We start from the raw sequence: 457,743 nt of genomic DNA, 5'->3' as shown, positions 1-457,743 counted from the left end.
GTTCAACGAGGCCGCATCACGCGGGTGCGACAGGTACATCCAATACGCTACCCGCTTGCCGCCGGGCGTGAACTCGATGCCGGCGCGGATGACGTTGCCGTTCTTGGTGCTCTCGAATTTGTCGTGCGGCACGAACTCCGGCGCCAGAATCTGCAACTGCAGCGGAACCGCCAAGCCTTCGTCCCGACTGCGAGGACGCAAGCGAACAAAGCATTCACCCGATGTTTCCACCGTGCGCGCAACTAGCGCCTGCTGGCCGTAAAAGTCGGTGCGGTCATCCGCATCAGATTCATCAACCCAATCGCTCCACAGTTCCTGAAGCAGCTTGCGCAGGGCATCATCATCGGTCGCTGGCCGAGGGGTGATGCCGGTGCCGATCAGGTTGCTGACGCGCTTGTCGATGACGTTGAAGGCATACGGGTCATTGCGAACCGCTGCCCGGGAGCGCGACCGCAAATTGCGCAGTGCCGGGGTGTTGATGCTGTTGATCCCGTTGTCGGGAGCGTCCCAGTTAGCGGATCGGCGGCCTTCACCAGCGCCTTCGTAACTGGCCTTGATGTTTGACGGCAGCACAAAGCCGTTACGGGTCAACGTCGGAAAATGTCGGGCCATTAAAGTCCCTTGCCCCCGTGATAAAGGCGGACCACGCGCGAACGTGGCCCGGCGGCGCTGGCCAGCGACGAGCGTATTTCTTCGCGCGCCTTGAGCAGCTCATCGACCGTGCGGTATTCCACGGTACGGTCGGTGTAGCGCACAGTTTTTTCACCGCGAGCAATGGCCGCCTCAACCGCGTCGAGGTGCTTTTTCGTAAATGACATATCAGCGTCTCTTCAGGTAGCCACTGGTGGAGCTGCGGCGTTGTGGGGGAGCCGTTGTCGGACGTGGTTTCACGGCTGGTTGCGGCGCCTGTGGTGCTGCCGGTGTTTCGACTGGCCGGCTGAGCCGCTCGCTCTGAACGGGTTGGCCACTATCGCCCGAAGCGGACTGGATGACCGCCTGGCGAATCCGCGCCCAATCGTGATCTTGGTAGCGATTGATGCCGAGGTAATGCGCCATGGCCAGGTTGTAAACCAACAGGTCGAGCGCTTCGTTGCGCTCGGACTTGCCCTTGGTCCATTCAATGCGTTTATGCCCCCTGACGTAACGGGTAACTTTGCGCTCAGCCACACACTGGGCGAAAAAGTCATCCGGCAGGTCGTTGGCAAAGTGCAGCGCTCCCGGGCCGGTGTCGAATGCATAGCGGTTGTAGATCCAGTCCTTCGCCGTGTCGGTACCGACAATCCATAGCTCGGCGCCATGCCGTTCAGTCAGTCCCTTCCATGTCACGTCGACCATCGAAGGTCGCTGCGCGATCACCGGCCGGCCCCGCTTGCTCGCCCCTTTGATGGCGAACACGCTGCGCCAGCGGCGCATACGACAGAACTGATAGACCTCATCCGTATGGTTACCACCGGAGTCGACCGCAGTAGCCATGATCATCAGCTCAGCACCACAAGGGTGTCGGTAACGGGCCTTGAGTAACTCATCCAGCGCCACCCAGGTGCGCTCATCGGCAGGGTCGCCGGAGATCACTTGAAAGTCGACCACCCAGCGCTCCATACCAGCGCCCCAACCCATCACCATCAGTTCCAGGCGGTTGGCTTGGGTGTCAACGGAAGCGGTCAGCATCAATACGCCGTCGGGCATTGAGCCAAGCCCGTAGCTTTCCAGTCGCGCCCGTTCCATCAGCACACCGGCTGAGGTTTGCTCCTGAGCGCTATCCCAGACCTTGGCCAGACGGGTGTTGTAAAACACCTGCATCGGCTCCAGATCGCCTTTGGCCTGAGCCTTTTTAGCCTTCTCGAATTGCTTGGCCAACGAGGCCCAACCGGTCCAGCCGGGCGGCGAGTACAACGCATTCAAGTTAAAACCAATGGTTTCGCCATCGCCTTGGGTGTGTGCTCGCCACTCCCCTTTCGCCAGCATCTCGCCCTTATAGCGTTCCTCGATCAGTACGTCGCAGTCGGGGCCGGCACACTGGTAATGCACAACCTGAAAATCCGCCGAGTAATGCAAACGCTCCCACTCCAGAACCTGCATGTGTTCACAGGTTGGGCACGGCACGTAGTAGTAACGCTGATCGCTGACCTCAAACAGATCAGCGATCCGGGACGCCCCCCTGACCGTCGGCGAACTGGAAAAGTAAAACTTTGCGTTACGGCCGAAAGTACTGCCGCGAGTCTCGGCCAGTTCGACCGGGTCGCCCTCTTCGCCCACGTCCACGCCCCAGCGATCAACCTCGTCGCCGTAGATGTAGCGTGCGGAAAGCTCCGCCAGGTTAGCCGCAGAACCGGCCGTGGTGATGTACAGCGAACCACCCTCGAACTCCTTGGTGTCCATGGTGTTGCGCGCATCTCGCGAGCGGTTGGACGCCACGCGCTCACGCAGAACCGGCGTGGCCTTGATGGTTTTACCAATTCGCGACGATACCCGCTTAGCCAACCCCAGGCTGGGCAACAACGTCAGGATATTGGACGGGGCCATATGGATCAGCCCGCCGATCCAGTTCAAGGCGATCTGCGTTTTCATCAACTGCGAGGCCACCATGGTCACCACGCGCTTGCACGGGTGGGCAGGTGATAGACAGCGCATCGGCTCACGCGCATAAGGGGTGCGCGAAGTGTGGTATTGACCAGGTTCGGCTGCACCCGTATCGCGCGGGATGCGCATGTACTCGTCAGCCCACTGATCAATCCAGACATCTGGCTCTGGACGCTGCCCACGGAAATACGCTTCGCGGTACACCGTCGCACCGTTCGGAATTTCTAAGGACATAGGTTTAGCTCGGGGTAATGGCTTGTTCTAGATCTGCTGCAGACAGCCGCTCAGCATCTTCCAATGTTTGTCGCAAAGCCGACGCCAGACGCTTTTCGATTTGCCATGGATCAGACAGCGAGGCCAGTTCAGGCGCGAGCTGTGGAGCCATTCCAAGCAAAAGATCACGCAGTAAGCGACCGGCGTTATAGGCGGCATCTTCGACCGCTTTGCGCTCTACCAAAGTGCCCTGGGCTTTAAGGAAGTTGTTTTTTTCCTGAAGCGACAGGTAGTGCTCACGAAGCGCGCGTGACTTTTGAAAGTCGGGCACCTCACCAGAGGGGTCATCTACAAAGTCTGCAATGACTATTTCCAGCGGTGGCTGATCATCCCGTTTCGGACGATTGCGCTCATGTCGAGCGGCGACGCCGGCCTTACTCGGGTCGCTCGTCATGGTCAGAAGCCGCTCGCTGGCCTCCACATCAATCTGCCCGGCAGCATTCAGAACCAGTCGCTGACTCTTGACCAGCTTGCCAACGTACTGCCGAGACCACCCCTTAAGCTCGCAGTACTCCTTGCGAGTTACAAAAGCCATGCGGCCTCCATCGTCGTGGCTTGTTAAGCCTGTCAACTAACCCGGCTTAGTTGACAAGCGTTCTGACCATTGCGCCGGGGCTGCTGTTTAAGAAAATGAACAGGCATGAAAAGGCCTACAGCCCAATGGAACCGGGGGGACTTCAATAAAAAACGCTATTTGGATCATGCGAACTCTGTCGCTGGAAACACAGAATTTCTTGTCAACCTGTCAACCGCTGTCAACTAACTTTCCAGCCCTGTGGCTAACGCTTTCCCGCGGGTTTCCGACCCCGTACCCTTCGGATAACCCTAGGGTCCCCGGCGATGTCAGCTCCGGGTCGGGTCGGATCTCACCTTTGGCCGAAAACTCCTTCCCGTCATCCCCTATCACGCGGACCTGCATTGGCCGATCTCCTTGGAGTATTCGATTCTCAGCGACCTACTCGTCGACTTGAATACCTGCTTTCTTTGCCAAAAACCGAGTGTACAAACCACCGGCTACATCAGCACCAATCACCGCAATGACGATGCCCAATCCAGCAGCCAGGTAGAGGTTGTTCCAGAGCGCCATCGCTAACAGCAACGTCGCCATACCCAGCAGACCAGATGCGAGAAATCGCAAAGCCACTCGTTGCAGGATTTGCCGAAGACCGAGGTCGCTTCCTGACGCCCTCAGCATTTCCCCCGACAGGCCCGCCATGCTCAGCAAGATCAAAAGCCAAAGGGGCACATCCGCGAGAGCTTGTTGCTCCGTGCTCATCTGTAGTCCTCAAATAGGTTCGGCCTCCATGTCACTGTCATCCGCGCAGAGCAAAGAGGCAGGCATGGGGCCGAAAACGAAAAAGCCCCGCTCAATGGCGGGGCTTGTAAGTAGGTACAAAAAACCCGACTCATTGGCCGGGTTTCGAAAGCGTCTCGCTGCGTTCACAGCAGTTCACGCTCCCATGAAAACACATGTATTCCGCGCGGAAAAGTGTTTATTCCTCAGCACACAAATGCGAACATCTTAAGAATGGCCTATTGCCATGAATCCTCATCCACAGTACGAAACTCGATACCAAGGGCCATAAAATGAGCAAGCTTAATGAAAGGGACTTCCATGATTTTATATTTAAGAAAAAGAACATGGAGCTGCTCGTTGCTGATGCCCCTCAATTAGAATCTGAAATAGCGAGTACCCATTATCATTTTGATTCTATCTCCGAGGAGGTGTACAGCGCCGACGAGCTAGAGTTTGATCTATGGAAGATAATCAAAAGACGTAGCCTTGATAAAATCAGCTCAATCCACCAGAAAATCAGATACGGACAGCTTATAGCCAGTGACATAAAGTTGCCCACGGACTCAAGTAGACCTATGGAAATGGATCTACTCGGATTACATGAAGACGGGGTATTCATTATCGAACTGAAAACCAATAGCTCCGCAGAGCGCAATTCCTTTACTGAACTTCTGGCCTATAGCAACTATATTTCTGAAACTTTTCCTGCTTCTGGGAAGAAGGACACAATAAACGTTCTGATAGCCAACCTGAAGCCTAAAATCACTCGAAACGCCTACCTCTATGACTTAATCATTGCAGATCGAGAAACAATTGTTTATAGCCCGACCTTAATCGATGATCGTTTGGACAGCTTACAATTACACCTCCACATCCCTTCAGATGATGACTTTAAACACTTTACAAATAAGCTGATTTCACATGACGCTTTTTCTGCGGTAGTGCTTTCATTCAACGACATGCCTGGCTGGTTTGATAGTATAGAAACTGAAAACAGGCTAAGCACCACCACCGAGAAAAACTTATCAATTATCAGCTCGCACGCAGCTCAACTAATGGAAGCAGAACAACTACACGGATTCTGCTTTATAAGAAAGCGCTGGGAAGAACTTAACAAGAACTACCAATTTGAAAACAGTATAATTATTTGCGCAATCAATCCTTTTAAGAATCCAGAAGAAGAACAACTTTGCCATCTACTTGAGCAAGTTCCAGAAGAAAGCATTGCTGACTTCTTGGAATTCCCAGAAAAAGGTTTCAACTCTCGACTAATAAAGCTTGCAATGAGAACACAAGAGGAATGCTTGGGCACACCAGCCTGCACCGAAATAAACAATCGAGACTGGAATACTTTAGTTCATGAATTTGAGGAGGTAGTCCAAACCCACAATATCGCATTTCACGCTACAGGAATATTGCGTGAAGCCTATACTGGATACCTTGAGCAAATTTATAGATTTGATAAAGAAAGCGAATACAAGGAGGACATTAGTAAATTCAAGGCAGTCGAAATCTCAAATTGGCTTCGCGCTTGGCTATTCATGGAAAACGTGTCAATCATTGAAGAAACATCAACGAGAGATGACTCGCATGATGATCCCGACGACCATCCTGAATTCGTTCAATACTGTGTCAAATGCGAAAGATTTGCTACTGACACAAGTATGGCAGGACTCCCCAGCTGTGGGCTCCACATAGATCCATGGCAAGAAGTAGAACCGCCACCATTTAAGGGGACTATTCCTGACTGGGCCACATGTTTTGATCGTAGCTGCTCAGAGCCTCCAGTCGGAATTACTGGTGGGCAGTGCTTCTGCGAAGAACACTTTCGAGAAGCTAAAAGCGGAAGGCGGACAAATAGACTAATGTTTGGGGATTGAATTTAGATGAAGGCTGGCAAGCTAACTGCCAGCCTTCACTCATAATCAAGCCGCCGCTCTCATGTCACTAATTGCACAGTCTACCCACGCCGCTGCTGCCCTGACTAATTCCCTTGCCTTACCCTCACTGATCCCAAAATATTTTCCCACTCTCACCATGGCCCACTTTTCACCAAAGTACAGCCAGAGGACATCGCCCATTTGCTGATCGCGATGTGTGAGCCGGGCCACAGCGTTGTCGATAGCAATAGCCCAGTCGTCCGTAATGCAATAATTTTTGCTTGCAGACGGATTCGCTACGGCTTTCTGCATCAGCGCGAAAGTTGGGGACGTGTAACCCGGAATCCCCACCCCATCCATTCGCCACCACCCCCACTGTTCAAGTAGGTATTCGGTGTCCCCTAGTGGACGCCCTGCCGGCTTACGAATCATCATATTTTCAATCCCCTGTGTAGTTAGTGCCGCCCGCCCCCAGGCGGTTCACTCGTTCATACTGGCTCTGTGGCTCGCTCGTCAGCGGCAAGCCTTTCAGTTCAGAAATTTCACGCTGTGCCCGTTGCAATCTGAAGCTCAATTGAGTGACCAACTCGTCGGAAGAAAGCACCAACCTGCTGCCACTAACAACCCAACCTGAACCGTTGCAATCGGTGCAAACCAGCTCATAAAACAGACCTTTTACTACCGCTTTTCCCACGCAGATCGAGCAAGGCTGCAGCTCAATCCGTTCGCGCTTAAAGCCAGGCGCTCGCCTCTTCTGCATGATTTAAAACCTCGCCTATGGTTGTTTCTTCAATGGCCTTGCGGGCCTTATGTTCTGTGGCTTGCAGCGAATTACCAGAATCTTCAAATCTAAAGCCGGTCAATCCATGAATCGCTGCGAAGCCTTTCTGATCTAGATGTGCATGCCACTGTTCAAGGGCATCCCGCTTGCGGCTCATCACGTCCGACTGGATGTACACCTTCACGTTGTGCCCCATCGCGTGGTTGATTAGTAGCTCGCCAATCAGGTGGTCGATGCCGAGATCTGCCCAGCCAGTGCGCGCCACCTTGCGCAGGTCGTGACTGGTCCACTCGCCCTTTCCCAACCGACGGAACACGGCGCAGCCTTGCGCCTCGCCCAGCGCCTTGCCATTACGTGCCGGGAACAGGCACTGGCCCTCATAGCCTCGAGCGTATTGGCCTTCTCGATACCGGGTCAGCAGCGTGCATACTTGCTCGGTCAGAGGCAGGTGATGCTCGACACCGGTTTTCGTGTTCTCCGCCGGGATGAACCATTCGCGTTCGGCCAGGCTGATGTGCGACCAGCGCGCCATCCGGGTTTCACCGATCCGCGTGCCATGGCAGAGCATCATCAGTGCGAGCATCGAATCCAGCGGCGCGGTGCTCATGACTTCGGCCAGTTGCCCGAGCAGGCCTTCCAACTGAACGCCGCGCAGACGGGACGGCTTGATGCCGACCTTTGCCTTAGAGAAGTCGTTGAACCGGATCGCTGCCATCGGGTTGGGCGTGATCAACCCCAGCTTGGCCGCCTGCCGGAATGACAAGGCCAACAGCTGGAACGCGGAACGCACGTAGTCGATAGAAACCGTCTCCTGCAGCGGCCACATCAGCAGTGTGTCGAGAGCAGCCTTGTCGATACCGATCAGGGGCAGCTCGCCGAGGCGCGGTTTCAGGTGGCACTTGATGATCGAGGCGCCGGTGTTCTTGCGTTTGGTCGACAGATTACGATCGCGCGACATGCGATCAGCGAACCAGTCCAGCAGTTCGCCAACAGCGTTCCACTTCGACAGGCTCGCGCCCTCCCCGGCGGCCAGACGCAGCCGAAGCGACGGCAGCGCCGCTACGACCTGTTTGTGAGTCAGCTCGGGGAACGTGCCGATGGGATTCCACTTGCCCTTCAACACCAGGTACCACGAGCCACCGGTTCGAGCCTTGTTGAAGCGCAGGTACAGGCCCTTATTCTCAATGTCGCGTACGTCCTGTACGGTGCCGGCCACTTGGCGCTTGATTTCAGCTTCGGTGATCTTCACCGCGGCGGTACTCATGCGGCCCCCTTCACGGTGAGAATTCCAGCCCTGATCAGCGCTTCGTGGGTTTCGGCGATGGCGCGCGGCACGTCCTGCCAGTCGATCTCGCCGGCGGCGCGGCCGTCGATCACGTCGTGGCAAGCGCTGCACGCGTACACCGCCACGGTGTCAAAGCCTTTCATGCCCATGCCCTTCTGCCCGCAAGGCAGATGCGCGAGGACGGTGGTTTCTGGATTGTGGTTGCAGATCTTCGGAATCCGGACGGTGCATTCTTGGCCGTTGGCGGAGGCGCGAAGCTTCTTCGAGGTCACGCGCATGGCGGTCCCACCGTCGTGACGTCCACGACTTCGTAGGTGCCCGGCCACATCCATGCGCCGTAACGCTTGGCCATGGCCTCATCCGCGAACAATGCCAGCGCGTGATCCGGCGGAGAGCTCAGATCAACCTTGAACGAGCAGCAGAACACCGCGAAACGGTAGGTGGACGGGTCGGGAACAGCGAGTCGCCTTGTATTCATCAAAACGAATCCTTTTTGCGGTAACGGCTGGCTAGGCTGGTGACTTTTTCCGGCTGCTCGACAGGCTCTGGCTTCCAACCGGCAGCAAGGTTTTCGAAGCGGTTGAATTGACCAAGAAACGCCGTCCGGACAGTGCCCATCTCGATGTCGCGCCCCTTGCCGATGATTATTTCGGCAATGCCTTTGGCTTCGGTGTTTTCGTGATAGACCTCATCGCGATACACGAACAGGATCACATCAGCGTCCTGCTCAATGGCTCCGGACTCCCTCAAATCAGAAGGAATTGGGCGCTTGTTCGGACGCTCCTCGCATTTACGGGACAGCTGGCTGAGCAACACAACGGGGATGCCCAGTTCCTTGGCGAGCAACTTGCAGCCGCGGCTTATGCTGCTGACCTCTTCGGTTCGGTTGCCGCCCTCGCCTTCCACCAATTGCAGGTAATCGATCATCAGCAGGTCTAAGCCGTAACGCATTTTGTGGCGGCGAGCGAGCGAACGGATGCGTCCAATTGACGAGCCAGCGCGGTCAGCGATGTACAGCGAAGCGCGGCGAAGTAACCCGGCAGCGGCCTGTAGTTCAGTGCCGTGTGTCTCGCAGGCGGTTCCGTTTTTCACCAGCGTTAGTGGGATGCGCCCCTCGGAAGCCGTAGCCCTGTCCACCAGCTGACCTTTATTCATCTCAAGGCTGATGACGAGCGCTGATTTGTTTTGGCGGACCGCCGCATCGATTGAGAACCCCATGGCGAGCGTGGTCTTCCCCATGGCAGGACGGCCGGCAACGATGTACAGGTGATCTGGTTGTAAGCCACCCAGTTTTTCATCCAGATCTTTCAGGCCGGTCGATAAACCGATCAGCGTTTCACCGCGAGAATGGCGATCATGGCGTTCCTGCCAGACCTCGATCTGGTCGACCAACACGTCACCCACCTTAACGATGTCGTCATCACCCGAACCGCAATCAATCGCCATGGCCGCAGCCTGAACAGCGGCAATCTTCGCCTGCGTATCCTCGGTGCCCTGCGATATTTCCATCGCTTGGCTGCCAAGGTCGTAGAGCGCCCGGTCAATAGCCCGCTCACGAACTATCTGGGCGTATGTTCTGGCGTTAGCAATGCTAGGAGTGTTTTTGACGATTTCGGCGCAATAGGCGAATGCCGGGCTGCCGTCGTCCATCGAACCGACGTGATTACCCACAGTCAGGAAGTCGATCGCCTGACCAGCCGAACGGAGAGCCATGATGCTGCGGTACACGTCGGCGTTTGCCGGGAAGTAAAACGCCTCTGCCGACAAGTCTTCGGAAAGCGTATCGATCAGGTCTGGGCGCTGCATCATGGCGCCCAGCAGGCCGTGTTCAGCCTCGACGCTGTGAGGGTCACGCATGATAGTTACCCTCAACGACCTTGACGAAGTTGCTCGGTGCAATCAGCCAGTCGAAGTTGCAGCGGAAAGGAGTGCCCCCGGAAGCGGATACCTCCCCATCAGGAACTTGCTCGAACGCACCAAAGCGAAGTACTCAGCCCAGAACTGGAGATCCTGATGGACTTCGCTTTCGCTCCAGCGAGCACCGATCTTGGCGATCCGGTCCTTAGTCAACATCACGACTCGAGGAAACTCTGGAATCGTCTTGTTGAACAAATCGACGATTGCCTGAGTTGGGCATTTCGCCTTCGAAATTTTCGGGGTTGCTCACCACCACCAAGAGGTGATGGTTGACTTGATGGTTCTATTACGGTTCTGGGTGCGGCTGCTGCGGGGGTTTCTGTCGTGAGCTGCGGGGGTGATGGTGCAGCTGCTGCGGGGTGCGACTCTTGCGGGGGTGCATATGCCGCAGGGGTCAGGGTGTACATTGTCGAACGCCCCATTCGCTCACGAACTGACAGCAACCCAACCTGCCCCAGCCACTTGATCGCAGTTTGAACTGTCCGTTCAGCAAGGCAGGTTCGCTCCGAAATACGGGCAACCGAAGGCCAGCAGACGCCCTCGTCGTTAGCATTATCTGCCAGCGATATGAGCACAGCCTTTTGCGGGCCGCTCATGCCCTGCAACGGCCAGCACAAACTCATAATGATGGTGCTCATGCAGAAACATCCTGGACAGTTGCCAGTGATGCCTTGAGGTGATTCAGGCATTGCCGGCGGAAGTGAGATTTGGATTCGTGCGAGTACTGCAAACCAACCATGAGGGCGGCATCAATCGCTGCAGACTGATTTACATCATGGTGTCGAGACACTTTTGCAGACTGGTCATAATGTGTCGCAACATCGCTAGTACTGTTGACTCTGGTGGTCTTATTGGTCACTATTCACCTCTAAATGAAGTTGTACTAAGCCGCCCTGCCAGGCGGTTTTTTTATGCCTGCGATTCAAGCGACCTTTACCGACTCTTCCATCACGCATAGTTCGTGACGCACGTGATCGATTTCCTTCCGGATGGCCTGCTTCTCGATCTGAGTGACGCGCCCATCAGCAAGCGCGCTGTGCACTGCCAAGGTCAGGTCTGCGATTTCTTTTCCGACATTCATCATCGAAGCCGTGAGTGCCTTCGGCGTTGGGGCTTCCTTATTCACCAGATCGAAACCGAACTGATCAGCCAAAGCGGCGAGCGGGCGCATGTCTCGGGTATGCAGCAATATCCCGAACAGATGTTCGATAGTCAGATGATGGGCATCGTTGTCAGGGTTGGCACGCTGCAGCAGGCTCACGTGAGGAACGCCCATCTGACCGGCCAGTACCTTCGCTTCGTTGTCGAGGACCGCGCTCTGGCAAGCCCGCAGAAATTCATCCATTCGTAAAACCTCTTCTTTGTTTCCGTGGATGCCAATCGGGGCCTAGGCGATCATTGCCCTACAGATCGACAACCAGGGATGACCTATGCAGCTGATTTTTTTTTGTCGGCCTTCAACTGACCGTTTGTTACCAGCTCAAGCTGGTATTGACGGAGTTCAGGAATTTCATCGCCCCATTGCCGCACCGCCTCGTAAGTAATTCCGAGCGCTTTGGCCAAGGGGGCAATCCCTTTGAAATGATTGATAGCGTCGGCACGGTTCATGGCTGACTCCTTGTGGTGTCCGGCAATTCAAGCATGCTTGTGTTTACTAAGCAAGCATGCTTGGCAAGCTAACTTGTAGATTGCTCGCATGAAAATTACTGATCGGATTACGAAGCTTGTACTTTCGCGAAAACCGGAGGTTGGAGCTCGCGGCTTCAAAAGGGATATAGCTAGCACCTGCGGTGTGAGCTATGAGGCTGTTCGTCAGTGGTTTGCAGGCGACACAGGCAACATCAAGAACGAAAATCTGATCGCTATTGCTGAGGGTTATGACACAACGGTGGACTGGCTTCTGTCCGGCAAGGGAGAGCCACCAAGACGGAAAGATTTGGCGCCACCCAAAGTCGGTAGCAAATCATCTGCCGACCTGGTCAAGCAGATGCTTGTAAAGCATGGCAAGGGCTTATCTGAAGACGCCCGTCAGCGCATAGCTGATGCCGTGGAAGAGACTGCGCTCGAGGCGAAGTCAACTAATGTGATCACTGGAGACTTTTCCCGTCCGGGTCTAGTCGGTGACGAAGTGTGGATCGCGCACTACGACATCCGCGCGGCAATGGGTGGCGGACAGATCGCGCACGATTTCCCGGAAACGTTCCAAGACATCCGCGTCAGCCCCAAGCACCTTCGCGAGTTGGGCGTCGAATTCGCAGAGCATTTTCACCTAAAAATGGTTACCGGCTGGGGCCAGTCGATGGAGCCGACGATCAAGCATCGCGACCCTCTGATAGTCGACGTGAGCATCCGCAATTTTGTAGGCGATGGGATCTATCTGTTTTCGTGGGACGACCACATCTACATCAAGCGGCTGCAGGTTGCCGATGAGGATCACTTCGAGATGATCTCCGACAACACCAAGCACAAAGACCGGATGATCAGGCGAGACATGACGTTTATCCAAGCTCGGGTTTTGCTCGTTTGGAATGCTCATCTCGTTTGACCCATACTTGAATGCCAAATCAATGAGGAAGTCATGTCAATCGAAGATGTGAAGCGCCACAAGTTTTCTGTCACTGTGGAAGACTTTATTCGTTTTTTGGAAACAAAGACCTTTGAGTCTGAATGTCCCGCGTGCCACACGGCGAATTGGACAGTGATTGGATCCAGCGAAAACGAAATGACGTACCGGTTGGTTACTCCAATGCGCGACGGCCCACATCCGACTTTCGTGAATTTTCTGGGTATTCACTGCAATGAGTGTGGATTTGTTCGTCAACATCTTGCAAGAGTGGTCAGGCGATGGGTCGACGACAACCCTGAGCCAGAACAGCTTGAGCTGGACGAGATGACCAACGATGACAATGAGTAAGTATGAAACTCCACATGACGTGAGGGACTCCTTTGAAAAGGTCACGCCTATGTTTCGGCCGCCGTCACACCGCGACACGAACTCTACGGGTGACATCCCCCGACTGCGGGAGATACTCAACTCATGAATGACATTACGCGCGAAGAATTAAGCCAAACACTATCCGCTATTGAAGGCAGGATGGACAAGCGCATCGACAGGATGGAGTCGACCGAGGAAAAAAGATCGGAATCGTACCGCCGGGAGCAAGAAGCAAGGGATAAGCTGTATACCGAACGATTTGAGGCTATGCACAAACGGCTTGAAGACCGTGATGCGATCATTGATTCCAAGCTCGATGCGATGAGCTCATCTGTCAAATTGATGACCCAAACCGTCGACGGGTTTGAGGTGCGGCTCGATAAAAAACTGGATGAGGTGAAAAGTTCGAATAGAAGTGCCCGCTGGGCGACGCTCGCTATCGCAGCGGCTACAGTTGTTGGGATTTGGGGGTAAACTCCACAATTGTGGGCTCTGTCACTGGTTTTTTTGATGCTGGTCAATCCACCCTACAGCGGCAGCAAGCAACAGAAAAACTGATCCTCGAGACACAAAAGCAGAGTGATGCGACATATAAATTGTTGCTTGAAATGCAAAGTCGTGATCAGGCAAAGAACTCACAGTCTAAGAACCAGCATTAATCGAAAACCCGGCAACTGCCGGGTTTTTTGTGTCCATCAGAAAGGCGCAGGCTCGCCTTCTGGCTCCATTGTCTCCACCGGCCCATCCTCATCGGCACTCGCCTCCCACCTCAGCGTCACGGAATCATCGTCATTAAATGTCATGTCGATGCCGTCGGTTTCAGAGATTAGCCCCATCACCTCCTCCCATTCCTGGTCACCATCCGTGTCAAGGCGGTGGATAGTCACCCAGCGCTTAAGCTGAGCTATGGGGTGGTTAATCATTTCTGAAACCCGGATCCCGAGTTTCTCTAAACCTGTCGCCTCATGGCGAACTGCCTGGTCCGAACGTCCTTTCCCTTTCTCCATATCCACCTTCACACCAACACTGTATGGACATACAGTACAAAAAATAAACACAAGCGTGCTTGCATTCAAATAGCAAGCATGCTTTTATTAATGCAAGCCGACTTGCACTTTGAACTGCACGCAGCCGGCGGGGCTTCCAAGCCCTCCGCTCTTTAACAGTCAGCGCGACAAACAACAGACCGCATTGCCTCTACCGGCGACCGGCGAGCAGACAGGCCCGAAAGCCTGCCAACGACAGGGAAAACCTTGTACGGCTGCCCGATGGTGAAACGCCAGAACCGAGTGAATGACCCGGCAAGCAATGCGCCCCGCCCCTTCCGGCGGCAATTGGACGGAACGCATCACTGAGCAGCCTTCTCGCGAGGGCTGCTTGGGATGACAACCGATAGGTAATCAACCATGAAGCACGCAACAGAAATTGCTCAGGTCGAAATGCACCCACTGATGCAACAGCGCGTCGATGTTCTGCGCGTCCTGATGATTCGTACCCAGGCAGCACGCGAGACGTTTGCGCGACTCGCAGGCCTAGTGATGCCGGAGAAGCAGCTGCGCTTCCAGGTGAGGACGGTCGGCAAGGCCTTCCATGTCGTCAATCTGTCCACCGGCAAGACCGCGGCGTTTCGCTGGACCTACAAGGCGGCGCTCGACATGGCGATTCAGTTCGAAACAAAAGCCAACCGGCCAGCAGGAGATCAGCAGTGATCGGCGTACCGCAACCTAACCCCCGAGACTGCATCGTCGCGAGCCTGAACGAGCAGCTGGATCAGTTCTTTGGCGCCGGCGGCAAGGCCCAGCAAATCCCCAGTGGCGTAACTGGCGATCCAAAGCTGGCATCCACACCGCATCACGACCGTCTGCGAGTCGAGCGCAACAAGATCGCCCCGAAGGTTCGCGAACTGGCCGAAGCCGGCAAGACCATCAGCGAGACGGCCAAGACACTGCACATGCACGTCAAGCGGGTTGCGCTGATCGCCAGCGAGAACAAGTTCAAGTTTGTCGATTCATGAGGCGTATCACCCGGCAGGTGCAACATCGCAAACGACAGACCTGGCTGGACTTGCCGGCCAGCGGAATTGAAGAGGTAGGCCATGGCGAAGACTGTTCAGGAACGATCGGCCAAGGCTGCGCAGAAGCGGCTGGCGGTCGCCGAGAAGGAATTGCGGCACAAGGTCAGGCCAGGCATCGAGCAGGCCATGGAGCGTATTCGGCTGCGCGGCCAGGTGCCGATCATCAGCGAAGTCTTGCAGATCGCCATCATGAAGATGGACTTGATGGGCGACGACGAGCTGATCGAGTTCTTGCGTTATCCGCGCCACGAAATCGTCATTGACGAAAACGTGGCGCATCAACTCTACAGCCATGGCCAGCGCCAAGCATTACGGCTCGACGCCGAAGAGAGTTAGTCAGTTCGAATGTCTCTCTATTCGGAAAAAGAAGTTAACAATTCTTGATCGCCCCTCCTCTTTTGCGAACTATATAGTCAATTGTCATCTGCGCTTCGTTTGCAACACTTTCGACGAATTGCGTTTTGCTCGCCCTCCATCCAGGCAGAGAACGCTCAAGTATCCTGAGTGTCACGGAGTGATATTTCTTCATGAATCTGAGCTCAAAAATCACCGCAATTTGAGCGTCGATATATGGTTTTCGATCCTCGTCGGGACCTCTAACTAGGCTCTGAACCATGCGGTGGTAATTTTCGAACTCCCGGGCTTCAAATTCATCCTTCTTTATAGAGAAATATCTGTAAACACTAAACCCCGCAAGGCTGGCAGCCAAAACAATACTAGTCCAATCCGCGTTCGCAAAAAACGCTGTGATAAATTCATCAAGCTTCACTTCCATGCCCATTCCGCTCCCAAAGAAATCATAGATACCCTATTCAATTTCATATTGCCACCACCGGTAACCGGAGGGCGGCGCCTGACTGGAGATAATCCATGAGCCACAACTGCGCATACGTCCGGCAGCACTATCAGGTGCCCGCCGAAATCGGCCGCCGCGTCATCGCCTACGGCAAGCCCGGCGTCATCCTGGCAGATCGCGGTCATTACATCGGCGTGGTGCTGGACGAAGATCCGAAGAAGCGGATCAGAAACCACCATCCCACCCACGAAATGCAGTACGGCGAAATGGCCGAGACGCTGCCGCTGAAAGAATGGCTGGTCCTGCCTTTCAAGCATGACTGGGACGATCTCGACTGGAACCGAGAAGCCCGCGAAGATCTGGTCAAGGTGTGGGCAGCAACTCGAAGTCAGGCCAAATATAAGGCCTACGAGCGGCTTCAGGATTACTGCCACAGCATCAAGGCGATGTTGCACTTCAAGGTTCGGCGCGCCTGATCGACTGCATGCCCACTCGCCTCAGACGAAGCTAGGCGGCTCAACGATTCGATGCGCCGAATCCATGTAGCTGGCCAGGTCGATCACCTCGCGAAGGAACACGACCACCTCCAGCTTCACAGCGTCATCCGGCAGCCCTATCCGTTTAAGCATCGCTTTAGCGTCCTCTTCGATAGCCGCTAGCGCATCTACATCGCTCTGCAACCTCATCTCGGCCTCCTGCCAGTGTGAGTTTAGGTATAGATACACCACTTGGTGACGAGCCGGCCAACGGAATTGAAGAGGTAGGCCATAGCCACGAGCAATGCAGGTCGCTAAACGAAAGCCGCGGCGAAGAGGAAATCAGGCTGCACTGCCTGCCCGGCACACGCCAAGCGCTTGCTGATCTGATGGTCTGAAGCGGCGTCGAGGAACAGGGCCAGACGATCACGCTGATGATTCACCATCTTCACGGCTTTGGCCCGGGCGGCGCCCTTCCCCTTCTGACGCCACCGCGACACGAATACGTGATACCCGAAAGCGTGTCGCGTTTGCTTGAGCGCTGCAAAAGGCGTCAGGCCTCAATGCTCTGCAATGATCAGTAAAGGCCTTTAATTTTGGCGTAAGCCAGACTCAGCTCCAGTTCGACATGCTCTACGTCCCGCTCAGGAATAAACCGTGTGCTGCCGTTTGCGTCGTTCAAAAGCTCGCTTGCACGATCGACAATTTTCGCTGGGTCCAGTCCCTGTTCTTTTGCAGCCGCCAACACGGCCACTAACGCTTGTTGATGAACTTCCGGGTTTACATCAGACATTTAAAACTCCTTGGCCCGGCCCCATGCCGGTCACCCGTAATACCCCAACCCAAACCAAATTGCCAACCACCAGTACGAAGGGTAGATAGTCGCGGCAGCTTGAAAAGCTCGCTAAACCGGTCGTTGGGCATTAAGGCATTCTTTTAGAAGATCTTCAGCCCCACAATCAAATGCCTTACTCAGGTCGCCCGAAAAATTCCATACTTTGCTTTTGTTTTACCTGAGAAAGCAAACCAAAGTAAAAGGGCTCAGACTCCTTCCCCAAGACCGCGTGACACGCTGTATACGCAACAAAATCTGCTAGTTCCAAAAGTTCTGGGTAACCACCGTCGCCTATTTCTGGCTTCACTCTAACGACCAATCCCGAAGAAGCACCGACATCTATCATTCCATGCGCCCAATGGTGAGCCTGCCGCTTAGCATGACCGAGAAATTTAACCTTGGTTTGATCTGATGCAAGATAAATTTCGATGTCATCTACACCAACACCTAACACGGCCTTGGCATCGACGAAACATATTTGGGCTAACAACCCAAGCATCCCCTTCGGATCATACTGAACAGGGAACGGGGCCCCATTTTGCGAAAAATTTTCGAAAGGGCCATCGAAGTTTTGCTTCACGTCATTTTCAACGCCGTGCGCATATTTGACCCGGACAGAATTGTAATTGAGTATGTATACCAAGCTTGAGTATATAGATTGAATATCGCTTTCAGTTAAATGACCCAAGCCCGACTTCAAGCGTTGCTGCCCACTATTTAGAACTCGACAATGTAGCGCAGTAGACAGCGGAATTTTAAATCTTACTTTAAGTTCCCTTATCTGTCGTTGGATTCTCTTCAACTTAGTCCGCACGAATATTATATATGCAAAACACAGAACACCTTTGTAGGCACTATCGTCGCCAAACGCCATCAAGTACGACCCTTTCTCGCCACCGACGTACTTCACCTGTTCCTTCATGAAATCGAATCCCCTAAATTTTCCGAGAGGATGCCTCATGACAATCAGTTACGGAAGCGTTTGCTCCGGAATCGAGGCGGCAACCCTTGCATGGAAGCCGCTCGGAATGCACGCGACTTGGTTCGCCGAGATCGAAGCCTTCCCCAGCGCGGTGCTGGCCCACCACTACCCGAACACGCCGAACCTCGGCGACATGACCAAAGTCGGCGCTCAGGTGCTAGCCGGCAAGATCGCCGCCCCGGACGTCCTCGTCGGCGGAACACCGTGCCAGGCCTTCAGCGTGGCCGGCATGCGCGAAGGCCTCACCGACCCGCGTGGCGCCCTCACCATCAAATACGTGGAGCTTGCAGATGCAGTTGACTATGTTCGCGCCCGCCAGCGAAAGCCCGCCTGCGTTGTCGTCTGGGAAAACGTCCCCGGTGTCCTCAGCGACAGAGGCAACGCCTTCGGATGCTTTCTTGGCGCGCTTGCTGGGGAAGACTGCGAACTGCAGCCTTCAGGGAAGAAATGGCCGGACGCTGGTTGTGTGTATGGACCCAAAAGAACAATCGCGTGGCGGGTCCTGGACGCCCAATATTTCGGCTTGGCCCAACGACGCCGTCGCGTGTTCGTTGTCGCAAGTGCTCGAGACAGATTCGATCCCACCGAGGTACTTTTTGAGCGCGAAGGCCCTCGCAGGGATCGGCCGCCGGGATGGCCGGAGAAGCTCGCAGTTCATCCTACTCTCACGGCACAAGGGGGTGGCTCTCTCGATGACAGAGAGGCATATGTATTGGAGTCCGAAGGTATTCGAAGAACCAGTGTGATTGAGTGGGAGCGGTGCCAAGGGTTTTTCGATAATTACACGCAAATTCCATGGCAGGGAAAACCATCCGAGGAATGTCCGGACGGCCCGCGCTACAAGGCAATCGGGAACAGTAAAGCTGTTGCCATAGTGCACTGGGTTGGACGCAGGATACTCTGTTACTTATGAGCCAGCCGCTTAACAATAACCTCTTTGATGTCCATATACACTTCCAAACCCGCACGCATATGGGCATGCACTGCAGAGTGACAATTAGAACAAAGTAATGCGAAATCTTCTAACACCACTGCCCTTTTCGCTGGGACTGCAGAAACTGGAATTTTATGATGCGCCTCGATATATTCAACCCCGTATCGAATACTAAAATCTTCTTTGCAGATTTCACAGATGTAAGACTTTGTCGATTTCAGCAGCGTAACTATTTGAGTGTTACGCTCCGATAACAAATGGGTAACATATCTTTTACCACCTTCCATAAAGCCTTGGCCGACCTTTTTAAAAGTGCAGAGGCTGCGGCACGGCGACCTAGAACGACATATTCGTCGGCGCACTCGACCAAGCTGAATACACCTTCCAAAACCCAATTGCTTTTTCGCTCGCTGTAAAGAACCACTGGATAACCAAACTCGGGCTGATTCAGCAAAGCAAGATTTGCCTTTTCTTTTAGCGACACTACACCTTTTCGAGCCTTAAACGAATAGCGATAAAGATCTTTTTCAGTGTCCTGCCAACCATCATGGCTATAACTACCGGACCGAACCTTAACCAAAACTCCCGCAAGGAAAGGAAGCGTTCCAACCCAATTTATACCTTGCTGAGGAGTATTATTAATAACCAGGTCTTCACCACTCCAATACTCAGAACCCGGCACCTTCGAATATTGAATGAGATCATATAACTCCCTCTTCGAAACAATTGAACCAATTTGAGCATTAAGCAGATCGTGAAAACTCATCTTCGCCATAGTCATCCTTTGCATGTATCACCGCTTTCCAATCCTTGAGTATGGCACTGACAGTCCACAGCGCAAGGCCAAGGTCAAACCCTCATCTCAGCAAAACCCACCCTCCAACGCCCGGGTGTGCCCCGGCACAAGCTACAGTCAACAACGAGACCGTACCATCCTCGCGCTGCACAGGCACACTTACAAAAATCGCCCCCACGTATAGCTTGACTTAACCTCGCTCGTAAACCATAAAGCCATAGATAAGCCATCAGAGTTACAGCAAATGGATCTAAAACAAGTAAATCATGCAAATAGAAACATTGAAGACAGCATTGTCTCGGCTAGTATATTTTGCGCCAATACATGGATGACATTAATTGCGCCACTGGTAATCGGTTTATTTGCCAGCAAGCTATTTGCTAGTCAGAACTTCACCTCAACAGAAATAACTCTTTACTCCATCTCCATCACAGTTCACATTATTTTTGCGATCATAATTTTTTATGCTGGAAACAGAAGATCGACAACTCTTGCCGTTGAAGAAGCAATAGCGGAGACTGAAAAGTACAAATCAGAGATAATACCCAAAGCCAAAACGGTTTATGAAATATCTAAAACGCAGCAGGGCGTCACATACTTAATGACACTGGAACTAGAGTCTTTAATAGATGAGGTTCGATCACGTCCAGCCGATTATCCCTTTGCACAAGGCCTTAAAGACTGGGAAACAGGGCTCAATCGAATCTTATGGCACTTGGTTGATCACCGCACACAATTATTTGGATATAAAGGCGACTCCCTATACAACTTCGCACTATATATGTATGACGATAAAAGCGAAGAACTTTTTATAAAATGGCGCAGCCACGACAATCGACTTCCTACATCCAATAGACGCTGGAAGCCTGGGTTCGGACACGTAGGGCTTGCGTACATTCAAGGCGAAGCGAAAATTTGTCAGGATATAGCGATAAGTTCAGAGCTTTCTGATAGCGCCACCATTGAATCTGATAAAAAGAACTACAGATCATTCATTTCCGTACCAATAAAGGATTCTTACAATGTATTGGGTGGAAACAAACCATTAGGTGTGCTAGTATTCACAAGCAATCATGTTTCCCAATTTTCGTGGGAGCGTGATAAAGTATTTACCCTGACAGTTGCAAAGATATTGTCTATGTATATCGAGCGTCACATGATTTCACTAATGGAGGGTACAAAGTGAAAAAGAAGGAAGATAGGTTTTCCGGATTGGCCGGCCTAGTGGTGCAGCCCCCTCCATTAATATGGGCATAATTTCCGAAAGCTTGAGCTTTGAAGACTGCATTATTCAGAGCTCAAAGCAGAGCGGATCTTTTCCCCGCGAGTGGGTTGAATCTGAAGTTGAAAAAAGCTCTGATTATTTCACTAAAGAAATTTACAGTAACGCTTAGTTTTTAACTCCAGCCCACTAAATCAAATAAGCTCGCTCTGGCGGGCTTATTTTTTGCCCACGATTTAATAGCATCCTTCCCCTACTCGATGTAACTCCCTCCCCTTCAAAGTCAGCCGCTTTAGCGGCAAGGACGAAGTCATGCCTGAAGAAAAATTGATTGGCCCCGTCGATGTCGTGCGCGATGAAGACGGGTACTGGTATCACCCAAACATTCCGGACTTCGACGAAGACGCCGAAGCGTGGCGATCATGGCTCGAAGCCCAAGGGCTGAAGGTAACTGGCTCGCACATGGACTCCGCCTTGGAATCCCATCCCTACTGGGAAGACGATGCGGCTCATTGCTTAGGGTGGGAGCCAAAGACGCCGTCAGCCGATGACTGGTTCCTGCTTGGCATCTTCGACACGGACGATGGCCCCTACGTGCAGTGGGCGCGCCGCGAGGTGACGCCATGATCTTCGCCCCGCTCTACATGGCCTCCCTGATCTGCAGGGGGCCGTGGCGATGAAGGTTGTCCCACACACCGGCTGGCTTCGGCGTCGGCTCGAATCCGCAATCATCCTCTTAGCAGCCTGGATCATCGACGGTCGCAACGTTGGGCGATCGGGCGTCGTCTCCCGCCGCGATAACAACGACATGCGGTACATGGCGGAAAAGCTTGAAGGCATCGCCGATCGCATTAAACGCCAGTACCTGTAATACATCACCCAACTCAACAACCTGCCCGTGTGCGGCCGTACTGCGGGGAATCACTCTCTCATAACCAGTTCAGCACTCGCAGCATTCTCTCGAATCCTCGCTCACTCGCCACCCACGCCAGCATGACAAGGCAGCCTCCCGCGACTACGAAAATAAACCCACCAACCGCATCGATGACGACCAGAAATAATCCCAGCGTCAGGAGTGCGGCACCGAGCGCCCCCAGTACCGTCCGGCTTTGCTTTTGCTCGGGATACTTGTTGAACATCCGAATGCTCCGCATCAGTTGCGCATCGATCAACTGTAGCCCAAGCGCAACCACCCAATATCAACCATCTTCTGCCGCCTCGCGCCGCAATGGAGCATCACAATGGAAACAGAAATCCTCTCCGACGAGGAGCTGGCCGAACTCACCGGCTACAAGGCCAGGGCCTACCAGCGCCGCTGGCTGATTAATCGCCAGTGGGTGTTCGTCGAAAGCCGCGGCAAGCGCCCGCTGGTGGGCCGCATGTATGCCCGCATGAAGCTGGGCATGATCAGCACTACGATCGCCGATACGAACCCACCGCCGGCTACACCGGTATGGACACCAGACTACTCGCGAGTGAACTGATATGCGCCCCCGCAAGGCCGACACACGCTGCTTGCCGCCTCGAATGTACAAGTGGACACGAACACGAAAAAGCGGAAAGGTTTGGATCGCCTATTACTATCTGGATATGGCAGGTAAGGCGATCCCGCTGGGCAAGGATCTGGACTTGGCCAGGGTCAAATGGGCGGAGCTGGAGGCGAAGGAAAAGCCGCTTGATCTGCGCACTATGAAAGGCATCTTCGACCGCTATATCCGCGACATCGTATCGAAGAAAGCGGCACGGACGCAGAAGGACAATCTGGCGGAGATCAAGCAACTTCGGCCGATGTTCGACAGCGCTCCTATCGACTCAATCACTCCTGCAACTATCGCCGGGTACCGCGACGCGCGGACCGCCAAGGTTCGCGCGAATCGCGAGATTGCCACCCTCTCCCACGTGTTCAATATTGCTCGGGAATGGGGACTGACGACCAAAGAAAATCCCTGCCAGGGCGTACGCAAAAACAAGGAAACGCCGAGGGACTATTACGCAAATGATGTGGTTTGGGATGCTGTTTACATGAAGGCAGCTCAAGAACTGAAGGACGCGATGGACTTGGCTTATCTGACCGGGCAAAGACCGGCAGATGTCCTGGTCATGAGGAAGGACGATGTCGAGGGAAATTACTTGGGTGTGCAGCAGAACAAGACACACAAAAAGCTGCGTATTCAGATAACTGACGGTGATGAGCCAAACAGTCTGGGCCTGTTGATCGGGAAAATGGCCGAGCGCAATGCTCAGCACATTTGCAGCTATTTGATCGTGAGCGCACGCGGCAAGCGGATGACAGCGAAGATGCTTCGCGATCGATGGGACGACGCCAGAGAAAGGGCCAAGAAAGAAGCTGAAGAAAAAGGCGATGTTCAGCTGGCTGAGAAAATCGGAGGCTTCCAGTTCAGAGACATCAGGCCGAAAGCGGCGTCGGAGATCCTCGACGTCGGCGATGCGAGCCTACTCTTGGGGCACACCAAAGGAGACATTACCGAGCGCGTCTATCGACGAATTGGCGCCATTGCCAAGCCATCGAAATAGCCTCAAAAACCGTTACAAAACTCAAAATCCGGCCCTTGGAGAATGCGGGCTGTAGAGATGTCAAAAAATAAACGTATCGTAACGAAAAGCGGCTACAGGCCCCGGTTTCACTGGCTTTGCATATCGGTCTTGAAAACCGTCGACTGTAACAGGTCCATGAGTTCGAATCCCATCGCCTCCGCCATATTTGGTACCGACAAAGCCCTGATTATTCAGGGCTTTGTCGTTTCTGGCAGGCTCAAAGATTTTCTCCTTGAAAGAAGCGTTCCATAACTTTTAGGGACGCGCTCCACAATCATAATGATTGGCGCCCTTCTCCGGCGTCCTGCCCAACGAAATTCGCGTCCACCTCAAAACCTACTACCGTTACCCGGCAACCCTCCCTCGCGTAACCAAGGAGATGGCGATGTCGAAATCAGGCGGCGGTAAAAGTGGTTCAGTACCAGCAAGTAAATCGGGTGGCTCGAAAGCGCCATTGGTAGCTAATCTGCCAAGCAAAACAGGGAAGCCCTCGGGAGACGGCCGCGGTAACGCACCACCTAAAGGCAAGTAAATTCTTACGATGGGGTTGGCTGCTCTCCTAATTCCTTGCTTCAGTGCTATCTAAAAAAGCTAAGGTTTTTTGAATATCTGCTCTCGCAGTTTCGTGGTAGGAATGATCAATGACTTCGTGTAATAGGTTTTATAGCCATACGCGGTAATGCGTACCTTGCAGGGTATGAGAGCTTTATTGACTAGAAGCGGCCGGACGGCTTCGTAATCATTCAGATCGAGTTGCGTCCCATCGGGTCTTGTATTGTAAAAAACAAGTTCTGACGTGAAAGTGTAATTTGGTCTGGTTTGGCTGATCGCATTCACCAGACCTTCAGCCTTTATATTGATTGAATGCTCGGACGAAAAATCCATATCGCCGTCTAACGAGCAGATCAGCGTTGGTGTGAGCTGATTAGAGTTTTCGAAATCATTGAATGCGTTAACCAAATCTATTGTTGAAGTGAATTTCACAGTAAAAAGATTATTCGGCCCTAATTCAAAAGACGACAAAGTGAGGTCTGCGGGAGGGATGTTGGCTGTTTTCACACAGCCAGCGCAGAGAAGTAATGTCAGGCAAACAAAGCCGCGATATTTATTCATTGGCCGAAAATACCATTGATGGAATCAAAAACCAGATCGAGTGCTGACTTTGTTTCCTGAACAGGTTGAATGAACATCCAGTCTGCAGAGGCGTGGTGGATGTCGATGGTCTTGTTCATGGTCGGACCGGACTTTATATTCCAGCGCTCGCCGAAATCGGCGACGCTGTCAGAAGAGTCGGGTTTGCTTGAGTTGGCTCGAATGTTAATCCAGGACTCTGCGACAGGTTGCGGCTCTGACATGTAAATATCCGAGCCCAGCCATACCCAAAAGCCTTCGCCGACAGGGTCGAGTGTCACCAGAAATTTAATGGTGTAACCCGCTTCAGATAAAATTTTTGAAAGATGTGCTCCGTTCCATCCCCCCAAACTGTGACCCACGATATATACCGGGCTTGATTTGCTGGGTATTTTATCGATGAAATTGGTCTTGATGTCGCCGGAGCCTTTGGCGTCGTTGTAGCCTCTGGCCCAGCTTGTGTATTTGGGCTTCAGTTTTGCGTGCGGGCTTATTCTGTTGTCGAGCAGATTTTTTGCGGCATCGATGTTGTGATAGGCACCTTGAAAGTAATACTTTTCCTGGTCTGCGGCGCCACCGATAAAGAAAACGATGGCTTTCTTTTCCGGAACTGGTACTGCTTTTACGGTTGAATCATTTGCAGCGGTCAATGTTTTCGTTGCTGCCAGGCTTGCGGTGTTGCCGTTTGGAAGAACAATCTGCTCTGCGGCCATTACTTAGTCTTCCAGAAAGATTTTGATGGTTTCTGCCAAGTGCGAACTCACCATATGGGTGAAGCCCATTAAGTCGCTAACGCCATGTTCCAGGCTTCCATCCTCACGTTGGATGGCATAACCGTGATTAGGCATTGGCTCGCCAGTCGTGCCGTCGACCAGTTTGATCTTGTCGCTGAAGTGCACCGGCATTGGCAGTAAACCGCTGAAGGGCGCTGATACAACGGTGTCGCCGATGATGACGGTGCCGGAACCGCCAATGACAATGTTGCCATGGCCCCCGGTGCTGTCTATTGTCGCGGCGTTCAGGCCGTTGATGAATACAGTCGAACTGACGCCCCCGGTAATCGGGCTACCACATGCGGATTTGTCGGTCATGCGAGCAGCTGCGAGGCCGTCGAAGAATACGTTCGGCGAGCCGCTGGCAATAGGATTGGTACCGTGTCCTGGAAGTGGGCAACTGGTGGGATCTGAGACGCGAGCAGCTGGTTTTCCACTCATGGAAGGTTCCGTTTCGAAATGTCAGTGGCGGGCTCGTGATTGTCACGCGAGCATGGGGACGCAATTTGCGTTAGACGATAGGTGTTTTTACGAGCAGCACCTCGACGTAGCCGTCGCCCAAGCAGGGATGGCTTACAGTTCTGAAATGCGGGGGCGTATATGAGAAGTGCCGGCGCGGAAGCGCTTCCGTACGTGGGGCAGGCATAGAAGTGAATCGTCCTTGAAAAATCGCGGTGAAGGATGCCCGAGGTGAGGATTTCGTTCAACGAGATTTTTCGAGTGCTCTTGTACTTTTGGTCTCATTTCCGAAACTTTTTTGCAGCGCGTATAGGCCGCTGTAGTCATTACTGAATCCAAGCCGAGAGAAACTCCAGGCTGACGAGGTTGATTTCGGCTTTTTTTAGATGGTGCTTTTCGGACAAAAGCGCCTTTAATTGACAGGCCACACCTGGCCGTTTTCTGCCCTCCACGAATGGCACAGACCGGCCAGAGCCAGACGTCCGTCAATAAGCGCTTGCGCCCCATTGCGGTCTATTCTGTACCGACAAAGCCCCGATTATTCAGGGCTTTGTCGTTTCTGGCATACGAAGCTCCCCAGAAGTGTGTATGGATCGTTTTCTCCTCTGTTCGGGCATTTCCGCCCCTCCTCCTCACTTCAAATCCAAACTCCGCACCACCAATCCGCCAACTCGCATTCAACAGGCGGCCGCACCCGATCGTGCTCAAACAAGAAACCGCCCCACCCCTAAAAAACTGGACGGCCATCAGCGTTTGACGGCGTAATACGCGCGCTGTAAATCCGCGACCTCCCTTGTTGCCGTTGGCGCCTCGCCGGACTGTTGCCGTCCGCGTACGGGCCTCTTCAAACGGGCAATCGGACATCGCCAGGCCGCGCAACAGTTGCGCTCATGTTGGAGAGCAGGGAATGGAACATGTCGATCATGTATTGATCGTGGATGATGATCGCGAGATCAGGGAACTGGTTGGCAATTACCTCAACAAGAACGGCCTGCGCACCACCGTGGTTGCGGATGGCCGTCAGATGCGGGCGTTTCTGGAAACCAACAAGGTGGATCTGATCGTACTCGACATCATGATGCCGGGCGATGACGGGCTGCTGCTGTGCCGTGAACTTCGCGTCGGCAAGCACAAGGCAACGCCGGTGCTGATGTTGACCGCGCGCAGCGACGAGACCGATCGCATCATTGGTCTGGAAATGGGCGCCGACGATTACCTGGCCAAACCTTTCGCTGCGCGCGAACTGCTCGCACGGATCAATGCCGTTCTGCGCCGTACGCGCATGCTGCCGCCTAACTTTGTGGTCAGTGAAAGCGGCCGGAAGCTCAAGTTCGGGCGCTGGCGCCTCGACACCACCGCTCGCCATCTGCTCGATGAAGACGACACGCTGGTCTCGTTGAGCGGCGCCGAGTACAGGCTGCTGCGGGTGTTTCTTGATCATCCGCAGCGGGTACTGAGTCGTGACCAATTGCTCAATCTGACCCAGGGCCGTGACGCGGACATCTTCGACCGGTCGATCGATTTGCTGGTCAGCCGCGTGCGTCAGCGTTTGCTCGATGACGCGCGCGAACCGCTGTACTTGAAGACCGTGCGCAATGAAGGCTACGTCTTTACGTATGCGGTCGAAGTGCTCGAGGAGCAAGCATGAAACTCGCCTTGCAGTGGCCTCAAACGCTGGCATCGCGGCTGTGGCTGGTGTTTCTTGTCGGCCTGATACTCGCCCAGTCGCTGATGTTCGCAGCCCAGTATTACGAACGCTACGAAAGCACCAAGACGGCCATGCTGGGCAATTTCGAACACGACACCGCGACCTCCATCGCCATCCTCGACCGCTTGCCTGCGGCTGAGCGTCCGGCCTGGACCCAGCGCCTGCAGCGGCGCAACTACGACTATTTGCTGCGCGAGCATGATGCCGGAAGTCCGCTGACCTCGAATGATCTGGCCGGGACTGCAGCGCAATCACTGCAAGTCGCCCTGGGCCGCGACTATGCGCTGAGCTTTGTCGAAATCCCCGGCCCACGTCCGCACTTTCAGGCGCAGCTGCGACTGTCCGACGGTAGCCCGGTCACCATCGACGTGCGCCCTTCTGTCAGGCCTTTGTCGCCCTGGTTGCCGTTCGCCCTGTTGGCTCAATTGGTGTTGATGATCGGCTGCACCTGGCTTGCCGTGCGCATCGCGATACGCCCGCTCAGCCGTCTGGCCGAGGCGGTGGAGAATCTTGATCCGAACGCGCATCCGATGCATCTGGATGAAAGCGGCCCGCGCGAAGTGGCCTACGCTGCCCGCGCCTTCAACAGCATGCAGGCGCGGATCGCCGCTTACCTCAAAGAGCGCATGCAATTGCTGGCGGCCATTTCCCATGACCTGCAGACGCCCATCACCCGCATGAAACTGCGCGCTGAGTTCATGGAGGATTCGGCAGAGAAAGACAAACTGGGCAATGACCTCAACGAAATCGAGCATCTGGTGCGCGAGGGTGTCGCCTATGCTCGCAGCGTTCATGGCGCGACCGAGGCCAGTTGCCGCATCAGTCTGGACGCCTTTCTCGACAGTCTGGTCTGCGACTACCAGGACACCGGTCGAGAGGTCAGCCTGAGCGGCAAGAACGGCGCGGTCATCGAAACCAGACCGCATGCCCTGCGCCGTATTCTGGTGAATCTGGTGGACAACGCGCTGAAGTACGCTGGCACCGCCGAAGTGCAAGTCAGTACAAACGCAGGCAGCGGCGTTTCGATCAGTGTGCTGGATCGGGGACAAGGCATTCCCGAAGAGGTTCTGGCAGACGTGGTCAAGCCGTTCTATCGAGTGGAAAACTCCCGCAGCCGCAGCACAGGCGGTACCGGTTTAGGCCTGGCCATCGCTCAGCAACTGGCCATCGCAATTGGTGGTTCACTGACGTTGCGCAACCGCGACGGTGGCGGTCTCTGCGTCACCCTCGACATCGGCGTCCATCCCTAGCCCGCGCGGGCTACACGTCGACGGCGGCCACTATCGGCCGGATACAGTGGCTCGCGTTTGTAAGCCACTGTATCCAGCGCCTTTACAGACTCAAAACAACGCATAACTGCCGGTTATCGAACATAGCCGGTATACATGCCCCTGCAAGAATTCTCCCCATCGACTCGCCACCGGATCCCCGAACAGCGAGCCCTGACAATGCATTTTTCAGCGGCAGTCATTCCGATTGCCAGAAAAACCATGTGTTTTCCAGCTGTCTCCAACCAATGAAAAAAGGAATGATCATGCGCAATATCAAATCGCTTTTGGCTGTCACCATCACCGCGGCATTGGCACTGACCTCTTTGCACAGCACTGCGGCCATCGAACCCGGCGCCGCCAAGCCGACAGTCGTGCTGGTTCATGGTGCATTCGCCGAATCGTCCAGCTGGAATGGGGTTGCCGCGCAGTTGCTGAAACAGGGATATCCCGTCGTTGCCGCGGCCAACCCGTTGCGTGGCGTCAAGCAGGACTCGGATTATGTCGCCGATATTGTCGAGCACACCGCCGGTCCGGTAGTCCTCGTTGGCCATTCGTACGGCGGCTCGGTGATCACCAACGCAGTCCACGACAACCCTAAAGTCAAAGCGCTTGTGTATGTCGCAGCCTTTGCGCCGGACAAGGGCGAAACCGCCATCGAGCTGTCCGGTCGCTATCCGGGAGGCACCCTTGGCCCGACCCTCGCCGCCCCGGTGCTGTTGAAGGACGGCAATAAGGATCTCTACATTCAGCAGGACAAATTCGGTCAGCAATTTGCCGCCGATGTACCCGCCGCCGAGTCGGCATTGATGGCCGCTACACAACGGCCGATCAGCGAGGCTGCGTTGAAGGAAGGGTCTGGCGAACCGGCGTGGAAAAAACTGCCGTCGTGGTTCATCTACGGTTCGGCGGATAAAAACATTCCTGAGGCGGCGCTGAAGTTCATGGCCGATCGCGCGGGTTCGAAAAAGACCGTTACCGTCCAGGGTGCGTCCCATGTGGTGATGACGTCCAACCCGCAGAAAGTCACCGCGCTGATCATTGAAGCGGCCCAGGCCAGCGCCACCGGTTCATCGCACTAAACGATACGGTCGCCCGAAAGCAGGGCTTGCTCAAAAGGTTGTTGCTTCGACAAATAACAGATCCGGCGCCGCGCGTCGGGTCTGTTTCTGCTTGATCGCGCAGCGGAACTTCCAGCGCTACTTTTCCCTCAACCGCAATGGTCTCCGGATGGAAATGACGTTAGCATTTCATCCATCCGGCTTAAGAAGCCTGTTTTTTCAGATCAGGGTCGCATTGTGGAAAAGCTAAAACGCCTTCAGAGCGGAATCGAAGGGCTCGACGCGCTGCTTCAGGGAGGCCTGGTCGCGGGTGCTTCATACATCATTCAAGGGCGTCCGGGCTCGGGCAAAACCATCCTCGCCAATCAGCTGGGGTTCCATCATGCCCGCAACGGCGGTCGCGTTCTGGTCGCCACGTTGCTGGCCGAGTCGCACGACCGGCTGTTCCAGTTTCTGTCGACGATGAGTTTTTTCGACGCTTCTCGAGTGGGTGCAGAAATACAATTCGTCAGCGCATTCGATACGCTGGAGAACGAAGGCCTCGACGAGGTGGTGAAACTGCTCAGGCGCGAAATCAGCCGGCAGAAAGCCACGGTCATGGTCGTCGACGGTTTGCTCAATGCGCGCTCCAAAGCCGACTCGCCTATCGACACGAAAAAATTCATTTCCGAGCTGCAAGGCCACGCGGCGTTCGCCGGTTGCACCGTGCTGTTTCTCACCAGCTCGCGCCTTGACGACGGCAGCCCCGAACACACGATGGTCGACGGCGTCATCGAAATGGGCGAAGAACTGTTCGGCACGCGCTCGGTGCGCCGCATTCACTTGCGCAAGACCCGCGGCAGCGGCGCGTTGACCGGTTTGCACGAGTGTGAAATCACCGACGACGGCCTCGTCGTCTATCCACGCCTTGAAAGTCTGTACAAACGCCCTTCCGCCCCGGACAGCGCCGACATGACGCGCATTCCCAGCGGCATTGCGTCACTGGATGAGATCCTCGGCGGCGGACTATATAGCTCCAGCGTGTCGCTGGTCATGGGGCCTTCAGGGATCGGAAAAACCACCCTGGGGCTGAAATTTCTGGCGCAGTCGACGCCCGAAGCGCCGGGCCTGCATTTCGGCTTCTATGAAAGCCCGCAGCGCCTGCGCCTGAAAGGCCAATCGCTCGGCATCAACATTGAAGACATGGAACACAGCGGTGCGCTGAGCATTGCCTGGCAACCGACCACCGAGGGTTTGCTGGATGGCCTCGGCGCGCGACTGCTGAGCATCGTCGATGAAAAAGGCATCAAGCGCTTGTTCATCGATAGCCTGAGCGGCATGACCAGGGTTTCCACCACCCCGGAACGCATCACCGACTTCTACAGTGCGCTGATGAACGAGCTGCGATCCAGAGGCGTTACGGTGTTCGCCTCGTGGGAAATGCGCGATTTGTTCGGTTCCGAGGTGAGCTCACCGAACTCTGACCTGTCCAGTATTGTCGACAACCTGATCCTCATGCGTTTCTTTGAGCATCACGCTGAACTTCGCAGGACGCTTTCCATTCTTAAGGTACGCGATAGCGCCTATAACCCATCGCGGTTCGAGGTGGTTATCCGTGATCAAGATGTGTTCCTGGAAAAGGCTTTGAGAAATGAACCTTCAGCCTCAGCTGAGTCATTGCCTGGTTCAATATCGTAAGTCTTCGAGCGGGTTGAAATAACATGACCACCATCCTGGTAGTCGACGACGAGTATCTGATTGCTGACATCCTTGGCTTTGCGCTTGAGGATGAAGGCTTCATGACGGTGACCGCCAGCAATGGCAAGAAAGCACTCGACGTGCTGGAGCGAGAACGGCCAGCGCTGGTCATCACTGATTTCATGATGCCGGTCATGGACGGCCTCGAGTTCGCCGAAGCCGTGCGCGCTCAGCCCTCCGTCAAACATTTGCCGATCATTCTGATGAGTGGCGCGCAGGCGCATATCGGCATGGAGCGCTCGGATCTGTTTGATGTGGTAGTTGCCAAGCCTTTTGACATTGCCGAGATTGTGGCGCAGGTAAAGAAGCTGTTGGCGACGGACTAGCCGAGCGCGGATGGCGAGCGGCTGATCATCCCGCCGCAAGCACCACATCAAAAAACGACGTGATCAGTCGACTTGAGCGACGGTCGGCCAGGCAATAAAGGTAGGTTTCGGTAAAGAGTTGTTCCCCTTCGATGCGGATCGTGCGGATTCGCGGATCAGCGATGAACTCCGCCTCAGAGACAACCCCAAGCCCGATTCCGCGTACGACGGCTTCACGCAACGCCTCGCGACTGCCGATTTCCATGGCGATGCGAGGCGTAACGTGCGCCGCCTTCAAGGCCTGCTCCAGCACCAGACGCGTCGTGGAGCCAGGCTCCCGCTGCAACAGCCGCTGCCCCTCCAATTCCTCCAGACGCACTGAATCGCGGTTGGCGAAAGGATGCTCGTGGTGGGCAAACAGGATGATTGCGTGGCGCGCGTAATGCACAGCGCAGAGTGCCGGGTCATCATGCCGGCCGGCGAGTACCGCGATATCCGTCACATAATTCTCCAGGTCGGCCAGCACCTGCGCCGAATTACCCACCCGTATCGAAACATCAATGCGCGGGTGTACCTGAAGGTAATTGTCGACCATCTCGATCACGTGAAAAGGCCCCACCGCGCCGAGCTTGAGCTGCCCACTGTCGAGCCGGCCAGAGTCGCGCAACAGGTTGTGCGCGTCCAGATCCAGTGCCGCCATCGCCTGCGCAATGGGCAATAGCTGGCGACCTACATCGGACAACTCGATACGCCGCCCGCGGCGGTGAAACAGCTCGAGATCATATTCGCGCTCCATCCCCTGCACTTGCGTTGTGAGCGTGGGTTGGCTGAGCCCGAGCGCCCGCGCCCCAGCACTGAAACTTCCGTGACGCGCCACGGCTAGGAAGGCACGCATTCTGGCGGTCGACATCCATAGACTCCATCAATACTTGGCTGTGAAAACTCATATTGAATTGATCCTATGACTGTCACGTGACATTTCTAGCCTGTGGCGACTCCAAACAACTTCTGGAATGCCATGAATAACTTCAGCAGATTTTTGCGTCTGGCCGCGGTTGCCTGCCTTTCTATCAGCGCTGCCTGCCAAGCGGTGGCGGGCGAAAAATTGAGAATTGGCCTGATCCCGTCGGAAGACTCTCAAGCCATGATCGAATCGAGCAAACAAGTGCTCAGCAGTCTTGAAGACAAACTGGGCATGCCTGTCGAACCCTTCGTCGCCACGGATTACAACGGCATTATCGAAGCACTGCGCGCGGGCAAACTGGACGTAGCTTATCTCGGCCCTTTCTCGTACGTGCTGGCGGCGTCGGTCGCAGATGTCGATGCGTTCGCGGTCGCCGTCACCAAAAAAACCGGTCAAAGCGCCTACAAGAGTTTGATCCTCGCTCGCAAGGGCAGCGGCATCACTCAACTGTCGGACCTGCAGAATCACACCTTCGCGTTTGTTGACCCCAGCTCTGCCTCGGGCCATCTGTTTCCGAAAGCCGGACTGGAGCAGGCAGGTTTTGATCCCGCAACCCTGTTTTCTCGTGTGATTTTCTCCGGCTCCCACGACGCAAGCATCCTCGCTGTGGCCAACGGCAAGGTGGATGCCGCCGCTGTCGCCGACCGCATTCTGGCCAATGCCATTGCCCGAGGACTGGTGAAGCAGGACGACTTCCAGGTGGTGTGGAGTTCTCGTCCGATCCCGGAATCGCCGATGGTCTGGCGCAGGAGCCTCGACCCGGCACTCAAGCAGAAAGTCGCTGCGGCACTGGCATCGATCAAGAACGTGCCTTGGGGTGATCAGGGCGAGCTGGACGGCTTTCAGCCCACCACCGACGCGGCTTATGACGTTGTGCGCGAAACCGCCAAAGTGCTCGATCTCGATCTGCGGAGACTTAAATGATCAGTATCCGCCAACTGACCAAGCACTACGGAACGAACCCGGTTCTGCGTGGGATTGACCTTGATGTCGCGGCAGGAGAATTCGTCGTGGTGCTGGGTCAGTCCGGTGCGGGCAAATCCACGTTGCTGCGTTGTATCAACCGCCTGGTCCAGGCCGACACCGGAACGCTCTGCGTAGCGGGTATTGACGCACTGGCCTGCCGCGACACCATCGGACTGCGACGTCATGTGGCGATGATTTTTCAACACCACAACGTAGTGCCGCGTCTCAGCGTGCTGAAGAACGTGCTCACCGGATGCCTGGGCGCGGCATCGACGTTGACCTCGATCCTGCAACTGTTTCGGCGTGAGGACGTGGCGCTCGCGATGCAGTGTCTTGAGCGTGTAGAGCTTGCGCACAAAGCCCATCAACGGACCGATGCGCTGTCCGGCGGGCAGATGCAACGCGTAGGAATCGCACGTGCCTTGGCGCAACGGCCAAAAGTGATTCTGGCGGATGAACCGGTGGCCAGTCTCGACCCAAAGACTGCGCGTCTGGTGCTGCAGTATTTGCGCGATGCTACTCGGGAACTGGGAATCACGGTGTTGTGCAACCTGCATCAGATTGAGTACGCCCGAGAGTTTGGTGACCGGATCGTCGGCCTGGCCCACGGCAAACTGGTGTTTGACGGTAGCGCTTGCAGCATGAACGAAGACGACATTCAGCGCATTTATCCCGGCCAGACAACCCAATCGCCGGACCTCGGCGCAAAAGCGCAGGCGCTGACAGTCCCTCGCGCTCAGGTGAGGGTTTGAACATGAAACAGCAACGTTATCTGTGGACCGTGGACCTGCCTCACGGACCGCGTGGGTGGCTATCCACCGCATTGATCGTACTGGCGGTGATTCTCACGCTGCACTGGAGCGCAACCGGCGCGCAATTAAGCGTGGGCGAACTCGCCGCAGGGTTGCCGCAAATCGGTGATTTCCTTGCCCGCACGGTCCCACCCGACCTGAGCATTCTCCCTCGACTGCTGGCGCCCGCCGTGGAGACATTGCAAATCGCTATTTGGGGCACGTTGCTCGGCGTGTTGATGGCCATGCCGCTGTCGATTCTCGCGGCGCGCAACCTGAGCCGCAACCGCCTGGTCTTTCACGCAACCCGGCAATTTCTGAACATCACTCGCAGCATCAATGAGCTGATTCTGGCTCTGGCATTTGTCTCGGCGGTAGGTCTTGGGCCCTTCCCTGGCGTGCTCGCGCTGGCTTTGCACGGCATGGGCATGCTTGGAAAATTCTTCGCCGAGAGCATAGAAGAAATCGACCAAGGCCCGATCGAAGCGCTTCAGGCCACCGGTGCGCGCCCCCTACAAGTCATCGTGTTCGGCGTGTTGCCGCAGGTCATCACTGCATGGATCGCAGTGGTGCTGTACCGCTTCGAAGTCAATTTACGCTCGGCGACCGTCCTCGGCATGGTCGGTGCAGGCGGGCTTGGGTTCGAGCTGGTAAGCAGTCTGAAGCTTTTCAAATATCAGGAAACGGCCACCTGCATCATCGTTATCACGCTCATGGTAATCATCGCTGACGCACTGTCGGGTCGATTGCGCAACGCGATCCAACGTGGCGCTCACACCTGAACAATCGCAGGCAAGCCGTCCAGGTCATTATCGGTTCAACCAATTGATGCCTGCGAATTATCGATTTGAGCTGTTGTTGAAGCCGCCCGAGTATGGAGGCACTTCCAACAACAAAAACAAGGGACACACCATGATTGCCCGATTTCACAATCCCGTTGATACACGATTCGGTTGGGGCAGCCTGCATCAACTGGCCGACATCACTGAACACCAGACAGTCGCCCTGGTGACCTTTCCCGAGGCGCGAGGGCTGGGACTGGTCGATCGCATCCAGGACCTGCTGGGCGACCGCCTGGTGTACGTGATCGAGGATGTTCAGCCTAATCCTGACGTGGCCCAGCTGCGTGATACCTATGAACGTTTCTGGCAGGAAGCCGGCGAATGTCACGCGGTCATCGCCGTCGGTGGTGGCAGTGCAATCGATACCGCCAAAGCGTTGATCGTCGGTACTGAGTCGGGCCGCTTTGATGAGTTGCTCGCGTTACTGGCCACCGGCAAGCCCTTCGTCCCTGCGCGCAGCAAGGCATTGATCGCGGCGCCCACCACCGCGGGCACCGGCAGCGAGGTGACGCCTTGGGCAACCATCTGGGATTCGGCCAGCCACAAAAAGTACTCGCTGCACCTTGAGTGCACCTGGCCCAAGGTCGCGATCATCGACCCGCAACTGATGCTGACCGTGCCTGGTGGCGTCACCGTCTCTACCGGCCTGGATGCCTTGTCTCATGCGCTGGAATCGGTCTGGAACGTCAATGCCAATCCGGTCTCGGACACGTTCGCCATCTCCGCCATCGCGGACATTCTGGAATGCCTGCCGCTGCTGCGTCGCGATCTTGCCAACAGCGAACTGCGTTCGCGCATGGCGCTGGCGGCACTAAAGGCCGGATTGGCGTTTTCCAACACCAAAACCGCCCTCGCCCACTCCATCTCCTACGAAATGACGCTGCGTTACGGTTTGCCGCACGGGATTGCCTGCTCCTTTACGTTGCCGCTGGTGCTGGGCATGGCCTGGGGGCACGACGCCGCGCGTGACCGTACCCTGCAACGAATTTTCGGCAACGATCTGCACAAGGCCCAGAATCAGTTGCGTGAATTCCTGCACAGCCTCGGCGTGAAAACCGAATTTGCCGACTATGGCGTCACGGCGGAGCAAGCCGAGCAAATGATTGATTTCGCCATGCAGGGCGCCAGGGGCAAGAACTTTATCGGCGCTAAAGCTGCGTAGCGCCAACCCGGCATCCAACAACCGACAAGCACTGTCAGCGGCGTGACCCGTCGCGACGATTTCCTGCACCGCTCAGAAAAGAGTGCACCCGCCGACACCCTCCGGTGAGAGCGAACAATAATAAGGAAAAGATCATGAATCGTGCTCAAACCATGCCTGCTCTCGCTGGACACGCCGCATCATTTCGAGTCGCTCAATGGCGCATGTTGCTGGCAGCGATGTTCTGCTATCTGTTTTTCTACACCGGCAGGCAAACCTTCGGTTTCGCCATACCCGGAATCCAGGCCGAATTCGGTTTTACCAAGGAACACCTGGGATGGGCATCGGCCGTCATGCTGTGGGCGTATGCCATCGGTCAGGCCATCAACGGCAACCTGGCCGATAAATACGGCGGGCGCCGCATCATGACCGCCGGGGCCGTGCTGTCCTGCATGGCTAACTGGGTGACCAGTTTCGCAAGCAATTTTGCCGCGCTGATCCTGCCCTGGGGCATCAATGGTTATTTCCAGGCATTGGGATGGGCGCCGGGCAGTCGGCTTATCTCCAACTGGTGGAGTGCCGGCGAGCGCGGCAAGGTGTATGGCTTGTATGTGTTCGCCGCCGGGTGCGCCTCGGTACTGTCCTACGTCACCTCGATCGTGGTGCTTGAGGTGATGCATCTGGAGTGGCGCTGGATCTTTCGCTTACCGGTGCTGTTGATGCTGGCGGGCGGGATCATTTTCTATCTGGTTGCGCGCGAGCGTCCGCAGGATCTGGGCTTCGAACCGCCTGTGGACACCGGGGTCGCCAATGCCGATGACAAGGGTCACGAAGTGGCACAGGGCGAAATCGAAACCTCTGCACAACGCTACAAGGCTGTGCTGAAAAACGTTCGTCTGATCATTGCTGCAGTCTCCCTGGGTTTTCAGAACGCCGCACGCTATGGCCTGATCGTCTGGGTACCGGTGCACTTTCTGGGCGCGAACTGGAAGACCGGCGACAGCCTGGTCGATCCGAAGTGGATCACCGTCGCCCTACCGGTCGGGATGGCCGTCGGCGCGCTGAGCAATGGCTGGATCTCGGACAAACTGTTCGGCTCAAAGCGCTACCTGGCGATCATGCTCTACATGGTGCTCGGCGCCGCCACCAGTCTGTGGATGTGGACGTTGGCACCGCACAGCGCCACCGGCCTTGTCGCTCTGTTCCTCTGCGGGTTCTTTGTGTACGGCCCTGCGTCGAGTTTCTGGGCGCTCTGTCCCGATCTGGTCGGAGCTAAGCGTGCAGGCACGGCAACCGGTGTGATGAATTTTTCGTCCTATCTGTTCGCTGGCCTGGCGGAACCGCTGATCGGCAGTATGCTCGACAGTACCGGTAACACGTCGTTGATCTTCATCGTGGTCACAACCGCCTGCCTGTGCAGCGCAGTGGTCGCGCTGTTCATTCGGCGATAAGCATCGATTCGCGGTTCGGCAACGGGAACTCTTATGTACCAGTACCACAAGTGGCTACGTTCTTTTCACGCGGTAGCGAAGACCGGCAGCTTCACGCTCGCCGCCGAATACCTGAGCGTCGGCCAGCCGACAGTCAGTGAGCAGGTCAACGCACTGGAAAAGAAGTTTTCCGTGGAACTGTTTCATCGTCGCGGCCGCTTTATCGAAATGAGTTCGGCGGGACACAAGCTTTATGCAATCACCCAGGGCCTGTTCGGCCAAGAGGATGAAGCCGTGCAACTCTTACAGAGCTTCAAGCAACGCAAGACAGGCATGCTGCGTTTGGGTGCGGTGTCCCCGCCCATCGCGATGAACCTGACGTACGAATTGATGCAGCGTCACCCTGACATTGAAATCGAGACCTCGTTTTCGCCGGAAAAGGAGACGCTGAACCGGCTGTTCAACTTCGACATCGATGTAGCGATTCTGGCGCTGTCCGAATTCGATGAGCGTTTTGATACGCAACTGTACCGGCGCTATCCGATCATTGCCGTCGTGCGCGAAGACCACCCCTGGGCAAGCCAGAAAGAGGTCCATGTCGAGCAGATCAGCAGTGAGAAATGGGTGCTCCGGGAAAAGAACTCACGCACGCGTCAGCTGGTGGAAGAAAGCTGCAAGCGCCTCGGCGTCTCGCTGAACTGCGTGATGCAGTTGAACAGCCGTGAAGCGATCGTGCATGCCATCGCCAAGGGCATCGGCATCGGGTTTGTCTCTGCCGTCGAATACGCCGAAACCCCCAATACCAAACCCATCACATTTGTGAATCACCCGTTTTCCATCGACTACCACTTGTGCTGCCTGGGTATTCGTAGAAACCGGCCAATGATTGCGGAGTTGTTCGACGCCCGTTCAACGCCGGTTATCTGATTCTGTAACGCACTTCAACAAACGATAAGCCTACTTCTCATGAATGAGAGGGACGGCCTTCCCTTACCTGAAAGTGGAGATTGACCATGCATTACCAACAACCTGCTCAACTGCAAGCCGTGGTTCTGGACTGGGCCGGCACCGTCGTGGATTTCGGCTCGTTCGCCCCTACGCAGATTTTCGTCGAAGCCTTCGCTGAGTTTGGCGTAGCGGTTTCGCTGGAGGAAGCACGCGGTCCCATGGGCATGGGAAAGTGGGACCACATCCGGACTTTATGCAACCAGCCACAGATTGCCGAACGTTACCGCGCGGTGTTCGATCGCTTTCCGACTGACGAGGACGTCACCGCGCTTTATGAGCGTTTCATGCCGCTGCAAATCGAGAAGATCGCATTGCACTCGGCGCTGATTTCCGGCGCCCTGGATACCATCGATGCGCTGCGCGAGCAGGGTTTGAAAATCGGCTCCTGTTCGGGTTATCCGGCCGTGGTCATGGCCAAAGTAGTGGAGCTGGCGCGCCACAATGGCTACGTTGCTGACCATGTGGTAGCGACCGACGAAGTGCCCAATGGCCGCCCACATCCCGCTCAGGCGCTGGCTAACGTGATTGCCCTGGGGGTCAGCGACGTCGCCGCTTGCGTCAAGGTCGACGACACCTGGCCCGGCATCCTTGAGGGCCGCAGTGCCGGCATGTGGACGGTCGCGCTGACCTGTTCCGGCAATGCCCTGGGTTTGACTTACGAGCAGTACAAGGCGTTGCGCCCCGAAAAGCTGGCAGAAGAACGCGCCCGTATCACAAAAATGTTCGAAGGCTCTCGTCCGCATTACCTGATCGACACGATCGTCGAGTTACCGGCAGTCATCGAAGACATCAACGCTCGTCTGGCGCGCGGTGAAACCCCGCAAGGTTGCTGACCCGAACGGAAAAATGAGATGACCGTGGCCGCCTCCGGGCGGCTACGTTTGAGCAACATCTCGGCCATTAGCCAGATGAATCATGCTGCAGATCCGGCGAGACCCGATGAGAGGGCTGATGACCCTCTATACCGGGTGCTGCTGTGCCGGGCCGACTCTCCAGGTAATGCTTTTTGAACGCTGCGCAATCCATGGCTTTTGCAAACAGCCATCCTTGCGCATACCGCACCTGATTTGCGCGCAAATAGCCCAGTTGCGCCGGTGCCTCGACGCCTTCAGCGACAAGGGTCAGCGCCAACGCGTGGCCCAGCTGAATGACGTGCGTGATCAACAGGCTGCTCTGCTCGGCCTCGCCAATCTGCTCGACAAAGGAGCGGTCGATCTTGAGGACGTCCAGCGGTAGTTGCTGCAGGTACTGCAAACTCGAATAGCCAGTGCCGAAGTCATCCAGCGCGACAACAAACCCGGCGCTTCGCGCGCGCTCAAGGGTCATCTTCGCTGGCGCCAGATCGATAAGGCTGCGCTCTGTCACTTCGAGCCATATCTGGGAAGGCAGCACGTCGACGCGAGCGGCCTGGTTCAACAATGCCGGTATCAACCTTCCAGAGCACACGTCGGCGGCAGCAAGGTTCAACGCCACATGCAGCGAACGGTCACGCGCCAGCATCTCGCCAAGATCCTCGAATACGCTGTTGACCACTTGGTCGGTGATCGCTTCAATCAAACCGCTGGACTCTGCCAGAGGAATGAACACGTCCGGATAGATCAGCGTGCCGTTGGGTTTTCGCCAGCGGACCAAAGCTTCAGCGCCGATGCAGTGCTGAGTTTCGATCTCAATGATCGGCTGATAGTGAACGATGAATTCGTGCCGCTGCACGGCACGCTCCAGTGCGGCCAGAGGAGACAGCTTGCGACGCCACCAACGCAGGGTCATGAACACCAGGCCCACAGCAATTGCCAGACCGATCGGCAGCAGATACAAGACCTGCTGCACCAGGCTGCGCAACAGCTCCTCTCGCGGGATCGCCGCGATGACGGTGAAGTTGCCCTGAGCTACAAGCGTGTAGAGAAAGCCGTCCTTGAGGCCATGTGTCGGACCTTGATGCACCAAGGCGAGGAAGCTTGCCATATTCGAATCTGCCGGCCCCAGCAAGCGACCCTGCCGCGTACCGACAGCCAGCCTGACGCCTTCATCCAGCACGACCTCGCGAAACTGTTCAGGGTCCACCAGCACATTGAACGCGGCGAATTGCAGTGCCAGCATCGGCTTGATCAGCGCGTTGTCGTCGTGCGCATCAAGGGAGACCTTGACCCCATCGTCGGTAACGAAGTCTTCTGCCCATGCCTTTGACCGAGGCGGCGCAGCGCCCCACGACGTGCAGGCGAATACATCTTCTTCGTAGCCCACTGACTCGACCGAAAAAGTGTTCATGGCGATCATGCGCATCTGCTCAACGCCCTGTGGCGAGCAGGGCTCCAGATCGGTGATGGCGATGCTTTTGAGGGCCTGGGTGGCCTGCGCAAACGTCTGGCTGGCGCGATCGTTTGCGATCGCAGCCAGCGTTTGCAGCCGTTCCTGTGCGGCATGGATCGACAGCATCCACCCAGCCGCGAACGTCATGCCTAACGGAATGACCACCGCGAGGATGGTCAGCAGTACTCCCCGCCGCATGATTTTTGAACGCTTCATTTCACCGTCCGAATGATGGGGCCGTGACACGTCTTGCTGTTTGCCGGCCCGGACGTTTGCTCGGCACCTGATGCTGCTTTTAGCGTGGAATCGACAGAGAATCAACAAACCAGTCGATAAGTGCAGGGATTGCTGATTTGCATCAGTGGTCGAGGCTCATGTGGGCGTGCTTGACGGCATGGGTGAGCAGAATTCCACCCGGTTGCGTCCGCCCTGTTTGGCCCGGTACAGGCATTCGTCAGCTTTCTTGAGGACGACCTCTGCCGTGGTTGGCAGATGTTCACAGGTTGCCACACCGATCGAAGCGGTAATGCGCCCCACGGTCGGAATATCGCAGGTAGCAATGGCCTGACGAATTCGCTCAGCGATGATGCTTGCCGATTCAACGTCGGTTTCCGGCAGGATCAGCAAGAACTCCTCTCCCCCTGCCCGGCATGCAAGATCGCCGGCACGGGAATGGGTTTGCAAGGTTTGTGCGACCTGTTTTATCGCCAGGTCGCCCTTGTCGTGACCAAAGGTGTCGTTGACCCGCTTGAAATGGTCGATGTCCAGCGACAGCACCGAATACGTCCGACCGGCGCGCTCCAGGGCGCGCAGTTCCTCATCCATGGCCCTGCGATTGGCCAGACCGGTCATGGGATCGGCAAATGCTTGCTGGCTCAGGCGGCCCAGCTTCGCTTGCAACAACTGCACGCCGGCAAGCATCGCCTGGCGAATGGAAAACGCCTCGCGGTACCAGGCTTTTACGTGGTGAAGCTGTTCTGTCGCCTGCGGCGCCGACAACTGTCGGGCGATAAGCGAGAGCTGGTTCAACGGGCGACAGATCAGCAAGGTGCCAAGCCAGATCAGCACAAAGCCGATCACTGCGGCAGGCACCATTCCCCGCAGAACATCGCGCATCAATGTCTCCAGCGGCGCCAGACTGATCTCCCGTGGCTGCTGCGCGACCACAGCCCAGCCGGCGCCCGGTACCTGCGCGTATCCGGCCAGCATGGGCACGCCTTTGTAATTACGTACGGTCATTGAGCCGCTTTCGCCCCGTAACGCTGCATCCACGGTTTTGCTCCATCCCAGTGTGTCGCCAATGCGCGACGCGTCAGGGTGAAAGAGCAACTGGCGATCCTGATCGGCGACAAAGGCAAACGTACCTTCGTGATGAAAGTGACGACTGATCAAGGTGTGCAGTGCGTTGTCCTCGCGCAGATAAACCGAGCCGCCGATGATGCCCACGTAACGCTGGGCAGCGTCATAAACGGGTTCGGAAATGAACACGACGAGATTGCCCGCCGACGACGTGTAAGCCGAGCTTATAAAGGAGCGCTTCGCCTCGATGGCGTTGCGAATGGCATCCGAGTGCAAGGTAGAGCCATTGATTTGCAGGGCGTCCGGGTACGCCTCCAGCACCTTGGCATTGCTATCGACAATGGCGATCGAGTTGAAATCGGCGTCCTGTTTTTGCAGACGAAGCGCTTCGCCGCGCATGACGCTGGGATCACCCCAGGCTTTGCCCAATTCATCGGCGCCAAACCGCAGATGGTTCTGCGCCGAATGAATAAATTCGGACAGGCTCGAAGCGACCTTCGCGGCATAGGCGCTGTTCGATTGCAGCGCGTGGTCCAGCAAAGCATCACGCTGCACGCGGTAGGCGGTGATCAGACTGTTGGCCAACGTCGCCAGAACAGACAGCAACACGAGGGCGAGTATCAGCCAGCGCAAGTTCAGCACGGCCACGGGTTGCCGGGCGCCCAGCGTCTCGTCGCTGACTGGCTGATTCGGAGTGTCCGTTCTGTCGCTCATGGTCTGCCCTGACACGTCTGTTTTTCGAATTGGTTTTGCAAGCGGCCCAGCGAGTATAAGCGCTCGGGCAGCGGACATGATTTTTTCATGGGTTCAACCGAACGCTCAAGGGCGCCCCCACAAAACTGAACAACCAACGTGCATTTCTGGCAGTCCCGCCCGCCCCTGACTCCTCTCACAATGGCCGCCACTGTGGTTACACGCATCCACACCCAGGACCGAGGAGTCAGCTATGTCAGGTAAATTCGCCAATCAGGTTGCAGTCGTTACCGGCGCTTCCACCGGGATCGGCTTTGCGATTGCGCAGGGGTTGATTGCAGAGGGTGCGAAACGGGTTTACATCACTGGCCGTTCTGCAGCCACGCTGGAGGCGGCGGTCGTCAGGCTCGGCGATAAGGCCGTTGCGGTCATTTCCGATGTCGCGCGGCAGACGGATCTGGACACGCTGAAAGCGACGATTGAAGCCCACGATGATCAGTTGGACGCGGTGTTTGCCAACGCGGGTATTTGTGAAAAGAACCCGCTGGGCGAAACCACCGAAGCGGCTTACTTCAAGCTGTTCGACATTAATGTGAAGGGTGTCTTCTTTACGGTTCAGACGTTACTGCCATTGATGAAAAATGGCGCGTCGATCGTATTGACGGCTTCTATCTGTTCCAGCAACGGCATGGAAGGGCTGAGCCTCTATAACGCTTCCAAGGCAGCCGTGCGCTCCTTCGCCCGGACCTGGGCCAACGAACTCAAAGGTCGCAAGATCCGCGCAAATGTCCTGAGCCCTGGGTTCACCCGCACGCCACTGATGAATAACGGTTTGAACATGAGCGAGAGCGACATTGCCGCACTGCGCCAGCATGTCGAGCAGATCACGCCGCTGGGGTATATGGCCCAGCCGGAAGAAATCGCCTCGTCGGCGCTGTTCCTGGCCTCGGCCGATGCGAAATATGTCAACGGCGTGGAACTGATGGTCGACGGCGGCCTGTCGCAGATCTGAACACGCCTTTCCATAAATCCGAGCGGTTTCACACAGGAGATTCCTATGCCTGCGAAAAAGGTATCGTCGCCGGAGCCGCGGCGCTGGTTGATGTTCGCCATCCTGTTGGTCGGTGCGTTTTTGCCGCCTCTGGATTTTTTTATCGTCAATGTGGCGCTGCCCTCGATTCAGCAATCGCTGGGCACCGCCTCCTCCGCCGAACAGTTGATCATCTCCTCGTACGCGGCGTTGTATGCGGTGACGCTGATTACCGGCGGACGCCTGGGTGACCTCTACGGCCGCATGAGGATGTTCTTCGTCGGCCTGGTGGGATTTGCAGTCGCCTCTCTGATCTGCGGCTTCGCCGAGTCGCCGTGGATGCTGATCGCCGGGCGTTCGCTGCAAGGCGTGACGGCAGCGATCATGGCGCCCCAGGCGCTCGCTTCGGTGCAGGCCATATTCCCCGAGTCGGAGAAGCCGTTGGCGCTGAGCCTGTATGGCGCGGTCTTTGGCCTGGCGTCGGTCATCGGCCAGGCCTTGGGCGGGATCTTGATATCGCTCAACCTGATGGGCCTGGGCTGGCGGGCGATATTTCTGGTCAATTTGCCGATTGCGTTGCTGGTGATCCTGATCGCTATTCCAGTGGTCAGGGAAACCCGTGCACGACAGACCACCCGGCTGGATCTGGGCGGAACGGCACTTTCTGTTCTGACCCTTGGGGCGCTGATCGTGCCGCTGATCGAAGGACGTGAGGCGGGCTGGCCGTTGTGGGCCTGGCTGTCGCTTGCAGCGGTGCCACTGCTGGCCTGGTGGTTCTGGCGCTACGAAGCCCGGCTACGCCAGTCAGGCGGCGCACCGTTGCTTGATCCTGCGGCATTACGTGCGCCTGGCCTTGGGCGGGCGTTGCTCGTCGCGCTGAGCTTCTACTCGATCGGCGTGTTTTTCCTGCTGTTTTCCATTTACCTACAGGGCGCCCTGCGCACGAGCCCACTCGATGCGGGTCTGGTGTTCCTGCCTTTCGGCGCCGGATTTTTGCTGGGGCCGCTCTCGACAAGGCAGTTCGGGCGTGTTCTGGGCGCCTATGTGAATCCCGTCGGCATGGCACTGGAAGTGCTGGGGCTTGTGCTGCTGGCCGCGCTGGTGACACAGACGCCAATGACCGCCAGCCCCGCTGCGCTGCCACTTGCCGTGAGTCTCTTCTTGATCGGTTTCGGCCAAGGGCTGGCACTGCCAACCTTGATGCGCATGATCACCGGGCGTGTGGCGCCCGCGTACTCGGGCATGATTGCGGGCATTACCAGTTCCACCCTGCAAATCAGCACATCCCTGAGCGTGGCGATCATCGGCGGGATTTTTTACACCCTGCTGGGAACGAATACGGCCGCAGCTGCCATCACTCACGCCTTCACCGTCTCGCTAATGTGCATGGCGGCCTGCCTGACAGTCGGTACGGGACTGAGCATTACCCTGGCGCGCCAGCCGGCTGGCGGATTGCAGACCGCTGCGATGCAGCCGACCGAATGAGTCAACGGCCTGCTTATGAGCCGATCATGCTGGCAGCAAGGTCGGCAAGGGCGCGCAAGCTGTCCATCTGGCGCATGTCCTGGTGATAACCCATCCATATATCGCGACCCGGTGGCGGCGCATGCGGATCAATCAGGCGCAGCGCTGTCAGCCGATCGCCCAACGCGCGCGGGAGTACCGCAACGCCCTGCCCTTGCGCGCACATTTGCGCCTGGACGGTGCGGCTGCTGCTGGTAAACACGGTACGAGCCAGCGGGTAACGCTGCTGCAGCCACTGCACATCCGGGTAATGAGACTGAGCGACGCTCATGGTGATCAAGCCAAGCCCCTCGCCCTCGGGTTTTGGCTCAGGAGCATCGACGGCCGCGTATAAGCCGTAGCTCAGGGTCGTCAGTTTGCGGTGAACGATATCCGGTTCGGTGAACGGCACGATTCGAAACGCGATGTCGGCGTCGCGACGCGCCAGGTCGAACAGTCGATGCCCGGCGATGACCTCGGGCACGATCAATGGATAACGTTGACCCAGCTCACGCAGGACCGGGGCCAACACATAGCAGGCGAACCAGTCAGCGCAAGAGATGCGCAACACACCTTCAGGCTGGGCGCTTTCCCCGGCGAGGCGCCTTTCGATGGCCAAGGCACTTTGCTCCATGTCCTGCGCCAGGCTGAGGACCTTCTCGCCGCTGTCGGTCAGCACCAGTCCTTGGGCGGTGCGAAGGAAAATCGGCTGGCCGCTGGACTGCTCAAGCACCTGCAAGCGCCGCCCCACCGTCGGGTGGCTGACCCCGAGCAGCTTGGCGGCAGCACCCAGTGACCCGGTGCGGGCAACCGCGAGAAACACTCGCATATCACTCCAGTCCATGCTTTACCCCGTACAAAGTTGAACAGTGAGAGTGCTGCAATGGCAGTGCCGTAGCAATCCCGCGCGCTCCCTACTTGTTCGCATGAATGTTTGTCGACGCATCATGAGGAAGGTGGAGATGAAGACAGGTTTTATTTACAACATCATGGAGCCGATGACTCGAATGGACGCCGCTCTGGCATCTGGGTTAATTTTTTTTCCGTTTATTCATAAGGCGCCACGACCATGACTGATCGTCAGATCATTATTCCAGACAGCATGACATTGCTCTGTGAGCAGGCCGGTTATGCACCCGCAGTAAAGGTTGGAAAAACCCTTTACTGCGCGGGTCAGGTGGGCCGCACGCCGGAACTAGCCGTGATCGAAGACCCTGAGCAGCAGTTTCTGGCAGCCTGGGAAAATCTCCGGCTCGTCTTGCAAGCCGGTGGCTGCGCATTTGCAGACGTTGTGGAAATGACCACTTATCATGTCGATATTCACCGGCACATGCCGACATTCAGACGCGTGAAGGATGCAGTCTTTCCCAGAGGCACTTGTGCATGGACCTGCATAGGCGTCGCGGAGCTGGCTCGACCGGGTCTTCTTGTGGAGATCAAGTGCGTGGCCGTAGCACGATGAAGTTCTTACAGGCACTGAATATGGAAGTTCAATGATCCCTTACAGCTGGACTTGATTCGTCAGCTCGAAGTCGCCTGATCCGGCTAATACGCCGCCAGCCAAGACTGAGTGCTGTGCCGGAGCGCTGACAATTTCGGCACCACCTGCAACTCGACGGGCGTACTGAGGCAGGCCTGACAACGCGAACGCAACCAGCGCTGGCCGACATCGTTGTGCGCCGCGCCGCGCCAGGCCATGGAGAGGTTTCGCGTCGGCAGCGACAATGGGACCGCCTCGGCCCGGATACCTTGGGCCAACGCCATCGCGCGGGCGACATAGTCGGGAACAATGGCGAGCATTTCGCTCTGCGCCAGCAACCTCGGCAATGCGCTGAATTGCGGCACCGTCAACACCACCTTGCGCTGGCGCCCAGACAGGCTCAACGCCTGATCGGTATCGTCAGCCGCGTTGCCCACCGATGACACGACGATGTGCGGGCGTTGGCAGAACTCCTGCAGCGTCACTGCCTCGGCGCGGTTGTCGGCACGCAATAGCATCGGCCGGACGGTACGCAGGCTTTTGCGCCGCGCACTCGCCGGCAGATCGAGCGTATGGCTGATACCCAGGGAAATTTCACCATTGAACAGCCGTTGCGACATTTGCTGCTGGTCAACGCGCAGCACGATCAAAGTGATGTTCGGTGCCTCCATGCGCAGTTGCCGAAGCAAACGCGGCAACAGCGCGTACTCGACATCATCGGATAGCCCCACATGAAACGTCGCCTCACTGGTGCCCGGCTCAAATGACTGGCAACGGCTCACCGCCGCAGCAATGCCATCCAGCGCCGGTGTCAGGTTGGCGAATATTTCCTCCGCTCGCGCCGTCGGCTCCATCACCCTGCCCACGCGAATGAACAACGGATCATCGAACAACTGACGCAAACGCCCAAGGGCGGCGCTGATCGTCGGTTGGCCGAGGAACAGCTTCTCGCCAACGCGGGTAACACTGCGCTCATGCATCATCGTTTCAAACACCACCAACAGATTCATGTCGACGCGACGCAGATCATTTCTGTTCATGGACTTCACCACCCGGCACGCAGCCATTGAGTATTACCGACAGCGATCAGGTTACGACCCGGGTTGCCAGGCGTCTGTGCTACATCAGGTCAGGATGTTCATGCGTTGGGTGCGCTCTCTGATACTTGAGTATGAAACTGCAGAGAGGGCTGAGGTGAACGGTTGTGTGCGCAGCTGATCCCTGTCTCGCATCACCTGCGACTGGCAGTTTTTCCGGGTTTTTTGTCCTAGCCGGTCACGCCGTCGGGCATCTAGCATGCTGAACCGATTTATTCGCTCCTGAAACGAACGACTATCGACGCGTGCGCATGTCTGCGTCTGGAGCATCGACAGCCATCCCGCGCCCGTTACGCTGGCGACCAAAGGGAGAAAAGCGCATTGAATGCCTTTTGTCAGGCATCGATTCGCTTTGCAGGATCAGCGCTAAAATCGAGCTGGCGATTTTAGCTCTCGAGTCGGTGTCGCGCAGGCCCGGTCAGTCAAAACCCTGGGAACACAAGCAATGAACAATCATCCCGCCCACAACAGTAATCCTGGCGAGCCGGTGGTCTACATCGTCGACGACGATGCCGGGTTGCGCGAATCGCTCGGGAGCCTGTTGCGCTCGATCGGCCTGCAGGTCGAGCTGTTTGCCTCGGTCGCTGAATTCATGAATCACCCGCGTCCGGACACCGTCAGTTGCCTGGTGCTCGATGTCCGACTGCAGGGCAGCAGCGGCCTGGATTTCCAGAACGAGCTGGCGGCTGCCGGCATCAGCGTACCGATTGTGTTCATCACCGGGCATGGCGATATCGCCATGACCGTGCGCGCGATGAAGGCCGGTGCCGTGGACTTTCTGACCAAACCCTTTCGCGAGCAGGACCTGATCGATGCTGTCTGCGCCGCGCATGCCCGCGACAAGCAGCGTCGCGAGTCCGGACGGCACGCGCAGGAGCTACGTACGCGCCACGCCACGTTGACGCCCCGGGAGCAGACGGTCATGGCGCTGGCGGCTTCCGGTCTGATGAACAAGCAGATCGCGGGAGAGATCGGGCTAAGTGAAATCACCGTGAAGATCCATCGTGGTCAGGCCATGCGCAAGATGGGCGCGCGCTCGTTTGCCGATCTGGTGCGCATGGCCGAGGCCATCGCCGCGCAGTCGGCCAATCGCTGACAGCGCCTGCCCGCGCGGTGCGGCCATGCAACTCAGCGCGGCTAATACCTCGGTATAGCCGCGCCATACCTGGACATGCCTGCATTGACCCAATGTAGCGGTGCCCGACTCCATACCCTTGCCCTACCATCATTTCCCATAACAAGAACGGCCCGGGTGCGGCTCACGCTCGATTCTTGAATGCGTGATACAGCCGCCGCGCAAGAGCAACTCGACACGTTTATTTCTGCGTCATTCTGCCCGTCACTCAGTTTGTCCGGCATCAGCCCCAGGTTGCGTTGCCGTCCGACCGCAAAAACCGGAATAACAAATGTCTATCTACAAACGTCGCGCACAGCTTTTTTGTTCAGACGGCGTTGCCTGGCTGGCAGCCGTTGCCGTGGGCAGCACGATTTTCATTACCCATTCATACCTGGACTTTGATGTAGCACCCACGCTGTTCTATTTCACCCTGCTCTTCATGTCTGCCAACATCTTCCCCGTACCGCTGTTCATCGCTGTGGCCGCAGGATGCATCATCCATCTGACCGTCAGTTTCATCCTCGACGCAGGCTATCGCGACCACGGTTTGATCGGCGCTTTTGTTCGCTGCCTGATCGCTTTGATCACCACCAGCCTGCTTGCGCTGCACAGCAAGCGGGCGAACGAGACGCTGCGACGCAACGCAGCGTTTTTTATCGGTGCGCAGAAACTCAGTCACACCGGCAGCGTTGGTTTCACCCTCGGCGCAGAAAACAACGTCAGCGTGTCGTGGTCAGAGGAATCGTCGCGCATTTTCGAATACCCACCCCTCGTTACGCCCACACTGAAGATGGTCAAGGCCCGGACTCATCCCGATGACCTGCCGCTCATTGACGGTGTTCTGGAACAGGCAGCACGCCATCAGGATCTGATTGAAGTGGAGCATCGGCTGGTCATGCCCGACGGCCGGGTCAAGTTCGTGCAAATGATCGCCAGCCCATTGTTCAAGCACGGTAGCCGTTGCGAATACGTCGGCGCATTGATGGATGTCACGGCCGCCAGGCAAGCGGAAGAGGCGCTGTTTCACTCCCAGGCCACTCTTGCCCATGTGACGCGGTTGAGTTCCATGGGCGAGTTGGCCGCCTCGATCGCTCACGAGATCAATCAACCGCTCGCCGCCGTGATCACCAGCGGCGAATCCTGCAAACGCTGGATCAACCGGCCCGAGCCGAACCTTGAAGAAGCCCGGCGTTCGCTGGATCGGGTCATACAGAACTCTGCACGAGTGTCCGACGTGATCACTTGCATCCGGGCGCTCTCACGGCAGAGCGAAGTACAGCGCAACACCGAGCGCTTCGACGATATCGTCAAGGACTCGCTGACGCTGATGCAGCATGACATCGCTCTGCACGAGGTCCGACCGCATGCACAGCTTGGCGCCCCCGAAGCGTTGATCAAGGGCGACCGGGTGCAACTGCAGCAAGTGATCATCAACCTGATCATCAATGCATGCCAGGCCATGGCCAATGTCCACGACCGGCCCCGCACGCTGCGCATCAGCACCTCGCTGCAGCAAAACGAAGCGGTGCTGCAAATCACCGATTCCGGCGCCGGCATCGCCGAGGACATTCTTCCTTCGTTGTTTGACCCCTTCTTCACCACCAAGCCGACAGGCCTGGGCATGGGCTTGTCGATCTGCCGTTCAATCATCGAATTCCACGGTGGGCACATCTGCGTGGACAGCACCGAAGGGGTCGGCACGCAGTTCCGCTTCACCCTGCCGCTGCATGACGTCAGACACGAACCCTGCGCGTTTCCAACCCCGTCAACCGTATACAAAGGCCTGGAACAGTGACTACTTCGCACGACACACCACAGGCAACACCGGGTAAACCGCGCAGCGTCATTTTCGTCGCGTATCCGCAAATGGGTCTGCTTGACATGAGCGGCGCCCAGACGGTGTTCTGGGTCGCGACCCGACGTCTGGCTGACCTCGGCCTGCCCGGCTACACGCTGCATACCGCGAGCCTGCGAGGGGGGCCGATACGCACCGCCGAAGGCCTTACGGTGCAAACGATTCGTCTGGGAGACCTGACACTGGAGCCGATGCACACGTTGATCGTCCCAGGCTCGCCGTATATTCGCCAGGCCTTGGTTGACAGTTCGCCGCTGGTGGAATGGTTGCACAAGGCGTATTCCAGAGTCGAACGGAGCACCTCCGTATGCAGCGGTGCGTTTTTTCTCGCACGGGCCGGGTTGCTCGACGGCCTGCGGGTGGCGACTCACTGGGCCATGGCGGATCAGTTCGAGCGCCTGTTCCCACAGGTCGAACTGGATCGTGAAGCGATCTTTGTCGAGCAGGGCCCGGTATGGACCTCGGCGGGCGTCAGCGCGGGGATAGACCTGTCTCTGGCACTGGTCGAGGCGGACCACGGCCGCGAAGTAGCCATGCAGGTGGCCAGGCGCCTGGTGGTGTACTACCGGCGCCCGGACAATCAGGCGCAATGGAACCCGTTACTGCAGTCGCAATATTCAACGCAGTAACCGCATGCCCATACTCGGGTATGACGGTCATGCCCCCAGGTACTAGCACACCGTCTCCACGTAGGAGTGTTATCGAGCGTGGCGGGACTTAAGCTGGCCTTCCCTTACCGCGCCGCAGCGCCAGCCTGAGACGGTTGTCATGAATGCACCTCAAACGCTTTACCAGCTCCGCCACTCGTTTCGCATCAGTCGATACGGTGCTCACACATCCTTATCCACTGCCGAGCGCATCGACGTCCTCGAAGTACTGGCGCAAATGTCTGGCACGACGCAGAGCCTTCAGGCGCAGTTCGATTACCTCAAGCAGATGCTGCGCAATGTCAGTTTTCTGCCTGTGCGGCAGCTGTTTCAACAACTGGCCGGCACCACCTCTGACCATGCCCGGTTCCTCGCCATCAGTATCGTTGACTTGGGTGGCTACGTAGAACCTGCAGGGCTGTACCGCTTCAACGAAATTGCACACAGCCATTTTGCCGATTACCTGACGGAGATAAAGCGGAGTACGAGCCGGCTGCAGGCTGAAGTTAACGGTTTACGTGCCCATCAACAAAGTGCCGCAGCCAACAACGATCTGGCGAGCAAGAGACTTTTTCAAGAGTGCGTGCGCCGTCATGCGCGACTTCTGCATTTGATCAGCAGTCGCTTGCTCCATGAATAATCGGGACAACGACATCAGGTTCGCCATGCTTGACTCCGCTGTTATTGCCGTCGTTGATGACGATGAACTTATTCTCGTATCACTGGGAAGTCTGTTGCGATCTTGCGGTTATACCGTGAACACGTATAACAGCGGGCTTGCGTTTCTGCAGTCCGGCGGCGCGGCGCATACCGACTGCCTGATATCGGATATTCAAATGCCTGGCATGTGCGGAGTGGAGTTGTACGAGGCGCTGGCAGCAAAGAGCGTGCATATCCCTACCCTGTTCATCACAGGAAGGCCGGGGCCGCCGCCGCAGTTCAGTGCCCGGGTCAGAAGGCCGGAAGGCTATTTTTCCAAGCCGTTCGATACCCAGGCGCTGTTAGCCTGTATCGATCGAGCATTGCAGCGCCGGCGCTGAACGCGCCAATCCGTTTCCGTACGACAATTGCGCACGCAGCGTGCGTTTGATCCACCTTCAGGCAGGGTCAAACGCACGCCGCGTATCGGCGTCGCTACAGGTTGCGTATGGGCGACTCAGTAATCCCAGAACGCGGCGATCCAGCGAAACGCATCCCCATCAACGGCCACGCGTCCCACCGATGGGAACGGCAAATGAGTCGCAACAAACCATTCGCCGCTGGCTGCGGCTTCACGCATCAGGCGCACCCGCACACGCACCGATTCCTCGGGGTCGTGCTCGAAGCCGTTGTGCCAATCGGGGTGTTCAAAGGCTACGGGAAACAGCGCATCGCCAGCGAAGGTCAGACGTTCGCCGCCGGAGTTCACGTAGACCACGCTATGCCCGGGCGTGTGGCCACCGGTGAGTTTCACCACTACACCCGGTGCCACCTGGTATTCATCATCAAAGGTTCGCACTTTGCTGCGATAGGTATCGATGAATTGTCTGGCGGTTGCGCGCAACACGTCAGGCACTGGCGACGGCATGACGGTCTGGGTGAAATCCGGCGTTTCCCAGAACGCCACTTCAGTGGCCGAAACATGGATGCGCACGTCTGGACGCAAGCGGTTTTTCACCTCATCGACGAGCAAGCCGCCGACGTGATCCATGTGCATGTGAGTGACCACCACGTCCGTCACCGAGCCAAGATCGATGCCGGCCGCCTCCAGTCGCTTGGGCAGTTGACCGGCACGGGGAAAGCCCGGGAACTGCCCGCCCAGCCCGGCATCGACCAGGATGATCTGCTCGCCGCTGCGCACCACCAGAACATTCAGCGCCCAGTCGAATGCGTGCGGGCCCAGGTACATCTCTTTGAACCAGGCCGCGCGAGCAGCCGGATCGGCATTGGTCGACATGGTTGACGTGGGTAGCGGCAGCACACCGTCGCTGATCACCACCACATCAATATCGCCGACCCGCAATGCATAGCGTGAAGGCACCAGTTCCTGCACGCCGCCGAAGGTCGACCCTACCGGCTGACGAGAAGCCGCCTGTTGGTCGCTGCCGGGTTGATGGGCAAGGGAATGGTTCAGATACGTTGACATGATCGCGCTCCTGTTTGAGTGATACGGCAAAACACCGGGCCAATGCCCATGTTTGAAGAGAGCGCCTGCAAGCGCTCCTTGCCCAGGAGTGTGCACCGCGACCACACCCGCAAGAACCATACGCGGGTATAGGAGAAACGCCTGTTCAGTTCATTCAACCAGTATCGAGGCGGTGGCGAGCCATACCAATGTATAAGCGCCAGCCCTGCGCCAACCCCAACAGTTGCGCTCTACCCGTCCGGCTCGCTGCACCGGGAACTTCAGTTGCGAGTGACAGCGTTCCTGCGAATCCATACCTGAGCATAAGTGCCTCATACCCATAGACGTACCGCAGCAACCCATTGCATGAGTGTGGATTTTTCCTGTCGCCTTAAAATCCATGGTGCCGTTGAACTTCCACATTCGATAAATGGGTGAACTCAATGAAACTTGCAAATCTGCTGTTCAGCTTTACCTTGATGACCGCCATCGGCTCTCAGTCATCGACCATCTACGCCGCCGAAGTGCGCAATGGCGGTCGCACCGAGGGCGATCGAAATGCACCGGCGCCGCTGCTCCAGTACACGCTCCAAAAGGCTCCAGAACAGAGCATCGCCGAGGGCGGTGCCGATCGTTTGCATGAACGAGGACTGGCCGCCGATGGTTCCGATCATCTCAAGCAAAACCGCATGGCTGAAGGAGGGTCGGATCGCTTGCTGGAAAACCGCGTAGCGGACAATGGCAACGTCAATACCTATCGGGCCGTGCCTGGTTTCTGCATGGCCTGTCGCTGAGTGCTCGCCCTCTTCCTCACGCTTGCAGATTGTTCGCGTCGTCAGGAGGAGGTTTTACCCAAGCTGCGGCGGCTGGCGCGCTCGGAATTTATGCCTTATAACCTTCAAGCCGCGCCCTTGCCTGCCTTGGCCACACCAGAACTTCAACGACTCATGAACTCGATTCTTGCCGACACACACTCACTTGACCCTCTAAATGCGCATCCGCGCGCTGTGGTGTTCGTGGCGTATCCGCAAATGGGTCTGCTGGATCTGACCGGCGCACAGACCGTGTTCTGGTCCGCCTCGAAAATCATGACGCTACGCGGTCTGTCGGGCTACAGCCTGCACACGGCGAGCCTGGCGGGCGGGTTGATCGCCACCGCCGAAGGCCTTCCGGTTCAGACCAGCACATTGAGTCAGTTCGACGACGCCTGCATCGATTCGCTGATCGTGCCCGGCGCGCCGAATATTCGTCAGGCACTGTCCGATAACGCCGCGTTGATCGACTGGGTGCGCCTGACATCGGTCAAGGCCAGGCGTGTCGCCTCGGTGTGCAGCGGCACGTTTATGCTGGCTGCCGCCGGCTTGCTTGACGGTCTGCGAGCGACCACGCACTGGGCGATGTGCGACATGCTGAAAAACGGCTTCCCGACCATCAATGTCGACCTTGATGCCATCTTTATCCAGCAAGGCACGCTGTGGACCTCGGCGGGCGTGACTACCGGCATCGACATGGCACTGGCGCTGGTCGAAGCCGATTGCGGGCGCGACGTAGCCCTGGAGGTCGCGCGGGAACTGGTGGTGTTTCTCAAGCGGCCCGGCGGTCAGGCGCAATTGAGCCAGGTGCTGCAATCGCAGACCAACGATCGCGGCGACTTCGATGGCCTGCACGCGTGGCTGAGCGAGCACCTCGGCGACCCCCGCCTGACGGTCGAAGCCATGGCCCGCCAGGCGCAAATGAGCCCGCGCAACTTCGCCCGCGTCTACAAGCACAAGGTCGGCCGGACCCCTGCAAAGGCTTTGGAACTGCTGCGCCTTGAAGCGGCGCGACGCTTGCTCGAGGACTCTGAGCGCAACATTGATCAAATCGCCGGATTGTGCGGCTTCGGTGATGAAGAGCGCATGCGCGCGGCCTTTCTCCGTCACCTGACGATCACGCCGCGTAACTATCGCAGTCGATTCTCGCGCTGACGACTCGCTGGCGGCCACCGCCAGCGAATGAAAGTTCACGCGGATTTCTATACACACGTATAAGTACACGGCCCTTGAGAGCGGCGTATCTTGCCGACATGGCGGGCGTCCTTGCTGGGCTACCCGAGAGAGCCCAGGGAAAGAAATGGCCCACACTGCTGTTGTTTCGGTTGTCGATGATGACGAGTCCGTGCGCATGGCGCTGGACAGTATGCTGCGGTCCAACGGCTACACCGTGCAACTGTTCGCCACGGCTGAGGCATTTCTGGCGTCTGCGGCCGCGCCAGACACCCGCTGCCTGATCTCGGATATCCAGATGCCCGGCCTGTCCGGGATTCAAATGTATGACCAGCTCTGCGCCCGAGGGCTGCATATTCCGGTCATTTTCATTACTGGCTTTCAAGGATCGCCGCCCCAGGTCAGTGCGCAATCGGCGCCACCGGTGGCCTGGTTTCCCAAGCCGTTTCCCTGTGGCGAACTCCTCAGCTGCATCGACGCCATCGTCAATCGCCCCGACTGACCGCCGCAACGGCCTCCTATACCCCGGTATACCCGGCTCACACTCAGGCATAGCGCCGCTGACCCTAGGTAGAAGTGTCACGCGCCTCCTGCGCCGATAGCATCATCGTCAGCGAATCGAACCGCCACGCGTACCGCGATGATTGATCGCAGCCAGGGCATTCCCAGGGCCAGACGATGGTCCGACTCGAAGCGACAGCCCCATGAACGATTCATTCTTTCTTCAGGAGTCATCCGATGAAACAGCACATTCTGGTTATTGGCGCAGGATTTGGTGGAGTCTGGAGCGCCTTGAGCGCCGCCCGCCTGTTGGACCAGCATGATCGTAACGACGTGCTGATCAGCGTGCTCGCTCCTCAGGCGGAACTGCGCATCCGTCCGCGTTTCTACGAACCGGACGTGCACACCATGGCGGCGCCGCTGGGCGAGTTGTTCGACGCCGTCGGGGTGAAATTCGTCAAAGGCGTCGCGGACACAATCGACACCGAAAACAAGCAAGTCACCTACAGCGATGCCAGCGGTACGCAGGGGACCTTGAGCTATGACCGTCTGGTGCTGGCGGCTGGCAGTCGGGTCATCCGTCCGGCACTGGAGGGCATGATCGAGCACGCTTTCGATGTCGATCAGATTGAAGAAGCCACGCGTCTGGAAGCCCACATCAAGTCATTGAGCAACCTGCCGCCGAGTGCGGCGCGCAACACCGTAGTGGTAGCTGGCGGTGGCTTTACGGGGATCGAAACAGCCACCGAGATGCCGGCTCGCTTGCGCGCCGCATTGGGTGACGACGCGAAAATCCGCGTGGTCGTGGTAGACCGCGCGCCGCAGATCGCTGCGTCACTGGGCGACGGCATTCGCCCTGCGATTGTCGAAGCTTCGAAAGAACTGGGCGTGGAATGGATCGTCAACGCCTCGGTCGTGTCGGTCGACGCAGGCGGCGTGACCCTCGCCGATGGTCAGCGCATTGAAGCCAGCACGGTGGTCTGGACCGTCGGTTTCCGAGCCAGCCCGCTCACCGAACAGGTTGCCGGCACACGTGACCTGCAAGGCCGGTTGCATGTTGACGGCCACCTGAAAGTGTTGGGCCACAAGGATGTCTTCGCCGCCGGTGACACCGCGTACGCCGCCACCGACACGGTTGGCAATTTTGCCGCGATGTCCTGCCAGCACGCGATCAGCCTGGGCCGTTATGCCGGCAACAACGTCGCAGCAGACTTGCTGGGCGTCGAACCGATGACCTACAGCCAGCCCAAGTATGTCACCTGTCTGGACCTGGGGGCCTGGGGCGCTGTGTACACCGAGGGTTGGGATCGTCAGCTGAAACTGGTGGGGCAAGAAGCGAAGGAGCTCAAGACCCAGATCAACACAGTGTGGATCTACCCGCCGGCCGCTGATCGTGCGGCTGCGCTGGCCGCCGCCGACCCATCGATTCCTGTGGCGTGAGTGGTTGGCATGATCAGCCTGTATGGCTTTTTCGACAGTGCGCAGCGTGTGTTGAAGTTGTCGCATGTATTGCTGTTCGGCGGCTTGATCATGCTTGTCGTCGGGATTGTCCTCGCCTATTGGCTCGATGCGTATCTACGCCTCGGGCAACTGGTGGCCGCGCATGCTCTGACGATCCTTGGACCGACCGCGATCAAACTCGGCTACGTCATGCGCTTGTTGAGTTGCAATCGTCTGCGCCTGGCATCGAGCTCCGTTGCCAGCGCCTGACTTGAGGTTTCGTCCCTGACCGGCACGGCGCTCTCCTTGTTGTGCCGGCACTTCCCGAACGCCCGCCATTGATGTTTTGGCCGGGCGTTTTTTTCGTCAAAGCGATCTTTCAGCAGGCAGCACGAACTGGACTACAGCGCCACACGGCTGGTTGGCGCAAGCCCAGAGCTGCCCCCCATGCACCTCGATGGTCGAACGACAAATCGCCAGGCCCATGCCCAAACCACTGGGTTTGGTGGTGTAGAACGGCGTGAACAAGCGCTCGTTCGACTGTGAACCGAACCCCGGTCCAGAGTCGCTGACACTCACCCTGACCTGCCCCGCTTCGTCGTACTGAGTGCAAATGCGCAACTCGCGACGGCCCGCGCCCATGCCGCTCATGGCTTCCAGTGCGTTCATCATGAGGTTGAGTACGACTTGCTGCAGCTCGACCCGATCACCATTGACGGCGGGCAAATCGTCACGCATGTCGACATGGATCGCAACGGCACTTTTGTCGGCCTGACCGCGAGTAATTTCAATGACTTCGCCGATCACGTCATTGAGATTCACCGGTTCCCTGGGCTGCGGCGCTTTGCGTATGAGACCACGGATGCGCGCCAGCACTTCACTGCCGCGATTGGCATCCTTGACGATACGCTCCAGACACAGGCGCACTTCCTCGACATTCGCCGGCTGCGCCGCCAGCCAGCGCACCGCCGCTTGTGCACTGGCCAGTGTCGAGGCCAGTGGCTGGCTGACTTCATGCGCAATCGATGCGGCGAGCTGGCCCATCGTGGCCACACGACAGGCGTGCGCCAGTTCCGTTTGAATCTCGCGATAGCGCTGTTCGCCTTCACGGTGTTGTGCTTCGGCCTGCTTGCGTTCGGTCAGGTCCAGAACGAACGCCACACCATTGGCTGGTGTGCTTTCGAGCAGAGCCAGACCGACAAGCACTGGCAGGCGGCTGCCATCTTTGCGCAAGTACTGCTTCTCGAAGGGGGCTGCGCGTCCCGTTGCGAGTGCTTGCGCAAGCGCGTTTTCACTCATGTGCAAAAATTCCGGCGGGGTCATATCCCGCCAGCGTACCCGGCCGCATAACAAATCTTCACGCTCGTAGCCAACCATGCGCAGAAACGCGTCGTTGGCCTCCATCACCTTCCCTTGGGCCGTCCAGAACAGAATGCCGATAATATCGGCATCGACCAATCTACGGATTTTCGCTTCGCGCATTTCGATATCGCGGTACAGACGCGCATTGACCAGCGAAATCGCGGCCTGCGAGGCCACAAGTTTCAGCGCGGCGATCCGTGTGGGGCTGAATACCCGTGGTGCCAGATTGTTTTCCAGGTACAGGGCGCCTATCAGTTGCGCCTGATGCAACAGCGGCAGGCACAGCACCGACCGGGCGTGATGCTCACGAACGTACGGGTCGGCGGCAAACGGCGGTTCGTGCAAGGCGTCATCAAGGAACAGGTTCTCCTCGGTTCGCAGGACATGTAACAGGATCGACTGAGGAATCAGCGTGGCACTGACCGGCTCATCGCGCAGGGACAACTGCGTCACGTCATCACGGGTCGTTGCCTGGGCCGCGATGCGTTGCTCGCCGGCCTCAAGCAGAATCAACACACCGCGCTCGGCGCCCGCCTGTTCGATCGCCGTGCGCATGACCATTTCGATCAGCTTCTCCAGAACGATTTCACTGGAGGCCGCTTGAGACACCTTCAGCACCGTGGCCATATCGAGCTGTTCCACGGGGGTAGCGATCGTACTGGTCGGGCCGGGCAACGGCGTTTCCGCCTGCAAAAATACATGGCTGGCTTCCAGTTGCCGGACCTTGCCGTCGGCGCCCCAGCGCTGATAGGCATAACGCGCGTCCTGAAGGTACATCCTCGCAATCTTCATCAGGCAACGTTCGGCATAAAAGTGCGCCGCCAGTTCGTTGGCCAGCGCCTCGATGTGCACAAACCCGCTGTCCTGGGCCAAATGAATCGCCGTTTCGTAGTATTGCTCGGCTTGCAGCGCTCGCCCTTCGATGCGGGCTATTTCGGCCCCCAAAAGCATCGCGTGGCTGGCGTAATTCTGCTTACACAGGTCGGCCCACGCTTGCAGTTGCTGATGGTGAGCCGCGATCAGCTCCAGTTCAGCTTGCCGATGGGCCGTTGGCGCGGTGCTGCACCGGGCAGCCGTGGTCAAAGCGCTGTAGAACACGTACTCGGCTTCTTCAATAAACCCGTGTGAGGCGCGCAACAGCTGCCGCGCGGCGTTCCCGGCCCGAGTCGCCGCTGCGTAGTCGCCGGCAAAGTAACGCGCTTGCAACGTGCGAATCGAGCGCCAGCAGGCCGAGACCAACGATGTTCCGTTGCGCAGATTGTGCACATCGCCAGGGGCTGATCGCTCGGATTCGAGACTTCCGAAGAGTTGCGTCTGGCCTCGGAGCATCTGGATGAACGCCAACTGCGTTTCGATAAAGTCGATGCCAACGGCGAAGCCGATTTTGCGGGCATAGGCCAAACCGCTTTCAGCTTCTGCCTGCACCTCGGCCAAGGGCTCGCCAGCGGCCAGCATGTTCGACACCAGACTGTTACCGGCAAAAGCGCCTACCGGCAGATCACCGGTCCGGTTGGCAACTTCGAATACCTGACGCAACGGCCCGTGACAACTGCGCACCGGCTGCACCCAGCGTTGGGCAAACAGCAAAAAAGCCAGTTGCGTACGCGCCTGATAACGCTCCAGGCCGCGCAGCTCCACCAATCGACAACCCAACTCAGCAAACGCCAGGCCGGCCGGGTAATCGGCAAAACGCCGACCGGCAATCCGCGACACGTTGGCATAGGCCACACATGACGCATCGCTGTTGCCGAACTCGATGCTCAGGTTGATGGCCCTGCCTATCGCCAGCCCCGGCAGGTTTCCATCCATGTGCAACGCTGCGACTATCAGCTTGGTCAGCGCTTCGAGCGCCGCCAGGGCAGTGGCGTCCTGCATGGGTGCCAGATCGATCAACGATCCGATACCGCGACTGCCGAGCTGCCGGCCGATACGCAGGTATTCGTCACGCACCTCATCGTCCGAAGGATGAGGCGTCCACTCGATGCCCAGATGGCGCAGAAATCCCAGACACACCGCCACCGCGTTCTCGCTTTGGTCCAGAATCAGGTAAAGATCGACTTGTAGACATGCCACCTGCGTACGCTCCTCTACGGTGACGGCGCACTCGGACAACCGCTGCAGACGTGCTTCGGCGGCGCGCAGTTGCCGGGTGAGGAATTCACACAAGGCCTTGCCGTACTCAAGGGCGAAGATCAACTTTGCATGCGGGTCCCGACAGCCCGGAGCGAGCAGCTCCGCGCCAAGGGAGTAATACTTCAGCGCCGAGGCATACGCGGTAGATGCCCTGGCGCGCTCGCCGGCCAGCCAATTGAGCTGCGCCAGTTGTACGCGCTCCGACTGCTGATCCATTAACGGCGCACCGCGATTGAGCTGACCAACGATTTCGAAAATCGCCTCGGCGCGTTTGTGCTCCGGTGTCTGTTCCAGCAGCAAACGGCCAATCCGTAAATGCTTTTGCGCCCGCACGTTCGGTGCAATCAATCTATAAGCCGCTTCCTGGATCCGGTCATGAGCAAATCCGTAGGCGTCGTCTCGATGAATGATCAATTCACCCTGGATAGCGGCCCACAGCGCCGAATGGACCTGCGGCACAGGCATGGCAAGCAGAGAAGACAGGCTGTCAACGCCTGCGGTATCCCCAAGACATGCCAATGCCTGCAGCGCCTGCTGTGTGGCCGGCGGCAACTGCACGAGTTTACCGACCATCAGGTCAACAACATTGTCGGTATAGCCTTGAGCATGAATGAGCTGGGCGTCCCAGTGCCAGCGTCTGTCCTCATGGCGGAAAACAAGCAGGCCTTTCTCGACGAGGGTTTGCAAGAACCGAATGACGAAGAACGGATTACCCAGGGTTCGCTCAAGCACCAGCCGCGCGAGTGTCGCAATGGACGTTTGTTCTGTGTGCATCGCGTCGACCAGCAACGCTTCGACATGTGCAGTGGCGAGCGGCGCGAGGACTATCTCCTGCACTTTGCCGCCTGCCGCTCTGATTGATTGCAGCCTGGCGGTCAACGGGTGCGCGGCGTCGACTTCATTGCTGCGATAGGCCCCGACCAATAACAAATGAGCCATCCGCGAGCGCGTCAACAGTTCCTCGAGCAAATTCAGCGTCGCGCCATCCAGCCATTGCAGATCATCCAGAAAGAGCACGAGCGGATGTTCGCGTTGCGCAAACACACCGATAAATCTGCGCATAACCTTCAAAAACCGTCGTTGCGCCAGAACAGGCTCCAGGTCAGCCAGCGTCGGGGGCTCACCCATGATCAACTTCAGTTCAGGGATCAGGTCCGTCATCAATCGCGCATCGGCACCGAGCGCGGCCTGCAAAGCGTCGCGCCAGGTGCCGACCTGCGCATCGCTCTCGCTCAATAATGTGCGCACCAGCCCTTGAAAGGCTTGCACCAATGTTGCGTAGGGCACTTCGCGTTTGTATTGATCGAACTTACCGCCGGCAAACAGCCCGTTTGCCGGGACCAGGGCGCGATGCAATTCGTTGACGACAGAGGATTTACCGATTCCCGAATACCCACAGACCAATACCAGCTCAGGCTGCCCGTTGTCGGCGATGCGCGTGAACGCATTGACCAGCGTCTTGACTTCGGCGTCGCGCCCATAGAGCTTCTCGGGTATCGACAAGCGGCCGAATGTACCTCGTTCGTCCAGGGTAAACGGGTTGATGTGCCGTTGCCGTTGCCACTGCGTCATGCAACGTCGAAGGTCCTCTTCGAGACCTGTGGCGGACTGGTAACGCTCCTCGGCAGTTTTCGCCAGCAACTTCATGACGATGCACGAAAGCACTGGCGGCACGGTGGCGACCCGCGCGCTCGGCGCCATGGGCGTACGCGCGATATGGCAGTGCAGCCACTCCATTGGCTCGGTAGCGTTGAACGGCAGCGATCCGGTGAGCATCTGGTAGAGCGTGACGCCGAAGGCATAAAGGTCGCTGCGTGAATCGACCGACCGGTTCATTCGCCCGGTCTGCTCGGGCGCCATATAGGCCAGGGTCCCGGCAAGGACTTGCGGCGATTGCACGCTCTGCCGTTCACGTGGCAGACGCGAAGCCAGGCCGAAGCCAGTAAGCCGCGCCCGCCCATCATGGCAGTCGACGAGAATATGCGCAGGTTTGATGTCTTTGTGAATCAGGCCGCAGCCGTGCATTTCGCCCAGCGCTTGCGCAATGCTGATCGATATCTGCAGGAACGTTTCGATAGCCATCGGCGCACTGAGCAACTCAGCCAGTACCACACCGCCGGGATCCTCATAGATCAGGTGCGCTCGACCATTGTCGTGCAGCAGCTCTGTCGGTCGTATCGCCCACCGTTTGTCGAGTTGATCTTTCAGTGAGTACTCGTGAGCCAACCGATCCAGACTGGAGCGACCCGGCTGCTCAGCCGAGGTTGACGCTACGAGAACTGCAACAGCGCCAGCATCCGACGCTCGTCTACCGCGACAGAACACGCGTTCCGCGTCACTCCAGAGAACCTGCATGCCTTGATTCATAGCGTTCGCAGCCGTTGGTAAACGTTTGATCATCGAGCCCCCTGCCACTTCCGCCACAGCGCAACGTAGCCAGCAGCGGCCGGGAGAAGAAAAACGACTGAAAATCTTCGCAGTAAAACCGAAACCCGACAATCAACCATAGGTGTTAATGCAGGCACTTACCGGGATGGGCGGGATAGGATTTCCTCCTTGAACCGTCTTCTTTCAGCGACGCCGGGCAGCACTCGATCACTTCGACGTTCGATAGCAAGCGCACGAAATTGCATGCAATCAAAAAACCGCACTTTGACGCGTCATACGCGGCTGACCAGGTTTTCCTGTACAGCTTCTGACTCGACGCTTGATCCAAGGCATTAATTCTTTCGAATAGAGTCAGGCGTCGCACTGATCGATGATGGGCGAAAGTTAATGTCGCGTAGCCATCACTTACTTCCCCATGCCGGTTTCGGGTCACCGCCAGTCTTTTGTGATTCGACACATTTTGTTTCAACGGAAAATCACTTGGATCCAACGTTCCGACCAACGGCATTATCTTTTAAAACCATGTTTTTCAATGCCTTAACTTGTGCATTTGTAATTATCTGAATCCCTTGTCAGATAACAGGCGACCTATACTTACACTCCCAATCTATGGTTCTCCCTATAGCCGTGGCCATACGCCGATGCACTAACAGGGAGTAGTAATGGACAACATCGTTATTGCCGACAAAGCCAGTTCGCAACTCACCGCGCAGAACTGGGGTAACGTTCAGCTCAATCAGCCTTCAGTTGTACAAATTCCGGCCCGGCCCGAACAACTGGCTTCAACCAGTCGCAGCGGTCAGGATTTGATCCTGAATCTGAAGTCTGGCGAGCAGATCAAAATCACCAATTTCTTTGTCACCAGCCCTGACGGTGTGGCCAACGACATCGTGTTCCAGGGTGATGACGCCACCCTGTGGCAGGCGCGCTACAACGCAGAACCCTTCAATGGCTTTACCTTCGACGAAATAGGCTCGCTCGACGAGTTGATCGCCGGTGTCGGCGTGGTTGACGGCGCCACCCCCGCATGGGCGATTGCCGGGCTCGGCCTGTTGGGCGCGGGCGGCGCGGCGGCGGCTGCGGGCGGTGGCGGAGGTGGCGGAGGCGGTGGTGGCGGCAACGGCGATGCGACGCCACCCGCCCCGGCCACCGGTCTGAGCTTGTCGGCTGGTGGCCGCTCATTGACTGGATTCGGCGAGCCCGGCAGCGTCGTGCAGGTGCGCGATGCGGCCGGCAATCTGCTGGGCTCCGGTACCGTCGGTGCCGACGGGCAATTCCAGATCGATCTGAACACTCCGCAAAACAACGGCCAACCCCTCGACGTGACGCTGACCGACGGTGCAGGCAATGTGTCCACACCGGGCACGGTGACCGCGCCGGACACCACTGCGCCTGCCGCTCCGGCCAATCTCAGCGTGAGCGCCGATGGCACGCGACTCGGTGGCAGCGGTGAAGCCGGCGCGACCATTCAAGTGCGCGCAGCCGATGGCAGCCTCTTGGCCAGCGCCGTGGTAGGGGCGGATGGCACCTTCAGCGTGACACTCAGCCCTGCACAAACCGGCGGTCAATCGCTGACCGTCAATGCCGTCGATGCGGCCGGAAATATCTCCACGGGCGCGACAATCAGCGCACCGGAGATCGTCGAACCGCAAACACCCGCCAATCTCGGTCTGAGCAGTGACGGAAGCCAGCTCAGCGGTACCGCCAGGGCCGGCACCACGGTCGAAGTACGGGCCGCCAATGGCGACGTGCTCGGGCGTGCCACGGTCGGCGCTGACGGTACCTTTACGGTGACGCTCAGCCCGGCGCAAGCCAACGGTGAAGTGATCAGCGTCGTCGCGCTCAATAGCGTCGGCGCGCAATCGCCTGCGGTGACATTCAACGCAGCGGACATCACCGGCCCCGCTGCCGCCACGGATGTATCCGTCAGCAGCGACGGCCTGTCTGTCAGCGGCCGTGGTGAACCCGGCAGCACGGTCAGTGTGACCAATGCCCAAGGCACTGTGCTCGGTACGGCACTGGTCGCGGCGGACGGTTCATTCACGGTGCCCCTCAACGCCGCGCAAATCGACGGTGAAGCACTCAGAGTGCAGCTCACTGACGCCGCGGCCAATCCTTCGCCGGCGGTGACCGTCACTGCGGGCGACCTCGACGGCCTGACGCAGCCCAGCAACATCAATTTGAGCGTGAATGGCGCGCAAATGAGAGGTCGCGGTCAGGTCGGTTCCACCGTGACTGTGCGCGATGCCAACGGTAATGTGCTCGGCTCAGCGGTGGTCGACGCCGACGGTACCTTCACCGTGCAATTGAGCCCGCCACAGAACAATGGCGAAACCCTGCAGATCAGCGCCAGCGACAGCGCGGGCAACACCTCCGCGCCGCTGACCTATGTAACCCCTGACACTCAAGGCCCGGCGCCACTGACGGGCGTCACCCTCGATGGCCAGGGACAGACGCTGACCGGTCAGGGTGAGGCCGGCGCGGCCATCACCGTGCGCGATCCGGCGGGCAATATCATCGGCACCGGCACGGTCGGCAGCGACGGCAATTTCACCGTCAACCTCTCGACGCCGCAGACCGATGCGCAACAACTGCAAGTGATTCAGACTGACGCGGACGGCAACCCGTCGGCACCGGTCAACGTCACGGCACCCGACCTGAGCACACCGGTGGCGGTCTCCGATGTCGACATTTCGGCGAACGGTGCCGTGGTCACCGGCGCGGGCCAGCCAGGCGCCACCGTGACTGTCACTGACGCAGGCGGCGTGGTCCTCGGATCCGCTGTCGTCGGCAACGACGGTCGTTTTGAAATCAATCTTTCCTCGCCCCAGACCAACGGCCAGAATTTGAACGTCGTGCAGACCGACGCCTCGGCGTCGGCATCGCCGGGGGTGCCGGTTCAGGCTCCCGATATCCAAGCCCCCAGCGCACCGGCGAATCTGGCGCTGGATCCGACGGGCAGCACACTCACCGGTACCGGCGAGCCCGGCGCTACGGTGTCGGTCAAGGACCTGGCCGGCAACACTCTGGGCACCGCAATTGTCGACGGCGACGGTGGATTTTCGGTCTCGCTGAACAGCCCGCAAACCAACGGTCAGCCGCTGCAAGTCAGCCAATCGGATGGTGTCAACGTTTCTCCCAGCACTCCGCTAACGGCGGCAGACACTACCGCTCCGCTGGCACCCGCTAATCTGCTCTTGAACAGCAACGGCGTGACACTGACCGGTACGGGCCAGGCTGGGAGCACCGTTACGGTGACCGCGCCGGATGGTTCGGTGCTCGGCACAGCGCTGGTGGCCAGCGACGGCAGCTTCACCCTCAACCTCAGCCCGGCGCAACTTGATGGCCAGGTGTTGAGCGTGATTCAGACCGATGCGAGCACCCTGCCCTCGCCGGCCACCCCGGTCAGCGCGCCGGACATCACCGCACCGCCAGTGCCCAGCGGGTTGATCATCGACCCGGCGGGTGCCACGGTCACCGGCACCACGCAGCCGAACAATACCGTCGAAGTGCTGGACGCCAACGGCAACGTCATCGGCACCGCAACCGCTGACGGCACGGGCGCTTTCACGGTCAACCTCGATACCGCGCAGACCAACGGCGAAGCCCTGCAAGTGGTGGTGTCGGACGGCACCCATGCTTCACTGCCGGGGACAGTCACCGCGCCGGACGACACCCCGCCAGCCGCCGTCAGCGATCTGGCGCTCAACCCGGCAGGCAATCAGGTTTCCGGCCTCGCCGAACCCGGCACGCTGGTCACCGTCAGCATTGCCGGCGGTGGCACGGTGTTGGGCACCGCGACGGCGGGTGCGGATGGCCGCTTCGTGGTGACCCTGAATCCACCGGCCGAGCCTGGCGGTAATCTGGAAGTGATCAGCACTGACGGCGGCGGCAACGATTCGCCGGCCGTACCACTGACCGGTCTTGACGGTAGCCAGGTCGCGACCCCGGACAATCTGGTCCTGAGCGCCGACGGATTCACCCTGACCGGCACGGGAACGCCCGGTTGCACGGTGACCGTGACCAACAGCAACGGCGATGTACTCGGGTCAGGCCTGATCAATGAATTCGGTAGCTTCACCTTGGTGCTCAATGCCAAGCAGATCAACGCGCAAGTGCTGCAAGTCACCGCGACCAGCCCCGACGGTGACGTGTCGGTGCCGGGCACGGTAACGGCGGCCGATGGCACGCCACCCGAGGCGGTGAGCAATCTGGTATTGAACGCCACCGGCAGTGCGCTGACCGGCCGTGGCGAAGCCGGCGCGACCGTCACCGTCACCGACAGCAACGGCACGGTGTTGGGCACCGCACTGGTTGCCAGCAATGGCAGCTTCAGCCTGACGCTGACGCCGGCGCAACTCAATGGCCAGTTGCTCACCGTGATCCAGAGCGACGCCGCTGGCAATCCGTCGCAGCCTGCGAGCCTCATCGCCACCGATCTGCAGCCGCCCGCCGCCGCAACCGGCGTCACCATCAACGATGTCGGCACCGTGGTCAAAGGCCAGGGCGAAGCCGGTAGCACCGTGACCGTGCGCGATGCCGCCGGCAATGTATTGGCCACCGGCGTGGTCGATCAGAGCGGCAACTTTCAGGTCACCCTGCCCAACGCACAGACCACCGGCGAGACCCTGCAAGTCACCCTGACCGATGCCAACGGCAACACTTCCACCGCTGCCGGCGTGCTCACCATTGACGGCACCCCGCCCTCCGCCGTGCAGAATCCGCTGATCAGCGCCGACGGCACTACGCTCAGCGGCACTGGCGAAGTCGGTGCGACGGTCAACGTCAGCAACGCCAGCGGCACGGTGTTGGGCAGCGCTGTGGTCGGCGCTGACGGTTCGTTCAGCGTGACGCTGGCGCCTGCGCCCACCAACGGTGAAGCGTTGGCGGTCAGCCAGACCGATGCTGCTGGCAATGTCTCGCCATCAACCAGCCTCAACGCGCCCGACATCAGCCCTCCGGCTGCACTGACACAGGTCGTGGTGAATGCCGACGGCGTGACCGTGACCGGTCATGGCGAGCCTGGCGCCACCGTCTCTGTACGCAGCGCCGACGGCACTGTGCTGGGTACCGCGCAGGTCGGCAGCGGCGGCGCATTCAGCGTCACGCTGAGCACGCCACAGCTGAATGCCGAGGTGTTGACGGTGACTCAGGAAGACCCGCCGGGCAACGTCTCCACGGCGGTCGACGTGATCGCGGTCGATCTGACCCCGCCAGCCATTCCGAGCGGCCTGACCTTGAACGCCGCCGGCGTGCAACTGGCCGGTAACGCCGAAGCTGGCAGCACGGTGACCGTGCGCGACAGTCAAGGCAACGTGCTCGGCACCACCACCGCCGCCGCCAATGGCACGTTCCAGGTGACACTCAATTCCGCGCAGGCCAACGGCCAGTCGCTGAACGTGACGGCGACGGACGCGGCAGGCAACCCGTCCGCCCCGGCCATTCTCAATGCCGCTGACACCACTGCGCCGGTGGTGGCGAACGATCTGGCGGTCAGCGCCAACGGTGCGACGTTGACCGGTATCGGAGAAGTCGGTGCCAGCGTCGAAGTGCGTGACGCAGGCGGCGCTCTGTTGGGTACCGCCACTGTCGGCAACAACGGCAATTTCAGCATCACTTTGTCGCCGGCGGCAGTCGCCGGTTCGACGCTTTCGGTGGTGCAGATTGATGCCGCCGGCAATTCCGGCCCGGCGACTCCAGTGACGGCGCCGGGCAATCTGGCGGAAAGCGCGCCAACCAATCTGGCCCTCAGCGCCGACGGCCTGACCCTGACCGGCTCCGCCACCGCTGGCAGCACCGTGAGCATTCGCAATGCCTCGGGCGTGTTGCTCGGCACTGCACTGGTCGCAGCGAATGGCACCTTCAGCGTGACTCTTAATGCGGCGCAACTCAACGGCGAGCAATTGTCTGCGGTGGCAACGTCGACTACGGGGATCAACTCGTCGCCTACCGACTACACCGCTGCCGACATCGCCGCCCCAACGCCACTCAGTGAACTCAGCCTCGCGCCGAACGGCATCGCCCTCACCGGACGCGGTGAAGCCGGCGCTACGGTGACCGTGCTTGGCACCGGCGGAGCGATCCTCGGCAGCGCAGTGGTGGCGGCCAACGGCACCTTCAGCGTGACCCTCAACCCGGCGCAAACCTCGGGCCAGACCCTGAGCCTGAGTCAGGCCGATGCCGCTGGCAACGAATCCAACAGCGTTAACCTGACCGCCCCGGATCTGCTCGCCCCCACCCCACCCACCGCCCTGGCGGTCAGCAATGACGGCAGTGTATTGACCGGCACTGGCGAGGCCGGGACCACAGTCAATGTGTTCAACGCCGCAGGAGCGCTGATCGGCACCGGCACCGTGAGCATCGACGGCAGCTTTGCGATCACCCTGACCACGCCGCAAGCCAACGGCCAGGCGCTGACCGTGTCGCTGACCGACGCAGCCGGCAATACCTCGGCGGCCACACCGTTCACTTCGGTCGACAGCACACCACCAGCGGCGGTGTCGCAACTGGGCATCAGCGGCGACGGCGCGACTTTGACCGGGCGCGGCGAACCGGGCGCGCAAGTGCGGGTCATCGACAGTGACGGCAACGTCCTCGGCACCGCACTGGTCAGCCCGACCGGTACCTTCACCCTGACGCTGGCCCCGGCGCTGAGCAATGCCGAAGTGATCAGCGTGGTGCAAGCCGACGCCACAGGCAACGACTCCCCTGCGGTGAGCCTGACCACCCCCGACTTCACGCCGCCCGACCCGCTGGCCAATGTCGACATCAACAGCTCGGGCGCGCTGGTCACCGGCACCGGCGAACCCGGCGCGACCGTGACTGTGCGTGATGCCAACGGCACCCTGCTCGGCACCAGCGTGGTGCTGGCTGACGGCTCGTTCAGCGTGACGTTGAACCCGCCGCAGATCAACGAACAGATCCTCAACGTGCAGCAGGCCGATCCCCCGGCAATGTCAGCGCCCCGGTGCCGGTCACCGCACCGGACCTGACCCCGCCCGCCACGCCTGTGAATTTGCAGATCAATGTGGCCGGCGACGTGCTCACCGGCCGTGGCGAAGTCGGCACCGAGGTCAGCGTAACGTTGACCGACGGCACAGTGCTGGGCACCGGCACGGTCGGCAGTGACGGGCTGTTCCAGATCACACTGCAACCCGCGCAAACCAACGGCGAAGCGATCTTCGTCGAGCTCGCGGATGCCGCCGGCAACACCTCGCCTGCCGGCACGCTGGTGGCTGCCGACAGCACGCCGCCAGCGGCGCTGACCGATGTGGCGATCGATGCCAGTGGCAGCCTGATCACCGGCTCCGGCGCGCCGGGCTCGCAAGTGGTGATTACCAACGTGGTCGGCACCATCGTCGGCACTGGCACCGTCGCAACTGATGGCAGTTTCAGCGTGACCCTGAATCAGCCGCTGCTCAACGGCGAAACCCTGTCGGTGATCCAGCGCGATGCCGCGGGCAACCCTTCGCCCGCAGCGCCGGTTACTGCGCCGGACGTGACAGCGCCGGCGGCGCCTACCGGGCTGCAACTCACGGCTGATGGATTGACGCTGACCGGCAACGGTGAAGCCGGCGCCACCGTGCGCGTGCTCAGCGCGACCGGCACGGTGCTGGGCTCCGCAACCGTCGCCGCCAATGGCTCGTTCAGCGTGACCCTCAACCCCGCGCAGGTGGACGGTGAGCAGCTGAGCGTCAATCAGACGGATCTGGCCTCCAACACCTCACCAACTGCGCCGGTGCAAGCAGGCGATACCACCGCTCCACTGGAAGTCGCCGACCTCAATGTCAGTCAGGACGGCCTGACCGTGACCGGCACCGGCGAGCCCGGAGCGCTCGTCACCGTGCGCGACGGTGCGGTGGTACTGGGCACCGCGACGGTAGCGGCAGACGGCAATTTCAGCGTCACGTTGTCCGCGGCGCAGCTCGATGGCCGCACGCTGTCGGTGGTTCAGGCCGACGCGAAAAACAACCTGTCCGAACCCGCTCTGATCGATGCGCCGGACAGCACCGCGCCGCTGGCGCCGACCGTCACGTCGTTGACTGCGGACGGCATTTTGCTCACGGGGACTGCCGAAGCAGGCAGCACCGTGACGGTGTTGTCGGCCAGCGGCACTGTGCTCGGCACTGCTGTGGCGTTGGTCAACGGCACCTACACCATCGAGCTTGATCCGCCGCAGACCAACGGCCAGGTGTTGTCGGTGATCGCCACGGATGAGGCGCTGAACACATCGCCAGCGCTGCCCTTCCCGGTACCCGACATCAGCGCTCCGGATGCCGTCACCGCTCTGACCATCAGCGGCGATCTGACCCAGCTCGCCGGGCGTGGTGAAGCCGGGGCCAGCGTCGAGGTGACCGACGCGCTCGGCACTGTCGTCGGCACTGCCACGGTCGCGGCCAACGGTACGTTCCTGGTCGACCTGGCGCCGGGCATCGCGGCCGGCCAGGTGTTGACCATCATTCAGACGGACGCGGCCAATAACGTTTCCGCTGATGCCATCCTGAACGTACCGGCTGTCCCGGCGCCGGACGCACCGGCCAATCTGCTCCTGTCGGACGATGGCGTGACGCTGACCGGCACCGCAGCAATAGGCACCACCATCAACGTTTTCGGCGCTGACAACAGCCTGATCGGCACCGGCATCACCGGTCCGGACGGCACGTTCAGTGTCATGCTGACGCCGGCGCAAACCAATGGCCAGAGCCTTGAGGTCACCGCCAACACGCCGCTGGGCGGCGCCTCGCTGCCCACCGAGATCACCGCCGACGACACCTCAGCACCTGCGCCACTCAGTGATCTGGCAGTGAATGCCAGCGGCACGCTGGTCAGCGGTCGCGGCGAAGTCGGCGCAACGGTGCGGATCACTGGCGCGGGCGGGGTGTTGCTGGGTGAAACGGTGGTGGCGGCGAATGGTACGTTCAGCGCGCAACTGAATGCGCCGCAGGTCAACGGCCAGCTACTCAATGCCACGCAGACCGATGTGGCCAATAACACCTCGCCGACGCTTCCGGTCACGGCGCCCGACTCTACCGCCCCGGCGGCACCGACCGCGCTGCTGCTCAGCGGCGCCGGGCTGGTGCTGGGCGGGCTCGGTGAAGCCGGCGCCCTCGTCACTGTGCGTGGCGCGGGAGGCACGGTGCTGGGCACGGCAACCGTGGCGGGCAACGGCACGTTCTCGGTGACTTTGTCCTCGGCGCAACTCAACGGTCAGCCATTGAGCGTCAGTCAGAGCGATGCGGCGGGCAATGTGTCGCCGTCGACCAACCTCAACGTCGCCGACACAACGCCACCGGCAGGATTGAGCAATGTGACCCTGAACGGCACCGGGCTGGCGGTCAGCGGTACGGGTGAAGCCGGCGCCACGGTCAGCGTGACCAACGCCGCCGGCACCGTGCTGGGCACTGCGGTGGTCAACGCCGGCGGTACCTTCACCGTGCAACTGTCCAGCGCCCAGCTCAACGGTCAACAGCTCAACGTCCAGCAGGCAGACCCGGCGGGCAATCTGTCGCCAGTGTTCAACCTGACCGCCAATGACACCCAGGCACCGGTCGCGGCGACCGGTCTGGCGCTGGCCGCCAATGGCCTGACCGTGAGCGGCACTGGCGAAGCGGGCGCGACGGTCAATGTCTATGGGCCGGGCGGCGCGCTGCTCGGCACCAGCACAGTGGGCAGCGGCGGCACCTTCAGTTTTAATTTGAACACCGCGCAACTGGATGGCCAGCTGTTGACCGTGCGCCTGGTCGATCCGGCCGGCAACCTGTCGCCGAACGCCAGCCTGACGGCGCCGGACGTTACCGCTCCGGGCGCTCCCACCGGAGTCAGCGTCAATGGCAGCGGTACCTTGCTCACCGGCATCGGTGTGCCCGGCTCGACCATCAGTGTGCGTGGCGTCGGCGGTGTGGTGCTCGGCACCGCGACCGTCGCGGCCAATGGCAGCTTCTCGGTGGTGCTGGCCTCGGCGCAGATCAACAGCCAGGTGCTCAGCGTCACTCAGGCCGACCCGAGCGGCAACGTCTCGGCAGCGGCGAGCACCACCGCGCCCGACCTGACGCCACCCGCTGCGGCGACGGCGCTGCTGGTCGGCGCCGACGGTCTGAGCGTCACCGGCACCGGTGAGGCCGGCGCGACCGTCACCATCAAATCGGCCAGCGGCACCGTGCTCGGCACCGGCACGGTCAACAACCTCGGGGTGTTCAGCATTGCCCTGAACAGCGCGCAGATCAACGGCGAAAAACTCACCGTCAACCTCAGCGATGCGCGCGGCAACGTCTCGGTTGCCGCGAATGTCACGGCGCCGGATATCGACGTCAACGCACCGGTGGTGGCCAGCGACAACCTTGCCGTCGGCACCGTTACCCTCGCCCCGGTCACCGCGTCGCAGACCTTCAACGACTCGTTCACTACACTGCTGGCCGGCTTCTCGAAAACCTTCACCTTCACCGTGGCCGGCGGCACGCAGCTTGATCCAACCCTGACGCTGACCACCAACAGCCTGATTTCGCTGCTCGACGGCGTGGTCTACACCTTGCAGGTGAAGAACGCCAGCGGCACCTGGGTCACCCTCGATGTCAACGGCAGCGGCGGTCTGCTCGACCTGATTGCCCTGACCGGGCAAGGCGTGCGGGTCGATATCGGTAATCTGCTCTCTGGGGACTACCGGTTGACTGTGTCGAGCACCGGCATCGGCGTGCTGACCACGGTCAACACCCAGCTGCAACTGGACGTCAACAGCCTGACCCAGTTCAACGGTATCGCCGGGCCGGCGGTGACCGGCAACGTCATCACCAACGTCGGCGTCGATGGCACCGCCGACCAGACGGGCCCGGACAACGGCGCGCAATTGCAGATCTTCAAGAACGGCGCCTGGGTCAGCGCCGGGGCCGGCACTACCGTGCAAGGGCTGTACGGCACGCTGACCATCGACGCCAACGGCAACTACAGTTACAAGCCCAACGGCAGCGTCAGCAGCGTCGGCAAGGTCGACGTGTTCAATTATCAACTGGTGCACCCGAACGGCTTGAGCGACACCGCCAATCTGTACGTGCGCATCGACAGCCCGCAAGCCACCGAAGTGTGGAACGACGCCAACCTTGGCAGCCCCGCGCTGGTGGTCGATGCCACGGCGGACATCGCGTCGACCGATGTCACACTGGTCAACCGCGAAGTCACCAGCAACTCCGCTCTCGGCACGTTCAACGTGTTGCTGGGCGGTGGCAGCGGCAACTACAACACCGTGGTCGCGGCAGACACCGTCAGCGACCTGACCGTGGTGGTCAATTCGAGCAACCTGCTGGCGCTGCTCGGTTCGATGACGGTGGGCCTGTACAAACTCAACACCGCGACCAACCAGTACGTGCTGGTCAAGAGCTACGGCGGCAACGCGCTGCTCAATCTCGGCGGTGGCAACTACGGGATCAAGTTCGACGACCAGACCGCCGGCACTTATCAGGTGCGGGTGGCGGTCGGCGGCCTCGGCCTGCTCACCAGCGTCAACACCAGCCTGATCAACGTCGCGACCTACACCAACCAGTTCGTGGTCGGCAGCTACACGCCGGTGTCGGGCAACCTGCTGACCGACACCGCAGGCGGCGGCGCCGATGTGCTGGGCTCGGTCTACACCCTGCTCAGTGTGCTGGTCGCCGGCAGTTACGTGGCGCCGGGTTACAACGGCGTCTCGCTGGTCGGCAACTACGGCACGCTGCTGGTGCAGGCCAACGGCAATTACACCTACACGCTCAAGGCCGGGCTGACCGATGCAGTGATCGGTCAGGAAGACACCTTCACCTATCAGCTCACTCACCCCAACGGCACGGTCGATACCGCCACATTGACCATCGACCTGAACAAGGCCGGCGCCTTCGCCAGCACCGCGTTCTCGGCGCTGGCCAGCGATGACCTCGGTCTGGCTCACGCTGCCGCCAGCGAGTTGATCCAGGGCACCGACGGCAACGACACCCTCGACGGCTCGCACGGCGGCGCCATTACCCTGCAAGGCGGGGCCGGCAACGACACGCTGATCATCGCCGACCAGCAGTTCACCTCGGTCGATGGTGGCAGCGGCACCGACACCCTGCTCTGGGCCGGTGGCGACGTGGCGATCAACCTCGGCGATCTGCAGAGCAAGATCCACAATGTGGAAATCCTCGACCTCAATCACTCCAGTGCGGTGTCACTGACGTTGAACCTCAGCGACCTGCTGGCGATCACTTCCTCTGACAACAACACCCTGTTGATCAAGGGTGATGACAAGGACAGCGTGCACATGACCGATGGCTGGGTCGCCGATGGCGCGCAGCAGGCCGACGGCATCGACTATGTTCAATACACGGCACAGGAGGATCCGAGCCACCACTTGTGGGTGCAAAACGGCATTCAAGTGGTTTGAAAAAAGGCATCGGCAACGTCCGTCTCTCAACAGTAAGGGAAGTCTGTGGAGTCAGTTTTTCGCCAGAAATGGCCGGTGGTCTTGCTGACCATCGGCCTCTACCCCGCGTTCACCGTCGACGTTCGCGCCGACGACAATCTCGACAGCCGCTTGCGCAGCATCAGCCCGGCGCAACTGCAACAACCGGCAGGCAATGACCGCCGTCAGCGCCCTGCCCCCGCTTCGAAGGCGTCCGCCGCTACGGACGCTTTGGGCCTGGAACAAGCCGTGCGCCTGGCCGTGGACTGGCATCCACGCATCGGCGAGGCCATCGGCACGCTGTTCCAGCAAGGCGAAGGCGTCAATGTCGCTGAATCCGGTTATTACCCGCAGGTCACCGGCGGCATCAAGGGCGGTTACACCAGCGGTTACGGTAGCGATGCCGGCAGCCAGTCGGTGAACATTTCCCTCAAGCAGATGCTCTACGATTTCGGCAAAGTGTCCAGCTCGGTCGACGCGGCCCGCGCTCGCGTGGCGCGTAGTCAGGCCGGAATTTTGTTGGCGATCGACGACGTGGCCCGCGACACCGCCAAGGCCTACATCGAAGTGCAGCGTTATCAGCGTCTGCTTGAGGTTGCCCGCGAACAGATTCAAGGCATCGGCGGCATCGTTGATCTGGCCAAACAGCGCAGCGACATGGGCGCCAGCACCCGTTCCGATAGGGTCCAGGCGCAATCTCGCGCCGAGGGCGCGACCGCGACGTTGCAGGAATTCAAGGCGCAGTACGCGCGTTGGCAAGCCACTTTGACCAGCCTGCTCGGACGGCGTACGCCGCCAGCGGTCAGCGAAGCAGCCGCGCCGACGCTGAGCCAGGCCTGTGATGCCTCGCAGATCTCCGACACTCTGCCCGCCGTTCTGCAAGCCGCCGCGCAACGCACCCAGGCCCAGGCCGAACTGGCACAGGCCAAAGCCGAAGCCTACCCGACCCTGTCGCTGCAACCGTCGGTCAATCAATACCTCGACGACCACTACGACGATCAGAACTCGCGCGCCGATCGCACCCAGGTCGGGATCTTCCTCAACCTCGAAGTGCCGATCTATCAGGGCGGCGCCATCAGCGCCCGCAGCCGCGCCGCCGGACATGCCTTGACCGCCGCGGACTCAGCCGAAGACTTCGCCCGCCTGCAAGCCCGCCAGGGTCTGGCGGAAGCCCAGGCGCAAACATCAGGCCTGAACCGGCGGCTGCGCTCGCTGGAATTCCGCCAGACCAGCATCACCGAGGCGCGCATGTTGTATGGCCGCCAGTACCTGGAACTGGGCACGCGGCCGCTGCTGGACTTGCTCAACGCCGAGCAGGAAATCCACCAGTCGCGCTTCGATCTGGTCAACACCCAGGCCGATCTGCAACGCCTGCAGATCGATTGTTTCTACAACAGCGGGGCGATTCGCCGGGTCTTCGGCATCGACCACAGCGCCATCCAGAATGTCGAGATCCTGCCATGACCGACGCCAGCATCACTATTCCCGAACCCGTGGCTGCCGAGGCGCGGGAAGATTATTCGCCGTGGCTGGAAGCGGTGCTCAAGGTCGCCCGCCACTATCGCCTCGATGTTTCCCCGGAAAGCGTGCGCCTGGCTTCGGTACACAGCGAAGGCCGTGTCGAAGAAGTCGTCCGGCACATGGCACGGCAGGCTGGACTCAGCGTCAAGTTCGCGGTGTTCGACAACAAGAGTCTGAGCCGTTGGCGCACGCCGCTGGTGGTGCAACTGCGCGACGGCCAAATCGGCGTATTGGAAAGCATCGGCGAGACCGGCGAACTGGGCATCGGCTTCAGTGGCGATCAAGGCCTGCAAAGCCGGATGGACACGGCGGTGCTCGCCGAACAGGCATTGCGCACGGTGATTCTGCGCCCGACCCAACCCGTCTCCGACGTGCGCACCAACGATTACATCAAGCCCTACGACGAACACTGGTTCCGCCGCATTGTCCTCACCGACTTGCGGCCGTACAGCCAGGTGATGATCGCCTCGCTGGTAGCCAATTTGCTGGGCATGGCCGGGGTGCTGTTTTCCATGCAGGTGTACGACCGGGTGATTCCGGCCGAGTCCCTGCCAACCCTGTACGTGTTGTTCGGCGGGGTGATGCTGGCGCTGCTGTTCGATTTCATCATGCGCATTCTGCGGCTGCGCATCACCGATGTGCTCGGCAAGCGCGCTGACTTGCGGGTGTCCGATCTGGTCTTCGGTCATGCGCTGCGCCTGCGTAATTCCGCCCGGCCAAAGTCCACCGGCTCGTTCATTTCGCAACTGCGCGAGCTGGAGCAGATTCGCGACCTGATCACCTCCAGCACCGCCACGGCGCTGGCCGACATGCCGTTTTTCCTGCTGTTCCTGCTGGTGTTCTATTTGATCGGCGGGCCGCTGGTGCTGATTCCGCTGGTAGCGCTGGTGTTCATGCTGCTGCCGGGGATCGTCGCGCAACCGCGTCTGGCCAAACTGGCCAATGCCTCGATGCGCGAAGCCGCGCTGCGCAACGCCATGTTGGTGGAAAGCATTCAAGGCCTCGACGACATCAAGGCGCTGCAGGCCGAGCAGCGCTTCCAGCAACAATGGAATCAGTACAACGCCGCCTCAGCGGACAGCAATCTGCGTTTGCGCACGCTGACCAACAGCCTGGTGGCCTGGACGCAGAATGTGCAGGGTGGCGTGTTTGCGCTGGTGATCGTGTTCGGCGCGCCGATGGTGATTGCCGGCGACCTGACCACCGGCAGCCTCGTTGCGGCGTCGATTCTGTCGTCACGGATGATGGGGCCGATGGCGCAACTGACCCACGTGCTCACCCGTTGGCAGCAAGCCAAGGTCGCCCTCGAAGGCTTGAACCGGATCATGCAGATGCCGGTCGATCATCCCGAAGGCAGTCAGCGCGTGCACCTGCCGGCGATTCGCGGCGACTACCGGATGCGCCAGGCGAGTTTCCGCTACAGCGAAGAATCGGCCCAAGCGCTCAACGCCATCGACCTGACCATCCGCCCCGGCGAGCGCATCGCCCTGCTCGGCCGCAACGGCGCCGGCAAGTCGACGTTGCTCCAGGCGCTGGGCGGTGCGATGGACCTGAGCAGCGGCGAAACCACGCTGGACGGCATCGCCATGGCGCATCTCGATCCGGCCGACCTGCGCCGTGACGTCGGCTTGCTGTCGCAACAGGCGCGGCTGTTTCACGGCACCCTGCGCGACAACATCACCCTTGGTGCCGGTCAGGCCAGCGATCAGGAAATCATCGCGGCGTTGAACGTTACCGGCGCGCTTGAGTTCGTCCGTCAGTTGCCCAAAGGCATGGACCACCTGGTGCTTGAGGGCGGCCTCGGTCTGTCCGGCGGTCAGCGTCAGAGCCTGCTGCTGTCGCGCTTGTTGCTGCGTCAGCCGCAAGTGCTGTTGCTGGACGAACCGACGGCGGCGCTGGATGACGTCACCGAGCGCCTGCTGCTGGAAAAACTCGCGACCTGGACCCAGGGCCGCACGCTGGTGGTCGCCACGCACCGGGTCAGCGTTTTGCAACTGGTCGAGCGGATCATCGTCCTCGACAACGGGCGCATCGTCATCGATGACCATCGCGATGCAGCGCTGGCGCGGTTGCGCGCCCCCGGCAAAGGAGTGGCGGTATGAAAACCATGATGACTGACGTGCCGGGCCCGATGTCCTACCTCGACGGTCGCGACGAGCGCGCCATTGCCGGAGGGGCCAAAGTGATTTGGGGCTGCGCATTGATGCTCGCCTGCTTCATCGGCTGGGCGGCGTGGTTTGAAGTGGTCGAAGTCTCGACCGGCACCGGCAAGGTCGTGCCGAGTTCTCGCGAACAGGTGATTCAGTCGATGGAGGGCGGCATTCTCGAGCAACTGCATGTCAGCGAAGGCGCCTTGGTCGAGCGCGGGCAGATTCTCGCCCAACTGGACCCGGTGAAGAACCAGTCCAACGTCGGCGAAAGTGCGGCCAAGTACCGCGCGGCGCTGGCCAGCGTCAATCGCTTGCAGGCCGAAGTCAGCGAAAAACCGCTGACCTTCGATCCCTCGCTGCAGGACTTTCACGAGCTGATCCGCGCCGAAACCGAGCTCTATCAGACCCGCCGCAAAGGCCTGGCAGAAACCCTCGACGGCATTCAGAGCTCGTTGAAACTGGTGCGCAGCGAACTGGCAATCACCGAAAACCTGGCGAAGATCGGCGCCTCGAGCCGGGTCGAAGTCTTGCGTCTGACCCGCCAGCGCTCCGAGCTGGAACTGAAGGCCACCGAAGCGCGCTCCGACTACATGGTGCGCGCCCGCGAAGATCTGGCCAAAGCCAACGCCGAGGCGCAGATGCTCGAAGCAGTAATCCGTGGACGCACCGACTCGCTGTCACGCCTGACCCTGCGTTCGCCGGTGCGAGGGATCGTCAAGGACATCGAAGTCAGCACCATCGGCGGCGTGATCGCGCCCAACGGCCAAGTCATGCAGATCGTGCCGCTCGATGAACAACTGCTGATCGAAACGCGCATCTCGCCGCGCGACATTGCCTTCATTCATCCGGGCCAGGCGGCCAAGGTCAAGATCACCGCTTACGACTATTCAATCTACGGCAGCCTCGACGGCGAAGTGGTGACGATCTCCCCGGACACGATTCAGGACGAAGCCAAACCGGAGATTTTTTATTACCGCGTGTTCATCCGTACTGCCTCGGATGAACTGCGCAACAAGGCCGGCAAACGCTTCGCCATCGTCCCCGGGATGATCGCCACGGTGGACATTCGCACCGGCGAAAAAACCGTGCTCGACTACCTGATCAAACCGCTCAACCGCGCCCGCGAAGCGTTGCGCGAACGCTGATCAGCGGCTGGCCAGCTTGGTCGCCGGCGGCACGCTCGGCGCGAGGCTGGCCTGATAGCGCGTCCACTCGCGATTGATTTCCGCGTAGGGCAGGAAAATGCTCACGCGCGGTTGATCCAGCAAGTCTTTGCGCTTGAGGCGGCTGACGTCATCACGGGTGAGAAACGCCACGTTGATGCCGACCACCTTGCCATCGGCAGAAAACACCGGCCCGCCGGACATGCCCTTGGCCAGCGCGCCATTGTGGGTACCGTAAAGCACGTTGCCCTCTTTGACATCGAGGCGAACCATCGCCGGCAACGCCTGGCCGGTGCCCTTGACCGACATGTACAACGAGTTGAAGCCCACCGACGTCAGCTCCTCACCCGGCTTGTAGCCGCGCCACGTCGGCACGCTGCCAGCCTTGTGCCGGAAGAACTGCACATCGGCCTGGCCCTTGAACACCGCACCCGGCAGATACGGAATGTGCTTCACCGTCACGGCGTAATCTTCATTCCATTGCACAGCCGAACCCATCAGCACGTAAGGCAAAGGCGCGCCGGAGTGAACGACAAAGGCTTGGTCTAAAACAGGATCCTGAACAAAAGCGACTGGCATTCCATTGCACCCGCTGAGCAGCATCGACGCTGCAACAAGTGACTTGAGGGGGCGCATTTTCGGCACATCATGAAGTGAGGGAAGGTGCTGCAATATGTCATTGCGCCATTACTTCTAGCAATAGCCTGAGACTACCGCTTGTCTACTAGCGATATAGTGAGTAAATGATTGGATCCAAGGATTAACAGCGAAACGGCTAACTGCGTCGAACTTCTTCGAAAATCGCAAATACGGGTGCGCCACAGATGGGCACGCCCGCATTCTCGAATTCCCTACGCCGTATTCGACCTCTTCGCTTGGCCCTCCTTCTCCGCCCGAATCCTGAACCAGATCGCATACATCGCCGGCAAGAACACCAACGTAATAATCGTCCCGACAAACGTGCCGCCAATCAGCGTATACGCCAGCGTGCCCCAGAACACCGAGTGCGTCAGCGGGATGAACGCCAGAATGGCCGCCAGTGCGGTCAACAGCACTGGCCTGGCCCGTTGCACGGTGGCTTCGACCACGGCGTCGAAAGGCGCGAGGCCTTCTTGCTCGTTGTGATGAATCTGCCCGATCAGGATCAGCGTGTTGCGCATCAGAATCCCCGACAGCGCAATCAACCCGACCAGTGCGTTGATGCCGAATGGCTGGTTGAAGATCAGCAGCGTCGGCACCACGCCGATCAAGCCTAATGGCGAGGTGAGGAAGACCATGATCATCGCCGAGATCGAGCGCACCTGGACGATGATGATCAGCAGCGTCACGGCGATCATGATCGGCAGCAGCGGCAAGATCGCTTTGCCGGCCTTGCCGGATTCCTCGATGGCGCCGGCCTGTTCGATCCGGTAACCGGAAGGCAGTTGTGCAATGATCGGCTGCAACTGCTGAATGATCACCCCGGAGACATCCGGTGGCTGCAAGCCTTCGGCGATGTCGCCGCGCACGGTGATGGTCGGGGTGCGATCGCGGCGCCGCAGGATCGGATCTTCCATGCGCACTTCGACCTTGCCGATCTGCGACAGCGGAATGCGTTGCCCCGCTGCGCCGACCAGGGTGAAGCCTTCGATCTGCGCCGGGTCCAGGCGGATGTTGCCCGCCGCACGGCCAACCACCTGCACCGAACGGATATCCTCACGAACGGCGGTAATCGGCACGCCGCTGAGCAAGAATTGCAACTGCTGGGCCACGGCGCTGGAGGTCAGCCCGACCGCCTGCAAGCGATCCTGATTGAGGTGGAAATGCAGGGTCGGCGTCAGCGGCCCCCAGTCGGTGTTGACGGTGCGCATCATCGGGCTGTCCTGCATCACGCTGCGGACCTGCTCAGCGATGTCGCGCAACTTTACCGGATCGGGACCCATCACCCGGTAGGCTACCGGGAACGGCGAATACGGGCCGAAGACGATTTGCGTGGCACGCACGCGCGCTTCCGGGGCGAGGCCTTGAGCAACGGCTTCGCGCAAACGCAACTTGAGGGTTTCGCGGGCGTCCTGGTTGTCCGTCAGCACGACGATTTTGGCGAATGACGGGTCCGGCAACTCGGGCGCCATGGCGAGGAAAAACCGTGGCGCACCCTGGCCGATATAGGCCGTGACGATTTTCGCCTCTGGCTGTTTTTGCAGCCACGCCTCGACTTTGGCCGTGACGGCGCTGGTCTGCTCGATCGCGGTGCCGTAGGGCATTTGCACTTCGATCATCACCTCAGGACGGTCAGAGGTCGGAAAGAACTGTTTTTTCACCAGCCCCATGCCCGGGATCGCGACGACAAACAACGCGACAACCGTACCCGCCACCAGCCATTTACGGGTGATCACCCACGCCAGAATTTTGCGGAAGCGGTTATAGCGCGGCGTGTCGTAAATCGCCGCGTGTCCGCCTTCGACTTGCTTGATCTCCGGCAACAGCTTCACCCCCAGATACGGCGTGAAAGCCACCGCAACGACCCACGAAGCGATCAACGCGATGCCGACAATCCAGAACATGTTGCTGGTGTATTCGCCCGCCGTGGACTGGGCGAAACCGTTCGGCAAAAAGCCTATCGCCGTCACCAGCGTACCGGCCAGCATCGGCGCCGCCGTATGGCTCCAGGCATAGGCCGAGGCCTTGATGCGGTCGTAGCCCTCCTCCATTTTCACCACCATCATTTCAATGGCGATGATCGCGTCGTCGACCAGCAAGCCCAGCGCGAGAATCAACGAGCCGAGGGTAATCCGGTCAAAGTTTTTGCCAGTGGCGGCCATCACCACAAAGACGATCGCCAGGGTCAACGGCACCGCCGCGGCGACCACCACGCCGACGCGCCAGCCCATGCTGAGAAAGCACACGAGCATCACCACCAGCAGCGCGACGAAGAACTTGACCATGAACTCGCCGACCGCCGAGTCGATATTCACCGCCTGATCGGTGACTTTCGACAGGGTCATGCCCAGCGGCATTTCTGCGTTGATGTTGAGCGTTTCGGCATCCAGCGCCTTGCCCAGATCCAGACCGTTCCAGCCCTCGCGCATGATCACGCCGAGCAGTAGCGCTTCTTCGCCGTTGTTGCGCACCAGAAAGGTCGCCGGGTCTTCGTAGCCGCGCTCGACCGTGGCCACATCGGAGAGCATCAAGGTTCGCCCCTGCGCGACAACCGGCGTATCACGGATTTTCTGCAAGGTGTCGAACGCGCCATCGACCCGGACAAAGATTTCCGGCCCCTTGGTTTCGACCGATCCGGCGGGGGTCAGCACGTTCTGATTGTTCAGTGCAGCGAAGATGTCCTGCGGCGACAGGCCTAGCGTCGCCAGGCGATCATGGGAAAACGAGACGAAGATGCGTTCGGCCTGCTCGCCGATGATGTTGACCTTTTTCACCCCCGGCACATGCAACAGGCGCTGGCGCAAAGACTCCGCATCGCGCACCAGCAAGCGCTGCGGCTCGCCCTTGGCCTTCAGGGCGAACAGCGCGAACGTCACGTCGGAAAACTCGTCGTTGACCATCGGCCCGATGACACCGGCCGGCAGTTTGATCGCTTCGTCGTCGAGTTTCTTGCGTGCCTGATAAAACTCTTCCTGCACCTGCGACGGTGGCGTGCTGTCGAGCAGCGACACCATGGTGAACGCCAGCCCTGGTCGGGTGTAGGTTTCCGTGCGGTCGTACCACTTCAGTTCCTGCAAACGCTTTTCCAGCGGTTCGGCGACCTGGTCTTGCATCTCCCGCGCGGTCGCGCCCGGCCATGCGGTGATGACGGTCAGTTGCTTGACCGTGAACGGTGGATCTTCGGCCCGGCCCAATTTGAAGAACGCCAGGGTGCCGGCGACGGCGATCAGAAAAATCAGGAACACCGTGATAGCGCGTTGGTGCACGGCAATGGCGGAAAGGTTGAATCGACCCTCGCTCATGGACGACTCCCGGCAACCTGGGCGTCATCGCCGGCCAATAATCGAACGTCCTCGCCTTCGTGCAGCAGATGCGCGCCGAGCGCAACGATCGGCTCACCGACACTGAGTTCGCCAGCGATGCGTGCCGAATCGTCACTCAACCCCAACACCTCGACAGCGCGCCAGGTCACTTTCGCTGGTGTACCGGCAATAGCCCACACGCCGGGGCCTTTGCCTGGGTTGTACAGCGCCGCGATCGGAACCTTCAGCGCCTGTTTTTGTGCGGAACCTTGGGCGATATCAACGGTGACGGTCGAACCGATCGGCGCATTGGCGAGTTTGCCTTCGAGCACATAGCGCGCCTCGAACGTGCGCGTGGCGGGGTCGGCGGAATCGGACAGCAGTCGGAGTCTGGCGCCGACGGCCGTCGCCGAATCACCATACAGTTTTGCCTGGGCGGCGGAGCCTGCTGCGGGGCGCAAGGTCTCCGGCAGATGAACAATGGCTTCACGCTGACCCGCGCGCGCCAGTCGCACCACTGGTTGTCCAGGGCTGACAACTTGCCCTGGCTCGACGAGAGTCTCCACCACCACACCGTCGGCGTCCGCTACCAGCACCGCATAACCCGAGGCGTTGCGCGCGACGTCCGCTTGGGCGACGGCGGCGCTGAGTTGCGCCTTGGCGCTGTCGGCAGCGGCTTTGATCTGGTCGTAGGCCGAGGCCGAGATCGCCCCGGCGGCGACGAGTTCGCGGTTGCGCATTTCGTCATCGGCGGTCTGTTTGGCCCGGGCGCGGGCGGCGGTGACCGCTTCTTGCTGCGCTCGCGCCTGCAGGCCGAGGTCGATCGGGTCGAGGCGCATCAGCGGCTGCCCACGCTTGACCGTCTGACCGGTGTCGACCAGTCGCTCAAGCACCTTGCCCGAAACGCGAAAGCCCAGGTCGCCCTGCACCCGCGCCGCCACGACACCGGTGAATGACCGCGAACCATCCTCGGCAAGTTGCACGACCGCCGACCTTACCAGTGGCGCAAGGGTGCGCGGGTCTTTTGTCGTGGCAGCATCACCGCACGCCGTCAGGACGAGGGGCAGCACACAGGCTGCGAAGGGAAAGGGTCTGAGCCGGCGCATGGAATTCCTTTACTAAAATAGGATGACCATCATATTCTCAGTCTTGTGACCAATATCGTCAACAGTCACTAACCGCTAGATTTTGCTTCGCTCGGTTGAGCGTTGCCAAGCCCACACAGGAATTCCCATGCACCTCCTCCGCCCCCTCACTCTTTTGCTCAGCGTCGGTTTGGTCGCGGGTTGCGCGGTCGGCCCTGACTACCAGCGCCCCGCCGCCCCACTGCCGGAGCATTACCAGCGCCAGCCTGCCATGGCCGGGTCTGCAGCCAGCCTTGTCACTTGGTGGGAAAGCTTCAATGACCCGCTGCTGAACGGCTTGATCAATCAGGCACGGGCGCAGAACCTCGACCTGGCGCAGGCCACCGCGCGAGTCACACAGGCACGCGCCGGGCTGGGCGCCGCGAACGCCGCGCTGCTGCCCTCGGCAAGTGTCAACGGCCAGGCCGCACGCGCTTACCAATCGGTGGAGACGCCACTCGGCCAGGTGCTGAATTCATCGCCCGGCTATGACCGCTACGGCAGCTCCTATGAGGTCAATCTCGAGGCTGGCTGGGAGCTGGATGTGTTTGGCGGACTGCGCCGAGACCGCGAGGCTGCGCTCGCCGAGTACCAGGCGTCCGCCGCAGGACTCAGCGCGACACGCCTGGCGATCGCGGCGCAAACGGCGGACACCTACGTCACCCTGCGCGGCTTGCAGACGCGCCTGGACATTGCCCATCAACAGGCCAAAACCCAGCGCGAGATGTTGGAAAAAGTCCGTTTGCTCTACAGCAAGGGCCTGGCGGCGAGCTATCAGGTGCGGCAGATCGAAGGCGAGCTGGCGCAAGTCGAAGCAAGCGTGCCGGTACTGCAAACCGGCGTGGACGCGGCAATCAATGCCATGGACGTGCTGCTTGGCACACCTGTCGGCACCCATCGAAGCCAATTGGCGCGCGCCGCAAGCATCCCTGCCGCGCCGCCGCTGACAGCATTGGGCACGCCTGCCGACTTGTTGCAGCGCCGGCCGGACCTGATCGTCGCCGAGCGGCGACTGGCGGCTGCCAACGCGCGCATCGGCGCCGCCATGGCCGAGTACTACCCGAAATTTTCCCTCGGTGCCTTGCTCGGCAGCGCAACGGCGGTGTCCGGCGGCAACCTGTTTTCCAGCGGCGCGAGCCAGTCCGCCGCCCTGCTCGGCCTGCGCTGGCGGCTCTTTGACTTTGCGCGCATCGACGCGCAGATCGATCAGGCCAAAGGCCAGGAAGCCGAAGCGTTGGCCGCGTACCGCCAATCGATACTGCGCGCCACGGAAGATGTGGAGAACGCGCTGTCGGCACAGGTCAATCGGCAGGCCCAGGCCAGCACCCTTGGCGCCGGCGAAGCGGCGTTGACCGAGGCTCGGCAATCGTCGTTCAGTGCTTATGAGAAAGGCGCCGCCAGCCTGATCGATGTGCTGCGCGCGGACCAGACCTTGCTGCAAACCGCCGATGCCCGAGCGCAAGCGCAAACCGAATCAACCCGTGCGGCGGTGGCGTTGTTCAAATCGTTGGGCGGTGGCTGGCAACCCGCCGAGCCCTCGCCCGTCGCGGCGCGCTGAGTCGCTGCGACAGGCGAAATCGAGCGGGCCGTAAATCAGGCCCGCCCTGCACCGCACTGCTGGATCAGAAGCGGTAGCCGACAGACGTGCCGAGTCCGCTGGCGCTGTTGCGGTATCGGGCGCTGTATGCACCTTTGCCGGCTGCGGTGCGGTTGATATCGACGCTCTCCTCCTGCAGGTAGGAATAGGCCACATCGATGGTGACATTCTCCGCTGGCGTCCAACCGGCACCGAGGCTGAACACCTTGCGATCACCGGTGGGAATGCGCGGCCCACGGTCGGTGTTGTTGGCCGGCGACTGATCCACCGAGAACCCGGCACGCAGCACCCATTGGTTGTTCAGTTGATACGCGGCGCCGATCGCATGCGCCCAGGTGTCGTGCCAGTTCTGTTCTTCGCTGATGGTGCCCAACTGGCCGCTGAGCAACGGCGGCAAGCCGCTGTTTTCGATGGTCAGTTCCTTGAAGCGGCTCCAGCGCGTCCAGGTGCTGCCGGCATACAGCGTCCAGTCGTGATTGAGCTGATGGGTCACCGAAAAGTCCACCGACTCGGGGGTGTCGACGTCCAGCGAGGCGTCGTAGCTGCGGCCACTGACGCCAAGCAGATTGAAGATGCCATCGCTGACTTTGGTTTTTGCATCGAGGTGATAACTGACCTTGGAATGATAGGTCAGGCCCAGACGTGTTTGCTCGGTCGCCTGGACCATCACGCCTGCGTTAAAGCCAAGCGCGGTGTCGTCGCCAGTGCTTTTGACTTTGCCGTCATTGCGCCCGGGGCTCAGCGGGTTGGCGACCATCCCCGACAACTCGCCACTGATGCGGTTGATGGTCGGGCCGAAGCCGATCGACACCTTGTCGTTGAACGCATAGCTGATGGTGGGCTGAAACGTCAGCGTGGTGACTTCGCTTTTATTGGCGTAATAGCGCCCGGCAAAACCGCTGTCGTAGTCGGTGATCAAGCCAAACGGCACATAAAACCCGACACCGAAGGCCCAGTGCTCGTCGATCGGTTTGACGTAATAGCCCATCGGCACCGTGGTGGTCGGCACCATATCGCCGTCTTCCTTGCCGCCGAAGGTACTGCGGGTGTGGCTGATATCGGATTTGGCGAACAGCGTCGCCTGCCCCACGCTCACCTGCTCTCTTTTCAGCCGCGCCATGCCCGCCGGATTGCCGAACACCGTGCTGGCGTCTTCGGCGGACGACGAGCGACCGGCAAACCCCGAGCCCATGCCGCTGACGCTTTGCTCGTTGAGTGCGAACCCCCCGCCAGCCCATTGGAAGACGCGAGCACGACCGCCAGCCCGAGGGGATGCTTGAGTATTGTTTTTTTCATTATCAGGACTCTATGGGTGTTTCTGAATGGAACATGAAGAACTGCAGCGGCCCATATTATCCATGTGACCATATCCGTCAAAAGTCACTTTTTGAATGTGCTGGATATGTTCTCGATGCGAGTTCGCGTCGAGAACATGAATTGCGTTGGAAGAGGATCAGCGCAGCATCAAGGCATCAGGCTGCGCAGAATCAGGTTCGAGGTCAGCGTCGGCGCCACCTCAATGAAATCCAGGTTGTGTTGCAGCATCAGCGGATTGACGAAGGGCCGCAGCGCCAAGTGGATCGATTCGACGGTTTCGTCCAGCGGTGTCTTGCGTTCGAACTCACCGGCCGTGCGCCCGTCACGCACTATATCAGTGATAAAGCCTTTGATCCGGGCGTCGTAACGCTGGGCGCTGGGCCAGTTTTCGCCGGCGGCGAAGGCCGCGATGTCGTAGAGCTTGCGGTCGGTGAAGAACAGCTCGACACCCGTGGCAATCACGGTTTTGACCAACTGGCGGAAACGCTCGGTCGATGACAGCCCGTCTGCGTTGATTGCCAGTTCCACCGCCGCCACGATCTGCCCCAGGCAGTTGCCGCAGATGGCCTCGCCGATCGCCTGCTTGGAATCGAAGAACTTGTAGATGTACGCCTTGGAAAAACCGATGGCCTTGGCCAAGTCCGATACGGTGGTTTTGCCGTAGCCATACTGGCTGAAATGCTCGTTGGCCGCCGCGACGATCTGGTCACGAATGTCGTGATCGACCGGGCCACGCGGGCCGGGGAAGGATGAGGAAGCTGAGGTCTGGTTCATCCCGGCAGCTTACTCACCTGCTAGTGGGCTGACAACTGAGCCTCCACGATCACCTCACCCGTCACCACGCCGCCTGATAAATCGCCAGCGCGTCGGCTTCGCTGACTGCTCGCGGGTTATTCACCAGCAAGCGTTGCTGCTGCATCGCGTCACGCGCCAGTTGCCCGAGGCAATCTTCCGGCACGTCGACATCGCGCAGACGATGGGGCAAGCCGCAGCGCGGCGCCAACTCGGCTAGCTCCACAATCAACTGTTGCGCCTGGCGGTGACGATCGCCGATACGCAGTCGCTCGCCGAGCAACGGCACGGCCAGCTCGGCGTAATCCGCCTCGGCCACTGGCAGGTTGAAGCGCAGCACATGCGGCAGCACCAGCGAGTTGGATAAGCCGTGAGGAATGTGAAAATGCCCGCCCAATGGATAAGCCAAAGCATGCACCGCCGCCACCGGTGCATTGGCAAACGCCTGCCCGGCAAGACACGCACCCAGCAGCATGGCCTGCCGTGCGTCGAGGTTGCCACCGTTGTGCACCGCTTGGTCCAGATGGGTCGCCAGCAGGCGCAACGCCTCGCGGGCGAGCAGACTGGACAGCGGGTTGCGCTTGAGCTTGCTGGTGTAGGCCTCGATTGCGTGAACCATCGCGTCGATCCCGGTGGCTGCCGTGACCTGCGGCGGCAGGCCGAGGGTGCACACCGCGTCGAGCACGGCGAGATCCGGCAGCAACAATGGCGAGACGATGCCCATTTTGCTGGTTTCGCCGGTGGTGACGATGGCGATTGGCGTGACCTCCGAACCGGTGCCCGCAGTGGTCGGCACCTGAATCAGCGCCAGCCGTGGGCCCTTGGCCTGATCGACACCGTACAACTGATTGAGCGTTTGGCTGTTGCCGGGATGGGCGAGTAATGCGACCAGTTTGGCCACGTCCATCGAACTGCCACCGCCAAACCCGACGATCAGGTCAGCGCCGATATGCCGGGCGCGATCGACTGCCGCGAGTACGCAGTGTTCATGAGGGTCGGCACTCACGTCACTGAAAATCGCCACCGCCACTTTTGCTGCGCTGAACCCCGGCAGCACGTCATCGAGCAAGCCGAGCCGGGCGATCCCCGGATCGGTGACAATCAACACCCGACGGGCACCACGCTCACGGCACAGACTGGCGAGTCGCTGGGCGGCGCCGGCTTCGCAGAGAATTTGCGCGGTGGTGGCAAAGCTGAAGGATTGCATCGGCACGACTCCTTAGGGTTATCCGGTCTGGGGTTCAGAAACTGAAGTCACTGGCCGCCATTGCCATCAGGCAGTTCGCCCCGCCGAGCAACGCGTCGCGATGGGCGCCGGCGCGCGGCAACAGGCGCCGCCAGTAGAAGTCGGCGGTGTGCAGCTTGGCCTGGTAAAAGTCACTGTCAGCGCTGCCTTGCGCCAATGCCTGTTGCGCACGCGTCGCCGCTTGCAGCCAGAAACCGGCGAGCAGGACGTAGGCTGAATAGGCGAGGAAATCCACCGACACCGCACCGATTTCCTGCGGATCGCGCTGACACGCTGCGATGACCGAACGGCCAAGCTCGCGCCATTCGCTCAAGCGCTGGCTGACCGCGTGGGCCATTTCCCGCAGCGGTTCATGCGCCTGGGCGGCTTCGGCCAGTTGCGCGAATTCGTCGATCAGCGCATTGAGTTCAGTGCCGCCGTCACCGAGCAGCTTGCGCCGGATCAAGTCCAGCGCCTGAATGCCGTTGGTGCCCTCGTAGAGCTGAGTGATGCGGCTGTCGCGCATCAACTGTTCCATGCCCCACTCGCGGATATAGCCGTGGCCGCCGTACAGCGCCACGCCGAGGCTGGCGACCTCCTGGCCGACATCGGTGAAGAACGCCTTGACGATTGGAATCAGCAGCGCCGCCCGACGCTTCGCCGCTTGATGTTCCTCGCCCATGGCTTGTTCAAGATCGAGTTGCTGCGCGGTGTACGTGGCGAGCATCCGGCAACCTTCGGTCAGTGCTTTCTGAGTCAGCAGCATGCGCCGCACATCGGGATGGACGATGATCGGGTCCGCGGCCTGCTCCGGCGCAACAGCACCGGCCAGCGAACGCGACTGCAAGCGTTCCCGCGCATAGCGCAGGCCACCCTGGAACGCGGCTTCGGCAATGCCCAGGCCCTGCAGACCAACCTGAAAACGGGCGTCGTTCATCATGGTGAACATGCACGCCAAACCCTGATTCGCTTCGCCTATCAGCCAGCCTTGCGCGCCGTCGAAATTCATCACGCAGGTCGAGGTGCCCTTGATGCCCATCTTGTGTTCCAGCGCGCCGCAGCTCAGCGTGTTGCGCCGGCCATCGGGCAGGACTTTCGGCACCAGAAACAGGCTGATGCCCTTCACCCCCGGCGGTGCGTCCGGCAGGCGCGCGAGCACCAGATGAATGATGTTATCGGTGAGATCCTGCTCGCCGCCGCTGATGAAAATCTTGTTGCCGGTCACGCGGTAACTGCCGTCGGCCTCAGGCTGGGCGCGGGTGCGCAGCAGGGCCAGATCGGTGCCCGCCTGCGGCTCGGTGAGGCACATGGTGCCGGTCCATTCGCCGCTGATCAGGTTCGCCAGATACGCTTGCTTCAGTTCAGCGCTGCCGTGGCGGTACAGCGCCAGCACAGCGCTTTCGGTGAGCCCGGAATAAACCCGAAAGGCCAGCGACGCCGACATCAGCATTTCGTGAAAGCACGCGGAGACCATCTGTGGCACGCCCTGACCGCCGAACGCCTGTGGCCCGGTCATGCTTGCCCAGCCGTTGTCGACGTATTGTCGATAGGCCTGGCGAAAACCGTCCGGTGTGGTCACCTCGCTGCCGTGCAACTGACAGCCCTGCTCGTCACTGTTGCGATTGAGCGGTGCGATGACTTCGCCGGTGAACCGCGCGCCTTCCTCGAGAATGCCGTCGAGGACGTCGCGGTCGAGTTCGACCTGCAATTGTCGGCAATGTGCGCCGACGTCGAACAACTCGTGCAAGACGAAACGCATGTCGCGCAGAGGCGCCTGGTAATTCGAAGACGTAGTCACGCGCAGCGCTCCAATCAATAAAGGACAAGCGCCACCCTAAGCAGCGTTCAGATATTTTTGAAATTTAGAATTCCCATGGCATATATTCCGCCCATGAATATTTCCAACTTCGATCTGAATCTGCTGCGCGTGCTCGATATGCTTCTGCGTGAGCAGAACGTTTCGCGCGCGGCCGAACGGCTGGCATTGACGCAACCGACGGTGAGCAACGCCCTGGCGCGGTTGCGCGACCTGCTCGACGATCCACTGCTGGTGCGGGTCGGCCGGCGCATGTGCCCGACCCCGCGCGCCCTGGCGCTGGAAGGGCCGATTCGCGCGGCGCTGCGGCAGATCGAGCAAACCCTGGGCAGTGGCGAGGCTTTCGAGCCGCAACACAGCCACCGGCAACTGCGCATCGCACTGACCGACTTCGTAGAACAACTGTGCATGCCGGCCTTGCTCGCGCGGCTGCAAAACGTGGCGCCGCAGCTGCGCATCGACGTCGCCCACCTGACGCCGAACCTGCCGGTCGAGGCGCTGGACCGCGGCGATCTCGACATGGTGCTCGGCCGTTTTAACGAGGTACCGGCCCGTTTCACCCGGCAACTGTGGCGCCGGGAAACCTTGCGCATCGCGGTGCGCCGCGATCACCCGCAGATCAACGGCACGCTCGACCTGCAAACCTTCCTGCAACTGCGCCACCTCTGGGTCCACGGTGGGCAGACACGCGGCATGGTCGATCAATGGCTGGCCGAACAGAACCTCGAACGACAAATCGTCTACACCACACCCAACTACCTGCAAGCCGCGCACCTGGTTGCCGCCACCGACCTGTGCGTGGTGCTGCCGACGCAACTGGCGCAGCAGTTCGCCGAATTGCTGCCACTGGAGCTGTATGACTTACCGTTCGCGCTGGAACCGTTCGAGCTCGATCTGGTGTATCTGAGCCATCGCCAGCACGACCCGGCGCTGGCGTGGCTTGCGGAGCAGATTCTGGCGATTGCGGCGCCCTGACCGCTCAAGTCATACGATGTCCAAGGCGTGACCCAACCATCCTGAAATCGCCAGAACGGCCAAACAACAAGCTTCTTTGGTCTAAGGCACCCTTGCCCGCCCCTTCCCGATACGGTACAAACAGCGCAGTTGTACGACAACATAATAAAAAACCCACGCCATCCTGAATGGCCATTTTTCGAGAACTGCCATGTCCCGCTCTACCATCGCACCCACCGTACCGCCGCCCTTCCCTCGCCACCTCGCCGTACTCATTCTGCTGTGCATGGGCTGTGCCTTCGCCGGCAACCACGTCGCCGCGCGGGTCGCGTTTGACGATGGTGCCGGAGTGTTGCTGGCGATTCTGATGCGTTCCGGCGGGACGTTGCTGGTGCTGGCGATGCTGGTGCTGTGGCAAAAACAGAGCCTGCGTCTGCCGCCCGGTGCCTGGCGTTGGCAATTGCTGTTGGGGCTGCTGATTACCGCGCAGAGTTTGTGTCTGTATTCCGCCGTGGCGCGGGTGCCGGTGGCGCTGGCGCTGCTGGTGGCCAACGTGTTTCCGATTCTGCTGGCACTGCTCACCTGGGCGATGGGCGGGCCGAGACCGAGCGCACGCACCGCGATGTTGATGGGTTTGATTCTGGTGGGGCTGGTGTTTGTGCTGGACGTGCCCGGGCGCCTGGCGAACGCCGGCAGCGTCGGCCCGGATTGGTGGCTGGGCGTGACGCTCGCCTTTTGCGCGGCCAGCGTGTTCGCCTGTGCGCTGTGGATCACCGACCACAAACTGTCTCAGGTGCGCGGTTCGGCGCGCAGTCTGTTGACCATTTTCATTGTGTTCAGCAGCGTCAATCTGGCGGGCCTCACCGGCGCCCTGCCCGGCGGTCTGAACCTGCCGGCGACCTCGACCGGCTGGCTGGCTCTGGCCACGCTGGTGGTGTTGTATGGTACCGGCTTCATTGTGCTGTTCATTTCCGTGCCACGGCTGGACATGCCGCGCAACGCCCCAGTCATGAACATCGAGCCACTGGCGACGTTGCTGATGGGCTGGATCGTGCTCGACCAGATGCTCAGCAAGGGCCAGGTGCTCGGCGGAGTGATTGTGGTCACCGGCATCGTGTTGCTGACCTATCGCAAAACCGCGATCAAGGCAGAGGCGAAAGCGTCGGCCTAGTCGCTAACGCGCGCCCTGCTGATACTCACGCGGCGTACAACCCAGCTCACGGCGAAACACCGTGTGCAGGTATTGCGCCGATTTGAAGCCACAGGCCCGTGCCACGTCGACGATGGCGGCATCACTGTTTTCCAGGCCACTGGTGGCCGCCGCCAGTTTGAAACGCAGGATTTCGTCGTGGACGCTGCAGCCGCGTTCATGACGGAAATGCGCCTCCAGCGAGGAGCGCGAGATGCCGACGTAAGCCGCGACTTGCGCGGTCTTGATGCCCTGGCAGGCATATTGGCGGATGAACAGCAGCGCTTGCATCACGTAGGGATTGCCCAACGGCTGGTGCAGGCTCGACACCTGCACATTGACCGCGTCCGGCGGCACCAGAATCTGCGTGCCGCTGGCGGGCATGCCGTGAAGCATCTGGTGCAGCAGTTGCGCGGCGGTGCGGCCCATGGTCTCGGTGCCCTGGATCACCGAGCTCAACGGCACGCGCGTCAGGCTGCGCGTGAGCGGGTCATTGTCGATGCCGATCAACGCCACTTGCTCGGGCACGGCGATGCCGGCGGTCAGGCAGGCTTGCAGCAACTGGCGGGCACGGGCATCGCTGACGGCGATGATGCCAATCGGTTTGGGCAAGGCTTGCAGCCAGGCAATCAGTTGTTCGACGGCGCTGTCCCACAGCGGTGCGCTGGTGCCCATGCCGCGATAGATCTCGGCGCGCAGGCCGTCACGCTGCATCAGCCGGCGAAAGGCTTTTTCCCGCTCCTGCGCCCAGCGATTGGCCTGCGCCTCGGGCAGGCTGAAACAGGCAAAGCGTTGCAGCCCCGCTTCGATCAGGTGGTGGTAAGCCAGAGTGATCAGCGCGTTGTTGTCGGTGGCGACATAGGGAATCGCTTTCGGATAGGCACGCGCATCTTCATAGGAGCCGCCCACCGCCACCACCGGCAACTGGATGTCGGCCAGAGCCTCGCCGATCAGCGGGTCGTCGAAGTCGGCAATGATCCCGTCGCCCTGCCAGCGTTCGATGCCTTTCAAGCGGCAGAGAAAGTCCTCTTCCAGGAACAGGTCCCACGAGGCGCGGGTGCTGCTCAGGTAGTTGCCGATGCCGCTGATGATGCCGCGGTCGTAGATCTTGCTGCCGTTGAACAACAGGGCGATGCGGTGAACAGGCGGTAATGTTTTCATTGTTGTCGGCGCGTTCAGGGCCTCGTTTCAAAGAGGCGGTCGGCACAGACTAGGCGCGCACGCGGCGAATCTCAATACGCAAAATCGCACTGTGTGTTGGTGATTTTCATAATCTTCGTAGCCGGGGCCGTTGCTAGTATCGAGACACCGCCAAGAACAACAAGGACACCGTCCATGCCGTACTTCCCCGATGTCGCCCCGATTCGCTACGAAGGTCCAGACAGCGATTCGCCCCTCGCCTTCCGCCACTACGACGCCGACAAACTGATCCTCGGCAAACCCATGCGCGAGCACCTGCGCATGGCCGCCTGTTACTGGCACACCTTTGTCTGGCCGGGCTCCGACGTGTTCGGCGCGGGGACGTTCAAACGCCCCTGGCACCACGCCGGTGACCCGATGGAAGTGGCCATCGGCAAAGCCTCGGCGGCCTTCGAGTTTTTCAGCAAACTGGGTATCGATTACTACTGCTTTCATGACACGGATGTCGCCCCCGAAGGCCAGTCGCTGAAGGAATACCGCAACCACTTCGCGCAAATGGTCGATCACCTTGAGCAACACCAGGAACAAAGCGGCATCAAGCTGCTGTGGGGCACCGCCAACTGCTTCAGCAATCCGCGTTTTGCCGCCGGTGCCGCGAGCAATCCGGACCCGGAAATCTTCGCCTGCGCAGCGGCTCAGGTGTTCAGCGCGATGAACGCGACCCAGCGCCTGAAAGGCGCCAACTATGTGTTGTGGGGCGGTCGTGAAGGCTACGAAACCCTGCTCAACACCGACCTCAAGCGTGAGCGCGAACAACTCGGGCGCTTCATGCGCATGGTGGTCGAGCACAAGCACAAGATCGGTTTTACGGGCGATCTGCTGATCGAACCCAAACCGCAGGAGCCGACCAAGCACCAATACGATTACGACAGTGCCACGGTGTTTGGCTTCCTGCAGCAGTTCGGTCTGGAAAAGGAAATCAAGGTCAACATCGAGGCCAACCACGCAACCCTCGCCGGGCACAGTTTCCACCACGAAATCGCCACCGCCGCCTCGCTGGGGATTTTCGGCAGCATCGACGCCAACCGCGGAGATCCGCAAAACGGCTGGGACACCGATCAGTTCCCCAACAGCGTCGAGGAAATGACCCTCGCCACCTATGAAATCCTCAAGGCCGGCGGCTTCAAGAACGGCGGTTTCAACTTCGATTCCAAGGTGCGTCGCCAGAGCCTCGACGAGGTTGATCTGTTTCATGGCCACGTTGGCGCCATGGACGTGCTCGCCCAGTCGCTGGAGCGCGCCGCAGCGATGATCGAGAACGATCAGCTGCAAGCGTTCAAGGACCAGCGCTACGCCGGCTGGCAGCAGCCATTCGGCCGCGCAGTGATGGCGGGCGACTTCAATCTCGAGTCACTGGCCGAGCACGCTTTCACCAACGAACTCAACCCGCAGGCCGTCAGCGGCCGTCAGGAAATGCTCGAAAACATCGTCAACCGCTTTATCTATCGCTGATCCCGAGGGGGTCTGCCGGCGCCACCGCGCTGTGACAATTGCACGACAATTCTGTGCGTGCGGCGCCGGCAAATTCTCTACAGTTCTACCAGCCCGATATTCATCGTCAGGCCGTGTCTTTCAAACAAAAATAAAAGGACGCACCACCATGAAGAACCTCAAACGTACGCTGTTGGCCAGTGCTTTGGCACTGCTGTCTCTGCCGGTGCTGGCTGATTCTGCTCACCCGAAAATCGGTTTCTCCATTGATGACCTGCGGCTGGAACGCTGGTCCCGCGATCGCGATTACTTCGTTGCGGCGGCGGAAAAAATGGACGCCAAGGTGTTCGTGCAATCGGCTGATGCCAACGAGCAGAAGCAGATTTCGCAGATCGAAAACCTGATTTCCCGTGGCGTCGATGTGATTGTCATCGTGCCGTTCAACGCCACCGTGCTGACCAATGCCGTGGCCGAAGCGAAGAAGGCCGGGATCAAGGTCGTGTCCTATGACCGGTTGATTCTCAACGCCGATGTCGATGCCTACATTTCCTTCGATAACGAAAAGGTCGGCGAGATGCAGGCCGGTGGCGTGCTCAAAGCCGCGCCGAAGGGCAACTACTTCCTGCTCGGCGGCGCGCCCACCGACAACAACGCCAAGATCCTCCGTGAAGGCCAGATGAAAGTGCTGCAACCGGCCATCGACAAGGGTGATATCAAGATCGTTGGCCAGCAGTGGGTCAAGGAGTGGAACCCGACCGAAGCGCTGAGCATTGTGGAAAACGCCCTGACCCGCAACGACAACAAAATCGACGGCATCGTCGCCTCCAACGACGCCACCGCCGGCGGTGCGATCCAGGCGCTGGCCGCGCAACAACTGGCAGGCAAGGTGCCGATTTCCGGACAGGACGCCGACCTCGCCGCCGTCAAACGGGTGATCGCCGGCACGCAAACCATGACCGTGTACAAGCCGCTCAAACTGATCGCCTCGGAAGCGGCCAAGCTCTCGGTGCAACTGGCGCGCAACGAAAAACCCGCCTACACCTCGCAGTACGACAACGGCAGCAAAAAAGTCGACACCATCCTGCTCACGCCGACCCCGCTGACCAAGGACAACATCGACTTGCTCGAACAGGACGGGTTCTACACCAAGGCACAGATTGCCGGGCAGTGATCCTTTGGTTATGAGGAACCTTGTGGGAGACCCCTTGTGGGAGCGAGCCTGCTCGCGAAGGCGGACGTTCAGCTTGCATCGATATCGAATCGGCTGACGCCTTCGCGAGCAGGCTCGCTCCCACACCGGTTCAGTGGTGTTTGAGTCCTTGGTATACGAGCCTTTTCCATGTCCGACTACCTGCTGCAAATGAACGGCATCGTCAAATCCTTCAACGGTGTCAAAGCGCTCAACGGCATCGACATCAAGGTCCGCCCCGGTGAATGCGTCGGCCTGTGCGGTGAAAACGGTGCCGGCAAATCGACGCTGATGAAAATCCTCTCAGCGGTCTATCCGCATGGCACCTGGGACGGTGAAATCCTCTGGGACGGGCAACCGCTTCGGGCGCAATCGATCAGCGAAACCGAAGCCGCGGGTATCGTCATCATTCATCAGGAATTGACCCTGGTGCCGGACCTCTCGGTCGCCGAAAACATCTTCATGGGCCACGAACTGACGCTACCCGGCGGGCGGATGAATTACCCGGCGATGATCCACCGCGCCGAAGCGCTGATGCGCGAACTGAAAGTGCCGGACATGAACGTCTCGCTGCCGGTTTCCCAGTACGGCGGCGGTTATCAGCAACTGGTGGAAATCGCCAAGGCGCTGAACAAACAGGCGCGCCTGCTGATCCTCGACGAGCCCTCGTCGGCCCTCAGCCGTTCGGAAATCGAGGTGTTGCTGGACATCATCCGCGACCTCAAGGCCAAGGGCGTCGCTTGCGTGTACATCTCGCACAAGCTCGATGAAGTGGCCGCCGTGTGCGACACCATTGCGGTGATCCGCGACGGCAAACACATCGCCACCACCGCCATGGCCGACATGGACATTGCGCAGATCATCACGCAAATGGTCGGCCGCGAAATGAGCAACCTCTACCCGTCCGAACCGCACGAGATTGGCGAAGTGATTTTCGAAGCGCGGCATATCACCTGCTATGACGTCGACAACCCCAAGCGCAAACGGGTTGACGATGTGTCGTTCGTGCTCAAGCGCGGCGAGATCCTCGGTATCGCCGGGCTGGTCGGTGCCGGCCGCACCGAACTGGTCACGGCACTCTACGGCGCTTACCCCGGCCGCCATGAAGGCGAAGTCTGGCTCGACGGCCAGCCGATCGACACCGCGACACCGTTGAAATCGATCCGTGCCGGCCTGTGCCTGGTGCCCGAGGACCGCAAGCGCCAGGGCATCATTCCTGACCTCGGCGTCGGCCAGAACATCACCCTCGCCGTGCTCGACAGTTATTCGAAACTCAGCCGCATCGATGCCGAGGCCGAGCTGGGCAGCATCGACCGGGAAATCTCGCGCCTGCACCTGAAGACCGCTAGCCCGTTTCTGCCGATTACCAGCCTGTCCGGCGGCAACCAGCAAAAAGCCGTGCTGGCGAAAATGCTCCTGGCCAAGCCGCGGGTGCTGATTCTCGATGAGCCGACCCGCGGCGTTGACGTCGGCGCCAAGTACGAGATCTACAAATTGATGGGCGCGCTGGCGGCCGCCGGCGTGTCGATCATCATGGTTTCGTCGGAACTGGCCGAAGTGCTCGGCGTGTCCGACCGCGTACTGGTGATCGGCGAAGGCCAGCTGCGCGGCGACTTCGTCAATCGGGATCTGACCCAGGAACAGCTGCTCGCCGCCGCGCTCAGCCAGCCCGGCAGCCATAACAATAACGATCGGAAATCCGCGTAAATGAATCAGGTCAAACAGCTGTTCACCCGCTACAAAATGCTCGCGCTGGTGTTCGCCGTGGTGCTGATCTGGCTGTTCTTCAGCTGGCAGACCGAGGGCGGTTTTCTCACCCCGCGCAACCTCTCCAACCTGCTGCGGCAAATGTCGATCACCGGGATTCTCGCCTGCGGCATGGTGCTGGTGATCATCAGTGGCGAAATCGATCTGTCGGTCGGCTCATTGCTCGGCCTGCTCGGCGGCCTCGCGGCGATTCTCGACGTGGTCTATCACATCCCGCTGCTGGCCAACCTGAGTCTGGTCGCGCTGTGCGGGCTGATGATCGGCCTCGGCAACGGCTACATGACTGCGTATTTGCGCATTCCGTCATTCATCGTCGGGCTGGGCGGCATGCTGGCGTTTCGCGGGATCTTGCTGGGGATTACCGGCGGCACCACCATCGCGCCGGTGTCGCCGGAACTGGTCTACATCGGTCAGGGTTATCTGCCCCACGCCATGGGCACCGGGCTGGGTATTGTGCTGTTCGCGCTGACCGTATTCCTCACCTGGAGACAACGGCGCAATCGCGCCCTGCACGGCCTCGCTGCGCACTCGCTGGTGCGCGACGTGATCCGCGTGCTGGTGATCGGCGCGGTGCTCGCTGGCTTCGTGCAGACGCTCAACAGCTACGATGGCATTCCTGTGCCAGTCCTGCTCCTGCTGACCCTGCTCGGTGTGTTCAGCTACGTCACCAGCCAGACCGTGTTCGGCCGCCGCGTGTATGCGGTCGGCAGCAACATGGAAGCGACGCGCCTGTCGGGTATCAACGTGCAAGCGGTCAAGCTGTGGATTTTCGGGATCATGGGCGTGATGTGCGCCCTCGCCGGCCTGGTCAACACCGCGCGCCTCGCTGCCGGTTCACCCTCGGCCGGCAGCATGGGCGAACTCGACGCCATCGCCGCCTGCTTTATCGGTGGCACCTCCATGCGCGGCGGCTCCGGCACGGTGTACGGCGCCCTGCTCGGCGCGCTGGTGATCACCAGCCTCGACAATGGCATGTCGATGCTCGACGTCGACAGTTACTGGCAGATGATCGTCAAGGGCAGCATTCTGGTGCTGGCGGTGTGGGTGGATGTGAGTACGCGCACGGGGCGGCGGTGAGGTTCGGATCTCGTTGAGATTGGCAGGGAAGCCCCTCACCCTGGCCCTCTTCCGAGGGACAGGGAACTGATTCGGCGCACACGACGCTCACAAATGCCGCAACCGATCCCCCTGCCCCGGCAATCTCGCCGCCGCGTCAGCCCCGGCGTGCATCGCCTGTTCCAACTCACGCGCATCATGGCTGCAATAAATCTTCACCGCCGCCCGCGCATCGGCGGCCAGTTCGCGCAGGCGTTGCTGGTTGTGCAAACGTGCGTGGCGGTCGCTGTCCATCATGCATTGATACAGGCGCATGCCCGGTGGGCAGCGGCGTTTCGGCTGGTGGATTTCATCGTGGTGGAAATACGCATCGCCGGCGTGCAGCTGCCAACCGTCGGCGGTGCGCAGGGCAATACCGGCGTGGCCAAGGGTGTGGCCGCTGAGCGGCACCAGCAGGATGTCTTCTTCCTCGGCGCCGAGCACGGCGCGCACCGAGTCGAATCCGAACCAGGTGTCGCCCTGCGGCGCGTACAGCTCCCAGCCGTCGACGTCGCGCCATTGTGCCGGGACAAAGCGCCGCCGTTCGATCCAGTCACTGGCCGAACGGGCATGTTGCAGTTCCTGCTGCATGACGTGCACCCGTGCCCGCGGGAAATCCTGCTAGGCGCCGGCGTGATCGAAATCCAGGTGGGTCAGGAGGATATGGCGTACGTCATTGGCGTCGAAGCCCAGCCGGCGGATCTGCTCAAGCGCGGTGAAGCGGTGCTCGAGACGGATGTTGTTCAGCGTGCGAAAAAAGCGGCTCAGGCGTTGCGGATGCTGGACGTCCTGCTGGCCGAAACCGGTGTCGACCAGAATCAGGCCATTAGTCGCGGTTTCGATCAGCAGGCAGTGGCACACCACCGACGCCGTCAGGCCGCGACTGTAGCCGTCGAACAACGCGCCGCCCAACGGGCACATACAGCCGCAATTCAAATGATGCACACGCATGTTTTACCTCCCTCGCGCCGGGCGCGCTGCCAAACCGTTATGCGAGGTTGACCCGGCGTGAGCGGCCGCTGCTCGCATGAAGCGACGTATGGCACGGCGAGCGCTGCGCTTGGGCAGTTGGAGGGAACAACCGCCCGTCTTCAGCGTCATCACTGAAAGCACCGGGCGTTTATCCGCCGCGTCAGCAAAACTCAAACAGTCACCCAGCCCCGCATCAAAAGGACGGCCACCATGTTCGATAAGCCCCGCTACATCGTCAGCTTCATCCTCGACAACCAGCCGCAGAGCCGCACCCTGGAAAAGGACCTGGACGGCCTCGATCCGCAGCAGGCGGAAGCCGTGCTCAGGCAGACATTCCCCGAACTCAAGGACGCACGTCTGAGTGATGTGCAGGTGCAGAAAAGGACCAAGCCTGATGAAGGTGACAATGTCCCGGGGCACTACCAGCAGCCGTGAACCAACGCGTGTCAAAGCAAATTCAAGGAGAGGACCATGTCCGCTACGCAGAATTTGACATGGTGGAAAAACGTCGCGATTTATCAGGTCTACCCGCGCTCGTTTGCCGACGGCAACGGTGACGGCATCGGCGATCTGCCGGGGCTGATCGCGCGGCTCGATTACCTCAAGGCGCTGGGGGTTGGCGCGTTGTGGTTGTCGCCGGTGTACCCGTCGCCGATGTGCGACGCCGGTTACGACATTTGCGACTACACCGACATCGACCCGCTGTTCGGGCGCCTGGCCGATCTCGATCAGCTGATTGCCGAGGCGCACAAGCGTGGCCTCAAACTGCTGATGGATTTTGTGCCCAACCACACCTCGGACCAGCATCCATGGTTCATCGAATCGCGCGCCAGCCGCGACAACCCCAAGCGCGACTGGTACCTCTGGCGCGACCAGCCGAACAACTGGCGCGCATCGATCGATGGCGGCAGCGCCTGGACCTGGGATGAAGGCAGTCAGCAATACTATCTGCACTTCTTCCTGCCGCAGCAGCCCGACCTCAACTGGCACAACCCGCAAGTCGTCGAGGCCATGCACAACGTACTGAAGTTCTGGCTGGACCGTGGCGTCGATGGCTTTCGCATCGATGTGGTGCATTGTGTCGGCAAGGACCCGACCTTCGCCGATGACCCGCGCTGCATGGCTGGCGAGACCATGGTGCAGATCAACGATCAGCCCTACAGCCATGAAGTCCTGCGTGGCTTGCGTCGGTTGGTGGACCATTACCCCGGCGACCGCGTGTTGATCGGTGAAGTGAATATCCGCTCGACCGCACGGGTGGCGGCGTATTACGGCGCCAGTGATGAATTGCACATGTCGTTCAACTTCCCGCCACTGGATGCGCCGTGGGACCCGGTGGTGTTTCGGATGTGCATCCGTGAAGTCGAACGTTGCCTGGGCGAGCAGTCGGCGTGGCCGACCTGGGCCTTGTCCAACCACGACAACAGCCGCATTCGCAGCCGTTACGGCGGCTCGCTGGCACGCACAAACGCAGCGGCGGTAATGCTGCTGAGTCTGCGCGGCACGCCGTTCATTTTTCAGGGCGACGAACTGGCGTTGGAGGACACCCAGGTCAACGCACAAACCCGCGTCGACCCCGGCGGACGCGACGGCAGCCGGGCGCCGCTACCGTGGCTGGCGCAGGCGCCGCACGGCTGGTCGGGTAAAGCGCCATGGCTGCCCTTCCCGCCAGAAGCCGAAGCGCTGGCGGTGGAGACTCAGGAGGCGGCCAGCGACTCCACGCTCAATCTGTACCGGCGTCTGCTGCATTGCCGCCGCGAGAGCGCAGCCTTGCGCCTCGGCGACTGGCAAGAGTTGCCCTCGCACCCACAACTATTGGCTTATCGGCGCCATTGCGAGGATGACGAGCGGATTGTCTGCGTCAACTTCGACGAGGCCGAGCATGCCTTTGTGTTGACCGGCGAGTGGGTCGTCGAAGTGGCCAGTGATCGCCACGGCGAGGACCAGCCGTTCGCCGGCCTCGTCGCCGCGCAGCAAGCGCTGATTCTGCGTCGAAAAGGAACTGCCCATGAGCGCTGAATGGCCGCATACCACGGTGATTTATCAAGTTGACCCGTCGCAGTTTTTCGACCGCAACGACGATGGCTGTGGTGATCTTGCCGGCATTGTTGAACGTCTCGATCACCTGTGCTCGTTAGGCGTCGGCGCGCTGTGGTTGCTGCCGATTTTCGGCTCGCCGTTTCGCGATTGCGGCTATGACGTCAGCGATCATCAGGCCGTAGAACCGCGCTTCGGCAGCGAAGCGGATTTTCGCCGGCTGATCGACGCGGCCAACCAGCGCGGCATACGGGTGATCATGGAACTGGTGCTGCAACACACCAGCGACCAACACCCGTGGTTTCAGCAGGCGCGGCGGGATCGCCACAGCCGCTATCGCGACTATTACATCTGGTCGGACCAACCGGTGGACGATGGCAACCAGCCGATCTTTCCCGGCGTGGAGGACAGCATCTGGCACTGGGACGAACAGGCCGGGCAGTTCTACCGGCATCTGTTTTACCGGCACGAGCCGGACCTGAATTTGCAGAACCCGGCAGTGATTGCCGAAATCGAACAGATCATCAGCCACTGGCTGCGCCTGGGCGTTGCCGGGTTTCGTCTGGACGCCGCGTCCCACGCGGTGGAACAGGCCGGTGGCGGCGAGGAAGAACGCGGTGTGTGGCTGCTCGAACAGTTGGCGGCGCATGCACGGTCGATCAACCCGGAATGCCTGCTGATGGGTGAAGTCGATGTCGAGCCGCAGCGCTTTCAGCACTATTTCGGCAGTGGCAATCGCCTGCAACTGGCGCTGGATTTCTGGATGAACAATCACTTGTTTTTAGCCTTGGCCCGCGAGCGCGCCGAACCGCTGCTGCGCGCGCTGCGTCAGCGCCCGCAAGCCCCGGACGGCGCCGGTTATGCGGTGTGGCTGCGCAACCATGACGAGCTGGATCTGGAACGCCTGAGCCCGGCCGAGCGCGAGGAAGTCATGCAGGTGTTTGCCCCGCAAGAGGACATGCGTGTCTATGGCCGTGGCATCCGTCGACGCTTGGCACCTATGCTCAATGGCGACGTGCGACATCAGGCTTTGGCGCAGGCGCTGCTGGCGTCATTGCCGGGCACGCCAATCATTCGTTTTGGCGAGGAAATCGGCATGGGCGATGACCTGCGCCGGCGCGAACGCCTTGCCGTACGCACGCCGATGCAATGGAGCGCTGAGATCAACGGTGGCTTTTCCCGGGCGGATCAAGCGAAGCTGCCGGCGCCGCTGATCAACGACGGACCGTTCAGCTATCAGCGGGTGAACGTTGCGGCGCAGCAAGACGATCCCGAGTCTTTGCTCGCGCGCTGTCAGGCGATCTTTCAGCTGCGGGCGCAGCTCGGCGAAATCGGCTGGGGCGCCTCTGAGCCCCTTGCGCAGGCGCACCCGGCGGTGTTTGCCATGCGCCATGTCGGCGCAGCGACCACCGTTGTGCTGGCTAACCTCAGTCGGCAAGCGGTCACGCTCGATCGCGCGTTGAACAAAGAATTGAAAGGTTTCGAGCAGGTCCTCGCGGACGGCATCTATCCCTCGCCCGTCAGCGCAACCGAGGCGCTGACACTGAACGGCTTCGGCTACCGCTGGTTTCGCCGCAGCGTTTCAAAACCATAACAACACCAGCGCGCCGACCACTGCCAGCGCCGCTGCCAATGCCGACACCTGGGTCGAGGTCAGCGCCAGCGCGCTGTCGCGAGATCGCCCGACAAAGCGTCCGCGCGCGCGGTGCAGGTCGCCACTCAGCGGTTGATGGAGGTTGTCGCCGTGCTCGCCGCTATCCTCCTCCTGGCTCATCTGCCCCGAATAGCATTGGCGCGCGAGCAGGCGGTCGAGCAGCCCCGGAATCAGGCAACTGCCGACAATTGCCTTGATGCTCGCCATGCCCAGCCACAACTCGCGCGGCGGGCGCTGGATGACGCTGAAGATCGCCCGCGCGGCGACGTCCGGGTCGTGAATCGGCGGCACCGGTTGCGGGCGTTTTTCCAGTTTGTTGCGCGCCCAATCAAACTGCGGCGTGTTGATCGCTGGCAACTGCACCATGCACACGCGAATGCGGCTGCGCTCGTGCAGCAGTTCGCAACGCAACGCATCGGTGAAACCGCGCACGGCGAACTTGGCCGCGCAATAGGCCGACTGCAGCGGAATTGCCCGATAGGCCAGCGCCGAGCCGACCTGAATGATCAAGCCTTTGTCGCGCGGCCGCATCAAGCGCAACGCCGCCAACGTGCCGTGGACAGTGCCGAGATAAGTCACTTCGGTGACACGACGGATTTCCTCTGCAGTAAGCTTCTCGATCGGTGAAAACACCGTGACCATGGCTGAATTGACCCAGATCTGCAGCGGCCCCAGTTCCGCTTCCAGCGCAATGGCCGCCGCTTCCAGCGCTTGCGCATCAGCGACATCGACGCTGATCGCCTTCACTGCCTGACCGTATTGCGCCAGCTCTTCACGCGTCGACTCCAGCCCGGCCTCATCGCGTGCGAGCAAGCCGATGCGGTAACCGGCGGCGGCGAAACGATGGGCCGTCGCGCGCCCCACGCCAGCGCTGGCGCCGCAGATCACCACCAGCCCCTTGCTTTGCTGATCCATGCTTGCTCCTCCCGGCAGACTAGAACTTCGGCACATCGCCGGTGGCTTCGGCCAGCGTTGCCAGGGCCTCTTCCATACTGGCGATGTTGTCTTGCAGTTTTTCGAACACCAGATCGAACGCGCCGTCGACGTCCATCGTCTGCTGCCCACGCAGCGTGGCGCTGCCCTCCTCGATTTCGCGCAACGTATTTACGCTCTCGCGCAGGCTGAGTAATTGCTCGAAGATGCTTGCGACCTGGGCCTTGCTGTCAGCGCTCATGATTGCCATCCGGACCTCGTTATCATTCAACCGAACGCAAGTTCGTCAGTAGGCTGCGCAACGTGTCCTTGTGGCTTTCCAGACCTTCGCTGGTCATTTCGTATTCCTTCAATGCGCTGGTACGGCCGTGGTCCTTGCTGCTCTGAATCAGCCGCCCCAACAGCAACTGCTTCTCGTGCAAGGCGCGAATCGCCACCCACAGTGCTTCTTCGACGGTTTCATTCTGCGCCTCGAACAAGGCGCGACTGGTGTAGGCGTGGCCGGTGTGGCAGCGATAACGCGGCGGCGTCTCGCCGACTTGCCACAGCGCGCCGCCACATTCCGGGCAGGACATTCCGGCGACCTTGCCGACCGCATCCAGCGCATAGGCGCCGCCGCGACTGAGGTTTTCGGTGAGGTCGTTCTCCGTTGCGAAAGGCTCGATGCGTGGCGGCAGCTCAGACGAATGAGCGCCGTCAGCCCGTTGCCGGACCGCCTGGACCAACGCCGTGCCCAGCGTGTTCAGCGGCAGGCACACATCCACTTGCACATGCCGCAGCGCATTACGCGGCATCGACGGCGCTTCGGCGGTGTCCGGGTCCTGCACGAATACCTGACCACCATAAGCTTTGATCGCTTGCAGCCCGACCACGCCGTCATCCAGCTCGCCGGTCAGCAGCACGCCAATGGCTCTGTCACCGTAACTGGTCGCCGCCGAGCGAAACATCGGGTCGATGGCCGGGCGCGCATGGTTTTCCTTGGCGCTGCGCACCAGTTGCAGCGTGTCGCGCTTGATCAGCAAGTGCTTGTCCGGCGGTGCGATGTACACGCAGCCATTGGCTGGCCTGGCGCCGCTTGCGGCGAAACCAATATCGAGCGACAAGGTGTGCGTCAGCAGGCTCGGCAGCAGGCTCGGCTGATCGCCGATGTGCATGGTGATGAACACCGCCGCTGGCAAATCCCGTGGAAACTGCTCCAGCAGCACGCGCAATGCGGCCAGTCCACCGCTGGAAACGCCAATGACGATGATCTGTTCGACCGGCTTGTGTTGATTCATGGTTTACGTCCTTACTGCCGGATCGAAAGCGCCGATTTGCCCTCTGACCGCGCTGGCAGGCTGTTGCGGCGCACTGCGCGCCTGATAAAAAATGATCGTTGTGTCTGTTGTGATCGGTCGAAACGAACGAAGGTTCGAAGAAATCTTCAAGCGCCGGCCGAGGCGCTTGCGATTGAATTTTTAACGCCCATGCCTTCCTAAACGTTGAGTGGCCCGCAACGGGGCGCACGTCAAAGAGGACTGAAAGCGATGCCAAAAACCCGCGAACAGGCCGCCGATGGCGAGACCACGGCCAACACCGAAGCACTGCTCAAGCGCCTGCTGATGGCGCGCGGTCCCGGTGGTCAGGAAGACGAGGTGCGGAGCATTTGTCAGGAGCATTTGCAGCGCCATTGCGATGAGACCTGGACCGACCCGGCGGGCAATGTCATCGGCTTGATCAAGGGCCGGGATACCGCTGCCGGTGCTGTACGCGTCATGGGCCACATGGATGAAATCGCCATGGTGGTCAAACGCGTCGAACCGGACGGCACCCTGCGCGTGGTGGCGCTGGGCGGTGCCAACCCGGTGAACTTCGGCGTCTGCCCGGTGGATATTCTCGGCGACGAGCAGGTGCTGCCCGGCGTGCTGTCGTTCGGCTCGATGCACGCGACCACCGGCTCGCCGCAAGGCCAGGACGTACTCAGCGGCGCCGTGCAATGGAAAGACGTGCACGTCATCACCCGCCAGGATCCGCAGGCCTTGCAACGCCTGGGCGTGCGTCCCGGCACGCGGGTGGTGCTCAGTCAGCACTGGCGCACGCCGTTTAGCGTCAACGATGCGATTGCCGCGCACTTTCTCGATGACCGCGCGCCAGTCGTGGCCATGTTGCAAGCCGTCGAGCAATTGAGCCAGTGGCGCGGCGAGTTGCCCTGTGACACTTACTTCGTCTTCACCACCCTCGAAGAAGAAAGCAACGCCGGCGCGATGTACGCCGCCGCGCATTTGCCAGGGGAGACGACCATTGCCGTCGAGGTCGGTCCGGTGATGAGCGAATACGCGACCCAGTTGAAGGTCGATCCGATCGTCAATACCGGCGACCAGAAGGGTTATTACTCAAGACATGTGGTGACCGCGCTGGCCACTGCCGCCAAGGATTGCGGCTTTGATCCGCAGTTTGCCTTGCTAGTGGATTTCGCTTCCGATGCCAGTGCGGTGATGAGTTCAGGCATCAGCGCCCACGCGGGATGCCTGGCGATACCGACCGAAAACACGCATGGCTACGAGCTGGTGGTGGATGGCGCAATCGAAGCGTGCGCCGCCACGCTGGTGCAATACCTGAAAAACCTGGCGAGCGACGACGTGGGGTGAACCGGCGCATCTGTGAGTCGCCGGTTCGGCGATTCACCTGAACCGCAGGGTGCGCTGAGACGTGAGCACGTGCTCCAACTGCGGCTCGACAATCGCGCGGTGCACGGCCAGCACCCGCGCCTGCTCCCATTCAAGGTCGGGACTTAACCATGCCAGCGCATCCTGCGCGGCGAACGCCAGCAACCGCTGGCGTTTCATCTCGACATCTTCATGAGTCACCAATGCCAGCCCTTCACACCCGTTGGAGGCGCCGCCCTGTGCAAGCGCCGCAAGGAACATGGGGGCCGGCTGGCGCGACGTGGTGTAGGCCAGATTGCGTGAATGCACGGTCATGCCCGTATCCAGAGGCTCGTACCAGCCCTCTACGGCGACGAGCATGCGCCCGTCCCGCTTGACCCGGTTGAAGACTTTCGAACGCATCACCAGGTGCAGCGGCAAATGCGTCAGCGGCGCCAACGTGCCGCTCGACCAGAACGGTGACCAGCCCCAGCGCACCGGCAGACATTCCAGCGTGGTGCCGCGATGACGAATGCCGGTGAGTTGCATGCCGGGTTTGATCAGTTCGCCTTTCGCGCTCGTCCCGTTGTCGCTCGCGTCGGTGCTTTTTACCGAAACGCCCAACACTTCAATTCGTGAAATCTCCCCTTCGAGAAAGCACGACGCCAGTTTCTGCGGGGCGGCGTGCTGAACAATGTACTCACACATGCTGAAACTCCTGACAATCGCTCCGATTGCGCAAGCAGGGCCACGCGGTCATATCGCCATGTCCTCATCCCAGGTCACGGGTTTCGAGGCCCGCCATTGCACGTCGGTTACGCCGAACCGCTCCGCCATCGGTTTGGAAAAACGCTTCAAGGGAGGCCTTCCGGGCTTGGGGATCGGGGTCAACCCCGCGTCACAACTGGCCCACTGCCAGGCTTCCGCGTTGTTCATCAGTTTCGTCCTGATAATGAACGACTTGGGCTTGCCGTGGAGTCGGTAGTTGATCACATACAATTCTGCTTGGCTCATGAGGCTCTCCTGTTGTTACTAAACAGGGATGTTTCACGCGCCGAGAAATTCATAGAATTTTTGCGGATTGCGATATACGTTTCGCGGCCTTAAAAAATACCTATACAAGAAGCAAGCTGTACAAGACAACCGTATTATTTTTTTAACAGCATGCGTACGACAACTAACTCTGAAGATTAGCTGGAACTTCCCGAGATAACGTGCGTACACAAACGCGACACCACGCACGCGCCGTCGAATTAACTTGCCCATTTCAATTTGAGCCCCGCCTGAAGCGGATAACACTGGATTAATGGTACGTCAGTGCAATAACAACTTCGACAAACGAAGCGTTTTTCAGCCGTTTTGCTGTACAAAAATAACCACGCCTGTGCCAAGGTTGAATGGACCTATCGGGTCGGAACAGGAGTGACGGTGATGGATAACGACGACCAGCAGCAGACTTGTACAAGATGCAACAGGCCGTACAAAGCCGCATCACAAACGGAACGCTACAAGGCAAGCGTCGGCCATGCCGGGCTTTGCAAGCGCTGCATCAAGGATCAGCAAGAACAAGCCATCGATGAAGGCCTGGCGCTTTGCGCGGCGAAAATGATGTTGATTGACCAGCAGTTCAAGCATCCGCCGAAGCGGTGATTCATTCCTGGCCACAGCCTCTGTCTGTTAAGCGCATTTAACTTGCGTCGACTTTTAGCGAAACGCTATACAGCTCAGAAAAGTGGCGAATTGATATTAATTTTCCGGCCAGACGAATACCGATTTGAAAGTGATGACCGTTAATCGGAAGTCCCTGAAGAAAAACCGAAACATCTTCAGCCCTGGAAATCTCAATAGCAGACCTGCCAAAGCGGGTCGCTCACGAGTACCCTCCTGATTGCCCGTACGATGTACGGGCTTTTTTCTCTTTAAACGTTACGTTTTTTATCTGAAGTTTGAGCTCGTCCTATTCCGACGATTATTAACATTCGCTCCGTGATAACGCCGTGGCTCGTTGTTCGGCATATAAACGGCAGGCATCGCCAAACGCCCGGAAGATCTTCAGATAATCCGGATGCGACAGCACCTGCCACTCAGGATGCCACTGCACGCCCAAAGCAAATCCCCTGCTGCCCTCAACCGACAGCGCCTCGATCAAACCGTCCTCCGCCACCGCCTCAATGCGCAACCCCTCAGCCACCCGCGCAATGCCCTGAGCGTGCACCGAATTGACCTTGATCACCCCCTCAAGCCCAAGCCCCGCCAGAACCCCGCCGGGTTGCACGGTCACGTCATGGGTCTTGGCGTACTGCTCTTCGATAGATTCATCACTGGGCGGTTCATGCTCCGGGCCAGGCTCATTAAGCTGCTGATGCAACGTTCCCCGAAAGCCACATTGAGCTCCTGCACCCCACGACACAAACCGAGCACCGGCAACCCGGCAGCGATCGCCGCCCGCAACAACGGCAGCGTCAGGTGATCACGCGCCGGATCATGCTCAGTCCCCGGCGGACTCGGCGGCCCACCGTAATGAAACGGCTCGATATTCGACGGCGCACCGGTGAACAGCAAACCATCGACACTGGCGACAATCTGCTCAGGATCAAGCAGATCAGGAAACATCGGCAAAATCAGCGGCAGCCCGCCCGCCGCGCTGGCCACCGCACGCGAATTCTTATCGTCATTCATCTGCACCGCATGCGGACCGATCTTCCAGCAACTGGCCGTGACCGCAATGACAGGTAATCGAGACATACACTCCCCCGGAATTGGTTGTTGGCGTTTCGCCTGGAATTTTGAGTTCGGGGTTGGTGAGGGCGTTCAGTTGGTTTTATGGGCGCGGTCAATCTGGGTTGCCTGCCTGAACATCAAAAAATCAAGATCAAAAGCCCCTCACCCTAGCCCTCTCCCGGAGGGAGAGGGAACTGACGGGGGTGGATGCGAGAGCAACACCGACCCGAAATACCGAGTCGAACACAAACTCTGAAAAGCCCAAAGATCGGCTCCCTCTCCCTCGGGAGAGGGCTGGGGTGAGGGGAAAATCCACCACGAACCCCAAGCCAACCACCCGCTTCTAACCACTCAACAATGAGCGTTAGCTCGCGTGCCCTTGATCTTGATCTTGCCTAACCAGCGACATCAGAAGGCTGAGCGCAGGGATTGATCGGGGCGTCGGAGCGCAGCGACCGTACGACGAAGTCGTACACAGCGGAAGGAGGTGCAGCGAAGCAAACCGTAGCCGCTGCGCCCGGATTGATCCCGGAGCGAAGGGACCCGAGCCTGCGAGGGCCGTACGTAGGAGCAAGCCTTTTTGGGTACTTTTTCGGCGTCTGGAAAAAGTGCCTCGCCGTAAGGGCGAAACCGCCAGCCGCAGCCCCCGAAGCAACGGATATGCACTCAAAAATACCTTTCATCCCACCCGCGACAAACCCAGTGGAACCGCAAACGTCAGCATTTCTTCTATCGCAAACACACCGATGGAGAACCACAACATGACCGACCATCCACTAATAGCCACCCACACACGAAACGACACCGGCCAGAGCGGCACAATGAGCAGCGCCGAGCGCGCCCTGTCCCTCACCGCCGGCGGCGCCCTGCTCTTGCACGGCTGGCGCACCGGAGGCCTCGCGGGCGCACTGGAAATCGTCGCCGGCGCCTACGGCGTGTGGCGCGGCGCCGCCGGCCACTGCCGCTTGAAACAGGCCCTCACCCCTACCCCGTTCGAACAACAATTCAGCCGCGAACACCACTGGCCGATCAGCGAAGCGATCACCCGCAGCGTGACGATCAACCGCCCGCTTGAAGAAGTCCGCGACTTCATCACCCGCGTCGAAAACATCGGGCCGCTGCTGCGCTGGGTCGACAGCGTCGAACAACTCAGCCCCGACACCACCTGCTGGACCCTCCGCGCCCCAGCCGGGCGCAAGCTGCAAACCACGCTGATTCGCCAGCCCGCCGAAGACCCGAACACCCTGCACTGGCAGACCCCGGATCAATCCAGTTGGCAACACGATATTTCCCTGTCCTTGACCTCCGCCCCCGCCAACCGCGGCACCCAGGTCAAAGCGGTAGTTGTGTGCAAACCGGCGATGGGCAAACTCGGTTACGCCTTCGCCCGCGCAATCAGCCTGTTCAGCGACAAGGCTTTGCTCAACGGCCTGCAAGCCGTGAAGCAGCAGATGGAAACCGGCGAAGTCAGCAACAACCGCATGCGCCCTGAAGGCGACGATGATTTCTTTTATGTCCACGGCGACAGCGGCCATGCCGCGGCCAGCCAGCCACCGGTGAAAACCGGTGTGGCGATTGAAGGGGGGATTCACTGATGCGCGCACTCACCTGGCAAGCACCCAACCATCTGCAAGTCGACAACGTCCCCGATCCGTCGATCCTCAACCCGCGCGATGCAATCATCCGCGTCACGATGTCGTCGGTCTGCGGCTCCGATCTGCACCTGCTCGGCGGTTATGTCCCGGCGATGAAACCGGGCGATATCATCGGCCACGAGTTCATGGGCGAGATCGTTGAGGTCGGCCCCGGCGTCAATGGCCTGCGCAAGGGCGACAAGGTCATCACCATTTCGATCATCGGCTGCGGCAATTGCGAGCCGTGCCAGCGCAGCGATTTTTCCTGCTGCGACAACTCCAACCCCAATCCGTCGGTGACCGACCTCGCCTACGGTCAACCGTGCTGCGGGATCATCGGCTACAGCCACGCGTTCGGCGGCTACCCCGGCAGCCACGCCACCTACGTGCGCGTGCCCTACGCCGACGTCAACCTGTTCAAGGTGCCCGAAGGCGTGCGCGACGAGCAGGCGTTGTTCGTCTCCGATGCCGCGCCCACCGGTTACTTCGCCGCAGACAACGCCGACATACAGCCGGGCGAAACCGTGGCGGTCTGGGGCTGTGGCGGCGTCGGGCTCATGGCGATCTGCAGTGCTTATCTGCTCGGCGCCGAACGGGTCATTGCGATCGATCGTTACCCCGAGCGACTGCGCCTGGCCGAAGAACGCTGCAACGCCATTCCGATCAATTACGAGCAGACCAACGTTCACGAAGCGCTGCTGGAACTGACCGGCGGACGCGGGCCGGACCGCTGCATCGACTGCGTCGGCATGGAAGCCCACGGCACGGAAATCGACTACGCCTACGACAAGACCAAACAGATGCTGCGCCTGCACACCGAACGCGGCACCGTGCTGCGTCAGGCCATTCGCGCCTGTCGCAAGGGCGGCACGGTGTCGGTGGTCGGGGTGTATGGCGGCTTGCTGGACAAATTCCCGATGGGCGCGATCGTCAACAAGGCACTGACGGTGCGCTCCGGGCAACAACCGGGGCAACGCTACGCACCGACGTTATTCGAGCACATCCAGAAAGGCGAACTCGACCCGTCATGGCTGCTGACGCATCCGATGAGCCTGGAGGACGGCGCCGAAGGTTATCGAATGTTCAAGGAGAAAACCGATCAGTGCATCCGCGCCGTGTTCAAGCCGTGAAGCTTGCAACGCCGCTGACGCCGGTTGCCGGCGTCAGCGGCGCTGTCATTCATTCTCATGGCCGTGCGCGTCGGCACAGGACAATCGCCCCGACTCGCCGCCGGCGATGCGTTCTGCCTGATCGATACCGCGCTTGAGCGCGTCCTCGACTTCCCATTCGATACCGGGCAGTTTTCTGATTCGCTCGTAGGCGCATTCGCCGGTCGCCGTGTAGACGCTGATGAACATTTCCACGTCGCCGTCATCCGCCTCGCGTGCCCGTACCTCGATGTGACAGCCGTTTTCAACTTCTTCCGTATGGCACTTTTCCGCCCTCTGCGTGGCCTTCCATTTGTTGTAGGTTTCGCCGCGTTTGAACATGTCGTACTCCTGATCTGAATCCGCTCATTCAAAGACCCAAGCTGTCGCTGGACGATTCCCGAATTTGCCAAAGGTCATTTCCAGCATAGTCCGCCAGTTCCTCTCCGCCGTTTCGCTAGTTCAACCGTTCGTCAGGTTCAGTAACATTTTGTCAAACCAATGCCCAAGGGCTTATTCAAAAAATCGTGGCTCACATGAACCACCGCAAACAACCGCCTGCACATTTAACCAGGCAACTTCGCTGCGCGTTTAAACAAGCACAGCGGTATTACCTCAACCGATTGTTTACATCAGGTGCGTCGCAGTTCCGCCACAGGACGAGGGTCGGCGTTTATACAGGAGCATGTATGAAGCGAATCATTGGGTATGGCCTGACCTATCTCGCTACCAGCGTTGTTCTCGCCGGTTGCAACTTGATCGTGTTCAACCCCAAGGGCCAGGTGGCCAAGGATGAACGCGACCTGATCATTCTCGCGACCGGCCTGATGCTGTTGGTGGTCATTCCGGTCATCGTCATGATGTTTCTGTTTGCTTGGCGCTATCGGGCCACCAATAAAAAGCCCGGTACTCGCCGCGCTGGGCCAGCTCGCACAAGATCGAAGCCGTGGTCTGGGGCGTGCCGTTCCTGATCATCTGCGTGCTCGGCTGGGTCACCTGGAAAACCACGCACGCGCTGGACCCTTATCGACCACTCGACTCCGATGTCCCGCCGGTGAACGTGCAGGTCGTCGCGACGGACTGGAAATGGCTGTTCATCTATCCCGATCTGGGGATCGCCTCGGTGAACGAACTTGCCGTTCCAGTGAATACGCCGGTCAACTTCACCATCACTTCCGACGCCGCGATGACTTCCTTCTTTATTCCCGCCCTCGGCGGGCAGATATATGCCATGGCGGGCATGCAAACCAAGTTGCATTTGATCGCCAATGAAGCCGGCCAATATCGCGGCATTGCCGCCAACTATAACGGCCGCGGCTTCTCCGACATGCACTTCAGCACCCTTGCGTTGAATGGCGCTGACTATGACGCGTGGTTGAACAAGGTCAGGAACACCCCTCAGCAACTTGATCAGAACAGTTATGCCGAACTGGCGAAGCCTACGGTTGCGCACCCGATTACTTATTACTCGAAAGTTCAGGAGCGACTGTTCCTGGATATCGTCGACAAGTACGAAGGCATGAACAAGGCACCACGCCCAAAGGGTAGCCAGGTGCAACGCAACAGCGACGACAAGCGCGTCGATCAACAACCGAGTCTGCTGTCCGAGGAGCGTTAACAATGTTCGGGAAACTTTCATGGGACGCGGTTCCATTGCACGAGCCGATCGTCATGTACACCCTGGCCATCGTTGGCCTGATGGGCTTTGCCCTGGTCGGCACCGTCACCTGGAAGCGCAAGTGGGGTTACCTCTGGCGCGAGTGGTTCACCTCGGTCGATCACAAGAAAATCGGCTGCATGTACATCATCGTTGCCCTGGTCATGCTGCTGCGCGGCTTTTCCGACGCGATCATGATGCGCACCCAGCAGGCCATGGCCTCGAGTGGCGGACCGGGTTATCTACCGCCCGAACATTACGACCAGATCTTCACCGCCCACGGCGTGATCATGATTTTCTTCATGGCCATGCCGTTCGTGGTCGGCCTGATGAACATCGTCGTGCCGTTGCAGATCGGCGCGCGCGATGTGGCGTATCCGTTTCTCAATGCGCTGAGTTTCTGGCTGTTCGTGGTCGGTGCGGCGCTGGTCAATATCTCGCTGGGGGTCGGTGAATTCGCCCGCACCGGCTGGGTCGCCTACCCGCCCCTGTCCGAACTCGGCTACAGCCCCGGGGTGGGGGTCGATTACTACATCTGGTCATTACAGATATCCGGGATAGGCACGTTACTCACCGGGGTCAATTTCTTCGTGACCATTCTGAAGATGCGCACCGAAGGCATGACCCTGTTCAAGATGCCGGTGTTCACCTGGAACGCCCTGTGCACCTCGGTGCTGATCCTTGCCGCGTTCCCGATCCTCACCGCGACCCTGTTGATGCTCACCCTCGACCGCTATCTGGGCATGCACTTCTTCACCAACGAGGCCGGCGGCAACCCGATGATGTACGTCAACCTGATCTGGGCGTGGGGTCACCCGGAGGTGTACATCCTGATTCTGCCAGCCTTCGGGATCTTTTCCGAAATTGCCGCGACCTTCAGCAGCAAGCGCCTGTTCGGTTACGTGTCGCTGGTGTGGGCGACGATCTCGATCACCATCCTCTCGTTCATCGTCTGGCTGCACCACTTCTTCACCATGGGCGCCGGGGCCAACGTCAATGCATTCTTCGGCATCATGACGATGATTATTGCGGTGCCGACCGGGGTGAAAATCTTCACCTGGCTGTTCACCATGTATCGCGGGCGGGTGCGCTTCGAAACACCGATGCTGTGGACGCTGGGTTTTATCGTCACGTTCAGCATCGGCGGGATGACCGGTGTGTTGCTGGCGGTGCCCGGCGCGGACTTCCTGTTGCACAACAGCCTGTTCCTGATTGCGCATTTCCATAACGTGATCATCGGCGGCGCGGTGTTCGGCTACATGGCCGGGCTGACCTACTGGTTCCCGAAAGCCTTTGGCTTCCGCCTCAACGACCGGCTCGGACGCATCGCCTTCTGGTGCTGGCTGATCGGCTTCTACTTCGCCTTCATGCCGTCCTACGTGCTCGGTTTCATGGGCATGACCCGGCGCCTCAACCACTTCGACAACCCGGCCTGGCAACCGTGGCTGCTGCTGGAACTGGTCGGCGTCGGCATCATTCTTTGCGGCGTGTCCGCGCAGGCGCTGCAACTGTATGTGAGCATCCGCCACCGCGCCAAATACCGCGACCTGACCGGTGACCCGTGGGATGGCCGCACGCTGGAATGGGCCACGGCTTCACCGCCGCCGTTCTACAACTTTGCCGAGCAGCCGAAAGTCAACGATCTGGACGCTTACTGGGGCATGAAAGAGCGCGGCGTCAGCACCCTGAGCCACACCGATTACCGCGCCATCCACATGCCACGCAACACCTCGGCCGGTCTGGTGATCAGCATTTTCGCGCTGATCTGCAGCTTCGCCCTGGTCTGGCATATCTGGTGGCTGGCGATCTTCGGCCTGGTGGCTTCGGTGGTTGCCATGGTGGTGCGCAGTTATGACGAAGACATCGACTATTTCGTCCCCGCGCAGGAAGTCGCGCGGATCGAAAAAGCGCGGCTCAAAGACCTGGCGGAGGCTTGATCATGTCCAACATCGTTCTGGAAAAAGACATTGCTCACAGCCACGAGCAGGGCCACGAAGACGCCGGGTCCATGCGGGTGTTCGGTTTCTGGATCTACCTGATGACCGACTGCATCCTCTTCGCGACGCTGTTCGCCGGCTACGCCGTGTTGCGAGACAGCGTCGCCGGAGGGCCGTCGACTGTCGACATTTTCGAGCTGCCCTACGTCCTCGCCGAAACCGCGCTGCTGCTGCTCAGCAGCATCACCTACGGCTACGCGATGCTGGCGATGAACCACAACGACAAGGCCCATGTGCTGCGCTGGCTGGCGGTGACGTTCGTGCTGGGCTGCGGCTTCATCGCGATGGAAATCAATGAATTCCATCATCTCATCGCAGAAGGCTACGGCCCGGATCGCAGCGGTTTCCTCACCGCGTTTTTTACCCTGGTCGGCACCCACGGCGCGCACGTGCTCAGCGGCCTGGTGTGGATGGCGATTCTGATGGCGCAGGTCAGCAGCCGCGGCCTGACCAACACCAACACCACGCGCCTGAGTTGCCTGAGCCTGTTCTGGCACTTCCTCGATGTCGTGTGGATTTGCGTGTTTACCGTGGTTTATCTGTTGGGGGTGGTGTGACATGTATAACCAAAGTCAGGTTCACAGCAGTGCCGGGACCAGCCACGGCAGCAGCCGTTCGTACATGGTCGGCTTCATCATATCGGTGGTCCTCACCGTGATTCCGTTCGGTCTGGTGATGTTTCCAACCTTGCCGCGCAACATCACCGCGTGGGTGGTGGTGGCGCTCGGCGTGGTGCAGGTTTTCGCTCACCTCAAATACTTCCTCCATCTGGACACCGCCTCGGAACAGCGCTGGAACCTGATTGCGCTGATCTTTTCGGTAGTCATCATTCTCCTGCTGGTTGGGCTTTCGCTATGGATCATGGACAGCATTCACCACAACATGCTGGCGCACTGAGGCAATGGAGGGTACCGCTCAACGTCGGCATTGAACTGACCAAACCGGGGATCATCTTCGGCAATCTGGCGTCGGTGCTCGGTGGTTACCTGCTCGCGGTGGCCGGCCGGCCTTTGTCGCTCGCGCATCTGGCGGCCACCGTGTTCGGTACCGCGTTGATCATTGCTTGCGGTTGCGTGATCAATAACTGCGTCGATCGCGATATCGACCGGCGCATGGTCCGCACCTGTCATCGGGCGCTGGCGATCCGGGCGGTGTCAGTGCCGGCAGCCCTGACTTACGCGGGTGTACTGGGATTGCTCGGTTTTGCTTTGCTCTGGCGCGGCACCACGCCGCTGGCCTGCGCACTGGCGGCGATCGGCTTGATCATTTATGCAGGCGTTTATACCTGTCTGATGAAGCGCAGCTCGCATTGGGGCACGCTGGTCGGCAGCCTGTCCGGCGCCATGCCACCGGTGATCGGCTATGGCGCGGTGACCGGCAATTTCGACGCCACTGCGCTGCTGCTGGTCATCGTATTTTGCTGCTGGCAAATGCCGCATTCCCATGCGATTACCGTCATGCGCCACGAAGATTTCCGCGCTGCCGGCCTGCCAACCCTGACGCTGAGTCAGGCGCGGCGCGAGATCGTTTTGTACATGCTGGCGTTCCTCATCAGCGCGGCTGTGCTGGGCTGGGTGGCGAATCTCAACGTGTCGTATCCGCTGGTCATTATCGGTCTGGGTGGCTACTGGTTTTATGTCGCTCTGCGACGAATCAGCCGGCGCACATCGAAAGCCTGGGCACGACGGCTTTTTGTGGTGTCGATCCTGCTGATTCTGGCGCTGAATCTGTCGTTGGCGCTGAACGCGGTGCTGCCATCGTTCAACGTTTAGCCAGATTTTCTCGACCGCTCATCGGCCCTGAGGAAATCCGTTCAAACCCTGCCGCGCTGCCGGTTATCAGATTTTATGCACGCAACAACCATCAGCAACCGGGAGGACACCATGGCTAACGACACCTCAACATCGCAGTGTGCCTGCTCTGGATGCACCTGCAGCTGCAGTGCTGACAACGCCGTTGAACGCGACGGCAAACGCTATTGCAGCCAGGCTTGCGCCGATCTTCACCCCAATGGCCAGCCCTGCCCGTCGAGCAGTTGCCACTGCGAGCAGAATCAGGGGCACAGTGAGCGCAACGTCAGTGATTCAAAACTGGACGAAGCGGTGGAAGAAACCTTCCCCGCCAGCGATCCGATTTCACCGTAACGTGCAGGCCCCGATTTTTACCCCGCTGGAGAGATTGATATGGACGAGGACACCATCCGCAAAACCGCCTATCGCCTTTGGGAAGAGCAAGGCCGGCCGCACGGGCAGGATTTCGATCACTGGTTCCAGGCCCGCGCCGAACTCGATGCGTTCGACTCCGACGGCTTGCCCGGCTCGGTCGCCAGCAGCGTAGCGCCGCCGGCACCTCGAAAAAAAAGCAAAGACGCGCCCGCCACCACGGCGAGCAAAACCCGCAAGAAAACCTCAACCGCAGCGAAATGACCCTCACGATGCCGTCGCCAATCATGCTCGGGCGCTGAAACAATGCAGCGCAGCGCTAACCTGGTGGCGGCAGCTTTCGCCCTCACCGCGTTGTCCTATGGCCTGGCACGGTTTGCCTACGGCCTGCTGCTGCCGCAGATCCGTCAGGAGCTGGCGCTCAGCGTCTCGGCGGCCGGATGGATCGGCGGCAGCGCCTTCGCGGCCTATTGCGTGGGCATCGTGGCGACATTCATCAGTAACGGCAAACTCAGCCCAAGGGCGCTCACGGTGCTTGCCGGTGCGGCCGCTGCGCTCGGCATGGGCTTGATCGTCTTCGCCCAATCGGGCCTGGCGCTGGGCTGTGGCGTGGCCCTCGCTGGGTTGAGCACCGGCCTGACTTCACCACCGCTGGCCAGCGCGGTGGCGGCACGCATTGCCGAGGCGCAGCGCGCGCGGGCCAACGGCTTCATCAACGCCGGTACCGCCGCCGGCATCGTTTTTTCCGGGCTGGCCGTGGTTGTCGCCGCAGGGCAGTGGCGGCAGTTGTATGCACTGTTCGCGATGATGGGGGTCGGCATTACTGCGTGGCTCTGGTTCGCCGTACCGCGCCAAGTCGAGGACACCAGCGCCGGGGACTTCTCATTGACCCTGCTGCGCCGCCCCGGTGTGTTGCCGCTGTGTTGCAGCGCCTTTCTGATGGGACTGGCGAGCACCGCCATCTGGACGTTCGGCGCCGACATTCTGCGCGCTGAAGCCGGTTTCTCCGATCGGTCGATTGCCTGGGCGTGGATATTGCTCGGCGCGGCGGGCATCAGTGGCTGCACCACCGGCGTGCTGACCGATCGTTTTGGTGTTGCGCGCATGCACCGATTGGCCCTTGCAGGGATCGCGGCCGGCACGCTGGGCTTGGCAGCGGCGTCGGTTTCAGCGGTTTATGGACTCGCGACGATGTGCCTGTTTGGCGCCGCTTATATCGTCTCGTCCGGCGTGTATCTGATTCAGGGCATCAACCTGTTTCCGGATCGTCCCGATCTGGGTTTGGGCATTCCGTTTCTGGTCCTGGCGCTGGGACAAACCGCCGGCACGCCGCTGTTTGGCGCGGTGCTGGAAGATGCCGGGGTGATCGTCGCCCTGTGCACGTTTGCCCTGGCTGCCGGCGTGGCGATGCTGCCGAAAGCAAGCGCCGCCGAGCAGTCGATCAAGCCGCCGGTTGGAGAATCTCCAGCAGAAAATCAATAAACACGTTGATCCGGCTTGATCCTCGATGATTCGGCAGGTACAGCGCGTTGATGCAGCTGCTGGCAGTGCCGGGATTGACCTGATACTGCTCGAGCACGCGCACCAGGCGCCCGGCGGCAACATCGTCGCGCACCAGCCAGTCAGCCAGCAGCGTCACCCCGCCTCCATCGATCGCGGCTTCGCGAAGGATGTCGGCATTGTTGCTTTGCAGGCGCCCGTGCACGTTGAGCTGGATGGTTTCGTCGTCGCCTTGAAAGGTCCAGTGCTGGTGCGTGCCGGCGTAATCGAAGCGCAGGCATTGATGGTCGAGCAGGTCGCGCGGATGGCACAGCTCGGCACTGCGCGCCAGATACTCCGGGCTGGCGACGACCCAACGCTGGAACTGCCCGACGCGTTTACTGACGATGTCCTCGCTGACCACTGACGAGCCGAGGCGCACCGAAACGTCGATCTGTTCGCTGAGCAGGTCGCTGACCTGATCACTCAGCGACAGGCTGATTTCCAGGCCCGGATGGCGCGCCAGCAAGCGGCTCAGGTGCGGCGCGATGAGGCGCCGGCCGAACTCCACCGGCACGCTGATGCGCAGCCGCCCTTGCGCCTCGCTGCCACGGTCGGCAACCACCGCGTCGGCTTCGTCGATCGCGTCGAGAATCGCCACGGCCTTGTCGAAGTAAGTCTGCCCGGCCACCGTCACGCTGGTGTTGCGCGTGGTGCGATTGAGCAGGCTCGCGCCCAGTTCGTGTTCCAGCCCCGCCACCTGCCGGGTCACCGAAGACGTCGAGATCCCGAGTTTGCGCGCCGCCGAAGAATAGCCCCCGCAGCGCACGGTTTCGACAAACATCTTCAAGGCCAGCAACTTGTCCATCAGCGGAGTCCGGTCGGAAAGCAACGGCGCTGATTGTGCATCACCGTGCGCTCGCCGTCTTGTATCGCCGTGCTTGCGTGCAGCGGCCAAGTGCTCAGTCATCGGCGTTGTGGCTCAGGAACAGCCCCAGCGCCAGGGCCGGCAACAGCGCTACCGCGACCGCCGAAAGGTTCCAGCCGAAGTGCTCATAGAGCGGGCTGGCGACCAGCGAACCGAGGGCGCCGCCAACGAAAATGCTGGTCATGTACACCGCATTCAGGCGCGCGCGGCTGTGCGGGTCGATGGCGTAAACCTCACGCTGGCCGAGGACCAGGTTCAACTGCACGGCGAAATCCAGCAGCACCGCACACACCACCAGCCACAAGTAACTGCTGCTCGGCAGCGCAGCGATCAGCAGCGAAACCGGGGCCAACAGCAACGCCACCAGCGTACCGCGCCGCGCATGCCCGGCATCGGCCAGGCGCCCGGCAATCGGTGCAGCAATCGCCCCGACCGCGCCGACCAAGGCGAAAATCGCCACTTGCGCCTGACTGAAGCCGTGATGGCGCATCAGTTCAATCGGCGCCAGGGTCCAGAACAGGCTGAAGCTGGCAAACAGCAGCCCTTGATACAGCGACCGCTGACGCAACAGCGCATGCTTGCGCGCCAGGGCAAAGACCGAACCGATCAACGCCGTGTACGTCGCTTTATGGCTCGGCACACGGCGTGGCAGCGCAACGGCGGTGATCAGCGCAATGACCGCCATCAACCCGGCAGCGCTGAAAAACACCCCGCGCCAGCCGAACACTTCGACCAGCAGGCTCGACAGTGGCCGCGACAACAGAATCCCCAGCAGCAGGCCGCTCATGATGTTGCCCACCACTCGGCCGCGCGTGGCTTCAGGCGCCAGATGCGCGGCCAGCGGCACGAGGATCTGCACCGCCACCGAAGTCAGGCCGATCAGCAGGGAAAACACCAGGAACATCGACGGCGAATGGGTCAGGCCGGCGCACAACAGCGTGACACTCGCAGCGAGCGTGAAACCGACCACCAGACGGCGGTTTTCCATCAGGTCGGCCAGCGGCACCAGCAACAGCAAGCCCAGGGCATAACCGAACTGGGTCAGCGAGACGATCAGGCTGGCATTCGCGCTGGAAAGGCCGATCTGCGGCGCGATCAACTCGACAATGGGCTGCGCGTAATAAAGGTTGGCCACGACCGCGCCGCAGCAGAACGCCAGGAACGCGACCATCAGGCCGGAAAGTGAAGCGGGTTGCTCGGCCTTGGCCGTAGCGGCGGGATTGCCGGTGAGCATGGTGACACCTCATTGCGTCTGGAAAAGGTGAGCCAAGGCTACGGCCAGCACCGGGCCGCGAGAATCACTGCGCCGGGCAACGCAGTGATGCGTTTTGCGCAACGGCACACGGCGTTGCTTGTGACGCAACGCGCTGTTGCGCCAAGCGCGGATTCTCCACCGCGCGAGTGTTCTCTAGGCTTTGTCCGAGGCGCAAACGTCGGCGCCCTTCCCCGGTCGCCACAAGGAGCTTCGCATGACTCGCCACGCCCTCCCCCGCTGTTGTGCCCTTTGCCCGGGCCACGCAAATGAACCTGCCCTGGCTGAAATCCCGCACCTTCTGGATTGCCGTTGCGCTGCTGGCTGCGGTGGCTCTGATTGCGGCCGTGCTGTTGATGTGGCGCCCGGCGATTGCGCCGATCGAGCGCCCGACAACCTTCGATAGGGCGCAAATCCAACGCGGTGCGCGGGTCGTCGAAGCCGGTGATTGCGCGGTCTGCCATACCCGCCCCGGCGGTGAATATCTGGCCGGCGGGCTGCCGCTGGTAACGCCGTTCGGCACCCTGTACAGCACCAACATCACCCCGGACGCGCAGACCGGCATTGGCCAGTGGTCGCTGCCTGCCTTCGAACGGGCGATGCGCCAGGGCATCGCCCGTGACGGGCATTTTCTCTATCCGGCATTTCCCTACGTGCACTACCGGCGCATGAGCGCCGACGACATCGCCGATGCCTACGCCTACCTGATGAGCGGCCCTGCCGTGCAGGCACCGGCGCGGCAGAACCAGATGAATTTCCCGATGAACATTCGTCCGTTGGTGTCGTTCTGGAACCTGCTGTTTCTGCACGGCGAACCGCTGACGCCATTGGCCGAACAAAGCGCGGCGTGGAATCGCGGGCGCTATCTGGTCGACGGACCGGGACATTGCGCCGGCTGCCATTCGCCGCTGAACCTGATCGGCGCGGAAAAATCCTCCAAGTACCTGCACGGCGGCAGCGTCGACGGCTGGGACGCCCCGGCGCTGGTCGGTCTGGGGCAACGGGCGAATCCGTGGAACCGCGAGCAACTGGTCGATTATCTGCGTGCCGATGTAGTCGCCGGGCACGGTACTGCGGCTGGTCCGATGCGCCCGGTCAGCCTGAGTCTGGCGCGTCTGCCGGCCAGCGAAGCCGATGCGATTGCCGAGTATCTGCTGAGCCTGGAGCAGCCGCCGACGGTTACCGAAACCACGGCGCCAACGCCGGTCGACCCCGCCTCCACTGCCCAAGGCGCGCTGCTGTTTACCAGTGCCTGCGCCGGCTGCCATGGTCGCGCCGCGCCGATGCGCGAGATCGACGGGCGGCCGCCGCTGGACAGCACCTCGGCGCTGCACGCGGCCAGTTCGCGCAATTTCCTCAAGACCGTACTCGAAGGGCTGCCGGCAGCGCCCGGCGCTCCCGGACCGCAAATGCCGGGGTTCGCCGCCAGCCTCGACAACCGCCAACTCGCCGCGCTGGCTGCGTATCTGCGCCAGCAGGCGCGCCCCGACCAGCCCTGGGCAGACCTCTCTTCCACTATTGAAGCATTACGTCAGGAGACCAAATGAGCCAGATCACCCTCAACGTCAACGGCGCCGCCCAGGCATTGGAGCTGGAGCCGGACATGCCGCTGCTGTATGCGCTGCGCAATCATCTGAACCTCAATGGCGCCAAGTACGGCTGTGGTCTCGGTCAGTGCGGTGCCTGCACGGTGATCGTCGATGATCAACCAGTGTTTGCCTGCCTGACGCCCTGCGCGGGTCTGCAAGGCAAGCAGATCCGCACCGTGGAGAGCCTCGGCAGCGCAGAACAACCCGGCCCGTTGCAAGCGGCCTTCATCGAAAAACAAGCGGCGCAATGCGGCTACTGCATCGCCGGCATGCTGATGCGTGCGCAGGCGCTGCTCGAACAAAATCCTCACCCGGATGAGCAAACCATTCGCGAATACATGGCCGGCAATCTGTGCCGCTGTGGCACGCACCTGCGCATCATCGAAGCGATCAGTCTGGTCGCCGGTCAACACGGGAGCCGGCCATGAGCGAATCCACCGGTCTGAATCCCAGCCGCCGGGCATTCTTGCGCGGCGGCGCGTTGCTGATGGCTTTCACCCTGATGCCGATGGCGCGGCGGGCGCTGGCCGACACTGAAGTCGACACACTCGGCACCGTGGTGCTGGCGCCGGATCTGCCGGGCAGCCTGCGCACCAATCCGTACCTCGACGCGTGGATTCGCATCGGCGCCGACGGCATCACCGTGTACACCGGCAAGGTCGAGCTGGGCACCGGGGTGAAAACCGCGTTGCTGCAAATTGCCGCCGAGCGCCTGCAAGTGCCGGCCAGTGCGATCAACCTGCTGACCGCCGACACCGCGCTGACACCCAACGAAGGCTACACCGCCGGCAGTCACAGCATTTTCGACAGCGGCACCGCGCTGTTCCATGCCGCTGCGCAAGTGCGCGAGATGCTGGTGGACTCCGCCGCGCGCAACTGGAAGGTAGACCCGGCGCAGCTGACTACCGCTGATGCAATGATCGAAGGACCGACCGGGCGTCGCATGAGTTACGCCGAAGCGGTCAGCAACGTCGATGTGCACCAATACGCCAAGGCGCAATCGCCGAGCCTGCCAGCGGCGGATTTCAAGCTGATCGGGCATTCGCTGCCGCGTCTGGACATCCCGGCAAAAGTCAGCGGCGGCGCCGCGTTCGTCCAGGACATGCGCTTGCCCGGCATGCTCCACGCGCGGGTGATTCGCCCGCCGCGTCCGGGTTGCACGCTGGAGGCGTTCGATGCGCCGGCCATTGAGGCGTTGGCCGGGGTGGTCAAGGTAATCCGCGACGGCAATTATCTCGCCGTGCTTGCCCGTGATGAATGGCAAGCGATCAAGGCCATGCGCAGCGCCAGCGAGGTCGCGCGCTGGCGTGGTGGCGACGCAATTCCCGAGGCCGCCGATATCCATGCCTTGCTCAAGCGCCTGCCTTCGCGGCGCTATCCGATCAGCAACAATGGCGACGTGAATAACGCCGGTGAAACGCGTTTCAAGGCGCGGGTGACCAAGCAGTATCTGATGCACGGCTCGATCGGTCCGTCCTGCGCCGTGGCCTGGTTCAAGGACGGCGTGCTGACGGTGTGGACGCATACCCAAGGCGTCTATCCGCTGCGCGCCGGCATCGCCGAAATGCTGCGCCTGCCGCCGGAGCGGGTGCGCTGCATCCACACCGAGGGCTCGGGCTGTTACGGCCACAACGGTGCCGACGATGCCGCCGCCGACGCCGCGTTGATCGCCATGCGCGTACCCGGCACGCCGGTGCGTGTGCAGTGGATGCGTGAGCAGGAAAATCTCTGGGAACCCTACAGCTCGGCGATGGTGGCCGAGGTCGACGTCGGCCTGTCCAACAGTCGCCTGCAGGACTGGAACTACGAACTGTGGACCACGCCGCACAACGAGCGCATCGTCAATGCCGGGCGCTTGTTGCCGGCGCGCTTGCTCGCGCAGCCATTCGTGTCAGCGCCCTCGGTGCCGATCGCCCAGCCCGAAGGCGACGGCGACCGCAACGCCGTGCCGCTGTATGACCTCGGCGCGACGCGGATCAACATGAATTTCGTCACCACCATGCCGTTTCGTACTTCGGCGATGCGCTCGCTCGGCGCGCACATCAATATCTTCGCCATCGAAGCGAGCATTGATGAACTGGCAAACAAAGCCGGCCTCGATCCAGTGGCCCTGCGCCTGGCGCATCTGAGCGACCCGCGTGCGCGTGCGGTGATCGAGCGCGTCCGCGATGCCATCGACTGGCCGCGAAAAAGTCCCGAGCCCGGCGCCGGTATCGGTTTTGCCTTCGCCCGCTACAAGAACATCATGGGTTATTGCGCCCTCGCTGTGCGCCTGCGCGTGCATCCGCAAACCGGCGAGGTGCGCATCGAGCATGTGGTGACGGCGGTGGATGTCGGCCAGATCGTCAGCCCCGACGGCCTGCGCAATCAGGTCGAGGGCGGCATCGTGCAGTCGACGAGCTGGACGCTGTACGAAAAAGTCGCCTACGACGCGGGCGGCATTCGCAGTTACGACTGGAGCGGTTATCCGATCCTGCGCTTCACGCAACTGCCGAAAAAGGTCGACGTGCATTTGCTTGATCAGCCCGGCGAACCGTTTCTGGGCGCCGCCGAAATTGTCCAGGGGCCGATGGCCGCTGCCCTCGGCAATGCCATCGCCAATGCCACCGGCCGGCGCTGGCTGAACCTGCCGCTGAGTCGTTCCGCCCAACCTTCCTGAGCCCATCCCGCGTTCATCGCCAATGAACGCGGACGCCATTGCGCCAGGCGCAAAACAGCGTAGCGCCGCCCACCGATTATCACCCCCGCCCGGCGCGGTTAACGTAGCTCTACCGCGTGCGCAGCCCGGCTGTCGCGCTTCAAGTCATTCGTTAATTATCTGGAGTTGCCCATGACCCGCCGCCTGTTCCAACCCGTCACCCTCGGCCCTTACACCCTCGCCCATCGCGTCGCCATGGCGCCGCTGACCCGCTCACGCGCCGGCCAGCCGGGCGATGTGCCGAGCGCGATGAACGCCGAGTACTACCGCCAACGCGCCAGCGCTGCGCTGATCATCACCGAAGCCACGCAGATCTCCCGTCAGGGCCAGGGCTACGCATGGACACCGGGCATTTACAGCGATGAGCAGGTCGAGGCCTGGCGTGCAGTCAGCGGCGCGGTGCATGGCGCTGGCGGGCTGATCTTCATGCAGCTGTGGCATGTCGGCCGCGTCTCGCACCCGAGCTTTCAACCGGACGCCGGCCTGCCCGTCGCACCGAGCGCACTGCCGGTACCCGGCAAGACTTTCATCGTTGACGAAAACGGCCAAGGCGTCTGGGGCGATGTGCCGGTACCGCGCGCCCTCGAAACCGCCGAAATCGCCGCCATCGTCGAGGACTATCGCCTCGCGGCGCGCAATGCCATGCGTGCCGGGATGGACGGTGTCGAGATCCACGCGGGCAACGGCTACCTGCTCGATCAGTTCCTCAACAGCAACAGCAACCAGCGCGACGATGCCTACGGCGGCAGCGTCGAGAATCGCGCACGTCTGTTGCTCGAAGTGGTTGCGGCCGTGGCCGACGAAGTGGGGGCCGAACGCGTCGGCGTACGCCTGACGCCAATGGGGCGTTTCATGGGCATGGGCGATGACACCCCAGAAGACACGTTTGGCTATCTGGTCAATGCGCTCAATCGCTGGGATCTGGCGTATCTGCACCTGGTTGAGCCGGCGATGGTCGGCACGGTAAAGGACGAACATTTCGACCCGCGCTGGGACGCGATCATTGCCCAACTGCGCGCAACCTGGAAAGGCGTGCTGATCCTCGCGGGCGGCTATGACGCCGAGTCTGCCGAGCAGGCACTGCGCTCGGGACGCGCCGACATCATTGCGTTTGGCCGGCCGTTTCTGGCCAACCCGGACCTGCCGCGACGGATCCGCGAGCACCTGTCGCTGAACACGCCGGACCCGAGCAGTTTCTTTGGTGGCGATGAGCGCGGGTACGTCGATTATCCGTTTCATGCCTGAGCAGGAAATGCGGCGCGGCTTCAGAACTTTTCAGGTTTGCTTAAGGACTTTAAATGTCGGTGGCGCCCAGACTTTGCCTAACGATCAGGAGAGCCGCCATGACCCCGCAATCGCTGAATTCAGACTTCCCCTGCACTCAGGCGCGCCCATTGGGCGCGCTGTCCGGCTGGCAGGAACGCCGCGCCAAGGCGTTCATTCTCGGCGACTTGAGCCGCAGCTTGCGGGTCAGTGAGATTGCCGAGCATTGCAACCTGTCGCGCAGTCATTTTTCCCGTGCGTTCAAGCTGGTCACGGGCTGCTCGCCGCAGGAGTGGATGTTGCGGGTGAAGATCGACAAGGCGAAGGGGTTGTTGCTGACGTCAATGCCGATTACCGAGATCGTCTATGAGTGTGGGTTTTCGGATCATTCGCACTTTACCCGTACGTTCGGGCGCTTGGTGGGGATGCCGCCGAAGGCCTGGCGTCAGGCGATGAGGCTGGATGTTGCGCGTGTTGCGGTGGTGGGCGAGCGGGTGGCGGTTTGGGAAGGTGCGGCGGGTTTTGGGGTTGCGGTGCGGGGGTGGAATTGCGTACTTGATTCTGGTTTGTTTGCTCCCTCTTTGGGCCGCTTTGTTGCGGTCTTTTTTTTGGCCGTGGCGGCCTTTGGGCCGACCAGGCTTTGGGGGTTTTGGGTGAATATCCGTTGCCGCGGTAACGGCTTCTTATGGTTTCGCCCTTACGGCGAGGCACTTTTTCCAGACGCCGAAAAAGTACCCAAAAGGCTTGCTCCTACGTACGGCCCTCGCAGGCTCGGGTCCCTTCGCTGCGGGATCGATCCGGGCGCAGCGGCTACGGTTTGCTGCGCTGCACCTCCTTCCGCTGTGTACGACTTCGTCGTACGGTCGCTGCGCTCCCACGCCCGGATCAATCCCTCCACTCAGCCTTCCGATGTCGCTGGTTAGGCAAGATCAAGATCAAGGGCACTCGAGCTAACGCTCATTGTTGAGTGGTTAGAAGCGGGTGGTTGGTTTGGGATTTATGGTGTGGCTGCCCCTCACCCCAGCCCTCTCCCCCTGGAGAGGGAGCCGATCTGCGTTGGCTTTAAAAATTGAGTACGACTCGGTATTTCAGGTCGGCGTAACTTTCGCATCCACCACAGTCAGTCCCCTCTCCCTCCGGGAGAGGGCTAGGGTGAGGGGCTTTTGATCTTCAGCACCGATTCAAGCATCACCCGGCAATCCGATCGGCAACGTAAATCCAATCCGTGCCCCCTCTTCGCTGTCTTCCACTTGCAGTGTGCCGCCGTGAGCATTGATGACGGTTCGGCAGATGGCGAGGCCCATGCCCATGCCGCTGCCTTTGGTGGTGTAGAACGCGTCGAAGATGTGTTCGCGCTGGGCTTCGGCGATACCGGGGCCGTTGTCCTGGAGGGTGATGTGGATGTGCTGATCGCGGCGTATGGACTCGATGGTCAGTTGGCCGGGGCGGTCGTGGCTGGCGATGGCTTCGAGGGCGTTGGTGATCAGGTTGTAGATGACTTGCTGGATCTGTACCCGGTCGACGGCGACGTTGCAGCCGGCGTTGAGGCGGGTTTGCAGGGTGGCATTGCGGTTGTGCAAGTCGGTAGCGGTCAGGTGGATGACTTCGCTGATCAGGTCATCGATCGCGATGGGCAGACGTTTGAGTGGGGCCTGTTTGGCCAGCGCGCGCAGGGCCTGGACGATTTCGCTGGCGCGGGCGCTGTCGGCGCGGATGTCTTCCAGGCCTTGAATGGCTTCGTTCAGGTCTGGCGTGGCGCGTTTGAGCCAGCGCAGGCTGGCCGAGGCGTTGGAGGTGATGCCGAGCAGCGGCTGGCTGATTTCGTGGGCGATCGAGGCGGACAGTTCGCCCATCATTTTCAGGTGCGAGTTGCGCGCCAGTTCGGCGCGGGAGCTGCGCAGGTCGGCTTCCATTTGTGCGCGCAGGCGGTTGTCTTCGACCAGTTGCGCGTAGAGCCGGGCGGTCTGCAGCGACACCGCGGCTTGTGAGGCGAGGATTTCCAGCATGGTCAGGCGTTCGGCGTTGAACAGTTTCGGCACCAGGCTGTTTTCCAGATACACCAGCCCGATCAGCGCGCCCTGTTTGAGCAACGGCAGGCACATCATCGAGCGTGTCTGCCGTGGTTGCAGGTCGCTGCTGTAGGCCTCGGGGCATTGGAGGCTGGCGTCGTCGAGCACCAGTGGCGTGCGTGTGCGCATGGTTGCGTTGAGAACCGAGACCGGGGCCATGTGTTCGAGGGGCTGGTCGTTGGCCTGGGTCACACGCACGTTGCCAGACTCGATAAACGCCGCCGCGGCCGGTTGCAGTGCGCCGTCGGTCACCAGCATCAGCACACCCTGATCGGCACCGGCATGGATCATCAGGTGGTTCATCAGGGTTTCAACCAAGCGGTCGAGCAGCACTTCCTGCGACACCGCGCGGGCGGCCTCGATGCCCACTTGCAGATCGAGGCGTGCGCGGGTGACCGGGGTTACCGTTTCCAATGAATGTTCAGTGACCAGAAAAGGATGCAACGCCTGCAACTGCTGCGCCTTGGCTTGCGCGCCCCACAACGCATAACAATCGCGGGCCACGCGCAGGTGGTGATGGGCACCGGACACCAGACCGCTGTTCAGGCAGATCTGCGCCAGTTGCTCGTGGGCCAGCGCCTGTTCGTGAATGAATCCGGCAGCTGCGGCGGCGATCTGCGACTGGTCGAAGCAGCGGATGGCAACCAGGCCTTCGCCGCGCACGCGGGCAATCGCGCCTTCGATCAGCAGTAACTTGTTGGCGAAGGTCGACGGGTTGAGTTCGACCCAGCGCAGGAATCGCTGACGGTGCTGTTCCAGCGTGTGCAGTTTTTCGATGACCTCGCCCGGCGCCTCGTCACTGGCCAGCGCCAGACTGTAAAACAGGTAGTAATCGGCCAGGTTGATATGCGCCGGCAGCGACCAGGCCAAGGCGCCCGCCTCTTCGAAGCGCCGCAAGGCATACGCGATGTCGCCAAAATAAAACGCAGACATGCCCGAATACAGCCAGCGCCAGAACAGCGTCGGCTGCGACACGCGTTCGCGGTCCAACGGGCCGAAGCAATCATGTTCAAGCCGCGCAAGATCAGCAACGGCACGCGGCGCCGGGCCGTTGCGCAACTCCGTGGCGAATGTCTGCTGCGCCAGCAAAATACGTTCGATATCGATGTAATGAAACTGGCGGACCCAGGCCAGACCGTGCTCCAGTTCGCTCAGCACACTGGGCAGCGGCTCGCCCATGAACAGCAGATCAGAGGCGATGTGGTTGCAGGCGTAACACGACATGCCGAGGTCACCGCCCGCCTGCCCGCATTCGAACGCGGCGAAAGCTTTTTGCCGGGCGTACGCCAGTGGCCGCGTCCATGGACTGACCTGATCGAGCGCCACCAGCGTGCCCGTGCGCCCGGCTTCATAGCCATGCAGATCGGTGAGCTGCAGCGCCAGCTCGGCATAGGCCTGACCATCGACGTACTCGCCGTAGCGATCGGCGATCATCACCCCGAACCAGGCGAATCCGTAGCCACTGCTCGGCGTAGTGCCATGCAGCAGCGTGAGCTCGACCATTTTCGCCAAGTGCACAAAGGAGATGTCGTCCTTGACGAAGAACGAAGCAATCAGCGTGCTGAGCAGTTCCATGGCTGCTTCGATACGCGGATCATCCGTCGGCGGCAGTGCGGCCAGGTCGGCGATCCGACGCGTACCGCGCAACTCGCGAACGCGCTCGAAAGCCTCGGTCATCTGCGCCCGTGAAGGCTTGCGTTGCAACGAGATGTCCAGCAGTGCCAAGCCGCTCAGCGCTTCACTGATCGCGCCCTGATAATCGGAATGCAGCGTGCGCAAACTGGCGCGTAACCGATAGGTTTTCGCCTGGTCCAGCGGCGTGGCGGCGTGTTGCAGGCAATCGTCGAGACGTTGCTGGGCGCCAGGCAGGTCCGCCAACAGCATCACGCACTCGGCGGCCAGCCAACGGCTGGCGAAGGCCTGCGGGTACAGCTGCGTCCAGCCATTGGCACCGAGCAGGCGCTCGGCAATCAGCAGATAATCCAGGGCTTGATCGACAGCGGCAGTGTCGCGCGCGCGCTCGGCGGCCAGGACCAGCACTTTGATGAAATCGGCGCGGCGATGGCTTTCAGGTATGTCGGTGTCGATACGTTGAATCTGGCTGGCGATTTCGAAGACGTGTTGATCGACCTCCTCGCTCCACTCATCGAGCATCACCGCTGCGATGCGTGCGTGCTCGGCGGCACGACCGATCGACGCGGGCAGTTGCGCCGCGGCCTCGAACACGCGGTCGTGCGGGAACAGCAGTTGGTGGTTTTCGCCCAGCAGAAATCCGCCGTTGACCAGAAACTCGACGTCGCGGGCCAGTTGCGGCGGATCGTCCGGCAGCAAACGCTGCAACAGCGCTTCGTCACAGCGACCACCGACATAGCCGGCACAGCGCAACACCTCTCGCGCCGACGCGGGCAGGCGCTGCAAGCGCTGCACCATCAGATCGGCGACGTTATCGGCGTAGCGATAGCCGGCCAGCGCGCCGGGCGCCCACGTCCAGCGATGCTGCATGGCATCGAAATGCAGCAGCCGCTCATCCATCAACGCCCGCGACACCTGACTGACAAACAACGGATTGCCGGCAGTCTTGAAATGCACGACTTCGGCCAGCGCTTCAATGTTGTCGACCTCCGCGTCCAGCTCGGCCGCAATCAATTGCGCGACCGCCTGCACCGACATCGGCCCCACCTCGATACGCGACACCGGCAACGCCGACTCACGGCACAACTCGTCGAGCAATCCGCCCTCACCGCCCAGCACGGCAGTTTCATCGTCACGATAGGCCAGAATCAGCAGCAGATGCCGCGGCGGGCGCGCAATGAAGGCCTTCAGAAAGGCTTGGGTCGAGTCGTCGGCCCATTGCACATCGTCGATAAACAGCACCAGCGGCCGCCCCGGCTGGGCGAACACCTGCAGCACATCGAGCAGAGTGCGACTGGCGCGATCGAGTGCATGACGGGCTGGCATGTTGGGCAGCTCTGCGGTGACGCCGATGAGCAATTCGGCCTCGGGCACCAGCTCCACCAGCAGGCGGCCACGCCCTTTGAGCACTTCGGTCAACTGCGCGCTGAGCGCCTGCATTTCCAGCGCCGGTTTGCCCAGCAACTGCGTGACCAGCGAGCGGAACACCTGCACCAGCGGCGCAAAAGGAATGTCGTTGTGCAACAGGTTGAGCTTGCCGCTGGCCCAGTAACCCGGCGCCTGCCCACGGATACTCTGATGAATCAGCGTCGACTTGCCCGCCCCAGGCGCGCCAGCGACCAGCAAAACCCGGGCGATGCCGTCGCTGCGCACGCGCTGAATCTGTTCGAGCAATTGCGCACTCTCCGCCTCGCGACCGAACAGCAACTCGCCACGGGTGGTTTTCGTCAGCGCATCGAAGGCGCCCAGGCGAAACGCGTCGATCCGCCCGTGCTCACGCCACTGGCGCAGGCACCAGGCCAGATCTGCGGCCAGCGACTCAAGGCTCTGATAGCGTGCGTCCGGTTCTTTTGCCAAGCCTTTGAGCAAGACCTGGCAAAGCCCTTGCGGCAAATCGTTTACATACACGTCAGGCGATGGCGGCTGGACGGCGGCGTGCACATGCCGCCACTGCGCCGGGTCGCGGGCCATCAGCGGCGTGCGACCGGTGAGCACTTGATAGAGGATGGCCGACAAGGCGTACACGTCGCTGCGTTCATCGTTCGCCGCAACGTCGTGCTGCACCTGCTCCGGCGCCAGATAAGGCCAGTGTTCGATAACCGGCAGTTCGCTGTTCGACAGATCGGGCGCGGCGGTGTGCACGCCCATCAACCTGACCGAGTCGTCGGCACCGACCATCAGGTGCCATGGCAGCAGACCGACGCGGCGAACGCCAGCCTGGCCAGTCAGCGCCAGTGCGTTGGCCGCCGCCACGGCAATGTGCAGAAACCGATCCAGCGCCAGGCCGGCGTCGCTGATCAACTCCGCCAGCGACTCACCCCACGCGGGATACACCAACAGCGGGCCGGCGGCCGAGCGGATCTGTGCAACCGGGGCAACCACCCACTCGGCAGGCAGGTGCAGGTGGAAATCGCGCTCCAGGCGTTTGCACACAGTCGGGCGCTGAATCGGTGCGCGCACGGCAAACCAGCGCTTGAGCGTGCGGCCATCTTCGAGGCTGTACCAGGTCAGTTCGTTATCGCGGCGCCACAGGCTGAACCGGCAACTGTCCAGCCACGCTTCGTCATGCAGCAGGGCTGGGGACGGACAGGACATGGGGCTGGCAGAAGGCGTGCCGGGCATTGGAATCACCGCTGGAGACTGGTTTCAGGGCCGATCCGCGAGTATACGCAACGGTTCTGGTCAAGGGGCCAGGCGTCGCGCGGCTGTCCGCCTGCAGCCCCAGAATGGCCGTCCAGAGCCTGCCGTTGCGGATAAACAGGCTGGAAACCGCGGCTGTTATCCCTCGGGATAATTGCTTTATGCCGGGCGCTCACCTAGCGTACCGGTCTCATGAACCGGCGCCCCGCCATTCATTTTCACCGCAGCGCAGAGGCAAGCATGATCCGACTCGGCCAGGCCACGATCTCACTGGAGCGGCGCGAAGCCTTTCTCGATGGCCGGCCGTTGCGTGTCGGCGGCCGCGCGTTCGAAGTGCTCTCGATATTGATGCAGGCCGACGGCCGGATTGTCAGCAAGGACGAGCTGATCAATCAGGTCTGGCCCGATATCGTCGTCGAGGAAAACAACCTGCAGGTGCAGATTTCCGCGCTGCGCAAGCTGCTCGGGGCCAAAGAAATCATTCAGACGGTCGCCCGTCGAGGTTACCGATTATTGAAAGACCGCGAACCCAAACCGCCCGCCTTCACGGCCATGGCCGCGCCTGTGCCGAGGGCGCCACAACAGCCGCCGATCGAGGCGCAATCGGTGCCGGTGTTGATCGTCGATGACGAGGCGCGGGTACGCACGGCCCTGAGCCGATTGCTGCGGGCCGAAGGCATCGAACACCGCCTGTTCGCCAGCGCCGAAGAACTGCTCGACGCGCCTCTGGAAAACGGGCCGGCGTGCCTGCTGCTCGATGTCAGCCTGCCTGACGCAAGCGGATTACAACTGCAGGCGACGCTCACCGAGCGCGGCCACCCGTGGCCGGTGATCTTCATGACCGGCCATGGCACCATTCCGATGTCGGTGCAGGCGATGAAAGCCGGGGCGGTGGAGTTTCTGACCAAACCGTTCAATGACGATGAACTGCTCGATACTCTGCGCACCACCCGCGAACGTGCGGCGACTGCGTACGAGCAATGGCAGCGCGTGCAACAAGCCTTGCAACTGGCCGCGCTGCTGACCCCGCGCGAGCGTGAAGTATTGCCGCTGATTGTCGCCGGTCTTGCCAACAAGCAGATTGCCAACCAGCTGGGCACCAGCGAAGTCACGGCCAAGGTCCATCGCAAACACATCATGGCGAAAATGCAGACGCGCTCGCTGGTCAACCTCGTCGAACTCTACGGGCTGATCAGCAGCGCGCGGCCACCCGGCCCATCGAGCCTGTCGTGAACAGTGTGACTGACCGTCCCGCGACGGCCGATAACAGTCACGCGACCATTGTCTGCATCGTCGATGACGACGCCTCGGTGCGCAAAAGCCTGCGCAATCTGCTGCGTTCGGTGGGTTACCACGCGCAGGTCTATGACAGCGGCGAAGCCTTTCTCGCCGAACAGCCTTTCGACGAAATCGCCTGTCTTCTCCTGGATTTGCGCATGCCCGGCCTGTCCGGCATCGACGTCATGCGCGAACTGCAACGCCGCTCCCAGCGCTTCCCGGTGATCTGCATGTCGGCCCATTGGGATGAGGCGACTCTGGCCGAATCCGGCCGCTATCAGGCGGTACACTGCCTGAGCAAACCGTTCGAAGAAGACGCTTTGTTGCAGGCGATCGAGTCGGTGGTGCATCGCCAGCACTGAACATCAGGGTATTTTTTGCCTCCGGCGCCCCGCGCAGCAGCGTCGGCAGGAGCAATCAATTGGCACTGCGGCTGCGTTTCAAGGTCAGTTCAGGTGACCTGACATTGACCGGCAACCCCTCAAGGCTGCCGTTAAATGGCAGAATCCCCCGACCTTGATCCTTTTCGGAGAGCGTAATGCTTCGCGTGTTTGAACGAAGACTCGACCCCTTCCCGCCTGACGAACTGCCACCGCCGCCGGTGGGCCTGACGCGTTTTCTGTGGGCCTGCACCCGCGGCGCGCGCGGTTACATCCTCGCGCTGGCCCTGCTCAGTGCCGGCGTGTCGATCTACGAAGCGTGGCTGTTTTCCTTCCTCGGTCAGGTCGTTGACCTGCTCTCGACCTGGCAGACCGGTGGCGGCGTCAGTGCCGAGGAAAGCCGCGTGCTGTGGGGGATCGGCATCGTCCTGCTGGTGAGCATCGTGCTGGTCGCGTTGCGCACGATGGTTCAGCACCAGATCCTGGCGATCAACCTGCCGCTGCGCCTGCGCTGGGATTTTCACCGCTTGATGCTGCGGCAAAGCCTGTCGTTCTTCTCCGATGAATTCTCCGGACGGGTCACCACCAAGGTCATGCAAACGGCGCTGGCGGTGCGCGAAGTGCTGTTCACCCTGATCGAAATCGCCCCCGGCATCGGCGTGTATTTCATCGCCATCATCGCCCTCGCTGGCGGCTTCGCCCTGAAGCTGATGCTACCGTTCATTGCCTGGGTCGCGCTGTTCGCACTGGCGATGGTGTACTTCGTGCCACGCCTGGGCAAAGTCGGCCAGGAACAGGCCGATGCGCGCTCATCGATGACCGGGCGCATCGCCGACGCGTACACCAACATCACCACGGTGAAACTGTTTTCGCACTCCAAACGCGAAGCGCACTTCGCCCGCGCGGCAATGGAAGATTTCAAGCTCACCGGGTTTCGCCAGATGCGTCTGGTCAGCCAGTTTGAAATCGTTAATCAGGCACTGGTAGTCGCGCTGATCATCGGCGCCGGCGGCTACGCCCTGTGGCTCTGGCACCAGGGCCAGGTCGGCGCCGGCGCGGTCGCGGCGATCACCGCCATGGCCTTGCGCATCAATGGCATGTCGCACTGGATCATGTGGCAGATGACCTCGCTGTTCGAAAACATCGGCACCGTGCAGGACGGCATGGCCACCCTCACCCGTGGCCCGAAAGTCCAGGACGCGCCGAACGCCGGCGTGCTGGTACCCGCCGGCGGCGCGGTGACGTTCGATAACGTCAGCTTCAACTACAACGGCGAACGCCAGGTCCTCGACGGCTTGAGCCTGCACATCCGTGCCGGCGAAAAAATCGGCCTGGTCGGCCGCTCAGGCGCCGGCAAATCGACGCTGATCAACCTGCTGCTGCGCTTCTACGACGTCGACAGCGGGCAGATCCGCATCGACGGCCAGAACATCGCCGACGTGACCCAGGACAGCCTGCGCAGCGCCATCGGCATGGTCACTCAAGACACCTCGCTGCTGCACCGCTCGATCCGCGACAACATCGCCTACGGCCGCCCCGACGCCAGCGACGAAGACATCCACCGCGCCGCCGCCAACGCCCAGGCCGACGGCTTCATCAGCCAACTGAGCGACCGCCAGGGCCACAGCGGCTACGACACCCTGGTCGGCGAGCGCGGCATCAAACTCTCCGGCGGCCAGCGCCAACGCATCGCCATCGCCCGCGTCATGCTGAAAAACGCCCCGATCCTGCTGCTCGACGAAGCCACCAGCGCCCTCGACTCCGAAGTCGAAGTCGCCATCCAGGAAAGCCTCGACGAAATGATGCAAGGCAAAACCGTCATCGCCATCGCCCACCGCCTCTCCACCATTGCCGCCATGGACCGGCTTATCGTCATGGACGAAGGCCGGATCATCGAACAAGGCACCCATGCCGAATTGCTGGCCAGGAACGGGATTTATGCGCGGTTGTGGCAGCATCAGAGCGGCGGGTTTCTGGGCGAAGATCAGGGGTTTGCCGCGACGGTGGATCAGGCTTGATCCGGCGATTTTAAAAGCAAAGTCAAAAGCCCCTCACCCTAGCCCTCTCCCGGAGGGAGAGGGGACTGACCGAGTTGGATACAAGAGGTACGGCAACGTGAAATACCGAGTTGAATGCAAATTTCAACTCCAACCAAAATCGGCTCCCTCTCCCTCGGGAGAGGGCTGGGCGGGCGGCGTTCCGATGAGGGGCAAATCCACCACAAATCCCAAGCCAACCACCCGCTTTTAACCACTCAACAATGAGCGTTAGCTCGCGTGCCCTTGATCTTGATCTTGCCTAACCGGCCCCATCGGCAGGCTGAGCGCAGGGATCGATCCGGGCGTGGGAGCGCAGCGACCGTACGACGAAGTCGTACACAGCGGAAGGAGGTGCAGCGCAGCAAACCGTAGCCGCTGCGCCCGGATCGGTCCCGGAGCGAAGGGACCCGAGCTTGCGAGGGCCGAACGCAGGGGCCAAGCCTTTGGTTACTTTTTGGCGTTTGAAAAAGTGACCCGCTGTAAGAGCGGAACCGCCAGAAACACCACCCGCAGCAACGGATATTCACCCAAAACCCGACGTCACCGCCCCCAAAAAATCAGCAAAACCAACCGTACGTCGTCCCCACGGAACACCCCGCCAAGCCCCCTCCTCTACCCAACAAAGGGCCGAGGAAAACCACCATGTACAACGAAACCAAAATGCTCGCCTACACCCAATGGCACGACCTGCTGACCAACACCAGCACCTTCAGCGCACCCGAAGACCGCTACGACGAACTGCTCCGACTCGCCGACGACTATCGCAGCCGCGGCATCATCAACGCCCCGGAACGCAACACTCTGATCGAAATCGCCACCGCGGCCTACACCCGCTCAGTGACCGCCGTCACACCCGAATCAAACCATTCAGGAATCCACCCATGACCGATGAAAAACCCACCCAGGGCTCCAACACGCCAGGCACCGAAGCCGACGGCCTGACCGACGATCAACGCGTACGCCGCGAAAACACCGACCACCAACAAGGCTCACGCGTAACCCCCGGCCCTGCGGATAAAGAACGTGACCCGGAGGTGGGCCAGACATGAATAAGCTCGCGGTAAAAGCCCTCGCCACGCTGGTCCTGAGCCTGCAGACCATCGCCCTGTGTTACGCCGTCACACTCAATGCCTTCGTCGAAGAAGCGGCGCAACAGAGCCTGTTCCAGAACAACGCCTCTCGGATAGCCATGGAAAACAGCGCACTGCCTGAAGTCAGGGACTTCGCCAAAAGCATGATCGCTGACCACGACCGCTTCTATCCGAAACTGCAGCAGCTCGGGCAAACCTTGAAGATGGACGTGCCAGCCGAACCTTCGACAGCCGGAAAAGCCAGGCAACTGCGCCTCGAATCGCGCGATGAATCGTTCGACCGCACCTACATCGACAGCCAGGCCGAGACACTTGAGCAGAAGGTCATGCTGTTCAAGAAAGAGGCGATGTCTTCGGAAAACCCGCAGCTCAAAGCCTTCGCTCAATCGGCGCTGCCAGGCATCGAAAAGCAGGCGCAGACGGCGAAGGCTCTGCAGGAAAAGCTCAAGCCTTCAGCCGGGAAATTGACTGCGCCCGCCAAGCCTTGAGCGGCGGCGCTGTCAGTCGATGGGGCCAACGTTGATGGTCATGTCGTCGCCCAGCCCCTGGACTTTGGCGAGCACATCGACCGGGGTCTCATCGGAGAAGTGCACGACATAGCCCATGCCGCTGCCGTCTTCCTCGATAGCGCTGACCCAGAGCTCGACCTCGTCGGCGTCCAGCCCCAGCGCCTGGCCGAGCTGGCGGTTGCGGTGGTCTGAATCGGTTTCGTCCATTGGGTAACTGGTCATTGGGTTCTCCGGTTTTTTGGGGGCTTATGGCGATGGACGTTGTGGTTGGGTTAGCGTTCGATTTTTTTGGTCGGGTTGTTTGTTTATGGCGGCGGGTTTTGGCGTAAGGCCTCGGTTGGGTGGTGTGGCTTGCCCTCACCCCAGCCCTCTCCCCAGGAGAGGGGGCCGATTTGTGGGCAGTTTCGAACTGGAGTTCGACTCGATATCGCAACGTGGCAAACCTCGTCCATTCAACTCGGTCAGTCCCCTCTCCCTCCGGGAGAGGGCTAGGGTGAGGGGCTTCTGATTTTGGCGTTGGAGCATGCGCATCCCGCCACTGGTCACCGCATCGACAGCGGAACTCCCGAATGCAAGCGCCGGTCGATGACGACGACCCATGTCATTTGCGTTTCACCTGATGATTGCGAGAGAACACTATCGTGGACTTGTTGTTTCTGGGCACCTCTGCCGGCGTGCCGACCCGTGAGCGTAATGTCAGCGCCACGGCATTGATCGAGGCGTCGGGCCGAGGCTGGTATCTGATCGATTGTGGCGAGGGCACGCAGCATCAGGTGTTGCGCACGCCATTGTCGCTGAGCGAACTGCGGGGCATTTTCATCACCCACGTGCACGCTGACCATTGCCTTGGCTTGCCCGGGTTGCTGGCGAGCACCGGGATGTCCGGACGTACGCGGCCGCTGGATATCATCCTGCCCGCAGCCCTGCATCCGTGGCTGACCTTGAGTCTCGCGGTGACGCAATCGCACCTGCCGTTCGAAATCCATCTGCACGCCGTCGAGTCGCTGGATCACTGGTGCAACGGCAACGTTGAAGTCAGCACGGTCGAGCTGTCGCACCGCGTGCCGTGTCACGGTTATGTCTTCACCGAAGCCGATCCGGCGCCGCGTCTGGATGTGCAACGCCTCGACGCTGAAGGCATCGAACGCGGTCCGCTGTGGGGTGAACTTGCCCATGGCCAGGATGTGCTGCACGACGGGCGCTGGCTGCGCGCGCAGGACTATTTGCTCCGGGCGCGCCCGCCGCAGCGCATCATCGTCTGCGGCGACAACGACCGCCCGGAGCTGCTGGCGGAGGTTGCCGCTTCAGCCGATGTTCTGGTGCATGAGGCGACGTTCATCCAGGCGGCCATCGATAAAACCCGCGCCAGCTACGGCCATAGCAGCGCTGCAGCGGTTGCCGGTTTTGCCGAAGCGGTGGGCGTGCGCAATCTGGTACTGACGCACTTCAGCGCACGCTACCAGGCCAACCCGGCGCAACACCCGTCAATCGAAGACGTACGCAGTGAAGCGGCCGCGCTCTATGGCGGGCAATTGATTCTGGCGCGCGACCTGCAGCGCTATCACTTCGATCAACAGGGCCATTTGCAGCCAGTGATCCGAAATCCTGTGCCCCGATCGCGCAACAAATGAAAAACAAAAACGTCCGCTCGCCTGGCGAACGGACGTTGCAGTTCCACGGTCGGGTTACTTCTTGGCTTCCTTGTCTGGGTCAGCCGAGCGCGCAAGAAACGCTTCGGTCAGCTGCGGCAAGTGCTTGAGCAGCCAGTCGGCCATGGCCACCTCTTGCGGCAGAATCGACTCACAGGCCTTTTTCGTCTGCGTATCGCCAGCCGCTTCGGCGGCTGCAATCAGCACGGTGTAGCTGGCGATTTCCATGTTCTCGAACACGTAGCCGGCCATTGCGCCCTTGATCACCTCATCGCTCATCAACGAGCCACCCACGGCCTGACCGAAGGCCATCAACTTGCCGCCCAGATCCTTGATCGTTGACGAATCGCCCCCAACCGTTGCAGGCATTCATCAATGAGTTTCTGCTGACCGAGGGTTTCTTCAATGTGCTGGTCGATCCGCGCTTTCAGTTGCGGGTAGTGCTCCAGACGCTTGGATTGCGCCTTGAGCATTTGCTCGGCCTGTTGCTCCATGGCGTGGGCATCGCGCAGCCAGTCGAGCAGATTTTCCTGTGGAGTGGCCATGGTGGAATCCTCTTCAGATGGTTTCACAGTGGTCCCGCTCAAGCGCGCCACACTGTTGCGTGGCGCGCTTGAGCGGGGTTCGGCGGGCAGTGTTGCGCGGTCACAACGACGGCGGAACTTGCGTACCGGCGCCCAGATCCGCACCGGTCACCGGTTCGCTATTGGGATCGGACATGGTCCGGGTTTTCATGTTCTCCAGCAGCGCTTCGTCGGCACTGTCCAGCTGGACGGTCGCCAGACCATCGCCGCCATCCACCGCTGGCGTTGGGCTTTCGACAAACTCCCAATCGTCACCCTGATTCCATGGCCCGCGCATGCTCTCGGTGCCGTGGGACATGTTGAAGTAGACGTTGGTGAACTCCGGCATGCCGGGTTGCTTGCCTTGCGGGAAGTTTGGCTGAATCGCATGCAAGGCTTTCTCGAATGACAACTGGTGTGCGATTTCCCGAGTCATCAAGAAGCCCAGCGCTTCTTTCACGCCCGGATCGTCCGTCACGTTCATCAACCGCTCATAAACAATCTTCGCCCGCGCCTCAGCCGCGATGTTCGAACGCATATCGGCGGTCGGCTCACCAATGGTGTCGACATATGCTGCGGACCATGGGACACCCGCCGAATTGGTCAACGGCGAACCCCCGCCATACAACAGGCTGGTGATGTGCGAGTCGTTACCGGCACCGTTCAACGAACGATACAACTCACCCTCTTCCTCCACGCCCTCGGCCATCTTGCCCTTGGCGCCCTTGTTGAGCATGACGATGATCGAACCGATCACCTCCAGGTGGCTCAACTCCTCGGTAGCAATATCCAACAGCAAATCCTTGCGCCCCGGATCTTCCTCAGCCAACGCTTGAGTGAAATAGCGCGTAGCCGCCGCCAACTCCCCTGCGCCCCCCGAACTGCTCCAGCAGCAAATTCGCAAGCCCGGGATTGGGTTGCGCAACACGAACGGTGTATTGAAGTCGCTTGTTATGTAAAAACATGACAAATCTCCTCAGTCTGAATGAGTGTGGCGGTCTCGACGGTCAAGTCACTGCCCACTCCTTTGTGAAGCGTTGGCTGCGGAGAAAATTTCAAAAAATATTCGGGTTCAGGACAAATGGTTACGTGGCTGGAACAAGCGAAACGGGAAGCGCGGGCTCGCTTGTTTGCGCGATTTGCTTGATTGAAAGCATCGGTTTTACCAGTGCAAATCGGACAAAAGACACAGCAAAATCAAGAGCCCCTCACCTAGCCCTCTCCCGGAGGGAGAGGGAACAACCGTGGTGAATGCGCGAGCTGCGCCAACCTGAAATAACGCGTCGAACACAAACTTCAAAGCCAACCCAAATCGGCTCCCTCTCCCTCGGGAGAGGGCTGGGGTGAGGGGCAGCCACACCACAAATCCAAAGCCAAACGCCCCGCTTCTAACCACTCCTTACAATGAGCGAAGCTCGAGTGCCCTTGCTCTCGCCTAACCGGCCCCATCGGCAGGCTGAGTGCAGGGATCGATCCGGGCGTGGGAGCGTAGCGACCGTCTGGCGCAGCCAGACACAGCGGAAGGAGGTGCAGCGCAGCAAACCTTAGCCGCTGCGCCCGGATCGGTCCCGGAGCGAAGGAACCCGAGCCTGCGAGGGCCGAACGCAGGGGCCCAGCGTTTTGGTTACTTTTGGGCGTCTGCAAAAGTGACCCGCTGTAAGAGCGGAACCGCCAGCCGCCACACCCAAAAAAACGGATATACACCCAAAAACCCCAAAAGCCTGGTCGGCCCGGAGGCCGCCAAGGCACCAGCCCGTCACTTCCCTTGAACCACCACGAACCCCAAGCGCTCACAAAGAAAACCACCCGCGAGCCAGCCCCCCATGAACGCCTACAAAAACCTGCTGACAGCCGAACAACAAACCCGCCTGCAAGCCCTCGATACCTGGCATCGAACACTGCAAGACCGCACCCTGCGCATGGACTGCCCCGATCGCTACCACGAAGAACTCCTGCGCCAATGCGACGAAATGGACCGCCTCGGCATCATCACCTGGCAAGAATGGCAAGAACTGCGCCGCGAAGCCGACCAGGCCTACGTGCAGGCCATCGCCGGCCACGACTACCACTGACCCTGTAATGCCCAGCGAGCCCAGCCATGACCGAACCGCGCTTTGGAATCGAAGAAGAATATTTCGTCACCGACCTGCACACCCGCCGAATGGCCGGCGCCCCTTCGCCCGAAGCTCGCGAGGCCTGCAAGAAAGCCATCGGCGCCTCGTTCGCCACCGAGATGTTTCAGGGCCAGTTCGAAATCGCTTCACCGGTATTCACTGACTTCGTCGAAGCCAGCGATTATCTGACCGGCGCACGTCAGACCCTGAACAAAACCCTCGAACCTTTCGGCCTCGGCCTGCTCTGCGCCGGCAGCCATCCGCTGGCCGACTGGCGCGAACAGATCCCCACCAATGAACCGCATTTTCACGACCTGTTCGATACCTACGGCCACGTCGCCCGGCGCAGCGTGCTGTCGGGCCTGCATGTGCATGTAGAAGTGCCTGAGCATCTGGACCGCATCAGGGTGATGAACGAAGTGTTGCCGTGGACGCCGCTGTTACTGGCCCTGAGTTGCTCATCACCGCTGTGGGACGGGGCCGACAGCGGCTACAAAAGTTATCGCCAGGCCGCGTGCGACGAGTGGCCGCGCATGGGCGTGCCGCCGCTGTTTGCCGATCAACAGGCGTATGACGAGCACATCGGTTTTCTGACCCGCGCCGGCGTAATCAGCCAGCCCAGCCAATGCTGGTGGGGCATTCGCCCGGCCGTGCGCTACCCGACACTGGAACTGCGCATGACCGACGCCTGCCCTCGTGTGGAAGACGCGTTGACCCTCGCCGCGTTTTTTCGCGTACTGGTCACGCATGCGTGCCGGCAGCCGCAACCAGGCGCGACCTATGACGCGTCAGCACGCTGGATACTTGAGGAAAATCGCTGGCGCGCCAAGCGCTGGGGGCTCGACGGCAAGTTCATCGTCGCAGGCCAGGGCAGCCCTTGTTCGATCAGCCAATGGTTAGCGCTGGCAAAAGCGCGCTTCGCCGAAACCGCCGATGACTTGCGCATCCCGGCCTTGTTCGAACGCGCCAACAGGATCATCAATGGCGGCACCAGCGCCGACCGACAACTGGCGGTATTCAACCAGGCCCTGCAGCAACAGCCCGGTCCGCGTTCGGCGCTGTCGCAAGTGGTCGATCATCTGCTGGAGGAAACCTCGCGCAGCTGATCGACCTTCAACAGTTCGCCTCAGTCCCCCTTGCCGGTGCGCGTTCCACCATGGCTGTGTTGCCCGCCCGTGCGCGCCTTTTCCGCCCGGTCGAGTTTGACGTCGACCGCAGTGTCGCCCTTCTTGCCGGCCTCCTTGATTTTCTGTGGGTCGTCGGCGAATGAATGTCCGCTTTGATGTTTGCTGGTCATGACACTGTCCTCGCGATGAAATCTTGGTTGTCAGTTTCGTACTCCGCTCTCGCACCCTATCAACCGAACTTTGCGCTCGCCACCGGTGTATTCGTCATACTGACGAAAGGCATTTAAACGAAACGAAGCGAAGCATTAACCTGCTTGCAAACAGTCACTTTAATATCAGCAAACTTATACGAAGCGGCGCCTGAAACTCCACCCTGTATAAGTTTCATTTCAAGCACTACCGTTCATCGGGCACCGAAAAAAATCTTCAAACGATTTTCCCCAGCGCGTTATCCGAGTAAGTGTCCGTTGCAAAAATGGGCAACTTAAGAAATCCTTAATTGATATTGGAGAGCTATCATGACTACAGGTAATAAAAACCCGGGTAACTTCGCCAACGATCGTGAGAAGGCATCCGAGGCGGGTAAAAAAGGCGGCCAGGCTTCCGGCGGCAACTTCGCCAATGACCGCGAAAAAGCTTCCGAAGCAGGCCGTAAAGGCGGCCAGAACAGCCACGGTGGCGGCCGTAAGTCGTCTTGACCGGTGGCATAAGGGCAGCCTCGCTGCCCTTCGAAATCAAACAGCTGGAACGCTCATCAGCGTGAAAGTCAGTTATATACGGCTGACGAGCGTTCCAGTTGATTGACAGTCGAACCCAAGCCAACCGGCAAGTAACGAGCATTGCAACAACCAACATCAGGCAGTATCCACGGCATTTGTCCGAACAACTTCAGCGCGCAACTAAGCGCAGCCTGAATTCGAATCAATGCTTATATATGCAAGAGGTGTTTTGAAATGGCTCAAGATAAACAAGGCAGCATGTCCGTCAACGAAGCAGGTAAAAAAGGTGGGGAAGCAACATCGGCTTCGCATGATAAAGAGTTCTACCAGGAAATTGGCAGCAAAGGCGGCCAAAACAGTGGGGGCAACTTCAAGAATGATCCGGAGCGTGCAGCCGAGGCCGGTAGCAAAGGTGGCCAGAACAGCGGCGGCAACTTCAAGAACGACCCGCAGCGCGCGTCAGAGGCCGGCAGCAAAGGCGGTCAGAACAGCGGTGGCAACTTTGCCAACGACCGCGAAAAAGCCTCCGAAGCCGGGCGCAAAGGTGGCGAAAACAGTCATGGTGGTGGGCGCAACAGCTAATGCGCCATTTGCAGGGGAGCATCGCTCCCCTGCCGTTTATTCAACGCAAGACAACTTCCTCGCAATCTCCCGCCGCTTTCTTCATTGCCGCACCTTGGAATTGGCCAACTCGCCCTCATAACCATGGCAATCCCCAACGTTGTCAGAGGAACCCTTGCCATGACCAATCAAACCGAAACCGCGATTCTTGCCGGCGGCTGCTTCTGGGGCATGCAGGACCTGCTGCGCCGTTACCCGGGCGTACTGAACACCCGCGTCGGTTACACCGGCGGCGACGTGCCGAACGCGACCTATCGCAATCACGGCAACCACGCCGAAGCCATTGAAATCACCTTCGATCCCAAAGTGATCAGCTACCGCCAGATTCTCGAATTCTTCTTCCAGATCCACGACCCGAGCACGCCCAACCGCCAGGGCAACGACCTTGGCCCAAGCTATCGTTCGGCGATCTATTACCTCAACGACGAACAACGCGCCGTGGCTGAAGACACCGCCGCTGATGTCGACGCCTCGAAATTGTGGCCAGGCCGAGTGGTGACTGAAATCGAACCGGCGGGACCCTTCTGGGAAGCGGAACCTGAGCATCAGGATTATCTGGAGCGGATTCCGAATGGCTACACCTGCCACTTCATTCGGCCGAACTGGAAACTACCCAAGCGCGGCTGATCAGTTGGCGTCGCGTCAGTAGCGCGACGCGATTGAGCCATTTTTTTGCAGGATGTCATGAATGCCGAAAAATCCACCCCCCTGAAAAGCCGGCTAGCGCCGCCGACATCGAGCGCTCGATCCAGGCCCTCAACCGGCTGGCCGAGCGTCTCTGGGGCGAGGATCGTGTCGCCGAAGCCAAGGCCCTGCTTGATGCGCTTGATGCGCTTGATGCGTTGAACCGTGCGCTCGATCGCATCCGCATCGGCGAAAGTCGCCGGGCGGCGACTCTGCATTGAGGCAACGGCTTACGGCTTGAGAATCAGCACCGGCTCGCCCTTCTTCAGGATGTAGGTCGCCAGCTCCGAGGCCTTGTCGCTGCCGACGTTTTTCGCGACGTGCGCCACGCCTTCCGGAATGAACAGCGACTCCCCCGCCTTCAGCGTCACCGGCGCCCTGCCCTCCAGTTGATATTCGAACGTGCCGCTGATCACGTAAGCGACTTCAACGCCCGGATGTGCATGGCGCGGCGAGGTTACGCCCGGCTCGAAATCGACGCGTGCCTGAATCACTTCGCGGTCGGCGGCACCAAGATCCTGCTTGACCAGATCGGTGCGGCTCAAGCCTTGCTGCCAGCTCTTGGCCGGGGCGTCTGCCGCGTGGGCGATACCGATCATCGAAGCAAAAATGGCGCTGGCGAGTAACAGTGAACGTTTCATATGTAGCCCTCTCAATCAGTGATGTGGTGAGGGCTACTCTGCGGGTTGCATGTAGGGTGGATGTGTCGTGAACCCTGAGTTTGTTGTTCAGCTGTGTACCGCGAGTGATCTGATACACGCTCATACAAACTGCCTCGTCACTGTGTCGACCGAGCAGACGGGCCTTGTTGACGAGGAAGCTGTAAACTGCCGCGATCTTCACTCGCTCAGACAAGGGATTCCCATGGCCAACCAAGACATCACCTTCACCCCCGATCCGGACGCCGACTCGATTTCTTCCGACGTAGCGACGTTCGGCGGGATCATGGTTTCCACCCAGATCCCGACCCGCGCCGACGGCAGCCTGGAGCTGGGCGATATCACCACCCAGAGCGAATGCACCCTGCAAGCGCTGAAAGTTGCGCTGGAACGTGCCGGCAGTTCGATGGATCGGGTCATGCACCTGACCATCTACCTCACCGACATGGCTGATCGTGCGGCATTCAACGAGGTGTACCAGCGTTTCTTCGCCAAGCCGTGGCCGGTACGTGCGGCGGTGGGCGTGGCGGCGCTGGCGGTTGAAGGGATGCGCGTGGAAGTCACGGCGATGGCGGCCAAGGCCTGACCTGATTCCTGTAACACTCCACAACCCTGTGGGAGCCAGCAGGCTGCCTCTATATCTGATCGTTCTCACGCTCCGCGTGGGAATGATCGCAACGCCTGCGGCGCGTTCGCCGACTCCGAGCTGACCTCAGTCTGATCGTTCCCACGCTCTGCGTGGGAATGCAGCCCGGACGCTCCGCGTCCCTTTCAAAGCCGAACGCGGAGCGTCAGTTGAGGCATTCCTTGGCTGCGCGTGGGAACGAGCGCAATTCCTGCGTCGCGTTCGCCGATTCCGCGCTGACATCAGGCCCCTTGTGGGAGCCAGCCTGCTGGCGATAGCGGTCTTGCATTCAACATAGGTGGTGGCTGGACCGGCGCTTTCGCGAGCAGGCTCACTCCTACGGGGTTTGGGTGATCCTTAAGATCTGTGCCATCGGGCAGCACAGGCGTGCCGGCCGCGCGTTTCGCGGGTAGAATGCGCGCCTAACCGTGACAGCCTGACTAAAAAAACTATGTCCTTGCCCAAGCATCATCTGGAATTGCTCAGCCCTGCCCGCGACGTGGCTATCGCCCGAGAGGCGATCCTGCACGGCGCTGATGCCGTGTACATCGGCGGCCCGAGCTTCGGCGCGCGCCACAACGCCTGCAACGAAGTCAGCGAAATCGCCGAGCTGGTGGAATTCGCCCGCCGTTACCATGCACGCATTTTCACCACCATCAACACCATCCTGCATGACAACGAACTGGAGCCGGCGCGCAAGCTGATCCATCAGTTGTACGACGCCGGCGTCGACGCGCTGATCGTTCAGGACCTGGGCGTGATGGAGCTGGACATTCCACCGATCGAACTGCACGCCTCGACCCAGACCGACATCCGCACCCTGGAGCGGGCGAAGTTTCTCGATCAGGCCGGTTTCTCGCAGCTGGTACTGGCGCGCGAGCTGAACCTGCAGGAAATCCGCGCCATCGCCGATGAAACCGACGCTGCCATCGAGTTCTTCATCCACGGCGCGTTGTGCGTGGCCTTCTCCGGCCAGTGCAACATTTCCCACGCGCAGACCGGGCGCAGTGCCAACCGTGGCGACTGCTCGCAGGCCTGCCGTCTGCCGTACACCCTCAAAGATGAAAAGGGTGGCGTGATCGCCTACGAAAAACACCTGCTGTCGATGAAAGACAACAACCAGAGCGCCAACATCCGCGCGCTGGTCGAAGCCGGTGTGCGCTCGTTCAAGATCGAAGGCCGCTACAAGGACATGGGCTATGTGAAGAACATCACCGCCTATTACCGCCAGCGCCTCGACGACGTACTGGAAGACCGCCCGGACCTGGCCCGCGCGTCCAGCGGCCGCACCGCGCACTTCTTCCTGCCCGATCCGGAAAAAACCTTCCACCGTGGCAGCACCGACTATTTCGTCACCGATCGCAAGATCGACATCGGCGCCTTCGACTCGCCGACCTTCACCGGTCTGCCGGTCGGTACGGTCGAAAAAGTCGGCAAGCGTGACATGCAGGTGGTGACCCACGAGCCACTGTCCAACGGTGACGGCCTCAACGTACTGGTCAAACGCGAAGTGGTCGGTTTCCGCGCCAACATCGCCGAAGCCAAGGGCGAGTTCGAAGAAGACGGCGAAAAGCGCTACCGCTACCGCGTCGAGCCGAACGAAATGCCCGAAGGCCTGTTCAAGCTGCGCCCGAACCACCCGCTGAACCGCAACCTTGACCACAACTGGCAACAGGCGCTGCAAAAGACCTCTTCGGAACGTCGCGTGGCCCTGAGCTGGCTGGCGCGTCTGCGTGAAGAGCAGCTGGAAATCACCGCAACCAGCGAAGAAGGCATCAGCGCCAGCGTCACCCTGCCCGGTCCGTTCGGCGTGGCCAACAAGCCTGAGCAAGCCCTGGAACAGTTGCGCGATCTGCTCGGCCAGCTCGGTACCACCCAGTACCATGCCACCGACGTCAAGCTTGATGCGCCGCAGGCGTTCTTCATCCCCAACTCGCAGCTCAAAGCGCTGCGCCGGGAAGTGATCGAAGCCCTGACCGCCGCCCGCGTCGCTGCGCACCCGCGTGGCAGCCGCAAGGCCGAAACCAGCCCGCCGCCGGTGTACCCGGATTCGCACCTGACCTTCCTCGCCAACGTCTACAACCAGAAGGCGCGCGACTTCTACCACCGTCACGGCGTCAAGCTGATCGACGCGGCGTACGAAGCCCACGAAGAGCCGGGCGAAGTGCCGGTGATGATCACCAAACACTGCCTGCGCTTCTCCTTCAACCTGTGCCCGAAACAGGCCAAAGGCGTGACCGGCGTGCGCACCAAAGTCGCGCCGATGCAGTTGATCCACGGCGATGAAGTGCTGACGCTGAAGTTCGACTGCAAACCGTGCGAGATGCACATCATCGGCAAGATGAAGGGCCACATCCTCAACCTGCCGCAACCGGGCAGCGTGGTCGGCCACATCAGCCCTGAAGACCTGCTGAAAACCATCCCGCGCGCACCGCACTGAGTGCCTGGCCCGCGCGGTGCTTCGGCGCTGCGCAGGCCGGCCTTGCTGTGCCTTGCCAAATCGCAGGCATAAAAAAACGCCAACTTCTCGCGAAGTTGGCGTTTTTTCGAATATGGCAGGGGCGGCTGGATTCGAACCAACGCATGGCAGGATCAAAACCTGCTGCCTTACCGCTTGGCGACGCCCCTACTGCTCTTTCCAGCGGCCCGTTGGGTTCGCTGTGAGAACGGGGCGCAATTTACCAACATTGTTTGGCTTTGGGAAGCCCGGCGTGAAATATTTTTTGTTTTAAAACAGCGACTTAATTTTTTGATCGGTAAACAGCCCGGCGCCGGGCACGTTCAGCCTCTGTGTATCACACTGTATACGTGTCCAACGACGATACATCGCCTTGCAACAAGGCCCCGTTCCGACACAGCCCAGATACGTCCATCCGTTCAAATTCACTCACGGTTTCAAGGACTCACCCAGCGCCTTGACCCCACCCTGCACAGGAGACGTTCCCATGAAAAAGGCACTGCACCTCGGTAAAACCGCATTTGGCTTGTCGATCCTGGCGCTGTCGCTGCTCGGCACCGTTGCCAGCGTTCAGGCACAAACTGCCGAACCGGCTGCGGTCAGCTATTCCGCGCCCTCGCCCTTCGGCCCGCTGAAACATGTGAAGGCCGGCGTGCTCGACGTCGCCTATGCGGAAACCGGCCCGGCCAACGGCCCGGTGGTGATCCTGTTGCACGGCTGGCCTTACGACATTCACAGCTACGACGAAGTCGCGCCGCTGCTGGCCGCCAAGGGTTACCGGGTGCTGATGCCCTATGCACGCGGTTACGGCGACACCCGGTTCCTGTCCAAAGACACCCTGCGCAACGGCCAACCGGCGGCGCTGGCCAGTGACGTCATCGATTTCATGGACGCGCTGAAGATCAAGCAAGCCGTGCTCGGCGGTTACGACTGGGGCGCGCGTTCGGCAGACATTGTCGCTGCGCTCTGGCCGGAACGCGTCAAGGCGCTGGTGGCGGTCAGCGGTTACCTGATCGGCAATCAGGCCGCCGGGCAAAACCCTTTGCCGCCGAAAGCCGAACTGCAGTGGTGGTACCAGTTCTACTTTGCTACGGAGCGTGGTCGCGCCGGGTATGCGAAAAACACCCATGACTTCGCCAAGCTGATCTGGCAAACCGCCTCGCCACAATGGAAATTCGACGACGCGACCTTCGATCGGAGCGCCAAGGCCTTGCAGAACCCCGATCACGTCGAGATCACCGTATTCAATTACCGCTGGCGCCTGGGCCTGGTGCAGGGCGAAGCGCAATACGCGGCGCTGGAACAGAAGCTCGCCACCGCGCCGTCGATCAGCGTGCCGACCATCACCCTGGAAGGCGACGCCAACGGCGCACCGCACCCGGCACCGGAGGATTACGCCAAGCGCTTCACCGGCAAATATCAATTCCGCTTGATCAGCGGCGGCATCGGGCACAACTTGCCGCAGGAAGATCCGAAGGCGTTTGCGCAGGCTGTCATCGATGCCGATCATCTGTAGCAATAAAAAAGCAGTCAGCCGCAACGGCTGACTGCTTGATTGTTTAAATGGTGCGATCGAGGCTCGAGAGATTGCGGATTCTTCGCCTGAACTAACGTCATCGCGAGCAGGCTCACTCCTACATTTGAAATGCGTTCCCCTGTAGGAGTGAGCCTGCTCGCGATGACGCCTGCCCAGACACCCTCAAGCCCGACTAACGGGCGCGATCACTCGGTTGGCACCACAAGATCCAACGCCTTGTTCACCGCCAGCTCACCCAACATCACCACTTGCGCAATGCCCAGCAAGGTCTGACGGTGCGAGCCCTCCAATACCCCCGCAAAATTGCCCAGCATGACCGTGGCGGACGCCAGGGAACCGCTGGCATTGGTCAGCAACGTCTCGGCGTCCGATTGCGGGTTGACCATGAACAGCGGGCTGGGCGTATAAGGCGTGGCCATGATCGCGGCGGGCAACAGGTAATGGTCAAGCGCACGCTCCGCCGCTTCGTGGAGCTTCCGCGAGTTGGGGGATGCATACGGCGAGGCCGGGTCAGTGAGCGGTGCTTCGGGTGGCTTGGACATCAGCTGCGACTCCAGACAGGAACCCCTTGAGGCTCGTTGACAGATGATCGTCACTGCGACGAGTTCGGCAAGCGCTGATTATCCAGCACGCGGTTTACCGTCAGCTCACTGAGCATGATCACCTGTCGCAGGATGAGCATTTTTTTGCGCAGGGAACTGTCAATCGAATCGGCGAGTTCCCCGGCCATGTCACTGGCCGAAGACAAGGTTTCAGTCGCCTCGACGAGCAGCGTTTCGTTATCCACGGTGGGGTCAATGAGATAGATCTTGCCGGTATTGCGCGTGGGTATCGAAAGCTTGTGCGCCCCGGGACTGAGGTAGAAGTTGATGGCGCGATCGGCGGCGTCTTTGATGTTCTGAGGTTCGAGCGCGGCGTCGTAGGGGATTGGATCGGTGTCTGGTGGGTTGGGCGTAACTTTGAACATGGCTAATTCCTAAATCAGGGCTGCGACCGATCTCTACTAAAAGAAGGGTGGCAGCTGTGCGCAGGTTAGTAGACCGGTGGAATTAGCAAAACCGGCGCGCCCGAGAGCGCCCTGCGCACAACCGCCATCAAGTGCAGGTATGGACCTACCTGACTGATGGGCTTATGCGCCGCTAATACCAAACGGGCTACTAAACCCGACCACTGATGGGCAGTGGCAGGTAAACGATAGAGTCCGGGGCTAAAGCGCACAAGCCGGCGGATTCTGGCGTACGCGTAGGCAACGACGCAAGGAGTTGTAGCCGTAATGGCGTTACAACAGGTGTAACTTAAACGGGCGTACGCAGGGATGTTTAAGCACGGCAAAAGCCCTGAATTGCTCACGATTGGCTGGAGTGACGGTGCGTCTACCTTTACCGCCTCAACTTACCGTTCCGTCTGTCGCAGGTTTTGAACCAGATCGGGCCGATGGCGTCTGAGTACATGCGGTATTACCCGCCCCTTACGGACACTATCATGCTGTTAAAAAACAAGAGTCTCGTTGCTGTCATGTCCTGCGCCATGATGCTCGCAGCCGCCCCGCTCCTCCCTGCTGATCTGTCGATCATGAACGCTGCCTACGCGAAGGGTGGTGGTGGTGGCGGCGGCGGCGGCGGCGGAAATGGTGGTGGCAACGGCGGTGGCCACGGCGGCGGTATCGGCGGTGGTCGCAGTGGCTCGGACCATGGCGGCGCCAATAGCAATGGCCGCGGCAATGGACTCAGCAGCGATCATGCCGGCAAGGCTGTTCGCGATCGCGGCGAAAGCGGTAACCACTATGGCAGCGATCGCAATGGTGATAGCGGGCATGGCTCAACCACTTCAGGCATCGCCAGCTCCAGAGATACCCGCGGCGTGACCAAAGCCACTGCCATCTCGGCCTCGACGCCTGGGGATCACAATGCGAAGGGCTTGAGCAACGGTGCAACGCCGAATGCGAAGAAATCGCGCTGATCGGTTAGAAATCCAGCATGGATAAATAAGGGCGCCTGATGAGGCGCCCTTTTTGCGTTTGGTTTTCGCGTTGAAGGCGTTATTGGATGTCTTCGCTGGGGTAGCTGTTGCCAGGCGCTTTGCGGAGTATCAGTGAGAGCGCCCTCACCTAGCCCTCTCCCAGAGGGAGAGGAGACTGATCGAGGTGTTTGGGAGAGATACGCCGACTTGGAATACCAAGGTGAACTCAGGTTGGTGGAGGCTTGGGTTATTTGACCAAGCGCTTCTCTTTGGAAGGCCGATATCCGAAATAAGCGCTGTAGCACTTGCTGAAATGACTCGGTGAGACAAACCCGCAGGCCACCAGCACTTCCACTTGTGAAAGCTCGGTGTGTTGCAGCAGGCGGCGGGCTTCGGTGATGCGCAGTTCCAGGTAGTAGCGCTGCGGCGTGGTGCCCAGTTGTTCCTTGAACAGGCGCTCCAGCTGCCGGCGAGAACGTCCGGCGTACACCGCCAGTTGCTCCAGCTCCAGCGGCTCTTCCAGGTTGGCGTCCATCAGCTTGACCACTTCACGCAACGGCGCGCTGACGCAGAGGTTTTCGTCCGGTTTGATCCGCCGGTAGCGTGACTCTTCGAAAGCCAGGATGTCCTCGACACCTTCGACCAGTGCCTTGCCGTGCAGGCTCTTGATCCAGTCCAGCGCCATGTGGAAAGCCCCCGACGGGCTCGACGCGGTGAGGCGGTCGCGGTCGATCACATAAGGCTCGCTGCTGACGTGAGTAGCCTTGGCGATTTCGGTCAGCGCCGGGCGATGTTCCGGGTGGATAGCGCAGCGATAGCCGTCGAGCAGTCCGGCGCGACCGAGGAACCACGAACCGTTCCACAACCCGGCCAGACTGATGCCCCGCTCCGCTGCCAGTTTGAGTAAATGCACGAACCCATCGCTAGCCCGCAGCTCGGTGCGATAACCACCGCACACCACCAGCAGATCCAGCTCCTCGAGCGCGGCTGCGTCGAAGCGCGCATCAGGGCGAATGACCAGCCCCAGGTCGCTGATGACTTCGCCCTCGCCCAGCCCGAAGGTGCGCGAAGAAAACAGCCCCGGGCGCAACAGATTGGTGGTCACCACGGCGTCCAGCGTCTGCGTGAAGGCCGGCAGTGAGAAGTGTTCGAGCAGCAGAAAACCGGTGCGCGTCAGCGGCGCGCTATCGCTTTGCTCATTCAGGTAGCGGAGGTTTTTGCCCTTCATGCCTCCGCTGAATTGGCGTCGTTCGGTCAAGTTGCAATCCATCGGTCATGTTGTTGTGCGCCGATAGTTGGCCGGAACCAGTGAAGAGTCAATCGTGCGTGTGACCGGATGATCAGCCGCGCCTCAAACGAACGAGAACATCCCCGCACCTGCTCGCCCCTCGAGTCGGCCACACAGCACGTAATGTTGGTAACCGCTGCTGAAAGCCCCGTTGGAAACCGCAACCCGGACATCGTCGTTCAGGCGCAGGTATTGCGCCTCGTCGAAGTTTTCCGCACTGACTTCGCCGGCACGCCCCAGCCGTTCGCTGTCCACGGGAAACCCGAGGTTTTCGAGGCGTTCGAAATCAATGATTCGATTGACGGCGTGTTGTTCGAGTGCGCCCTGGTTGGGAAACGTCGAATAAATGTGCAAGCCTTTTTTCGCGCAGCGGTTGCACATGTCCACGCAATTTTGCTGGGTCGATTTACGCTGCGTCAGTTCGGCCAACGGCATGTCGAGATACTTGCCGACCTGATACTCGGACTGATTGAAGATCGTGCAGCACAGTACGGTATTGCCATTGCAGTCGATCACCAGCCAGTTATCCTTGAGCTGGCACGCCTGCTTGGGATATTGCTGCATAACGTTGACCAGGTCATCGTACGGCGGCAATGCAAGGCGTTTCAGGGTTTCGTAATCGGTAGCCGTAACAGAGGGGTCGCGCTCGACGATTGCCAGCGTCTTTTCCAAAGGCATCATCACCGAATAGCCAGTGGTAAACACAAAGCCGAGACGCTCACTGAACTCGCGCATCAAGGCTTCTTCGTCGATGTTGTCCAGGTAGCGGTGATAGTAGACATCGACACGGGTGCTCAAGCCCAGGCGTTGCTTGATCTCATGGAGGGCGATCATGTTCTGTTTGACCACTTCGATATCACCGCCCACATGGCCCTTTTTGTAGGTTTGCTGATAGAAACCCGACAGCGATATGCGGAAGTAGCTCGGCTCGGCCAGCAAGGCCTTTTCCATGTTCTTGGCCAGGTTGAGATTGGTGCTGATCCCGCTCGCCATGCCAGCGGCGTTGATGATCTCGATAAACTCGCCGATTTTCGGATGAACCAAAGGCTCGGTCCAGTTATAGAGAAAGATCGTCCGCACGCCCTCCGACCGGGCCTTCTCGACAATTTGCCTGAACATGTCCAGTTGCATGGCTTTTTTGAAATTCAGATTTTCGGAATTACCCATCGGGCATGACGGGCAGCTCAGATTGCAGGCGCCGACGATATCGATGTACATATTCATTATGTGTATTGCTCCTTGAGTCGAACGTGCGCATCTCATCATTGCTCGCGTTCGGGTCGCCGGGATCGTTGTTTTTTTGACAACATTGATTCGCCTAAAGCAATAAGCGCACCAGACCCGTCACGCCATTAACGCCACGATCCAGTCGATAAACACCCGTAACTTCAAACTGACATGCCGGTTCGGCGGATACGCCAGGTAAAGCGGCATGCGTTCCAGCTGCCAGCCTTCGAACAATGGCACCAGTTCCCCGCGCGCGACGTGCGCATCGGACATGTACGTCGGCAGCCAAAGCACCCCCATCCCGGCCAAGCCCGCGGCGAGATAGGCGTTGCCATCGTCGACCGCCAGAACATGGCGTCCTCTGATTTGCAGATGTTCCTGAGCGTTGTGCAAGGCATACGGCACCGGTTTACCGGTGCGTGCCCAGAGAAACCCGACCACGCGATGATGCGAATCTTCCAGTTCTCGAGGATGCACTGGCGTGCCTTCACGGGCCAGATAGGCCGGTGCGGCAAATACACCCAGCTGCAAGTCGGCCAACTTGCGTGCCATCAACGACAGGTCCAGCAGTTCGCCCCCGCGCACCACGCAATCGACGTTCTCATCGATGATGTCAACGATGCGGTCGCTGACCCCCATATCGATCTGAACGTCCGGATACCGCGCATGGAACTCGGGCAATGCCGGCACCAGAATATGCCGCGCGAACGGGCTCGGCACATCGATACGCAGTCGCCCTGACGGCACCGCCGCAACGCCTGGCAGGCTGGTTTCGGCATCATCGAGGTCGGCCAAGAGCTTGACCACTCGCTGGTAATAAGCCGCACCGTCAGCGGTGACGTTGACCTTGCGCGTGGTGCGGTTGAGCAGTTTGACCCGCAAACGTGCCTCCAGCTGTTGTACCAACTGGGTCACGGTGGTTTTGCTCATGTGCAGGGTTTCTGCCGCTTTGGTGAAGCTCCCCGCCTCGACCACCCGGGCGAAGGCCTGCATTGCGTCAAAACGGTCCAAGGTGCACGCCTCGATTGTTTGGGATTTGCAAACAGTGAACGCCAAGCTTGCGCGTTTATCGGCTCGCTGCAAATACCTAAAGTGGCGTCATCAACTCACTGATGGAGACACCCCCATGACTCAGCGCGACGTTGTTTTCCCACCGACCCGCCGCACGCTTTACGAGCGCCACCGCTATTCGCCGGCGATTCGCTCGAACGGTTTCCTGTTTGTGTCCGGGCAAGTCGGCAGCACCGAGGACGGCACGCCCGAGCCGGACCTGAAGAATCAGGTGCGTCAGGCGTTCCATAACCTCAACGCGATCCTGGATGAGGCCGGTGCCAGCTTCGAGAATGTCGTCGACGTGACGATTTTCATCGTTGATCCACAGTCGAAATTCGAAACGATCTGGAACGTCGTGCTGACCGAATTCTGGGGTGATGCACCGCACCCAACGGTGACTGCCGTGGGCGTGACCTGGCTGTACGGGTTCGATTTCGAGATCAAGGTGATCGCCCGGTTGCCGGAAACTGCCTGATCGTCAGGTCGATTTGCTGCAGGGGCCGCTAGTCTTCAGACTGTCGGCCCCTGCTCCTTTCTGACCATCGCCATGCCTGAAGTCTTGCTCAAACCTGCCCTGCCGGGCATCGCCCTGCGCCGCTGGCGCCGGCTGCATCGGATCAAGCAGGACCATGCTGCGCAACTGTTCAACGTCACGCAATCGACGATCTCGCGTTGGGAAAGCGGCGTTCTGGCGATCGATCCGGCGGCGCATCTGCAGCTGGAGCAACTGCTAGCCGCGCGCCTCGACACGGCTGCCGATCAAGCCCTTGCCCGGCTGGTCTGCGACAGCACGCGGCCAGTGCATCTGGTTTGCGACCTGACACACCGTTTGCTCGCCTGTTCCCCTGCGCGTGCCGCGCAATTCGCCCGTCCGCTCAGCGAATTGCTCGGCCAGTCGCTCTGGCGTTTTGTCACGCCTGAAATTGCCCGCCATGAACAAGCACTCGATGCCTTGGGCTGGCGGGAGGTCCAGGCCCCGCCGGCGCTGGAGTTCGCCACCGGCAGCAACGATTCCGAGCTGGTGCCGATTCGCCAGAGCCTGTGTCGCTGGACGCGCATCGCCTTGTCCGACGGCACTGCGGCACGGCTGGTGGAGACGCTCTGAACGCATATTTTATGCGTGGACGCACCCGCCTCGCGGCCCTAGGCTTGCCTTTCGGTCAGCAAAGGGCAGGTTTATGGATCTGGAAAAAATCAGCGGGCGTCTGGAATTTCTCCGCGAGGCTGAAAGGCTCAAGGACGTGCTCAGAAGCGCACACACCTCCAGCGGTCGCCCCGAAAGCACCGCCGAACACAGCTGGCGCCTGTGTCTGATGGCGATGGTCTTCGCTGACGAATTGCCCGGGCTTGATCTGCTGAAAATGCTGAAGATGTGCGTCATTCATGACTTGGGCGAAGCGCTTAATGGCGACATTCCGGCTGTCGATCAGGCGGCACTCCCGGACAAGGGCGCGCAGGAGCGAAACGATCTGCTCCTGCTGATGCACTCACTCGACGAGCCGCTGAGAAACGAGATCCTGGCGCTGTGGGATGACTACGAAAACGCTGCATCCGCCGAGGCAAAAGCGGTCAAGGCGCTGGATAAGCTGGAAACCTTGCTGCAACACACTCAGGGGCTCAATCCTGCGGATTTCGATTACCGCTTCAATCTCACCTACGGCCAGAAACACACCAGCACTGCACCGGTTTTCGCCGCGTTGCGCACGCTTATCGACCGCGACACCGAAGGCAGAATCAGCGAGCGCATGCCGCGCCGCGACGAAGACTAAATATCCGGACATAGCCGACCAGTTGCCAAGGCCAGCCGCGTCTGGTTGCATAGCCATCCTCAATCACAGGCTCACCTGAGGCATCCGATCGTTCCCACGCTCTGCGTGGGAATGCAGCCCGTGACGCTCCGCGTCACTGGACGCAGAGCGTCCCTTTAGGCATTCCCACGCGGAGCATGGGAACGATCACAAAAAAGGCCCCGGAGCTTTCACTCCGGGGCCGAGCGCCTGACCAAGGCGCTGGCCTTTGTGCGTGTGAATACGTATAACCTCGCCGACTCGTCTACCCTGAGTGTGCGCCACACGCCGCGACTTCAGCCTTTTGGACGCTTACGAAACGGAGAATTTCATGCTCAAACGAACCCTGGCACTGACCGCGGGCCTGGCCCTGTCTGTTTCTGCGCTGCTGGCGCAGGCCGCTGATGTATTGCGCGTCAGCGCCATTCCCGACGAAGCGCCGACCGAACTGCTGCGCAAGTTCGAACCGCTGGGCGCTTACCTGGAACAGCAACTGGGCATGAAAGTACAGTTCGTGCCGGTAGCCGACTATCCGGCCGTGGTTGAAGCCTTGGCTACCGATCGCCTCGACATGGCCTGGCTGGGCGGTTTCACCTTTGTTCAGGCACGTCTGAAGACCGACGCGACCACGCCGGTGATTCCGCTGGTACAGCGTGAGCAGGATGCGCAGTTCACCAGTAAATTCATCACCGCCGACCCGAACGTCAAAAGCCTCGCTGATCTCAAGGGCAAGACCTTTGCCTTCGGTTCGGTGTCGTCGACCTCCGGCAGCCTGATGCCGCGTTATTTCATGCTGAAAAACGACGGCATCAAGCCTGAAGCGTATTTCAGCCGTGTCGCCTATTCCGGCGCCCACGACGCCACCGTCGCCTGGGTGCAAGCCGGCAAGGTCGACGCCGGTGTGCTGAACGCCAGCGTCTGGCAGAAACTGGTGGATGCCGGCAAGGTCGACACCAACAAGGTCAAGGTCTTCGCCACCACGCCGACTTACTTCGATTACAACTGGACCGTGCGCGGCACCCTCGATCCGGCCCTCGCGGCGAAAATCAAGAAAGCCTTCCTTGATCTCGACCCGGCCAAGCCTGAGCAGAAGAAGATCCTCGATCTGCAGGCTGCCAGCCGCTTTATCGATACCAAGCCTGAAAACTACAAGGGCATCGAGGAAGCCGCCCGCGCCGCCGAATTGTTGAAATGACCCTACGCCTCAACCAGGGCAGCCTGCGCCATGCCAATGGCGTCGATGCCCTTCGTTCTATCGATGTACAGATTGCCGCCGGCGAGCAGGTCGCGATCATCGGCCCGTCCGGCGCCGGTAAATCGAGCCTGCTCAACCTGCTGGCCACCGCACTGCGGCCCAGCAGCGGCGACATCGAAGTGCTCGGCGAACGCGCCTGGCACTTGTCTGCGCGTCAGCGCCAACGCCTGCGTGCGCGGATCGGCCTGGTGCATCAGGCGCCGCCGCTGCCGCCGCGTCAGCGTGTGGTCACGGCGGTACTGGCCGGCAAGCTAGGCCAATGGAGTCTGGGCAAAAGCCTGTTGAACCTGTTGCATCCACTGGATGTGGCCGGTGCGCGCGCGGCATTGGCGCGGCTGGATCTGGGCGACAAGCTGTTCGCCCATTGCCAGCAATTGTCCGGCGGCCAATTGCAGCGCGTCGGCATCGCCCGCGTGCTGTATCAGGCGCCAGAAGTGCTACTGGCCGACGAACCGGTGTCGGCGATGGACCCAGTGATGGCCGGGCATACCTTGTCGGTGCTGTCACGGCATGCTCGCGAACATAACGTCACGCTGGTGGCGAGCCTGCACGCGGTGGACCTGGCGCTGTCGCACTTCCCGCGCATCATCGGTCTGCGTGACGGACAGATCCTGTTCGACAGCCCGTCCGGGCAAGTTAGCCACGACATGCTCGACGCGCTGTACGCCAACGAAAAGCTGCAATCGCCGACTGCGGCGGTGGCGCCGCTGACGGTGCAGATTCCGCGATGCTGAAGACCGATTCACGCGACCCGGCGGCGTGGCCGCGATTGCTGCTGACGCTGTTGGCGATTGCCGTGCTGTGGCCGGGCATTCATTTGAGCGAGCTGAATCTCGGCGTGTTGCTGCCCGACAGCCAGAACGAGATGGGCCGCTTCGTCGCGCAGTTCTGGCCGCCGGCGCATGACGCCGCGTTCGTGCAGATCCTCCTTACCGCAACCTTGCAAACCCTGGCAATCGCCACGGCCGGTATGGCCCTGGCGTTGCTGCTGGCGGTGCCGGCCAGCCTGATCGCCAGCCGCGCGTTGTCGCTGTCGGCGGCATCACGGGGCGGCGTGCCGAGCCGCTTTGGTCGATTACTGCGCTGGCCGGTGCGCGGCTTGCTGATTTTTCTGCGCAGCGTGCCGGAAATCGTCTGGGCGCTGCTGTTCGTGCGTGCGGTCGGCCTCGGCCCGGCGGCGGGTGTGTTGGCGATTGCCATCACTTACAGCGGCATGCTCGGCAAGGTCTACGCGGAGATTTTCGAGTCCACCGACCAGCGCCCGGCCCACGCTTTAATGCAAGCCGGCAGCGGTCGATTGGCAGCGTTCGCCTACGGCACATTGCCCAATGTCGCGGCGGAACTGCTGTCTTACAGCGTGTATCGCTGGGAATGCGCAATCCGCGCTTCCGTGGTGATGGGTTTTGTCGGTGCCGGGGGCCTGGGTCAGCAGATTGATCTGTCGATCCGCATGTTCGCCGGCGGCGAAGTGGCGAGCATGCTGCTGATGTTTCTGCTGCTGGTGCTACTGGCCGATCAGTTCAGCCGCCTGCTGCGCTGGAGGCTGACATGAATCGTCTGATCAACCTGCTGCTGATCACCGCGATCGGCATCGCGGTCATTGCTTCGTTCAGCTATCTGGGGCTCAACCTCGGCGAACTGGGCAGCGCTGCCAGTCTCAAGCAGATGGGCGCTTATGTGCAGCGCTTTCTCAGCCCGGACCTGAGCGCGGACTATCTCAAAGCGATCCTCCACGGCTCACTGGAAACCCTGGCCATGTCGGCGCTCGGCACGTTGCTCGCCGCGGTGTTCGGCATCGTCCTGGCACTGCCCGCCGCCGGGCGTTTCGGCTGGCCGCTGCAAAGCCTTTCGCGTCTGCTGCTCAATGGTTTGCGGGCGATTCCGGAACTGGTCTGGGCGGCGCTGATGGTGTTGGCGGCTGGCCTGGGGCCCAACGCCGGCACTCTCGCCCTCGCCTTGCACACCACCGGCGTGCTCGGTCGGCTGTTCGCCGAAGCGCTGGAAAACACCCCGCCGCAACCGGCCGAAGCCATCCGTTTACAGGGCGGCAATCCGCTGCTCGCGTTCTGCTATGGCACCCTGCCGAACCTTGCGCCGCAACTGCTCGCGTACATGCTGTATCGCTGGGAAAACAACATCCGCATGGCCAGCGTGCTGGGGTTTGTCGGCGCCGGCGGGCTGGGGCAGATGCTTTACGTCAGCCTCAGTCTGTTTCAGGAAGCCCAGGCCAGTACGGTGATTCTGGCGATGCTGGTGCTGGTGTTTCTGGTCGACTGGTTGAGTGCCTGGAGCCGCCAGCGTTGGGTCAAGGCCTAGGGTTTACAGGCAGCTCAGTGGATATCTGGCAAAAGCTGATTATGCTTGAGGAAACCTCGCCGCCCGGCGAGGCGGTCAGACTGTGCACGCGACACGCGACAGCAAGGGCGATATTTGCCAAAAGGCCAGAGTGAACAAGCAGTAACGGGGGACTCCGGCCTACAACAATAAGCACAACGGAGAACACCCATGGCCTCAATCGACACAGCATCCACCGGCAGTCCACCGCGCAGCGGCGGCATCACCAAGGAAGAGCGCAAGGTTATCTTCGCATCCTCGTTGGGCACGGTTTTCGAGTGGTACGACTTTTACCTCTACGGCTCACTGGCGGCGATCATCGCCAAGCACTTCTTTGCCGGCGTCAACGAAACCACCGCGTTCATCTTTGCCCTGCTCGCCTTTGCGGCGGGCTTTGCGGTGCGGCCGTTCGGCGCGATCGTATTCGGCCGGCTCGGCGACATGATCGGGCGCAAACACACCTTTCTGATCACCATCGTGATCATGGGCGTGTCCACCGCCATCGTCGGCTTGCTGCCCAGTTACGCGACCATCGGCGTCGCCGCACCGATCATCCTGATCATCCTGCGTTTGCTGCAGGGGCTGGCGCTGGGCGGCGAATATGGCGGCGCCGCGACTTATGTGGCCGAGCACGCGCCACGCAACCGGCGCGGCTTTTTCACCTCGTGGATTCAAACCACCGCCACGCTCGGGCTGTTTCTGTCGTTGCTGGTGATCCTGGCCTGTCGCACCGCGCTGGGCACGGAAGCGTTCGAAGCATGGGGCTGGCGGATTCCGTTTCTGCTGTCGATCCTGCTGCTGATCGTCTCGGTGTACATCCGCCTGCAACTGAGCGAGTCTCCGGTGTTCCAGAAAATGAAGGCTGAAGGCAAGGCGTCGAAAGCGCCACTGACCGAATCCTTCGCCCGCTGGGACAACCTCAAAGTGGTGATCATGTCGCTGCTCGGCGGCACGGCCGGACAAGCGGTGGTCTGGTACACCGGGCAGTTCTACGCGTTGTTCTTCCTGTTGCAGACGCTGAAGATCGACGCGCAGACCGCCAACCTGCTGATCGCCGGCTCACTGATCATCGGCACGCCGTTCTTCGTGATCTTCGGCAGCCTTTCCGACCGCATCGGGCGCAAGCCGATCATCATGGTCGGTTGCATTCTGGCGGCGCTGACTTACTTTCCGATCTTTAACGCGCTGACCCAGTACGGCAATCCCGATGTGTTCGTTGCGCAGGATAAAAACCCGGTCAAGGTAATCGCCAATCCCGACCAGTGCTCGTTCCAGTTCGACCCGGTGGGCAAGGCCCGCTTCACCAGTTCCTGCGACCTGGCGAAGACCTTGCTGGCGAAACGCGCGATCCCTTATGAAAACGTCGACGCCGAACCGGGCACCGTGGCGCAAGTGCGCATCGGCGACAAGGTCATCGAAAGCTTCGAAGGCAGCGCCCTGCCCGCCGCCGACTTCAAGGTGCGCAACGACGCCTTCACCGCCAACCTCGCCGCCGCCCTGAAGGAAGCCGGCTACCCGGAAAAAGCCGATCCGGCGAAGATCAACTATCCGATGGTGTTGCTGTTGCTGACCATCCTGGTGATCTACGTGACCATGGTTTACGGGCCGATTGCGGCGTGGCTGGTCGAACTGTTCCCGACGCGCATCCGCTACACCTCGATGTCGCTGCCCTATCACATCGGCAACGGTTGGTTCGGCGGCTTCCTGCCGACAGTGGCCTTCGCCATGGTCGCGGCCACCGGGGATATCTATTACGGCCTGTGGTACCCGATCGTCATCGCCGTGATGACCGCGGTGCTCGGCACGTTCTTCCTGCCGGAAACCAAGGACCGCGACATCCTCAAGGACTGACCGGCGACACGGCGCCCGCTTGCAACGAGCGGGCGCCCTTCGCGATCAACCGGCCAAAAAATATCGAACCCGCCGCTTTGTGATGCCTCCAATGGTTACACCAATGGAGGTCATCACCATGAACAGCAACCACAACGACAAAACCCCGAACGGCCCACCTACCGACACTTCCGGTAAACCGGTGAATGTGGTCGAGCGGGCGCTTGAGGATCGCGATGAACATACCGAGGGCGTGGACAAGGTCATCACCCCGTCGTCGACCCGGGTGAAGGAGCAGGATGCCGAGGAATTGCAGCGCAAGGTGGATGAGATCGAGCGCAAGGTGGCGGATGGCAACTGAGGGGGTTTGCTCAGTGTGAATTGGAATGTGTTCGGCGCTGGATGTTCTTCGTGTTCGAGACCGTCGGCCCTCACCTAGCCCTCTCCCGGAGGGAGAGGGAACTGATTGGGGAATATTGGAGAGCTGCGCCGATCTGAACGATTTGCTTTGAATCCATAATCGACTCGGTTTTTCAGGTCGACGTATTGCAAAAGACACTGCGGTCAGTCCCCTCTCCCCTTGGGAGAGGGCTAGGGTGAGGGCTGTTGCAGGCTCAACGCATTTCCCAGAGCAGCCCCACCCGCCGTGTTATCAAAAATGCACCAGGTCGCCACGCCTTGCGCCGCCTCGGCGAGCAACCTGCGCTGAATCATCTGAAGGAAATCCGCCGAATAATCGCTGAAATAAATCCGCGGCGATCCATGCAAGCGCCAATAGCGCACCCCCGCCCAGCCTCGCGGTTCGCTGTCCGTGCTGATGCGCGAAGGATCCACCGCAGCCTGAGCGATTCGATAGCTGACCAACATCGGCTCAGCCGAAACCCAGGTTTCATGACGCGGCTCCAGCACCACCGCACCGTCAAAGCGTTCACGTAACGCACGGAAAAATCCGTCTGCCACAACCGCATCGAACGTCAACGACGGCGGCAACTGCACCAGCAGACACCCCAAGCGATCGCCCAACCCACCGCACTGCGCAAGGAATTCATCAAGCAGCACCTCACAATCGATCAAGCGTCGCTCATGGGTAATCTGTTTGGGGATTTTCACCGAAAAGCGAAAACCGTCCGCCACCGAATCAGCCCAGCGCTCATAGGTCTGGCGTCGATGCGGACGGTAGAACGAGCTGTTGATCTCCACCGCATTGAGCCGCGCCGCGTAGCGCTGCAAATGCGTGCCGACCGAAGGAAACTGCGGCCAATACTCACGGCCCAGGCTCCAGCCGGCACAACCCATCAACAGCTTTGCTTCACGCTCTTCGCTGCTCATTTCTTGCCTGGCAACACCGCACCGAGGACTTGCTTGGCGGTTTGCACAATCACTCCGGCCTCGTCCGGGTCACCTTTGAGCAGCGTGGTGGCGAACTTTTTCGCTTGCTCCAGCTTGATGTGCGGCGGCAGCGGCGGCACGTTCGGGTCGGTCTTGAATTCAATCAGCACCGGCACATCCGAGGCCAGCGCCTGCTCCCAGGCGGCGGCAACATCCTCTTCACGCTCGACATAAATGCCCTTGAGACCAATTGAAATGGCGAACAGGTGATACGGCACGTCGGGAATGCTTTGCGAGGCTTCGAACTTCGGATCGCCCTCCATCACCCGCTGCTCCCAGGTCACCTGATTGAGGTCTTCGTTGTTGAACACCGCGCAGATCCATTTCGGGCTCGCCCACTGCCGCCAGTATTTAGCGACCGTGATCAGCTCGGCCATGTTGTTCATCTGCATCGCGCCATCGCCGACCAGCGCGATGACCGAACGCTCGGGGTAAGCGAACTTGGCGGCAATTGCGTAGGGCACAGCGGCGCCCATCGACGCGAGGCCACCGGACAGCGAGCATTTCATGCCGCGGCGGGTTTTCAGGTCGCGTGCGTACCAGTTGGCGCACGAACCGGAATCGCTGGTGATGATCGCCTGCTCGGGCAAGCGCGGTGATAGCTCATAGACCACGCGTTGCGGGTTGATCGGATTGGCTTTGGCCATGGCGCGTTTTTCCAGGGTTTTCTCCCAGGTGCCGCGCCAGCCTTCGATTTTTTTGCGCCATTTGCTCGCGTCTTTTTTCTCCAGCAGCGGCAACAGCGCGGCGAGGGTTTCCGCTGCGTCGCCGACCAGGTTGACCTCCATTGGGTAGCGCAGGCTGAGCATGTCGGGTTGCAGATCGATCTGCACGCCACGGGCCTGGCCTTCTTTGGGCAGGAATTCCGAATAGGGGAAACCCGAACCAATCATCAGCAACGTGTCGCATTCGCTCATCAGCTTGTAGCTCGGCTCGGTGCCGAGCAGGCCGATGCTGCCGGTGACCCACGGCAACTCGTCGGGCAACACGGCTTTGCCAAGCAACGCCTTGGCCACCCCGGCGCCGAGTTTTTCCGCCACGGCAATCACCTCATCGGTCGCCTGCAAAGCCCCGGCACCGACCAGAATGGCAACTTTCTCGCCTGCATTCAGCACGTCGGCAGCGCGCTGCAGATCCGCCTCGTAAGGCAGCACTTTCGGTTTGCTGTAGCCGACGCCTGAATGCGCCGTGCCGTGGGCTCTGGGCGGTGCTTCGTAAGGCAGATCCTGCAAATCATTGGGCAGGATGATCGCCGTCACCCGCCGCTCCCCGACAGCCGTACGCACCGCGCGATCAAGCAGATGGCGCACCTGCGCCGGTGCCGAGGCCTGTTGCACGAACGCGCCGGCGACGTCCTTGAACATCGACACCAGATCAAGCTCCTGCTGATAGTGACTGCCCAGCGCCGTGCGCGCCTGCTGGCCGACGATGGCCAGCACCGGCATGTGGTCCATGCGCGCATCGTACAGACCGGTGATCAGGTGCGAAGCGCCGGGGCCGGACGTGGCGATGCACACGCCCAGCTCACCGGTGAATTTGGCATGGGCCGAAGCCATGAACGCGGCCATTTCCTCATGCCGCGCCTGAACGAATTCGATCTTGCCCTGCGCCCGGCTCAGTGCGCCGAACACGCCGTTGATGCCGTCGCCCGGGTAGCCAAAAATGCGCGTCACGCCCCATTCACTGAGCCGCTCGACCAGAAAATCTCCCACTGTCATCGTCATCTTGATCCTCGCCTTTCACCGTTTACAGGGTGCATTTGCGACGCGGCACGCGCCGGCAGGTGTATGGGTCTGGACCATCGGCCGGACGGCGAAGTTTCGATGAATTTACGTTGGTGAGCGCTTTGCCAGCGACATGCCATGACGCGTCGAAAAGCCTTTGGTCAGCCACTCGACGAGTTTTTCTGAGGCGTTTGCCCTCGCCCGCGGTCGACTGCACAACGACCGCCGGAGGACGAATGATGACTGACGTAATGAGTTTTTTGCTGGAGCGTAACGACTGGGTACCGAACAATCCGCAATTGCCGGTGCTGGTGTATTCCAGCGCAATTGCCCTCGAAGGCGACGACCCGGCCGCGCTGTTCGAACAGACCTTTCGCGCCAATGGCTGGCCGCCGCAGTTTCGCTACCACGTTTACGATTTCCACCATTACCACACCCAGGGCCACGAAGTGCTGGGCGTCGCCCAGGGGCATGCGCGGTTGATGCTCGGCGGGCCCGGTGGGCGCGAGGTGCAAGTCAGTGCCGGTGATGTCTTGCTGCTGCCGGTCGGCACCGGCCATTGCAGCCTGGAATCCAGCCCTGACTTTCTCGTGGTCGGCGCGTATCCGCCAGGGCAGCAGGGCGATATCTGCACGGATGCGCCAAGTCCCGCGCAACTGCAAGCAATGGATGAACTTGACTATCCGCGCAGCGATCCGGTCTCGGGCGCGCATGGCCCGCTGTCGGCGCATTGGCGCACGTAGCGCAGCGATGCCGCTCGGTCGCTCGGTCGCTCCGTGTCGGGATCATCCACCAGCAACTAACGCTGGCATGCGCCGGAAATTTTCCTTACGGTGATGACCTACTTTCAGCCTGCCCACGATGAGGTCCGATTCATGAGCAATGCGCCTTACGTTCCGCCCAAAGTCTGGAAACACGAAGCCCCGTCCGGCGGCCACTTCGCCAGTATCAACCGCCCGATTGCCGGGCCGACTCACGACAAGACCCTGCCGGTCGGCAAGCACCCCTTGCAGCTGTATTCGCTGGCCACGCCCAACGGTGTGAAAGTGACCATCCTGCTTGAGGAACTGCTGGCGCTGGGGCACGCCGGCGCCGAGTACGACGCTTGGCTGATCCGCATCGGCGAGGGCGATCAGTTCTCCAGCGGATTTGTCGAGGTCAACCCGAATTCGAAGATTCCAGCGCTGCTGGACCGTAGCGTCGAACCGCCGATCCGCGTGTTCGAATCTGGCTCGATCCTGTTGTACCTGGCAGAAAAATTCGGCGCATTCCTGCCCAAAGACCCGGCCGGGCGCACCGAAACGCTCAACTGGCTGTTCTGGCAGATGGGCTCGGCGCCTTATCTGGGCGGTGGCTTCGGGCATTTCTACGCGTATGCACCGGAAAAGCTGGAATACCCGATCAACCGCTTCACCATGGAAGCCAAACGGCAACTGGACGTGCTCAACCAGCGTCTTGCCGAAAACGCCTACTTGGCCGGCGACGAGTACAGCATCGCCGACATCGCGGTGTGGCCGTGGTATGGGCAACTGGTGCGCAACAACGTCTACTCCGCCGCCGAATTCCTCGCCGCGCACGAATACACCCATGTGCAGCGCTGGGCCGAAGACATCGCCCAACGCCCGGCAGTCATGCGCGGCCAGCGGGTCAATCGCACCTGGGGCGATGAAGCCAGCCAAGTGCCGGAACGCCACAGTGCAGATGATTTGAACTGAAATCGCAACGGGTAGCTCCCACAGGTGGACCGAGTACATCAAAAGCCCCTCATCGGAACGCCGCCCGCCTACCCCTCTCCCAGAGGGAGAAGGAACTGACCGTGGTGGATGCGAAAGCTACGCCGACCTGAAATACCGAGTCGAATGCAAACTCCAAAACCAACCAGAATCGGCTCCCTCTCCCTCGGGAGAGGGCTGGGCGGGCGGCGTTCCGATGAGGGGCGAATCCACCGCAAACCCCAAGCCAACCACCTGCCTCTAACCACTCAACAATGAGCGTTAGCTCGCGTGCTTTTGATCTTGCTTTTGACTCACCGGCGACGTCGGAAGGCTGAGCGCAGGGATTGATCCGGGCGTGGGAGCACCCTGTTTTCGCTACCGGCTATTAGTCATCAACCGCAATCCACGATAGTCTCCCAGCAAATTCCTCAAGAAGCACCGCACCATGACCAACCCGGCATTTGCCCCCGACATCGAAGCCATCAACCGCATTGACGCGGTGCCGGTGATCCTGAGCATGGTCAAACACCTCACCGGCATGCGCTTTGCCGCAGTGGCCCGGGTGACCGAACGTAACTGGGTGGCCTGCGCTGTAGACGATTCAATCGACTTCGGCCTGCTGCCGGGCGGTGAACTGATACTCGAATCGACCATTTGCCATGAAATCCGCCAACACCAGCAACCGGTGATCTTCGGCCACGCCAGTGCGCACCCGATTTTCTCCGTGCACCACACGCCGAAGACCTACGGGCTGGAAAGCTATATTTCCATCCCGATCATCCAGGCCAACGGCGACTTTTTCGGCACCCTTTGCGCGATCGACTCGGTACCGGCGAACCTCGACGAACCGGCAATCGCCAAGACCCTCACCCTCTTCGCTCAATTGATCGCCATGAGCCTGGACACCCAAAGCCGTCTGGAAGCGACCACCGTCGAACTGAGCAACGCCAACGAACTCGGGCGCCTGCGCGAGCAATTCATCGCCGTGCTGGGCCACGACCTGCGCACCCCGCTGAGCGCCGTGCGCATGAGCGCCGACCTGCTGCACAGCAAAACCGAGGACAAGCGCTCGCTGAACCTGATCGCGGCGATTCGCAACAGCTCAGTGCGCATGGGTGTGCTGATCGAAAACATCCTCGACTTCGCCCGCGGTCGCCTCGGCAGCGGCATTCCCGTGCAGCGCAAGTTCGTGCACGACCTGGAGCAAGTCCTGCAACTGAGCATTGCCGAAGCGCAGGCGGCCTATCCGCAGGCAACCTTTGTTCACGATCTGAATGTACCAACGGGGGTCTACTGCGACGCGCTGCGCATCAGTCAATTGCTCTCCAACCTGCTGAGCAACGCCGCCACCCATGGCTCGAACAGCACACCGATCGTCCTCAAGGCCTGCGCCGAACACGACGAGATCGTCATCACCCTGACCAACCACGGCACCCCGATCCCGGCGCAACTGCTGCCGCGGCTGTTCGAACCGTTCACCCGCGCCGAAGCCGAGCAGAGCCGCGAAGGTCTGGGCCTGGGCCTGTACATCGCCGCACAGATAGCCAAAGCGCACAACGGCACATTGCACGTGACGTCAGACGCCCAGGCGGGAACCTGCTTCACCGCAAGATTCCCGGCCCAGCCCTCTCCCAAAGGAAGAGGGAACTGACTGCGGTGGCTGGACGAGGTACACCGACGTGAAATACCGGGTCGAATGCAGACTTGAAAGCAAAATCAAAAGCCCCTCACCTAACCCTCTCCCCGAGGGAGAGGGGACTGATCGAGGTGGATGCGAGAGCTAAACCGACCTGCGATACCGAGTCGAACGCAAGTCTCGAAATCAACCAAAATCGGCTCCCTCTCCAGGGGGAGAGGGCTGGGGTGAGGGGCAGCCACACCACAAATCCCAAGCCAACCACCCGCTTCTAACCACTCATTACAATGAGCGAAGCTCGAGTGCCCTTGATCTTGCCTAACCAGCGACATCGGAAGGCTGAGTGGAGGGATCGATCCGGGCGTGGGAGCGCAGCGACCGTCTGGCGCAGCCAGACACAGCGGACGTAGGTGCAGCGCAGCAAACCGTAGCCGCTGCGCCCGGATCGATCCCGGAGCGAAGGAACCCGAGCCTGCGAGGGCCGAACGCAGGAGCAAGCCTTTTGGGTACTTTTTCGGCGTCTGGAAAAAGTGCCTCGCCGTAAGGGCGAAACCGCCATCAGCATCACCCGAAGAAACGGATATACACCCAAAACAACCCGAGCATGGTCGGCCCGAAGGCCGCCAAGACACAAAAAAACCCCACAACCAAAAAGGCGTGGGGCAAAGGAATTGGTTGGTTGCGGCCAACCAAAGGAGCTCAGCCAAATCAAAAAATCAGATGCAATCCTGCGCCGCCCGCTCAAAACTCGACGGCAGCAAATTCGACGCCAGCAAATGCCGCTCATAAATGAACACCTTGCCGCCATTCCCCGCCTTGTAAGCCTCAAGCACGTTGTCCGCGGAAATCTTGCTCGGCACCACAATCCGATAACTGCGCTGGGTCTGCGAAACCATCGGGTTCAGCGCACTGCCCTGCAACTTCGGCACCACACACTCGGCGTACTGCGCCGGAGTCTTGCTGGTCTGTAAAGTCAGGCTCGGGTTATTCGGCGCCGAAGCACAGCCTGCAAGAAACAAGGAAGCGACAGCCATGGCGGGAACGAATAAAAGACGCATCGGGGTAATCCTGAAAATAAAAGTCCGGTTCAACCAGCAACGGTCCAGCCTCACGGAGCCGCCGTCGCCATTCATGTTTTGGGAGATCAGCTCGACGCCACCAGCGCCTTGAGCGATACATCGAATTGTCTCAAGGCGTCGAATTGCAGGTCGCGCTGTTTATCGATCTGCGCCGCAATTGCCTGGGCTGCCTGGTCATGCACCCAGACCGAAGGCAACTGTTTTTCCACCGCACCTTCAGCCTTGCCGATGTACTGCAGATCAGCGTCGTAGAAGCGTGCGGTAAACCGCGCTTCGACCAGGCTGTTACGCTGGGTCAACAAACGGTTGAAGGTGTCGAGCTTGACCACCACGTCCGGATGCGCCTGCACCAGCGCATCGAGATTGTCGTAGACCGTCACCGAGAGAAACTGCTGTTGCAGCGAACTCACCAGCCAGTCGATGGCCAGCTCCGGATCGGAACTGCCGACAAAGGCCTCGCGAATCCGCGAATCCAGCGCATCTTTCGCGCCGTTGGCCGCCATGTCGTGGTAACGCTCGAGGTATTGCAGGTTGTCCAGCGTGTTGGCGCTGAGCAACACACCGACCGTTTGCGAAGGCTGCAAGGTCGCGCTGCTGCCACCCAGGCTCTGGAAGTGGCACGCCCCGGCGTCGGCTGCGTAGGTCGGTGCGGTAAACATCGCGCCAGCGGTCAGCAGGGCGAGCAAAGCCAGTCGGGGCAGAATGTTCATCGCGCAATTTCCTTGAGCGGCGTGGTCGATGGAGGCGATTTTCCGCCGATTGCCGTCAAAGCAGAACTTGCGTTTCTTGATGGTCACTATTACTTCTAGCAATAGTTGCGTGCGCGCAGACTGCGAGACACTCCAATACAACGACAAAGACCCGTGAGGTTTGCCTTGAGAACGTTTGACCTGATCCGTGACGCCGTTTTGGCCGAATACCGCGACCGCGTGGCCGAGTATCTGGTGCAGTACGAGAGTGTGTTGCTGGACAAAAACCGTCGTGATCCAGAACTGATCAAAGACACCGCCAACCAATTGCGCGGTTACCTGCGCGGGCTCAACACCACGCGCGTGCTGGGTATGGCGTATTGGGAAGAGCTGGACCGCCGCGTGGTCGACACCTGGCTCGCGCCCGCGTCATGACCGTCTAGACTTGCCGGGCGTTGTCCCGTCAGTCGAACCGGAGGTGCGTCATGAGCAACAGTGAACCCACAACTTTCAATGGCTGGGCTGCGACCGCCGCCGGCGCCCCGCTCGAGCCTTACAGCTATGACCCCGGCCCCCTCGGCGAGGAAGACGTCGAAGTGGCGGTGGAATATTGCGGCGTCTGTCACTCCGACCAGTCGCTGATCGATAACGATTGGGGCATCAGCCGTTACCCGTTCGTGCCCGGCCATGAAGCCGTCGGCAAAATCGTGCGCATGGGAGCGCAAGTACGCGGCCTGCAGCTCGGTCAGCGTGTCGGTATCGGCTGGTACAAAGGCAGCTGCATGCATTGCTCATCGTGCATGTCCGGCTCGCAGCAACTGTGCGGCAGCGCGCAACCGACCATCATCGGCAGCAACGGCGGCTTCGCCGATCGCCTGCGTGCGCACTGGGCCTGGGCGGTTGCAGTCCCGGACAGCCTTGATCCGGCGTTGGTCGGGCCACTGTTCTGCGCCGGTTCCACGGTGTTCAACCCGTTGCTGCAGTTCGGCGTGAAACCGACCGACCGGGTTGGCGTGGTCGGCATTGGCGGGCTGGGGCATCTGGCGCTGCGCTTTCTCAACGCGTGGGGCTGCGAAGTCACCGCATTCACCTCGTCGTTGAACAAGCAGGACGAGGCCAAGCGGCTCGGCGCGCACAAGGTGGTTGCCTCGACCGACAGCAACGCGTTGAAGGCGATTGCCGGCAGCCTGGACTTTCTGCTGATCAGCGCCAACGCCGACCTCGACTGGCCGGCGATGCTGGCGACGCTACGCGCCAATGGCCGCCTGCACTTCGTCGGCATCGTACCCAGCGCGATTCCGGTGCATGTGTTCGATCTGATCCCGCAGCAGAAGTCCCTGTCCGCCTCCCCCGTCGGTTCGCCGGGCACCATGGCGACCATGCTTGAGTTTTGCGCGCGGCACCAGATTCTGCCGCAGGTCGAGATGTTCCCGATGAGCAAGGTCAACGAGGCTGTCGATCACCTGCGCAGTGGCAAGGCGCGGTACCGCGTGGTACTCGACGCCAGCCAATAAGCCAAGGCGCGGCGGTGCACGCCGACCGCGCCCTCTGCGAAAAATCCGTCCGAACGCTTACAATCGCCGGCCCAACCGCCCAACCAGACAGGCCCGCCCGGAAATGCTGCTCGACCCGCCAACGATGCTCACCATCACCATCGCGCTTGCAGCCGCTGCCGCGCTGTACCTGGCGATCGAATGGCGCAGCATTCGTGAATCCTCGCTACTGTTCTGGAGCGCCGGTTTCGCCACGATCAGCGTCGGCTCGACCCTCGCCCTGATGCGCAGCAGCGGCTTCCTGTGGCTAGGCATCTGGTTCGCCAACGGCTTGCTGGTGACCGCGCACTTCTTTTTCCTGCTGGGCGTTGCGCGTTTTACCCAGACACGGCTGTCGCCGGCCTGGTACCTGATTTTCCTGACCTGGCTGGTGATGCTGCTGTTGCCGGACGGGCCGTTGTGGTCGAAAGCCATGCTGGTCGCCAATTCGCTACTGGTGGCGATCCCGACGCTCAAGGCCAGTTCGCTGTTGCGCCCGCACGGCAAGTCGCTGAGTGTCGGCGCGGTGCAATTGCGGTTTGTGCTGCTCGGCCATGGCCTGTTCTACGTGGCCAAAGCGTTGACCGTGGTGATTCCTGGCACGTTGATCGACTTGGCAGCGTTTCGCGGCGAGATCATTCAGATTTCTCTGGTCGAAGGCGCAATGGCGATCATGTTGATTGCGCTGTCGATGACCGGTACTGAGCGTTACCGCCGCGAAAAGCAGATCGCCCGCCTCGCCGAGCGCGACCCGCTGACCGCCCTGTACAACCGCCGCGCCCTGGAAAAACGTGCGCCGCGCCTGCTGCAACAGGTTTCGCCGCAACAGCCCGGCGCCCTGCTGTTGATCGACATCGACAATTTCAAACTGGTCAACGACCAGTACGGCCACACCGCCGGCGACCGTTTGCTGATCGCCTTGAGCGAAATGATCCTCGCGGTCCTGCCGCGCAATGCATTAACGGCGCGACTCGGCGGTGACGAGTTCGTCATTCTGCTGAACAACGCCGCCAGTGAACGCATCGTCGAACTGGGCAACACCCTGCGCGATCAGTTTCAGACGATGGCGTCACAGGCCTTTGCCACGCCGGCCGCCGTCACCCTGAGCATCGGCGCTACCGCGTTCGACACGGCGCCGGCCAGCCTCGCCGCGCTGATCGAACAAGGCGACCTCGCCCTCTACGAATCCAAACGCGGCGGACGCAATCGCCTGCGTCTGACCGGGCTCACCACTCCAGGATAAAAAAACCATGTCCAGCCTCGACACGCCCCTGCAAGACCTCGCCGCGCCCGAAGGCGTCTGCTATGGCTGCGGCGGCCGCAACCCGCACGGCCTGCACGTGAAAAGCCGCTGGCACGACGACGGCATCCACGTCATCGCCGAGCATTTGCCGGACGGCCAATATTGCGGCTGGCCAGACCTGGTCTACGGCGGCCTGATCGCCATGCTGGTCGACTGCCACTCCAACTGGACGGCGATGGCCTACCACTACCGCGCAGAGAACCGCGAAGCCGGCAGCTTGCCACGCATCGACTGTGTCACCGGCAATCTGGGCATCAAATTCATCAAACCGACACCGATGGACGTGCCGCTGATCTTGCGGGCCAGGGTTGACGGTGATGTCGGGCGCAAGACGCGGGTGATTTGCGAGGTGTATGCAGGGCAAGTGCTGACTGCGGTGGGCGACTCGGTGTTTGTGCGGGTCGATACCGGGCAGTTGGCAGACGCGGCGCATGGGCGCTGAGCGCAGTCTATAGCCAAGCGTCACCCGTTGGCGGGCTGAGCTCCACAGCATGCTGCGTAAGTCGCCTCGCCAACGACACGCTCGTCAGTTGCTGGACCTGTCGAACTTGTCCGGATCTTCATCCTCGGGCAAGTCTTCCACAGGCTTTTGCGGATTCGCGGTGGTATGCGCCGGGCTGTTCGGTTCGGGGCGGGTGGGGATCGGATCGAATCCGCCCTGCTCTTCACTGGGGAATTTGGGGTCGTTCATAAGGCACCTCGCCAAGAGTCAGTTTTGGGGGACTCTGAATATTCGAGGTGCCATTGGCAATGGTCGTTCCGGTCAGTCAGTGACCGCCGGTCGGCCGCTTATTGGCCCGTCAGCGGTTGCCCGGCCAGTTGGGCGACGATCTGCTCCTTGACGATCACACGCTTCTCTTTGAGCTTTTTCAGCTCGTCGTCAGTGGGGGCGTCTGACTGGGCGTTCTCGGCCTCGACTACTGCCTTGTCGACGTCGAAGTATTTATTCACCAACGAATCCAGCTTTGGATCCTCGGAGCGTTTTTGCTCGATCTCTTCCTTCTTGCAACCCAGGTCCTGATACAGATCATGTGAAACCGGCATGAAACACCTCCATCAATTGATCGACAATCAACGCGACCGATGCGCTGACTCGTTATCAGCATGGCCTCACCCGCAGGCGTCTGTCGACACTCTGTCAGACCAGCGGTTGCCGTTCGTCGCCCTGTCGTAAATGCGATAAAACCTTTGCCGTCTGCGCTCGCTCCATTGGATAACGCTCACAAAAACCTGCGTGGAGATACCCAATGGACGGATTCAACCTGCGTCATCTCGCTCTGGCTGTTGCCCTGTCTACCGGCATGGGCAGCGCCTTTGCCGCGACCGACAATGACTTTGTCGATAACGCCGCCGCCGGTGGCATCGCTGAAATCGAAACCAGTCGCCTGGCTCTGGAAAAAAGCCAGTCCGCCGACATCAAAGCCTTCGCCAACCAGATGATCACTGATCACAGCAAGGCCAACGATGAGCTGGCGAAGATTGCCAAAGCCAACGACATCGAAGTTCCGGACACCACCACCCTGGTCAAACAGGCCAAGGAGAAGATTCTCGACATGCGCGATGAATCCTTCGATGCGGCCTACGCCAACAACCAGGTCAAGGCTCACGAAGAAACCATCGAACTGTTCAAGAAACAGGCGAACACCGTGACCGATGACAAGGCCAAGGGTGCGACTGAACTCAAAGCCTTTGCGCAGAAAATGCTCCCTGCGCTGGAAAAACACCTGGCCCACGCCAAAGAGCTGCAAGCCAAGCACCCGAGCAAATAAACGCCCGGGCAATAAAAAGCCGCATCCATGGATGCGGCTTTTTTGTGTTTGTGGAGCAATCAACCACCGTCGGTATCGATATCGGCATCGGTGCTCTCGCCTGGCGCAGGTCTGTCCGGATCGGGCTTGAAGCCGGGGCTGAAGTCGTTGCTGTTATCGTTGTGATGCTGCTTCTGATCGACGTCACCGCGAGCACTGTCCGCCTGCCCTTCCTCACTTGGCGCGGGCGTGGGTTGCCCCGGCGTCTGCGGGTCGATCGCAGGGTCGTTGCGGTTGATCGAATCAGGCGATTGATGTTGCTGTTGCGACGCTTGATCGTTCATGGGCACCTCATTCATAGTCCAGCATTGTTGTTCCAGCACGACTGGAAAAAACGTCGGCTTGTAACGTTCGAAGCCGCACGCTATGGATTCGTTCAATACATCGCAGCCTGATGCCAAGCGACTACAGTCAACTTGACGCAACAGGCAAAAAATCCCCGTTCAAAGCACAACTATTTTCAGCGGCGAATGTCAGTCAATTCGCGCCGGCCATTTCGCCAGCCCGGCCCCCTTACGTAACGGAGCGACACGCACATGGCAGCACTGCAGAACAGCACAGTCGAAGCAATCAAGAACAACCAGACTCAACTGTTGAACGAATGGACCAAACGCCTCGAAGCCAGCGGCGCGACGCGCAATCTCAAAGAGCATGACATCACTCAGCAAACCCGCGACTTGCTGAGCCTGCTGCTGGCCGGCCTGGAAAATGGCAACGGCAGTAAAGTCGCCGCCGCCGGCTGGGAAGACACCCGTCAGTTCCTTGAAAAGCTCTCGCAGAGCCGCGCCCTGCTCGGCCAGGATTCCCAGCAGACCGCCAACTTCATCTTTGCCCTGAAGGGTCCGTTGTTCGCTTTGCTGCAAAACCATTATCAGGATCAGCCGGCACTGCTGGCCGAGCAATTGCTGGAAATTTCCGAACTGATGGACACGGTCGGCATGCACACCATCGGCACCTTCCAGAAATCCCGTGAGGCGGTAATCAAGCGTCAGCAGGAAGAGCTGCTGGAACTGTCGACTCCGGTGGTGAAACTGTGGGACGGCGTGCTCGCCCTGCCAATGATCGGCACCCTCGACTCGCAGCGCACGCAAGTGGTGATGGAATCGCTGCTGCAACGCATCGTCGACACCGGTTCGGAAATCGCCATCATCGACATCACCGGCGTGCCGACTGTCGACACCCTGGTCGCCCAGCACTTGCTGAAAACCGTCACCGCGATTCGCCTGATGGGTGCCGATTGCATCATCAGTGGCGTGCGCCCACAGATCGCGCAAACCATCGTGCACCTGGGCCTGGACCTGCAAGGCGTGGTCACCAAAGCCAATCTGGCCGATGCGTTGAAGCTGGCCCTGACACGCCTGGGCATCACCCTCGGCAAAGCGGTCTGAGCGATGGAACGTATTCCGATTCTTCAAATGGGCGATCTGCTGCTGGTGACCATTCAGGTCGACATGCATGACCAGCTCGCCCTGACCCTGCAGGACGATCTGTCCGAACGCATCAGTCGCACCTCGGCGCGCGGCGTGTTGATCGACATTTCCGCGCTGGACATGGTCGACTCGTTCATCGGGCGCATGATCGGCACGATTTCCGGCCTGTCGAAAATCATGGACGCCGAAACCGTACTGGTCGGCATGCAGCCGGCGGTGGCGATCACCCTCGTTGAGCTGGGCATGACCTTGCCGGGCGTCAGCACCGCGCTGAACGTCGAGCGTGGAATGAAACTGCTGCAGGATCGAGTACGCCTGCAATGATCGTACGCAGCAGCGGTACTCAACCCATTCTCATCGAACAGGACGTGGTGCTGGCCCGCCAGACCACGCGCAAGCTCGCCACCGAATGCGGCATGCGCCTGATCGACCTGACCAAACTGGTGACCGCCGTCAGCGAGCTGGCGCGCAACACCATGGTCTACGGCGGTGGCGGCGACATGGACTGGCAGATCCTCGAGGAAAACGGCAGGGTCGGCTTGCGTCTGACGTTTCGCGACGAAGGCCCGGGCATCCCCGACATCAAGCTGGCGATGACCGACGGCTGGACCTCCGGCAGCGGCTTGGGCCTTGGGCTGACCGGTGCCAAGCGTCTGGTCAACGAATTTGAACTCGATACCGAGCCCGGCAAAGGCACACGCATAACGATCACCCGATGGACATGAATATCGCTGGGTCGATGACCCAGGTTTTGCTGATCGAGGACAGCAGCCAGATCGGTCACGCGCGGCGCACCGCGCAGAAACTCGCCGAGCAGCATGGTTTCGATGAAAACGATGCCGGCCGTGTCGCACTGGTAGCGACAGAACTGGCCAGCAATGTGCTCAAGCACGCGCAGCGCGGTGAGTTTCACCTGCGGGTACTGGTGCGGCCGGGCAACGGCTTCGGCATTGAAATGCAGACGATAGACCGGGCTCAGGGCTTTGATTTCGATGCGTGTCTGGCCGATGGTTTTTCCACCGGCGGCACGCAAGGCATTGGCCTGGGCGCGGTTTCACGGCAGACCGACGCGTTTGATGTCTATGCTGACCACCGTGGCGCCGTGCTGTTGGCGCGGATCTTTCCACGCAGCGATCGTCAGGCCGATATCCGTTATGGCGTCAGCCAGCATTCGCTGCATGCCGATCCTGCGTGCGGTGATGTCTGGCACCTGGCGTATCAAGGCTCGCGGATCAGCGCGCTGGTGATTGATGGCCTGGGTCACGGCGAAGATGCCGAACGTGCAGCCTTGGCCGGGGCCCGGGCGTTCGCCCGAGCGCCGTTTGCCGATCCGGTGAGGTTGATGGAAGATCTGCATCAGGACATGCTCGGCACCCGTGGCGGCGCCGTGGCATTCGCCCAGTTTGATAGCCAGCGCGATGGCCTGACGTTCGCCGGTGTCGGGAATATCGGCGCCAGTCTGCTTGACCCGGAAAAATCGCGCGGCCTGGCCTCGCACCCCGGCATCGTCGGTGCTCAATACCGAAAAGCCAAACCTTTTGACTATGCTCACGTGAACGGACATTTATTGATCATGTACAGCGACGGCCTACAGTCCCGTTGGAACCTCAAAGACTACCCCGGCCTGGTCCATCGCCATCCCGCGGTGATCGCCAGCGTCCTGCACCGCGACTTCTGCCGCGGCCGCGATGACGTCACGGTGCTGGTCGTTGCGCTGGAGGCCGGCCATGGTTGAATCGACTGACTTGAGCCCTGCCGAACAGCTAGCGCTGATCGAGCAGTTGCAGCGCGAAACCACCGCGCTGCGCGAAGAACTCGATGAAACCAATCAGGGTGTGCTGGCGCTGTACGCCGAACTCGACACCCAGGCCGAAGAGCTGCGTCAGGCCTCGGATCTGAAGAGCCGTTTCCTGTCGTACATGAGCCACGAGTTCCGCACGCCACTGGGTTCGATCCTGAGCATCAACAGCTTGCTGGCCGACGAACTCGACGGGCCGCTCAGCCCGGAACAGCACAAGCAGGTGGCCTTCGTCAGCACCGCCGCCCGCGAACTGAGCGACATGGTCGATGACCTGCTCGATCTGGCGAAGATCGAGGCCGGGCGCATCAGCATTTCTCCCGCCTGGTTCGACATGTTCGACCTGTTCTCGGCCCTGCGCGGGATGTTCCGGCCGATCGTCGATGCCTCGGCAGTCGATCTGATTTTCGAAGAACCGCGTGGTCTGCCGCGCCTGTACACCGATGACAAGAAGCTTGGGCAGATTCTGCGCAACTTCATCTCCAACTCGCTGAAGTTCACCACCCGAGGTGAAGTGCGGGTGTCGGCGCGCATGGAAGGCGAAGACCGGATTCGTTTTGCCGTCAGCGATACCGGCATTGGCATTGCGGCGGAGCTGCATGACACTCTGTTCGAAGATTTCTCTCAGGTTGATTCGCCGTTGCAGAAACGCCTGCGGGGCACCGGTCTGGGCCTGTCACTGTGCAAGCGTTTCGCCGCGTTGCTGGGCGGCGAAGTCGGGGTAGAAAGTACGCCCGGCGTCGGCTCGACGTTCTTTGTCATCATCCCGCTGGCGATCGCTCTGGAGAACGTCGATGAATCGTGACATCCGCCTGTTGATCGTCGATGACAACGCGGCCACTCGTTATGCCTTGCGCCGGCGCCTCGAGCGCCACGCTTATACCGTGCTGGAAGCCGGCACCGGCAGCGATGGGCTGGCCCTGATCGAGAGCGAAGCGCTCGATGCGTTGATCCTCGACGTCAACCTGCCGGACATGAGCGGTTTCGATATCGTCCGCCTGCTGCGTGCCGACCCGCGAACGGCGCTGCTGCCGGTGATCCATGTCTCGGCGGCATCGATCCAGACCGGCGATATCATCACCGGCCTCGACGCGGGCGCCGATGCCTATCTGATTCACCCGGTCGACCCCGATGTGCTGCTGGCCACGCTGCGCACTCTGCTACGGGTACGCGACACGGAAAACGCTTTGCGTGAGAGCGAGGCGCGTTTTCGCGAAATCTTCGCCAACGTCTCGGCACCGATCGCGGTGCTCGATGCCAGCCTTAAAGTGCATGAGTGCAACCAGGCGTTCGCCCAACTGATCGTCGACAACCGTAACCCGCTGGCCCTGCAGGAATGCTTCGCCGAGAATCAATCGACGATTCTCGACGAATTGCGTCTGCGTCTGGTGGACGGCGAGCGCTGGAAAGGCACGCTGAACATGAGCGTGCAGGGTGAGATCCGCGAAACGCAGTGGCAGATCTCGCCCTATCGCACGCCGGAACTGAGCCTGGTGTTCGTCGAGGACGTCACCGAACACCGCCACCGTGAGCGCTCGCATCTGGCGCAGCTGGACGACACCACTACGCAACTGGCCAAGGAAGTCGCCGAGCGCGTGCGTGCCGAAGCACAATTGCTGCAAGTGCAGAAAATGGATGCCCTGGGCAAGCTCACCGGCGGCATTGCCCACGACTTCAACAACCTGTTGACCGGGATCATCACCAGCCTGGAACTGATTCAGAAGCGCATCGCCGATGAGCGCCTGGACAAAGTGCAGTTCTATACCGAAGCGGCGCTGAATTCGGCGATGAGCGCGGCTTCGCTGACCCATCGCCTGCTCGCGTTTGCCCGTCAGCAACCGCTCGACACACGACCGGTGGACATCAACGAGCACGTTCGCTCGCTGGAAGAGCTGCTGGTGCGCACCATCGGCGAGCGCATCACGCTCAAGCTGGAACTGACCAATAAACCGGCGATTGCCCTGGTCGACCCGGTGCAGCTGGAAAGCGCGGTGCTGAATCTGGTGATCAACGCCCGCGATGCCCTCCCCTCGGGCGGCAACATCTGGGTCAACACGTACGCCGCCTATTCCCATGGCGATCCGAATCTGGCCGATGGCGCGTACGTGGCCCTGTCGGTGCGGGACGATGGCACCGGCATCGAACACAACGTGATCGACAAGGTGTTTGAGCCGTTCTTCACCACCAAACCGCTGGGCCAGGGCACCGGGCTGGGCCTGTCGACAATCTACGGTTTCGCCCGTCAGTCGGGCGGTGATGCGCACATCCGGAGCGTCGCCCGGCGTGGCACCGAAGTGACCATCATGCTCCCCGGCACCAACGACCCGACCGGTGCCGACGCCCCGGCGCCGTTGCCCGATGCCAAGGGCAGCGGCGAGCATGTGCTGATCGTCGAGGACATGGCCACGGTGCGCTTGTTCGTCACCGAAGTGCTCGAAGATGCCGGTTATCGTTGCACCCAGGCAGTCGATGTCGAATCGGCGCTGGAGCGTTTGCAGAATGATCCGTCGATCCAGTTGCTGTTGACCGACGTCGGCCTGCCGCGCATGAGCGGCCGCGAACTGGCTGATGTCGCCCGTGGCTGGCGCGAAGGCCTGCCGATCCTGTTCATGACCGGCTACGCCGAAACCGCGCTCAACCGCCAGGTGTTCCTTGGCACGGGTATGGACATGCTGGTCAAACCGTTCCAGATCAACGAGCTGCTCGACAAGGTTCGCCGCACGCTGGATGGCGCCTGATCTGCCGCTATCGCTGGCAAGCCAGCTCCCACACAGATACCGGACAGGCCGCGATCCTGTGTAGGAGTGAGCCTGCTCGCGATCGCGGCTGATCAGTCAGATCATTTTCACCTGGCACACCGCTATCGCGAGCAGGCTCACTCCTACAGGAGATGCGTCGTCTGCGCGGTAGCGCATGGAACCGCCAGCGATGGCGTCATCATCGGTTCAGGGCACGCGCGAGAAACGGCGCCGTCTTGCTTTTCTTGCTGGCGGCAACTTTTTGCGGTGTGCCGGCGGCGACGATTCTGCCGCCCTGATCCCCGCACCCGGGCCGATGTCGATCACCCAGTCACTCTGCGCGACCACGCGCATTTCATGCTCGACCACAATCACCGTGTGCCCCGCCGTCACCAGCGTATCCAGTTGCTCCAGCAGCCGATCGACATCGCGCGGGTGCAATCCGGTGGTCGGTTCGTCGAGTACATACAAGGTCGCGCCGCGCTGATTGCGCTGCAATTCTGTGGCGAGTTTGATGCGCTGCGCCTCACCGCCGGACAACTCGGTGGCCGGCTGCCCGAGGCGCAGGTAACCGAGGCCAATGTCGCGCAGCACTTCCAGGGAGCGGCGGATCGCCGGTTGCTCGGCAAACGCCGTCACCGCCTCATCGACGGTCAGTTGCAGCACCTGAGCGATGCTCAAGCCTTGCCAGAGGATCGCCAGCGTCTGCGGGTTGTAGCGCGCGCCATGACAGGTCGGGCACGGCGCATAAACGCTGGGCATGAACAGCAATTCGACACTGACAAACCCCTCGCCTTCGCAAGTGGCGCAGCGGCCCTTGGCGACGTTGAAAGAAAACTGCCCGGCGTCGTACCCCTCGGCGCGCGCCGCGTCGGTGGCGGCAAACAGTTTGCGCACGTTGTCGAACAGCCCGGTATACGTCGCCAGATTGGAGCGTGGCGTGCGGCCGATAGGCTTCTGATCGACTTGCACCAGACGCTTGATCGATTCCAGCCCCGCCGTGACCTGGCCGCCGCTGACCTGCGGCGCATCGTCTTCAAGGCTGAGTTCTTCCGGCTCGGCCTCCACCGTCGGCCGGCCCAGTTGCGCACCGACCAGTTCGAGCAAGGCCTGGCTGACCAGACTCGATTTGCCGGAGCCGGATACGCCGGTCACCGAGGTGAAGCAGCCCAAGGGAAATTCGGCACTGAGGTTGTTCAGGTTATTGCGGGTGATGCCCTCAAGCTTCAGCCACGCCGAGGGCTTACGTGCCGCCCGTGGCGGACGCTGCGCTTCGCCGAACAGATAAGGTCGGGTCTGCGACGACTCGACCTCGGCCAGACCGGCTGGCGGTCCGCTGTATAACACCTGACCACCCTTCTCGCCCGCCGCCGGCCCGACATCGATCAGCCAGTCGGCGCGGCGCATGGTCTCCACATCATGCTCGACCACGAACAGCGTGTTGCCGTCCGCCTTCAATCGTTGAAGCGCTTCGAACAACGCCTCGCCATCGGCTGGATGCAAACCGGCAGAGGGCTCGTCGAGTACGTAAATCACGCCGAACAACTGCGAGCCCAACTGCGTGGCCAGGCGCAAGCGCTGCAACTCGCCGGATGACAGCGTCGGCGTGCTGCGCTCGAGCGCCAGATAACCCAGGCCCAGATCGGTCAGGGTGCTGACTCGTTCGAGCAAATCCTCGGCGATGCGCTGCGCCGCAATCCGTTTTTCCAGCGACAGGTTCGGCGTGTGCCGCACATCCGGCGCGCTGGCGTGACCACTGCCGCCGTGGGCCACGCGCTGCTGGCGGGCCTCGCGGGTTTGCGCATGACTGAGGGTGGCGCTGCTTTCTTCAGCCTGTTCGAGATATTCCGCCGCCGCGACCGGGCGCAACACCTCTGCCAGTTGCAGCAACGGCATCTGCGACAGCGCACCGATGTCATGCCCGGCAAACGTCACCGACAACGCCTCGCGCTTCAGGCGTTTGCCTTCACACAACGGGCACGGGCTGCCGAGCATGAACTGCGAAACGCGCTTTTTCATCAGCGCACTTTGTGAGTGGGTGAAGGTGTGCAGGATGTAGCGACGGGCGCCGGTGAAGGTGCCTTGATAACTCGGTTCCATCTTGCGCTTGAGGGCGACGCGGGTTTCTTCCGGGGTCAGCCCGGCGTACACCGGAACCGTCGGGGTTTCTTCGGTGAAGAGAATCCAGTCACGCTGCTTTTTCGGCAGTTTCTTCCATGGAATGTCGACATCGATACCCATCGTTACGAGAATGTCGCGCAGGTTCTGCCCCTGCCACGCCAGCGGCCACGACGCCACCGCGCGCTGGCGGATGGTCAGGTTCGGGTCCGGCACCATCAGCGCCTCGGTGACTTCGTAGACGCGACCGAGTCCGTGACATTCCGGGCAGGCGCCCTGCGGGGTATTCGGCGAAAAGTCCTCGGCGTACAACATCGGTTGCCCCGGCGGATAACTGCCGGCGCGCGAATAAAGCATGCGGATCAGGCTGGACAACGTGGTCACGCTGCCCACCGAAGAACGTGTACTCGGCGTACCGCGCTGTTGTTGCAAAGCGACAGCGGGCGGCAGGCCTTCGATGGAATCGACATCCGGCACGCCGACCTGATCGATCAAACGCCGCGCATAAGGCGCCACAGACTCGAAATAGCGCCGCTGCGCCTCGGCGTACAGCGTCGAAAACGCCAGCGATGATTTGCCCGAACCGGACACCCCGGTGAACACCACCAAGGCGTCGCGCGGAATGTCGACATCGACGTTTTTCAGGTTGTGTTCGCGGGCGCCGCGAACCCGGACCATGCCGGCGGGCGCTTTCGAGCTGCGTTTGGAAATCATCGACCTGCCTTGCTGAAGGAGTGTGCAACGCTCAACTGCTGAGGACCGCGCGGATTGTCTGCAGCAGGGCCTGCGGACTGTACGGTTTGCCGAGCAAATGGGTGTCGGGGCTGAGCTGGTGATTGCGCGAAATGATGTCGCGGGTGTGCCCGGACGTGAACAGTACCGCCAGCGGCGGCGTCTGCACCTTGGCCCAGGCGAACAGATCGGAACTCTTGATCAGCCCGGGCATGACCACGTCGGTAAAAATCAGATCGACGTCGGTGCCTTCGAGCAATATCTGCATCGCCACATCGCCATTGCCGGCCGTGACCACGCGATAACCTTCCTCGCGCAACAACTCGACCACCGAGGTGCGCACGGCATCGTTGTCCTCGACCACCAGAATCGTCTCGTTGCCGCCGCTCTGCTGGCGTTGCAGATTGGGCGATTCGTCGAGGATCGGGCGCAGACTGCGCGGGAAATACAACTGCACCCGCGTACCCTCGCCGATCCGGCTGTCGATCTCGACGTGGCCGCCGCTCTGCTTGACGAAACCAAAGACCATGCTCAGCCCCAAACCAGTGCCCTGGCCATCGGCCTTGGTAGTGAAAAACGGCTCGAACACTTGCTCGAGAATATCCGGCGGGATACCGGCGCCGCTGTCGCTGACCGCGACTCGCACGAAGTCGCCGGGATTGATGCCTTTACCGGCACAAAACGCGCTGTCGAGCTGGACATTGGAGGCACTGAGGCCGATCACGCCCTCGCCTTTCATGGCATCGCGGGCATTGATCGCCAGGTTGAGAATGGCGTTTTCCAACTGATTGCGGTCGACGTAGACATGCCACGGTGCCGGCGGCAGCTGCACATCGATCTGGATGGTTTCGCCCAGCGCGCGCTGCAGCAATTCACCGACGCCTTCGAAGATCTGCTGCGGGTTGCATACTGCCGGTGACAGCGGCTGGCGCCGTGCAAACGCCAGCAGTTGCGAAGACAGCTTGGCGCCGCGCTCGACCGCTGCCAGCGAAGCACCGACCCGGCGCTGCACATTGGCGTTGTCCGGCTCATGCCGTGCGAGCAGATGCAGATTGCCGGCGATCACTTGCAGCAGATTATTGAAATCGTGTGCGACGCCGCCGGTCAATCCACCGATCGATTCAAGTTTCTGCGACTGGCGCAACTGCTCTTCAGCCGCGAGCCGCGCCTCAACCTCTTCGGCTACGCGTTGCTCGAGGTTGCGAGTGAATTTGAGCAAGGATTCTTCGGCGTTCTTGCGCTCATGAATATCGATCAACACGCCGGGGAAGCGCAGCGGCGCGCCGTCGTCGTCGAATTCACAAGCGCCGCTGGCCAACACCCAGAGGTAACTGCCATCGCTGCGCAACACCCGATATTCGGCGTTATACGGCTCACCGGTTTGCACCGAATGGGCGACGCGCTCCTGGACCCAGGCGAGGTCATCGGGATGAATGCGTGAGTCGGCAATGTCCTGGGCCAGGTTGCTCAGGTCCTGGTCGGGCGGATAGGAAAAGGTCCGGGCGAAGCGCTCATCAGCCGAGAGTCGGTTGTTTTTGATGTCCCAGACAAACGAGCCGAGCAACGCCCCGGCATTCAGTGCTAGCCGCACCCGCTCGTTATCGGCGCGGTAAGCGTTTTCCGCTTCCTGACGCAAGCGTTCGGAAATCACCAGCTCGGTGGTTTCCACCACCATCGCCATCACGCCGGCGGGCGCCCCTTCATCATTGGCCACTGGGCTGTAATAGAGATCGAGCCAGACGTCCTCCGGGACGCGATCACGCAACAGCACCAGAAGTTTATTGCGATAGGACAGCGTGCCGCCCGCCAGGCAGGTGTCGACCACATTGCGATTGAATTCGGCGACTTCCGGCCAGCCCAGCTCGACGGGCGCGCCGAGCAGATAAGGGTGACGACCGCCAGCGAACTGAGAATAGGCGTCGTTGTAGATCATGTAACCGGCACGGCCCCATAGCATCACCATTGGCAGTGGCGAGGCCAGCATCAGTTGTACCGCGCTGCACAGGCTGGCCGGCCAACTGTGCAACGGGCCCAGCTCGGTGTGGCTCCAGTCGAACGCGCGGATGCGCTCGGCCATTTCGCCTTTCCAGCCGTCACAACCGTAGCTATCGGATAAAAACTGCATCGATTGACTCGGTGTCCTGTGGTGAATGCCCGATCTGTCGCGACGCCGGAACGACGCGACGCTCGTGTGTTTCGAGCGTCTTCGGTCGTATTGGTTTCATCAGAGATTAGCCGATTTGTTCTCCGCAGCCGACTAGACGCCGATCAAGTGCTTGAGCGGGTGGTAGCCGGTTTTCATTTTCGCGGCGACGTCGAGAATGGCTTTCTCGATACCGTTCAGATGGGTACAGGTCAGTTCGATGGCTGCGTTCTGGTTGCCGGCCTCGATGTGCTCGATCAGACGCAAGTGCTCGTCGTCGCGGCAGACTTCGTGGCTGTCATCATCCAGTGCCGCGGCATACAGCGAGGCGCGAGAAATCAGCTTCTGGAACCAGTCGAGCAACACCGGGTTGTTCAGGCTGCGCGCCAGTTTGAGATGGAATTCACCCAGCAGGTAAATCAGCCGTTCGTGATCGCCCGCCGCGTGGGCTTCGTCTTCGAGCAGCAGGTGCGCGCGCAGGTCCTGCATCGCCGCCGGATCTTTGCGCCGGCACAGTTCGGTGACGATGCCGATCTCGATCAGACGGCGGGTTTCGAACAGCGAACGCAGCTCTTCGTTGCTCGGTAATGACACCGACGCGCCCTTGTTGGGCTCGGTGGTGACCAGCCCTTCGGCTTCCAGTTGCTTGAGCGCCGCGCGCACCGAGGTGCGGCTGACGTTGAACAGCTCGGCCAGCGAGGCCTCGCCCAGTTTCATCCCCGGACGCAGCGAACGCTTGCTGATCGCTTGGTAAACCCCTTGATAGACGCGGTCGACCGTGGTCTCCGGTTTCTTGTCGGTCATACGAACACTCCTTTGGCGTCGGTTGGCCCGAGGCGCAGAATATCGACTTTGGCGTCAGGATACAGGGGTTTCGGTGGGGAGATTGCGCAGGGACTGACCACTATGTTGATCGTTCCCACGCTCTGCGTGGGAATGCCGCCATGGACGCTCTGCGTCCACTGTGACGCGGAGCGTCACGGGATGCATTCCCACGCAGAGCGTAGGAACGATCACCGGTAGAGGGTCAGTCGGTGCCGTATTTCGGCGAACGCGGGCCGTACAGCAGGCCTGCCGGGTGGCCGGCGGAGAGCAGACGATTGCTCGCCACACCGGCAATCGGGTAGCCGGCGTCGGTGGAGCTGTTGATGATCTGCTTCACGGCGGCAGTGATCAGCATGCCGATCAGGCCGCCGCCACCGTTGTTGCCACCCTCTTCGCTCGATGCGCGCGCCGTACCGGTCCACAGCGTCGTGCCGCTTTTCAGGTCGACCAGTTTCGCCGTCGCGGTCACTGCGGTTTCGCTGCTGATCACCATGTAGCGAGTGCCGTATTCGGTCACAGTGATGTACAGCGCAGCGTCCGCACCGAAGATTTCCTTCAGTTTGTTCGGCGGTGCCTGATGAATGTCATCGGGTGTGGTCATGCCGTTCTGGCGGAAGGTTTCATCAACCAGGGTGATCGGCAGGACGTAGTAACCGGCCTCGGCCAGCGGGAACGTCACTTGCGACAACAAGCTGTAGGAAGCTTTCACGTCCGGCGAAGTATTGAGCGGCGGCAGGACCAGAATGGTCTTCGGGCGTGCCTGTTTATACGCCGAGTAATCCACGGTTTTCGGCGCGACGCAGCCACCCAGTACGGTCAGGGCCAGACCGGCGATCAGCCATTTGCAGCTACGCGAGATCATTGGCTGACTCCGGCCTTGGCGTTTTTAAGCAAAAAGTCCATGTACGTGCCGGACTCGGGAAACAGCGTTTTTTCGGTATTGAACTGCTGCACCATCTGATCGTCCTTGCCCATGCTCAGATAGAGCAAGCCCAGGTGCGCGTGGTAGCCCGGCGGTACGGCTTTGCCGGTCGAGCGGATTTTCTGCAGATCACGTTCCAGCGCTTCGGCCTGGGCTTCTTTCGGCTCTTCGCCTTTGAAGTACTCGTAGACCTGCGGCTCGTAGCCTTCCCACTGGTACAGGGTTTTCGGCCCGGCACAACCGGCGAGCAGCATAGTGGCGGCCAGGGTCAGCGCCAGCAGCGGGCGCGACAGATTCGGTTTCATGGGTGTTGCTCCTTGCAATGGGCGTCGATCAGTTGCCCGGTTTCCAGGCACCGGCGTTCATGCCATCGACCAGGCGATTGATCGCCTCGCGCATGGCCAGATCCAGGACTTTGCCGTTGAGGGTGGAGTCGTAGGCAGCGGTGCCACCGAAACCGATGATTTCGCGGTTGGACAAGGCGTACTCGCCGGCGCCCTGGGTCGAATAGACCACTTCAGAGGTGCTGATATTGACGATGTTCAGGTTGACCTTGGCGTAGGCGACCTGGGTCTTGCCGCGACCGAGAATGCCGAACAACTGGTGGTCGCCGGTTTCCTTGCGACCGAATTCGGTGACGTCACCGGTGACCACGTAATCAGCGCCTTTCAAGCGCTGAGCCTGGCCTTTGATGGCGGCTTCCTGCTGAATTTCGCCCATGTTGTCGCGGTCCAGCACGCTGAAGCGGTTGGTCTGCTGCAAGTGAGTGATGAGGATGGTCTTGGCCTGGCCGCCGAGACGGTCGACGCCGTCGGAGAAGATGCCGCGCATGTAGCTGGAGCGGTTGTCGAATTTGCCCACAGCCATTGGCACGCGAACACCGGTCCAGACCTGAGTGGCGCTTTCGACCTTGGCCACCGGCAGCGCGCGGGAGCTTTCCGTGGCGCAGCCGGACAGCGTGGTGGCCAGCGTGCCGAGCACGGCAATCGCCACGCCAGAGACCAACATCCGGGAGATCATTCTCACTGAGTATTTCCTTCTTGAAAAACGGGGTGTCCCGGCACGGCAAAGCGCTGGCCAGCAGAAAAGGGCCGGCATTATGACAAAGTGCCATCATTCATGACAGATTTTTTTGACGTCAATTAACAGGCTGGGAATTCAGGCTCGCTCTCACCGCTTTGTGGTGATCGTTCCCACGCTCTGCGTGGGAAATGCAGCCATGGACGCTCCGCGTCCACTGTGACGCAGAGCGTCACGGGAGGCGTTACCACGCGGAGCGTGGGAACGAGCGGCCTGGGGCCGGTTGATCAGTGAAAATCCCGGCTCTGCACGCGAATGCCGTTGAGCAGCGGGCTCAGGTCACTCAGGCGTCCAGCGATCAAATGCCGCACTTCGCCCTCGCGTTCCCAGCGGCCATCGACCCTGAGCAATTGCGAACCAACCAGAACTTGCCGTTGACGCTCGGCCAGATCGCGCCAGACCACCACATTGACGTTGCCGAATTCGTCTTCCAACGTGACGAACGTCACCCCGCTGGCAGTACCGGGACGCTGGCGCCCGGTCACCAGCCCGGCCATGCTCACTGGCCGGCCATGTTCGACATCGAGCAATTCCCGCGAGCTGCGACAGCGCAGCGAGCGCAATTCGCCGCGCAACAGTGCCAGCGGATGCGGGCCCAAGGTGGTGCCGACGGTGGCGTAGTCAGCGTGCAGATCCTCGCCGACGCTGGGTTTGGGCAGCAGCACTTCCGGCTCCTCCTGGCTGGGCAGGCCGGCAAATAGCCCCAACTGTTTCTGCACCCCGGCCACTTCCCAGCGCGCGCGATGCCGATGCCCGGCCAGGCCCCGCAAGGCCCCGGCATCGGCGAGCAAGGCTTGCGCGCGGCTGTCGAGCGCTGCACGTTCGCCCAGATCGGCAACATCGGCGAACGCTCCACGCGCCCGCGCCGCTTCGATGCGCCGGGCGTCGTCCTCGCGAAAGCCCTTGATCATGCGCAAGCCCATGCGAATCGCCGGTTGTGGCCCGGTGGTGGTTTCCAGGCTGCAATCCCAGTCGCTGGCACGTACGTCGACCGGGCGAATCTGCAATTGATGACGGCGCGCATCCTGCAGAATCTGGTCCGGGCTGTAAAAGCCCATCGGCCAGCTGTTGATCAGCGCGCAGGCAAACGCTGCTGGTTCGTGACACTTGAGCCAGCAACTGGCATAGGTCAGCAAAGCGAAACTGGCCGCGTGGGACTCGGGAAAACCGTAGCTGCCGAAACCTTTGATCTGTTCAAATATCTGCGCAGCGAATTCAGCTGTATAGCCGTTCTTCTTCATGCCGGCGGCCAGGCGTTCCTTGTGCGGTTCCAGGCCACCGTGACGTTTCCACGCGGCCATGGAGCGGCGCAACTGGTCGGCCTCGCCGGGGCTGTAGTCAGCGGCCACAATGGCGATCTGCATCACCTGTTCCTGAAACAGCGGCACGCCAAGGGTGCGTTCAAGCACCACTTTCAACTCCGGCGACGGATAACTTTCCGCTTCTTCTTTATTACGCCGGCGCAGGTACGGATGAACCATCCCGCCCTGAATCGGCCCCGGCCGGACAATCGCCACCTGGATCACCAGATCGTAGAATTTTTGCGGACGCAGGCGCGGCAGCATCGACATCTGCGCCCGCGATTCGATCTGGAATACGCCGATGGTGTCGGCGCGGCTGATCATCGCGTAGGTCGGTTTGTCTTCGGCTGGAATCGTCGCCAGACTCAAATCGCGCTGGCGATGACGGCGCAGCAGATCGAAACAGCGGCGGATCGCGCTGAGCATGCCGAGCGCCAGGATATCCACCTTGAGCAGGCCAACCGCGTCGAGGTCGTCCTTGTCCCACTGAATGATCGTGCGCTCGGCCATGGCCGCGTTTTCGACCGGTACCAGGGTGTCCAGCGGTTGCTCGGAAATCACGAAGCCGCCGGGGTGTTGCGACAGGTGCCGGGGGAAGCCGATCAATTGCCCGGTCAGGCTCAAGACCCGGCGCAGCAGCGGGCTCTCGGGGTCGAAACCGTTTTCGCGCAAACGCTCCAGCGGCGGGGTTTCGTCGCTCCAGTGGCCGCAGCAATCGGCCAGTGCATTGATCTGGTCCTGCGGCAATCCCAGGGCCTTGGCCACATCCCGCACGGCACCGGCAGCGTGGTAGCTGCTGACCACTGCGGTCAACGCTGCGCGACCGCGGCCATATCGACGGAAGACATATTGCAGGACTTCTTCGCGGCGTTCGTGCTCGAAATCGACGTCGATGTCCGGCGGCTCGTTGCGCTCTTTCGACATGAAGCGTTCGAACAGCAACGTGGTGCGTTCCGGGTCGATTTCGGTGATGCCCAAGGCAAAACATACCGCCGAGTTGGCTGCCGAACCACGGCCCTGACAGAGGATGTGCTGCTCGCGGGCGAACCGCACCACGTCGTGTACGGTGAGGAAATAGCTTTCGTAGCCGAGCTCGGCAATCAGTTGCAGCTCCTTGTTGATCTGCCGTAGCACCTTGAAGGGTGCGCCTTTCTTCCAGCGCCAGGCGATGCCCTCCTTGGTCAATTGGCGCAACCAGGAAGTGGCGCTGTGGCCCTGGGGCACCAGTTCTTTCGGATATTGATAACGCAATTCGCTCAGATCGAAGGTGCAACGCCGAGCGAGGGCGACCGTTTCGTCGAGCAAGGCCTGCGGATACAGCTCCCGCAGCACCTCGACACTGCGCAAATGCCGCTCGCCATTGGGGTGCAAGCGCAAGCCCGCTTCGGCCACCGGCAGGTGATGGCGGATCGCAGTCATGGTGTCCTGCAGGGCGCGGCGGCCACGGGCGTGCATGTGCACGTCGCCACTGGCCACGGCGCGAATCTGCAATTGGGCAGCCATACTCAGCAACGCCGCCAATCGCTGGTGATCATCCTGACCGCGGTGCAACTGCACGGACAGCCACAGCCTGTCGCCGAAGGTCTGTTTAAGCCAGTCGCCCTCCCGCTGTTCATCGATCGAGTCCGGCACCCACAACACCAGCAGCCCCGACAGCGGCTCGTCGAAGTCCTCGCGCAGGATTTGATACTGGCCTTTCTGCGTACGCCGCCGCGCCCGGGTGATCAAGCCGCACAGCGTCTGATAACCGGCCAGGTTCTCCACCAGCAGCACCAGCTTCGGGCCGTTTTCAATGCGTATTTCGCTGCCGATGATCAGTGGCAGCTCAACCGACTTTGCCGCTTGCCAGGCGCGCACAATCCCGGCGAGGGTGCATTCATCGGTGATCGCCAGGGCCTGATACCCGTGCTTTTTTGCCCGCTGAAACAACTCGAGCGCACTGGACGCACCACGCTGGAAACTGAAATTCGACAGGCAGTGCAGTTCGGCATAACCATGGCTCATGCAAACCAGCCCTGCAGCCACAACGGACCGCCCTCACCCACCGCACGATAGGCCCAGCCCTGTTGGCCGGCGCGGTTCTGGATCAGGTAATAATCGCGGCGCACGTCATCGCCGTCCCACCAGCCGGACTCGATGCGCTCCGGGCCCATGAGAATCCGCGCCGAACCTTCCGGCACGCTTTGCGGCTCAGTGAGTAGCCAGCCCGGCCGCTGCACGCTCGGCAGGCCTGCGCAAGGCTGCTTGTCGACGCCGAACTGCCAGGCGCACTCAGGGCGATGATCGGCTTGAAAACGCAACCCCTGCACCGCATCGTCGCCCAGCCGTGCGCGCAGACGTTCGCGCAACTGCTCCCACGGCAGGGTCTGCTGCGGGCGGTCGTCAAACAGCTCCTGAAACTGCGGCACGAAACTCGGCAGATCCTCGGCGCGCAGGCGAAAGCCGCGCACCGGCGCCGCGACTTGCACCTGTTCCAGCCGGCCACGCGCCAGTTCGAAGAGCATCGCCGGATCACGCTCGGCGCTGAGCAGGCCAACCTTGATCAGCGTGTCCGGCAAACCAGCGTGCTCCAGATGCAGATCGAATCGCTGCACGCCGCTGTCGCGCCCACAAAGAAATGCCGACAGATCGCCGGTCAGACGCCGCAACGGGAACAGCAGCGCCTGATGCGACTGCACATCGAAGTTGAGTTCGATACGCACATCGAAACGATCGGGGGCAAGTAGAATTGCAGTGCCAGTGGCCGCGCGCCGAACAGGGTGTCGAGGTGTTTGAGCATCGACGCTTCGAAGCGCCGCGCCAGGGTCTGACGCGGCAGGCTCTGCACTTGATTGAGGTGGCGCAGCCCCATCCGTGAAAGTGCCGTGGCCACGCTCGGTTCGAGGCCAACACGGTCGACAGGCAATTGCCCGAGATGATGTTGCAAGGCCTCGCCGTCCGGCACCACCAGCCCATCGTAGGCATTGGCCAGTATCCTGGCAGCCACCGGATTGGGTGCGGCAACGATGCGATGGCGAAAGCCCAGATCAGTCAGCTCCTGACGTAACCGCGCTTCCAATTGCGCCCAGGTGCCGAACAGCCCCAGGCTCGATTCGATTTCAAATACCACGGTACGCGGGTAATGCACGCTGACCTGCGCACTGAAACGATACGCCCACGCCGCGAGAAACTGCTGCCAGCGCTCGACTTCGGCAGCCTGGTAATCAACGGTGGCAAAACCTTTGCTCATGGCCTGCGCCGCGGTCATCGATTGCCCCGCACGCAAACCCAGTTTGCGCGCCGCCGGGTTGACCGCCTGCAATACCCGGCGCTGGGCCGGCCCGTTGAGCAGCACCAACGGCTCATCGGCATCGGGGCGCTGACGCAGCACAGCGTCCAAAGCCAATTGCGGGAACAGAATGCACACCCAACGCATGACGGTCTCAGTGCCCCACGGCAAAAGCAATCGGTGCCGTACGCGCCAAACCACCTCGGCATTTGAGGATGCGCAATTGCGCTGGTCTGGCGTCGATGGCAATCCGTAGCGCCGCCGGCGACGGGTTGACCGCTTCGCTCAACGATCGCCAGGCAAAGGCCAGGGTCTGGCCTGACTCGGCGGCCACCTGCAGACGTCGCAAGGCGCGATCATCCGCCTTGTGCGGCCAGCACAGCACCGCGCCACAACTGCCCGAACGCAGGCATTGTTCCGCCGCCCACAAGGCATCACGTTCGCTGGCCTGAATCACCGACAACTGGCGCAGGTCGACCCCGGCGCTGGCCCAAGCCTGCGGGTAAGGCACAAACGGTGGCGCGACCAGCACGATGCGCTCCCCCGCCGCCGCCAGACGCGCCAGCGTCGGCCAGACCAGTTGCAGCTCACCGACACCGGGGCCGGCCAGCAGAATTTCGCTCAACGCACCTTCCGGCCAGCCACCGCTGGGCAGTGCTGCGTCGAGTGCGGCATGCCCGGTCGGCTGTGGACTGGCCGCCGGCGGCGCAGGCCGGCCCTTCCAGACCTGGCCGCCATTGAACAGCGTATCCAGCGCAACGACGGCGCCCATCAGCCTTGCCTCACCAGACCGCAGAACACCCCTTCGATGGCCAGATCCTGATCGTCACGCACGACAATCGGCTGATACGCCGGATTGCGCGGCAACAGCCGCACCTCGGTGCCCAGCCGCTCGAAGCGTTTGATGGTCACTTCACCGTCGAGCCGCGCCACCACGATCTGCCCATTCAGCGCCTCGGGATTGCGCCGCACGCCGACCAGATCGCCGTCAAGAATGCCATCCTCGATCATCGAATCGCCCTGCACCCGCAGCAGGTAATCGGGGCTGCGCGAGAACAGCCCAGGGTCGAGCATCAAGCGCCCATGCACCTCGGCATCAGCGCCAATCGGCGCACCGGCGGCCACCCGGCCAAGCACAGGAACATCGAGCAGTTCCGGCCGCGGCGGCTGCCCGAGCAAACGGATACCCCGGGCCTGATGCGGGTTGACCTCGATAAACCCGGCGTCAGTGAGCGCCAGCACATGCTTGCGCGCCACGCTGCGGGAGGCAAAACCAAAAGCCTCGCTGATTTCAGCGAGGCTTGGAGATTGACCGTGCTCGGCGATACGCTCGCGGATGAAGGTCAGGATGGCGGTACGGCGGGGAGTCAGATTGGTCATGGAGTACATTTGTACTCTTGTGGGAATTTCCTGACAAGCACCGTCAGTCAGGTGGGAGTAATCCAACCTGTGCAGCAAAAATCGCAGCCGTGACGCGGAGCGTGGAAACGTTCAATAAAGCCAGATCAAGATCAAGACGAAGATCAAAAGCCCCTCACCCTAGCCCTCCCGAAACGTCGGACCGCCCGTAGGGAGAGGGGACTGACCGAGGTGAATGCGAGAGTTACGCCAACACGCGATACCGAGTCGAATGCATATATCAAAACCAACCAAAATCGGCTCCCTCTCCCTCGGGAGAGGGCTGGGGTGAGGGGCAGCCACACCACCAATCCCCAGCCAACCACCCGCTTCTAACCACTCAACAATGAGCGTTAGCTCGCGTGCTCTTGATCTTGCGCCACCGGCGACATCGGAGCGAAGGAACCCGAGCCTGCGAGGGCCGTACGTAGGAGCAAGCCTTTTTGGGTACTTTTTCGGCGTCTGGAAAAAGTGCCTCGCCGTAAGGGCGAAACCGCCAGCCGCATCCCCCACAGCAACGGATATGTACCCAATCACGCACCCTTCCACCACGAAATCAGCCGTTCCGATCACCCACCCGAATATCCGTCACCCCCACCCGCTCAGCCTGCTCCATCACCTCCTCCGGCGTCGAATCCGCCGAAGGCATGAGCAGACTGTTCTCCGCATCCCCAGATGTAACTGCAACAAATGCATGGCCGCCTCATGCTCAGCCAGCTGCGCCTGCTTCAGCTCAAGCTCATAACTGCGCGGCTCACCATTGAAGCGATAGTGCAAAACAAAAACAGCCATCGTCTGATCCTCGAAGAAAGTCAAAACAACTGCATACCCTGACCGACCGGTCAGCTTATTGGTTCAACCGCATCGCTGGCCGGGCAAACTTTTCGCGGCGCCGGGCGTCCCTTGCATACACTTCCCGAAAAGCTGATCACAGCTAAGGACTGGCAATGACCTTCTTCATCTTCCTTCTGGCCTGCGCAGCAGCCGCCACCACCGGTGTAATGTTCAAACCGGGCCCGTGGTACGAAGGCCTGAACAAACCCGGCTTCACGCCACCCAACTGGGCGTTTCCGGTAGCCTGGACGATCATTTATCTGTTGCTGGCCTGGGCCGGTTACCGCTTGAGCCTGATCCCCGGCAGCCAGACCGTGCTGGCCCTGTGGGCCGCGCAAATCGCCCTGAACACCCTGTGGACGCCAGTGTTCTTCGGCGCGCATCAGGTGTTGGCGGCGATGGTCATCCTCGCGCTGCTGTGGCTGGTCGTCGCGGCGATGGTAGTGCTGGCGTTGCAACTGGACCTGATCACCGGGCTGATCCTGTTCCCGTACCTGGCGTGGCTGTGTGTCGCGGCGGCATTGAACTTCTCCATTCTGCTGAAGAACCGCGTATGACGGCCCCTGCGCCTTGGCCGCAAGGTGAGCGCGAACTGGCGCAAGTGCGCGCGTTCAACCGCAAGCTCGCCTGGCTGCCGCGCTTCAAGATTCGCAACCGCCTGACGCCGCGCCTGATCCAGGCGCTGCTGCGCGTCAGTCAGGTGGTCGGGGCGAAAAAACTGCGCGAGCATGGCCTGACGGCCGAGCGAAAAATCTTCGATACAGTGCCCGTGCGGATCATTCGCCCCAAAGGCCGGCCGCGCGGCGTGGTCCTGGATTTCCATGGCGGCGGCTGGGTGATCGGCAACGCGCAGATGAACGACAACTTCAACATCGCCATCGTCAATCAGTGCGAGGTGGCGGTGGTCTCGGTCGATTACCGCTTGGCCGTTTCAACCCCGGTCGAAGATCTGCTGGACGATTGCCTTCGCGCCGCGCGCGGGGTACTGAATGACGCCGAGTTCGCCGGATTGCCCGTGGTGGTGGTCGGCGAATCGGCCGGCGCCCATCTGGCCGTTGCGACGTTATTGGCACTGAAAACCCGGTCCGAATTGCTGCAACGCATCCACGGTGCGCTGTTGTATTACGGCGTTTACGACCTGACCGGTACACCCAGCGTACGCAACGCGCCGGCCGATACACTGGTGCTGGACGGCCCCGGCATGGTCGACGCGTTGCGCCTGCTGACCCCTGATCTGAGCGACGCACAACGCCGAGAGCCACCGCTGTCGCCGCTGTATGGCGACTTCACCGGCCTGCCCCCGACGCTGCTGTTTGCCGGCGAACTCGACCCGCTGCTTGACGATACCCTGCTGATCGCCGAGCGCTGGCAACCCTCGGCGCCGGTTGAGCTGCATGTATTGCCGGCGTCGCCCCACGGGTTCATTCATTTTCCGACGGCCATCGCTCAGAGCGTGCTGGCTTACAGTCGGCAGTGGATTTCGACGCGTGTCGAGGGCGCTAAGGCGTGATGACGAGGTTTCAGTGAAGGATGGGTGCTCGGACATTACCTGTACCCTCTTGAAACAGCCTGCAATACCCGTTTTCCTCAATTTGCCGGTGTTCGCCCGCCAACCGCTGATTTTCTGCCTAGACTTGCTGTTGTTCCGGCACCCGATTGCGCTCAACGCATCGAGCCATCCGATAACAACAACAAGAGGAAGTCCGTAGATGCTCAGATCCCTGTATACCGCGCTGGCCTGCGCGTTGGCGTTAGGCACAATGAGCCCGGCCATGGCGGCCGACCCGGTCATCATCAAGTTCTCCCACGTCGTTGCCGACCAGACGCCCAAAGGCCAGGGTGCCTTGCTGTTCAAGAAACTGGTGGAGGAACGCCTGCCGGGCAAGGTCAAGGTCGAGGTCTATCCCAACTCCTCGCTGTTTGGCGATGGCAAGGAAATGGAAGCGCTGTTGCTGGGCGATGTGCAGATGATTGCGCCGTCGCTGGCCAAGTTCGAGCAATACACCAAAAGCCTGCAGCTGTTCGACCTGCCGTTTCTGTTCAACGACATCAACGCCGTCGACCGCTTCCAGTTGAGCCCGGAAGGTCAGGGGCTGCTCAAGTCGATGGAAAGCAAGAACATCACCGGCCTGGCCTATTGGCACAACGGGATGAAGCAACTGTCGGCCAACAAGCCGCTGCGGGTGCCGGCCGATGCCCGTGGCCTGAAGTTCCGCGTGCAGGCTTCTGCCGTACTTGAGGAACAGTTCAAGGCCGTGCGCGCCAACCCGCGCAAGATGAGTTTCGCCGAGGTGTACCAGGGCTTGCAGACCGGCGTGGTCAACGGTGCGGAAAACCCTTACTCGAACATCTACAGCCAGAAAATGCATGAGGTGCAGAAATTCATCACCGAATCCAACCACGGCGTGCTGGATTACATGTTGATCACCAACACCAAGTTCTGGAACGGCTTGCCACCTGACGTACGCAGCGAACTCGACAAGATCGTTGTCGAGGTCACCGCCCATGTGAACAAGGAAGCGCAGCAACTGAACGAGAGCGACAAACAGCGCATCCTCGCGGCCAAAACCACGGAAATCATTACCCTCACGCCTGAAGAACGCGAGCAGTGGCGCGAAGCGATGAAACCGGTGTGGAAGAAGTTCGAAGCCGATATCGGCCCTGAGCTGATCTCCGCCGCCGAAGCCGTCAACAAGGCCCAGTAATCGCATGGCAGGTGCTGCCGGGGCGGCGCCTGCCAGTCTTGACTCGACGTGAGATGCCCGCCATGAAAGCGCTTCGGCGAATCTGGGAACACTTCGAGGAAGGCTTTATCGTCTTCCTCCTGGCTGCGATGACACTGGTCACGTTCGTTTACGTGATCCTCAACAATTTCTACAGCCTGTTTTACTGGCTCGCCGATCACTGGCCGGCGGCAAGCTCGCCGCTGTTTGCTATCGGCGACGGCATCATGGGCATGGCCCAGGCGATGACCTGGAGCACTGCCCTGACCAAGGCCTTGTTTGGCTGGCTGATCTTTTTCGGCCTGGCCTATGGCGTCCGCACGGCCGGGCACATCGGCGTCGACGCACTGGTCAAACTGGCCCGCCGCTCGGTGCAGAAATACATCGGCATCCTCGCCTGCCTGTGCTGCCTGGCCTATGCCGGGGTGCTGTGCATTGCCAGCCTGGAATGGATCGCGACCCTGATGAACGCCGGCATCGGTGCCGAAGATCTCGGCCACTTCGGCATCATGCAATGGCATATCGGGTTGATCGTGCCCTTGGGGTTCGCGCTGATTTTCATCCGTTTTGCCGAAATCCTCGTGCGCATACTGCGCAACCGTCAGACCGGGCTCGGCCTGGCCGATGAAGCCGCCGACGCCCTGAAACTCGCCGAGCACGAGGATGACAAGCCATGACCATCGCCTTCCTGTTCGTCGCGCTTTTCGCTTTGATGTTCATTGGCGTGCCCATCGCCATTTCCCTCGGCCTGGCCGGGTCGCTGACGATTATTTTCTTCAGTCCCGATTCCGTGCGTTCGCTGGCGATCAAGCTGTTCGAGACCTCGGAGCATTACACGCTGCTGGCGATTCCGTTTTTCCTCCTCGCCGGGGCATTCATGACCACCGGCGGGGTTGCCCGTCGCCTGATCGACTTTGCCAACGCCTGCGTCGGGCATATTCGTGGCGGCCTGGCCATCGCGGCGGTGCTGGCGTGCATGCTGTTTGCCGCCCTCTCCGGCTCCAGCCCGGCGACCGTGGCAGCGGTGGGTTCGATCGCCATCGCCGGTATGGTCCGTTCCGGGTATCCGCAGGCCTTCGGCGCAGGGATCATCTGCAACGCCGGGACCCTGGGCATTCTGATTCCGCCGTCGATCGTGATGGTGGTGTATGCCGCCGCCACCGAGACCTCGGTCGGCAAGCTGTTCATGGCCGGGGTGATACCGGGCCTGCTGCTGGGCACGGCGTTGATGGTGGCGATCTACATTGTCGCGGTGAAAAAGAACCTGCCCGCCCTGCCCCGCGCCACCCTGCGTGAATTTCTCGCGACCGCACGCCAGGCCATCTGGGGCCTGTTGCTGATGGTGATCATCCTCGGCGGCATCTATTCGGGAATGTTCACCCCCACCGAAGCGGCGGCCGTGGCAGCGGTCTACTCGGCGTTCATCGCGCTGTTCGTCTACAAGGACCTGACGTTTCGCGAGACGCCGAAAGTCCTGCTCGAGTCGGCCAAGCTGAGCATCATGCTGATGTTCATCATCGCCAACGCCATGCTCTTCGCTCATGTGCTGACCACCGAACAACTGCCGCAGCAGATCACCGCCTGGGTGATCGACGCCGGCCTGACCCCGGTCACGTTCCTCCTGGTGGTCAACATCGTGCTGCTGATTGCCGGCGCGTTCATGGAGCCGTCAGCGATCATCCTGATTCTGGCGCCGATTCTGTTCCCCATCGCGATGAAGCTGGGCATCGACCCGATTCACCTGGGCATCATCATGGTGGTCAACCTGGAGATCGGCCTGATCACGCCACCGGTGGGCCTGAACCTGTTTGTCACTTCGGCGGTGACCGGCATGTCCCTGCCCGCGACCATCCGGGCGGCGATGCCCTGGCTGATGATTCTGCTGCTGTTCCTCGTGCTGATTACCTATGTGCCGTGGATTTCGCTGGTACTGCCGACCTGGCTGGGGATGAGCTGATGCCCGCACCCGTGCCGTGCAGCGCTAACACACTCTGCTGACAACCATAACAAGACGGAGAGATTGCCCATGCGAGTCAAAACACGCTTTGCCCTGTTGGCCGCCGCCACCCTGGCATTGAGCAGCGCGGCACAGGCCGCGCCGGTGTTCATCAATATCCTGACCGGAGGCACCAGCGGGGTGTATTACCCGATCGGTGTGGGCTTGTCGCAGATCTACAGCGACGGCATCCCCGGTTCGAAGACTTCGGTGCAGGCCACCAAAGCCTCGGTGGAAAATCTCAATCTGTTACAGGCCGGTCGTGGCGAGTTGGCGCTGGCCTTGGGCGATTCGGTGGCGGACGCGAAAAACGGCGTAGAAGACGCCGGTTTCAAAGCGCCCCTGACCAAACTGCGTGCCCTCGGCGGCGCCTACCCCAATTACATTCAGATCGTCGCCAGCCAGGAATCGGGGATCAAGTCCCTCGCCGACCTCAAAGGCAAGACCATCTCGGTCGGCGCACCCAAGTCCGGGACCGAACTCAACGCCCGGGCCATTTTCAAAGCCGCCGGCCTGACCTACGAGGACATGGGCAAGGTGCAATACCTGCCCTTCGCCGAATCGGTAGAGCTGATCAAGAACCGCCAACTGGACGCCACACTGCAATCCTCCGGACTGGGCATGGCGGCGATTCGCGACCTGTCTTCGGTGATGCCGCTGAACTACGTTGCCATCCCGCCTGATGTGGTGAGCAAAATCGGCAACCCGGCCTATCAGAGCGCGATGATTCCGGCCAACACCTATGACGGTCAGGCCGAAGCCGTGCCGACCGTGGCAATCACCAACATCCTGGTGACCCGCGCCGACCTGCCCGATGACGTCGTCTACCAGATGACCCGCCTGCTGTTCGAGAACCTGACGCGGCTGGGCAATTCGCATTCGGCCGCCAAGGACATCAAACTGGAAACGGCGGCGAAAAACCTGCCGATCGACCTGCATCCCGGCGCCGCACGCTACTACCAGGAAAAAGGCGCGTTGTAATCGCCCCACAGCGCAGTGGCGACCCGAGCGTCGCCACTGCGCCCGTGATTCCTTCCAGCGTAGTCATGAGGCAGGCCGCCAATGAGCGATGAGCATCACGGCATTTCCGCGAACCCGCGGGACTGGCCAAAAGCGCTGTTTTACGTAGCGCTGCTGTTTTCGGTATTCCAGATCATCACCGCAGCCTTTGCCCCGATCTCCAGTCAGGTGCTGCGCGCGGTGCACGTCGGTTTCCTGTTGTGGGTGGTCTTTCTCAGCTACCCCGCTTACGGCCAGAGCCGCCCCTGGCAACCACTGGCCTGGCTGCTCAGCCTGGCAGGCATCGGCGCCGCGCTGTATCAGTGGGTGTTCGAAGCGGATCTGATCCAGCGTTCCGGCGACCTGACGCCGACCGACATGCTCGTTGGCGTGGTGCTGATTGCACTGGTCTTCGAAGCCGCGCGGCGGGTAATGGGCATTGCGCTGCCGATCATCTGCGGCTTGTTCCTCGCCTACGGTCTGTTCGGTGAATACCTGCCCGGCGAACTGGCCCACCGTGGCTACGGCGTTGACCAGATCATCAATCAGTTGTCCTTTGGCACCGAAGGTCTGTACGGCACGCCGACCTACGTTTCAGCCACCTACATCTTCCTGTTCATCCTGTTTGGCGCGTTCCTCGAACAGGCCGGGATGATCAAGCTGTTCACCGATTTCGCCATGGGCCTGTTCGGTCACAAGCTCGGTGGGCCGGCCAAGGTCGCCGTGGCTTCGTCAGCGTTGATGGGGACCATCACCGGCTCGGGCATCGCCAACGTGGTGACCACCGGGCAATTCACCATTCCACTGATGAAACGCTTCGGCTACCGGGCGGCTTTTGCCGGCGGCGTCGAGGCCACTTCGAGCATGGGCAGCCAGATCATGCCGCCGGTGATGGGTGCAGTGGCGTTCATCATGGCGGAAACCATCAATGTGCCGTTCGTGGAAATCGCCAAGGCCGCGTTGATCCCGGCCATTCTGTATTTCGGTTCGGTGTTCTGGATGGTCCATCTGGAAGCCAAACGCTCCAACCTGCAGGGCTTGCCCAAAGACCAATGCCCCAGCGCATTCGGCGCGGTCAAGGAGCGCTGGTATCTGCTGATCCCGCTGCTGGTGCTGGTTTACCTGTTGTTTTCCGGGCGCACGCCGCTGTTTTCCGGGATGGTCGGCCTGGCCTTGACGGCGATTGTGATTCTCGGTTCGGCGATCATTTTCCGGGTGCACAGCTTCGGTCTGCGCTGTGCGTTCTGGATTGCCCTGGGTGTGCTGTGCACAGGCTTTTTCCAGCTGGGGATCGCGGTGATTTTCGCCGTCGTTGCGGTGCTGGTGCTGGTTTGCGCATTGATCAAGGGCGGTCGCGAGACCCTGCTGATCTGCCTGCACGCCTTGGTCGAAGGTGCACGCCATGCGGTGCCGGTGGGCATTGCCTGTGCGCTGGTGGGGGTGATCATCGGCATCGTTTCGCTCACTGGCGTGGCGTCGACGTTTGCTGGCTACATTCTGGCCATCGGCCGCGACAACCTGCTGCTGTCGCTGATCCTGACGATGATTACCTGCCTGGTCCTGGGCATGGGCATTCCGACCATTCCCAACTACATCATCACCAGTTCGATTGCCGCGCCGGCGCTGCTGGAGCTGGGCGTGCCGCTGATTGTGTCGCACATGTTCGTGTTCTATTTCGGCATCCTCGCCGACCTCACACCACCCGTCGCCCTCGCCTGCTTTGCCGCTGCGCCGATCGCCAAGGAAAGCGGCTTCAAGATCAGCCTGTGGGCGGTGCGCATTGCGCTGGCCGGTTTCATTATTCCGTTCATGGCGGTCTATAACCCGGCATTGATGCTGCAAGGCGACAATCTGTGGATGAGCGCTTACATGCTGCTGAAAACCGTTCTGGCGGTCGGCTTGTGGGGCGTCGCGTCCACCGGTTTTCTGCAACGCAAAATGGCGGTCTGGGAGCGCTTGCTCAGTCTCGTCGCGGGGGCACTGCTGATCGTCGCGCTGCCGCTGACCGACGAACTCGGCTTCGCCCTCGGTATTCTGGTTTTGTTCCAGCACGTCTGGCGCTCACGCCGCGCCGGGCTGGCACCGGCATGATTGGTTTGTGTCTGGGGCTGGCCGGCAGCCTCTGGGCACAACTACCGGTCAGCCATTTCACCCTGGCGTGGAATCACAGCATCGAGAAAATTCGCTGGGAAGAAGATTACCGCGTCAGCGCCGAAGGTCTGGTGCTGCACGAAGCACGAGTACGCGGCAATGGCGCCGGCATGGACATCCCCGATGACGCGCGACTGGACAACGGCAGCTGGCACTTCCAGCGCCGCTTGCCGCCCCAACAACCGCTGAAACTGGGGCGCACACCCGAGGCGGGCGATTATCAGTTGTGCATCGAGGGCGACTGTCAGTCGATGAGCCGCTGGGTCGGCGCCCCGACCAGCGCGCAACCGTTCATTGAGCTATGGAGCTGCGAGATCGCCGGATAGTCGTCGTTCAGCGCCCGCTCCTCTTTTGCATGGAACCCTGCGTTCACCGCCGTTCTCTATCGCAGAACCAACGGAGGAGGAATTCCCTATGATCGCCCCTGAAACCGGTATGAGGCCGGGTGAGCGCTACCGCATTGACAGTGTCGAGCGCGCGCCGCAGTTTCCTGGCTTTTTCCTTGACGGCAAGTATTACCTCGGCCCCGAACTGCAGACCGCGGTCGGTTGGCTCGAAGGCCTGACGTTTGTCTACGACATGCTCGATCCCAACGGCGAGCCGATCTACCCCGACCGGGTTGTCGGCCGGATCGAAGCGCTGACGCTGGTGATGGCCGACGGCTTGCGACTGGCCGTCGAGCTAGTGCCCTACGAAGCGGAAACCGTGCAGCCGGCCGCGGCGCCTGAAGCCCTCGCGCCGAAACGCGCAATGGCCAGCCCGCGCCTGGCGGGCAAACTGGTGGTCATCACCGGCGCCTCCAGCGGCATCGGCCGGGCGACCGCGCATGCGTTTGCCGACGAACATGCACGGCTGGTGCTGGCCGCGCGGGACGGCGAGGCGCTGGCCGAGGTGGTCGATGAGTGCGCGGCGCGGGGTGCACAAGCGTTGGCGGTGCGCACCGATGTCACTTCCAATGAGCAAATGCTGCAACTGGCCGAGCAGGCAGCGGAATTCGGCAATGGCCGCATCGACGTCTGGATCAACAATGCCGGTGTTGGCGCAGTGGGCGATTTCGAGCAGACGCCGCTGAAGGTGCATGAACAGGTTCTACAGACCGACCTGCTCGGTTATCTGCGCGGCGCGTATGTGGTGTGGCCATATTTCAAACAGCAACAACAGGGGATTCTGATCAACACGCTGTCGCTCGGCAGTTGGGTGGCGCAGCCTTATGCGGCGGCGTATTCGGCGAGCAAATATGGCTTGATCGGTCTCACCGAAGCCCTGCGCGGCGAACTGGTCGGCCAGCCGGATATTCACGTATGCAACATCTATCCGGCGGTCATCGATACACCGGGTTTTCGCGACGGTGCCAACTACACCGGCCATGCGCTGAAGCCGCCACCGCCGATTTACGATCCGCAGCGAGTGGCGAGCGCGATGGTCGATTGCGCGCTCAAACCAAAACCGCAGGTGACTGTCGGCAGTGCGGCAACCCTCGCTCGCGTGGCGCATTTTCTCCTGCCGGGTTTTTCGCAATTGTCGGGCTGGCTGACCCGCCGGGGCATCCAGCGCAGCCCCGCCATGGAAACCTCGTCGGGTAATCTGTTCTCGCCGCCCAGTGGCGAGCGGCGCGTGGATGGAGGCTGGCGCCAGCCGACAAAACCGTCACCGCTGCTTGTGGCTGGCGCGGCCATGCTGGTCGGTGGCTGCCTGCTGGCGATCAATCGATCACGCGGGCGCCGCCGCTAGCCAGCCTCCGGCGAGCGGCGGCGCGATAAAGCGTCACTGCTCGCGGGTCACCGTCAGCGCCACCACGGCGATGCGCTCGGCCAGAGCATATTCAGGCTTGACCAGTTCTTCGCCGAACACGTCCGGGTCCAGTTCTTCATAAGTCCACGCATACCTGCCGCCGGCCACCAGCGGTTTGATCGCTTCGAGGAACGGATCCTGCCCGGCCTGAATCGCCACCCCGGTGTAAACCAGCAACGTCCCGCCGAGCGCCAGACGCGGCAGCGCTTCACGCACGATACGCACCGACAGCCCCTCGCCCAACGCCCCGCCACCGTGGCGATAGGCGCGCTGATGCTGGTCGTTCATGTACGGCGGGTTGGCGATGATCAGGTCAAACTCGCCTTCGACGCTGGCCAGCAGATCGCTGTGGTAGGCCGATACGTTGTCAGCCCCGGCCAGCTCTGCGTTGACCGCGGTCATGCGCAACGCCTGCGGGTTGATGTCGACCGCCAGCACCTCGGCCTCTCGGCGTGCCCGGGCGATGATCACCGCCCCTGCCCCGCTACCGCAGCCAATGTCCACCGCACGTTTGATCGGGGCGAAGCGGTGCTGCAATTGCGCTTCGATGGCGCGGGCGAACCGATAGGTATCGGGGCCGAAAAACACCGCGTCGTTGGCGGTGGTGGGAAACGCTGAGTGCACGAACAAGCGGTCATTGAGCGTCGACCAGCGCACATGGCTGCGCCACAGCGAACCCTGCTGCTCGATGATCCCCGCCTGTTCCAGATGCCCCAACTCATCGGCGGAAAACAGCTCACCGGCAAACGGCATCGACCAGCCGAACACGTCACGAAAATCCTTGGCCAACGGGCTGGCAAAACGCTGATAAACCCGTTCGTGGGTCAGCGGCGTCGGGGTGATGAAACGATAACCGCTGTCCTGCAAGCGTTTACCCAATTCGAAAAGCGTTCGATCCGAAGTTTCCTGTAGCGACATGCAGCCTCCTGTGGTCAACGCAAACGGTCGCGCAATTGAATAAAGCGTCGGGTCGCAAACAGCCCGGCCGGACGCCAGTGCCGCTGCGGTTGCAGCCAGGGTTGCAGCTTGCGCATCTGTTCGACAGGCGGCAGGTTTTCCAGGCTCTTCTCCAGCGTGCGCTGCTCGGCATCAGCGATCTCTATTTGTTCATCCGCTGCCGCGCCTCGGCGCGCGACGTAAGGCCGGTGCGCGTTATCCGGGCAGTCACCGGTGATCCAGTCGCTGAGCAATTGTTTTTCGTAACCGTTGAACACCCCGAACATCACCGCTTCGCTGCCCTCGATCAGGCGCCAGAAACGGCTTTGCTCAACCGGCTGGCCACGTTTGATCCAGCTCTTGCGCTCCAGCGCCGCGAGGAAATCGGCCATCTGCCCCGGCGCCGCCAGCCACTGATTGATGGTGCGGTCTTCGATCCGGCAATAGTCGGAATGCATGTGCTGGCCGAAGATCGCTTTGCGTTCGAGCATCGTCACTACGGCACGCTGCAGATCGAACTCCTCAATGACGGCCGTCGAGCCTTTGCCCAGATCGTTGAGGCGATAGCCGACGGTCATGCGCCGGTAAAAATCCTCGCGCTCCGGGCCTGCCGGGATCAGCCGCAACAGCGCTTGCACAGCCTTGCGTGCATGGCCGGTGCTGGCGTTATCGATGGTCACGTGCAGACGGAAATATTGCGGGTCGATGCCCAGTTCGGCCAGTTCGTACGAGCTGATCAACAAGTGCAGTGGTGGCTGCTCGTAGCCCAGGTTGTAGCCGATGACTTCCGGCAGAAACTCATCGCCGAAACGTCCCAGCGCCAGTTGCAAGGCGCCTTGTAGGAAGCATTCATCGGCCAGCCCCTGCAGGTCGGCGCAATCGTGTTCGGCGAGCAACTTGCGATAGATCACCACATGGTTCTGCCGTGGGATGCCGTCGCCCAGCTCCTCGAGATAGGTATCGAGCAGGTAGTCGAAACGCTGGTCCTGCCAGTGCGTAGGAATGCCCGCTAGCCAGGCGCCGTCGACTTCCTTGGTCGGCGCCACATGCTGGAGAAAATACAGCGCGTGGGACTTGTTGCGGAAATAGCGCCGGTCCGCGCCTTGCTGGCGCGCCGACAGGTATTCGGCGTATTGCGCCGCGACATCGGCACAGTGCGCCTCCGACCATTGCGCCAAAGCCTCAGGCTGTGACGGCAGATCCAGCGGCAGCTCGGCGGCCAGTTTCAGTTGTTGGCGAAGCAGATCGTAGGCAGTCCGGTCAACCGCAGAATCTTCTGCCAACAGCCGATCATAAAGATCGTGATAAGAGACCGGATGCGACACGGCCCTGTGTGAAGACTTCTTGATCGGGATGTCGATCAGCGTCATGGCAGCTCCCTCATCAAATGCATGCTCATAAACGAGAGAGTCGCCGCCGGTTAAAATAATTCCTTTTTTCAGCGCAGCGACGGAGCCAACGGTGCATCCCCGATTGGCGATGTCATCACCCCAGGAAAAAACGCCCGGACAGCACTGGCCGCCCAGGCTAAATCCTGATCTGTTCGGCGAATCGCGTAAGCAAAAGCGCGATTACTTTTTCTCTTCGGCCGACTCGCCTTGCTGTATCTGCAACGAAGCCTTGCTCTTGTCGCCTTCCTTGTTGGGCGCATCGTTCGAGCCTTCGAAGCAGCCTTGCAGCAGCAACATCGAGCAGAAACCGAGGCATACGCAGAGGGTTTTCATGGGTGTCTCCTGACGGGGATTGGGGAACATTCGGTGTTGATTACGCCGTCGCTGGTTTAGCAGTGCTGGCGCCATCGGCACCGGGCTCCAGCTTGACCTTGATCCAGCCGTGCTGATGTTTGTCGAACGCTTTGAATGCCGATATCGCATCGGTCAGCGGTTCGTCCTGGGTGATGACTTTTGCCGGATCGACGCGGCCGGCCAAGGTCATTTCGATCAGCTTGGGGATGTACTTGCGGTGGTGGCAGTTGCCCATGTTCAGGCGCAGGTTCTTGTTCATCGCCGCGCCGATCGGGAAGCTGTCGAACCCGGCCGGGTACACGCCGATGATCGACACGGTGCCGGCCTTGGCCACCGCCTGCACCGCCCATTGCAGGGCTTGCGAGGGCTCATCGCCCGGCTGCCATTGCGCCGGTTCGTGGGCGCCGTGGTGGGCGTGATTGGCGTCAATGCCGACCGCATCGATGGCGCGATCGACGCCGATGTCGCCGGTCAGGCGGGCGATGGTTTCGAGCGGGTCTTCCTGTTCGAAATTGATGCACTCGGCACCCAACGCCTGCGCGCGTGCCAGCCGATCTTCGAGGCCATCGATGGCGAACACACGGCCTGCGCCCATCAGTTTGGCACTGACGATCGCAAACAACCCGACCGGGCCGCACCTGAACACGGCGACGGTATCGCCGTCCTTGATCTCAGCCATTTCCGCGCCAAACCACGCAGTGGGCCAGATGTCCGACATGGCGATGGCCTGGTCGTCGCTGATCTCATCGGGGAGTTTGATCAGGCCGATGTTGGCGAACGGAATGCGGGCTTTTTCGGCTTGCAGGCCGTGGAACGGGCCGGTGGTTTTCGGCCCGCCAAAGAACGATGTGCCGGCAGTTTTGCCGTTGGGGTTGGCGACGTCGCACTGGGCGAAATAACCGGCGCGGCAGTAGGCGCAATTGCCGCAGGCAATGGTCGACGGGATCAGTACGCGATCGCCGACCTTGAGGTTGCGCACGTCACTGCCCAGCGCTTCGACGATGCCCACGCCTTCGTGGCCGAGGATGGTCCCGGGTTGCATGTCCGGGGCGCTGCCGCGGATGAAATGCAGGTCGGTGCCGCAGATGGCTGAGGCGGTCAGTTTGACGATGGCGTCGGTCGGGGCCTGGATTGTCGGGTCCGGGACGTCGTCCAGGCGTATATCACCGATGCCGTGAAAGACGATGGCTTTCATTGTCTTCTCCCGTTGGGTGGTGGGTTTATGGGTTGAGGTGCGGTTGGGCGGCAAGGTTTCATCGGGGTTTTGGGTGGGCTGATTAGTGGTCGGATTTTCCATGTGGGATTTGTGTTGGAGCCGCCCCTCACCCCAGCCCTCTCCCCCGGAGGAGGGAGCCGATTTTGGTTGGTTTCAAAATTTGCATTCGACTCGATAATGCACGTTGCCGTAGCCCTCGCATTCCCCGCGATCAGTCCCCTCTCCCTCCGGGAGAGGGCTAGGGTGAGGGGCTTTTGATCTTTGGGCACCGACCATCGGTAAACTCATTGGAATTTTTTCCGTACCCCCTGACTCCTTTGGCTATGAGCCTAAGGAGGAACTCATGAGTCGTACGGATATTTTCACCATTGAATACTTGCTTCACGGTCAGCCCCGGTCATTTGTCATCCGCGCTAAACACATGAGCAACGCGGATGCGTGGCATTGGGCGAGTTGTGATGCGGGTATTGCGCCGATCCCGAAACCGGGAAAACCGCCGCTGAAGGCTATTTCGAAACCGCAGGCAGAACGGTTTGGCATCACCGAGGTGAAATGGCGCGAGACCACCGCTTTGGTGTGGACGGAGGCTTCATCATGACTTCAACGACGTCATCGGCTGGCTTTTCGAGTGAGAATGAGGACGACGAACCGGCGCGGATAAACGCTTTGTTTTATGAAGCGGACCGCCTTGAGGAAATCGCCTACCGACTGTTCGACGAGAGCAGTCGCAACGCGGCGATGTGGGAGCATTTCAATCAGGCCAAGGCTGTAGCGGACGCCAAGCGCACCGAGGCGTATCAGGCCTTCATGCAGCTGCGCAGACGCTCGCGAAGCTGACAATTTCGAGTGCTGAAACAACAACACCCGCCATTCGACGGGTGTTGCACAGGCGCCGATCAGCCCTTGCTGTGTTCCGGCGACGAAGGCCCTTCCTTGACGCCGCGCGGGCCGGCGATGCCCCAGACGATCAGGCCCAACACCGGGAACACGATCAGGCCAATGGCCCATGCGGCTTTGGTGCCGACGCTTTTCTCGCTGCGAAATACACTGACAATCGCCCACAGGTCGACCAGCAGAATGATCACCGCGACCGCTATCGAAAAGTAACTCGTTGCCTCGTTCATGGCGCACTCCTCCAATGACTGGTATGCATTGGGTTGTGCGATCAGATCAGCGTTCAAAAAATCCGCCGCCGGCCTGATCGCCGTGCACCGTTACTGGCAAATCGCGTTCATGACCCGGTAACCGTCAACCAGCGGCGCCTTGCTGACGTCCAGTTCGATACGGCAACCCTGCCCCGCTTTCTCGCCCCATTTCATGCTGTAGACCTTGCCCTCACCCACCGACAACAGCACCTGACCGGCCTGGCCGACCACGCCGGCGCTGGCGCCTTTGTCGTCGGTGACGGTGGTGCCGAACGGCGGCAGCTTGCCGTTTTGCAGGCGCACGTTGAGCAAGACTTTTTCCGAGCGGCTGGCGGCGAAGCTGGCCTTGACCACGGCACCGCGGCGCGGCACGACATTGGTCACGCCTTCGGCGATGTCGACGTCGTTGTCCAGTTCACTGGTGTCCAGCGAAACGCGGTTTTTGCGGTACGGCGTGACGTACGGCACCAGCGCGTAACCCTTGGCGTTGGTCTTGGTCCCCGGGGCGTTGAGGATGCCGACGTCCTTGGTGTCCTTGACCTCGACCAGCGCCACGGTTTCGCCCAGGGTCTGACCGAATTCCACGCCGTCGCTGTGGCCGAGCACCGAGCCAGCGGCGCTGACCGAGGTCTGGCGGTAACCGCTGCCGACGCTGACCCCGGCGCCAAGCTGGGCGAACGGTGCGCGGTAGCCGACCAGGGCCGAGCCGTTGTTGCCGGCATTGTCGGAGCGGTTGGCGTTGACGTTGTAGTTGAGGTTGCCGTCGCGACCGCTCAGCCCGGCGCGCTGATCGAGGCTGCCGTCGTTGTTGCGGGTCACGGTGTAGGTGCCGGTGCTGCGGGTCTGGCCGATCGGCATCGACACGGTGAACACCACCTGATTGTTCTGGCCGAAATTGTCGGTCAGGGTCTTGCTGGCGTAGACGCCGTAGGTCACGCCCCTGTGCTGGGTGTTGAAGCCCAGCTGCATCTGTTTGTCTTCACGCGACGTGCCCCAGTAGTTCTGCTTGCTCACGTTCAGATAGAACGAGCCGTAGCTGTCGAGCGCCTGATTGACGCTGGCCTCGACCTTGCTGCGCTTGGAGAAATTGTTGAAGTCATTCGGCTCTTGCAGGGCCACGGCTTCATCGAAGTCGCGATAGCCTTCGGTGGAATAGCGATAGCCAGCGAAGCGCACCGAGGTGCCGGTTTCGAACGCCTTGCCGTACTGCACGCCAAAACTCTGGCCTTTTTCCTTGCCGGCCTTGCTTGCGACGGTTGTCGTGCCTTGCGGTACGTCGGTCTGCGCCTGGGTGACGTCAAACGACACTGCGCCGAGGCTGCCCAGGCTTTTGCCGACACCGATCACGCCAGCACGATAGAAATCGGCACCGAGCAAACCGCCGTACAGCGTCAGGTCGAACGGCAAACCGTAGGCCAGCGATGCCTGGGCAAACGCCGGGCGCTGGCCGCCATCGACGGCGTTGTACTCACCGGCAGTGACGCTGTAGCGCCAGGTCTTCTCGCGCAGCATGTTCGCCAGCGTGGCGTACGGCTGGGTGAAGCGACGCTCGCGGCCGTCGGCTTCGGTGATGATCACTTCCAGGTCGCCACTGCCCGACGCGGCGTTGAGGTCGTCGATTTCAAAGGCGCCCGGTGCCACGTAAGTGGTGTACAGCGAGTAGCCGTTCTGGCGCACTTCGACTTTCGCCTGGGTCTCGGCGATGCCGCGAATGATCGGCGCGTAACCCTGCATCGAGTCCGGCAGCATGCCCATGTCGGAGGCAATCTGCGCACCGCGAAACGGAATGCTGTCGAACACATCGCCCGGTGTGAAGCTTTCACCCAGGGTCAGGGTGCCCTTAATCGCGGTCAGGTCGCGCTGTGCATAGGTGTTGCTGCGCTGCCAGTCCTGCTGCCCGTCTTCGTCCTGACGAAACGAGGAGCTGGAGCGAAAGCGCCAGTCGCCGAGGTTGAAGCCACCGTTGGCGTAGAGGTTGTACTGCGTGCCGTTGCCACGCGCATCGCTCTGGGTGTTGGCGGCGGAAAACTGATAGTTGAGCATCGCCGCGTTGATGCCACGATCCCATTCCTGCGGTGCCACGTAACCGGCGGCATCACGACGCAAGGCGATCTGCGGCACGCTGATGTCCAGCGCTAGGCGGCCGGCATCAAAGCTCACCGAGGCGCCTTCGATCAGCTCGGCGAGGTTGATGCACGCCGGGAAGGTTTCGCCCGGCGTCAGAAACGCATCGACCTTGACCCCCATCTCCTTGAGAAACGCTTCGGACAGGCAGACGCGCACTTCGCCGTCCTTTTCGTCCTTGGCGAAGGTCATGTCGCGGCGATCGAAAAAGCTCTGGTTGAGGCGGATCACTACCGGGTAGGTGCCGGGGCCGATCGAGCCGCTGTTGGCGATCGCGTCCAGATCGAGATTGGGCCCGGCGCTGGCGCCGCCAAATGACTGCATGAAACTGGCGTCAAACTTCGCTGGTTCAGCAGCGCTTGCCACACTGCTCATCAGGGCTGCGATGATCGCAACGGACAAGCGCAATGGGGTGAAAGGCACGGTGACGCAGTGAAGGTTCGAGGCATCGGTTCGCATGACAAATACTCAATACGCTGCCGCCACGCTGCGCAGGCAGCGCGTGGACTCGTTCGCAAGGAAAGGAATGAAGACGTTAAGGCGCGCTGCTTGCGGCGACTTTTTTCGGCGTGGTGTAGCCGCCGTAATCGTTGATGGCGGAGAACTCCACCTCAGCGGAACTGGCTTTGAAGCCCGGCAGCGGATAACGCTGACTGCTCATCGGCGCGACCATTTTCGGCTCGTTGACTTCGAGGTTCTGGCCACCCGCGGCGACTTTCACGCCGATGAATGAAACGTGAAACACCGACGGGTTGTTGACCACCAGCACGGTCTTGCCCTGCTCTTGCGCCAGGCTCCAGCGCAGTTGATCCGGGGCTTCCATGGCACTGCCTTTGAGGCCGGCCGGGCGATAGAACAGCTTGATTCGCGTGCGCATGGCGATCTTCAGGGTGTTGGCGTCCGCCTTGCCGGCCAGGGGATTTCCTGGGCGTTGAAGTAGAAAACCGATTCGCGGTCCTGCGGCAGATCGCCGGGGACTTTCTGGATGCGCACCATCTGCTCTTTGCGCGGGTCCAGGCGGAACAGTGGCGGCGTCGCGACAAACGGCGTGGCGGTGTTGCTGTCGTCGGCCTCGGTGTTGACCCAGGCCTGCACAGCGTAGGCCTCGGGCGTGGTGTTGCTGACCGTGATCGAAGCATCACGCTTGCTGCCGTCGTACACGATTCGCGTGCCGCCGAGCATCACCCCGGCCTGGCTGAAGCTGCTGAGCAAGGTGCTGCCGAGCAACATCGCGGCGATCGCGGTGGTCTTGAAGGGGGTGGTAAACATCGTCATTGCATTTTCCTCAAGTCAGCACGGCATCAGCGCCGTGGCGAGGGGAAGGACAGCCGGGACCCTATGGTCCCGGCCGTTGACCGGACTTATTGGTAGTCGACGGTAAACGCAGCCTTGGCATTGGCCGGACCGGACGTCGCCGCACCGGTAGCGATGTAGTTGGCGGTAAAGCGCAGCGGCTGGGTCAGGTCCAGGTATGGCGAGGAATCGAGGCCGATCTGCACGTCTTTGCCGGTGGCGTCCTTGATCTGCACCGCGACGTTGGTAGCGACGCCAGCTTCCGGCAGCAGGCCGATCCACTGACCGCTCGAACCGGCGTTGCCGCTCAGCGAAAGGAACTTGACCACGGCTTTCTTGCCGGTGACGTTGCAGCCTGGTGCAGTGGTGTCGATGGTCAGGGTGAACGCACCGCCACCGGCGATCTGCCCGGCCGAGGCCAGGGAGGTAGCCGGCACGCTGCCGAGGGTGACATCACCGGCACCGGCCGAACCGTTCAGGTCGGAAACAACCACCGGGCAGGTGTTATCGGTCACGCTGCCGACGAAGTTGATTTCACCGTCAGCCGCCAGAGCAGCCTGCGAAGCAGCGGCCATGACCAGCGCCAGAGACAAACCTTTGAGAGCAAAATTTTTCATGATCACATCCAGAATGATGATGGTATGTCCTTCGCCTCAAGCAGGCTTCGGGACGGATAAACGACGCGCTCTCGACTGTTTAGGTGTAAGTCACAACGCGTTTCGTCTGGGTCCATTATCGAGATCGGACAGGGTTGGCTATGTAGGCAAATTCCGTGCGTTTGTAGGACTTTTCCTACTGAAGAGGTAATGACAGGCAGCCATTTCCGACCTTCGGCAAGTGGGCTGCTACAGGTGTTGTGAGGGTTTGGGAAAGTGTGGCGAGGGCAGACTGCTTTTGATCTTTATCACCGGAGAGATAGACGGCTGAGGCTTGGAATCAGCCTGAAAATCAAAAGCCCCTCACCTAGCCCTCTCCCGGAGGGAGAGGGAACTGACCGTGGTGGATGCGAGAGATACGCCAACCTGCGATACCGAGTCGAACGCAAGTTTTGAACGGCCCACAAATCGGCTCCCTCTCCAGGGGGAGAGGGCTGGGGTGAGGGGCGAATCCACCGCAAATCCCAAGCCATGCGAGGCTTCTAACCACTCAACAATGAGCGTTAGCTCGCGTGCCCTTGATCTTGATCTTGCCTAACCAGCGACATCGGAAGGCTGAGTGGAGGGATTGATCCGGGCGTGGGAGCGCAGCGACCGTCTGGCGCAGCCAGACACAGCGGAAGGAGGTGCAGCGAAGCAAACCGTAGCCGCTGCGCCCGGATCGGTCCCGGAGCGAAGGAACCCGAGCCTGCGAGGGCCGAACGCAGGAGCAAGCGTTTTGGGTTACCTTTTTGGCGTCTGAAAAGGTGACCCGCCGTAAGGGCGGAACCCTAAGCCGCCGTTACCGCAGCAACGGATATGTCCCCAGTCTGTTCAATACAGAATCAACGATAAGTCACAGTAAAACTGGCATAACCATTAGCCGTCCCCGGTTGCGGCGTCGGCCCCTCACCCGTCTGAATATAACGAGCCTTCAGCGGCACAGAGGTCACCCCATTGACGATCCGCGTCAGCCGCACCGGCTGCCCGAGATTCATCGGCGTACCGTTATCCTGCAGAACCTGAATCGCCACACCCTGCGCCGTCGAATCGCTCGACAGACTCAACACCCCGTTGGCCGCGTCGATGATGGTCGAAGTCTTGTTGCCATCGATCTGAATATTGGCGTAGTTACCGGAAAAATAACCGTTGGTGTTCCCTGGGTAGTTACTGCCAGCAATGCACGAGTTCAGCGTAATCGCGAACGACTGCGCCTGGGTCGTGGAATTCTTGCCGTTGAACACACGTTTCTCCCAGTTACCCATCGGCACGTTGATCTGGTTGCCCGGCGAGGCAGGCATGGAACAGCCGGCCAGGGTCACGGTGGCGGTAAACGTCAAATCGAACATCGGCCCCATGTTAGAGGTGCCGGTGGCGACGAGCTGATTGATGGTATGGGTGCCAGGGGCGATTTCGCCGGTCTTGATCAGCGCGTATCGCATCATCGCCTGGTTCATGGTTGCCGTGCTGGCAGCTGTGCGACTCATGTTGAATGGAATGAAACGACTCGGGTTCCCCGGCGGTGGATTCCAGGCTGCGGCGAAACCGGTCATGTAAATGGCCAGGCCAATGCCGGGAACGTTGGTCTGCAACAAGGCATTGGCCGGGACCCTAAAAACGTCTACCGGAATGTTGGTTGCCACCGGACCGATCAACGTGGTGTTGTAAATCGCCGAGCCGTAACACTCCAGCGTGTCACCGAAATTGAGCTGGCGCATGGTGCTGTTGGTGTTCAACGTCGTGCCGATCGGCACGTCACGCGGCGCAAACACCGTGCCGCCGGTCAGCGTCAACTGCTTCACGGAATTGTTACCCGAGGCCCACGTGCACTCCGCCATTGCGGGTGCCGCCACCAACATCAACGCCGCGGCGCCAACACCGCCCAGCATCTGTAAACCGATCTTCATTGGACTTGCCCTGCTGAGAAGAAAACGGCCGCTGAATGCAGGCTGACTGCACCCGGACGTTGTTGGCGTTTGCCAACGATGGGCGTGATTATGGGTAGCAGAAAGCGCTCATCGAAGAGTCGGCTTCCCGTTGAGTTGTAGGAATTTTCTCAGGGATCGCAGCGTATTCGCCTGCCCTTCCCTAGCGTCCAGTAGGCCCTCGGCCAAGTGTCAGCTCGCTTGCTGTTGATCTTGATCACCGGCGCGTTGGAGGATTGGAGGCTGAAAATCAAAAGCCCCTCACCTAGCCCTCTCCCAAAGGGAGAGGGGACTGACCGTGGTGAATTGGAGTGATACGCCGACATGAAATACCGAGTCGAATGCAGATTTTGAACGGCCCACAAATCGGCTCCCTCTCCAGGGGGAGAGGGCTGGGGTGAGGGGCGAATCCACCGAAAATCTCAAGCCATGCGACGCTTCTAACCACTCAACAATGAGCGTTAGCTCGCGTGCCCTTGATCTTGATCTTGCCTAACCAGCGACATCGGAAGGCTGAGCGCAGGGATCGATCCGGGCGTGGGAGCGCAGCGACCGTACGACGCAGTCGTACACAGCGGAAGGAGGTGCAGCGAAGCAAACCGTAGCCGTTGCGCCCGGATCGATCCCGGAGCGAAGGAACCCGAGCCTGCGAGGGCCGAACGCAGGAGCAAGCCTTTTGGGTACTTTTTCGGCGTCTGGAAAAAGTGCCTCGCCGTAAGGGCGAAACCCTAAGCCGCCGTTACCGCAGCAATGGATATGTACCCGGTCTGTTCAATACAGAATCAACGATAAGTCACCGTAAAACTGGCATAACCATTAGCCGTCCCCGGCTGCGGCGTCGGCCCCTCACCCGTCTGAATGTAGCGGGCCTTCAGCGGCACCGAAGTCACCCCATTGACGACACGAGTAAGGCGCACCGGCAGCCCCAGATTCATCGGCGTACCGTTATCGCGCAAAATCTGAATCGCCACACCCTGCGCCGTCGAATCGCTCGACAGACTCAACACCCCGTTGGCCGCGTCGATGATCGTCGAGGTCTTGTTGCCATCGATCTGGATGTTGGCATAGTTGCCGTTGAAATAACCGTTGGTGTTCGACGGGTAGTTGCTACCGGCAATGCACGAGTTGAGCGTGATCGCAAACGGCTGCGCCTGGGTGGTCGAGTTCTTGCCATTGAATACGCGCTTTTCCCAGGTCCCCATTGGTACGTCGATCTGATTGCCGGGGGCAGCCGGCATCGAACAGCCTGCCACGGTCACGGTGGCGGTAAAGTTCAGATCGAAAATATGCCCACGATCTGTGGTGCCGGTCGCGGCCAGTTGATTGATGGTGTGCGTGCCGGGCGGAATGTCACCGGTCTTGATCAACGCATAACGCACCAATACCGACGCCATGCCGCTGACCGCTGTGGGGATATTGAGCGTCAGTGTAAACGGCACGAACCGCGCCGGATTGCCCACCGGCATTTGCCATTGCGAGGCAAACCCGGTCATGTACATCGCCAGGCCCACCCCCGGCACGTTGGTCTGCAATATCGAGCCGGCCGGCACGTTGATGGTATCGACCGGAATGTTGGTGACGACCGGGCCGACCAGCGCGGTGCTGTACGTCGCTCGCAAGCCACAGACCAGCCGATCGCCAAACGGCAGATCGCGGATGCCTCCCGTCGTATTCAAAGTCGTGCCGACCGGGACGTCACGCGGGGCAAACACCGTTCCGGCATTGAGGGTCAGTTGCTTGGGCGTCCAGTCGCTGGAGTTCCAGGTACAGGCGGCCATCGCCGGTGCGGTCGCCGTTACCAGTAAAGATGCGCCGAGCCAGCCCAGCAGTCGTGATCCGATGTTCATGCGTGCATGCCCTCGTAGATGAAACGATGGGCGTTCGCTGCCCAGCGTTTCCGCACGTGGAGATTTGACTGGCAGCGTTGCCAGCAGAGGGCGGATTATCGGCAAACGGAGGGAATGAACCTGTAGCTTGCGTCCCACCGACATGTAGGAAAATTCCTAGTGACCAGCGTTCTGAATACCGGCCTTTCTCAGCTGAATGAAACTTCCCTCTTCGCAAGACGATCTCCTGAACATCACAAAACCGGGAGAACAACCATGAAATGCTACCTGTGCGGACTCGAAGCCCAGAAGACCGACGAGGCCCATGGCGGCCAACTCGTCGACTGTGCCGATTGCGGCGTTTACCGGGTTTCAGGCTTGGTACTAAAAGAGTTGGGCGCTAAAGGATTCAACTTCGCAAAGATGCGCGATGACTTGCATCGGCAGCGCCAGTTCAACGCCACGCTGGTCGCTGAGATCAATACCGAGACCGCGATCTGGGCGTAAAAAGCCCGGTTTCCCGGGCTTGCCGTCAGCCATGCTTGACCAGATTCAGCGCCGGTAGCGGGCCGCCGGGAAACTGTGCCAACAGGCCCTGTTGAACACCGCCCAGATCGATGCCGTAAAAGCCAAGGTCGGCGATCAGCGCCGCAACGCGCTCTTTGCTGGCAGCGTGTTCACCGGAGTAAAACAGCACCCGTTTGCCACCCTCGGCGGCGGGGTCGCTCAGTAAAGCCGCCAACAGATGATTGAAGGCCTTGACCACGTGCGCGCCGGGCAGCAGCTGCGCAATCACTTGCGAGGACGGTACGCCGTGCAGATCGACCGGCTGAAACAGCGGCGCTTCGATCGGGTTGTTGGTGTCGATCACGATGCGCCCGTCCCAAGGCCCCAGGTCGCGAACCGCGTCGGGGATTTTCGACCAGTTCACCGCGAGGAAAACCATATCCGCCCGGCTGGCTTCCTGCGCCGTCACCGGTCGCGCCAGCGGCCCCAACTCGTTGGCCAGGTCGGTAAGGCTCTGCGGGCCGCGGCTGTTGGCGATGCTGACCGGCAGACCGGCGTGGACGAGCAATCGTGCGATGGCCGAGCCGATGGCGCCGGTGCCAATAATGCTGATCGTGTTCATGTTCAGGCCTCGTATTTGTGTGTGAAGTTGATGAAGCTATGAGACGCTTTTTGATCTTCCACAAGTAGTAGGAGCTGACTAGAATCACTTTCAATCAATGCTTGAAGGTGTGGGTATGGAAACGCTGGGCAATCTGCTGTCGTTCGTTCGCAGCGCCGAGTCGGGCAGCTTTTCCGCCGCTGCCCGACGCCTGAGCCTAAGCCCTGCCGCAGTCAGCCGCAACGTCGCGCAGCTGGAAAGCAATCTGGGGGTGCGCCTGTTTCAGCGCAGCACCCGCAAACTCACCCTCACGGAAGCGGGCGAGCGTTTTCTGGCGAATGTCGGTTCAGGGCTGGACAGCGTGCAAGCCGCGATTGCCGATGTCGCCGGCAATGCCGGAGCGCCTTCCGGCATTTTGCGTCTGAGCGCGGCGCCGGGGTTCGCCAAAGATTTTCTGCTGCCGCTGATGCCCGATTTTCTCCAGCAATATCCCGCAGTGATCCCCGAATGGCAGGTCGACAACCGTCAGGTCGATCTCATCGCCGAAGGTTTCGATGCGGCCATCGGTGGTGGCATCGAGCTGGCCCAGGGTGTGGTCGCCAGAGCCATCGCTCCGGCCCATTTGATGCTCGTGGCGTCGCGCCAATATCTGGCCGATCACGGGCGTATCGAGCGTCTGGAGCAACTAGCGACGCTTGATCACCTGGCCATGCGCTCGGTGCAGACCGGCAAGGTTCGCAGCTGGATGCTGCAGAGTTCCGACGGGCAACGCGCGCCGCTGGAGATCACCCCACGCCTGCTGGTCAATGATCCGCAGGCGTTGTGTCAGTGCACGCGTCTGGGCCTGGGCGTCGCGCTGCTGGCGGTGCCGGATGTGTTGCCGTACCTGCAGGACGGCACGCTGGAACGGGTTTTGCCGGACTGGCATGTCGACGCCGGGCAGATCTACCTGTACTTCTCCAGTCAGAAATTACTGCCGGCCAAGACCCGGGCATTCGTCGATTTTCTGGTCAAACGCGCCCGCGCAGATCGCTGGCAAACCCGACTGGATGCCCGGTCATCGTCCGCACACGCCAGTGCTCACATCCGGTAATGCTCCAGCAGAAAGTCGACGAACAAACGCACCCGCGCCGGCATCGCCGGACCGCCGACGAACACCGCATGGATCGGCTCGTCATCGCCCGGATTCCAGCTTTCCAAGAGTGAAATCAACTCGCCACGCTGCAGATCCTCTTTCACGCTGAACTCGCCGATCCGCGCGATGCCGGCGCCGCCCCGCGCGAGTTGCGCCAGCGCTTCACCGCTGTTGCATTCGATGCTGCCGCTGACCTTCAAGGAGAACACCTGGCCGTCGCGGATGAACGGCCAGTTGGGTTCGGCGCGGCGAAAATTGAAACGCAGGCAGTTGTGTCGCAACAAGTCTTCCGGTTCCTGCGGGGTGCCGTGGCGCTCAAGATACTCGGGCGAAGCCACCACCACCTGACCAGTGAGGCCGAGTCTGCGCGCGGTCAACGGGCTGTCCGGCAAATGCCCGAAGCGCACGGCGACGTCGGCCTGGCCACCGAGAATGTCGACGACCTCATCGCCCAGGGTGAGGTCGACCACGATGTTCGGGTACCGCGCGCTGAAGGCGGCAACCAACGGCACGATCGCCAGCCGCCCATGAACGAGGGCGGCGCTGACCCGCAAGCGGCCTCGCGGCACGCCTTGATCGGCGATGGCCTCTTCGACCTCGGCCATGTCGGCCAGAATGCGCCGCGCGCCACGCAAAAACGCTTCGCCTTCGGCGGTAAACGTGAGCGCCCGAGTGGTGCGCAATAGCAGGCGCGTGCCCAGACGCTGCTCGGTGCGCGCGATGATCCGGCTCACCGCCGAAGGTGTCAGCCCCAAAGCGCGTGCGGCAGCCGACAAGCTGCCCTCGCGCGCCACTGTGACGAACACGTCCATTTCACCTGATCGACCACCGACGTCCATTTGTGATTCCTGCGCAAAGGTGATTGCCAAAAACGCGGTCTACCGCCGTAAACGCACGCATCGTAGCATTGGCGGCATAGATGAGGAGACTTTCCATGCGTATCAATCCACCCCTTGTTGCACTCGCCATTGGTGCCTTTGGCATCGGCGTTACCGAGTTCGCGCCCATGGGCATGTTGCCGGGTATTGCTGCCGATCTCGGCGTTTCCATTCCGGCCGCCGGGCTGCTGGTCAGTGCTTATGCGCTGGGCGTGCTACTAGGCGCACCGCTGATGACCCTGACCACTGGCAGAATCCCGCGACGCTATTTGCTGATCGGGCTTATGGCGATTTTCACCTTGGGTAATCTGATGTCGGCGCTGGCCACCGACTACTACAGCCTGATGGTCGCGCGGGTGGTGACCTCACTCAATCACGGCGCATTTTTTGGAGTCGGCTCGGTCGTCGCCGCCAGCGTGGTCGCTCCGCAGAAACGCGCGGGCGCCGTGGCGGCGATGTTCATGGGCCTGACCCTGGCGACCATCGGCGGCGTGCCGCTGGCCGCGTGGTTTGGCGAAATGTTCGGCTGGCGCACCGCGTTCTGGGGCATCACCGGCCTCGGCGTGATCACCATGGCCGCGCTGTGGTTCGCCCTGCCCAACCTGCCGGCCCCGAAAGGCGCCGGAGCACTGGCGGAAATTCGCGTGTTGGGCCGTGGCCCGGTCCTCGGCGCGCTGGCCCTGACCGTGGTCGGCTCGAGCGCCATGTTCACCGTGTTCACCTACATCGCGCCGATCCTCAGCAGCGAAACCCACGCCTCCACCGCTTACATCACCGCGATGCTGGTGCTGTTCGGTGTCGGGCTGACGCTGGGCAACATGTGGGGCGGCAAGGCTGCCGACCGCTCGATTGATCGCACCCTGATCGTTTCGCTGAGTGCGCTGATTGTGGTCCTGCTGGCGTTCACCATCCTGATGCGCTGGCCGCTGCCGGCCGCCGTCGCCATCCTGATCTGGGGCATCGCCAGCTTCGCTCTGGTGCCACCGCTGCAAATGCGCGTCATGGAAGCCGCCAAAGACGCACCCAACCTCGCCTCGGCGGTCAACATCGGCGCGTTCAACTTCGGCAACGCGATCGGCGCAGCGCTGGGCGGCGCGGTGATCAATGCCGGGCTGGGTTATCCGGCGATTTCCCTGGCCGGCGCGGCAATGGCGGGGCTGGGGTTGTTGATGGTGTTGGGGTTTGTCTGGCGCTCCAGAGCGGCTGTCGGCTTGATCACGGGACGCTGACAGAAAGGAGAGCGACCGATAATTGCGCTCCGCGCTAAGTCCGGCGCAATGCACAATCGCTGACCGCGGCTATTCTATCGGCTCGCTCCACCTCAAAATGGTCAGTCGACGTGATTGGCAATGCTGAAGCTGGTGTGACAGTTCTTTGTACTTCCAACCCAGCGGTTATTCATGCAACGGAGTGCAGGATGAAGATCATCGCCTTCTTGATCATTTATCTCGCGGGCGGCTTGGCCCTCTATCCATTTAGCGAATATGCGCGTCCCGTCGCTGTCTTTCTACAAGGCCTGTATTCATCATTTTCAATCACTTTCAGTGTTGACCTCGGACTACAGCTTAGTCTGAGCTATATCTATTCGAGCCTGTTCCATCTGGTCTGGTACGCATGCTTTTCCGAATCGTCAAAAAGCTGGATGTCCACGATAAGATTCAAGTCCGTCGTGCATCTTGCTCTGCGCTTGCTGAGCAATCTCTTGTTCAGCCTGCTGGGTCTCGGGCTGGTCGGAATGAGCGAGCAAGCGGTTCCCTCGTCGGACTTTCATCAGTACTTCAAGTTTTTGGTAATTTGCATGCTTTTGGGTACATGGACCCGGTCGTTTAAGGATTTCCTGATGGGTGTTGTGGGTTACAGCAGGCGGGAAGCCAAATGCCGGCTACCGGGCGAATGAAACCGTCATGTTCCTACTGCCCCCATTCAGGTACGCAAAGTTCAGCCATTCGCTCACCACTCTGGTTTATGCATGCAATGGGTAGTAGCCTAGTGCCACTTGTCAACCCTCTCCGGCATTTGGAATGCATCATGGCCCTGCACGACGCAATCGCTCTTGAAATTTACGCCGGCGCACTCCCGCTACGCTTTCGCGCTACTGATCTGAAAACCACCGCGCGCAGAATTTATTTAAGCCCCACAGACGCCAGCGAACGTTATCGCGTCGGTCTGGACTTCTTCGCTGCCAATACGATCAGCACGCAGTTGGCAAACCTTTGCGAGCTGACAGGTAATTCGACACGCAACGGACAAGTGGCTCGTTATCGGCGGGTAGCCGAGGGGTTATATGAGTTGCTTGGTATTGAGGAAACGCAAGAGATATCAGCAGAAATAGAACAGGATTGCGAAATCGCACCGCTTTCCAACTGCGACACACTGATGCCTTTTGAAGCACGCTTTGCCTGCTACCTTCAGAATGAGCCGTTCCAGATTTATGATCGCCGCCGGCGGAAGGTCTATCCAGCCGAAGCGGTGCGAGGGCTGGATGGACGTCTGAGCAGTTATTTCTGGCCTTCGCCGAAGGTGGATTTTTCAGCCACCGAAATGGTTCTGCAGGGTTTCATGGCGCGGGCGCAGGCGCTCAGCGTTAATCTCGCCGTGAATGCCGGCGCGGTGCTGGCGCTGTTCGAGACCATTTGCCAGTGGGGCGGAGTGCGCGTTCCCACGCAAGATGCGAAAGAAGTAATCAGTAACCTGCAGCTCGCGGCTAAGCGTAGCGCTCAGCATCCCGCGGCAATGAACAGTGCGTGGACGAAGCTGTACGCCATGTTTTACCCGGATGACTTTGTGATCTACGACTCGCGCGTAGCTACCGCGTTGGTGGCAATTGCCGAGGCAGTTTTCAACGACTCCGAGTTGGTCAGCTTCAAGGCGCAGTATCCAAACCTGGGCGTAATCAATGGTCGGGGTGGAAGCCGACCGCGAACGCCTCGTACCGTTTGGCGCAATGCCTACCTCTCCTGGCCAGCACAGCTGGATGCAAACCGCCTGTTGGCGGCCATCATCCTGACGCTGAATGCGCGTTCAGGCTTGACCTGGAACGTCCGCCAACTGGAAGCGATGTTGTTTATGGAAGGTTACTGAGTCCAGCGATACAAGCGGGACAGAACCATCTCGGTCTGTCCCGACAGTTTTGAAGCGACGTCGCAGTCGCTTCATCCAATAATTCAGTCATCCCAGCCTCAACGCGGAAACAACAACGTCACCGCAAACCTCACCCCCCACCCTTGCGGCCCGTCATCCGGGCTGTCGAGCCAGTAGCGCGGCCCCGCTTGCACCGTCAGCGGTTGCCCGCCGATCTTCAACAGTTGCGTCACAGTGAGGTTGACCGGTACCGACCACTCCCGCGATTGCCAGTTGTACGTCGATTCGGTGTTCACCCCCAAGTGGTCAAGGTGCTGGTGGTGTAGGAAAGGAACGGTTGCAGGAAGGTCTGGTTGACCTTGTCCTTGTCGTCCGGCGGGCTGCCCTCCAGTCCCCAGATGTGGTTGGCGAGGATGCCGTGGGTCCAGCCGTTTTCCTGTTTCAGGGCGACGGCGGTCGGGCCGACTCCCCATTGTTCGCTGCTCAGCAGCTCATCGCTGCCGGTGGGAATCAGAATTGCCGGGCCGGCGCCGAGTATCCAGCCACTTTCGGTGGGTTGTCTGGGCGAAAAGAAAAAGCTCTGGGTGATATCGCCAACGCCGGACTTGTCCGCCGCGCCGTTCGGTGCAAGGCCGTGCTGATCGATGACCGGCAGGATCGTGCGGGAGATCAGGTTCCAGTCATCGTTGAGGGTAAATGGCAGCACCGGCTGAATGTTGGTGGTGCTGCGCATGCCATCACCGGTCGGGCCCATCTTATGGTCCCAGTTGTACTGCACCGGCAGGCTGTACATGGCCGCGACCGGGTTGAGCGCCTTTTTGGCCAGCTCTGCCGAGTCTTCAGCCTGAACGCCCGGCACCATCCCTAGCGCAAACAAAGACGCAGCACCTATGGCTCTCTTCATGAGAACTCCCGTTACGCTTGATGGAATGAAAGTGTAGTCAGGAATCTCAAAAGGTCTGTTTGCGGTTTCGAACCGCTGCCAGGCTCGGAAAATCCGCCTTAGTTCTGACTCAGCTCAAGCAACTCACCGCCCTCTTCACCCAGACGCTGCAGATACCCAGCGGCATCCAGCAACTGATAAGGAAAGTACAGACCTGGCGCAGTGGGCGCTGAACCGTCGAGCCCGATCAGTCGCTCCAGCAGCATGGCGACGCTCAGTCCCGTCAGCGCTGCGGCGCCGGCCGGATGCACGAGGGCATGACGGGTATGCAGCGCTTGCCCGTTGCGACCTTCCCCGGCCATTTCGATGAGAATTTCCGTCGACATAGGCTTGCCCGCGCGCCGGGAGGAACTGACGCCGCTGGCGAGGTTGAACTGAACACTGGGTGCGTCAGTAGCAGCTGCCAGACCTGCGACGTCGATCGACGAAAAGCCGCTGGCCTGCATCGATGTTCCGTCCAGCGCGCGGAAGCTGACGTTCGCCTCCTCGCCCTCACGCCATACATACGCACCCTCGCGTCGGGTCAGTGCGGCGGGAAGCATTTTGTTCAGGTGTTCGAAGTCAGTTGCCACGGTCGGCCCGCCACCGTCCTGTTCGTCGACCAAGGCGTCGATGCGGATATCGCGCACCCGTGCAAAGGCTTTGGCAAGGTGCAGCGTCGCAACCGTTGTGGCACCGACCATCCATTCATAACCGAGCACGATCGGCGCCGCATCCGGGGCATGAATATAGCGGGCGATTTGCGGTGCCATTTCGAATACGCCAGAGGAAATGCTCAGGTGCGGCACTTTGCGCGTCTGCGCGAAACGCAGCCCGGCCAGCGAGTGATCCATATAGAAAACCGCCACGGCGCTGACCGGGCGATCGCCCAATCCGAGATCATCCGCGGCCGCGTCAATGACCACACCTTCAGCCCCGCCCATTTCTTCAGCAGCTTGCTGAACCTTGGCCAGATCACGACCGCCGATCAGCAACGGCACGTCGGGATGGGCCGCGCGCAAGGCTTTGGCGGAACGATGACCGATGGCGCCGGAACCGCCCATGAACAGAATTGGATGCGTTGACATCTGGAATCCCTCCTCGTTTTTGTCGGGTTGCAGCTTAGGGTTGGTGCGCCCCCAAAGGCGGCGGTTCCACCTCGTTGGGTTTGTCAGGGGCCGGACCGACGAAGTGTTGTTTGAGCAGACGTTGTTGGTCGATTGTTGCCAGTGGAATGATTGGCTATCGACCTTGCAGGCAATGATGGCAATATGCGCCTTCACGCAAAGGGAGTATTCGGCGCGGATGCCGAATGTCATGCACATAGGGATATGGAAGATGGCTTCGATTCACGTTAATGGTCAGGACAAGACCGCTTCGATCAGCGACTGGGCGATTCGCTGGAGCGACCAGTCTCAGGCGCTGGAACTGACTTGTCGTTCCCCCTCAAAGGAAAAATCCAGCCACCCGCTCAGCGATTGCCAGGTTTCTCCCACTCGGGAGTTGACCAATGTGATGCTGCACAAGGCCGGTAGCCGGATTCTCAAGCCCATCGCCAAAGCCACGATTTATGGCGAGCGATACGCCGTCGTGCACTACCAGGGCGGCAAAAAGCCTTATGTCTTCAAAATGGACGGCATCAGCTTTGCCGCCCCTGCATCAATGAAGGACTCGCTGGTATTTCGCTACTTCACCACCGTGGCGAATGCCCGACAGGATCAGGCGCAATCGAAGACCGATCGTGAGATTGCGGGCAATGTGCTGCGCCAGCTCGAATCACTGCCGTCCATCGCTGGCACTGCCTTGCAAGCCTATTGTTCGGGGCGCGTCGGCACGCTGGCACCGGGTCAGGGGCTCATCTATCCGTTCGGGCTTAACGAGAGCCAACTTCAGGCGGTCGAGCGCGCGTTCAGCGCGCAAATCAGCGTGATCGAGGGCCCGCCGGGGACCGGCAAGACCCAGACGATCCTCAATATTCTGGCCAATATCGTGTTACGTGGACAGACCGTAGCCGTGCTGTCCAACAACAATGCTGCCGTGGAAAACGTCTACGAAAAGCTGGAAAAACACGGCTTGGGCCACCTCGTCGCCAAGCTTGGCAACCAAGACAAACGCAAGGCTTTTTTCGCCGATCTGCCTGCGTGGCCATCAAGCGCGCCCGAACCGGCACCATCCCTGGATGAGATTCAGACGTTGCTGACTCGCTTGAAGCAGCATCTGCACGATCACAACAGGGCGGCACAACTGCAGATCGAGCTGGACGAACTGCTTATCGAGCGCCGTTACCTGCAGCAGTGGCAGGCAGAAAGCGATGTGAAGGTCACAGGCTCGCTCGACAAGTACGGCCTGACACCGCGCAAGACTGCCGACCTCATGGCCTACCTGGCTTACCTCGGCGAGCAGCGCATTCACTTCAAGGATCGCATCGAGCTGCTGTTCAAATTCAGAATCCTGCGCACCAGGCCATTCGCCGAGGGCGAGACGCGCATGGCCGTTTTCCACGCATTGCAGATGCACTATTACGACCAATCCTTGCGGGACAAGGAAGCGCAGTTGCGGGCGTGCCGTGAATCGTTGGCACGGGCGAATTTCACCACTCTGCTGAACGAATTGACTACAGCGTCCATGCATCATTTGAAGCAACATCTGCAACGTCAGGAACCGCCGTCTGACAGCTTCGATGTCAAAACCTACTGCAAGCATTTCGATGCCTTCGTGCAGCGCTTCCCTATCCTTGGCAGCGGGACGCACTCCATCGTCAACTCAATCGCGCCGGGAGCGGTGCTCGACTACGTGATCATCGACGAAGCCTCGTTGCAGGACATCGTCCCGGGCATCCTGCCACTGGGCTGCGCGAAGAACCTGATTGTCGTCGGAGACAACCGCCAGTTGCCGCATATTCCGGTGGTTTTGGGGCTTGAGGCGCCCGCTGCGGGCTACGATTGCGAGCGATACAGCCTGCTGGAATCGTGCATTGCGGTGTTCCAGGACGCGCTACCCCGAACGTTGCTGAAAGAACATTACCGCTGCCATCCGAGAATCATCCAGTTCTGCAACCAGCAGTTCTACGACAATGCGCTGGTGCCGATGACCGAGGACAAGGGCGAAGCGCCCCTGCGTCTGGTGGTGACAGCCAAGGGCAACCACGCCAGGCAGAACACCAACCTGCGCGAACTCGACTCGTTGCTGAAGGTGCTTGAGGACCAGGAGCACGCGGTGGGAATAGATGGCGAAGGTCGCGGTTACATCGCCCCGTTCCGCGCGCAAGTCAACCTGTCCGACACGCACTTGCCGACGGACTTCGTCAAGGACACCGTGCACAAGTTTCAGGGCCGCGAATGCGACGAGATCGTCTTCTCCACTGTGCTGGACAAAAAACGCTACAACCAGGCGCGAAGACGCCTGGATTTCGTCGACGACCCACGCATGATCAATGTGGCCGTTTCACGGGCTAAAAATCGCTTCACGCTGGTGACTGGCGATGAGGTATTCACTGACAACAATGGCCACATTGCCGCGCTGATCCGTTACATCAGTTACTACGCGCAGGACGAGCACATCGTCCGCGCCCCGGTGGTGTCGGCATTCGACTTGCTGTACCGCGAATATGACCAGTCGCTGGCACGCCTGAACGCCCGCTTGCGCCCGGAGGATTCACGCTATAAGTCCGAACAGATCGCCACACAGCTACTGCGCGAAGCGCTGTCAGCCCCGGCGTGTCGGGCATTGAAGTACCACACGCAAATCCGCCTGGAGAAACTTGCATCGCCGGTCGGCCTCTATTGGACGCAAGCCCAGCGCGCATTCATGAGGCGCGCCAGTTGCGATCTGGTGATTTATTTCAAAGTGGGCAAGCAACCGGTAGGCGTGATCGAGGTCGACGGTGGCTACCATGATCACCCCGTGCAGGCAGCTCGGGACGCCATGAAAAACGAGATCCTGGCCAAAAGTGGCATTCCTGTTCTGCGGCTGCGGACGGTTGAGAGTGACATTGCGCGCAAGGTTGCCGATTTTGTCGGGCAGTGGGCGAGTCCTGCGAATGGCGCGTGAGCACTTGAGCACATGCGCGTGTGTGCACTGCCACCTCGAAGTCTTGTCTTTTTGCGTCATAACCGCGTGGCAAAACGAGACTTCTGGAATGGAAATCAGATGATTCGAATTCAAAAACCCCCGCCGCTCGCGTAATGGGCAACTTGTACGATGTCCTACCAGAGGGTATTAATGCATCTCCCGAAAAACAATAAAACCACGGAGATCGCTACATGGACTCATCCCTGTCCGCCCTGCCTGACAGCCTTGATCAAGCGCAAGGCAACACCCGCCGCAGCTTCCTGAAACAGTCCCTGGCGGTTTCCGCCACGCTCGCCGCCGTCGGCAGCGGCGCCCTGAGCCGACTCGCCGATGCCGCCGAACCGTTGAGTCAACGCTACCCCGACCCGCTGATTCACATCCTCGACGACAGCTTCATGGAGCTGCGGATTTTCAACGCCAGCGTCGAAAAACTCGCCACCGGTATGCGCTGGGCCGAAGGGCCGGTGTGGGTCGGTGATGGCCGCTATTTGCTGGTCAGCGACATCCCCAACAACCGCATCATGCGCTGGGACGAAATCACCGACACCTTCAGCGTGTACCGCGACCACTCGAACTTCTCCAACGGCATGTGCCGTGATCGCCAGGGCCGGCTGATCGTCTGCGAAGGCTCGACCACCACCAGCGAAGGCCGGCGCATCACCCGCACCGAAGCCAATGGCACGATCACCGTGCTGGCCGACAGCTTCGACGGCAAGCCCTTCAACTCGCCCAACGACGTCGTCTGCAAACGTGACGGATCGATCTGGTTCACCGACCCGCCCTTCCAGACCGGCAACAACTACGAAGGCCACAAAATCACCCCGACCCAGCCGCACGCCGTGTACCGCATCGACGGCGAGAGCAAAAAGGTCACCCGCGTGATCGACGACCTCAGCGGCCCCAACGGCCTGTGCTTTTCCCCCGATGAAAAAAACCTCTACGTCGTCGAAGGCCGCGCCAAACCCAATCGCCTGATCTGGGCGATTGCCGTGAAAGACGACGGCACCTTGGGCGAACGCCGCAAACACATCGAAGGCCTGGACTACGCCGCCATCGACGGCATCAAGTGCGACGAAGCCGGCAACCTGTGGTGCGGCTGGGGCGGCAACGGCGACCCGAAAGCCGACCTGGAAAAACTCGACGGCGTGCGCGTGTTCAATCCGCAAGGCAAGGCCATCGGGCACATCTCGCTACCCGAACGCTGCCCGAACCTGTGCTTCGGCGGGCGCGAAGGCAATCGGTTGTTCATGGCCAGCAGTCACTCGATTTATTCGTTGTTTGTGAATACGCGGGGGGCTACGTTTGGGGCGTAAGAACGCGGTTCATCTCGCATTGCCTGGGTGAATGCCGAAACACTCCCGCCGCGCACCCGAAGAGGCGCGGCAGGAGGTTGCATATCCACCAGGCCAAGCACGATGCGTTGAAATCTTAGAACAACGACACCGGTATTTTCACGATGACTCGAAGCTCGTCGAAGTTGCCCTCGACCTGATGACTGCTTGCGCGATGCCAGGCGTAACCGGCAAGGACATTGGCCCCCTTCAGCTCTGTTCCCTGGAACGTATAACTGGCGAAAACCCCGGTTTCGTAATGGTGCTCGTTATCCTGCAGCGGTGAAGCCGTATAAACACCTTTGCGGCCTGCGTTGTAACCGGTGCCGTCAATCCCCCAGCCGCGTGTATGCCAAAGTATGCTTTTGAAGCCCGGCACGCCGTAAGCCGCCCAGTCATTGATATATTTCACCTGAAACGAGGTTTCGTTCGGCCCGTTGAAATAGGAAACCATGGTGTTGGGCAACGAAATGGCATTCGACTCTTTGACGTAATCGAAGAATTCATCACCGACAATTTTCTGCAGGCCGAACTCGACTGTATGGTTCTTGTAGCTGGGTGTAACCGCCAGGCCATAGGCCTGTTGATCGATATAACCAGCCTCTTGTTTTCCGCTGGATTGCGTGTTGTAAGCCGACAACTTCACGGACGTTTTCATATCCCCTGTTTTGAAGTCCCGGCTCAGGCCTAAATATTCTCGATCCCAGATATCCTTGATACGTGAAACGTAGATACTGCTCTGCAACCCGCCCGCACTGGTGTAATCACCCCCCACGTAGGCGGTCCAGTCACTGCTGACCGGGCGCATTGCATATTGAAGCCCGATAGGCTCTGTACCGGCCGCATACCGGGGCGCCATTTTCGAGAAATAACCCGACTTCAACACCAGCCCCTTGATGGATGAGTTTTCAAATGACCATCCATCAAAAGACGCCGGCACGGTACGTGTATCGGAAAAGTTCATCACGGGGTTGGCCACTTGATGACGGCCGATTTTCAGTTCCGACTCAGCCATTCGCAACTTCAGCGCGGCAACACCCAGGCGGCTCCAGCTCGGCTGAACATCACCGTCGCTGTTGACCAGCATGCGGTTGCTGCCACCCGCTGCATCAGCAAGGTTGCGCTCCAGTGCAACGACCGAATACCCAGCGAGTTCGAGCCCGACGCCCACTGTCCCGGGTGTGTACCCGGAGATAAAGCCCAGCTTGAAGCCCTGTTGCCAGGCGACTCGGTCATGCGAAACCCGAGGCCCGTCATCGGTACGATAACGGTAGACCGTGTCACGCCTGCCGATCTCTTTGGAATACCAGTGCCGGGTATCCAGTGTCAGAGAACTTCCCTTTAAAAAACCGCTGTCGGAACTGTCCGCCAGCGCTTCAACACTCAGTAGCATGCCTGGCAAGACACACGCCAGCACAGCTCCACTCTTTACAGGAAGCCACATAGGGATAACCCTCAACTTTTATTATTTTTATATGCCGACAGCGGATTGTTACGAAGCGACCGATAGTCAGTTAACCAAGACCTTACCGGGACAGTTCGGACACATACTTGACCAGCTTCTCCGCCATCTCCGCGTTGGCCGTGTTCACGGGCGCAAAGTGATTGGAATCACACAGCGCGTCATACCGCGATTGCACGCCGGCAGCCGTTGCGCGCTTCACGTAATCGCGAACGGAGGGAAAACGGTCACTCTGATTGGTGATGAATACTTGCGGGACTTTTACCAGCGGCATTTGCGCCGGGGAGACTTCCTGTAAACGCTTCTGTAGCGCCTCACCTTGAATATTGCCTAATACCTTGGCCTGAACATCGCCGCGTGGCAGGGTCGAATACCAGGCCAGATCGACCACACCATCAAGCACGACCACGCCGGAGACTTTCAACGGGTTTGCGGCATACAGTTCAGACTCCGGCTTCAACAGGCTTCTACCGGCCAGCCAAAGCGCGTAATGCCCCCCGATGAATGACCGATGGTGACCGTTTTCTTCAAATCCAACGGATAAGTCTTTGCCAGCTCCTGCAACTTGTCCGCCGCGCTAGCGACCGTTTTGAAAGAATTCGGCCATTCGCCATAACTGCCCACACGGCTGTATTCGATGTTCCACGTCGCGAAGCCAGCCTTGGTCAGCAGATCCGCGACCGGCGCCATGTAATCGAGACTGACATCAGCGCTCCAGCGCCCACCGTGAACGACCACTACAACCGGAAACGGCCCTTTGCCTTTGGGTAAACGCAGGTCGCCAAAGTTATCCAGGCCTTTGCCATAATATTCACGGTGCACATCGCTCATGACCGCGGGCGCGCGTTTTACCGTTTCCTGAAACAGTGACCATTCATCTTGAGGCGCCGACAGCGGCAGTGGTTTTTGGCAGACAACGTTGTTCTCTGCGGCCTGCAGACCGAAGGCCACAGAGGCCAGCAATACCGACACTGCAATTTTGTTTTTCATTGGGAACCTTACCTTGTGTTGAAAGTTGACAGCCAGGTTGTTCTGAGTCGGTTTCGCAGAGCATCGTTGGAACAGGCCAAAGCGCTCAGCGAGCAAAAAAGAACAGACACAACCAGACAAAAATCGCTCGCGGATTCAGTCTCGAGCGGCGTCCAGCCTCAGCCATCGCGTGATCCACTGCACCATGGGTCCGCTGCCTGCCGCCAGGTCGTCGAGGATGTTGAAATGGTCTGAGTCCAGCGCGAGCAGCTCGGCCGGTGCACCGTGCTCAATGCAAGCGCAGGCATAGTCAGTCGTCTGGCGGCGGAATTCGTCTGTCTCGCGCAGCCCGTAGGCCAGCATCAGGGGCGGCAGCCGCGCCGGAATGTGCAATATCGGGCTCAGCGACTCGACCGATTGCCAGGTGAAATCAATCGTCGAGGCCAGGAAGGTATGCGGCAGCGGACGCAAGTCAAACACCCCGCTGACAGCGATGGCGCTTCGGTAGGGTTGGGCCGGCAGGCCATAGTCACCCACCCAATCGGTCGCCAGCAGCTCCGCCACTCCGTGGGCACCTGCCGAATGCCCGACCACCACGATGCGCTCAAGATCAATCCCGAACCGTTCGGCGTTGCGCCACAGGAAGCTGAAGGCCGAGCGATGCTGGCGCACGATCTCGGCAATGGTGACTTTCGGCGCCAGGGTGTAGTTCTCGACCACCGTCACCACACCCAGTGCGGCCAAGCCCCTCGCCACGAAGCTCCACTCCTTGCTGGTGGTCGCCCGCCAGTAACCGCCATGGACGAAGAACACTGCCGGACGCAAGGTTTCGGGGGTTGCCTGTTGGGGAAAAAACACGTCGAAGGTTTCGTCCAGAGTCGGGCCATAAGGCACATCCAGCCTGTTGGGCAGTTGGGCGCGTGCGATCTGGCTTTGCTCGATAAACTGTTGAACATAACCATCGAAGTCTTTCACCGAGGCCTCGATGTCGTACTGCTCGTCAAGCTGCGCCGTCGTGGTAAAACGTTGATAGATCGGGGTTTTCATACAGGCATGCTCCGGGGATTCTTGGGGGACAGCGCCATGGGCAATCGTTCGGCAAGAGGTCAGAACGGAAAAACCAGCTTCAGCCAATAGGCGTCGCCTTCGGCACGATTGCGCACCGCGCGCTCCTGCTGCCACTTTGCGGTCACGAACCAACCCTGCTGACTGCTGTATTTGATCGATGGGCCGATTGCGAATGCGCGGCCTTTATTGTCTTCGACCCGCTCACCGCGGACATCGTCGTCGGTGGTCTGCCGGTACACGTAGCCGCCCACACCGAGCACCCAGCCATTGCGCAAGCCCCAGCCGATGGCATAGTCGGCATGCAACTCCTGGCCGGAGCGGTAATCCGTGTCGTGGTTGCGCAGGTTGAAGTCGTACATCGTCTTGATGTCGATGTTCAGCCCGTTCGGATCGACGTAGCTGAAGGCCGCCACCGGTTGCACGGTCCAGTAATTACGGCCGATATTAACCAGATCGTCGCGATCAAAACGTCCCGTGGGGGCGAAGAAATCGATGCCATAGGCGGCATGCATTTTTTCACTGTAGTGGTAGCCCAGGCCGGGACCGAATGTGATGTCGCCCAGCTCGCGCTTGCGCTGACTCGCGCCATCGAGCGAGACCTTCAGCTGGACCAGTGGCGCGATGGCATGGAACGCGAGACTGCCGCCCAACACCTTCTGCTCGGTGACCCACACGACGCGCGGTGCGATGACATCGGCCCGCAGGCGGAAGTCCACTGGCAGCTGCCGCCCGTCATTGCCGCGCAAACGATCGGCGCGGTAGTGCTGGGCATAGACGGTGCCATAAAGACCCGGTGGCGGCATGGCGCCGGACAAGTAGTTCTCGGCACCCATAGGGTACATGGAGCCGCCACCTTCGGTGGCGAGGGTCAGCGCGGCCGGCGCGGTCAGCGAGCAGCCCAACAACAGCCGCGCGGTGACGAGAGATGGGCTTACCGCACTCTTGTTATTGTTCATCGTGTCTACCCATTGATTGGCGGAAAGAACCAGGCAGGCGCTGACCTTTCACAAGCGCAGCCGCCCCCGGTCAGGCCCGAATCACCTGCGGGCCCTGGTCCAACAACTTGCTGATAAGCCCCTCAGGTCTTCTTGAGCATGTCGAGGGCGACGTCGACGATCATGTCTTCCTGGCCGCCGATCATCCGGCGTTTGCCCAGCTCGACGAGGATGTCGAAAGCCGACAAGCCGTATTTGCTGGCGGCCGCTTCGGCGTGGCGCAGGAAGCTTGAATAAACCCCGGCATAACCCAGCGCGAGCGTTTCGCGGTCGACCCGCACCACTCGCTCCTGCAACGGGCGGACGATGTCTTCGGCGGCATCGATCAGCTTTTTCACGTCACAGCCGTGGTTCAGGTCCATGCGCTCGGCCGCGGCGATGAATACTTCCAGCGGGGCGTTACCGGCCCCGGCGCCCATACCGGTGAGGCTGGCATCGATGCGATCACAGCCGTTTTCCAGGGCAATCAAGCTGTTGGCCACGCCGAGGCTGAGGTTGTGATGGGCATGCATGCCGGTCTCGGTAGCCGGGTCGAGCACGTCCTTGAGGGCTTTGAAGCGCTCGGCAATGTCCCACATGTTCATCGCCCCGCCCGAGTCCACCACGTAGATGCACTGCGCGCCGTAGCTTTCCATCAGCTTGCCTTGCGCGGCAAGCCCGGCGGGGGTTTGCATGTGGCTCATCATCAGGAAACCGACGGTGTCCATACCCAACGAACGGGCGTATTCGATGTGCTGGCGGGACACGTCGGCTTCGGTACAGTGGGTGGCCACGCGCACGATGCGCGCGCCAGCGTCGTAGGCAGCCTTGAGATCGTGCACGGTGCCGATCCCCGGCAGCAACAGGGTGGCAATGCGGGCACGCTTGACCACCGCCGCCGCCGACTCGATCCACTCAAGATCGGTGTGTGCGCCAAAGCCGTAGTTGAAGCTCGAACCCTGCAAGCCATCGCCGTGCGCAACTTCAATGCTGTCGACGCCGGCGTCGTCCAGCGCCTGGGCAATCGTTGCTACCTGTTCGAGGCTGTAGCGGTGACGCACGGCATGCATACCGTCGCGCAGGGTGACATCGGAAACGTGGACTCTTCGGTTCTTGTCGATCATTTTTCCACCCCTTCAGCGACGAGTTGCGCTTGGGCAATACGTTCGGCGACGGTCAACGCCGCGCTGGTCATGATGTCGAGGTTGCCAGCGAACGCCGGCAGGTAATGCCCCGCCCCTTCCACTTCGAGGAACACCGCGACCTTGATGCCGGTGCTCCAGCCCAGGCCGGGGATGTTTTGCCGGTTGTCATCGCCGAAGTGCTCGAACTGCACCTGTTGTTTGAGTCGATAACCCGGCACATAACGACGCACTTCAGCGACGCGCGCCTCGACGGCGGCGGCGATTGCCTGGGTGTCGGCATCCGGCGGCACGAAGCAGTAAATGGTGTCGCGCATGATCAGCGGCGGTTCGGCCGGGTTGAGGACGATGATCGCTTTGCCACGGGCGGCTCCGCCCACTTCGACGATGGCGCGAGAGGTGGTCTCGGTGAACTCGTCGATATTGGCGCGGGTGCCGGGGCCGGCGGATTTGCTGGAAATCGCCGCGACGATTTCGGCGTAATACACCGGGGCCACGCTCGCCACTGCATGCACGATCGGAATGGTCGCCTGACCGCCGCAGGTGACCATGTTCAGGTTCGGCGCCTCGGCATGCTCGGCGAAGTTCACCACCGGAATCACGAAAGGCCCAAGCGCGGCCGGGGTCAGGTCGATGACGCGCACACCATGGTCGCGCAGTCTGGCGTCATGCACCTTGTGCGCACCTGCCGAAGTGGCGTCAAAAGCGATACGGATTTTCTTGAAATCGGGCAGCGCGAGCAGTCCGTCGATACCCTCTGCGGTAGTGGGTACGCCAAGACGTTCGGCTCGCGCCAGACCGTCGGAGCTCGGGTCGATGCCGACCATCGCAGCCACTTCGAGCAAGTCGGAATTGCGCAGGATCTTGATCATCAGATCGGTGCCGATGTTGCCCGAGCCAATGATTGCCACGGGAATGCGAGCAGATGACATCTGTTCTTCTCCTGTCGAGTGAAGGCCACCGCCTCGGCTGCGGCCCGCATTCGATGAGTGGGTTTAGCGCAATGGCTTATAGGCCACGGCCTTGATTTCGATGACCAGATGCGGGTGGGGCAACTGGTGCACGGCTACGGTGGTGCGCGTCGGGCCGTCGGCGTCGAAGAACTGCGCGTAGACCTGGTTGTACTGAGCAAAATCGTTCATGTTGACCAGATAGCTGCAGACCTCGACCACGTCTTCGAGGTCGGCATCGACACTGCGCAGAATGTCGCGAATGTTGTTCAGCACCTCGCGGGTCTGCACCTCAATGCACGGACGCACGCGCCCAGTGGCATCCGGCTCGGCACCGGCGATGCTGTTATCGGGACGCCGCGAGCTGGTGCCGGAAACGAACAGAAAGTCACCGGCGCGTTTGACGTGCGGAAAGGCGCCCAACGGGGTGGCTTTGCCCTCGACCACGCGGGCACGGGTTTGCGCTTTGTCGCTCATGGCATTACTCCTCGCGCAGCGTCTGGAACGCCACGCTGCCCAGATGCTGGAATTCACAACGCACCGCGACGCCCGGACGCAACGCCACGGCGGCCGTCGCTGCCCCGGCCAGTACCAGACTGCCGGGCTCCAGCGCTTCGCCGTGCTGCGCAGCCAGGCGCGCCGCCGCCACCAACGCACGCACCGGAGCGCCGAGGATCGCCGCCGTGCTGCCCATCTCCACCTCGCGGCCGTCGAAGCTCATCACCAGCCCGAGGTTGTCGAGATCAATGTCGGGCCGCTGCCAGCCACCGACCACGAAGCCGGAAGAAGAAGCGTTGTCGGCGACCACGTCAGGCAGCGAAAACTTGAAATCGCGGTAGCGCGAGTCGATCACCTCCAGCGCCGGCGCGACGGCTTCGACTGCTGCCAATGCCTGCAACGGTGTCACCTGCCCTTGCAAGCGCTTGCCGAGCAGAAAGCACACCTCCGGCTCGACACGCGGGTGCACATACCGCGACAAATCGATGCTGCCGCCCTCCTCGATCCACATGTCCGAGGTCAAGCGCCCCCAGATCAGATCGGAAACACCCATCTGAGCCATTTTCGCGCGGCTGGTGAAGCCCATTTTCATGCCGACCTGACGCGCGCCACGGGCAAGGCGTTGTTCGATCAACTGGCGTTGCACCTGATAGGCCTCGTCCAGCGTGACGGTGTCTTCACCGCTGAGTTGCAGGGTCGCCTGAGCGAGCCGGGCCGCCTCATCGAGGCGCTGGGCAATACGTTGGATTTTCATGCGGATCACCTCAATTGGCGGGTTCGAAACAGGCCCGGACGCTGCCCAGACCCTGAATGCGTGCCTCGAAAACATCACCGGGCCCGACACTGACCATCGGTCCCAGGGCACCGCTGAGCACCACGTCGCCGGCACGCAGTGGCGTGCCCATGTCGACCAGCGTGCGCGCCAGCCACAACGCGGCATTCAAGGGGTGACCCAGGCATGCCGCACCGACGCCAAAAGATACGGGCTCACCCTGGCGCTCCATGACCATGCCGGCCAGACGCAAATCCAGATCGGCAAGTTTCACCGGCCGCTGGCCGAGCACGTACAGGCCGGCCGAGGCGTTGTCGGCGATGGTGTCGAGAATGCTGATGTTCCAGTTGGCGATGCGGCTACCGACCACTTCAATGGCTGGCAATGCATACGCGGTGGCCGCGAGCAAATCGCTCAGCACGATATTTTCGCGGTCCAGATCGCGCTCCAGCACCAGCGCCACTTCCGCCTCGCACTTGGCCTGCATCAGGCGCGGCCAGGCGATCGACTCGCCGTCGGTAACCTCCATGCTGTCGTACAAGGTGCCGAAGTCCGGTTGATCCACGCCCAACTGCTGCTGCACCGCATGCGAGGTGAGGCCGATCTTGCGCCCGGTGATACGCCGCCCGGCGTGCACCTGGCGCTGGGTGTTGAGTTGCTGCACCCGGTAAGCGTCGGCAATCGAGGCCAACTGGTCACGCACCGGCTGCACTGGTTCGCCGCTTGTGGCCGCTTGGTCGAGCAGATCGGCGACCCGTTGAAGTTGTTCGCTCATTGCTCACTCTCCTGGTCAATACGTACGCAGACGTTGGTCAGTTCCGAATAAAAGTTCAGCGAGTGCATGCCGCCCTCACGGCCAATGCCCGACAATCCAGCGCCACCGAACGGCGTACGCAGATCGCGCAAAAACCAGGTATTGACCCAACTGATGCCCACGCGCATGGCCTCGCTGACGCGGTGCGCGCGGCTCAGGTTGGTGGTCCAGATGGTGGCGGCGAGGCCGTAGCGGGTGTCGTTGGCGCGGGCGATGACTTCACGCTCGCTGTCGAACGGCGACACGTGGCAGATCGGCCCGAAGATTTCTTCGCGCACCGATCGCGCATCGTCGGACAGCCCGGCAATGACGGTCGGCTCGACCCAGGCGCCGTTATCGCGTGGGTCACCAAAGCGCGGCACGCCACCACCAGCGATGAAGGTCGCCCCCTCCTGACGCGCCAGTTCGAAATAACTCAGCACTTTGTCGCGATGCTTGGCCGAAATCAGTGGCCCCATCTGGGTGGCGGGATCGTGCGGCCAGTCGATTTTCATCGCCTTGATGCGCTCGGCAATCGCCGTGCAGAAACGCTCGAAAATCGGCCGTTCGACATAGACCCGCTCAGAGCACAGGCACACCTGACCGCTGTTGAGAAACAGCGCGCGCATCATGCCGTCGATCATTTTCTCGAACTCGCAGTCGGCGAAAATGATCGCCGCGTTCTTGCCGCCCAGCTCGAACGACACCGGCTTAACCCCTTCCGCGGCAGCACGCATGATGGTGGTGCCCGTGCGTGATTCGCCGGTGAAGGTGATGGCGCTGATATCCGGATGCCGGGAAATGAACTCGCCGGCCGAGTCCGGGCCGAAGCCGTGCACCAGGTTGAACACGCCATCCGGCACACCGGCGGCTTGCATCACTTCGGCGAGCAGTGTCGCGGTGCCGGGGGTGTCTTCGGAGGGTTTGACCACCACCGCGTTGCCGCATGCCAGGGCCGGCGCGACCTTCCAGGTCAGCAACAGCAACGGCAGGTTCCATGGGGAAATCACCCCGACCACGCCGAGTGGCTTACGGGCGGCATAGTTGAGCGCGTAGGCACCGTCTGGCAGGTCCAGGCGGTGGCTGTCCAGCGGCGCGGTGGCGAGGATATCAGCGAAGGTACGGAAATTGGCGATGCCGCGTGGTACGTCGATCACCGAGGCCATCGCCAGCGGCTTGCCGGTGTCGGCCATTTCAGCGGCGAGAAAATCGGCCTGGCGACGCTCCATTTCGTCGGCGATCCGGCGCAGGACGTCGACACGTTCAGCGGCGCTGGTGCGGCCCCAGGCGCCAGCAACGGCGCGATGACCAGCCTTGACCGCCTCGTCCACCAGCTCGCGGCCAGCCTCATGGACCACGGCGACGACGGAGCCGTCGACCGGACTGATGTCCTCGAAGGTGCGCGGGCTCTCTACCCAGCGACCATTGACAAAATTTCGATAGTTTTTCATGACTGACCTCAATGACACGGCTGACGGCGAGCCTGCAGCCGGCTCGCGAATTCGCAAAGGCCCGGCCCGACAAATCGCGGGCACAGGCATGCACGGCTTGCGCTGCACCGGCAACGCAAACGGTCTACGGAAAAAGATTGATGCGGCGCGCTTCAGCAGCGGTTTCGAGCGAGATCGCGCACCTGCTCGTTCAACCCCTCAGGGGATGAGCTCCACGACAGCGGCGCCGCTGCCATACAACGCGCCGTAGTGATGCACTGTGGCGCCCCGGAAACGCCCGCCGAGCGCGCCGAGCAACCAGTGGAAATGCTTGAAACCCATGTCCACCCGCGCCTCGGCGGCGTAGGCCGGCAGCACTTCGCGCAGCGCATCGACATCGCCCGCCTCGATCAGCGCCAGGACCTTGCGGTTCCAGGCATCTTCTTCGGCGTGGACGATGCGGTCGTCCTGCGTTTCGATGGGTTTGGTAAACAGGCTCCCGGACAAACCACCGATACCCACCACCGCCACGCGCTTGCCTTGTTCGGCAGCGCAGGCCACAGCAATTGCGGCCAGCTTCTCGGTCGCTTCGGCGTTGTCGTAGAGGTTGTTCGACGCCACCACCAGCGGCAGCTCTTGGCTGCCGACACCGAGCGCGGTGCTGGCGACGATGGTCCCGGTGTCGATCGGAAAGCCTTGATAATCGGCACCACGGGCATTCACGCCTTGGGCCCGGCAGGCCTCGATGCAGGCGTTGGCCAGGTTCACATCGCTATACAAGTCATAGGCCAGCTCACCGAATTCGTGCCAGTTTTCGTCGACATGAATGTCTTCGCTGCGCCGCCGCGTCAGCCAGATCTCATCGAGCACGGCAAACCATTGCGTGGAATAGACAAGCACCACGTCGGGCCGAGAGGCACGCAAGGCGGCGCCGGCCTGTCGCATGGCCTGCTGGAAGCGCTGCCAATTGGGCACATCGGGGCAAAGTTGCGGCAGCGGGCTACCGTGGACCAGAAAAGCCGATACAAGCGTCATGGTTGTTCACCTTGAAAAGAGGTCTGCGAGTCGCGAGGTTCAGGCGGCTTCCGCTACGGCACGGGCGAGGCCGGCCTTGAGCAGATTCCATTCCATCACCGCGTTGCCGGTGCCGATCACCGTGCCGTAGCCGTGCAGTTCCGCCGCCAGTTGCGGGTACTGCATGGCCGCGTGCATCCAGGTGAACGCACCGGACTTCACTTCGGCGAACGCCTCGTCGATGAACTGCGGCAGCAGACGAAAGACTTCATGCATTTCCCCGCGCCGCATCAGCTCGATCATGCGCATGTCCCACTGATAGCCCAGTTGGCTCTGCGGATGCTCCTGAGTCATGTCTTCAGGCGGCTCCGGTTCTTGATGAAAGTGCCAATGCGACAGGGTGTTGGAAGCCAGCAGCACCGCGCGCTTGCCCGATTTGGCGATCGCTTCGCGGGTGGCCTTGCCCAACAGATCCATCTCCACCTGGCCCTCTTCCATGCTCAGGTAATAAGGCGTGTTGTTGGCCGAGATCGACACCACCGGTATGTCCCACTGCGGACGGATCATATGCAGTGCGGTGATGGTGCCGTAGTCGACACGAAAACGCGGATTGCGCATCATCTTGGTCTGCAGCCCTGCCCTGCGGCCTTCTTCACAGCAGGCCTCGGCCAGTTCTACGTCGAATTTTATCGAGTAGTCGAAGCGAAACAGGTTGGGAAAGATCGGGTCGACCGAGCGCCCGGCCAGGTGCTCGACACCGATGAAGTGATGCCCCACGGAGGTGATCCAGTGCGGCGAGTGCACCAGCAATACATCCGGCTTCAACGCCTCGACACTGGCGCGCGCCCGCTCATAGGCCCAGCGCAATTGTTCCCAGCCGCCCTGGGAGCGCGGTTCGTTCTGGGGTGGGTTTTCCGCATACAAAATGTGAGGAGGATGAGGGGCCAGAAACCCGCTGATAATTTCACCGTTTGCCATGTCGCTTCTCCTGTTCTTTTTGTGTTGCATCAAGGCAGTGAAGAATCAATCGCGAACTGGAATTCCATTTCAACCAACGCCCCCAGCGGCAACGCCGCAACCCCTAGCGAAGTCCGCGCCGGTGGGGTGCGCCCTTCGAAGAAGGCTTGCCAATGCTGATTGAGCACGCCGAACTGGCTGAAGTCAGCGCAATAGATCCGCACCAACATCAATTGCTCCAGTCCGATCGTCAGCTCCTTGCACATTTCGCTGAGGTTGATCAGGATCTGCTGCACCTCTGCGGCCATACCGCCGTCTACCAGGCCGCCGTGCGCCGGGTCGAGACCGATTAGTCCCGAGACGTAAACGAAGCCGCCGGCCCGCACCACAGGGCTATAGGCAAAATGCGGCGCAGGCAAGGCGCGGCTGACCAGAGGAGTCCATGTAACAGCCGTTGTCGGGGTCGCTGACCAAGTCATTTTTTATTCTCATTAAGTACGTATACGTCCTTTACGAGACCGATGCTATGACTGGCCATCGGAGCTGTCAACGACTTTTTAAAACGGTTTTCATAAAAAATCAGCACGTGCACGGCTCTTATTTTCAGGCTTGTATCGTCATAACGGAACGCCAATACTTAACTGGCTGATTTGCCTGACAAATAGTACGTGCACGTACTTATTACCGATCCCCAAGGATCGCCACCGCAAGGAATGACCGGACGTCCAATGCCATCCACACGCACGCCAGAGCCCGCAAAGCTTTCTTCCCATAGCCAGACACTTGTCGACCAGTTTCACCTGGAAGACATCGTTTCCCACCTGCTGCGGCGGGCGCACTTCGTCGCGGAAGAACTGTTCAATGCGGAGTTTTCCGGCGAATCGATCACCCCGCGACAGAAAGCAGCGCTGATCGTGGTATCGCAACACCCCGGCCTGACCCAGAACGCACTCGCCGCTCACCTGTTCATGGATCGCAACACGGTCGCCGAAATGGTCAAACGCCTGTGTGCCACCGGCATGCTGATCCGCACCAGCGCCAAAACCGACCAACGCGCCTATCAGCTGTACCTCGGCACTGAAGGCGCAGAGCTACTGGATCGCGTGCTGCCGCGTGATGCAGATGTGGAAAGGAAACTGCTGGAACGCCTGCCGGAGGAGTACCGGCCGCTGTTTTTGAAGTGCCTGAAGATGATGGTTGCGCCGGTGGATGAGGGGTAGCCGGGACTGCGGTGGTCGCTTTCGGTGATCTACCGACTCGGAAAAACGAGCCATATGAAATGGAAGTCATCTGATGTTTGAACGTAACAAACTGGTCCCGGAACTGATGGTCACCCACTTGAATAGCAGCTTGGCGTTCTGGGTTGACTGCCTTGGTTTCAACATCGCCTATCAACGCCGCGAAGATGGGTTTGCCTACCTCGATTTAAACGGTGCCCAAGTCATGCTTGAGCAAGTCGACCCGGACGCCGGGCAGTGGCTGACTGCACCGCTGAGCAAGCCGTTCGGGAGAGGGATCAACCTGCAGATAGATGTCGACGCTGTCACGCTCGTCATGGAACGTCTTGCTCGGGCTGGATTTCCGCTCTTTCGAGAATGCCAAGACACTTGGTACAGGGCGGCAAATATGGAAGCCGGCCAGCGCGAATTTATCGTTCAGGATCCCGACGGTTATCTCGTCAGGCTGGTGGAACGGCTGGGTGAGCGGCCGGTTGGGGAATTTTGATTGGGCAAATTTTTGCGCTCTATTTACAATCCTGGAAGGCCAATATAGAGAGATGGATCTGTAGGGCCCAGTTTGGCCTCATCGTCCACACTCATCTCAATGTGAATGAAGGGTTGTCCCTGGATTCTTCTCTTCGCGAAACAGGATTGATCATGCAACAAAGCACAAAGGCGATTTGCTGACCCAGACGAAAAAGGCGCCAGATCGGCGCCTTAACACTATCAAGCGATTTTGATCACGACCTTTCCAAATGCTCCCCTCGCAAGATGCTCATAAGCCTTCCGTGCGTCCTCGAACGGATATACCTGATCAATAACGGGACGGATCTTGTGCTCGTTGAGAAACGCGTTCATCCGGTCAAAGGATGAACGCGGCGCCACGGCGATTCCGCGAATGGTCGTCTGGCGGAAAATCAGTGGCATCAGATTGAGTTCAACGGTTTGCCCTGTCAAAAAGCCGATCTGCGCAATACGCCCCGATGCCTTGGTTGCTGCGACCGATTGATTGATGCCGCTGCCACCGGCCACATCCAGTAGCAGATCCACGCCCTTGCCGTCGGTTAGCTTCAGCACCTCGTCCGCCCAATTCGGAGTCGTTCTGTAGTTGATTCCTGCCACAGCCCCGAGCGCCTTCACGGCTTGCAGGTTTTGGTCGCTACTAGACGTTGCGATTACCTTCGCGCCAAGCGCAGTAGCGATCTGCAAGGCAAATATTGATACACCCCCGGTGCCTTGAACCAATACGGTCTGGCCCGACTGGATTTGTCCGAAGTCGACCAGCGAATACCAGGCCGTGAGCGCAGCAATCGGAAGTGTTGCCGCCTCTATGTCACTCATGTTGCCCGGGGCACCGACGCCGCTATCCTCATGAATGATCATGTATTCGGCCATACCGCCAGGCAACGGCGAACCGAAGCAGTAATCGGGTTCGTTCGGCCCTGGCTCGCCATCCAGCCAACGCGAGTAAAGATGCGAGTTGACGCGATCACCGACCTTGAAGCGCGTGACGTTGTCGCCAATGGCTACCACCGTGCCGGCTGCATCGCTCACGGGAATCAGCGGTTTGGGCACCAAGTGCGGTTCATAAATGCCGTCGACGATAGCCTTGTCGCGAAAGTTGAGCGAAACAGCACCGACCTTCACCAATAATTCGCCAGCCTTGGGTTACGGGGTCGTCACCTCCTCCAACTGCAGATTGTCGAGTCCGAAATCTTTCAATAACCACGCTTTCATTGCGAATCTCCCAATACATATCAATGGTGATGAGCCAAGCCGGTTCAGCCTTGGGTGGATTCTTCGCCTTTGACGATCCGCAATAAATGCATGGATAAAGACATGATTGTTCCATTCTTGTGTGCAGCGCCTGAGTATCTGCACGAGCATGGCGAACCCAAGACGCTCGACGAACTGCCCTCCCATCGAGGCGTCAACTTCTTATCCGGTCAGAGCAACAGGACATTGCCCTGGCATTTCTCGATAAAGGGTCAGGATCGAACATTTGTCAGTAGCGCCGGTATCACCGTCACCGAATCGAATGCGTACGTTCAGTGCGGCGTTTCGGGCCTTGGAATCATTCAGGCGCCAAGCTTCGCCGTGGCCGAGCATCTGGACAGTGGCGCCCTGGTGGAAATCCTGAAGCCTTATCGACCAGCGCCTCGCTCTGTGTCGTTGCTGTATCCAAGCCGGACCCATCTGCCGCCCCAGGTTCAAGTCTTTATCGAGTGGCTGCAACAGCGTTTTCCGCATCTTTCTGGCTGGCTGGAATCCTAGGAATTTTTGAAACGGGTCCATCGTGCAAACTCACCGCGTCGTCGCCAGTGCTACCCGTGTGTCTCGTAGGCATGGCCTTTTGCGACTGTTTTGCACGGGATTGCCTCTGTCAGAAAAATTACCGCTCGTCGCCTCAATACAGCGAACAAGCGAAACGCTCGGGAATGCAGTTTTCGATTGGCCTGAATGTTTTACAAATTCACGAGCGCTGTACAGAAATGTTTCAACCTGTTGATCTTTCGAAGATTCACTCGGTCTTTTCGGCATCCGATCCGAAGCCTTGGCACCCGTTCAAAACCTGAGCTTGTCATTACTCACGATTAAATTTGTTTCATTTGATTTCTGAAAAAGGCCGAGTTTTTTACTGGCCAATTGCGAATTCCTACTACCTTCAAATGGGCTTGATCGTGCGCTTTAGGCTTAGCGCATTCCTACTATGAAGGAGCGTAGAAGATGGGCTTGGAAATTCAGTCGACAGTGAAACGTCAATCACGAGGGGAATGGCGGTCGTTGAAACTGGCTGGCGCCGCGTTTTCTCTGGTGGCGGCCATAGGATTGGCTTCGCAAACCTTCGCGGCTGACGGCGAAAAGCCCAAGCCGGCTGCGCAAGCCACCAAGGCGGCGAACAATGCGTTGCTCAATGAGCTGCCGTTCAATGACAAGACCTCGTTCGAACTGGCACACAAAGGCTTTATTGCTCCACTGCCGTCGACCGTCATAAAAGGCAGTTCGGGCAATGTCATTTGGGACCCGGCCAAGTATGCCTTTATCAAGGAAGATGAGGCGGCACCGGACACGACCAACCCCAGCCTGTGGCGTCAGTCGCAACTGATCAATATCTCAGGCTTGTTCGAAGTCACCGATGGCATCTATCAGGTGCGTAACTACGATCTTTCGAACATGACAATCGTTGAGGGAAAGGACGGTATCACCATCTTTGACCCGTTGATTTCCACCGAAACCGCGAAAGCCGCCCTCGATCTTTACTATCAGCACCGGCCGAAAAAACCCGTAGTAGCGGTGATCTACACCCACAGCCATGTCGATCACTACGGTGGCGTGCGTGGGGTGATCAACGAGGATGACGTCAAGGCTGGAAAGGTCAAGGTGTACGCCCCTCTGGGCTTTGTCGAACACGCCGTGGCCGAAAACGTCATGGCCGGCACCGCCATGAGTCGTCGGGCCAGCTACATGTACGGCAACCTTTTACCCCCTTCGGCGACCGGCCAGTTGGGCGCAGGTCTGGGCACCACCACCTCGGCCGGTACCGTGACGCTGATCCCGCCGACCGACATCATCAAGACTACCGGTGAAACCCACGTCATCGACGGGCTGACCTATCAGTTCCTGTATGCGCCCGGCAGTGAAGCACCGGCGGAAATGCTCTATTACATCAAGGAGAAAAAGGCGCTCAACACCGCCGAAGACTCCACCCATACCCTGCACAACACCTACTCGCTGCGCGGCGCGAAGATCCGCGAACCGCTGCCATGGTCCAAGTACCTCAACGAAGCACTGAAACTGTGGGGTGACGATGTTCAGGTTATGTACGCCATGCACCACTGGCCAGTCTGGGGCAACAAGGAAGTGCGTGAGCAATTGTCTTCCCAGCGCGACATGTACCGCTACATCAACGATGAAACCCTGCGCATGATCAACAAGGGTTACACGATGGTGGAGATTGCCGAGCAGTTCAAACTGCCCAAGGAGATTGCCAACAAGTTCTCCAACCGAGGGTATTACGGTTCGGTGAACCACAACGTCAAAGCCACCTATGTGCTGTACCTGGGCTGGTTTACCGGCAACCCGGCCACGTTGAATGAATTGCCGCCGGAGGAAGGCGCCAAACATTACGTGGAAATGATGGGCGGCGAAGATGAGGTACTCAAAAAGGCCAAGGCGTACATGGATAAAGGCGAATTCCGCTGGGTCGCCGAAGTGGTCAACCATGTGGTGTTTGCCAACCCGAGCAACCAGGCAGCGAAAAATCTGCAGGCCGATGCGCTTGAGCAACTGGGTTACCAGGCCGAAAGCGGCCCATGGCGCAATTTCTACCTCACCGGTGCACAGGAACTTCGCGATGGCGTGAGGAAACTGCCTACTCCGGACACGGCCAGTCCCGACACTGTTCGCGCGATGGATCTCGATCTGTTCTTCGATTTCCTGGCCATGCGCCTCAATGGTCCGAAAGCCGATGGCAAGCGTTTGTCGCTCAACTTCGATTTCACGGATCTGAAGCAAAAATACTCGGTGGAAATGGAGAACGGCGTGCTTAACCACACTGAAGGCGTTGAAGGCAAAGACGCTGACGCCAAAGTGACCCTGACCCGCGACACCCTGAACAAAATAGTGCTCAAAGAAACCACGTTGAAGGACGCTTTGGCCAAGGGTGATATCAAGGTCGACGGCACCCAAGGCAAGCTCGAGGAGTTGGTGTCGTACATGGATGACTTCGATTTCTGGTTCAACATCGTCACACCGTAACGACCGAGTCAGTTGATGTCGGTCTGCGGTAACGATTCAAAACGCTGCCGCAGACCCGCGTCACCCGTATTTCGACAATGGAGCGTTCTCATGCGATTCAAGGCACTCGCTTTACCGTTGTGTGCGCTGTCTCTGGCCCTTGCCGGCTGTGCCAGCAAGTACGTGGACCCCGAGCAGTACTCCGGATTTCTCGGCGACTACAGCATCCTGAAAGAGGAGAAATCTCCTTCGGGTGCAGCCGTCATGCGCTGGATTGATCCGAAAGTCGATGTCAGCCAATTCACCAGCGTTTACGTCGAACCCAGTCAGCTCTTTCCCAAGCCGCAGCCTACCGCGAAGATTCCGCAAAAGACCCTCAATGGCATCACCCAGTATTACGATCAAACGTTGAAAAATGCGTTTTCCAGTGCGCTTCCGCTCGCCAGCGGCCCAGGGCCGGGCGTGCTGGTGGTCCGTCCGGCGATCACCGCGGCCAGTGCCAAGACCAAGGGGCTGCGTGCGTATGAAGTGATTCCGATTGCCCTGGTGGCCGCGGGCGTCAGCGCCGCCACCGGCATTCGTGATCAGGACACCAGCCTGGCGACCGAAGCCGCGTTTCTCGATGGAAGTGACAACCGACTGGTCGCCGAAGTAGTGCGCAAGGGCGCCGGCGCTGACCTCGACAACTCCGCGCAGGTGCTGCAGGCCAATGACTTCAAAGCGGTGCTCGATGTCTGGGCGCGAGACATGGTCAAGTCTTATGAACAGTTGAAAAAATAGCGCTGATCACGGCCACCTGACCTTCGCTCGCCGAGACGGGTGGCCGTTCTAACGAAAGGCGTTTGGGTCAAGGTTTCGCAGAGGACGCGTCATGCACACAAGCCGCTACGCTCGCCGGTTTCATGGTTCTTGCCTGGCATTCAGCCTGGGCTTGTTCAGCGGCCATACCTGGGCCGGGGGCATTCTGATTTACGAGGCTGGCCAGGAAGGTAACGGTCTTGCCAATGCGGGGGCGGCGGCATTGGCCACCGATCCCAGCGTGCTCATGAGCAACCCCGCCGGCCTCACGGAGCTGAGTGGCACGCAGATCAGCGCCAATGGGCAGTTGATCCTCGGTGACATGCGGTTCTCCCGGGACAGCAACAACCAGTTCGATGGCAACGAAGGCGGCAACGCCTTGCAGTACTTGCCGGGCGCCAGTTTCTTCGTCAGCCACCAGATCGATGATCGCTCGGCCATCGGCTTTGGCATGTACGGCAACTTCGGCCTGGCGCTGGATTACGATGACGATTGGGCCGGCCGCTACTTCAACCAGGAAGCGGCGATCATTGGTGTGTCGTTCCAGCCGACATTGGCGCACAAGTTCACCGATGATCTGTCCGTTGGCATCGGTCCGCGCATCATGTACGCCTATTACCGCAACGAAACGGCGATCAACAATAACCTGCTCGGACTGCGCGACAGTCCAGATGGTCAGCTTGAATACAAGGACACCGACGTCGGTGCCGGCATCAATCTTGGCCTGCTCTATCGCTTGAGCGAACGCACGCAGATTGGCCTGGCCTACACCAGCAAGATCGATCTGGAATTCAAGGACAGCCCGAGCGTGCGCAAAGTCGATAATCCGATCATCAATGCCGCACTGCGACGTCTGGATGTCGACTCACTGGAACTTGACATGTCGGTGCCGCAAACCGTGCTGCTCAGTGTTGCCCACGACCTTGATCCACAATGGAAACTTCTCGCCAGCCTCGGCTGGCAGGACTGGAGTGAGTTCGGCGAAATCGGCGTGGAGGTCGACGCCAGTGCCACCGACGTCAGTCGAACCGCCAACCGCCAATACAAAGACACCTGGCACGCCTCGATCGGTAGTCAATATCAGGCCACGCCGCGCCTGCGCTGGAGCGTGGGTCTGGGCTATGACAGCTCCGCCGTGGATGACAAGGACCGGACCGTCGATAACCCGATGGGCGAAGCTTGGCGGGTGGCGACCGGGATCAATTACCAGGTCGACGAAGGGCTGGACTTACACGCGGCTTACACACTTGTGTGGCTAGGCGACATGGACGTGGATCAGACCAAGTCGCGTTCGGGCACAACCTTATCAGGCACTTACAAAAACGCCGCGTTGCACATCATCGGTGGGGGTGCGACGTGGCGGTTCTGAGCGCGATTGAAAAATTACGCCTTGAGTGCTTGAACACTGCTTGTCTTGGCAAACCGGATGTCTGATTTGTAAAGGAACGCCGTAATGAACGCGATGATGAGCAAGGTCAAACATGAATTCATGAAGGTGCTTCCGCCCACCGTTTTCTTCTTCGTTATCTTGCATATAGTCGCGTTGATCCGCTCACTCATGATCAAGGGCTCGGGGGTCGATCTTCCGGTTTCAGCCTCGGTGCTGATCGCATCCCTCATACTCGGAAAGTCGGTACTGGTCGCGGATATGCTGCCGTTCATCAACCGTTTCCCCAATAAACCGCTGATCTGGAACGTCATCTGGAAAACGCTCATGTATGCATTAGTGGCGTTGATCGTCCACTATCTGGAACGGCTTTACGACTTCTGGAAAGAAGCGCCAAACCTCATGGAAGCGAACTCGCTGCTCTGGGCCTCGATGAACTGGCCGCGTTTTTGGGCGGTGCAGATATTGCTCATCACGCTGATATTCATGTATTGCGTTATCGCCGAGTTGGCTCGCGTCATCGGAAAGGATCGGCTAAAGGTGATGTTCGTGGGGCCGCTTGCGCCTATACAGCGCTAAATCTCGAACGGCTTACGGCGCATCACTGCTCGACTCCCTCGGCGATGGGTGGACGATTGGGAAGTTACAAGTCGGGATCGAACGAAGAAATCAGGCAAGCTGTCAGGTGGCGAAAAGTTGTCAGCATTGCGAGCGCTTTATGGCATCGGCGAGCTGCGCAGCATCACTGCGTAATTTATCGAATCTTTGGTTCAACTCAACGTGGCCGGGCCTCCAGGAAAACACGCCACCGTCATAGCTCTGCCCGAGAACGAGATCATTGAATGAACCCATGCCTCCATAGGCTGACAACAAGTAGGTAATCCCGGAATAATCAGAGCCGAGCAGACGTGCCTGTGCCTTTCGCATCCACAGACTCCAATGAGTATCTCCATCGTTTTCAAGCAGAGTTGCGAGCTGCTCAAGAACGCTGATCAGTTCCTCGGTTTTCGGTCCCATTCTATTTATCAACCCCGTCCAATAACTTTATGAATTATCTACGAGCCCCGGATCCAGCCGCCGGAACGCTCTGACGCAAATAATAATTATCGAATTCACTGCTTTCGACGAACTGGAAGCCATGGCGGATATAAAAGCGATTCGAAGCGCTTTCTTTGAGAGCACCAACTTTGATGGGGAGCGCAGCCGCATCCGCCACTTTGAAAATCTGAGTGAGAACGACAGAGCCTATACCCGATCCTTGCGCCTACCCCCTCAAAACCAACGCCCCATCCACATACCGCCCACACAAAAAGTCCACAAACGCCCTCACCTTCGGCGCCGCCAATCGCCTCGACGTGTGCAGCACCCACAATTCAGGCTCTACCCCCGATACCACGCCCCACTGCACCAACTCCCCCGCGCCAGTTGCGCCCCGGCAATCGACTGCGGAATCAGCGCCACGCCCGCGCCGGCAATGGCTGCATCGCGAACCATCAATAACGAGGAAAAGCGCATCTTCGCGACCGGCTCCAACTCCAGCACGCCATCATCGAGGCGCCAGCGTGTCGGCTGGAAAGTCGTCGTGACAACGGCTGGCACGGGGCTGATGGTGCCCCGCAACGGTTTCGCCAGATCGGGCGCGGCGACTACCACCAGGCGGTCTTTGACGAAGCAGCGGCCGACCAGGCTGCTGTCGGGTTTGGGGTTGACGCGGATGGCGATGTCGAAGCGTTCTTCGATGAGATCGACCTGGCGATCGTCCGCGATCACTTCGATTTCCACTTCAGGATAGAGCGCGCAGAACTCGGCGCTGAGGCGGCCCATCGCCAGTTGCGAGAACAGCATGGGGGCGGCGATGCGCAGGCGGCCGCGCGGTGTCGCGACGCCTTCGCGGACTGCGGACAGGGCTTCGCTTAGCTCGCTCAGCGGGCCTTCGGCCCGGCCCATCAGCAGCGCGCCGGCCTCGGTGAGTTTGAGGCCGCGGGCGCTGCGTTCGATGAGCCTGACGCCGAGCTGTTCCTCTAGGTCGGCGATGCGTCGCGACAGGGTCGCCTTGGACGTGCCGCTCGCGCGGCTCGCCTTGCCGAGCCCTTCATTGGTGGCGATGAGCATGAAATCGATCAAAGCGTTGAGGTTCATGGTGTTCCACTTTTGAAACGAAGTGTCCGGATATTGGTATCTGCGCTTTATCAGCGCAACACCTTATCTTCTGGTCATCGACAGATTCTTAACGCAGGAGATTGAACATGAGCATTCTGATTATCGGTGCCACGGGCACCATTGGTTCATTGGTTACCGCTGGCCTTGTTGAGGCGGGCGCCGAGGTCCACGCCCTGGTGCGCCAGGCGGGCAAGCGCGAGTTCCCGGCGGGCGTGACGGAAGTGGTTGCCGACCTCACCGACGTGCCGTCGATGCGGGCTGCATTGGCACCGGTGCGTACCCTGTTCCTGCTGAATGCGGTGACGCCCGATGAGGTCACGCAAGCGCTGATCACGCTGAACCTCGCTCGGGAAGCGGGGATCGAGCGCATCGTTTATCTCTCGGTGATTCATGCCGACCGCTTCACCAATGTGCCGCACTTCACCGGCAAATGGGCCGTTGATCGGATGATCGAAAGCCTCGACCTGCCGGCGACCATTCTGCGCCCGGCCTACTTCATGCAGAACGATCTGATGGTGCAGCAAACCATCGAGAACTACGCCCTCTACCCGATGCCCATCGGTTCGGCTGGCGTCGCGATGATCGACGCCCGGGACATCGCCGACGTCGCTGTCGCCGAGTTGCTGCGCCGCGATCAGGCACCTGCGGCGCTGGAGCGTATTGCGCTGGAATTGGTCGGACCACGCCCGCTCACCGGCGAATCGGTAGCGCAGGTGTGGAGTTTGGCACTGGGTCGCCAAATCACTTATGGCGGCGACGATGTCGCCGCGTTCGAGGCGCAACTGGCTACCTACGGCCCCGCGTGGCTGGCGTATGACATGCGCTTGATGATGTCGGGGATTCAGGCATTCGGCATGCGGGCGAGCGAAGGCGCTGAACGCCGACTGGAGTCGATCATCGGCCGCCCGTTGCGCACGTATGAAGATTTCGTGCGGGAGACGGTTGCCGGGGCTTAACCATTAACGACGGGGCAGGTTTGGCACCAGCCTTGCCCCGACGTGAAGCGTCTGTTCACTCGGTGACAAGAGCGATCAACCCCGCCTCGACATAACTGCCGATCAACTCGTCAAACAACCCAATATCTCCCCGACTGCGTGCAATCAATTGCGCACCGGCCACCGCCGCGTAAATCGCCCGGGCACGCGCCTTACAGCGTTCTTCATCCGCCGAACCAGCGCTGACCAACACCTCGGTCAGCCACTCGATATTCGCCTCGGCAAATCGCTTGATCTGCGCTTTGACTTCGTCCGGCAGGTCCTGATATTCGGCGGCCATGAAGCTCGCCAGGCATAACCTGTTGCCGCTTTCCAGCGAGGTGCGAAAGATTGATGGATACAACGTAAGGCAGCGCTGCGCATCGGGATTGGCCTGGCGAATGCCTTCGAGCACTTGCGCCGCGTCCTGCCAATAGCGCTCGGCGACGGCTGCGCCCAGATCGGCCTTGCTCGGGAAGTGGTAGTAGATGCTGGCGTTCTTGATGCCCACCACTTCGCCGATGCTGCGGAAATTGATGCCGCTGTAGCCATGCAGCTGTGCGGCGGTTTTAGCCGCCTCAAGTATCGCTTCGCGCGCGTTCACACTCACTTTAATGTCCTCAATGCGTTCGATCATGGCGTGGAGTGTACGCTCAGAACGATTACCTGCCAATTGGAAGGTAGGGTTGACACCCAGCAAAACTGGCCGCAATCTAAAACCTACCAAATGACAGGCAGGTAACCCGAAATGACTTATTCCAGTGCTGTGATCGACCCTTCTTCGCTGCCGATGATGAAAATTCACGACTGGTACAACGGCCCCTACCCGGCCCGTGTGCGCATTGCGCTGGCAGAAAAATCGCTGCTGTCGCGCATCGAGTTCGTGTCGGTCAACCTGTGGACCGGCGAGCACAAGCAAGCTGAATTCCTGCACCTCAACTACTCCGGCACGCTGCCGTTGCTGGAGCTGCAGGACGGCACACTGATCGCCGAGTGCACGGCGATCACTCAGTACCTCGACAGCCTCGATGACAACCCGACGCTGACCGGTCGCACGCCGGTGGAAAAAGGCCTGATCCACATGATGACCAAACGCGCCGAGATCGAATTTCTCGATGCGGTCAGCGTGTACTTCCACCACGCCACACCAGGCCTTGGGCCTGAGGTCGAGCTGTATCAGAACGCCGAGTGGGGCCTGCGCATGCGCGACAAGGCCGTGCGCGGCATGCACTACTTCGATAACGTTCTGCGCGATCAGCCTTATGTCGCCGGCGAGGATTTTTCCATGGCCGACATTGCCGTGCTGGGCGGGATGATTTTCGCAGCGCTGGTTGAGCTGCCGGTGCCTGACGAATGTGTGGCGTTGAAGGCGTGGCATGCGCGGGTGCAGGAGCGGCCAAGCGTGCAGCAATGGCGGGCAATGGTTGCGCAGGGTGATACGCAACGCTGATAAACCGGGAGTTGCCGCCCCGGTATCGGGGCGGCATCGATCAATCCACGGCTTGCAAAGTGACGCTGAACTCCCCTTCCATTGCCGCAAGCTGCTCAAGCCCTGAGACAAAGCGGCCCAAGTGCACCAGCTCGCTGGAGCTCTCGAATTCGCGGTAGTACGCCACCAGATTGCCCCATGGCGCATACAGCGCGAAATCGCCGACGGCGGGTTTCAATCCGAACGGCGCGGCGGTCGTCTTGAGCTTGCGCGGGGGTAGGCGATCTTCTCGACCCGGTTGTGATCGCTGAACTGCAACGTCAGCGGCAACATCGACATGAGGTCGCGCGTAACCGTGTTGTCGTTCAATTCCACCACGGCCTCCCCCGGCAAATCCGAGCTTGAGTCTGGGCAATACATGAGCGTGACCGGGCATGGAAGACTCCTTTGTGCTTGCAACGGGTTGCACCGCAGGCGGGTCAAGCGCTGCGCCTTGCGCCATGAGCGAGAGAGTCAGCGCAGCACAGGCCAGCATGGCCGCAAGATTACGCCACCCGATGATCCGGGCCCTGCGTTCAATCATCTCGAAATTCCTCTCACTGATCGCTCTTCACTTTTGCCAGTTCCGCCGTAACAGTTCGACACATTCTCACGACCCATTGCCCTCCTCTCTAGCGCAATCCTCTTGAATGCTTGCCTGATCCTCTGGACTTGCTCCGCCATGGATACCCAATGCACGCGCGAGGCCATAGAGTCCGATCAACAAGCGCAACCGCGCCAGGACGCATGCGAGGCGGATTTCACAGCTCGCCAGCCTCAGCGAAAAACACGCTCACGCGGCGCGGCGCCCGATGCTTATAAAAACTGCACGTCAACCGATGATCAGGCGGGTGAACCCATGGAACTACGAATCAATCAGAAGACCGTTCAGGTCGATGCCGACGCCGATACGCCCTTGCTCTGGGTACTGCGCGATGACCTCGGCATGACCGGCACCAAATATGGCTGCGGCCTGGCCCAGTGCGGCGCCTGCTCGGTGCTGGTCGACGGTAATGTGGTGCGCTCGTGCGTCACGCCGGTGGCCGGTGTGGTTGGCCGCGACATCACCACCATTGAAGCCATCGAGTCTGATGAGGTGGGCAAGCGTGTGGTCGCGACCTGGGTCGAATTACAAGTGGCGCAGTGCGGTTATTGCCAGTCCGGCCAGGTCATGGCCGCGACCGCGCTGCTCAAGCACAACCCCGCGCCCAGCGATGCGCAGATCGAAGCGGCGATGGTCAATCTGTGTCGCTGCGGCACTTACAACGCCATTCATGCCGCGGTGCATGAGCTGGCTGGCAAGAGGGACGCCTGATGAAAGTTTCCAGCGAAACCACTGCACAATCCTCGTTGCCTGACCTGACGACGCCGATCAACCTTTCCCGCCGCCGCTTTCTCACCGGCACCGCCGTCGGTGCGCTGGTGCTGGGCTTCGGTCTGCCACTCGGCGCGCCCCGGGCGTTCGCTGCTGCAGCGGCTGCCACGACCAGCGAACGCGGTACGCAGGTGCCGGCGTTTCTGGAAATTCGCCCGGACAACCGCGTGCGCCTGATGTGCCCGTTCATGGAAGGTGGCCAAGGCACCTTCACGGCGATGGCGCAGATTGTCGGCGAAGAACTCGACGCCGATCCGGCGACGTTCCTGGTCGAAGCCGCGCCGCCCGGCGAAGCGTATGTGGTGATGGACAATGGCATGCGCATTACCGGTGGCAGCATGTCGGTGCGCATGAGCTATCCGGTGATGCGCCGGCTCGGCGCCCTCGCCCGCGCCATGCTCTTGCAAGCGGGCGCCGAACGGCTCGGCGTGTCGGTGAGCGAACTGAGCACCGAACCGGGCAAAGTGCTGCACGCCGCATCCGGCCGCTCGCTGACTTACGGTGAGTTGGCCGAACGCGCCATGGACCTGCCAGTGCCCGATCCGGTCAGCGTCAAGCTGCGCGATCCAAGCCAGTTCCGCTGGATCGGCAAGCCGGTCAAGCGCATCGACGCTTACGACAAGTCCACCGGCAAGGCGCTCTACTGCATCGATCTGAAGGTCGACGACATGCTCCACGCCGCCGTTCAGCACGCGCCGCGTCTGGGCATGACCGTGGGCAGTCTGCGCAACGAAGAGCAGGTCAAGGCGATGAAAGGGGTGCATTCGGTACACCGCCTGCCCGGCGCCGTGGCGGTGCTCGCCGAGCGTTGGTGGCACGCCAAACGCGCGGTCGAGGCGATCCAGGTCGACTGGCAGGAACCGGGTGCCGACAGCCCGGTCCGCGTCATGCCGGCGGACTTTTCCAGCGATGCGTATTTAAAGCGTCTGGCGGCGGAAAAAGGCCCGGCCCGTGACGATGAAAACGAGGGTGACGTGGCCGCGAGTCTGGCCAACGCGAAAACCCGCATCGATGCGACGTATCACAACCAGTACCTCAATCACGCGCAACTCGAACCGCCGTCGGCGCTGGCGCGTTTCAATGCCGATGGCTCGCTGGAAGTCTGGTTGCCGAATCAGGCACCTGACTTGTATCGCGCCGACATCGCCAAACGCACCGGTCTCGAACCTGGAAAAATCACCTTGCACTCGCCGCTGTTGGGTGGGTTCTTCGGTCGGCATTTTCTCTACGACTCGGCCAGTCCGTACCCGCAGGCCATCGCGCTGGCGAAGGCGGTCGGACGGCCGGTCAAACTGATCTGGAGCCGCGAAGAGGAATTCCTGCGTGACGTGCTGCGTCCGGTGGCGGCGGTCAATTTCCGTGGTGCGTTGGATAACGACGGCTGGCCGCTGGCAATCGAAGCCGTTAGCGCCACCGAAGGCCCCACCGAAGCGATCGCCGGCAAGCAAGGCGAAAAGCTTGACCCGACGGCGCTGGAAGGCTTGTCCGGGAAGTCCTATGCGATCGCCAACAAGCGCATCGCGCAGATCTACGTCAAAGGCCCGGCCATGCTCGGTTACTGGCGTTCGGTGGGCAATTCGCTCAACGACTTTTTCTATGAATCGTTCCTCGACGAACTGGCTGACAAGGGCGGCAAGGACCCGTTCGATTTGCGCCTGCATCTGCTGCGCGACAACGCTCGGCTGACCACTCTGTTGCAAGCGGTGGCCGAGTTGTCGGGCGGCTGGAAACGCGGACCGTTTACTGCCGAGGATGGCAGTCGGCGTGCGCGCGGTGTGGCGATGGCATCGCCGTTCGGCACCGAGACGGCGGTGATTGCCGAGGTGTCGATCGAAAATGGCCAGGTCAAGGTGCACGACATCTGGCAGGCGATCGACCCCGGCAGCATTGTCAATCCGGCGATTGTCGAGGCGCAGGTCAACGGCGCCGTGGCGTTGGGGCTGTCGCAGACGCTGGTCGAGGAAGCCGTGTGGCTCGATGGCAAACCGCGTGCGCGCAATTACGACCTGTATCCGATCCTGGCGCCTGCGCGCATGGCCAGGGTGCATGTGCGTGTCGTTGAAAGCGGGGAAAAAATGGGCGGCATCGGTGAACCGCCACTGCCGGCCGTCGCGCCCGCCGTGGCCAACGCGGTGGCCGCACTGACCGGGCAGCGAATTCGCAGCCTGCCCATGAGCCGCCACACTTTCGCCTGATCAGCGCCGGAGCGTTTATGAACAACAGCCGATTCGCAAGAACCGCTGGCTGGCTGGCCGTGCCGTGTCTGATCGCGGCAGGTCTGCTGGCCTGGTATGTCACCCGTGAGCCCGTCTCGCCCCTGGAAAAACCACCGTTCAGCGTCGCCGACATCGACCCGGCGCTGGTCACTCGCGGCGAATACGTCGCCCGCCTCAGCGACTGCGTGGCCTGTCACAGCGTGCCGGGCGGCGCGCCGTTCGCCGGTGGCCTGGAAATGGCCACACCGCTGGGCGTAATCCATGCGACCAACATCACCCCGGACGCAGACACCGGGATTGGCCGCTACAGCCTCGCCGATTTTGACCGCGCCGTACGCCATGGCGTAGCGCCGGGTGGTCGGCGTCTGTACCCGGCGATGCCGTATCCCTCGTATGCCAAGCTCAGTGATGACGACGTGCGCGCGCTGTATGGGTTTTTCATGAAAGGCGTACCGCCGGTCAAGCAGGCCAACCAGCCGAGTTCGATTCCCTGGCCGCTGAACCTGCGCTGGCCGATTGCAATGTGGAACGGCGTGTTTGTCGACGCCGAACCTTACGCCAGCAAACCCTCGCAGGATGCACAGTGGAACCGTGGCGCCTATCTGGTCCAGGGCGCCGGGCATTGCGGCAGCTGCCACACGCCACGCGGCTTGGCGTTCAACGAGAAAGCGCTCGATGAATCCGGTCAACCGTACCTCGCCGGCGCATTGCTCGATGGCTGGTACGCGCCAAGTTTGCGCGACGATCACAACACCGGGCTCGGGCGCTGGAACGAGGCGGAAATCGTCCAGTTCCTCAAGACCGGGCGCAACCGCCATGCGGTGGTCTACGGCTCGATGACCGAAGCGTTCAACAACTCCACGCAGTTCATGAGCGACGAAGATCTGAGCGCCATCGCCCATTACCTGAAATCGCTACCCGGCGATCCGCAACGTGACGGCCCACCCTGGCAATATCAGCAGGCCTCTGCCGCGCCAAGCCTGGACACCCCCGGCGCGCACACTTACGTCACCCGCTGCGCGTCTTGCCACGGTGTCGACGGCAAGGGCCAGGCCGAATGGATGCCGCCGCTGGCCGGCGCCACTTCCGCGCTGGCGAAGGAACAGGCATCCGCGATCAACATCACCCTCAACGGCTCGCAGCGTGTCGTCGCCGCCGGCGTACCGGACGCCTATCGCATGCCAGCCTTCCGCGAACAACTGTCGGATCAGCAGATCGCTGAGGTGCTGACGTACATGCGCAGTACCTGGGGCAATCAGGCCAGCGCGGTCGATGCCGCGGCGGTCGGCAAACTGCGCGAACACACGGATCCGGCGAGCAGCAGTCCGATTATTTTGCAGATGCGTTAGCAGCGCTGAGACAGCAATTGCCGGTCCCGCGTGGGACCGGCATTTTACTTTCAATGAGAACGTCGCACGCTTTGTAAACCGGCGACTTGTCTCAACCGATCAATGCGGACTGGCCACCGGCCGCACGACAATCTCACTGACATCGACATCGTCAGGCTGGTCAATCGCGTAAACCAACGCTCGCGCAATCGCATCGGCCTCCAGCGCTACGCTGCGGAACGCGCGCATTTCCTCACGCGCCACCTCATCGGAAATCGAATCCGCCAGTTCGGACTCGACCACACCCGGGCAAACCACAGTCACGCGGATCTTGTCCGTTTCCTGGCGCAGGCCATCGGAGATGGCTCTGACTGCGAATTTGGTCGCGCAATACACGGCGGCGGTCGGTGACACCGCGAGGCCGCCAATCGAGGAAATGTTGATGACCTGACCGAAGCCTTGCGCTTCCATTCCCGGCAACACCGCGGCAATACCGTGCAGCACGCCACGCACATTGACGTCGAGCATCTGGTTCCATTCATCGACCTTCAGCGCAGCCAGGGGCGACAGCGGCATGACCCCGGCGTTGTTGATGATCACGTCGACCTTGCCGTGCTGCGCCTTGGCGAATTCAACGAAGGCCTGCATCGAGTTCATGTCGGTCACGTCGAGCGCACGGGCGCTGGCCGAGCCGCCTTCGTTGCGGATCTCGCCGACCAGTTTTTCCAGGCGTTCGGTGCGGCGGGCACCGAGTACGACGTGGGCACCTTTGGCTGCGATCAGTCGCGCGGCGGCTTCGCCGATACCGCTGCTGGCGCCGGTGATCAATACGACTTTGTTTTGAATGTTCGACATATCCGTTTCTCCTGCTCAGAGCATGGGAAGTCAGCCGGGCCGCGGGGTGCGGGGTGTTGGCTGGGTACGTCGAAAAGGTTAAGCGCGCAGGCCTGGTGAGCGCGTGCCGAAAGCTGCGTGAGGTTTGCCTATTCGTGTCTGAGTGCGCGGTGATGATTTACCGACGCCACCTCTTCAAGTACCGCGAAATTCGCTGGGCGTGACCCCCACTTCACGACGAAACACCTGCGAAAAGTGACTGGCACTGGAATAGCCGACCTCCAGACCGATGTCGATTACGCTGCGCTGCGACTCGAGCAACAGTTGCCGCGCGCGGGCCATGCGCAAACGGATGAAATACTGCGAAGGCGCCAGACCAGTGGCGCGTTTGAACAGGCGGCTGAAGTGGTATTCGCTGAGCTCGGCGAGCGCCGCCAATGTTGCCAGGCTGAATTCGTCGTCCAGATGCGCGGCCATCGCGTCGGTGACTTTGCGCAGTTTGTAAGCCTGCAGCGCGTTGACCCGACGCCCCGCCTGGGACTCGGCCGGATAGGTGCGCAGCAGGTGCACGGCGAGCGCCTGGGCCAGCGACTGGGCGAACAGTGCGCTGGGCGTGCGTTGCTCGATCAGTTCGCTGCGCAATTGCTGCAGGACAAACGTGATGTGCGAATCACGAGCGCCCGAAACATCGCGCAAACGCAACAGCGCACTGGCCTGCCCGGACAGCTCGCGCGACGCCCGTTCGATCAGCGGCAAGCCCAGATAAAGGTGCATGACTTCAAAGGTTTCGCCACCGTGGGTCTGCCAGCGCATTTCATAGGGCTCATCCGACTGGGTGAGAAAAAGTCTCCCGCGCTGACCTCAGTCGCCTCCCATTCACCACCCAGCGCCCGTTCCTCCACCCTCGCCGCGCCTGCCAGAACCAACACCATCAACGGTTCTACCACCGCCGGCACCGTGATCGGCTCATCGATACTGCGATGGCTGAACAGCTGAATCACGACATCGTCAATTTGCGGCCGCGAAGTCAGCGCGAGGGGTTCGCCCGGCAGGTAATCAGCCATGGACTCGCCTGTTATGCGCATCTGAGTAGTATTCGCCATGAAACGGCCCTTTCATTTCCGTGGTTGCGAAACCTGACAATAGCCCAGCTGTGAGCATATTGGGCGCAAAACTCCGACAGCCTCGGCAAGCCTGCGAAAGTCGACACCCACGCATTGCGAGACAGTTGAGTCGTCGCCGACACCAGCGCCAAACGTGGCTGGCAAGGCAGGCCTGACTGGATCAACGTGGAGAAAGATCATGAGCGAGATCAACAACAGCACACCAAACGAAGTGATGGGCAAAGTGGCCCTGGTCACCGGCGCAGCCAGCGGCATCGGCAAGGCGATTGCCTTGTTGCTGCACGCCCGTGGCGCCAAAGTCATTGCCGAGGACCTCAACCCCGCCGTGCAGGAACTGGCCCGCCCCGGCCTGGTGCCGTTGGTGGCGGACATCACCGAAGACGGCGCCGCAGAACGTGCGGTAGCCCTGGCCGTTGAGCAGTTCGGCCGCCTGGATATTCTGGTCAACAACGCCGGGATCATTATCAACAAACTGGTGGTCGACATGACCCGCGAGGACTGGGAGCGCATTCAGGCGGTCAACGCCACCGCCGCTTTCCTGCACAGTCGCGAAGCGGTCAAAGCGATGATGCCGAACAAGTCCGGTGCGATCGTCAACATCGCGTCCTATGCGTCGTATTTCGCCTTTCCGACCATTGCCGCCTACACGGCCTCGAAAGGCGCACTGGCACAACTGACCCGCACCCTGGCCCTGGAAGTAATCGGTCATGGCATTCGCGTCAATGCCGTCGGCGTCGGTGATGTGGTGACCAACATTCTCAACGACGTGGTCGACGATGGCCCCGCTTTCCTGGCGCAACACGGTGAAAACGCGCCCATCGGCCGCGCTGCGCAGCCCGAAGAAATCGCTGAAGTGGTCGCGTTCATCGCTTCGGACCGTGCCAGCTTCATGGTCGGCGCGGTGGTCATGGCCGATGGCGGTATGACCGTCACCGCTGGCTGAGCCAGCGCCAGGCGCAGGCAAAGCAGGATCAGGCAGATCTGCGGCAGTATCGGCCTAACGCCGCGCCCTCCCCGCTACGTAACCTGAACATCAGCAACGGACGCACCGACGGGCCACGGACGGCCACAGGCGAAATGAGGAGAAACCCTTATGAAACGCGCTAAACACATCACTGAAGAAAACCGCTATGTCGGTATGTGGGTGACGGCCGATGGCTTCATCCGTCATCAGCTTCTGGGCACTGGTCGCTATGACGAAGCCCGTGGTAAAAAAAGCAGTGCCTATCAGGGCCGCTATGTGTTGTCGGGCGACTATATCCAGTATTGGGACGACACCGGGTTCACCGCTGACGGGCATTTTCGTGACGATGCGCTCTATCACGCCGGCATGATTCTCTACCGGCAATGAGCGAACGGATGAAGCCGGGACCTGACCGTCTGCCTGAACATTTCCGGGCAGACGTTCCTCAATCTTTACGAGTGTTTGACATGCAACCGAGCGATGCTTCCCTTTTGCAAAACACCGCGCTCTATCGCACTGAGTTGATCCGTGCGCTGACCCAGCGCTTTGCCGAGCCGGGGATCTACGAGACCGCTATCGCGCCACTGCACGTGATTCGCATGGACCAGCCCACCGAGCTGATTCACACCGTGCACAAACCGGCGCTGTGCCTGATTTTGCAGGGGCGAAAGGAAGTCGGCCTCGGCGAGGATTGCTACCGGTACGACCCGCTGAATTACCTGGTGGTCTCGGTCACATTGCCGGTGTCCGGTCGTGTCTTGCAGGCGAGCCCGGAGGCGCCTTATCTGTGTATCCGCCTGGATTTCGAAGCCACCGATCTTGCGCAGGTGATCGCCGATGCGCCGCCGACGGGCGTGCCGGACGAGCCCGAGCGTGGGATGTTTCTGGAAACCATCGACGTGCCGCTGCTGGAAACCATGCTGCGTCTGGTGCGCCTGCTGGAAACTCCACGGGACATCGGCATGCTCGCACCGCTGGCCTTGCGCGAGATGTACTACCGCCTGCTGCGCGGCGTCCACGGGCGTCGCCTGTATGAACTGGCCATGGGTGATTCGCAAGCGCGCCGCGTTTCGCGGGCGATCGACTGGCTGAACAGCCATTACACCCAGCCGCTGCGCATCGAGGAACTGGCGCGCATCGCCAACCTCGGCAGCTCAACCTTGCATCACCGCTTCAAGGCCATGACGGCGATGAGCCCGCTGCAATACCAGAAGCAACTGCGCCTGCAGGAGGCCCGCCGGCTGATGCTCGGTGAGGGGCTGGACGTGGCGAGCGCCTGTTATCGCGTCGGCTATGAAAGCCCCTCGCAATTCAGCCGTGAGTACAGCCGCCAGTTCGGCTCGCCGCCCTCGAAAGATATCAGCAGTGCGCGGAGCCTGGCGTGAGCGACTAGCAGCTCGCTTTATTCGCCCAGTGCGAGCTTCGCGGCGCGAGGTTTACGCGTAAGCATTATGCGGAATATCACAAAACCGGCGATGGCAAACGCGGCATTCAGCGCGACCATCGCGAAGGCAGTGTCGTCCTGCAGACGGCTGAGCAGCAAACCGGCAACGGTCGCACCGGCCATTTGCGCAAAGCCGATGAAACCTGCCGCCAGCCCTGCCCGGGTCGGATTGGGAATCACCGCGCCAGCAACCGAACCGGGCAGCACCATGCCCGCTCCCAGCGTCAGCAATACCTGTGGCAGCATCAAACCGGTGACCGATGGGCCAGCGAATTGGTGAATGATGAACGAAAGACTGGCGCCTACCGCAACCAGGCCGGTGCCTAGGGCAACGATCTTTTCCGGACCAGACTTGATGATGGTGCGGTTGGTGTACACCGCACCGGCAATCAAACCGGAAACGATGCTGCCAAACAGCAGACCGTATTGCGTCGGGCTCAAGCCAAGCTGGCCCACGAACACCCGCGATGAGCCGGCGATGAAGCTGAACATCGCGCCGTAAGTGCAGGCGATGGCAACCGAAAAACTGCGCACAGACGAGCCCTTGAGCAGCGCCGCATAATTGCCCATCAGTGTTTTCAAGCGCCCGGCCTGCGGGTCACGCTGCAGATGGGTTTCCTTGAAAAACAGCGAGGCGATCAGCGCCAGTGCGCCGAACAATACCGTCGCCATGACCACCGCGCGCCAGCCGCCGGCGTGAGTGGCGATCAACCCGCCGATTACAGGTGAGAGCATGATGGTACTGAGCATGCCGATCACCGTGATGGCCATGATCGGTCCGGCGCGCTCTTTCCACACATCGCGCACAATGCTGCGCGCCACCACCAGCGCCGCGCAGGCGCCAACCCCTGCAGAGCACGGCCGACGATGAATTCGTCCATGCTCTGCGCATACGCCATCCACAGCGAAGCCAGCACGTAAGTCGCAACGCCAGCGAGCAATAGCGGGCGCCGGCCGAGGCGATCCGAAAGCGGGCCGAAGAACAACTGACCCAGACCAAAAGCGGCGACAAACATCGACAACGCTGCCAGCGAGGCACCCGGCGCCGCGCCAAGGCCTGACTCGAGTTCGCGCAGGCTGGGAATCAGCAACTGCGTGGAAATTTCCCCGAGGCCGCAAAGCCCGATCAGGAGTGCGAGCAATACGCTGGAACGAGTGGATGTGTGCATGGCTGTATCCGAAGTGGATGGGGAGAACAATGCCCCGATCCATTTGGGGTCCCGGTTGTATCAAATACCCTCGCGCGCAATCCAGGACAGCAGCCAACGACTGCACCGAGGGCGCAGCATTATGGTCATAATAATTTTCGCCTGTAAATATGACGGCCGTAATTTCAGTAACCGTGCAGCGTAGACTCGCGTTCAGCTCACAGGCACAGCAAACACCGCACTGGCGCGCGCCACCGTGCGCTCACCGACATGCAGGCTGACAGCGGCGAACGCCAGTTGCCGACCTCTTTTCGAATGCTCGAGGCGCACCTCCAGCCATTCATTGATCTGCACGGCACCGAGATAATCCAGAGTCATGCTCGCGGTAATCAACGGCTGCGGAGGGTCGCTGGAAAACGCCATGGCGTACCCCATCCCGACATCGGCCAACGTCGCCAACACACCGCCATGCAACGTGCCACGGCCGTTGGCGTGCCTGGCGTCGGTCAACAATCCGAGTTCCAGTTGCAGACCACTGCCGCGTGCGTAGATCGGGCCCAGCAGATCGAGTAATGGACTGCTGCGGCTGAACAGCGTGAAACCTTCGGGGATTACAGTGGCGTTCATGTTTGCTCCGAGTGCCGTCATTCACCGGCGATGTAGACCTGCCTACACTGCTCCTACTCGGTTCTATGTGTGATTGCCTGATCGGGCCACAACAATCTGTATGTGGAATGTGCAGGCATAAACTGCGAGCCAGAAATGAGAGGCACTGACAGATAAAGCGCGACGGCTATAATCGCAACACATCAGCCCCCGTTCGAACTCACCCTATGCCAAGCCCAAGCACCCGCCCTACCCCCGCGCCATTCCTCAAACCCGGCGAAACCGTGGTTCTGTTCGACGGTGTCTGCAAGCTCTGCAACGGCTGGGCGCGTTTCCTGATTCGCCATGATCACCAGCGCCGCGTGCGCCTGGCCGCCGTGCAATCCCCAGAAGGCCAGGCACTGCTGGCGTGGGCCGGGTTGCCGGTGGATCAGTTCGACACCATGGCGGTAATTCGCGATCGACATTATTGGGAACGTTCGGATGCGTTCCTTGAAGTGATCCGCCAATTGCCAGCCCCTTGGCAGCCGCTGCGCCTGCTGCGCGTCTTGCCTCGACGCCTGCGCGACTGGGCGTATGACCGCATCGCGCTGAACCGCTATCGGCTGTTCGGCCAGTACGACACCTGCCTGCTGCCCAATGCGGACCATGAGTTGCGTTTTCTGAAGATGCCCCCGCTGCCATTCAGCGAAAAATAGCAGTCACAGGCCTTGAAACTCTTCCTTCAAAAGATCGGCAAACCTGTCTCTTGCACGATGCAAGTCAACGTTCTTGTTCGATATAAAATAATTAGTGACTGGCAGCAAATCATCAAAAGTAAAAGCGCTTATGCTGCCGATCCTTTTGAACTGCTCAAAAATACCTCTAGGGACTAACGACACACCGGCACCAGAACTGACGCAACCGAGGATGGTGCCATAACTGGCTATACTGGTTACGGCACTTTCTACGCCATGCTTTTTCAGCCAACCAAGCAGTGCACCTCGATAAGGGCAACCTTCAGGCCACATGAATATATCGACCGCAGCCAGATCCTGCGGTTTGTTTATCCGCCCGGCAGCCGGAGAGGCAATCAGCACCAACTCTTCCTCGTATATTTCAATAACATGCAGATCCGGGTGATCGGGCCTTACCGCAACGATAGCGCCATCCAGTTCATGCTTGACTACATCGTTTGATAACTGCGACCAGTCTGCTGTGCGAAATTGCATTTGCACGGCTGGATAAAGTTGATGAAATTTCGATAACAGCCTCGGCAATCTACCCGTGGCGGAAGACTCTATAGCGCCGATTTTCAATACCCCTGAAGGCGCAGCTGATGGGTCCAGGACTCGTTGTGATTCCGCGCACAACGACAGGATCTTGTTAACGTAACCGAGAAACAAACTCCCGGATGGGCTGATAACCAGCCCCCTGCCTTGCCTGATGAACAACGAAACCCCTAGCTCCCGCTCCAGTGCCTTGATCCGGTTGGTGATGTTGGAAGGGACACAGTGCAACAACTCAGCAGCGCGCACGATGCTTCCTTGATCAGCCACTGTCTTGAACATCGTCAGCTGAGACAACTCCATGTCATTACTCATCAAAAGTGAATGATACGCACACTATAAGTCACTTGTTGCAAGCCCTCAAACACGTTATTCATTGCCTCTATTACATGGACAAGCGCACGTTGGCCCATTGCGGACAACAAGGAATCGCCCGTAAGGAGCGTCGGCTATTGAAACTGAAAACAGTTATTCCTTATGTCCATTGAGCAAGCTCTGATCGCGCTGGGCTTTTTTGCTTTTTGCGGGGGCTTGATTGATGCTGCGGTGGGTGGCGGTGGGCTCGTTCAGTTGCCGGCACTGTTACATGCGCTGCCCCAACAAAGTCTGGCCACGGTTTTCGGCACTAATAAACTGGCTGTTCTGGCAGGAAACTTATCTTCCATATTCAGCTATGTGAAACGCATAAAAATCCTTTGGCGCTTGATGCTGCCGACCATGTGTTCGGCTTTTATATTTGCCTTTATTGGCGCCTTCTCCGTTTCAATCGTGCCGAAAAGACTCATGGAGTTTGTTGTCTTTTTTATCCTCATAGCCATGGCCATTTATACGTTCAGCGAAAAAAAGTTAGGGCTGACGAGTTCAAATATTGAATGTGGTCCGAGGGAAATCGCATTAGGCGTTTTCTTTGGCGGCCTTATTGGTTTTTACGACGGCGTCTTTGGCCCTGGTAGCGGTAGCCTGCTTCTTTTCGTATTCGTCAAAGTGTTTGGATTCGATTTTCTCAACGCCTCGGCCTCGGCAAAACTGGTCAACCTGGGGACATTCGGCGCAGCACTGTTATTTTTTGTTCCGTCCGGCAATGTGTTGTGGACCGTCGGCGCTGTCGTCGCCCTGTGCAACATGTTGGGTTCAGTGACCGGAGTGGTCCTTGCCCTACGCTACGGAAGCGGGTTCATTCGGGTGTTTTTTTGATTCTGCTGGTTTTTTTGATCGGCAGAATGGGCTTGTCACTATTCTCTTAGGAACCGACGCTGGCGTTTGCCAGCCCCGTATCACCAACGGCGTTTTCGAAAACATGGATTCAACCGCTACAGCCAATAACCCAGCAACTGACCCGGCGTCATCTTCGTCACCATCATCAGCACGATGACAAACATCCCGGCGAATCCCAGCACGCCCATCCAGAACCACGCGCGGTACACGTTCGCATAGCGCACATCGAGGACGGCGCCCGCCTCACTGGCCTGCACGGCCATCTGCCAGAGTCGTTTCTGCAGCAGCAGAACCGGCAGCCACAACGCGCCGACGCAGACGAAGATGATCAGCGACGTCAGTATCCAGTCGGTGCTGATGGGCAACCCGGAAAGACGCAGCAGCCCATAGCCAGTGATGATCTGCACAAAGCCTGCCGGCGTGGTGATCCAGGTGTCGAAGCGCACCACCATGCGTGCGACGTGGGCGATGACTTGCGGGTTGGCCGTGCGGCTGGCGGCGATCAGGTAGAGGTAGGAACCCATGCCGAACCCGAAGAGGAAAATCGCTGCGATCACATGCAGGTATTTCAGGCATAGATACAGCATCAGCGCTGCCCGTCCGAGAACTGCACCGACAGGCTCAGGTTATGCGGATCGTTGATCGCAGTCAGGTATTCGTCAACGCTGATTTCGCCCACGCAAGGGCGTGCGCCCGCGGACGGTACGTAGCCTTGGGCCATTTTGCTCGCCAGTGCGACAGCAGCGCAGCTGGGGATTTCCGGGCCTTTGTCGTTAAGCGCGGTGAGCTGCGCGGTCATCGTCAACGGTCGGCCATCAAGACCCAACCCCTGCACATCGATGTACATCGCACTTTTGCCGTCGCCGAATCGCTCGAAACGCGTGCCCAGACGATGCAGCCGCGCGGCCCATAGCGCATGGTCGTGCACCAGGCCGAGTTTCAATGCCTGCGCCAACAGACCATTGGCGAGGCCACCGAGCTTGAGCCCGGCGCCGGCCTTGAAGCGCAAGGTCTGCGCGCCGTAGCGAGCGGCGAAGATGTCCATGTCCGGGACGTCGACATTGGCCAGCAGGCGTGTGCCCAGTTGTGGCATCTTGCGCAAGGTCAGATCGAGCCAGCCGGAGACTTCATGGACCTTGCCGTTCTTCAGTTGCCTGATCGGTTTGCCGGCGTAGGCCAGCACGCCCTCGATGGTCGACAGCCCCGGCATTTTCGCCGACGAGGAAATCCCGTGCTCGATCGCGTCGATCCGCGAAAAGCGCTGGTGCTGCTCGTCGATGATCGCTGACGACAGCGTCGGCACCGAGCTGCAGCCGCTGAGGATCGCCACGCCCGCCTGTTTCGCCCGTGCATCGAGCACGCCGATGCCATTGACGAAGGTGCGGCAGTCAGCAAGATCGCAATAATTCACGCCGGCCGCGATGCAGCTTTCCGCCACCGCGTAGGACTGCCCCTGAAACGGCCCGCCGGTGTGCACCACCAACTGGATATTCAGCGCGCGCAATGCGTCGCTGAACGCCGTACCCATCGCATCACCGCACCAGCCCTCGCAGACCGCGCCGGACTGCGCCTGCAATTGGTCGACCTTGTCCTGCAACTTGCGCGGATCACGTCCCGACAGCACCAGACCGATAAACGGCATCGAGATCAGATGCTGGCAAACGATACTGCCAAAATTTCCGTAACCACCGACCACCATCACCCTGAACGGCATGCAATTCTTCCCTAATTTCCACAGGCATGCAGGATATAGCGCTGAAGGTCGGCCGACCATGGGTGAAGCCGTTACAAAAAACTTTGGCAGCTAGCGTGTAATCGGTTAAGTGCAAACATCGCAAAACGTGAAATTAAATGAACCCAACGAACCCCACACCACCTAACGCATAGACCATCAGGAGGTAGCCTATGCAAATCGAAACCGTGTGGATCGTACTGGCGGCAGTGCTGGTGCTGATCGAGCTGTGGGCCATCAATCGGGTGCGCAAGAGCGAGGGCAAATCGAGCAACAAAGGCGTGTGGATCGTGCTGATCGTGTTTGTGCCGCTGTTCGGCCTGATCGCCTGGGCACTGGCCGGGCCTAAACATATTCGTCACGACACGGCGTCTAATCCAGGCCGCTGATATTTGCCACGCTGGCCGCAATTCTCTTGGATTGGCGGCCAGCGTTTTCAGGAATCCTGACGGATCACCGATATCTTGCCGTTGCGCTCGATGATCGCGAACTTGATCTGATCGATCGTTTCAATGCCTTGGCTCGAGCGCGCCGCTTCCATCACATCCGCCTCAATCAGCCGCGCATGACGCAGTCGGCGGTGCAGCAGCTTGCCATTCTCGACGATGATTGTCGGTTCGCCGTCGATCAGGCGTGACACCCAGCCTGACCGCTGTTTGAGCAACGAAAAACCGACGTCGATCGCGATCAACGAGACGATCACCAGCAACGAATTGGTCAGCGAAAAATCGTCGCCGAGCAGCGCTTGCTGGGTGGCTTCACCAATGATCATCAGCAGGACGAAATCGAACGTGGTCAGCTCGGCCAGTGAACGGCGTCCGGCGATTTTGAACAGCACCATCAGGGCCAGATACATCGCGACTGCGCGCAATACGGAATCCATGGTGTCACCTACGGAAAGATGAATTGAACCAGCTCAACACCCGTTGAACCGGGCGATTCGATGCGACTGCGAAACAGCCCGAGGCCGTCGCCGCGCAGCGTCAGGTACAGGGTTGCCTGGCCCTGCCCGTCCGCCTGCAACCACAGGCGCATGCCCTGCGCCGAATTGCGCGAGCGCAGCGGTTGCGGCTGCAGGGTTTCGACACTGAAGCCCTCCAGCAGCTCGCCACCGATATCCAGTTCCAGCGTCGCATCGGGCTTGCCGCTCAGGTTGATTTTCATCGCGTTGGTCGAGCCACTGCGGTGAAACATTTCATACTCTGCGTGCAGGTGGCCGTCGTCACTGCTGACTTCCCGCGTGCTGATGACCCCGCGCGAAAACAGCCCCAGCAGCCCGAGCACCACCAACAACACCAGCACGTACCAGCCGCATCTTTCGAAACGCCAGACCTTCGCTTGATAAGCCATGTCTTCGCGCACCGGGTAATCCCTGCTTTGCAGGTCCGGATGATCGCGGTCGGTTTTCATCGGTTCAGCCTCGCTCGCCACGCAGGGCTCGCTGATGGAAGTGCGGTAGCTGCTGCAAGGCGAATTCCGAGGCGGTTTGCTGCACCTCAACACGCGAACCGGGGAACCATTGCTGGCGCGTGAACACGGCGTGTTGACCGTCCAGTTGGAAGGCCCAGGCAAAGCACACGGTGCCGGCGGCAATGCCGTCGACGTCGTCAGGACCAAGAATGCCGGTGGTCGCAACGGCGACGTTGGCGGTGCTGTCGCGCAACGCGCCGACCGCCATTTCAGCGGCGACTTCAACGCTGGTCAGGTTGAAGGTTTCGATAGTGTCCGGGCTGACATGCAGCAGCCGTTGCTTGGCTTGCGGTGAATACACCACATAACCGCTCTCGATCAGTTGGCCGCTGCCCGGCACCTCGGACAGCAGCATGACAATGTTGCCGGCGGTGCACGATTCCGCCGTGGTGATGGTCAGCGAATGGTCGCGCAGATAGTCGACCGTTTCCTTGGCGATGGACATGACGTTCACTCTTGGAGTTATTGCCGGTTGACCGCATGCCGCGGTGATCATTCCCACGTTCGGCGAGCCCGGTTCCTGCCGGGCTCGCCGCCCCACCTCAAGTGGCGGGCACCAACGGCGGCGTCTCTGCGTTTTCCGTCAGCGGCACATCGCTGCTGCCGGGCGTGAGGATCACCTTGCGGCAGTTTTCCTGTTTCTTGTCGAAAAGCTTGTAGCCCTCGGCTGCCTGTTCCAGCGAGAGCCGGTGAGTGATGATCGCGTCGGGTTGCAGCGCGCCGGTTTCGATATGCCCGAGCAGTTCCGGCAGGTAGCGCTGGACATGGGTCTGACCCATTTTGAACGTCAGGCCCTTGTCGAACGCATCGCCAAACAGGAAGCCATGAATGAACCCGGCATACACACCGGGCACGCTGACCACCCCGCCCCGCCGTACGGCGGCGATGCACTGGCGCAAGGCCTTGCCGCTACTGCCTTCGAGCTTGAGCGTGGCCAGCACCGTTTCGGTGGTGCTGCCCTTGGCTTCGAACCCCACCGCATCGATCACCCCGTCGACGCCGCGATGGCCGGCCGTCTGCCGAATGATGGTGTCGGCCGGATCGTCGTCCTCATCGAAGTTGATCGGAATCACCCCATAGGTGCGCTGCGCGTATTCCAGTCGATACGGGTGATGATCGACCATGAAGATCTGCTCGGCACCGAGCATTTTCGCGCAGGCCGCACTGAGCAGGCCGACCGGGCCGGCGCCGTAGATCGCGACAGTTGAGCCTTGGCCGATCTGCGCGTTGTTCACCGCTTGCCAGGCAGTCGGGAGGATGTCCGAGAGGAACAACACCTTTTCGTCCGCCAGGGTGCCCGGCACCTTGAACGGCCCGGTGTTGGCCTTGGGCACACGCACCAGCTCGGCCTGCCCGCCGGGAATGCCGCCGTACAAGCGGCTGAAGCCGAACAACGCCGCCGGCGGTGTGATGGACTTTTTGTTGAGGATTGCGCCGCGACCGGGATTGGTGGTTTCACACGCGGCATAGAGCTCCATCTGGCAGAAGAAGCAGCCACCGCAGGCGATCACGAACGGAATCACCACACGATCACCGCGTTGCACCGCGGTCACCTCTGGCCCGGTTTCCTCGACGATGCCCATGAATTCGTGGCCGAAGATATCGCCGTGCTCGACGGTGGGAATCTTGCCTCGGTACAAGTGCAAGTCAGAGCCGCAAATGGCGGTCGCGGTCACACGCAGGATGATGTCGTCGGCGGCTTCGAGCTTCGGGTCCGGCACGGTCTCGACTCTCACATCGTGAGCGCCGTGGTAGGTCATTGCACGCATGGCAAGGTCCTCTTCCTGTTCAATGAAAGGGTCTGGGTCTCTTCATTTCGGAAGCGCAGCGTTCTGTATGAGTTCAGTGAAATTTTGCCCCGGCGGATCAATGGCTGCGTTAGCAAAAGGCTCGGCTTTTTCTCAGATTGGAATCTGCAAGGCGTGCACGATGCGCTTCATGCAGAGTGCACGAAGCGGTTTTATCGCGGCTCCGGCAAAGCCTCGATCCAGCGCGGTTTGGCCGATCGGTGCAAGTTGGCACAGCTCATGCGTTGGAGATAGGGAATACACCCGCACGGCCCATAGAGGCCTGTGTTCATACCGTGATAGCAGAGGCCAAAATAATGAACGCCATCGACCTACTCAAAGCCGATCATGAAAAAGTAAAAGACATCCTTAGCCAACTGAGCGAGTCGACTGAACGGGCGTTGAAAAAACGCGCCGAGCTGTTGACCAGGCTGGAGATGGAAGTCTCGATTCACACGCGCCTCGAAGAGGAAATCCTTTATCCCGCGTTCAAGGAAGCCGGGAGCAAGGAAGAGGACGTCATGTATTACGAAGCCAAGGAAGAACACCGCACCGTGGATTCGCTGGTGCTGCCGGATTTGAAAGAGACCGACCCGGGCACGCCTGAGTTTGCTGGCCGGGTGAAGGTGGTCAAGGAGTTGCTTGAGCACCATATCGAAGAAGAGGAATCGGAGATGTTTCCCAAGGCCAAACAGTTGTTGGGCAAGGCGAAGCTCGATGAGCTGGGCGCGCAGATGGAGGCCATGAAGGCCAGCTACAAGAAGGAACTGGCTGCTTAAGGATTACGCGTGGTTTGGCCCGGCTTTGGCTGGGCTTTTTTTGGTGCTCAGGGTGAAGGCGAAATATGTTCGGTTTGGGTACTGCGGTGCGTTCTCCCCTCACCCCAGCCCTCTCCCGAGAGAGAGGGAGCCGATCTCGGTTGGTTTCAGGACTGGCATTCAACTCGGTATTCCGTGTCGACATCTCAGGGCTAAACAACGCGGTCAGTCCCCTCTCCCTCCGGGAGAGGGCCAGGGTGAGGGGCTTTTGACTTTGTCTTTTCGCTTGTAGCGCGCCCCGACAACCCCTTATAACGACTGCTTTCATTTCAAGAACAAGAGACGTCAACCATGAGCAACGCCTGGAACGAAGGCTATTTCACCGACGAAGGCTACACCTACAGCTACAGCCGGGAGATCAACCCGGTGTTCCAGCGCTACTGCCTGTTGTTGCGCGGCTTTGCCAGTCTGGACACTACCGACGGCTATCACTGCGAACTCGGCTTCGGTCAGGGCGTGTCGATCAATATCCACGCCACCGCCAATCCGGGGACGTTCGTCGGTACGGATTTTCATCCGGGTCAGGCGGCTTATGCCGTTGAGCTGGCAGCGGCAGCCAACAATGGCGCCCGTCTCTACGACGACAGCTTCGAACAGTTGCTGGCGCGCTCTGACCTGCCGCAATTCGACAGCATCAGCCTGCACGGTATCTGGACCTGGGTCAGCCGTGACAATCAGAAGCTGATCCTCGAGTTCACCCGTCGTCACCTCAAACCCGGCGGCCATCTGTACGTCAGCTACAACAGTTTTCCGGGCTGGTCGCCGTCGGCGCCGTTGCGCCAGTTGTTCAGTCTGCATGATCGGTTTGCCAATGCCACGACGCGCCCGGATCAGCGCATCGACGCCGCGTTGCAGTTTTCCGAGGCGTTGCTGGCGGCCAATCCAAAATACGCTGCGGCCGCGCCGAGTCTGGGTGCGCGACTGCAGAGCATCAAGGGCCAGGATCGTCAGTACGTCGCCCATGAATATTTCAATCGCGACTGGAATTGCATGTATTTCGCCGACATGGTCGATGCCCTCGCACCCGCCAAGCTCGACTACGCGACGACAGCAGTGCCACTGGATTCGGTCGACCCGCTGAACCTGAGCGCGGAGGCCATGGATTTCCTTGAAACCATTGAGCACCCGGTCATGCGCGAGCAGGCGCGCGACTACTTCGTCAATCAGCATTTCCGCCGCGATCTGTACGTGCGCGGCGCCAACCGTCTGTCTGCGCCCGAGCGCCGCGCGCAGATGCTGCATACGCGCTTCGTGCTGCTGCAACCGGCAACGAGCGTACCCACCGCCGTCACTGGTCCGGCTGGCGAAGCCTCGTTGCAAGTGGAGATCTACGGCCCGGTGCTGGACGCACTGGCGGACCAGGCGTATGCCGCAAAATCAATGCGCCAGTTGCTTGCGGCGGCAGCACCGCTGACCTTCGACGATCTCGAACAAGCGCTTGCCGTACTGGTCGGCATGGGTGTCGTGGCGCCGTGCCAGAGCGAGGCGGCCGAGTTGCAAGTGCAAGACCGCTGCGCGGCGCTCAATCTGCAATTGTGCAAACGCTCCCTGTTCACCGCCAGGGTTCAGGTGCTGTCCAGCCCGGTCACCGGCGGTGGCGTGACGGTCAGCCGCTTCCAGCAACTGTTCCTGATTTCCATCAAACAAGGCAGAAAGCACCCGGCCGAATGGGCGCAACTGGCGTGGAGTGTGCTCAGCGAACAAAGCGAAGTGCTGGTCAAGGGCGACCAGCCGTTGCTCACTGCTGAAGAAAACCTGGCTGAATTGACCGAACAGGCGCAGGCGTTCGCCGACCAATCGCTGGTGGTACTCAAGGCGTTGAAAATCGCTTGATGTACAGAACGCGCGGAAGCAGTAGCAGGTTAAACCTGCCGCTGCCAACGCGCGGTTTTATTGGCTGCGCTGCTTAATCGAAAGCGCCATTGACGATTTCGTAAATCAAACCGGTCGCTAGCGCGACAAGAATCAGATCCGTCCCCACCTGCTGCCATTCGTAGCCGTCGTAATGCGGCAAGTGCCCCAGCAGGCGATTGTCCAGTCTCTTCGCAATACCCGGTGGAAGCGGCTTGCCCCGCGCCAGATTTTTCTGAATGCCCGGCGGCAGCGCCGGCCCGGGGCTCCAGTAATCGCGATAACCGCCCACGATCCCGAGAATGTTGCCGCGATCAATACTCGGACCGCCCCCGTGGCCTTGATTGCCCTGGCCTCCCTGCTTGCCTTGCCCACCCTGATTGCCCTGGCCTTTCTGTTTACCGTGATCCTGCGTGTTCTGCGGATTGCCTTTGCCGTTCCCCTGGCCTTTGCCGTTTCCGGGGTCGGCTGAAGCCACCGCAGAAGCGAAAACCAGTGCAAGGGAAGACGCCGTGGCAATCCATTTACGAGAGCTGATCATGGGTACTCCTTCATGGCGGGATGCATCAATGTGATCTGAGCATTGAGCTTCAGCTTAGTTTATTTCGCCGCGCTGACCATCGGTAAACCAGGCGGCTACGCTACAGACTGTGCGAGGCTTCACTGTTCCTTCAACAAATTGGCATTGCCTTGGCCCGGCGCTTGGGTCAGGATTCGCGCCTTTTCGACCGCCAACCGCGCATCTGTCCAACGCGATGCCCAGTCGACACCCAACTTGACCGCCGAGTAAGCCCCATGAATCGCCAAAAGAAACTCAAGCAACTGTTCAAGGAAAAGGCCAGGAAGGCCAGTGCCAAACTGGCGCCGAAAAAACCCAAGTACATCAGCAAGGCTGATCGCTTGAAACTGGCCGCTGAAGGCGCTGAGCCGGTGGAAAGCGGCGAGAGCGTTGCCTGACGCTCAGGACGCTTTACTCGCAAGCCACGCCCCCCAGAACAGGCTGCTGAAAAACCGCGTCGCCGTGCCAAACCCGGCCTCGCTCAGCAACGCCTGGACGGCGGCTTCGGAATGCGGCGGATCAGCGCCTTGGAGAATCTTGCCCAGTTTGGCCTGCACCTCGTCAGCACTGGCGCCCTGCTGCCGCCAGTGTTGCGCCCAGGCCTGGAGCAATAACGGCTGGCTGGCGTAAGCGTAGTGATTGCCGGCGACGATCAGCGGCGCACCTGGCTTCAGCCGGGTCTGGATCGCGCGCAGAATGTCGCGCTTGGGTTGATCACCGTTGAGATGATGAAGCACGCCGATCAGGGTTGCCGCGTCGAATGAGGCATCGGCAGGCAGATCTGCAACATGGCCCAAGTGTATTTGCGTTCTATCCAGCAAATCATGGGCCTGCAAATGCTGCACCGCGGTATCGAGCATCGGCTCGGACGGATCTACCGCGATAAAACGCCACTCCGGCTCCAGCGCCGCCATCGCAATGATCTCCTGCGCCGTCCCGCCAGCGCCCACCACCAGCACAGTTGCCGCACTGTCTGCACCAAGGCTGGCCGCCAGCATGCAGGCCGAGAGGTCATGGCAGGCATCGTACCCGGCCAGGGCAATGCGCGATTGTCTTGCGTATTCATTGGCACGAGAGGTGTCGAATTTTCCGGCGGGACTGGCCGAGAATTGGCTCATGGCGTTGCTCCTTGGTTTGGAGCAACGGTACGCCGGCGTTTCGGATAAGAAAAATTCATTGTGTTCATGCCCTGCATTCCTCTCGGGAATGCAGGGATGTGGATTTTTCGTTATTCGACCCTGCTCGATCAAGCGCCTGAATGGGTGTGGTAGATCTTGCTGACAATCGTCCACTGCCCTTCCACTTTCAGCAGATTGAAAAAGTCGGTGAAACGGAAACCCGAGACGTTGTCGGTATCGACGCGCGCGCTGGCGGCAGTACCGACGATATCGATCCGCACGATCGCCGCCTGAGCTTCGGGCGATGGGCGAAAGGACGTGTCGATCACGTCGTAGAGATTCTGTATCGCGCCGCCGACCAGGCGCTCGCCGTCGACACCAAACATCGTTGCTTGCGGATTAAATGCCGGTTTCATCAGCGTGCTGTCAGCCTTCGCGCCGCCTTCGTTGTACTGGTTGAGGACGGCGACGATCGCGTTGTATTCCTGCACGTAAGTTGGAGTTGTCATGGTGGGGTTCCTGTTTTGAGTGAAAAGCTGCCGCAAGCCAACGTTGGCGCGGCAACGGCTGGTGATCAGGCGCTGGCGGTGGGCCAGTCGATGTAACCTTTGGCGCCGCCGCCGTAATAGCTTTCACGGGGCGCGATGGTCAGTTGGGTACCGCGACGCAGGCGCTCGACCAGGTCGGGGTTGGCGATGAACAAGCGGCCGAACGCCACCGCATCGATGCGGCCTTGCGCGCGTCGTTCGAGAGCCATTGGCAGGTCGTAGTTGTTGTTACCAATGAACGGGCCGTCGAATTGCGCACTCAGCGCATCCAGATCAACGCCTTCCGGCACGCTGCGCGACGTGGCTGTCGCTCCTTCGACGAAATGCAGGTAGGCCAGATTCAACGGATTGAGCTGCTGGATGAGATAGCCGTAAGTCGCCATGACATGGCTGTCGGGCGGCGTGTTACCGGCATCAGGGGTAACCGGCGACAGGCGGATGCCGACGCGGTCGCTGCCCCAGACATCAATCACCGCGCGGGTGACTTCCAGGGTCAGGCGCGTACGGTTTTCGATGCTGCCGCCGTACTGATCGCTGCGCTGATTGGTCGAATCTCGCAGAAACTGGTCGAGCAGATAGCTGTTGGCCGAATGCACTTCCACGCCATCGAAACCGGCCTGTTTGGCGTTCTGCGCGGCACGTTGGTATTGCTCGATGATCCCGGCAATCTCCGCTGTTTCAAGTGCACGCGGCATCGACACGTCGACGAAGCCTTTTTCTGTGTAGGTGCTGCCCTCAGCCTTGATCGCCGAAGGTGCCACAGGTGCCTGGCCGTCCGGCTGCAACTCGATACTGGAAAACCGCCCGACGTGCCACAACTGGCAGACGATCTTGCCGCCGGCGGCGTGCACCGCATCGGTGACCTTTCTCCAGCCAACTACCTGCTCCTGATTCCAGATACCCGGTGTCATTGCATAACCGCGGCCCTGCGCAGAAATATTCGTCGCCTCGGCAATGATCAATCCGGCCGTGGCGCGCTGGGCGTAATAGGTTGCATGCAGGTCGTTGGGCACGCCGTCGTCGGCCATTCGGCTGCGCGTCAGTGGGGCCATGACGATGCGATTGGCCAAGTGCAGCGCGCCCAGGGTTACGGGTGAAAAAAGGTCGGTGTCAGCGGCGTGATCAATCATTTGACCTCCAAACATTAGACTGGTCGTCTAGCAACCAGTGTTAAAAAAACGCCCCTGAGCCAGCGGGCGGTTGCTTGTTACAAGCGTCCGTTGAGTGGACTTTCAGTGGCAGTGCAGCGGCGCCTCGTGTTTCACACTTGCCTCGACGGCCCCCGGTTGCAGCGCGATTTTTTCCCACTTGGCAATCACCAGCGGCGCGATGGCATTGCCGAGTACGTTCAGCGTCGTGGTACCGCTGTCGATGATCCGGAAAATCCCCGCGATCAGCGCCACGCCTTCCAATGGGAGGCCGGCCGACGCCAGCGTCGCGGAAAGAATGATGATGGCGAACCCCGGTACGCCCGCCGCGCCCTTGGACGTCAGCACCATCGTCACCACCAGCAATATCTGCTGCGACAGCGACAGGTCGATGGCATACAACTGCGCGACAAAAATCGTCGCGACACCAAGGAAAATCGATGCGCCATCGAGGTTGAACGCATAACCCACCGGCACCACGAAACTGACGATCCGCCGCGGTACACCGTACTGCTCAAGTCGACTCATCAACTGCGGCATGACCGCCGCCGACGCGGCACTGGAAAATGCCAGGATCAGTTCATTGCGGAAGTAACCAATCAACTTGAAAATGTTTTCGCCGATCAAGTAGCAGATCCCGCCGAGTATCAACAGGGCAAAGACAATCAACGCCACATAGACCACACCGATCAACTTGAGCAACGGCAACAGAGAGGCAAAACCAAACGTTGCGACGGTCGCGCCGATCATGCCGAACACACCAATCGGCGCGTAGGCCATGACAATGGAAACCACCTTGAACATCGCATCGGAAATGCTCTGCACCAAAGCGATGGCGGGTGCACTCTTGTCTTTGGGCAGTGCATTCAACGCCAGGCCGAACAACACCGCGAAGAACAACACCGAGAGCAACTTCGCTTCCGACATGGCCACCAGCACATTGTCCGGAACGATGTTCTGCACGATCACCAGAGCACCTTTGGACGGCTCCAGTTTGATCGCGGCGGCGTTGTGCGAAATGCCGGAAATATCGGTGCCTGCACCCGGTTCGAACAGGTTGGCGAAACACAGTCCGATGACGATCGCCAGCGCGGTGATCGCGAAAAAATAGCCCAGCGACTTGGCGCCCATGCGACCGAACGATTTGTTATCGCCACCGCCGGCAATCCCCAGAATCATGCAACAGAACACAATCGGCACGACCACCATCTTCATCATCTTGATAAAGATGTCGCCGAGGGGCTTGAGGATCTCCGCGCTGACCCAGGTTTGATACTGCGGATGGGTATTGAAATACCAACCGACGAGCACGCCAAGCAACAGCCCGGCAACGATTTGCCACACCAGGGGAATACGTTTCATGTCTAGCCTTCTTGTTGGAATGAACGCTCTGCGCGAAGGGCAGTTGCTAGAGTCATGAGCATCCAGCTCACTTTGAGAAATGGCACAACGCTGTTGTGCCATGGCGGTTGTTACTTGGCGAAGAGCTGGCTCATGTCCTTGAACGCCTTGAATTCCAGCGCGTTGCCGCAAGGATCGAAGAGAAACATGGTGGCTTGTTCACCGACCTGGCCCTGAAAGCGGATGTACGGTTCGATCACGAACTGCGTGCCGAACGACTTCAGACGTTCTGCCAGTGCCTCCCATTGTTGCCAGCCGAGAATGATGCCGAAGTGCGGCACCGGCACGTCATGGCCGTCAACCGGGTTGCTGTGTACGCTCTCCTGAGAGGCGGTTTTCGGATGTTCGTGAATCACCAGTTGATGGCCGTAAAAGTTGAAGTCGACCCATTGAGTGCTCGAGCGTCCTTCTTCAAGGCCAAAGACTTCACCGTAAAAAGTGCGCGCCGCAGCCAGGTCATAAACAGGGATAGCGAGGTGAAAAGGCGAGAGATTCATCAGGACTCCAATATCGTTCTTGTTGGTGGGCGAACAGGTCTTATCGATATCGGCGCTTTCGGTGCAGCCGACGTCGGGATGAAAAACATCCTAGGACGAAAAACCCAACATAAAAATCAATATATATTTCTCAGATTCACAACTAATATTTGTGAATGATCAAAGAACTGAAAACACTCATTGCCGTTGCCCGTGAAGGCACTTTCGCCGCCGCCGGGAATCGCATCGGCCTTACCCAGGCCGCCGTCAGCGCGCAGATGCAGCGTCTTGAAGCCGAACTCGGCTTCGAAATCTTCGACCGAAAAGGACGCACGGCGCACCTGAACAAGATGGGCCAGCAGATCCTGCTGCAAGCGCAGGACTTGCTCAGGCTCTACGACAACCTGGGTTCGACGGCCGTGGGTCTGCCGCCCAGCGTGCTGGTCAACATCGGCGCGATTGCTTCGGTGCAGCGTTCCTATCTGCCGGATGCGCTGGCGCGTTTTCACCAACGATGCCCGTATTGCCGAACCCGGGTGATTCCGGGCCTGTCGATGGAACTGGTCAATCTGGTGGACACCGGCGAGATCGACATGGCCGTGGTCATTCGCCCGCCCTTCTCGCTGCAGAGCGATTTGCGCTGGACCACCCTGGCCCTTGAGCCGTATCGGCTGATCGTGCCCCGCGACGTTGCGGGCGATGACTGGACGCAATTGCTGAACAGCCAGCCGTTCATCCGCTATGACCGCTCCTCTTTTGGCGGCAGACAGGTCGACCGCTTTTTGCGCCAGATGCATTTCAACCCGCGCGAAGTCTGTGAGCTGGACGAACTGGAGGCGATCATCAAACTGGTCGAAAACGGCGTCGGCGTAGCGCTGGTGCCGCAGACCTCGCCCGACTTCGAATGGCCTGCCGGCGTCCGTGCTTTCGACCTAGGGCCGCACAGTTTTCACCGCGATATCGGCCTCGTCCACCGAGCACGCGAGACCTTCACCGAGCCTGTGCGTGTCCTCGCCGAGTTGATCAGCACTCAGCTCAAACCCGGCGGCGCGCAGGCTTGATCGGCCGCATCATTAACTGCATCAATAACAACCATTAATTCAATGAAGTTCTCTTATCAGTGCTGCGGCGTAAGATCGGCTCCAGACCCAACCACTACCCAATGGAGCACACCATCATGAAACGCCAGGCCCTTCTCAGCATCGCTTTCTCGCTCTTCGCACTGAACGCTTTCGCCGCTCCCCCTGCGCAGCCGCTGGTTGCCGAAGGTGGTTCCGACCGTTTGCTGGAACAACGCACCGCTGCCGCGACGCAAACCGATCCACTGTTCAGCGATGCCGTCGCCGCCACTGAAACCGACCCGCTGTTCAGCGACGCCGTAGCCGAAGGCGGTTCTGACCGTCTGATCGAACGCCGCGCCGTCTGAATGCCGCGTTTCACTGCGGTCACTGAAGAAAAGCCCGACCTCGCCGTCGGGCTTTTTGCGTCCTGGCTTACTGAATACTGAGCGCAACCGCCTGCGCTCAACTAACCTTGAGTGACCTCATGCGGGAGCAAACAAACCATGTCCCTCGCTATCCGATGTCTGCTCGCCCCGACGGCTTCGTTACTGCTCGCGATGAGCGCCCACGCGCAAACCGGGGTCGACCCGCAGCAGCCACCCGCCCTGCTCCCGCTGGCTTCCGAAGCCGCGCCAATGCTGATTGCCTACCCGCCGCTCGCCGAGCCGCTGGCCCGTGGCGTGGTGATCATTCAATACCGCACCGAGCACACACGGATCATGCCGGTGTTCGGCAAAGCGGCGGTACCGGTGTCGCCGCGACTGGGGCATCTGCACGTCACCGTGGATGACTGGCAAGGCACCTGGGCCCACACCAGTGAAGACCCGATCATTCTGGTCGGCCTGACGCCGGGATCGCACAAAGTATTGCTGGAAATCGCCGATCCGACGCACACCGTGCTGACCAGCACGACGGTGAATTTCGTCGTGCCCGCCAAACAGCCCTGAGCGACGTCTACGGCCGGCGCGCAAACTTTTTCTCCGCGCTCGGGTTGATCACCTACCCTCATAGACTGTCCGGTCGATGCGAGCCGTCCCGCCATGCGCGACACCTTGAAATGGATGTTGTTGGTCACCCTCACCCTGCTCGGTAGCAGCAGCCTTGCGCTGTGGGCAGAAGATTTGCCAGCGCCGGCGCCGAGTGCCACGGCGCCGTTGCCAGTGATCGCGCAAAGTGATCTGCAAGCTCTGCAGCAACGCCTCGACGGGCTCAAGCAGCAGATCTCTGCGGCGAACAACTACAACCAGCTCGAAGGTCCGCAGGATCGGGTGCAGGCGTTCATTCTGGATATCGATCGATTGTCAGCTGCGCTGTTGCCGCAGCAGGCGCAACTGGCGGTGCAACTGAGCGTGCTCGGCGCCGCGCCGGATACCGACGTCGCCGCCGAACAAGCCGACATCATTGCCCAGCGAGCGACGCTGACGACGCAGAAAGCCAGGCTCGACAGCACCTTGAAAAGCCTCGCCGCGCTGAAGCAGAACGCCGCGGACCTGATCACCCAGATTGCCGGCATCCGCCGTTCGCTACTGGAAAGCGAACTGACGCTGGGTACTCACAGCGTGCTGAATCCAGGCTTTTGGTCGCCGCTGCTCAATCCCGGTGCGGATGATCGTCAGCGTTGGCATTTTTTCGTCGATCAAGTGCGTATTTCCTGGAACAGCGTGTGGGTGCCCGGCGAGCGCTTTTACACCAGCATGCTGGTGGTGTTGGCGTTCATTGTCTGGACGTTGGGACGCCGGCTCGCCGAACGCGGCCTGACCTGGCTGTGCATTCATCGCGTCCCCGAGGGCCGGTTGCGGCGCAGCGCACTGGCCTTCGCTTCGGCGCTGGCGACCATCGCCACCACCGCCATCGCCCTGCAAATTCTGTTTTATGCCTGCACCCGGCATCAGCCGTTATCGCCAGTGCTGCAAACCTTCTCCGAAGAGTTTGAAAAGGTTGTGTATGCCTGCGTGCTGATTACCGGTCTGAGCCGCGCGCTACTGTCGACCGAACATCCTTCATGGCGCCTGCCAGCAATTGCCGATCCGGTGGCGCAGGCACTCAAGCCCTACCCGCGGGTTCTGTCCTGCACATTGCTGGTGCTGGTCACGCTGGTACAGGTCAGCAACGCCACCGGCATGAGCAGCCAGATCGTGATCACCGGGCGCGGGATCATTGCCATGGTGGTGCTGGCGATCGTGCTGACCTTGCTGGTGCGCGTCGGCAAGGTGCGCAAGGCGCTGGTCGCAGCCAATGACGCGGCGGCGGCCAACAGCACGTTCGCCGGGATCATCTACACGGTCGCCAGCGTTTCGATGGTGGTCTCGGCGCTGGCCTTGCTCGCGGGTTACGTGTCGCTGGCGCGGTTCATCAGTTATCAGCTGGTCTGGGCCTTCATTGTCTTGTCCGGTTTCTACCTGCTGATTCAACTGGTCAAGGACGTGTGCGAGCATGTGTTTTCCGCCAGGCATGCCAGCGGCAAGGCGCTCAAGCAGTTACTCGGCATCGGCGATCGGCGCCTCGATCAGATATCGACCCTGCTGTCGGGCTTCAGCCGTGCCGCGCTGATGCTGCTGGCAGTGATCAGCCTGTTCGTCGGCGGCATCGGCACCACGCTCGGGCAGTTGCTGAGCAACATCATGGTCATCCTCGGCGGCGCCGGGTTGCGCAAGTTGAACATCGTCCCCGCGCACCTGCTCAATGCCGTACTGGCCTTGATCATCGGGATCTGGCTGATTCGCACCCTCAGCCGCTGGCTGGACCACGAGTTCCTGCCCAAGACCGAGATGGACCCCGGCATGTGCGCCTCGCTGAGTACGTTGTTTTCCAATATTGGTTACGCGCTGGTGATTCTGCTGACCCTGTCGTCGCTGGGCGTGCAGTGGACCAATCTGGCGTGGATCGTCAGCGCCTTGTCGGTGGGCATCGGTTTCGGTTTGCAGGAGATCGTGAAGAACTTCGTTTCCGGGCTGATTCTGCTGACGGAGCGGCCGGTGAAGGTCGGCGACCTGATCAGCATCAGCGGCGTCGAAGGCGACATCCGCCGGATCAACGTGCGCGCCACGGAAATCCAGCTCAGCGACCGCTCGATCGTCATCGTGCCCAACTCGCAATTGATTTCGCAGAACCTGCGCAACGTCACCCTGGGCGGCAGCGCGCAAGGCGTGGCGTCGCTGGAGCTGATGTTCCCGCTGGACATCGACCCTGAGCAAGTCAAAGAGCTGCTGCTGGATACCTACCGCGAAAACGAAACCCTGCTGGATAAACCGGCGCCGTTCGTGCGCTTCAGCAAGCTGTCGCCGGACGGGATTACCCTGACGGTGACCGGGTATGTGGCCAGCCCAAGGATTGTCGGGGTGACCAAGAGTGATTTGCTATTCGAAATCTTGAAGCGACTGGGCGCGGCGGGCATTGCGCTGGCGAAACCGCCAGCGACCAGCTAGCCGCTGCTCACCCCGGCGCTGCGCAGGACGCAGGGCCAGCGTGAGTATTACGCACGCGCGATCATTCGGCCGTCTGTAACGCCCGCGGTCGCTGACTGCGTTGTTCAGCGCTGACGTCCGGCGCCTGCTGCAGCTGGAAATCAAAGGTCAGCTCGGCATAACGCCCCGATGCTGCGTCTTCATGGAACACCACCTCGCCCACCAGGCCTTCACGGGTCGCATAGGCGAAGTCATCCCACAAATATTTGTCCCCGGACAGGTTGATCTGCGTGGTCAGGTGCCGATGCCCCGGCGCGCTGATGAAAAAGTGCACATGGGCTGGACGCTGGCCGTGACGGCCGAGCTGGTTCAGGCATTCCTGAGTCGGTCCTTGCGGATCGCAACCGTAACCCGACGGCACGATACTGCGCGCGCGGTAGCGGCCCTGGCTGTCGGTGATGATGCGCCGGCGCAGGTTGTAGTCGGACTGGCTCGGGTCGAAAAACGAATAAGTGCCTTTGGTGTTGGCGTGCCACAGGTCAACCGTGGCGCCAGCGAGTGGCTGGCCGTGGGGATCGAACACCTGACCCTGCAACAGCATCACCGTGGCGACGCCCTCCTCGCTGCCATCGTCCATGCGGCATTCGCCTTCGCACAACGGCGCGCCGGCCACATACAGTGGACCTTCGATGGTGCGGGGCGTACCGCCGGTCAAACCGGCCTGGGCATCCCTGGCGTCCTGCAACAGGTCGAGAAAATGTTCCAGGCCGAGACCGGCGACCAGCAGTCCGGCCTCCGAACGCCCACCGAGACGATTGAGGTAGTCGACGGCCTTCCAGAATTCGTTATCGCTGATGGCGAGGTCTTCGATGATTTTCGCGCTGTCCTGGAGAATGCGCAGGACGATGCTTTTCAGGCGCGAATCCCCCTCGTCGCTGGCAAAACCGGCAGCTTCTCTGAAGAACGCTTGCAGCTCGGCGGTGTGGGCAATTTTCACGGTCATGGTGGGTTACCTCATCTTGTTGTTTGGCGCAGTTCTATCAGTCATCCCGCTTTTCCTGTGGGAGCGAGCCTGCTCGCGAATGCGGTGGATCAGTCGATATTGATGCTGGATGACCGATCGCTTTCGCGAACAGGCTCGCTCCCACAATGGAAATGCGGCGAGCTCAGAATTAGCGGTCGTCGCTGTGGACCGACGACGGATGCCGGCACAGGCCATCGATCTCGATGTCCATGTAGGGAAACAGCGGCAGGCGCATCAGCGTGTCGTGCAGGGCCTCGACGCTGGGCACGTCGAATACGCTGTAGTTGGCGTAATGCCCGGCGATGCGCCACAGGTGTCGCCACAGGCCGTCGCGTTGCAGCCGTTGGGCGAGTTCCTTCTCGTCGGACTTGAGGCGGGTGGCCAGGGCCGGGTCCATGTCGCGGGGCAAGTTCACGGTCATTTTTACGTGGAACAGCATGCTGAAACTCCTGATCAGTGGCGGCGAAAATGCGCCAGACGCTCTTCATCCAGCGTCAGGCCAAGGCCTGGCGTGCGCGGGATGTGCAGGTGAAAGTCGCGGTACTGCGGCGCTTCGCTGACGATGTCTTCGGTCAGCAGCAACGGCCCGAACAGTTCGGTGTCCCAGGTCAATTGCCGGAGCGTGAGGAAAGCGTGCGCTGAGGCCAGCGTGCCGATCGAGCCCTCGAGCATGGTGCCGCCATACAGCGCGATGCCGGCGGCTTCGGCGATCTGCGCGGTTCTGAGCACGGCGCGCGGGCCGCCGTTCTTGGCGATTTTCAGGGCAAAAACACTGGTAGCCCCTTCGGCGGCGAGGCTGAACGCATCCTCGACGCTTTCGATCGACTCATCGGCCATGATCGGTACCGGGCTGCGCTGGTTGAGGCGAATCTGCCCGGAGCGGTTAACGCGCGAAACAGGCTGTTCGATCAGGTCGATACCATTGTCACCGAGTACCTGACAGCCGCGAATCGCTTGGGATTCATCCCAGTACTGATTAACGTCGACGCGCACACTGGCGCGCTCGCCCAAGGCTTTCTTGATCGCAACGACGTGTTTGAGATCCTGCTCCAGCGGGTTGGCACCGATCTTCAGTTTGAAGATGCGGTGGCGCCGCGCTTCGAGCATCTGCTCGGCTTCGGCAATGTCGCGGGCGGTGTCGCCACTTGCCAGCGTCCAGGCCACTTCGAGGCTGTCACGCACGCGCCCGCCGAGCAGTTCGCTGACCGGTAGACCGAGGCGCTTGCCCTGGGCATCGAGCAGTGCGCTTTCGATACCGGACTTGGCGAACGTGTTGCCCTTGGCGAGCTTGTCCAGTCGCTGCATCGCCGCATTGATATTGCTCGCGTCCATGCCCACCAGCGCCGGCGCCAGATGTGCGTCGATGTTGGCCTTTATGCTTTCCGGGCTTTCGTAGCCATAGGCGAGGCCGCCGATCGTGGTGGCCTCGCCGAGGCCGTCGATGCCGTCGCTGCAACGCAAGCGCAGGATCACCAGGGTCTGTTTCTGCAGGGTGTGCATCGCCAGTTTGTGCGGGCGAATGGTCGGCAGATCGACGATGATCGTCTGCAGGCTTTCAATCAGGATTCGCTGCATGTTCGGATTCCTTGCAAGAGTGCTCAACCGAGGTCGCCGCCACCCACCGGCAGGGTCACGCCGGTGATGTATGAGGCTTCGTCGGAGGCGAGAAAGAGGATCGCGCCGACCTGTTCGTCGAGCGTGCCATAACGTTTCATCAGGCTGCTGTCGAGGGTCTGCGCGACGATTTCCTGGTACCAGGCCTGCTCCTGCGCCGACTGTTCGTCGCTGTTGCGCGGGATTCGCCGGGGCGGTGCTTCGGTACCGCCCGGTGCGGTGGCGTTGACGCGAATGCCGCGCTCGGCATTTTCGAACGCGAGGCACGCGGTGAGGGCGTTGATGCCGCCCTTGGCCGCGCCATACGGCACGCGATTGACGCTGCGGGTGGCAATCGATGAGACGTTGACGATCGCGCCGCGTCCTTGCTTGAGCATGTACGGCAGCGCGGCGTGGCAGCACCACAGCGTCGGGAACAGCGAGCGACGTACTTCGGCTTCGATCTGTTGGACTTCGTAGTGCTCGAACGGCTTGGCCCAGATCGTGCCGCCGACGTTGTTGATCAGCACGTCGAGACGGCCGAACGTCTTGACCGCTTCAGCCATGACCCGAGCGCAATCGGCGTATTGCTCAAGGTCTGCGGTGAGCGCGAGTACGCCCTCGCCTTGCAGCTCGAACACCAGTTCGGAGCGATCCACCGCGACCACTTGCGCACCTTCGCGTAACAGCCGTTCGCACACACGCCGACCGATACCCTGCGCCGCGCCGGTGACCAGCGCGACCTTGTTGAAAAATCTGTTCATGACAACTCCAGAGCAGCGCGTCAGGCCACCGCAGCGGCAAACTTTTCGTAGTAGAAATTCGCTGGCGTGATGCCCTGTTCACGAATGTATTGGCTGACCGCTTCGACCATCGGCGGCGGGCCGCACAGGTACACGTCGACATTGCCGTCATTGAGGTGGCGCGGCTCGATATGCTGGGTGACGTAGCCCTTGAGCGGATGCGCGCTCTGCGGGTTGGCGACGCAGGCGCTGTAGCTGAAATGGGCGATGCGCGCGGCGAAGGCTTCGAGCCGATCGAGTTCGACCAGATCCAGATCATTGGTGACGCCGTAAATCAGATGCAGTGGATGCGCACTGCCCTGCTCGGCAATTTTTTCCAGCATGGCGGTGAACGGCGCCAGACCGGTGCCGCCGGCGAGCAACAGCAGGGGCCGCTGGATTTCACGCAGGTAAAAACTGCCCAGCGGACCCGCCAGCCTCAGGTTGTCGCCGGCCTTCGCCAGCCCGGTGAGGAAACTGCTCATCAGGCCGCCCGGCACGTTGCGAATGAGGAAACTGACCTCGCCGTCCTTCTGCAGTGAGCTGAACGAATAGGCGCGCGACTGCTCGCTGCCGGGCACTTGCAGATTGACGTACTGCCCTGGCAGAAATGCCAGTTTGTTCAGGGCCTCGCCTTTGACCGACAAGGCGATGGTGCTTTCGGACAACTGCCGGACCGCGCTGATCGAGGCCTGGAAACTGGCCTGTTCGGTCTTGCACACCTGGGAGCCGACCGGCACGCGGACGACGCAATCGCTCGCGGCGCGCATCTGACACGTCAGCACATAACCCTGGGCCAGTTCGTCGTCACTCAAGGCGTCTTCAATGAAGTTGTCGCCCATGTCGTAACGCCCGGCCTCGGCGAAACACTTGCAGGTGCCGCAGGCGCCGTCGCGGCAATCCAGCGGGATGTTGATGCCTTGGCGATAGGCAGCATCGGCCACGGTTTCATGGCTGCCGGCCTCGATGAAACGGGTGACGCCGTCATCAAAATTAAGCGCAATCTGGAAATTCATGGTGCACCTCGTCGTGTCGACTAGATGTGGTAAATGTCGATGACCTGACGGACGTAATCGTTTTTCAGCACGACTTTCTTGGCCCTGATCAGCGGCTGTTCGCCGCGCAGGTCGAGGGTGTAGAAACTGCTGCCGAAATAGCTGTCGGTGACCTGATAGCGAAAGCTCAGGGTGTGCCAGTTGAAGCGCACCTGGCATTGGTCTGCGCTGTGCTTGAGGATCTCGATGTTGCTCAGGTTGTGCGAGGTACGGGTGTCCGGCAGGGTCGCGCTGGAGCGCTCGGTCTTGATCCGGAACACGCGGTCTTCGAGGCCGCCGCGGTTGCCGTACCAGATCAGCGAGATCTCGCTTTGCGGGTCCTCGGTCAAGCTGTCGTTGTCGTCCCAGGCCGGCATCCAGAAGCTCGCGTCGGCGGCGTACAGCTCAAGCCATTGATCCCACTGACCATCATCCAGATAGCGCGCTTCGCGGTAGAGAAAATCGCGTACGGTGTCGTAAAGACTGCTCATCACACAGCCTCCACGGGAATTCGCTGTGGCTCGGCGGCGGCTGCCTTGAGCAGCGTTTCCTGCCAGTACTTGTGTTGCAGCACGAACAGGCCTTCGTCCTCGGTGCGCATGCCGGAGAGCAACGGTTTGAGGTCGATTTCCTTGGCGGCGGCGTCGGCGCCTTCGACCCAGTGCATCGCGCCCCGGGACATGTCGTTCCAGCCGCGCCCGGCGCCATAACCAGTCTGGCATGAGCGGAATTCTTCAAGGTCATCCGGCGTGGCCATGCCGCTGACGTTGAAGAAATCTTCGTACTGGCGAATGCGTTTGGCCCGCGCTTCGGCGCTCTCGCCTTTAGGGGCGATGCAATAGATGGTGATTTCGGTCTTGTCGACCGAGATCGGCCGGGCGATGCGGATCTGGGAGCTGAACTGATCCATCAGGTACACGTTGGGGTACAGGCACAGGTTGCGCGAGTTTTCGATCATCCAGTCGGCGCGAGCCTGGCCGAAATCCCGCGCAAGTTCGTCGCGGCGTTCATAAGCCGGACGGTCTTCGGGATTGGCCCAACGTGTCCAGAGCAGCAGGTGGCCGTGATCGAAGGCGTAGAAGCCACCGCCCTTCTTCGCCCAGTTGCCCGCGCTCATGGTCTTGATCGCCTCCCCGGCTTCACGCTGCTGGCGCTGACTCTGGGTGGCGGCGTAGTTCCAGTGCACGGAGCTGACGTGATATCCGTCGGCACCGTTTTCGGCGGTGAGTTTCCAGTTGCCTTCGTAGATATAGGAGCTGGAGCCGCGCAGCACTTCCAGGCCTTGCGGCGACTGGTCGACGATCATGTCGATGATCTTTGCCGACTCGCCCAGATGCTCGGCAAGGGTCTTCACCTCGGCATTCAGGCTGCCGAACAGAAAGCCACGATAGGACTCGAATCGCGCGACCCGGGTCAGGTCATGGGAGCCTTCGCAATTGAAGCTCTGCGGATAGCCGGCCTCGCTCGGGTCTTTGACCTTGAGCAGCTTGCCGCTGTTGTTGAAGGTCCAGCCGTGGAACGGGCAGGTATAGCTGGAACGGTTGCCGGACTTGTGCCGGCACAACATCGCACCGCGATGGCTGCAGGCATTGAGAAAAGCATTGAGCACACCGTCCTTGTTGCGCGCGATGAAAATCGGCTGGCGCCCCATGGTGGTGGTCAGGTAGTCGTTGTTGTTGGGGATCTGGCTTTCGTGGGCGAGGTAGATCCAGTTGCCTTCGAAGACGTGCGCCATTTCCAGTTCGAACAGGCGCGGGTCGGTGAACATCTCCCGCTTGCAGCGGTAGACACCTTTGTCTTTGTCTTCTTCAAGCATGGCATTGAGGTAATCGAATCCCAGGGACATGGCCGCGGCCTCCATTGTTATTGTTCAGGCCAGGTCAGATTAGGGAGGCGATGCGCGGGGTAATAGCCGAATCCTGCACAGCGCTATCCGTTTTGTGCAGGACCGCGCGGCAGATGATTCGAAGTATTGCGAGGAGGTTTCAGCGACGGCGTTTGAAGGTTTGCGACGGCAGTTCGCCGAACTGTTGACGATAGCTTTCGGCGAAGCGCCCCAGGTGCAGGAAGCCGTAATCCAGCGCCAGTTCGGTGAGGTTGCGCACCGGGCAGCTCGGGTCGCTGAGGCAGGCGTGAATGCGCGCAAGCTTGCGCTGGCGGATGTATTGCATCGGCGTCACGCCGAGTTGGCGCTCGAACAGACTGTAAAGCGATCGCGGGCTCATGCTCGACTGGGCGGCGAGATGTTCGGCGGGCAAATCCAGTTTCAGATTGCGTTCAATGTAATCGACGATGCGCTCGAAACTGACGCTCGGCGCACTCAGGCATTCACGGCTGACGTTGGTGTTCATCAGCGAGATCAGCTTGCTGCCGACAATCTGCGCGTAATGCTCCTGGACCCGCAGCAACGGATCGCTGGCCTCGGCCTCCTGACAGAGCATGGCCAGCAGGCTGGTGAAGCCTTCCAGTTCATCGAGCCGATAATGATTGCGCAAAAACCGGATCCCGCCCGACGGCCGCAGCCAGCGCTGCGCGTCGCACACCGATTCGAGCACGCTGACCGGCACCTTGAGAATGAACTTCTCGCAGTCGTGCGAGTAGGTCAGGTCAACCGGGTCGTCGGGGTTGATCAACAGCAACTCGCCCGGCACCAGATGCTGCTCGCGCTGGTGAGCGCGCCACAGGCAATTGCCTTGCAGCAGCACTTGCAGGTGATAAACGGTCTCGAGCGCCAGCGAGGTAACGCGCACGCTGCCGCCATAGCTGATGCGCGCCAGATCGAGATCGGCGAGTTTGCGATGGTTGAGGCTGGCTTGCGGATGAGCGGTTCTGGACAGGCCGATCAGATGCTGGCCGACATGCTGATTGACGTAGTCGGAGACGGCATAAGGGTCAGCGTGACGGAACACGCTACTGCGATCACTCAGCAGATGGCTGTCCACGGGGCGGTGCTCGTGCTTGTCGTTATTGTGCTTCACGGCCTGAGGCATTATTCGCCACAGTACGCTGGCGATGCGAAACCGGCAATTGGACCAAGGTCGGGCGGACCGTTAATCGAACACTATTTGATCTTGCAGATCAGCCTTTACGCGTGACCACCCGACGATGGCAGTCGGCGGGTGTCAGCACCTTGCCCGACGTAGAGCGCACAGCGATGGTCTCCACCGGTTGGTCTGAATCGTTGTCGAGCAGCACCGAATGGCTCTCGCCTTCGCTGAACAGAAAGCGCTCGCCCCACTGCCGCAGGCTGACCACGATCGGAAACACTGCGCGGCCCATGTCGGTCAGGACATATTCCTTGTAGGCGCTGCCATCGGCGGCTGGCTGCATCTGCAGCACGCCCAGTTCGACGAGCATTTTCAGTTTCACCGTAAGGATGTTTTTCGCCAGCCCCAGGCGTTTCTGGAATTCGCTGAAGCGGCGCACGTCGTCGAACGCGTCGCGGATGATCATCAGCACCCAGCGATCGCCAATGGCCTCCAGTGTCCGGGCGACCGGGCATTCGCTTTGTGCCAATAACGTCTGTCTGGCCATGAATCTCCAAGGGAAGGCAACAAGCTGAAAAAGGTTCTGACGGCAGACGAAAACGCTCTGCACAAGGTGGTTGCATTTAACAACCGACATCGCTAAAAATCAACGCATCGGTTTTCTTTTGAAACCAAATCCCCAAGGAAGGACTGATGCCTTACGAAGCCCATGCCCCGGTAAACATTGGCGTCGAAGCTGAAAAACTGGCCGCTGCGCGTTCGCAGACTTCGCCGTCTGGTGGCACCTCGACCCTCAGCCGCTATCAAACCCTGCTCTTCGCAATCACCTGCGCCATGGCCGTGGCCAACGTGTATTTCGCCCAGCCATTGCTGGAGTCGATGGCGTCGAGCCTGGCCGTTGCGCCGGGCACGATCGGCAGCGTTGTCACCGCGACTCAGGCGGGCTATGCCGTCGGCTTGTTGTGCATCGTGCCACTGGGTGACCTGCTCAATCGCAAAAAACTCATCGTTACGCAAATGCTGATATCGGCCCTGGCCTTGTGTGCGGTGGGACTCGCCGGAAACTGGGGCATGTTGCTCGGTGCCATGGTGCTGGTGGGCCTGATGGCGGTGGTGGTGCAGGTGGTCGTGGCTTACGCGGCCGCGCTGGCCAGCCCGCAACAGCGCGGCGAAGTGGTCGGCACGGTGACGAGTGGCGTGGTGCTGGGCATTCTGCTGGCGCGCTTCGTTTCGGGTGTGGTCGCCGATCTGGCCGGTTGGCGCGGCGTGTATTTTGTCTCGGCAACGCTGATGATCGGCATGGCGCTGGTGCTGTGGCGCACCCTGCCCGCCTCCGCAGCCTCGCCGGCCAAAGGCAGTTACGGGCAGTTGCTGCGGTCGATGTTCCAGCTGTACCTGACCGAGCGCACGCTGCGGGTCAGAGGCACCTTCGCCCTGCTGATCTTCGCCGCCTTCAGCGTGCTGTGGACGTCGATGGTACTGCCATTGAGCGCGCCGCCGCTGTCGCTGACGCACACGCAGATCGGCCTGTTCGGCCTCGCCGGTGTGGCCGGTGCGCTGGCAGCGGCGCGGGCGGGCCGCCTGGCGGACCGGGGACGCGGCAATCGCACCACCGGCATCGCTCTGGCGTTGTTGACCCTGTCATGGCTGCCCACGGCATTTGTCGAAAGCTCATTGCTGGCCATGGTCGTCGGTGTGGTGCTGCTCGACTTCGCCGTACAAGCGGTGCATGTCACCAACCAAAGCCTGGTTTTCGCGGCTCGCCCGGATGCGCAGAGCCGTCTGGTGGGCGCCTATATGTGTTTCTACTCGGTCGGCAGTGGCCTCGGTGCGATTGCCGCCACTTACACGTATGCGCACTTTGGATGGGTTGGCGTCTGCCTGTTGGGGGCGGCGATCAGCGCCGCGGCGTTGGTGTACTGGCTAGTGCTGATGGTCGTCCGCGATTGACACGCGTTGTTCCTCAATCAACAGCGTCTTGAAGGCTGCGCGGCCCTTTTGTGCACAAATCTTCTAAACGCCCGCGCCCATTGCGCGGTATTTTATCCGGCCGCATGTTGCCCAATCGAACCCTGGAGGCCTCGTGGAAAAACGCAACTGGATCGAGCTGTCCCAAGATGTCGAAACTGGCATCGAGTCGATTCGCGCGCACTTTGAAGGGCATGCCTACGACCCGCACTGGCACGACAGTTTTCTGGTCGGCGTCACCGAGCAAGGCGTGCAGCAATTCAATTGCCGGCGAATGCGCCATCGCAGTACGCCTGGCCAGGTGTTTTTGCTGGAACCGGGGAAATTCATGACGGGCATGCGCCGACCGAGGACGGTTTCACCTATTCGATGCTGTACCTCGACCCGCACTGGCTCGAGCGCGAAGTGCATGCCCTTTATGAAGACGCACCGTCGAACAGTCAGCCGGGATTCGCCGATACGCTGAGCCATGACCCGCGCTTGGCCACTGCGATTGTTCAGGCCTTTCATGCCCTGCACGACGGCGATTTGCGCATCGTCCGCCAGACCGCCATCGACGGGCTGCTCGGCTCGCTGACCCGCCACCTCGACTGGCGCAAGCGTCAGCCGATTGATCCGCGCCTGCCGCTGGTGGCGCAGGTCGCGCGGGATTATCTGCACGCGCATGCCTATGAAGACATCGGCCTGGATGATCTGGCGAAGATTTGCGGGGTCGACCGGTTTCGCCTGAGCCGCGCGTTCAAGGCTGCTTTCGGCCTGGCCCCGCATGCCTATCTGATCCAGTTGCGCCTGGCCAAGGCGCGGCAGTTGCTGGCGCGCGGCGAGACGCCGGCCGAGGTCGCCTGTGTGCTGGGGTTTGCCGATCAGAGTCATCTGGGCCGCTGGTTCCGCCGCGCCTACCAATTGACCCCGGCGGACTACCGCAAGCGCTGCTCAAACCTTCCAGACTGAGGCGCGCCGACTGGCGATCATGCAGGCCTGTTTTGATTTTCAGGACCCGCACATCATGGCTTCAATACTGCCCTTTCTGCTGTTCGCTTTCGTGGCATCGATCACGCCCGGCCCGACCAATATTCTGGTGCTCAGCCACAGTTCTCGACAGGGACTGCTCGCCACGCTGCCGATCATCTTCGGCGCCTGCAGCGAGCGGCGCTGATTGTGCTGGTGGTAGGGCTCGGCGCCGGCGAAACACTGTTGCGTTATCCGCTGGTGCAGCACGCCATGGCCTGGGGCGGCGTGCTCTGGCTGAGCTGGCTGGCCTGGCAGATTTTCCGCAGCCCGCCGCCGTCACTGGACCCTGCTCAGCAACAAGACTCCGGCATCAGCGTCTACGGCGCGGCGCTGCTGCAACTGGTCAATCCCAAGGTATGGATGATGGCCGTGGCGGTGGTCAGCGTGTTCGTCGGCGGCGGCGACAAGACCTTGCGCCTGCTGATGCTGTCGCTGGCCTTTCTGCTGGTGTCCCTGCCGTGCATGACCTTCTGGGCGCTGCTCGGCGTGGGCAGCGCGCGGTTGTTCGGCTCGGCGCAGGCGTACAAGCGCATGAATGCCGCGCTGGCGCTTTTGCTGCTGATTTCGGCGTGGCTGGCGGTGTTGCTGTGAGGTCGGATGATCGTTCCCACGCTCTGCGTGGCAATTACTCCGCGCGTTTGATGATCGTTCCCACGCTCTGCGTGGGAATGACTCCGGGGACGCTCCGCGTCCAGTGACGCAGAGCGTCACGGGCTGCATTCCCACGCGGGAGCGTGGGAACGATCAGCAAGATCGGGGCGCAATGCTAATTGCCTGTCGCCTGCCGATACTCGCGCGGGGTGAACCCGGTCGAGGCCTTGAACTGGCGGGTGAAGGCGCTGTGGTCGGTGTAGCCGCATTGCAGCGCCACCTCGGTGATCGGCAGGTCGCTGTGGAGCAAACGGTGTGCATGTTCCAGGCGTACTTTCTGGATCATCTGCCGGGGCGTCAGATGGAATACGCGTTTGCAATAGCGTTCCAGTTGCGCGACTGAAATGCCGGCGATTCGGGTCAGCTCACTGAGAGTGACCCGACGATTGAAATGCGCGCGGATGTGTTCGTCGACCGCCGCCAATCGCTCGAACGCCGGGTGGGTTTCGCTCGCCGATTGCAGGTCCACGGAAATCCCGACCAGGCCGATGATCTCTGCGTCACGGTTGTACAGCGGCTGTTTGTGCGTCAGGCACCAGCCGGGTTCGCGACTGCCGTACAGATGCAGTTCGAGCTGATCTTCCAGCACCCCCCTTGCTCCAGCACTTTGCGATCCTGCTCGGTATAGCCCGGCCCCAGTTGCGCCGGAAACACCTGCGCGCTGGTCTTGCCGAGCAACGGGCGCAAATCCTTCAAGCCGCAGCGCTGCACCAGCGTGCGGTTGGCGAGGACATATCGCGCTTGCAGATCCTTGATGAAAATCGCCGCGTTGGGGATCACGTCGAGCATCGGTAGCAGCAGCGCGGCGCTCGCCACCAGTTCTTCGAGGGTCTGCGGGCGCTGGCGGTTGCCGCCCTGGGCGAGGATCGAAAGCGCGCTGTGCATCAAAGAGAGTCCTCGGTTCGGGGATCGGCCAGGCACCCGATCTGCGGCGATCGCGTGCAGATTGCAACATCATCCGAAGCCTGTCGAGCATGGCGTTCCAGCAGCGCCATTGTGCTGAATTCGTCATCGCTGCCGCGTTAAAACATCAATCGCTGCTGCGTCGATGAGAGCAGAGTCAGGCCGGAAAGCGAAGTCGCTGCCTCCAGCGCCAGCGTGAGTCCTCGGCGCCTACTGAAATCACTTACGGGAAATGCCCATGAAACGATTGCACGTGATCGACTCGCACACTGGCGGCGAACCCACCCGGCTGGTGATGGATGGCTTCCCCGCCCTGCCCGGCGCGACCATCGCCGAACAACGCGATGCCCTGCGCAGCCAGCATGATCAGTGGCGCCGCGCCTGTCTGCTGGAACCGCGCGGCAACGACGTACTGGTCGGCGCGCTGTATTGCCCGCCGGTCTCGGCGGATGCCACCTGCGGGGTGATCTTCTTCAACAATGCCGGTTATCTGGGCATGTGCGGCCACGGCACCATCGGCCTGATCAACTCGCTGCAGTATCTGGGCAAGATTCGCCCCGGCGAACATAAGATCGACACGCCGGTAGGCCCGGTCAGCGCCACCCTGCACGAGGATGGCAGCGTGACCCTGGGCAACGTGCCCGCCTATCGCTACCGCAAGCAGGTGGCGGTGGACGTGCCGGGTTTCGGCCAGGTACGCGGCGACATCGCTTACGGCGGCAACTGGTTTTTCCTGGTCTCCGAGCACGGCCAGACCTTGACCATGGACAACGTCGAACACCTCACCGCGTACACCTGGGCCATGCTCAAGGCCCTTGAAGATCAGAGCATTTACGGTGAGGACGGCGCGGTCATCGATCACATCGAACTGTTCGCCGATGACGCCAACGCCGACAGCCGCAACTTCGTCATGTGCCCCGGCAAAGCCTACGACCGCTCGCCGTGCGGCACCGGCACCAGCGCCAAACTTGCCTGCCTCGCTGCCGACGACAAACTGCAGCCCGGCGCACTCTGGGTGCAGGCAAGCATCACCGGCAGCCAGTTCGAAGGCCGCTTCGAATGGGCCGGCGAGCGTATTCGCCCGTTCATCACCGGCCGCGCCTACATGACCGCCGACAGCACGCTGCTGATCGACGAACAGGATCCGTTCGCGTGGGGCATCTGAGCCGCCCCGCTGGTTTTTCCTCTCACTTTGAATGCTGTGCCAAGGAGTCAACATAATGAGCGACAACATCTTCACCGGTTGCATGCCGGCCCTGATGACCCCGTGCACCGCCCAGCGCACCCCGGACTTCGACGCGCTGGTGGCCAAGGGTCGCGAACTGGTCGATATCGGCATGAGCGCGGTGGTTTATTGCGGTTCGATGGGCGACTGGCCGTTGCTCACCGAAGCCCAGCGTCAGGAAGGCGTGGCGCGGCTGGTCGCGGCCGGCGTGCCGACGATTGTCGGCACCGGCGCGGTGAATTCCCGTGAGGCGATATCCCATGCCGCGCATGCCGCCAAAGTCGGTGCTCAAGGCTTGATGGTGATTCCGCGAGTGCTGTCCCGTGGGGCTTCTGCAGCCGCGCAAAAGGCGCATTTCTCGGCAATTCTGCAAGCCGCGCCGAACCTGCCGGCGGTGATTTACAACAGCCCCTACTACGGCTTCGCCACCCGCGCCGAGCTGTTCTTTGAACTGCGTCGCGAGCACCCGAACCTGATCGGCTTCAAGGAATTCGGCGGCGGTGCCGACCTGCGTTACGCGGCGGAAAACATCACCTCCAGGGACGATGACGTGACCTTGATGGTTGGCGTCGACACCCAGGTGGTGCACGGTTTCGTCAACTGCAACGCCACCGGCGCCATCACCGGCATCGGCAACGCCCTGCCGCGTGAAGTATTGCAACTGGTGGCGCTGAGCAAGCAAGCGGCCAACGGCGACGCCAAGGCACGGCGACAGGCGCGGGAGCTGGAGTCGGCGCTGGCGGTGCTGTCGTCGTTCGATGAAGGCTGTGATCTGGTGCTGTATTACAAGCATTTGATGGTGCTCAACGGCGACAAGGAATACACCCTGCACTTCAACGAAACCGACGCCTTGAGCGACTCGCAACGGCGTTACGCCGAACAGCAATATGCGCTGTTCCGTCACTGGTACGAAAACTGGTCGGCGCAGCCGGACTTCGCCTGACCTGCGCCATTGCACCTGCCGCGCAGCCTTAGGGCGGGCGGCAGTTCCTCCTCTTTTTTCAGGAACACACCATGGCAAATAACCCCGCGCACGACATCGCCGTGGTCGGCGCCGGCATCATCGGTGTTGCCTGCGCGCTGCGTCTGGCCCGCCAGGGTTTGCGCGTAGTGGTCATCGATCAGCAGCCCCCGGCCATGGCGCTTCGTTCGGCAATGCCGGGCATCTGGCGACCGAGCAGGTTTTCCCGATCGCCGACGTGTCGATCCTCAAACGCCTGCCGGGCATGCTGCTCGACCCGATGGGGCCGCTGCGCCTGGACTGGCGCTACCTGCCGCGCGCGCTGCCGTGGTTCACCCGGTTGTTGCTGAATCTGCGTGCGCAGCCGTTCGAGAATACGGTCGCCGGTTTGCGCGCATTGAACGAAAGCAGCCTCGGGGCGTGGCACCGTTTGCTCGGTGATATCCAGCGCAGCGATTTGCTCAAAGTAGACGGTTCGTTGCTGGTGTATGAGCGCGGCGAATCGCGTCAGGCAATCGAGGCGTTGCAACAACGCTTGCATCAGCAGCAAGTGCCGGTGGACTTCTGGCAGGCCGACGCCATTCGCGACACCGCGCCTCAGCTGAGCGAACGGCTTCAGGGCGGCTTGTTCTTTCCGTGCACCGGGCATTTCATCGATCCCTACCGCGTCGTAACCGCGCTGGTTGAAGCGGCCAAAAATGCCGGCGTAAGCTTTTGCAGCAGCGCGTTGTGGGCGGTCAGGTGCAGGACGACGGCGTTAGCCTGCACACCGACGACGGGCCAATCAGCGCCCGCCGCGTGCTGATCGCCTGCGGCGCACACTCGGCGCCACTCACCGCCGCCCTCACCGGCAAACGAGTCCCACTAGACACCGAGCGTGGTTATCACCTGATGCTGCCCCACGAAACCGGGCGACTGCCCTTCCCTGTCACCTCGCTGGAACGCAAGTTCATCATGACGCCGATGACCGAAGGCCTGCGCCTGGCCGGCACGGTGGAATTCGCCGGCCTGCACAAGCCGGCCAATATGCAACGCGCCTGGCAATTGCACCGTTTGAGTCAGGGCCTGTTTCGCGAAGACCTGAACGCCGAAGCGGCAACGCCGTGGATGGGTTTTCGCCCCTCGCTGCCGGACTCGCTGCCAGTAATCGATCAGGTCCGCGAGGGCAAAGTGTTGCTCGCGTTCGGTCATCAGCACCTGGGCCTGACCCAGGCGGCAGTCACCGCCGAAATGCTGGTGCAGATGGCCTGTCCGGCTTCGAATCCCGCTCCTGATTTACCGCGCCGCGATCGTTATCGGCTGGCGCGTTTCTAATCAAGCGCATCAGTTCAGGCGTTTGAGCGCCTCGCCGTGATGCATGGCCAAGTGACCGGTCTTGTCGCTCTTGACCTCGTACTGCGGCGAGTCCTTCGAAGCCGGCCGATGACGCCCCATGAACTCGGTATCGCGGGTGTGCACCTTGACCACCGTGCCATGAATCTCCCCGGCCTCGGAGTTCCAGCGCACCGCATCGCCGACCTTGAATGAAGCGCTCATGTCGATTTCCTCGTGTGTCTTTGTTGTGTTGTTGATCAACCAGCGTCGGAAAAAATTCAACAAAGCGTGCTTCAACGGCTCAGCCGACCACCGGCACACGGAAAAATCGAACGGCATGATTTCCCTGCACCTCCAACTTGTACGCCGATAAAACAGCGCACAACGAGAGGTGTGAGATGAACAACGACCCGAACCTGCAAGGCGGTAGTGGTGAGCATGATCCGCTGCCGACAACTCCCGATCCGTTGAGCCCGGGCCGCACCGAAGTCGATCCGATGAAGGATCGCGGCATCGACGAACTGCCTGACAACGAAGGCGAAATCCCGCTGGACGATGACAGCACCGGTCTCGACCCGGAACGGGTGCGCAGGGAAACCGACAACGCGGAGATGGATGATCAACCTAACCCGCGTTGAACCGGCGTGGCAGCGCTGTGGTTATGCAGCGCTGCCACGAAGCGTGCGATTCTGACGACTAGTCGTAAAACGCCTCAACCGCCACCCGGCTACCGACAAAGAAACTGTCCGCCACCAGGCGCAGCGGCTGCACGTCCAGATCACTGGCCTTGGCGCCGATCAACTGCTGGAAGTGTCGATACACCGCGGCGTACTCGCCCTCTTCCGACACCGTCTGGCGCACGCCGTCGATGCTCAGCAGCGCGCCGCCGTTGTCGAGGCGCAGCACGCCCTCGGCGCAGCGCACTTCGATGCTCCACAGTTCATCATGCCCATGATCGAAGTCGAATTCGGCGCGCACGTCGAGGTGGCGTGCGTCGGACATTTTGATCGAGGCGGCAATCGGCGACTGGCAGTTGCTCGGCACGCGCAACTCGGCGGCTTCGACAAACAGTGGCAGCGCCAGCAGGTGGGTGACGATCGACAAGGCGTTGATGCCCGGATCGAATACGCCGAGGCCGCCGGGTTGCCAGATCCACGTTTGGCCGGGGTGCCATTTGCGCACGTCTTCCTTCCAGTCGATCTGCACGCTTTGCAGGGTGCGCGAGGCGAGCCAGTCGCGGGCGGCTTCGATGCCAGGGGCGTAGCGCGAGTGCCAGGCGAACAACGCGCTGACGCCTTGCGCCTGCGCCTGATCGACCAACGCCAAAGCCTCGCCCAAGGTGGCGCAGGGCGGCTTTTCGACCAGCACGTGTTTGCCTGCAGCCAGGGCTTCCTGAACCAGCGCAAAGCGACCTTGCGGCGGCGTGCAGAAGGCGATCGCATCCACCGCCGGGCCGTTGGCGAGCAACTCGGTCAACGATTGGAAGTTTTCGACGCCGGCACAGGGCTTGCCCTGGGTGGCGACCGCTACCAGCTGGAATCCGGGATTGGCGTTGATTGCCGGTACGTGTTGATCCTGGGCGATTTTGCCGTAGCCCACCAGACCGAGACGGATTGGTTGCATCAATGACTCCGCTTTTGTTTTGTTTTAGTCAGCTGACGCGTTTCAGTCAGCGCCTCGGCAGATTACCTGCAAATCGCTTGAGCGTCTGTCGGCGCAACGTCACAAGCGCATAAGGTCATCGGCGCCTCGCAGGATCAGGCAAGCATCGCACAGGATTGCACCATGACCGGACACGCCAGCGCCGCAAGAATAACTTCACGATAAACCAACGGAGGATGTTCCCATGCTTGTCCACGCTTACGGTGCCCACGCCGGCGACAAACCCCTTGAGCCGTTGCAGATCAAGCGCCGCGCGCCGGCTGCCCACGACGTACAGATCGACATCGCCTTCTGCGGCATCTGCCACTCCGACCTGCATCAGGTGCGCGCCGAATGGGCCGGCACGCAATTCCCTTGCGTACCGGGCCATGAAATTGTCGGCCGGGTTGCGGCGGTGGGTGCGCATGTTGCGGACTTCAAGGTCGGCGATCTGGTCGGCGTCGGCTGCATCGTCGACAGCTGCAAACACTGCGACGACTGTGAAAGCGGTCTGGAAAACTACTGCGACGGCATGATCGGCACCTATAACTTCCCGACCCCGGACGAACCCGGCTGGACCCTCGGCGGCTATTCGCAAAACATCGTCGTGCACGAGCGCTATGTCCTGCGTATTCGTCACCCCGAAGCGCAACTGGCGGCCGTCGCGCCACTGCTGTGCGCGGGCATCACCACCTACTCGCCGCTGCGCCACTGGAACGCCGGCCCGGGCAAGAAAGTCGGTGTGGTCGGCATCGGCGGGCTGGGGCACATGGGTATCAAACTGGCGCACGCGATGGGCGCGCATGTCGTCGCCTTCACCACTTCCGAATCCAAGCGCGAAGCGGCCAAAGCCCTCGGCGCCGATGAAGTGGTGGTGTCGCGCAACGCCGAAGAAATGGCTGCGCATGCCAAGAGCTTCGATTTCATCCTCAACACCGTCGCCGCGCCGCATGATCTCGATGCGTTTCTGGTTCTGCTCAAGCGTGACGGCGCCCTGACGCTGGTCGGCGCGCCCGCCTCGCCGCACCCCTCGCCCAATGTGTTCAATATGATCACCAAGCGCCGCACCATCGCCGGTTCGATGATCGGCGGGATTGCCGAGACCCAGGAAATGCTCGATTTCTGCGCCGAGCGCGGCATCGTCTCGGACATCGAACTGATCGGCGCCGAGCAGATCAACGACGCCTACGAGCGCATGCTCAAGGGCGACGTGAAGTATCGCTTCGTGATCGACAACGCAACCCTGGCCGGCTAACCCCGCGCGCCCATCTCCAGCCTGGCGCTGGCGATGGGCGCAACGATTCTGTCGGCGCGATTTGACAGCTCAAGCGCGGCTCGCCAGAGTCGCACCCCTTTGCCTGCCGTCGAGCCGCAGGTTGTTGTTGAAAGGGGTTACCGTTGAACGAACAGACATTGTCCCTGCGCCTTGAGCGCGTGGCTGCACACGTGCCAGTCGGTGCGCGGCTGGCCGATATCGGCTCGGATCACGCTTATCTGCCGGTCGCCTTGCTGCGCCGGGGGCTGATCAGCGCAGCGGTGGCGGGCGAAGTCGCGTTGACGCCGTTCCACGCGGCGCAACGCACGGTGCGTGAAAACCACCTGCAGGCGCAGATCAGTGTGCGTCGCGCCAACGGACTTGCGGCAATCAGCGCTGACGACGGCATCACCGCTGTCAGCGTCTGCGGCATGGGCGGCGAGACCATCCGCGACATTCTCGAATCCGGCAAGGCCCACCTCAGCGGCAACGAACGCCTGATCCTGCAACCCAACGGCGGCGAACAACCCTTGCGTCAATGGCTGATGGGCCACGGCTATCGCATCCTTAGCGAAGAAGTGCTGCAGGAAAACCGTTTCGACTACGAAATCATCGTGGCCGAGCGCGACGGCCCGGTGAGCTACACCGACCAGCAACTGTACTTCGGCCCGCTGCAGATGCAGACGCGCAGCCCGGCCTTCATCCGCAAGTGGCAGCACAGGCTGCATCTCAAGCAGAAAACCCTGACCCGCCTCGCCCAGGCGCGGCAGACCGTACCGCAGGAAAAGCTGGAAGCCCTCGCGCAACAAACGCGCTGGATCGAGGAACTGCTCGCCTGAAATCCTTCCCCCTCGAACCGTGTTCAGCTCGTTTCGATTAGATACACCGCATCACAAATGAAGTACCGCAAGCCCCATTTATCAATTCAACCCCGCCCCCTAAAGTTCACTCCAACAGCGGCCCTTCACTCCGACGGGCCAGCGACTGGAGATAGCTCACATGCCTTTCATCAGCGTTCGTATCACCCGCGACGGCGTCACCCGCGAGCAGAAAGCCCAGGTCATCCAGGAAATCACCGAGACCATGACCCGCGTGCTGCACAAGGACCCGCACCTGACCCACATCGTCATCGAAGAAGTCGACACCGATAACTGGGGCTACGCCGGCATCAGCACCACCGAGTACCGCAAGCAACTGGCGGATTCGCAGTCATGAGCCGCACGGTAAAAATCGACTTCGTCTCGGATGTTGTCTGCCCCTGGTGCGCCCTCGGCGCCACCGCGCTGGAACAGGCGATCAGCAATCTGGCCGGTGAAGTCCAGGTGCAGCTGACCTACAAACCGTTCGAGCTGAACCCGGACATGCCCGCCGAAGGCGAGCACGCCATCGCCCACATGATGCGCAAATACGGGCGCAGCGCCGAACAAGTGGCAGATCGCAACGCGATGATCATCGAGCGCGGCGCGCAGATCGGTTTTCACTTCGACCTGGAAAAACGCAGCCACTTTCACAACACCTTCGATGCCCATCGCCTGCTGTTCTGGGCCGCAACACAGGGGCTGCAACGCCAACTGAAGCAAGCGCTGCTCAAGGCTTATTTCAGCGACGGCCAGAACCCCAATGACCACGCCACGCTGGTCATTCTGGCGGGCGCCGTCGGCCTCGACAGCCAACGAGCGCAGGCCGTGCTGGCGAACGGGGAATTCGCCACGGAGGTGCGTGAACTCGAACGGTTTTACCAGCAGCGCGGCATCGACTCGGTTCCGGCCATGGTCATCGACGACCAACAACTGATCGCCGGTTCGCAGTCCGTCGCTTATTACGAGCAAGCGTTACGCCAGGCCGCGCAGATTCCGGCGCACGCCTGAGATTTTGCCAGTCGTTATCCAACCCATTCAGATTGCATAGAGGAAACATCATGAGCACGTCCAACAAAGTTGTAGTGATTACTGGCGCCTCGCAAGGCATTGGCGCAGGTCTGGTCAAAAGCTTCCGTGAGCGCGGTTACAAAGTGGTCGCGACCTCACGTTCGATCCAGCCTTCGACAGACCCGGACATTCTCGCCGTCGCCGGCGACATCGCCGACCCGCAAACCGCCGAGCGGGTAATCCGCGAAGGCGTCGCCCGCTTCGGCCGGATCGACACGCTGGTCAACAACGCCGGGATCTTCGTCGCCAAACCGTTCACCGAATACAGCCACGCCGACTATGCGCAGGTCGTGGCGACCAACATGAGCGGCTTCTTCTACATCTCACAATTGGCAATCGCCGAAATGGAGAAGAACGCCAGCGGCCACATCGTCAGCGTCACCACCAGCCTGGTTGATCATGCGATTGACGGCGTGCCGTCGGTCCTCGCTTCGCTGACCAAGGGTGGCATCAACGCGGCGACCAAATCCCTGGCCATCGAGTACGCCAAGCGTGGCATTCGGGTCAATGCGGTGTCGCCTGGCATCATCAAAACGCCGATGCACGGCGAAGAGACCCACGCCGCCCTCGGCAGCCTGCACCCGATGGGCCACATGGGCGAGATCGATGACATCGTCCAGGCGATCCAGTACCTCGACACGGCGAACTTCGTCACCGGCGAAATCCTCCACGTCGACGGCGGCCAAAGCGCTGGCCACTGATAGCGCCCCGCTGCACCGCCGGTGTGTACCGGCGGTGCCGCTTCGTGAGATAACACCGAGGACCACATGTCAGGCAAACCTCGGTGTCCCCACATGAAGCGCCATTTTGATGACCTGCAACTGGGCAGTATCGAACTGTTCTGCCTCGCCGCCGAGGCCGGCAGTTTCACCGCTGCTGCGCAACTGGCCGGGGTCACCCCCGCCGCTGTCAGCCGGTCGATTCTGCGTCTGGAACAACGCCTGGGCTCACGCCTGTTTGCCCGCACCACACGGAGCATTCGCCTGACCGAGGCCGGGCGCAATTTCTTCCTTCAGTGCAGCCAGGCCTTGACCCAACTGGTCGAGGCCCAGCAGGAAGTGATGGGCGCGCAGACCACGCCGTCGGGTTTGCTGCGCATCAGCCTGCCGACCACCTACGGCCACCACCGCATCCTGCCGCTGCTGCCGAAATTTCGCGCGCTGTATCCGCAGGTCAGCGTCGATATCCACTTGGGCAACCGCAACATCGACTTCGTCGCCGAAGGCTACGACCTCGCTATCCGCGTTCGCGCCCAGCCCGATTCGAGCATGATCGCGCGCCTGCTCGAAGACGCGAAACTGGTGGCGGTGGCCTCCCCTGACTACCTGCAGAAGGCCGGCACACCGCAAACACTTGAAGACCTGGTGCAACACGACTGCATTCAGTTCGAGCTGCCAAGCAGCGGTCGGCGCATCTCCTGGCTGTTCCAGGAAAACGGTGAGGACCGCGAAGTCATGTCCGATGGCGGCTATTCTTGTTCCGACGACGTACTCGGCGGCGTGACCCTGGCCAAGCACGGCGCCGGGGTGTTTCAGACGTATAAATTCATCGTCGAAAAAGAGCTGGCCGACGGCAGCCTGATCGAGGTGTTGCAGCCTTACGCCGGACGCTCACGGCCTTACACCCTGCTCTACCCGCACGGCCGTTATGTGCCGCAGCGGGTGCGCGCGTTTGTGGATTTTCTGTTGCAGTATCGGGAAGAGTGGGCGAGCGCCTAGGTTGGCGAAGTGAATTCGACTGTGGATTCGCGCCCGCAAATCAGCCCGCACCGGGTCCGATCAACATGCTTTCGATCTCGGCGCCCGGCATCATTTGTTGCAGGCCTTCGATGAGTTTGTCGCCGGCTTCGGTCAGTGCTTCCAGCGGCATCTCGGGCAGGCTTTCGAGGATGAACCACATCTGCTGCGCGTGTGCGTCGAGGCGGGTTCTGACGCCCTGGCGCCAGTTCCAGCGGCGGCAGGTCACGCCTAGGTCGTCGCGCCAGACCACTTCGCCGGCGTCGGGAAATTCATGGGCCGGGGCGCCCTCCTTCATGGTGTCGAACGGCTCGCTGCCGTCGGCCACCACCAGACGCGGCGCGCCGACGTAGGCCTGGGCGTTTTCGCCGCCGACCGGGATCGCGTAGGCCAGGCTGATGGCGTTGTACAGATCAACCACCGGATCGATGCTCGGCAGGCTGCCGTCGCGCAGCACGCGTTTGCGCAGGGCTTCGGCCGAGCACGGCGTACGTTGCGGCTTGGCGCCGAAACGGCGGAACACCTCGGCCCACGCCTGCAAATGCGCCGCCGCCCACTCCGGACCGCCCGCAATCACCGTCTGACAGGCGTTGGCCAGCGCTTCGCCGGCAATCAACGGGCGGGTAATCGGCGCCGCTTGCACCACGATACTCAACGCTCTGAAGCCCGGCGCCAGTTGCGCAACAGCCGGATCGATTGACGGCGTGACAGACAGCATCCCAGAATCCCCTTAAATCTGAATTTCAACCGATGCTAGCGACCAATGACCAAAAAAGTCAATATATCGACCGAGGCCGGCGCCGACGTGCAGAGCGTGAGCGAAGCGGTAGCACGCACCCTCAAGCATGCCCGCAAACAACAGAACATGACCCTCGACGAACTGTCGCGCCGCGCCGGCGTAAGCAAGGGCATGGTAGTCGAAATCGAGAAATGCGCGGCCAACCCGAGCATCGCCATTCTGTGCAAGATCGCCGCCGCGCTGGGGCTTTCCGTGGCGGACTTCGTCAACGTCGCCGACACACCCGCGGCGCACTTGATCGACAGTCAGGACATTCCCACGCTGTGGCACGGTGAGCTGGGCGGTTCGGCGCGCTTGCTGGCCGGCACCAGCGGGCCGAACATGCTTGAATTGTGGCGCTGGGAAGTTTTTCCGGGTGAAAGCTACAGCTCCCCGGCCACCCGCAAGGCACCACCGAACTGTTTCACGTCGAGAAAGGCACCCTGCGGCTCAAGGTTGGTGAGATTGAACTGATCATCGGCTCAGGCTGCTCGGCGGTGGCCAGGACCGATGTGCCGCATGAGTATGCCAATCAGGGGAAATCGAAGCTGGTGTTCACCATGTCGGTAACGGAGATTCATCAGCCTGTTCGACTGTGAGCTATCTATCTGACGCTGATCGTTCCCATGCTCCTGCGTGGGAATGCCTCTTGTGACGCTCTGCGTCACGCTTTGAACGCGGAGCGTCCGGGGCTGCATTCCCACGCGGAGCGTGGGAACGATCATCAATCGGGGGAAATCGAAGCTGGTGTTCACCCTGTCGGTGACGGAGATTCATCAGCCTGTTTGACTGTGAGTTATCTATCTGACGCTGATCGTTCCCATGCTCCAGCGTGGGAATGCCTCTTGTGACGCTCTGCGTCACGCTTTGAACGCGGAGCGTCCGGGGCTGCATTCCCACGCGGAACGTGGGAACGATCATCAATCTGTTATTGCGGCTTTGGATGCTCCTGCGAAACCGAGTTCGTCGCGTCAACGTCCGCCATGTCTTCATCAACCGGCGCTTCGTCATCGGCCGGCAACGGCACCTCGGGATTTTTGCGCGGGGAATCTTGCCCGGCCTCGTTGTCTGTCGGGCGTGTTGCGCCTTGCTGCGACTGGTTGCCCGGTGCGTTTTCGTCAATGTCCATGTCTGCTCTCCGTAGTGATTCACAGTGGTTAAAACTGAGAAAAGCCCGGGCCGGGCAAGTGCCCGATGCTGGACGAACGGTGCGTTGCCTGGCCGGTAGCCGTCCGCTCAGTTTGATGGAACCACAACAAGTGACGGCTGGCTTGCCAGAGATCCTTTCGTACGACTTTTTACCAATTTTGTCTTATCCCTAGATAAATGCCGAAAGCTCTCGCCGCAACCTCCGTTTCGTCCTACAGCCAGCGTGAATGGACAGTTCTAAGCTGGTTCAAGACCTGCGAACGACAAAAGCCCGCTTTCAAAGCGGGCCTTGTTGTACAGCGATACCGATTACTTCTGCTGCGCCGTCAGCGCCGAGTAGCTGTTCATCAGGTTGCGATAGTTGGGGATGCGCTGCGACAGCAGGTTGCCGAGGCCTTCGATGTCGTTGCGCCAGTCGCGGTGTAGCTCACAGGCCACCGAGAACCAGTTCATCATTTGTGCGCCAGCCTGGGTCATGCGGCTCCATGCGGCTTGTTGCACGGTGGTGTTGAAGGTGCCCGAAGCATCGGTGACCACGAACACATCAAAACCTTCCGCCAGTGCCGACAAGGTCGGGAACGCTACGCAGACATCAGTGACCACGCCGGCAATGATGATCTGCTTGCGGCCGGTGGCCTTGATCGCTTTGACGAAGTCTTCGTTGTCCCAAGCGTTGATCTGGCCTGGGCGAGCGATGTAGGGCGCGTCCGGGAACATCTCTTTCAGTTCCGGGACCAGCGGGCCGTTCGGGCCTTGTTCGAAGCTGGTGGTGAGGATGGTCGGCAGGTCGAAGAATTTTGCCAGGTCGGCCAGGGCCAGTACGTTGTTCTTGAACTCGTTCGGCGAGAAGTCCTGCACCAGGGAAATCAGACCGGTCTGGTGGTCAACCAGCAGCACGATGGCGTCGTCTTTGTTCAGGCGGTTGTAGGTTGGCGTGGTCATGGTGGGCGTCCCTTTTCAAGTTTGAAGTTTGTTGTTGCGTTCAAGTTGGGTACAGATTACTGACCCAGCGAAAAGGGATAAATCGGCTGAAACGCGTTTCACTGTCCACTCAGAGTGGACAATATTTATTCATCCTCATCCTCCGAAGCCAGCGGCAACGACGCCAGCATCTGCGCGTGACACACCGCAAGAATTTCATCGGCCAGCGCCGAATCATCCGGGCAGGCCCGAGACAGCATGACCGCGCCCACCGCTTGCGCCAGCAGTCCGATCATCTTCAAACGCGCCGCGTCCGGCGCTGCTGCGGCGTCAGTCGGGTACTTGGCGCCCAGCGTCTGCAAGGTGCGCTCGATACCGTCGGCGAACGTGGCCTTCAACTCGTCCGGCTGGCGGGCGGCGTCACCGCAAAGCGCGGCCATGGTGCAGCCGTCACCGCGCCCGTCGCGGTGCTCACGCGACACGTAAAGGTCGATGAAGCCTTTGACGTCGAGAGTTTCGGCGACGGCCAGTGACCGCCCCAGGCTGTTCGCCGAGGCTTCGGCCATCAAATCGGCCTTCGAACCGAAGTGCTTGTAGAAGCCGCCGTGGGTGAAACCGGCCGCCGCCATCAGATCAGCCACACCGACGCCGTCAAACCCTCGCTCACGAAACAGCTCGGAGGCCGTCTCGACGATGTGTTCACGGTTGGCCTGTGCCTGGGCTTTGCTGACTCGCATGAGCGGTACCTCTTTACGCTAAAAATCATCCGCTGATGATACATAGATGTTGGCCATAATCAAAACCGTTGACAGCTTAGATTTAGATCATCATCCTAAATCCACTTTCTGCCATCCGGCGTTAATACCAACCGATGCATTCGCAAAGAGATGAATCCATGACCACTCGCCCTGCTGTCCTGATCACTGGCGCTTCCACCGGTATCGGCGCGGTCTACGCCGAACGTTTCGCCCAACGCGGGCATGATCTGGTGCTGGTCGCTCGCGATGCTGCACGCCTCGACACACTGGCGGCCAAACTGCGTAGCGAGCACAGCGTTGCCGTCGATGTGATCCCGGCCGACCTGACCCGACTCAGCGATCTTTCCACCGTCGAAGCGCGCCTGCGTGATGACGCGCGCATTGGCATCCTCGTCAACAATGCCGGGGCCGCGCAGTCCGGCAGCTTTATCGAGCAGAGCACCGACAGCGTGGCCAATCTGGTCGCCCTCAACACCACCGCCCTGGTGCGCCTCGCCAGCGCGATTGCGCCGCGTCTGGCCAAGACCGGTGACGGTGCGATCATCAATATCGGTTCGGTGGTCGGGCTGGCGCCGGAGTTCGGCATGTCGGTTTACGGCGCGACCAAGGCGTTTGTGCTGTTCCTCTCGCAAGGCCTGAGCCTGGAACTGACGCCGCTGGGCGTGTATGTGCAAGCCGTGCTGCCCGCCGCGACCCGCACGGAGATCTGGGACCGCGCCGGCATCGACATCAACACCTTGAGCGAAATCATGGAAGTCAGCGATCTGGTCGACGCCGCACTGGTCGGTTTCGATCGCCGCGAGCCGGTGACCATTCCGCCGCTGCACGAAGGCCAGCGCTGGGATGACCTGCAAACCGCGCGTCAGGGCCTGCTCGGGCAGATTCGCCAGTCCGCGGTTGCCCAGCGTTATCTGCCATGAAAGCTTTCCTCATCGACCGCTACGGCCAACACAGCGGGCGCATCGGCGAGGTCGCCGAGCCCGCGCTCGGGCCGCACGATGTATTGATCGAAGTGCACGCGGCGAGCGTCAATCTCCTCGATTCGAAGATCCGCCGCGGCGAATTCAAGTTGATTTTGCCGTACGCAATGCCGTTGATACTCGGCAACGATGTCGCCGGTGTGGTGATCTCGACCGGCGCCGCGGTCATGGCTTTCAAGCCGGGTGACGAGGTCTATGCGCGGGTGCCGGAACAGCGCATCGGCACGTTCGCCGAGCGCATCGCCGTGGATCAGCACGCAGTCGCGCACAAGCCTGCCAACCTCAACATGGAACAAGCCGCGGCGATTCCGTTGGTGACGCTGACTGCGTGGCAAGCGCTAGTCGACATTGCACAGTTGCGCGCCGGGCAGAAAGTGCTGATCCATGCCGGTTCCGGCGGCGTCGGCACGGTCGCGATTCAACTGGCCAAACACCTCGGCGCGTTCGTCGCGACCACCACCAGCACGGCGAATGTCGAGTGGGTCAAGGCACTCGGTGCAGACGTGGTGATCGACTACAAACAACAACGTTTCGAGGACGAGCTGCGCGGTTACGATGTGGTGCTCAACAGCCTCGGTGCCGATGTGCTGGAGAACTCACTGAAAGTGCTCAAGCCCGGTGGCCAGCTGATTTCCATCTCCGGCCCACCCACCGCCGACTTCGCCAAGGCGCAAGGTCTGGCCTGGCCGCTGCGGCAAGTCATGCGCCTGTTGAGCCTGAAGATCCGCCGCAAGGCTCGCCGGCACAAGGTCAGTTACCGCTTTCTGTTCATGCGGGCCAACGGCGCACAGCTGCGCGACATCAGCGCGTTGATCGAGGCCGGCAAGCTGGCGCCGGTGCTGGATCGCAGCTTTGCGTTTGAATCGACGGCTGAGGCCTTGGCTTATGTCGAACAGGGCCGCGCCAAGGGCAAAGTCGTTGTGCGGATGAAATAGTCGCATGCCTGTCGATGACGTTGCAGGCACCGCCGAAGATTCGCCTGCCAGCACACAACAGTTCGGTACAACTGAGCCCGAGGAGGCGCAAACGCCCGCGACCGAGCCGCCAGCCACCCTGCTCGACCCGGCCGCCATCGTCTGGCGGCCCTTGTTGCTTGAGCCCTGACACGCTGCCCGTCAGGTATTCAACGGCGTTTGCGGCGTATCCGGGTTGAGCTGGCGGCGGCGGAACTGCCCCGGCGGCTGGCCGTGAATCTGCCGGAAGCGCCGGGAGAAATACGCCTCGTCGGCAAAGCCGCACAAGCGCGCCACCTCGCCCACGGAGCGGGTGCTGTTGAGGAGGAAATTGCGCGCTGCGTGCATCCGCCGTTCGAGCACCAGTTCGGTGAAGGTCTTGCCGATTTCCTTGCGCAGCCAGTGGGTCAGATAGGTCGGTGACAGGTAGGTCGCCGCCGCCACTTTGATCAGGTTGAGGTCGGGGTCGGCGATGTTCTTGCGCAGGTATTCGAACATGCGGCTCAGCGCATCGCGGCGGCTGACCTCGGCGGCGTTTTCTTCGGCCAGACGCTTGAGCGGCTCGGCGTACAGAAAACACACGCTGCCTATCAACTGCAGCAACAAGCCCTTGAGCATCTCCCGCGTGCCGAACTGGCGATTTTCGTCGAGGCGGCGCATCTGCTCGATCAAAGCACAGACCCCGGCAAAATCCGTGTCCTCGAGAATGAAATCCAGATGCTCCTGAAAGCGGAACGGTGACAGCTCCGGCGCCAGCAGGATCGACACCTCTTCAAGGTCCATCGGGTCGCACTGCAAGTGCGGCAACAGGAAGGTCTGGGAGAAATTGATGACGATGAAATTGCTCTCCGCCGGATGCGGAATCACATGCACACGGTGCGGCAGGATGAACGCCAGGGTGTTGCGCGGGAACGGACGTTCGACGTTGCCGATGTGCTGCACGGTGTCGCCGCCGAGGTTGATCTGGATCTGAAAGTATTCGTGGCGATGCGGCGCGGTTTCGGCGCGGCGGCCCTTTTTGTCGCGAATGTAGAAGTCGGTCAATTCGCTGCGTTGCTGCATGACGTAGGTGGGAATCCGGTGCGGTGACAACATCGGCGGAGGGTCCTCGGCAGGTACGTGGGCGCGAATCATCTTGCAGGCAAGCCAGCGGCGCAGCAAGCAGTCATACGATGACCTGAGCACCAGCGATTTTTTCCGCGCCGGAGTGGCGATTCGCCTGTCCAAAAAACCTGAAGCCATAACAAACCGTATTTCTGTTTAATTTCAATACGTTAATGTGCATATCCAGTTGATTGTGGAACGTCGCACGCAGATTTTTTTCTTGGACAGGTTTAACCAGCCCCCGCGTCATAAGAAAAAACGTTCTAACCCTTGGCTTGATCTGACGAAGTTGTACGACCACTGTAATAACCAACGCAGCCCAGCCTCCTCCAAAAACAATCAAAGGTGTGCACGTCATGAACCAGCCATTACCCCTCGCCGCCCCTCCCGATCCCGCCGAACCGGCCTGCCGTGAGACGTACCTGAACGTCTGACGCCAGGCCTTCGTGCCGTCGCTTTTCAGTGCCGATCTGTCTGCCCCCACGCGTGTGGGCAAGGCCTTCGGCTGCGCGAAAACCCCTCGACCCTTCTAACAATAACGAGGTCTGACCATGTCCAATTCCCATGCTTCTCAAGCGACTGTGCCGCCGGTGATTGCCGGCGCACGCGACGCCGTGGTGCCGCAACGCCTGCCCTCGCGGCGGCGCTGGTTCATGCTGTCGCTGCTGCTGATCGCGACCATCATCAACTACATCGACCGGGTCAATATCTCGATCGCCGCACCGTTCATGGCCAAGGACCTGGGCTTGGACAAGATCGAGATGGGCCTGATCTTCTCCGCGTTCGCCTGGACCTATGCGCTGGCGCTGGTGCCGGCCGGGTTCATCGCCGACCGCTTTGGTTCGCGCTTCACTTATGGGGTGTCGCTGATCAGTTGGTCGACGGTCACCGTGTGCCAGGGCTTCGCCACCGGTTTCGCGTCGCTGTTCGGCTTGCGCCTGGCGGTCGGTGCCATGGAAGCGCCGGCGTTTCCGGCCAACAGCCGCGCGGTGACGGTGTGGTTTCCGGCGCGCGAACGCGGCCTGGCGAGCAGCATTTATGTCTGCGGCCAATACCTCGGCACGGCGCTGTTCACCGGCGCGCTGCTGTGGCTGGCAACCACCTTCGACTGGCGCCACGTGTTTTACAGCACCGGCGCACTGGGGATCATTTTCGGTGTGCTGTGGCTGTACCTGTATCGCGATCCGCTCAATTGCAAAAAGGTCAGCAAGGCCGAATTGCAGTACATCGAAGCGGGCGGCGGCCTGGTCAAAAGCAGTCAGGAACGCACCCGTTTCAACTGGCGGCAGATTGCCGAGCTATTCAGCTACCGTCAGGTCTGGGCGATCTGCATCGGCAAGTTCGCCAGTACTTCGGCGCTGTATTTCTTCCTGACCTGGTTCCCCACCTACCTGATCGAAGAACGCCAACTGACGATGATCAAGGCCGGGATTTTCGCTGTGTTGCCCTTCGTCGGCGCCACCGTGGGCATTCTGCTCGCCGGGATCGTCTCCGACGGATTGATCCGCCGGGGCTACTCGATGTCGTTCGCCCGCAAGTTGCCGCTGGTGGTCGGGTCGATACTGGGCATGTCGATCGTGCTGGTGAATTTCACCGACTCGAACACGATCTGCATCGCCGTGCTGACCATCGCCTTTTTCGCTCAAGGCATCGCCTCGTCTTCGTGGGCGGCGGTCTCGGAAGTCGCGCCCAAGGAACTGATCGGCCTCACCGGCGGCATCACCAGCCTGGCGGCGAACATCGGCGGCATCGTCACGCCGATCGTGATTGGCGCCATCGTCCATGCCACCGGCTCGTTCGCCTGGGCGTTCTGGTTCATCGGCGGCGTGGCGCTGATCGGCACCCTCTCCTACTCGCTGTTGCTCGGCCGCCTGTATCGCATCGAACTGAAGCCGCGCTGAGCGCAACAGCACCGTTTTCTCCAAGCCGAGGCGGCATTCGTCCAACTTCAGCGACGCGCGCCGCCTTAGGCTGATCTCACACACAGGACCTCACAGGATGAACATGACTGAATACGTTTTCACTCCGGATCTGCCCGCGACCTTGCCGGTGGTGGGCAGCGCGCAACGCTTTCCTGTCGGTCGGGTGTTTTGTGTCGGCCGCAACTACCCGTGGCCGGACAGCCAGCGCCAGTCGCGCCAGCCGCCGGTATTTTTCATGAAGCCGGCAAGCAACGTCATCGATGCCGTCGGTGAAGTGGCCTACCCGCCGCTGACCGAAGAGTTCGTTCATGAAATCGAACTGGTGGTGGCGATTGGCGAAGGCGGCGCGAACATCCCCGAAGACCAGGCGCTGGCCTATGTCTGGGGCTACGCCGTCGGCCTCGACCTGACCCGCCGCGATGTGCAACTGGCGGCCAAGAGCAAGGGCCTGCCGTGGGAAGGCGCCAAGGTCTTTGATGGCGCCGCGCCAATGACCGCGATTGTGCCGGTCAGCCGCGGCGGCCATCCCGAGGGCGAGTTGTGGCTCAACGTCAACGGCGAGGAACGCCAGCGTGACAGCCTCGACAACCAGATCTGGTCGGTCAGCGAAGTGATCAGCCGCATCTCCCGTTCGGTGGCGTTGCGCGCCGGCGATCTGATCATGACCGGCAGCCCGGCCGGCGTCGACGCGCTGCAGCCCGGCGACCTGATCAGTGCTGGCATCGACGGCATCGGTCAATTGGAAATGCGCGTCGGCGCTCGCCCTCAACCATTTGCATAAGGAGAACCTCAGCATGTCCATTTCATCTCCGCTAAAAGTCGCGCTGGTCACCGGCGCCGGCAGCGGTATCGGCCGCGCCGTGGCGCTGGGCCTGATGGCCGACGGGTTCACCGTGGTCGCCGCCGGACGGCGTGCAGAACCTTTGCAAGCGCTGGTTGAACTGGCGGCAAGCGAAGGCCACCAAGCGCTGGCAGTGCCTACCGATGTGCGTGATCCGGCCAGTGTCGACGCGTTGTTTGCGAGCATTGCCGAGGTCTACGGACGCCTCGACGTGGTGTTCAACAATGCCGGGGTCAATGCCCCTGCCGTGCCGCTGGACGAGCTGTCGTTCGAGCAATGGCGCAACGTCATCGACACCAATCTCAACGGGGTTTTCCTCTGTGCCCGCGGCGCCTTCGGCCTGATGCGCCGCCAGCAGCCACAGGGTGGACGCATCATCAATAACGGTTCGATTTCCGCGCACACGCCGCGCCCGTTCAGCAGCGCCTATACCGCCAGCAAACACGCAGTGCTGGGCCTGAGCAAATCGCTGGCGCTGGACGGTCGCGAATTCAACATCGCCTGCAGCCAGATCGACATCGGCAATGCCTTGACCGAGATGTCCGAACGCATGACCCGCGGCGTGCGCCAGGCCAACGGCAGCATCGCCGTCGAGCCGATGGTCGACGTCAAACACGTCGCCGAGGCTGTGCGCTACATCGCTGGCCTGCCGCTGTCGGCCAACGTTCTGAACATGACCGTCATGGCCACTGCCATGCCGTTTGCCGGCCGCGGTTGAGCCGGCCTTTTTATTCGGTAAGTGAGGTTTACATGAAGCCAGAAGTCTTGCAGTTGAGCCCGATTCTGATTCCTGAAATCAACGCCCGTCTCGATGAACTGTTCACCGTCAGACGCTATTTCCAGCAGGCCGACAAACCCGCTTATCTGCGTGAGTACGGCGCCAACATTCGCGGGGTGATCACCGGCGGGCACACCGGCATCAGCCAGGCCTTGATGGCGCAACTGCCGCGGCTGGAAGTGGTGGCGGTCAATGGTGTTGGCACCGATGCGGTCGATCTGGCATACGCCCGCGATCACGGCATCCGCGTGACGGCCACCATTGGCGCGCTGACCGAAGACGTCGCCGACCTCGCCATCGGTTTGCTGATCGCGGTGTGTCGCGGGTTGTGCACCAGCGATCGCTACGTGCGCTCGGGTGAATGGCCGCACAGCCCGACGCCGCTGGCGCCGCTGCCATTGGCACGACAGGTGTCGGGCATGCGCATCGGCATCGTCGGCATGGGCCGGGTCGGTCGTGCGGTGGCCAGTCGCGCCGCCACGTTTGGCTGCCCGATCAGTTACACCGATCTGCAGCCAATGAGCGATGTCAGCCACACCTTCGTCGCCGATCTCAAGCAGTTGGCGCGCGACAGCGACGCGCTGATACTCGCCGCCGCGGCCGACAAGGCTGAAGCGATTATCAACGCTGAAGTCCTGCAAGCCTTGGGCAAGGGTGGTTATCTGATCAACGTGGCGCGCGGCAAACTGGTCAACGAAGCGGACCTGTTGGCGGCGCTGACGGCCGGCGAGATCGCCGGGGCCGGGCTGGATGTGTTTGTCGATGAGCCGAATGTGCCAGAAGCCTTGTTCAACAACGAACAGGTGGTGCTACAACCGCACCGCGCCAGTGCCACTCTGCAGACGCGTACGCGCATGGGCGAAATGGTGGTTGCCAGCCTGCTCGACAGCTTTGCCGGCAAGGTGCCGCAAGGGTGTGTCACCGGGTAAGCGCCTGGGCTGAAATGGCAGCCCCCAGCAAGCCCGAGCCCCAAACTGATCGTTCCCACGCTCTGCGTGGGAATGCCTCTTGTGACGCTCTGCGTCACGCTTCTGGACGCAGAGCGTCCGGGGCTGCATTCCCACGCAGAGCGTGGGAACGATCAGGTTGCTCCGCGTGGGAACGATCAGGATCGACTCGGTTGGCTCCCTCTCCCCGGGAGAGGGCTGGTGTGAGGGGCTGCGGTTCACGCAGATCGCAAACGCCTCACAAGGTATACGAAATCCCCACCTGCACCGTCCGCGGTGCGCCCGGATAGGCGTAGACGTTGCCGAACGCCCCTTCCTCATAATCACGATCGAACAGATTCTTCAGATCAAGGTTGAGCCGCACCTTGTCGTTGACCTTATAAAAGCCCAGCAAATCGACCACCGTGTAGCTGCCCATCGAAAACGCGGTATTGGCGGTTTGCCCGGCGCGTTCGTCGACATACTTGAGCCCGGTGCCGAGGCCCAGGCCTTTGAGAGCGCCGTCCTGGAATTCGTAGACGTTGAGCAGGCTGAAGCTGTTTTGCGGGATGTTCAGCAGGCGGGTGCCGGAGCGGATCGTGTTGTCCTTGGTCACTTCGGCATCGACATAGGCATAGCCGCCGATGACCCGCCATTCCGGGGTCAGGTTGCCCGCGACGTTCAGGTCGAAGCCACGGCTGCGCACCTCGCCTGCGGCAACGCTGAAGGTTGAATCGACCGGGTCGGTGGTCAGCACGTTGCGTTTTTCGATCTGGTAGATCGCCGCATCGACGCTTAGCTGATGGTCCAGCGCCTCCCACTTGAGGCCCATTTCATAGGACTTGCCTTTCTCCGGAGCAAAGCCGCCACCGGTGCGGCTGGCGCCGGTGTTGGGTTTGAACGAGCGCGCGGTGTTGGCGTAGACCGCGAGGGTTTCGGTCAGATCGTAGGTCACGCCCAGACGCGGGGTGACCGCGTTATCCGCCGCCTGCCAGCTCTTGCCGCCCGGCACGTAGGTTTCATAGTCGTGTTCGAAACGCTCGAAACGCGCTCCGGCCAGCACTTTCAGGCGCTCGGTCAGGGCCACCTGATCCTGCACGAAGCCGGCGTAGGTCTTGAGGTTTTCCTTGTCGTGGGTCGGTGTGCGGGTCAGGGCCGGGCGCGGCTGGCCGTAGACCGGATCGAAGATGTCGATCGGGTAGGCACCGACCGCACCGCTGGAGCGCTGGATGATCGACTTGTAGTCGTAGTCTTCGTATTCGATGCCGGTGAGCAAGGTGTGCTGCAGACCGCCGGTGCTGAAGTGCCCGGTCAGATTCAGCTGGGTGTCCTTGTCGGTCCATTCCAGCTTGCGGTAGTTGAAGTTGCGGCCCAGGGTGCGACCGTCTGCGGCGATGCCGTTGGCTTCGATCGCGTTGCCTTTAAGCGAACCGTCGAGCCACTGGAAACCGCCGCCGAGGGTCCAGTCGTCGTTGAGCAGGTGCTCGAAGCGCAACTGGGCCATGTTGTTGTCGTTGTGCAGCTTGCCGACGTCCTTCTCACCGAAGAAGGTGTCGCGCGAGGCGGTGCCGATCTGCTTTGGATAGCGCGTCACGCCACGGTCGAGCGGCGCGTTGTTGCGCATGAAATCGCCTTCGAAAATCACCTTGGTCGCATCGGTCGCCTGCCAGCTCAGCACCGGCGTGATGCCGTAGCGTTCGGTCTCGACGTGGTCGCGAAAGGTATCGCCGCCCTCGCCCACCACGTTGAGTCGATAGGCCAGGCGGCCTTCTTCATCGAGCGGCCCGGAGGCGTCGAGGGTGCCGCGCTTCATGCCTTGGTCGTTGAGCTGGCTGCCCAAAGTGACGGTGCGTTCGGCCAGCGGCTGCTTGGACACGACATTGAAGGTGCCGCCGGGATCGCCGCGACCGTAGAGCGTGGTGGCCGGGCCGCGCAGCACTTCCAGACGCTCGATGGTGTTGGCGTCGGGCATGTTCGGGTAGCCGCGATTGATCGGAAAACCGTTGCGATAGAACTCGCCGGTGGTGAAGCCACGCACGGTGAACGTAGTCAGGCCTTGCCCGCCAAAGTTGTTCGCGCGGCCGACACCGCCGGCGTAATCCAAGGCGTCCTGCAGGCGAGTCGCGCCGATGTCCTCGACCGCATCCTTGGTCACCACGCTGATCGATTGCGCGGTTTCATGAATCGCCGTGTCGGTGCGCGTGGCACTGGCCGAACGCGTCGCGCGATAGCCCTGCACCGGGCCGTCGGCCCTTTCGTAATTTGCCGTGCCGACCACATCGGTGGCGTCCAGCTCAAGCACTGAGGAGGTGGAATCGGCCGGTTCGGCCCACGCAGAAGAAGACAACGCCTGCAGCACGCAAATGGAAAGCAGAGTACGACGCATGAAAAGGAAACCTTTACGAATAGGCCAGAACGGATGGCAGAACTGCCAGCGAAGCGGCGCGCATGGTATACCAGTGCAATGCGTAATTGAAACGTATTCTTATTTGTCATGTTGCAATCGTGGGCCCATCGACCCCGAAGGCGATGGGCATTTGCATCACCAGGGTCAGCCTGCAGTGCGCTGGCTGAACACCTCCTTGAACACTGGCACAGCGGAAAACGCGTTGGGCCAGCCGGCGTAGAACGCCAGTTGGGTGATCATTTCCGCCGCCTCGGTCTGGCTCAGACCGTTGTCCATCGCGCGATTGAGGTGATAACCGACCTGGCCCACCTGCCCGTTCGCCACCAGCGAACTGACGGTGATCAGGCTGCGATCTCGCGGCGCCAGGCCCGGGCGCAACCAGAGATCGCGAAACAGCGCCCTGGTGGTGAATTCGACCAGTCCCGGCGCAGCAGAGCCAACTGCCGCGTTTACCCGCTCGACGCGATCCGCCTCGCGCGCCTCATCGAGCGGCAGCAGCGGCGGCGACACCGGCGCCAGTTGCTCCGGGCCGATGTGGCGCGCGGCGAATATCTGCTGAGCGATCGGCAGCGCCGCCGTCGCGTTGCCCCAACCGGAATAAAACGCCAGATGATTGAGGGCTTCCGACAATTCCAGCGGCGTCACGCCGTGGTCCAGCGCCAGATTGAACTGAATTGGCATCTCGGCGGTTTGCCCGCGTGCGATCAGCACGGCCACCGTGACCAGACTGCGATCGCGTGGCGACAGACCCGGGCGTTGCCACAGGTCGCCAAGCAGCATTGTTTCGGTGTTGTGCGCCAGCGCCGGCGAAACCGCGGCGGCACTGGCGAGCGTTGTTACAGGAGGATGGTTCATCAAGGGCGTTCCTTTTTCAGCGGAGGCACAGGCAGACAGCACCAGTGCCAGGGCCGTCAGCAGGAGACTGCCGGGCTGGAACGCGTTTTGAATCGACGGTACGGGCATGGCCACACTCCTGCTGACGGAATCATCAGCGGCCACGTTAAGGCGCTTATGCCCCAGCGACTAGCCAGCCTGCGTCTCATGGAGTCATGAGTGTGATTCATCAATCGGAGGTCGCGCGGCGCTTTTGGCGATCAGTGGCCCAGCAGCCGCGTAGTCATCGCCATCGCGGTGTGCAGCGACTGCCCGGTGCGCTGCAACTTGTTCAACAGGCTGGCGCCCAGCCACAGCTGGTACAGGGTTTCTGCCAGGTGCCGGGCGTCACCCTTGGGCAGGCTGCCGTCCGCCTGGCCCTGTTCGAGGCATTCGGTGATGCGCGCTACCACCCGCTCGGCGCCATCGCGCAAGGTCAGGCGCATCGACTCGGAGAGGTCGGCGACCTCGGCGCTGAGTTTCACCACCAGGCACTCATCGCCATGGCCTTCGAGGGTGCAGCGGTTCTGCCAGCCCTGCCAGTAGTCCATCAGCCGCTCATAGGCGTTGAGCCCCGGCAGCGTCAGGCGTCGCTCCATGTCGGCGAGGTAGCCGACGAAGTAATCCTCAAGCAGCGCCTGGCCATAAAGTTCTTTGGATTTGAAGTAGTGATAGAACGAGCCCTTGGGCACACCGGCGGTCTGCAGGATCTCGTTGAGGCCAACGCTGGTGAAGCCCTTCTCGGCCATCATCCGGTGGCCGGTGTCGAGCAAGTGTTGGCGGGTGTCGTCGTAGGTTGGTTTCATGGGGCGCGAATTAGCTGGCAATAGACCAGTCGTATGCTGAGAAGGAAGGCGAGTTTGCCATACCTGAACCTAAAAAAACCAAAGATAAAAAATTACTAGACGACTGGTCTAATTGAGATCTATGCTGCGCCCCGACAAACGATTTCTGCCGGGTGCCAGCGATGGGCGAATCCCTCTCCCACGAAACACCTGACCTACACAAAGGTGCGTTTATGAAAATCCTGATGGTGCTGACCTCTCACGATCAACTCGGCAACACCGGCAAGAAAACCGGTTTCTGGCTGGAAGAATTCGCCGCCCCCTACTACGCCTTCAAGGACGCTGGCGTTGACGTCACGCTGGTCTCGCCGGCCGGTGGTCAGCCACCGCTGGACCCGAAAAGCGACGAGCCCGGCGCGCAGACCGCTGAAACCGATCGCTTCCGCCAGGACCCGGCCGCGCAGCAGGCACTGGCAAACACCGGACGCCTGGCCGAGGTCAGCGCAGAAGATTTCGATGCGGTGTTCTACCCGGGAGGCCACGGCCCGCTGTGGGATCTGGCAGAGGACAAGCATTCGATCGCCCTGATCGAAGCCTTCGACCGCGCCAACAAGCCGCACGGTTTTGTCTGCCACGCACCGGGCGTGCTGCTGCACGTGGTACGGGCGGACGGCCAGCCAATCGTCAAGGGCCGCAACGTCACCGGTTTTACCAACGCTGAAGAAGCAGCGGTCGGCCTCACCGACGTGGTGCCGTTCTTGATCGAAGACGAGTTCCAGCGTCTGGGCGGTCAATACTCGAAAGTCGCTGACTGGCAGGTACACGTGGTCGCCGACGGGCAACTGGTCACCGGCCAGAACCCGGCCAGCTCCGCCGCCGTCGCCGAGAAACTGCTGAAACTGCTCGGCTAGGTTCACGCCCAACCCCAAGAACGCCGTGCGCGGTTTGCCCGGCGTTTTTTTTCATTCGACCAATAGTCGACTGGTCTAATTAAATCCAAGGTCACCCATGAAGCACAACCCGTTTTTTACCCCCGTCACCCTCGGCGGCCACACCCTGAAAAACCGCATCGTCCTGCCGCCCCTGACTCGCCAGCGCAGCACGCAACCGGGCAATGTCGCCAACGCGCTGATGGCCGAGTATTACCAGCAACGTGCCGGCGCCGGCCTGCTGATCACCGAGGGCACGCAGATCGAACCGCGCGGCCAGGGTTACGCGTGGACACCGGGCATCCATACCCCGGAGCAAATTGCCGGTTGGCGTGAAGTCACCGAGGCCGTGCATGGCGCAGGCGGGGTGATTTTCGCCCAGCTGTGGCACGTTGGCCGGGTTTCGCACAACGCGTTGCAACCCGGCGGCGCGGCCCCTGTGTCGGCTTCGGCGGTGGCGACCGATCGGGTCAGCGTGTTCATCGAAACCGCGCCCGGTGCCGGTGAACTGGTCAGCCCTTCGGCGCCGCGTGCTCTCAGCACATTGGAAGTCGAAGAACTGGTGCAGCTGTATATCCAGGCCGCACGCAATGCGATGGACGCCGGTTTCGACGGCATCGAGTTGCACTGCGCCAATGGTTATCTGGTCAATCAGTTCATCTCGGCGCACAGCAATCTGCGCGACGATCAATACGGTGGCTCGCTGACCAATCGCCTGCGTTTTCTGCGTGACGTAGTTGCCGGCGTCGCCGAATGCATTGGCAAGGACAAAGTCGGCGTGCGCTTTGCGCCACTGTTCACCACCACCGATGAAGCGCGCACGTATCTGGGCCTGGTCGAGGACGATCCGCACACCACCTATATCGAAGCGATCAAGATCCTCGAGGACGTCGGCATCGCCTATCTGTCCATCGCCGAAGCCGACTGGGACAACGCCCCCGAAATGCCACTGACATTCCGTCAGGCCGTGCGCGACACCTTCAGTGGCGCGATCATTTATGCCGGGCGCTACACCGCCGAATCCGGCGCGCGCTTGCTGGAGTCGGGCCTGGCGGATCTGATCGCATTCGGCCGTCCATTCATGGCCAACCCCGACCTGCCGGCGCGCATCGCCAACGGCTGGCCACTGAATGCGTTGAACCCGGCGACCGTCTATGGCGGTGGGGCTGAAGGCTATACCGACTACCCCTCATACGGCGGCTAACCCGGCGATCTGTGCACGGTTCAGGCACCGCAGGTTTTCGTTCATCAGCGCGCAAATATCTATACACAAACTACAATCTGTATAAGTATTCGCAGCCAAACCACGAATCCCTGGCCGAGCACCCGTTGCTGCTCCTCACCTGAAACCGTGCACATGAACACCACCCATCGGCTCTGTCTGGTGCTGGGCGACCAGTTGTCGTTCGACCTCGCGTGCCTCGCCGATCTCGACCGCGCGCACGACGCTGTGCTGCTGGTCGAGGTCATGGAAGAGGCCACCCATGTCGCCCACCATCCGCAAAAGATCGCGCTGATCTTCAGCGCCATGCGCCACTTCGCCAAGGCCCTGCAGGACCAGGGCATCCGCGTGCATTACGTCACTCTCGACGACCCTCACAACAGCGGCTCGGTGCCCGGCGAACTCAAGCGCTGGCAGGTGCTGTTGCAAGCGCGCGAAGTGCACCTGACCGAATGCGGTGATTGGCGTCTGGAACAATCGCTGAAAGACTGCGAACTATCGCTGCACTGGCATGCCGACCGGCGTTTTCTCTGTTCGCGTGATGAGTTTCGCGCCTGGGCCGCCGGGAAAAAACAGCTGCGCATGGAGTACTTCTACCGCGACATGCGCCGCAAAAGCCGCCTGCTGCTCAACGGTGACGGCACGCCGGTCGGCGGCGCCTGGAACTTTGACAGCGACAACCGCAAAGCCCTGCCCAAAAGCGCCAAGCCGCCCTACCCCGCGCGATTTGCCAGCGATGCGATCACTCGCGAGGTGCTGGCGCTGGTCGCCGAGCGCTTCGCCAGTCACTACGGCAGCCTCGAAAATTTCAATTACCCGGTGACTCACGCCGACGCGCAGGCACTCTGGACTTATTTTCTTGACTATGGCCTGGCCGGTTTCGGTGACTATCAGGATGCGATGGCCAGCGACGAACCATTCCTGTTCCACGCACGGATCAGCGCTGCGTTGAATATCGGTCTGCTTGATCTGCGCCAGCTGTGCAGCGATGTCGAGGCGGCGTACTGGTCCGGGGCGATTGCCCTGAATGCCGCCGAAGGCTTTATCCGCCAATTGATCGGCTGGCGCGAATACGTGCGTGGCGTGTACTGGCTGAAAATGCCCGAGTACGCCGACGGCAATGTCTTCGCCAATCAACGCGCATTGCCGGAGTTCTACTGGACCGGCGCCACGCAAATGAACTGCATGCGCCAGGCCATCGGCCAAAGTCTCCGGCACGCCTACGCCCACCATATTCAGCGGCTGATGGTGACCGGCAATTTCGCCCTGCTTGCAGGCATCGCGCCGAGCCAGATCTGTGACTGGTACCTGGCGATTTACATGGACGCGTTCGACTGGGTCGAATTGCCCAACACCCTCGGCATGGTCATGCACGCCGACGGCGGCTACCTCGGTTCCAAGCCGTACTGCGCCAGCGGCCAGTACATCAACCGGATGTCCGACTACTGCCGCGACTGCGCCTATTCGGTTCGCGAAACCACGGCCGACAACGCCTGCCCCTTCAACGCTTTGTACTGGCATTTCCTCATGCGCCACGGCGATCGGCTGCGCGGCAATCAGCGGATGAGCATGATGTACAAGAACCTCGACCGCATGCCGCTGGCCAAACAGCAGGCGCTGTGGCAACGCGGGCAGAGCCTGCTCGAGCGCCTGGATAACGGCGACGCGTTATAACTGCGCGGGCGTGCAACTTAAACGTGGCGCGCCGGGTCAATGCTGACACAGTGTCCAGCTCATGAAGGTTCGTTGCGGCGTGCCGTTCGAAAGCAGAGCCGACCATCACTAAGGCATGAGGAGTGGATGTCCTGAAACAGCTTACTCGCGAGCAGCTCGAGTCCGAGGTCACGCGCCTGCGCCTGGCCGTCGAGGCCACCTGCGACGCCGTCTGGGACTGGGATCTGAAGACCAACCGGATCGTCTGGAACGACTCCCTGCAACAGGCCTACGGCTATGTCGCCGAGGCCATCGAGCCGACCTGCGACTGGCGCTTTGCGCAGATCCATACCCAAGACCGTGGCCGGGTAACCAACTCGATTCGCTCGGCGATCGACGGCAAGGGCACCATCTGGAGCGCCGAATACCGCTTTCGCTGCCACGACGGTTCCTACGCTGAAGTCCTCGATCGCGGTCATCTGATCCGCGATGCCGCCGGCCAGCCGGAGCGAATGATCGGCGCGATGCTCGACCTGACTCGCTCGCGCAGCGCGGAAAATGCATTGCGCCTGAGCGAAGAACGCTTCAGCACAATCCTCGAAACCATCGAAGCGGCGTTTGCCATCGTCAAGGTCAAATTCGATGCCGACGATCAGCCGGTCGACTATTTTTTCGTCGAAGCCAACCCGGCATTCGAGCGTCAGGCCGGGGTCAACCTGCGCGGCAAATGGGTCACTGAGTTTGCGCCGAATCTGGAACGGTTCTGGTTCGAGACCTACGGCCATGTGGCGAAAACCGGCGAGCCGGCGAATTTCGAAAACTATGCCAATACCTTCGAACGCTGGTTCGACGTGCGCGCCGTGCGCGTTGGCGAGCCGGCCGATCGGCAGATCGCGATTCTGTTCAATGATGTCACCGAACGCCGCAATGCCCAGGAACGCCTGCGCGTCAGCGAGGCCGTGGCCCGCGAGAACATCGAGCGTGTGCAACTGGCCCTCGCCGCTGGCGCGATCATCGGCACCTGGCATTGGCACCTGCCCTCCGATGGTTTTTCCGTCGATGACGCCTTCGCCCGGGTGTTCAACCTCGACCCGGCGCTGGGCCGCGATGGCCTGAGCCTTGAGCAGATAGTCATCAGCGTCCACCCCGACGACCGTGACGGACTGATCGCCGCGATCAACGAAGTGATCGCCCGTGGCGGTGCCTATTCGCATCAGTACCGCGTGTGCGGCGCCGACGGCAAATACACCTGGATCGAAGCCAACGGCCGCGTCGAATGCGCCGAGGACGGCACGCCGCTGCGTTTTCCCGGGGTGCTCATCGATGTCGAGGAACGGCGCAACGTCGAGGCCGAGCGCGACCGCGCCACCGCCGCCCTGCGCGCATTGAATGACACGCTGGAACAGCGGGTTTCGGCACGCACCGCCGAACTGATGCAGGCCGAAGAAAAGCTGCGCCAGTCGCAGAAAATGGAAGCGGTCGGGCAGCTCACCGGCGGCCTCGCCCATGACTTCAATAACCTGCTCGCGGGGATTTGCGCCTCGCTTGAGCTGGTCGACAAACGCATCAGTCAGGGGCGTCTGCACGACGTCGGCAAGTACATGGAAATCGCCCAGGACGCGGCCAAGCGTGCCACCGCCCTGACCCATCGTCTGCTGGCGTTCTCCAGGCGCCAGACCCTCGATCCACGGCCCACTGAAGTCAACGGATTGATCGCCGGCATGAGCGAATTGATCCAGCGCACCGTCGGCCCGAGCATTCGTCTGAAAACCGTGATCGCTGCTGATCTGTGGCCGGCGCTGGTCGATGCCAGCCAACTGGAAAACGCCCTGCTCAACCTGTGCATCAACGCCCGCGATGCGATGCCCGATGGCGGGCGCATCACCGTCGAAACCGCCAATCGTTCGCTGGATGCCGAAGCCGCGCGGGCGCTGGACATGCCCGCCGGTCAATACCTGTGCCTGTGCGTGACCGACACTGGCACCGGGATGAGCGCCGAAGTCATGGCCAAGGCCTTCGATCCGTTTTTCACCACCAAACCTCTGGGCCAGGGTACCGGACTCGGGCTGTCGATGATTTACGGTTTTACCAAGCAATCCGGCGGTCAGGTGCGGGTGCAGTCGCAAGTCGGCCAAGGCACCGAAATGTGCATTTACCTGCCGCGCTATCGCGGCGCGACGCAGCACAATAACGACGACGCGCAGAGCGCCAGCACACCGTTTGCCAAGGCCAGCGAGACCATTCTGATCGTTGATGACGAACCCTCGGTGCGCCTGCTGCTCAAGGACATTCTCAACGATCTCGGCTACAGCCTGCTCGAAGCGGCGGACAGCCTCGAAGGGCTTGAAGTGCTGCGTTCCGACGCGAAGATCGATCTGTTGATCACCGACGTCGGCCTGCCGGGCGGCATGAACGGTCGGCAGATGGCCGATGCTGGGCGGGAAATCCGCCCGCAACTGAAAACCTTGTTCATCACCGGCTACGCGGAAAACTCGGTGATCGGCAATGGCCAGCTCGGGCCGGGCATGCAGGTACTGACCAAACCCTTTGCGGTCGACACCCTGGTGTCACGGGTCAGTGGGCTAATGGCCGCGCCCTTCGAGTGACGGTTCACCGCGGTACGCAACGAAGCCGTTGCGCCCGGCGGCTTTCGCTTGATACAGCGCCTGATCGGCGGATTCGATCAGGCTTTGCACGGCATCCAGTTGCGCCCCCTGCCCCGCGGCAACGCCGATGCTCACGCTGACCCGGGCCAGTGGACTGGAGGGATGCGGCAGGCTTTCCTGCCTGAGGCGATCAACGAGCAGTTGCGCCACCACCGCTGCGCCTTCTGCGTCGGTGTCGGGCATGATCACCGCGAACTCTTCGCCGCCGTATCGCGCGACCAGATCCGACGGGCGCCGCACCGAGTCTTCCAGCAGTTTGCCGACCACCCGCAGGCACGCGTCACCGGCGACATGCCCGAGCGCATCGTTATACAACTTGAAGTAATCCAGATCGATCATCAGCAAGGCCAGTGAGCCGCCGTCGCGCTGGGCCCGACGCGCTTCGGTGGCGAGGGTCTGATCGAAGCAGCGACGGTTGGCCAGCGCGGTCAGCGCATCCTTCATCGCCAGCAATTCCAGTTGTCGATTGGAACCGAGCAACTGCTGCTGGGCGATCCGCAACTCCTCTTCGACTTGGGTACGCCGACGAATATCGCGATAGAGAAACCAGCCGATGATACCGGTCAGCCCCAACAGGCTGGCGACCACCACCGCAGACAGCAAGGCCTCGGTGCGCCACGCCGCGAGGGCTTCGTGCTTGCCCAGGGCGACGGTGGTGATCAGTGGCAGTTTCTGGCTTTTGCGAAACGCATAGAGGCGTTCGACGCCGTCCAGGCTGGAGGTAAACGACGCGGTGCCAACCGAGCGTTCCATCAGGTATTTGGCGTAGATCGGCGATTGGGAAAAGTTGCGGCCCATGTCCTGCTCGCGGAACGGGTAGCGCACCAGCAGCGTGCCGTCGGTGTACGACAGGCCGATCGCGCCGTCCTGACCGACGTCGAGTTTGCCGAACAGGCGCAGAAAGTTCTGCACGCCCAGCGTCACCGCAACCACCCCGGCGAACGCGCCCTGATCGTCATTGAAGCGGCGGCTGACGGTGATCACCCACTCGTCATTGCTGCGGCTGCGGATCGGCGGGCCGATGAACGTCTCGCGGCTCGGATCGTCGCGGTGATGAATGAAATAGGCGCGGTCGCTGCTGTCGGCGCCTTGGGGAATCGGCCGGTTCGATGACATCAGCCAATGGCCGTGGCGGTCGTAAATGGTGATGCCGCTCAGTTGCGGCATCAGCGGTTGCTGATGGTTGATCAACGTGCGCAAGCGCTCGATCTGCGCCGGGCCACTGCCTTCGGTTTCCAGGCGCTCGACCAGGCCGAGCAACAACAGCGAACTCTGGCGGACGATGCCTTCGGAATAGGTCGCCAGTGCTTGCGTCAGGTTCAGGCTGTGAACGTTGACTTCCTCGAGCGCGCGCTCGCGCGAGGCGAGGACTTTCCAGATGGTCAGGGACGCCAGGGAACAGCCGATCACCAGTAACAGGAGGATGACGAGGTGGGTATCACGCTTCACGAAAGTACCTTATGGAAAGTCCGGTTTCCCGTTCCTGCCGTCAGCGGATCGAGGCCCTGACAGCGGCCGTATGTCCTCGGCTGGGGCAAGGATACAAGCAGTCCGTGTGGCGTGCAGCATCATCCTGCGCAATATTTCAGGCGGTGAGTTTGGGTGCATATCCGTTGCTTCGGGTGCTGCGGCTGGCGGTTTCGCCCTTACGGCGAGGCACTTTTTCCAGACGCCGAAAAAGTACCCAAAAAGGCTTGCTCCTACGTACGGCCCTCGCAGGCTCGGGTCCCTTCGCTGCGGGATCGCTCCACTCAGCCTTCCGATGTCGCTGGTTGATCTGGCTTAATGATTCTGGACACCCCTAAAGGGCGGTAATCTACGCCCAGCGACGAGGTGTGATTTGACCAGACGATATTTTTCGACAGATTTTAAACGGGATGCGGCTTGCCTGGTTTTGGATAAAGACTATTCGGTGAGTGAAGCCTGCGAGGCAATGGGTGTGGGCCCTACAGCTCTGCGCCGCTGGGTTGAGCAACTGCGTGCGGAGCGCAGCGGCAAGACACCTGAGAAGTCCAAGGCCATGACTTCTGACCAACAACGCATCCAGGAACTGGAAGCAAAAATTCGACGGATTGAGCGCGAGAAGGAAATTTTAAAAAAGGCTACAGCTCTCTTGATGTCGGATTCCCTCGATCGGTAAGGCTGATCGAGGAGTTAAGCGAGCAATATCCAAGATCCGAGTTGTGTGGCGTATTTGGTATCAACCGCAGCAGTTATTACGAGCGTCTGAAACAGCGGACAAAAGTGGACGTCGAGCGCGATCGCCTCAAGATCAAGGCTGCTGAATTACATGAGCAAAGTCGTGGATCAATGGGCGCGCGCAGCCTGGCAAAGGCGCTGTGTAACGAAAAGGAGTCGGTAGGTCGTTACATGGCTCGTAGCCTGATGCGCGAGCTCGGGTTGAAGAGCCAGCAACGGCGCAGACATCGTTACAAACCAAGCGGTGCGGAAGCGCAATACGCCCCCAATCATTTGGAGCGTAAGTTCAACGTCGAGGCCCCCAATCAAGTGTGGTGTGGCGACGTAACTTACATTTGGGCCGGTACTTACTGGGTTTATCTGGCTGCTGTGCTCGATCTGCATGCCCGACGCATCGTCGGCTGGGCGATGTCCAGAAGTCCTGATTCGGCTCTGACTTGTAAAGCGTTGAAGTTGGCTTTCGAGTCGCGAGGACGCCCTGAAAACTTGATGTTCCATTCGGATCAGGGTTGCCATTACAGCAGCAAAATGTTCCGTGAAACGCTATCGGAGATGCGCATAAAACAGAGCATGAGTCGACGAGGAAACTGCTGGGATAACGCCCCGATGGAACGTTTCTTTGGCAGCTTGAAATCTGAATGGATACCCAAGGCTGGCTACCGAAACGAAGACGAGGCCAGTACCGATGTGTTGCGCTACCTGACCCATTATTACAATCGGATCAGGCTACACAGTTACAACGGCTATCGAACTCCGGTAGCCATGGAAGCGTTGGCAGCATGAGAAATGACCTAAACCCTATAACCGTGTCCAGTATCGTTTGACCAGATCAGGTTAGGCAAGATCAAGATCAAGGGCACGCGAGCTAACGCTCATTGTTGAGTGGTTAGAAGCGCCGCATGGCTTGAGATATTCGGTGGATTCGCCCCTCACCCCAGCCCTCTCCCCCTGGAGAGGGAGCCGATTTGTGTTGGCTTTGAAGGTCGCGTACGACTCGGTATTTCAGGTCGACGTGGCTTTCGCATCCCGCACGGTCAGTCCCCTCTCCCTCCGGGAGAGGGTTAGGGTGAGGGGCTTTTGATTTTCGCGGTTTGATGCTCATCCCCCGACCGTCGCTGCCCTCGCAATGCGACGATGTCGCGCTTGGGCGCGGCGCCGAACAGTCGGCTGTATTCGCGGCTGAACTGCGACGGGCTTTCGTAGCCGACCTTGAAGGCGGCGCTGGAGGCGTCCTGCTGTTCATTGAGCATCAGCCGCCGCGCTTCGGTCAGGCGTAGCCACTTCTGATATTGCAGCGGGCTCATCGTCGTCAGTTGGCGGAAATGATGGTGGAAGGTCGGCGCGCTCATTTGCACCCGCGCGGCCAGTTCCTCGACCCGCAACGGCGAGGTGTAGTTGATTTTCAGCCAGTCGATGGCTTTGGCGATGCGGTAGCCCTGGCCGTCGACCGCGGTGATCTTGCGCAACCGCGGCGCCTGATCACTTTGCAACAGGCGGAAGTGAATTTCGCGCTGGATCAACGGCGCCAGCACCGCGATTGCATCCGGCTCATCGAGCAGAGCGAGCAAGCGCTGGAACGCCAGCAGCATCGGCTGGGTGACCGAGCCGATGCCGACGCCTTTGCGCTCGGCAACGTCGCGGTACGGCGGTGGATCACTTTGCGCGGCCAGCTCGGCGAGCATCTGCACATCGAGCTTGAACGACAGGCCCAGACAAGGCTGCTCGGGGCTGGCCTGCAACACTTCGGAGTTGGCTGGCAGGTCCAGTGAGGTCAGCAGGAAGCGCGAGGTGTCGTACAGGAAACCTTCGCCGCCCACCCACAGTTTTTTCTCGCCCTGCGCTACCAGAATCACGCTGGGTTCGACCATGCACACCAGCGGTGACGAGGGTTGCTCGCGGCGGAAAAAACTGAGCCCGGCAATCGCGGTGGGGAAATCGCCCGGCACCTGGGCATGGGCGCCGATGGTCTGCGCCAGCTCGGCTTGCAGCGATAAATATTGGGGAAGTGTCATGGTCATAGGGTTCCGTTACCTCTGCGCTGAACTGTAGCGTGCCGGCGCGCAAGCGTCCCGCGCAAATGCCACGACTCAGCGGATCAGGCAAGAAATCCAGCGAATCGCGCTACAGCCCTGCGCGCCTGACCGGGACAATGGGCATTTCGCGCAACACAGGATTTCGACAATGACCGTGACCACACCCACCTCGCCACAACCGCCCGCCTCGTGGGGCGCGGTTTTCGCCATGTCGCTCGCGGCCTTCGTGCTGGTCGCCTCGGAGTTCATGCCGGTCAGCCTGCTGACGCCGATCGCCAGCGACCTGCATATCAGCGAAGGCCAGGCCGGTCAGGGCATTTCCGTGTCCGGACTGTTTGCCTTGCTCACCAGTCTGCTGATTCCGTTGCTGGCGGCGCGGGTTGATCGCAAGCCGCTGCTGCTGTCGCTGACCGGGCTGATGATCGTCTCCGGGACTGTGGTCGCGTTCGCACCGAACTACACGGTGTTCATGCTCGGCCGCGCGCTGATCGGCGTGGCGATTGGTGGCTTCTGGTCGCTGTCGGCGGCGACCGCGATGCGGCTGGTGCCGGATGAACAGGTCACGCGGGCGATGGCGATCGTCAACGGCGGGAATGCGCTGGCAACCGTGATTGCCGCGCCGCTGGGCAGTTTTCTCGGCGCGCTGATCGGCTGGCGCGGGGCGTTTTTCTGCGTGGTGCCCGTTGCGCTGCTGGCCGGGGCCTGGCTGATGTTCAGTCTGCCGTCGATGAAAGCCGCCGGTGGCGCCGCTTCGGGCAATGTCTTGCGCTTGCTCAAACGCCCGCCGGTGGCGTTGGGCATGCTCGCGGTCAGTGTGTTTTTCATGGGCCAGTTCATGCTGTTTACCTATCTGCGGCCGTTCCTTGAAACGGTCACTCAGGTGAACGTCTCGGTGCTCTCGCTGATGTTGCTCGGCCTCGGCGCGGCCGGGCTGGCCGGGACTTTCCTGATCGAAGGGTTTGTGAAAAAAAGCCTGCATCGCACGCTGATCGTCATTCCGCTGCTGATGGCGGTGATCGCCATGGCACTGATTGCCTTCGGTAGTTCTCCGGTCATTACAGCGGTGCTGCTCGGATTGTGGGGTCTGGTGGCGACGGCGGCGCCGGTGGGCTGGTGGACGTGGCTGGCGCGAACCCTGCCGGATGCCGCCGAAGCGGGCGGCGGTCTGATGGTCGCCGTGGTGCAGTTCGCGATCGCCTCGGGGGCGATTGTCGGCGGCGTGCTGTTTGATATGAGCGGCTATCGCGCGACGTTCGAATCCAGCGCCGGGCTGCTCATCGTTGCGGCGGTGCTGGCGTTACTGGCCGCGCGTTCGGCTTCGCGGGTGCCGCAGCCATCGATGAGCATGACCTGACTCGTCGTCCCGAATCCTCGAACGAAAAAAGCCCGCTTTCAAAGCGGGCTTTTTGTTCTGTATCGATACCGATTACTTCTGCTGCGCGGTCAACGCCGAGTAGCTATTCATCAGGTTGCGGTAGTTAGGGATACGCTGCGACAGCAGGTTGCCCAGGCCTTCGATGTCGTTGCGCCAGTCGCGGTGCAGCTCACAGGCCACCGAGAACCAGTTCATCAGTTGTGCGCCAGCCTGGGTCATGCGGCTCCATGCGGCTTGTTGCACGGTGGTGTTGAAGGTGCCCGAAGCATCGGTGACCACGAACACATCAAAACCTTCCGCCAGTGCCGACAAGGTCGGGAACGCTACGCAAACATCAGTGACCACGCCGGCAATGATGATCTGTTTGCGGCCGGTCGCCTTGATCGCCTTGACGAAGTCTTCGTTGTCCCAGGCGTTGATCTGGCCTGGGCGGGCGATGTACGGCGCGTCCGGGAACATTTCTTTCAGTTCCGGGACCAGCGGGCCGTTCGGGCCTTGTTCGAAACTGGTGGTGAGGATGGTCGGCAGGTCGAAGAACTTGGCCAGGTCGGCCAGGGCCAGCACGTTGTTCTTGAACTCGTTCGGCGAGAAGTCCTGCACCAGGGAAATCAGACCGGTCTGGTGGTCAACCAGCAGCACGATAGCGTCGTCTTTGTTCAGGCGGTTGTAAGTTGGAGTAGTCATGGTGTCAGTCCCTTTTCAAGTTTGAAGTTTGTTGTTGCGTTCAAGTTGGGTACAGATTACTGACCCATCGAAAAGGGATAAATCGGCTGAAACGCGTTTCACCGTCCACTCAAACGAGACAATCCACACCGCTGATCAATGCCATTAGTCCACGCACTGTTAAGTTCATGGAACACATCGACGCACCCGGCATCACTCGTCTTGCAACTTACCCACTTCATCTGTCCGAGATTGTGGAGGTATTTATGCCTGTCGATATCAGCCGTTTGCGCATCACCACACCCGTCGCCACTTCGCCCACCAACCCGGTCGCACTGGAATTGATGGGCGATGAGGCCTTGCTTCGATTGCCGGAGGTCATCAGCCGCCAACCTGATGGCAGCATCCGTTTCAGCGCGCCAACCCTGGGCGCTTCAAGCAAAAGCACCCACCGCACGCGCTGCGAATGGAAAGAGCCGGTCTACTGGACGCTGGAAAGCGCGGCGCTACACGTCAATCGCCAACGCATGACGCTCACGCAAGTGAACTCCGCGCAAAAAGTGGTGATTGCGCAAATGCACGTCAAGGACGACGACGGCCCGGTGATCAAGGTGTTCTGGAACAAGAACCGCATCACTTGGGGTTTTCGCCAGAGCTTCAATCAGCCCGACCCGGTCAACAGCACCATCGCCAGCAACATTGGCCTCAACGTGCCCTTCACGGTCGAGATCAACGTCAGCGCAGCGGGGCTGGTCAACGTGCTGGTGATCTGCAATGGCGTGACCACCTCGGCGCCGCCGCAGCAAATGGACAGCAGTTGGGCCAGCCAACGCTTCAACTTCCATGGCGGCGTCTATAACCAGATCGATTACAGCGCCACTACGGCGGCCACCGATGGCTCGGTGTGTCTGATCCACGACTTGCTGCTGAGCCATTAAGCGTTCGACCGCTTATCGGGCAACTGTAAAACAATCAAAACGATTCACACTTTGGCGTTATCGGAATTAATGTCCGTTGCGTTAACGGACAGAAAGAACCCTCACTGTTGTCGGAGAACCATCATGACTACCGGTAATAAGAATCAGGGCAATAACAAGACCTCCACCAGCGATAAAAAAGGCTCGTCGGGCGGCGGCAATGGCGGCAACTTCGCCAACGATCGCGAAAAAGCCTCGGAAGCCGGCCGTAAAGGCGGGCAACAGAGCCATGGCGGCGGACGCAAGTCTTAAACGCCAGATCGGGGGCAGCATTGCTGCCCCTTTTTAACTCGAGGTCTGCCATGAAAGCGCCCATCGAAAGCCACCACTGCGCCATGCAAATGGAAAAGGCTGAAGAACCTGCCCATGAAATGGAGCTAAGCTCTCCTCCAGGCCTGACTTTGGCAGAGGATCAGCCTCAACAACCTGTCAGTGCGCCAGAGCCGCCACGCCCTGTTCCCGCCGTGGCGTCGCGCAGTTGCTACGAGCGCCTGCAAGGCGCCGCTCAGGCCGAGCGCCAATGCGCAGCCACGCATACCCGGCCGGTTTGCGAGCGCGGTCATTAAGCACGTTCGCTAAAAACAGCAGCCGGTTATCGCGCATCGTCAAAACGCCATTCAACAGCGAGGTGACTCATGCCCGTTCACGTCATCAATTTCACGGGGCCGATCAACGCGTCCACCTGCGGCCAATTGATCGACAAAGCCTCCATAGCCGTACAGCAAAAAGCCTCGAAGCTGATCGTCAACATCGCCACGATGGGTGGCGAATGCAGTTACGGTTTCACCATGTACAACTTTCTGTTGTCCCTGCCCATTCCGGTGCATACGCATAACCTGGGCACGGTCGAGTCGATGGGCAATATCGTCTTTCTCGCTGGAGAGCGCCGCTCGGCGTGTACCCACAGCAAGTTTCTCTTCCATCCGTTTCACTGGCATTTGCAGGGCGCGGTCGATCATTCGCGCATGTCGGAATACGCCATGAGCCTGGATTACGATTTGTACCTGTACGCACGAATCGTCGCCGAGCGTACGGAGGGTGCGCAGGAAACACTGGAGACCGAGAAATACCTGACCGCGGCTCCGCGGATCATCGACCCGTCGCAAGCCATGCGGTGCGGCTTGATCGATGCGATCGAGGCGCCGGTGATCACGGCTGAATCGGTGAATTCGATCATTCACGGTTGATGGCGCTGAGGGTCGTTCGTGAGTCGGCGGGTCATCTTTTCTTACACCTTTTATGGCGCTATCCCACACCACCCGGCGATCCGTGGCCGGCGCCTGCCTGCAGTTTGGTATCATGCGCCGCTTTTACGGTTAACCCCCCGCCAGTCCTCTCGACTGACGGGCTGCAAAAGGCGGTATTAGATGACGGCTTTGTTGACTCGCCGCAAGGTACTTGCGGGAATGGGCGTGCTCGGGCTGGGCCTGCTCGCCGGCTGCGACACCCGCGGCCAACTGTCGTACAAGTACGGCAAGGATCTGAGTAACAAGATCATGGGGCGCACCTTCAAACTGAAGAACACCGACGGCGAAACCATGACGCTGTCGAGCTTTCGCGGCATGATGCCGATGGTGTTTTTCGGGTTCACCCAGTGCCCGGCCGTGTGCCCGACCACCCTCGCCCGTGCGGCGAAGATCAAGAAGCTGATGGGCGCCGACGGCGATCGCTTGCAGGTGATCTTCATCAGCCTCGATCCCGAGCGCGACACCCCTGAAATACTCGACGCCTACATGAAAGCCTTCGACCCGACCTTCGTCGCGCTGTACGGCACGCTTGAGGAAACCCAGGCCACCGCCAAGGAATTCGACGTGTTCTACGAGAAAGTTCCGGCCGGCGACACCTACACCATCTCGCACACCGCGACCAGTTACGTCTACGACTCCAACGGCGGCTTGCGCCTGGGGCTGTCCACATCGCTTTCGGCAGAACAATGCACGGAAGATTTGCTTACTGTTATGGAGGTCTGCTGATGCGTTCTGTCTTGAACCACATCAAACGTGCTGTACTGGGTCTGTCGTTGCTGGGCCTGGCTTTTCAGGCAGCGGCGCAAACCACGGTCGACGATGCCTGGGTTCGCGCCACCGTGCCGACCCAGACCGCCAGCGGCGCGTTCATGACCCTCACCGCTGACAGTGACAGCAAGTTGCTCAGCGTCGCTTCGCCGGTCGCCAAAGACGTGCAGATCCACGAAATGACCATGAAAAATGACGTCATGAGCATGGGCCCGGTGAAGTCGGTCGACTTGCCGGCGGGCAAAGCGGTGGCGTTTGATCCCAATGGTTATCACGTAATGCTGATGGGGCTGACCGGGCAGCTCAAGGAAGGCGACAGCGTGCCGCTGACCCTGACCGTGGAAAACGCCAAGGGCGAGAAAGAAACCCTCGAAGTGAAGGCGCCGGTGCGTGCGCTGACCAATATGCAAGGGCATGATCACAGCAAGATGCATTGATTGCTGGGGGGCGATGCAGGAGCCTGGGTTCTGTGTTGAAGCTCCCCCTCTCCCCAGCCCTCTCCCCCAGGAGAGGGAGCCGATTTGTGGGCCGTTCAAACCTGTCGTTCGACTTGGTCAGTCCCCTCTCCCTCTGGGAGAGGGTTAGGGTGAGGGGCTTTTGATCATGGCGCGGAACATCAGCTCCCCGCCCCACCATGCGCCTCTTCAAAAAAATAATCCTTCCAGCTCCCCGCCTTGTTTTTCAGCACGCCCAACTCCTGCAATTTCTCGGCATAGATAAACGTACGTTGCGGTACCACCGTGAAGTCGATCTCCGGATCGTTGACGATCTGCTCCACCAGCGCCAACGGCAATTTCGACTGTTCGACCCGAATATAGGCCTTGGCCGCTGCCGGTTTGTCAGCCTTGATGATTTTCTCGGCCTCGGCCAAGGCGTCGTAGAACGCCTTGTAGGTCTTGGGGTTTTCGTCGTGGAATTTTTCCGTGGTGTACAGCACGTTGAACGTCGCCTGGCCGCCGAGTACGTCGTAGGAACTCAGGACTTTGTGCACGTTGGGGTTTTGCAACGCCTGATACTGGAACGGCGGGCTGGAGAAATGCGAGTTGATTTCCGAGCCGCCGGCAATCAGCGCGGCGGTCGCATCGGGGTGCGGCAGGCTGACGGAAATGTCGTCGAATTTCTTGTACTGGGCATCACCGAACAGCCTGGCGGTTTCGATCTGCAGGGTGCGTGACTGGAAGCCCACCCCGGCAGCAGGCACGGCGATGCGGTCTTTGTCGCTGAAGTCCTTGAGGGTTTTGATATTCGGATTGTTTGTCAGCAGGTAATTGGGCATCGAGCCGAGTGCGGCGATGGCCTTGACGTTCTGTTTGCCTCTGGTGCGATCCCACACGGTGAGCATCGGCGGCACGCCGGCCGAGACCACGTCGAGCGAACCGGTCAGCAACGCTTCGTTCATCGCGGTGGCGCCGGAGATGCTGTTCCAGTCGACCTCAATGTTCAGGCCCTGGGCTTTGCCGTGTTTTTCGATCAATTGCTGGTCGCGGACCACGTCGAGAATCAGGTAACCGATGCCGAACTGCTGGGCGATGCTGATCTTGCCTTCAGCCTGAGCGACGGAACTGAACAATGCGCTGCCCGCCAGGGCGGCGGCCAACAGGGTCAATGCGGAACGTTTCAACGGTGTGGCCATGACAACCTCGCAGCAGGGGGTGGATTGCTGAAAGGCCTGACTTTATCGCTATAAAAAATTGAAATTAAATACCTTTATTGCATATCGATAGCATCGGAGGTGAGCGTATGCCGCGAGAGGCTCCGGCGCCGACCGTTAACAGCCTGACACAATAATTCCCCGGGTGAATCCGCACAGGCGAACAGCCACTTCGCTGCGCCATCCACTAGCCACTGGGGCTTAACCGGTTTTTTCATTCCCGCCAGCACTTGTCTTTGCGCATTACTCGCGGGTTTTTAAAGAGCAATCAGATGGCCGGGCCTTGTTATCATCGCCCACACTTTTATGACGATTTGATGGCTGGAAGGTCTTTTTGTGAGCGCTCTTTTCAACCCCTTGCGGCAGCCGCATGCCCGCCTGTTTTCTCTGACACTGCTGGTATTGATCGTACCGATGAGCCTGCGCGCGGCGTTGGGCTGGTCGAGCCCGCTGGGTTATCTGTCGGATCTGGCCGTGGGCAGCCTGTTGCTGGTGATGCTGCATCGCCGCGCGTGGTGGCTGGCCCTGCCGGTGCTGCTGTTGTGGGGCTTGCTGGCGGTGGCGACGGCGGAATTGGTCAGCGCGGTCGGTCGATTGCCGACACCTTCTGATATCCATTACCTGATCGATCCGCAGTTCGTGGAAAACTCCAGCGGCGGCGGCCTGGCGCATCCCGCGTTGGGCGTGACCCTGCTGCTGGCATTGGTCGTGTGGCTGCTGAGCCGCTTCGCCGGCCGCCATCGGCCGCTCACGCCCCTGCCCCGTGCAGCCTGGGGCGCGCCGCTGGTGTTGTTCGCCGCGCATTGGGGCGCGCAGAACCTGTGGCCGAACGAAGCCGACCCGTGGCGCCTGTACAACTTGCCGCATCACCTGCTCGCCAGCGAAGTGGCCGACCTGCAGATTCGTACCGAGGAATGGCTGGACGGCGACGTCGAAGAACCCGCACCGGCCATGGCCGGGCTGACCGACGTCGACCTCAACGGGGAAAAACTGCTCGCTGCACCGGGACAAGCGCGCAACGTGCTGATCATCGCACTGGAGGGCATTCCCGGCGCGTATATCCGCGCCAACCGCGAGGCCATCGGCAGTCATTATCAGGAAGACCTGATGCCCAACCTCAGCCGCTGGGCCGAGCGCGGCATGAACACCCCGGACTACGTGCTGCACACGCACCAGACCATTCGCGGTCTGTACGCCATGCTCTGCGGCGACTACGACAAACTCGACAACGGCACGCCCAAAGGCGTGGAAATGCTCACCCTCACTGAGCGCAATCAGGCCTGCCTGCCGGCGCAACTGCGTGACCACGGTTTCAGCACGCATTACCTGCAAGGCGCCGGGCTGCGCTTCATGGCCAAAGACAAGATCATGCCGCACATCGGTTTCGATGCCACCCACGGCCTGGAATGGTTCAGCAACAACAACTACCTGGAATTCCCGTGGGGCAAGGATGACAAGGCGTTTTTCGAAGGTGCGCTGAATTACGTCGGCCAACTGAAGAAAAACAAACAGCCGTGGATGCTCACCCTGCTCACCGTCGGCACTCATCAGCCCTACTCCGCACCAGACGACTATCTGCAGCGCTATGAAACGCCGAAGCAGGCCGCCGTCGGTTATCTCGACGATGCGCTGGATCAGTTTCTTAATGGCCTGGAACGCAAAGGCGTGCTCAACGACACACTGGTGGTGATCACCTCCGATGAGTCCCACGGCATCGACGGCGTGCGTCTGGCCTCGTCGTGGGGGTTCAACCTGACCCTGGCACCGGAGCAGGCGCAACTGCCGCGCCTGAACAAAGGCGTCTATGGTCACGTCGATCTGAGCACGTCGATCCTCGACTACTTCGACTTGCCAGTGCCTTCTGCGCTGAGCGGTCGCTCGCTGTTCCGTGACTATGACTCCGGCCGCGAAATCATGTCATTCACCAATGGCAAGCTGCGCTATCACGATGGCCGCGGCATCTTCTCCGAATGCGACATGCCGCGCCGCTGCCGCTATTACGAAAGTGCCGGTTTCATCGCCGACAGCGCCGTTTACAAGGGTCGCTACAGCGGCCATCCGGCCCGGCAGATCGCCGCCCGCGCCCATGCGCTGGACCTGTCGCTGCTGCGCACGTCGCTCAATCATCGTTATCAGTTCGGCAGCAACAACATCATCCCGCTGCAAGCGCAGATCAAGGATGACTGGGCCGACAACCTGATCGGTGCGCAGTATCTGGAAATGCCCAAGGGCTCGCACACTCGCGTACGCCTGACCGTGCGCGCGGTCGACCCGCAGCAAGCGGCGTACATTCAGCTCAAGGCCAAGGAGTTCGAGCAGGACGTGCAGCTGGGCTTACCTGCGGAAATGGTCGCAACGGCGGATCAGCCGCTGGAAATGGACTTCAGCTTTGAAAACCCGCAACAGCGCAAGGCGTTTTCGTTTCATTTGCTCGGTTATGGGCAAGGCGCGGTGGAGGTCAGTGACTTCAGCGTAATCACTGAGCTGCCGGGACAAGAGGATATTCTCGACGACGTGCCCGATGACGACACGGCGCAGTCGAGCTGATTCACAAGCCTGCGCAGCGCTGAGAGAGTTTGCCTATCAACACGCAATAGTTGCGCTATTAGCTGGTTTGCCAAGTCGGGTCTAGCCTTACAAGTCCGAAGTCGGCACCAGCCGGCCGCAGCAGACCTGATAGGGACTCGAACATGGCAAGCGAATCGAAATGCCCGTTCAACCACGCCGCCGGTGGCGGCACGACCAACCGTGACTGGTGGCCGAATCAACTGAACCTGAAAATCCTCAGTCAGCACTCGCCCAAGTCCGATCCGCTGGGCCAGGACTTCGACTATGCCAAGGCGTTCAAAAGCCTGGATTTTCAGGCGCTGAAGCAAGATATCAACGCCTTGATGACTGATTCTCAGGACTGGTGGCCAGCGGACTTCGGTCACTATGGCCCGCTCTTCGTGCGCATGGCCTGGCACAGCGCCGGTACTTATCGCACCGCCGATGGTCGCGGGGGTGCCGGTTCCGGTCAGCAACGGTTCGCCCCGCTGAACAGTTGGCCGGACAACGTCAGCCTCGACAAGGCGCGCCGCCTGCTCTGGCCGATCAAGCAGAAATACGGCCGCAATATTTCCTGGGCCGACCTGATCGTGCTCACCGGTAACGTCGCGCTGGAATCCATGGGCTTCAAGACCTTCGGTTTTTCCGGCGGCCGCGCCGATGTCTGGGAACCGGATGAAGACGTGTACTGGGGTTCGGAAACCGAATGGCTGGGCGGCGACAATCGTTACGGCAAAAGCAACGGCCCGGTGCAGGAGCCCGGTGACGGAACGCTGGTGGCCGAACCGGATCTGCACGGCAAGGAAGAAAGCCGCACTGATCAGGGCGAACGCAATCTGGAAAATCCGCTCGCTGCCGTACAGATGGGCCTGATCTATGTGAACCCGGAAGGTCCCGAGGGCAACCCGGACCCGGTCGCCTCGGCCAAGGACATTCGCGAGACCTTCGGCCGCATGGCCATGAACGATGAAGAAACCGTGGCGCTGATTGCCGGCGGCCATGCGTTTGGCAAAACCCACGGTGCCGGCCCGGCTGACAACGTCGGCCCTGAACCGGAAGCGGCCGGCCTTGAGCTGCAAGGCCTGGGCTGGAAAAACGCCTTCGGCACCGGCAAAGGTGCAGACACCATTACCAGCGGCCTGGAAGTGACCTGGACCACCACGCCAACCCGCTGGAGCAACAATTACCTGGAAAACCTGTTCGGCTTCGAGTGGGAACTGACCAAAAGCCCGGCCGGTGCGCATCAATGGAAACCGAAAAACGGCGCCGGTGCAGGCACCGTTCCCCACGCCCATGACCCGAGCAAAAAGCTCTCGCCGACCATGCTCACCTCTGACCTGGCGCTACGGTTCGACCCGGCTTACGAGCAGATCTCGCGACGCTTCCTGGCTAATCCTGATCAACTCGCCGACGCGTTCGCCCGCGCCTGGTACAAGCTGATCCATCGCGACATGGGTCCGCTCTCTCGCTACCTCGGCCCGGAACTGCCGCAAGAGGAATTGCTCTGGCAAGACCCGCTGCCTGACGTGACGCACGCGCTGATTGATGACAGCGACGCCACGGCGCTGAAAAACAAGGTGCTGGCTTCGGGACTGTCGGTGTCACAACTGGTCTCGACGGCGTGGGCGGCAGCGTCGACCTTTCGCGGCTCGGACAAGCGCGGCGGCGCCAACGGCGGTCGCTTGCGTCTGGCCCCGCAGAAGTTCTGGCAGGCCAACCAGCCCGAGCAATTGGACAAGGTGCTGAGCACGCTGGAAGGCATCCAGAACGATTTCAACGGTTCTGCTGCCAATGGCAAGAAGATCTCGCTGGCAGACCTGATCGTCCTGGCCGGCAATGCGGGGGTGGAAAAAGCCGCGCAGAACGCTGGGCATTCGGTGTCGGTGCCGTTCTCACCGGGCCGCGTCGATGCTTCGCAGGAGCAGACCGATGTCGAATCGTTCGGCTTCCTCGAACCGATCGCCGATGGCTTCCGCAATTACAGCAAAGGCAAATACACGGTCGCGGCGGAAACTCTGCTGATCGACAAGGCGCAATTGCTGACTCTCACGGCACCGGAAATGACCGTGCTGTTGGGTGGTCTGCGGGTGTTGAACACCAATGTCGGGCAGACGCGGCATGGCGTGTTCACCGATAAAACCGATACGCTGAGCAATGACTTCTTCACCCACCTGCTGGACATGGGCGTGGAATGGACGCCGACGTCACGGGATGCCGATGAGTTCGAGGGCCGTGACCGCAAGACCGGGGCGGCGAAATGGACGGCGACGCGGGTAGATCTGGTGTTCGGCTCCAATGCGCAATTGCGCGCATTGGCCGAGGTGTATGCCAGTTCTGACGCGAAGACGCAGTTCGTCAACGATTTCGTCAAGGCATGGACGAAGGTGATGAATCTGGATCGGTTTGATCTGCGCCAATAGCGGTTCGTTGTGCCAATGAAAATGCCGCTCGTTGAGCGGCATTCATCGTTCCCACCCAGAGCATTTTGATCGTGCCCACGCGGAGCATCCTGATCGTTCCCACGCTCCGCGTGGGAATGCAGCAAGGGACGCTCTGCGTCCCAAAGTCGACGCAGAGCGTCGGAAGAGGCCTTCCCACGCAGAGCATGGGAACGATCAATTAAACGCCCAAGATGTGATCGGCGTTACGCCAGGCTCTTGCTCACCACCTCATACACGTCGCTGGACAGCGACCCCGACGCCAGAATCCGCTCCAGCTCAGCCTTCATCAAGGCCTGACGCGCGGTATCGTATTTGCGCCAGCGGGTCAGCGGCGCCAGTTGGCGCGAGGCGATCTGCGGGTTGAAGCCGTTCAACTCGATCACCAGATCGGCGAGGAAGCGATAGCCGCTGCCGTCCGCCGCGTGAAAGTTGATCAGGTTCTGCCCGGCGAACGCACCGATCAGCGCGCGGACCTTGTTCGGGTTCTTGATGTTGAACGCCGGGTGCTGCATCAACGCCTTCACCCGCTCCAGACCGCCCGGCAAGGTGCTGCCGGCCTGTACGCTGAACCACTGGTCCATGACCAGCGGATTGTCCTTGAAGTGCTCGGCGAAACTGGCCAGGGCCAGCGCCTTCTGCTCTTCGAACGGCGAGTTGACCAGCACGGCCAGCGCAGTCAGGCGCTCGGTCATGTTGTCGGCGTTCTCGAACTGCTCCAGCGCCGCCGCCAGTACTTCCGGCTTGCCGCTGAGCATCAGGTACGACAGCGCGATGTTCTGCAAGGCGCGACGGGCGAAATGCTCGGCTTCGGCCACGTACGGCGTTTGCTTCGACAGATCGCGGTTGGCCTGATAACGCAGCCACAGCGCTTCCAACAAACCTTCGGCCAGTTGCTTGCGGGCGAACTCGCGGGCGTTGTGGATCGCCTCGACGTCGGCCACTTCGCTGATTTCGGTGAGGTACGCCTCGCCCGGCAGCGAGAGCATCTCGGCGACCATCGCCTGATCCAGCGACTCGTCGGACAGCACCGTGCGCAGCGCCGAGGTCAGGCGCGGGTCGAGGACCATGGCCTCGCCCTTCTGCTGCTGGCCGATCAGCTCCTGCAACACCTGCACCGCCAGTTGCTGGCCGGCATCCCAGCGGTTGAAACCGTCGCTGTCGTGCTGCATGAGGAACATCAGTTGATCGCGGTCGTACGGGAAGCTCAGTTTCACCGGCGCCGAGAAGCCGCGCAGCAGCGATGGCAGCGGTTGTTCGGCGATGTCGACGAAGGTGAAAGTCTGCTCGGCCTCGGTCACCGAGATCACCCGTGTGCTGCCTTGCGCCGAGGCTTCACCGGCCAGCCGCAGCGCCAGTTCGTTGCCCTGGCGATCGAGCAGACCGAGTTCGACCGGGATCACGAACGGCAGTTTTTCAACTTTATCCGGCGTTTCCGGGCAGCTCTGGCGGAAGGTCAGGCTGTAGGTTTTCGCCGCCGCATCGTAGGACTCGCTGACCGCCAGACGCGGCGTGCCGGCCTGGCTGTACCAGCGCTTGAACTGCGTCAGGTCGACACCGTTGGCATCTTCCATGGCCTTGACGAAGTCATCGCAGGTCACGGCTTGCCCGTCGTGACGCTCGAAATACAGATCGCTGCCCTTGCGGAAGCCTTCGGCGCCCAGCAGGGTGTGGAGCATGCCGACCACTTCCGAGCCCTTTTCATACACGGTCAGGGTGTAGAAGTTGGAAATCTCGATGAAGCTGTCCGGGCGCACGGCGTGGGCCATCGGGCCGGCATCTTCGGCGAACTGGTGGGTGCGCAGGTAGGCCACGTCCTGAATGCGCTTGACCGTGGCCGAGTTCATGTCCGAGGAGAAACCGGCGTCACGGAACACTGTAAAGCCTTCCTTGAGCGACAGCTGGAACCAGTCGCGGCAGGTCACGCGGTTGCCCGACCAGTTATGGAAATATTCGTGGGCGACGATCGCCTCGACCCGCTGGTGCGCGGCGTCGGTTGCGGTTTCAGCGCGGGCCAGCACGGCGCTGGAATTGAAGATGTTGAGGCCCTTGTTCTCCATCGCGCCCATGTTGAAATCGTTAACCGCGACGATCATGAAGATGTCCAGATCGTACTCGCGACCGTAGACCTCTTCGTCCCAGCGCATCGACTTCTTCAGGCTGTTCATCGCGTGCTGACACTTGTCGATGTTTTCCGGCTCGACATAGATGCGCAGCGCGACGTTGCGCTGACTCATGGTGGTGAACGTGTCTTCAACGCACCACAAATCACCGGCTACCAGCGCGAACAGGTAGGCCGGTTTCTTGAACGGGTCTTCCCAGGTCGCCCAGTGCCGGCCGTCTTCGCCCGGGCCCGAGGCGATCGGGTTACCGTTGGAGAGCAGCACCGGGTAGCTGTGCTGTTCGGCGACCACGGTGGTGGTGAACTTGCTCATCACGTCCGGGCGGTCGAGGTAATAGGTGATCTTGCGAAAGCCCTCGGCCTCGCACTGGGTGCAGAACATCGTGCCGGACTTGTACAGGCCTTCCAGCGCAGTGTTGGTTTCCGGATGAATCCTGACGCTGGTGTCGACCGTGAAGGTTTCGCTGGTCGGCTGCAGAGTCAGGTGGCTGTCGGAGACTTGATAGTCCGCGGCGCTCAGTTCCTGGTCGGCCAGGGTCACCGAGAGCAATTCAAGCTGCTGGCCGTCCAGCACCAGCGGCGGCAGGCCCGGGCCACGCTCGGGGTTGCGGCGCATCACCAGTTGCGCGTGGACCAGACTGTGGTCCTCGAACAACTCGAAGGTCAGGTGCGTTTCGTCGATCAGGTATTCGGGCGCCTGATAGTCCTTGAGGTAAATCATCTTCGGTTGTTCGGTGCGCATGCTGGAATCCTTATTGATGCACGGCGAGCTGGTAAGCCGTGTATTTACGAATGTTGATCACGCCGGTGTCGAAGATCAGGTACTGACCCTTGATTCCCAGCAGCGTGCCTTCGGCAATCGGGTTCTTGTCCAGGTTGAAGCTGACGATCTTCGCCGGGTATTGCTCGACCGGATAGCGGATTTCCAGCGGTTCGACATCGGCAATCGTCTGAATCGCCTGTAGGCCGAATCGCTGCTGTAAGCCCTGCAAGCCCTCGGCGCAGCTTTCGAACAGCTGATCGCGGACCTGCGCCAGATCCACCGCCGCCGCGTCGCCCTTGAGCAACGCGCGCCAGTTGGTCTTGTCCGCCACCTGGCTGCGGAACAGGTCTTCAACGAATCCCGACTGCTGGCGTGTCGACACGCGCATGATCGGCAACGCCTGACTGGCGCCCTGATCGAGCCAGCGGGTCGGCAGCTGCGTTGCACGGGTGATGCCCACCTTGATGCCTGACGAATTGGCCAGATACACCACATGGTCGGTCATGCAGAACTGCTCGCCCCACGCCGGATCGCGGCAGGTGCCCGCGTCAAAGTGGCAGCGCTCCGGGCTCATGATGCACAGGTCGCATTGCGCCAGTTTGGTCATGCACGGGTAGCAATAACCTTGACTGAAACTGGTCTTGGTCCTGCGCCCGCAATGGGTGCAGTGGATCGCCCCAAGATATTCCAGACGCACCGTACTGCCGATCAACGGGTTGACCGGCACCTCGACGTCGTCCAGACGAAACGCGTATTGCACGTTCGGCCCGTCCAGGCGCGCCGACATTTTGCTGATAGCACCGCGGCCAATCTCGATCAATGGATGGCATCCGACTTGAACAGGATGTTCGGCACTTCGATCGATTTCGATGCACACTCCTGCGGGCCCATGTAACCGGTGCGCTGGTCCTCAGGCAGGTTCTGGATTTCCCAGGCGATCATCGCCTGCAGCGACAGCTCGCGCTGTTCGGCGGTGAGTTTGTTACCGTCGGACCACTTGCCGATTTCCACGGCCAGTTTCAGGCTCTCGTAGATGTCCGGGGTGATGTTGCTGATCATGTCGTTAAAAGAGGACATCAGGGGTCTCCGTGCTCTTCAATTCGCTAAAAATTCAGACGGCCAGTTTACGGCGGTTATACGAACCGCCCAACAAACCGGTAAAGCATCCGATGAGTAACCCGCTCAGGTGTGCGGCATTGGCGATCTGGCCGAAACCGATCAGCGAGATCAGCCCGGACATGCACACCAGCAGCCATACCAGCATCATCACCAGCACGCCGCGCGGCAGGCGATAGGCCGGATTCGGCGCCAGCAACTGGAAAATCCAGCAGTGCCCAAGCAAACCGTAAAGCACGCCGGACAGGCCGCCGAACAAGGTCGGGCCGCTCCAGACGAACTGCGCGTAGTTGGACACCAGACTGAACAGCAGCGTCAGGCCGATCAGGTTGATGCTGCCCTGACGCGATTCGATGCGCCGGCCGAGCTCCCAATACCACATGCCGTTCATGGCCAGGTGCAGGATGCCGAAATGGATCAGCATCGGCGTGATCAGTCGCCACCACTGCCCTGCCGCCAGACTGTCGGCCAACGGCGTGAAATGGATGTACTCGCCGATCACCCGAAAATCGAGAAAGGTCAGCCAGCGCAACGTTTCGAGGTTTTCGCCAAGGAAGGTCAGACCGCCGACGATCAGGCTCAACAGCAGGATCACCCCGGTGGCCTTGGCGTGTTTCAATTGTTCGGCGAAGCTCGGGCGCTTGAAGGTCTGGCCCACTGGAATGTCCAGTTGCTGGTCGGGGTCGCCCGCCGGGAAGCGCTCGTACAGCGAGCGCACGTCGTCGCTGATTTCCTCGGGCGCCCACAGCACCTGCTCTCCCGCCTCTTCGCTGACCCGATGCGGCACCTGCATGCGTTGCAACAGTTTGACGAAACCGCTCAGGTCCACCGCCAACGGCAGGCGCAATACCGCTACCGCATTCATTGCAGCACCTCCGGCCGCTCGACATCGACCCAGACGAATTTATGCGGATCCAGGTGTGTTTCCTGATCCAGACGATAGGCGACGAGCTTGCCGTAAAGCACAGCGCTGTAATCCAGGCACGCGAGGTTCGGGCGGATCGGCGCCGGTTTGCCGCTGCGCCAGTAATGCCCTACGAACAGCAAGGGTTCGTCAACGCCGTAGCGCAGCAGGGAATTCTTTTCCGTAGAACTCAGCGGCGTCTGCGCCACCGGCTCCGGCAAGGCGTCGGGCTGGAAGACGATGTCGCCGTAGGTTTTCGGGTCGTCTTCCCAGAACTTGGTGCGGAAGAACGACCGCACCAGACCGTCGCCGCTGGTCATGGTCAGGCCGCCCGGCAGACGCATGTCGGTGCCGCGCAGCAAGCGGTCGAACACCGTGCAGGCGAAGCTGCCGGGCACGGCCGAGGCCTGCAGGAAGTGCTCATCAATGCAGCCATCGGCAAACAGGCCGCGCAACGGCTCGATCAGGCCGGCATCCCAACAGGCGTGCACCACGCGAAAACGCCCGGCGTCGACGAACAATGGCAGCTCGTAGAACCACTGCTGAAAATCATGCCAGTCGCCCGGGTGGTCTTCGAATTGCGTCAGCGTCTCATGCAGCAGGCGTGCGTGGCGCTTGGTATGTTCACGCACGAACTGCTTGCCGCTGCCCGGTGGCGCCGGGGTGCTCCAGCCGAGGGCGTTGAATTCGTGGTTGCCCATGATGCACAAGGCCTGCCCGGCTTCGACCATGTCATGCACGATGTGCAGCGCTTCGCGAATCCGCGGGCCACGGTCGATGATGTCGCCGACGAACACGGCCATGCGCGACGGGTGCCGCCAGACCCCGCCCTGCTTGTGGTAACCGAGACGGTCAAGCAAGTGTTCGAGGGTCAAGGCGCATCCGTGCACGTCACCGATCAGGTCGTAACTGCGCGCGGGATCGAGCATCAGTCGCCTCCACCGCCCAGCTTGCTGCCCCAGCCGAGCTTGGTGCGGCAGACTTCGTAGTAGTTGTGATCGAGCGGATGGATCAGCCGCAATTTCTGCGCTTTCTTGCTGACGGTGATGGTGTCGCCCGGCGCACAGGTGAAATGGTTCTGGCCGTCGCAGGAGACTTGCGGGTAGATCTGCATATCTTTGGACACGACGATTTTCAGCTCACTGTTGCCATCGACCACGATTGGCCGTCCCGACAAGGTATGGGGGTACATCGGCACAATCACAATAGCGTCGAGCTTGGGATGCATGATCGGCCCGCCGGCGGACAAGGCGTAAGCGGTGGAGCCGGTCGGCGTCGCGACGATCAGGCCGTCGGCCTTCTGGCTGCAGACGAACTGGCCGTCGATGTACAGCTCGAACTCGATCATCCGCGTCGATTTGCCCGGGTGCAGCACCACGTCGTTGAGCGCATCGCCCTGGCCGATGGCCTCGGCGTGGCGACGCACTTCGGCTTGCAACAGGAAGCGGTTTTCCACCAGATAATGGCCATCGAGCACTTCGGCGACCTTGATTTCCAGCTCGTCCGGGCGAATATCGGTGAGAAAGCCGAGGCTGCCGCGGTTGATGCCCAGCACTGGAATATTGTGCCTGGCCAGCGCCCGCGCGGCGCCGAGCAGGCTGCCGTCGCCGCCGACGACGATGACCATGTCACAGACTTCGCCGAGCATCTTGCGCGACGACGTTTGCAGGCCATGGCCGGGCAGGACTTCGGCGATGGTGTCTTCGAGGATCACATGCAGATGCCGATCGAGCAGAAAGCGTTTCAGTCGGCGGACGGTATCCAGCACCTGGGAACTGCCCAGGCGACCGATGATGCCGATATTACGAAATTGCTCCATGGGACCTCTGCGGACAATCGAAAACGCGAAAACCCGATTATGGGCGAAAGCCTGCGATAGACAAAATCCTTTCAGCCTCAAGGGCACTCATGATTCAGGCTATGCTCGCAAGATGATCCTGTTTCCCGATTTGCTCCAGTTACCTCACCAGTTGCGCCATCCTGAAGTGCGGGATCTGGCGTGGGTGATCCTCGCCCCGCCGATGCTCGCCATCACGCCGTGGCCGCAGCGCCATCCGCTGGCAGGCAGCGACTGGGTGCGGGACCCGCAGCGCCTCGAAGACTGGCTGCGTCAGCTCGACCGTGACAGTTACGGCTTGCTGCAGTGGCTGGCGCAGGCACGCACGCGGCGGCTGGGCCTGTATTACGAGCGGTTGTGGCAGTTTGCGGTGGAGCATGCGCCGGGCATCGACTTGATCGCCGCCAATCTGCCGATTCGCCGCGAGGGCCATACCCTTGGCGAGCTGGACATGCTGCTGCGTGACCGCGATGGCGTGCATCATCTGGAACTGGCGATCAAGCTTTACCTCGGCCCGCAGACTGGTAACGGCAGCGATCCGGCGCACTGGCTGGGCCCCGGTTGCCATGATCGGCTGGACCGCAAACTGGCGCATCTGGCCGAGCATCAATTGCCGATCTCGGCGCGCCCGGAAAGCCGCGAAGTGCTGGCCGCGCTGGATATCGAAACGTTCGACGCCCATTTGTGGCTGGGCGGGTATCTGCTCTATCCGTGGCCCGGCCAGGCCGAGTCGCCGCACGGCGCGCATCCGCAGCATTTGCGCGGCAGCTGGTTGCATCAGAAGGATTGGCAGGCGTTCGTCGCGCAGCGCCCGCCGGGCCGCTGGCAACCCCTGCCCCGCCATGCCTGGCTCGCGCCGGCGCATTACCCGGCGGATCAGGTCTGGAGTGACGAGGCTTTGCGCCTGTGGCTGTTGGAACTGCCGCCATTGGCGCCGGCGCAGTTGATGGTGCGCCTGAGTGAAAACGCGCAAGGCGAATGGGAAGAGGCGGAGCGGTTGTTTCTGGTGTCGGATCTTTGGCCGAATGTGCCGGGGCAAGCCTGAGATTTGTGGTGCCTGAACTGGCCCCTTCGCTGGCAAGCCAGCTCCCACAGGTTTCGCGGTGAATACAAATCCTGTGGGAGCTGGCTTGCCAGCGATCGGGGCGACTCGGTCTACAGCGAAAGCCGCAGAGCCAAAGCCGCCAACGTCACCAGCAACACCGGCACCGTCAACACGATCCCGACCCGGAAGTAATAACCCCACCCAATGTGAATGCCCTTACGCTCCAGTACATGCAGCCACAACAGCGTCGCCAGGCTGCCGATCGGGGTGATCTTCGGTCCCAGGTCGCTGCCGATCACGTTGGCGTAGATCATCGCTTCCTTGATCACGCCGCTGGCCTGACTGGCGTCGATCGACAGCAAGCCGATCAACACCGTCGGCAGATTATTCATGATCGACGACAGCAGCGCCGTCAGCACGCCTGTACCGAGCGCTGCGCCCCACACGCCATGGCCGGCGAACGCATCCAGCCAGCCGGCCAGATAGCTGGTCAGCCCGGCGTTGCGCAGGCCGTACACCACCAGATACATGCCCAGCGAGAAAATCACGATCTGCCACGGCGCTTCCTTCATCACCTTGCGCGTGGAAATCTTGTGCCCGCGCGCAGCAATGCCGAGCAACAGCGCGGCGCACACCGCCGAAATCGCGCTGATCGGAATCCCCAGCGGCTCCAGGGCAAAGCAGCCGATCAGCAGAATCGCCAATACTGCCCAGCCTGCGTAAAACGTGGCTTTATCGTGGATAGCGGTCGCCGGGTCTTCGAGCTGCGCAGGGTCATAAGCGGCCGGGATGTCACGGCGGAAAAACCACAGCAGCATGCCCAGCGTCGCCGCCACGCTGACGAAGTTGACCGGCACCATCACCGCCGCGTAGCGGTTGAAGCTGATGTGAAAGAAGTCCGCCGAGACAATGTTGACCAGGTTCGACACCACCAGCGGCAGGCTCGCGGTGTCGGCGATAAACCCTGCGCCCATGACGAAGGCCAGGGTCGCCGCCGGGGAAAAGCGCAGCGCCAGCAGCATCGAAATCACAATGGGCGTAAGGATCAGCGCCGCGCCGTCATTGGCGAACAACGCCGAAACCAGCGCGCCGAGCAGCACCATAAAAGCGAACAGCTTGCGCCCACTGCCTCGCCCCCAGCGCGCCACATGCAGCGCGGCCCAGGCGAAAAACCCGGCCTCGTCGAGCAGCAGACTGATGATGATCAACGCCACGAAGGTGCCGGTGGCGTTCCAGATGATTTGCCAGACCAGCGGAATGTCGCTCAGGTGGACCACACCGAAAATCAACGCCAGCACCGCGCCGAGGGTTGCACTCCAGCCGACGCCGAGGCCTTTGGGTTGCCAGATCACGAGGGTAATGGTCAGGAGGAAAATCAGTGTCGCAGCGAGCATTCGCAGAAGCCTTAATGGAAAGTCAGACAGATAAAAACTGCAGGAGTGAGCCTGCTCGCGATAGCGGTCTGTCAGTTAACAATATGCTGACTGATACACCGCTATCGCGGGCAGGCTCACTCCTGCAAGGGACCGCGTGCGGTTTATTTCTTGTGTTGCTCTACGAACTGGCCGTAAGCGTCGATGAATTTCTGCAGGAACGGTTTGACCGTTTCACTCAGCTTGCCCGCCTCGTCAAACGCGTTACCCGCGCCGCCCAGGTAGGCTTCCGGCTGTTGCAGGCAATGGATATCGAGAAACACGAAGGTCTGGCGCAGATGCTGATTGGCACCGAAACCGCCGATCGCGCCCGGCGAAACACTCATGACCGCACCCGGCTTGCCGCTCCAGCAGCTCTTGCCATACGGCCGCGAACCGACGTCGATGGCGTTCTTCATCGGTGCCGGGATCGAACGGTTGTATTCAGGCGTGACAAACAGCACCGCGTCGGATGACGCCACTTTCTGACGGAAAGTGCTGTAGGCTGCGGGCGGTGAATCGCCATCAATGTCTTCGTTGTAGAGAGGCAGATCGCCGATTTCGACAATTTCCAGTTTCAGGTTCGCCGGAGCCAGCTCAGCCAGTGCCAGGGCGATCTTGCGATTGATCGAAGCTTTGCGCAGGCTACCGACCACTACGGCGACGTTGTAGACATTGCTCATGGAAGACTCTCGATGGTCTGTGGGAAGAGTCGCTAGTTATAGATGATCTGTTGGCGATTTCACCAGCGATCATTGGTTTTTCCTGCGCGAAGAATATTTTTTTGCTGCAGGAAAACTTACCGAGCTTGATGACGGTCTACCAAGCCGCAAATCAAGCGTTTTATCTCCAGAGGTTTTAAGCAGATGGCAGCAGTACTCGTCGGTCAGTTTCATGCAAGAGATGCGGAAGGCCGCGTTTATTCCGTGCATGAATTCCAGGAATCGAACCCGTCTGCAGACGGCTTCACCGGCTCGGAGCCCGTCACCACCTACAAACTGGCCATTGGTGATCGCATCAACAAGGTCAGCGAAAACGAATACCTGCTCGTGCAATCGGGTATTACGCTGATTCGCGAACCTGAGCCGATCGCCGCCCAATAAGCCGGCGTGATGAGCAGAGTCATGTGCGCAGAGTTGGGGTAGGATTCAGCACCGCCCTCACCTGCTGAACATGGACTTCACGCATGCGTTTACGCCACATCGAAGTGATTCAGGCGCTCTTGCAGACCGGTCACCTGGGCACCGCCGCCGAATGGTTGCAGTTGCCGGTGACCGAGGTCGAAGAGCGTTTGCGCGAAGCCGAAAGTCAGCTGGGGTTCATGCTCTTCGCCAGTGTTCGCGGGCGCCTGCAACCGACCGCCGAAGCACGGGCGTTGCAGGTCGAAATCGCCCACGTCTATGCCGCGCTGGAACCGGTGCAACGCCTGGCCGGCAGCCTCAAGCAATACCTCGCCCCACCCTTGCGCATCATCGGCACACCGCCGCTGGCGCAACAGTTATTGCCACAAAGCCTCGCAGCCCTGCGTCGGCGCCTGCCAGACGCACCCTGCAGCCTGCTCAGCGCCTCCACTCGCGATATCGTTCGTAGCCTGTTGCTGCGTGAAAGCGATCTCGGCCTGAGCCTCCACGACCCGAAACATGCCGATATCGATTGCCGACCACTGGCGCAGGGCAAATTGCAGTTGCTTGCGCCGCACGGCTGGCTGCAACCGAAGCAGAAATACATTTCTCTACAGGATCTGGCCGGTCAGGCGATGGTCGGCCTCGAAGGCCAGGACCCGCTGAGCCCGGCACTGGAAAACAAGTTACAGGCCTTGCGCCCCGCGCCAAGCATCCAGACCCGTGTGCAAACTCAGCAGATGATGCGCTGCATGGTCGAGGCCGGTGAAGGTCTGGCCATCGTCGACCCGTTCACCGCACTGGGCGCCCGCGCAGGTGGGCTGGATGTTTGCCCGTTGTCACCGGCGGTGCCGATCAGTCTGTATGCGCTGACCTTTAAACACGCCGCGCCGTCCTCGGCGATTCAGACACTGCTGACGATCGTCACGGAACAAGCCGAGGCGATGTTGTCGAGCTGAGCGGGTTTTCCAGCGGATTATCGAACAATCGATACCAGAACAACGCCACTTCAGCGGTGTTCGGGTCGATACCGCGATAGCGCAACTGATCGATACCGCCAATCACATAACCGCAACGCTCATACAGGCGACAGGCGCCGAGGTTGTTGTTCTGGGTTTCGAGCATGATTCCCGGCAGTTTTTTCTTGCGGCTCCAGAACTGCGCCACGTCGAGTAACGCCTTGGCCACGCCATGACGCCGGGCCGGTGCATGCACCGCCAGTTCGTCGATGTGGGCAAAACCGTTCCAGTTGGTGCTGATCACCAGATGGCCGACCGGCTCGTCATCCAGATGAGCCATGAAAATCGCGCTGTCAGGCGCGTTGTGAAAAGCGCTGAACTCCTCAGGATCGATGCCGTAGCACTTGCGGTACGGCACGATCGGCGTCACCTGCCATTGCTCGACAGGCTTGCCGATCACCGCAGCGCCATACGCCGCGACTTCAAAACTGAAATCGCTACCCCAGATATACGGCGCAAAGCCGTCGTCGGCGACACGCACCGACAGCCCTGGGTATTTCGGATTCATGACCGGACGCATACTGGGAAAAGTCCTCATTCCTTGATTTTCATCTGCCAATGCACTCAGGGTAGAGGGTTACAGCGGATGTGGCGACGGTGGCCACTTGTCAGTACTGACAGCACCTTACGCCTGTGCGTCGGCTTCAGCGATCTGCGTCCACAACGCCGGAGCGCCGGCCGACTTGGCGATGATTTCCAGTCGTGCCAGGTGCGCCGCCAGTTCTTCCTCGGTAGCGCGGATAATGCGCGCCGGTTGACGATCGGCTGGCAGGCGGCGGATTTCGGTGGCCGAGTTGTCGGCGCCCTCGCCAGTGCCATTGCCGTCGGAGGCATTGCCGGCCAGCGACAGACTGGTCTGGCCACCGGTCATGGTCAGGTAGACGTCGGCGAGAATTTCCGAGTCGAGCAAAGCGCCGTGCAGTTCACGGCCGGAGTTGTCGACACCGTAACGCTTGCACAATGCATCGAGGCTGTTGCGCTGTCCCGGGTGACGTTCCCGGGCCATCATCAGGGTGTCGAGGATCGTGCAGTGCTGGGTGATGTCGGCGCGATCGTGCTGGCCCATCAGGGCGAATTCGTTGTTGATGAAACCAACGTCGAACGCCGCGTTATGGATGATCAGCTGTGCGCCTTTGATGAACTCGAAGAACTCGTCAGCGACTTCAGCAAAACGCGGCTTGCCGACCAGAAATTCGTTGGTGATGCCATGGACGCCGATGGCGCCTTCATCACTTTCACGATCCGGTTGCAGGTAAACGTGAAAGTGCCGGCCCGTCAGGCGCCGACCAATCAGTTCGACACAGCCGATTTCGATGATCCGGTGACCATCGGTCACCGGCATGCCGGTGGTTTCGGTATCGAGTACAACGGATCTGGTGGCCATCAGTGTTCAGCTCTCAACGGGTCAATCGTGCAAAGGCGCGGATGTTAGCACGCCCGGCGGGGTGTTTCAGGTGGACCGTGTCGCACCCTTCGCGAGCAGGCTCGCTCCCACATTGGAATGCATTCCAATTCAGTGAAGTGGCATCAGATCTGGAATGCATTTCCCTGTGGGAGCGAGCCTGCTCGCGAAGGCCGCGCCACGGTGTAACGACAAATTCAGTTCTGCTTGTAACCGCGAACCTCATCCACGCCGCGGTTGGCCAGTTGGTCGGCCCGCTCGTTACCGTGGTGGCCGATATGCCCGCGCACCCATTTCCATTTCACGGTGTGACGGTTGACCTGCTCGTCCAGCTCTTTCCACAGGTCGGCGTTCTTCACCGGCTCCTTGGCCGCGGTCTTCCAGCCGCGCTTTTTCCAGTTGGCCATCCACTCGTTGATGCCCTTCATCACGTACTGCGAGTCGGTCACCAGCAGCACCTCGCACGGGCGCTTGAGCGCTTCGAGGCCACGGATCGCACCGAGCAGTTCCATGCGGTTGTTGGTGGTGTTGGCTTCGCCGCCCCACAGCTCTTTTTCGACGCCTTTGCACACCAGCAACGCGCCCCAGCCGCCCGGGCCGGGATTGCCTTTGCAGGCACCGTCGGTGAACAGTTCTACGGTGTCGACGCTTTCCACGCTTTCGCTCATGCCAGTCTTTCCAGAAAAATGCTGTCTTGCCGATTGCGGATCGACAATGACCGCGGCCGGGAAAACCCGACCACGAATACAAGAAGGTTTACGGTTCGATGCGGCGGCGATTGACCTTGGCCATCGGCAGCGGAATCAGCTTGCCCATCGGCTCGCGACGTTCCTGACGCAATGGCCGCAGGCCGACCACGATCTTGCGCGCGACCAGTAGATAGAAGCCGCCGCCAGACAATTGCCAGTCGCCGGCCTTGCGCTCCCAGCCGGCCAGACGGGCCTGCCACTTGGGTGACGCGAGCGGCGGACGATAGCACCCGAAGCGGCGTTTCTCCAGCGCAAACCCGAGCAGGTTGAGCCAGTCGCCGAGCCGCGACGGCGAGATGCAGCGCGCCTGGCGCAAGGCATCGTGGGCGAAGACATGACGCAGCCCCCAGGTGCTCCACGGATTGATGCCGATGATCAGCAGGTGTCCGCCGGGCCGCACGGCGCTCGCCGCTTCGCGAAGCAAACCGTGGGGCGACAGGCAGAAATCCAGACCGTGTTGCATCACCACGACATCGGCAGCGTGTTCACTCAACGGCCAGGCCTGCTCTTCGCAGACAATCTCGACGCCGGGCAGCGGCGCGCCAAGGCGCACGTTGCGCTGCACTTGCGGCGCGGCCGGCGGGGTCTCGGCCGATGGCCCGTAATGCACCAGATAACCGCCGAAGAACCGCCCCAGTTCGTCTTCGAGCATGCGCCGCTCTTCATCGAGCAACAATTGCCCGAGCGGGCCGGACAGCCATTCACGGGCTGCGCCGATCAGGGCCAGCCAGTCAGGATCAGCCTGTGCGAACGCTTTATCACTCATCGCATTCTCCAAAGCGCCAGGAACTACTAAGATGCGCCAATGTTTTCCGCTTGGCGATTCCGACGATGATACAGATCAGTGCCCTGCCCGCGTTCACCGACAACTACATCTGGTTGTTACAGGATCACCGCTCCCAACGTTGCGCGGTGGTCGATCCGGGCGATGCCGCGCCCGTGCAGGCCTGGCTAGACGGCCATCCGGGCTGGGTGTTGAGCGATATCCTGATCACCCATCATCATCACGATCACGTCGGCGGCGTCGAGCGCCTGAAAGCGGCGACCGGCGCGAAAGTCTACGGCCCGGCCAGCGAAAGCATTCCGGGGCGCGACGTGGCGCTCAAGGACGACGACAGCGTCAGCGTGCTCGGCTGGGATTTCGCCGTCTACGCAGTGCCCGGTCACACCTTGGGACACATTGCCTATTACCACCACGGTCTGCTGTTCTGCGGCGACACCCTGTTCGCCGCCGGTTGCGGGCGCCTGTTCGAAGGCACGCCGGAGCAAATGCACCAGTCGCTCAGCCGTCTCGCTGCCTTGCCTGAAGATACGCTGGTTTACTGCACCCATGAATACACCCTGAGCAACCTCAAGTTTGCAGCCGCCGTTGAACCGGGCAACGCGGACATTGCCGCCCGTCTGGAAAAAGTCATGCAGCAACGGCAAAACGGCGTCATGACCCTGCCCTCGACGCTGGCCCTGGAAAAGCTCACCAACCCGTTTTTGCGCACTTCTGAAACATTGGTTACACAAAAAGTGGACGAACGGGCAGGCGCTCAAAACCGGGCGCCGAGCGAGGTATTTGCGGCTTTGCGGGCCTGGAAAGATACGTTCTAAGTCACCCGCTGGTTGGCACAAATATTCTGAATGGTTGACCGCGGGGGGTGCGCTTTCTAGAATCGCCCGACATTTTTGCCCGGAACTTACTTCCAGCCAATGTCGTCATCCATACGTAAGTCCGTCAATTCAGACGCATTGACCCGCCTGGCGCAAGCCATCGCGGTGGCTGTGTCCGCCACGCTGGCGGGCTGTTCCAGCCATGCTCCGCAGACTGAAGCGACCCATACGCCGAACATTGCTGCGCGAGCCAAGCAGAAGCCGATCTGGCTGACCGAAAAGCCCAGCCCGCAAGTGCCTCAGGACGTCTGGGAACGCATGCGCGCAGGTTTCCAGTTGCAGGAAAGCCTGGGCGTCAACCCGCGCATCGAGCAACAGCGCCTGTGGTTCGCCAGCAATCCTTCTTTCCTCGAGAACGCCGGCGAACGCGGCAGTCTCTATATTCACTACATCGTCGAGCGCCTCGAAGAGCGCAACATGCCGCTGGAACTGGCCCTGCTGCCAGTGATCGAGAGCGCCTACAACCCGATGGCCTATTCCCGGGCCGACGCTTCGGGCCTGTGGCAGTTCATCCCGTCCACCGGGCGTTACTTCAACCTGCGTCAAACCCGTTTCTACGATGGCCGTCGCGACATCACCGCTTCGACCACTGCCGCAATGGATTACCTGACCCGCCTGCATGACATGTTCAACGGCGACTGGCTGCTGGCCCTGGCGGCTTATAACGCCGGCGAAGGCACGGTCAGCCGCGCCATCGAGCGTAACGAGAAGCTCGGCCTGCCGACCGACTACTGGAACCTGTCGTCGTTGCCGGCGGAAACCCAGGCCTACGTGCCGAAACTGCTGGCGTTGTCGCAAGTGGTGCTGGCGCCGGAAGCCTATGGCGTCAACCTCAATCCGATTGCCAACGAACCGTACTTCCAGGTCGTCGAAATCAACCAGCGCATGGACCTGTCCAAGGTCGCCGCGGTGGCCAACATCGACGAAGACGAGCTGTTCCAGCTCAACCCGGCGTTCAAGCAGCGCACTACCATCGACGGCCCGCAGCATTTGCTGGTACCGACTTCCAAGGCGCAATTGCTGACGGCCAGTCTGCAGACCATGCGACCGGAAGAGCTGATCAGCCCGCGCTCGCTGAAACCGGTGTTCGAAGGCGCCGATCCGTCGGAAGTGGCGCAGCTCAAGCGCGCTTACCGGGTCAAGCGTGGCGACAATCTCGGTTCCATTGCCAAGGCCAACAAGGTTGAGGTGAAGGACCTGCAGCGCTGGAACAAGCTGACCGGCAAGAATCTCAAGGTCGGTCAGACGCTGGTGATGCAGGACACCAGCAAACGCGCGCCTGCCCGCAAGTCTGGCCGGGTCAACACGGTGGTGGCGGCCAACAGCAAGTCGAAAAGCAAAGACGACAATCAGCAGCAGACCCAGTACAAGGTCAAGCGTGGCGACACCTTGTATGTGGTGGCCAAGCGTTTCAACGTGCAGATGCAGCACCTCAAACGCTGGAATCCGGGCGCCGGCAAGGCCTTGAAGCCTGGGCAGATGCTCACGGTTTATCAGCCGCATTGATTGCAAGAGCCCCTGAGTGTTCGGGGGCTTTTTTTTGCATCGGATTTTTTTGGTGCAGGAAAGATCCCTCCCCCTCACCCCAGCCCTCTCCCCAGGGGGCGAGGGGAAAGGGAGCCGATCTCCATGCTTTTCAGATCCTGAGTTCAACTCGACATTCACGTCGATGCACATCAAACAAACACCACAGTCAGTCCCCTCTCCCTCCGGGAGAGGGTTAGGGTGAGGGGCTTTTGACTTTCGGGCACCCAGCCACTCCAAAAGGCCAAGGTGAGGGCGCTTCGCCCCGACGATTAACCCCGCATTAACCCATGATCTTTTTCCTGTCCAGACAAGCTGTTACTGTACGGCCCACAAAGCCCAAGCCGCTGGATCGGATCTGACTTGAAGCGTGCCCTCCCCCTGCTCCTGATCAGCCTGGCCTTGAGCTCAACCGCAAGCGCGACGATTACCGAAAGTCACGGTTATGCGCAGTTCGGCACGCTCAAGTACCCGGCCAGATTTACCCATTTCGATTGGGTCAACCCGCAAGCGCCCAAGGGCGGTACGTTGCGGGTGATGGCGTTCGGCACGTTCGATACGGTCAATCCGTACACCTTCAAGGGCACCAGCCCGGTCACCACCGCGAATTTCCTCCAGTACGGCATCAACGAGCTGAACGAGCCGTTGATGGTCGGCACTGGGCAGTATTCGCCGTCCGGTGACGAGCCGGCGTCGAGTTATGGTTTGATCGCGCAATCGGTGGAATACAGCGAAGATCGCAGCTGGGTGGTGTTTAATCTGCGCCCGGAAGCGCGGTTTCACGACGGCGCGCCGATTACCGCGTATGACGTTGCGTTCTCCTATCGCCTGTTATTGAAGGAAGGCCATCCGCTGTACCGCACAGCCCTGCAAGAGGTGCTGCGCGTCGACATTCTGAACAAGCAGCGCATTCGATTCGTGCTCAAGCGCTCGGGCAATCCGCTGTTGATCCTGCGCCTCGGCGAATTGCCGGTGCTGCCGCAGCATTACTGGAAGGACCGCGACTTCAAGGCCACCACGTTCGAACCGCCGCTGGGCAGCGGCCCGTACCGCATCACCGCGGTGACGCCGGGGCGGCAGCTGATTTTCGAGCGGGTCAAGGATTACTGGGGCAAGGACCTGGCGGTCAATCGCGGCAAGTACAACTTCGATCGCATGGAAGTCGAGTTCTACCGCGACAGCGATGTGGCGTTCGAAGCGTTCAAGGCGGGTGAATTCGACATCTACATCGAGCATCAGGCGAAGAACTGGGTCAACGGCTACAACTTTCCGGCCATACGCCGGGGCGAGGTGATCAAGGCGCAGATTCCGCATCAGATCCCGACCCAGACTCAGGGCCTGTTCATGAACACCCGCCGCGCGACGTTTGCCGATGTGAAGACCCGTGAAGCGCTGGGCCTGATGTTCGACTTCGAGTGGACTAACCGCACGTTGTTCAGCGACGCCTACCAGCGCACCACCAGTTATTACCCCAACAGCGAATTCACCGCCAGCGGCCTGCCGGTCGGGCATGAATGGCTGATGCTCAAGCCGTACAAGGACCAGTTGCCGGCGAGGCTGTTTACCGAGCCGTTCACCCTGCCAACCACCGATGGTCGCGGCATTCCGCGCGAAACCATGCGTAAAGCCCTGGCGCTACTCGCCGAGGCTGGCTGGAAACTTCACGGCCAGCGTCTGCAGAACGCCGCCGGCCAGCCGCTGCGCTTCGAGCTACTACTGGTCAATCCGAATCTGGAGCGTCTTTACCAGCCGTACATCGTCAATCTCAACAGCATCGGCATCGACGCACGCCTGCGCACCGTTGATCGGGCTCAGTACAAACAGCGCCTCGATCAATTCGATTTCGACATGATCTCGATGACGCTGGGTCAGACTCTCAGCCCGGGCCTGGAGCAGTGGCAGTACTTCCACTCCAGCCAGGTGAACGTCAAGGGCAGCAAGAATTACGCGGGCATCGCCAACCCAGTGGTCGATCACCTGCTCGAACAATTGCTCGCCGCGCGCACTCGCGACGAGCAGGTCGCCGCCGGCAAGGCGCTCGACCGCGTGCTGCTGTGGCAGCACTACAGCATTCCCAACTGGTACCTCAATTATCACCGTCTGGCCTACCGCAACCGGTTGGCCTTTGTCACTACGCCGCCCTATACCCTGGGCCTGAGCGCGTGGTGGCTGAAGTCCTCGGAGAAAGATCGATGAACGCTGTTCGCGCCCTGCTCGTGCAGGCCAGCGGCTTGCTGTTTGCCGGGCTGGCCTGCGCCGCCCCGCAACACGCCGTGACCCTGTACAACGAGCCGCCGAAATACCCGGCCGATTTCAAGCATTTCGATTACGTGAACCCCGATGCACCCAAGGGCGGCGTGTTCCGCCAGGCCGGCTTTGGCGGCTTCGACAGCCTCAACCCGTTCATCAGCAAAGGTGTGCCCGCCGATGACATCGGACAGATCTACGACACCCTGACCAAACACAGCCTCGACGAGCCATTCACCGAATACGGACTGATCGCCGGCAAGATCGAAAAAGCCCCTGACAACAGCTGGGTGCGTTTCTACCTGCGCCCCGAAGCGCGTTTCCATGATGGTCACCCGGTGCGTGCCGAAGATGTGGTGTTCAGCTTCAACACCCTGACCAAGGAAGGCTCGCCGATGTTTCGCGGCTATTACAGCGACGTCGCCGAAGTGGTCGCCGAAGACCCGCTGAAAGTGCTGTTCAAGTTCAAGCACAGCAACAACCGCGAACTGCCGCTGATTCTCGGCCAGTTACCGGTACTGCCGAAACACTGGTGGGCCGAGCGCGACTTCAACAAGGGCAATCTGGAGATTCCGCTGGGCAGCGGCCCGTACAAGGTCACCGAGGTCAAGGCCGGTCGTTCGGTGCGTTACGAGCGGGTCAAGGATTACTGGGGCAAGGACCTGCCGGTCAACCGTGGGTTCTACAACTTCGACACGATGACCACCGATTACTATCGCGACAACACCGTTGCTCTCGAAGCCTTGAAGGCCGGGCAGTTCGATTACTGGCTGGAAATGACCGCGAAGAACTGGGCCAATGCCTATAACGTTCCGGCGGTCACCGAGGGCCGTCTGATCAAGGAACTGATCGCCAACAGCAACCCGACCGGCATGCAGGGTTTTGTCTTCAACCTGCGCCGCCCGATGTTTCAGGATGTGCGCGTGCGTCAGGCGCTCGGCCTGCTGTTCGATTTTGAATGGACCAACAAGCAATTGTTCAACGGCGCCTACGTGCGCACCCGCAGTTATTTCGAAAACTCGGAAATGGCCGCCACCGGCCTGCCCGACGCCGAGCAACGGGCGATTCTCGAACCGTTCCGCAACAAGCTGCCGGCGCAGGTATTCAGCGAGGCCTATGAAAACCCCAGGACCGACGCCAGCGGCATGATCCGCAGCCAGCAACGCGAGGCTTACCAACTGCTGCAGGAGGCCGGCTGGAAAATCGTCGACGACAAAATGGTCGATGCCACGGGCAAACCGGTGGTGATCGAATTCCTGCTCGCGCAGACCGAATTCGAACGCGTGCTGCTGCCGTTCAAGCGCAACCTCAGCGACCTGGGCATCGACCTGGTGATCCGCCGCGTCGACGTCTCGCAGTACATCAACCGCGTGCGTTCGCGGGACTTCGACATGATGGTCGGCAGCTTCCCGCAATCCAACTCGCCGGGCAACGAACAGCGCGAATACTGGATGAGCGCCGCCGCCGACAAACCGAGCAGCCGCAACAGCATGGGTCTGAAGGATCCGATCGTCGATCAACTGGTGGAAAGCCTGATCAACGCCGATTCGCGCAACAGCCTGGTGGCCCACGCACGGGCCCTCGACCGCGTGCTGCAATGGGGCTATTACGTGGTGCCGAACTGGCACATCAAGAGCTGGCGTGTGGCGTACTGGAACCACATCGGCCACCCGAAAACCTCGCCCAAGTACGACATCGGCATCAATACCTGGTGGGTCAAGCCTGACGCCAAACCTGCGGTAGAAGTCCAAACCCAACTGCAAGCCGACCCTGCGGGCACGGAGTAATCAGATGCTGGCGTATATCTTTCGGCGACTGTTGCTGATCATCCCGACCCTGTTCGGCATTCTGCTGATCAACTTCGTGATCATTCAGGCCGCGCCCGGCGGGCCGGTGGAACAGATGATCGCCAAGCTCGAAGGCTTTGAAGGCGCCACCAGCCGGATTGCCGGCGGCGGTGCCGAGGTGGCAGTGGCCGGCTCGTCGTATCGCGGCGCGCAGGGCCTCGATCCGGCGCTGATCAAGGAAATCGAGCACATGTACGGGTTCGACAAATCGGCCCCGGAACGCCTGTGGATCATGGTCAAGAACTACGCCCGGCTGGATTTCGGCGACAGCTTCTTCCGCGACGCCAAGGTCATCGACCTGATCAAGGAAAAGATGCCGGTGTCGATTTCGCTGGGGCTATGGAGCACGCTGATCATGTACCTGGTGTCGATCCCGCTGGGGATCGCCAAGGCCACGCGGCATGGCAGCCATTTCGACGTCTGGACCAGTTCGGCAATCATCGTCGGTTATGCGATCCCGGCGTTTCTGTTTGCGATCCTGCTGATCGTGGTGTTCGCCGGCGGCAGTTATCTGGACTGGTTCCCGTTGCGCGGGCTGACCTCGAACAACTTCGATGAATTGAGCCTGGGCGGCAAGATCCTTGATTACTTCTGGCACCTGGCACTACCGGTCACGGCGCTGGTGATCGGCAACTTCGCGACCATGACCCTGCTGACCAAAAACAGCTTCCTCGACGAGATCAACAAACAGTACGTGGTCACCGCCAAGGCCAAAGGCCTGACGCGCAATCGTGTGTTGTACGGGCACGTGTTCCGCAACGCGATGCTGCTGGTGATTGCCGGATTCCCGTCGGCGTTCATCGGGATTTTCTTCACCGGCTCGTTGCTGGTGGAAGTGATCTTCTCCCTCGACGGCCTCGGCCTGATGAGTTTCGAAGCGGCGATCAACCGCGATTATCCGGTGGTGTTCGGCACGCTGTTCATCTTCACCCTGCTCGGGCTGGTAGTGAAACTGATCGGCGACCTCACTTACACCTTCGTCGATCCGCGCATCGACTTCGAAAGCCGGGAGCATTGAGATGAACCTGTCCCCTCTCAACCGCCGCCGCTTCGAACTGTTCAAGGCCAACAAGCGTGGCTGGTGGTCGCTGTGGCTGTTTCTGATCCTGTTCGGGCTAAGCCTCGGTGCCGAGCTGATCGCCAATGACAAGCCGCTGGTGGTGCATTACGACAACCACTGGTATTTCCCGGCAATCAAGCGCTACCCGGAGACCACCTTCGGCGGCGAATTCCCGCTGGAAGCCAACTACAAGAGCCCGTACATCCGCGAACTGCTCAAGGCCAAGGACGCCTGGGTGTTGTGGGCGCCGATCCCCTACAGCTACCAGAGCATCAATTACGACCTGAAAGTCCCGGCCCCGGCGCCGCCCTCGGTGGACAACCTGCTGGGCACCGACGACCAGGGTCGCGATGTGCTGGCGCGGGTGATCTACGGCTTCCGCATTTCCGTGTTGTTTGCGCTGACCTTGACCGTGCTGAGTTCGATCATCGGCGTGATTGCCGGTGCCCTTCAGGGGTTTTATGGCGGCTGGGTCGATCTGGCCGGGCAGCGCTTTCTGGAGATCTGGTCGGGGTTGCCAGTGCTGTATCTGCTGATCATCCTCGCCAGTTTCGTCCAGCCGAATTTCTGGTGGCTGCTGGGGATCATGCTGCTGTTCTCGTGGATGAGCCTGGTCGACGTGGTGCGCGCGGAGTTTCTGCGTGGACGCAACCTTGAATACGTGCGTGCCGCCAGAGCGCTGGGCATGCAGAACGGCGCAATCATGTTCCGTCACATTCTGCCCAACGCCATGGTTTCGACCATGACCTTCATGCCGTTCATCCTCACCGGCGCCATCGGCACCCTGACCGCGCTGGACTTTCTCGGCTTCGGCTTGCCGGCCGGCAGCCCGTCGCTGGGTGAACTGGTCGCGCAGGGCAAATCCAACCTGCAGGCACCGTGGCTGGGCATGAGCGCGTTTGCCGTGCTGGCGCTGATGTTGAGCCTGCTGGTGTTTATCGGCGAGTCCGCTCGCGATGCCTTCGACCCGAGGAAGTGAAATGAATCAGGACAATCTGATCGAAGTGCGCGACCTCGCCGTCGAGTTCGGTTTCGGCGAGCGCATCCATCGCGTGGTCGAGGGCGTGAGTTTCGACATCAAGCGCGGCGAAACCCTGGCGCTGGTCGGTGAATCGGGCTCGGGCAAATCGGTGACCGCGCATTCGATCCTGCGCTTGCTGCCCTACCCCATGGCGCGCCATCCGGCCGGCAGCATCAATTACGCCGGGCAAAACCTGCTGGGCCTGAGTGAAAAGACCATCCGCCACATTCGCGGCAATCGCATCGCGATGATCTTTCAAGAGCCGATGACGTCGCTCAATCCGCTGCACTCGATCGAGAAGCAGATCAACGAAGTGCTCGGCATCCACAAGGGCCTGTCCGGTAAGGTCGCGACCAAGCGCACCCTGGAGCTGCTGGAGATGGTCGGCATTCCCGAGCCGCACAAACGCCTCAAGGCCCTGCCCCACGAACTCTCCGGCGGCCAGCGCCAGCGCGTGATGATCGCCATGGCCCTGGCCAACGAACCGGAACTGCTGATCGCCGACGAGCCGACCACCGCACTGGACGTGACCGTTCAGCTGAAAATCCTCGATTTGCTCAAGGAACTTCAGGCGCGATTGGGCATGTCGCTGTTACTGATCAGTCACGATTTGAACCTGGTGCGAAGAATTGCGCATCGCGTATGTGTCATGCAGCGCGGTTGCATCGTCGAACAGGCATCGTGCGCAGAGCTGTTCCGTTCGCCGCAGCATCCGTACACTCGGGAATTGCTCGGCGCGGAGCCCAGCGGCGGCCCGGCGAGCAATAAAGTCGGCGCGCCGCTGCTCGAAGTCGCGGACCTGAAAGTCTGGTTCCCGATCAAGAAAGGCCTGCTCAAGCGCACGGTGGATCACGTCAAGGCAGTGGACGGCATCAATTTCAGCCTGCCTCAGGGTCAGACGCTGGGGATCGTGGGGGAAAGCGGTTCCGGCAAATCGACGCTCGGTCTGGCGATTTTGCGCCTGATCGGCAGCCAGGGCGGCATCCGTTTTGAAGGCAAGCAGCTAGACTGCCTGACGCAGAACGAGGTTCGCCCGTTGCGGCGCGAGATGCAGGTGGTGTTTCAGGACCCGTTCGGCAGCCTGAGCCCGCGCATGTGCGTCAATGACATCGTCGGCGAAGGCCTGCGGATACACAAGATGGGCACCGCGGCCGAACAGGAAGCGGCAATCATTGCGGCATTGAAGGAGGTAGGTCTGGATCCGGAAACCCGGCACCGCTACCCCCACGAATTTTCCGGTGGGCAACGGCAGCGAATCGCCATTGCCCGGGCTTTGGTGCTGAAACCGGCGCTGATCCTGCTGGACGAGCCGACGTCGGCGCTCGACCGGACGGTGCAGCGGCAAGTGGTGGAGCTGTTGCGTTCACTGCAAGCCAAGTACAACCTGACGTATTTGTTCATCAGCCATGACCTGGCTGTCGTCAAAGCGCTGAGCCACCAGCTGATGGTGGTCAAGCATGGCCAAGTGGTCGAACAGGGAGACGCGCAAAGTATCTTTGCCGCCCCCCAACATCCGTATACACAGCAGTTGCTGGAAGCCGCTTTTCTGGCACCAGCCACTGCGCAATAACCTGAAAGAGGAGCAACACATGGGTTTTCTCGCCGGTAAGCGCGTACTGATCGTCGGTGTCGCCAGCAAGCTGTCCATCGCATCCGGCATCGCTGCCGCCATGCATCGCGAGGGCGCTGAGCTTGCCTTCACTTATCAGAACGACAAACTCAAGGGTCGCGTCGAAGAATTCGCACAAGGCTGGGGCTCGAGCCCTGAGCTGTGCTTCCCGTGCGACGTGGCCAGCGATGAAGAAATCGCCAAGGTCTTCGAACAACTGAGCAAGAAGTGGGACGGCCTGGACTGCATCGTTCACTCCGTCGGCTTCGCCCCGGGCGACCAACTGGACGGCGACTTCACCGAAGCCACCACCCGTGAAGGTTTCCGCATTGCTCACGACATCAGCGCCTACAGCTTCGTGGCCCTGGCCAAAGCCGGCCGCGAAATGATGAAAGGCCGCAATGGCAGCCTGCTGACCCTGTCGTACCTGGGCGCCGAGCGCACCATGCCGAACTACAACGTCATGGGCATGGCCAAGGCTTCGCTGGAAGCTGGCGTGCGTTACCTGGCCGGTTCCCTGGGCCCGGACGGCACCCGCGTCAACTGCGTATCGGCCGGCCCGATCCGCACCCTGGCAGCCTCGGGCATCAAGAACTTCCGCAAGATGCTCGCCGCCAACGAAGCGCAAACCCCACTGCGCCGCAACGTCACCATCGAAGAAGTCGGCAACGCCGGCGCCTTCCTGTGCTCCGACCTGGCGTCGGGCATCAGCGGTGAAATCATGTACGTGGACGGCGGCTTCAACACCACCGCCATGGGCAACATCGAAGAGTAATCTTCGCTGGCATAAAAAAACCCGTCGAATGACGGGTTTTTTTATGCCTTGGCGAAAGTCCCCGCCCATACACATGTACCACCTGCCCCGCCCGCCATCGCTCGACAATCGGCGCTTGATGCCTGTCAGCCGCCATGGAGAGCGCAAATGAACGACACCGTGCAAGCCGCGTCACCGCAAAAGACCTTTCTTCAAAATCTGATCGATGAGTTGACGGCCGTCCCTGTCGTCAATCCCGGGGAACCGCAACGCACACTGGAAATCCCTCGCGCTTGCCTGCTGCGCGAATGGATGGAGCTGTACTGGGCCGCCCTGGAGCAGCCCGAATTTCTTGACTGGGCCAGTCGCTTCCATATTGATCTGGATACGCTGCGGATCAAAGGCGCGACGCTGGAGGCGCAAACCCAGGCGAACGGCGCCGTTAAACTGCGCACGTTCACGCTGGACGATGATTCGGGCTGGTGGCAGATCGCACCGCTGTTGGTGTGGATCGCCCAGCGCATCGATCCGGGCGAATGGGGCTTACCGTATATCGGCGGCAAATCGGCCAATCCGCTGTATCGCTTTCCACGCCAGGTCGTGCTGGCGTTTTACGGTTATCCCGAGCCGCAAAACCTCGCCCAGGCGAAAGTGATGGTCGCTGAACTGAAAGCAGGCGGCTTCGCGGCGATTGACGAAAATGGCCACACCACGTCGGCCGTGGTCAAAGAGCGCGCTGCGCAACTGGAGGATTTCCAGGCCATTGCCTGCACCCTCGAAACAGTTTTGCAGACCCTCGAGCCGTTTGAACAACGCGGCCTCGAGGACACACCCGTGTCACTGACTTCCTCGTCGGTTTCAGCCAGTCGTGGCGGTCCGCGTTTCAAGCTTGGCCCGCTGCTGGAACGCTACGCCTTGCCCATCCCGGAGGATGCCGAACAAGCCAAAGCGCTGGCGCAACGCCTGCGCGACCATCGCTGGCCGGCGTTGCCGTATGTCAGCGATTACGTGCAGACCGGCAACTCGATCATTAGCTACCGGCATGGCTTTGCCGATATCGAAGACGGGCGTTATATCCTGCGCCGACTGCAAGCGCTGAGCTGGAACAAGTCGCCTGCGGCGAAAATCGACCTGGAAGAGTTCAGCGTGCCCGATCCCGACTCAGCGCTGACGGGATGGATGGAGTTGGGCCAAAGTGGTCTGAAGATATTGGGTTCGCATCCGGCTTTTCAGGCCATTTTGTCGAAGCACAAGCTACCTGCCGATAGCGCACTGCTGGTAACTGAGTCCGGTCATGTCGGCACGGCCAGCGAACAGGGCTGGATCACCCTGACTGCAGAGGTGGAAAAACACGCCGACCTGAAAGTCTATCGCGATCGCCTCAAGGCCAAGGCACGCAAGGCCGGCGGTGCCTTTCGCACCAGCGGCAAGGTGACGCTGGGGCAAATGCTGCGCTTTTATGAACTGCCTTTGCCGAAAACCGTCGAGCAAGCCCTCACGTTTGTCAAATGGGACAAGATCAACCTGCACATGCGTCCCGGCCACATGAATCACTGGTATCTGCTCGGTCGCCCCGGCACACAGACCGAGCGCTTCACCACTGAGCAGCGCCAGCAGATCATCGACACGACTCAGGCGTTCCTGCCAAAGGACGCAGCGCCACTGATTGATTACCTCAGCGAAGGCGTCGATACCGATCTGCCTGCAACGAGCCTGAACACCAACGCCGATTACCTGATCAGCCGCATCCTGATCAGCGAACGGGCGCGCTTGCTGGGCAATCAATTACTGAAAAAGCTCGCCCCCGCGGCTCAACCCAAGGATCTGCTGGCCACCAATCGCGACCGTTTGTTGCTTGCTGCGCTGATCCTCAGTCTCGACCCGACGGCGGGCGAGCAATCGGACCGGATCATCGGGCAGGCACTCAATGACGGCTTCTACTGGGGCGAACCGTACACTGAGGTCCGGCGTTTCATCGATCAACAGTTCGATCTGGCGCAGGTGAAGAACAAATCCCTGGCGACGCATCTGCTCCTGTCCGGCAACGCTCCGGAGTTTTTGATCCGTGATATCCCGGTCTCACTGCATTACATGAGTGATTTGCGCTGGGTCCGGCTCAAGCAGATCGTGCTGTACATCGAAGACCGCAGGCCGGGTGTGACGCGCCTGATGACCTACGCGCAATTGACGAATCTGACCCATGGACCCGTCCCGGCGGATTACTACCAATTCCTGCGCAGTGATACCTGCGCTTCTGTCGTTCTGGACTGGGCCGTCGCTCGGGGTGTGGTTCAGCGTGATCAGGAAAATCCGCTCAATCAACCCGCCACGCTCAAACGTGCCGGGCGCCTTTTTCGCGACCATCAGCGCAGGATGCGTGCGTTCTACCACCGGGCGTTCCTGGCAAAATGTCCTGTACCAATAACGGTGGCGCTGAACGACCTGCGCAAGGTCTTCAGCGATAACCCGCATCTGGCAGAACCAGCGCTGTCCAGCCCGGCATCCGCGGCGAACCATTATTCGCTGAGCGAACTGCATGTGGCGGGCAAGTTGTCCGGCGATCTGCAGGGCTGGAAATCGAACACCGAGCAGCTTCAGTTGAGCACATTGAAAGCCTCGTTTGCCCGGCTCAACACGGTATCGCGCTCGTTCCGCTCCGCACTGAGCGCACGCCTGCAGCAGATGAAGGAAGCCCATATCGCCTTCATCAAAGATGCATTTTGCCGACTACCGCTGGCGCAACGACAGGACATCGAAGACAACACGCTGCAATTGTTTGCCTTGCAGTTGCCCACCCCGACAGGTCCCGCCGAGGCTGCAAACACCAACGCCGAGGCGGCGCCGTTTGCCATCATCGCGCTGCTGCGCGGTTCGACGCCGAGGGTGTACGAGATTTTTACCCGCCGGTCGGCGGTTGTATTGCGTCGCGATATTGATGTCGCGCTGCTCAAGCCCTCTGTGGCGAACAACAAGGCCAAATCGCTGCCCTTCGACGCCGAGGCGTATCGCCACGGGACTCTGCCCATCGCCAACGCCACATGCGATGCGCTGATCACCAGCCTCGACATCGAAGGCGCGCCGCTGGCGGCACAAGCGTACAGCGACGTTCCCGATACGTTTTCTTCCAACAAGGTCAACGCCATCGCCCGTACGGCTGTGCGGCACCTGTTTGAGGCATATGAAAGCAAAGCGCTGCAAGCAGCGCTGACCGCCCCTGCGCTCGAGGAAATACAAGCCAATCAGGAGAAATGGCTGAAGTTTTACGCGACGTTGAGCCCGCCGAAATCGTGACGAGCCGTGCATTATCTACCTACTGATCGCGAGCTCCTGGCCCAAGCGAAGTGATCCGCCATCAAAAAACCCGTCGATTGCGGCGGGTTCTCCTATGGCAACGGCTCGACGCGTCAGGCGTTCAACAGTCCGATCAAGGTGGGCTTGTTGATTCCGTCGAACTGCGCCAGATCCGCGGCTATGACAAGCCGCTCATTATCAGATTGAATGGCGCCCGCCCAAACACTTCCGCTGCCAATATGCGCAACGCCTGCTTCACCAAAATCCAGATCAAGCGAGCCGTCCTCGCGAATGCCCAGCAGATAGAGTTGTCCACGTACATCATTACCTGTCATCAGCACGTTGAGTCTCGCCCCGGCCTGCAATAAACCGGTTGGAAAAGAGGGCGCGTGCGGTAGGCGAATAGTGAGAGGGACGGCGTTATTGAATTCGGGATCGACCTCACCTCGCGCCGTTAATCGGGTCAGCCACAGGGCCCGGCCAAAGTCCGGTACTTGAGCAGTACCCAAACACACAACCCTGTCATTATCGATCAGCATTTTTGCCAACGTGGTACCGGGCGGCGCTTCCCAATACCCGCGCACAGCAAAACCTTGATCCAACTGGCCTGTCGATTTGAAACAGGCCACGCCTATTGTCTTAGTCACATAGTTACCTTGAGGCCGATCGACCTGAGCGCTGACAGCAATGGATTCGCCGGATTCGCCACTCAACAAACCGATGCTTTCAATCCTGGTGTTCTGCCCATTGATGCGCACCTCGATTTGGCCTTGTATGCCAAAGCTCGGATCGCTAACTCCCGTTGATTGCAGGCGGAATATTCTTCCCGCTTCAAAAATGCGTGAGCCTTGTGCGTCGACCGAGTAGCCGGTGGTTATCAATAACTTCCCGTCAGCCTGCAGCGCAACAAAGGGCAAGTGCGTCGTTATCGAGACGCTGCCCGGCTCGTACGGGTAAGGAAAAATTCGGGTACCAAAGTCCTCGTCCAGACTGCCATCGGGATGGAACCTGGACACCGCCGTACGCCAGATGAACTCGTCGACTTTATCGATAGTCCGTCCGAGCAACAGGATCTTGCCATCGGGTTGACTGATCAACTGCTCCGGAGCCGCTCGACGCTCTGGTTCGAAAGTCCACTGGAAGGCGCCCTCCTGGCCAAAATCGGTATCAACCGAGCCATCGGCATGCAAGCGGCACACTCGTATGTCGTCGCCGCCCCACTCAGCGTAAACGATGGCGCCACGATGCTCGGTGATCGCTCGGACCGAATAGCCTGATGTGCCGTCGACAAAACCTCCTTCACCAAACGACGGGTCAATATTTCCGGCAGCATGTGGAGCGTTGCGTTGAGTCGATTGATTCATGAAAACACCCTCAGAAAGATTCTGGATTTCCATTCAGGCCGTCGAGCGACAGCAATCTGACTACACGGAATGGGGCTCGCTCGCCGATATTCAGCGCGATGCCGGCTGGGCACAACTGTCAAGAGTGACAGTTGACTTTTCTGCGAGATTGAGTGGGCGGCTTTGCGCGCAAGTTATGGACCACAAAGCACCCATGCGCGAGCCAGCCTGCCAACGATGGTGGTGGGTCAGTCGATGACTGTGGTGAATGAGGCGGATGCTTTCGCGAGCAAGCTCGCTCCCACAGGGTTTTGCGGTGCAAGCTTGCTGGCGATGGTTGGCTCAGCAGCGCTTCAAGGCTTGCTTGTGTGCGTACATCGCGCCGTCCGCGTCGGCCAGCAGGCGGTCGACGCTGTCGTGGCGCTTGGGGTCGTATTCGATCTGGCCGACGCTGAACCGGATGGCATAACCGCGGTGCAGCGTGGCGTTGCGTTCTTCGAGGATTTCTTTCATGCGCGCCATGATCGCCGTGGTTTCGACGTGGCTGGAGCCGGTCAGCAGCGCGACGAATTCATCGCCGCCCAGGCGCCCGACCACGTCGCTTTCGCGAAAGGCGATACGCAGCACATCGGCAAAGGTTTTCAGCGCACCGTCGCCCTCGGCATGTCCGTAGAGGTCGTTGATCTGCTTGAAGTCGTTGAGGTCGAAAAACAGCAAGGTCGCCGGCCGGTTCAGCCGCGAACAGGCATCGAGTGCATGCTGGGCCAACTGCTTGAAGCCGCGCCGGTTGGACAGCAACGTCAGCTCGTCCATGCTCGCCATCTGTACCGCGGTGAGTTCCTGCTCGGCCATTTCCGCCAGATCGCGCAGCAGTGCGCGCTCTTCATCGTCGAGTTCACGGGGCTTGGTGTCGATCAGGCACAGCGTGCCCATTTTGTTGCCGTGGGGAACGGTCAGCGGGTATCCGGCATAGAAGCGAATGTTCGGCGCGCCGCTCACCAGCGGGTTGTCATGAAAGCGCACGTCTTCACGGGCGTCCGGCACCAGCAGCAACTCGTTCTGCAAGATCGCGTGCCCACAGAACGAGACGTCTCGCGGCGTTTCGGTGGCGTCGAGGCCGACGCAGGATTTGAACCACTGGCGGTCCTTGTCCACCAGCGTGACCAACGCAATCGGCACGTTGAACAAACGCTTGGCCAGACGCGTCAGGCGATCGAAGCGTTCTTCGGGGGCCGAATCGAGTAGATTGAGATTTTGCAGCGCTTGCATTCGCGCCGCTTCATTCTCGGGTTTTCCGGGCACCAGCATCACACACTCCACAGGCTGTAATGCTCTTGAGCTTAGCCCTGAATTGAGAAGAGCTCACATCATAATTCCGCCACCGGGCAAGGCCCACCCGCATCGGCCCACAGTTTGAACTGCTCGACAAAAATATCGTGGGGCACCGGCACCGGCGCGCGCCCTGCTCCCGGGTTCCAGCCCCAGAGCACCAGTTTGTCTTCGCTGACGTGCTTGATCAGCGCGGCAAAATCGCGATCGCCGTTGCTCGCACGGTCCTTGATCATGGCGCACAGCTTGTCCGCAGGCAGGCCGATCCAGGCCATCTTGTGCGCCGCCGGTGGCAGGCTCCAGTGCGGTGCACCGGGTGGCGCATGCGGGCCATAACTGGCCGGCGGGTTGTTTTCGGCGTGGCAGGTGGCGCAGGGCAAACCGGCAGCGCCCTTGCCGTCCATGCCGCGCACCACGTTCATCGCGTGGGGAATGCCGGCGTCGAACTGCAAGGGCGCATCACCGGGGATGTGGCAATTCTGGCAACGCGGGCTCTGAAAGACCTTTTGCACCGTGCCGAAAGCCTGCAGCGCTGGCTGATCATCAGCGAACAGATCCGAGGCGTAACCGCCCAACCCCAACAGCACCACGGTGCCCAACAGCAGATGTCGTTTCATTTCACACTCCCGACAGTTGCAGCGGCAATTCACGCAGTCGTTGCCCGGTCAAAGCGAACACCGCGTTGGCCACCGCCGGCGCGGTCGGCGGCACCCCGGGCTCGCCGATGCCACCGGGTTTTTCGCTGCTGGGCACGATATGCACCTCCACGACCGGCATTTCGTTGAGCCGCAGGACCTGATAATCGTGATAGTTGGACTGCACCACCCCACCATTCCTGAGCGTCAGCTTGCTATGCAGCGCCATGCCCAGGCCGAAGGTGATGCACGACTCCATCTGCGCGGCGATGCTCTGCGGGTTCACCGCAATGCCGCAATCCACCGCGCAGACTACGCGATGTACGCGAATCGCCAGATTGTCCTGGGACACCTCAGCGACTTGCGCCACGTAACTGCCGAATGATTCGTGCACCGCCACGCCGAGGGCGTGCCCCTCGGGCAACGGCGCTTTCCAGTTGGCCTTTTCCACCGCCAGATTCAACACACCGAGGTGGCGCGGGTGATTTTTCAGCAGGGTACGCCGGTATTCCACCGGGTCCTGGCCAGCCGCCGTGGCGAGTTCATCAACCAGCGACTCCATGACAAAACCACTGTGAGTGTGCCCCACCGAGCGCAGCCACAACACGTTGATGCCGGTCTGCGGCGAATGCAGATCGACTTGATGATGGGCCAGATCCTTGATGTAGGGGCTGTCGGCGACGCCCTCGACCGAAGTCGCATCGATGCCGTCCTTGACCATGGTTTTTTCCAGCAGCGTACCGGCCATGATCGACTGCCCCACCAGCACATGCTCCCAGCTTGACGGCAGGCCATCCGCGCCCAGACCGACCCGCGCCTGATGCAGGAACATCGATCGATAGTAGCCGCCGCGAATGTCATCCTCACGGGCCCACACGGTTTTTACCGGCATCCCCGCCGCCTTCGCCACCTGCACCGCTTCGGCGACGAAGTCCGAGGTCGGGTTGGCCCGGCGCCCGAAACCGCCACCCAGAAACTCGGTGTGAATCTCGACCTGCTCCGGTTTCAGCCCGGTGATCTTGCCAGCGACCATCTGGTCGAGGGTCTGAAACTGCGTGCCGGTCCAGATTTCGCATTTGCCGGTGCTGATCTTCACCGTGCAATTGAGCGGTTCCATCGGCGCATGAGCGAGGTACGGCACGCTGTACTCAACCTCGATTTTCTTCGCCGCTTTGCCGAAGCTGCCTTGTGCATCGCCCGCTTTGCCGGCCGAAGTGCCCGGCGTCGCCGCCAGTTTGCGGAAGCTGTCGAGCAGCGATTCACTGCTCATGTCGGCGTGCGGCCCCAGGTCCCAATTGACCTTCAGCGCATCGCGGCCGAGCTTTGCCGCCCAGTAATGATCAGCGATCACCGCGACGCCGCTGGGCACCTGCAGCACTTTGTGCACGCCGGGGATGGCCAGCGCTGCGGCGCCCTCAAAGGACTTGACCGTGGCGCCGAATGCCGGCGCGCGGGCAACCATTGCGGTCATCAGGCCTTCGAACTGCACATCCATGCCGAATTTGGCGCGGCCGGTGATTTTTTCGGGGGTGTCGAGACGCCTCGTCGGTTTGCCGATGATCTTCCAGTCCCTGGCCTGCTTGAGCGTGATCGTCTGCGGGTCCGGCACCGGCAGTTGCCCGGCAGCATCGGCCAGCTCGCCATAGGTCGCGCGTTGATCGCCAGCGATCACCACGCCCGATTCGGTGCGGATGGCTGAAGGCGCCACATCGAAGCGTTTTGCCGCCGCTTGCACCAACATCTGCCGCGCCGTCGCGCCGGCCAGTCGATAACGGTCGAACTCCATCCACGTCGTGGTCGAGCCACCGGTAATCTGCATGCCGCCAAACGCCGGCATGCCGTAATCGGCCGCCGATGCCGGTGAATGCTCGACGCGGATCTTCGACCAGTCGGCGTCCAGCTCTTCGGCAATCAACATGGTCAGGCCCGTCCAGATGCCCTGGCCCATTTCCGAATGGCCGAGCAGCACGGTGACGCTGTTGTCCGCAGCGATGCGCAAGAACGCATTGGGCGCGAAGACCTTGCCTTCGTTCTCCGCCGCCCGCGCGAACCGATGCCCACCGGGCACGACGAACGCCACCACCAGACCGCCAGCCACGATGGCGCTGCCCTTGAGAAAACCGCGACGCGAAACAGGACTGTTCATCCGTCAACTCCCAGGCAATCAGCCGATTTGCGATGCGCGCTTTACCGCTGCCCGGATGCGTGGATAGGTGCCGCAGCGGCAGATATTGCCGGAGAGGGCCTGATCGATATCGCTGTCGGTGGGTTGGGGAATTTTTGCCAGCAGCGCCGCCGCCGACATGATCTGCCCGGACTGACAGTAGCCACACTGCACCACGTCGAGCTCGGCCCAGGCTTGTTGCACGGGGTGCGAACCGTCCGCCGAGAGGCCTTCGATAGTGAGGATTTTCTGCCCGTGGGCCACCGCAGTGGCAGGTGTGATGCAGGCACGTAACGGCGCGCCGTCGACGTGCACGGTGCAGGCCCCGCACTGGGCCATGCCGCAGCCGAATTTGGTACCGGTCAAGTGCGCAACATCGCGCAGAACCCAGAGCAGCGGCATGTCCGCAGGGACATCGAGCTCCTGGTCCTTGCCATTGATATTCAAGGTCAGCATCGAAGAAATTCCTCAGGTTCACGGTGTGCCGAAAGAGCGTCACCGTGACCTTCAATCGCCACGAGCGCCTCGGCTTATCCCTTTCAGCAAAGCCTAATTTGCGCTCGAAGCCAGACGTTGCGACCACCGGTCATGCACAGATCGACAACGCTCCTACAGTTGATAACGGCTCGCACTTTGCACGCGCATCGCGTGTATCAGCCAAATCGGTCCGCGCGTATTGCGCAGGTTTCCCTCCACATCGGTCAGGAGTCGCGAACATGGGATTTGTCACCACCACAGACGGCGTTGAAATCTTCTACAAGGACTGGGGCCCGCGCGACGCGCCGGTGATCCACTTCCACCACGGCTGGCCGCTCAGTTCCGACGATTGGGATGCACAAATGCTGTTCTTCCTCGGTCAGGGCTTTCGCGTTATCGCCCATGATCGGCGCGGGCATGGCCGTTCTGCTCAGGTCTGGGACGGTCACGACATGGACCATTACGCCGACGATGCGCTGGCGGTGGTCAAGCATCTGGGCACGAAGAATGTCGTGCATGTCGGCCACTCCACTGGCGGCGGCGAGGTGATCCACTACATCGCTCGCCACGGTCAGGACAATGTCGCCAAAGCGGTGCTGATCGCTGCGGTGCCACCGCTGATGGTGCAGACCGCAAGCAATCCCGGCGGCTTGCCGAAGTCGGTGTTCGACGGCTTTCAGGTGCAGGTGGCGGCCAATCGCGCGCAGTTTTATCGGGACGTGCCGAGCGGGCCTTTCTATGGATACAACCGCCCGGGCGCCGAGGCGGCGGAAGGCGTCATCGCCAACTGGTGGCGTCAGGGCATGATGGGCTCGGCCAAGGCGCATTACGACGGCATCGTCGCGTTCTCGCAGACCGACTTCACCGAAGACCTGAAGAAAGTCAGCGTGCCGGTGCTGGTGATGCATGGCGAGGACGATCAGATTGTGCCGTATGCCAATTCGGGGCCGCTGTCGGCGAAGCTGCTGCCCAATGGCACGCTGAAGTCGTATCCCGGTTTCCCGCACGGCATGCCAACGACCGAAGCAGAGACGATCAATGCCGATCTGCTGGCATTTATTCGCGGTTGATCGAGCCGCAGCGAGTCTGGGCTCTGGCTAATCTTCCGAGCGGCCTGGGCCCTCACGATCACGCGGGTAATGGTGCGCCAGCGGGAACGCCGGCAGCCAGGACTCGCGGCGCAGGGTCCAGCTTTCATAGGTCGGTTGCAGTTGATCGGGGGCATCGAGGGCGCCGAGGTTGACTTCGATTTCGTCGTCGCTGCGGTTGAACACTGAGGATCCGCAACGCGGGCAGAAATGGCGGCCGCCGTAGTCGTGGGTTTCGCCGCTTATCGAGACGGCACTGGCAGAGAAAATGGCTGAAGCGTGGAACAGCGCGCCGTGGACTTTGCGGCAGTCGAGGCAGTGGCAGAGGCCGACGCGGTAGGGTTGGCCTGAGGCTACGAGGCGGACTTTGCCGCAGAGGCAGCTGCCGGTGAAGGTTGGCATCGGGAAACTCCTTTTTGGTTGGTCTCTTGATGGCCGGTTTCGTCAGGGACAGCCCTCACCTAGCCCTCTCCCAGAGGGAGAGGGGACTGATTGGGGGATATTGAGGAAACAGGCCGACCTGAACGTGCGGCTGGGAATCCGGAATCGGCTCGATCTGTTGCATGTCGTTGAATCCACAATCGACTCGATTTTTTTTACGCTGTCGAATTCACAATCGACTCGATCTTTTTACGCTGTCGAATTCACAATCGACTCGCTCGCTCAGGTCGATGCATCCCGCAAGACACCTCGGTCGGCCCCCTCTCCCTTTGGGAGAGGGCTGGGGTGAGGGAAAACTGACACACCCCAATCGTTCGATCGCCGAATTTCCGTCCACACGTCGATAATCGGAAATAAAAAAGGAGGCCATACCAAGGCCTCCCTTACCCACCATCATCAAGACGTCCCCAATCCCTTGGACAGGTCCGCCGATTCATCAGACGTCGTCGCTTGCGCAGGCTGAGCACCCTGCCCCGCCGCCTGCTCGGTGGTCTTCGTCACCGTATCGCGGACTGTCTCATAGCCCTCCCGGGCCTGTTTTTTCACCTTGTCGACCATGCCCGCGCTGGTCCGGCCCAGATAGCGCTGCTCAGTGGCGGTCTTCGGCAACGCGGCACCGAGCATGGCGCCAATCGCGATACCCGCGGCAGCAACCATCAGCGGCTGTTCCTTGAGCAACTGGCTGAATTGCTGCCCCATGGCCTGGCCGCTCTGGCTCAATCGGTCGCTGGCATCGTGCATGGAGTGGCGCAAATTCTCCTTGGCGGCACCGACGTTTTCGCCCATGTGGGCAGCCTTGTCCTTGAGCGATTGATAGCCGTGCTTCAACGAATCGCTGGTCTGATGCATATGCTCGCGCGCACTGCCGAGGCTATCGGCCAGACCATCAGCCCACTCCCCGGCCCGGTCCTGATCCGGGCCGCTGCGATAGGTCGGCTGCGGCACCGGCGGACGGTTCTGGCCCATCATCAGCCAGAGCAGGCCGACCGAGGTCAGCACCGCTGGCACCGGGTTGTTGCGCACGCTGGTGCCCAGGTTGGTGACGAACTGCGAGCCGTTGTTCTGCAGCATGCCCCACGCCTGATCGATCATCTGCCCGGGGGTGAACTTGCTTTCCAGCTGGTCGACGATATTGCCGATGCTGGCGCGTTGCGCGTCGATTTCGCGCTCGATCTGCTCAGGGCTTTTTTGCGATTCGATATCCAATTCAGTCTTCATGAGGCTTTCCTCCGCAGCGCTTCCTGGTCTTTGTTCAAGGCGTCCAGCGTCCGGTCAGGTTTGAAATGGGACGGTTCGAACTGTTTTTTGCCCGACTGCAACATGACAAAACCGATGATCATCACCACCACGCCGACGATCAGCGCCGCCAGCCATGGCGCCATGAACATGCTCAAGCCGTACACCGCCGACATCAGCAAGATGATCAGCCCCGCCAGCAACACGATCGCCCCGCCGGCCACTGCCGCAATCCCGGCCTTGAGCGTATTGAGGCTGGACTGAAATTCGGCCTTGGCCAGCGCCAGTTCCTTGGTGAACAGCGCCGGCACTTCGCGCGATAACTGCCGCAGCAGCCCGGTCACCGAAGCGTCGTCGTGGTTCGCTGTGGGTCGGGCGCCCTGCAGATCTGCATCGTCTCGGTTCATGACAGGTCTCCTTTGGTTGGCGAGGTAGGAATCGAGGTTCCGGCAAAATCAGTCGGGTGATCGTGCTCATCGGCCGACGTCGGGGTAATGCCGGTCGCCAGGCCTGGACTGGGATCAGTGCGGGTTGCAGTGGAAGTTTCATAGGGCCGCTGCGCGCCAAAACCGCCGGCCGGTGGCGTTGAGTTGCCAGAGGCAGACTCATGATCGGCAGTGACTTCGGCTGCCGCCGAGGTGCCCGCTTTGAGGAACCGCGACAGGCCGAAACCGATCGCCACGCTGCCGGCAATGAACAACGCCGGATTGCTGCGCGCCAGTTCGGCGGCATCGTGCAACAGCTGTTCGGCGCTCTTGCCACGCAGATTCTTTGCCAGTCCGCCCATCGACTCGGCCATGTCCGAGAGATAGTCGGACATGCCCAGCGTGTCTTTGTCCTCCAGCTCCGAGACGAAGCTTTTCGCGCCTTGCGCCAGCGCTTCGATCTGCTCGGCAGCGCTGTCGCGATACTGGCCGAACTGTGCATCAGCTTGCTGCCGCGCACCGCCGAGCGTTTCGCTGACGTCGTCTTTCAACCGTTCGAAGGCCTGCCCGGCCTGATCCTTTGAAGGTTCGTCTGCAGTGGTTCCTGCCCTGTTATCTGAAGTGTTCATGTGGTCCCTCGCCTTCTGAGTGAAAACGTTATGTGGGGCGACCTGACAACATTGCCCTGAGTCCCCTCATAGGAAGTGACGGAAGAGTCTGGCGTGGAGTTCAACCGTTTTGATGAGCGCACCCTTTACCGATTTGCAGGTGCCGTTGGGCTAGAAAAAGCCAGTCCTGTCGAACTCGAACGAGCCTTTGGCGTCCGCAGCCCCTACACTGGCGCACTGGCCTGCCGGGATAACCACCATGAAACACGCTGCCGCCAAAAACCCAGAAAAAGCCCCGCGCTTCTGGCGCGACGACGCCCTGCCCTTCATCGAGGCGCGGGCCATCGCCGATGGTCGTGAGGTCTGTTATGCACGGCATTCCCACGCGCACTTTTCCATCGGCGCGATCACCGCCGGGCGCAGCACCTATGTGCACGAGCAATCAGAGTTCGAGGTGGGCGCAGGCACGGTGGTGCTGATGAACCCTGGCGATGTGCACGCGTGCAACCCGATCGATGATCAGCCGTGGTCGTACGTGATGCTGTACGTCGAGACGCCGTGGCTGAGCGATCTGCAGCAGCAGTTGGGGTTCTGTGCGCAGGGTTTTTGTCGCTTTGCGCTGACTCATCTCGATGACTCGGCGCTGTTTCACGGTTTGTGTGAGCTGTACGAAATCCTCGTCGACGACCGGCACGACCTGCTGCGCAAACACAGTGCAGCGGTGGAGTTTTTCAGCGATCTGCACTTGCGTCTGAACCCCGCCAGCGCGCCGTTGCGCGAGCCGAACGACAAGCTCGAACTCGCCGCTGGTTTCATTCGCGAGCATTGCACCGATGCGCTGAGCCTCGACGACATTTGCACGGCGGCGCAGTTATCGCCGTCGTACCTGATCCGCGCGTTCAAACAACATTACGGCATGACGCCCCATGCGTTCTTGATCAACCAGCGCATCCAGTTCGCCCGCGAACGCTTGCGCAGCGGCCAGTTGATTGCCGACGTCGCGCTGGCGGCCGGGTTTGCCGATCAGGCGCATTTTCAGCGCGCCTTCAAACAGCATCTGGCGGCCACGCCGGGGCAGTATCGCGGTTGACGACCTCCGAAATCAGTCGTTGACATATCGGTAAAATCCGATATCTTCGCGGCATGGACCTACTCGACATCTTCAAAGCACTCTCCAACCGTACTCGCCTCGAGATTCTCAAAGGCTTGAAGGACCCGGCCAACAGCTTTCCTCCTCAGGATGAAGGCGACGTGCACACGGTGGGTGTTTGCGTCAGCAGTATTCAGGAAGGCGTCGGGCTGTCGCAGTCGACGGTGTCCGATTATCTGGCGACGCTGCAACGGGCAGGTCTGGTCGAAGTCAGACGCATCGGCCAATGGACGTACTACAAGCGCAATGAAGCGGCGATCCGTGAGCTGGCCGAGATCATCGGCAGCGAGCTGTAATTTTTTGCCCCATGATATCGAGAATTCCCGATATCCCTTTTTACCGAAACGAGGAAACGCAATGAAAGCGATGATGCTTGAATCATTTGGCGGCCCGGAATCGTTCGAACTGCGCGACGTGCCCAAGCCTGTTCCCAACGCTGGCGAAGTACTGGTGCGAGTCCACGCCACCTCCATCAACCCTCTGGATTATCAGGTTCGGCGCGGCGACTATCCCGACTTTGTGCCGCTTCCGGCCATCAGCGGTCACGACGTCTCCGGCGTGGTCGAAGCGGTCGGCCCGGGCGTCACGGCTTTCGTGCCAGGCGACGAGGTCTGGTACACCCCGCAGATCTTTGCCGGGCCTGGCAGTTACGCCGAGTACCACGTTGCCGCACAAACTATCGTGGCCAGGAAGCCGAAAGCGCTGAACCATCTCGAAGCGGCCAGTCTCAGCCTGGTCGGCGGCACGGCGTGGGAAGCGCTGGTGGTGCGGGCGGCGCTCAGGGTCGGTGAAAGCGTGCTGATTCATGGCGGCGCGGGTGGCGTCGGGCATGTTGCGATCCAACTGGCCAAAGCCATGGGCGCAAAGGTTTTCACCACCGTACGCGAAGCCAACTTCGAGTTCGCGCGGCGCATGGGGGCCGATGTGCTGATCGATTACGAGAAGGAGGACTACATCGAAGCCATCCTGCGCGAAACCGGCGGGCATGGCGTCGATGTGGTGTTCGACACCATCGGCGGCGACACCCTGGCACGCAGCCCCGACGCACTCGCGCAACTGGGCCGGGTGGTGACCATCGTCGATATCGCCCAGCCGCAGAACGTGATCCAGGCCTGGGGCAAAAACGCCAGTTTCCACTTCGTGTTCACCCGCCAGAACCGCGGCAAGCTCGATGAATTGAGCGCACTGGTCGAACGCGGTCAATTGCGCCCGCACGTCGGCGCGGTCTATTCGCTGGCGGACCTGGGACTCGCCCACGCCCGGCTGGAAAGCCGCAACAACGGACTGCTGGGCAAGATCGCGATTGCCGTCGAGCCATCCGCACTCGCCGATGCGCCATCCACCCCACAGCACTCACTTTAAGGGGAACGTCATGGTTTACGAGATCGCTGTGCTACCGGTTCATAAGCAACACGTCGAGCACTTCCGACAGGCCTTCGCCGAGGTCGCGCCCCTGCTCCGCCGCGCCAGGGGTTATGGCGGGCACGTGCTCGCGCAAGGAATTGAAACGCCCGAGCGCTTCAATCTGATCGTGCGCTGGCAATCGCTCGAGGATCACACACCGGGCTTTGAAGCCAGTGAGGATCATCGATTGTTCATGCTGGGTCTGGAGCAATATTTTTCCGAAGAGCCGACGGTGTATCACATGGAAGGGGCGGCGTTTGAGTTGCCGTTCATGTGAGATTGAACACCGATCCCTGTAGGAGCGAGCCTGCTCGCGATGGCGGTCTTTCAGTCGCAAGCATAATTGACTGGAAGTACGCTTTCGCGAGCAGGCTCGCTCCTACAATGGGGTTACGGTAGCAGCAGATAGATTGCGCTCAATGCCAACAACCCGGCCATGGTCCGATTGAACCAGCGCATCCCCTTGGCGTTGTTCAAATACCCGCGCAAAAACGTCCCCGCATACGCCCAGCAGCCGACCGACAGATAACAGACCACCAGATACACCGCCGCAAACTGCCAGACCAACCGCGCCTCGCCATCGGCAACAAACGCCCCCATGCCCGCCACACAGGCCAGCCAGGCTTTGGGGTTGAGCCATTGCATGACCGCCCCGTAGAGCATCGACGGCGCCCGCCCTGTATCGGCGGCGTTGAGCCGTCCGTCATCGCTGGCCAGTTTCCAGGCCATGAACAGCAAAAACCCAACACCGGCCCATTGCACCACGCGGGTCATGAACGGCCAGCGCTGCAAAACCTCATGCAAACCCAGCCCCATCAACACCAGCAACAACACAAACCCCAACGTCGCCCCGGCGACATGCCGCTGACTGGCACGAAACCCATACTGCGCCCCCGAACTCAACGCCACGATATTCACCGGCCCCGGCGTGATGGAAGCGGCCAGCGCAAACGCCGCCATCGAAACAATCAGACTCATCGCACACCTGCTTCAAAACGAGGAACAAGGGGCTCACCTTAGTCAGCGCCGATCGGCGGGTATTGAAGAAAATTACCTTTTTGGCTGCAAATCTGTCATCAGGTGTTCGCTACATTCCGCGCCGGGCACGAACATTGTGGGAGCGAGCCTGCTCGCGAAAGCGGTGGGTCAGGCAATAAATGTATTGCTGTGAAAACGCCTTCGCGAGCAGGCTCGCTCCCACATTTTCGATTTGCGTGAATTAGGCAGAGATGGATTGGCTGTTAGTCCGTCATCGCCTGCAGGCAAGCTCCCACAGGGGCCGAGCGCAACCATGAGGCCGAGTGTCAGCTCGCCTGCTTTTGATCTTGATGGCGACGCTGAAGATCAAAAGCCCCTCACCCTAGCCCTCTCCCGGAGGGAGAGGGGACTGACCGTGGTGGATGTGAGAGATACGCCAACATGGGGTACCGAGTTGAACGCAAGTTTTGAACAGCCCACAAATCGGCTCCCTCTCCCTCGGGAGAGGGCTGGGGTGAGGGGCAGCCACACCACAAATCCAAAGCCAACCACCCGCTTCTAACCACTCAACAATGAGCGTTAGCTCGAGTGCCCTTGATCTTGATCTTGCCTAACCAGCGACATCGGAAGGCTGAGCGCAGGGATTGATCCGGGCGTGGGAGCGCAGCGACCGTCTGGCGCAGCCAGACACAGCGGAAGGAGGTGCAGCGCAGCAAACCGTAGCCGCTGCGCCCGGATCGATCCCGGAGCGAAGGAACCCGAGCCTGCGAGGGCCGAACGCAGGAGCAAGCCTTTTGGGTACTTTTTCGGCGTCTGGAAAAAGTGCCTCGCCGTAAGGGCGAAACCGCCAGCCGCCGTTACCGCAGCAACGGATATGCACCCAAAACCCAAACCCCAAACCCCAAACCCCAAAGATCAAGCCACCCGCGGCACCGTAAACCGAAACTCACTCCCCCGCCCCGGCTCACTCTCGGCAACGATCCGCCCACCATGGGCCTCAACGATCCCCTGAGTGATATACAACCCCAGCCCCGTCCCCGTCGGATTGCCCTCTTTCACCGTCCAGTACCGATCAAACACATGCGGCAAATGCTCCTTCGGAATCCCCTCACCGCTATCACGCACCGTAAAGACAATCTCGTCGCCCACCGTCGTCGCATGCACACCCACAGTCCCCAGCCGCGGCGTGAACTTGATCGCATTGCCGACCAGATTCGATAACACCTGAAACAACCGCTCGGGGTCGGCATGAATCCGCAGATCCGGATCAGCCTCAAAGGAAATGCTGATGTCCTTGTCCTGCGCCAGCGGCGTCAGCAGCGACTGCGCTTCTTCAAAGATATGCACGACTTCCAGCGGCTGCGGGCTGATGGTGTAGCGCCCGGCATCGATTTTCGAGGTATCGAGCAAATCTTCCAGCAACGTATTCATCCGCGCCGTGGCCTGCTGCATCGTGTCGATGGCGGTAGAAATGCGCCGCGAAGTATGCGCGCCGTCCGAGCTGAAGGCTTTCTGCATCATCCCGCAGAGCATCGAGATCACCGTCATCGGGTTGCGCAGGTCGTGGGACACCACCGCTACCAGTTCCTCGCGGGCGCGCACCGCTTCCTGTTCGCGGCGCACTTGCCGTGCGAGGTCGTTCTCCAGTGCGGAGCGGCGCAGGTCGTTGGCGGCGAACAGGTCGCCGTGGCTCCACTTCACCGAAATCCCGGCCATCTCGACTTTCCAGATCTCGAACGAGGTGCGCGGACGCAAGCGCAGGCCGGCGTCGGAGTTTTCCAGGTCCAGCGGTTTGCGCGGGTCCCCGCTCCAACTGATGTTTTCCTTGGCCTCCGGGCGGAACCACAGCACGCCGTTCTCTACCGGTTTGGGCAGGCTCAACGCCAGCACCCCGCTGGCCACCTGCTGATACTGCGCAGCGGGTGGGTAGACGCTGGACAGATGATGGCTGGCGAACACCGGCTCGCCGCGTTCCTGCAGCCATTTGTGCAGCGCGCGAATGTCTTCCGGTTCCGGGCAGTTACCGTAACGGTGCAACTGCTTGTCTTCGATGATCGCGATGCCGCCGGCGCCGGTCAGCGCCATCAACCTTTCAGGCTGTTGCGCCAGGCCATCGAAAACGTTTTGCGGCGAATCGATCATCGCCTGATTGAGCTGCGCCAGTGCTTCGAGCTTTTCGTCGCGCTGACGGCTGAGCTCCAGCGCTTCCATCGCGCTGATCTGCAGCGACAGCACCTGGCCGATGGTCTGGCAAGCCATGCGCAATTCGTGAGGCACGTGCAGCGGCTGGCGATTGCCGCAGCTGATCAGGCCCCAGAGTTTGTCGCCCTTGAGCAGGGAAATGCTCATCGACGACAGCACGCCCATGTTCTTCATGTACTGGCAATGAATCGGCGAGACGCTGCGCAGCGTGGCGAAACTCAGGTCCAGCGGTTGCTGGGTGTCCGGGCGCAACTTTGGCACCAGCGGCACCGGCTGGTAATCGGCATTGGGGATGATCCGCAGCCAATTGGTGCGGTACAGCTCGCGGGCCTGCTCGGGAATGTCCGAGGCCGGGAAAAACAGGCCGTTGAACACTTCCATCGATGGATCGGAGGCCTCGGCGATGACCTGACCGTGGCCCTCCTCCTCGAACCGGTAGATCAGCACCCGGTCGTAACCGGTCATCGCCTGGATTTCCTTGACGCTGATGTCGTACAGCGCCTGCAACGACGTGGCCGCTTGCAGGCGTTGCAGCATGCGCCCCAGATGGGTTTTGACCCCGGCGACGTTGCGCGGCTGGAAGTTCTCGACGTGGATTTCCAGCTCCAGAATCAGCACGCCTTGGTGGCGGTGCAGCAAACCCTCGAACGCGGTGCCGTTGAGGCGAAAGTACAACGGAGGCGCATCGGCCTGCACATCGCGTTGCAGCGCCTCAAGCACCTGTGCGCTGTGCTCGAGACCAATCAGCTCGTGCAGCGGCTGGCCGATCAATGGCTCTGGCGCGCGGCCGAGCAAGGTTTCGACGTTGGCGCTGACCTGAATGATCTGCAGCGCGGGCTCGCTCAGGGTCAGCAGCAGGCCGTGGGGCTGAATCGCCCCGGGAAACCGGATCGGCTCGTCGGCACAGTTGGCCAGGAGTTCTTCAAAGGCTTGTTTGTCTTGCGGGGTCATGCCAGCACCTCCCGGCGCTCGAGCCACTGCTCGAAACAGCTGAATGTAGTTTGCGCAGCGCGGACGACGGCTGCACGTTCGGCAGCGTCCATGGGCCGGCTGCCGAGGTATTCGATGAAATCGCGCCAGCGGCGCCCTGTGGCCGCGCCGTAGACATCGAGAAAGGCCGCGCCGTTATCGGCTTCCAGGCCCAACCGGGCAGCGATTTCGCGGCGCAGAATCTGCCCGCCGAGGGTCGCGCCTTCCAGTACATACAACACGCCGAGGCAGGCGGCGCTGGAATCGATGCGCGGCAATTCAGCGCATAGCGGCAGATTTGCCAGCGAATCATCCGTGGCGCTTAGCGCTTGCAGGTCGGCGCGCAGGGTTGCGGTCTTGAGGCGTGGCGTCAGATCGAAGTCGTCCGGAATAGCGTTGCTGGCTTGCAGGGCCTGTTCCACCGGCAGATAAAAGCCGTAATAGGCCTGCATCAGGCGCTCGAAAGCCGGGGTATCAAGGGTGTCGGAGAAAAAAGGAAGGCGTTTTTCCAGTGCGATGTGCAGTTCGGCAGTGCCGGCCCGCAAATCCTGCAGCACCGGTGGCACATAAACCTCACGGGCCTTTGCTTGCATGTAGATCGCTCTTGGTGGGGCCGCCTGGGGCCATTCGGGGTCGGCGTAACGTGCGACGAATTTATCACGGCGCGCGCCAAAACTGCCTGCCGGGCCAGTTTTTTCTGCCGCCCGGTTACCCTCTGACGGGTTCAGAGTGGCGCCGAACGGGAAAAGTTCGCCCGGCGCCACAGGTTCCATCGATCCCACCGATCACGGTGCGATAGCGCAATCGCTGCCCAAATCGCTTGCACCGCATCGAATCGGCGTTGCCACCGCTCAATCGGCGCTGTCGTTGGTTTGCAGGCTGGGGTCGCCGTTGGCCGGAATGCTGCTGTCGACACTTTGCGTGTCCTTGCTGGCCTTCTCTGCCCCCGGATAGCCGGGTAAACCGCGGGTGTCGGCGGGCGTCATCACCTCGTCGGTGTCACGCGCATGGTCCCAGTCAGTCGTCGCATTCGGATCCTCATCGCGCCCGGCGGTGCCGAGCACGAAGCCATCGTCGTTCGGGTTGAGGGTTTCTTCGAGCGGCTTGTCGGTGCTGGATGGGTGGTTCATGGCTGCCTCCAGAAAAGTCGTGAGCGGACTTGTTTCGAATGCCCAAGGCTGCTGGAGTGCGATGGAAAAGACCAACGGTGCCTGCTCTCGACGACCTGCGCTGAATCAGGCTTCGCTCGGCCCCTTGAGCTCAACCTGATTGCCGTCCGGGTCAAAGCAATACAGCGACAGGCCGTAACCCTCGGCGCCGAAGCGTCGGGCGGCTTTCTCCACGATCAGGCCGCAGGCTTGCAAGTGAACGGTCAGTGCCGTTTCGTCGAACGGTTCGATGCGCAGGCAGAAATGATCGACGTTGCGCCGCTCCGCCCCTGCTGCGCCGCCACCCTTGCGACCCAGCTCGCCTTGCAGGTCGACCAGATCGATCATCGAGCTGCCGGCGCGCAGGTGCACCAGGCCCAGCGGTGGGTTATGACGGACCACTTCGGCGCCGAATACCCGGGCGTAGAAGTCGATGCTGCGTTGCAGATCGGCGACGCGCAGCACAATGTGATCGATGCGCTGGATGGTGAACGGCGGCATGGCGTTGATTCCTCACAAGCGGCGATGGGGTCATTGTGGTGCAGATCGAAAAAAATTCACTGTCGATTTTTCGGTGGAGTCATCGACAAAGCAGTTTTACTCTCAGCCCATGAACATACAGACCACTGCCCTGCCGCCCCACGCCGAAATGGTTCGCGCCATGCTTGAACGCGACACTGCCTACGAAGGCGTGTTCTTCACGGCGGTGAAAACCACCAGGATCTTCTGCCGCCCCAGTTGCACGGCGCGCAAACCGAAACCGGAGAACGTCGAGTTTTTCGCCCATGCCGACGATTGCCTGTCGGCCGGCTATCGCGCCTGCCTGCGCTGCAAACCGCTGGACGCAGCCGCCATCGCCCCGGACTGGGTGCAGCGCCTGCTCAGTGCTGTGGACGCCGACCCCGAGGTGCGCTGGAGCGATGCGCAATTGCTCGCCGAAGGCATCGAACCGCTGAAACTGCGCCGCTGGTTCAAGCAGCACTTCGGCATGACCTTCCATGCCTGGCTGCGCACACGCCGGTTGGGCATGGCGCTGGGCGGGATCAAGCAAGGCACATCGATCGACCATGCCGCGTTCGATTCCGGCTATGAATCGCTTAGCGGTTTTCGTGATGCCTTTCAGAAGTCCTTCAACATCACGCCGGGCCGCGTCGCCCAGAGCGAGCCGCTGCTGTTCACCCGCCTGACCACGCCGCTGGGGCCGATGATCGCCATGGCCGAACGCCGTGGGCTGGTGCTGCTGGAATTTCTCGACCGGCCGGCGCTGACCCGCGAAGTCGAGCAATTGCAGGCGCGCTACGGTTACGCCGTCGCGCCGGGACATAACGCGCATTTGCAGCAGATCGAAACGCAACTGGCGGAGTATTTTGCCGGCAACCTGAACGCGTTCAGCGTCGCCCTGCACATGCCCGGCAGCGCATTCGATCGCCAGGTCTGGGCGGCGCTGCTGCAAATCCCCTACGGCCACACCAGCACTTATGGCGCCATCGCCGCCGGGCTGGGCAAACCCGGCGCCAGCCGCGCCGTCGGCCTGGCCAACGGGCATAATCGCCTGTCGATCGTGGTGCCGTGTCACCGGGTGATTGGCGCGGATGGCGCGTTGACCGGCTATGGTGGTGGGCAGCCGCGCAAGGCGTTTCTGTTGCGCCTGGAAAACGCCGCCACGCAGCTCACGCAACAACTCGCGTTCTGACTTGAAGAAATTAATCAAAAAGGGATTTCGATGAGCATGCTCGACACACAATTTCATCAGATGCACCAACAAGGCCTGTTGATTCTGACCAACGTCGCCGACGCCACCGGCGCGCGACTGGTCGAACATCTGGGCGGCAAAGCCGTGGCCACCAGCAGCGCCGCCGTGGCCTGGGCCCATGGTTATCCGGACGGCAATGCGCTGCCCCTCGAACGCTTGGTGGCGACGGTGGAGTCCATTGCCCGGGTGATCAGCGTGCCATTGAGTGTCGACGTCGAGGCCGGCTATTCCGATGACCTCGGGCGCGTGGCCGAAGTCCTGGATGCAGTGATCGGCGCGGGTGCCGTGGGCATCAATATCGAGGATGGCGCCGGAGCGCCGCAGTTGCTCGCGCGCAAGATCGAACTGGCGCGCCAGATCGCCGCCCGGCGCGACGTGAAACTGTTCATCAATGCGCGGACCGATGTTTACCTGAAAAGTCTGGTCCCGGCCGAAGCGCGCATCGCCGAAACCGTGCGTCGCGCAGCGCTGTATCAAGCCGCCGGTGCTGATGGCTTGTTTGCCGCCGGGGTCAGTGCCGCCGTTGAAATCGAGGCGATCTGCCAAGGCACCGTACTGCCGGTCAACGTCCTGGGCGTCGCCGGCCTGCCTTCGCCCGACCAGTTGCAGGCGTTGGGTGTGCGGCGATTGAGCGCTGGCTCCGGAATCGCCGAGTTTCTATACGGCGCGATGGGCGGGCTGGTGAAGAGCTTTCTTGCCAATGGCCAGCTCGATACGCAGGCGCTCAAGGCGTTCACCTATAGCGAAGTCAACGGCCTGCTGAAATAACGTGGCGGATACTTACCAAGCGGCGAGCGATTTTCTCGCCGCACTCGACGCCGACTGGCAGCGCCATATCGCCGCTATTGGCCCGTGCCTGCATCGCCCGCATCCGGCGCGTGATCCGTATGAATCGCTGGTGCGGGCGATCGCTTATCAGCAACTGCACGCCAAGGCTGGCGACGCGATTCTTGGGCGCTTGCTGGGGTTGTTTGCCGGGCAGACATTTCCACGGCCGGAGCAGCTTGTCACGACCGACGTCGAACGCCTGCGCGGCTGCGGGTTTTCCGCGAGCAAGATTGCGACGATTCAGGGCATCGCCCAAGCGACGCTGGATGGCGTCGTGCCGGATTACGCCACGGCGCTGGCGATGGACGATGAAGCGCTGATCGAGCGACTGGTCAGCCTGCGCGGAGTCGGGCGCTGGACAGTGGAGATGTTGTTGATCTACAGCCTGGAACGTATGGACATTCTGCCGGCCGATGATTTCGGGGTGCGTGAGGGTTATCGGCGGTTGAAGGGGCTGGAGGTGCAGCCGACGCGCAAGCAGATGATCGAGATCGGGTTGGCGTGGCGGCCTTATCGGACGGTGGCGGCGTGGTATTTGTGGCGGGTGCCGAAATTGTTGCCCTCACCCTAGCCCTCTCCCGGAGCTAGAGGGGACCGATTGGGGGATATTGGCGAAGTTTGCCAATCTGAACGAATAGCGCTGAATCCGTAATCGCCAAGCCATTCGAAGTCGAATCCATCATCGCCATATATCGGCAAGGCCATAGTCGACTCGGGCATACAGGTCGACGTTTAGCTCAACACACCACGGTCGGCCCCTCTCCCTCTGGGAGAGGGCTGGGGTGAGGGGCCGGGCCAACTCGGTTTCACTGCGTGTACCCCACTGTATCCCGCCCCACCCCAGACACACCCAATCAACAATTCCCCACCCCAACGACACACAGCCGATACACCCCGCCCTTCAAATGCACCGGTCGATTTCACTCTGATAAACCACCGGAGCCCACCATGAACAACCCCTCTCCAACACCATCCAGCACCTGCACTTGAACCTCGATCGCGCCGGCGCGTGGCTGGCGCCGTTGACCTTGCGCCTGTTCATCGCCTGGGAATTCTTCGAATCCGGGCTGGAGAAATTCAACGGGCAGAACTGGTTCGAAGACATTCAGGAGCGCTTCCCCTTCCCCTTCGACCGACTGCCGGCCACGCTGAACTGGGAACTGTCAATGTGGGCCGAGCTGATCTGCGCCGTGGCGATCCTGATCGGTTTCGGCACGCGCTTTTCGGCGCTGGTCTTGATGGTGGTGACGGTGGTCGCCACAGCCGCTGTGCATTGGCCCGCCGACTGGTCGTCGCTCAGCGAACTGGCGCAGGGGTATGCGATCACCAATAAAGGCTTCGGCAACTTCAAGCTGCCGGCGATCTACCTGGCCGCGTTGGCGCCGCTGCTGTTCGCCGGGGCCGGCAAGTTGAGTGTCGATGCCTGGCTGGCGCGCCTGTTGTGGGGGCGCGGCCAGCGCTGAGCCTCAATGCCCGCGGTCCAGCCCGGCCAGTAACGCGCTGTCGCGGCTGTAGATGTCCGGCGCGTAACGGACCTGGCCGTTGCCGTCGACCTGGGCGGTCCAGTAGGTCATCAGGATCGGCACCGGCGCCGACAAGCGAAATTCGTGGGTGGTGCCGGTCGCCAGCAGCGTTTCGGTGCGGGCCTTCTCCGCCGGGGTGAGCAGCAGGTCGCGCAGTTGCATCGGATGCTCGACGCGTACGCAACCGGAGCTGAACGCGCGCGGGCCCTTGTCGAACAGCGCCTTGCTCGGCGTGTCGTGCAGGTACACCGAAAACGGGTTAGGGAAACGGATGACCATTTGTCCCAACGGATTGCGCGGTCCGGCGTCCTGGCGCAGAAGGATGTTGCCGGGGTTGTCCCAGTCGATGTCCGCTGCCGCCAAAGGCAGACCGTTGGCGTCGAGCACTTGCAGGTTGTGGCGGCTGAGGAAAGTCTGGTCCTTGCGGATTTCCGGCAGTTTGTCTTCCTTCCAGATGGTCGGCGGCACGGTCCAGGTCGGGTTCAAAGTCAAGCGGGTCACCCGCGATTTCAGCAGCGGCGTCTGGCGGTCGGCGCGGCCGACCTGGGTGCGCGTCTGCCAGACGGGCGCGCCGCCCTGATACAGCGTCAGTTCGGCGGCGGCGACGTTGATCAGCAGCGCATTGGGCTCCATGTCCTGAGACATCCAGCGGAAGCGCTCGAGATTGACCCGCAACTGTTCGCGGCGCGTCAATGGGCTGATGTTCAGTTCGGCAATCGTCCCCGGCCCGACCACGCCATCGGCCTGTAACGAATGGCTGGCCTGAAAACTTTTCACCGCATCAACCAGTGCGCCTTCATAAGCATCACCGGACATGCCGACGGCGTGGCTCAGATAGCCTTCGCTGTAGAGCCGCTGAGCCAGCTCCGGCACGCGCTTGTCTTCCATCGCCGGGCGCAACAAAGGCCCGCTGCCGACCGGTTGCCATTGTGGCAAGGCCTGCGAGCGTTGCGCGGCGTAGAGCTGCCGCAGATCCTGATATTGCGCCAGACGCGGCCGTGCCAGATCGAACGCTGCGGGGATGTCGTGCAGGCCGGGAACGGCGATTGCCAATAATTCCGCCTGACGGTCACGCGGGGTGTCGTCGGCATGCCACAGCGGTTCGAAGTGCGATTGCAGCAGGCGGCCGAAATGCAGATCCTGCAGCGCTTGCAGGTAATAGCGGCTGATCTCGATATCGGCACATAACTCGCCGTCTTGCGGTGCTGTAGCTGCAACCGGGTAGCGCGCCGGGTTGAGGCCATCGTCGGCCAACAAGCGCAGCTGCGCCTGCAACGCCGGCAAACGTGCGGATTCGCTGGCCCACACCGGCAGCCAGTCCTGCTGTTGGTAGAAGGCTTGCAACTGGCTCAGCGCCGCGCCATCCAGTCGCGTCGCGATCGCCGGGCAGGACTGGCGCAGATTGATCAATACCGCCTGTAGCGGGCTTTGCGGTTCGACCGGCATTTCGGCCGCTGGCGTCGGCAGAGTCTGCAACGGCGGCAGCCCGTCCTCGGCACAAGCGACAAACGGCGCAGCGAGCAAACAAATGCTCAAGTAGCATGCGTACTTTTTGAACAACTGCTTTACTCCAATCCATGGCCGTCTCGATGACGGTCAACCTTACATCAGGTGCGCTGAACAGTCAGGCTTGATCATCGAGCCTGCAGGTATCGACTGGACGTCAGGAACCAAAGTGCCCGATAAGTAGCAAGTGAGGACACTTCATCAATGTTGACGTTTCTGCGCCGACTTTTGCTGAGCACTGCGACCCTTGTCGCCGTGACCAGCCCCGCTTTCGCCGCCGGCAAGCCATCGCCGGTTCTGTTTACCAGCCTCGCGCACGCCGCGCCAGAACTCAATCCCCAGGCGCTGAAAGGTGCGCTGAGCGCCATGCAGTGCGCGGTCAGCAACGGCGCGAAACCCTCGCGGCATCTGGCGATCATCGACTACTCGCAACCGTCCACCGAACGCCGGTTGTGGATCTTCGACCTGAGCAAAAAGAAGCTGGTGCTGCGCGACCTCGTCGCCCACGGTTCCAACTCCGGAGAAAACTTCGCCACGCAGTTCTCCAATCGCGAAGGCAGTTTCCAGTCCAGTCTCGGCCTGTTTCGCACCCAGGAAAGCTACAGCGGCACCCACGGCTACTCGTTGCGCATGGACGGCCTGGAGCCGGGCTTCAATGACATGGCACGCGACCGGGCGATCGTCATTCACGCCGCCGATTACGTGAATCCGCTGTGGAGCAAGCGTCAGGGCCGCATCGGCCGCAGCCAGGGCTGCCCGGCCGTGCGCCCGCAGATTGCGAAACAGGTGATCGATCGCCTGAAGAACGGCCAGTTCATGTTTTCCTGGTACCCCGATCAGCGCTGGCTGAAATCCTCGCCCTACCTCAACTGCCAGCCGCAGCAGATCGCGAGTGTTCTCAGTACCCACGCGAGCTGACGGCACAATCTGTAACCCTGTGGGAGCTGGCTTGCCAGCGATAGCGGTGGATCAGTCAATAGAAATTTTGACTGTGCCGGCCTCATCGCTGGCAAGCCGGCTCCCACAAGGATTTGAGTTGAGTCTGGAAAATCTTCTTACACCGTTTCATTACAACTTTGTCATTCAGTTGTCGGTTTGCCGTGCGGATCGCTCGGTAGCCTGAAGTTGTTCCGGCGCCACTGCCGATCCACTTCACCCACTGAGTGACTGACCATGAAAACCCTCCTGATCGCTTTCACCGCCCTCCTCGCCACCGGCAGCGTGTTTGCCGCCAACATGCCCGACAGCGGCGTGATCCATGACAAGACCGGTTTCTACGTACACCTGGATATCGACAAAGTGCTGTCCAGCACCGATATTTCACAGGCGTGCGGGGTGATCCCGGCGCGCTTGAACTACCTCGACCATCAGGGCCGCGAACATGTGCTGGACTATCAGGTTCAAGGCAGCGGCTGCACCAACGACCATTGAGACTGACCGATGAATATTCTGGTTGTCGAAGACGAACCCAAGGCTGGCAATTACCTGCTCAACGGTTTGCAGGAATTGGGTTACAGCGTCAGCCTGGCCCGCGACGGAGCCGATGGCCTGCACCTGGCGCTGGAGCACAGCTTCGACGTGATCGTGCTGGACGTGATGATGCCGAAAATGGATGGCTGGGAAGTGCTGCGCCGGCTGCGCAAGGAAGCCGACACGCCGGTGTTGTTCCTCACCGCCCGCGATGACATCGCCGACCGCGTCAAAGGCCTGGAACTCGGCGCTGACGATTACCTGATCAAGCCGTTTTCCTTCGCCGAACTGGTGGCGCGACTGCGCACCCTGACCCGGCGCGGGCCGATTCATGAAGACGAGCAGTTGCAAGTCGCCGACCTGCAGATCGACGTGCTCAAACGCCGCGTGACCCGTGCCGGTGTGCGCATCACCCTGACCAACAAGGAGTTCGCCCTGCTGCAATTGTTCGCCAGCCACACCGGGCAAGTGCTCGCGCGGTCACTGATTGCCTCGCGGGTCTGGGACATGAATTTCGACAGCGACACCAACGTCGTCGACGTCGCCGTGCGGCGCTTGCGGGCGAAAATCGATGACCCGTTCCAGCTCAAGCTGATTCACAGCGTGCGCGGGATCGGCTATCGCTTCGACACCCAGCCATGAGCCGTCCTCGCGCGTATTCGCTGACCCTGCGCCTGGCGCTGTTGTTCGCCCTGCTCGCCTTCGCTTCGCTGGCCGGCCTCGGCGCCGCGCTGTACAACGAGCTGGAGCAGCAACTGATTCGCCGCGATGACACGGCGCTGGTCAGTCGCGTCGATCAATTGCGCAGTTTCCTCAACGACAGCAACACCCTGGAATTGATCAAGCACAAACCGGCGCTGTTCCAGAACATGCTCGGCAATCGCGAAGCGTTGTTGACCATCGGCGCGCCCGGCGAGCCGCCGCTGCTGGTGGTCAATCCGGGCAACCTCACCGCGCCGGATTTGCCTGCCGTGCCGATCGACCACCCAATGACCCTGAACGATGTGCAGCATTTGCCGAGCGTCAACGGCGTGCCGTTTTCGGCGGTGGCGGCGACCATTGATTCCGGCGATCTGGGCAATCTGCAAGTCACCACCGGGCGCCTGATGAGCGAGCGCACCGCGATGCTCGAAAGCTACCGCTTGAGCGTTTACGGCCTGGCCTCGCTGGCGGCGTTGCTGCTGGCACTGGTCGGTTGCCTGCTGGTGTATCGCGGCCTGCTGCCGGTGCGGCGCCTGGCCCGGCATGCCCACGGCATCGGCGTCGGCAACCTCAACGAACGCCTCGACGGCCACGGCGCACCGCGCGAAATGCTGCCGATGATCGAAGCCTTCAATGCGATGCTCGACCGGCTCGCTAAAGGCTTTGCGCAATTGAGCCAGGTGTCCACCGACATGGCTCACGAGTTGCGCACGCCGATCAACAATCTGCTCGGTGAAACCCAGGTCGCCCTGCACCAGAACCGCAGTGTCGAGGCCTATCAGCAATTACTCGCCTCCAATGTCGAAGAGCTGGAACGCCTGACCCGGATGCTCGACAACATGCTGTTTCTGGCCCGCACCGACCCGGCCAGTGCCTTGAGCCAACGCCAGGAGCTGGACGCGGCGGAGGAAATGCAGCGCATCGCCGATTACTTCGAGGGGCTGGCGGCGGATGTCGGCATGACCATCGAGGCCCGCGGCAACGGCGTGATCTGGGCCGAACCGATGCTGTTGCGCCGCGCCCTGGCCAACCTCTGCGCGAACGCGATCAAGTACGGCGCGGCGGATTCGACGCTGCAGGTCGAGGCCAGTGCCGAGGCGGATGGCAGTTATCTGCGCGTGCGCAACCACGGTGCGACCATTGCACCGGAGCATCTGGCGCGACTGTTCGAGCGTTTCTATCGGGTTGACCAGTCACGCGAACGTTCGGCGCAATCCAACGGCTTGGGCCTGTCGATTGTGGCGACGATCATGCAGCTGCATCAGGGACGCTACAGCGTCAGCAGCGAGAATGGCGTGACCTGTTTCGAGCTGTTTTTTCCTGCGCGCCAACCCGCGGAATAACAATCACCCGCAAATCCCATGTGGGAGCGAGCCTGCTCGCGAAAGCGGTGTGTCAGTCATATATCCGTCTGCTGATACATCGCTTTCGCGAGCAGGCTCGCTCCCACAGAGAGCTCCATAAGACCGGAAAATGGCGGTGGGCCTACCGCGCATCCCCTCCCGCTGGCTTATAAAACTGAAACTTGCCGATCGCGGCCGTGCGGCGGTACTCATTGGCCCAGCCCGGATGCACCCTGCGATCATGGAAATACATCGCGCCGTGGGTGCGGTCCTTGAGCTGGCGGTTCAGCGCCTTGCCGGCGATTTCCTTGGCCAGCGCATATTCGGCGTCTTCCTTGACCTGATCGGGTTTGCCGTCGCACCACCAGGAAAACTGGCAGCTTTTGCTTTCCGAGCCCTGTTTGACCACCGCGCACACCGTATCGGGAAAGCCCTCGTGGCCGAGACGGTTCATTACCACGCTGGCCACGGCTTCCATTTCCGGGGTGTCCTTGCCCTTGGCTTCCCAATAGATGCTGCGCGCCAGGCAGGTCAGCGGATCGTCCAGCGGCGCCGCGCCGGCCGGGTCAACCGCTTGTGCCTCGGTCGGGGTGATCGCTTCGGATTTTGGCGCCGGGGCGCTACTGACCTTGTCCGCCGCTTTCTCCTCCAGCACCTGCGCTTTCTCTTCGGCCCTGGCCTCGACCGGCGCCTGTCCGGTGGCCCATGCCGCGCCTGCCCAAAGAGTGAATACCAGACAACCCGCCAAGCCTTGCAATCCCATGTCAGTCCTTCCGGCAGCGCCCGTTCCGGGCTGGATGTTTCGTCGGTGAGACGCCCGGTTTCCGGGGTCTGCGCAGAGTGTAGCCGGCCAAGCCGGGAGAAACATCCTGGATAAAAAAACCGCTGTATGCGGAAAAAAGACATTGCACCCACCGGGGGCCTTTCGCGCATCATGGGCGCATTCAGCACCAGGGAGATTTCCATGCGCTTCATGCCATCCGTTTTGCGTCTTGCCGGGTTATCGCTGGGCATTGTCTTCGCCGCCTCGGCAGTCGCTGCCGATGAGTTGCAATTGATCGAGTCGATCAACAGCTATCGCAGCCAGCCGCAGCGTTGCGAGAAGCAGGCCTCCAATGAACTGCCGCCGCTCTCCGCCGACCCACGCCTGCGCCTGCCGGCCAGCGGCGCGGTTGATTTGCAGCAAGCCATGGCCAGTGCCCGCTACCCGATGGTCAACGTCCAGGCGATCACCCTTAACGGCCCGCGCGACGCGGCGTCGGCGATGCAAGCGATCAAGGAAAGTTTCTGTCAGGTGGTGCTCGATCCGCAGTTCGTCGATATCGGGGTGAACCGTGTCGATCGTGATTGGCGCATCGTCCTTGCACGGCCACTGCTTTCGGCGAAGCTCGGCGACGGACAAAGCGAAGGGCAGAAACTGCTCACCCAACTCAACGCCGCCCGCAGCCAGCCGCGCCAATGCGGCGACCAGGCCTTCGCCGCTGCCGCACCGCTGGCGTGGAACGCGACGCTGGGCACGGTGGCGCAGGATCACAGCCGCGACATGGCCAACAACAATTACTTCGATCACAAGGACCGCGATGGCCGTACCCCCGGCGACCGCGCCGAACTCGCCGGGTACAGCGGGCAACTGGTCGGCGAAAACATCGCCGCCGGGCAAGACACCGTCGGCAAAGTCGTCGACGGCTGGCTCGCCAGCCCCGGCCACTGCGCCAACCTGATGAATCCGCAGTACAAGGAACTTGGCGCGGCGTACGCGACCGATCCGAAAAGCGCCGCCGGCATCTACTGGACGGCGATGTTCGGTGCGCAATGACGGCATCATCGAGCGCATCAATCAGCCGGTCAGCCAGAGTGATTGGACGGTAGTCCGTGCGGACCTTACCCTGCGCAACTGCGCCATTTGGCCGCACCTGACATCCCCGAGGCGAATCCATGACAGAGCGTGAATTGATCGATGGTCACAACCGCCGCGTGGATTATCTGCGCCTGTCGGTGACTGACCGCTGCGACTTCCGCTGCGTCTATTGCATGGCCGAAGACATGCAGTTCCTGCCGCGCCAGCAGATCCTCACGCTCGAAGAGTTGTTTCAGGTCGCGCAAAGCTTCGTCGCCCTCGGCACACGCAAGATCCGTCTCACCGGTGGCGAGCCGCTGATCCGTCCCGGCGTGGTCAAGCTCTGCGAGCAGATCGCCGCCCTGCCCGGCCTGCGCGAACTGTGCCTGACCACCAACGGCTCGCAACTGGGCAAACTCGCCGCGCCGCTGTTCGACGCCGGGGTCAAGCGCCTGAACATCAGCCTCGACAGCCTCGACCCGCAGCGCTTCAAGGAACTGACCCGCACCGGTGATCTGGCCCAGGTGATCGACGGCATCGACGCTGCTCGCAAGGCCGGTTTTACCCGCACCAAACTCAATTGCGTGGTGATGCAGGGGCGCAACGATCATGAGATCAACGATCTGGTGAGCTTCGCCATCGATCGGCAGCTCGACATTTCCTTCATCGAAGAAATGCCGCTGGGCACCATCAGCGAACACAGCCGCGCCGAGTCGTTTTTCTCCAGCGCCCAGGTGCGCGAGAAAATCGCCGAGCGCTACACCCTGATCGACTCCGCCGAATCGACCCAAGGCCCGTCGCGCTACTGGCGCCTGGCCGAAGCCCCGGAAATACGCCTGGGCTTCATCTCCCCGCACAGCCACAACTTCTGCGCCACCTGCAACCGCGTGCGGCTGACTGTCGAAGGCCGACTGTTGTTGTGTTTGGGTAACGAGCACTCGATGGACCTGAAAGCGGTGCTACGCGCGCACCCGGGGCAACCGCAACGCCTGGAAAAAGCCATCATCGAGGCGATGAAACTGAAACCGTACCGGCACAATTTCGAAGTCAACGATGATGTGCAGGTGGTGCGGTTCATGAACATGACCGGGGGCTGACGGGCCACCCCCAGCGCGCAAACGGGACCGTTCAATGATCGTCAGACCGACACCCGATCAGTTCGGCGCGGGGGTTTGGGGTGGGTCAGACATCGTAGCCCCTCACCTAGCCCTCTCCCGAGGGAGAGGGAACCGATTGGGGGATGCTTGCGAGCTCTGCCGACGCGATGGTGCTGTAGTGAATCCATAAGCGACACGTTTCGGCACTGGCCCGGGATGCTTGTTCTCATAATCAACACGGTCATCCAGGTCGATGCATAACGCCAGACGCCTCGGTCAGCTCCCTCTCCCTCGGGAGAGGGCTGGGGTGAGGGGCCGCGGTTTGACCACCACAGATGAACCAAAACCTGCTTAGATACCCGCTCCGCCGATCCCATCGCAGGACCCGAACTTGAACCCATGCCCCGAAGCTTCGCCGCGCCCCGCCCCCATCACCCTGCAACACGCCTGGCGCTTCTGGCTAAAACTCGGCTGCATCGGCTTCGGCGGGCCGGCCGGGCAGATCGCGATCATGCATCAGGAGCTGGTCGAGCGACGCCGCTGGATTTCGGAGAAGCGTTTCCTCCACGCACTCAATTACTGCATGTTGCTGCCCGGCCCCGAGGCCCAGCAACTGGCGACCTATATCGGCTGGCTGCTGCATCGTTCGTGGGGCGGAGTGGTTGCCGGTGTGCTGTTTGTGCTGCCGTCGCTGTTCATCCTGATTGCACTGTCGTGGGTCTACATCGCCTTCGGCGACATGCCCGCCGTGGCTGGTGTGTTTTACGGAATCAAACCAGCGGTGACGGCAATCGTCCTGCATGCGGCCCATCGCATCGGCTCGCGTGCGCTGAAGAACGCCTGGCTGTGGGCAATCGCCGGAGCGTCGTTCGTAGCGATTTTCGCGTTCAATGCGCCGTTCCCGCTGATCGTGCTCGGCGCGGCGCTGATCGGCTATCTCGGCGGACGCTTCGCCCCGCAGCGTTTCAACGCTGCCAGCCCGCGCAACAGCGGCAAATCCTTCGGCCCGGCGCTGATCGATGACGACACGCCAACACCGGAGCACGCCCGTTTCAAACCGGCGAAACTGTGGAAACTGGCGCTGATCGGCGCGGCGTTGTGGTGCTTGCCGATGGCGCTGCTGACGGCATGGTTCGGCTGGAACGGCACCTTCACGCAAATGGGCTGGTTTTTCACCAAAGCTGCGTTGCTGACCTTCGGCGGCGCGTACGCGGTGCTGCCGTACGTTTATCAGGGTGCGGTCGGCCACTACGGCTGGCTGACCCCGACGCAGATGATCGACGGCCTCGCCCTCGGTGAAACCACGCCCGGGCCGCTGATCATGGTGGTGGCATTTGTCGGTTTCGTCGGCGCTTATGTGCAACCGACGTTCGGCCCCGAGCATGCCTTTGCCGCTGGCGCCCTGGCGGCAACATTGGTGACGTGGTTCACCTTCCTGCCCTCGTTCCTGTTCATCCTCGCCGGTGGGCCGCTGGTGGAATCGACGCACAACGAACTGAAGTTCACCGCACCGCTGACCGCCATCACCGCCGCCGTGGTTGGGGTGATCGTCAATCTGGCGTGCTTCTTTGCCTACCACGTGTTCTGGCCGAACGGTTTTGCCGGCGCCGTCGATGTGTTTTCGATCGTTCTGGCGATGGCGGCGGCGGTGGCGCTGTTCGTGTTCAAGCGAGGGGTGATCAGCGTGCTGATCGTTTGCGCCCTCGCCGGGCTGGGCTTTCACCTGATGCGCTGAAGCGCAGCCCGATAATCTCCCGTTTACACGCCCGCGGATTCCCCATTACTATCCGGGCACACAGGTCGGCGGGTCAGCCCCGCCACCGACGTTTTCCGCCAACGGAAACACGCGTTATGAGTACGTCACCTCAACAACCACATTTGTTGTCCGTCTCACCCTCGCGCGCCCTCGTCAGGAGCGCCGTATGAACCGTATTGTCAATCTGCCCATGGCCCTGCGCCGCTCCAAGCTGCGTCACTCCGCACGCCCGCCGGATATCGCCCTGCCCGTCTGATCGCGCCGGTTAAAAACCCGCGACAGTCTTCTACTTCCTGATATCTCTGCCTGGACACCTACGCCTTTTGCCGCGTCGTGTCCGGCCCGATTCTGCGCGCCTGTGCGGCGCCCCCGTGAGTGATTGCCATGAAATTCGCAGCCCTTGAAGACGCACGTCTGTTCCTTGCGCAAAACCCCGATATCGACATGATCGAGCTGTTCATCCTCGACGCCAACGGCGTGCCGCGCGGCAAGCTGTTGCACCGCGAAGAACTGCTCGCCGTGTACGAAAGCGGCCGGCCGTTGCCGAGCACTATCCTCGGCCTGACCGTGCAGGGTGAAGACGTGGAAAACTCCGGTCTGGTCTGGGACGTCGGCGACATCGACTGCCGCGCCTATCCGCTGGAAGGTAGCCTGGTGCGCCTGCCGTGGCGGCAGATTCCGACCGCTGCGGTGCAAGTGAGCATGCACCCGACTGAAGGCCTGCCAGCGAGCATTGCCGACCCGCGACACTTGCTGATCAAAGTCATCGACGGCCTGAAAGCCGAGGGTTTGCACCCGATCATGGCTTGCGAGCTGGAGTTCTATCTGCTCGACGCCAAACGCGATCACAACGGCCGACCGCAACCGGCGCTGGACGCTGACGGTGGCCGACCGCGACACACTCAGGTCTACGGTTTGCGCGAACTCGAACAGATCGAACCGTTCCTCGCCGACCTCTACAGCGCCTGCAAACTGCACGGCATTCCGGCGCGCACGGCGATCTCCGAGTACGCACCGGGACAGGTGGAAATCACCCTCGAGCACGGCGATGCACTGGCGGCGATGGATCAGGCGGTGCGCTACAAACGGCTGGTCAAAGCGGTGGCGCACAAGCACGGCATGCAGGCGACGTTCATGGCCAAGCCGTTCGATGATCTGGCCGGCACCGGCATGCACATGCATGTCAGCCTCGCCGATGAAGAAGGCCGCAATCTGTTCGCCTCGGAAGATCCGGCCGGCACGCCGCTGCTGCGCACGGCGATTGGCGGCATGCTCGCTTCGTTGCTCGATTCGCTGTTGCTGTTCTGCCCGAACGCCAATTCCTATCGGCGTTTCCAGGCCAACAGCTATGCGCCGCTGGCGCCGACCTGGGGCGTCGACAACCGCACCGTCAGCTTGCGCGTGCCCGGCGGCCCGGCACACACCCGGCACATCGAACACCGCATCTGCGGCGCCGACGCCAACCCGTATCTGGCGGCGGCGGCAATTCTTGCCGGGATTCATCGCGGCATTCGTGAAGACCTCGATCCGGGTGCGCCGGTCGAGGGCAATGGCTATGCGCAGGCCAAGGAGTTATTGCCGACCGACTGGCTGACTTCGTTGCAGGCGCTGGAGAATTCGGTGTGGGCGCGGGATGCCCTGGGGCAGGAGTTTCTGGGTGTGTATCTGGCGGTGAAACGTGCCGAGTACCGGCAGTTCATGGCCGAGGTGGGTGAGCAGGATTGGCGCTGGTACCTCACCGAGGCGTGAAGCCCCACCACTCAACCCTGTGGGAGCTGGCTTGCCAGCGATGGGGCCGGCACATCTGGCATAAGCGTTGACTGACACTCCGCTATCGCTGGCAAGCCAGCTCCCACAGGGGATCGCACTCCGACTCCTTAATTTGTGTGGACCGAGACATGACTCAACGCTGCAATTCCTACTACACCGCCACCCTCAATCGCGACACCGATTACCCGACCCTGCAAGGCCGACACTCGGTGGACGTGGTGATCATCGGCGGCGGTTTCACTGGCGTCGCCACCGCTGTCGAACTCGCGGAAAAAGGCCTGAAAGTCGCCATCGTCGAAAGCCACAAGATCGGCTGGGGCGCCACCGGGCGCAACGGCGGTCAGGTCACCGGCAGCCTGTCCGGCGATGGTGCGATGCGCAAACAGATGCGCGCAAAACTCGGTGATGACGTCGATGATTTCATCTGGCACCTGCGCTGGCGCGGGCACGAAATCATCCAACAGCGCGTCGAAAAATATGCCATTGAATGCGACCTCAAACACGGCCATTTGCACGCGGCGTACAAGCCCGGCCACATGACCGGCCTGCGCAGTGACTATGAAGAAGCCGTGCGTCGCGGGCTGGGCGATGAGGTCAGCCTGCTCGACCGCAATCAGGTCCGCGAGCTGCTGCAAAGCGAGCTTTATCACGGCGCCATCAAGAACACCCGCAACATGCACCTGCACCCGCTCAACCTGTGCATCGGCGAAGCGCGGGCGGCGGAAAGTCTTGGTGCGCTGATCTTCGAGAACAGCGAAGTGCTGGAGATCATTCACGGTGACAGGCCCGGCGTGCGCACCGCTCACGGGCAGATCGACGCCAATCAGGTGATGCTCGCCGGCGACGTTTATCACAAGCTCGAACCGGGCCAGCTCAAGGGCAAGATTTTCCCGGCCATGGGCGGCATCGTCACCACCGCACCGCTGGGCGAACTGGCGCGGCAGATCAACCCGCAGGACCTTGCCGTGTATGACTGCCGTTTCGTCCTTGATTACTACCGCCTGACCGCCGACGGCCGCTTGCTGTTCGGTGGTGGCGCCAACTACAGCGGCAAGGATTCACGCGACATTGCCGCGGAATTGCGCCCGTGCATCGAGCAGACGTTCCCGGCGCTCAAAGGCGTGCAGATCGACTATCAGTGGAGCTGCGCGATGGGCATCGTCATCAACCGCATTCCGCAACTGGGCAAGCTTTCGGACAACGTCTGGTATTGCCAGGGCTATTCCGGCCACGGCATCGCCACCACCCACATCATGGGCGAGATCATGAGCAAGGCGATCACCGGGCAGCTGGACCAGTTCGACACCTTCGCCGCCTGCCAGCACATCCGCGTGCCGATGGGCGATTTGCTCGGCAACCCGTTGCTGGCGGCGGGGATGTGGTATTACCAGATGCTTGAAAAGTTGCGCTGAAAGATGTGTTGATCATGCTGACCCCATCGCTGGCAAGCCAGCTCCCACAGTGATCGTGGCGTATCAAGTTTATGTACACCATCAAAACCTCTGGGAGCTGGCTTGCCAGCGATAGGGCCATCAGCCACACCCGATAAACTCAATCGGAAAGCTGCTGAACTACAATCCCCAACCGCCGATAATCCTCGACACTCCCCGACGCCACATGCCGCTCGGTGATCAACATGTGTAACCGCGTACACGGCGCCACCACAAACGGTTCGACCGCGCCAAGCTTGTCCGCCGAGCTCACCGCAATCACCCGCGCCGCGCCATCGAGCATCGCTTGCTTGACCGGCACTTCATCGAAATGCAGCGAGGTGATCCCCACCTCCGGGTGAATCGCACACACACCGGTTATCGCCAGATCGGCCTTGATCCCGCCCAACAGACGCAGCGCCTCATGCCCACCCGCCGCCATCGTCCGCGGGTTCAGCTGCCCGCCGGCAAGAATCACTTTCACCCCTTCAAATTCGGACAAGGCGATCGCCGTCATCGGCGAAGCGGTGACCGCTGTAATGCTGATATCGGCACGCAGCGAGCGCGCCACCTGCAACGTGGTCGAGCCGGAGTCGAACAGCACAATCTGCCCATCCTCAATCTGCCGCGCCGCCAGTTGCGCCAGGCGTACTTTGACTTCATCGGTTTCATCGAGTCGGGTGAAGTAATCCTTGCCCGAGTCCTTCGGCCGCGGCAACGCCCCGCCGTGCACGCGCTGCACCAGCCCGGCGTTGTCCAGTTCGGCGAGGTCGCGGCGGATGGTGTCTTCGGATACCGCAAAATGCTGGCTCAGCTCGGACGCCATGACTTTACCGTCGCGCTCAAGCAGCAGGAGGATTTTCTGCCGGCGCAGCGAGGGCAATTCGGCGATGGAATGATCGTGCATGGTTATGCCTGTTTGTGCTTGTAGTTGCAGGTTTGTTGAAGGCTAGCGAAAGCTTCGGGCAAATACAAACGCAGCGGCCATCAATTGTTTCGATCATTGGAATCAACAAGGCGAATTTTTTTTTTGCCGGGCGCCTGTTCACAATGGCCCCACTCTCAAACGGCTCAGGATGAACACCCCATGAATCTCAATTTCGCCTTCGCGTGCATGATCGTCGTGTCGTTTGCAGTGGCGCTGGTCCACGCCTGATCACGGTTCAGACTGACTTCAGCAGATGCTCGCGCAGCCATTTGTGCGCCGGATCGCGGTGCGAGCGTTCGCCCCAGAACATCGCCATTTCATAGCCCGGCACTGCCAGCGGCGCGTCGACCACCTGCAAGGCCGGATTGCCGCGCACCAGCCGTGACGGCAGCATCGCCACCAGGTCGGTGCTGACCAACACCGACATCGCCATCAGAAAATGCGGCACCGATAACACCACGTTGCGCCTCAGGCCGACATCGGCCAACGCCCGGTCGGTCACCCCGAAAAAGCCCCCACCCTCCCTCGATACCAATACGTGTTCCAGCGCGCAGAACCGTTCACGCGTGGGCGCCGATTGCAGGTGCGGATGGCCGATGCGCCCGGCGAGCACGTAGCGCTCCTGAAACAGCGGTCGTCGATGCAGTTCCGGCGGCGCGTCCTCGCTGATGTGCAGCGCCAGATCGAACACGCCCTGCTCGGCCTCTTTCACCAGTTGTTGCGGGTGCAGGTCGATCACCGCCAGCCGCGTGCCCGGTGCCTGTTCGCGCAAGCCGCTCAACGCTGGCAGCACCACGGTCGATTCGCCGTAATCGGTCGCGGCGATTTTCCAGCTGTGCGTCGCCTGCGCCGGGTCGAACGCACTGGCCGGCGCCACCGCCCGCTCCAACGCCTCCAGCGCTTCACGCAACGGCTCGCGCAACTCGTCGGCCCGCGCGGTCGGGCGCATGCCTCGCGGGCCGGGCAGTAACAACGGATCACCGAAAATGTCGCGCAACTTGGCCAGATGCACGCTCACCGACGGCTGCGACAGGTTCAGCCGCCGCGCCGCGCGGGTGACGTTGTGCTCGGCGAGCAGCACATCCAGGGTCAGCAACAGATTGATATCCAGCCGTCTCAAATTATTCATGGCTATACCAGACATATCAGACATTCATTTCCAATATACCGGGCAAGCGCCGATCCTGCAGCCATCAACCAACGGAGCTTCTCACCATGAATGTATTACTGGTTTACGCCCACCCCGAATCGACTTCCCTCAACGGCTCGCTCAAGGACTTCACCGTCCAGCGCCTGCAAGCCGCCGGCCACAGCGTGCAAGTCTCCGACCTCTACGCGATGAACTGGAAAACCACCCTCGACGCTGACGACGCACCGCAGCGTGACCCGTCGCAACCGTTCCACGCCTCCCTCGATTCAAAACGCGCCTACGCCGACGGCACCCAGGCCGCCGACATCGCCCGCGAACAGGAGAAACTGCAGTGGGCCGACGCGCTGATCCTGCAATTCCCGCTGTGGTGGTTCACCATGCCAGCGATCCTCAAAGGCTGGGTCGACCGTGTCTACGCCTACGGCTTTGCCTACGGCGTCGGCGAACATTCCGACAGCCGCTGGGGCGAGCGTTACGGCGAAGGCAAAATGAAAGGCAAACGCGCGATGCTGATGGTCACCACCGGCGGCTGGGAATCCCACTACAGCCCACGCGGGATCAACGGGCCGATGGATGATCTGCTGTTTCCGATCCAGCACGGGATCTTGTACTACCCCGGTTTTGAGGTGGTACCGCCGTTTGTGGTGTATCGGACTAGTCGTATGGATGAAGCGCGGTATGCCGAGACCACCGAGGAACTGGGGCGGCGGCTGGATGAGTTGTGGAGTGCAAGGCCGATCGGGTTTCGGCAGCAGAATGGCGGGGAGTATGAGATTCCGGCGCTGACGTTGAAGGAAGATATTGCTCCGAATAGCGAAGGCTTCGCCGCACACATCCGCTAGCGCCGCATCGCCCTCACCCCAGCCCTCTCCCGGAGGGAGAGGGAGCCGACCGCGTTGAATGTTCGAATCACACCGACCTGAGATATCGAGCCGAACTCAAATTTCGAACAGCACCGAGATCGGCTCCCTTCCCCCCTCGCCCCCTTGGGGAGAGGGAGCCGACCGCGTTGGATGTTTGAGTTACACCGACCCGAGATATCGAGCCGAACTCAAATTTCGAACAGCACCGAGATCGGCTCCCTTTCCCCTCGCCCCGCTTGGGGAGAGGGCTGGGGTGAGGGGATGGCTCTGACTGACACGCCGCAATAGCCCGACATCACTGGCCTGGTTCAAATTTCCTGGCGGACCCGCCTTAATTGCACCCACAACGCCGGCGCAAAGTGCAGCAACACCATCCGGCTCAAATGATGCGTCAGGATAAACACCACATTCAGCCCGCCACCAAACGCAACAATCGCGATCGTCTCGATCGCTCCGGGCATGTAAGCGAGCCATAACGACAGCGGATCGTTGCCCAGCCACCGCGCCGCGACTTCGGCAAACACCGCCGCGACCACGATCATCACGCCAACCGAGACCAGCGCCGTGCGCCCGTGCCGGGCCAGTTCGGCGAAGCCGAGACCCTGGAACCGTGAGCCGATGCGCACGCCAAGAATCAGCGCGGCCAGGTTGAGGCTCCAGTCCGGCATATGAAAACCGTGCAGCCATCCTGATTTTACAAACACCGCCGTGATGATGATCGCCGTAAGCATGAACGGTGCCGGGACGCCGATCATCAGCAGCAGGCGGCCGAGCAGTACGCTCAGCGCGATGACAGCACACGCGGTCAGCGCCATGCCTGTCGTCAACGGATCGCCAGCGGCAACCGCGATGACGGCCTGGCCGGGAATCAGCAAACTCACCAGCACGGTGATCAGCAGCAAGCGCATCAGGTGGACGATGATGACCTTGCTTGAGGCCTTTTCCGACTCGAGCAGATCGAACACCGCCGCGAGTGCGCCGGGGTAAACCGCCAGCAGCGCATCGGTGCGATTCCAGCCGGCGCCGCGCGTCAGCCACCATCCGGCCAATGCGATCTGCACAGTGAGGCAGATCAGCAATACACCGAGGCTGGGCAATAGAGCGGAAGCCGTCGCGCTGTCCCAGGCTTCGAACATCAGCCCGGTGGCGATACCCAACGTGACCTGGATGTAGCCCAGTCCATAAGGCGTCGCCGGTGCGATACCGGTTTTACTGGCGAACACTGCGGTGACGATAATCGAGCCCAGCAGCAAGCCATGGGGCACGCCTTCGAACTGCAACAGCGCGCCGAAACCGGCAGAGATCAACAAACACACAATAGATTTCATAGTCGCCTTCCTGGCTATCAAAAGGTAGTCGTCCAATATTGGTCGAGCGGTAACTTACTGGAATACTGTATAACGGCTGACTCAAACTAAATCAGCCAGTCACCTGCGAAGCAGACTGCCCAACTGTTTCGATCGACAATTTGAAAGCATCCAGCTTATTCAACAACTTAATCAAACTTGGATGGAGCCCATGCCCGTCAAGACGGGAAAATTTTTTGTACATCCCGTCTCCATGGTTTTGAGCCATTCCAACCTTCACCATCACCTGAATTTCAGTCGCTGTATAACCAAAATAAAACTCTCGCAGGAAAACTTCACTACCATAGTAGTTCTGCATTTCTCTGTAAAAATCGCAAAAATCGAAATTGACAGGCTTGACTTGAACGCTGGAACTTGGGTATAGAGCCGGGGAGAAATAAATATCTGCGCCCTCACTTCCCACGTGCATTCTCGCAGGTGCACTACCCGTAAACCGCATTCCGTTCTTTATTTTTCGCTTAAAAGAAAAACTCCAATCTTCATCAAATTTCCCTCTACGCTCCAGTGTAAAACTGAAGGTACTTGGAAGAGTCACCGAACCTTTTGCTTTCTCTCTTACGGGCATATCAATGGAGTAATAAGCATAGCGCTTCTCCCATTTATCCCATACACAATTTTTGCAAGGGTCTGTAATCGCAGAAATATTGATTCCTTCGGTAGTTAGAATCTTATTGGAGCATCCATCGCAGTGCTTAAAGCCTCTGCCTTCGACAGCATATTCATTAATTAATTTATAAAAACTTACTATCCTATCAGGCGTAATCGTCAATTCCCGCGCCCAAACATCTTTTCTAATATCAACAGTAACATTGGTTGTTCTGTCAGGCTTGTGCCAACGTATAATGTCAACCGGGATGAGATAAGAATTATAATAACTACCAAGCTCTCGGTGAAACCGATGCATTATCAAAAAATGAGCTTGTCGATATTGCACATTGCTCAGCTTCACGCGAGATCCAACTGTGCTTTTCACCTCAATGTAATTACCGTTATAGCTGACATCATACCCCGGATTATTTACAGGCACCTCTTCACCTGGTAACAACAACTCTGTTAATGCCTCTCCGACAGAGCCCATTACAGTCTTTGGATCGAATCGCTGAGCTAACAAATCTGGCTGCTTACCGGCAGCATAAATACTTTTCGCAACTTCTTTCCTCGCGGCCACTTTCGGAATATCCGCCAAATCCGGATGACCTTTTATGATATCGTCAAAATTCCCGGTTAGCTTTAACTGCTCTGCGACATAACTGTCCCATGGTTTTTCCCATTTATTCGACCGAAGCAATTCAAAGGGTAATTTTTCAATTGTTATTTTCACAAATGCACCAAAGAAATCAGCGTTAACTTTTCTTTATCGGCGTAACCGTCCGATTGCTCGCCGATACTTTTCGATCCGTTCCAGATCCTCCCAACCCGGTGAGGTGATCCGCGAGAGATCGCTGTTCTCCTCCAGATCCGCCAGTTTCACCGCCCGACCGATCGGGTTCTGCGCGGCGCGGTCGACGAAATCCTCGTAGGATTCGCCGGGCACCTTGGTCACGGATTCGATAGCGCTCAATACCTCTTCGCTGAAGCCTTCCTTGCGCAAATCATCCAGGCTGACGCCGCAGTCCTCGACCACATCGTGCAGCACAGCGACGATGCGTTCCTCCAGCGTGGTCATGCGCAACATGACTTTCAGTGGATGCAGAATGTACGGCGCGCCGCCCTTGTCGACTTGCCCGGCGTGGGCCGTGGCGGCGATGGCGATAGCGCGTTCGAGGGTTTGCGTCATAAGAATCTCCGAAGGTCAGATGCCGTAACGGCCGCCGACGTGGATATTGCGTTTGAGCCAGTGGCCGAGGGCTTTCCAGCGCCCGACCGGCCGCGCGGTTTCTGCGTGACGCTGAAGAATCAGCCCCACCAGCGTCGCTTGATCGGCGTGCGGGTTGGTATCGATCAACTCGGCCACCCAGGCGCAATCGGCTTTGCTCAAGTGATCGCGCCAGTCGCCGGACCATGCGTCGAGTTCATCCAGCGCAAGAAATCGCGCCCCGCCATGTTCCATGTGCCCGCCGCCCATCGACTGCTCGAAGCAGAACGGCGTCTCGGGTTTTGCGGGGTCGATGTGAAAAAGATAGATATCGTGAAACGGATGCTGCGAAGCGGGGGCGATGTTGCGGCGGCCGATTTCAATCATGGCGACGGTCCAATCCTTGGGCGCTGAATGTTTCTGATTGTTGCGCAGTGTACGCGAAGATCACCCGTCGTGAAGCCGATGGAACCCTGCACGCCTTCGCCACCTCGAAAGCAGACAAGCGCCCAATCACCGGTCAGACGCGGCGCCATTGGAGAGGAACTGCCGATGAAAACCCGACTGCTGTTGCTGATCGCCACGTTCGCCATCATCCCCACCTGCGTCATGGCCGAAGGCTGCGACGTGCAGACCCGCTCTTCGAGCGCCGCAGTGCCCGCCGTGGAAACCCACAGCTGCTACGAATACGAAGGCGTGCCGGTGGACTCGATCAACTGGTCATGCAGCAACGAGAGCAAAGACACCCTCAACGCCACCAAGAAAAAAGTCCAGCGCTGCGAAGACCACTACCAGGCCACCTGCACCGCCCGCCTCACCCAGGAATCCCTGGCCAACCCGCATTCCACCAGCAAAGACAAAAGCGCCCAACCGCTCAATCTGCCAGACAACGCGCAAGTAACTACGTATTACTACGGCGGTGAGCATCTGGAGCAGGCGAAGATCGACTGTGAAAACAGCGGGGGCAACTGGAAGGCGAAATAGCGTTCAGTCATCCAGGATTTGCCCATAAAAAAGCCCGGCTACATGCCGGGCTTGCTGCATTCGAAACGCGCCTAACCTTCGCCGGCGCCGCTGCTGGTGCCGCTGTCGTTCGATTGTTTCGAACCGCTGGGCTTACCGCCCGAGGGTGTCGAGCCATCGTTATTGGTGGTATTGCCCTGCGTGCCCTTCGGCACGGTGGCGCCGTTGGAATGAATGTCTTCCGGCGCGCTCGGGTTGGTCTGGCTGTTGCCGTCGTTGGCGGTCGGCGCCGGGGTTTCGTTGGCGGCCGTTGCGTAGAGGGAGGTGGCGGATAACAGAGTGGCGAGGGTCAGTGCTGCGAAGTTGACTGGGCGCATGTTGGCTGTTTCCTTTGCGGGGGTGAGTTACGCATTGGAAGCAGGCGCGGGGTGAAAATGCGGTGCGGCTGACGAATGGCAGCAAAAAAACGGCCTGAGTCAGTCGAAACGGGCCGTTCAGTCAGCGATCGGGATCAGAAATTCGCCGGCGTATTCGCACTGATGATCTCAGCCTCATCCGCACCGATATTGCGGAACTTGTGCGGCAACGTGGTCGGAAAGTAATAGCCGTCCCCCGCGCTCAGCACACTCACCTGCCCGTCCACTGTCAGTTCAACGGTGCCACGCGTCACCAGCCCGCACTCCTCGCCTTCAGCGTGCACGATCGGCTCGTCGCCGGAGCTGGCGCCGGGGGCGTATTGTTCGCGCAGCAGGCGCATCTGGCGGCTGGGGACGGAGGCGCCGATGAGGAGCAGGCGCAGGCCGTGGCGGCCGAGGTCGGGTTGTTCGTTGGCGCGGAAGACGTATTGATGTTCGCGCGGCGGCTGGTCGAAGGTGAAGAAGTCGGCCAGGGACATCGGTATGCCTTCGAGCAGCTTTTTCAGTGAGCTGACGGAAGGACTGACACGATTCTGTTCGATCAGCGAGATGGTGGCATTGGTCACGCCGCTACGCCGGGCCAGCTCGCGCTGGGAGAGTTTGTAGCTTTCGCGTACTAGTTTGAGTCGAGAACCCGTATCCATGACAGCCTTATGTGAGAGCGACTTAAGGGCGATGGGGGTGGGTGGCGGGTGACGCGCAAGTCGCGCGGATCACGTTGCTCCCTTGTCCCGGAACCGTGAAAGGCGGCTATTAAATCACGTTTGCTGGTGTTGCTCAGCAGGTTCGATGGATGGTGGCTGAAATGAGCCTGCTGGTGATTATTCCGGGTATACAGAAATTCTGTGGGAGCTGGCTTGCCAGCGATTGGATGGCATATCCAACATCCCTTTTGCCGAAAGACCGCTATCGCTGGCAAGCCAGCTCCCACAGGGACATCAGTGCTTTTGCATAAGTGAAACCGGCGGGGTTTGGGGCCGCCGCCGGTGAGGTCAATCAAACGCCGAAGCGGTCACGCAGCGAGTAGTAGACGGCGCCGAGGGCGGTCAGCGGTGCGGAGAAGGTGCGGCCGCCGAGCATCGGCATGTGCGGCAGCGAGGCGAAGGCGTCGAAGCGTTCGGCGTCGCCGCGGATCATTTCCGAGATCAGTTTGCCCGCCAGGTGCGAGCAGGTGACGCCGTGGCCGCTGTAGCCTTGCATGTAATAGGCGTTTTTCTCGATGCGGCCGAATTGCGGCATGCGCGACATGGTCAGCAGGAAATTGCCGGTCCAGCGGTAGTCGATCTTCACGTCCTTGAGCTGCGGGAAGGTCTTGAGGATCTTCGGGCGGATCAGTTGTTCTATGTCGTCCGGCTCGCGCGCGCCGTAGACCACGCCGCCGCCGTAAAGCAGACGGTTGTCGGCGGTGAGGCGGTAGTAATCAAGCAGATAATTGCAGTCCTCGACGCAGTAGTTGTTGGTGATCAGACTGCGCGCCTGCTGCTCGGTCAACGGTTCGGTGACGACGATCTGCGAGCCGCACGGCATGCTTTTCGCGGTCACGCGGTTGTCGAGGCCTTGTGGCAGGTAGGCGTTGCCGGCGATCAGCAGGTACTTGGCGCGGACCTGGCCTTTGGCGGTGCGCACGATGTTTGGCTCGCCGTACTTGATTTCCACCGCAGCCGATTGCTCGTAGATCTTGCCGCCCAAGCGCACGATCGCTGCCGCTTCTCCGAGCGCCAGGTTCAGCGGGTGAATGTGCCCGCCCTGCATGTCCAGCAGCCCGCCGACATAGGCGTCGGAGCCAACTTCGCGACGAATGTCAGCGGCGTCGAGCATCTTCAGATGTTGGTTGCCGTAACGCTCCCAGCTGCGCTTTTGCTCGGCCAGGCCATTGAGTTGTTTCTTGTTCAGCGCCGCGAAAATACCGCCCGGGCGGTAGTCGCACTGGATGTCGTAATCCTTGATGCGCGAACGGATGATATCCGCGCCTTCGAAGATCATGCTGCCGAGAATTTCCGCAGTCTTGTCACCGTAGCGCGCTTCGATCACATCGACGTCGCGGCTGTAGGAGTTGACCAGTTGTCCGCCGTTGCGACCGCTGGCGCCGTAGCCGACTTTCGCCGCTTCGAGCACGGTCACTTTGTAGCCCGCTTCAGTCAGGAACAGTGCCGAGGACAAGCCGGTATAACCGGCGCCGATGATGCAGACGTCGCACTCGACCGACTCTTCGAGGGTCGGGAAGTCGATGACTTCGTTGCGGGTGGCGGCGTAGTAGCTGTTGACGTGTTGCTGTTTCATAAATTTCTCCGATGGCCGCCAGACGCTGGCGACCGCCGCTGTAAAAGAATTAGAGCTTGATCCAGGTTGCTTTCAGCTCGGTGTACTTGTCGAACGCGTGCAGCGATTTGTCGCGACCGTTGCCCGACTGCTTGAAGCCACCGAACGGTGCAGTCATGTCGCCGCCGTCGTACTGGTTGACCCAGACGCTGCCGGCACGCAAGCCACGGGCGAAGGTGTGCGCCTTGCTGAGGTTGCTGGTCCAGACGCCGGCGGCGAGGCCGAAGATGCTGTCGTTGGCGATCTGCAGCGCCTCTTCGGCGCTGTCGAAGGTGATCAGCGACAGCACCGGGCCGAAGATTTCTTCCTGGGCGATGGTCATCGCGTTGGTCACGCCGTCGAAGATCGCCGGTTGCACATAGAGGCCGCCGGTTTCTTCGAGGGTGCGCTGGCCGCCGGCGATCAGCTCGGCGCCCTGCTCGCGACCGATGCTGATGTAGCGCAGCACGTTGTCGAGTTGACGCTGATCGACCACGGCGCCGACGGTGGTCGCCGGATCGAGGGCATGCCCCGGTTTCCACGCTTGCAACGCTTCCACCAGCAGCGGAATGAACTGCTCGCGGATCGAACGCTCGACCAGCAGGCGCGAACCGGCCGTGCACACTTCGCCCTGGTTGAAGGCGATGGCGCTGGCCGCCGCTTCGGCTGCCGCGCGCAAGTCCGGGGCGTCGGCAAACACCACGTTCGGGCTCTTGCCGCCGGCTTCGAGCCAGACGCGTTTCATGTTGCTTTGCCCGGCGTAAATCATCAGCTGCTTGGCGATCGCCGTGGAGCCGGTGAAGGCCAGCACGTCGACGTCCATGTGCAGCGCCAGCGCCTTGCCGACGGTGTGGCCAAAGCCTGGCAGCACGTTGAACACGCCTTTCGGAATGCCGGCATCCAGCGCCAACTGGGCGATGCGAATCGCCGTCAGCGGGGATTTTTCCGACGGTTTGAGAATGAACGAGTTGCCCGCCGCGAGCGCCGGGGCGAATTTCCAGCTGGCCATGATCAGCGGGAAATTCCACGGCACGATGGCCGCGACCACACCGGATGGCTCGCGGGTGACCAGGCCGAGCTGGTCGTGCGGGGTGGCGGCGACTTCGTCGTAGATCTTGTCGATCGCCTCGGCACTCCAGCGGATCGCGTTGGCGGCCGCGGGGATGTCGATGCTCATCGAGTCGCTGATCGGCTTGCCCATGTCGAGGGTTTCCAGCAGCGCCAGTTCTTCCTGGTTCTGCAGGATCAGATCGGCGAAGCGGATCAGGATGCGCTTGCGCTCGGCCGGGGCTTTTTTCGCCCACACGCCGGAATTGAAAGACTGACGCGCGGCCTCGACGGCGAGGTTGGCGTCGGCTTCATCGGTGCTGGCGACGGCGGCGAGAAAACGGCCGTCGACCGGGCTCAGGCATTCGAATGTTTCGCCGCTGATGGCCGGGCGGTATTCACCGTTGATGAAGGCGCGGGCTTCGAGGGTCAGGGACTGGAAGCGTTGTTCCCAGTCGTTGCGGGTTTTGGTCATTGTTTTGGCTCGACGAGGGGGATTAGGGGGTGGTCTGGTTTCTGTGTCTGGCTTGAGAGGGCTGCCCTCACCCTAGCCCTCTCCCGGGGGGAGAGGGGACCGATTGGGGGATGCTCAAAATCTGCGCCGACCTGAACGACCGAGTCGAATATGGATTCGGCAAAAATCGTTCAGGTTGGCGGATGGTCCGAGCATCCCCCGATCAGTCCCCTCCCTCCCTGGGAGAGGGTTAGGGTGAGGGGCTTTTGATCTTCAGACCGTATGCAGATACCAGTTGTACTCAAGGTCAGAAATCGAGTTCTCGAACTCCGCCAGTTCGCTTTCCTTGCACGCGACAAACACATCGATGTACATCGGGTCGATATAGCGCGCCATGACCTCGCTGTCGTCCAGCTCACGCAGGGCATCACGCAAGTTGTTCGGCAGGCTCTGTTCGTTCTGCTCGTAGCTGTTGCCTTCGACCGGGGCGCCCGGTTCGATCTGGTTGGTCAGGCCGTGGTGAATACCCGCGAGCACCGAGGCCATCAGCAGGTACGGGTTGGCATCGGCGCCGGCGACGCGGTGCTCGATGCGCACGGCGTCGGCGGAACCGGTCGGCACGCGCACGGCGACGGTGCGGTTGTCGATGCCCCAGCTCGGCGAGTTCGGCACATAGAACTGTGCGCCGAAGCGGCGGTACGAGTTGACGTTCGGGCAAAGGAAAGCCATTTGCGCCGGCAGGGTCTCGAGCACACCGCCGATCGCGTGACGCAGTGCGGCGTTCTGCTCGGGATCCTCGCTGGCGAAGATGTTGTTGCCTTCTTTGTCCAGAATCGAAATGTGCACGTGCAGACCGTTGCCGGCCTGACCCGGATACGGCTTGGCCATGAAGGTGGTGTCCATCTCATGGTCGTAGGCGATGTTCTTCACCAGACGCTTGAGCAGCACCGCGTAGTCGCAGGCCTTGATCGGGTCGGAGACGTGATGCAGGTTGACTTCGAATTGCGCCGGGGCGCTTTCCTTGACGATGGCGTCAGCCGGGATGCCCTGCTCTTTCGCGCCTTCGAGGATGTCTTGCAGGCAATCGACGTATTCGTCGAGATCGTCGATCAGGTAGACCTGGGTCGACACCGGACGCTTGCCGGACACCGGCGAACGTGGCGACTGCGGACGGCCGTTCACGTTGTCCTGGTCGATCAGATAGAACTCCAGTTCAAACGCCGCGCAAATGGTCAGGCCCATGTCGTCGAACTTGCGCACGACATTGGCCAGCACTTCACGCGGGTCGGCGAAAAACGGTTGGCCTTCGATCTCGTGCATGGTCATCAGCAGTTGTGCAGTCGGGCGCTTTTGCCAAGGCTCGATGCTCAGGGTGCCGGGAATCGGGTAGCAGATGCGGTCAGCATCACCGATGTCCAGACCCAGCCCGGTGCTTTCCACCGTGGAGCCGTTGATGTCCAGCGCGAAAAGCGAGGCCGGCAGGTTGATGCCTTTTTCGTACACCTTATGAAGACTGGTGCGTTCGATGCGCTTGCCGCGCACCACACCGTTCATATCCGCAATCAGAAGGTCGACGTACAAAACCTCAGGATATTTCTTAAGGAATGCGTTGGCTTCGTTGAGTTGAACGGTACGCAGAGGGACCGACATGATGCACCTATTTAGCTGTTAATTATTATGTTCACTACCTTGTCACGCAGCCAGTCAATCCGAAAGGCAAAGTGAAGTCAATAGCGAACACAGCGCCCCGCAGCCTTTATTTTTCGGGCTTTTTTTAACACTCTCGTGGCAAAGCAGGCCCCAGAGCAGCGAAAACGTTACCGATTGGATGAGCGGCGTTTAGAATTTTTTACATGGCAGTTGTTAATTAAAATCAACGAGGCTAAGCTCCGGAAAAGCTCGTTCAAGTGTCAGACTTCGAGGTGAATAAAAATGGCATTCAAGCCATTGATCGGCGTTACTGCGTGCGTCAAACAGATTGGCCTGCACCCCTATCACATCAGCGGCGACAAATATGTTCGCGCTGTCAGCGTTGGCGCTGAAGGGTTGCCGGTGGTCATTCCTTCCCTTGGCAGCCTGACCGAAATCGACGACCTGCTCGGTCAGCTCGACGGTCTGCTGCTGACCGGCTCGCCGTCGAACGTGGAACCTTTCCACTATCAAGGCCCGGCCAGCGCCCCCGGTACGGATCACGATCCGGCGCGGGACGCCACCACCCTTCCTCTATTACGTGCAGCCATCGCCGCGGGCGTTCCAGTGCTGGGCATTTGCCGTGGCTTTCAGGAAATGAACGTGGCGTTTGGCGGCAGCCTGCATCAGAAGGTGCATGAGCTGCCGGGCATGCTCGACCACCGCGAAGCCGACAGCCCGGATGCGGCCGTGCAATACGCACCGGCCCACGCGGTGACCGTGCTCGCGGGCGGCGTGTTCGAAGCGCTCGAGCTGCCGGGTGAGTTTCAGGTCAACTCGATTCACAGCCAGGGCATCGACCGCCTCGCGCCCGGCCTGCGCGCCGAAGCCGTGGCGCCGGATGGCTTGATCGAGGCGATCTCGGTCGAGCACAGCCCGACCTTCGCCCTCGGCGTGCAGTGGCACCCGGAATGGCAAGTACTGGACAACCCGAACTACCTGAAGATTTTCCAGGCGTTCGGCGCGGCCTGCCGACAACGGGCGGCGCGACGCAACCAGCGCTGACACCCCCCAGATACACCTAACGATTTACTGCCCCCATGGCGGTCGGGAGCGCTTGCGCGCATCCGGCAGCCGTGTACAGCAACACCCGTGATAACAACAAGTACGACCCAGGCAGCCAGGACGGCGGCGCCGAACAAGCCGGACCGGTTTGAGCAATACCCGTCAGATCAACGCGAAACCTTGTGGGAGCTGGCTTGCCAGCGATGAGGCCGTCACCTGCAACATCTGTGGTGACTGACCCACCGCCATCGCTGGCAAGCCAGCTCCCACAGGGGAAGGTGATTCGACAAGTGATGCTCATGCAGCTCCGCAATCCACTTAAGCCCGGCCACATTGGCCAGGCAAACGAAACCTGTTGGGAGTTTCACATGGCAAACGCCTCCAGCACTTACAGGAAGGCACTTGAAGGTCATCAGCAACCGAAAAAGGTGTTGGTGAAAGTCGATCGTGTCACCAAGAAGTTCGATGAAACCGTGGCCGTGGACGATGTGTCCCTGGAGATCCATCAGGGCGAAATCTTCGCGCTGCTGGGGGGCTCGGGTTCGGGCAAATCGACCCTGTTGCGCATGCTCGCCGGTTTCGAGCGCCCGACTGAAGGGCGGATTCTGCTCGATGGCGTGGACATCACCGACATGCCGCCGTACGAGCGGCCGATCAACATGATGTTCCAGTCCTACGCGCTGTTCCCGCACATGACCGTCGCGCAGAACATCGCCTTCGGCCTCAAGCAGGACCGTTTGCCCGCCAGCGAAATCGATGCCCGCGTCGAAGAAATGCTGCGCCTTGTACACATGACCCAATACGCCAAGCGCCGCCCGCACCAGTTGTCCGGCGGCCAGCGCCAACGCGTCGCCCTCGCCCGCTCGCTGGCCAAGCGCCCGAAGCTGTTGCTGCTCGACGAGCCGATGGGTGCGCTGGATAAAAAGCTGCGCTCGCAGATGCAACTGGAGCTGGTCGAGATCATCGAACGCGTCGGCGTGACCTGCGTGATGGTGACTCACGATCAGGAAGAAGCCATGACCATGGCCGAGCGCATCGCGATCATGCACCTGGGCTGGATCGCCCAGATCGGCAGCCCGGTCGACATCTATGAAGCGCCGGTCAGCCGCATGGTCTGTGAATTCATCGGCAACGTGAACGCCTTCGATGGCACCGTGGTGGAAGATCTGGAAGGCCACGCGATCATTCACAGCCCGGATCTGCAGCAGAAGATCTACGTCGGTCACGGCGTCAGCACCTCGGTGCAGGACAAGTCGATCACCTACGCGATTCGCCCGGAAAAAATGCTCGTCAGCACCACCCAACCGGAGGGCCGCTACAACTGGTCCGAAGGCAAGGTGCATGACATCGCCTACCTCGGCGGCCACTCGGTGTTCTACGTCGAATTGCCCGGCGGCAAGATCGTCCAGTCGTTCATGGCCAACGCCGAACGCCGTGGCGCACGGCCGACCTGGGACGACAAGGTCTACGTCTGGTGGGAAGACGACAGCGGCGTGGTGCTGCGCTCATGAGAACCTTCAATCAGCAATTCCTGCGCCTGGTGCCCAGCGGGCGAAAACTGGTGATCGGCATTCCGTTCATCTGGCTGTTCCTGTTCTTCATGCTGCCGTTTTTTCTGGTGATGAAGATCAGCTTCTCCGAAGCCGCGCTGGCGATCCCGCCGTACTCGGAGATCTACACCTACGCCGAACAGAAATTCCAGCTGCTGCTGAACATCGGCAACTACACCCTGCTCGGCGAAGACGATCTGTACCTGTCGGCCTACCTCGGTTCGCTGAAGGTCGCCGCGCTGAGCACCGTGATGTGTCTGCTGATCGGTTTCCCGATGGCTTACGCGATCACCAAAACCGGCAAGGAAACGCAAAACGTCCTGCTGCTGTTGATCATGATGCCGACCTGGACGGCGATCCTGATCCGCGTATACGCGTGGATGGGCATTCTCAGCAACAACGGTTTGCTCAACGCGTTTCTGATGTGGACCGGGCTGACCGATCAGCCGATCGAGATCCTCAACACCAACACCGCGGTGTATATCGGTGTGGTCTACGCGTATCTGCCGTTCATGGTATTGCCGCTGTACGCCAACCTGGTCAAGCACGACAACAGCCTGCTCGAAGCCGCGCAGGATCTGGGTTCGAGCAACTTCAACAACTTCTGGAAAATCACCGTGCCGCTGGCCAAGAACGGGATCATTGCCGGCTGCATGCTGGTGTTCATTCCAGTGGTCGGTGAGTTCGTGATTCCGGAGCTGTTGGGCGGCCCGGAGACGCTGATGATCGGCCGCGTGCTGTGGCAAGAGTTCTTCAATAACCGCGACTGGCCGGTGGCGTCTGCGCTGGCGGTGGTAATGCTGTTGATCCTGATTGTGCCGATTCTGCTGTTCAACCGCAGCCAGGCCAAAGAGATGGAGGCACGGGGATGAAACGCTTCAATTTTTCCAAGTTCATGCTGATCTTCGGCCTGATGTTCATTTATCTGCCGATGCTGATTCTGGTGATCTACTCGTTCAACGCCTCCAAATTGGTGACGGTGTGGGGTGGCTGGTCGGTGAAGTGGTACGTCGGCCTGCTCGACAACACGCAATTGATGGGCTCGGTGCTGCGCTCGCTGGAAATCGCCTGCTACACCGCGATTGCTGCGGTCGCACTGGGCACCCTCGCCGCCTTCGTTCTGACGCGGGTGACGCGCTTCAAGGGCCGCACGCTGTTTGGCGGTCTGGTCACCGCGCCGTTGGTGATGCCGGAAGTGATCACCGGTCTGTCGCTGTTGCTGCTGTTCGTGGCGATGGCGCAACTGATCGGCTGGCCGCAGGAGCGTGGCATCGTGACGATCTGGATCGCCCACACCACGTTTTGTGCAGCCTATGTGGCGGTGGTAGTCTCCGCGCGCCTTCGCGAGCTGGACCTGTCGATCGAAGAAGCGGCGATGGATCTCGGTGCGAAGCCGTTCAAGGTGTTTTTCCTGATCACCATCCCGATGATCGCGCCGTCGCTGGCGGCGGGCGGGATGATGTCGTTTGCCTTGTCGCTGGATGACCTGGTATTGGCGAGCTTTGTGTCTGGGCCCGGCTCCACGACGCTGCCGATGGAAGTGTTCTCGGCGGTGCGTCTGGGTGTGAAGCCTGAGATCAACGCCGTGGCCAGCCTGATTCTACTGGCGGTGTCGCTGGTGACCTTCCTTGTCTGGTACTTCGGTCGCAAGGCAGAAGCCAACCGCAAGCGGGCGATTCAGGAAGCGATGGATCAGACCGCCAACGAAGCATGGCAGCCGCAACGTGCGGCGACTGCCTGATCCGCATCACTCGCGAGTTTGCGCAAATGTTGTCCGGCCCCTCGGTCAGTCCCCTCTCCGCCGGGAGAGGGTCAGGGTGAGGGGCCTTTGCTTGAAGTGAATAAAAAGAAGGGAGTTGTACCGATGAAAATGTTTGGCAGGACTCTGCTGACACTGTCCTTGATGGGCGCAATGATCATGGGCGCCCAGGCCAACGATAAGGTGCTGCGGGTTTACAACTGGTCCGATTACATTGCCCCGGACACCGTGAAGAAGTTCGAAGACGAAACCGGTATCCGCGTGACCTACGACGTCTTCGACAGCAACGAAACCCTTGAGGCACGTTTGCTGGCGGGCAAATCCGGTTACGACCTGGTGGTGCCGTCGAACAGTTTTCTGGCCAAGCAGATCAAGGCCGGCGTCTATCAACCGCTGGACAAAACCAAGCTGCCGAACTGGAAGAACCTCAACCCGGTGCTGCTGAAAAACGCCTCCGCCAGCGATCCGGACAACGCCCACGCGTTCCCGTACATGTGGGGCTCGATCGGCATCGGTTTTAATCCGGCCAAGGTCAAGGAAGTGCTCGGTGCCGACGCGCCGACCAACTCGTGGGACTTGCTGTTCAAACCCGAGAACGCGGAAAAGCTCAAGGCTTGCGGCATCAGTTTCCTCGATTCGCCGACCGAGATGATCCCGGCTGCCCTGCACTATCTGGGCTACCCGGTGAACGACAGGGACACCGCGCACATCAAGGAAGCCGAGGCGCTGTTCATGAAAATCCGCCCGAACGTGGCGTATTTCCATTCCTCGAAATACATCTCCGACCTGGCCAACGGCAACATCTGCGTGGCGGTCGGTTACTCCGGTGACGTCCTCCAGGCCAAGGCCCGCGCGGTGGAATCAGGTAACAACGTGGTGATCGACTACAGCATCCCCAAGGAAGGTGCCGGCAGCTTCTACGACATGGTCGCCATCCCGCGTGATGCGGCGAACGTCGAGAATGCTTACCGGTTCATGGACTTCTTGATGCGCCCGGAGATCATCGCCGAAATCACCAACAGCAACGGCTACAGCAATGCCAACGCCGCCGCAACGCCACTGGTGGACGAAGCGATCCGCAACGACCCCGGCTCCTACCCGTCGCAAGCGGTGATGGCCACGCTGTACGCGGTGCCGGATCAACCGATCGCCACCCAGCGGATCATGACGCGCGGCTGGACCCGAGTAAAACTCGGTAGATAACCACGCCAGTCAACACTGATAAACCCTGTGGGAGCTGGCTTGCCAGCGATGGCGGTGGGTCAGACAACGATGACGCTAGATGTGCTGGCCCTATCGCTGGCAAGCCAGCTCCCACAGGTTTTGCGATCGAATTCGGTAATTGATCGTTCCCACGCACAGCAAAGGAATGCAGCCCGGGACGCTCCGCGTCCCATTCCACGGCGCACACAAAGCGTCCATTGAGGCATTCCCCGCACAGGGTGGGAACGATTTGCGCAACCCTTTCCGTTCACGCAGCGCCTTACCACCGCTGCCCCTGCTCTGAACGGCCTCACCTAGCTTCCTCGGTTCAGGTGAATTTCAGGCGCCCTCGGGCGCCTTTTTTTGCCATCAGATCAGCGGCCAGTCCTGAATAATCCGATAGCGGCCCTTGTGCGATTCGAACAGGGCGAAGCGTTCGGCGCGCAGGAAGAATTCCGGCGGTGTGCCGGCCTCAGGCTCAGGTGCGCGAAATTCCCGGGCCAGGGTCAGGTGCGGGCGAAATTCGCGCGGCGCCTCTTCAAAACCGAACGGCAACATGGCTTGTTCCAGTGCGTAGACCAGACGCAACAATGCCGGCGGCGCTTGTTCCGGCGCCAGCGACAAGACCCCGGCACGGTGCCACACCTGCAGGCGATCCAGAGCAATCCTTAACGCAGCGCCCGGCGTGCGCACCTGGGCCGCGGCTTCGCAGACAGGCTGAATCTGCGCCAACGGCACGGCGCCGAGGAACAGCAGGGTCAGATGAAAATTATCCGCCGGCACCGGTTTGCCGGTGCGCAGGCGCAATTCACTGCGCCATTGCGCGATTGCCTTGCGCTGCGCCGGCGGGCAGTCCAAGGCGAAAAACAGCCGCTTGAACGGCTCATCCCTGCGCACTTCATCGATCATGGTCCCTGCCCCCTTGGCTCACTGTCAGCGGTCGATTTTACACAGCCTGTTCTGACGACCGGTGACAGGCGGCTATAGTTCAAGGATCGCTATCAACCGGAGGCAGCCATGCGCGAGATCCTCAGCAAAGAACCGTGGTGGGCCCGGCCACCGCAACCCGGGCAAGATGAAAGCCAGCTGGAATGGGGCTGGCTGGTGATTTACTCCGACGGTGAGGCACGCTTTGAATTCGTCCGCGAACGCCCGACCGATGAACAGATCCGCCAGCGCAAAGGCTGCCGCATCGCCCCGTCACCCGAGTGAACACAGCCAGTCAACACTAACCCTGTGGGAGCGAGCCTGCTCGCGAATGCGGTGGGTCAATCAACAAGGATTTTTCTGATCGGGCGCCTTCGCGAGCAGGCTCGCTCCCACAATGGTCCTGCAGGCACTCAGGATTCGAGGAGGTTCTTGAAACCGCCAAAAATCATCCGCTGCCCATCGAAACCCATCGGGTTGACGTCCGGCTGCATGCGCGGGTCTTCCATCATTTTCGCCATGCCGGCGTCGCGAGTAGCCTTGTCCGGCCAGATCAGCCAGCCGGACGATACGGTCTCGCCGTCCTTGAGTTTGACCGCCATGGGGAACGAGGTGAGCTTGCCTTCCGGGACGTCGTCGCCCCAACACTGCATCACCTCCGTGGCGCCGTATTCCTTGAACAGCCGCGCGGCGATTTCACAATGTTTTTTGTACTGCTCGTGATTGGCGTTCGGCACCGGCGCCACGAAAATATCGATGTAAGCCATGATCATTCTCCTTGCAGATTGGGTTCGAGCTGCTGACTGGTCGCTTGCGGCGGTTGCCATTCGACACGATTCACGCCCAGCCCGACCGGCGGCTCATCGCCGCCACCCAGATAACGCTCGACCTGCCCGGCCATGTGCAGTGTGCCGGCCATCACCCCGGTGGTCGGGTTTTGCACCAGCGTCAGCCAGGCCTTGTCGAAGGTCCCGCCCAGACTGCTGCGGATCAGCGCTTCGCTGTCGGGACGGTCATTGGCCTGGATGATCGCGCGAATTCCCGCCACGCCCACCGAGATCAATCCACCCGCGAGTTTCCCGGCCGCCGCGGCAACCGCACTGGCAGCACCGCGCGGGGCCATTTCCGCCTCCATGCGCTGACTCGCGCGTTTGGCCACCGGCGCCATCGCCGCCTCGGTCGAGGCGATGCCTTTGGCGCCGCCGTCGGTGTGGATCTTGTCGATCAGCGCGGCATACGCCGGCAAAGTATTCAGCGACTCAGTGCTGATGACCTGAAACAACGAGGCATCGCGCGCCGGCGGCGGGCCGAGGGCGATGGCCGGAACTTTCTGCAAGCGCCCGTTGAGCTGCGCGACCGGCACCCCGTGGCGCTGGGCGATCAACGGCATCTGCTGCGCCATCAATTGCGCATAGAACGCGGTGGCCTGGGCGAGAATCGTGTCCGGGTCGATCTCCACCGCCACCGGCGCCAGCACCCGTTCCTGATATTGCTCAAGCAGATACGCCGCCAGACGCTTGGCCGAGGCGTCCTGCTCGCCGCCGGCATTGATCGTGTACCAGCTGACTTTCATCGACAGCCATTCCTGGGTCCAGTAGCTGCTGAACCACGGAATGAAATTTTCTTCAGTTTGCTGATAGACCCGAGTGCGCCAATGTTCCATCGAGCCACGGGCGAACAGCTTGACCTGCGCGGTGGCCTGTTGCGACGCGCTGACGATTTCCCGGTCGATCTGCTGCCAGGTGGCCGGTGACACCACCACGGCGCGCGGCGCAATCACCGGCGCCCGCACCGAGCTGGCGCAGCCGGTCAGGATGAGCAGTGCGGCGATCAGCAGCGCACGCGGGTTCACGGTGCTGGTTCCTTGGATGAACGGGGGCGGATTTGAGTATAGGTGGGTCAGTGAATATTGAGGGTGGCTGCACCGGCCTCATCGCTGGCAAGCCAGCTCCCACAGGTTTGTGGTCTGCATACAAAACCTGCGGTCGCTGGAACCTCTGTTGGGAGTTGGCTTGCCAGCCCCCACAGGTTTGTGGTCTGCATACAAAACCTGCGGTCACTGAAAACCTCTGTGGGAGCTGGCTTGTCAGCTCCCCACAAGTTTGTGGTCTGCATACAAAACCTGCGGTCGCTGAAACCTCTGTGGGAGCTGGCTTGCCAGCGATGAGGGCATCAGCAACACCGCAGAACCCAACCATCACCGCCATCGATATTCACCATCGCCACGATTGCCTTCCGCCAACCGCCGATGAAAGGCACGATTAAGCCATCCGAAACACAACGAGGAGTTCACAACATGATTCACACCCAAGTCACCCTCTGCGTGAGTTTCCCAGTGTTCGGCAGCAACTATTACGCTCAGCACGTCGTGTCGCACAAGGCCCGCGCGCTGGTGTTCAACGAAGCGTTCGAGGACCTGCTGATGCCCGCTGCCAGCAATCACTTCAGCAATGAAGTGGTCGGCTTCAACGATCAATTCCGTTTTCTGAGCGACATTCTCGCCACCCATTTGCTGGACATCGAGGCCGCCGTGCCTGCGCGATCCAGCGTCCGGGCGAGCGCTCGTTTTTCTTGAGTATCGAAGGCTAAACAAAAAGGGCGTCCCATCGCGGGACGCCCTTTTGCGTTCAATCAATCATCATCCCGATCACGGTAGTAGCGACGCCCGTCGCGACGATCGTCATCGCGGTCATCCCAGCGCCGGTCGTGGTCGTAATAGCGACCGTGATCGCGGTCGTAGTGCCGGCCATGGCGGTGGTCATCATCAAAATCCGCGACACAGCCACCGAGCAGAATGGCGGCGGTCACAGTCAACAGGATCGTTGTCGCTTGCTTCATTCAGAACTTCCCTAAAACCAAGGTCTTGACGACGGAATCGGCCACGCTGCCCACGCTTTCGGCACGCGGTGCGCGCAGCCGCAGATACGACCGGGCAAAATGCGGTTGATTCAGTGGCCAGCATCGACCGTTGGTCGCCTCGTTCGTCATCGCCGAACAGCGGCGAAACGCCACCTATACTGCTTGCAACCAACCCCCACGCAATGGATCTGCGCCCTCAATAACAACAAGCAGAGGTGGACCATGGTCTGGCAGCAAGTGTATGACCCGTTTGGCAATCCAGTGATTTCCACACTGATGGCCGCCGTGCCGGTGGTGGTGATGCTCGCCGCGCTGGCATTTTTCCACGTCAAGGCGCATCTGGCCGCGCTGTTGGCGCTGGCCTCGGCCTTGCTGATTTCGATTTTCGCCTTCGACATGCCGGCGGGCATGGCCGGCTCGGCGGCGTTGTTTGGCGCGGCGAATGGCCTGCTGCCGATCGGCTGGATCGTGCTCAACATCATCTTTCTGCATCGCCTGACCACCGAAAACGGCTCGTTCAAAGTGCTGCAGGATTCCCTCGCACGCATCACCGACGACCGCCGTTTGCAGTTGCTGCTGATCGCCTTTTGCTTCGGTGCCTTTTTCGAAGGCGCGGCCGGTTTCGGCACACCGGTGGCCGTGACCGGGGCGATTCTGATCGGCCTGGGGTTTTCGCCGCTGGCGGCGTCGGGGCTGGCGCTGATCGCCAACACCGCGCCGGTGGCGTTCGGCGCGCTGGGCACGCCGATCATCACCTTGGCGAAAGTCACCGGGCTGGATGAAATGGAGCTGTCGATGATGGTCGGTCGGCAGCTGCCATTCTTCTCGGTGCTGGTACCGTTCTGGCTGATCTGGGCTTTCGCCGGCTGGCGCAAGATGCTCGAAGTGTGGCCGGCGATTCTGGTGGCTGGCGTCAGCTTCGCCATCCCGCAATTTCTCGTGTCGAACTACCACGGGCCGATGCTGGTGGACGTCATCGCTGCGCTGATTTCCATGGCCTGCCTGACGCTGTTTCTGAAGGTGTGGAAACCGGCGACCATTCACACCTCGGCGGCGCTCTCGGGGCGCGTCGACAACTCCAAAGTCGATGAAGAAAAAGTCACCGCCAGCGCCGCGTTCAGCGATCAGGCGCGGCCGGCGGTGATGCGTGCGTGGATGCCATGGATCATCCTCACGGTGTTCGTGTTTGCCTGGGGCACCCAAGGCTTCAAAAACATGTTCGACACCCGCCCGGCGATTGATCCGGTGACGCAGTCGGCCAGGCTCGATGCGCAAGGCAAACCGCTGCGCGAGGCCAACCCGATTTTCGCCCCGGCCGTAACCTTCACCAGCTTGCACTTGCAGATCGAAAAAGTGCCGCCGGTGGTGGCTGCGCCGAAAGCCGAAGAGGCGGTGTACAAATTCACCTGGCTCACCGCGACCGGCAGCGGGATTCTGCTGGCGGCGATTGTCGGCGGGCTGTTGATGGGCTATTCGATCCCGCAGTTGGTCAGGCAATACCTGCGCACGCTGTGGGTGGTGCGGTTTTCGTTGATCACCATTGCGGCGATGCTGGCGCTGGGGTTCCTCACGCGGTATTCGGGGCTCGACGCGACCATGGGCCTGGCGTTTGCGGCGACGGGGATTTTCTATCCGATGTTCGGCACCCTGCTCGGCTGGCTCGGCGTAGCGCTGACCGGTTCGGACACGGCGTCGAACGTGCTGTTCGGCGGCTTGCAACGGGTCACCTCGGAACAGCTTGGCATCAGCCCGGTGCTGATGGCGGCGGCGAACAGCTCCGGTGGGGTGATGGGCAAAATGGTCGACGCGCAATCGATCGTGGTCGCCTCCACCGCCACCCGCTGGTACGGGCATGAGGGCGAGATTCTGCGCTACGTGTTCTTCCACTCGATCGTACTGGCGATCCTGGTCGGCGGACTGGTGACGTTGCAGGCGTATGTGGCGCCGTTTACCTCGATGGTGGTGGGCGCACATTAACCCGCTACATCATTTTTCCCTGTGGGAGCGAGCCTGCTCGCGATAGCGTCCGGTCAGCCAATGAAGATATTGGCTTTGCCGGCCCCTTCGCGAGCAGGCTCGCTCCCACAGGGATTTGCGTTGGCCTGATATTGATGAACGGCGCGCATAACGCTTAGCGCGAAATCCGACAAAACCTTTACCCCTCCCCTGCGGTCACTCCTTTTACGAGACTGGCATGCATGCCGGCGCGCCCGACAGGGCCATCTGTGATCCCTGCCGCCTGATGAGAGACAAGGAATCGAACCATGACGATTTCCCGACGCAGTTTTTTGATCCTCGGCGCTGTGACTGCGACCGCGTTTGCGATGCCCCCGTTTATCAGCCTCAAGGCCTATGCGGCCAATCTGGAGCAACCCGCCATGAGCAAAGTGACCCTCAACGTCAACGGCCAACCGCGCGAGTTGACCGTCGATACACGCACCACCCTGCTCGACGCCCTGCGCGAGCACCTGCAGCTGACCGGCACCAAGAAAGGCTGCGACCACGGCCAGTGCGGCGCCTGCACGGTGATCGCCGATGGCCGGCGGATCAATTCCTGCCTGAGGCTGGCGGTGATGCATGACGGCAGCGAGGTCACCACCATCGAAGGCCTCGGCATGCCCGACACGCTGCACCCGATGCAAGCGGCGTTCATCAAACATGACGGTTATCAGTGCGGCTACTGCACGCCGGGGCAGATCTGCTCAGCGGTGGCGGTGCTCAAGGAAATCCGCGACGGCATTCCCAGCCACGTCAGCCCGAGCCTGACCGAACCGCCGCAGCTGATCGCCGCAGAATTGCAGGAACGCATGAGCGGCAACATCTGCCGTTGCGGCGCCTACTCCAACATCATCGAAGCCATCACTGAAGTCGCGGAGGAATCGGCATGAGAGCGTTCAATTACAGCCGCGCCGACTCGCCCGCCGCAGCCGCCGCACAAGCCGCTCAGGTCGAAGGCGCACGGTTCATTGCCGGCGGCACCAACCTGCTGGATCTGATGAAGCTCGACATCGAAACACCGCCGCATCTGATCGATATCAATCATTTGGGCCTGGATCAGATCGAAGCCACGCCCGAGGGCGGTTTGCGCATCGGCGCGCTGGTGCGCAACACCGATCTGGCCGCCGATGCGCGCGTGCGCAAGGATTACGCCCTGCTCTCCCGCGCCCTGCTCGCCGGGGCTTCGGGGCAACTGCGCAACATGGCCACCACCGCCGGCAACCTGCTGCAACGCACCCGCTGCCCGTACTTCTACGACACCCATCAGGCCTGCAACAAACGCAACCCCGGCAGCGGCTGCGCAGCCCTCGGCGGAGTCACGCGGCAGCTGGGCATCATCGGTGTCAGCAAGGCGTGCATTGCCACCCATCCAAGTGACATGGCCATCGCGATGCGCGCCCTCGATGCGCAGATCGAGACGGTGAAACCCGACGGCAGCACACGCAGCATCGCCATGGCCGATTTCCATCAGTTGCCTGGTGACACGCCGCACATCGAAACCAGCCTCACGCCCGGCGAGTTCATCACCGCCGTAACCCTGCCGCCGCCGGTGGGCGGCACGCACATCTACCACAAGGTGCGTGATCGCTCGTCCTATGCGTTTGCGCTGGTCTCGGTCGGCTTGATCTTGCAGAAGGACGGCAGCGGCCGCGTGGCGGTCGGTGGCATCGCGCCGAAACCGTGGCGCGTCGAAGCCGCCGAAGCGCTCCTGCCGCAAGGCGCCAAAGCCGTCAGCCAGCGCCTGCTCGAAGGCGCGACACCGACCGACGACAACCAATTCAAACTGACCCTGGTCGAGCGCACGCTCGGCGCGGTGTTGGCGCAAGCGAGGGAAACGGCATGAAATTCGACACGCCCGCCACCACTAACCCGATCGACCAGTTGAAAGTGGTCGGCCAACCCACCCCACGCGTCGAAGGCCGGTTGAAAACCTGCGGTCAGGCCACCTACGCCTACGAGCAACATGAAGCGGCAGCCAATCAGGCGTACGGTTTCATGGTCGATGCCGGCATTGCCAAGGGCCGGATCAAAGCCATCCACCTCGACGAGGCAAAAGCCGCGCCCGGTGTGCTGGCGATCGTCACCGGCGCCAATGCCGGCAAGCTCGACAAGGGCCAATACAACGCCGCGCACCTGCTCGCCCATCCCGAGGTGCAGCATTATCAGCAAGCGGTTGCGCTGGTGGTGGCCGAGACCTTCGAACAGGCGCGCGCGGCGGCGCAGCTGGTCAAGGTCGATTACGAAACCAGCGAGGGCAAGTTCGATCTGGCCAGCGTGCGCGATTTGGGCGTCGAGCCGAAAGACGAATTGCCCGACGTCAATCACGGCGATTTCGACAAGGCGTTTGCCGCGGCGCCGGTGCAGTTTGACCGCACCTACACCACGCCGGACCAGTCCCACGCGATGATGGAACCGCACTCGACTCTGGCGGCATGGGACGACGATCAACTGACCTTGTGGACCTCCAATCAGATGGTCGCCTGGAGCGTCGGCGATGTAGCGAAGACCCTCGGCTTGCCGAAGGAAAAAGTGCGCATCGTTTCGCCTTACATTGGTGGCGGTTTCGGCGGCAAACTGTTCGTACGCGCTGACGCGATTCTCGCCGCCCTCGGGGCACGCATGGCTGGCCGCCCGGTAAAAGTCGCCCTCGCCCGCCCACAAATGGCCAACAACACCACCCATCGCCCGGCGACGATTCAGCGCATCCGCATGGGTGCAACGGCAGACGGCAAACTCACTGCCATCGCTCACGAAGGCTGGTCGGGCAACCTCGCCGACGGCAAGGTCGAACTCGCCGCGCAGCCGAGCCAATTACTCTATGCCGCAGACAACCGCCGCGTCAGCATGCGCCTCGCGCCACTGGACCTGCCCGAGGGCAACGCGATGCGCGCACCGGGTGAAGCGCCGGGGCTGATGGTGCTGGAAATCGCCATGGATGAGATGGCCGAGCAGCTGAACATGGACCCGATCCAGTTCCGCATTCTCAACGACACCCAGGTCGACCCGGTCAAAACCGAGCGGCCGTTTTCCCAACGTCAACTGGTCAAGTGCCTGGAGCTTGGGGCGCAGAAATTCGGCTGGGATCAGCGCCACGCCAAACCTGGCACGCGCCGCGAAGGCCGCTGGCTGATCGGCATGGGCGTGGCGGCGGCGTTTCGCAACAACCTGCTGGTCAAGTCTGGTGCGCGGGTGCGGCTGGAACGCGACGGCAAGGTCACGGTAGAAACCGACATGACCGACATCGGCACCGGTAGCTACACGATCATCGCGCAGACTGCCGCCGAAATGATGGGTGTCAGCCTTGATGATGTGACGGTGCATCTGGGTGACTCGAACTTCCCGGTATCGGCAGGCTCGGGCGGTCAGTTCGGCGGCAACTGCTCGACCGCCGGCGTATATGCCGCGTGCGTGAAACTGCGTGAGGCGGTGGCCGGCAAACTCGGTATGGCGGCAGACCAGGCCGAATTCGTCGACGGCCAGGTGCGCGCTGGCGGTAAAACCCTGCCGTTGCGCAATGCCGCAGAAGGCGGCGCCCTGGTTGGCGAGGACAGCATCGAATTCGGCGATCTGGCCGAGAAGTATCAGCAGTCGACTTTCGGCGCGCATTTCGTCGAAGTCGCCGTCGATGCCGCCACCGGCGAAGTCCGCGTGCGGCGCATGCTCGCGGTGTGCGCGGCGGGTCGGATTCTCAACCCGACCTCGGCGCGCAGCCAGGTGATCGGTGCGATGACCATGGGCGTCGGTGCGGCGTTGATGGAAGAACTGGCGGTGGATACCCGACTGGGCTTTTTCGTCAACCATGACCTGGCCGGATACGAAGTGCCGGTGCATGCCGACATTCCCCATCAGGAGGTGATTTTCCTCGATGAGACCGACCCGATTTCCTCGCCGATGAAGGCCAAGGGTGTCGGTGAATTGGGGATTTGCGGCGTGAGTGCGGCGGTGGCCAATGCGATCTATAACGCCACTGGCGCGCGGGTGCGGGAGTATCCGATAACTCTGGACAAGGTGCTTTCTTCGTTGCCGGAGATGATCTGAGGCCCTGAAAAGCCCCTCACCCTAGCCCTCTCCCGAAGGGAGAGGGAACTGATTGGGGATGTTCGAGGGTTGCGCCGACCTGGACGTGCTGTGGTGAATCCATAATCGATGCGGTTTTACAGGTCGACGTATGACGCCAAACACCTCGGTCGGCTCCCTCTCCCTCCGGGCGGTCCGACGTTTCGAGAGGGCTGGGGTGAGGGTAACGCCTGGCGCACTAGCATGGGGTGCCAGGGGTCGGTTGGTGAAATAAAGTCATTCTTCGGGATATTGCTCAGCCCCCACCTGCTCCATCCATTCCACCACTTTCCCATCCAGCACTTCGGCAATGGCGATATGCGTCATCGCCGTGGTCGGTGCAGCGCCGTGCCAATGCTTGGCCCCCGGTGCGATCCAGACGGTATCGCCCGGGCCGATCCGCCGAACCGGCTGCCCCCATTCCTGCACCAGCCCCGCGCCCGCCGTGACGATCAACGTCTGCCCTAACGGATGCGTATGCCATGCAGTGCGCGCGCCCGGTTCAAAGGTCACCGTCGCGCCGCTGACCCGCGCCTGCCCGGTGCCCTTGAACGGCGCATCCACTCGCACGGTGCCGGTAAACCAGTCCGCCGGGCCTTGGGCCGAGGGCTGCGAGCCATTCGGGGTTACGCTGACGCGTGGGGGTTCATTGGCCTGTACCTCGCCCGCCAACAGGGAAAGGGTCAACGCCGAAGCGGCAATCGGGTTCATGGCGATTCCTCCTGATAGTCAATGCCACCACTGTACCCAGCCCTACTCTGCGAATAATCGCCTAGAATGCGAAAAAACTTATGCGGATGACTCATCAATGCTTCGAGAAAACGCCACCGACCTGCTCGCCTTTCTCGCCGTGGCCCGCGAGCGCAGTTTCACTAAAGCGGCAGCGAAGCTCGGCGTTTCGCAGTCGGCGCTGAGCCACACCATTCGCGGCCTCGAAGCACGCCTGGGCTTGCGCCTGTTGACCCGCACCACCCGCAGCGTTTCGCCTACCGAGGCCGGCGAGCACCTGTTGCGCACCATCGGCCCGCGCTTCGAAGAAATCGAAGTGGAGCTGGCAGCCCTGAGCACCCTGCGCGACACCCCGGCCGGCAAGATTCGTCTCAGCGCCACCGACCATTCGCTGGACTGGATCCTGCGCCCGGTGCTGCAGGATTTCCTCTTGCGCTACCCGGACATCGCCGTTGAAGTGTGCTGCGATTACGGCTTCGTCGACATCGCCGGCCAAGGCTTCGACGCCGGCGTGCGTCTGGGCGAGGACGTCGCGCAAGGCATGATCGCCACCCGCATCGGCCCGGACATGCGCATGGCCGTGGTCGGCTCCCCTGCCTATTTCGCCCACCGCAGCGCGCCGCAAACCCCACGCGACCTGACCGACCACGCCTGCAACAACCTGCGCCTGCCAACCAACGGCGGGTTGTATGCCTGGGAATTCGAAAAGGACGGCGAAAGCCTGAAAGTGCGGGTATCCGGGCAGATCACCTTGAATGGCGTCTACCCATTACTGAATGCCGCACTCGACGGCTTCGGCCTGAGCTACATACCGGAAAACGTCGCCGCACCGTACCTGGCCGACGGTCATTTGCAGCGGGTCCTGACCGATTGGTGCCCGAGCTTCGCCGGTTATCACCTGTACTACCCGAGCCGGCGCCAGGCAGCGCCGGCGTTTGCGTTGTTGCTGGAGGCGCTGCGCTATCGCGAGTGAGCGCTGGATTTTTATAACAACCAACGCTTCGCCAGTGAATCCTGACCAACCTGACGGCTTGCGCCTCGGACGCTGCAAGCACCGTCGCTTGCTGCCCGCGCTCCAGTCCCAGACAGGTGTACTGCGCCCATTCTGCCGACGCGTTCAGAGATATCGCCAACAGACCGGCAACGAGACTGCCGGTCAACGTCTGGCGGACGCTGTTCATGGCAGCCCTTCCTTGTCAGAACCGAAGGCCACCATGATTGATCACAGCGACAGCCCTTTCCACTGTCAGACCTGACAGTCCTTTGGACGCTTTGGCAATAACCCGCCGCTGCGACTACCCCAACAGCGCCACCAATTGATGCCGCTGCGCATCGGTGAGCATCGGCCCGAACCCGGCCTTCACGTTGTCCGCCATGTAACGCGGATTGCTGGTGCCCGGAATCACACACGTTACCGCTGAGTGTGAAAGCAGAAACTTCAGTGCCAGTTGCGGCCAGCTATTGACCTGCACATCGGAAACCCAGCCGGGCAGCGGCTTGCCCTTGAGCCGCGCGAGCAAGCCACCGCCACCGAATGGCCGATTGCAGATCACCGCGACCCCGCGTTCGCGGCACAGCGGCAGGATGCGTTTCTCGACGCCGCGATCGTCGAGGGCGTAATTGATTTGCAGAAAATCCACAGGTTCAGTCTTCAGCACCGCTTCAACTTCATCGTAGGCCGACGGCGTGTAGTGGGTGATGCCGATGTAGCGGATGCGCCCCTGTTCCTTCCACTCACGTAAGGTCGGCAAGTGGGTCTGCCAGTCGAGCAGGTTGTGGATCTGCATCAGGTCGATACGTTCGGTTTGCAGCAGGCTGAATGACTGCTCCATTTGCGCGATGCCTTCCTCGCGTCCGCGCGTCCAGACTTTGGTGGCCAGAAATGCCGGCGAACGTGGCTGATGGATCGACAGCAGTTCACCGGTGGTCTGTTCGGCGCGGCCGTACATTGGCGAACTGTCGATGAGGGTGCCGCCCTTTTCGAACAATCGATCGAGTACCGCCGGCAACTGCCGATAAACCGCATCGCCGGGGGCCACGTCGAAACCGCGATAGGTGCCCAGGCCGACGATCGGCAGCGCCTCGGAGCTGGAGGGGATGGCGCGGGTCTGCATGGTCTGGCCTCCGGTCGTCGCGGACGTCGTGCGGCTGGCCAAGGCCCGATCAAGGCTGAAGACCGCCGAAACCCCGGCCGCCAGCGTGAGCAGGCGGCGGCGGGAATAACCCTCAGTGTGGCTCATGCTGGCTCCCCTGCTGCATGGATCTGTTGCCGGTTATGTGGCGAGCGGCCGAGTATTGCAGTGAACTACACTGCGAGGCCCACCTTCACCCACGGTTAAAAATAGCCGAATGTCCCGAACCTTGATGTCACTCGTCGCATTGCTCGTCGCTGTGTACCTGGTGCTGTGTGCGGCGCTGGTCGTGTTTCAGCGTTCGCTGATTTACTTCCCGCAGCCCAACTCCATAGCCAGCCCTGACTCGCAGATGACCTTGTCGATGCCCGACGCCAAGGTATCGGTGCTTACCCGCGCTCGTAACGGTCCGCGGGCGCTGCTGTACTTTGGCGGCAATGCCGAAGACGTCTCGCTTAATCTGCCGGAGTTTGCCGAGGCTTTTCCTGACTACGCGCTGTACCTGCTCAATTATCGTGGTTTCGGTGAGAGCGACGGCTCGCCGTCCGAAGCGGCGATTGCCGAGGATGCGCTGGCGCTGTTCGATCAGGTTTACGCCAGTCATCCGCAGATCGTCGTGATCGGGCGCAGTCTCGGCTCGGGTGTCGCCGTGCGCCTGGCCAGCCAGCGACCGGTGCAGCAGCTGATACTGGTGACGCCTTACAACAGCCTCGGAGAAATCGCCGCACGCCAATACCCGTGGGTGCCGGTGAAGTGGCTGCTTAAGGATCGCTTCGCGTCGGGCAAATATGCCGCGCATATCCGCGTGCCGACGTTGCTGCTGGCGGCCAGTGATGATGAGGTGATTCCGCGTGCCAGCACCCAGCGCCTGCTCGAAAATTTCCCTGCGGGCATGGCGGTGCTTCGGGTGGTGCCGGAGTCGGGGCATAACTCGATTGCCGCGCGGGAGGAGTATTTGCGGTGGATGGGCGACGTGTTGAATCGCTGAAAGTCGAGTTGTCCGAAAGGGCCCCTTCGCGAGCAGGCTCACTCCTACAGGGAATTGCATTTCAAATGTAGGAGTGAGCCTGCTCGCGATGGCGTCATCCAGCGCAACATTGCATCTTGTCTGATCACGCCCTTTGTCGCCCCGCTCCAAAACCGCCACCCATCGCTTGAACCAAGTCGCGAATCGCCAGTCCTACCCGCGCCGCATTCCGCGGTTCACTCGATTTTTTGCGCTGTCCCCTTCAGAGCCGCCCGCCCCATGCGCCACGCCGTTCGTTCGTCTCGCTTCGTTTCGCTGTGCCTGCTGATCCTTTCTGCGCTATTTGTCGAAACCGCCCAGGCCGGCGCGGAGCGGCAACTGGTGGCCGCGATCAATGACTATCGTGCCCATCCACAACGCTGCGAGCGGCGCCCGGCGCAACGTCTGGCACCGTTGCGGCTGAACGCGAACCTGGCCCTGCCGCTCGGTTATGGCTATGGCGGCGGCCTGCGCGAGGCGCTGAAGTCCTCGGGCTACGCGGCCACCGCGGTGCGCAGTATTCGCGTGGTCGGTGCCGAAGACGCCGAAGAAGCCTTCGACCAGTTGCTCGACGAGCACTGCGCCGCGCTGCTCGATGCGACGTATGCCGACATCGGCGTCAGCCGCTCGCACAATCAATGGCAAGTGGTGCTGGCGCGACCGGTGCTCGACAACCGCGTCGGTGACAACCGCAGCGTCGGCAAGGCATTGCTCGCTGAAGTCAACGCCGCCCGCGCCCGTCCACGGATGTGCGGCCGCCAACGCTTCGCCGCCGCACGGCCCCTGAGCTGGAACGCGGCATTGGGCGCCGCCGCGCAGGGCCATAGCAAAGCCATGGCCTACGGCAACTACTTCGCCCACCGCGACCCGGACGGCGAACAGCCAGCCGACCGTGCCCGCGCCGCCGGTTATCGCGGGCGGCAAATCGGCGAAAACATCGCCGCCGGCCAGAGCTCACCGGGCAAGGCCATGGCCGGATGGCTGGCCAGCCCCGGGCATTGCGCCAACCTGATGAACCCGATGTTCACCCAGGTCGGCGCCGGCTTTGCCAGTGAAGCGCGCAGCGCTGAAGGGTGTACTGGACGATGATGTTTGGTGCGCCTTGAGGGGTGCTCCGCCCGGAATTTCTTCGCCAGGCGGCAGTTTGCTGAAAATTGGCCGCGCCATTAATGCTGGATGGCACGCTTATAAAGAGACCGAAAGACCCAGTTTCAACAGCTCTTTGCGCTGCATGGACGGCTCTAGCACAGCCATTCCAGCGTGCCAGTGGAGCGACAACAAAGCACTCAGCTTGTACTGACTGACGAGTGATTCGGCCAGCAAACAGCTTTTTCGGTCGCGGATACTGATGAGGTTCAGCACCCAGTCATCGCCCTGTTCTGCCATCCAGCGGTGGATTATTGAGCGATGCTTTTGCAACAACGTGTCGGCATCCCACACAGTCATTTGCGCGAATACCTGCGGCAGCTGGGTTTCAGGCTTCATTTGTTTCAAATCAGCAGCCAATGCGCCGCCAAGGTCAGATTCAACGGCAGCCTGGCACTCGATGAAATACTGTTCCGGCCAGCCCGCCGATAAATTCGCCAGCCGCGCGAGCACCGCATACGCCTGAACATCCCGCGCCGTGGTCATTTGTCCGGTGAAGTTCAGGGTATTGTCCAGTATCGCCGTGGCCAATAGCGCAGCGCTGTGCTGACTGATATTCGGCAACAAATCGGCGCTCTCCCAACGCTGAAAGACTTGTGTGGCGCAAGCACCGATGGGACGGATATTGGCCGCAGAGAAGAGTCTTTGCTCCCAGTAATGTTCGTAACCGGGATGATGATCGATGACCTCCACAACCTGATCAAGCACCACCAAGGGGTCGAAATGGTGATAGTCCGAAACATCCACCAGGACGAACTCATCCGTTGCTTTAGGCAGGTAATCGTCGAGCGAATCACCATTGATCTTCAGATGCAGAGGAATGCTGGCATTGAGCGGCGCACTGCTGACAGCTCGGGCCGCCACGCCCAGGCAGTTCAGCAGTTCGGCGTAGGCAATGCAGCAGGCGTATGCATCAATGTCCAAGTATGCCGAACCGGACGTCACCACTCTCACAAGGCGTGCTCCTCAAACCGTGCTGCCGATGCGTTCAGTGGCAAATTCAAAGCCTGAGCGATGCCGGCGAGAATTCTCTCGTAGGTGACCTGTCATCAGAAACAGTACTGGCCGCTGAGGTTTCCGACAGGATTTTGCTTAATACGCTGGATGGGATCTTGCACCCGCACCCGCCACTCTCAGACTTGTCCATAATCTGGCAAAACGTCGACATCACACTTCCTTAGAATCCATTTTCCTTTGCGAAAGCAGAGCGTAAGTCTGCTCACCACCTGTTACCTCATGTCTCAGGCAGCGGAAAAATCGCACACTCTCATGACGGAAATGTGACAGAAGCATTGGATGCTCGAAGTCTGCATGGCACGGCGGCGTCTACTCAGGCCATCGATCTTTGCTGGTTTTATCGATGGCCTGTTTTTTTGCTTTTTCAAGCCGCCGCTTTGCCATCGGCCACCATCGCCGATGCCGCCAGCATCGCCCGCAGCAGCACTGCACACCCCGCCGCCAGATCGTCCGGGGCGGCGTTTTCGATTTCGTTGTGGCTGATGCCGCCTTCGCACGGGACGAAGATCATCCCGGCCGGGCCGAGTTCGGCGAGGAAAATCGCGTCGTGGCCGGCGCCGCTGACGATGTCCATGTGTGACAGGCCCAGCCCTTGCGCCGCGCCGCGCACTGCTTCGACGCAGCCTTTTTCGAAGTACAGCGGCGGGAAGTCGGCAGTCGGTGTCAGTTCATAAGTGAGGCCGTGAGCCTGGCAAGTGGCTTCGATGACTTGCTTCACCTCAGCAATCATCGAATCCAGACGCGCCGGTTGCAGATGACGGAAATCCAGGGTCATGCGCACTTCGCCGGGAATCACGTTGCGCGAACCGGGATAGGCTTGCAGGCACCCGACCGTGCCGCAGGCGTGCGGCTGGTGGCCGAGGGCGGCGCGGTTGACGGCGCCGACGATCACTGCAGCGCCGACCAGTGCATCTTTACGCAGGTGCATCGGGGTCGGGCCGGCGTGGGCTTCGACGCCGCGCAATTTGAGGTCGAACCACTTCTGCCCCAGCGCGCCGAGGACCACGCCGATGGTTTTCTTTTCATCCTCAAGAATCGGGCCTTGCTCGATGTGCGCTTCGAAATAGGCGCCGACCGGGTGTCCGCTGACTTTGCGCGAACCTGCATAGCCGATGGCGTTGAGCGCTTCGCCGACCGTGACCCCGTCGGCGTCGACCTTGGCCAGGGTTTCGGCGAGGGTGAATTTTTCCGCGAACACGCCCGAGCCCATCATGCACGGGGCGAAGCGCGAGCCTTCTTCGTTGGTCCAGACCACCACTTCCAGCGGCGCTTCGGTTTCCACACCGAGGTCGTTGAGAGTACGCAGGACTTCGACACCGGCCAGTACGCCGAAGCAGCCGTCGAACTTGCCGCCGGTGGGCTGGGTGTCGATGTGACTGCCGGTCATCACCGGTGGCAGGTCGGGATTACGGCCCGGGCGGCGAGCGAAAATGTTGCCTACGGCATCCACCGTGACGCTGCATCCGGCCTCCTTGCACCATTGCACGAACAGGTCACGGGCCTGGCGGTCGAGGTCAGTCAGGGCCAGGCGACAGACGCCGCCCTTGACCGTCGCGCCGAGTCTGGCCAGCTCCATGAGCGAGGCCCACAGGCGATCGCGGTTGATGTGCTGATGGTTCGATTGCAGAACGTCGACGGCTGCGTTCATGGGGATCTCCTCAGTGTTGATACCGATAGGGACGCAGAGCGTCCCGGGCTGCATTCCCACGCAGAGCGTGGGAACGATCAAGGATACTGCTGTGGTGTCTGTCAGGCCGCCATCGCTGGCAAGCCAGCTCCCACAGGTTCTGGGTTGAAGACACAATATGTGTACGACTCAATCCTTGTGGGAGCTGGCTTGCCAGCGATGGGGCCCTCACTTACACCGCTGATTTAACGACCGAAGGCTGTGCGCGCATCACGCACAACCCGTAATAGATCAAACCGCCCAGCGCCGAGCCGGTGAACCAGCCGTAGCTGTAAAACCAGCTGAACGCATCGCTGCCCAGCGACAGCAAGGTCAGCAGCACCGGCACGCCGAAGGCGATGAACCCGGCGCCGTTCCATGCCGGGTACACGTCGTCGCGGTACAGGCCGGCCAGGTCCAGTTGCTGTTTCTTGATCAGGAAATAGTCCACCACCATGATCCCGGCAATCGGCCCGAGCAGGCTCGAATAGCCCAGCAGCCAGTTGGAATACACGCTTTCCAGGCTGACATCGGACACGATCAAACCGAGCTTCTTCAGCAACTCATGGGCCATCAGCGCCAGCCCGACCAGGCCGGTCAGCAATACTGCTTTGGTGCGGTTGATGACCTTTGGCGCGATGTTCTGAAAGTCGTTGGTGGGCGAGACGATGTTGGCTGCGGTGTTGGTCGACAGCGTCGCGATGATGATCAGCGCCATGGCCACCGCCACCCACACCGGGCTCTGGATATGACCGATCAGCGTGACCGGATCCGACACGGTGACGCCGACCAGTTTCACCGACGCCGCGGTCATCACCACGCCGAGCGCGGCGAACAGAAACATGGTCAATGGCAGGCCGATGATCTGCCCAAGGATCTGGTCCTTTTGGCTTTTGGCGTAGCGACTGAAGTCAGGAATGTTCAGTGACAGCGTGGCCCAGAAACCGACCATCGCCGTCAGCCCCGCCGCGAAGTAACCGACCACGCTGGCGCCCTCCGGACGCTTGGCCGGGATCGCCATCAGCTCGCTCATCGACACATTGGGCATCGCCCACACCAGCAGGCCAATACCGACCGCCACCAGCAGCGGCGCGGACAGGGTTTCCAGCCACTTGATCGACTCGGCGCCGCGAATCACCACCCACAGGTTCAGCGCCCAGAACACCATGAAACCGATCACCTCACCGGTGCCGCCCAAGGATTTCCAACCCTCGAACACCGAGCCCAGAAACAGGTGGATCGCCAGCCCGCCGAACATCGTCTGAATGCCGAACCAGCCACACGCGACCAGCGCGCGAATCAGACACGGTACATTGGAGCCGAGAATGCCGAACGACGAGCGCAGCAGCACCGGAAACGGGATGCCGTACTTGGTCCCGGGGAATGCGTTCAGCGTCAGGGGAATCAGCACGATGATGTTGGCGAACAAAATCGCCAGCAGCGCTTCACCGACCGTCAGGCCGAAATAGGCGGTGAGTACGCCGCCCAGCGTATAGGTCGGCACGCAGATCGACATGCCGACCCACAGCGCGGTGATGTGCCATTTGTTCCAGCTGCGTTCGTGCACCTTGGTCGGTGCCATGTCGTGGTTATAACGGGGACTGTCGAGGACGTCGCTGCCGGCTTCGAGCTCGAACAAGCCGTCGCGCTCGCTCACTTGCGATCTGATCTGTTGCATGGCCGCTCCACTGTTCTTCTGATTATTTTTGCTCATCAGGCGGCTGGCACACGCAGGTGCGAGCCGGACGATGGCCGGAGGAACTGACAACTTTCATGCACCGGCCATGGTGTCAGCGGCGGCATCAATAAACGTGCCGGGTGTCCCGCATAGCGACAGGGCCGAGCTTTAAACGCTTTGCAACTTTCTGATATTCATCAGTTTTAATTATTTATCCAGTCGGCCCGCGGAAACTTGTCTGAACGCTCAGGCTAAACGTCGGGCAAGTTGTCCGAACTGTCAGGACTCAATCTGGTGCACTGTGATTTTTTTCCTTGTGAGCGAACCGCTGCAGCTCAACTTCAAGCGGCTGATTTCACATAGGAAATCTTGCTCATATTTCCATCCTGTCAAGTGCGTCAAAATGGTGAACGGCCTCACCATTTTGGTGAATCATATTTTTTATCGTTATTATTCAGGCACTTAAAACAATTCCAAGCTTATAAAAAATATTCTTGCTCAATTATAAAATCGCGACTAGTTTCTATTCCTGACAGCCATGACAGGAATAAACCCTGCTGTGCTGAAGACCTATAAAACATCTAGAGCCGACACCAGTCGGTCATGCCTGCGAGGAACTCGGAATGTCTCTGTTGATCCGTGGCGCCACCGTTGTTACCCATGATGAAAGTTATCGCGCCGACGTCTATTGCGCTGACGGCGTGATCAAAGCCATCGGTGCAAACCTGGATATTCCGGCCGGCGCTGAAGTGCTCGACGGCAGCGGCCAATACCTGATGCCCGGCGGCATCGATCCGCACACGCACATGCAACTGCCGTTCATGGGCACCGTGGCCAGTGAAGACTTCTACAGCGGCACGGCGGCAGGTCTGGCCGGCGGCACCACGTCGATCATCGACTTCGTGATTCCCAACCCGCAGCAGTCATTGATGGAAGCGTTTCATCAGTGGCGCGGCTGGGCGCAGAAGTCCGCCTCCGATTACGGCTTCCATGTGGCGATCACCTGGTGGAGCGAGCAGGTCCGCGAGGAAATGGCCGAGCTGGTCAGCCACCACGGCATCAACAGCTTCAAGCATTTCATGGCCTACAAGAACGCGATCATGGCCGCCGACGACACGCTGGTGGCGAGCTTCGAGCGCTGCCTGGAACTCGGCGCGGTGCCGACCGTGCATGCGGAAAACGGCGAGCTGGTCTATCACCTGCAACGCAAGCTGATGGCCCAAGGCATCACCGGGCCGGAAGCGCATCCGTTGTCGCGGCCGTCACAAGTCGAAGGCGAAGCGGCGAGCCGGGCGATTCGTATCGCAGAAACCATCGGTACGCCGCTGTACCTGGTGCACGTCTCGACCAAGGAAGCCCTCGACGAAATCACCTATGCGCGCAGCAAGGGCCAGCCGGTTTACGGTGAAGTGCTGGCCGGGCATCTGCTGCTTGATGACAGCGTCTATCAACACCCCGACTGGCAGACCGCCGCCGGTTACGTGATGAGCCCGCCGTTCCGCCCGCGCGGGCATCAAGAGGCGCTGTGGCATGGCTTGCAGGCCGGCAACCTGCACACCACCGCCACCGACCACTGCTGTTTCTGCGCCGAGCAGAAAGCCGCCGGGCGCGACGACTTCAGCAAGATTCCCAACGGCACGGCCGGCATCGAAGACCGCATGGCGGTGCTCTGGGATGAAGGCGTCAACAGTGGCCGTTTGTCGATGCAGGACTTCGTCGCTCTCACCTCCACCAACACCGCGAAAATCTTCAATCTCTATCCGCGCAAAGGCGCGATCCGCGTCGGCGCTGATGCCGATCTGGTGCTGTGGGACCCGAACGGTACGCGGACGATTTCCGCCAAGACCCACCATCAGCAGGTGGACTTCAATATCTTCGAAGGCAAGACCGTGCGCGGCGTGCCCAGCCACACGGTCAGCCAGGGCCGGCTGGTCTGGGCCGACGGCGACCTGCGCGCCGAACGCGGCGCCGGGCGCTATATCGAACGGCCGGCGTATCCGGCGGTGTTTGATTTGTTGAGCAAGCGGGCAGAGATGCACAAGCCCACAACTGTGAAACGCTGAAGGCGGCCTTCGGCCTATCGCTGGCAAGCCAGCTCCCACAAGGTTTTGTGAACGCCATAGATCCCTGTGGGAGCTGGCTTGCCAGCGATGAGGCCATCACAAGCACCACAAAACCCACTGCCCGACAGAGGCAGAGAACCTCAAATAACCGTGAGGCAAAAAACCGTGATCGACTCCCTGAACCACCTCCCCCACCCGCACGAAAGCGCGGCCGCCCTCGCCGGGCATTTCACCGATCTGGCGCCGCCGCTCAATGCCCGGCAGGCGCATCTGGAAGCGTCGCGCTGCCTGTATTGCTACGACGCACCGTGCGTCAATGCGTGCCCGAGCGAGATCGATATCCCCTCGTTCATTCGCAATATCCATCAGGACAACGTACCCGGCGCGGCGCAGAAAATCCTTTCGGCGAACATTCTTGGCGGCAGTTGCGCGCGGGTCTGTCCGACCGAGATTCTTTGCCAGCAAGCCTGCGTGCGCAACAACGCTCAGGAATGCGCGCCAGTGCTGATCGGCCTGCTGCAACGCTACGCCGTCGACAACGCACACTTCACCGAACACCCGTTCCAGCGCGCGGCCAGCAGCGGTAAACGCATCGCCGTGGTCGGCGCCGGGCCGGCCGGTCTGTCGTGTGCGCATCGCAGCGCCATGCACGGGCATGACGTGGTGATTTTCGAAGCGCGGGACAAGGCTGGTGGCCTTAACGAATACGGAATCGCCAAATACAAACTGGTCGACGATTACGCGCAGAAGGAACTGGATTTTCTCCTGCAGATCGGCGGCATCGAAATCCGCCACGGGCAGAAACTCGGCGAAAACCTGACCCTCAGCGAACTGCATCAACAGTTCGATGCGGTGTTCCTCGGCCTCGGCCTCAACGCCAGCAAGCAGCTCGGCCTGGCCCACGAAGATGCACCCGGCGTGCTCGCCGCCACCGATTACATTCGCGAACTGCGCCAGGCCGATGACCTCACGCAACTGCCATTGGCCGAGCGCTGCATCGTCCTCGGCGCCGGCAACACGGCAATCGACATGGCCGTGCAAATGGCCCGCCTCGGTGCGCGGGATGTGAATCTGGTGTATCGCCGCGGCGCCGCTGACATGGGCGCGACCCTGCACGAACAGGATATCGCCAAGGCCAATCAGGTGCGTTTGCTGACTTGGGCGCAACCAGAAGAAGTGCTGCTCGACGCTCAGGGCCATGTGCGCGGCATGCGTTTTGCCCGCACCGATCTGGTCGACGGTCGCCTGCAAGCCACTGGCGAAACCTTCGAGCTGGCCGCCGACGCGATCTTCAAAGCCATCGGCCAGAGCTTCGACGGCGGCGCCCTCGCCGACCCGCTGGCGCGTGAACTCAAGCGTCAGGGCGAGCGCATTCAAGTGGATGAAAACCTGCGCACCAGCATCCCCGGTGTGTATGCCGGCGGTGACTGCACCAGCCTCGATCAGGACCTCACCGTGCAAGCCGTGCAGCACGGCAAACTCGCCGCCGAGGCGATCAACGCGCAATTGATGCTCAACGTGGAGGCTGCGTAAATGGCCGATCTCTCGATAGTCTTCGCCGGTATCAAAGCCCCGAATCCGTTCTGGCTGGCCTCCGCGCCACCCACCGACAAGGCCTATAACGTGGTCCGCGCCTTCGAAGCCGGCTGGGGTGGCGTGGTCTGGAAAACCCTTGGCGAAGACCCCGCAGCGGTCAACGTTTCCTCACGTTATTCGGCGCATTACGGCAATAACCGGGAAGTGCTGGGCATCAACAACATCGAGCTGATCACCGACCGCTCGCTGGAAATCAACCTGCGCGAAATCACCCAAGTGAAAAAGGACTGGCCCGACCGTGCGCTGATCGTCTCGCTGATGGTGCCGTGCGTGGAAGAATCGTGGAAACACATCCTGCCGCTGGTCGAGGCAACCGGCGCTGACGGCATCGAGCTGAACTTCGGCTGCCCCCATGGCATGCCCGAGCGCGGCATGGGCGCGGCGGTCGGTCAGGTGCCGGAGTACGTCGAGCAGGTGACGCGCTGGTGCAAGACCTATTGTTCGCTGCCGGTGATCGTCAAACTGACGCCGAACATCACCGACATCCGCGTCGCCGCTCGCGCCGCACATCGCGGTGGCGCCGATGCGGTGTCGCTCATCAACACGATCAACTCGATCACCAGCGTCGATCTGGAGCACATGGTCGCCCTGCCCACCGTCGGCAGCAAAAGCACCCACGGCGGCTATTGCGGCTCGGCGGTCAAACCGATCGCACTGAACATGGTCGCCGAAATCGCCCGCGATCCGCAGACTCAAGGCTTGCCGATCTGCGGGATCGGCGGCATCGGCAGCTGGCGCGATGCGGCGGAATTCATCGCACTGGGCAGCGGCGCGGTGCAGGTGTGCACGGCGGCGATGCTCCACGGTTTCCGCATTGTCGAGGAGATGAAGGACGGCTTGTCGCGCTGGATGGACAGTCAGGGTTACGCCAACATCAGTGAGTTTTCCGGGCGCGCGGTGGGCAATACCACCGACTGGAAATACCTCGATATCAACTACCAGGTGATTGCGAAGATTGATCAGGCGGCGTGCATTGGTTGCGGGCGCTGTCACATCGCTTGCGAAGACACCTCACACCAGGCGATCGGCAGTTTGAAACAGGCGGACGGCACGCATAAATACGAGGTGATCGACGACGAATGTGTGGGCTGCAACCTGTGCCAGATCACCTGCCCGGTGGCGGACTGCATCGAGATGGTGCCGATGGAAACGGGCAAGCCGTTTCTCGACTGGAATCATGATCCGCGCAATCCGTATCACGTAAGTGCCTGAACCACCGCCACTGATCGTTCCCACGCTCTGCGTGGGAATGCCTCTAGGGACGCTCCGCGTTCCAATGGGACGCAGAGCGTCCCGGGCTGCATTCCCGCGCAGAGCGTGGGAACGATCATGTAGGAGCTGCCGCAGGCTGCGATCTTTTGACTTAGGGCTCCAACCCGATCCCGCGCAAGATCACACTCGTCACCGTCTGCACCGCCCGCTCGAACTGCATGTCCGACAACGGCTGATGCTCGTTCAGGATATTCACCTGATGATCGAAGTCGGCATAGTGCTGGGTCGAGGCCCAGATCATGTACAGCAGGCTCGACGGCTCCACCGGCAGAATCCGCTTGTCCTCGACCCACTGGCGAATCTTCGCTTCCTTCATTTTCGCCCAGTCATACAGGCTGGCATCCAGCGCCTCGCCGAGGGTCGGCGCGCCATGGATGATTTCGTTGG

The 457,743-nt window shown here is 60.7% G+C and carries 422 protein-coding genes, 1 tRNA gene and 23 pseudogenes (2 of these 446 cut by a window edge); 238 read left to right on the top strand and 208 right to left on the bottom strand.

Features of this window, described 5'->3' with window-relative positions; translation table 11 throughout:
* The 5 genes from M0746_RS10630 to M0746_RS10610 form a co-directional block, all read right to left on the bottom strand.
* Nucleotides 1-612, bottom strand: partial view of a phage portal protein gene (locus tag M0746_RS10630; RefSeq protein ID WP_258449130.1) — the start only. Its footprint begins 870 nt before the window's first position; only the first 612 of its 1,482 coding nucleotides appear in the window; the start codon lies at nt 610-612; its stop codon lies off the left edge, out of view.
* Nucleotides 612-818 (bottom strand): phage head-tail joining protein, encoded by a 207-nt coding sequence (locus M0746_RS10625; RefSeq protein ID WP_041481045.1) that lies wholly within the window; start codon nt 816-818, stop codon nt 612-614. Before M0746_RS10625 ends, M0746_RS10630 begins: the two co-directional genes overlap by 1 nt.
* A gap of 1 nt (nt 819) precedes the next feature.
* Nucleotides 820-2,814 (bottom strand): phage terminase large subunit family protein, encoded by a 1,995-nt coding sequence (locus tag M0746_RS10620; RefSeq protein WP_258449129.1) that lies wholly within the window; start codon nt 2,812-2,814, stop codon nt 820-822.
* A gap of 4 nt (nt 2,815-2,818) precedes the next feature.
* A complete protein-coding gene (locus M0746_RS10615) occupies nt 2,819-3,388 on the bottom strand; it encodes a terminase small subunit (protein ID WP_258449128.1) in 570 nt (189 codons plus the stop codon).
* A 420-nt stretch (nt 3,389-3,808) separates the two neighbouring features.
* The gene (locus tag M0746_RS10610; RefSeq protein ID WP_258449127.1) at nt 3,809-4,129 is read right to left on the bottom strand and encodes a phage holin family protein; all 321 of its coding nucleotides are present in this window, start codon (nt 4,127-4,129) and stop codon (nt 3,809-3,811) included.
* A 311-nt stretch (nt 4,130-4,440) separates the two neighbouring features.
* On the opposite strand from M0746_RS10610, the gene M0746_RS10605 reads away from it, so the two are divergent.
* The gene (locus M0746_RS10605) at nt 4,441-6,030 is read left to right on the top strand and encodes a hypothetical protein (protein ID WP_258449126.1); all 1,590 of its coding nucleotides are present in this window, start codon (nt 4,441-4,443) and stop codon (nt 6,028-6,030) included.
* 45 nt (nt 6,031-6,075) lie between these two features.
* Here the strand turns inward: M0746_RS10605 and M0746_RS10600 are convergent, their stop codons facing one another.
* The 9 genes from M0746_RS10600 to M0746_RS10560 all read right to left on the bottom strand — a co-directional run bounded on the left by M0746_RS10600 (nt 6,076) and on the right by M0746_RS10560 (nt 11,621).
* A complete protein-coding gene (locus M0746_RS10600; RefSeq protein WP_258449125.1) occupies nt 6,076-6,465 on the bottom strand; it encodes an antiterminator Q family protein in 390 nt (129 codons plus the stop codon).
* Nucleotides 6,466-6,469: 4 nt separating this feature from the next.
* Nucleotides 6,470-6,790: a hypothetical protein gene (locus tag M0746_RS10595; protein WP_258449124.1), complete on the bottom strand. Its 321-nt coding sequence runs from the start codon at nt 6,788-6,790 to the stop codon at nt 6,470-6,472.
* The gene (locus M0746_RS10590) at nt 6,762-8,075 is read right to left on the bottom strand and encodes a tyrosine-type recombinase/integrase (protein WP_258449123.1); all 1,314 of its coding nucleotides are present in this window, start codon (nt 8,073-8,075) and stop codon (nt 6,762-6,764) included. Before M0746_RS10590 ends, M0746_RS10595 begins: the two co-directional genes overlap by 29 nt.
* Nucleotides 8,072-8,374, bottom strand: a complete 303-nt coding sequence (locus M0746_RS10585) for a DUF1364 domain-containing protein (RefSeq protein ID WP_258449122.1) — start codon at nt 8,372-8,374, stop codon at nt 8,072-8,074. The genes M0746_RS10590 and M0746_RS10585 overlap by 4 nt, the downstream gene beginning before the upstream one ends.
* Complete coding sequence (locus M0746_RS10580; protein WP_258449121.1) at nt 8,365-8,574, bottom strand: hypothetical protein; 210 nt, start codon at nt 8,572-8,574, stop codon at nt 8,365-8,367. The genes M0746_RS10585 and M0746_RS10580 overlap by 10 nt, the downstream gene beginning before the upstream one ends.
* On the bottom strand, nt 8,574-9,953 hold the full coding sequence (gene dnaB, locus M0746_RS10575; RefSeq protein WP_258449120.1) for a replicative DNA helicase: 1,380 nt from the start codon (nt 9,951-9,953) through the stop codon (nt 8,574-8,576). The genes M0746_RS10580 and dnaB overlap by 1 nt, the downstream gene beginning before the upstream one ends.
* A 215-nt stretch (nt 9,954-10,168) precedes the next feature.
* On the bottom strand, nt 10,169-10,609 hold the full coding sequence (locus M0746_RS10570; protein ID WP_258451467.1) for a helix-turn-helix domain-containing protein: 441 nt from the start codon (nt 10,607-10,609) through the stop codon (nt 10,169-10,171).
* A gap of 326 nt (nt 10,610-10,935) precedes the next feature.
* Nucleotides 10,936-11,358: a phage regulatory CII family protein gene (locus M0746_RS10565; protein WP_258449119.1), complete on the bottom strand. Its 423-nt coding sequence runs from the start codon at nt 11,356-11,358 to the stop codon at nt 10,936-10,938.
* Between the two features lie 83 nt (nt 11,359-11,441).
* A complete protein-coding gene (locus tag M0746_RS10560; protein ID WP_258449118.1) occupies nt 11,442-11,621 on the bottom strand; it encodes a Cro/CI family transcriptional regulator in 180 nt (59 codons plus the stop codon).
* An 88-nt stretch (nt 11,622-11,709) separates the two neighbouring features.
* Here M0746_RS10560 and M0746_RS10555 point away from each other — a divergent pair, with 88 nt between their 5' ends.
* The 3 genes from M0746_RS10555 (at nt 11,710) to M0746_RS10545 (ending at nt 13,422) form a co-directional block, all read left to right on the top strand.
* Entirely contained in the window at nt 11,710-12,558 is an 849-nt protein-coding gene (locus M0746_RS10555) for an XRE family transcriptional regulator (protein WP_258449117.1), read from the top strand.
* 33 nt (nt 12,559-12,591) lie between these two features.
* Entirely contained in the window at nt 12,592-12,927 is a 336-nt protein-coding gene (locus tag M0746_RS10550) for a hypothetical protein (protein WP_258449116.1), read from the top strand.
* Nucleotides 12,928-13,050: 123 nt separating this feature from the next.
* Nucleotides 13,051-13,422 carry a hypothetical protein gene (locus M0746_RS10545; protein ID WP_258449115.1) on the top strand — a complete coding sequence of 124 codons (372 nt, stop codon included), beginning with the start codon at nt 13,051-13,053 and terminating at the stop codon, nt 13,420-13,422.
* Nucleotides 13,423-13,643: 221 nt separating this feature from the next.
* On the opposite strand, the gene M0746_RS10540 is transcribed toward M0746_RS10545, so the two are convergent.
* Nucleotides 13,644-13,955: a DUF1654 domain-containing protein gene (locus M0746_RS10540; RefSeq protein WP_258451466.1), complete on the bottom strand. Its 312-nt coding sequence runs from the start codon at nt 13,953-13,955 to the stop codon at nt 13,644-13,646.
* A 399-nt stretch (nt 13,956-14,354) separates the two neighbouring features.
* On the opposite strand from M0746_RS10540, the gene M0746_RS10535 reads away from it, so the two are divergent.
* From M0746_RS10535 to M0746_RS10525, 3 genes are all read left to right on the top strand, one after another.
* Nucleotides 14,355-14,657, top strand: a complete 303-nt coding sequence (locus M0746_RS10535; protein WP_258449114.1) for a hypothetical protein — start codon at nt 14,355-14,357, stop codon at nt 14,655-14,657.
* A complete protein-coding gene (locus tag M0746_RS10530; protein ID WP_258449113.1) occupies nt 14,654-14,962 on the top strand; it encodes a hypothetical protein in 309 nt (102 codons plus the stop codon). Before M0746_RS10535 ends, M0746_RS10530 begins: the two co-directional genes overlap by 4 nt.
* A gap of 81 nt (nt 14,963-15,043) precedes the next feature.
* The gene (locus tag M0746_RS10525) at nt 15,044-15,358 is read left to right on the top strand and encodes a hypothetical protein (protein WP_258449112.1); all 315 of its coding nucleotides are present in this window, start codon (nt 15,044-15,046) and stop codon (nt 15,356-15,358) included.
* Between the two features lie 34 nt (nt 15,359-15,392).
* On the opposite strand, the gene M0746_RS10520 is transcribed toward M0746_RS10525, so the two are convergent.
* Nucleotides 15,393-15,797 carry a hypothetical protein gene (locus M0746_RS10520; RefSeq protein WP_258449111.1) on the bottom strand — a complete coding sequence of 135 codons (405 nt, stop codon included), beginning with the start codon at nt 15,795-15,797 and terminating at the stop codon, nt 15,393-15,395.
* Nucleotides 15,798-15,892: 95 nt separating this feature from the next.
* On the opposite strand from M0746_RS10520, the gene M0746_RS10515 reads away from it, so the two are divergent.
* The gene (locus M0746_RS10515; protein WP_258449110.1) at nt 15,893-16,294 is read left to right on the top strand and encodes a hypothetical protein; all 402 of its coding nucleotides are present in this window, start codon (nt 15,893-15,895) and stop codon (nt 16,292-16,294) included.
* A 21-nt stretch (nt 16,295-16,315) separates the two neighbouring features.
* Here M0746_RS10515 and M0746_RS10510 read toward each other — a convergent pair whose 3' ends face one another.
* The 3 genes from M0746_RS10510 to M0746_RS10495 form a co-directional block, all read right to left on the bottom strand.
* Nucleotides 16,316-16,504 (bottom strand): hypothetical protein, encoded by a 189-nt coding sequence (locus M0746_RS10510; protein WP_041481094.1) that lies wholly within the window; start codon nt 16,502-16,504, stop codon nt 16,316-16,318.
* Between the two features lie 367 nt (nt 16,505-16,871).
* Nucleotides 16,872-17,087 carry a hypothetical protein gene (locus M0746_RS10500; RefSeq protein WP_258449109.1) on the bottom strand — a complete coding sequence of 72 codons (216 nt, stop codon included), beginning with the start codon at nt 17,085-17,087 and terminating at the stop codon, nt 16,872-16,874.
* Nucleotides 17,088-17,262: 175 nt separating this feature from the next.
* Nucleotides 17,263-18,051: a hypothetical protein gene (locus M0746_RS10495; RefSeq protein WP_258449108.1), complete on the bottom strand. Its 789-nt coding sequence runs from the start codon at nt 18,049-18,051 to the stop codon at nt 17,263-17,265.
* Nucleotides 18,052-18,088: 37 nt separating this feature from the next.
* On the opposite strand from M0746_RS10495, the pseudogene M0746_RS10490 reads away from it, so the two are divergent.
* Nucleotides 18,089-18,742, top strand: a pseudogene (locus M0746_RS10490) (DNA cytosine methyltransferase); the annotation flags it as partial.
* Nucleotides 18,743-19,014: 272 nt separating this feature from the next.
* Here M0746_RS10490 and M0746_RS10485 read toward each other — a convergent pair.
* Both M0746_RS10485 and M0746_RS10480 read right to left on the bottom strand, forming a co-directional pair.
* Nucleotides 19,015-19,332 carry an HNH endonuclease gene (locus M0746_RS10485; protein ID WP_258449106.1) on the bottom strand — a complete coding sequence of 106 codons (318 nt, stop codon included), beginning with the start codon at nt 19,330-19,332 and terminating at the stop codon, nt 19,015-19,017.
* Nucleotides 19,275-19,820 (bottom strand): hypothetical protein, encoded by a 546-nt coding sequence (locus M0746_RS10480; RefSeq protein WP_258449105.1) that lies wholly within the window; start codon nt 19,818-19,820, stop codon nt 19,275-19,277. The genes M0746_RS10485 and M0746_RS10480 overlap by 58 nt, the downstream gene beginning before the upstream one ends.
* Nucleotides 19,821-20,085: 265 nt before the next feature.
* Between M0746_RS10480 and M0746_RS10475 the strand changes: the two genes are divergently transcribed.
* The 3 genes from M0746_RS10475 to M0746_RS10465 all read left to right on the top strand — a co-directional run bounded on the left by M0746_RS10475 (nt 20,086) and on the right by M0746_RS10465 (nt 21,934).
* Nucleotides 20,086-21,027, top strand: a complete 942-nt coding sequence (locus M0746_RS10475; RefSeq protein ID WP_258449104.1) for a GAF domain-containing protein — start codon at nt 20,086-20,088, stop codon at nt 21,025-21,027.
* A gap of 348 nt (nt 21,028-21,375) precedes the next feature.
* Entirely contained in the window at nt 21,376-21,690 is a 315-nt protein-coding gene (locus M0746_RS10470) for a hypothetical protein (protein ID WP_258449103.1), read from the top strand.
* A 49-nt stretch (nt 21,691-21,739) separates the two neighbouring features.
* Nucleotides 21,740-21,934 (top strand): hypothetical protein, encoded by a 195-nt coding sequence (locus M0746_RS10465; RefSeq protein WP_258451465.1) that lies wholly within the window; start codon nt 21,740-21,742, stop codon nt 21,932-21,934.
* Nucleotides 21,935-21,992: 58 nt separating this feature from the next.
* Here M0746_RS10465 and M0746_RS10460 read toward each other — a convergent pair whose 3' ends face one another.
* Entirely contained in the window at nt 21,993-22,202 is a 210-nt protein-coding gene (locus M0746_RS10460) for a hypothetical protein (protein ID WP_258449102.1), read from the bottom strand.
* 102 nt (nt 22,203-22,304) lie between these two features.
* Here M0746_RS10460 and M0746_RS10455 point away from each other — a divergent pair, with 102 nt between their 5' ends.
* Together M0746_RS10455 and M0746_RS10450 are read left to right on the top strand one after the other, a co-directional pair.
* Nucleotides 22,305-22,547, top strand: a complete 243-nt coding sequence (locus M0746_RS10455; protein ID WP_258449101.1) for a DUF4224 domain-containing protein — start codon at nt 22,305-22,307, stop codon at nt 22,545-22,547.
* A 1-nt stretch (nt 22,548) separates the two neighbouring features.
* Nucleotides 22,549-23,598 (top strand): tyrosine-type recombinase/integrase, encoded by a 1,050-nt coding sequence (locus M0746_RS10450; protein WP_258449100.1) that lies wholly within the window; start codon nt 22,549-22,551, stop codon nt 23,596-23,598.
* 612 nt (nt 23,599-24,210) lie between these two features.
* Here M0746_RS10450 and M0746_RS10445 read toward each other — a convergent pair.
* The 3 genes from M0746_RS10445 to M0746_RS10435 are packed head-to-tail and all read right to left on the bottom strand — an operon-like array spanning nt 24,211 to nt 25,964.
* Nucleotides 24,211-24,732: a hypothetical protein gene (locus M0746_RS10445; protein WP_258449099.1), complete on the bottom strand. Its 522-nt coding sequence runs from the start codon at nt 24,730-24,732 to the stop codon at nt 24,211-24,213.
* Nucleotides 24,729-25,463: an alpha/beta hydrolase gene (locus M0746_RS10440; protein ID WP_258449098.1), complete on the bottom strand. Its 735-nt coding sequence runs from the start codon at nt 25,461-25,463 to the stop codon at nt 24,729-24,731. Before M0746_RS10440 ends, M0746_RS10445 begins: the two co-directional genes overlap by 4 nt.
* Before the next feature lie 3 nt (nt 25,464-25,466).
* Complete coding sequence (locus M0746_RS10435) at nt 25,467-25,964, bottom strand: PAAR domain-containing protein (protein WP_258449097.1); 498 nt, start codon at nt 25,962-25,964, stop codon at nt 25,467-25,469.
* A gap of 925 nt (nt 25,965-26,889) precedes the next feature.
* On the opposite strand from M0746_RS10435, the gene M0746_RS10430 reads away from it, so the two are divergent.
* The 5 genes from M0746_RS10430 to M0746_RS10410 all read left to right on the top strand — a co-directional run bounded on the left by M0746_RS10430 (nt 26,890) and on the right by M0746_RS10410 (nt 32,082).
* Nucleotides 26,890-27,630, top strand: a complete 741-nt coding sequence (locus tag M0746_RS10430) for a response regulator (protein ID WP_258449096.1) — start codon at nt 26,890-26,892, stop codon at nt 27,628-27,630.
* Nucleotides 27,627-28,940: an ATP-binding protein gene (locus M0746_RS10425; RefSeq protein ID WP_258449095.1), complete on the top strand. Its 1,314-nt coding sequence runs from the start codon at nt 27,627-27,629 to the stop codon at nt 28,938-28,940. Before M0746_RS10430 ends, M0746_RS10425 begins: the two co-directional genes overlap by 4 nt.
* A gap of 284 nt (nt 28,941-29,224) precedes the next feature.
* Complete coding sequence (locus tag M0746_RS10420; RefSeq protein ID WP_258449094.1) at nt 29,225-30,040, top strand: alpha/beta fold hydrolase; 816 nt, start codon at nt 29,225-29,227, stop codon at nt 30,038-30,040.
* A gap of 216 nt (nt 30,041-30,256) precedes the next feature.
* Entirely contained in the window at nt 30,257-31,696 is a 1,440-nt protein-coding gene (locus M0746_RS10415; protein WP_258449093.1) for an ATPase domain-containing protein, read from the top strand.
* A gap of 23 nt (nt 31,697-31,719) precedes the next feature.
* On the top strand, nt 31,720-32,082 hold the full coding sequence (locus M0746_RS10410; RefSeq protein ID WP_093101892.1) for a response regulator: 363 nt from the start codon (nt 31,720-31,722) through the stop codon (nt 32,080-32,082).
* 25 nt (nt 32,083-32,107) lie between these two features.
* On the opposite strand, the gene M0746_RS10405 is transcribed toward M0746_RS10410, so the two are convergent.
* Nucleotides 32,108-32,971, bottom strand: coding sequence for a LysR substrate-binding domain-containing protein (locus M0746_RS10405; RefSeq protein WP_258449092.1), 864 nt, complete (start codon nt 32,969-32,971; stop codon nt 32,108-32,110).
* Nucleotides 32,972-33,079: 108 nt separating this feature from the next.
* Between M0746_RS10405 and M0746_RS10400 the strand changes: the two genes are divergently transcribed.
* From M0746_RS10400 to phnX, 7 genes are all read left to right on the top strand, one after another.
* Nucleotides 33,080-33,949 carry a phosphate/phosphite/phosphonate ABC transporter substrate-binding protein gene (locus M0746_RS10400; protein ID WP_258449091.1) on the top strand — a complete coding sequence of 290 codons (870 nt, stop codon included), beginning with the start codon at nt 33,080-33,082 and terminating at the stop codon, nt 33,947-33,949.
* Nucleotides 33,946-34,743, top strand: coding sequence for a phosphonate ABC transporter ATP-binding protein (gene phnC, locus M0746_RS10395; RefSeq protein ID WP_258449090.1), 798 nt, complete (start codon nt 33,946-33,948; stop codon nt 34,741-34,743). Before M0746_RS10400 ends, phnC begins: the two co-directional genes overlap by 4 nt.
* 2 nt (nt 34,744-34,745) lie before the next feature.
* On the top strand, nt 34,746-35,564 hold the full coding sequence (phnE, locus tag M0746_RS10390; protein WP_258449089.1) for a phosphonate ABC transporter, permease protein PhnE: 819 nt from the start codon (nt 34,746-34,748) through the stop codon (nt 35,562-35,564).
* A 130-nt stretch (nt 35,565-35,694) separates the two neighbouring features.
* Entirely contained in the window at nt 35,695-36,786 is a 1,092-nt protein-coding gene (gene psrA / locus M0746_RS10385) for an iron-containing alcohol dehydrogenase PsrA (RefSeq protein WP_258449088.1), read from the top strand.
* 134 nt (nt 36,787-36,920) lie between these two features.
* On the top strand, nt 36,921-38,216 hold the full coding sequence (locus tag M0746_RS10380) for an MFS transporter (protein WP_258449087.1): 1,296 nt from the start codon (nt 36,921-36,923) through the stop codon (nt 38,214-38,216).
* Nucleotides 38,217-38,249: 33 nt separating this feature from the next.
* The gene (locus tag M0746_RS10375) at nt 38,250-39,122 is read left to right on the top strand and encodes a LysR substrate-binding domain-containing protein (RefSeq protein ID WP_258449086.1); all 873 of its coding nucleotides are present in this window, start codon (nt 38,250-38,252) and stop codon (nt 39,120-39,122) included.
* 86 nt (nt 39,123-39,208) lie between these two features.
* Nucleotides 39,209-40,036 carry a phosphonoacetaldehyde hydrolase gene (gene phnX, locus M0746_RS10370; protein ID WP_258449085.1) on the top strand — a complete coding sequence of 276 codons (828 nt, stop codon included), beginning with the start codon at nt 39,209-39,211 and terminating at the stop codon, nt 40,034-40,036.
* A 67-nt stretch (nt 40,037-40,103) separates the two neighbouring features.
* Here phnX and M0746_RS10365 read toward each other — a convergent pair whose 3' ends face one another.
* Together M0746_RS10365 and M0746_RS10360 are read right to left on the bottom strand one after the other, a co-directional pair.
* Nucleotides 40,104-41,726: an EAL domain-containing protein gene (locus M0746_RS10365; RefSeq protein WP_258449084.1), complete on the bottom strand. Its 1,623-nt coding sequence runs from the start codon at nt 41,724-41,726 to the stop codon at nt 40,104-40,106.
* A 156-nt stretch (nt 41,727-41,882) separates the two neighbouring features.
* On the bottom strand, nt 41,883-43,523 hold the full coding sequence (locus M0746_RS10360) for a sensor domain-containing diguanylate cyclase (RefSeq protein WP_258451464.1): 1,641 nt from the start codon (nt 43,521-43,523) through the stop codon (nt 41,883-41,885).
* A 232-nt stretch (nt 43,524-43,755) separates the two neighbouring features.
* Here M0746_RS10360 and M0746_RS10355 point away from each other — a divergent pair, with 232 nt between their 5' ends.
* On the top strand, nt 43,756-44,514 hold the full coding sequence (locus M0746_RS10355) for an SDR family oxidoreductase (RefSeq protein WP_258449083.1): 759 nt from the start codon (nt 43,756-43,758) through the stop codon (nt 44,512-44,514).
* 45 nt (nt 44,515-44,559) lie between these two features.
* Complete coding sequence (locus M0746_RS10350) at nt 44,560-46,017, top strand: MFS transporter (protein WP_258449082.1); 1,458 nt, start codon at nt 44,560-44,562, stop codon at nt 46,015-46,017.
* A 13-nt stretch (nt 46,018-46,030) separates the two neighbouring features.
* Here the strand turns inward: M0746_RS10350 and M0746_RS10345 are convergent, their stop codons facing one another.
* On the bottom strand, nt 46,031-46,879 hold the full coding sequence (locus M0746_RS10345) for a LysR family transcriptional regulator (RefSeq protein WP_093101897.1): 849 nt from the start codon (nt 46,877-46,879) through the stop codon (nt 46,031-46,033).
* A 225-nt stretch (nt 46,880-47,104) separates the two neighbouring features.
* Between M0746_RS10345 and M0746_RS10340 the strand changes: the two genes are divergently transcribed.
* Nucleotides 47,105-47,497, top strand: a complete 393-nt coding sequence (locus tag M0746_RS10340; RefSeq protein WP_258449081.1) for a RidA family protein — start codon at nt 47,105-47,107, stop codon at nt 47,495-47,497.
* An 83-nt stretch (nt 47,498-47,580) separates the two neighbouring features.
* On the opposite strand, the gene M0746_RS10335 is transcribed toward M0746_RS10340, so the two are convergent.
* On the bottom strand, nt 47,581-48,555 hold the full coding sequence (locus M0746_RS10335) for a LysR family transcriptional regulator (protein WP_258449080.1): 975 nt from the start codon (nt 48,553-48,555) through the stop codon (nt 47,581-47,583).
* Nucleotides 48,556-49,057: 502 nt separating this feature from the next.
* Here M0746_RS10335 and M0746_RS10330 point away from each other — a divergent pair.
* The 5 genes from M0746_RS10330 (at nt 49,058) to M0746_RS10310 (ending at nt 53,271) form a co-directional block, all read left to right on the top strand.
* The gene (locus tag M0746_RS10330; protein WP_203421910.1) at nt 49,058-49,708 is read left to right on the top strand and encodes a response regulator transcription factor; all 651 of its coding nucleotides are present in this window, start codon (nt 49,058-49,060) and stop codon (nt 49,706-49,708) included.
* Nucleotides 49,709-50,018: 310 nt separating this feature from the next.
* Nucleotides 50,019-51,524 (top strand): sensor histidine kinase, encoded by a 1,506-nt coding sequence (locus M0746_RS10325; RefSeq protein ID WP_258449079.1) that lies wholly within the window; start codon nt 50,019-50,021, stop codon nt 51,522-51,524.
* Entirely contained in the window at nt 51,521-52,213 is a 693-nt protein-coding gene (locus M0746_RS10320) for an AraC family transcriptional regulator (protein ID WP_258449078.1), read from the top strand. The genes M0746_RS10325 and M0746_RS10320 overlap by 4 nt, the downstream gene beginning before the upstream one ends.
* A gap of 139 nt (nt 52,214-52,352) precedes the next feature.
* The gene (locus M0746_RS10315; protein ID WP_258449077.1) at nt 52,353-52,871 is read left to right on the top strand and encodes a hypothetical protein; all 519 of its coding nucleotides are present in this window, start codon (nt 52,353-52,355) and stop codon (nt 52,869-52,871) included.
* The gene (locus M0746_RS10310; RefSeq protein WP_258449076.1) at nt 52,864-53,271 is read left to right on the top strand and encodes a response regulator transcription factor; all 408 of its coding nucleotides are present in this window, start codon (nt 52,864-52,866) and stop codon (nt 53,269-53,271) included. Before M0746_RS10315 ends, M0746_RS10310 begins: the two co-directional genes overlap by 8 nt.
* A 116-nt stretch (nt 53,272-53,387) precedes the next feature.
* Here the strand turns inward: M0746_RS10310 and M0746_RS10305 are convergent, their stop codons facing one another.
* Entirely contained in the window at nt 53,388-54,356 is a 969-nt protein-coding gene (locus M0746_RS10305) for an MBL fold metallo-hydrolase (protein WP_258449075.1), read from the bottom strand.
* Between the two features lie 422 nt (nt 54,357-54,778).
* Between M0746_RS10305 and M0746_RS10300 the strand changes: the two genes are divergently transcribed.
* The 5 genes from M0746_RS10300 to M0746_RS10280 all read left to right on the top strand — a co-directional run bounded on the left by M0746_RS10300 (nt 54,779) and on the right by M0746_RS10280 (nt 58,531).
* Complete coding sequence (locus M0746_RS10300; protein WP_258449074.1) at nt 54,779-55,129, top strand: hypothetical protein; 351 nt, start codon at nt 54,779-54,781, stop codon at nt 55,127-55,129.
* A gap of 153 nt (nt 55,130-55,282) precedes the next feature.
* Nucleotides 55,283-56,302: a GlxA family transcriptional regulator gene (locus M0746_RS10295; protein ID WP_258449073.1), complete on the top strand. Its 1,020-nt coding sequence runs from the start codon at nt 55,283-55,285 to the stop codon at nt 56,300-56,302.
* Between the two features lie 145 nt (nt 56,303-56,447).
* Nucleotides 56,448-56,822 (top strand): response regulator, encoded by a 375-nt coding sequence (locus tag M0746_RS10290; protein ID WP_258449072.1) that lies wholly within the window; start codon nt 56,448-56,450, stop codon nt 56,820-56,822.
* Nucleotides 56,823-57,058: 236 nt separating this feature from the next.
* Nucleotides 57,059-58,261 (top strand): NAD(P)/FAD-dependent oxidoreductase, encoded by a 1,203-nt coding sequence (locus tag M0746_RS10285; RefSeq protein ID WP_258449071.1) that lies wholly within the window; start codon nt 57,059-57,061, stop codon nt 58,259-58,261.
* 18 nt (nt 58,262-58,279) lie between these two features.
* Nucleotides 58,280-58,531: a transmembrane sensor/regulator PpyR gene (locus tag M0746_RS10280; RefSeq protein ID WP_258451463.1), complete on the top strand. Its 252-nt coding sequence runs from the start codon at nt 58,280-58,282 to the stop codon at nt 58,529-58,531.
* A gap of 96 nt (nt 58,532-58,627) precedes the next feature.
* Here M0746_RS10280 and M0746_RS10275 read toward each other — a convergent pair whose 3' ends face one another.
* Nucleotides 58,628-64,111 (bottom strand): trifunctional serine/threonine-protein kinase/ATP-binding protein/sensor histidine kinase, encoded by a 5,484-nt coding sequence (locus M0746_RS10275; RefSeq protein WP_258449070.1) that lies wholly within the window; start codon nt 64,109-64,111, stop codon nt 58,628-58,630.
* A gap of 695 nt (nt 64,112-64,806) precedes the next feature.
* On the opposite strand from M0746_RS10275, the pseudogene M0746_RS29425 reads away from it, so the two are divergent.
* The 4 genes and pseudogenes from M0746_RS29425 to M0746_RS10250 all read left to right on the top strand — a co-directional run bounded on the left by M0746_RS29425 (nt 64,807) and on the right by M0746_RS10250 (nt 81,363).
* Nucleotides 64,807-76,529, top strand: a pseudogene (locus M0746_RS29425) (BapA/Bap/LapF family large adhesin).
* Between the two features lie 45 nt (nt 76,530-76,574).
* On the top strand, nt 76,575-78,011 hold the full coding sequence (locus M0746_RS10260) for a TolC family outer membrane protein (protein WP_258449067.1): 1,437 nt from the start codon (nt 76,575-76,577) through the stop codon (nt 78,009-78,011).
* A complete protein-coding gene (locus tag M0746_RS10255) occupies nt 78,008-80,170 on the top strand; it encodes a type I secretion system permease/ATPase (RefSeq protein ID WP_258449066.1) in 2,163 nt (720 codons plus the stop codon). Before M0746_RS10260 ends, M0746_RS10255 begins: the two co-directional genes overlap by 4 nt.
* Nucleotides 80,171-80,175: 5 nt before the next feature.
* Nucleotides 80,176-81,363 (top strand): HlyD family type I secretion periplasmic adaptor subunit, encoded by a 1,188-nt coding sequence (locus tag M0746_RS10250; RefSeq protein ID WP_446731295.1) that lies wholly within the window; start codon nt 80,176-80,178, stop codon nt 81,361-81,363.
* Here M0746_RS10250 and M0746_RS10245 read toward each other — a convergent pair whose 3' ends face one another.
* The 3 genes from M0746_RS10245 to M0746_RS10235 all read right to left on the bottom strand — a co-directional run bounded on the left by M0746_RS10245 (nt 81,364) and on the right by M0746_RS10235 (nt 86,428).
* Entirely contained in the window at nt 81,364-81,867 is a 504-nt protein-coding gene (locus M0746_RS10245) for a serine protease (protein ID WP_258449065.1), read from the bottom strand.
* Nucleotides 81,868-82,232: 365 nt separating this feature from the next.
* Nucleotides 82,233-85,322 (bottom strand): efflux RND transporter permease subunit, encoded by a 3,090-nt coding sequence (locus tag M0746_RS10240; protein WP_258449064.1) that lies wholly within the window; start codon nt 85,320-85,322, stop codon nt 82,233-82,235.
* Nucleotides 85,319-86,428 (bottom strand): efflux RND transporter periplasmic adaptor subunit, encoded by a 1,110-nt coding sequence (locus tag M0746_RS10235; RefSeq protein ID WP_258449063.1) that lies wholly within the window; start codon nt 86,426-86,428, stop codon nt 85,319-85,321. Before M0746_RS10235 ends, M0746_RS10240 begins: the two co-directional genes overlap by 4 nt.
* Before the next feature lie 127 nt (nt 86,429-86,555).
* Between M0746_RS10235 and M0746_RS10230 the strand changes: the two genes are divergently transcribed.
* A complete protein-coding gene (locus M0746_RS10230) occupies nt 86,556-88,004 on the top strand; it encodes an efflux transporter outer membrane subunit (RefSeq protein WP_258449062.1) in 1,449 nt (482 codons plus the stop codon).
* Between the two features lie 64 nt (nt 88,005-88,068).
* Here M0746_RS10230 and M0746_RS10225 read toward each other — a convergent pair.
* From M0746_RS10225 to M0746_RS10210, 4 genes and pseudogenes are all read right to left on the bottom strand, one after another.
* A pseudogene (locus M0746_RS10225) lies at nt 88,069-89,339 on the bottom strand (OmpP1/FadL family transporter).
* A 168-nt stretch (nt 89,340-89,507) separates the two neighbouring features.
* Entirely contained in the window at nt 89,508-90,134 is a 627-nt protein-coding gene (locus M0746_RS10220; RefSeq protein WP_258449061.1) for a TetR/AcrR family transcriptional regulator, read from the bottom strand.
* Nucleotides 90,135-90,195: 61 nt separating this feature from the next.
* Complete coding sequence (locus tag M0746_RS10215) at nt 90,196-91,359, bottom strand: iron-containing alcohol dehydrogenase (protein WP_258449060.1); 1,164 nt, start codon at nt 91,357-91,359, stop codon at nt 90,196-90,198.
* A 34-nt stretch (nt 91,360-91,393) separates the two neighbouring features.
* Entirely contained in the window at nt 91,394-93,136 is a 1,743-nt protein-coding gene (locus M0746_RS10210; protein ID WP_446731294.1) for an acyl-CoA dehydrogenase C-terminal domain-containing protein, read from the bottom strand.
* 114 nt (nt 93,137-93,250) lie between these two features.
* On the opposite strand from M0746_RS10210, the gene M0746_RS10205 reads away from it, so the two are divergent.
* A complete protein-coding gene (locus M0746_RS10205) occupies nt 93,251-94,168 on the top strand; it encodes a LysR family transcriptional regulator (RefSeq protein WP_258449058.1) in 918 nt (305 codons plus the stop codon).
* A 190-nt stretch (nt 94,169-94,358) separates the two neighbouring features.
* Nucleotides 94,359-95,318 carry an EamA family transporter gene (locus tag M0746_RS10200; protein ID WP_208940862.1) on the top strand — a complete coding sequence of 320 codons (960 nt, stop codon included), beginning with the start codon at nt 94,359-94,361 and terminating at the stop codon, nt 95,316-95,318.
* A 3-nt stretch (nt 95,319-95,321) separates the two neighbouring features.
* On the opposite strand, the gene M0746_RS10195 is transcribed toward M0746_RS10200, so the two are convergent.
* Complete coding sequence (locus tag M0746_RS10195) at nt 95,322-96,497, bottom strand: XylR family transcriptional regulator (protein ID WP_258449057.1); 1,176 nt, start codon at nt 96,495-96,497, stop codon at nt 95,322-95,324.
* Between the two features lie 174 nt (nt 96,498-96,671).
* Between M0746_RS10195 and xylA the strand changes: the two genes are divergently transcribed.
* From xylA to M0746_RS10175, 4 genes are all read left to right on the top strand, one after another.
* A complete protein-coding gene (gene xylA / locus M0746_RS10190) occupies nt 96,672-97,988 on the top strand; it encodes a xylose isomerase (RefSeq protein ID WP_258449056.1) in 1,317 nt (438 codons plus the stop codon).
* A 148-nt stretch (nt 97,989-98,136) separates the two neighbouring features.
* Nucleotides 98,137-99,138, top strand: coding sequence for a D-xylose ABC transporter substrate-binding protein (gene xylF, locus M0746_RS10185; RefSeq protein WP_258449055.1), 1,002 nt, complete (start codon nt 98,137-98,139; stop codon nt 99,136-99,138).
* 168 nt (nt 99,139-99,306) lie between these two features.
* The gene (gene xylG, locus M0746_RS10180) at nt 99,307-100,863 is read left to right on the top strand and encodes a D-xylose ABC transporter ATP-binding protein (RefSeq protein WP_258449054.1); all 1,557 of its coding nucleotides are present in this window, start codon (nt 99,307-99,309) and stop codon (nt 100,861-100,863) included.
* Nucleotides 100,864-102,000, top strand: coding sequence for a sugar ABC transporter permease (locus M0746_RS10175; RefSeq protein ID WP_258449053.1), 1,137 nt, complete (start codon nt 100,864-100,866; stop codon nt 101,998-102,000).
* Nucleotides 102,001-102,087: 87 nt separating this feature from the next.
* Here M0746_RS10175 and M0746_RS29420 read toward each other — a convergent pair.
* Nucleotides 102,088-102,969 (bottom strand): annotated as a pseudogene (locus M0746_RS29420) (MBL fold metallo-hydrolase).
* 231 nt (nt 102,970-103,200) lie between these two features.
* Here M0746_RS29420 and M0746_RS10165 point away from each other — a divergent pair.
* From M0746_RS10165 to M0746_RS10155, 3 genes are read left to right on the top strand one after another with little or no spacing between them, the layout of a single operon-like run.
* The gene (locus M0746_RS10165) at nt 103,201-103,425 is read left to right on the top strand and encodes a hypothetical protein (protein ID WP_258449052.1); all 225 of its coding nucleotides are present in this window, start codon (nt 103,201-103,203) and stop codon (nt 103,423-103,425) included.
* Nucleotides 103,426-103,461: 36 nt separating this feature from the next.
* The gene (locus M0746_RS10160; protein WP_258449051.1) at nt 103,462-105,009 is read left to right on the top strand and encodes an alpha-amylase family glycosyl hydrolase; all 1,548 of its coding nucleotides are present in this window, start codon (nt 103,462-103,464) and stop codon (nt 105,007-105,009) included.
* Nucleotides 104,999-106,621, top strand: a complete 1,623-nt coding sequence (locus tag M0746_RS10155; protein WP_258449050.1) for an alpha-amylase family protein — start codon at nt 104,999-105,001, stop codon at nt 106,619-106,621. The genes M0746_RS10160 and M0746_RS10155 overlap by 11 nt, the downstream gene beginning before the upstream one ends.
* On the opposite strand, the gene M0746_RS10150 is transcribed toward M0746_RS10155, so the two are convergent.
* From M0746_RS10150 to M0746_RS10140, 3 genes are read right to left on the bottom strand one after another with little or no spacing between them, the layout of a single operon-like run.
* Nucleotides 106,610-107,596, bottom strand: a complete 987-nt coding sequence (locus M0746_RS10150; protein WP_258449049.1) for an SDR family oxidoreductase — start codon at nt 107,594-107,596, stop codon at nt 106,610-106,612. The two genes, M0746_RS10155 and M0746_RS10150, sit on opposite strands and share 12 nt — an antisense overlap.
* Before the next feature lie 19 nt (nt 107,597-107,615).
* Nucleotides 107,616-107,855, bottom strand: coding sequence for a hypothetical protein (locus M0746_RS10145; RefSeq protein ID WP_258449048.1), 240 nt, complete (start codon nt 107,853-107,855; stop codon nt 107,616-107,618).
* A 22-nt stretch (nt 107,856-107,877) separates the two neighbouring features.
* Nucleotides 107,878-108,891, bottom strand: a complete 1,014-nt coding sequence (locus M0746_RS10140) for a chemotaxis protein CheB (protein ID WP_258449047.1) — start codon at nt 108,889-108,891, stop codon at nt 107,878-107,880.
* Nucleotides 108,892-109,140: 249 nt separating this feature from the next.
* Here M0746_RS10140 and M0746_RS10135 point away from each other — a divergent pair, with 249 nt between their 5' ends.
* The gene (locus M0746_RS10135; protein WP_258449046.1) at nt 109,141-110,241 is read left to right on the top strand and encodes a M42 family peptidase; all 1,101 of its coding nucleotides are present in this window, start codon (nt 109,141-109,143) and stop codon (nt 110,239-110,241) included.
* A 33-nt stretch (nt 110,242-110,274) separates the two neighbouring features.
* On the opposite strand, the gene M0746_RS10130 is transcribed toward M0746_RS10135, so the two are convergent.
* Nucleotides 110,275-110,946, bottom strand: a complete 672-nt coding sequence (locus M0746_RS10130; RefSeq protein WP_258449045.1) for an SOS response-associated peptidase family protein — start codon at nt 110,944-110,946, stop codon at nt 110,275-110,277.
* Between the two features lie 48 nt (nt 110,947-110,994).
* Entirely contained in the window at nt 110,995-111,252 is a 258-nt protein-coding gene (locus M0746_RS10125) for a DUF6555 family protein (protein WP_090283044.1), read from the bottom strand.
* A gap of 417 nt (nt 111,253-111,669) precedes the next feature.
* Between M0746_RS10125 and M0746_RS10120 the strand changes: the two genes are divergently transcribed.
* Nucleotides 111,670-111,888, top strand: coding sequence for a hypothetical protein (locus tag M0746_RS10120; protein WP_258449044.1), 219 nt, complete (start codon nt 111,670-111,672; stop codon nt 111,886-111,888).
* Between the two features lie 322 nt (nt 111,889-112,210).
* Here the strand turns inward: M0746_RS10120 and M0746_RS10115 are convergent.
* Nucleotides 112,211-112,983, bottom strand: a pseudogene (locus tag M0746_RS10115) (gamma-glutamyl-gamma-aminobutyrate hydrolase family protein).
* Between the two features lie 737 nt (nt 112,984-113,720).
* Between M0746_RS10115 and M0746_RS10110 the strand changes: the two are divergent.
* Together M0746_RS10110 and M0746_RS10105 are read left to right on the top strand one after the other, a co-directional pair.
* The gene (locus M0746_RS10110) at nt 113,721-114,554 is read left to right on the top strand and encodes an SRPBCC family protein (RefSeq protein WP_258449043.1); all 834 of its coding nucleotides are present in this window, start codon (nt 113,721-113,723) and stop codon (nt 114,552-114,554) included.
* Nucleotides 114,554-115,723, top strand: a complete 1,170-nt coding sequence (locus tag M0746_RS10105) for a zinc-dependent alcohol dehydrogenase (RefSeq protein ID WP_203421868.1) — start codon at nt 114,554-114,556, stop codon at nt 115,721-115,723. The genes M0746_RS10110 and M0746_RS10105 overlap by 1 nt, the downstream gene beginning before the upstream one ends.
* Nucleotides 115,724-115,768: 45 nt before the next feature.
* Here the strand turns inward: M0746_RS10105 and M0746_RS10100 are convergent, their stop codons facing one another.
* Nucleotides 115,769-116,083 (bottom strand): hypothetical protein, encoded by a 315-nt coding sequence (locus M0746_RS10100; RefSeq protein WP_208940885.1) that lies wholly within the window; start codon nt 116,081-116,083, stop codon nt 115,769-115,771.
* A gap of 347 nt (nt 116,084-116,430) precedes the next feature.
* On the opposite strand from M0746_RS10100, the pseudogene cyoA reads away from it, so the two are divergent.
* The 8 genes and pseudogenes from cyoA (at nt 116,431) to M0746_RS10060 (ending at nt 123,039) form a co-directional block, all read left to right on the top strand.
* Nucleotides 116,431-117,359 (top strand): annotated as a pseudogene (cyoA, locus tag M0746_RS10095) (ubiquinol oxidase subunit II).
* 2 nt (nt 117,360-117,361) lie between these two features.
* Entirely contained in the window at nt 117,362-119,335 is a 1,974-nt protein-coding gene (gene cyoB / locus M0746_RS10090; protein ID WP_258449042.1) for a cytochrome o ubiquinol oxidase subunit I, read from the top strand.
* Nucleotides 119,336-119,337: 2 nt separating this feature from the next.
* Nucleotides 119,338-119,952 carry a cytochrome o ubiquinol oxidase subunit III gene (locus M0746_RS10085; RefSeq protein ID WP_258449041.1) on the top strand — a complete coding sequence of 205 codons (615 nt, stop codon included), beginning with the start codon at nt 119,338-119,340 and terminating at the stop codon, nt 119,950-119,952.
* Between the two features lies 1 nt (nt 119,953).
* On the top strand, nt 119,954-120,292 hold the full coding sequence (gene cyoD / locus M0746_RS10080) for a cytochrome o ubiquinol oxidase subunit IV (RefSeq protein WP_258449040.1): 339 nt from the start codon (nt 119,954-119,956) through the stop codon (nt 120,290-120,292).
* Nucleotides 120,250-121,167 carry a heme o synthase gene (gene cyoE, locus M0746_RS10075; RefSeq protein WP_258449039.1) on the top strand — a complete coding sequence of 306 codons (918 nt, stop codon included), beginning with the start codon at nt 120,250-120,252 and terminating at the stop codon, nt 121,165-121,167. The genes cyoD and cyoE overlap by 43 nt, the downstream gene beginning before the upstream one ends.
* A gap of 111 nt (nt 121,168-121,278) precedes the next feature.
* Complete coding sequence (locus tag M0746_RS10070; protein ID WP_208940891.1) at nt 121,279-121,539, top strand: metallothionein; 261 nt, start codon at nt 121,279-121,281, stop codon at nt 121,537-121,539.
* A 39-nt stretch (nt 121,540-121,578) separates the two neighbouring features.
* Nucleotides 121,579-121,821 carry a DUF2934 domain-containing protein gene (locus M0746_RS10065; protein ID WP_258449038.1) on the top strand — a complete coding sequence of 81 codons (243 nt, stop codon included), beginning with the start codon at nt 121,579-121,581 and terminating at the stop codon, nt 121,819-121,821.
* 42 nt (nt 121,822-121,863) lie between these two features.
* Nucleotides 121,864-123,039 carry an MFS transporter gene (locus M0746_RS10060; RefSeq protein WP_258449037.1) on the top strand — a complete coding sequence of 392 codons (1,176 nt, stop codon included), beginning with the start codon at nt 121,864-121,866 and terminating at the stop codon, nt 123,037-123,039.
* Here M0746_RS10060 and M0746_RS10055 read toward each other — a convergent pair.
* Together M0746_RS10055 and M0746_RS10050 are read right to left on the bottom strand one after the other, a co-directional pair.
* A complete protein-coding gene (locus M0746_RS10055; protein ID WP_258449036.1) occupies nt 122,999-123,904 on the bottom strand; it encodes a LysR family transcriptional regulator in 906 nt (301 codons plus the stop codon). The two genes, M0746_RS10060 and M0746_RS10055, sit on opposite strands and share 41 nt — an antisense overlap.
* Before the next feature lie 94 nt (nt 123,905-123,998).
* Entirely contained in the window at nt 123,999-125,198 is a 1,200-nt protein-coding gene (locus M0746_RS10050) for an MFS transporter (protein WP_258449035.1), read from the bottom strand.
* A 287-nt stretch (nt 125,199-125,485) separates the two neighbouring features.
* Between M0746_RS10050 and M0746_RS10045 the strand changes: the two genes are divergently transcribed.
* The 5 genes from M0746_RS10045 to M0746_RS10025 all read left to right on the top strand — a co-directional run bounded on the left by M0746_RS10045 (nt 125,486) and on the right by M0746_RS10025 (nt 131,689).
* Entirely contained in the window at nt 125,486-126,763 is a 1,278-nt protein-coding gene (locus M0746_RS10045; protein WP_258449034.1) for a c-type cytochrome, read from the top strand.
* Nucleotides 126,760-127,233 carry a (2Fe-2S)-binding protein gene (locus M0746_RS10040; RefSeq protein ID WP_258449033.1) on the top strand — a complete coding sequence of 158 codons (474 nt, stop codon included), beginning with the start codon at nt 126,760-126,762 and terminating at the stop codon, nt 127,231-127,233. Before M0746_RS10045 ends, M0746_RS10040 begins: the two co-directional genes overlap by 4 nt.
* Nucleotides 127,230-129,464: a xanthine dehydrogenase family protein molybdopterin-binding subunit gene (locus M0746_RS10035; RefSeq protein ID WP_258449032.1), complete on the top strand. Its 2,235-nt coding sequence runs from the start codon at nt 127,230-127,232 to the stop codon at nt 129,462-129,464. Before M0746_RS10040 ends, M0746_RS10035 begins: the two co-directional genes overlap by 4 nt.
* Before the next feature lie 171 nt (nt 129,465-129,635).
* Nucleotides 129,636-130,748: an alkene reductase gene (locus tag M0746_RS10030; protein ID WP_258449031.1), complete on the top strand. Its 1,113-nt coding sequence runs from the start codon at nt 129,636-129,638 to the stop codon at nt 130,746-130,748.
* Nucleotides 130,749-130,846: 98 nt separating this feature from the next.
* Nucleotides 130,847-131,689, top strand: a complete 843-nt coding sequence (locus M0746_RS10025) for a helix-turn-helix domain-containing protein (protein ID WP_258449030.1) — start codon at nt 130,847-130,849, stop codon at nt 131,687-131,689.
* A gap of 258 nt (nt 131,690-131,947) precedes the next feature.
* Here M0746_RS10025 and M0746_RS10020 read toward each other — a convergent pair whose 3' ends face one another.
* On the bottom strand, nt 131,948-136,999 hold the full coding sequence (locus M0746_RS10020; RefSeq protein WP_446731293.1) for a trifunctional serine/threonine-protein kinase/ATP-binding protein/sensor histidine kinase: 5,052 nt from the start codon (nt 136,997-136,999) through the stop codon (nt 131,948-131,950).
* A 348-nt stretch (nt 137,000-137,347) separates the two neighbouring features.
* Here M0746_RS10020 and M0746_RS10015 point away from each other — a divergent pair, with 348 nt between their 5' ends.
* The 6 genes from M0746_RS10015 (at nt 137,348) to M0746_RS09990 (ending at nt 142,383) form a co-directional block, all read left to right on the top strand.
* On the top strand, nt 137,348-138,340 hold the full coding sequence (locus M0746_RS10015) for a response regulator (RefSeq protein WP_258449028.1): 993 nt from the start codon (nt 137,348-137,350) through the stop codon (nt 138,338-138,340).
* The gene (locus M0746_RS10010; protein ID WP_258449027.1) at nt 138,337-138,747 is read left to right on the top strand and encodes a response regulator transcription factor; all 411 of its coding nucleotides are present in this window, start codon (nt 138,337-138,339) and stop codon (nt 138,745-138,747) included. Before M0746_RS10015 ends, M0746_RS10010 begins: the two co-directional genes overlap by 4 nt.
* A 176-nt stretch (nt 138,748-138,923) precedes the next feature.
* On the top strand, nt 138,924-140,783 hold the full coding sequence (locus M0746_RS10005; RefSeq protein WP_258449026.1) for an ABC transporter ATP-binding protein: 1,860 nt from the start codon (nt 138,924-138,926) through the stop codon (nt 140,781-140,783).
* Nucleotides 140,784-141,446: 663 nt separating this feature from the next.
* Nucleotides 141,447-141,689 (top strand): hypothetical protein, encoded by a 243-nt coding sequence (locus M0746_RS10000; RefSeq protein ID WP_258449025.1) that lies wholly within the window; start codon nt 141,447-141,449, stop codon nt 141,687-141,689.
* The gene (locus M0746_RS09995) at nt 141,686-141,853 is read left to right on the top strand and encodes a hypothetical protein (RefSeq protein ID WP_258449024.1); all 168 of its coding nucleotides are present in this window, start codon (nt 141,686-141,688) and stop codon (nt 141,851-141,853) included. Before M0746_RS10000 ends, M0746_RS09995 begins: the two co-directional genes overlap by 4 nt.
* A complete protein-coding gene (locus M0746_RS09990; protein ID WP_258449023.1) occupies nt 141,850-142,383 on the top strand; it encodes a DUF4142 domain-containing protein in 534 nt (177 codons plus the stop codon). The genes M0746_RS09995 and M0746_RS09990 overlap by 4 nt, the downstream gene beginning before the upstream one ends.
* 12 nt (nt 142,384-142,395) lie before the next feature.
* Here M0746_RS09990 and M0746_RS09985 read toward each other — a convergent pair whose 3' ends face one another.
* Nucleotides 142,396-142,626 carry a hypothetical protein gene (locus M0746_RS09985; protein ID WP_258449022.1) on the bottom strand — a complete coding sequence of 77 codons (231 nt, stop codon included), beginning with the start codon at nt 142,624-142,626 and terminating at the stop codon, nt 142,396-142,398.
* 419 nt (nt 142,627-143,045) lie between these two features.
* On the opposite strand from M0746_RS09985, the gene M0746_RS09980 reads away from it, so the two are divergent.
* Nucleotides 143,046-144,035: a ribonuclease Z gene (locus tag M0746_RS09980; protein ID WP_258449021.1), complete on the top strand. Its 990-nt coding sequence runs from the start codon at nt 143,046-143,048 to the stop codon at nt 144,033-144,035.
* A gap of 54 nt (nt 144,036-144,089) precedes the next feature.
* Here the strand turns inward: M0746_RS09980 and M0746_RS09975 are convergent.
* Together M0746_RS09975 and M0746_RS09970 are read right to left on the bottom strand one after the other, a co-directional pair.
* Nucleotides 144,090-144,598 (bottom strand): annotated as a pseudogene (locus tag M0746_RS09975) (ferritin-like domain-containing protein).
* 100 nt (nt 144,599-144,698) lie between these two features.
* Nucleotides 144,699-145,581 (bottom strand): annotated as a pseudogene (locus M0746_RS09970) (manganese catalase family protein).
* An 858-nt stretch (nt 145,582-146,439) separates the two neighbouring features.
* Between M0746_RS09970 and M0746_RS09965 the strand changes: the two are divergent.
* The gene (locus M0746_RS09965) at nt 146,440-146,688 is read left to right on the top strand and encodes a hypothetical protein (RefSeq protein WP_258449020.1); all 249 of its coding nucleotides are present in this window, start codon (nt 146,440-146,442) and stop codon (nt 146,686-146,688) included.
* A 26-nt stretch (nt 146,689-146,714) separates the two neighbouring features.
* On the top strand, nt 146,715-147,836 hold the full coding sequence (locus M0746_RS09960; protein ID WP_258449019.1) for a carboxylate-amine ligase: 1,122 nt from the start codon (nt 146,715-146,717) through the stop codon (nt 147,834-147,836).
* Between the two features lie 20 nt (nt 147,837-147,856).
* Here M0746_RS09960 and M0746_RS09955 read toward each other — a convergent pair whose 3' ends face one another.
* Nucleotides 147,857-148,027, bottom strand: coding sequence for a general stress protein (locus M0746_RS09955; RefSeq protein WP_157720685.1), 171 nt, complete (start codon nt 148,025-148,027; stop codon nt 147,857-147,859).
* 348 nt (nt 148,028-148,375) lie between these two features.
* Here M0746_RS09955 and M0746_RS09950 point away from each other — a divergent pair, with 348 nt between their 5' ends.
* The 4 genes from M0746_RS09950 (at nt 148,376) to M0746_RS09935 (ending at nt 150,102) form a co-directional block, all read left to right on the top strand.
* The gene (locus M0746_RS09950; protein ID WP_093101985.1) at nt 148,376-148,555 is read left to right on the top strand and encodes a general stress protein; all 180 of its coding nucleotides are present in this window, start codon (nt 148,376-148,378) and stop codon (nt 148,553-148,555) included.
* Between the two features lie 255 nt (nt 148,556-148,810).
* The gene (locus M0746_RS09945; protein ID WP_090283013.1) at nt 148,811-149,158 is read left to right on the top strand and encodes a general stress protein; all 348 of its coding nucleotides are present in this window, start codon (nt 148,811-148,813) and stop codon (nt 149,156-149,158) included.
* A gap of 159 nt (nt 149,159-149,317) precedes the next feature.
* Nucleotides 149,318-149,824: a peptide-methionine (S)-S-oxide reductase MsrA gene (msrA, locus tag M0746_RS09940; protein ID WP_258449018.1), complete on the top strand. Its 507-nt coding sequence runs from the start codon at nt 149,318-149,320 to the stop codon at nt 149,822-149,824.
* 71 nt (nt 149,825-149,895) lie between these two features.
* On the top strand, nt 149,896-150,102 hold the full coding sequence (locus tag M0746_RS09935) for a hypothetical protein (protein WP_258451461.1): 207 nt from the start codon (nt 149,896-149,898) through the stop codon (nt 150,100-150,102).
* A gap of 9 nt (nt 150,103-150,111) precedes the next feature.
* Here M0746_RS09935 and M0746_RS09930 read toward each other — a convergent pair whose 3' ends face one another.
* Nucleotides 150,112-150,522 carry a cupin domain-containing protein gene (locus M0746_RS09930; protein ID WP_258449017.1) on the bottom strand — a complete coding sequence of 137 codons (411 nt, stop codon included), beginning with the start codon at nt 150,520-150,522 and terminating at the stop codon, nt 150,112-150,114.
* Nucleotides 150,523-150,745: 223 nt separating this feature from the next.
* Here M0746_RS09930 and M0746_RS09925 point away from each other — a divergent pair, with 223 nt between their 5' ends.
* Entirely contained in the window at nt 150,746-151,126 is a 381-nt protein-coding gene (locus tag M0746_RS09925; protein WP_090283006.1) for a RidA family protein, read from the top strand.
* Between the two features lie 490 nt (nt 151,127-151,616).
* On the top strand, nt 151,617-153,605 hold the full coding sequence (locus tag M0746_RS09920) for a peptidase U32 family protein (protein ID WP_258449016.1): 1,989 nt from the start codon (nt 151,617-151,619) through the stop codon (nt 153,603-153,605).
* A gap of 113 nt (nt 153,606-153,718) precedes the next feature.
* Here M0746_RS09920 and M0746_RS09915 read toward each other — a convergent pair.
* A tRNA-Gln gene (locus M0746_RS09915) sits at nt 153,719-153,793 on the bottom strand.
* 317 nt (nt 153,794-154,110) lie between these two features.
* Between M0746_RS09915 and M0746_RS09910 the strand changes: the two genes are divergently transcribed.
* Complete coding sequence (locus M0746_RS09910; protein WP_258449015.1) at nt 154,111-155,139, top strand: alpha/beta fold hydrolase; 1,029 nt, start codon at nt 154,111-154,113, stop codon at nt 155,137-155,139.
* A gap of 206 nt (nt 155,140-155,345) precedes the next feature.
* Here the strand turns inward: M0746_RS09910 and M0746_RS09905 are convergent, their stop codons facing one another.
* On the bottom strand, nt 155,346-155,702 hold the full coding sequence (locus tag M0746_RS09905; protein ID WP_258449014.1) for a DUF6124 family protein: 357 nt from the start codon (nt 155,700-155,702) through the stop codon (nt 155,346-155,348).
* A 50-nt stretch (nt 155,703-155,752) separates the two neighbouring features.
* A complete protein-coding gene (locus M0746_RS09900) occupies nt 155,753-156,127 on the bottom strand; it encodes a DUF6124 family protein (RefSeq protein WP_258449013.1) in 375 nt (124 codons plus the stop codon).
* 515 nt (nt 156,128-156,642) lie between these two features.
* Between M0746_RS09900 and M0746_RS09895 the strand changes: the two genes are divergently transcribed.
* Nucleotides 156,643-157,119: a hypothetical protein gene (locus M0746_RS09895; protein ID WP_258449012.1), complete on the top strand. Its 477-nt coding sequence runs from the start codon at nt 156,643-156,645 to the stop codon at nt 157,117-157,119.
* A 247-nt stretch (nt 157,120-157,366) separates the two neighbouring features.
* Here the strand turns inward: M0746_RS09895 and M0746_RS09890 are convergent, their stop codons facing one another.
* The 3 genes from M0746_RS09890 to M0746_RS09880 form a co-directional block, all read right to left on the bottom strand.
* Nucleotides 157,367-158,389 (bottom strand): GlxA family transcriptional regulator, encoded by a 1,023-nt coding sequence (locus M0746_RS09890; protein ID WP_258449011.1) that lies wholly within the window; start codon nt 158,387-158,389, stop codon nt 157,367-157,369.
* An 81-nt stretch (nt 158,390-158,470) separates the two neighbouring features.
* Complete coding sequence (locus tag M0746_RS09885; protein WP_258449010.1) at nt 158,471-159,631, bottom strand: radical SAM/SPASM domain-containing protein; 1,161 nt, start codon at nt 159,629-159,631, stop codon at nt 158,471-158,473.
* A 120-nt stretch (nt 159,632-159,751) separates the two neighbouring features.
* A complete protein-coding gene (locus tag M0746_RS09880) occupies nt 159,752-160,645 on the bottom strand; it encodes a LysR family transcriptional regulator (RefSeq protein WP_258449009.1) in 894 nt (297 codons plus the stop codon).
* Between the two features lie 115 nt (nt 160,646-160,760).
* On the opposite strand from M0746_RS09880, the gene M0746_RS09875 reads away from it, so the two are divergent.
* The 9 genes from M0746_RS09875 (at nt 160,761) to M0746_RS09835 (ending at nt 168,254) form a co-directional block, all read left to right on the top strand.
* Nucleotides 160,761-161,162 (top strand): RidA family protein, encoded by a 402-nt coding sequence (locus M0746_RS09875; protein WP_258449008.1) that lies wholly within the window; start codon nt 160,761-160,763, stop codon nt 161,160-161,162.
* 72 nt (nt 161,163-161,234) lie between these two features.
* Entirely contained in the window at nt 161,235-161,792 is a 558-nt protein-coding gene (locus M0746_RS09870) for a helix-turn-helix domain-containing protein (protein ID WP_258449007.1), read from the top strand.
* Nucleotides 161,793-161,865: 73 nt separating this feature from the next.
* Complete coding sequence (locus tag M0746_RS09865; protein ID WP_258449006.1) at nt 161,866-162,456, top strand: HD domain-containing protein; 591 nt, start codon at nt 161,866-161,868, stop codon at nt 162,454-162,456.
* 349 nt (nt 162,457-162,805) lie between these two features.
* Nucleotides 162,806-163,669, top strand: coding sequence for a putative selenate ABC transporter substrate-binding protein (locus M0746_RS09860; RefSeq protein ID WP_258449005.1), 864 nt, complete (start codon nt 162,806-162,808; stop codon nt 163,667-163,669).
* Complete coding sequence (locus tag M0746_RS09855) at nt 163,666-164,463, top strand: phosphonate ABC transporter ATP-binding protein (protein WP_258449004.1); 798 nt, start codon at nt 163,666-163,668, stop codon at nt 164,461-164,463. Before M0746_RS09860 ends, M0746_RS09855 begins: the two co-directional genes overlap by 4 nt.
* Entirely contained in the window at nt 164,457-165,281 is an 825-nt protein-coding gene (locus tag M0746_RS09850) for a PhnE/PtxC family ABC transporter permease (RefSeq protein WP_258449003.1), read from the top strand. Before M0746_RS09855 ends, M0746_RS09850 begins: the two co-directional genes overlap by 7 nt.
* Nucleotides 165,278-166,045 carry a phosphonate ABC transporter, permease protein PhnE gene (gene phnE, locus M0746_RS09845; RefSeq protein WP_258449002.1) on the top strand — a complete coding sequence of 256 codons (768 nt, stop codon included), beginning with the start codon at nt 165,278-165,280 and terminating at the stop codon, nt 166,043-166,045. Before M0746_RS09850 ends, phnE (M0746_RS09845) begins: the two co-directional genes overlap by 4 nt.
* Before the next feature lie 189 nt (nt 166,046-166,234).
* Nucleotides 166,235-167,914: an MFS transporter gene (locus tag M0746_RS09840; protein ID WP_258449001.1), complete on the top strand. Its 1,680-nt coding sequence runs from the start codon at nt 166,235-166,237 to the stop codon at nt 167,912-167,914.
* 118 nt (nt 167,915-168,032) lie between these two features.
* A complete protein-coding gene (locus M0746_RS09835) occupies nt 168,033-168,254 on the top strand; it encodes a hypothetical protein (protein ID WP_208940930.1) in 222 nt (73 codons plus the stop codon).
* A gap of 230 nt (nt 168,255-168,484) precedes the next feature.
* Here M0746_RS09835 and M0746_RS09830 read toward each other — a convergent pair whose 3' ends face one another.
* Nucleotides 168,485-169,222, bottom strand: a complete 738-nt coding sequence (locus M0746_RS09830; RefSeq protein ID WP_258449000.1) for a DUF72 domain-containing protein — start codon at nt 169,220-169,222, stop codon at nt 168,485-168,487.
* Nucleotides 169,219-171,006 carry a thiamine pyrophosphate-requiring protein gene (locus M0746_RS09825; protein ID WP_258448999.1) on the bottom strand — a complete coding sequence of 596 codons (1,788 nt, stop codon included), beginning with the start codon at nt 171,004-171,006 and terminating at the stop codon, nt 169,219-169,221. The genes M0746_RS09830 and M0746_RS09825 overlap by 4 nt, the downstream gene beginning before the upstream one ends.
* 236 nt (nt 171,007-171,242) lie before the next feature.
* On the opposite strand from M0746_RS09825, the gene M0746_RS09820 reads away from it, so the two are divergent.
* The 3 genes from M0746_RS09820 to M0746_RS09810 all read left to right on the top strand — a co-directional run bounded on the left by M0746_RS09820 (nt 171,243) and on the right by M0746_RS09810 (nt 174,372).
* Nucleotides 171,243-171,749 carry a cupin gene (locus M0746_RS09820; RefSeq protein WP_446731328.1) on the top strand — a complete coding sequence of 169 codons (507 nt, stop codon included), beginning with the start codon at nt 171,243-171,245 and terminating at the stop codon, nt 171,747-171,749.
* Nucleotides 171,750-171,881: 132 nt separating this feature from the next.
* Nucleotides 171,882-172,721, top strand: coding sequence for a glutathione-dependent disulfide-bond oxidoreductase (gene yghU, locus M0746_RS09815; RefSeq protein ID WP_258448998.1), 840 nt, complete (start codon nt 171,882-171,884; stop codon nt 172,719-172,721).
* Nucleotides 172,722-173,166: 445 nt separating this feature from the next.
* Entirely contained in the window at nt 173,167-174,372 is a 1,206-nt protein-coding gene (locus tag M0746_RS09810; protein ID WP_258448997.1) for a GAF domain-containing sensor histidine kinase, read from the top strand.
* Nucleotides 174,373-175,073: 701 nt separating this feature from the next.
* Here M0746_RS09810 and M0746_RS09805 read toward each other — a convergent pair.
* Together M0746_RS09805 and M0746_RS09800 are read right to left on the bottom strand one after the other, a co-directional pair.
* Nucleotides 175,074-175,415: a hypothetical protein gene (locus M0746_RS09805; protein ID WP_258448996.1), complete on the bottom strand. Its 342-nt coding sequence runs from the start codon at nt 175,413-175,415 to the stop codon at nt 175,074-175,076.
* An 86-nt stretch (nt 175,416-175,501) separates the two neighbouring features.
* A complete protein-coding gene (locus M0746_RS09800) occupies nt 175,502-176,146 on the bottom strand; it encodes an ATPase (RefSeq protein WP_258448995.1) in 645 nt (214 codons plus the stop codon).
* Nucleotides 176,147-176,311: 165 nt separating this feature from the next.
* Between M0746_RS09800 and M0746_RS09795 the strand changes: the two genes are divergently transcribed.
* The 4 genes from M0746_RS09795 (at nt 176,312) to M0746_RS09780 (ending at nt 179,402) form a co-directional block, all read left to right on the top strand.
* Complete coding sequence (locus M0746_RS09795) at nt 176,312-176,560, top strand: hypothetical protein (protein ID WP_258448994.1); 249 nt, start codon at nt 176,312-176,314, stop codon at nt 176,558-176,560.
* Nucleotides 176,561-176,610: 50 nt separating this feature from the next.
* Complete coding sequence (gene ahr, locus M0746_RS09790; protein ID WP_258448993.1) at nt 176,611-177,639, top strand: NADPH-dependent aldehyde reductase Ahr; 1,029 nt, start codon at nt 176,611-176,613, stop codon at nt 177,637-177,639.
* Nucleotides 177,640-177,742: 103 nt separating this feature from the next.
* Nucleotides 177,743-178,900, top strand: coding sequence for a GGDEF domain-containing protein (locus M0746_RS09785; RefSeq protein WP_258448992.1), 1,158 nt, complete (start codon nt 177,743-177,745; stop codon nt 178,898-178,900).
* Between the two features lie 7 nt (nt 178,901-178,907).
* Complete coding sequence (locus M0746_RS09780) at nt 178,908-179,402, top strand: PaaI family thioesterase (RefSeq protein WP_258448991.1); 495 nt, start codon at nt 178,908-178,910, stop codon at nt 179,400-179,402.
* 84 nt (nt 179,403-179,486) lie between these two features.
* On the opposite strand, the gene M0746_RS09775 is transcribed toward M0746_RS09780, so the two are convergent.
* Together M0746_RS09775 and M0746_RS09770 are read right to left on the bottom strand one after the other, a co-directional pair.
* Entirely contained in the window at nt 179,487-179,651 is a 165-nt protein-coding gene (locus tag M0746_RS09775) for a hypothetical protein (RefSeq protein WP_258448990.1), read from the bottom strand.
* Nucleotides 179,652-179,749: 98 nt separating this feature from the next.
* Nucleotides 179,750-180,004, bottom strand: a complete 255-nt coding sequence (locus M0746_RS09770) for a DUF465 domain-containing protein (RefSeq protein WP_208940944.1) — start codon at nt 180,002-180,004, stop codon at nt 179,750-179,752.
* Between the two features lie 203 nt (nt 180,005-180,207).
* Here M0746_RS09770 and M0746_RS09765 point away from each other — a divergent pair, with 203 nt between their 5' ends.
* A complete protein-coding gene (locus M0746_RS09765) occupies nt 180,208-180,729 on the top strand; it encodes a DUF4142 domain-containing protein (RefSeq protein WP_258448989.1) in 522 nt (173 codons plus the stop codon).
* A gap of 59 nt (nt 180,730-180,788) precedes the next feature.
* Here M0746_RS09765 and M0746_RS09760 read toward each other — a convergent pair whose 3' ends face one another.
* Nucleotides 180,789-181,052 carry a hypothetical protein gene (locus M0746_RS09760; RefSeq protein WP_258448988.1) on the bottom strand — a complete coding sequence of 88 codons (264 nt, stop codon included), beginning with the start codon at nt 181,050-181,052 and terminating at the stop codon, nt 180,789-180,791.
* A 252-nt stretch (nt 181,053-181,304) separates the two neighbouring features.
* Here M0746_RS09760 and M0746_RS09755 point away from each other — a divergent pair, with 252 nt between their 5' ends.
* The 6 genes from M0746_RS09755 to M0746_RS09730 are packed head-to-tail and all read left to right on the top strand — an operon-like array spanning nt 181,305 to nt 186,734.
* Entirely contained in the window at nt 181,305-182,156 is an 852-nt protein-coding gene (locus M0746_RS09755; RefSeq protein WP_258448987.1) for an STAS domain-containing protein, read from the top strand.
* Nucleotides 182,157-182,159: 3 nt separating this feature from the next.
* Entirely contained in the window at nt 182,160-182,522 is a 363-nt protein-coding gene (locus tag M0746_RS09750) for an STAS domain-containing protein (RefSeq protein ID WP_090283199.1), read from the top strand.
* The gene (locus M0746_RS09745; protein ID WP_258448986.1) at nt 182,519-182,923 is read left to right on the top strand and encodes an anti-sigma regulatory factor; all 405 of its coding nucleotides are present in this window, start codon (nt 182,519-182,521) and stop codon (nt 182,921-182,923) included. Before M0746_RS09750 ends, M0746_RS09745 begins: the two co-directional genes overlap by 4 nt.
* Complete coding sequence (locus tag M0746_RS09740; RefSeq protein WP_258451459.1) at nt 182,920-183,933, top strand: ATP-binding protein; 1,014 nt, start codon at nt 182,920-182,922, stop codon at nt 183,931-183,933. The genes M0746_RS09745 and M0746_RS09740 overlap by 4 nt, the downstream gene beginning before the upstream one ends.
* Complete coding sequence (locus M0746_RS09735) at nt 183,926-184,801, top strand: sensor histidine kinase (RefSeq protein WP_258448985.1); 876 nt, start codon at nt 183,926-183,928, stop codon at nt 184,799-184,801. The genes M0746_RS09740 and M0746_RS09735 overlap by 8 nt, the downstream gene beginning before the upstream one ends.
* Nucleotides 184,791-186,734 (top strand): response regulator, encoded by a 1,944-nt coding sequence (locus tag M0746_RS09730; protein WP_258448984.1) that lies wholly within the window; start codon nt 184,791-184,793, stop codon nt 186,732-186,734. Before M0746_RS09735 ends, M0746_RS09730 begins: the two co-directional genes overlap by 11 nt.
* Nucleotides 186,735-186,933: 199 nt before the next feature.
* Here M0746_RS09730 and M0746_RS09725 read toward each other — a convergent pair.
* From M0746_RS09725 to M0746_RS09675, 11 genes and pseudogenes are all read right to left on the bottom strand, one after another.
* A pseudogene (locus tag M0746_RS09725) lies at nt 186,934-189,566 on the bottom strand (excinuclease ABC subunit A).
* A 31-nt stretch (nt 189,567-189,597) separates the two neighbouring features.
* Entirely contained in the window at nt 189,598-191,709 is a 2,112-nt protein-coding gene (locus M0746_RS09720) for a hybrid sensor histidine kinase/response regulator (RefSeq protein ID WP_258448983.1), read from the bottom strand.
* Between the two features lie 132 nt (nt 191,710-191,841).
* Nucleotides 191,842-192,531, bottom strand: a complete 690-nt coding sequence (locus M0746_RS09715; RefSeq protein WP_258448982.1) for a GntR family transcriptional regulator — start codon at nt 192,529-192,531, stop codon at nt 191,842-191,844.
* Nucleotides 192,532-192,754: 223 nt separating this feature from the next.
* Nucleotides 192,755-193,414 (bottom strand): DUF799 domain-containing protein, encoded by a 660-nt coding sequence (locus M0746_RS09710; RefSeq protein WP_258448981.1) that lies wholly within the window; start codon nt 193,412-193,414, stop codon nt 192,755-192,757.
* Nucleotides 193,411-193,779 carry a DUF4810 domain-containing protein gene (locus tag M0746_RS09705; protein ID WP_258448980.1) on the bottom strand — a complete coding sequence of 123 codons (369 nt, stop codon included), beginning with the start codon at nt 193,777-193,779 and terminating at the stop codon, nt 193,411-193,413. Before M0746_RS09705 ends, M0746_RS09710 begins: the two co-directional genes overlap by 4 nt.
* Before the next feature lie 28 nt (nt 193,780-193,807).
* Entirely contained in the window at nt 193,808-194,494 is a 687-nt protein-coding gene (locus M0746_RS09700; protein ID WP_166223043.1) for a CsgG/HfaB family protein, read from the bottom strand.
* 287 nt (nt 194,495-194,781) lie between these two features.
* Nucleotides 194,782-197,859, bottom strand: a complete 3,078-nt coding sequence (locus M0746_RS09695; RefSeq protein WP_258448979.1) for an error-prone DNA polymerase — start codon at nt 197,857-197,859, stop codon at nt 194,782-194,784.
* Nucleotides 197,856-199,270: pseudogene (locus M0746_RS09690) on the bottom strand (Y-family DNA polymerase). Before M0746_RS09690 ends, M0746_RS09695 begins: the two are co-directional and overlap by 4 nt.
* A gap of 7 nt (nt 199,271-199,277) precedes the next feature.
* Nucleotides 199,278-199,895 (bottom strand): translesion DNA synthesis-associated protein ImuA, encoded by a 618-nt coding sequence (imuA, locus tag M0746_RS09685; protein WP_258448978.1) that lies wholly within the window; start codon nt 199,893-199,895, stop codon nt 199,278-199,280.
* On the bottom strand, nt 199,895-200,512 hold the full coding sequence (lexA, locus tag M0746_RS09680; RefSeq protein ID WP_258448977.1) for a transcriptional repressor LexA: 618 nt from the start codon (nt 200,510-200,512) through the stop codon (nt 199,895-199,897). Before lexA ends, imuA begins: the two co-directional genes overlap by 1 nt.
* A 565-nt stretch (nt 200,513-201,077) precedes the next feature.
* Nucleotides 201,078-201,313: pseudogene (locus M0746_RS09675) on the bottom strand (hypothetical protein).
* Nucleotides 201,314-201,468: 155 nt separating this feature from the next.
* On the opposite strand from M0746_RS09675, the gene tspO reads away from it, so the two are divergent.
* The 9 genes from tspO (at nt 201,469) to M0746_RS09630 (ending at nt 210,955) form a co-directional block, all read left to right on the top strand.
* The gene (gene tspO / locus M0746_RS09670) at nt 201,469-201,912 is read left to right on the top strand and encodes a tryptophan-rich sensory protein TspO (protein ID WP_258448976.1); all 444 of its coding nucleotides are present in this window, start codon (nt 201,469-201,471) and stop codon (nt 201,910-201,912) included.
* Nucleotides 201,909-202,865 carry an alpha/beta hydrolase gene (locus tag M0746_RS09665; RefSeq protein ID WP_258448975.1) on the top strand — a complete coding sequence of 319 codons (957 nt, stop codon included), beginning with the start codon at nt 201,909-201,911 and terminating at the stop codon, nt 202,863-202,865. Before tspO ends, M0746_RS09665 begins: the two co-directional genes overlap by 4 nt.
* 199 nt (nt 202,866-203,064) lie before the next feature.
* Nucleotides 203,065-204,060, top strand: coding sequence for a TRAP transporter substrate-binding protein (locus M0746_RS09660; RefSeq protein WP_258448974.1), 996 nt, complete (start codon nt 203,065-203,067; stop codon nt 204,058-204,060).
* Nucleotides 204,061-204,122: 62 nt separating this feature from the next.
* A complete protein-coding gene (locus M0746_RS09655; RefSeq protein WP_258448973.1) occupies nt 204,123-204,755 on the top strand; it encodes a TRAP transporter small permease in 633 nt (210 codons plus the stop codon).
* Nucleotides 204,752-206,035: a C4-dicarboxylate TRAP transporter large permease protein DctM gene (dctM, locus tag M0746_RS09650; RefSeq protein ID WP_258448972.1), complete on the top strand. Its 1,284-nt coding sequence runs from the start codon at nt 204,752-204,754 to the stop codon at nt 206,033-206,035. Before M0746_RS09655 ends, dctM begins: the two co-directional genes overlap by 4 nt.
* Nucleotides 206,036-206,104: 69 nt before the next feature.
* On the top strand, nt 206,105-207,055 hold the full coding sequence (locus M0746_RS09645) for a TAXI family TRAP transporter solute-binding subunit (protein ID WP_258448971.1): 951 nt from the start codon (nt 206,105-206,107) through the stop codon (nt 207,053-207,055).
* An 81-nt stretch (nt 207,056-207,136) separates the two neighbouring features.
* The gene (locus tag M0746_RS09640) at nt 207,137-209,164 is read left to right on the top strand and encodes a TRAP transporter permease (protein WP_258448970.1); all 2,028 of its coding nucleotides are present in this window, start codon (nt 207,137-207,139) and stop codon (nt 209,162-209,164) included.
* The gene (locus tag M0746_RS09635) at nt 209,161-209,550 is read left to right on the top strand and encodes a DUF1850 domain-containing protein (protein ID WP_258448969.1); all 390 of its coding nucleotides are present in this window, start codon (nt 209,161-209,163) and stop codon (nt 209,548-209,550) included. Before M0746_RS09640 ends, M0746_RS09635 begins: the two co-directional genes overlap by 4 nt.
* Nucleotides 209,551-209,638: 88 nt before the next feature.
* Complete coding sequence (locus M0746_RS09630; RefSeq protein ID WP_258448968.1) at nt 209,639-210,955, top strand: SDR family oxidoreductase; 1,317 nt, start codon at nt 209,639-209,641, stop codon at nt 210,953-210,955.
* Between the two features lie 33 nt (nt 210,956-210,988).
* Here the strand turns inward: M0746_RS09630 and M0746_RS09625 are convergent, their stop codons facing one another.
* From M0746_RS09625 to M0746_RS09610, 4 genes are all read right to left on the bottom strand, one after another.
* The gene (locus M0746_RS09625; protein ID WP_258448967.1) at nt 210,989-211,933 is read right to left on the bottom strand and encodes a class I SAM-dependent methyltransferase; all 945 of its coding nucleotides are present in this window, start codon (nt 211,931-211,933) and stop codon (nt 210,989-210,991) included.
* Nucleotides 211,934-211,947: 14 nt separating this feature from the next.
* Nucleotides 211,948-213,321: an iron-containing redox enzyme family protein gene (locus M0746_RS09620; RefSeq protein ID WP_258448966.1), complete on the bottom strand. Its 1,374-nt coding sequence runs from the start codon at nt 213,319-213,321 to the stop codon at nt 211,948-211,950.
* A gap of 201 nt (nt 213,322-213,522) precedes the next feature.
* Entirely contained in the window at nt 213,523-213,675 is a 153-nt protein-coding gene (locus tag M0746_RS09615; protein ID WP_157720699.1) for a hypothetical protein, read from the bottom strand.
* Nucleotides 213,676-213,715: 40 nt separating this feature from the next.
* Nucleotides 213,716-214,891: a zinc-dependent alcohol dehydrogenase gene (locus tag M0746_RS09610; protein ID WP_258448965.1), complete on the bottom strand. Its 1,176-nt coding sequence runs from the start codon at nt 214,889-214,891 to the stop codon at nt 213,716-213,718.
* 364 nt (nt 214,892-215,255) lie between these two features.
* Between M0746_RS09610 and M0746_RS09605 the strand changes: the two genes are divergently transcribed.
* The gene (locus M0746_RS09605) at nt 215,256-215,510 is read left to right on the top strand and encodes a DUF6555 family protein (protein ID WP_258448964.1); all 255 of its coding nucleotides are present in this window, start codon (nt 215,256-215,258) and stop codon (nt 215,508-215,510) included.
* The gene (locus tag M0746_RS09600) at nt 215,507-215,749 is read left to right on the top strand and encodes a hypothetical protein (protein ID WP_258448963.1); all 243 of its coding nucleotides are present in this window, start codon (nt 215,507-215,509) and stop codon (nt 215,747-215,749) included. The genes M0746_RS09605 and M0746_RS09600 overlap by 4 nt, the downstream gene beginning before the upstream one ends.
* Before the next feature lie 59 nt (nt 215,750-215,808).
* Here M0746_RS09600 and M0746_RS09595 read toward each other — a convergent pair whose 3' ends face one another.
* From M0746_RS09595 to M0746_RS09565, 7 genes are all read right to left on the bottom strand, one after another.
* Complete coding sequence (locus M0746_RS09595) at nt 215,809-216,036, bottom strand: PLD nuclease N-terminal domain-containing protein (RefSeq protein WP_090283861.1); 228 nt, start codon at nt 216,034-216,036, stop codon at nt 215,809-215,811.
* A gap of 90 nt (nt 216,037-216,126) precedes the next feature.
* Entirely contained in the window at nt 216,127-218,640 is a 2,514-nt protein-coding gene (locus tag M0746_RS09590) for a fimbria/pilus outer membrane usher protein (RefSeq protein WP_258448962.1), read from the bottom strand.
* A gap of 76 nt (nt 218,641-218,716) precedes the next feature.
* Nucleotides 218,717-219,058 carry a fimbrial biogenesis chaperone gene (locus tag M0746_RS09585; protein ID WP_258448961.1) on the bottom strand — a complete coding sequence of 114 codons (342 nt, stop codon included), beginning with the start codon at nt 219,056-219,058 and terminating at the stop codon, nt 218,717-218,719.
* A gap of 8 nt (nt 219,059-219,066) precedes the next feature.
* Nucleotides 219,067-219,456 (bottom strand): fimbrial biogenesis chaperone, encoded by a 390-nt coding sequence (locus M0746_RS09580; RefSeq protein ID WP_258448960.1) that lies wholly within the window; start codon nt 219,454-219,456, stop codon nt 219,067-219,069.
* An 86-nt stretch (nt 219,457-219,542) separates the two neighbouring features.
* Nucleotides 219,543-220,091 carry a fimbrial protein gene (locus tag M0746_RS09575; RefSeq protein WP_258448959.1) on the bottom strand — a complete coding sequence of 183 codons (549 nt, stop codon included), beginning with the start codon at nt 220,089-220,091 and terminating at the stop codon, nt 219,543-219,545.
* An 863-nt stretch (nt 220,092-220,954) separates the two neighbouring features.
* The gene (locus tag M0746_RS09570) at nt 220,955-222,016 is read right to left on the bottom strand and encodes a fimbrial protein (RefSeq protein WP_258448958.1); all 1,062 of its coding nucleotides are present in this window, start codon (nt 222,014-222,016) and stop codon (nt 220,955-220,957) included.
* Between the two features lie 800 nt (nt 222,017-222,816).
* Nucleotides 222,817-223,881, bottom strand: a complete 1,065-nt coding sequence (locus M0746_RS09565; RefSeq protein ID WP_258448957.1) for a fimbrial protein — start codon at nt 223,879-223,881, stop codon at nt 222,817-222,819.
* Nucleotides 223,882-224,136: 255 nt separating this feature from the next.
* Here M0746_RS09565 and M0746_RS09560 point away from each other — a divergent pair, with 255 nt between their 5' ends.
* Entirely contained in the window at nt 224,137-224,367 is a 231-nt protein-coding gene (locus M0746_RS09560; RefSeq protein ID WP_258448956.1) for a hypothetical protein, read from the top strand.
* 25 nt (nt 224,368-224,392) lie between these two features.
* On the opposite strand, the gene M0746_RS09555 is transcribed toward M0746_RS09560, so the two are convergent.
* Complete coding sequence (locus M0746_RS09555) at nt 224,393-224,989, bottom strand: NADPH-dependent F420 reductase (RefSeq protein ID WP_258448955.1); 597 nt, start codon at nt 224,987-224,989, stop codon at nt 224,393-224,395.
* Between the two features lie 115 nt (nt 224,990-225,104).
* Here M0746_RS09555 and M0746_RS09550 point away from each other — a divergent pair, with 115 nt between their 5' ends.
* Nucleotides 225,105-226,061, top strand: coding sequence for a LysR family transcriptional regulator (locus M0746_RS09550; RefSeq protein WP_258448954.1), 957 nt, complete (start codon nt 225,105-225,107; stop codon nt 226,059-226,061).
* On the opposite strand, the gene M0746_RS09545 is transcribed toward M0746_RS09550, so the two are convergent.
* A complete protein-coding gene (locus M0746_RS09545; RefSeq protein ID WP_258448953.1) occupies nt 226,049-226,942 on the bottom strand; it encodes a LysR family transcriptional regulator in 894 nt (297 codons plus the stop codon). The genes M0746_RS09550 and M0746_RS09545 overlap by 13 nt on opposite strands.
* A 95-nt stretch (nt 226,943-227,037) precedes the next feature.
* On the opposite strand from M0746_RS09545, the gene M0746_RS09540 reads away from it, so the two are divergent.
* From M0746_RS09540 to M0746_RS09530, 3 genes are all read left to right on the top strand, one after another.
* A complete protein-coding gene (locus tag M0746_RS09540; RefSeq protein WP_258448952.1) occupies nt 227,038-228,210 on the top strand; it encodes an MFS transporter in 1,173 nt (390 codons plus the stop codon).
* A gap of 188 nt (nt 228,211-228,398) precedes the next feature.
* On the top strand, nt 228,399-228,878 hold the full coding sequence (locus M0746_RS09535; RefSeq protein WP_258448951.1) for a hypothetical protein: 480 nt from the start codon (nt 228,399-228,401) through the stop codon (nt 228,876-228,878).
* Nucleotides 228,879-229,009: 131 nt separating this feature from the next.
* Nucleotides 229,010-230,062 carry a hypothetical protein gene (locus tag M0746_RS09530; protein WP_258448950.1) on the top strand — a complete coding sequence of 351 codons (1,053 nt, stop codon included), beginning with the start codon at nt 229,010-229,012 and terminating at the stop codon, nt 230,060-230,062.
* Between the two features lie 98 nt (nt 230,063-230,160).
* Here M0746_RS09530 and M0746_RS09525 read toward each other — a convergent pair.
* Both M0746_RS09525 and M0746_RS09520 read right to left on the bottom strand, forming a co-directional pair.
* Nucleotides 230,161-230,966, bottom strand: a pseudogene (locus M0746_RS09525) (transporter).
* A gap of 98 nt (nt 230,967-231,064) precedes the next feature.
* Complete coding sequence (locus M0746_RS09520) at nt 231,065-232,072, bottom strand: NAD(P)-dependent oxidoreductase (RefSeq protein ID WP_258448949.1); 1,008 nt, start codon at nt 232,070-232,072, stop codon at nt 231,065-231,067.
* 250 nt (nt 232,073-232,322) lie between these two features.
* Between M0746_RS09520 and M0746_RS09515 the strand changes: the two genes are divergently transcribed.
* Both M0746_RS09515 and M0746_RS09510 read left to right on the top strand, forming a co-directional pair.
* Entirely contained in the window at nt 232,323-235,034 is a 2,712-nt protein-coding gene (locus M0746_RS09515) for an AAA domain-containing protein (RefSeq protein ID WP_258448948.1), read from the top strand.
* A 212-nt stretch (nt 235,035-235,246) separates the two neighbouring features.
* Entirely contained in the window at nt 235,247-236,368 is a 1,122-nt protein-coding gene (locus tag M0746_RS09510) for an SMP-30/gluconolactonase/LRE family protein (RefSeq protein ID WP_258448947.1), read from the top strand.
* Nucleotides 236,369-236,483: 115 nt separating this feature from the next.
* On the opposite strand, the gene M0746_RS09505 is transcribed toward M0746_RS09510, so the two are convergent.
* The 14 genes from M0746_RS09505 to M0746_RS09440 all read right to left on the bottom strand — a co-directional run bounded on the left by M0746_RS09505 (nt 236,484) and on the right by M0746_RS09440 (nt 248,894).
* A complete protein-coding gene (locus M0746_RS09505) occupies nt 236,484-237,830 on the bottom strand; it encodes an OprD family porin (RefSeq protein WP_258448946.1) in 1,347 nt (448 codons plus the stop codon).
* A gap of 82 nt (nt 237,831-237,912) precedes the next feature.
* Nucleotides 237,913-238,308, bottom strand: coding sequence for a hypothetical protein (locus tag M0746_RS09500; RefSeq protein WP_258448945.1), 396 nt, complete (start codon nt 238,306-238,308; stop codon nt 237,913-237,915).
* On the bottom strand, nt 238,305-238,838 hold the full coding sequence (locus M0746_RS09495) for an alpha/beta hydrolase (protein WP_258448944.1): 534 nt from the start codon (nt 238,836-238,838) through the stop codon (nt 238,305-238,307). Before M0746_RS09495 ends, M0746_RS09500 begins: the two co-directional genes overlap by 4 nt.
* A 135-nt stretch (nt 238,839-238,973) precedes the next feature.
* Complete coding sequence (locus tag M0746_RS09490) at nt 238,974-239,864, bottom strand: alpha/beta hydrolase (protein WP_258448943.1); 891 nt, start codon at nt 239,862-239,864, stop codon at nt 238,974-238,976.
* A gap of 59 nt (nt 239,865-239,923) precedes the next feature.
* Nucleotides 239,924-240,841 (bottom strand): SphA family protein, encoded by a 918-nt coding sequence (locus M0746_RS09485; RefSeq protein ID WP_258448942.1) that lies wholly within the window; start codon nt 240,839-240,841, stop codon nt 239,924-239,926.
* A gap of 122 nt (nt 240,842-240,963) precedes the next feature.
* Nucleotides 240,964-241,983, bottom strand: coding sequence for a 4-hydroxy-2-oxovalerate aldolase (gene dmpG, locus M0746_RS09480; RefSeq protein WP_258448941.1), 1,020 nt, complete (start codon nt 241,981-241,983; stop codon nt 240,964-240,966).
* Complete coding sequence (locus tag M0746_RS09475) at nt 241,980-242,933, bottom strand: acetaldehyde dehydrogenase (acetylating) (protein ID WP_258448940.1); 954 nt, start codon at nt 242,931-242,933, stop codon at nt 241,980-241,982. The genes dmpG and M0746_RS09475 overlap by 4 nt, the downstream gene beginning before the upstream one ends.
* Nucleotides 242,934-242,996: 63 nt before the next feature.
* Nucleotides 242,997-243,428 (bottom strand): RidA family protein, encoded by a 432-nt coding sequence (locus tag M0746_RS09470; RefSeq protein WP_258448939.1) that lies wholly within the window; start codon nt 243,426-243,428, stop codon nt 242,997-242,999.
* 4 nt (nt 243,429-243,432) lie between these two features.
* A complete protein-coding gene (locus tag M0746_RS09465) occupies nt 243,433-244,203 on the bottom strand; it encodes a 2-keto-4-pentenoate hydratase (RefSeq protein WP_258448938.1) in 771 nt (256 codons plus the stop codon).
* Between the two features lie 10 nt (nt 244,204-244,213).
* Nucleotides 244,214-244,996 carry a 2-keto-4-pentenoate hydratase gene (locus M0746_RS09460; protein WP_258448937.1) on the bottom strand — a complete coding sequence of 261 codons (783 nt, stop codon included), beginning with the start codon at nt 244,994-244,996 and terminating at the stop codon, nt 244,214-244,216.
* Entirely contained in the window at nt 244,993-246,465 is a 1,473-nt protein-coding gene (locus tag M0746_RS09455; protein WP_258448936.1) for a 2-hydroxymuconic semialdehyde dehydrogenase, read from the bottom strand. Before M0746_RS09455 ends, M0746_RS09460 begins: the two co-directional genes overlap by 4 nt.
* Nucleotides 246,466-246,663: 198 nt before the next feature.
* A complete protein-coding gene (locus M0746_RS09450; RefSeq protein ID WP_258448935.1) occupies nt 246,664-247,479 on the bottom strand; it encodes a DODA-type extradiol aromatic ring-opening family dioxygenase in 816 nt (271 codons plus the stop codon).
* 39 nt (nt 247,480-247,518) lie between these two features.
* A complete protein-coding gene (locus M0746_RS09445; RefSeq protein WP_258448934.1) occupies nt 247,519-248,436 on the bottom strand; it encodes a DODA-type extradiol aromatic ring-opening family dioxygenase in 918 nt (305 codons plus the stop codon).
* Between the two features lie 29 nt (nt 248,437-248,465).
* Nucleotides 248,466-248,894: a RidA family protein gene (locus M0746_RS09440; protein ID WP_258448933.1), complete on the bottom strand. Its 429-nt coding sequence runs from the start codon at nt 248,892-248,894 to the stop codon at nt 248,466-248,468.
* Between the two features lie 249 nt (nt 248,895-249,143).
* Here M0746_RS09440 and M0746_RS09435 point away from each other — a divergent pair, with 249 nt between their 5' ends.
* Together M0746_RS09435 and M0746_RS09430 are read left to right on the top strand one after the other, a co-directional pair.
* Nucleotides 249,144-249,635: a MarR family winged helix-turn-helix transcriptional regulator gene (locus M0746_RS09435; protein ID WP_258448932.1), complete on the top strand. Its 492-nt coding sequence runs from the start codon at nt 249,144-249,146 to the stop codon at nt 249,633-249,635.
* A 73-nt stretch (nt 249,636-249,708) separates the two neighbouring features.
* Nucleotides 249,709-250,140: a bleomycin resistance protein gene (locus tag M0746_RS09430; RefSeq protein ID WP_258448931.1), complete on the top strand. Its 432-nt coding sequence runs from the start codon at nt 249,709-249,711 to the stop codon at nt 250,138-250,140.
* 221 nt (nt 250,141-250,361) lie between these two features.
* On the opposite strand, the pseudogene M0746_RS09425 reads toward M0746_RS09430, so the two are convergent.
* A pseudogene (locus M0746_RS09425) lies at nt 250,362-251,372 on the bottom strand (zinc-dependent alcohol dehydrogenase family protein).
* A 120-nt stretch (nt 251,373-251,492) separates the two neighbouring features.
* Between M0746_RS09425 and M0746_RS09420 the strand changes: the two are divergent.
* The 5 genes and pseudogenes from M0746_RS09420 to M0746_RS09400 all read left to right on the top strand — a co-directional run.
* Nucleotides 251,493-251,909 (top strand): annotated as a pseudogene (locus tag M0746_RS09420) (LysR substrate-binding domain-containing protein); the annotation flags it as partial.
* A 453-nt stretch (nt 251,910-252,362) separates the two neighbouring features.
* Entirely contained in the window at nt 252,363-254,393 is a 2,031-nt protein-coding gene (locus M0746_RS09415; RefSeq protein ID WP_258448930.1) for an alkyl/aryl-sulfatase, read from the top strand.
* 90 nt (nt 254,394-254,483) lie between these two features.
* Nucleotides 254,484-255,152, top strand: a complete 669-nt coding sequence (locus tag M0746_RS09410; RefSeq protein WP_258448929.1) for a DUF3313 domain-containing protein — start codon at nt 254,484-254,486, stop codon at nt 255,150-255,152.
* Nucleotides 255,153-255,243: 91 nt separating this feature from the next.
* Nucleotides 255,244-256,539, top strand: a complete 1,296-nt coding sequence (locus tag M0746_RS09405; protein WP_258448928.1) for an OmpP1/FadL family transporter — start codon at nt 255,244-255,246, stop codon at nt 256,537-256,539.
* Nucleotides 256,540-256,623: 84 nt separating this feature from the next.
* Nucleotides 256,624-257,136, top strand: coding sequence for a hypothetical protein (locus M0746_RS09400; protein ID WP_258448927.1), 513 nt, complete (start codon nt 256,624-256,626; stop codon nt 257,134-257,136).
* A gap of 120 nt (nt 257,137-257,256) precedes the next feature.
* On the opposite strand, the gene M0746_RS09395 is transcribed toward M0746_RS09400, so the two are convergent.
* The 3 genes and pseudogenes from M0746_RS09395 to M0746_RS09385 form a co-directional block, all read right to left on the bottom strand.
* A complete protein-coding gene (locus M0746_RS09395) occupies nt 257,257-257,574 on the bottom strand; it encodes a DUF6966 domain-containing protein (RefSeq protein ID WP_258448926.1) in 318 nt (105 codons plus the stop codon).
* Between the two features lie 34 nt (nt 257,575-257,608).
* Nucleotides 257,609-257,821, bottom strand: a pseudogene (locus M0746_RS09390) (GNAT family N-acetyltransferase); the annotation flags it as partial.
* Nucleotides 257,822-258,696 (bottom strand): annotated as a pseudogene (locus M0746_RS09385) (LysR family transcriptional regulator).
* Between the two features lie 107 nt (nt 258,697-258,803).
* Here M0746_RS09385 and M0746_RS09380 point away from each other — a divergent pair.
* A complete protein-coding gene (locus tag M0746_RS09380; protein ID WP_258448925.1) occupies nt 258,804-259,673 on the top strand; it encodes an NmrA family NAD(P)-binding protein in 870 nt (289 codons plus the stop codon).
* Between the two features lie 55 nt (nt 259,674-259,728).
* On the opposite strand, the gene M0746_RS09375 is transcribed toward M0746_RS09380, so the two are convergent.
* Complete coding sequence (locus M0746_RS09375; protein WP_258448924.1) at nt 259,729-260,301, bottom strand: TetR/AcrR family transcriptional regulator; 573 nt, start codon at nt 260,299-260,301, stop codon at nt 259,729-259,731.
* A gap of 183 nt (nt 260,302-260,484) precedes the next feature.
* Between M0746_RS09375 and M0746_RS09370 the strand changes: the two genes are divergently transcribed.
* A complete protein-coding gene (locus M0746_RS09370) occupies nt 260,485-261,141 on the top strand; it encodes a glutathione S-transferase (RefSeq protein ID WP_258451458.1) in 657 nt (218 codons plus the stop codon).
* A 40-nt stretch (nt 261,142-261,181) separates the two neighbouring features.
* Here M0746_RS09370 and M0746_RS09365 read toward each other — a convergent pair whose 3' ends face one another.
* Nucleotides 261,182-261,703 (bottom strand): cyclophilin-like fold protein, encoded by a 522-nt coding sequence (locus M0746_RS09365; protein ID WP_258448923.1) that lies wholly within the window; start codon nt 261,701-261,703, stop codon nt 261,182-261,184.
* 315 nt (nt 261,704-262,018) lie between these two features.
* Here M0746_RS09365 and M0746_RS09360 point away from each other — a divergent pair, with 315 nt between their 5' ends.
* The 3 genes from M0746_RS09360 to M0746_RS09350 are packed head-to-tail and all read left to right on the top strand — an operon-like array spanning nt 262,019 to nt 266,099.
* The gene (locus M0746_RS09360; RefSeq protein ID WP_203418363.1) at nt 262,019-262,474 is read left to right on the top strand and encodes a (2Fe-2S)-binding protein; all 456 of its coding nucleotides are present in this window, start codon (nt 262,019-262,021) and stop codon (nt 262,472-262,474) included.
* On the top strand, nt 262,474-264,729 hold the full coding sequence (locus M0746_RS09355) for a xanthine dehydrogenase family protein molybdopterin-binding subunit (RefSeq protein ID WP_258448922.1): 2,256 nt from the start codon (nt 262,474-262,476) through the stop codon (nt 264,727-264,729). The genes M0746_RS09360 and M0746_RS09355 overlap by 1 nt, the downstream gene beginning before the upstream one ends.
* A 17-nt stretch (nt 264,730-264,746) precedes the next feature.
* Nucleotides 264,747-266,099, top strand: a complete 1,353-nt coding sequence (locus tag M0746_RS09350) for a c-type cytochrome (RefSeq protein ID WP_258448921.1) — start codon at nt 264,747-264,749, stop codon at nt 266,097-266,099.
* A gap of 99 nt (nt 266,100-266,198) precedes the next feature.
* Here the strand turns inward: M0746_RS09350 and M0746_RS09345 are convergent, their stop codons facing one another.
* Together M0746_RS09345 and M0746_RS09340 are read right to left on the bottom strand one after the other, a co-directional pair.
* Nucleotides 266,199-266,933, bottom strand: coding sequence for an SDR family oxidoreductase (locus tag M0746_RS09345; protein ID WP_258448920.1), 735 nt, complete (start codon nt 266,931-266,933; stop codon nt 266,199-266,201).
* Nucleotides 266,934-267,107: 174 nt separating this feature from the next.
* Nucleotides 267,108-267,976 (bottom strand): annotated as a pseudogene (locus M0746_RS09340) (helix-turn-helix domain-containing protein).
* Nucleotides 267,977-268,214: 238 nt separating this feature from the next.
* Here M0746_RS09340 and M0746_RS09335 point away from each other — a divergent pair.
* From M0746_RS09335 to M0746_RS09325, 3 genes are all read left to right on the top strand, one after another.
* Nucleotides 268,215-268,979, top strand: coding sequence for an SDR family NAD(P)-dependent oxidoreductase (locus tag M0746_RS09335; RefSeq protein ID WP_258448919.1), 765 nt, complete (start codon nt 268,215-268,217; stop codon nt 268,977-268,979).
* Nucleotides 268,980-269,129: 150 nt separating this feature from the next.
* A complete protein-coding gene (locus M0746_RS09330) occupies nt 269,130-269,387 on the top strand; it encodes an Atu4866 domain-containing protein (protein ID WP_258448918.1) in 258 nt (85 codons plus the stop codon).
* Nucleotides 269,388-269,467: 80 nt separating this feature from the next.
* Nucleotides 269,468-270,385, top strand: a complete 918-nt coding sequence (locus M0746_RS09325) for an AraC family transcriptional regulator (RefSeq protein WP_258448917.1) — start codon at nt 269,468-269,470, stop codon at nt 270,383-270,385.
* A 17-nt stretch (nt 270,386-270,402) separates the two neighbouring features.
* Here the strand turns inward: M0746_RS09325 and M0746_RS09320 are convergent, their stop codons facing one another.
* From M0746_RS09320 to M0746_RS09315, 3 genes are all read right to left on the bottom strand, one after another.
* Nucleotides 270,403-271,266, bottom strand: coding sequence for an MFS transporter (locus M0746_RS09320; protein WP_342454985.1), 864 nt, complete (start codon nt 271,264-271,266; stop codon nt 270,403-270,405).
* Entirely contained in the window at nt 271,200-271,613 is a 414-nt protein-coding gene (locus tag M0746_RS29190) for an MFS transporter (RefSeq protein WP_342454984.1), read from the bottom strand. The genes M0746_RS09320 and M0746_RS29190 overlap by 67 nt, the downstream gene beginning before the upstream one ends.
* Nucleotides 271,614-271,805: 192 nt before the next feature.
* Nucleotides 271,806-272,219, bottom strand: coding sequence for a PaaI family thioesterase (locus M0746_RS09315; protein WP_258448916.1), 414 nt, complete (start codon nt 272,217-272,219; stop codon nt 271,806-271,808).
* 206 nt (nt 272,220-272,425) lie between these two features.
* Between M0746_RS09315 and M0746_RS09310 the strand changes: the two genes are divergently transcribed.
* Entirely contained in the window at nt 272,426-272,896 is a 471-nt protein-coding gene (locus tag M0746_RS09310; protein WP_258448915.1) for a thiol-disulfide oxidoreductase DCC family protein, read from the top strand.
* Between the two features lie 3 nt (nt 272,897-272,899).
* On the opposite strand, the gene M0746_RS09305 is transcribed toward M0746_RS09310, so the two are convergent.
* The gene (locus M0746_RS09305; protein ID WP_258448914.1) at nt 272,900-273,769 is read right to left on the bottom strand and encodes a LysR family transcriptional regulator; all 870 of its coding nucleotides are present in this window, start codon (nt 273,767-273,769) and stop codon (nt 272,900-272,902) included.
* Nucleotides 273,770-273,943: 174 nt separating this feature from the next.
* Here M0746_RS09305 and M0746_RS09300 point away from each other — a divergent pair, with 174 nt between their 5' ends.
* Nucleotides 273,944-274,660, top strand: a complete 717-nt coding sequence (locus tag M0746_RS09300) for a sulfite exporter TauE/SafE family protein (RefSeq protein WP_446731264.1) — start codon at nt 273,944-273,946, stop codon at nt 274,658-274,660.
* Between the two features lie 116 nt (nt 274,661-274,776).
* On the opposite strand, the gene M0746_RS09295 is transcribed toward M0746_RS09300, so the two are convergent.
* A complete protein-coding gene (locus M0746_RS09295) occupies nt 274,777-275,268 on the bottom strand; it encodes a DUF2269 family protein (protein ID WP_258448913.1) in 492 nt (163 codons plus the stop codon).
* On the bottom strand, nt 275,268-276,395 hold the full coding sequence (locus M0746_RS09290; protein WP_258448912.1) for a saccharopine dehydrogenase family protein: 1,128 nt from the start codon (nt 276,393-276,395) through the stop codon (nt 275,268-275,270). The genes M0746_RS09295 and M0746_RS09290 overlap by 1 nt, the downstream gene beginning before the upstream one ends.
* A 191-nt stretch (nt 276,396-276,586) precedes the next feature.
* Here M0746_RS09290 and M0746_RS09285 point away from each other — a divergent pair, with 191 nt between their 5' ends.
* Nucleotides 276,587-276,802 (top strand): PLD nuclease N-terminal domain-containing protein, encoded by a 216-nt coding sequence (locus tag M0746_RS09285; RefSeq protein WP_090283927.1) that lies wholly within the window; start codon nt 276,587-276,589, stop codon nt 276,800-276,802.
* Nucleotides 276,803-276,849: 47 nt separating this feature from the next.
* Here M0746_RS09285 and M0746_RS09280 read toward each other — a convergent pair whose 3' ends face one another.
* The 4 genes from M0746_RS09280 to M0746_RS09265 form a co-directional block, all read right to left on the bottom strand.
* A complete protein-coding gene (locus M0746_RS09280; RefSeq protein ID WP_258448911.1) occupies nt 276,850-277,296 on the bottom strand; it encodes a DUF421 domain-containing protein in 447 nt (148 codons plus the stop codon).
* 8 nt (nt 277,297-277,304) lie between these two features.
* Nucleotides 277,305-277,823: a hypothetical protein gene (locus tag M0746_RS09275; RefSeq protein WP_258448910.1), complete on the bottom strand. Its 519-nt coding sequence runs from the start codon at nt 277,821-277,823 to the stop codon at nt 277,305-277,307.
* 4 nt (nt 277,824-277,827) lie between these two features.
* Nucleotides 277,828-278,328 carry a CinA family protein gene (locus tag M0746_RS09270; RefSeq protein ID WP_258448909.1) on the bottom strand — a complete coding sequence of 167 codons (501 nt, stop codon included), beginning with the start codon at nt 278,326-278,328 and terminating at the stop codon, nt 277,828-277,830.
* A 97-nt stretch (nt 278,329-278,425) separates the two neighbouring features.
* Nucleotides 278,426-279,652, bottom strand: coding sequence for a zinc-dependent alcohol dehydrogenase (locus tag M0746_RS09265; protein ID WP_258448908.1), 1,227 nt, complete (start codon nt 279,650-279,652; stop codon nt 278,426-278,428).
* A 335-nt stretch (nt 279,653-279,987) separates the two neighbouring features.
* Between M0746_RS09265 and M0746_RS09260 the strand changes: the two genes are divergently transcribed.
* The gene (locus M0746_RS09260; protein WP_258448907.1) at nt 279,988-280,449 is read left to right on the top strand and encodes a hemerythrin domain-containing protein; all 462 of its coding nucleotides are present in this window, start codon (nt 279,988-279,990) and stop codon (nt 280,447-280,449) included.
* A gap of 330 nt (nt 280,450-280,779) precedes the next feature.
* Nucleotides 280,780-282,321, top strand: a complete 1,542-nt coding sequence (locus tag M0746_RS09255) for a class I SAM-dependent methyltransferase (RefSeq protein WP_258448906.1) — start codon at nt 280,780-280,782, stop codon at nt 282,319-282,321.
* Nucleotides 282,322-282,394: 73 nt separating this feature from the next.
* Here the strand turns inward: M0746_RS09255 and M0746_RS09250 are convergent, their stop codons facing one another.
* The gene (locus M0746_RS09250) at nt 282,395-282,880 is read right to left on the bottom strand and encodes an RcnB family protein (protein ID WP_258448905.1); all 486 of its coding nucleotides are present in this window, start codon (nt 282,878-282,880) and stop codon (nt 282,395-282,397) included.
* Between the two features lie 254 nt (nt 282,881-283,134).
* Between M0746_RS09250 and M0746_RS09245 the strand changes: the two genes are divergently transcribed.
* Nucleotides 283,135-283,296 (top strand): DUF2986 domain-containing protein, encoded by a 162-nt coding sequence (locus M0746_RS09245; RefSeq protein ID WP_208940853.1) that lies wholly within the window; start codon nt 283,135-283,137, stop codon nt 283,294-283,296.
* A 3-nt stretch (nt 283,297-283,299) separates the two neighbouring features.
* Here M0746_RS09245 and M0746_RS09240 read toward each other — a convergent pair whose 3' ends face one another.
* The 5 genes from M0746_RS09240 to M0746_RS09220 form a co-directional block, all read right to left on the bottom strand.
* Entirely contained in the window at nt 283,300-284,016 is a 717-nt protein-coding gene (locus M0746_RS09240) for an SAM-dependent methyltransferase (protein WP_258448904.1), read from the bottom strand.
* A 128-nt stretch (nt 284,017-284,144) separates the two neighbouring features.
* Nucleotides 284,145-284,525: a nuclear transport factor 2 family protein gene (locus M0746_RS09235; RefSeq protein ID WP_258448903.1), complete on the bottom strand. Its 381-nt coding sequence runs from the start codon at nt 284,523-284,525 to the stop codon at nt 284,145-284,147.
* A gap of 65 nt (nt 284,526-284,590) precedes the next feature.
* A complete protein-coding gene (locus M0746_RS09230) occupies nt 284,591-285,694 on the bottom strand; it encodes an alkene reductase (RefSeq protein ID WP_258448902.1) in 1,104 nt (367 codons plus the stop codon).
* 102 nt (nt 285,695-285,796) lie between these two features.
* The gene (locus M0746_RS09225; RefSeq protein ID WP_258448901.1) at nt 285,797-287,074 is read right to left on the bottom strand and encodes a cation:dicarboxylate symporter family transporter; all 1,278 of its coding nucleotides are present in this window, start codon (nt 287,072-287,074) and stop codon (nt 285,797-285,799) included.
* A gap of 110 nt (nt 287,075-287,184) precedes the next feature.
* On the bottom strand, nt 287,185-287,610 hold the full coding sequence (locus M0746_RS09220) for a VOC family protein (protein WP_258448900.1): 426 nt from the start codon (nt 287,608-287,610) through the stop codon (nt 287,185-287,187).
* Nucleotides 287,611-287,765: 155 nt separating this feature from the next.
* Here M0746_RS09220 and M0746_RS09215 point away from each other — a divergent pair, with 155 nt between their 5' ends.
* From M0746_RS09215 to M0746_RS09200, 4 genes are all read left to right on the top strand, one after another.
* Nucleotides 287,766-288,650, top strand: a complete 885-nt coding sequence (locus M0746_RS09215; protein WP_258448899.1) for a LysR substrate-binding domain-containing protein — start codon at nt 287,766-287,768, stop codon at nt 288,648-288,650.
* Between the two features lie 116 nt (nt 288,651-288,766).
* The gene (locus M0746_RS09210; protein ID WP_258448898.1) at nt 288,767-289,015 is read left to right on the top strand and encodes a hypothetical protein; all 249 of its coding nucleotides are present in this window, start codon (nt 288,767-288,769) and stop codon (nt 289,013-289,015) included.
* 138 nt (nt 289,016-289,153) lie between these two features.
* Complete coding sequence (locus tag M0746_RS09205; RefSeq protein ID WP_342454859.1) at nt 289,154-289,597, top strand: DUF6130 family protein; 444 nt, start codon at nt 289,154-289,156, stop codon at nt 289,595-289,597.
* Between the two features lie 93 nt (nt 289,598-289,690).
* Nucleotides 289,691-292,075, top strand: coding sequence for a DUF3772 domain-containing protein (locus M0746_RS09200; protein ID WP_258448897.1), 2,385 nt, complete (start codon nt 289,691-289,693; stop codon nt 292,073-292,075).
* 61 nt (nt 292,076-292,136) lie between these two features.
* Here the strand turns inward: M0746_RS09200 and catA are convergent, their stop codons facing one another.
* From catA to M0746_RS09155, 9 genes are all read right to left on the bottom strand, one after another.
* Entirely contained in the window at nt 292,137-293,057 is a 921-nt protein-coding gene (catA, locus tag M0746_RS09195; RefSeq protein WP_258448896.1) for a catechol 1,2-dioxygenase, read from the bottom strand.
* A 169-nt stretch (nt 293,058-293,226) separates the two neighbouring features.
* Nucleotides 293,227-293,517, bottom strand: a complete 291-nt coding sequence (gene catC, locus M0746_RS09190) for a muconolactone Delta-isomerase (RefSeq protein WP_258448895.1) — start codon at nt 293,515-293,517, stop codon at nt 293,227-293,229.
* A 14-nt stretch (nt 293,518-293,531) separates the two neighbouring features.
* Nucleotides 293,532-294,653 carry a muconate cycloisomerase family protein gene (locus M0746_RS09185; protein WP_258448894.1) on the bottom strand — a complete coding sequence of 374 codons (1,122 nt, stop codon included), beginning with the start codon at nt 294,651-294,653 and terminating at the stop codon, nt 293,532-293,534.
* A 23-nt stretch (nt 294,654-294,676) separates the two neighbouring features.
* On the bottom strand, nt 294,677-295,435 hold the full coding sequence (locus M0746_RS09180; protein WP_258448893.1) for a 1,6-dihydroxycyclohexa-2,4-diene-1-carboxylate dehydrogenase: 759 nt from the start codon (nt 295,433-295,435) through the stop codon (nt 294,677-294,679).
* 20 nt (nt 295,436-295,455) lie between these two features.
* The gene (gene benC, locus M0746_RS09175) at nt 295,456-296,469 is read right to left on the bottom strand and encodes a benzoate 1,2-dioxygenase electron transfer component BenC (protein WP_258448892.1); all 1,014 of its coding nucleotides are present in this window, start codon (nt 296,467-296,469) and stop codon (nt 295,456-295,458) included.
* A 20-nt stretch (nt 296,470-296,489) separates the two neighbouring features.
* Nucleotides 296,490-296,978, bottom strand: coding sequence for a benzoate 1,2-dioxygenase small subunit (benB, locus tag M0746_RS09170; RefSeq protein WP_258448891.1), 489 nt, complete (start codon nt 296,976-296,978; stop codon nt 296,490-296,492).
* A complete protein-coding gene (gene benA, locus M0746_RS09165; protein ID WP_258448890.1) occupies nt 296,978-298,333 on the bottom strand; it encodes a benzoate 1,2-dioxygenase large subunit in 1,356 nt (451 codons plus the stop codon). The genes benB and benA overlap by 1 nt, the downstream gene beginning before the upstream one ends.
* A 139-nt stretch (nt 298,334-298,472) precedes the next feature.
* Complete coding sequence (locus M0746_RS09160; RefSeq protein WP_258448889.1) at nt 298,473-299,429, bottom strand: AraC family transcriptional regulator; 957 nt, start codon at nt 299,427-299,429, stop codon at nt 298,473-298,475.
* 136 nt (nt 299,430-299,565) lie between these two features.
* The gene (locus tag M0746_RS09155) at nt 299,566-300,021 is read right to left on the bottom strand and encodes a winged helix-turn-helix transcriptional regulator (RefSeq protein ID WP_258448888.1); all 456 of its coding nucleotides are present in this window, start codon (nt 300,019-300,021) and stop codon (nt 299,566-299,568) included.
* A 146-nt stretch (nt 300,022-300,167) separates the two neighbouring features.
* Here M0746_RS09155 and M0746_RS09150 point away from each other — a divergent pair, with 146 nt between their 5' ends.
* Nucleotides 300,168-301,424: an MFS transporter gene (locus M0746_RS09150; protein WP_258448887.1), complete on the top strand. Its 1,257-nt coding sequence runs from the start codon at nt 300,168-300,170 to the stop codon at nt 301,422-301,424.
* A 13-nt stretch (nt 301,425-301,437) separates the two neighbouring features.
* On the opposite strand, the gene M0746_RS29185 is transcribed toward M0746_RS09150, so the two are convergent.
* Complete coding sequence (locus tag M0746_RS29185) at nt 301,438-301,725, bottom strand: hypothetical protein (RefSeq protein WP_258451538.1); 288 nt, start codon at nt 301,723-301,725, stop codon at nt 301,438-301,440.
* Between M0746_RS29185 and M0746_RS09140 the strand changes: the two are divergent.
* Together M0746_RS09140 and M0746_RS09135 are read left to right on the top strand one after the other, a co-directional pair.
* Nucleotides 301,606-302,393, top strand: a pseudogene (locus M0746_RS09140) (AraC family transcriptional regulator). The gene M0746_RS29185 and the pseudogene M0746_RS09140 overlap by 120 nt on opposite strands.
* A gap of 55 nt (nt 302,394-302,448) precedes the next feature.
* Nucleotides 302,449-303,044, top strand: a pseudogene (locus M0746_RS09135) (LysE family translocator).
* Between the two features lie 175 nt (nt 303,045-303,219).
* On the opposite strand, the pseudogene M0746_RS09130 reads toward M0746_RS09135, so the two are convergent.
* A pseudogene (locus M0746_RS09130) lies at nt 303,220-303,989 on the bottom strand (helix-turn-helix domain-containing protein).
* 256 nt (nt 303,990-304,245) lie between these two features.
* On the opposite strand from M0746_RS09130, the gene M0746_RS09125 reads away from it, so the two are divergent.
* The 3 genes and pseudogenes from M0746_RS09125 to M0746_RS09115 all read left to right on the top strand — a co-directional run bounded on the left by M0746_RS09125 (nt 304,246) and on the right by M0746_RS09115 (nt 307,507).
* Nucleotides 304,246-305,172, top strand: a complete 927-nt coding sequence (locus M0746_RS09125) for a 4-hydroxyproline epimerase (RefSeq protein WP_258448886.1) — start codon at nt 304,246-304,248, stop codon at nt 305,170-305,172.
* Between the two features lie 55 nt (nt 305,173-305,227).
* The gene (locus M0746_RS09120) at nt 305,228-306,175 is read left to right on the top strand and encodes a dihydrodipicolinate synthase family protein (protein ID WP_258448885.1); all 948 of its coding nucleotides are present in this window, start codon (nt 305,228-305,230) and stop codon (nt 306,173-306,175) included.
* Nucleotides 306,176-306,246: 71 nt separating this feature from the next.
* A pseudogene (locus tag M0746_RS09115) lies at nt 306,247-307,507 on the top strand (NAD(P)/FAD-dependent oxidoreductase).
* 9 nt (nt 307,508-307,516) lie between these two features.
* Here M0746_RS09115 and M0746_RS09110 read toward each other — a convergent pair.
* Nucleotides 307,517-307,729, bottom strand: a complete 213-nt coding sequence (locus M0746_RS09110) for a DUF2945 domain-containing protein (RefSeq protein ID WP_208940833.1) — start codon at nt 307,727-307,729, stop codon at nt 307,517-307,519.
* Between the two features lie 176 nt (nt 307,730-307,905).
* Here M0746_RS09110 and M0746_RS09105 point away from each other — a divergent pair, with 176 nt between their 5' ends.
* Nucleotides 307,906-308,145, top strand: a complete 240-nt coding sequence (locus M0746_RS09105) for a hypothetical protein (RefSeq protein ID WP_208940832.1) — start codon at nt 307,906-307,908, stop codon at nt 308,143-308,145.
* A gap of 58 nt (nt 308,146-308,203) precedes the next feature.
* Here M0746_RS09105 and M0746_RS09100 read toward each other — a convergent pair whose 3' ends face one another.
* Nucleotides 308,204-309,130, bottom strand: coding sequence for a Gfo/Idh/MocA family protein (locus M0746_RS09100; RefSeq protein WP_258448884.1), 927 nt, complete (start codon nt 309,128-309,130; stop codon nt 308,204-308,206).
* Nucleotides 309,131-309,353: 223 nt separating this feature from the next.
* Here M0746_RS09100 and M0746_RS09095 point away from each other — a divergent pair, with 223 nt between their 5' ends.
* The 6 genes from M0746_RS09095 to M0746_RS09070 all read left to right on the top strand — a co-directional run bounded on the left by M0746_RS09095 (nt 309,354) and on the right by M0746_RS09070 (nt 314,049).
* Nucleotides 309,354-310,403 carry an NAD(P)-dependent alcohol dehydrogenase gene (locus M0746_RS09095; protein WP_258448883.1) on the top strand — a complete coding sequence of 350 codons (1,050 nt, stop codon included), beginning with the start codon at nt 309,354-309,356 and terminating at the stop codon, nt 310,401-310,403.
* A gap of 143 nt (nt 310,404-310,546) precedes the next feature.
* On the top strand, nt 310,547-311,242 hold the full coding sequence (locus M0746_RS09090; RefSeq protein ID WP_258448882.1) for a tRNA (adenine(22)-N(1))-methyltransferase: 696 nt from the start codon (nt 310,547-310,549) through the stop codon (nt 311,240-311,242).
* Between the two features lie 160 nt (nt 311,243-311,402).
* Nucleotides 311,403-311,618 carry a tautomerase family protein gene (locus M0746_RS09085; protein WP_208940829.1) on the top strand — a complete coding sequence of 72 codons (216 nt, stop codon included), beginning with the start codon at nt 311,403-311,405 and terminating at the stop codon, nt 311,616-311,618.
* Nucleotides 311,615-312,271 (top strand): DsbA family oxidoreductase, encoded by a 657-nt coding sequence (locus M0746_RS09080; protein ID WP_258448881.1) that lies wholly within the window; start codon nt 311,615-311,617, stop codon nt 312,269-312,271. Before M0746_RS09085 ends, M0746_RS09080 begins: the two co-directional genes overlap by 4 nt.
* A 50-nt stretch (nt 312,272-312,321) precedes the next feature.
* Nucleotides 312,322-313,032 (top strand): SDR family NAD(P)-dependent oxidoreductase, encoded by a 711-nt coding sequence (locus tag M0746_RS09075; RefSeq protein ID WP_258448880.1) that lies wholly within the window; start codon nt 312,322-312,324, stop codon nt 313,030-313,032.
* A gap of 93 nt (nt 313,033-313,125) precedes the next feature.
* Entirely contained in the window at nt 313,126-314,049 is a 924-nt protein-coding gene (locus tag M0746_RS09070; protein ID WP_258448879.1) for a LysR family transcriptional regulator, read from the top strand.
* 40 nt (nt 314,050-314,089) lie between these two features.
* On the opposite strand, the gene M0746_RS09065 is transcribed toward M0746_RS09070, so the two are convergent.
* Nucleotides 314,090-314,785: a B3/B4 domain-containing protein gene (locus M0746_RS09065; RefSeq protein ID WP_258448878.1), complete on the bottom strand. Its 696-nt coding sequence runs from the start codon at nt 314,783-314,785 to the stop codon at nt 314,090-314,092.
* A 45-nt stretch (nt 314,786-314,830) separates the two neighbouring features.
* Here M0746_RS09065 and M0746_RS09060 point away from each other — a divergent pair, with 45 nt between their 5' ends.
* Together M0746_RS09060 and M0746_RS09055 are read left to right on the top strand one after the other, a co-directional pair.
* Nucleotides 314,831-315,319: a helix-turn-helix domain-containing protein gene (locus M0746_RS09060; protein ID WP_258448877.1), complete on the top strand. Its 489-nt coding sequence runs from the start codon at nt 314,831-314,833 to the stop codon at nt 315,317-315,319.
* Nucleotides 315,265-315,444, top strand: coding sequence for a cupin domain-containing protein (locus M0746_RS09055; RefSeq protein ID WP_342454964.1), 180 nt, complete (start codon nt 315,265-315,267; stop codon nt 315,442-315,444). The genes M0746_RS09060 and M0746_RS09055 overlap by 55 nt, the downstream gene beginning before the upstream one ends.
* A gap of 329 nt (nt 315,445-315,773) precedes the next feature.
* On the opposite strand, the gene M0746_RS09050 is transcribed toward M0746_RS09055, so the two are convergent.
* From M0746_RS09050 to M0746_RS09040, 3 genes are all read right to left on the bottom strand, one after another.
* Nucleotides 315,774-315,974, bottom strand: coding sequence for a hypothetical protein (locus M0746_RS09050; protein ID WP_203418418.1), 201 nt, complete (start codon nt 315,972-315,974; stop codon nt 315,774-315,776).
* A 329-nt stretch (nt 315,975-316,303) separates the two neighbouring features.
* Nucleotides 316,304-316,936, bottom strand: a complete 633-nt coding sequence (gene ycaC / locus M0746_RS09045; RefSeq protein WP_090284017.1) for an isochorismate family cysteine hydrolase YcaC — start codon at nt 316,934-316,936, stop codon at nt 316,304-316,306.
* A 125-nt stretch (nt 316,937-317,061) separates the two neighbouring features.
* Complete coding sequence (locus tag M0746_RS09040; RefSeq protein WP_258448876.1) at nt 317,062-317,652, bottom strand: TetR/AcrR family transcriptional regulator; 591 nt, start codon at nt 317,650-317,652, stop codon at nt 317,062-317,064.
* A 158-nt stretch (nt 317,653-317,810) separates the two neighbouring features.
* On the opposite strand from M0746_RS09040, the gene M0746_RS09035 reads away from it, so the two are divergent.
* Genes M0746_RS09035 through M0746_RS09025 form a run of 3 tightly spaced genes read left to right on the top strand, consistent with a single transcriptional unit; the run spans nt 317,811 to nt 319,757 of the window.
* Nucleotides 317,811-318,593, top strand: a complete 783-nt coding sequence (locus M0746_RS09035) for an SDR family NAD(P)-dependent oxidoreductase (RefSeq protein WP_258448875.1) — start codon at nt 317,811-317,813, stop codon at nt 318,591-318,593.
* Nucleotides 318,590-319,588 carry an NADP-dependent oxidoreductase gene (locus M0746_RS09030; RefSeq protein WP_258448874.1) on the top strand — a complete coding sequence of 333 codons (999 nt, stop codon included), beginning with the start codon at nt 318,590-318,592 and terminating at the stop codon, nt 319,586-319,588. The genes M0746_RS09035 and M0746_RS09030 overlap by 4 nt, the downstream gene beginning before the upstream one ends.
* Before the next feature lie 4 nt (nt 319,589-319,592).
* Entirely contained in the window at nt 319,593-319,757 is a 165-nt protein-coding gene (locus M0746_RS09025) for a hypothetical protein (protein ID WP_258448873.1), read from the top strand.
* 11 nt (nt 319,758-319,768) lie between these two features.
* Here M0746_RS09025 and M0746_RS09020 read toward each other — a convergent pair whose 3' ends face one another.
* Both M0746_RS09020 and M0746_RS09015 read right to left on the bottom strand, forming a co-directional pair.
* The gene (locus M0746_RS09020) at nt 319,769-320,701 is read right to left on the bottom strand and encodes a helix-turn-helix transcriptional regulator (RefSeq protein WP_258448872.1); all 933 of its coding nucleotides are present in this window, start codon (nt 320,699-320,701) and stop codon (nt 319,769-319,771) included.
* A 70-nt stretch (nt 320,702-320,771) separates the two neighbouring features.
* Nucleotides 320,772-321,068, bottom strand: a complete 297-nt coding sequence (locus tag M0746_RS09015; RefSeq protein WP_258448871.1) for a hypothetical protein — start codon at nt 321,066-321,068, stop codon at nt 320,772-320,774.
* 193 nt (nt 321,069-321,261) lie between these two features.
* Here M0746_RS09015 and M0746_RS09010 point away from each other — a divergent pair, with 193 nt between their 5' ends.
* From M0746_RS09010 to M0746_RS08995, 4 genes are all read left to right on the top strand, one after another.
* Nucleotides 321,262-322,611, top strand: a complete 1,350-nt coding sequence (locus tag M0746_RS09010; protein ID WP_446731263.1) for an MFS transporter — start codon at nt 321,262-321,264, stop codon at nt 322,609-322,611.
* A 97-nt stretch (nt 322,612-322,708) separates the two neighbouring features.
* Entirely contained in the window at nt 322,709-323,413 is a 705-nt protein-coding gene (locus tag M0746_RS09005) for a fumarylacetoacetate hydrolase family protein (protein WP_258448870.1), read from the top strand.
* A 19-nt stretch (nt 323,414-323,432) separates the two neighbouring features.
* Nucleotides 323,433-324,191: an SDR family oxidoreductase gene (locus tag M0746_RS09000; RefSeq protein ID WP_258451454.1), complete on the top strand. Its 759-nt coding sequence runs from the start codon at nt 323,433-323,435 to the stop codon at nt 324,189-324,191.
* A 32-nt stretch (nt 324,192-324,223) separates the two neighbouring features.
* Entirely contained in the window at nt 324,224-325,180 is a 957-nt protein-coding gene (locus M0746_RS08995) for a 2-hydroxyacid dehydrogenase (RefSeq protein ID WP_258448869.1), read from the top strand.
* 256 nt (nt 325,181-325,436) lie between these two features.
* On the opposite strand, the gene M0746_RS08990 is transcribed toward M0746_RS08995, so the two are convergent.
* The 3 genes from M0746_RS08990 to M0746_RS08980 form a co-directional block, all read right to left on the bottom strand.
* Nucleotides 325,437-327,563, bottom strand: a complete 2,127-nt coding sequence (locus tag M0746_RS08990) for a TonB-dependent siderophore receptor (RefSeq protein ID WP_258448868.1) — start codon at nt 327,561-327,563, stop codon at nt 325,437-325,439.
* A 165-nt stretch (nt 327,564-327,728) separates the two neighbouring features.
* Nucleotides 327,729-328,547, bottom strand: coding sequence for a carboxymuconolactone decarboxylase family protein (locus M0746_RS08985; protein WP_342454857.1), 819 nt, complete (start codon nt 328,545-328,547; stop codon nt 327,729-327,731).
* Between the two features lie 131 nt (nt 328,548-328,678).
* Nucleotides 328,679-329,263, bottom strand: a complete 585-nt coding sequence (locus tag M0746_RS08980; RefSeq protein WP_208940811.1) for a TetR/AcrR family transcriptional regulator — start codon at nt 329,261-329,263, stop codon at nt 328,679-328,681.
* 212 nt (nt 329,264-329,475) lie between these two features.
* Between M0746_RS08980 and M0746_RS08975 the strand changes: the two genes are divergently transcribed.
* The 4 genes from M0746_RS08975 (at nt 329,476) to M0746_RS08960 (ending at nt 335,652) form a co-directional block, all read left to right on the top strand.
* Entirely contained in the window at nt 329,476-330,153 is a 678-nt protein-coding gene (locus M0746_RS08975) for a type 1 glutamine amidotransferase domain-containing protein (RefSeq protein ID WP_208940810.1), read from the top strand.
* Between the two features lie 97 nt (nt 330,154-330,250).
* Nucleotides 330,251-331,375 (top strand): alkene reductase, encoded by a 1,125-nt coding sequence (locus tag M0746_RS08970; protein ID WP_258448867.1) that lies wholly within the window; start codon nt 330,251-330,253, stop codon nt 331,373-331,375.
* Nucleotides 331,376-331,528: 153 nt separating this feature from the next.
* Nucleotides 331,529-333,067: a cryptochrome/photolyase family protein gene (locus M0746_RS08965; RefSeq protein ID WP_258448866.1), complete on the top strand. Its 1,539-nt coding sequence runs from the start codon at nt 331,529-331,531 to the stop codon at nt 333,065-333,067.
* Nucleotides 333,068-333,189: 122 nt separating this feature from the next.
* Nucleotides 333,190-335,652: a PAS domain-containing protein gene (locus M0746_RS08960; RefSeq protein ID WP_258448865.1), complete on the top strand. Its 2,463-nt coding sequence runs from the start codon at nt 333,190-333,192 to the stop codon at nt 335,650-335,652.
* On the opposite strand, the gene M0746_RS08955 is transcribed toward M0746_RS08960, so the two are convergent.
* Nucleotides 335,629-337,161 carry a sensor domain-containing diguanylate cyclase gene (locus M0746_RS08955; RefSeq protein ID WP_258448864.1) on the bottom strand — a complete coding sequence of 511 codons (1,533 nt, stop codon included), beginning with the start codon at nt 337,159-337,161 and terminating at the stop codon, nt 335,629-335,631. The two genes, M0746_RS08960 and M0746_RS08955, sit on opposite strands and share 24 nt — an antisense overlap.
* A 391-nt stretch (nt 337,162-337,552) precedes the next feature.
* Between M0746_RS08955 and M0746_RS08950 the strand changes: the two genes are divergently transcribed.
* Nucleotides 337,553-338,694 (top strand): IS3 family transposase gene (locus M0746_RS08950; RefSeq protein WP_446731262.1). Its coding sequence is split into 2 segments (ribosomal slippage): nt 337,553-337,814 and nt 337,814-338,694, totalling 1,143 coding nucleotides; the frame shifts between segments, so codons are not numbered across the junction.
* A 278-nt stretch (nt 338,695-338,972) separates the two neighbouring features.
* Here the strand turns inward: M0746_RS08950 and M0746_RS08945 are convergent.
* Nucleotides 338,973-339,923, bottom strand: coding sequence for an AraC family transcriptional regulator N-terminal domain-containing protein (locus M0746_RS08945; protein WP_446731261.1), 951 nt, complete (start codon nt 339,921-339,923; stop codon nt 338,973-338,975).
* Nucleotides 339,924-340,092: 169 nt separating this feature from the next.
* On the opposite strand from M0746_RS08945, the gene M0746_RS08940 reads away from it, so the two are divergent.
* Entirely contained in the window at nt 340,093-341,298 is a 1,206-nt protein-coding gene (locus tag M0746_RS08940; RefSeq protein ID WP_258448861.1) for an MFS transporter, read from the top strand.
* 72 nt (nt 341,299-341,370) lie between these two features.
* Here M0746_RS08940 and ycaC (M0746_RS08935) read toward each other — a convergent pair whose 3' ends face one another.
* Nucleotides 341,371-342,003, bottom strand: a complete 633-nt coding sequence (ycaC, locus tag M0746_RS08935; RefSeq protein ID WP_258448860.1) for an isochorismate family cysteine hydrolase YcaC — start codon at nt 342,001-342,003, stop codon at nt 341,371-341,373.
* A 245-nt stretch (nt 342,004-342,248) separates the two neighbouring features.
* Here ycaC (M0746_RS08935) and M0746_RS08930 point away from each other — a divergent pair, with 245 nt between their 5' ends.
* From M0746_RS08930 to M0746_RS08905, 6 genes and pseudogenes are all read left to right on the top strand, one after another.
* Nucleotides 342,249-342,920: a polysaccharide lyase family 7 protein gene (locus M0746_RS08930; RefSeq protein ID WP_206416200.1), complete on the top strand. Its 672-nt coding sequence runs from the start codon at nt 342,249-342,251 to the stop codon at nt 342,918-342,920.
* Between the two features lie 189 nt (nt 342,921-343,109).
* Nucleotides 343,110-343,211: pseudogene (locus M0746_RS29415) on the top strand (general stress protein); the annotation flags it as partial.
* Between the two features lie 50 nt (nt 343,212-343,261).
* Nucleotides 343,262-343,525, top strand: a complete 264-nt coding sequence (locus tag M0746_RS08920; protein WP_258448859.1) for a hypothetical protein — start codon at nt 343,262-343,264, stop codon at nt 343,523-343,525.
* Between the two features lie 69 nt (nt 343,526-343,594).
* Nucleotides 343,595-344,146 (top strand): ATP-dependent Clp protease proteolytic subunit, encoded by a 552-nt coding sequence (locus M0746_RS08915; RefSeq protein ID WP_258448858.1) that lies wholly within the window; start codon nt 343,595-343,597, stop codon nt 344,144-344,146.
* 180 nt (nt 344,147-344,326) lie between these two features.
* Nucleotides 344,327-344,932: an SCO family protein gene (locus M0746_RS08910; protein WP_258448857.1), complete on the top strand. Its 606-nt coding sequence runs from the start codon at nt 344,327-344,329 to the stop codon at nt 344,930-344,932.
* A complete protein-coding gene (locus M0746_RS08905; protein WP_258448856.1) occupies nt 344,932-345,411 on the top strand; it encodes a copper chaperone PCu(A)C in 480 nt (159 codons plus the stop codon). The genes M0746_RS08910 and M0746_RS08905 overlap by 1 nt, the downstream gene beginning before the upstream one ends.
* A 179-nt stretch (nt 345,412-345,590) precedes the next feature.
* Here the strand turns inward: M0746_RS08905 and M0746_RS08900 are convergent, their stop codons facing one another.
* A complete protein-coding gene (locus tag M0746_RS08900; protein ID WP_258448855.1) occupies nt 345,591-346,607 on the bottom strand; it encodes an ABC transporter substrate-binding protein in 1,017 nt (338 codons plus the stop codon).
* 354 nt (nt 346,608-346,961) lie between these two features.
* Between M0746_RS08900 and M0746_RS08895 the strand changes: the two genes are divergently transcribed.
* Together M0746_RS08895 and katG are read left to right on the top strand one after the other, a co-directional pair.
* Nucleotides 346,962-349,172 (top strand): LTA synthase family protein, encoded by a 2,211-nt coding sequence (locus M0746_RS08895; protein WP_258448854.1) that lies wholly within the window; start codon nt 346,962-346,964, stop codon nt 349,170-349,172.
* Between the two features lie 143 nt (nt 349,173-349,315).
* Nucleotides 349,316-351,592, top strand: coding sequence for a catalase/peroxidase HPI (katG, locus tag M0746_RS08890; protein ID WP_258448853.1), 2,277 nt, complete (start codon nt 349,316-349,318; stop codon nt 351,590-351,592).
* 224 nt (nt 351,593-351,816) lie between these two features.
* Here katG and pepN read toward each other — a convergent pair whose 3' ends face one another.
* From pepN to M0746_RS08860, 6 genes are read right to left on the bottom strand one after another with little or no spacing between them, the layout of a single operon-like run.
* Nucleotides 351,817-354,474 carry an aminopeptidase N gene (pepN, locus tag M0746_RS08885; protein WP_258448852.1) on the bottom strand — a complete coding sequence of 886 codons (2,658 nt, stop codon included), beginning with the start codon at nt 354,472-354,474 and terminating at the stop codon, nt 351,817-351,819.
* 10 nt (nt 354,475-354,484) lie between these two features.
* On the bottom strand, nt 354,485-355,315 hold the full coding sequence (locus tag M0746_RS08880) for a DUF2797 domain-containing protein (RefSeq protein ID WP_258448851.1): 831 nt from the start codon (nt 355,313-355,315) through the stop codon (nt 354,485-354,487).
* Nucleotides 355,312-355,572, bottom strand: coding sequence for a YeaC family protein (locus M0746_RS08875; RefSeq protein ID WP_042609561.1), 261 nt, complete (start codon nt 355,570-355,572; stop codon nt 355,312-355,314). Before M0746_RS08875 ends, M0746_RS08880 begins: the two co-directional genes overlap by 4 nt.
* 34 nt (nt 355,573-355,606) lie before the next feature.
* A complete protein-coding gene (locus M0746_RS08870; RefSeq protein ID WP_258448850.1) occupies nt 355,607-356,476 on the bottom strand; it encodes a rhomboid family intramembrane serine protease in 870 nt (289 codons plus the stop codon).
* The gene (locus M0746_RS08865; protein ID WP_258448849.1) at nt 356,473-357,444 is read right to left on the bottom strand and encodes a metallophosphoesterase; all 972 of its coding nucleotides are present in this window, start codon (nt 357,442-357,444) and stop codon (nt 356,473-356,475) included. Before M0746_RS08865 ends, M0746_RS08870 begins: the two co-directional genes overlap by 4 nt.
* Complete coding sequence (locus M0746_RS08860; protein ID WP_047528343.1) at nt 357,444-358,334, bottom strand: NAD(+) kinase; 891 nt, start codon at nt 358,332-358,334, stop codon at nt 357,444-357,446. Before M0746_RS08860 ends, M0746_RS08865 begins: the two co-directional genes overlap by 1 nt.
* Nucleotides 358,335-358,446: 112 nt before the next feature.
* On the opposite strand from M0746_RS08860, the gene M0746_RS08855 reads away from it, so the two are divergent.
* Complete coding sequence (locus M0746_RS08855; protein ID WP_258448848.1) at nt 358,447-359,397, top strand: DUF1853 family protein; 951 nt, start codon at nt 358,447-358,449, stop codon at nt 359,395-359,397.
* Between the two features lie 110 nt (nt 359,398-359,507).
* On the opposite strand, the gene M0746_RS08850 is transcribed toward M0746_RS08855, so the two are convergent.
* Both M0746_RS08850 and M0746_RS08845 read right to left on the bottom strand, forming a co-directional pair.
* The gene (locus tag M0746_RS08850; RefSeq protein ID WP_258448847.1) at nt 359,508-360,791 is read right to left on the bottom strand and encodes an arsenic transporter; all 1,284 of its coding nucleotides are present in this window, start codon (nt 360,789-360,791) and stop codon (nt 359,508-359,510) included.
* 143 nt (nt 360,792-360,934) lie between these two features.
* A complete protein-coding gene (locus M0746_RS08845; protein ID WP_208940789.1) occupies nt 360,935-361,492 on the bottom strand; it encodes an NADPH-dependent FMN reductase in 558 nt (185 codons plus the stop codon).
* Between the two features lie 183 nt (nt 361,493-361,675).
* Between M0746_RS08845 and M0746_RS08840 the strand changes: the two genes are divergently transcribed.
* Nucleotides 361,676-361,912, top strand: coding sequence for a hypothetical protein (locus M0746_RS08840; protein WP_101159048.1), 237 nt, complete (start codon nt 361,676-361,678; stop codon nt 361,910-361,912).
* A gap of 83 nt (nt 361,913-361,995) precedes the next feature.
* Nucleotides 361,996-362,889, top strand: coding sequence for a LysR substrate-binding domain-containing protein (locus tag M0746_RS08835; protein WP_258448846.1), 894 nt, complete (start codon nt 361,996-361,998; stop codon nt 362,887-362,889).
* Here M0746_RS08835 and M0746_RS08830 read toward each other — a convergent pair.
* From M0746_RS08830 to M0746_RS08815, 4 genes are all read right to left on the bottom strand, one after another.
* Entirely contained in the window at nt 362,855-363,469 is a 615-nt protein-coding gene (locus tag M0746_RS08830) for a GNAT family N-acetyltransferase (protein ID WP_203421734.1), read from the bottom strand. The genes M0746_RS08835 and M0746_RS08830 overlap by 35 nt on opposite strands.
* Before the next feature lie 105 nt (nt 363,470-363,574).
* Complete coding sequence (gene dnaQ, locus M0746_RS08825; protein ID WP_208940786.1) at nt 363,575-364,333, bottom strand: DNA polymerase III subunit epsilon; 759 nt, start codon at nt 364,331-364,333, stop codon at nt 363,575-363,577.
* Between the two features lie 215 nt (nt 364,334-364,548).
* Entirely contained in the window at nt 364,549-365,019 is a 471-nt protein-coding gene (gene rnhA, locus M0746_RS08820; protein ID WP_258448845.1) for a ribonuclease HI, read from the bottom strand.
* An 88-nt stretch (nt 365,020-365,107) separates the two neighbouring features.
* Nucleotides 365,108-365,866, bottom strand: a complete 759-nt coding sequence (locus M0746_RS08815) for a class I SAM-dependent methyltransferase (protein WP_090282909.1) — start codon at nt 365,864-365,866, stop codon at nt 365,108-365,110.
* A gap of 65 nt (nt 365,867-365,931) precedes the next feature.
* Here M0746_RS08815 and gloB point away from each other — a divergent pair, with 65 nt between their 5' ends.
* From gloB to M0746_RS08770, 9 genes are all read left to right on the top strand, one after another.
* Nucleotides 365,932-366,699, top strand: a complete 768-nt coding sequence (gene gloB, locus M0746_RS08810; protein ID WP_258448844.1) for a hydroxyacylglutathione hydrolase — start codon at nt 365,932-365,934, stop codon at nt 366,697-366,699.
* A 99-nt stretch (nt 366,700-366,798) separates the two neighbouring features.
* The gene (locus M0746_RS08805) at nt 366,799-368,265 is read left to right on the top strand and encodes a LysM peptidoglycan-binding domain-containing protein (protein WP_258448843.1); all 1,467 of its coding nucleotides are present in this window, start codon (nt 366,799-366,801) and stop codon (nt 368,263-368,265) included.
* 381 nt (nt 368,266-368,646) lie between these two features.
* The gene (locus M0746_RS08800; RefSeq protein ID WP_258448842.1) at nt 368,647-370,479 is read left to right on the top strand and encodes an extracellular solute-binding protein; all 1,833 of its coding nucleotides are present in this window, start codon (nt 368,647-368,649) and stop codon (nt 370,477-370,479) included.
* Nucleotides 370,476-372,317, top strand: coding sequence for an extracellular solute-binding protein (locus M0746_RS08795; RefSeq protein WP_258448841.1), 1,842 nt, complete (start codon nt 370,476-370,478; stop codon nt 372,315-372,317). Before M0746_RS08800 ends, M0746_RS08795 begins: the two co-directional genes overlap by 4 nt.
* A gap of 4 nt (nt 372,318-372,321) precedes the next feature.
* On the top strand, nt 372,322-373,395 hold the full coding sequence (locus M0746_RS08790) for a microcin C ABC transporter permease YejB (protein WP_208940781.1): 1,074 nt from the start codon (nt 372,322-372,324) through the stop codon (nt 373,393-373,395).
* A 1-nt stretch (nt 373,396) separates the two neighbouring features.
* Nucleotides 373,397-374,416, top strand: a complete 1,020-nt coding sequence (locus tag M0746_RS08785; RefSeq protein WP_258448840.1) for an ABC transporter permease — start codon at nt 373,397-373,399, stop codon at nt 374,414-374,416.
* Nucleotide 374,417: 1 nt separating this feature from the next.
* Nucleotides 374,418-376,028, top strand: a complete 1,611-nt coding sequence (locus M0746_RS08780; RefSeq protein WP_208940780.1) for an ABC transporter ATP-binding protein — start codon at nt 374,418-374,420, stop codon at nt 376,026-376,028.
* Nucleotides 376,029-376,047: 19 nt separating this feature from the next.
* A complete protein-coding gene (gene fabI / locus M0746_RS08775) occupies nt 376,048-376,842 on the top strand; it encodes an enoyl-ACP reductase FabI (RefSeq protein WP_014339032.1) in 795 nt (264 codons plus the stop codon).
* Between the two features lie 147 nt (nt 376,843-376,989).
* Nucleotides 376,990-380,112 carry a hypothetical protein gene (locus tag M0746_RS08770; protein ID WP_258448839.1) on the top strand — a complete coding sequence of 1,041 codons (3,123 nt, stop codon included), beginning with the start codon at nt 376,990-376,992 and terminating at the stop codon, nt 380,110-380,112.
* Nucleotides 380,113-380,225: 113 nt separating this feature from the next.
* Here the strand turns inward: M0746_RS08770 and M0746_RS08765 are convergent, their stop codons facing one another.
* The 5 genes from M0746_RS08765 to M0746_RS08745 form a co-directional block, all read right to left on the bottom strand.
* Nucleotides 380,226-381,509 (bottom strand): hypothetical protein, encoded by a 1,284-nt coding sequence (locus M0746_RS08765; protein WP_258448838.1) that lies wholly within the window; start codon nt 381,507-381,509, stop codon nt 380,226-380,228.
* A gap of 288 nt (nt 381,510-381,797) precedes the next feature.
* Nucleotides 381,798-382,763 carry a sensor domain-containing diguanylate cyclase gene (locus tag M0746_RS08760; protein WP_258448837.1) on the bottom strand — a complete coding sequence of 322 codons (966 nt, stop codon included), beginning with the start codon at nt 382,761-382,763 and terminating at the stop codon, nt 381,798-381,800.
* A 59-nt stretch (nt 382,764-382,822) separates the two neighbouring features.
* Entirely contained in the window at nt 382,823-383,401 is a 579-nt protein-coding gene (locus tag M0746_RS08755; RefSeq protein ID WP_208940776.1) for a hypothetical protein, read from the bottom strand.
* A gap of 1 nt (nt 383,402) precedes the next feature.
* The gene (locus M0746_RS08750; protein WP_258448836.1) at nt 383,403-385,565 is read right to left on the bottom strand and encodes a xanthine dehydrogenase family protein molybdopterin-binding subunit; all 2,163 of its coding nucleotides are present in this window, start codon (nt 385,563-385,565) and stop codon (nt 383,403-383,405) included.
* A gap of 18 nt (nt 385,566-385,583) precedes the next feature.
* A complete protein-coding gene (locus tag M0746_RS08745) occupies nt 385,584-386,039 on the bottom strand; it encodes a (2Fe-2S)-binding protein (RefSeq protein ID WP_208940774.1) in 456 nt (151 codons plus the stop codon).
* A 260-nt stretch (nt 386,040-386,299) separates the two neighbouring features.
* Here M0746_RS08745 and M0746_RS08740 point away from each other — a divergent pair, with 260 nt between their 5' ends.
* Complete coding sequence (locus M0746_RS08740) at nt 386,300-387,130, top strand: alpha/beta fold hydrolase (RefSeq protein ID WP_258448835.1); 831 nt, start codon at nt 386,300-386,302, stop codon at nt 387,128-387,130.
* A 27-nt stretch (nt 387,131-387,157) separates the two neighbouring features.
* Here M0746_RS08740 and M0746_RS08735 read toward each other — a convergent pair whose 3' ends face one another.
* The 4 genes from M0746_RS08735 to M0746_RS08720 form a co-directional block, all read right to left on the bottom strand.
* A complete protein-coding gene (locus M0746_RS08735; RefSeq protein ID WP_258448834.1) occupies nt 387,158-387,550 on the bottom strand; it encodes a GFA family protein in 393 nt (130 codons plus the stop codon).
* 435 nt (nt 387,551-387,985) lie between these two features.
* Nucleotides 387,986-388,807, bottom strand: coding sequence for a DUF3618 domain-containing protein (locus M0746_RS08730; RefSeq protein WP_258448833.1), 822 nt, complete (start codon nt 388,805-388,807; stop codon nt 387,986-387,988).
* A complete protein-coding gene (locus M0746_RS08725; protein WP_258448832.1) occupies nt 388,804-389,232 on the bottom strand; it encodes a phage holin family protein in 429 nt (142 codons plus the stop codon). Before M0746_RS08725 ends, M0746_RS08730 begins: the two co-directional genes overlap by 4 nt.
* On the bottom strand, nt 389,229-389,879 hold the full coding sequence (locus M0746_RS08720; RefSeq protein WP_258448831.1) for a hypothetical protein: 651 nt from the start codon (nt 389,877-389,879) through the stop codon (nt 389,229-389,231). The genes M0746_RS08725 and M0746_RS08720 overlap by 4 nt, the downstream gene beginning before the upstream one ends.
* Nucleotides 389,880-390,117: 238 nt before the next feature.
* On the opposite strand from M0746_RS08720, the gene M0746_RS08715 reads away from it, so the two are divergent.
* From M0746_RS08715 to M0746_RS08700, 4 genes are all read left to right on the top strand, one after another.
* Nucleotides 390,118-390,948: an AraC family transcriptional regulator gene (locus M0746_RS08715; RefSeq protein ID WP_258448830.1), complete on the top strand. Its 831-nt coding sequence runs from the start codon at nt 390,118-390,120 to the stop codon at nt 390,946-390,948.
* Nucleotides 390,949-391,001: 53 nt separating this feature from the next.
* Nucleotides 391,002-391,304 carry an ArsR/SmtB family transcription factor gene (locus M0746_RS08710; RefSeq protein ID WP_090282894.1) on the top strand — a complete coding sequence of 101 codons (303 nt, stop codon included), beginning with the start codon at nt 391,002-391,004 and terminating at the stop codon, nt 391,302-391,304.
* 61 nt (nt 391,305-391,365) lie between these two features.
* Nucleotides 391,366-392,370: a zinc-dependent alcohol dehydrogenase family protein gene (locus tag M0746_RS08705; RefSeq protein WP_258448829.1), complete on the top strand. Its 1,005-nt coding sequence runs from the start codon at nt 391,366-391,368 to the stop codon at nt 392,368-392,370.
* A gap of 10 nt (nt 392,371-392,380) precedes the next feature.
* Nucleotides 392,381-392,689 (top strand): antibiotic biosynthesis monooxygenase family protein, encoded by a 309-nt coding sequence (locus M0746_RS08700; protein WP_258448828.1) that lies wholly within the window; start codon nt 392,381-392,383, stop codon nt 392,687-392,689.
* A gap of 113 nt (nt 392,690-392,802) precedes the next feature.
* Here the strand turns inward: M0746_RS08700 and M0746_RS08695 are convergent, their stop codons facing one another.
* From M0746_RS08695 to M0746_RS08675, 5 genes are all read right to left on the bottom strand, one after another.
* Nucleotides 392,803-393,390, bottom strand: coding sequence for a LysE family translocator (locus tag M0746_RS08695; protein WP_258448827.1), 588 nt, complete (start codon nt 393,388-393,390; stop codon nt 392,803-392,805).
* A 915-nt stretch (nt 393,391-394,305) separates the two neighbouring features.
* The gene (locus tag M0746_RS08690; protein WP_258448826.1) at nt 394,306-396,543 is read right to left on the bottom strand and encodes an ATP-binding protein; all 2,238 of its coding nucleotides are present in this window, start codon (nt 396,541-396,543) and stop codon (nt 394,306-394,308) included.
* The gene (locus M0746_RS08685) at nt 396,540-397,154 is read right to left on the bottom strand and encodes a biliverdin-producing heme oxygenase (protein ID WP_258448825.1); all 615 of its coding nucleotides are present in this window, start codon (nt 397,152-397,154) and stop codon (nt 396,540-396,542) included. Before M0746_RS08685 ends, M0746_RS08690 begins: the two co-directional genes overlap by 4 nt.
* A gap of 258 nt (nt 397,155-397,412) precedes the next feature.
* A complete protein-coding gene (locus M0746_RS08680; RefSeq protein ID WP_208941161.1) occupies nt 397,413-397,691 on the bottom strand; it encodes a hypothetical protein in 279 nt (92 codons plus the stop codon).
* A 105-nt stretch (nt 397,692-397,796) separates the two neighbouring features.
* On the bottom strand, nt 397,797-398,210 hold the full coding sequence (locus tag M0746_RS08675) for a VOC family protein (protein ID WP_258448824.1): 414 nt from the start codon (nt 398,208-398,210) through the stop codon (nt 397,797-397,799).
* Between the two features lie 109 nt (nt 398,211-398,319).
* Between M0746_RS08675 and M0746_RS08670 the strand changes: the two genes are divergently transcribed.
* From M0746_RS08670 to M0746_RS08655, 4 genes are all read left to right on the top strand, one after another.
* On the top strand, nt 398,320-399,402 hold the full coding sequence (locus M0746_RS08670; RefSeq protein WP_258448823.1) for a bifunctional transcriptional activator/DNA repair enzyme AdaA: 1,083 nt from the start codon (nt 398,320-398,322) through the stop codon (nt 399,400-399,402).
* A 30-nt stretch (nt 399,403-399,432) separates the two neighbouring features.
* A complete protein-coding gene (locus M0746_RS08665) occupies nt 399,433-400,230 on the top strand; it encodes an isocitrate lyase/PEP mutase family protein (protein WP_258448822.1) in 798 nt (265 codons plus the stop codon).
* Nucleotide 400,231: 1 nt separating this feature from the next.
* On the top strand, nt 400,232-400,861 hold the full coding sequence (locus M0746_RS08660) for a DNA-3-methyladenine glycosylase family protein (protein ID WP_258448821.1): 630 nt from the start codon (nt 400,232-400,234) through the stop codon (nt 400,859-400,861).
* 400 nt (nt 400,862-401,261) lie between these two features.
* Nucleotides 401,262-401,753: an HvfX family Cu-binding RiPP maturation protein gene (locus tag M0746_RS08655; RefSeq protein ID WP_446731338.1), complete on the top strand. Its 492-nt coding sequence runs from the start codon at nt 401,262-401,264 to the stop codon at nt 401,751-401,753.
* 3 nt (nt 401,754-401,756) lie between these two features.
* On the opposite strand, the gene M0746_RS08650 is transcribed toward M0746_RS08655, so the two are convergent.
* The gene (locus tag M0746_RS08650; RefSeq protein WP_258448820.1) at nt 401,757-403,373 is read right to left on the bottom strand and encodes a L,D-transpeptidase family protein; all 1,617 of its coding nucleotides are present in this window, start codon (nt 403,371-403,373) and stop codon (nt 401,757-401,759) included.
* Between the two features lie 150 nt (nt 403,374-403,523).
* On the opposite strand from M0746_RS08650, the gene M0746_RS08645 reads away from it, so the two are divergent.
* From M0746_RS08645 to M0746_RS08630, 4 genes are all read left to right on the top strand, one after another.
* Nucleotides 403,524-404,237, top strand: a complete 714-nt coding sequence (locus M0746_RS08645; RefSeq protein WP_208940757.1) for a murein L,D-transpeptidase catalytic domain family protein — start codon at nt 403,524-403,526, stop codon at nt 404,235-404,237.
* Nucleotides 404,238-404,492: 255 nt separating this feature from the next.
* On the top strand, nt 404,493-404,750 hold the full coding sequence (locus M0746_RS08640) for a DUF2790 domain-containing protein (protein ID WP_258448819.1): 258 nt from the start codon (nt 404,493-404,495) through the stop codon (nt 404,748-404,750).
* Between the two features lie 9 nt (nt 404,751-404,759).
* Entirely contained in the window at nt 404,760-405,431 is a 672-nt protein-coding gene (locus M0746_RS08635) for a heavy metal response regulator transcription factor (RefSeq protein WP_187680525.1), read from the top strand.
* Complete coding sequence (locus tag M0746_RS08630; RefSeq protein WP_258448818.1) at nt 405,428-406,834, top strand: heavy metal sensor histidine kinase; 1,407 nt, start codon at nt 405,428-405,430, stop codon at nt 406,832-406,834. The genes M0746_RS08635 and M0746_RS08630 overlap by 4 nt, the downstream gene beginning before the upstream one ends.
* 142 nt (nt 406,835-406,976) lie before the next feature.
* Here the strand turns inward: M0746_RS08630 and M0746_RS08625 are convergent, their stop codons facing one another.
* On the bottom strand, nt 406,977-407,597 hold the full coding sequence (locus tag M0746_RS08625) for a cell wall hydrolase (protein ID WP_258448817.1): 621 nt from the start codon (nt 407,595-407,597) through the stop codon (nt 406,977-406,979).
* A 201-nt stretch (nt 407,598-407,798) separates the two neighbouring features.
* Between M0746_RS08625 and M0746_RS08620 the strand changes: the two genes are divergently transcribed.
* The 5 genes from M0746_RS08620 (at nt 407,799) to M0746_RS08600 (ending at nt 414,706) form a co-directional block, all read left to right on the top strand.
* On the top strand, nt 407,799-408,650 hold the full coding sequence (locus tag M0746_RS08620; protein ID WP_258448816.1) for a CAP domain-containing protein: 852 nt from the start codon (nt 407,799-407,801) through the stop codon (nt 408,648-408,650).
* A 119-nt stretch (nt 408,651-408,769) separates the two neighbouring features.
* Nucleotides 408,770-409,768 carry a GTP 3',8-cyclase MoaA gene (gene moaA, locus M0746_RS08615; RefSeq protein WP_203421702.1) on the top strand — a complete coding sequence of 333 codons (999 nt, stop codon included), beginning with the start codon at nt 408,770-408,772 and terminating at the stop codon, nt 409,766-409,768.
* Between the two features lie 391 nt (nt 409,769-410,159).
* Nucleotides 410,160-411,503 (top strand): chromate efflux transporter, encoded by a 1,344-nt coding sequence (gene chrA, locus M0746_RS08610; RefSeq protein WP_258448815.1) that lies wholly within the window; start codon nt 410,160-410,162, stop codon nt 411,501-411,503.
* Between the two features lie 405 nt (nt 411,504-411,908).
* Nucleotides 411,909-413,273, top strand: a complete 1,365-nt coding sequence (locus tag M0746_RS08605) for a glutamine synthetase family protein (protein WP_258448814.1) — start codon at nt 411,909-411,911, stop codon at nt 413,271-413,273.
* 149 nt (nt 413,274-413,422) lie between these two features.
* Nucleotides 413,423-414,706 (top strand): NAD(P)/FAD-dependent oxidoreductase, encoded by a 1,284-nt coding sequence (locus tag M0746_RS08600; RefSeq protein WP_258448813.1) that lies wholly within the window; start codon nt 413,423-413,425, stop codon nt 414,704-414,706.
* Between the two features lie 139 nt (nt 414,707-414,845).
* Here the strand turns inward: M0746_RS08600 and M0746_RS08595 are convergent, their stop codons facing one another.
* Together M0746_RS08595 and M0746_RS08590 are read right to left on the bottom strand one after the other, a co-directional pair.
* Complete coding sequence (locus tag M0746_RS08595) at nt 414,846-415,631, bottom strand: DeoR/GlpR family DNA-binding transcription regulator (protein WP_258448812.1); 786 nt, start codon at nt 415,629-415,631, stop codon at nt 414,846-414,848.
* A 256-nt stretch (nt 415,632-415,887) separates the two neighbouring features.
* Nucleotides 415,888-416,781 carry a LysR family transcriptional regulator gene (locus tag M0746_RS08590; RefSeq protein WP_258448811.1) on the bottom strand — a complete coding sequence of 298 codons (894 nt, stop codon included), beginning with the start codon at nt 416,779-416,781 and terminating at the stop codon, nt 415,888-415,890.
* Nucleotides 416,782-416,867: 86 nt separating this feature from the next.
* Between M0746_RS08590 and M0746_RS08585 the strand changes: the two genes are divergently transcribed.
* The gene (locus tag M0746_RS08585) at nt 416,868-417,644 is read left to right on the top strand and encodes an NAD(P)H-dependent oxidoreductase (protein ID WP_258448810.1); all 777 of its coding nucleotides are present in this window, start codon (nt 416,868-416,870) and stop codon (nt 417,642-417,644) included.
* Nucleotides 417,645-417,973: 329 nt separating this feature from the next.
* On the opposite strand, the gene M0746_RS08580 is transcribed toward M0746_RS08585, so the two are convergent.
* The 4 genes from M0746_RS08580 to M0746_RS08565 form a co-directional block, all read right to left on the bottom strand.
* The gene (locus tag M0746_RS08580; RefSeq protein WP_258448809.1) at nt 417,974-418,993 is read right to left on the bottom strand and encodes an AbrB family transcriptional regulator; all 1,020 of its coding nucleotides are present in this window, start codon (nt 418,991-418,993) and stop codon (nt 417,974-417,976) included.
* A 91-nt stretch (nt 418,994-419,084) separates the two neighbouring features.
* A complete protein-coding gene (locus M0746_RS08575) occupies nt 419,085-420,353 on the bottom strand; it encodes a hypothetical protein (protein WP_258448808.1) in 1,269 nt (422 codons plus the stop codon).
* 33 nt (nt 420,354-420,386) lie between these two features.
* On the bottom strand, nt 420,387-420,809 hold the full coding sequence (locus M0746_RS08570; protein ID WP_258448807.1) for an HD domain-containing protein: 423 nt from the start codon (nt 420,807-420,809) through the stop codon (nt 420,387-420,389).
* Nucleotides 420,810-420,824: 15 nt separating this feature from the next.
* Nucleotides 420,825-421,214, bottom strand: a complete 390-nt coding sequence (locus M0746_RS08565) for a hypothetical protein (RefSeq protein ID WP_258448806.1) — start codon at nt 421,212-421,214, stop codon at nt 420,825-420,827.
* 165 nt (nt 421,215-421,379) lie between these two features.
* On the opposite strand from M0746_RS08565, the gene M0746_RS08560 reads away from it, so the two are divergent.
* Nucleotides 421,380-421,811 carry a hypothetical protein gene (locus M0746_RS08560; protein WP_206415980.1) on the top strand — a complete coding sequence of 144 codons (432 nt, stop codon included), beginning with the start codon at nt 421,380-421,382 and terminating at the stop codon, nt 421,809-421,811.
* 71 nt (nt 421,812-421,882) lie between these two features.
* Here M0746_RS08560 and M0746_RS08555 read toward each other — a convergent pair whose 3' ends face one another.
* From M0746_RS08555 to M0746_RS08535, 5 genes are all read right to left on the bottom strand, one after another.
* A complete protein-coding gene (locus tag M0746_RS08555; protein ID WP_090282864.1) occupies nt 421,883-422,167 on the bottom strand; it encodes a hypothetical protein in 285 nt (94 codons plus the stop codon).
* A 134-nt stretch (nt 422,168-422,301) separates the two neighbouring features.
* Nucleotides 422,302-422,850 carry a cupin domain-containing protein gene (locus M0746_RS08550; protein ID WP_093102357.1) on the bottom strand — a complete coding sequence of 183 codons (549 nt, stop codon included), beginning with the start codon at nt 422,848-422,850 and terminating at the stop codon, nt 422,302-422,304.
* Between the two features lie 352 nt (nt 422,851-423,202).
* Nucleotides 423,203-424,486 carry an NAD(P)/FAD-dependent oxidoreductase gene (locus M0746_RS08545; RefSeq protein WP_258448805.1) on the bottom strand — a complete coding sequence of 428 codons (1,284 nt, stop codon included), beginning with the start codon at nt 424,484-424,486 and terminating at the stop codon, nt 423,203-423,205.
* 49 nt (nt 424,487-424,535) lie between these two features.
* Nucleotides 424,536-426,026 carry an aldehyde dehydrogenase gene (locus tag M0746_RS08540; RefSeq protein ID WP_258448804.1) on the bottom strand — a complete coding sequence of 497 codons (1,491 nt, stop codon included), beginning with the start codon at nt 426,024-426,026 and terminating at the stop codon, nt 424,536-424,538.
* A 252-nt stretch (nt 426,027-426,278) separates the two neighbouring features.
* A complete protein-coding gene (locus M0746_RS08535; protein WP_039763287.1) occupies nt 426,279-427,655 on the bottom strand; it encodes a glutamine synthetase family protein in 1,377 nt (458 codons plus the stop codon).
* 282 nt (nt 427,656-427,937) lie between these two features.
* Between M0746_RS08535 and M0746_RS08530 the strand changes: the two genes are divergently transcribed.
* The 5 genes from M0746_RS08530 to M0746_RS08510 all read left to right on the top strand — a co-directional run bounded on the left by M0746_RS08530 (nt 427,938) and on the right by M0746_RS08510 (nt 433,211).
* The gene (locus M0746_RS08530) at nt 427,938-428,699 is read left to right on the top strand and encodes a gamma-glutamyl-gamma-aminobutyrate hydrolase family protein (RefSeq protein WP_258448803.1); all 762 of its coding nucleotides are present in this window, start codon (nt 427,938-427,940) and stop codon (nt 428,697-428,699) included.
* Between the two features lie 368 nt (nt 428,700-429,067).
* Nucleotides 429,068-430,210, top strand: a complete 1,143-nt coding sequence (locus M0746_RS08525; RefSeq protein ID WP_093102369.1) for an ABC transporter ATP-binding protein — start codon at nt 429,068-429,070, stop codon at nt 430,208-430,210.
* Nucleotides 430,211-430,239: 29 nt separating this feature from the next.
* Nucleotides 430,240-431,121, top strand: a complete 882-nt coding sequence (locus M0746_RS08520; protein ID WP_425516445.1) for an ABC transporter permease subunit — start codon at nt 430,240-430,242, stop codon at nt 431,119-431,121.
* Nucleotides 431,118-431,990: an ABC transporter permease subunit gene (locus M0746_RS08515; RefSeq protein ID WP_090282857.1), complete on the top strand. Its 873-nt coding sequence runs from the start codon at nt 431,118-431,120 to the stop codon at nt 431,988-431,990. The genes M0746_RS08520 and M0746_RS08515 overlap by 4 nt, the downstream gene beginning before the upstream one ends.
* A gap of 123 nt (nt 431,991-432,113) precedes the next feature.
* The gene (locus tag M0746_RS08510; protein WP_258448802.1) at nt 432,114-433,211 is read left to right on the top strand and encodes a polyamine ABC transporter substrate-binding protein; all 1,098 of its coding nucleotides are present in this window, start codon (nt 432,114-432,116) and stop codon (nt 433,209-433,211) included.
* Between the two features lie 369 nt (nt 433,212-433,580).
* Here M0746_RS08510 and thpR read toward each other — a convergent pair whose 3' ends face one another.
* Nucleotides 433,581-434,120 (bottom strand): RNA 2',3'-cyclic phosphodiesterase, encoded by a 540-nt coding sequence (gene thpR / locus M0746_RS08505; RefSeq protein WP_258448801.1) that lies wholly within the window; start codon nt 434,118-434,120, stop codon nt 433,581-433,583.
* 108 nt (nt 434,121-434,228) lie between these two features.
* Between thpR and M0746_RS08500 the strand changes: the two genes are divergently transcribed.
* Entirely contained in the window at nt 434,229-434,423 is a 195-nt protein-coding gene (locus M0746_RS08500; protein ID WP_258448800.1) for a hypothetical protein, read from the top strand.
* A 128-nt stretch (nt 434,424-434,551) separates the two neighbouring features.
* Here the strand turns inward: M0746_RS08500 and M0746_RS08495 are convergent, their stop codons facing one another.
* Nucleotides 434,552-434,905: a DUF1428 domain-containing protein gene (locus M0746_RS08495; protein WP_258448799.1), complete on the bottom strand. Its 354-nt coding sequence runs from the start codon at nt 434,903-434,905 to the stop codon at nt 434,552-434,554.
* Nucleotides 434,906-434,907: 2 nt separating this feature from the next.
* Nucleotides 434,908-435,990 carry a hypothetical protein gene (locus M0746_RS08490; RefSeq protein WP_258448798.1) on the bottom strand — a complete coding sequence of 361 codons (1,083 nt, stop codon included), beginning with the start codon at nt 435,988-435,990 and terminating at the stop codon, nt 434,908-434,910.
* A 444-nt stretch (nt 435,991-436,434) separates the two neighbouring features.
* Here M0746_RS08490 and M0746_RS08485 point away from each other — a divergent pair, with 444 nt between their 5' ends.
* Nucleotides 436,435-436,713 (top strand): hypothetical protein, encoded by a 279-nt coding sequence (locus tag M0746_RS08485; protein ID WP_258448797.1) that lies wholly within the window; start codon nt 436,435-436,437, stop codon nt 436,711-436,713.
* Nucleotides 436,714-436,769: 56 nt separating this feature from the next.
* Here the strand turns inward: M0746_RS08485 and M0746_RS08480 are convergent, their stop codons facing one another.
* Nucleotides 436,770-436,976, bottom strand: coding sequence for a hypothetical protein (locus M0746_RS08480; RefSeq protein ID WP_258448796.1), 207 nt, complete (start codon nt 436,974-436,976; stop codon nt 436,770-436,772).
* A gap of 243 nt (nt 436,977-437,219) precedes the next feature.
* Here M0746_RS08480 and M0746_RS08475 point away from each other — a divergent pair, with 243 nt between their 5' ends.
* From M0746_RS08475 to paoC, 4 genes are all read left to right on the top strand, one after another.
* Nucleotides 437,220-438,974, top strand: a complete 1,755-nt coding sequence (locus M0746_RS08475) for an L-lactate permease (RefSeq protein ID WP_258448795.1) — start codon at nt 437,220-437,222, stop codon at nt 438,972-438,974.
* A gap of 287 nt (nt 438,975-439,261) precedes the next feature.
* Nucleotides 439,262-439,885: an aldehyde dehydrogenase iron-sulfur subunit PaoA gene (gene paoA / locus M0746_RS08470; RefSeq protein WP_258448794.1), complete on the top strand. Its 624-nt coding sequence runs from the start codon at nt 439,262-439,264 to the stop codon at nt 439,883-439,885.
* Complete coding sequence (locus tag M0746_RS08465) at nt 439,882-440,838, top strand: FAD binding domain-containing protein (protein WP_258448793.1); 957 nt, start codon at nt 439,882-439,884, stop codon at nt 440,836-440,838. The genes paoA and M0746_RS08465 overlap by 4 nt, the downstream gene beginning before the upstream one ends.
* Nucleotides 440,835-443,033 (top strand): aldehyde oxidoreductase molybdenum-binding subunit PaoC, encoded by a 2,199-nt coding sequence (paoC, locus tag M0746_RS08460; RefSeq protein ID WP_258448792.1) that lies wholly within the window; start codon nt 440,835-440,837, stop codon nt 443,031-443,033. The genes M0746_RS08465 and paoC overlap by 4 nt, the downstream gene beginning before the upstream one ends.
* A 255-nt stretch (nt 443,034-443,288) precedes the next feature.
* Here paoC and M0746_RS08455 read toward each other — a convergent pair whose 3' ends face one another.
* The gene (locus M0746_RS08455) at nt 443,289-443,762 is read right to left on the bottom strand and encodes a (R)-mandelonitrile lyase (protein ID WP_258448791.1); all 474 of its coding nucleotides are present in this window, start codon (nt 443,760-443,762) and stop codon (nt 443,289-443,291) included.
* Between the two features lie 97 nt (nt 443,763-443,859).
* On the opposite strand from M0746_RS08455, the gene M0746_RS08450 reads away from it, so the two are divergent.
* Nucleotides 443,860-444,753: a LysR family transcriptional regulator gene (locus M0746_RS08450; protein WP_258448790.1), complete on the top strand. Its 894-nt coding sequence runs from the start codon at nt 443,860-443,862 to the stop codon at nt 444,751-444,753.
* A 322-nt stretch (nt 444,754-445,075) separates the two neighbouring features.
* Here the strand turns inward: M0746_RS08450 and M0746_RS08445 are convergent, their stop codons facing one another.
* Nucleotides 445,076-446,020, bottom strand: coding sequence for an aldo/keto reductase (locus M0746_RS08445; RefSeq protein WP_258448789.1), 945 nt, complete (start codon nt 446,018-446,020; stop codon nt 445,076-445,078).
* Nucleotides 446,021-446,129: 109 nt separating this feature from the next.
* On the opposite strand from M0746_RS08445, the gene M0746_RS08440 reads away from it, so the two are divergent.
* Together M0746_RS08440 and M0746_RS08435 are read left to right on the top strand one after the other, a co-directional pair.
* On the top strand, nt 446,130-446,900 hold the full coding sequence (locus tag M0746_RS08440; RefSeq protein WP_258448788.1) for an alpha/beta hydrolase: 771 nt from the start codon (nt 446,130-446,132) through the stop codon (nt 446,898-446,900).
* A 258-nt stretch (nt 446,901-447,158) separates the two neighbouring features.
* Nucleotides 447,159-448,024, top strand: a pseudogene (locus tag M0746_RS08435) (CAP domain-containing protein).
* A 79-nt stretch (nt 448,025-448,103) separates the two neighbouring features.
* Here M0746_RS08435 and M0746_RS08430 read toward each other — a convergent pair.
* The 3 genes from M0746_RS08430 to M0746_RS08420 form a co-directional block, all read right to left on the bottom strand.
* On the bottom strand, nt 448,104-449,018 hold the full coding sequence (locus M0746_RS08430; RefSeq protein WP_258448787.1) for a DHH family phosphoesterase: 915 nt from the start codon (nt 449,016-449,018) through the stop codon (nt 448,104-448,106).
* Between the two features lie 427 nt (nt 449,019-449,445).
* A complete protein-coding gene (locus M0746_RS08425) occupies nt 449,446-450,729 on the bottom strand; it encodes a Zn-dependent hydrolase (RefSeq protein ID WP_258448786.1) in 1,284 nt (427 codons plus the stop codon).
* A 211-nt stretch (nt 450,730-450,940) separates the two neighbouring features.
* Entirely contained in the window at nt 450,941-452,425 is a 1,485-nt protein-coding gene (locus M0746_RS08420) for an NCS1 family nucleobase:cation symporter-1 (protein WP_258448785.1), read from the bottom strand.
* Nucleotides 452,426-453,048: 623 nt separating this feature from the next.
* Between M0746_RS08420 and hydA the strand changes: the two genes are divergently transcribed.
* The 3 genes from hydA to preA all read left to right on the top strand — a co-directional run bounded on the left by hydA (nt 453,049) and on the right by preA (nt 457,296).
* On the top strand, nt 453,049-454,488 hold the full coding sequence (hydA, locus tag M0746_RS08415; RefSeq protein WP_258448784.1) for a dihydropyrimidinase: 1,440 nt from the start codon (nt 453,049-453,051) through the stop codon (nt 454,486-454,488).
* Between the two features lie 165 nt (nt 454,489-454,653).
* Nucleotides 454,654-456,021: an NAD(P)-dependent oxidoreductase gene (locus M0746_RS08410; protein ID WP_258448783.1), complete on the top strand. Its 1,368-nt coding sequence runs from the start codon at nt 454,654-454,656 to the stop codon at nt 456,019-456,021.
* Entirely contained in the window at nt 456,022-457,296 is a 1,275-nt protein-coding gene (gene preA, locus M0746_RS08405) for an NAD-dependent dihydropyrimidine dehydrogenase subunit PreA (RefSeq protein ID WP_258448782.1), read from the top strand.
* 151 nt (nt 457,297-457,447) lie between these two features.
* On the opposite strand, the gene M0746_RS08400 is transcribed toward preA, so the two are convergent.
* Nucleotides 457,448-457,743, bottom strand: partial view of a TetR/AcrR family transcriptional regulator gene (locus M0746_RS08400; RefSeq protein ID WP_090282838.1) — the 3' portion only. The gene runs 325 nt beyond the window's last position; 296 of the gene's 621 nt are visible here — the last part of the coding sequence; its start codon lies beyond the right edge, outside the window — the gene reads right to left on this strand; the stop codon is at nt 457,448-457,450.

The sequence above is a fragment of the Pseudomonas sp. S11P7 genome, assembly GCF_023195435.1.
Classification (GTDB): Bacteria; Pseudomonadota; Gammaproteobacteria; order Pseudomonadales; family Pseudomonadaceae; genus Aquipseudomonas; species Aquipseudomonas fluorescens_G.
Note: the sequence above shows the minus strand (reverse complement) of the source record. Positions and strands in the feature narration are given on the sequence as shown.

Coding starts and splice junctions, on each gene's coding strand:
- M0746_RS10625 (WP_041481045.1), bottom strand. CDS start 818: ATGTCATTTACGAAAAAGCACCTCGACGCGGTTGAGGCGGCCATTGCT.
- M0746_RS10620 (WP_258449129.1), bottom strand. CDS start 2,814: ATGTCCTTAGAAATTCCGAACGGTGCGACGGTGTACCGCGAAGCGTAT.
- M0746_RS10615 (WP_258449128.1), bottom strand. CDS start 3,388: ATGGCTTTTGTAACTCGCAAGGAGTACTGCGAGCTTAAGGGGTGGTCT.
- M0746_RS10610 (WP_258449127.1), bottom strand. CDS start 4,129: ATGAGCACGGAGCAACAAGCTCTCGCGGATGTGCCCCTTTGGCTTTTG.
- M0746_RS10605 (WP_258449126.1), top strand. CDS start 4,441: ATGAGCAAGCTTAATGAAAGGGACTTCCATGATTTTATATTTAAGAAA.
- M0746_RS10600 (WP_258449125.1), bottom strand. CDS start 6,465: ATGATGATTCGTAAGCCGGCAGGGCGTCCACTAGGGGACACCGAATAC.
- M0746_RS10595 (WP_258449124.1), bottom strand. CDS start 6,790: ATGCAGAAGAGGCGAGCGCCTGGCTTTAAGCGCGAACGGATTGAGCTG.
- M0746_RS10590 (WP_258449123.1), bottom strand. CDS start 8,075: ATGAGTACCGCCGCGGTGAAGATCACCGAAGCTGAAATCAAGCGCCAA.
- M0746_RS10585 (WP_258449122.1), bottom strand. CDS start 8,374: ATGCGCGTGACCTCGAAGAAGCTTCGCGCCTCCGCCAACGGCCAAGAA.
- M0746_RS10580 (WP_258449121.1), bottom strand. CDS start 8,574: ATGAATACAAGGCGACTCGCTGTTCCCGACCCGTCCACCTACCGTTTC.
- dnaB (WP_258449120.1), bottom strand. CDS start 9,953: ATGCGTGACCCTCACAGCGTCGAGGCTGAACACGGCCTGCTGGGCGCC.
- M0746_RS10570 (WP_258451467.1), bottom strand. CDS start 10,609: ATGAGCGGCCCGCAAAAGGCTGTGCTCATATCGCTGGCAGATAATGCT.
- M0746_RS10565 (WP_258449119.1), bottom strand. CDS start 11,358: ATGGATGAATTTCTGCGGGCTTGCCAGAGCGCGGTCCTCGACAACGAA.
- M0746_RS10560 (WP_258449118.1), bottom strand. CDS start 11,621: ATGAACCGTGCCGACGCTATCAATCATTTCAAAGGGATTGCCCCCTTG.
- M0746_RS10555 (WP_258449117.1), top strand. CDS start 11,710: ATGAAAATTACTGATCGGATTACGAAGCTTGTACTTTCGCGAAAACCG.
- M0746_RS10550 (WP_258449116.1), top strand. CDS start 12,592: ATGTCAATCGAAGATGTGAAGCGCCACAAGTTTTCTGTCACTGTGGAA.
- M0746_RS10545 (WP_258449115.1), top strand. CDS start 13,051: ATGAATGACATTACGCGCGAAGAATTAAGCCAAACACTATCCGCTATT.
- M0746_RS10540 (WP_258451466.1), bottom strand. CDS start 13,955: ATGGAGAAAGGGAAAGGACGTTCGGACCAGGCAGTTCGCCATGAGGCG.
- M0746_RS10535 (WP_258449114.1), top strand. CDS start 14,355: ATGAAGCACGCAACAGAAATTGCTCAGGTCGAAATGCACCCACTGATG.
- M0746_RS10525 (WP_258449112.1), top strand. CDS start 15,044: ATGGCGAAGACTGTTCAGGAACGATCGGCCAAGGCTGCGCAGAAGCGG.
- M0746_RS10520 (WP_258449111.1), bottom strand. CDS start 15,797: ATGGAAGTGAAGCTTGATGAATTTATCACAGCGTTTTTTGCGAACGCG.
- M0746_RS10515 (WP_258449110.1), top strand. CDS start 15,893: ATGAGCCACAACTGCGCATACGTCCGGCAGCACTATCAGGTGCCCGCC.
- M0746_RS10510 (WP_041481094.1), bottom strand. CDS start 16,504: ATGAGGTTGCAGAGCGATGTAGATGCGCTAGCGGCTATCGAAGAGGAC.
- M0746_RS10500 (WP_258449109.1), bottom strand. CDS start 17,087: ATGTCTGATGTAAACCCGGAAGTTCATCAACAAGCGTTAGTGGCCGTG.
- M0746_RS10495 (WP_258449108.1), bottom strand. CDS start 18,051: ATGAAGGAACAGGTGAAGTACGTCGGTGGCGAGAAAGGGTCGTACTTG.
- M0746_RS10485 (WP_258449106.1), bottom strand. CDS start 19,332: ATGGAAGGTGGTAAAAGATATGTTACCCATTTGTTATCGGAGCGTAAC.
- M0746_RS10480 (WP_258449105.1), bottom strand. CDS start 19,820: ATGGCGAAGATGAGTTTTCACGATCTGCTTAATGCTCAAATTGGTTCA.
- M0746_RS10475 (WP_258449104.1), top strand. CDS start 20,086: ATGGATCTAAAACAAGTAAATCATGCAAATAGAAACATTGAAGACAGC.
- M0746_RS10470 (WP_258449103.1), top strand. CDS start 21,376: ATGCCTGAAGAAAAATTGATTGGCCCCGTCGATGTCGTGCGCGATGAA.
- M0746_RS10465 (WP_258451465.1), top strand. CDS start 21,740: ATGAAGGTTGTCCCACACACCGGCTGGCTTCGGCGTCGGCTCGAATCC.
- M0746_RS10460 (WP_258449102.1), bottom strand. CDS start 22,202: ATGTTCAACAAGTATCCCGAGCAAAAGCAAAGCCGGACGGTACTGGGG.
- M0746_RS10455 (WP_258449101.1), top strand. CDS start 22,305: ATGGAAACAGAAATCCTCTCCGACGAGGAGCTGGCCGAACTCACCGGC.
- M0746_RS10450 (WP_258449100.1), top strand. CDS start 22,549: ATGCGCCCCCGCAAGGCCGACACACGCTGCTTGCCGCCTCGAATGTAC.
- M0746_RS10445 (WP_258449099.1), bottom strand. CDS start 24,732: ATGAATAAATATCGCGGCTTTGTTTGCCTGACATTACTTCTCTGCGCT.
- M0746_RS10440 (WP_258449098.1), bottom strand. CDS start 25,463: ATGGCCGCAGAGCAGATTGTTCTTCCAAACGGCAACACCGCAAGCCTG.
- M0746_RS10435 (WP_258449097.1), bottom strand. CDS start 25,964: ATGAGTGGAAAACCAGCTGCTCGCGTCTCAGATCCCACCAGTTGCCCA.
- M0746_RS10430 (WP_258449096.1), top strand. CDS start 26,890: ATGGAACATGTCGATCATGTATTGATCGTGGATGATGATCGCGAGATC.
- M0746_RS10425 (WP_258449095.1), top strand. CDS start 27,627: ATGAAACTCGCCTTGCAGTGGCCTCAAACGCTGGCATCGCGGCTGTGG.
- M0746_RS10420 (WP_258449094.1), top strand. CDS start 29,225: ATGCGCAATATCAAATCGCTTTTGGCTGTCACCATCACCGCGGCATTG.
- M0746_RS10410 (WP_093101892.1), top strand. CDS start 31,720: ATGACCACCATCCTGGTAGTCGACGACGAGTATCTGATTGCTGACATC.
- M0746_RS10405 (WP_258449092.1), bottom strand. CDS start 32,971: ATGTCGACCGCCAGAATGCGTGCCTTCCTAGCCGTGGCGCGTCACGGA.
- M0746_RS10400 (WP_258449091.1), top strand. CDS start 33,080: ATGAATAACTTCAGCAGATTTTTGCGTCTGGCCGCGGTTGCCTGCCTT.
- phnC (WP_258449090.1), top strand. CDS start 33,946: ATGATCAGTATCCGCCAACTGACCAAGCACTACGGAACGAACCCGGTT.
- phnE (WP_258449089.1), top strand. CDS start 34,746: ATGAAACAGCAACGTTATCTGTGGACCGTGGACCTGCCTCACGGACCG.
- psrA (WP_258449088.1), top strand. CDS start 35,695: ATGATTGCCCGATTTCACAATCCCGTTGATACACGATTCGGTTGGGGC.
- M0746_RS10380 (WP_258449087.1), top strand. CDS start 36,921: ATGAATCGTGCTCAAACCATGCCTGCTCTCGCTGGACACGCCGCATCA.
- M0746_RS10375 (WP_258449086.1), top strand. CDS start 38,250: ATGTACCAGTACCACAAGTGGCTACGTTCTTTTCACGCGGTAGCGAAG.
- phnX (WP_258449085.1), top strand. CDS start 39,209: ATGCATTACCAACAACCTGCTCAACTGCAAGCCGTGGTTCTGGACTGG.
- M0746_RS10365 (WP_258449084.1), bottom strand. CDS start 41,726: ATGAAGCGTTCAAAAATCATGCGGCGGGGAGTACTGCTGACCATCCTC.
- M0746_RS10360 (WP_258451464.1), bottom strand. CDS start 43,523: ATGAGCGACAGAACGGACACTCCGAATCAGCCAGTCAGCGACGAGACG.
- M0746_RS10355 (WP_258449083.1), top strand. CDS start 43,756: ATGTCAGGTAAATTCGCCAATCAGGTTGCAGTCGTTACCGGCGCTTCC.
- M0746_RS10350 (WP_258449082.1), top strand. CDS start 44,560: ATGCCTGCGAAAAAGGTATCGTCGCCGGAGCCGCGGCGCTGGTTGATG.
- M0746_RS10345 (WP_093101897.1), bottom strand. CDS start 46,879: ATGGACTGGAGTGATATGCGAGTGTTTCTCGCGGTTGCCCGCACCGGG.
- M0746_RS10340 (WP_258449081.1), top strand. CDS start 47,105: ATGACTGATCGTCAGATCATTATTCCAGACAGCATGACATTGCTCTGT.
- M0746_RS10335 (WP_258449080.1), bottom strand. CDS start 48,555: ATGAACAGAAATGATCTGCGTCGCGTCGACATGAATCTGTTGGTGGTG.
- M0746_RS10330 (WP_203421910.1), top strand. CDS start 49,058: ATGAACAATCATCCCGCCCACAACAGTAATCCTGGCGAGCCGGTGGTC.
- M0746_RS10325 (WP_258449079.1), top strand. CDS start 50,019: ATGTCTATCTACAAACGTCGCGCACAGCTTTTTTGTTCAGACGGCGTT.
- M0746_RS10315 (WP_258449077.1), top strand. CDS start 52,353: ATGAATGCACCTCAAACGCTTTACCAGCTCCGCCACTCGTTTCGCATC.
- M0746_RS10310 (WP_258449076.1), top strand. CDS start 52,864: ATGAATAATCGGGACAACGACATCAGGTTCGCCATGCTTGACTCCGCT.
- M0746_RS10305 (WP_258449075.1), bottom strand. CDS start 54,356: ATGTCAACGTATCTGAACCATTCCCTTGCCCATCAACCCGGCAGCGAC.
- M0746_RS10300 (WP_258449074.1), top strand. CDS start 54,779: ATGAAACTTGCAAATCTGCTGTTCAGCTTTACCTTGATGACCGCCATC.
- M0746_RS10295 (WP_258449073.1), top strand. CDS start 55,283: ATGAACTCGATTCTTGCCGACACACACTCACTTGACCCTCTAAATGCG.
- M0746_RS10290 (WP_258449072.1), top strand. CDS start 56,448: ATGGCCCACACTGCTGTTGTTTCGGTTGTCGATGATGACGAGTCCGTG.
- M0746_RS10285 (WP_258449071.1), top strand. CDS start 57,059: ATGAAACAGCACATTCTGGTTATTGGCGCAGGATTTGGTGGAGTCTGG.
- M0746_RS10275 (WP_258449070.1), bottom strand. CDS start 64,111: ATGCAGGTTCTCTGGAGTGACGCGGAACGCGTGTTCTGTCGCGGTAGA.
- M0746_RS10255 (WP_258449066.1), top strand. CDS start 78,008: ATGACCGACGCCAGCATCACTATTCCCGAACCCGTGGCTGCCGAGGCG.
- M0746_RS10250 (WP_446731295.1), top strand. CDS start 80,176: ATGATGACTGACGTGCCGGGCCCGATGTCCTACCTCGACGGTCGCGAC.
- M0746_RS10240 (WP_258449064.1), bottom strand. CDS start 85,322: ATGAGCGAGGGTCGATTCAACCTTTCCGCCATTGCCGTGCACCAACGC.
- M0746_RS10235 (WP_258449063.1), bottom strand. CDS start 86,428: ATGCGCCGGCTCAGACCCTTTCCCTTCGCAGCCTGTGTGCTGCCCCTC.
- M0746_RS10230 (WP_258449062.1), top strand. CDS start 86,556: ATGCACCTCCTCCGCCCCCTCACTCTTTTGCTCAGCGTCGGTTTGGTC.
- M0746_RS10220 (WP_258449061.1), bottom strand. CDS start 90,134: ATGAACCAGACCTCAGCTTCCTCATCCTTCCCCGGCCCGCGTGGCCCG.
- M0746_RS10215 (WP_258449060.1), bottom strand. CDS start 91,359: ATGCAATCCTTCAGCTTTGCCACCACCGCGCAAATTCTCTGCGAAGCC.
- M0746_RS10210 (WP_446731294.1), bottom strand. CDS start 93,136: ATGCGTTTCGTCTTGCACGAGTTGTTCGACGTCGGCGCACATTGCCGA.
- M0746_RS10205 (WP_258449058.1), top strand. CDS start 93,251: ATGGCATATATTCCGCCCATGAATATTTCCAACTTCGATCTGAATCTG.
- M0746_RS10200 (WP_208940862.1), top strand. CDS start 94,359: ATGTCCCGCTCTACCATCGCACCCACCGTACCGCCGCCCTTCCCTCGC.
- M0746_RS10195 (WP_258449057.1), bottom strand. CDS start 96,497: ATGAAAACATTACCGCCTGTTCACCGCATCGCCCTGTTGTTCAACGGC.
- xylA (WP_258449056.1), top strand. CDS start 96,672: ATGCCGTACTTCCCCGATGTCGCCCCGATTCGCTACGAAGGTCCAGAC.
- xylF (WP_258449055.1), top strand. CDS start 98,137: ATGAAGAACCTCAAACGTACGCTGTTGGCCAGTGCTTTGGCACTGCTG.
- xylG (WP_258449054.1), top strand. CDS start 99,307: ATGTCCGACTACCTGCTGCAAATGAACGGCATCGTCAAATCCTTCAAC.
- M0746_RS10175 (WP_258449053.1), top strand. CDS start 100,864: ATGAATCAGGTCAAACAGCTGTTCACCCGCTACAAAATGCTCGCGCTG.
- M0746_RS10165 (WP_258449052.1), top strand. CDS start 103,201: ATGTTCGATAAGCCCCGCTACATCGTCAGCTTCATCCTCGACAACCAG.
- M0746_RS10160 (WP_258449051.1), top strand. CDS start 103,462: ATGTCCGCTACGCAGAATTTGACATGGTGGAAAAACGTCGCGATTTAT.
- M0746_RS10155 (WP_258449050.1), top strand. CDS start 104,999: ATGAGCGCTGAATGGCCGCATACCACGGTGATTTATCAAGTTGACCCG.
- M0746_RS10150 (WP_258449049.1), bottom strand. CDS start 107,596: ATGGATCAGCAAAGCAAGGGGCTGGTGGTGATCTGCGGCGCCAGCGCT.
- M0746_RS10145 (WP_258449048.1), bottom strand. CDS start 107,855: ATGAGCGCTGACAGCAAGGCCCAGGTCGCAAGCATCTTCGAGCAATTA.
- M0746_RS10140 (WP_258449047.1), bottom strand. CDS start 108,891: ATGAATCAACACAAGCCGGTCGAACAGATCATCGTCATTGGCGTTTCC.
- M0746_RS10135 (WP_258449046.1), top strand. CDS start 109,141: ATGCCAAAAACCCGCGAACAGGCCGCCGATGGCGAGACCACGGCCAAC.
- M0746_RS10130 (WP_258449045.1), bottom strand. CDS start 110,946: ATGTGTGAGTACATTGTTCAGCACGCCGCCCCGCAGAAACTGGCGTCG.
- M0746_RS10125 (WP_090283044.1), bottom strand. CDS start 111,252: ATGAGCCAAGCAGAATTGTATGTGATCAACTACCGACTCCACGGCAAG.
- M0746_RS10120 (WP_258449044.1), top strand. CDS start 111,670: ATGGATAACGACGACCAGCAGCAGACTTGTACAAGATGCAACAGGCCG.
- M0746_RS10110 (WP_258449043.1), top strand. CDS start 113,721: ATGACCGACCATCCACTAATAGCCACCCACACACGAAACGACACCGGC.
- M0746_RS10105 (WP_203421868.1), top strand. CDS start 114,554: ATGCGCGCACTCACCTGGCAAGCACCCAACCATCTGCAAGTCGACAAC.
- M0746_RS10100 (WP_208940885.1), bottom strand. CDS start 116,083: ATGTTCAAACGCGGCGAAACCTACAACAAATGGAAGGCCACGCAGAGG.
- cyoB (WP_258449042.1), top strand. CDS start 117,362: ATGTTCGGGAAACTTTCATGGGACGCGGTTCCATTGCACGAGCCGATC.
- M0746_RS10085 (WP_258449041.1), top strand. CDS start 119,338: ATGTCCAACATCGTTCTGGAAAAAGACATTGCTCACAGCCACGAGCAG.
- cyoD (WP_258449040.1), top strand. CDS start 119,954: ATGTATAACCAAAGTCAGGTTCACAGCAGTGCCGGGACCAGCCACGGC.
- cyoE (WP_258449039.1), top strand. CDS start 120,250: ATGGATCATGGACAGCATTCACCACAACATGCTGGCGCACTGAGGCAA.
- M0746_RS10070 (WP_208940891.1), top strand. CDS start 121,279: ATGGCTAACGACACCTCAACATCGCAGTGTGCCTGCTCTGGATGCACC.
- M0746_RS10065 (WP_258449038.1), top strand. CDS start 121,579: ATGGACGAGGACACCATCCGCAAAACCGCCTATCGCCTTTGGGAAGAG.
- M0746_RS10060 (WP_258449037.1), top strand. CDS start 121,864: ATGCAGCGCAGCGCTAACCTGGTGGCGGCAGCTTTCGCCCTCACCGCG.
- M0746_RS10055 (WP_258449036.1), bottom strand. CDS start 123,904: ATGGACAAGTTGCTGGCCTTGAAGATGTTTGTCGAAACCGTGCGCTGC.
- M0746_RS10050 (WP_258449035.1), bottom strand. CDS start 125,198: ATGCTCACCGGCAATCCCGCCGCTACGGCCAAGGCCGAGCAACCCGCT.
- M0746_RS10045 (WP_258449034.1), top strand. CDS start 125,486: ATGAACCTGCCCTGGCTGAAATCCCGCACCTTCTGGATTGCCGTTGCG.
- M0746_RS10040 (WP_258449033.1), top strand. CDS start 126,760: ATGAGCCAGATCACCCTCAACGTCAACGGCGCCGCCCAGGCATTGGAG.
- M0746_RS10035 (WP_258449032.1), top strand. CDS start 127,230: ATGAGCGAATCCACCGGTCTGAATCCCAGCCGCCGGGCATTCTTGCGC.
- M0746_RS10030 (WP_258449031.1), top strand. CDS start 129,636: ATGACCCGCCGCCTGTTCCAACCCGTCACCCTCGGCCCTTACACCCTC.
- M0746_RS10025 (WP_258449030.1), top strand. CDS start 130,847: ATGACCCCGCAATCGCTGAATTCAGACTTCCCCTGCACTCAGGCGCGC.
- M0746_RS10015 (WP_258449028.1), top strand. CDS start 137,348: ATGATCCGACTCGGCCAGGCCACGATCTCACTGGAGCGGCGCGAAGCC.
- M0746_RS10005 (WP_258449026.1), top strand. CDS start 138,924: ATGCTTCGCGTGTTTGAACGAAGACTCGACCCCTTCCCGCCTGACGAA.
- M0746_RS10000 (WP_258449025.1), top strand. CDS start 141,447: ATGTACAACGAAACCAAAATGCTCGCCTACACCCAATGGCACGACCTG.
- M0746_RS09995 (WP_258449024.1), top strand. CDS start 141,686: ATGACCGATGAAAAACCCACCCAGGGCTCCAACACGCCAGGCACCGAA.
- M0746_RS09990 (WP_258449023.1), top strand. CDS start 141,850: ATGAATAAGCTCGCGGTAAAAGCCCTCGCCACGCTGGTCCTGAGCCTG.
- M0746_RS09985 (WP_258449022.1), bottom strand. CDS start 142,626: ATGACCAGTTACCCAATGGACGAAACCGATTCAGACCACCGCAACCGC.
- M0746_RS09965 (WP_258449020.1), top strand. CDS start 146,440: ATGAACGCCTACAAAAACCTGCTGACAGCCGAACAACAAACCCGCCTG.
- M0746_RS09960 (WP_258449019.1), top strand. CDS start 146,715: ATGACCGAACCGCGCTTTGGAATCGAAGAAGAATATTTCGTCACCGAC.
- M0746_RS09955 (WP_157720685.1), bottom strand. CDS start 148,027: ATGACCAGCAAACATCAAAGCGGACATTCATTCGCCGACGACCCACAG.
- M0746_RS09950 (WP_093101985.1), top strand. CDS start 148,376: ATGACTACAGGTAATAAAAACCCGGGTAACTTCGCCAACGATCGTGAG.
- M0746_RS09945 (WP_090283013.1), top strand. CDS start 148,811: ATGGCTCAAGATAAACAAGGCAGCATGTCCGTCAACGAAGCAGGTAAA.
- msrA (WP_258449018.1), top strand. CDS start 149,318: ATGACCAATCAAACCGAAACCGCGATTCTTGCCGGCGGCTGCTTCTGG.
- M0746_RS09930 (WP_258449017.1), bottom strand. CDS start 150,522: ATGAAACGTTCACTGTTACTCGCCAGCGCCATTTTTGCTTCGATGATC.
- M0746_RS09925 (WP_090283006.1), top strand. CDS start 150,746: ATGGCCAACCAAGACATCACCTTCACCCCCGATCCGGACGCCGACTCG.
- M0746_RS09920 (WP_258449016.1), top strand. CDS start 151,617: ATGTCCTTGCCCAAGCATCATCTGGAATTGCTCAGCCCTGCCCGCGAC.
- M0746_RS09910 (WP_258449015.1), top strand. CDS start 154,111: ATGAAAAAGGCACTGCACCTCGGTAAAACCGCATTTGGCTTGTCGATC.
- M0746_RS09905 (WP_258449014.1), bottom strand. CDS start 155,702: ATGTCCAAGCCACCCGAAGCACCGCTCACTGACCCGGCCTCGCCGTAT.
- M0746_RS09900 (WP_258449013.1), bottom strand. CDS start 156,127: ATGTTCAAAGTTACGCCCAACCCACCAGACACCGATCCAATCCCCTAC.
- M0746_RS09895 (WP_258449012.1), top strand. CDS start 156,643: ATGCTGTTAAAAAACAAGAGTCTCGTTGCTGTCATGTCCTGCGCCATG.
- M0746_RS09890 (WP_258449011.1), bottom strand. CDS start 158,389: ATGGATTGCAACTTGACCGAACGACGCCAATTCAGCGGAGGCATGAAG.
- M0746_RS09885 (WP_258449010.1), bottom strand. CDS start 159,631: ATGAATATGTACATCGATATCGTCGGCGCCTGCAATCTGAGCTGCCCG.
- M0746_RS09875 (WP_258449008.1), top strand. CDS start 160,761: ATGACTCAGCGCGACGTTGTTTTCCCACCGACCCGCCGCACGCTTTAC.
- M0746_RS09870 (WP_258449007.1), top strand. CDS start 161,235: ATGCCTGAAGTCTTGCTCAAACCTGCCCTGCCGGGCATCGCCCTGCGC.
- M0746_RS09865 (WP_258449006.1), top strand. CDS start 161,866: ATGGATCTGGAAAAAATCAGCGGGCGTCTGGAATTTCTCCGCGAGGCT.
- M0746_RS09860 (WP_258449005.1), top strand. CDS start 162,806: ATGCTCAAACGAACCCTGGCACTGACCGCGGGCCTGGCCCTGTCTGTT.
- M0746_RS09855 (WP_258449004.1), top strand. CDS start 163,666: ATGACCCTACGCCTCAACCAGGGCAGCCTGCGCCATGCCAATGGCGTC.
- M0746_RS09850 (WP_258449003.1), top strand. CDS start 164,457: ATGCTGAAGACCGATTCACGCGACCCGGCGGCGTGGCCGCGATTGCTG.
- phnE (WP_258449002.1), top strand. CDS start 165,278: ATGAATCGTCTGATCAACCTGCTGCTGATCACCGCGATCGGCATCGCG.
- M0746_RS09840 (WP_258449001.1), top strand. CDS start 166,235: ATGGCCTCAATCGACACAGCATCCACCGGCAGTCCACCGCGCAGCGGC.
- M0746_RS09835 (WP_208940930.1), top strand. CDS start 168,033: ATGAACAGCAACCACAACGACAAAACCCCGAACGGCCCACCTACCGAC.
- M0746_RS09830 (WP_258449000.1), bottom strand. CDS start 169,222: ATGAGCAGCGAAGAGCGTGAAGCAAAGCTGTTGATGGGTTGTGCCGGC.
- M0746_RS09825 (WP_258448999.1), bottom strand. CDS start 171,006: ATGACGATGACAGTGGGAGATTTTCTGGTCGAGCGGCTCAGTGAATGG.
- M0746_RS09820 (WP_446731328.1), top strand. CDS start 171,243: ATGATGACTGACGTAATGAGTTTTTTGCTGGAGCGTAACGACTGGGTA.
- yghU (WP_258448998.1), top strand. CDS start 171,882: ATGAGCAATGCGCCTTACGTTCCGCCCAAAGTCTGGAAACACGAAGCC.
- M0746_RS09810 (WP_258448997.1), top strand. CDS start 173,167: ATGACCAACCCGGCATTTGCCCCCGACATCGAAGCCATCAACCGCATT.
- M0746_RS09805 (WP_258448996.1), bottom strand. CDS start 175,415: ATGCGTCTTTTATTCGTTCCCGCCATGGCTGTCGCTTCCTTGTTTCTT.
- M0746_RS09800 (WP_258448995.1), bottom strand. CDS start 176,146: ATGAACATTCTGCCCCGACTGGCTTTGCTCGCCCTGCTGACCGCTGGC.
- ahr (WP_258448993.1), top strand. CDS start 176,611: ATGAGCAACAGTGAACCCACAACTTTCAATGGCTGGGCTGCGACCGCC.
- M0746_RS09785 (WP_258448992.1), top strand. CDS start 177,743: ATGCTGCTCGACCCGCCAACGATGCTCACCATCACCATCGCGCTTGCA.
- M0746_RS09780 (WP_258448991.1), top strand. CDS start 178,908: ATGTCCAGCCTCGACACGCCCCTGCAAGACCTCGCCGCGCCCGAAGGC.
- M0746_RS09775 (WP_258448990.1), bottom strand. CDS start 179,651: ATGAACGACCCCAAATTCCCCAGTGAAGAGCAGGGCGGATTCGATCCG.
- M0746_RS09770 (WP_208940944.1), bottom strand. CDS start 180,004: ATGCCGGTTTCACATGATCTGTATCAGGACCTGGGTTGCAAGAAGGAA.
- M0746_RS09765 (WP_258448989.1), top strand. CDS start 180,208: ATGGACGGATTCAACCTGCGTCATCTCGCTCTGGCTGTTGCCCTGTCT.
- M0746_RS09760 (WP_258448988.1), bottom strand. CDS start 181,052: ATGAACGATCAAGCGTCGCAACAGCAACATCAATCGCCTGATTCGATC.
- M0746_RS09755 (WP_258448987.1), top strand. CDS start 181,305: ATGGCAGCACTGCAGAACAGCACAGTCGAAGCAATCAAGAACAACCAG.
- M0746_RS09750 (WP_090283199.1), top strand. CDS start 182,160: ATGGAACGTATTCCGATTCTTCAAATGGGCGATCTGCTGCTGGTGACC.
- M0746_RS09745 (WP_258448986.1), top strand. CDS start 182,519: ATGATCGTACGCAGCAGCGGTACTCAACCCATTCTCATCGAACAGGAC.
- M0746_RS09740 (WP_258451459.1), top strand. CDS start 182,920: ATGAATATCGCTGGGTCGATGACCCAGGTTTTGCTGATCGAGGACAGC.
- M0746_RS09735 (WP_258448985.1), top strand. CDS start 183,926: ATGGTTGAATCGACTGACTTGAGCCCTGCCGAACAGCTAGCGCTGATC.
- M0746_RS09730 (WP_258448984.1), top strand. CDS start 184,791: ATGAATCGTGACATCCGCCTGTTGATCGTCGATGACAACGCGGCCACT.
- M0746_RS09720 (WP_258448983.1), bottom strand. CDS start 191,709: ATGCAGTTTTTATCCGATAGCTACGGTTGTGACGGCTGGAAAGGCGAA.
- M0746_RS09715 (WP_258448982.1), bottom strand. CDS start 192,531: ATGACCGACAAGAAACCGGAGACCACGGTCGACCGCGTCTATCAAGGG.
- M0746_RS09710 (WP_258448981.1), bottom strand. CDS start 193,414: ATGATCTCGCGTAGCTGCAAATGGCTGATCGCCGGTCTGGCCCTGACC.
- M0746_RS09705 (WP_258448980.1), bottom strand. CDS start 193,779: ATGAAACCGAATCTGTCGCGCCCGCTGCTGGCGCTGACCCTGGCCGCC.
- M0746_RS09700 (WP_166223043.1), bottom strand. CDS start 194,494: ATGATCTCCCGGATGTTGGTCTCTGGCGTGGCGATTGCCGTGCTCGGC.
- M0746_RS09695 (WP_258448979.1), bottom strand. CDS start 197,859: ATGAGCCATGGTTATGCCGAACTGCACTGCCTGTCGAATTTCAGTTTC.
- imuA (WP_258448978.1), bottom strand. CDS start 199,895: ATGGGCGCCGTCGTTGCGCTGGATACGCTGTTCAATGGCGGCCAGGTC.
- lexA (WP_258448977.1), bottom strand. CDS start 200,512: ATGTACTCCATGACCAATCTGACTCCCCGCCGTACCGCCATCCTGACC.
- tspO (WP_258448976.1), top strand. CDS start 201,469: ATGACCTTCTTCATCTTCCTTCTGGCCTGCGCAGCAGCCGCCACCACC.
- M0746_RS09665 (WP_258448975.1), top strand. CDS start 201,909: ATGACGGCCCCTGCGCCTTGGCCGCAAGGTGAGCGCGAACTGGCGCAA.
- M0746_RS09660 (WP_258448974.1), top strand. CDS start 203,065: ATGCTCAGATCCCTGTATACCGCGCTGGCCTGCGCGTTGGCGTTAGGC.
- M0746_RS09655 (WP_258448973.1), top strand. CDS start 204,123: ATGAAAGCGCTTCGGCGAATCTGGGAACACTTCGAGGAAGGCTTTATC.
- dctM (WP_258448972.1), top strand. CDS start 204,752: ATGACCATCGCCTTCCTGTTCGTCGCGCTTTTCGCTTTGATGTTCATT.
- M0746_RS09645 (WP_258448971.1), top strand. CDS start 206,105: ATGCGAGTCAAAACACGCTTTGCCCTGTTGGCCGCCGCCACCCTGGCA.
- M0746_RS09640 (WP_258448970.1), top strand. CDS start 207,137: ATGAGCGATGAGCATCACGGCATTTCCGCGAACCCGCGGGACTGGCCA.
- M0746_RS09635 (WP_258448969.1), top strand. CDS start 209,161: ATGATTGGTTTGTGTCTGGGGCTGGCCGGCAGCCTCTGGGCACAACTA.
- M0746_RS09630 (WP_258448968.1), top strand. CDS start 209,639: ATGATCGCCCCTGAAACCGGTATGAGGCCGGGTGAGCGCTACCGCATT.
- M0746_RS09625 (WP_258448967.1), bottom strand. CDS start 211,933: ATGTCGCTACAGGAAACTTCGGATCGAACGCTTTTCGAATTGGGTAAA.
- M0746_RS09620 (WP_258448966.1), bottom strand. CDS start 213,321: ATGACGCTGATCGACATCCCGATCAAGAAGTCTTCACACAGGGCCGTG.
- M0746_RS09615 (WP_157720699.1), bottom strand. CDS start 213,675: ATGAAAACCCTCTGCGTATGCCTCGGTTTCTGCTCGATGTTGCTGCTG.
- M0746_RS09610 (WP_258448965.1), bottom strand. CDS start 214,891: ATGAAAGCCATCGTCTTTCACGGCATCGGTGATATACGCCTGGACGAC.
- M0746_RS09605 (WP_258448964.1), top strand. CDS start 215,256: ATGAGTCGTACGGATATTTTCACCATTGAATACTTGCTTCACGGTCAG.
- M0746_RS09600 (WP_258448963.1), top strand. CDS start 215,507: ATGACTTCAACGACGTCATCGGCTGGCTTTTCGAGTGAGAATGAGGAC.
- M0746_RS09595 (WP_090283861.1), bottom strand. CDS start 216,036: ATGAACGAGGCAACGAGTTACTTTTCGATAGCGGTCGCGGTGATCATT.
- M0746_RS09590 (WP_258448962.1), bottom strand. CDS start 218,640: ATGCGAACCGATGCCTCGAACCTTCACTGCGTCACCGTGCCTTTCACC.
- M0746_RS09585 (WP_258448961.1), bottom strand. CDS start 219,058: ATGCGCACGCGAATCAAGCTGTTCTATCGCCCGGCCGGCCTCAAAGGC.
- M0746_RS09580 (WP_258448960.1), bottom strand. CDS start 219,456: ATGACGATGTTTACCACCCCCTTCAAGACCACCGCGATCGCCGCGATG.
- M0746_RS09575 (WP_258448959.1), bottom strand. CDS start 220,091: ATGAAAAATTTTGCTCTCAAAGGTTTGTCTCTGGCGCTGGTCATGGCC.
- M0746_RS09570 (WP_258448958.1), bottom strand. CDS start 222,016: ATGAAGATCGGTTTACAGATGCTGGGCGGTGTTGGCGCCGCGGCGTTG.
- M0746_RS09565 (WP_258448957.1), bottom strand. CDS start 223,881: ATGAACATCGGATCACGACTGCTGGGCTGGCTCGGCGCATCTTTACTG.
- M0746_RS09560 (WP_258448956.1), top strand. CDS start 224,137: ATGAAATGCTACCTGTGCGGACTCGAAGCCCAGAAGACCGACGAGGCC.
- M0746_RS09555 (WP_258448955.1), bottom strand. CDS start 224,989: ATGAACACGATCAGCATTATTGGCACCGGCGCCATCGGCTCGGCCATC.
- M0746_RS09550 (WP_258448954.1), top strand. CDS start 225,105: ATGGAAACGCTGGGCAATCTGCTGTCGTTCGTTCGCAGCGCCGAGTCG.
- M0746_RS09545 (WP_258448953.1), bottom strand. CDS start 226,942: ATGGACGTCGGTGGTCGATCAGGTGAAATGGACGTGTTCGTCACAGTG.
- M0746_RS09540 (WP_258448952.1), top strand. CDS start 227,038: ATGCGTATCAATCCACCCCTTGTTGCACTCGCCATTGGTGCCTTTGGC.
- M0746_RS09535 (WP_258448951.1), top strand. CDS start 228,399: ATGAAGATCATCGCCTTCTTGATCATTTATCTCGCGGGCGGCTTGGCC.
- M0746_RS09530 (WP_258448950.1), top strand. CDS start 229,010: ATGGCCCTGCACGACGCAATCGCTCTTGAAATTTACGCCGGCGCACTC.
- M0746_RS09520 (WP_258448949.1), bottom strand. CDS start 232,072: ATGTCAACGCATCCAATTCTGTTCATGGGCGGTTCCGGCGCCATCGGT.
- M0746_RS09515 (WP_258448948.1), top strand. CDS start 232,323: ATGGCTTCGATTCACGTTAATGGTCAGGACAAGACCGCTTCGATCAGC.
- M0746_RS09510 (WP_258448947.1), top strand. CDS start 235,247: ATGGACTCATCCCTGTCCGCCCTGCCTGACAGCCTTGATCAAGCGCAA.
- M0746_RS09505 (WP_258448946.1), bottom strand. CDS start 237,830: ATGTGGCTTCCTGTAAAGAGTGGAGCTGTGCTGGCGTGTGTCTTGCCA.
- M0746_RS09495 (WP_258448944.1), bottom strand. CDS start 238,838: ATGAAAAACAAAATTGCAGTGTCGGTATTGCTGGCCTCTGTGGCCTTC.
- M0746_RS09490 (WP_258448943.1), bottom strand. CDS start 239,864: ATGAAAACCCCGATCTATCAACGTTTTACCACGACGGCGCAGCTTGAC.
- M0746_RS09485 (WP_258448942.1), bottom strand. CDS start 240,841: ATGAACAATAACAAGAGTGCGGTAAGCCCATCTCTCGTCACCGCGCGG.
- dmpG (WP_258448941.1), bottom strand. CDS start 241,983: ATGATCGACAAGAACCGAAGAGTCCACGTTTCCGATGTCACCCTGCGC.
- M0746_RS09475 (WP_258448940.1), bottom strand. CDS start 242,933: ATGTCATCTGCTCGCATTCCCGTGGCAATCATTGGCTCGGGCAACATC.
- M0746_RS09470 (WP_258448939.1), bottom strand. CDS start 243,428: ATGAGCGACAAAGCGCAAACCCGTGCCCGCGTGGTCGAGGGCAAAGCC.
- M0746_RS09465 (WP_258448938.1), bottom strand. CDS start 244,203: ATGAAAATCCAACGTATTGCCCAGCGCCTCGATGAGGCGGCCCGGCTC.
- M0746_RS09460 (WP_258448937.1), bottom strand. CDS start 244,996: ATGAGCGAACAACTTCAACGGGTCGCCGATCTGCTCGACCAAGCGGCC.
- M0746_RS09455 (WP_258448936.1), bottom strand. CDS start 246,465: ATGAAAAACTATCGAAATTTTGTCAATGGTCGCTGGGTAGAGAGCCCG.
- M0746_RS09450 (WP_258448935.1), bottom strand. CDS start 247,479: ATGACGCTTGTATCGGCTTTTCTGGTCCACGGTAGCCCGCTGCCGCAA.
- M0746_RS09445 (WP_258448934.1), bottom strand. CDS start 248,436: ATGGCAAACGGTGAAATTATCAGCGGGTTTCTGGCCCCTCATCCTCCT.
- M0746_RS09440 (WP_258448933.1), bottom strand. CDS start 248,894: ATGACTTGGTCAGCGACCCCGACAACGGCTGTTACATGGACTCCTCTG.
- M0746_RS09435 (WP_258448932.1), top strand. CDS start 249,144: ATGCCATCCACACGCACGCCAGAGCCCGCAAAGCTTTCTTCCCATAGC.
- M0746_RS09430 (WP_258448931.1), top strand. CDS start 249,709: ATGTTTGAACGTAACAAACTGGTCCCGGAACTGATGGTCACCCACTTG.
- M0746_RS09415 (WP_258448930.1), top strand. CDS start 252,363: ATGGGCTTGGAAATTCAGTCGACAGTGAAACGTCAATCACGAGGGGAA.
- M0746_RS09410 (WP_258448929.1), top strand. CDS start 254,484: ATGCGATTCAAGGCACTCGCTTTACCGTTGTGTGCGCTGTCTCTGGCC.
- M0746_RS09405 (WP_258448928.1), top strand. CDS start 255,244: ATGCACACAAGCCGCTACGCTCGCCGGTTTCATGGTTCTTGCCTGGCA.
- M0746_RS09400 (WP_258448927.1), top strand. CDS start 256,624: ATGAACGCGATGATGAGCAAGGTCAAACATGAATTCATGAAGGTGCTT.
- M0746_RS09395 (WP_258448926.1), bottom strand. CDS start 257,574: ATGGGACCGAAAACCGAGGAACTGATCAGCGTTCTTGAGCAGCTCGCA.
- M0746_RS09380 (WP_258448925.1), top strand. CDS start 258,804: ATGAGCATTCTGATTATCGGTGCCACGGGCACCATTGGTTCATTGGTT.
- M0746_RS09370 (WP_258451458.1), top strand. CDS start 260,485: ATGAAAATTCACGACTGGTACAACGGCCCCTACCCGGCCCGTGTGCGC.
- M0746_RS09365 (WP_258448923.1), bottom strand. CDS start 261,703: ATGATTGAACGCAGGGCCCGGATCATCGGGTGGCGTAATCTTGCGGCC.
- M0746_RS09360 (WP_203418363.1), top strand. CDS start 262,019: ATGGAACTACGAATCAATCAGAAGACCGTTCAGGTCGATGCCGACGCC.
- M0746_RS09355 (WP_258448922.1), top strand. CDS start 262,474: ATGAAAGTTTCCAGCGAAACCACTGCACAATCCTCGTTGCCTGACCTG.
- M0746_RS09350 (WP_258448921.1), top strand. CDS start 264,747: ATGAACAACAGCCGATTCGCAAGAACCGCTGGCTGGCTGGCCGTGCCG.
- M0746_RS09345 (WP_258448920.1), bottom strand. CDS start 266,933: ATGTCGAACATTCAAAACAAAGTCGTATTGATCACCGGCGCCAGCAGC.
- M0746_RS09335 (WP_258448919.1), top strand. CDS start 268,215: ATGAGCGAGATCAACAACAGCACACCAAACGAAGTGATGGGCAAAGTG.
- M0746_RS09330 (WP_258448918.1), top strand. CDS start 269,130: ATGAAACGCGCTAAACACATCACTGAAGAAAACCGCTATGTCGGTATG.
- M0746_RS09325 (WP_258448917.1), top strand. CDS start 269,468: ATGCAACCGAGCGATGCTTCCCTTTTGCAAAACACCGCGCTCTATCGC.
- M0746_RS29190 (WP_342454984.1), bottom strand. CDS start 271,613: ATGCACACATCCACTCGTTCCAGCGTATTGCTCGCACTCCTGATCGGG.
- M0746_RS09315 (WP_258448916.1), bottom strand. CDS start 272,219: ATGAACGCCACTGTAATCCCCGAAGGTTTCACGCTGTTCAGCCGCAGC.
- M0746_RS09310 (WP_258448915.1), top strand. CDS start 272,426: ATGCCAAGCCCAAGCACCCGCCCTACCCCCGCGCCATTCCTCAAACCC.
- M0746_RS09305 (WP_258448914.1), bottom strand. CDS start 273,769: ATGGAGTTGTCTCAGCTGACGATGTTCAAGACAGTGGCTGATCAAGGA.
- M0746_RS09300 (WP_446731264.1), top strand. CDS start 273,944: ATGTCCATTGAGCAAGCTCTGATCGCGCTGGGCTTTTTTGCTTTTTGC.
- M0746_RS09295 (WP_258448913.1), bottom strand. CDS start 275,268: ATGCTGTATCTATGCCTGAAATACCTGCATGTGATCGCAGCGATTTTC.
- M0746_RS09290 (WP_258448912.1), bottom strand. CDS start 276,395: ATGCCGTTCAGGGTGATGGTGGTCGGTGGTTACGGAAATTTTGGCAGT.
- M0746_RS09285 (WP_090283927.1), top strand. CDS start 276,587: ATGCAAATCGAAACCGTGTGGATCGTACTGGCGGCAGTGCTGGTGCTG.
- M0746_RS09280 (WP_258448911.1), bottom strand. CDS start 277,296: ATGGATTCCGTATTGCGCGCAGTCGCGATGTATCTGGCCCTGATGGTG.
- M0746_RS09275 (WP_258448910.1), bottom strand. CDS start 277,823: ATGAAAACCGACCGCGATCATCCGGACCTGCAAAGCAGGGATTACCCG.
- M0746_RS09270 (WP_258448909.1), bottom strand. CDS start 278,328: ATGTCCATCGCCAAGGAAACGGTCGACTATCTGCGCGACCATTCGCTG.
- M0746_RS09265 (WP_258448908.1), bottom strand. CDS start 279,652: ATGCGTGCAATGACCTACCACGGCGCTCACGATGTGAGAGTCGAGACC.
- M0746_RS09260 (WP_258448907.1), top strand. CDS start 279,988: ATGAACGCCATCGACCTACTCAAAGCCGATCATGAAAAAGTAAAAGAC.
- M0746_RS09255 (WP_258448906.1), top strand. CDS start 280,780: ATGAGCAACGCCTGGAACGAAGGCTATTTCACCGACGAAGGCTACACC.
- M0746_RS09250 (WP_258448905.1), bottom strand. CDS start 282,880: ATGATCAGCTCTCGTAAATGGATTGCCACGGCGTCTTCCCTTGCACTG.
- M0746_RS09245 (WP_208940853.1), top strand. CDS start 283,135: ATGAATCGCCAAAAGAAACTCAAGCAACTGTTCAAGGAAAAGGCCAGG.
- M0746_RS09240 (WP_258448904.1), bottom strand. CDS start 284,016: ATGAGCCAATTCTCGGCCAGTCCCGCCGGAAAATTCGACACCTCTCGT.
- M0746_RS09235 (WP_258448903.1), bottom strand. CDS start 284,525: ATGACAACTCCAACTTACGTGCAGGAATACAACGCGATCGTCGCCGTC.
- M0746_RS09230 (WP_258448902.1), bottom strand. CDS start 285,694: ATGATTGATCACGCCGCTGACACCGACCTTTTTTCACCCGTAACCCTG.
- M0746_RS09225 (WP_258448901.1), bottom strand. CDS start 287,074: ATGAAACGTATTCCCCTGGTGTGGCAAATCGTTGCCGGGCTGTTGCTT.
- M0746_RS09220 (WP_258448900.1), bottom strand. CDS start 287,610: ATGAATCTCTCGCCTTTTCACCTCGCTATCCCTGTTTATGACCTGGCT.
- M0746_RS09215 (WP_258448899.1), top strand. CDS start 287,766: ATGATCAAAGAACTGAAAACACTCATTGCCGTTGCCCGTGAAGGCACT.
- M0746_RS09210 (WP_258448898.1), top strand. CDS start 288,767: ATGAAACGCCAGGCCCTTCTCAGCATCGCTTTCTCGCTCTTCGCACTG.
- M0746_RS09205 (WP_342454859.1), top strand. CDS start 289,154: ATGTCCCTCGCTATCCGATGTCTGCTCGCCCCGACGGCTTCGTTACTG.
- M0746_RS09200 (WP_258448897.1), top strand. CDS start 289,691: ATGCGCGACACCTTGAAATGGATGTTGTTGGTCACCCTCACCCTGCTC.
- catA (WP_258448896.1), bottom strand. CDS start 293,057: ATGACCGTGAAAATTGCCCACACCGCCGAGCTGCAAGCGTTCTTCAGA.
- catC (WP_258448895.1), bottom strand. CDS start 293,517: ATGCTGTTCCACGTAAAAATGACCGTGAACTTGCCCCGCGACATGGAC.
- M0746_RS09185 (WP_258448894.1), bottom strand. CDS start 294,653: ATGCAGCGAATCCTGATTGAAAGCCTGCAGACGATCATCGTCGATCTG.
- M0746_RS09180 (WP_258448893.1), bottom strand. CDS start 295,435: ATGAACAGATTTTTCAACAAGGTCGCGCTGGTCACCGGCGCGGCGCAG.
- benC (WP_258448892.1), bottom strand. CDS start 296,469: ATGAATTTCCAGATTGCGCTTAATTTTGATGACGGCGTCACCCGTTTC.
- benB (WP_258448891.1), bottom strand. CDS start 296,978: ATGAGCAGTCTTTACGACACCGTACGCGATTTTCTCTACCGCGAAGCG.
- benA (WP_258448890.1), bottom strand. CDS start 298,333: ATGTCCCTGGGATTCGATTACCTCAATGCCATGCTTGAAGAAGACAAA.
- M0746_RS09155 (WP_258448888.1), bottom strand. CDS start 300,021: ATGGCCAGACAGACGTTATTGGCACAAAGCGAATGCCCGGTCGCCCGG.
- M0746_RS09150 (WP_258448887.1), top strand. CDS start 300,168: ATGCCTTACGAAGCCCATGCCCCGGTAAACATTGGCGTCGAAGCTGAA.
- M0746_RS29185 (WP_258451538.1), bottom strand. CDS start 301,725: ATGGCGCATTCGCCGGCAATTGAATTGCTGCACGCCTTGCTCGGTGAC.
- M0746_RS09125 (WP_258448886.1), top strand. CDS start 304,246: ATGAAACGATTGCACGTGATCGACTCGCACACTGGCGGCGAACCCACC.
- M0746_RS09120 (WP_258448885.1), top strand. CDS start 305,228: ATGAGCGACAACATCTTCACCGGTTGCATGCCGGCCCTGATGACCCCG.
- M0746_RS09110 (WP_208940833.1), bottom strand. CDS start 307,729: ATGAGCGCTTCATTCAAGGTCGGCGATGCGGTGCGCTGGAACTCCGAG.
- M0746_RS09105 (WP_208940832.1), top strand. CDS start 307,906: ATGAACAACGACCCGAACCTGCAAGGCGGTAGTGGTGAGCATGATCCG.
- M0746_RS09100 (WP_258448884.1), bottom strand. CDS start 309,130: ATGCAACCAATCCGTCTCGGTCTGGTGGGCTACGGCAAAATCGCCCAG.
- M0746_RS09095 (WP_258448883.1), top strand. CDS start 309,354: ATGCTTGTCCACGCTTACGGTGCCCACGCCGGCGACAAACCCCTTGAG.
- M0746_RS09085 (WP_208940829.1), top strand. CDS start 311,403: ATGCCTTTCATCAGCGTTCGTATCACCCGCGACGGCGTCACCCGCGAG.
- M0746_RS09080 (WP_258448881.1), top strand. CDS start 311,615: ATGAGCCGCACGGTAAAAATCGACTTCGTCTCGGATGTTGTCTGCCCC.
- M0746_RS09075 (WP_258448880.1), top strand. CDS start 312,322: ATGAGCACGTCCAACAAAGTTGTAGTGATTACTGGCGCCTCGCAAGGC.
- M0746_RS09070 (WP_258448879.1), top strand. CDS start 313,126: ATGAAGCGCCATTTTGATGACCTGCAACTGGGCAGTATCGAACTGTTC.
- M0746_RS09065 (WP_258448878.1), bottom strand. CDS start 314,785: ATGCTGTCTGTCACGCCGTCAATCGATCCGGCTGTTGCGCAACTGGCG.
- M0746_RS09060 (WP_258448877.1), top strand. CDS start 314,831: ATGACCAAAAAAGTCAATATATCGACCGAGGCCGGCGCCGACGTGCAG.
- M0746_RS09050 (WP_203418418.1), bottom strand. CDS start 315,974: ATGGACATTGACGAAAACGCACCGGGCAACCAGTCGCAGCAAGGCGCA.
- ycaC (WP_090284017.1), bottom strand. CDS start 316,936: ATGACCACGCCAACCTACAACCGCCTGAACAAAGACGACGCCATCGTG.
- M0746_RS09040 (WP_258448876.1), bottom strand. CDS start 317,652: ATGCGAGTCAGCAAAGCCCAGGCACAGGCCAACCGTGAACACATCGTC.
- M0746_RS09035 (WP_258448875.1), top strand. CDS start 317,811: ATGACCACTCGCCCTGCTGTCCTGATCACTGGCGCTTCCACCGGTATC.
- M0746_RS09030 (WP_258448874.1), top strand. CDS start 318,590: ATGAAAGCTTTCCTCATCGACCGCTACGGCCAACACAGCGGGCGCATC.
- M0746_RS09025 (WP_258448873.1), top strand. CDS start 319,593: ATGCCTGTCGATGACGTTGCAGGCACCGCCGAAGATTCGCCTGCCAGC.
- M0746_RS09020 (WP_258448872.1), bottom strand. CDS start 320,701: ATGTTGTCACCGCACCGGATTCCCACCTACGTCATGCAGCAACGCAGC.
- M0746_RS09015 (WP_258448871.1), bottom strand. CDS start 321,068: ATGACGTGCACACCTTTGATTGTTTTTGGAGGAGGCTGGGCTGCGTTG.
- M0746_RS09010 (WP_446731263.1), top strand. CDS start 321,262: ATGTCCAATTCCCATGCTTCTCAAGCGACTGTGCCGCCGGTGATTGCC.
- M0746_RS09005 (WP_258448870.1), top strand. CDS start 322,709: ATGAACATGACTGAATACGTTTTCACTCCGGATCTGCCCGCGACCTTG.
- M0746_RS08995 (WP_258448869.1), top strand. CDS start 324,224: ATGAAGCCAGAAGTCTTGCAGTTGAGCCCGATTCTGATTCCTGAAATC.
- M0746_RS08990 (WP_258448868.1), bottom strand. CDS start 327,563: ATGCGTCGTACTCTGCTTTCCATTTGCGTGCTGCAGGCGTTGTCTTCT.
- M0746_RS08985 (WP_342454857.1), bottom strand. CDS start 328,547: ATGCCCGTACCGTCGATTCAAAACGCGTTCCAGCCCGGCAGTCTCCTG.
- M0746_RS08980 (WP_208940811.1), bottom strand. CDS start 329,263: ATGAAACCAACCTACGACGACACCCGCCAACACTTGCTCGACACCGGC.
- M0746_RS08975 (WP_208940810.1), top strand. CDS start 329,476: ATGAAAATCCTGATGGTGCTGACCTCTCACGATCAACTCGGCAACACC.
- M0746_RS08970 (WP_258448867.1), top strand. CDS start 330,251: ATGAAGCACAACCCGTTTTTTACCCCCGTCACCCTCGGCGGCCACACC.
- M0746_RS08965 (WP_258448866.1), top strand. CDS start 331,529: ATGAACACCACCCATCGGCTCTGTCTGGTGCTGGGCGACCAGTTGTCG.
- M0746_RS08945 (WP_446731261.1), bottom strand. CDS start 339,923: ATGACACTTCCCCAATATTTATCGCTGCAAGCCGAGCTGGCGCAGACC.
- M0746_RS08940 (WP_258448861.1), top strand. CDS start 340,093: ATGACCGTGACCACACCCACCTCGCCACAACCGCCCGCCTCGTGGGGC.
- ycaC (WP_258448860.1), bottom strand. CDS start 342,003: ATGACTACTCCAACTTACAACCGCCTGAACAAAGACGACGCTATCGTG.
- M0746_RS08930 (WP_206416200.1), top strand. CDS start 342,249: ATGCCTGTCGATATCAGCCGTTTGCGCATCACCACACCCGTCGCCACT.
- M0746_RS08920 (WP_258448859.1), top strand. CDS start 343,262: ATGAAAGCGCCCATCGAAAGCCACCACTGCGCCATGCAAATGGAAAAG.
- M0746_RS08915 (WP_258448858.1), top strand. CDS start 343,595: ATGCCCGTTCACGTCATCAATTTCACGGGGCCGATCAACGCGTCCACC.
- M0746_RS08910 (WP_258448857.1), top strand. CDS start 344,327: ATGACGGCTTTGTTGACTCGCCGCAAGGTACTTGCGGGAATGGGCGTG.
- M0746_RS08905 (WP_258448856.1), top strand. CDS start 344,932: ATGCGTTCTGTCTTGAACCACATCAAACGTGCTGTACTGGGTCTGTCG.
- M0746_RS08900 (WP_258448855.1), bottom strand. CDS start 346,607: ATGGCCACACCGTTGAAACGTTCCGCATTGACCCTGTTGGCCGCCGCC.
- katG (WP_258448853.1), top strand. CDS start 349,316: ATGGCAAGCGAATCGAAATGCCCGTTCAACCACGCCGCCGGTGGCGGC.
- pepN (WP_258448852.1), bottom strand. CDS start 354,474: ATGCGCACCGAACAACCGAAGATGATTTACCTCAAGGACTATCAGGCG.
- M0746_RS08875 (WP_042609561.1), bottom strand. CDS start 355,572: ATGTCCTCTTTTAACGACATGATCAGCAACATCACCCCGGACATCTAC.
- M0746_RS08870 (WP_258448850.1), bottom strand. CDS start 356,476: ATGAATGCGGTAGCGGTATTGCGCCTGCCGTTGGCGGTGGACCTGAGC.
- M0746_RS08865 (WP_258448849.1), bottom strand. CDS start 357,444: ATGCTCGATCCCGCGCGCAGTTACGACCTGATCGGTGACGTGCACGGA.
- M0746_RS08860 (WP_047528343.1), bottom strand. CDS start 358,334: ATGGAGCAATTTCGTAATATCGGCATCATCGGTCGCCTGGGCAGTTCC.
- M0746_RS08855 (WP_258448848.1), top strand. CDS start 358,447: ATGATCCTGTTTCCCGATTTGCTCCAGTTACCTCACCAGTTGCGCCAT.
- M0746_RS08850 (WP_258448847.1), bottom strand. CDS start 360,791: ATGCTCGCTGCGACACTGATTTTCCTCCTGACCATTACCCTCGTGATC.
- M0746_RS08845 (WP_208940789.1), bottom strand. CDS start 361,492: ATGAGCAATGTCTACAACGTCGCCGTAGTGGTCGGTAGCCTGCGCAAA.
- M0746_RS08840 (WP_101159048.1), top strand. CDS start 361,676: ATGGCAGCAGTACTCGTCGGTCAGTTTCATGCAAGAGATGCGGAAGGC.
- M0746_RS08835 (WP_258448846.1), top strand. CDS start 361,996: ATGCGTTTACGCCACATCGAAGTGATTCAGGCGCTCTTGCAGACCGGT.
- M0746_RS08830 (WP_203421734.1), bottom strand. CDS start 363,469: ATGCGTCCGGTCATGAATCCGAAATACCCAGGGCTGTCGGTGCGTGTC.
- dnaQ (WP_208940786.1), bottom strand. CDS start 364,333: ATGGCCACCAGATCCGTTGTACTCGATACCGAAACCACCGGCATGCCG.
- rnhA (WP_258448845.1), bottom strand. CDS start 365,019: ATGAGCGAAAGCGTGGAAAGCGTCGACACCGTAGAACTGTTCACCGAC.
- M0746_RS08815 (WP_090282909.1), bottom strand. CDS start 365,866: ATGAGTGATAAAGCGTTCGCACAGGCTGATCCTGACTGGCTGGCCCTG.
- gloB (WP_258448844.1), top strand. CDS start 365,932: ATGATACAGATCAGTGCCCTGCCCGCGTTCACCGACAACTACATCTGG.
- M0746_RS08805 (WP_258448843.1), top strand. CDS start 366,799: ATGTCGTCATCCATACGTAAGTCCGTCAATTCAGACGCATTGACCCGC.
- M0746_RS08795 (WP_258448841.1), top strand. CDS start 370,476: ATGAACGCTGTTCGCGCCCTGCTCGTGCAGGCCAGCGGCTTGCTGTTT.
- M0746_RS08790 (WP_208940781.1), top strand. CDS start 372,322: ATGCTGGCGTATATCTTTCGGCGACTGTTGCTGATCATCCCGACCCTG.
- M0746_RS08785 (WP_258448840.1), top strand. CDS start 373,397: ATGAACCTGTCCCCTCTCAACCGCCGCCGCTTCGAACTGTTCAAGGCC.
- M0746_RS08780 (WP_208940780.1), top strand. CDS start 374,418: ATGAATCAGGACAATCTGATCGAAGTGCGCGACCTCGCCGTCGAGTTC.
- fabI (WP_014339032.1), top strand. CDS start 376,048: ATGGGTTTTCTCGCCGGTAAGCGCGTACTGATCGTCGGTGTCGCCAGC.
- M0746_RS08770 (WP_258448839.1), top strand. CDS start 376,990: ATGAACGACACCGTGCAAGCCGCGTCACCGCAAAAGACCTTTCTTCAA.
- M0746_RS08765 (WP_258448838.1), bottom strand. CDS start 381,509: ATGGAAATCCAGAATCTTTCTGAGGGTGTTTTCATGAATCAATCGACT.
- M0746_RS08760 (WP_258448837.1), bottom strand. CDS start 382,763: ATGCTGGTGCCCGGAAAACCCGAGAATGAAGCGGCGCGAATGCAAGCG.
- M0746_RS08755 (WP_208940776.1), bottom strand. CDS start 383,401: ATGAAACGACATCTGCTGTTGGGCACCGTGGTGCTGTTGGGGTTGGGC.
- M0746_RS08750 (WP_258448836.1), bottom strand. CDS start 385,565: ATGAACAGTCCTGTTTCGCGTCGCGGTTTTCTCAAGGGCAGCGCCATC.
- M0746_RS08745 (WP_208940774.1), bottom strand. CDS start 386,039: ATGCTGACCTTGAATATCAATGGCAAGGACCAGGAGCTCGATGTCCCT.
- M0746_RS08740 (WP_258448835.1), top strand. CDS start 386,300: ATGGGATTTGTCACCACCACAGACGGCGTTGAAATCTTCTACAAGGAC.
- M0746_RS08735 (WP_258448834.1), bottom strand. CDS start 387,550: ATGCCAACCTTCACCGGCAGCTGCCTCTGCGGCAAAGTCCGCCTCGTA.
- M0746_RS08730 (WP_258448833.1), bottom strand. CDS start 388,807: ATGAAGACTGAATTGGATATCGAATCGCAAAAAAGCCCTGAGCAGATC.
- M0746_RS08725 (WP_258448832.1), bottom strand. CDS start 389,232: ATGAACCGAGACGATGCAGATCTGCAGGGCGCCCGACCCACAGCGAAC.
- M0746_RS08720 (WP_258448831.1), bottom strand. CDS start 389,879: ATGAACACTTCAGATAACAGGGCAGGAACCACTGCAGACGAACCTTCA.
- M0746_RS08715 (WP_258448830.1), top strand. CDS start 390,118: ATGAAACACGCTGCCGCCAAAAACCCAGAAAAAGCCCCGCGCTTCTGG.
- M0746_RS08710 (WP_090282894.1), top strand. CDS start 391,002: ATGGACCTACTCGACATCTTCAAAGCACTCTCCAACCGTACTCGCCTC.
- M0746_RS08705 (WP_258448829.1), top strand. CDS start 391,366: ATGAAAGCGATGATGCTTGAATCATTTGGCGGCCCGGAATCGTTCGAA.
- M0746_RS08700 (WP_258448828.1), top strand. CDS start 392,381: ATGGTTTACGAGATCGCTGTGCTACCGGTTCATAAGCAACACGTCGAG.
- M0746_RS08695 (WP_258448827.1), bottom strand. CDS start 393,390: ATGAGTCTGATTGTTTCGATGGCGGCGTTTGCGCTGGCCGCTTCCATC.
- M0746_RS08690 (WP_258448826.1), bottom strand. CDS start 396,543: ATGACCCCGCAAGACAAACAAGCCTTTGAAGAACTCCTGGCCAACTGT.
- M0746_RS08685 (WP_258448825.1), bottom strand. CDS start 397,154: ATGCAAGCAAAGGCCCGTGAGGTTTATGTGCCACCGGTGCTGCAGGAT.
- M0746_RS08680 (WP_208941161.1), bottom strand. CDS start 397,691: ATGAACCACCCATCCAGCACCGACAAGCCGCTCGAAGAAACCCTCAAC.
- M0746_RS08675 (WP_258448824.1), bottom strand. CDS start 398,210: ATGCCGCCGTTCACCATCCAGCGCATCGATCACATTGTGCTGCGCGTC.
- M0746_RS08670 (WP_258448823.1), top strand. CDS start 398,320: ATGAACATACAGACCACTGCCCTGCCGCCCCACGCCGAAATGGTTCGC.
- M0746_RS08665 (WP_258448822.1), top strand. CDS start 399,433: ATGAGCATGCTCGACACACAATTTCATCAGATGCACCAACAAGGCCTG.
- M0746_RS08645 (WP_208940757.1), top strand. CDS start 403,524: ATGTTGACGTTTCTGCGCCGACTTTTGCTGAGCACTGCGACCCTTGTC.
- M0746_RS08640 (WP_258448819.1), top strand. CDS start 404,493: ATGAAAACCCTCCTGATCGCTTTCACCGCCCTCCTCGCCACCGGCAGC.
- M0746_RS08635 (WP_187680525.1), top strand. CDS start 404,760: ATGAATATTCTGGTTGTCGAAGACGAACCCAAGGCTGGCAATTACCTG.
- M0746_RS08630 (WP_258448818.1), top strand. CDS start 405,428: ATGAGCCGTCCTCGCGCGTATTCGCTGACCCTGCGCCTGGCGCTGTTG.
- M0746_RS08625 (WP_258448817.1), bottom strand. CDS start 407,597: ATGGGATTGCAAGGCTTGGCGGGTTGTCTGGTATTCACTCTTTGGGCA.
- M0746_RS08620 (WP_258448816.1), top strand. CDS start 407,799: ATGCGCTTCATGCCATCCGTTTTGCGTCTTGCCGGGTTATCGCTGGGC.
- moaA (WP_203421702.1), top strand. CDS start 408,770: ATGACAGAGCGTGAATTGATCGATGGTCACAACCGCCGCGTGGATTAT.
- M0746_RS08605 (WP_258448814.1), top strand. CDS start 411,909: ATGAAATTCGCAGCCCTTGAAGACGCACGTCTGTTCCTTGCGCAAAAC.
- M0746_RS08600 (WP_258448813.1), top strand. CDS start 413,423: ATGACTCAACGCTGCAATTCCTACTACACCGCCACCCTCAATCGCGAC.
- M0746_RS08595 (WP_258448812.1), bottom strand. CDS start 415,631: ATGCACGATCATTCCATCGCCGAATTGCCCTCGCTGCGCCGGCAGAAA.
- M0746_RS08590 (WP_258448811.1), bottom strand. CDS start 416,781: ATGAATAATTTGAGACGGCTGGATATCAATCTGTTGCTGACCCTGGAT.
- M0746_RS08585 (WP_258448810.1), top strand. CDS start 416,868: ATGAATGTATTACTGGTTTACGCCCACCCCGAATCGACTTCCCTCAAC.
- M0746_RS08580 (WP_258448809.1), bottom strand. CDS start 418,993: ATGAAATCTATTGTGTGTTTGTTGATCTCTGCCGGTTTCGGCGCGCTG.
- M0746_RS08570 (WP_258448807.1), bottom strand. CDS start 420,809: ATGACGCAAACCCTCGAACGCGCTATCGCCATCGCCGCCACGGCCCAC.
- M0746_RS08565 (WP_258448806.1), bottom strand. CDS start 421,214: ATGATTGAAATCGGCCGCCGCAACATCGCCCCCGCTTCGCAGCATCCG.
- M0746_RS08560 (WP_206415980.1), top strand. CDS start 421,380: ATGAAAACCCGACTGCTGTTGCTGATCGCCACGTTCGCCATCATCCCC.
- M0746_RS08555 (WP_090282864.1), bottom strand. CDS start 422,167: ATGCGCCCAGTCAACTTCGCAGCACTGACCCTCGCCACTCTGTTATCC.
- M0746_RS08550 (WP_093102357.1), bottom strand. CDS start 422,850: ATGGATACGGGTTCTCGACTCAAACTAGTACGCGAAAGCTACAAACTC.
- M0746_RS08545 (WP_258448805.1), bottom strand. CDS start 424,486: ATGAAACAGCAACACGTCAACAGCTACTACGCCGCCACCCGCAACGAA.
- M0746_RS08540 (WP_258448804.1), bottom strand. CDS start 426,026: ATGACCAAAACCCGCAACGACTGGGAACAACGCTTCCAGTCCCTGACC.
- M0746_RS08535 (WP_039763287.1), bottom strand. CDS start 427,655: ATGTCGGTCCCTCTGCGTACCGTTCAACTCAACGAAGCCAACGCATTC.
- M0746_RS08530 (WP_258448803.1), top strand. CDS start 427,938: ATGGCATTCAAGCCATTGATCGGCGTTACTGCGTGCGTCAAACAGATT.
- M0746_RS08525 (WP_093102369.1), top strand. CDS start 429,068: ATGGCAAACGCCTCCAGCACTTACAGGAAGGCACTTGAAGGTCATCAG.
- M0746_RS08515 (WP_090282857.1), top strand. CDS start 431,118: ATGAAACGCTTCAATTTTTCCAAGTTCATGCTGATCTTCGGCCTGATG.
- M0746_RS08510 (WP_258448802.1), top strand. CDS start 432,114: ATGAAAATGTTTGGCAGGACTCTGCTGACACTGTCCTTGATGGGCGCA.
- thpR (WP_258448801.1), bottom strand. CDS start 434,120: ATGATCGATGAAGTGCGCAGGGATGAGCCGTTCAAGCGGCTGTTTTTC.
- M0746_RS08500 (WP_258448800.1), top strand. CDS start 434,229: ATGCGCGAGATCCTCAGCAAAGAACCGTGGTGGGCCCGGCCACCGCAA.
- M0746_RS08495 (WP_258448799.1), bottom strand. CDS start 434,905: ATGGCTTACATCGATATTTTCGTGGCGCCGGTGCCGAACGCCAATCAC.
- M0746_RS08485 (WP_258448797.1), top strand. CDS start 436,435: ATGATTCACACCCAAGTCACCCTCTGCGTGAGTTTCCCAGTGTTCGGC.
- M0746_RS08480 (WP_258448796.1), bottom strand. CDS start 436,976: ATGAAGCAAGCGACAACGATCCTGTTGACTGTGACCGCCGCCATTCTG.
- M0746_RS08475 (WP_258448795.1), top strand. CDS start 437,220: ATGGTCTGGCAGCAAGTGTATGACCCGTTTGGCAATCCAGTGATTTCC.
- paoA (WP_258448794.1), top strand. CDS start 439,262: ATGACGATTTCCCGACGCAGTTTTTTGATCCTCGGCGCTGTGACTGCG.
- M0746_RS08465 (WP_258448793.1), top strand. CDS start 439,882: ATGAGAGCGTTCAATTACAGCCGCGCCGACTCGCCCGCCGCAGCCGCC.
- paoC (WP_258448792.1), top strand. CDS start 440,835: ATGAAATTCGACACGCCCGCCACCACTAACCCGATCGACCAGTTGAAA.
- M0746_RS08455 (WP_258448791.1), bottom strand. CDS start 443,762: ATGAACCCGATTGCCGCTTCGGCGTTGACCCTTTCCCTGTTGGCGGGC.
- M0746_RS08450 (WP_258448790.1), top strand. CDS start 443,860: ATGCTTCGAGAAAACGCCACCGACCTGCTCGCCTTTCTCGCCGTGGCC.
- M0746_RS08445 (WP_258448789.1), bottom strand. CDS start 446,020: ATGAGCCACACTGAGGGTTATTCCCGCCGCCGCCTGCTCACGCTGGCG.
- M0746_RS08440 (WP_258448788.1), top strand. CDS start 446,130: ATGTCCCGAACCTTGATGTCACTCGTCGCATTGCTCGTCGCTGTGTAC.
- M0746_RS08425 (WP_258448786.1), bottom strand. CDS start 450,729: ATGAACGCAGCCGTCGACGTTCTGCAATCGAACCATCAGCACATCAAC.
- M0746_RS08420 (WP_258448785.1), bottom strand. CDS start 452,425: ATGCAACAGATCAGATCGCAAGTGAGCGAGCGCGACGGCTTGTTCGAG.
- hydA (WP_258448784.1), top strand. CDS start 453,049: ATGTCTCTGTTGATCCGTGGCGCCACCGTTGTTACCCATGATGAAAGT.
- preA (WP_258448782.1), top strand. CDS start 456,022: ATGGCCGATCTCTCGATAGTCTTCGCCGGTATCAAAGCCCCGAATCCG.